The organism is Duganella sp. Root1480D1 (genome assembly GCF_001427305.1).
Classification (GTDB): domain Bacteria; phylum Pseudomonadota; class Gammaproteobacteria; order Burkholderiales; family Burkholderiaceae_D; genus Rugamonas.
In genome coordinates, this window is record NZ_LMFZ01000001.1 from 55,369 (window position 1) to 501,868 (window position 446,500).

The 446,500-nt window shown below is 62.3% G+C and carries 449 protein-coding genes, 18 tRNA genes and 2 riboswitches (2 of these 469 running past the window's edge); of the genes, 158 read left to right on the forward strand and 309 right to left on the reverse strand.

All coding sequences use genetic code 11. The annotated features are described in order from the left end of the window. The 11 genes from sctQ to ASD58_RS00335 all read right to left on the reverse strand — a co-directional run. Positions 1-778: the 5' portion of a type III secretion system cytoplasmic ring protein SctQ gene (gene sctQ / locus ASD58_RS00285; protein WP_082565145.1), read on the reverse strand. It extends 242 nt beyond the left edge of the window; the window shows 778 of its 1,020 coding nt (coding positions 1-778); the start codon lies at positions 776-778; its stop codon lies off the left edge, out of view. Between the two features lie 13 nt (positions 779-791). After that, positions 792-1,415: a hypothetical protein gene (locus ASD58_RS00290; protein WP_057258922.1), complete on the reverse strand. Its 624-nt coding sequence runs from the start codon at positions 1,413-1,415 to the stop codon at positions 792-794. Next, positions 1,412-1,888: a hypothetical protein gene (locus tag ASD58_RS00295; RefSeq protein WP_057258924.1), complete on the reverse strand. Its 477-nt coding sequence runs from the start codon at positions 1,886-1,888 to the stop codon at positions 1,412-1,414. Before ASD58_RS00295 ends, ASD58_RS00290 begins: the two co-directional genes overlap by 4 nt. Then, a complete protein-coding gene (locus ASD58_RS00300) occupies positions 1,885-3,219 on the reverse strand; it encodes a FliI/YscN family ATPase (RefSeq protein ID WP_057259676.1) in 1,335 nt (444 codons plus the stop codon). Before ASD58_RS00300 ends, ASD58_RS00295 begins: the two co-directional genes overlap by 4 nt. A 26-nt stretch (positions 3,220-3,245) precedes the next feature. Continuing rightward, entirely contained in the window at positions 3,246-4,217 is a 972-nt protein-coding gene (locus ASD58_RS00305) for an FHA domain-containing protein (RefSeq protein ID WP_057258929.1), read from the reverse strand. A 79-nt stretch (positions 4,218-4,296) separates the two neighbouring features. Then, positions 4,297-6,387: a type III secretion system export apparatus subunit SctV gene (sctV, locus tag ASD58_RS00310; protein ID WP_057258931.1), complete on the reverse strand. Its 2,091-nt coding sequence runs from the start codon at positions 6,385-6,387 to the stop codon at positions 4,297-4,299. A 12-nt stretch (positions 6,388-6,399) separates the two neighbouring features. Then, positions 6,400-6,669 carry a hypothetical protein gene (locus tag ASD58_RS00315; RefSeq protein WP_057258933.1) on the reverse strand — a complete coding sequence of 90 codons (270 nt, stop codon included), beginning with the start codon at positions 6,667-6,669 and terminating at the stop codon, positions 6,400-6,402. Further along, positions 6,650-7,105 (reverse strand): hypothetical protein, encoded by a 456-nt coding sequence (locus tag ASD58_RS00320; protein ID WP_057258935.1) that lies wholly within the window; start codon positions 7,103-7,105, stop codon positions 6,650-6,652. Before ASD58_RS00320 ends, ASD58_RS00315 begins: the two co-directional genes overlap by 20 nt. Then, entirely contained in the window at positions 7,102-7,437 is a 336-nt protein-coding gene (locus tag ASD58_RS00325; RefSeq protein WP_057258937.1) for a hypothetical protein, read from the reverse strand. The genes ASD58_RS00320 and ASD58_RS00325 overlap by 4 nt, the downstream gene beginning before the upstream one ends. Next, positions 7,434-7,949 (reverse strand): hypothetical protein, encoded by a 516-nt coding sequence (locus ASD58_RS00330; RefSeq protein ID WP_057258939.1) that lies wholly within the window; start codon positions 7,947-7,949, stop codon positions 7,434-7,436. The genes ASD58_RS00325 and ASD58_RS00330 overlap by 4 nt, the downstream gene beginning before the upstream one ends. Before the next feature lie 13 nt (positions 7,950-7,962). Then, on the reverse strand, positions 7,963-8,754 hold the full coding sequence (locus ASD58_RS00335; protein WP_156401084.1) for a hypothetical protein: 792 nt from the start codon (positions 8,752-8,754) through the stop codon (positions 7,963-7,965). A gap of 210 nt (positions 8,755-8,964) precedes the next feature. Here ASD58_RS00335 and ASD58_RS00340 point away from each other — a divergent pair, with 210 nt between their 5' ends. Beyond that, the gene (locus ASD58_RS00340) at positions 8,965-9,582 is read left to right on the forward strand and encodes an RNA polymerase sigma factor (protein WP_229209857.1); all 618 of its coding nucleotides are present in this window, start codon (positions 8,965-8,967) and stop codon (positions 9,580-9,582) included. 4 nt (positions 9,583-9,586) lie between these two features. Here ASD58_RS00340 and ASD58_RS00345 read toward each other — a convergent pair whose 3' ends face one another. The 7 genes from ASD58_RS00345 to ASD58_RS31755 all read right to left on the reverse strand — a co-directional run bounded on the left by ASD58_RS00345 (position 9,587) and on the right by ASD58_RS31755 (position 15,148). Further along, positions 9,587-10,012 carry a hypothetical protein gene (locus tag ASD58_RS00345; RefSeq protein WP_156401085.1) on the reverse strand — a complete coding sequence of 142 codons (426 nt, stop codon included), beginning with the start codon at positions 10,010-10,012 and terminating at the stop codon, positions 9,587-9,589. Positions 10,013-10,105: 93 nt separating this feature from the next. Next, entirely contained in the window at positions 10,106-11,632 is a 1,527-nt protein-coding gene (locus tag ASD58_RS00350; RefSeq protein WP_057258945.1) for a class I SAM-dependent methyltransferase, read from the reverse strand. Positions 11,633-11,634: 2 nt separating this feature from the next. Further along, positions 11,635-12,657 (reverse strand): methyltransferase regulatory domain-containing protein, encoded by a 1,023-nt coding sequence (locus ASD58_RS00355; protein WP_057258947.1) that lies wholly within the window; start codon positions 12,655-12,657, stop codon positions 11,635-11,637. Between the two features lie 201 nt (positions 12,658-12,858). Then, the gene (locus tag ASD58_RS00360; RefSeq protein WP_057258949.1) at positions 12,859-14,499 is read right to left on the reverse strand and encodes a hypothetical protein; all 1,641 of its coding nucleotides are present in this window, start codon (positions 14,497-14,499) and stop codon (positions 12,859-12,861) included. Positions 14,500-14,532: 33 nt separating this feature from the next. Next, entirely contained in the window at positions 14,533-14,688 is a 156-nt protein-coding gene (locus ASD58_RS31750) for a hypothetical protein (protein WP_200951548.1), read from the reverse strand. Between the two features lie 9 nt (positions 14,689-14,697). After that, on the reverse strand, positions 14,698-14,910 hold the full coding sequence (locus tag ASD58_RS00365; protein WP_057258951.1) for a hypothetical protein: 213 nt from the start codon (positions 14,908-14,910) through the stop codon (positions 14,698-14,700). A gap of 82 nt (positions 14,911-14,992) precedes the next feature. Beyond that, the gene (locus ASD58_RS31755) at positions 14,993-15,148 is read right to left on the reverse strand and encodes a hypothetical protein (protein WP_200951549.1); all 156 of its coding nucleotides are present in this window, start codon (positions 15,146-15,148) and stop codon (positions 14,993-14,995) included. 178 nt (positions 15,149-15,326) lie between these two features. Here ASD58_RS31755 and ASD58_RS00370 point away from each other — a divergent pair, with 178 nt between their 5' ends. Next, the gene (locus ASD58_RS00370; protein ID WP_229209858.1) at positions 15,327-15,749 is read left to right on the forward strand and encodes a hypothetical protein; all 423 of its coding nucleotides are present in this window, start codon (positions 15,327-15,329) and stop codon (positions 15,747-15,749) included. Between the two features lie 50 nt (positions 15,750-15,799). Here ASD58_RS00370 and ASD58_RS32470 read toward each other — a convergent pair whose 3' ends face one another. Then, positions 15,800-15,922: a hypothetical protein gene (locus ASD58_RS32470; protein ID WP_255357305.1), complete on the reverse strand. Its 123-nt coding sequence runs from the start codon at positions 15,920-15,922 to the stop codon at positions 15,800-15,802. 204 nt (positions 15,923-16,126) lie between these two features. On the opposite strand from ASD58_RS32470, the gene ASD58_RS00375 reads away from it, so the two are divergent. Then, positions 16,127-17,083: a phytanoyl-CoA dioxygenase family protein gene (locus ASD58_RS00375; protein WP_057258955.1), complete on the forward strand. Its 957-nt coding sequence runs from the start codon at positions 16,127-16,129 to the stop codon at positions 17,081-17,083. 4 nt (positions 17,084-17,087) lie between these two features. Here ASD58_RS00375 and ASD58_RS00380 read toward each other — a convergent pair whose 3' ends face one another. Genes ASD58_RS00380 through ASD58_RS00390 form a run of 3 tightly spaced genes read right to left on the reverse strand, consistent with a single transcriptional unit; the run spans position 17,088 to position 20,630 of the window. Further along, positions 17,088-17,879 (reverse strand): ABC transporter substrate-binding protein, encoded by a 792-nt coding sequence (locus tag ASD58_RS00380; protein ID WP_156401086.1) that lies wholly within the window; start codon positions 17,877-17,879, stop codon positions 17,088-17,090. 60 nt (positions 17,880-17,939) lie between these two features. Further along, positions 17,940-19,844: a hypothetical protein gene (locus tag ASD58_RS00385; RefSeq protein ID WP_156401087.1), complete on the reverse strand. Its 1,905-nt coding sequence runs from the start codon at positions 19,842-19,844 to the stop codon at positions 17,940-17,942. Between the two features lie 39 nt (positions 19,845-19,883). Then, positions 19,884-20,630, reverse strand: coding sequence for an MBL fold metallo-hydrolase (locus tag ASD58_RS00390; protein ID WP_057258961.1), 747 nt, complete (start codon positions 20,628-20,630; stop codon positions 19,884-19,886). A 102-nt stretch (positions 20,631-20,732) separates the two neighbouring features. On the opposite strand from ASD58_RS00390, the gene ASD58_RS00395 reads away from it, so the two are divergent. Beyond that, on the forward strand, positions 20,733-21,689 hold the full coding sequence (locus tag ASD58_RS00395; protein ID WP_057258963.1) for a GlxA family transcriptional regulator: 957 nt from the start codon (positions 20,733-20,735) through the stop codon (positions 21,687-21,689). Positions 21,690-21,705: 16 nt separating this feature from the next. Here ASD58_RS00395 and ASD58_RS00400 read toward each other — a convergent pair whose 3' ends face one another. Further along, a complete protein-coding gene (locus ASD58_RS00400) occupies positions 21,706-22,311 on the reverse strand; it encodes a DNA-3-methyladenine glycosylase I (RefSeq protein WP_057258965.1) in 606 nt (201 codons plus the stop codon). Positions 22,312-22,462: 151 nt separating this feature from the next. Between ASD58_RS00400 and ASD58_RS00405 the strand changes: the two genes are divergently transcribed. Continuing rightward, positions 22,463-23,356, forward strand: coding sequence for a LysR family transcriptional regulator (locus ASD58_RS00405; RefSeq protein WP_057258967.1), 894 nt, complete (start codon positions 22,463-22,465; stop codon positions 23,354-23,356). Between the two features lie 45 nt (positions 23,357-23,401). Here ASD58_RS00405 and ASD58_RS00410 read toward each other — a convergent pair whose 3' ends face one another. Then, positions 23,402-24,451, reverse strand: coding sequence for an NAD(P)-dependent alcohol dehydrogenase (locus ASD58_RS00410; protein ID WP_057259678.1), 1,050 nt, complete (start codon positions 24,449-24,451; stop codon positions 23,402-23,404). A gap of 129 nt (positions 24,452-24,580) precedes the next feature. Here ASD58_RS00410 and ASD58_RS00415 point away from each other — a divergent pair, with 129 nt between their 5' ends. The 4 genes from ASD58_RS00415 (at position 24,581) to ASD58_RS00430 (ending at position 29,209) form a co-directional block, all read left to right on the forward strand. After that, positions 24,581-25,480 (forward strand): AraC family transcriptional regulator, encoded by a 900-nt coding sequence (locus tag ASD58_RS00415; RefSeq protein WP_057258969.1) that lies wholly within the window; start codon positions 24,581-24,583, stop codon positions 25,478-25,480. 107 nt (positions 25,481-25,587) lie between these two features. Next, complete coding sequence (locus ASD58_RS00420) at positions 25,588-26,046, forward strand: (2Fe-2S)-binding protein (protein WP_057258971.1); 459 nt, start codon at positions 25,588-25,590, stop codon at positions 26,044-26,046. After that, complete coding sequence (locus ASD58_RS00425) at positions 26,043-28,238, forward strand: xanthine dehydrogenase family protein molybdopterin-binding subunit (protein WP_057258972.1); 2,196 nt, start codon at positions 26,043-26,045, stop codon at positions 28,236-28,238. Before ASD58_RS00420 ends, ASD58_RS00425 begins: the two co-directional genes overlap by 4 nt. Beyond that, complete coding sequence (locus tag ASD58_RS00430) at positions 28,238-29,209, forward strand: XdhC family protein (protein WP_057258974.1); 972 nt, start codon at positions 28,238-28,240, stop codon at positions 29,207-29,209. The genes ASD58_RS00425 and ASD58_RS00430 overlap by 1 nt, the downstream gene beginning before the upstream one ends. Positions 29,210-29,240: 31 nt before the next feature. Here the strand turns inward: ASD58_RS00430 and ASD58_RS00435 are convergent, their stop codons facing one another. Both ASD58_RS00435 and ASD58_RS00440 read right to left on the reverse strand, forming a co-directional pair. Further along, entirely contained in the window at positions 29,241-30,110 is an 870-nt protein-coding gene (locus tag ASD58_RS00435; protein WP_057258976.1) for an acyl-CoA desaturase, read from the reverse strand. Positions 30,111-30,160: 50 nt separating this feature from the next. Continuing rightward, on the reverse strand, positions 30,161-31,096 hold the full coding sequence (locus ASD58_RS00440) for a LysR family transcriptional regulator (protein ID WP_057258979.1): 936 nt from the start codon (positions 31,094-31,096) through the stop codon (positions 30,161-30,163). A gap of 109 nt (positions 31,097-31,205) precedes the next feature. Between ASD58_RS00440 and ASD58_RS00445 the strand changes: the two genes are divergently transcribed. Then, positions 31,206-32,426: an MFS transporter gene (locus tag ASD58_RS00445; RefSeq protein WP_229209859.1), complete on the forward strand. Its 1,221-nt coding sequence runs from the start codon at positions 31,206-31,208 to the stop codon at positions 32,424-32,426. On the opposite strand, the gene ASD58_RS00450 is transcribed toward ASD58_RS00445, so the two are convergent. Next, complete coding sequence (locus tag ASD58_RS00450) at positions 32,395-33,906, reverse strand: FAD-binding oxidoreductase (protein ID WP_082565146.1); 1,512 nt, start codon at positions 33,904-33,906, stop codon at positions 32,395-32,397. The genes ASD58_RS00445 and ASD58_RS00450 overlap by 32 nt on opposite strands. 84 nt (positions 33,907-33,990) lie before the next feature. Continuing rightward, positions 33,991-34,611, reverse strand: coding sequence for a LysE family translocator (locus ASD58_RS00455; RefSeq protein ID WP_057258983.1), 621 nt, complete (start codon positions 34,609-34,611; stop codon positions 33,991-33,993). Positions 34,612-34,699: 88 nt separating this feature from the next. Here ASD58_RS00455 and ASD58_RS00460 point away from each other — a divergent pair, with 88 nt between their 5' ends. After that, positions 34,700-35,584: a LysR family transcriptional regulator gene (locus ASD58_RS00460; protein WP_057258985.1), complete on the forward strand. Its 885-nt coding sequence runs from the start codon at positions 34,700-34,702 to the stop codon at positions 35,582-35,584. 16 nt (positions 35,585-35,600) lie between these two features. Here the strand turns inward: ASD58_RS00460 and ASD58_RS00465 are convergent, their stop codons facing one another. The 5 genes from ASD58_RS00465 to ASD58_RS00485 form a co-directional block, all read right to left on the reverse strand. Further along, positions 35,601-35,852 (reverse strand): hypothetical protein, encoded by a 252-nt coding sequence (locus ASD58_RS00465; protein ID WP_057258987.1) that lies wholly within the window; start codon positions 35,850-35,852, stop codon positions 35,601-35,603. A 122-nt stretch (positions 35,853-35,974) separates the two neighbouring features. Continuing rightward, positions 35,975-36,781 (reverse strand): oxidoreductase, encoded by an 807-nt coding sequence (locus tag ASD58_RS00470; protein ID WP_057259680.1) that lies wholly within the window; start codon positions 36,779-36,781, stop codon positions 35,975-35,977. 13 nt (positions 36,782-36,794) lie between these two features. Further along, the gene (locus ASD58_RS00475) at positions 36,795-39,926 is read right to left on the reverse strand and encodes an efflux RND transporter permease subunit (RefSeq protein WP_057258989.1); all 3,132 of its coding nucleotides are present in this window, start codon (positions 39,924-39,926) and stop codon (positions 36,795-36,797) included. Further along, the gene (locus ASD58_RS00480; RefSeq protein WP_057258991.1) at positions 39,923-41,035 is read right to left on the reverse strand and encodes an efflux RND transporter periplasmic adaptor subunit; all 1,113 of its coding nucleotides are present in this window, start codon (positions 41,033-41,035) and stop codon (positions 39,923-39,925) included. The genes ASD58_RS00475 and ASD58_RS00480 overlap by 4 nt, the downstream gene beginning before the upstream one ends. 92 nt (positions 41,036-41,127) lie before the next feature. Continuing rightward, positions 41,128-41,745, reverse strand: coding sequence for a TetR/AcrR family transcriptional regulator (locus tag ASD58_RS00485; protein WP_057258993.1), 618 nt, complete (start codon positions 41,743-41,745; stop codon positions 41,128-41,130). Positions 41,746-41,838: 93 nt separating this feature from the next. Here ASD58_RS00485 and ASD58_RS00490 point away from each other — a divergent pair, with 93 nt between their 5' ends. Next, entirely contained in the window at positions 41,839-43,260 is a 1,422-nt protein-coding gene (locus ASD58_RS00490) for an efflux transporter outer membrane subunit (RefSeq protein WP_057258995.1), read from the forward strand. Positions 43,261-43,349: 89 nt separating this feature from the next. Here ASD58_RS00490 and ASD58_RS30985 read toward each other — a convergent pair whose 3' ends face one another. The 32 genes from ASD58_RS30985 to ASD58_RS00650 form a co-directional block, all read right to left on the reverse strand. Beyond that, on the reverse strand, positions 43,350-43,619 hold the full coding sequence (locus tag ASD58_RS30985) for a hypothetical protein (protein ID WP_156401088.1): 270 nt from the start codon (positions 43,617-43,619) through the stop codon (positions 43,350-43,352). A gap of 123 nt (positions 43,620-43,742) precedes the next feature. Beyond that, the gene (locus ASD58_RS00495; protein WP_156401089.1) at positions 43,743-44,279 is read right to left on the reverse strand and encodes a hypothetical protein; all 537 of its coding nucleotides are present in this window, start codon (positions 44,277-44,279) and stop codon (positions 43,743-43,745) included. A gap of 632 nt (positions 44,280-44,911) precedes the next feature. Continuing rightward, the gene (locus ASD58_RS00500; protein WP_057258999.1) at positions 44,912-45,115 is read right to left on the reverse strand and encodes a hypothetical protein; all 204 of its coding nucleotides are present in this window, start codon (positions 45,113-45,115) and stop codon (positions 44,912-44,914) included. A 490-nt stretch (positions 45,116-45,605) separates the two neighbouring features. Continuing rightward, positions 45,606-45,968 (reverse strand): hypothetical protein, encoded by a 363-nt coding sequence (locus ASD58_RS00510; RefSeq protein ID WP_057259004.1) that lies wholly within the window; start codon positions 45,966-45,968, stop codon positions 45,606-45,608. A 338-nt stretch (positions 45,969-46,306) separates the two neighbouring features. Then, a tRNA-Cys gene (locus ASD58_RS00515) sits at positions 46,307-46,380 on the reverse strand. 48 nt (positions 46,381-46,428) lie between these two features. Beyond that, positions 46,429-46,504: transfer RNA gene (locus ASD58_RS00520), tRNA-Gly, on the reverse strand. 17 nt (positions 46,505-46,521) lie between these two features. Then, positions 46,522-46,597: transfer RNA gene (locus tag ASD58_RS00525), tRNA-Gly, on the reverse strand. A 45-nt stretch (positions 46,598-46,642) separates the two neighbouring features. Continuing rightward, a tRNA-Gly gene (locus ASD58_RS00530) sits at positions 46,643-46,718 on the reverse strand. 91 nt (positions 46,719-46,809) lie between these two features. After that, a tRNA-Gly gene (locus ASD58_RS00535) sits at positions 46,810-46,885 on the reverse strand. Between the two features lie 80 nt (positions 46,886-46,965). Then, positions 46,966-47,556: a CDP-diacylglycerol--glycerol-3-phosphate 3-phosphatidyltransferase gene (gene pgsA, locus ASD58_RS00540; protein WP_055936323.1), complete on the reverse strand. Its 591-nt coding sequence runs from the start codon at positions 47,554-47,556 to the stop codon at positions 46,966-46,968. A 65-nt stretch (positions 47,557-47,621) separates the two neighbouring features. Beyond that, on the reverse strand, positions 47,622-49,475 hold the full coding sequence (gene uvrC / locus ASD58_RS00545; protein ID WP_057259007.1) for an excinuclease ABC subunit UvrC: 1,854 nt from the start codon (positions 49,473-49,475) through the stop codon (positions 47,622-47,624). After that, positions 49,468-49,866, reverse strand: coding sequence for a holo-ACP synthase (gene acpS, locus ASD58_RS00550; RefSeq protein ID WP_057259009.1), 399 nt, complete (start codon positions 49,864-49,866; stop codon positions 49,468-49,470). Before acpS ends, uvrC begins: the two co-directional genes overlap by 8 nt. Then, positions 49,863-50,621 (reverse strand): pyridoxine 5'-phosphate synthase, encoded by a 759-nt coding sequence (gene pdxJ, locus ASD58_RS00555; protein WP_057259011.1) that lies wholly within the window; start codon positions 50,619-50,621, stop codon positions 49,863-49,865. Before pdxJ ends, acpS begins: the two co-directional genes overlap by 4 nt. A gap of 9 nt (positions 50,622-50,630) precedes the next feature. Next, positions 50,631-51,464, reverse strand: coding sequence for a DNA repair protein RecO (gene recO / locus ASD58_RS00560; RefSeq protein ID WP_082565147.1), 834 nt, complete (start codon positions 51,462-51,464; stop codon positions 50,631-50,633). Further along, positions 51,464-52,366 (reverse strand): GTPase Era, encoded by a 903-nt coding sequence (gene era / locus ASD58_RS00565; protein ID WP_057259013.1) that lies wholly within the window; start codon positions 52,364-52,366, stop codon positions 51,464-51,466. Before era ends, recO begins: the two co-directional genes overlap by 1 nt. 18 nt (positions 52,367-52,384) lie before the next feature. After that, positions 52,385-53,173, reverse strand: a complete 789-nt coding sequence (rnc, locus tag ASD58_RS00570; RefSeq protein ID WP_057259015.1) for a ribonuclease III — start codon at positions 53,171-53,173, stop codon at positions 52,385-52,387. A gap of 6 nt (positions 53,174-53,179) precedes the next feature. Then, complete coding sequence (locus tag ASD58_RS00575) at positions 53,180-53,557, reverse strand: DUF4845 domain-containing protein (RefSeq protein WP_057259017.1); 378 nt, start codon at positions 53,555-53,557, stop codon at positions 53,180-53,182. Between the two features lie 21 nt (positions 53,558-53,578). Beyond that, on the reverse strand, positions 53,579-54,508 hold the full coding sequence (gene lepB / locus ASD58_RS00580) for a signal peptidase I (protein WP_057259019.1): 930 nt from the start codon (positions 54,506-54,508) through the stop codon (positions 53,579-53,581). Further along, entirely contained in the window at positions 54,505-56,298 is a 1,794-nt protein-coding gene (lepA, locus tag ASD58_RS00585; protein ID WP_057259021.1) for a translation elongation factor 4, read from the reverse strand. The genes lepB (ASD58_RS00580) and lepA overlap by 4 nt, the downstream gene beginning before the upstream one ends. A 148-nt stretch (positions 56,299-56,446) precedes the next feature. Further along, positions 56,447-56,689 (reverse strand): glutaredoxin family protein, encoded by a 243-nt coding sequence (locus ASD58_RS00590; RefSeq protein ID WP_057259023.1) that lies wholly within the window; start codon positions 56,687-56,689, stop codon positions 56,447-56,449. A gap of 118 nt (positions 56,690-56,807) precedes the next feature. Continuing rightward, positions 56,808-58,289 (reverse strand): DegQ family serine endoprotease, encoded by a 1,482-nt coding sequence (locus tag ASD58_RS00595; RefSeq protein WP_057259025.1) that lies wholly within the window; start codon positions 58,287-58,289, stop codon positions 56,808-56,810. 106 nt (positions 58,290-58,395) lie between these two features. Continuing rightward, positions 58,396-58,695 carry a hypothetical protein gene (locus tag ASD58_RS00600; protein WP_057259027.1) on the reverse strand — a complete coding sequence of 100 codons (300 nt, stop codon included), beginning with the start codon at positions 58,693-58,695 and terminating at the stop codon, positions 58,396-58,398. Positions 58,696-58,704: 9 nt separating this feature from the next. Beyond that, on the reverse strand, positions 58,705-59,283 hold the full coding sequence (locus ASD58_RS00605) for a sigma-70 family RNA polymerase sigma factor (RefSeq protein ID WP_057259029.1): 579 nt from the start codon (positions 59,281-59,283) through the stop codon (positions 58,705-58,707). Between the two features lie 24 nt (positions 59,284-59,307). Then, a complete protein-coding gene (locus ASD58_RS00610; RefSeq protein WP_156401090.1) occupies positions 59,308-59,691 on the reverse strand; it encodes a protein YgfX in 384 nt (127 codons plus the stop codon). A 76-nt stretch (positions 59,692-59,767) separates the two neighbouring features. Then, positions 59,768-61,012: a beta-ketoacyl-ACP synthase II gene (fabF, locus tag ASD58_RS00615; protein WP_057259034.1), complete on the reverse strand. Its 1,245-nt coding sequence runs from the start codon at positions 61,010-61,012 to the stop codon at positions 59,768-59,770. A 39-nt stretch (positions 61,013-61,051) separates the two neighbouring features. Beyond that, entirely contained in the window at positions 61,052-61,291 is a 240-nt protein-coding gene (gene acpP, locus ASD58_RS00620) for an acyl carrier protein (protein WP_055936274.1), read from the reverse strand. Positions 61,292-61,434: 143 nt separating this feature from the next. After that, positions 61,435-62,181: a 3-oxoacyl-ACP reductase FabG gene (fabG, locus tag ASD58_RS00625; RefSeq protein ID WP_057259036.1), complete on the reverse strand. Its 747-nt coding sequence runs from the start codon at positions 62,179-62,181 to the stop codon at positions 61,435-61,437. Positions 62,182-62,194: 13 nt separating this feature from the next. Beyond that, positions 62,195-63,136, reverse strand: a complete 942-nt coding sequence (gene fabD / locus ASD58_RS00630) for an ACP S-malonyltransferase (protein ID WP_057259037.1) — start codon at positions 63,134-63,136, stop codon at positions 62,195-62,197. 44 nt (positions 63,137-63,180) lie between these two features. Beyond that, positions 63,181-64,167, reverse strand: coding sequence for a beta-ketoacyl-ACP synthase III (locus ASD58_RS00635; RefSeq protein WP_057259038.1), 987 nt, complete (start codon positions 64,165-64,167; stop codon positions 63,181-63,183). Beyond that, positions 64,121-65,221, reverse strand: coding sequence for a phosphate acyltransferase PlsX (gene plsX, locus ASD58_RS00640; RefSeq protein WP_082565148.1), 1,101 nt, complete (start codon positions 65,219-65,221; stop codon positions 64,121-64,123). The genes ASD58_RS00635 and plsX overlap by 47 nt, the downstream gene beginning before the upstream one ends. A gap of 86 nt (positions 65,222-65,307) precedes the next feature. Beyond that, the gene (gene rpmF / locus ASD58_RS00645) at positions 65,308-65,490 is read right to left on the reverse strand and encodes a 50S ribosomal protein L32 (RefSeq protein WP_028104096.1); all 183 of its coding nucleotides are present in this window, start codon (positions 65,488-65,490) and stop codon (positions 65,308-65,310) included. A 142-nt stretch (positions 65,491-65,632) separates the two neighbouring features. Next, entirely contained in the window at positions 65,633-66,130 is a 498-nt protein-coding gene (locus ASD58_RS00650) for a DUF177 domain-containing protein (protein ID WP_057259039.1), read from the reverse strand. Positions 66,131-66,247: 117 nt separating this feature from the next. Here ASD58_RS00650 and ASD58_RS00655 point away from each other — a divergent pair, with 117 nt between their 5' ends. Next, positions 66,248-66,850 (forward strand): Maf-like protein, encoded by a 603-nt coding sequence (locus tag ASD58_RS00655; protein ID WP_057259040.1) that lies wholly within the window; start codon positions 66,248-66,250, stop codon positions 66,848-66,850. A gap of 3 nt (positions 66,851-66,853) precedes the next feature. Further along, positions 66,854-67,579 carry an SAM-dependent methyltransferase gene (locus ASD58_RS00660; RefSeq protein ID WP_057259041.1) on the forward strand — a complete coding sequence of 242 codons (726 nt, stop codon included), beginning with the start codon at positions 66,854-66,856 and terminating at the stop codon, positions 67,577-67,579. Position 67,580: 1 nt separating this feature from the next. Here ASD58_RS00660 and ASD58_RS00665 read toward each other — a convergent pair whose 3' ends face one another. The 5 genes from ASD58_RS00665 to ASD58_RS00685 form a co-directional block, all read right to left on the reverse strand. Next, positions 67,581-68,849: an EAL and HDOD domain-containing protein gene (locus ASD58_RS00665; RefSeq protein WP_057259042.1), complete on the reverse strand. Its 1,269-nt coding sequence runs from the start codon at positions 68,847-68,849 to the stop codon at positions 67,581-67,583. 67 nt (positions 68,850-68,916) lie between these two features. Then, positions 68,917-69,837, reverse strand: a complete 921-nt coding sequence (locus ASD58_RS00670) for a 23S rRNA (adenine(2030)-N(6))-methyltransferase RlmJ (RefSeq protein WP_057259043.1) — start codon at positions 69,835-69,837, stop codon at positions 68,917-68,919. A 49-nt stretch (positions 69,838-69,886) separates the two neighbouring features. Then, positions 69,887-71,185, reverse strand: a complete 1,299-nt coding sequence (gene aceA / locus ASD58_RS00675) for an isocitrate lyase (protein WP_057259044.1) — start codon at positions 71,183-71,185, stop codon at positions 69,887-69,889. A 249-nt stretch (positions 71,186-71,434) separates the two neighbouring features. Then, positions 71,435-71,929 carry a ribonuclease E activity regulator RraA gene (rraA, locus tag ASD58_RS00680; protein WP_057259045.1) on the reverse strand — a complete coding sequence of 165 codons (495 nt, stop codon included), beginning with the start codon at positions 71,927-71,929 and terminating at the stop codon, positions 71,435-71,437. Positions 71,930-72,100: 171 nt separating this feature from the next. Further along, positions 72,101-73,309: an MFS transporter gene (locus ASD58_RS00685; RefSeq protein WP_057259047.1), complete on the reverse strand. Its 1,209-nt coding sequence runs from the start codon at positions 73,307-73,309 to the stop codon at positions 72,101-72,103. A gap of 99 nt (positions 73,310-73,408) precedes the next feature. Here ASD58_RS00685 and ASD58_RS00690 point away from each other — a divergent pair, with 99 nt between their 5' ends. Beyond that, positions 73,409-74,203, forward strand: coding sequence for a helix-turn-helix domain-containing protein (locus ASD58_RS00690; protein WP_057259049.1), 795 nt, complete (start codon positions 73,409-73,411; stop codon positions 74,201-74,203). A gap of 68 nt (positions 74,204-74,271) precedes the next feature. Here ASD58_RS00690 and ASD58_RS00695 read toward each other — a convergent pair whose 3' ends face one another. Then, positions 74,272-74,850 carry an HD family hydrolase gene (locus ASD58_RS00695; RefSeq protein WP_057259051.1) on the reverse strand — a complete coding sequence of 193 codons (579 nt, stop codon included), beginning with the start codon at positions 74,848-74,850 and terminating at the stop codon, positions 74,272-74,274. Between the two features lie 47 nt (positions 74,851-74,897). On the opposite strand from ASD58_RS00695, the gene ASD58_RS00700 reads away from it, so the two are divergent. Beyond that, a complete protein-coding gene (locus ASD58_RS00700) occupies positions 74,898-75,413 on the forward strand; it encodes a hypothetical protein (protein ID WP_057259053.1) in 516 nt (171 codons plus the stop codon). Positions 75,414-75,415: 2 nt separating this feature from the next. Here ASD58_RS00700 and clpB read toward each other — a convergent pair whose 3' ends face one another. The 7 genes from clpB to ASD58_RS00735 all read right to left on the reverse strand — a co-directional run bounded on the left by clpB (position 75,416) and on the right by ASD58_RS00735 (position 86,560). Continuing rightward, entirely contained in the window at positions 75,416-77,998 is a 2,583-nt protein-coding gene (gene clpB / locus ASD58_RS00705) for an ATP-dependent chaperone ClpB (protein WP_057259055.1), read from the reverse strand. Positions 77,999-78,052: 54 nt separating this feature from the next. Continuing rightward, complete coding sequence (locus ASD58_RS00710; RefSeq protein ID WP_057259057.1) at positions 78,053-78,505, reverse strand: molybdenum cofactor biosynthesis protein MoaE; 453 nt, start codon at positions 78,503-78,505, stop codon at positions 78,053-78,055. Then, on the reverse strand, positions 78,502-81,105 hold the full coding sequence (locus ASD58_RS00715; RefSeq protein ID WP_057259058.1) for a DUF349 domain-containing protein: 2,604 nt from the start codon (positions 81,103-81,105) through the stop codon (positions 78,502-78,504). Before ASD58_RS00715 ends, ASD58_RS00710 begins: the two co-directional genes overlap by 4 nt. Positions 81,106-81,185: 80 nt before the next feature. Continuing rightward, complete coding sequence (locus ASD58_RS00720) at positions 81,186-81,857, reverse strand: hemerythrin domain-containing protein (RefSeq protein WP_082565149.1); 672 nt, start codon at positions 81,855-81,857, stop codon at positions 81,186-81,188. Between the two features lie 105 nt (positions 81,858-81,962). Continuing rightward, positions 81,963-84,326, reverse strand: coding sequence for a bifunctional acetate--CoA ligase family protein/GNAT family N-acetyltransferase (locus ASD58_RS00725; RefSeq protein WP_057259060.1), 2,364 nt, complete (start codon positions 84,324-84,326; stop codon positions 81,963-81,965). A gap of 12 nt (positions 84,327-84,338) precedes the next feature. Continuing rightward, positions 84,339-85,331 (reverse strand): DUF2804 domain-containing protein, encoded by a 993-nt coding sequence (locus ASD58_RS00730; RefSeq protein ID WP_057259061.1) that lies wholly within the window; start codon positions 85,329-85,331, stop codon positions 84,339-84,341. Continuing rightward, a complete protein-coding gene (locus ASD58_RS00735) occupies positions 85,328-86,560 on the reverse strand; it encodes a winged helix-turn-helix domain-containing protein (protein ID WP_057259062.1) in 1,233 nt (410 codons plus the stop codon). Before ASD58_RS00735 ends, ASD58_RS00730 begins: the two co-directional genes overlap by 4 nt. A gap of 189 nt (positions 86,561-86,749) precedes the next feature. Here ASD58_RS00735 and ASD58_RS00740 point away from each other — a divergent pair, with 189 nt between their 5' ends. From ASD58_RS00740 to ASD58_RS00750, 3 genes are all read left to right on the forward strand, one after another. After that, the gene (locus ASD58_RS00740; protein ID WP_057259063.1) at positions 86,750-89,350 is read left to right on the forward strand and encodes a diguanylate cyclase domain-containing protein; all 2,601 of its coding nucleotides are present in this window, start codon (positions 86,750-86,752) and stop codon (positions 89,348-89,350) included. Between the two features lie 67 nt (positions 89,351-89,417). Then, positions 89,418-90,671 carry an exonuclease SbcCD subunit D C-terminal domain-containing protein gene (locus tag ASD58_RS00745; protein ID WP_057259064.1) on the forward strand — a complete coding sequence of 418 codons (1,254 nt, stop codon included), beginning with the start codon at positions 89,418-89,420 and terminating at the stop codon, positions 90,669-90,671. Further along, the gene (locus ASD58_RS00750; RefSeq protein ID WP_057259066.1) at positions 90,668-94,414 is read left to right on the forward strand and encodes an AAA family ATPase; all 3,747 of its coding nucleotides are present in this window, start codon (positions 90,668-90,670) and stop codon (positions 94,412-94,414) included. The genes ASD58_RS00745 and ASD58_RS00750 overlap by 4 nt, the downstream gene beginning before the upstream one ends. Here the strand turns inward: ASD58_RS00750 and ASD58_RS31760 are convergent. Beyond that, positions 94,403-94,567 carry a hypothetical protein gene (locus ASD58_RS31760; protein WP_200951550.1) on the reverse strand — a complete coding sequence of 55 codons (165 nt, stop codon included), beginning with the start codon at positions 94,565-94,567 and terminating at the stop codon, positions 94,403-94,405. The two genes, ASD58_RS00750 and ASD58_RS31760, sit on opposite strands and share 12 nt — an antisense overlap. Before the next feature lie 93 nt (positions 94,568-94,660). Between ASD58_RS31760 and ASD58_RS00755 the strand changes: the two genes are divergently transcribed. The 8 genes from ASD58_RS00755 (at position 94,661) to dbpA (ending at position 101,828) form a co-directional block, all read left to right on the forward strand. Next, positions 94,661-95,176 (forward strand): putative metalloprotease CJM1_0395 family protein, encoded by a 516-nt coding sequence (locus ASD58_RS00755; protein WP_082565150.1) that lies wholly within the window; start codon positions 94,661-94,663, stop codon positions 95,174-95,176. A gap of 306 nt (positions 95,177-95,482) precedes the next feature. Beyond that, positions 95,483-96,397, forward strand: coding sequence for a hypothetical protein (locus ASD58_RS00760; protein WP_057259069.1), 915 nt, complete (start codon positions 95,483-95,485; stop codon positions 96,395-96,397). Between the two features lie 126 nt (positions 96,398-96,523). Then, positions 96,524-97,675 (forward strand): class I SAM-dependent methyltransferase, encoded by a 1,152-nt coding sequence (locus tag ASD58_RS00765; RefSeq protein WP_057259071.1) that lies wholly within the window; start codon positions 96,524-96,526, stop codon positions 97,673-97,675. Between the two features lie 48 nt (positions 97,676-97,723). Further along, positions 97,724-97,800: transfer RNA gene (locus tag ASD58_RS00770), tRNA-Met, on the forward strand. Between the two features lie 52 nt (positions 97,801-97,852). Beyond that, on the forward strand, positions 97,853-98,401 hold the full coding sequence (locus ASD58_RS32045; RefSeq protein ID WP_156401091.1) for a hypothetical protein: 549 nt from the start codon (positions 97,853-97,855) through the stop codon (positions 98,399-98,401). 46 nt (positions 98,402-98,447) lie between these two features. Beyond that, complete coding sequence (locus tag ASD58_RS00780) at positions 98,448-100,103, forward strand: acid phosphatase (protein ID WP_057259074.1); 1,656 nt, start codon at positions 98,448-98,450, stop codon at positions 100,101-100,103. Between the two features lie 82 nt (positions 100,104-100,185). Continuing rightward, positions 100,186-100,419, forward strand: coding sequence for a hypothetical protein (locus ASD58_RS00785; protein WP_057259076.1), 234 nt, complete (start codon positions 100,186-100,188; stop codon positions 100,417-100,419). A gap of 2 nt (positions 100,420-100,421) precedes the next feature. Continuing rightward, positions 100,422-101,828 carry an ATP-dependent RNA helicase DbpA gene (gene dbpA / locus ASD58_RS00790; RefSeq protein WP_057259078.1) on the forward strand — a complete coding sequence of 469 codons (1,407 nt, stop codon included), beginning with the start codon at positions 100,422-100,424 and terminating at the stop codon, positions 101,826-101,828. Here dbpA and ASD58_RS00795 read toward each other — a convergent pair. From ASD58_RS00795 to apbC, 21 genes are all read right to left on the reverse strand, one after another. Then, positions 101,825-103,402 carry an amidase gene (locus tag ASD58_RS00795; protein WP_057259080.1) on the reverse strand — a complete coding sequence of 526 codons (1,578 nt, stop codon included), beginning with the start codon at positions 103,400-103,402 and terminating at the stop codon, positions 101,825-101,827. The two genes, dbpA and ASD58_RS00795, sit on opposite strands and share 4 nt — an antisense overlap. Positions 103,403-103,534: 132 nt before the next feature. Next, positions 103,535-104,110 (reverse strand): elongation factor P, encoded by a 576-nt coding sequence (locus tag ASD58_RS00800; protein ID WP_057259082.1) that lies wholly within the window; start codon positions 104,108-104,110, stop codon positions 103,535-103,537. Positions 104,111-104,175: 65 nt separating this feature from the next. Then, positions 104,176-105,312: an elongation factor P maturation arginine rhamnosyltransferase EarP gene (earP, locus tag ASD58_RS00805; protein WP_057259084.1), complete on the reverse strand. Its 1,137-nt coding sequence runs from the start codon at positions 105,310-105,312 to the stop codon at positions 104,176-104,178. Between the two features lie 46 nt (positions 105,313-105,358). Beyond that, positions 105,359-105,434 (reverse strand) — tRNA-Glu (locus ASD58_RS00810). Positions 105,435-105,463: 29 nt separating this feature from the next. Then, positions 105,464-105,539 (reverse strand) — tRNA-Glu (locus tag ASD58_RS00815). 39 nt (positions 105,540-105,578) lie between these two features. Continuing rightward, positions 105,579-105,914, reverse strand: a complete 336-nt coding sequence (locus ASD58_RS00820; RefSeq protein WP_057259086.1) for a cytochrome C oxidase subunit IV family protein — start codon at positions 105,912-105,914, stop codon at positions 105,579-105,581. A 9-nt stretch (positions 105,915-105,923) separates the two neighbouring features. Further along, the gene (locus ASD58_RS00825) at positions 105,924-106,580 is read right to left on the reverse strand and encodes a heme-copper oxidase subunit III family protein (protein WP_057259088.1); all 657 of its coding nucleotides are present in this window, start codon (positions 106,578-106,580) and stop codon (positions 105,924-105,926) included. Between the two features lie 3 nt (positions 106,581-106,583). After that, the gene (locus ASD58_RS00830) at positions 106,584-107,243 is read right to left on the reverse strand and encodes a cytochrome c oxidase subunit 3 (RefSeq protein ID WP_156401092.1); all 660 of its coding nucleotides are present in this window, start codon (positions 107,241-107,243) and stop codon (positions 106,584-106,586) included. After that, positions 107,240-109,051: a cytochrome c oxidase subunit I gene (gene ctaD / locus ASD58_RS00835; protein ID WP_057259095.1), complete on the reverse strand. Its 1,812-nt coding sequence runs from the start codon at positions 109,049-109,051 to the stop codon at positions 107,240-107,242. The genes ASD58_RS00830 and ctaD overlap by 4 nt, the downstream gene beginning before the upstream one ends. Before the next feature lie 11 nt (positions 109,052-109,062). Further along, the gene (locus tag ASD58_RS00840) at positions 109,063-110,160 is read right to left on the reverse strand and encodes a cytochrome c oxidase subunit II (protein WP_057259098.1); all 1,098 of its coding nucleotides are present in this window, start codon (positions 110,158-110,160) and stop codon (positions 109,063-109,065) included. An 81-nt stretch (positions 110,161-110,241) separates the two neighbouring features. Further along, on the reverse strand, positions 110,242-110,745 hold the full coding sequence (locus ASD58_RS00845) for a hypothetical protein (RefSeq protein ID WP_057259100.1): 504 nt from the start codon (positions 110,743-110,745) through the stop codon (positions 110,242-110,244). A gap of 114 nt (positions 110,746-110,859) precedes the next feature. Beyond that, positions 110,860-110,935 (reverse strand) — tRNA-Glu (locus ASD58_RS00850). A gap of 30 nt (positions 110,936-110,965) precedes the next feature. Next, positions 110,966-111,041: transfer RNA gene (locus ASD58_RS00855), tRNA-Ala, on the reverse strand. Positions 111,042-111,066: 25 nt separating this feature from the next. Continuing rightward, positions 111,067-111,142: transfer RNA gene (locus ASD58_RS00860), tRNA-Glu, on the reverse strand. A 40-nt stretch (positions 111,143-111,182) separates the two neighbouring features. Continuing rightward, positions 111,183-111,258: transfer RNA gene (locus tag ASD58_RS00865), tRNA-Ala, on the reverse strand. Between the two features lie 26 nt (positions 111,259-111,284). Next, positions 111,285-111,360, reverse strand: a tRNA-Glu gene (locus ASD58_RS00870). A 36-nt stretch (positions 111,361-111,396) separates the two neighbouring features. Next, positions 111,397-111,472, reverse strand: a tRNA-Ala gene (locus ASD58_RS00875). Positions 111,473-111,547: 75 nt separating this feature from the next. Then, positions 111,548-112,942, reverse strand: a complete 1,395-nt coding sequence (gene gltX, locus ASD58_RS00880) for a glutamate--tRNA ligase (protein ID WP_057259102.1) — start codon at positions 112,940-112,942, stop codon at positions 111,548-111,550. Positions 112,943-113,055: 113 nt separating this feature from the next. After that, complete coding sequence (locus ASD58_RS00885; protein ID WP_057259104.1) at positions 113,056-113,442, reverse strand: DUF4399 domain-containing protein; 387 nt, start codon at positions 113,440-113,442, stop codon at positions 113,056-113,058. 10 nt (positions 113,443-113,452) lie between these two features. Next, positions 113,453-114,526 (reverse strand): hypothetical protein, encoded by a 1,074-nt coding sequence (locus ASD58_RS00890; protein ID WP_057259106.1) that lies wholly within the window; start codon positions 114,524-114,526, stop codon positions 113,453-113,455. Beyond that, the gene (gene apbC / locus ASD58_RS00895; protein ID WP_057259108.1) at positions 114,526-115,608 is read right to left on the reverse strand and encodes an iron-sulfur cluster carrier protein ApbC; all 1,083 of its coding nucleotides are present in this window, start codon (positions 115,606-115,608) and stop codon (positions 114,526-114,528) included. The genes ASD58_RS00890 and apbC overlap by 1 nt, the downstream gene beginning before the upstream one ends. An 82-nt stretch (positions 115,609-115,690) precedes the next feature. Here apbC and metG point away from each other — a divergent pair, with 82 nt between their 5' ends. The 3 genes from metG to ASD58_RS00910 all read left to right on the forward strand — a co-directional run bounded on the left by metG (position 115,691) and on the right by ASD58_RS00910 (position 119,214). Next, the gene (metG, locus tag ASD58_RS00900; RefSeq protein WP_057259110.1) at positions 115,691-117,841 is read left to right on the forward strand and encodes a methionine--tRNA ligase; all 2,151 of its coding nucleotides are present in this window, start codon (positions 115,691-115,693) and stop codon (positions 117,839-117,841) included. Positions 117,842-117,843: 2 nt separating this feature from the next. After that, positions 117,844-118,323, forward strand: a complete 480-nt coding sequence (locus ASD58_RS00905; protein WP_057259112.1) for a GNAT family N-acetyltransferase — start codon at positions 117,844-117,846, stop codon at positions 118,321-118,323. Between the two features lie 81 nt (positions 118,324-118,404). Further along, on the forward strand, positions 118,405-119,214 hold the full coding sequence (locus tag ASD58_RS00910) for a hypothetical protein (RefSeq protein WP_156401093.1): 810 nt from the start codon (positions 118,405-118,407) through the stop codon (positions 119,212-119,214). A 76-nt stretch (positions 119,215-119,290) separates the two neighbouring features. Here ASD58_RS00910 and ASD58_RS32475 read toward each other — a convergent pair whose 3' ends face one another. From ASD58_RS32475 to ASD58_RS00920, 3 genes are read right to left on the reverse strand one after another with little or no spacing between them, the layout of a single operon-like run. Next, the gene (locus ASD58_RS32475) at positions 119,291-119,413 is read right to left on the reverse strand and encodes a hypothetical protein (protein WP_255357307.1); all 123 of its coding nucleotides are present in this window, start codon (positions 119,411-119,413) and stop codon (positions 119,291-119,293) included. 35 nt (positions 119,414-119,448) lie between these two features. Next, positions 119,449-120,351 (reverse strand): DMT family transporter, encoded by a 903-nt coding sequence (locus ASD58_RS00915; protein WP_057259116.1) that lies wholly within the window; start codon positions 120,349-120,351, stop codon positions 119,449-119,451. 29 nt (positions 120,352-120,380) lie between these two features. Further along, positions 120,381-120,560, reverse strand: a complete 180-nt coding sequence (locus ASD58_RS00920; protein WP_057259119.1) for a hypothetical protein — start codon at positions 120,558-120,560, stop codon at positions 120,381-120,383. Between the two features lie 183 nt (positions 120,561-120,743). On the opposite strand from ASD58_RS00920, the gene ASD58_RS00925 reads away from it, so the two are divergent. Genes ASD58_RS00925 through ASD58_RS00945 form a run of 5 tightly spaced genes read left to right on the forward strand, consistent with a single transcriptional unit; the run spans position 120,744 to position 124,999 of the window. Beyond that, positions 120,744-121,751: a porin gene (locus ASD58_RS00925; RefSeq protein WP_162252976.1), complete on the forward strand. Its 1,008-nt coding sequence runs from the start codon at positions 120,744-120,746 to the stop codon at positions 121,749-121,751. 17 nt (positions 121,752-121,768) lie between these two features. Further along, positions 121,769-122,011 (forward strand): DUF3460 family protein, encoded by a 243-nt coding sequence (locus ASD58_RS00930; protein WP_307176623.1) that lies wholly within the window; start codon positions 121,769-121,771, stop codon positions 122,009-122,011. A gap of 20 nt (positions 122,012-122,031) precedes the next feature. Next, a complete protein-coding gene (locus tag ASD58_RS00935) occupies positions 122,032-122,952 on the forward strand; it encodes a ScpA family protein (RefSeq protein WP_057259125.1) in 921 nt (306 codons plus the stop codon). A gap of 9 nt (positions 122,953-122,961) precedes the next feature. Beyond that, positions 122,962-123,801 (forward strand): pantoate--beta-alanine ligase, encoded by an 840-nt coding sequence (gene panC / locus ASD58_RS00940; protein WP_057259127.1) that lies wholly within the window; start codon positions 122,962-122,964, stop codon positions 123,799-123,801. A 7-nt stretch (positions 123,802-123,808) separates the two neighbouring features. After that, the gene (locus ASD58_RS00945; RefSeq protein ID WP_057259129.1) at positions 123,809-124,999 is read left to right on the forward strand and encodes a hypothetical protein; all 1,191 of its coding nucleotides are present in this window, start codon (positions 123,809-123,811) and stop codon (positions 124,997-124,999) included. A 49-nt stretch (positions 125,000-125,048) separates the two neighbouring features. Here the strand turns inward: ASD58_RS00945 and ASD58_RS00950 are convergent, their stop codons facing one another. From ASD58_RS00950 to flhD, 15 genes are all read right to left on the reverse strand, one after another. Then, positions 125,049-126,260 (reverse strand): EAL and HDOD domain-containing protein, encoded by a 1,212-nt coding sequence (locus ASD58_RS00950; RefSeq protein ID WP_057259131.1) that lies wholly within the window; start codon positions 126,258-126,260, stop codon positions 125,049-125,051. 76 nt (positions 126,261-126,336) lie between these two features. Beyond that, the gene (gene cheY / locus ASD58_RS00955; RefSeq protein ID WP_028104141.1) at positions 126,337-126,726 is read right to left on the reverse strand and encodes a chemotaxis response regulator CheY; all 390 of its coding nucleotides are present in this window, start codon (positions 126,724-126,726) and stop codon (positions 126,337-126,339) included. A 121-nt stretch (positions 126,727-126,847) separates the two neighbouring features. Then, complete coding sequence (locus ASD58_RS00960; RefSeq protein ID WP_057259683.1) at positions 126,848-127,927, reverse strand: chemotaxis response regulator protein-glutamate methylesterase; 1,080 nt, start codon at positions 127,925-127,927, stop codon at positions 126,848-126,850. 19 nt (positions 127,928-127,946) lie between these two features. Beyond that, on the reverse strand, positions 127,947-128,567 hold the full coding sequence (cheD, locus tag ASD58_RS00965) for a chemoreceptor glutamine deamidase CheD (protein WP_200951551.1): 621 nt from the start codon (positions 128,565-128,567) through the stop codon (positions 127,947-127,949). Further along, entirely contained in the window at positions 128,548-129,396 is an 849-nt protein-coding gene (locus ASD58_RS00970; protein ID WP_057259137.1) for a CheR family methyltransferase, read from the reverse strand. Before ASD58_RS00970 ends, cheD begins: the two co-directional genes overlap by 20 nt. Positions 129,397-129,426: 30 nt before the next feature. Further along, complete coding sequence (locus ASD58_RS00975) at positions 129,427-131,133, reverse strand: methyl-accepting chemotaxis protein (protein WP_057259139.1); 1,707 nt, start codon at positions 131,131-131,133, stop codon at positions 129,427-129,429. A gap of 45 nt (positions 131,134-131,178) precedes the next feature. After that, entirely contained in the window at positions 131,179-131,658 is a 480-nt protein-coding gene (locus ASD58_RS00980; RefSeq protein ID WP_057259140.1) for a chemotaxis protein CheW, read from the reverse strand. Further along, complete coding sequence (gene cheA / locus ASD58_RS00985) at positions 131,655-133,874, reverse strand: chemotaxis protein CheA (RefSeq protein ID WP_057259142.1); 2,220 nt, start codon at positions 133,872-133,874, stop codon at positions 131,655-131,657. The genes ASD58_RS00980 and cheA overlap by 4 nt, the downstream gene beginning before the upstream one ends. A 14-nt stretch (positions 133,875-133,888) precedes the next feature. Then, complete coding sequence (locus ASD58_RS00990) at positions 133,889-134,254, reverse strand: response regulator (protein ID WP_055936079.1); 366 nt, start codon at positions 134,252-134,254, stop codon at positions 133,889-133,891. A 35-nt stretch (positions 134,255-134,289) separates the two neighbouring features. Continuing rightward, on the reverse strand, positions 134,290-134,838 hold the full coding sequence (locus ASD58_RS00995; RefSeq protein WP_057259144.1) for a hypothetical protein: 549 nt from the start codon (positions 134,836-134,838) through the stop codon (positions 134,290-134,292). Positions 134,839-134,845: 7 nt separating this feature from the next. After that, entirely contained in the window at positions 134,846-135,796 is a 951-nt protein-coding gene (motB, locus tag ASD58_RS01000; RefSeq protein WP_057259146.1) for a flagellar motor protein MotB, read from the reverse strand. Positions 135,797-135,814: 18 nt separating this feature from the next. Then, a complete protein-coding gene (gene motA / locus ASD58_RS01005) occupies positions 135,815-136,675 on the reverse strand; it encodes a flagellar motor stator protein MotA (protein WP_057259148.1) in 861 nt (286 codons plus the stop codon). A 95-nt stretch (positions 136,676-136,770) separates the two neighbouring features. Then, positions 136,771-137,523, reverse strand: coding sequence for a class I SAM-dependent methyltransferase (locus ASD58_RS01010; protein WP_057259150.1), 753 nt, complete (start codon positions 137,521-137,523; stop codon positions 136,771-136,773). A gap of 150 nt (positions 137,524-137,673) precedes the next feature. Further along, positions 137,674-138,222 (reverse strand): flagellar transcriptional regulator FlhC, encoded by a 549-nt coding sequence (gene flhC / locus ASD58_RS01015; RefSeq protein ID WP_057259152.1) that lies wholly within the window; start codon positions 138,220-138,222, stop codon positions 137,674-137,676. A gap of 11 nt (positions 138,223-138,233) precedes the next feature. Then, positions 138,234-138,551, reverse strand: coding sequence for a flagellar transcriptional regulator FlhD (flhD, locus tag ASD58_RS01020; protein WP_055936061.1), 318 nt, complete (start codon positions 138,549-138,551; stop codon positions 138,234-138,236). Between the two features lie 603 nt (positions 138,552-139,154). On the opposite strand from flhD, the gene kynU reads away from it, so the two are divergent. The 5 genes from kynU (at position 139,155) to ASD58_RS01045 (ending at position 143,135) form a co-directional block, all read left to right on the forward strand. Continuing rightward, the gene (gene kynU, locus ASD58_RS01025; RefSeq protein ID WP_057259154.1) at positions 139,155-140,393 is read left to right on the forward strand and encodes a kynureninase; all 1,239 of its coding nucleotides are present in this window, start codon (positions 139,155-139,157) and stop codon (positions 140,391-140,393) included. Between the two features lie 8 nt (positions 140,394-140,401). Beyond that, positions 140,402-141,241 (forward strand): tryptophan 2,3-dioxygenase, encoded by an 840-nt coding sequence (kynA, locus tag ASD58_RS01030; protein ID WP_057259155.1) that lies wholly within the window; start codon positions 140,402-140,404, stop codon positions 141,239-141,241. Continuing rightward, positions 141,238-141,885, forward strand: coding sequence for a ribonuclease (locus tag ASD58_RS01035; protein ID WP_057259157.1), 648 nt, complete (start codon positions 141,238-141,240; stop codon positions 141,883-141,885). The genes kynA and ASD58_RS01035 overlap by 4 nt, the downstream gene beginning before the upstream one ends. After that, positions 141,882-142,427, forward strand: coding sequence for an alpha/beta hydrolase (locus ASD58_RS01040; RefSeq protein WP_057259159.1), 546 nt, complete (start codon positions 141,882-141,884; stop codon positions 142,425-142,427). Before ASD58_RS01035 ends, ASD58_RS01040 begins: the two co-directional genes overlap by 4 nt. 117 nt (positions 142,428-142,544) lie before the next feature. Next, positions 142,545-143,135 carry a CHRD domain-containing protein gene (locus tag ASD58_RS01045; RefSeq protein ID WP_057259160.1) on the forward strand — a complete coding sequence of 197 codons (591 nt, stop codon included), beginning with the start codon at positions 142,545-142,547 and terminating at the stop codon, positions 143,133-143,135. Here the strand turns inward: ASD58_RS01045 and ASD58_RS01050 are convergent. The 7 genes from ASD58_RS01050 to htpG all read right to left on the reverse strand — a co-directional run bounded on the left by ASD58_RS01050 (position 143,132) and on the right by htpG (position 152,429). Next, positions 143,132-143,575, reverse strand: a complete 444-nt coding sequence (locus tag ASD58_RS01050) for a carboxymuconolactone decarboxylase family protein (protein ID WP_057259162.1) — start codon at positions 143,573-143,575, stop codon at positions 143,132-143,134. The genes ASD58_RS01045 and ASD58_RS01050 overlap by 4 nt on opposite strands. A gap of 90 nt (positions 143,576-143,665) precedes the next feature. Further along, positions 143,666-144,706, reverse strand: a complete 1,041-nt coding sequence (locus ASD58_RS01055) for a diguanylate cyclase (RefSeq protein WP_229209860.1) — start codon at positions 144,704-144,706, stop codon at positions 143,666-143,668. A gap of 35 nt (positions 144,707-144,741) precedes the next feature. Beyond that, positions 144,742-145,599, reverse strand: coding sequence for an RNA polymerase sigma-70 factor (locus tag ASD58_RS01060; protein WP_057259164.1), 858 nt, complete (start codon positions 145,597-145,599; stop codon positions 144,742-144,744). Then, positions 145,596-148,121 carry an ATP-binding protein gene (locus ASD58_RS01065; protein ID WP_057259166.1) on the reverse strand — a complete coding sequence of 842 codons (2,526 nt, stop codon included), beginning with the start codon at positions 148,119-148,121 and terminating at the stop codon, positions 145,596-145,598. The genes ASD58_RS01060 and ASD58_RS01065 overlap by 4 nt, the downstream gene beginning before the upstream one ends. A 6-nt stretch (positions 148,122-148,127) precedes the next feature. Continuing rightward, positions 148,128-149,135: an ABC transporter substrate-binding protein gene (locus tag ASD58_RS01070; protein WP_057259168.1), complete on the reverse strand. Its 1,008-nt coding sequence runs from the start codon at positions 149,133-149,135 to the stop codon at positions 148,128-148,130. Further along, on the reverse strand, positions 149,128-150,324 hold the full coding sequence (locus ASD58_RS01075; RefSeq protein ID WP_057259170.1) for a hybrid sensor histidine kinase/response regulator: 1,197 nt from the start codon (positions 150,322-150,324) through the stop codon (positions 149,128-149,130). The genes ASD58_RS01070 and ASD58_RS01075 overlap by 8 nt, the downstream gene beginning before the upstream one ends. 194 nt (positions 150,325-150,518) lie before the next feature. After that, positions 150,519-152,429 (reverse strand): molecular chaperone HtpG, encoded by a 1,911-nt coding sequence (gene htpG / locus ASD58_RS01080; protein WP_057259172.1) that lies wholly within the window; start codon positions 152,427-152,429, stop codon positions 150,519-150,521. Between the two features lie 157 nt (positions 152,430-152,586). On the opposite strand from htpG, the gene ASD58_RS01085 reads away from it, so the two are divergent. The 19 genes from ASD58_RS01085 (at position 152,587) to ASD58_RS30995 (ending at position 170,609) form a co-directional block, all read left to right on the forward strand. Continuing rightward, entirely contained in the window at positions 152,587-154,248 is a 1,662-nt protein-coding gene (locus ASD58_RS01085; RefSeq protein ID WP_057259174.1) for a sensor histidine kinase, read from the forward strand. Positions 154,249-154,255: 7 nt separating this feature from the next. After that, positions 154,256-154,945 carry a response regulator transcription factor gene (locus ASD58_RS01090; RefSeq protein ID WP_057259176.1) on the forward strand — a complete coding sequence of 230 codons (690 nt, stop codon included), beginning with the start codon at positions 154,256-154,258 and terminating at the stop codon, positions 154,943-154,945. A 461-nt stretch (positions 154,946-155,406) separates the two neighbouring features. After that, positions 155,407-155,580, forward strand: a complete 174-nt coding sequence (locus ASD58_RS30315; RefSeq protein WP_082565152.1) for a Flp family type IVb pilin — start codon at positions 155,407-155,409, stop codon at positions 155,578-155,580. Between the two features lie 68 nt (positions 155,581-155,648). Beyond that, positions 155,649-155,825, forward strand: a complete 177-nt coding sequence (locus tag ASD58_RS30320; protein ID WP_082565153.1) for a Flp family type IVb pilin — start codon at positions 155,649-155,651, stop codon at positions 155,823-155,825. Next, a complete protein-coding gene (locus ASD58_RS01095) occupies positions 155,822-156,874 on the forward strand; it encodes a phosphatase PAP2 family protein (RefSeq protein ID WP_057259178.1) in 1,053 nt (350 codons plus the stop codon). Before ASD58_RS30320 ends, ASD58_RS01095 begins: the two co-directional genes overlap by 4 nt. Next, entirely contained in the window at positions 156,871-157,458 is a 588-nt protein-coding gene (locus tag ASD58_RS01100) for a prepilin peptidase (protein WP_057259179.1), read from the forward strand. The genes ASD58_RS01095 and ASD58_RS01100 overlap by 4 nt, the downstream gene beginning before the upstream one ends. Continuing rightward, positions 157,455-158,072: an isoprenylcysteine carboxylmethyltransferase family protein gene (locus ASD58_RS01105; RefSeq protein WP_057259181.1), complete on the forward strand. Its 618-nt coding sequence runs from the start codon at positions 157,455-157,457 to the stop codon at positions 158,070-158,072. The genes ASD58_RS01100 and ASD58_RS01105 overlap by 4 nt, the downstream gene beginning before the upstream one ends. Positions 158,073-158,084: 12 nt before the next feature. Next, a complete protein-coding gene (locus ASD58_RS01110) occupies positions 158,085-159,401 on the forward strand; it encodes an ATP-binding protein (RefSeq protein ID WP_200951552.1) in 1,317 nt (438 codons plus the stop codon). 24 nt (positions 159,402-159,425) lie between these two features. After that, on the forward strand, positions 159,426-160,277 hold the full coding sequence (cpaB, locus tag ASD58_RS01115; RefSeq protein WP_057259183.1) for a Flp pilus assembly protein CpaB: 852 nt from the start codon (positions 159,426-159,428) through the stop codon (positions 160,275-160,277). A 13-nt stretch (positions 160,278-160,290) separates the two neighbouring features. Beyond that, the gene (locus ASD58_RS01120) at positions 160,291-161,868 is read left to right on the forward strand and encodes a type II and III secretion system protein family protein (RefSeq protein ID WP_057259186.1); all 1,578 of its coding nucleotides are present in this window, start codon (positions 160,291-160,293) and stop codon (positions 161,866-161,868) included. A 9-nt stretch (positions 161,869-161,877) separates the two neighbouring features. Beyond that, the gene (locus ASD58_RS01125) at positions 161,878-162,144 is read left to right on the forward strand and encodes a hypothetical protein (protein ID WP_057259188.1); all 267 of its coding nucleotides are present in this window, start codon (positions 161,878-161,880) and stop codon (positions 162,142-162,144) included. Positions 162,145-162,153: 9 nt separating this feature from the next. Next, the gene (locus ASD58_RS01130; RefSeq protein ID WP_057259191.1) at positions 162,154-163,734 is read left to right on the forward strand and encodes a pilus assembly protein TadG-related protein; all 1,581 of its coding nucleotides are present in this window, start codon (positions 162,154-162,156) and stop codon (positions 163,732-163,734) included. A gap of 5 nt (positions 163,735-163,739) precedes the next feature. Further along, positions 163,740-164,198, forward strand: coding sequence for a TadE/TadG family type IV pilus assembly protein (locus ASD58_RS01135; protein WP_057259686.1), 459 nt, complete (start codon positions 163,740-163,742; stop codon positions 164,196-164,198). Between the two features lie 7 nt (positions 164,199-164,205). After that, positions 164,206-164,736 carry a TadE/TadG family type IV pilus assembly protein gene (locus tag ASD58_RS01140; protein ID WP_057259194.1) on the forward strand — a complete coding sequence of 177 codons (531 nt, stop codon included), beginning with the start codon at positions 164,206-164,208 and terminating at the stop codon, positions 164,734-164,736. A gap of 17 nt (positions 164,737-164,753) precedes the next feature. After that, on the forward strand, positions 164,754-165,914 hold the full coding sequence (locus ASD58_RS01145; protein WP_057259196.1) for an AAA family ATPase: 1,161 nt from the start codon (positions 164,754-164,756) through the stop codon (positions 165,912-165,914). 33 nt (positions 165,915-165,947) lie between these two features. After that, positions 165,948-167,321: a CpaF family protein gene (locus ASD58_RS01150; RefSeq protein ID WP_082565154.1), complete on the forward strand. Its 1,374-nt coding sequence runs from the start codon at positions 165,948-165,950 to the stop codon at positions 167,319-167,321. A 3-nt stretch (positions 167,322-167,324) separates the two neighbouring features. Next, on the forward strand, positions 167,325-168,302 hold the full coding sequence (locus tag ASD58_RS01155; protein ID WP_057259203.1) for a type II secretion system F family protein: 978 nt from the start codon (positions 167,325-167,327) through the stop codon (positions 168,300-168,302). A gap of 12 nt (positions 168,303-168,314) precedes the next feature. After that, positions 168,315-169,274, forward strand: a complete 960-nt coding sequence (locus tag ASD58_RS01160) for a type II secretion system F family protein (RefSeq protein WP_057259205.1) — start codon at positions 168,315-168,317, stop codon at positions 169,272-169,274. Positions 169,275-169,286: 12 nt separating this feature from the next. Continuing rightward, positions 169,287-170,609, forward strand: coding sequence for a LytR C-terminal domain-containing protein (locus ASD58_RS30995; RefSeq protein ID WP_057259208.1), 1,323 nt, complete (start codon positions 169,287-169,289; stop codon positions 170,607-170,609). Here ASD58_RS30995 and ASD58_RS01170 read toward each other — a convergent pair. Next, positions 170,606-172,039, reverse strand: a complete 1,434-nt coding sequence (locus ASD58_RS01170; protein ID WP_057259210.1) for a PLP-dependent aminotransferase family protein — start codon at positions 172,037-172,039, stop codon at positions 170,606-170,608. The genes ASD58_RS30995 and ASD58_RS01170 overlap by 4 nt on opposite strands. Positions 172,040-172,153: 114 nt before the next feature. On the opposite strand from ASD58_RS01170, the gene ASD58_RS01175 reads away from it, so the two are divergent. From ASD58_RS01175 to ASD58_RS01205, 7 genes are all read left to right on the forward strand, one after another. After that, positions 172,154-173,131 carry a threonine dehydratase gene (locus ASD58_RS01175; RefSeq protein WP_057259213.1) on the forward strand — a complete coding sequence of 326 codons (978 nt, stop codon included), beginning with the start codon at positions 172,154-172,156 and terminating at the stop codon, positions 173,129-173,131. A 110-nt stretch (positions 173,132-173,241) separates the two neighbouring features. Beyond that, the gene (locus ASD58_RS01180; RefSeq protein WP_082565192.1) at positions 173,242-174,099 is read left to right on the forward strand and encodes a DMT family transporter; all 858 of its coding nucleotides are present in this window, start codon (positions 173,242-173,244) and stop codon (positions 174,097-174,099) included. Positions 174,100-174,167: 68 nt separating this feature from the next. Beyond that, entirely contained in the window at positions 174,168-174,629 is a 462-nt protein-coding gene (locus ASD58_RS01185; RefSeq protein ID WP_057259219.1) for a RidA family protein, read from the forward strand. 19 nt (positions 174,630-174,648) lie between these two features. Continuing rightward, positions 174,649-175,842: a PLP-dependent aminotransferase family protein gene (locus ASD58_RS01190; RefSeq protein WP_057259220.1), complete on the forward strand. Its 1,194-nt coding sequence runs from the start codon at positions 174,649-174,651 to the stop codon at positions 175,840-175,842. Between the two features lie 16 nt (positions 175,843-175,858). After that, a complete protein-coding gene (locus ASD58_RS01195) occupies positions 175,859-177,115 on the forward strand; it encodes a triacylglycerol lipase (RefSeq protein WP_057259221.1) in 1,257 nt (418 codons plus the stop codon). 116 nt (positions 177,116-177,231) lie between these two features. Continuing rightward, positions 177,232-178,524, forward strand: a complete 1,293-nt coding sequence (locus tag ASD58_RS01200) for a triacylglycerol lipase (protein WP_057259222.1) — start codon at positions 177,232-177,234, stop codon at positions 178,522-178,524. A gap of 2 nt (positions 178,525-178,526) precedes the next feature. Then, on the forward strand, positions 178,527-179,015 hold the full coding sequence (locus ASD58_RS01205; RefSeq protein ID WP_156401095.1) for a hypothetical protein: 489 nt from the start codon (positions 178,527-178,529) through the stop codon (positions 179,013-179,015). 3 nt (positions 179,016-179,018) lie between these two features. On the opposite strand, the gene ASD58_RS01210 is transcribed toward ASD58_RS01205, so the two are convergent. Both ASD58_RS01210 and ASD58_RS01215 read right to left on the reverse strand, forming a co-directional pair. Further along, on the reverse strand, positions 179,019-179,294 hold the full coding sequence (locus ASD58_RS01210; RefSeq protein ID WP_156401096.1) for a hypothetical protein: 276 nt from the start codon (positions 179,292-179,294) through the stop codon (positions 179,019-179,021). A gap of 63 nt (positions 179,295-179,357) precedes the next feature. Beyond that, positions 179,358-180,161 (reverse strand): SPFH domain-containing protein, encoded by an 804-nt coding sequence (locus tag ASD58_RS01215; protein WP_057259229.1) that lies wholly within the window; start codon positions 180,159-180,161, stop codon positions 179,358-179,360. Between the two features lie 270 nt (positions 180,162-180,431). Between ASD58_RS01215 and ASD58_RS01220 the strand changes: the two genes are divergently transcribed. Next, the gene (locus ASD58_RS01220) at positions 180,432-181,793 is read left to right on the forward strand and encodes a diguanylate cyclase domain-containing protein (protein WP_057259231.1); all 1,362 of its coding nucleotides are present in this window, start codon (positions 180,432-180,434) and stop codon (positions 181,791-181,793) included. A 91-nt stretch (positions 181,794-181,884) separates the two neighbouring features. Here ASD58_RS01220 and ASD58_RS01225 read toward each other — a convergent pair whose 3' ends face one another. Genes ASD58_RS01225 through ASD58_RS01235 form a run of 3 tightly spaced genes read right to left on the reverse strand, consistent with a single transcriptional unit; the run spans position 181,885 to position 186,796 of the window. After that, complete coding sequence (locus ASD58_RS01225) at positions 181,885-183,447, reverse strand: FGGY-family carbohydrate kinase (protein WP_057259236.1); 1,563 nt, start codon at positions 183,445-183,447, stop codon at positions 181,885-181,887. Next, complete coding sequence (locus tag ASD58_RS01230) at positions 183,444-185,192, reverse strand: glycerol-3-phosphate dehydrogenase/oxidase (RefSeq protein WP_373994431.1); 1,749 nt, start codon at positions 185,190-185,192, stop codon at positions 183,444-183,446. The genes ASD58_RS01225 and ASD58_RS01230 overlap by 4 nt, the downstream gene beginning before the upstream one ends. Further along, positions 185,189-186,796 (reverse strand): FAD-binding oxidoreductase, encoded by a 1,608-nt coding sequence (locus ASD58_RS01235; protein ID WP_057259239.1) that lies wholly within the window; start codon positions 186,794-186,796, stop codon positions 185,189-185,191. The genes ASD58_RS01230 and ASD58_RS01235 overlap by 4 nt, the downstream gene beginning before the upstream one ends. A gap of 68 nt (positions 186,797-186,864) precedes the next feature. Here ASD58_RS01235 and ASD58_RS01240 point away from each other — a divergent pair, with 68 nt between their 5' ends. Next, positions 186,865-187,908: an AraC family transcriptional regulator gene (locus ASD58_RS01240; RefSeq protein ID WP_057259243.1), complete on the forward strand. Its 1,044-nt coding sequence runs from the start codon at positions 186,865-186,867 to the stop codon at positions 187,906-187,908. Here the strand turns inward: ASD58_RS01240 and ASD58_RS01245 are convergent. From ASD58_RS01245 to ASD58_RS01260, 4 genes are all read right to left on the reverse strand, one after another. Continuing rightward, entirely contained in the window at positions 187,905-188,327 is a 423-nt protein-coding gene (locus ASD58_RS01245; RefSeq protein WP_057259245.1) for a hypothetical protein, read from the reverse strand. The two genes, ASD58_RS01240 and ASD58_RS01245, sit on opposite strands and share 4 nt — an antisense overlap. An 80-nt stretch (positions 188,328-188,407) precedes the next feature. Then, the gene (locus tag ASD58_RS01250) at positions 188,408-188,935 is read right to left on the reverse strand and encodes an SRPBCC family protein (protein WP_057259247.1); all 528 of its coding nucleotides are present in this window, start codon (positions 188,933-188,935) and stop codon (positions 188,408-188,410) included. A 39-nt stretch (positions 188,936-188,974) separates the two neighbouring features. Next, positions 188,975-190,336, reverse strand: coding sequence for a cytochrome P450 (locus ASD58_RS01255; protein WP_057259248.1), 1,362 nt, complete (start codon positions 190,334-190,336; stop codon positions 188,975-188,977). Positions 190,337-190,348: 12 nt separating this feature from the next. After that, on the reverse strand, positions 190,349-191,236 hold the full coding sequence (locus ASD58_RS01260; protein WP_057259249.1) for a LysR family transcriptional regulator: 888 nt from the start codon (positions 191,234-191,236) through the stop codon (positions 190,349-190,351). A gap of 96 nt (positions 191,237-191,332) precedes the next feature. Between ASD58_RS01260 and ASD58_RS01265 the strand changes: the two genes are divergently transcribed. Both ASD58_RS01265 and ASD58_RS01270 read left to right on the forward strand, forming a co-directional pair. Then, positions 191,333-192,043 (forward strand): hydrolase, encoded by a 711-nt coding sequence (locus ASD58_RS01265; RefSeq protein ID WP_082565157.1) that lies wholly within the window; start codon positions 191,333-191,335, stop codon positions 192,041-192,043. Positions 192,044-192,045: 2 nt separating this feature from the next. Further along, positions 192,046-192,369, forward strand: a complete 324-nt coding sequence (locus ASD58_RS01270; protein WP_057259251.1) for a cytochrome c5 family protein — start codon at positions 192,046-192,048, stop codon at positions 192,367-192,369. On the opposite strand, the gene ASD58_RS01275 is transcribed toward ASD58_RS01270, so the two are convergent. Together ASD58_RS01275 and ASD58_RS01280 are read right to left on the reverse strand one after the other, a co-directional pair. Then, entirely contained in the window at positions 192,332-193,237 is a 906-nt protein-coding gene (locus tag ASD58_RS01275) for a sulfurtransferase (protein ID WP_057259253.1), read from the reverse strand. The genes ASD58_RS01270 and ASD58_RS01275 overlap by 38 nt on opposite strands. 22 nt (positions 193,238-193,259) lie before the next feature. Beyond that, a complete protein-coding gene (locus ASD58_RS01280; RefSeq protein WP_057259256.1) occupies positions 193,260-196,133 on the reverse strand; it encodes a pitrilysin family protein in 2,874 nt (957 codons plus the stop codon). 49 nt (positions 196,134-196,182) lie between these two features. Here ASD58_RS01280 and ASD58_RS01285 point away from each other — a divergent pair, with 49 nt between their 5' ends. Genes ASD58_RS01285 through ASD58_RS01295 form a run of 3 tightly spaced genes read left to right on the forward strand, consistent with a single transcriptional unit; the run spans position 196,183 to position 198,576 of the window. Then, on the forward strand, positions 196,183-196,950 hold the full coding sequence (locus tag ASD58_RS01285; protein WP_229209861.1) for an ABC transporter permease: 768 nt from the start codon (positions 196,183-196,185) through the stop codon (positions 196,948-196,950). Positions 196,951-196,954: 4 nt separating this feature from the next. After that, entirely contained in the window at positions 196,955-197,920 is a 966-nt protein-coding gene (locus ASD58_RS01290) for an MlaD family protein (RefSeq protein ID WP_057259260.1), read from the forward strand. Beyond that, a complete protein-coding gene (locus tag ASD58_RS01295; RefSeq protein WP_057259262.1) occupies positions 197,917-198,576 on the forward strand; it encodes a hypothetical protein in 660 nt (219 codons plus the stop codon). Before ASD58_RS01290 ends, ASD58_RS01295 begins: the two co-directional genes overlap by 4 nt. A gap of 78 nt (positions 198,577-198,654) precedes the next feature. On the opposite strand, the gene ASD58_RS01300 is transcribed toward ASD58_RS01295, so the two are convergent. Continuing rightward, entirely contained in the window at positions 198,655-199,929 is a 1,275-nt protein-coding gene (locus ASD58_RS01300) for a DEAD/DEAH box helicase (RefSeq protein WP_057259264.1), read from the reverse strand. 93 nt (positions 199,930-200,022) lie between these two features. Here ASD58_RS01300 and ASD58_RS01305 point away from each other — a divergent pair, with 93 nt between their 5' ends. Further along, on the forward strand, positions 200,023-200,985 hold the full coding sequence (locus ASD58_RS01305; RefSeq protein WP_057259266.1) for a dipeptidase: 963 nt from the start codon (positions 200,023-200,025) through the stop codon (positions 200,983-200,985). A 15-nt stretch (positions 200,986-201,000) separates the two neighbouring features. Here ASD58_RS01305 and ASD58_RS01310 read toward each other — a convergent pair whose 3' ends face one another. The 3 genes from ASD58_RS01310 to ASD58_RS01320 are packed head-to-tail and all read right to left on the reverse strand — an operon-like array spanning position 201,001 to position 202,904. Beyond that, positions 201,001-202,092 (reverse strand): hypothetical protein, encoded by a 1,092-nt coding sequence (locus ASD58_RS01310; protein WP_156401097.1) that lies wholly within the window; start codon positions 202,090-202,092, stop codon positions 201,001-201,003. 13 nt (positions 202,093-202,105) lie between these two features. Continuing rightward, positions 202,106-202,495: a VOC family protein gene (locus tag ASD58_RS01315; protein ID WP_057259270.1), complete on the reverse strand. Its 390-nt coding sequence runs from the start codon at positions 202,493-202,495 to the stop codon at positions 202,106-202,108. Position 202,496: 1 nt separating this feature from the next. Further along, positions 202,497-202,904, reverse strand: coding sequence for a hypothetical protein (locus tag ASD58_RS01320; RefSeq protein ID WP_057259272.1), 408 nt, complete (start codon positions 202,902-202,904; stop codon positions 202,497-202,499). 61 nt (positions 202,905-202,965) lie between these two features. Here ASD58_RS01320 and ASD58_RS01325 point away from each other — a divergent pair, with 61 nt between their 5' ends. Next, the gene (locus ASD58_RS01325; RefSeq protein ID WP_057259274.1) at positions 202,966-203,352 is read left to right on the forward strand and encodes a MerR family transcriptional regulator; all 387 of its coding nucleotides are present in this window, start codon (positions 202,966-202,968) and stop codon (positions 203,350-203,352) included. A 92-nt stretch (positions 203,353-203,444) separates the two neighbouring features. After that, entirely contained in the window at positions 203,445-204,191 is a 747-nt protein-coding gene (locus ASD58_RS01330) for a Mut7-C RNAse domain-containing protein (protein ID WP_057259277.1), read from the forward strand. Here ASD58_RS01330 and ASD58_RS01335 read toward each other — a convergent pair. Further along, complete coding sequence (locus ASD58_RS01335) at positions 204,188-206,026, reverse strand: DUF4153 domain-containing protein (RefSeq protein WP_057259279.1); 1,839 nt, start codon at positions 206,024-206,026, stop codon at positions 204,188-204,190. The two genes, ASD58_RS01330 and ASD58_RS01335, sit on opposite strands and share 4 nt — an antisense overlap. Positions 206,027-206,115: 89 nt before the next feature. Here ASD58_RS01335 and dapC point away from each other — a divergent pair, with 89 nt between their 5' ends. The 7 genes from dapC (at position 206,116) to ASD58_RS01370 (ending at position 212,871) form a co-directional block, all read left to right on the forward strand. Then, entirely contained in the window at positions 206,116-207,333 is a 1,218-nt protein-coding gene (gene dapC, locus ASD58_RS01340) for a succinyldiaminopimelate transaminase (protein ID WP_057259281.1), read from the forward strand. Beyond that, entirely contained in the window at positions 207,330-208,151 is an 822-nt protein-coding gene (gene dapD, locus ASD58_RS01345; protein WP_057259284.1) for a 2,3,4,5-tetrahydropyridine-2,6-dicarboxylate N-succinyltransferase, read from the forward strand. Before dapC ends, dapD begins: the two co-directional genes overlap by 4 nt. Before the next feature lie 23 nt (positions 208,152-208,174). Next, entirely contained in the window at positions 208,175-209,314 is a 1,140-nt protein-coding gene (locus ASD58_RS01350; RefSeq protein ID WP_057259286.1) for a PilT/PilU family type 4a pilus ATPase, read from the forward strand. A 185-nt stretch (positions 209,315-209,499) separates the two neighbouring features. After that, positions 209,500-210,270, forward strand: coding sequence for a PEP-CTERM sorting domain-containing protein (locus ASD58_RS01355; RefSeq protein ID WP_057259288.1), 771 nt, complete (start codon positions 209,500-209,502; stop codon positions 210,268-210,270). Positions 210,271-210,312: 42 nt separating this feature from the next. Next, on the forward strand, positions 210,313-211,848 hold the full coding sequence (locus ASD58_RS01360) for a helicase HerA-like C-terminal domain-containing protein (protein ID WP_057259290.1): 1,536 nt from the start codon (positions 210,313-210,315) through the stop codon (positions 211,846-211,848). 15 nt (positions 211,849-211,863) lie between these two features. Next, entirely contained in the window at positions 211,864-212,346 is a 483-nt protein-coding gene (locus tag ASD58_RS01365) for a hypothetical protein (protein ID WP_057259292.1), read from the forward strand. A gap of 75 nt (positions 212,347-212,421) precedes the next feature. Then, positions 212,422-212,871 (forward strand): thioesterase family protein, encoded by a 450-nt coding sequence (locus ASD58_RS01370; protein WP_057259294.1) that lies wholly within the window; start codon positions 212,422-212,424, stop codon positions 212,869-212,871. Between the two features lie 9 nt (positions 212,872-212,880). Here the strand turns inward: ASD58_RS01370 and ASD58_RS01375 are convergent, their stop codons facing one another. Then, a complete protein-coding gene (locus ASD58_RS01375) occupies positions 212,881-213,759 on the reverse strand; it encodes a hypothetical protein (RefSeq protein ID WP_156401099.1) in 879 nt (292 codons plus the stop codon). Between the two features lie 118 nt (positions 213,760-213,877). On the opposite strand from ASD58_RS01375, the gene ASD58_RS01380 reads away from it, so the two are divergent. The 4 genes from ASD58_RS01380 (at position 213,878) to ASD58_RS01395 (ending at position 218,361) form a co-directional block, all read left to right on the forward strand. Beyond that, positions 213,878-214,231: an ArsC family reductase gene (locus tag ASD58_RS01380; RefSeq protein WP_057259298.1), complete on the forward strand. Its 354-nt coding sequence runs from the start codon at positions 213,878-213,880 to the stop codon at positions 214,229-214,231. Continuing rightward, the gene (dapE, locus tag ASD58_RS01385; protein ID WP_057259300.1) at positions 214,228-215,361 is read left to right on the forward strand and encodes a succinyl-diaminopimelate desuccinylase; all 1,134 of its coding nucleotides are present in this window, start codon (positions 214,228-214,230) and stop codon (positions 215,359-215,361) included. The genes ASD58_RS01380 and dapE overlap by 4 nt, the downstream gene beginning before the upstream one ends. A gap of 10 nt (positions 215,362-215,371) precedes the next feature. Next, positions 215,372-216,262 carry a 50S ribosomal protein L3 N(5)-glutamine methyltransferase gene (gene prmB / locus ASD58_RS01390; protein ID WP_057259302.1) on the forward strand — a complete coding sequence of 297 codons (891 nt, stop codon included), beginning with the start codon at positions 215,372-215,374 and terminating at the stop codon, positions 216,260-216,262. Positions 216,263-216,393: 131 nt separating this feature from the next. Then, a complete protein-coding gene (locus tag ASD58_RS01395) occupies positions 216,394-218,361 on the forward strand; it encodes an ATP-binding cassette domain-containing protein (protein ID WP_057259304.1) in 1,968 nt (655 codons plus the stop codon). Here ASD58_RS01395 and ASD58_RS01400 read toward each other — a convergent pair. Further along, positions 218,331-218,801 (reverse strand): chemotaxis protein CheW, encoded by a 471-nt coding sequence (locus tag ASD58_RS01400; RefSeq protein ID WP_057259311.1) that lies wholly within the window; start codon positions 218,799-218,801, stop codon positions 218,331-218,333. The genes ASD58_RS01395 and ASD58_RS01400 overlap by 31 nt on opposite strands. Before the next feature lie 127 nt (positions 218,802-218,928). Between ASD58_RS01400 and ASD58_RS01405 the strand changes: the two genes are divergently transcribed. Next, on the forward strand, positions 218,929-219,954 hold the full coding sequence (locus ASD58_RS01405) for an HDOD domain-containing protein (RefSeq protein WP_057259312.1): 1,026 nt from the start codon (positions 218,929-218,931) through the stop codon (positions 219,952-219,954). Here the strand turns inward: ASD58_RS01405 and ASD58_RS01410 are convergent. The 3 genes from ASD58_RS01410 to ASD58_RS01420 all read right to left on the reverse strand — a co-directional run bounded on the left by ASD58_RS01410 (position 219,951) and on the right by ASD58_RS01420 (position 224,245). Beyond that, positions 219,951-221,816: a flagellar assembly protein A gene (locus ASD58_RS01410; RefSeq protein WP_057259313.1), complete on the reverse strand. Its 1,866-nt coding sequence runs from the start codon at positions 221,814-221,816 to the stop codon at positions 219,951-219,953. The genes ASD58_RS01405 and ASD58_RS01410 overlap by 4 nt on opposite strands. A 45-nt stretch (positions 221,817-221,861) precedes the next feature. Further along, on the reverse strand, positions 221,862-223,751 hold the full coding sequence (locus tag ASD58_RS01415) for a flagellar assembly protein A (RefSeq protein ID WP_229209862.1): 1,890 nt from the start codon (positions 223,749-223,751) through the stop codon (positions 221,862-221,864). A gap of 137 nt (positions 223,752-223,888) precedes the next feature. Next, positions 223,889-224,245: a hypothetical protein gene (locus ASD58_RS01420; protein WP_156401100.1), complete on the reverse strand. Its 357-nt coding sequence runs from the start codon at positions 224,243-224,245 to the stop codon at positions 223,889-223,891. Positions 224,246-224,430: 185 nt separating this feature from the next. Here ASD58_RS01420 and ompR point away from each other — a divergent pair, with 185 nt between their 5' ends. The 6 genes from ompR (at position 224,431) to ASD58_RS01450 (ending at position 229,390) form a co-directional block, all read left to right on the forward strand. Continuing rightward, complete coding sequence (ompR, locus tag ASD58_RS01425) at positions 224,431-225,195, forward strand: two-component system response regulator OmpR (protein WP_057259315.1); 765 nt, start codon at positions 224,431-224,433, stop codon at positions 225,193-225,195. A 13-nt stretch (positions 225,196-225,208) separates the two neighbouring features. After that, positions 225,209-226,555, forward strand: coding sequence for a sensor histidine kinase (locus ASD58_RS01430; RefSeq protein WP_057259316.1), 1,347 nt, complete (start codon positions 225,209-225,211; stop codon positions 226,553-226,555). A 153-nt stretch (positions 226,556-226,708) separates the two neighbouring features. Next, complete coding sequence (locus ASD58_RS01435) at positions 226,709-227,677, forward strand: cysteine synthase A (RefSeq protein ID WP_057259317.1); 969 nt, start codon at positions 226,709-226,711, stop codon at positions 227,675-227,677. Positions 227,678-227,761: 84 nt separating this feature from the next. Then, a complete protein-coding gene (locus ASD58_RS01440; RefSeq protein ID WP_057259318.1) occupies positions 227,762-228,247 on the forward strand; it encodes a VOC family protein in 486 nt (161 codons plus the stop codon). A gap of 13 nt (positions 228,248-228,260) precedes the next feature. After that, positions 228,261-228,686 (forward strand): YciI family protein, encoded by a 426-nt coding sequence (locus tag ASD58_RS01445; RefSeq protein ID WP_057259319.1) that lies wholly within the window; start codon positions 228,261-228,263, stop codon positions 228,684-228,686. A gap of 11 nt (positions 228,687-228,697) precedes the next feature. Continuing rightward, on the forward strand, positions 228,698-229,390 hold the full coding sequence (locus tag ASD58_RS01450) for a YciI family protein (RefSeq protein WP_057259320.1): 693 nt from the start codon (positions 228,698-228,700) through the stop codon (positions 229,388-229,390). Here the strand turns inward: ASD58_RS01450 and ASD58_RS01455 are convergent. Continuing rightward, the gene (locus ASD58_RS01455) at positions 229,387-230,379 is read right to left on the reverse strand and encodes a LacI family DNA-binding transcriptional regulator (protein ID WP_057259321.1); all 993 of its coding nucleotides are present in this window, start codon (positions 230,377-230,379) and stop codon (positions 229,387-229,389) included. The two genes, ASD58_RS01450 and ASD58_RS01455, sit on opposite strands and share 4 nt — an antisense overlap. Before the next feature lie 70 nt (positions 230,380-230,449). On the opposite strand from ASD58_RS01455, the gene ASD58_RS01460 reads away from it, so the two are divergent. The 5 genes from ASD58_RS01460 to ASD58_RS01480 all read left to right on the forward strand — a co-directional run bounded on the left by ASD58_RS01460 (position 230,450) and on the right by ASD58_RS01480 (position 233,777). Then, entirely contained in the window at positions 230,450-231,709 is a 1,260-nt protein-coding gene (locus tag ASD58_RS01460) for an RNA polymerase sigma factor (RefSeq protein WP_057259322.1), read from the forward strand. An 11-nt stretch (positions 231,710-231,720) separates the two neighbouring features. Continuing rightward, positions 231,721-231,975 (forward strand): hypothetical protein, encoded by a 255-nt coding sequence (locus ASD58_RS01465; protein WP_057259323.1) that lies wholly within the window; start codon positions 231,721-231,723, stop codon positions 231,973-231,975. Further along, the gene (locus ASD58_RS01470; protein WP_057259324.1) at positions 231,960-232,526 is read left to right on the forward strand and encodes a hypothetical protein; all 567 of its coding nucleotides are present in this window, start codon (positions 231,960-231,962) and stop codon (positions 232,524-232,526) included. Before ASD58_RS01465 ends, ASD58_RS01470 begins: the two co-directional genes overlap by 16 nt. 47 nt (positions 232,527-232,573) lie before the next feature. Then, the gene (locus tag ASD58_RS01475) at positions 232,574-233,278 is read left to right on the forward strand and encodes a hypothetical protein (protein ID WP_057259325.1); all 705 of its coding nucleotides are present in this window, start codon (positions 232,574-232,576) and stop codon (positions 233,276-233,278) included. A gap of 130 nt (positions 233,279-233,408) precedes the next feature. Beyond that, complete coding sequence (locus tag ASD58_RS01480; protein WP_057259326.1) at positions 233,409-233,777, forward strand: putative quinol monooxygenase; 369 nt, start codon at positions 233,409-233,411, stop codon at positions 233,775-233,777. A gap of 26 nt (positions 233,778-233,803) precedes the next feature. Here ASD58_RS01480 and ASD58_RS01485 read toward each other — a convergent pair whose 3' ends face one another. The 3 genes from ASD58_RS01485 to ASD58_RS01495 are packed head-to-tail and all read right to left on the reverse strand — an operon-like array spanning position 233,804 to position 235,022. Beyond that, on the reverse strand, positions 233,804-234,217 hold the full coding sequence (locus tag ASD58_RS01485) for a GFA family protein (RefSeq protein ID WP_057259327.1): 414 nt from the start codon (positions 234,215-234,217) through the stop codon (positions 233,804-233,806). 10 nt (positions 234,218-234,227) lie between these two features. Beyond that, the gene (locus tag ASD58_RS01490; RefSeq protein ID WP_057259328.1) at positions 234,228-234,686 is read right to left on the reverse strand and encodes an immunity 26/phosphotriesterase HocA family protein; all 459 of its coding nucleotides are present in this window, start codon (positions 234,684-234,686) and stop codon (positions 234,228-234,230) included. Positions 234,687-234,722: 36 nt separating this feature from the next. Next, a complete protein-coding gene (locus tag ASD58_RS01495; RefSeq protein WP_057259329.1) occupies positions 234,723-235,022 on the reverse strand; it encodes a hypothetical protein in 300 nt (99 codons plus the stop codon). A gap of 125 nt (positions 235,023-235,147) precedes the next feature. On the opposite strand from ASD58_RS01495, the gene ASD58_RS01500 reads away from it, so the two are divergent. After that, a complete protein-coding gene (locus ASD58_RS01500) occupies positions 235,148-236,317 on the forward strand; it encodes an iron-containing alcohol dehydrogenase (RefSeq protein WP_057259691.1) in 1,170 nt (389 codons plus the stop codon). Between the two features lie 7 nt (positions 236,318-236,324). Beyond that, positions 236,325-236,423, forward strand: a riboswitch (TPP riboswitch). 74 nt (positions 236,424-236,497) lie between these two features. Next, positions 236,498-238,588, forward strand: a complete 2,091-nt coding sequence (locus tag ASD58_RS01505) for a TonB-dependent siderophore receptor (protein WP_057259330.1) — start codon at positions 236,498-236,500, stop codon at positions 238,586-238,588. On the opposite strand, the gene ASD58_RS01510 is transcribed toward ASD58_RS01505, so the two are convergent. The 13 genes from ASD58_RS01510 to ASD58_RS01565 all read right to left on the reverse strand — a co-directional run bounded on the left by ASD58_RS01510 (position 238,585) and on the right by ASD58_RS01565 (position 259,625). Beyond that, the gene (locus ASD58_RS01510) at positions 238,585-239,289 is read right to left on the reverse strand and encodes a hypothetical protein (RefSeq protein WP_057259331.1); all 705 of its coding nucleotides are present in this window, start codon (positions 239,287-239,289) and stop codon (positions 238,585-238,587) included. The genes ASD58_RS01505 and ASD58_RS01510 overlap by 4 nt on opposite strands. 3 nt (positions 239,290-239,292) lie before the next feature. Further along, positions 239,293-239,808 (reverse strand): AAA family ATPase, encoded by a 516-nt coding sequence (locus ASD58_RS01515; RefSeq protein WP_057259332.1) that lies wholly within the window; start codon positions 239,806-239,808, stop codon positions 239,293-239,295. Next, on the reverse strand, positions 239,805-240,419 hold the full coding sequence (gene pnuC, locus ASD58_RS01520; RefSeq protein WP_057259333.1) for a nicotinamide riboside transporter PnuC: 615 nt from the start codon (positions 240,417-240,419) through the stop codon (positions 239,805-239,807). The genes ASD58_RS01515 and pnuC overlap by 4 nt, the downstream gene beginning before the upstream one ends. Before the next feature lie 214 nt (positions 240,420-240,633). Then, entirely contained in the window at positions 240,634-242,778 is a 2,145-nt protein-coding gene (locus tag ASD58_RS01525) for a S46 family peptidase (protein ID WP_057259334.1), read from the reverse strand. Between the two features lie 69 nt (positions 242,779-242,847). Continuing rightward, positions 242,848-244,377 (reverse strand): PAS domain-containing protein, encoded by a 1,530-nt coding sequence (locus ASD58_RS01530; protein WP_057259335.1) that lies wholly within the window; start codon positions 244,375-244,377, stop codon positions 242,848-242,850. Then, entirely contained in the window at positions 244,374-246,335 is a 1,962-nt protein-coding gene (locus ASD58_RS01535; RefSeq protein WP_229209863.1) for a CheR family methyltransferase, read from the reverse strand. Before ASD58_RS01535 ends, ASD58_RS01530 begins: the two co-directional genes overlap by 4 nt. Continuing rightward, a complete protein-coding gene (locus ASD58_RS32050; protein WP_229209864.1) occupies positions 246,269-246,925 on the reverse strand; it encodes a chemotaxis protein CheB in 657 nt (218 codons plus the stop codon). Before ASD58_RS32050 ends, ASD58_RS01535 begins: the two co-directional genes overlap by 67 nt. Before the next feature lie 47 nt (positions 246,926-246,972). Next, entirely contained in the window at positions 246,973-248,352 is a 1,380-nt protein-coding gene (locus tag ASD58_RS01540) for an efflux transporter outer membrane subunit (RefSeq protein WP_057259336.1), read from the reverse strand. Continuing rightward, positions 248,349-251,531, reverse strand: a complete 3,183-nt coding sequence (locus tag ASD58_RS01545) for an efflux RND transporter permease subunit (RefSeq protein ID WP_057259337.1) — start codon at positions 251,529-251,531, stop codon at positions 248,349-248,351. Before ASD58_RS01545 ends, ASD58_RS01540 begins: the two co-directional genes overlap by 4 nt. Then, a complete protein-coding gene (locus tag ASD58_RS01550; RefSeq protein ID WP_057259338.1) occupies positions 251,528-254,584 on the reverse strand; it encodes an efflux RND transporter permease subunit in 3,057 nt (1,018 codons plus the stop codon). Before ASD58_RS01550 ends, ASD58_RS01545 begins: the two co-directional genes overlap by 4 nt. Continuing rightward, positions 254,581-256,071 (reverse strand): efflux RND transporter periplasmic adaptor subunit, encoded by a 1,491-nt coding sequence (locus tag ASD58_RS01555; protein WP_082565158.1) that lies wholly within the window; start codon positions 256,069-256,071, stop codon positions 254,581-254,583. Before ASD58_RS01555 ends, ASD58_RS01550 begins: the two co-directional genes overlap by 4 nt. 180 nt (positions 256,072-256,251) lie before the next feature. Next, positions 256,252-258,129 (reverse strand): signal peptide peptidase SppA, encoded by a 1,878-nt coding sequence (gene sppA, locus ASD58_RS01560; protein ID WP_057259339.1) that lies wholly within the window; start codon positions 258,127-258,129, stop codon positions 256,252-256,254. A gap of 26 nt (positions 258,130-258,155) precedes the next feature. Then, positions 258,156-259,625 carry a sodium:solute symporter gene (locus tag ASD58_RS01565; protein WP_057259340.1) on the reverse strand — a complete coding sequence of 490 codons (1,470 nt, stop codon included), beginning with the start codon at positions 259,623-259,625 and terminating at the stop codon, positions 258,156-258,158. A gap of 89 nt (positions 259,626-259,714) precedes the next feature. Between ASD58_RS01565 and dgt the strand changes: the two genes are divergently transcribed. Genes dgt through ASD58_RS01580 form a run of 3 tightly spaced genes read left to right on the forward strand, consistent with a single transcriptional unit; the run spans position 259,715 to position 262,087 of the window. Further along, on the forward strand, positions 259,715-260,938 hold the full coding sequence (gene dgt, locus ASD58_RS01570; RefSeq protein ID WP_057259341.1) for a dGTP triphosphohydrolase: 1,224 nt from the start codon (positions 259,715-259,717) through the stop codon (positions 260,936-260,938). Then, complete coding sequence (locus ASD58_RS01575; protein ID WP_057259342.1) at positions 260,935-261,864, forward strand: GyrI-like domain-containing protein; 930 nt, start codon at positions 260,935-260,937, stop codon at positions 261,862-261,864. The genes dgt and ASD58_RS01575 overlap by 4 nt, the downstream gene beginning before the upstream one ends. A 4-nt stretch (positions 261,865-261,868) precedes the next feature. Continuing rightward, on the forward strand, positions 261,869-262,087 hold the full coding sequence (locus ASD58_RS01580; protein ID WP_057259343.1) for a DUF3820 family protein: 219 nt from the start codon (positions 261,869-261,871) through the stop codon (positions 262,085-262,087). A 7-nt stretch (positions 262,088-262,094) separates the two neighbouring features. Here the strand turns inward: ASD58_RS01580 and ASD58_RS01585 are convergent, their stop codons facing one another. After that, on the reverse strand, positions 262,095-262,643 hold the full coding sequence (locus ASD58_RS01585) for a type II secretion system protein (protein WP_057259344.1): 549 nt from the start codon (positions 262,641-262,643) through the stop codon (positions 262,095-262,097). A gap of 103 nt (positions 262,644-262,746) precedes the next feature. On the opposite strand from ASD58_RS01585, the gene ASD58_RS01590 reads away from it, so the two are divergent. After that, positions 262,747-263,994: a dipeptidase gene (locus ASD58_RS01590; protein WP_200951554.1), complete on the forward strand. Its 1,248-nt coding sequence runs from the start codon at positions 262,747-262,749 to the stop codon at positions 263,992-263,994. Here ASD58_RS01590 and ASD58_RS01595 read toward each other — a convergent pair. From ASD58_RS01595 to ASD58_RS01605, 3 genes are read right to left on the reverse strand one after another with little or no spacing between them, the layout of a single operon-like run. Next, complete coding sequence (locus ASD58_RS01595; protein WP_057259693.1) at positions 263,951-264,352, reverse strand: PPC domain-containing DNA-binding protein; 402 nt, start codon at positions 264,350-264,352, stop codon at positions 263,951-263,953. The two genes, ASD58_RS01590 and ASD58_RS01595, sit on opposite strands and share 44 nt — an antisense overlap. Next, positions 264,352-264,732, reverse strand: coding sequence for a glutaredoxin (locus ASD58_RS01600; protein WP_057259345.1), 381 nt, complete (start codon positions 264,730-264,732; stop codon positions 264,352-264,354). The genes ASD58_RS01595 and ASD58_RS01600 overlap by 1 nt, the downstream gene beginning before the upstream one ends. Then, a complete protein-coding gene (locus ASD58_RS01605; protein WP_057259346.1) occupies positions 264,729-265,154 on the reverse strand; it encodes a DUF1810 domain-containing protein in 426 nt (141 codons plus the stop codon). The genes ASD58_RS01600 and ASD58_RS01605 overlap by 4 nt, the downstream gene beginning before the upstream one ends. 126 nt (positions 265,155-265,280) lie before the next feature. Between ASD58_RS01605 and ASD58_RS01610 the strand changes: the two genes are divergently transcribed. After that, positions 265,281-265,625 carry a KGG domain-containing protein gene (locus ASD58_RS01610; protein WP_057259694.1) on the forward strand — a complete coding sequence of 115 codons (345 nt, stop codon included), beginning with the start codon at positions 265,281-265,283 and terminating at the stop codon, positions 265,623-265,625. Here ASD58_RS01610 and ASD58_RS01615 read toward each other — a convergent pair. The 5 genes from ASD58_RS01615 to ASD58_RS01635 form a co-directional block, all read right to left on the reverse strand. Next, positions 265,622-266,533 (reverse strand): DMT family transporter, encoded by a 912-nt coding sequence (locus ASD58_RS01615; protein ID WP_057259347.1) that lies wholly within the window; start codon positions 266,531-266,533, stop codon positions 265,622-265,624. The two genes, ASD58_RS01610 and ASD58_RS01615, sit on opposite strands and share 4 nt — an antisense overlap. Then, positions 266,530-267,069: a glutathione binding-like protein gene (locus tag ASD58_RS01620; protein WP_082565193.1), complete on the reverse strand. Its 540-nt coding sequence runs from the start codon at positions 267,067-267,069 to the stop codon at positions 266,530-266,532. Before ASD58_RS01620 ends, ASD58_RS01615 begins: the two co-directional genes overlap by 4 nt. A 76-nt stretch (positions 267,070-267,145) precedes the next feature. Next, positions 267,146-269,305: a bifunctional diguanylate cyclase/phosphodiesterase gene (locus tag ASD58_RS01625; protein ID WP_057259349.1), complete on the reverse strand. Its 2,160-nt coding sequence runs from the start codon at positions 269,303-269,305 to the stop codon at positions 267,146-267,148. Next, positions 269,298-270,254 carry an EAL and HDOD domain-containing protein gene (locus tag ASD58_RS01630; RefSeq protein ID WP_156401102.1) on the reverse strand — a complete coding sequence of 319 codons (957 nt, stop codon included), beginning with the start codon at positions 270,252-270,254 and terminating at the stop codon, positions 269,298-269,300. Before ASD58_RS01630 ends, ASD58_RS01625 begins: the two co-directional genes overlap by 8 nt. 84 nt (positions 270,255-270,338) lie before the next feature. Continuing rightward, entirely contained in the window at positions 270,339-271,271 is a 933-nt protein-coding gene (locus tag ASD58_RS01635; RefSeq protein ID WP_057259351.1) for a LysR substrate-binding domain-containing protein, read from the reverse strand. A gap of 105 nt (positions 271,272-271,376) precedes the next feature. Between ASD58_RS01635 and ASD58_RS01640 the strand changes: the two genes are divergently transcribed. The 4 genes from ASD58_RS01640 to ASD58_RS01655 all read left to right on the forward strand — a co-directional run bounded on the left by ASD58_RS01640 (position 271,377) and on the right by ASD58_RS01655 (position 275,273). Beyond that, positions 271,377-272,075, forward strand: a complete 699-nt coding sequence (locus ASD58_RS01640) for a pirin family protein (protein WP_057259352.1) — start codon at positions 271,377-271,379, stop codon at positions 272,073-272,075. Between the two features lie 221 nt (positions 272,076-272,296). Next, a complete protein-coding gene (gene ribA, locus ASD58_RS01645; RefSeq protein WP_057259353.1) occupies positions 272,297-272,950 on the forward strand; it encodes a GTP cyclohydrolase II in 654 nt (217 codons plus the stop codon). Between the two features lie 32 nt (positions 272,951-272,982). Further along, complete coding sequence (locus ASD58_RS01650; RefSeq protein ID WP_082565160.1) at positions 272,983-274,299, forward strand: serine protease; 1,317 nt, start codon at positions 272,983-272,985, stop codon at positions 274,297-274,299. Then, positions 274,296-275,273: an FHA domain-containing protein gene (locus ASD58_RS01655; protein ID WP_057259355.1), complete on the forward strand. Its 978-nt coding sequence runs from the start codon at positions 274,296-274,298 to the stop codon at positions 275,271-275,273. Before ASD58_RS01650 ends, ASD58_RS01655 begins: the two co-directional genes overlap by 4 nt. Here ASD58_RS01655 and ASD58_RS01660 read toward each other — a convergent pair whose 3' ends face one another. The 27 genes from ASD58_RS01660 to tpiA form a co-directional block, all read right to left on the reverse strand. Next, a complete protein-coding gene (locus ASD58_RS01660; RefSeq protein ID WP_057259356.1) occupies positions 275,274-275,684 on the reverse strand; it encodes a VOC family protein in 411 nt (136 codons plus the stop codon). A 17-nt stretch (positions 275,685-275,701) separates the two neighbouring features. Beyond that, on the reverse strand, positions 275,702-276,562 hold the full coding sequence (locus tag ASD58_RS01665; RefSeq protein WP_057259357.1) for a hypothetical protein: 861 nt from the start codon (positions 276,560-276,562) through the stop codon (positions 275,702-275,704). Between the two features lie 10 nt (positions 276,563-276,572). After that, positions 276,573-276,875, reverse strand: a complete 303-nt coding sequence (locus ASD58_RS01670) for a hypothetical protein (RefSeq protein WP_057259358.1) — start codon at positions 276,873-276,875, stop codon at positions 276,573-276,575. Between the two features lie 53 nt (positions 276,876-276,928). Then, positions 276,929-277,513, reverse strand: coding sequence for a hypothetical protein (locus tag ASD58_RS01675; RefSeq protein ID WP_057259359.1), 585 nt, complete (start codon positions 277,511-277,513; stop codon positions 276,929-276,931). A 46-nt stretch (positions 277,514-277,559) separates the two neighbouring features. Further along, positions 277,560-278,474 carry a cupin-like domain-containing protein gene (locus ASD58_RS01680; RefSeq protein ID WP_057259360.1) on the reverse strand — a complete coding sequence of 305 codons (915 nt, stop codon included), beginning with the start codon at positions 278,472-278,474 and terminating at the stop codon, positions 277,560-277,562. Positions 278,475-278,478: 4 nt separating this feature from the next. After that, positions 278,479-278,976, reverse strand: coding sequence for a 2-C-methyl-D-erythritol 2,4-cyclodiphosphate synthase (ispF, locus tag ASD58_RS01685; RefSeq protein ID WP_057259361.1), 498 nt, complete (start codon positions 278,974-278,976; stop codon positions 278,479-278,481). Then, a complete protein-coding gene (gene ispD, locus ASD58_RS01690; RefSeq protein WP_057259362.1) occupies positions 278,973-279,656 on the reverse strand; it encodes a 2-C-methyl-D-erythritol 4-phosphate cytidylyltransferase in 684 nt (227 codons plus the stop codon). The genes ispF and ispD overlap by 4 nt, the downstream gene beginning before the upstream one ends. Next, positions 279,653-280,360 (reverse strand): hypothetical protein, encoded by a 708-nt coding sequence (locus tag ASD58_RS01695; protein WP_057259363.1) that lies wholly within the window; start codon positions 280,358-280,360, stop codon positions 279,653-279,655. The genes ispD and ASD58_RS01695 overlap by 4 nt, the downstream gene beginning before the upstream one ends. Positions 280,361-280,364: 4 nt before the next feature. After that, the gene (locus ASD58_RS01700) at positions 280,365-280,922 is read right to left on the reverse strand and encodes an NUDIX domain-containing protein (RefSeq protein ID WP_057259364.1); all 558 of its coding nucleotides are present in this window, start codon (positions 280,920-280,922) and stop codon (positions 280,365-280,367) included. 170 nt (positions 280,923-281,092) lie between these two features. After that, complete coding sequence (locus ASD58_RS01705; protein WP_057259365.1) at positions 281,093-281,398, reverse strand: DUF2818 family protein; 306 nt, start codon at positions 281,396-281,398, stop codon at positions 281,093-281,095. 3 nt (positions 281,399-281,401) lie between these two features. Then, positions 281,402-282,886, reverse strand: coding sequence for an NADH-quinone oxidoreductase subunit NuoN (gene nuoN / locus ASD58_RS01710; RefSeq protein WP_057259366.1), 1,485 nt, complete (start codon positions 282,884-282,886; stop codon positions 281,402-281,404). Positions 282,887-282,908: 22 nt separating this feature from the next. Further along, the gene (locus ASD58_RS01715) at positions 282,909-284,417 is read right to left on the reverse strand and encodes an NADH-quinone oxidoreductase subunit M (RefSeq protein ID WP_057259367.1); all 1,509 of its coding nucleotides are present in this window, start codon (positions 284,415-284,417) and stop codon (positions 282,909-282,911) included. A gap of 24 nt (positions 284,418-284,441) precedes the next feature. Beyond that, positions 284,442-286,490, reverse strand: a complete 2,049-nt coding sequence (gene nuoL, locus ASD58_RS01720) for an NADH-quinone oxidoreductase subunit L (protein ID WP_057259368.1) — start codon at positions 286,488-286,490, stop codon at positions 284,442-284,444. A gap of 32 nt (positions 286,491-286,522) precedes the next feature. Then, a complete protein-coding gene (gene nuoK, locus ASD58_RS01725) occupies positions 286,523-286,825 on the reverse strand; it encodes an NADH-quinone oxidoreductase subunit NuoK (RefSeq protein ID WP_057259369.1) in 303 nt (100 codons plus the stop codon). After that, positions 286,822-287,454: an NADH-quinone oxidoreductase subunit J gene (locus ASD58_RS01730; RefSeq protein WP_057259370.1), complete on the reverse strand. Its 633-nt coding sequence runs from the start codon at positions 287,452-287,454 to the stop codon at positions 286,822-286,824. The genes nuoK and ASD58_RS01730 overlap by 4 nt, the downstream gene beginning before the upstream one ends. 18 nt (positions 287,455-287,472) lie before the next feature. Next, complete coding sequence (nuoI, locus tag ASD58_RS01735) at positions 287,473-287,961, reverse strand: NADH-quinone oxidoreductase subunit NuoI (protein WP_057259371.1); 489 nt, start codon at positions 287,959-287,961, stop codon at positions 287,473-287,475. Positions 287,962-287,976: 15 nt separating this feature from the next. Beyond that, the gene (nuoH, locus tag ASD58_RS01740) at positions 287,977-289,059 is read right to left on the reverse strand and encodes an NADH-quinone oxidoreductase subunit NuoH (RefSeq protein ID WP_057259372.1); all 1,083 of its coding nucleotides are present in this window, start codon (positions 289,057-289,059) and stop codon (positions 287,977-287,979) included. Further along, entirely contained in the window at positions 289,059-291,389 is a 2,331-nt protein-coding gene (nuoG, locus tag ASD58_RS01745) for an NADH-quinone oxidoreductase subunit NuoG (protein WP_057259373.1), read from the reverse strand. The genes nuoH and nuoG overlap by 1 nt, the downstream gene beginning before the upstream one ends. Before the next feature lie 12 nt (positions 291,390-291,401). Continuing rightward, a complete protein-coding gene (nuoF, locus tag ASD58_RS01750; protein WP_057259374.1) occupies positions 291,402-292,700 on the reverse strand; it encodes an NADH-quinone oxidoreductase subunit NuoF in 1,299 nt (432 codons plus the stop codon). Further along, positions 292,697-293,176 carry an NADH-quinone oxidoreductase subunit NuoE gene (nuoE, locus tag ASD58_RS01755; RefSeq protein WP_057259375.1) on the reverse strand — a complete coding sequence of 160 codons (480 nt, stop codon included), beginning with the start codon at positions 293,174-293,176 and terminating at the stop codon, positions 292,697-292,699. Before nuoE ends, nuoF begins: the two co-directional genes overlap by 4 nt. A gap of 9 nt (positions 293,177-293,185) precedes the next feature. Further along, positions 293,186-294,439, reverse strand: a complete 1,254-nt coding sequence (locus tag ASD58_RS01760) for an NADH-quinone oxidoreductase subunit D (protein ID WP_057259376.1) — start codon at positions 294,437-294,439, stop codon at positions 293,186-293,188. A 3-nt stretch (positions 294,440-294,442) separates the two neighbouring features. Continuing rightward, a complete protein-coding gene (locus ASD58_RS01765) occupies positions 294,443-295,033 on the reverse strand; it encodes an NADH-quinone oxidoreductase subunit C (RefSeq protein ID WP_057259377.1) in 591 nt (196 codons plus the stop codon). A gap of 6 nt (positions 295,034-295,039) precedes the next feature. Continuing rightward, positions 295,040-295,516 (reverse strand): NADH-quinone oxidoreductase subunit B family protein, encoded by a 477-nt coding sequence (locus ASD58_RS01770; RefSeq protein WP_028104278.1) that lies wholly within the window; start codon positions 295,514-295,516, stop codon positions 295,040-295,042. 3 nt (positions 295,517-295,519) lie between these two features. Next, positions 295,520-295,879, reverse strand: a complete 360-nt coding sequence (locus ASD58_RS01775; protein WP_057259378.1) for an NADH-quinone oxidoreductase subunit A — start codon at positions 295,877-295,879, stop codon at positions 295,520-295,522. Between the two features lie 141 nt (positions 295,880-296,020). Next, positions 296,021-296,105: transfer RNA gene (locus tag ASD58_RS01780), tRNA-Leu, on the reverse strand. Positions 296,106-296,200: 95 nt separating this feature from the next. Continuing rightward, a complete protein-coding gene (gene secG / locus ASD58_RS01785; RefSeq protein ID WP_057259379.1) occupies positions 296,201-296,653 on the reverse strand; it encodes a preprotein translocase subunit SecG in 453 nt (150 codons plus the stop codon). 31 nt (positions 296,654-296,684) lie between these two features. Beyond that, positions 296,685-297,431, reverse strand: coding sequence for a triose-phosphate isomerase (tpiA, locus tag ASD58_RS01790; protein ID WP_057259380.1), 747 nt, complete (start codon positions 297,429-297,431; stop codon positions 296,685-296,687). Between the two features lie 74 nt (positions 297,432-297,505). On the opposite strand from tpiA, the gene ASD58_RS01795 reads away from it, so the two are divergent. Next, positions 297,506-297,922: a hypothetical protein gene (locus ASD58_RS01795; protein WP_057259381.1), complete on the forward strand. Its 417-nt coding sequence runs from the start codon at positions 297,506-297,508 to the stop codon at positions 297,920-297,922. Here the strand turns inward: ASD58_RS01795 and ASD58_RS01800 are convergent. From ASD58_RS01800 to ASD58_RS32480, 5 genes are all read right to left on the reverse strand, one after another. After that, positions 297,919-298,899 carry an NAD(P)H-quinone oxidoreductase gene (locus ASD58_RS01800; protein ID WP_057259695.1) on the reverse strand — a complete coding sequence of 327 codons (981 nt, stop codon included), beginning with the start codon at positions 298,897-298,899 and terminating at the stop codon, positions 297,919-297,921. The genes ASD58_RS01795 and ASD58_RS01800 overlap by 4 nt on opposite strands. 39 nt (positions 298,900-298,938) lie before the next feature. Next, positions 298,939-299,517 carry a TMEM165/GDT1 family protein gene (locus ASD58_RS01805; protein WP_057259382.1) on the reverse strand — a complete coding sequence of 193 codons (579 nt, stop codon included), beginning with the start codon at positions 299,515-299,517 and terminating at the stop codon, positions 298,939-298,941. A 9-nt stretch (positions 299,518-299,526) separates the two neighbouring features. Beyond that, positions 299,527-299,698, reverse strand: a riboswitch (yybP-ykoY riboswitch). A gap of 150 nt (positions 299,699-299,848) precedes the next feature. After that, positions 299,849-300,466 (reverse strand): tetratricopeptide repeat protein, encoded by a 618-nt coding sequence (locus ASD58_RS01810; RefSeq protein WP_057259383.1) that lies wholly within the window; start codon positions 300,464-300,466, stop codon positions 299,849-299,851. A 43-nt stretch (positions 300,467-300,509) separates the two neighbouring features. Continuing rightward, positions 300,510-301,274, reverse strand: coding sequence for a GIN domain-containing protein (locus ASD58_RS01815; RefSeq protein ID WP_229209865.1), 765 nt, complete (start codon positions 301,272-301,274; stop codon positions 300,510-300,512). Positions 301,275-301,302: 28 nt separating this feature from the next. Next, the gene (locus tag ASD58_RS32480; RefSeq protein ID WP_255357309.1) at positions 301,303-301,437 is read right to left on the reverse strand and encodes a hypothetical protein; all 135 of its coding nucleotides are present in this window, start codon (positions 301,435-301,437) and stop codon (positions 301,303-301,305) included. A gap of 356 nt (positions 301,438-301,793) precedes the next feature. Here ASD58_RS32480 and ASD58_RS01820 point away from each other — a divergent pair, with 356 nt between their 5' ends. The 5 genes from ASD58_RS01820 (at position 301,794) to ASD58_RS01840 (ending at position 304,834) form a co-directional block, all read left to right on the forward strand. Next, positions 301,794-302,906 carry a sorbosone dehydrogenase family protein gene (locus ASD58_RS01820; RefSeq protein ID WP_373994436.1) on the forward strand — a complete coding sequence of 371 codons (1,113 nt, stop codon included), beginning with the start codon at positions 301,794-301,796 and terminating at the stop codon, positions 302,904-302,906. A 138-nt stretch (positions 302,907-303,044) separates the two neighbouring features. Continuing rightward, a complete protein-coding gene (locus tag ASD58_RS01825; RefSeq protein ID WP_057259386.1) occupies positions 303,045-303,458 on the forward strand; it encodes a hypothetical protein in 414 nt (137 codons plus the stop codon). Positions 303,459-303,594: 136 nt separating this feature from the next. Next, positions 303,595-304,002, forward strand: a complete 408-nt coding sequence (locus tag ASD58_RS01830; RefSeq protein WP_156401103.1) for a hypothetical protein — start codon at positions 303,595-303,597, stop codon at positions 304,000-304,002. A 16-nt stretch (positions 304,003-304,018) separates the two neighbouring features. Further along, complete coding sequence (locus ASD58_RS01835; protein WP_156401104.1) at positions 304,019-304,423, forward strand: hypothetical protein; 405 nt, start codon at positions 304,019-304,021, stop codon at positions 304,421-304,423. Positions 304,424-304,435: 12 nt separating this feature from the next. Further along, positions 304,436-304,834: a hypothetical protein gene (locus tag ASD58_RS01840; protein ID WP_156401105.1), complete on the forward strand. Its 399-nt coding sequence runs from the start codon at positions 304,436-304,438 to the stop codon at positions 304,832-304,834. Between the two features lie 50 nt (positions 304,835-304,884). On the opposite strand, the gene ASD58_RS01845 is transcribed toward ASD58_RS01840, so the two are convergent. From ASD58_RS01845 to ASD58_RS01935, 19 genes are all read right to left on the reverse strand, one after another. Continuing rightward, entirely contained in the window at positions 304,885-306,246 is a 1,362-nt protein-coding gene (locus ASD58_RS01845; protein WP_156401106.1) for a serine hydrolase, read from the reverse strand. Between the two features lie 112 nt (positions 306,247-306,358). Further along, positions 306,359-306,679 carry an MmcQ/YjbR family DNA-binding protein gene (locus tag ASD58_RS01850; RefSeq protein ID WP_057259391.1) on the reverse strand — a complete coding sequence of 107 codons (321 nt, stop codon included), beginning with the start codon at positions 306,677-306,679 and terminating at the stop codon, positions 306,359-306,361. Beyond that, the gene (locus ASD58_RS01855; RefSeq protein ID WP_057259392.1) at positions 306,676-307,131 is read right to left on the reverse strand and encodes a YciI family protein; all 456 of its coding nucleotides are present in this window, start codon (positions 307,129-307,131) and stop codon (positions 306,676-306,678) included. The genes ASD58_RS01850 and ASD58_RS01855 overlap by 4 nt, the downstream gene beginning before the upstream one ends. After that, complete coding sequence (locus ASD58_RS01860) at positions 307,131-307,361, reverse strand: hypothetical protein (protein ID WP_057259393.1); 231 nt, start codon at positions 307,359-307,361, stop codon at positions 307,131-307,133. The genes ASD58_RS01855 and ASD58_RS01860 overlap by 1 nt, the downstream gene beginning before the upstream one ends. A 48-nt stretch (positions 307,362-307,409) precedes the next feature. Then, the gene (locus ASD58_RS01865) at positions 307,410-307,946 is read right to left on the reverse strand and encodes a demethoxyubiquinone hydroxylase family protein (RefSeq protein WP_057259394.1); all 537 of its coding nucleotides are present in this window, start codon (positions 307,944-307,946) and stop codon (positions 307,410-307,412) included. Continuing rightward, positions 307,927-308,340: an NAD(+)--rifampin ADP-ribosyltransferase gene (gene arr, locus ASD58_RS01870; RefSeq protein WP_082565194.1), complete on the reverse strand. Its 414-nt coding sequence runs from the start codon at positions 308,338-308,340 to the stop codon at positions 307,927-307,929. The genes ASD58_RS01865 and arr overlap by 20 nt, the downstream gene beginning before the upstream one ends. A gap of 13 nt (positions 308,341-308,353) precedes the next feature. Then, positions 308,354-308,719: a hypothetical protein gene (locus ASD58_RS01875; RefSeq protein ID WP_057259395.1), complete on the reverse strand. Its 366-nt coding sequence runs from the start codon at positions 308,717-308,719 to the stop codon at positions 308,354-308,356. Between the two features lie 8 nt (positions 308,720-308,727). Beyond that, the gene (locus ASD58_RS01880) at positions 308,728-309,291 is read right to left on the reverse strand and encodes a hypothetical protein (protein WP_156401107.1); all 564 of its coding nucleotides are present in this window, start codon (positions 309,289-309,291) and stop codon (positions 308,728-308,730) included. Continuing rightward, the gene (locus tag ASD58_RS01885; RefSeq protein WP_057259397.1) at positions 309,288-309,758 is read right to left on the reverse strand and encodes a hypothetical protein; all 471 of its coding nucleotides are present in this window, start codon (positions 309,756-309,758) and stop codon (positions 309,288-309,290) included. The genes ASD58_RS01880 and ASD58_RS01885 overlap by 4 nt, the downstream gene beginning before the upstream one ends. Beyond that, positions 309,751-310,032 (reverse strand): hypothetical protein, encoded by a 282-nt coding sequence (locus tag ASD58_RS01890; RefSeq protein ID WP_057259398.1) that lies wholly within the window; start codon positions 310,030-310,032, stop codon positions 309,751-309,753. The genes ASD58_RS01885 and ASD58_RS01890 overlap by 8 nt, the downstream gene beginning before the upstream one ends. A gap of 22 nt (positions 310,033-310,054) precedes the next feature. After that, entirely contained in the window at positions 310,055-312,337 is a 2,283-nt protein-coding gene (locus ASD58_RS01895; protein WP_057259399.1) for a hypothetical protein, read from the reverse strand. A gap of 11 nt (positions 312,338-312,348) precedes the next feature. Further along, positions 312,349-314,178, reverse strand: coding sequence for an ATP-binding protein (locus tag ASD58_RS01900; protein WP_057259400.1), 1,830 nt, complete (start codon positions 314,176-314,178; stop codon positions 312,349-312,351). Positions 314,179-314,673: 495 nt separating this feature from the next. Continuing rightward, on the reverse strand, positions 314,674-315,093 hold the full coding sequence (locus ASD58_RS01905) for a hypothetical protein (protein ID WP_057259401.1): 420 nt from the start codon (positions 315,091-315,093) through the stop codon (positions 314,674-314,676). A gap of 395 nt (positions 315,094-315,488) precedes the next feature. After that, entirely contained in the window at positions 315,489-315,926 is a 438-nt protein-coding gene (locus ASD58_RS01910) for a hypothetical protein (protein ID WP_156401108.1), read from the reverse strand. Positions 315,927-315,955: 29 nt separating this feature from the next. Next, positions 315,956-316,672: a hypothetical protein gene (locus ASD58_RS01915; protein WP_057259403.1), complete on the reverse strand. Its 717-nt coding sequence runs from the start codon at positions 316,670-316,672 to the stop codon at positions 315,956-315,958. A 12-nt stretch (positions 316,673-316,684) separates the two neighbouring features. Further along, entirely contained in the window at positions 316,685-317,389 is a 705-nt protein-coding gene (locus tag ASD58_RS01920; RefSeq protein ID WP_156401109.1) for a hypothetical protein, read from the reverse strand. Beyond that, positions 317,386-317,874, reverse strand: a complete 489-nt coding sequence (locus tag ASD58_RS01925) for a hypothetical protein (protein WP_057259405.1) — start codon at positions 317,872-317,874, stop codon at positions 317,386-317,388. Before ASD58_RS01925 ends, ASD58_RS01920 begins: the two co-directional genes overlap by 4 nt. Positions 317,875-317,898: 24 nt before the next feature. Next, complete coding sequence (locus tag ASD58_RS01930) at positions 317,899-318,240, reverse strand: hypothetical protein (RefSeq protein WP_057259406.1); 342 nt, start codon at positions 318,238-318,240, stop codon at positions 317,899-317,901. Between the two features lie 113 nt (positions 318,241-318,353). Further along, on the reverse strand, positions 318,354-318,608 hold the full coding sequence (locus ASD58_RS01935) for a hypothetical protein (RefSeq protein ID WP_057259407.1): 255 nt from the start codon (positions 318,606-318,608) through the stop codon (positions 318,354-318,356). A gap of 103 nt (positions 318,609-318,711) precedes the next feature. On the opposite strand from ASD58_RS01935, the gene ASD58_RS01940 reads away from it, so the two are divergent. Then, positions 318,712-319,107, forward strand: a complete 396-nt coding sequence (locus ASD58_RS01940; RefSeq protein WP_057259408.1) for an OsmC family protein — start codon at positions 318,712-318,714, stop codon at positions 319,105-319,107. Positions 319,108-319,130: 23 nt separating this feature from the next. Here ASD58_RS01940 and ASD58_RS01945 read toward each other — a convergent pair whose 3' ends face one another. The 6 genes from ASD58_RS01945 to rpsO form a co-directional block, all read right to left on the reverse strand. Beyond that, positions 319,131-319,655, reverse strand: a complete 525-nt coding sequence (locus ASD58_RS01945; protein WP_057259409.1) for a YbhB/YbcL family Raf kinase inhibitor-like protein — start codon at positions 319,653-319,655, stop codon at positions 319,131-319,133. An 80-nt stretch (positions 319,656-319,735) separates the two neighbouring features. Continuing rightward, positions 319,736-320,248 (reverse strand): OsmC family protein, encoded by a 513-nt coding sequence (locus tag ASD58_RS01950; RefSeq protein ID WP_057259410.1) that lies wholly within the window; start codon positions 320,246-320,248, stop codon positions 319,736-319,738. 43 nt (positions 320,249-320,291) lie between these two features. Beyond that, positions 320,292-321,101 (reverse strand): helix-turn-helix transcriptional regulator, encoded by an 810-nt coding sequence (locus ASD58_RS01955; RefSeq protein WP_057259411.1) that lies wholly within the window; start codon positions 321,099-321,101, stop codon positions 320,292-320,294. A 13-nt stretch (positions 321,102-321,114) separates the two neighbouring features. Continuing rightward, entirely contained in the window at positions 321,115-321,405 is a 291-nt protein-coding gene (locus ASD58_RS01960) for a hypothetical protein (protein ID WP_057259412.1), read from the reverse strand. A 258-nt stretch (positions 321,406-321,663) separates the two neighbouring features. Next, complete coding sequence (pnp, locus tag ASD58_RS01965; RefSeq protein WP_057259413.1) at positions 321,664-323,784, reverse strand: polyribonucleotide nucleotidyltransferase; 2,121 nt, start codon at positions 323,782-323,784, stop codon at positions 321,664-321,666. A gap of 173 nt (positions 323,785-323,957) precedes the next feature. After that, the gene (gene rpsO, locus ASD58_RS01970; RefSeq protein WP_028104326.1) at positions 323,958-324,227 is read right to left on the reverse strand and encodes a 30S ribosomal protein S15; all 270 of its coding nucleotides are present in this window, start codon (positions 324,225-324,227) and stop codon (positions 323,958-323,960) included. 145 nt (positions 324,228-324,372) lie between these two features. On the opposite strand from rpsO, the gene ASD58_RS01975 reads away from it, so the two are divergent. Together ASD58_RS01975 and ASD58_RS01980 are read left to right on the forward strand one after the other, a co-directional pair. After that, positions 324,373-324,696, forward strand: coding sequence for a hypothetical protein (locus ASD58_RS01975; RefSeq protein WP_156401110.1), 324 nt, complete (start codon positions 324,373-324,375; stop codon positions 324,694-324,696). An 80-nt stretch (positions 324,697-324,776) separates the two neighbouring features. After that, positions 324,777-325,460, forward strand: coding sequence for a transposase (locus tag ASD58_RS01980; protein WP_057259415.1), 684 nt, complete (start codon positions 324,777-324,779; stop codon positions 325,458-325,460). Between the two features lie 21 nt (positions 325,461-325,481). Here the strand turns inward: ASD58_RS01980 and ASD58_RS01985 are convergent, their stop codons facing one another. Continuing rightward, positions 325,482-326,789 (reverse strand): MFS transporter, encoded by a 1,308-nt coding sequence (locus ASD58_RS01985; protein ID WP_057259416.1) that lies wholly within the window; start codon positions 326,787-326,789, stop codon positions 325,482-325,484. A 221-nt stretch (positions 326,790-327,010) separates the two neighbouring features. On the opposite strand from ASD58_RS01985, the gene cyoA reads away from it, so the two are divergent. Genes cyoA through ASD58_RS02025 form a run of 8 tightly spaced genes read left to right on the forward strand, consistent with a single transcriptional unit; the run spans position 327,011 to position 334,557 of the window. Continuing rightward, on the forward strand, positions 327,011-327,955 hold the full coding sequence (gene cyoA, locus ASD58_RS01990) for a ubiquinol oxidase subunit II (RefSeq protein ID WP_229209866.1): 945 nt from the start codon (positions 327,011-327,013) through the stop codon (positions 327,953-327,955). Positions 327,956-327,957: 2 nt separating this feature from the next. Next, positions 327,958-329,961 carry a cytochrome o ubiquinol oxidase subunit I gene (cyoB, locus tag ASD58_RS01995; RefSeq protein WP_057259418.1) on the forward strand — a complete coding sequence of 668 codons (2,004 nt, stop codon included), beginning with the start codon at positions 327,958-327,960 and terminating at the stop codon, positions 329,959-329,961. A 49-nt stretch (positions 329,962-330,010) separates the two neighbouring features. Then, entirely contained in the window at positions 330,011-330,595 is a 585-nt protein-coding gene (gene cyoC, locus ASD58_RS02000; RefSeq protein WP_156401136.1) for a cytochrome o ubiquinol oxidase subunit III, read from the forward strand. Continuing rightward, on the forward strand, positions 330,592-331,002 hold the full coding sequence (gene cyoD, locus ASD58_RS02005; RefSeq protein WP_057259420.1) for a cytochrome o ubiquinol oxidase subunit IV: 411 nt from the start codon (positions 330,592-330,594) through the stop codon (positions 331,000-331,002). The genes cyoC and cyoD overlap by 4 nt, the downstream gene beginning before the upstream one ends. Then, positions 330,999-331,724 (forward strand): SURF1 family protein, encoded by a 726-nt coding sequence (locus ASD58_RS02010; protein ID WP_057259421.1) that lies wholly within the window; start codon positions 330,999-331,001, stop codon positions 331,722-331,724. Before cyoD ends, ASD58_RS02010 begins: the two co-directional genes overlap by 4 nt. Next, positions 331,721-333,004, forward strand: a complete 1,284-nt coding sequence (locus ASD58_RS02015) for an ATP-binding protein (protein ID WP_229209867.1) — start codon at positions 331,721-331,723, stop codon at positions 333,002-333,004. The genes ASD58_RS02010 and ASD58_RS02015 overlap by 4 nt, the downstream gene beginning before the upstream one ends. An 8-nt stretch (positions 333,005-333,012) precedes the next feature. Further along, on the forward strand, positions 333,013-333,549 hold the full coding sequence (locus ASD58_RS02020) for a response regulator transcription factor (RefSeq protein WP_057259423.1): 537 nt from the start codon (positions 333,013-333,015) through the stop codon (positions 333,547-333,549). 3 nt (positions 333,550-333,552) lie between these two features. Beyond that, positions 333,553-334,557, forward strand: coding sequence for a PHB depolymerase family esterase (locus tag ASD58_RS02025; protein WP_057259424.1), 1,005 nt, complete (start codon positions 333,553-333,555; stop codon positions 334,555-334,557). Here ASD58_RS02025 and ASD58_RS02030 read toward each other — a convergent pair. From ASD58_RS02030 to ASD58_RS02055, 6 genes are all read right to left on the reverse strand, one after another. Then, a complete protein-coding gene (locus tag ASD58_RS02030; RefSeq protein ID WP_057259425.1) occupies positions 334,510-335,151 on the reverse strand; it encodes a CatA-like O-acetyltransferase in 642 nt (213 codons plus the stop codon). The two genes, ASD58_RS02025 and ASD58_RS02030, sit on opposite strands and share 48 nt — an antisense overlap. A gap of 93 nt (positions 335,152-335,244) precedes the next feature. Beyond that, positions 335,245-335,880 (reverse strand): SMI1/KNR4 family protein, encoded by a 636-nt coding sequence (locus tag ASD58_RS02035; RefSeq protein ID WP_082565163.1) that lies wholly within the window; start codon positions 335,878-335,880, stop codon positions 335,245-335,247. A 4-nt stretch (positions 335,881-335,884) separates the two neighbouring features. Continuing rightward, the gene (locus ASD58_RS02040) at positions 335,885-337,426 is read right to left on the reverse strand and encodes a 2-isopropylmalate synthase (RefSeq protein WP_057259426.1); all 1,542 of its coding nucleotides are present in this window, start codon (positions 337,424-337,426) and stop codon (positions 335,885-335,887) included. Between the two features lie 35 nt (positions 337,427-337,461). After that, positions 337,462-338,307, reverse strand: a complete 846-nt coding sequence (gene pssA / locus ASD58_RS02045) for a CDP-diacylglycerol--serine O-phosphatidyltransferase (protein WP_057259427.1) — start codon at positions 338,305-338,307, stop codon at positions 337,462-337,464. 71 nt (positions 338,308-338,378) lie between these two features. Continuing rightward, positions 338,379-339,137 (reverse strand): SIMPL domain-containing protein, encoded by a 759-nt coding sequence (locus ASD58_RS02050; protein WP_057259428.1) that lies wholly within the window; start codon positions 339,135-339,137, stop codon positions 338,379-338,381. A 92-nt stretch (positions 339,138-339,229) separates the two neighbouring features. Continuing rightward, positions 339,230-339,949 carry an SIMPL domain-containing protein gene (locus ASD58_RS02055; RefSeq protein ID WP_057259429.1) on the reverse strand — a complete coding sequence of 240 codons (720 nt, stop codon included), beginning with the start codon at positions 339,947-339,949 and terminating at the stop codon, positions 339,230-339,232. Between the two features lie 125 nt (positions 339,950-340,074). Between ASD58_RS02055 and ASD58_RS02060 the strand changes: the two genes are divergently transcribed. After that, positions 340,075-341,697, forward strand: a complete 1,623-nt coding sequence (locus ASD58_RS02060) for an alkaline phosphatase family protein (protein WP_057259430.1) — start codon at positions 340,075-340,077, stop codon at positions 341,695-341,697. A gap of 83 nt (positions 341,698-341,780) precedes the next feature. Continuing rightward, positions 341,781-342,380 carry a hypothetical protein gene (locus tag ASD58_RS02065; protein WP_057259431.1) on the forward strand — a complete coding sequence of 200 codons (600 nt, stop codon included), beginning with the start codon at positions 341,781-341,783 and terminating at the stop codon, positions 342,378-342,380. A gap of 46 nt (positions 342,381-342,426) precedes the next feature. On the opposite strand, the gene ilvC is transcribed toward ASD58_RS02065, so the two are convergent. Genes ilvC through ASD58_RS02080 form a run of 3 tightly spaced genes read right to left on the reverse strand, consistent with a single transcriptional unit; the run spans position 342,427 to position 345,693 of the window. Beyond that, positions 342,427-343,443, reverse strand: coding sequence for a ketol-acid reductoisomerase (gene ilvC / locus ASD58_RS02070; protein ID WP_057259432.1), 1,017 nt, complete (start codon positions 343,441-343,443; stop codon positions 342,427-342,429). A 34-nt stretch (positions 343,444-343,477) separates the two neighbouring features. After that, positions 343,478-343,969 carry an acetolactate synthase small subunit gene (gene ilvN / locus ASD58_RS02075; RefSeq protein WP_055935546.1) on the reverse strand — a complete coding sequence of 164 codons (492 nt, stop codon included), beginning with the start codon at positions 343,967-343,969 and terminating at the stop codon, positions 343,478-343,480. A gap of 2 nt (positions 343,970-343,971) precedes the next feature. Beyond that, positions 343,972-345,693, reverse strand: a complete 1,722-nt coding sequence (locus tag ASD58_RS02080) for an acetolactate synthase 3 catalytic subunit (protein WP_057259433.1) — start codon at positions 345,691-345,693, stop codon at positions 343,972-343,974. Between the two features lie 416 nt (positions 345,694-346,109). Between ASD58_RS02080 and ASD58_RS02085 the strand changes: the two genes are divergently transcribed. The 5 genes from ASD58_RS02085 to ASD58_RS02105 are packed head-to-tail and all read left to right on the forward strand — an operon-like array spanning position 346,110 to position 349,298. Then, positions 346,110-346,679 (forward strand): RNA polymerase sigma factor, encoded by a 570-nt coding sequence (locus ASD58_RS02085; protein ID WP_057259434.1) that lies wholly within the window; start codon positions 346,110-346,112, stop codon positions 346,677-346,679. Further along, the gene (locus ASD58_RS02090; protein WP_057259435.1) at positions 346,676-347,086 is read left to right on the forward strand and encodes a DUF3619 family protein; all 411 of its coding nucleotides are present in this window, start codon (positions 346,676-346,678) and stop codon (positions 347,084-347,086) included. Before ASD58_RS02085 ends, ASD58_RS02090 begins: the two co-directional genes overlap by 4 nt. A 3-nt stretch (positions 347,087-347,089) precedes the next feature. Next, positions 347,090-347,953 carry a DUF3106 domain-containing protein gene (locus ASD58_RS02095; RefSeq protein WP_082565165.1) on the forward strand — a complete coding sequence of 288 codons (864 nt, stop codon included), beginning with the start codon at positions 347,090-347,092 and terminating at the stop codon, positions 347,951-347,953. Beyond that, on the forward strand, positions 347,940-348,455 hold the full coding sequence (locus ASD58_RS02100) for an RDD family protein (RefSeq protein ID WP_082565166.1): 516 nt from the start codon (positions 347,940-347,942) through the stop codon (positions 348,453-348,455). The genes ASD58_RS02095 and ASD58_RS02100 overlap by 14 nt, the downstream gene beginning before the upstream one ends. Before the next feature lie 36 nt (positions 348,456-348,491). Next, complete coding sequence (locus ASD58_RS02105) at positions 348,492-349,298, forward strand: class I SAM-dependent methyltransferase (protein WP_057259437.1); 807 nt, start codon at positions 348,492-348,494, stop codon at positions 349,296-349,298. Here the strand turns inward: ASD58_RS02105 and ASD58_RS02110 are convergent. From ASD58_RS02110 to ASD58_RS02120, 3 genes are read right to left on the reverse strand one after another with little or no spacing between them, the layout of a single operon-like run. Next, on the reverse strand, positions 349,282-349,575 hold the full coding sequence (locus ASD58_RS02110; protein WP_057259438.1) for a hypothetical protein: 294 nt from the start codon (positions 349,573-349,575) through the stop codon (positions 349,282-349,284). The genes ASD58_RS02105 and ASD58_RS02110 overlap by 17 nt on opposite strands. Positions 349,576-349,582: 7 nt before the next feature. Continuing rightward, positions 349,583-349,825 carry a helix-turn-helix transcriptional regulator gene (locus tag ASD58_RS02115; RefSeq protein WP_057259439.1) on the reverse strand — a complete coding sequence of 81 codons (243 nt, stop codon included), beginning with the start codon at positions 349,823-349,825 and terminating at the stop codon, positions 349,583-349,585. Beyond that, a complete protein-coding gene (locus ASD58_RS02120; protein ID WP_057259440.1) occupies positions 349,825-350,352 on the reverse strand; it encodes a DUF2975 domain-containing protein in 528 nt (175 codons plus the stop codon). Before ASD58_RS02120 ends, ASD58_RS02115 begins: the two co-directional genes overlap by 1 nt. Positions 350,353-350,414: 62 nt before the next feature. Between ASD58_RS02120 and ASD58_RS02125 the strand changes: the two genes are divergently transcribed. Then, positions 350,415-351,224, forward strand: a complete 810-nt coding sequence (locus ASD58_RS02125) for an alpha/beta hydrolase (protein WP_082565167.1) — start codon at positions 350,415-350,417, stop codon at positions 351,222-351,224. On the opposite strand, the gene ASD58_RS02130 is transcribed toward ASD58_RS02125, so the two are convergent. The 17 genes from ASD58_RS02130 to ASD58_RS02210 form a co-directional block, all read right to left on the reverse strand. After that, positions 351,211-351,858, reverse strand: a complete 648-nt coding sequence (locus tag ASD58_RS02130; RefSeq protein WP_057259442.1) for a WG repeat-containing protein — start codon at positions 351,856-351,858, stop codon at positions 351,211-351,213. The two genes, ASD58_RS02125 and ASD58_RS02130, sit on opposite strands and share 14 nt — an antisense overlap. Positions 351,859-352,025: 167 nt before the next feature. Continuing rightward, positions 352,026-352,709 (reverse strand): RNA pseudouridine synthase, encoded by a 684-nt coding sequence (locus ASD58_RS02135; protein WP_057259443.1) that lies wholly within the window; start codon positions 352,707-352,709, stop codon positions 352,026-352,028. After that, positions 352,709-353,773, reverse strand: coding sequence for a low-specificity L-threonine aldolase (gene ltaE / locus ASD58_RS02140; protein WP_057259444.1), 1,065 nt, complete (start codon positions 353,771-353,773; stop codon positions 352,709-352,711). The genes ASD58_RS02135 and ltaE overlap by 1 nt, the downstream gene beginning before the upstream one ends. Beyond that, the gene (locus ASD58_RS02145; RefSeq protein WP_057259445.1) at positions 353,770-354,684 is read right to left on the reverse strand and encodes an SAM-dependent methyltransferase; all 915 of its coding nucleotides are present in this window, start codon (positions 354,682-354,684) and stop codon (positions 353,770-353,772) included. The genes ltaE and ASD58_RS02145 overlap by 4 nt, the downstream gene beginning before the upstream one ends. Further along, complete coding sequence (gene iscX, locus ASD58_RS02150) at positions 354,671-354,865, reverse strand: Fe-S cluster assembly protein IscX (RefSeq protein ID WP_057259699.1); 195 nt, start codon at positions 354,863-354,865, stop codon at positions 354,671-354,673. Before iscX ends, ASD58_RS02145 begins: the two co-directional genes overlap by 14 nt. Positions 354,866-354,881: 16 nt before the next feature. Then, positions 354,882-355,223: an ISC system 2Fe-2S type ferredoxin gene (gene fdx / locus ASD58_RS02155; protein ID WP_055935517.1), complete on the reverse strand. Its 342-nt coding sequence runs from the start codon at positions 355,221-355,223 to the stop codon at positions 354,882-354,884. Between the two features lie 17 nt (positions 355,224-355,240). Beyond that, on the reverse strand, positions 355,241-357,121 hold the full coding sequence (gene hscA, locus ASD58_RS02160; protein ID WP_057259446.1) for a Fe-S protein assembly chaperone HscA: 1,881 nt from the start codon (positions 357,119-357,121) through the stop codon (positions 355,241-355,243). A gap of 21 nt (positions 357,122-357,142) precedes the next feature. Beyond that, positions 357,143-357,658, reverse strand: coding sequence for a Fe-S protein assembly co-chaperone HscB (gene hscB / locus ASD58_RS02165; protein WP_057259700.1), 516 nt, complete (start codon positions 357,656-357,658; stop codon positions 357,143-357,145). 4 nt (positions 357,659-357,662) lie between these two features. Further along, complete coding sequence (gene iscA / locus ASD58_RS02170; RefSeq protein ID WP_028104360.1) at positions 357,663-357,986, reverse strand: iron-sulfur cluster assembly protein IscA; 324 nt, start codon at positions 357,984-357,986, stop codon at positions 357,663-357,665. A gap of 18 nt (positions 357,987-358,004) precedes the next feature. Next, positions 358,005-358,388: a Fe-S cluster assembly scaffold IscU gene (iscU, locus tag ASD58_RS02175; protein ID WP_028104361.1), complete on the reverse strand. Its 384-nt coding sequence runs from the start codon at positions 358,386-358,388 to the stop codon at positions 358,005-358,007. A 38-nt stretch (positions 358,389-358,426) separates the two neighbouring features. After that, complete coding sequence (locus tag ASD58_RS02180; RefSeq protein ID WP_057259447.1) at positions 358,427-359,692, reverse strand: IscS subfamily cysteine desulfurase; 1,266 nt, start codon at positions 359,690-359,692, stop codon at positions 358,427-358,429. A gap of 19 nt (positions 359,693-359,711) precedes the next feature. Further along, positions 359,712-360,194, reverse strand: coding sequence for a Fe-S cluster assembly transcriptional regulator IscR (iscR, locus tag ASD58_RS02185; protein ID WP_057259448.1), 483 nt, complete (start codon positions 360,192-360,194; stop codon positions 359,712-359,714). A 159-nt stretch (positions 360,195-360,353) separates the two neighbouring features. Beyond that, entirely contained in the window at positions 360,354-361,115 is a 762-nt protein-coding gene (locus ASD58_RS02190) for a uracil-DNA glycosylase (RefSeq protein ID WP_057259449.1), read from the reverse strand. A 55-nt stretch (positions 361,116-361,170) separates the two neighbouring features. Next, positions 361,171-361,464, reverse strand: a complete 294-nt coding sequence (locus tag ASD58_RS02195) for a cytochrome c (RefSeq protein ID WP_373994437.1) — start codon at positions 361,462-361,464, stop codon at positions 361,171-361,173. A 28-nt stretch (positions 361,465-361,492) separates the two neighbouring features. Beyond that, the gene (locus ASD58_RS02200) at positions 361,493-362,725 is read right to left on the reverse strand and encodes a molybdopterin-dependent oxidoreductase (RefSeq protein WP_082565168.1); all 1,233 of its coding nucleotides are present in this window, start codon (positions 362,723-362,725) and stop codon (positions 361,493-361,495) included. A gap of 47 nt (positions 362,726-362,772) precedes the next feature. Continuing rightward, positions 362,773-364,083, reverse strand: coding sequence for a hypothetical protein (locus tag ASD58_RS02205; RefSeq protein ID WP_156401112.1), 1,311 nt, complete (start codon positions 364,081-364,083; stop codon positions 362,773-362,775). Between the two features lie 64 nt (positions 364,084-364,147). Then, on the reverse strand, positions 364,148-364,552 hold the full coding sequence (locus ASD58_RS02210; RefSeq protein WP_057259452.1) for a hypothetical protein: 405 nt from the start codon (positions 364,550-364,552) through the stop codon (positions 364,148-364,150). Positions 364,553-364,682: 130 nt separating this feature from the next. Between ASD58_RS02210 and ASD58_RS02215 the strand changes: the two genes are divergently transcribed. Both ASD58_RS02215 and ASD58_RS02220 read left to right on the forward strand, forming a co-directional pair. After that, entirely contained in the window at positions 364,683-368,360 is a 3,678-nt protein-coding gene (locus ASD58_RS02215) for an ATP-binding protein (RefSeq protein ID WP_156401113.1), read from the forward strand. An 85-nt stretch (positions 368,361-368,445) separates the two neighbouring features. Then, positions 368,446-370,119, forward strand: a complete 1,674-nt coding sequence (locus ASD58_RS02220; protein ID WP_082565169.1) for a diguanylate cyclase — start codon at positions 368,446-368,448, stop codon at positions 370,117-370,119. Here ASD58_RS02220 and maiA read toward each other — a convergent pair whose 3' ends face one another. The 3 genes from maiA to ASD58_RS02235 are packed head-to-tail and all read right to left on the reverse strand — an operon-like array spanning position 370,120 to position 372,322. Further along, positions 370,120-370,764 carry a maleylacetoacetate isomerase gene (maiA, locus tag ASD58_RS02225; protein ID WP_057259454.1) on the reverse strand — a complete coding sequence of 215 codons (645 nt, stop codon included), beginning with the start codon at positions 370,762-370,764 and terminating at the stop codon, positions 370,120-370,122. Continuing rightward, positions 370,761-371,783: a fumarylacetoacetate hydrolase family protein gene (locus ASD58_RS02230; protein WP_057259455.1), complete on the reverse strand. Its 1,023-nt coding sequence runs from the start codon at positions 371,781-371,783 to the stop codon at positions 370,761-370,763. The genes maiA and ASD58_RS02230 overlap by 4 nt, the downstream gene beginning before the upstream one ends. Before the next feature lie 8 nt (positions 371,784-371,791). Continuing rightward, a complete protein-coding gene (locus ASD58_RS02235) occupies positions 371,792-372,322 on the reverse strand; it encodes a VOC family protein (RefSeq protein WP_057259456.1) in 531 nt (176 codons plus the stop codon). 87 nt (positions 372,323-372,409) lie between these two features. On the opposite strand from ASD58_RS02235, the gene ASD58_RS02240 reads away from it, so the two are divergent. Both ASD58_RS02240 and ASD58_RS02245 read left to right on the forward strand, forming a co-directional pair. Further along, positions 372,410-373,279, forward strand: coding sequence for a LysR family transcriptional regulator (locus ASD58_RS02240; RefSeq protein WP_057259457.1), 870 nt, complete (start codon positions 372,410-372,412; stop codon positions 373,277-373,279). Between the two features lie 8 nt (positions 373,280-373,287). Next, positions 373,288-373,848, forward strand: coding sequence for a gamma-glutamylcyclotransferase (locus ASD58_RS02245; protein WP_057259458.1), 561 nt, complete (start codon positions 373,288-373,290; stop codon positions 373,846-373,848). 4 nt (positions 373,849-373,852) lie between these two features. Here ASD58_RS02245 and ASD58_RS32055 read toward each other — a convergent pair whose 3' ends face one another. Together ASD58_RS32055 and ASD58_RS02255 are read right to left on the reverse strand one after the other, a co-directional pair. Beyond that, positions 373,853-374,221: a hypothetical protein gene (locus ASD58_RS32055; protein ID WP_057259459.1), complete on the reverse strand. Its 369-nt coding sequence runs from the start codon at positions 374,219-374,221 to the stop codon at positions 373,853-373,855. Positions 374,222-374,519: 298 nt separating this feature from the next. After that, a complete protein-coding gene (locus ASD58_RS02255) occupies positions 374,520-375,686 on the reverse strand; it encodes a PA0069 family radical SAM protein (protein WP_229209868.1) in 1,167 nt (388 codons plus the stop codon). A gap of 124 nt (positions 375,687-375,810) precedes the next feature. Here ASD58_RS02255 and ASD58_RS02260 point away from each other — a divergent pair, with 124 nt between their 5' ends. The 3 genes from ASD58_RS02260 to ASD58_RS02270 are packed head-to-tail and all read left to right on the forward strand — an operon-like array spanning position 375,811 to position 381,091. After that, on the forward strand, positions 375,811-376,401 hold the full coding sequence (locus ASD58_RS02260; protein ID WP_057259460.1) for a DUF2760 domain-containing protein: 591 nt from the start codon (positions 375,811-375,813) through the stop codon (positions 376,399-376,401). Next, positions 376,398-378,242: an Hsp70 family protein gene (locus tag ASD58_RS02265; protein WP_057259461.1), complete on the forward strand. Its 1,845-nt coding sequence runs from the start codon at positions 376,398-376,400 to the stop codon at positions 378,240-378,242. Before ASD58_RS02260 ends, ASD58_RS02265 begins: the two co-directional genes overlap by 4 nt. Continuing rightward, positions 378,239-381,091 (forward strand): Hsp70 family protein, encoded by a 2,853-nt coding sequence (locus ASD58_RS02270; protein ID WP_057259462.1) that lies wholly within the window; start codon positions 378,239-378,241, stop codon positions 381,089-381,091. Before ASD58_RS02265 ends, ASD58_RS02270 begins: the two co-directional genes overlap by 4 nt. Here ASD58_RS02270 and ASD58_RS02275 read toward each other — a convergent pair. The 8 genes from ASD58_RS02275 to ASD58_RS02310 all read right to left on the reverse strand — a co-directional run bounded on the left by ASD58_RS02275 (position 381,084) and on the right by ASD58_RS02310 (position 388,842). Then, positions 381,084-381,710, reverse strand: coding sequence for a tRNA-uridine aminocarboxypropyltransferase (locus tag ASD58_RS02275; protein WP_156401114.1), 627 nt, complete (start codon positions 381,708-381,710; stop codon positions 381,084-381,086). The genes ASD58_RS02270 and ASD58_RS02275 overlap by 8 nt on opposite strands. 15 nt (positions 381,711-381,725) lie before the next feature. Continuing rightward, the gene (locus ASD58_RS02280; protein WP_057259464.1) at positions 381,726-382,634 is read right to left on the reverse strand and encodes a type VI secretion system ImpA family N-terminal domain-containing protein; all 909 of its coding nucleotides are present in this window, start codon (positions 382,632-382,634) and stop codon (positions 381,726-381,728) included. A gap of 8 nt (positions 382,635-382,642) precedes the next feature. After that, the gene (gene tssH / locus ASD58_RS02285; protein ID WP_057259465.1) at positions 382,643-385,249 is read right to left on the reverse strand and encodes a type VI secretion system ATPase TssH; all 2,607 of its coding nucleotides are present in this window, start codon (positions 385,247-385,249) and stop codon (positions 382,643-382,645) included. Continuing rightward, complete coding sequence (gene tssE, locus ASD58_RS02290) at positions 385,246-385,704, reverse strand: type VI secretion system baseplate subunit TssE (RefSeq protein ID WP_057259466.1); 459 nt, start codon at positions 385,702-385,704, stop codon at positions 385,246-385,248. Before tssE ends, tssH begins: the two co-directional genes overlap by 4 nt. A gap of 63 nt (positions 385,705-385,767) precedes the next feature. Continuing rightward, positions 385,768-386,259, reverse strand: coding sequence for a type VI secretion system tube protein Hcp (locus ASD58_RS02295; protein ID WP_057259467.1), 492 nt, complete (start codon positions 386,257-386,259; stop codon positions 385,768-385,770). Between the two features lie 14 nt (positions 386,260-386,273). Next, a complete protein-coding gene (gene tssC, locus ASD58_RS02300; RefSeq protein WP_057259468.1) occupies positions 386,274-387,755 on the reverse strand; it encodes a type VI secretion system contractile sheath large subunit in 1,482 nt (493 codons plus the stop codon). Next, positions 387,756-388,250, reverse strand: coding sequence for a type VI secretion system contractile sheath small subunit (gene tssB / locus ASD58_RS02305; protein WP_057259469.1), 495 nt, complete (start codon positions 388,248-388,250; stop codon positions 387,756-387,758). Positions 388,251-388,260: 10 nt separating this feature from the next. Continuing rightward, the gene (locus ASD58_RS02310; protein WP_057259470.1) at positions 388,261-388,842 is read right to left on the reverse strand and encodes a M48 family metallopeptidase; all 582 of its coding nucleotides are present in this window, start codon (positions 388,840-388,842) and stop codon (positions 388,261-388,263) included. Positions 388,843-389,006: 164 nt separating this feature from the next. Here ASD58_RS02310 and tssK point away from each other — a divergent pair, with 164 nt between their 5' ends. Together tssK and ASD58_RS02320 are read left to right on the forward strand one after the other, a co-directional pair. Beyond that, on the forward strand, positions 389,007-390,311 hold the full coding sequence (gene tssK, locus ASD58_RS02315; RefSeq protein WP_057259704.1) for a type VI secretion system baseplate subunit TssK: 1,305 nt from the start codon (positions 389,007-389,009) through the stop codon (positions 390,309-390,311). Further along, positions 390,308-391,054 carry a DotU family type IV/VI secretion system protein gene (locus tag ASD58_RS02320; RefSeq protein ID WP_057259471.1) on the forward strand — a complete coding sequence of 249 codons (747 nt, stop codon included), beginning with the start codon at positions 390,308-390,310 and terminating at the stop codon, positions 391,052-391,054. Before tssK ends, ASD58_RS02320 begins: the two co-directional genes overlap by 4 nt. Here the strand turns inward: ASD58_RS02320 and ASD58_RS02325 are convergent. The 4 genes from ASD58_RS02325 to ASD58_RS02340 form a co-directional block, all read right to left on the reverse strand. Then, on the reverse strand, positions 391,051-391,797 hold the full coding sequence (locus ASD58_RS02325; protein WP_200951555.1) for an OmpA family protein: 747 nt from the start codon (positions 391,795-391,797) through the stop codon (positions 391,051-391,053). The genes ASD58_RS02320 and ASD58_RS02325 overlap by 4 nt on opposite strands. Positions 391,798-391,811: 14 nt before the next feature. Then, positions 391,812-392,768: a type VI secretion system-associated protein TagF gene (gene tagF / locus ASD58_RS02330; RefSeq protein WP_057259473.1), complete on the reverse strand. Its 957-nt coding sequence runs from the start codon at positions 392,766-392,768 to the stop codon at positions 391,812-391,814. After that, positions 392,765-396,280, reverse strand: a complete 3,516-nt coding sequence (gene tssM, locus ASD58_RS02335) for a type VI secretion system membrane subunit TssM (protein ID WP_229209869.1) — start codon at positions 396,278-396,280, stop codon at positions 392,765-392,767. Before tssM ends, tagF begins: the two co-directional genes overlap by 4 nt. Before the next feature lie 111 nt (positions 396,281-396,391). Beyond that, a complete protein-coding gene (locus tag ASD58_RS02340; protein WP_057259706.1) occupies positions 396,392-397,105 on the reverse strand; it encodes a M15 family metallopeptidase in 714 nt (237 codons plus the stop codon). A gap of 103 nt (positions 397,106-397,208) precedes the next feature. Between ASD58_RS02340 and ASD58_RS02345 the strand changes: the two genes are divergently transcribed. Next, on the forward strand, positions 397,209-397,775 hold the full coding sequence (locus ASD58_RS02345) for a hypothetical protein (RefSeq protein ID WP_057259474.1): 567 nt from the start codon (positions 397,209-397,211) through the stop codon (positions 397,773-397,775). Here ASD58_RS02345 and ASD58_RS02350 read toward each other — a convergent pair. The 5 genes from ASD58_RS02350 to ASD58_RS02370 are packed head-to-tail and all read right to left on the reverse strand — an operon-like array spanning position 397,756 to position 405,830. After that, positions 397,756-398,520, reverse strand: a complete 765-nt coding sequence (locus tag ASD58_RS02350) for an alpha/beta fold hydrolase (RefSeq protein ID WP_057259475.1) — start codon at positions 398,518-398,520, stop codon at positions 397,756-397,758. The genes ASD58_RS02345 and ASD58_RS02350 overlap by 20 nt on opposite strands. A gap of 11 nt (positions 398,521-398,531) precedes the next feature. Next, the gene (locus ASD58_RS02355; RefSeq protein ID WP_057259476.1) at positions 398,532-401,783 is read right to left on the reverse strand and encodes a DUF748 domain-containing protein; all 3,252 of its coding nucleotides are present in this window, start codon (positions 401,781-401,783) and stop codon (positions 398,532-398,534) included. Then, complete coding sequence (locus ASD58_RS02360; RefSeq protein ID WP_156401116.1) at positions 401,780-403,720, reverse strand: DUF6351 family protein; 1,941 nt, start codon at positions 403,718-403,720, stop codon at positions 401,780-401,782. Before ASD58_RS02360 ends, ASD58_RS02355 begins: the two co-directional genes overlap by 4 nt. A 48-nt stretch (positions 403,721-403,768) precedes the next feature. Next, positions 403,769-404,683, reverse strand: coding sequence for a hypothetical protein (locus ASD58_RS02365; protein ID WP_229209870.1), 915 nt, complete (start codon positions 404,681-404,683; stop codon positions 403,769-403,771). Continuing rightward, complete coding sequence (locus ASD58_RS02370) at positions 404,670-405,830, reverse strand: serine hydrolase (protein ID WP_082565171.1); 1,161 nt, start codon at positions 405,828-405,830, stop codon at positions 404,670-404,672. Before ASD58_RS02370 ends, ASD58_RS02365 begins: the two co-directional genes overlap by 14 nt. Positions 405,831-405,896: 66 nt before the next feature. On the opposite strand from ASD58_RS02370, the gene ASD58_RS02375 reads away from it, so the two are divergent. From ASD58_RS02375 to ASD58_RS02385, 3 genes are all read left to right on the forward strand, one after another. Beyond that, positions 405,897-406,514: a TetR/AcrR family transcriptional regulator gene (locus tag ASD58_RS02375; RefSeq protein WP_057259479.1), complete on the forward strand. Its 618-nt coding sequence runs from the start codon at positions 405,897-405,899 to the stop codon at positions 406,512-406,514. Next, positions 406,511-407,365: an alpha/beta fold hydrolase gene (locus tag ASD58_RS02380; RefSeq protein WP_057259480.1), complete on the forward strand. Its 855-nt coding sequence runs from the start codon at positions 406,511-406,513 to the stop codon at positions 407,363-407,365. Before ASD58_RS02375 ends, ASD58_RS02380 begins: the two co-directional genes overlap by 4 nt. 110 nt (positions 407,366-407,475) lie before the next feature. Continuing rightward, positions 407,476-408,102 (forward strand): M35 family metallo-endopeptidase, encoded by a 627-nt coding sequence (locus ASD58_RS02385; RefSeq protein ID WP_057259481.1) that lies wholly within the window; start codon positions 407,476-407,478, stop codon positions 408,100-408,102. Positions 408,103-408,147: 45 nt separating this feature from the next. Here ASD58_RS02385 and ASD58_RS02390 read toward each other — a convergent pair whose 3' ends face one another. From ASD58_RS02390 to ASD58_RS02415, 6 genes are all read right to left on the reverse strand, one after another. After that, a complete protein-coding gene (locus ASD58_RS02390; RefSeq protein ID WP_057259482.1) occupies positions 408,148-408,558 on the reverse strand; it encodes a hypothetical protein in 411 nt (136 codons plus the stop codon). Positions 408,559-408,576: 18 nt separating this feature from the next. Further along, complete coding sequence (gene lepB / locus ASD58_RS02395) at positions 408,577-409,506, reverse strand: signal peptidase I (protein WP_082565173.1); 930 nt, start codon at positions 409,504-409,506, stop codon at positions 408,577-408,579. Positions 409,507-409,521: 15 nt separating this feature from the next. After that, positions 409,522-409,597: transfer RNA gene (locus tag ASD58_RS02400), tRNA-Asn, on the reverse strand. A 49-nt stretch (positions 409,598-409,646) separates the two neighbouring features. After that, the gene (locus tag ASD58_RS02405; RefSeq protein ID WP_057259484.1) at positions 409,647-410,732 is read right to left on the reverse strand and encodes a DUF4034 domain-containing protein; all 1,086 of its coding nucleotides are present in this window, start codon (positions 410,730-410,732) and stop codon (positions 409,647-409,649) included. Between the two features lie 127 nt (positions 410,733-410,859). Next, positions 410,860-413,043 carry a TonB-dependent receptor gene (locus ASD58_RS02410; RefSeq protein WP_057259485.1) on the reverse strand — a complete coding sequence of 728 codons (2,184 nt, stop codon included), beginning with the start codon at positions 413,041-413,043 and terminating at the stop codon, positions 410,860-410,862. 107 nt (positions 413,044-413,150) lie between these two features. Next, positions 413,151-413,570 carry a cupin domain-containing protein gene (locus ASD58_RS02415; RefSeq protein ID WP_057259486.1) on the reverse strand — a complete coding sequence of 140 codons (420 nt, stop codon included), beginning with the start codon at positions 413,568-413,570 and terminating at the stop codon, positions 413,151-413,153. A 121-nt stretch (positions 413,571-413,691) separates the two neighbouring features. Between ASD58_RS02415 and ASD58_RS02420 the strand changes: the two genes are divergently transcribed. The 7 genes from ASD58_RS02420 to ASD58_RS02450 all read left to right on the forward strand — a co-directional run bounded on the left by ASD58_RS02420 (position 413,692) and on the right by ASD58_RS02450 (position 423,894). Beyond that, the gene (locus tag ASD58_RS02420) at positions 413,692-416,355 is read left to right on the forward strand and encodes a S8 family serine peptidase (RefSeq protein WP_057259487.1); all 2,664 of its coding nucleotides are present in this window, start codon (positions 413,692-413,694) and stop codon (positions 416,353-416,355) included. Positions 416,356-416,606: 251 nt separating this feature from the next. Beyond that, positions 416,607-419,504, forward strand: coding sequence for a TonB-dependent receptor domain-containing protein (locus ASD58_RS02425; RefSeq protein ID WP_057259488.1), 2,898 nt, complete (start codon positions 416,607-416,609; stop codon positions 419,502-419,504). Between the two features lie 194 nt (positions 419,505-419,698). Next, positions 419,699-420,343 carry a hypothetical protein gene (locus ASD58_RS02430; RefSeq protein WP_057259489.1) on the forward strand — a complete coding sequence of 215 codons (645 nt, stop codon included), beginning with the start codon at positions 419,699-419,701 and terminating at the stop codon, positions 420,341-420,343. Further along, positions 420,340-421,038, forward strand: coding sequence for an ABC transporter ATP-binding protein (locus ASD58_RS02435; RefSeq protein ID WP_057259490.1), 699 nt, complete (start codon positions 420,340-420,342; stop codon positions 421,036-421,038). The genes ASD58_RS02430 and ASD58_RS02435 overlap by 4 nt, the downstream gene beginning before the upstream one ends. After that, positions 421,028-422,257, forward strand: coding sequence for an ABC transporter permease (locus ASD58_RS02440; protein ID WP_057259491.1), 1,230 nt, complete (start codon positions 421,028-421,030; stop codon positions 422,255-422,257). The genes ASD58_RS02435 and ASD58_RS02440 overlap by 11 nt, the downstream gene beginning before the upstream one ends. Beyond that, positions 422,250-422,954: an outer membrane lipoprotein-sorting protein gene (locus ASD58_RS02445; protein WP_057259492.1), complete on the forward strand. Its 705-nt coding sequence runs from the start codon at positions 422,250-422,252 to the stop codon at positions 422,952-422,954. The genes ASD58_RS02440 and ASD58_RS02445 overlap by 8 nt, the downstream gene beginning before the upstream one ends. Positions 422,955-422,973: 19 nt before the next feature. Continuing rightward, positions 422,974-423,894 (forward strand): hypothetical protein, encoded by a 921-nt coding sequence (locus ASD58_RS02450; protein ID WP_057259493.1) that lies wholly within the window; start codon positions 422,974-422,976, stop codon positions 423,892-423,894. Position 423,895: 1 nt separating this feature from the next. Here the strand turns inward: ASD58_RS02450 and ASD58_RS02455 are convergent, their stop codons facing one another. The 10 genes from ASD58_RS02455 to ASD58_RS02500 all read right to left on the reverse strand — a co-directional run bounded on the left by ASD58_RS02455 (position 423,896) and on the right by ASD58_RS02500 (position 432,653). After that, a complete protein-coding gene (locus tag ASD58_RS02455; RefSeq protein ID WP_057259494.1) occupies positions 423,896-424,669 on the reverse strand; it encodes a LytTR family DNA-binding domain-containing protein in 774 nt (257 codons plus the stop codon). Next, positions 424,666-425,727, reverse strand: a complete 1,062-nt coding sequence (locus ASD58_RS02460; protein ID WP_057259708.1) for a sensor histidine kinase — start codon at positions 425,725-425,727, stop codon at positions 424,666-424,668. The genes ASD58_RS02455 and ASD58_RS02460 overlap by 4 nt, the downstream gene beginning before the upstream one ends. 78 nt (positions 425,728-425,805) lie before the next feature. After that, complete coding sequence (locus ASD58_RS02465) at positions 425,806-426,006, reverse strand: hypothetical protein (RefSeq protein WP_057259495.1); 201 nt, start codon at positions 426,004-426,006, stop codon at positions 425,806-425,808. Positions 426,007-426,079: 73 nt separating this feature from the next. Then, positions 426,080-428,347 (reverse strand): S8 family serine peptidase, encoded by a 2,268-nt coding sequence (locus ASD58_RS02470; RefSeq protein ID WP_057259496.1) that lies wholly within the window; start codon positions 428,345-428,347, stop codon positions 426,080-426,082. Positions 428,348-428,594: 247 nt separating this feature from the next. After that, positions 428,595-429,707, reverse strand: coding sequence for a hypothetical protein (locus ASD58_RS02475; RefSeq protein ID WP_156401117.1), 1,113 nt, complete (start codon positions 429,705-429,707; stop codon positions 428,595-428,597). Positions 429,708-429,927: 220 nt separating this feature from the next. Continuing rightward, positions 429,928-430,275 carry a type II toxin-antitoxin system ChpB family toxin gene (locus tag ASD58_RS02480; RefSeq protein ID WP_057259498.1) on the reverse strand — a complete coding sequence of 116 codons (348 nt, stop codon included), beginning with the start codon at positions 430,273-430,275 and terminating at the stop codon, positions 429,928-429,930. Continuing rightward, positions 430,269-430,520 (reverse strand): AbrB/MazE/SpoVT family DNA-binding domain-containing protein, encoded by a 252-nt coding sequence (locus ASD58_RS02485; RefSeq protein WP_057259709.1) that lies wholly within the window; start codon positions 430,518-430,520, stop codon positions 430,269-430,271. Before ASD58_RS02485 ends, ASD58_RS02480 begins: the two co-directional genes overlap by 7 nt. Positions 430,521-430,681: 161 nt before the next feature. Beyond that, a tRNA-Asn gene (locus ASD58_RS02490) sits at positions 430,682-430,757 on the reverse strand. A 52-nt stretch (positions 430,758-430,809) separates the two neighbouring features. Next, positions 430,810-431,502 carry a DUF3334 family protein gene (locus ASD58_RS02495; protein ID WP_057259499.1) on the reverse strand — a complete coding sequence of 231 codons (693 nt, stop codon included), beginning with the start codon at positions 431,500-431,502 and terminating at the stop codon, positions 430,810-430,812. Positions 431,503-431,603: 101 nt separating this feature from the next. Further along, positions 431,604-432,653, reverse strand: a complete 1,050-nt coding sequence (locus tag ASD58_RS02500) for a polysaccharide lyase family 1 protein (protein WP_057259500.1) — start codon at positions 432,651-432,653, stop codon at positions 431,604-431,606. A gap of 166 nt (positions 432,654-432,819) precedes the next feature. Here ASD58_RS02500 and ASD58_RS02505 point away from each other — a divergent pair, with 166 nt between their 5' ends. Then, positions 432,820-434,268: a serine hydrolase gene (locus tag ASD58_RS02505; protein ID WP_057259501.1), complete on the forward strand. Its 1,449-nt coding sequence runs from the start codon at positions 432,820-432,822 to the stop codon at positions 434,266-434,268. Between the two features lie 6 nt (positions 434,269-434,274). On the opposite strand, the gene ASD58_RS02510 is transcribed toward ASD58_RS02505, so the two are convergent. The 5 genes from ASD58_RS02510 to ASD58_RS02530 form a co-directional block, all read right to left on the reverse strand. Next, a complete protein-coding gene (locus ASD58_RS02510) occupies positions 434,275-434,739 on the reverse strand; it encodes a hypothetical protein (protein ID WP_156401118.1) in 465 nt (154 codons plus the stop codon). Positions 434,740-434,749: 10 nt separating this feature from the next. Further along, on the reverse strand, positions 434,750-436,906 hold the full coding sequence (locus ASD58_RS02515; protein WP_156401119.1) for a hypothetical protein: 2,157 nt from the start codon (positions 436,904-436,906) through the stop codon (positions 434,750-434,752). A 289-nt stretch (positions 436,907-437,195) separates the two neighbouring features. Then, on the reverse strand, positions 437,196-437,441 hold the full coding sequence (locus ASD58_RS02520) for a hypothetical protein (RefSeq protein WP_057259504.1): 246 nt from the start codon (positions 437,439-437,441) through the stop codon (positions 437,196-437,198). A gap of 58 nt (positions 437,442-437,499) precedes the next feature. Then, positions 437,500-437,575, reverse strand: a tRNA-Asn gene (locus ASD58_RS02525). A 37-nt stretch (positions 437,576-437,612) separates the two neighbouring features. After that, positions 437,613-438,815 (reverse strand): amino acid aminotransferase, encoded by a 1,203-nt coding sequence (locus tag ASD58_RS02530; RefSeq protein ID WP_057259505.1) that lies wholly within the window; start codon positions 438,813-438,815, stop codon positions 437,613-437,615. 110 nt (positions 438,816-438,925) lie between these two features. Between ASD58_RS02530 and uvrB the strand changes: the two genes are divergently transcribed. Then, positions 438,926-440,992 carry an excinuclease ABC subunit UvrB gene (gene uvrB, locus ASD58_RS02535; RefSeq protein WP_057259506.1) on the forward strand — a complete coding sequence of 689 codons (2,067 nt, stop codon included), beginning with the start codon at positions 438,926-438,928 and terminating at the stop codon, positions 440,990-440,992. A 127-nt stretch (positions 440,993-441,119) separates the two neighbouring features. Here the strand turns inward: uvrB and ASD58_RS02540 are convergent, their stop codons facing one another. From ASD58_RS02540 to ASD58_RS02560, 5 genes are all read right to left on the reverse strand, one after another. Continuing rightward, complete coding sequence (locus ASD58_RS02540) at positions 441,120-441,779, reverse strand: peroxiredoxin (RefSeq protein ID WP_057259507.1); 660 nt, start codon at positions 441,777-441,779, stop codon at positions 441,120-441,122. Between the two features lie 72 nt (positions 441,780-441,851). Next, positions 441,852-442,166: a hypothetical protein gene (locus ASD58_RS02545; RefSeq protein WP_057259508.1), complete on the reverse strand. Its 315-nt coding sequence runs from the start codon at positions 442,164-442,166 to the stop codon at positions 441,852-441,854. Continuing rightward, a complete protein-coding gene (locus tag ASD58_RS02550; RefSeq protein ID WP_057259509.1) occupies positions 442,163-443,458 on the reverse strand; it encodes a hypothetical protein in 1,296 nt (431 codons plus the stop codon). The genes ASD58_RS02545 and ASD58_RS02550 overlap by 4 nt, the downstream gene beginning before the upstream one ends. A gap of 397 nt (positions 443,459-443,855) precedes the next feature. Continuing rightward, positions 443,856-444,482 carry a hypothetical protein gene (locus tag ASD58_RS02555; protein WP_057259510.1) on the reverse strand — a complete coding sequence of 209 codons (627 nt, stop codon included), beginning with the start codon at positions 444,480-444,482 and terminating at the stop codon, positions 443,856-443,858. Beyond that, positions 444,483-445,484, reverse strand: a complete 1,002-nt coding sequence (locus tag ASD58_RS02560; RefSeq protein ID WP_156401120.1) for a hypothetical protein — start codon at positions 445,482-445,484, stop codon at positions 444,483-444,485. 76 nt (positions 445,485-445,560) lie between these two features. On the opposite strand from ASD58_RS02560, the gene ASD58_RS02565 reads away from it, so the two are divergent. Further along, positions 445,561-446,217 carry an SMI1/KNR4 family protein gene (locus tag ASD58_RS02565; RefSeq protein WP_057259512.1) on the forward strand — a complete coding sequence of 219 codons (657 nt, stop codon included), beginning with the start codon at positions 445,561-445,563 and terminating at the stop codon, positions 446,215-446,217. On the opposite strand, the gene ASD58_RS02570 is transcribed toward ASD58_RS02565, so the two are convergent. Continuing rightward, positions 446,204-446,500 carry the 3' end of a hypothetical protein gene (locus tag ASD58_RS02570; protein ID WP_057259513.1) on the reverse strand. Its footprint extends 354 nt past the window's final position, so 297 of the gene's 651 nt are visible here — the last part of the coding sequence; its start codon lies off the right edge, out of view — the gene reads right to left on this strand; it ends in the stop codon at positions 446,204-446,206. The genes ASD58_RS02565 and ASD58_RS02570 overlap by 14 nt on opposite strands.

The following is a 446,500-nucleotide window of genomic DNA, read 5'->3' on the forward strand; positions in this document are numbered from 1 at the left end:
CATCGTCTTCGCTGTCGTAGTTCAATTGCGTCTCCATGGTGAGAATGGTGAGCAGACCTGGTGCCGCATAGCGTACTTGCGCCTGCGCGCCGCCCAGCGTCAGGCGGCCCACGCCCTGCGTGTCAAAGAGGGTCCTGTCCGGCAGGAGGATGTCGCCCACGCACAGCTCCTGCAGCGCCGGCGCAGGCAGATGGTGGCGCCCCAGGTGGACCGGCAGGGAAATGCGCAGCGCGTGCAACGCATCCAGCGGCTGTGCCTTTGGCTGCCATTCCTGGTGTTCAAGCAGGGCGAGCCAGGATGCTGGCAATGCGCTGATCCGCGCCCCAGTCATATGTGTGCCGTCGTCAAGGCGCAAGTACAGGGTGGCCAGCTCCATTTCCGCCGGGGGGATGGCATCGCGCCGCAATGCGCGCATGCTGCCCAACGGCGTTCCCGCCAGGCGCCCGAGCAGCGCGCCATCCATCCACTCGCGCTGCGCCACTGGTGCCGGCGCTGCCGCCTGCGGGTCGATGCCTGTCAGGCCGTGCAGCAGCGCGGCACCATCTTCCAGGTAGAACATGCCGTGCGGGCTTTCCAGCCCGAGAGTGCCGGCCCGGGCCTGCTGTTGCGGGCCGGCCGCTGGCCTTCCGGCTTCGAGCAGCAGCGACATGCCGGCAAGGCTGCATCGAAGGCCGCTTGCCACGCGGCGGCTCAATGCCGCGCTGTTGGCGCCGACCGCATCTTTCTGCAATCGAACGGCCTTCGCATGCGCGGCAGACAGCAACTCCATTTCAGCCATTCCAGCCCTCCGCTTACAGTATGGTCAGGGTCACATCCTTTCCTATACGTCGTTCCAGGTGGGCGCTTAGTTCCTTCTGCTGGCCGCGCAAGCGCTCGGCCAGGACTTTGCTGGCGGGCTTCAGGTGATAGGCGACTGCGGCCGGGCCGGCATCCACGGCAACAGCCATCGTCGCGCCCCCTGGCAGCTGAACTTCAAAAATGCCGCTGCAGTCTCCCGCGGGGAGCACGGCTACGATGTCCTGCGCATCGAACATCCCCGCGCTTGCCGGCGCCGCGCCGGGTGCCATCGGCTCAGCATCGCCTTGCCCTGTCCCCTCGCCGCCGTTGCCTCCCTCTCGTCCGTCGCCTCCGCCATTCGTGCAGGCTAGCAAGGCCCCAAGATCTTCCGGCTGCTGCTCGCGTACAGGATTGGGCACCGCACGCACCGTCCGCGCCGGCTCGGCATGTGCGGAGGCCGGCGGTTTGCAAAGCGTCCGCACCGGCGGCCTTGGCGGAACCTGTGCCGCTGTCGCGGGCGGCTTCGCGGTCGCGGTAGCAAAGCGCCAGCCCGGCTGCTGTCCCGGCCGCGTATTCGGCTCGCCTGGCAGCAGTCCGTCCAGCCAGCGACCCGGCAAAGCCGGAGGCAGCCGGTTCATTCGCTCTCCCCGGCTTGCCTTCTCAAGGCTTTCAGCTCATCGCGCATGATGCCAAGCTTCTCCTGCTGCCGCTGGGCGCGCCGCGCTTCGGCCAGCGCCTCGAAAAAGCGCGCCCCGGCAAGACGGGAGGTCCGCACCGCTTCCTGGCAGCGCAAATTCAGGCTGGCAGCTTCCTCCTTCATGCGCGCATGGCGTGCCTTGGCAACGTGGAACTGGCCCGTGGTGATCGTCATCCGCAGGAACTGGGCGCGCGATTCCAGCCAGAACTGCGCCGCCTTCTGCATCGCCTCACGCTTGCGCAACTTATAGTCGTGCAGCGCCTGGCGGCTGGCCCGCCAATTCTCGCGGGCGCTGCTGCGCTCCCGTTCAAGGCGCCCCAGCCTTTGCTTGCGCACGTACAGCAGCTGGTCCAGGCTGCGGTCCGGCCGTTTGGGCTCGGCTACTTCGGTCACTTCACGCCTGCTGCGCCTCATGCCTGCATTCCCATCAAGGTATCAAGCGTTTCCTGGAACGGCGTGCCGGTGCCGCTGCCGGTGTACTGGCGCAGGAACTCAAGTTGCGCAGGGCGCAGTTGCATGGCGCGGTCGGCCACCGGGTCGGCACCCGGCTGGTATTCGCCAAGGCGTATCAGCAGCTCCATTTCCTGATAGCGCGACAGCAGTTCCCGGAACTGCCCGGCAGCGGCGCGGTGTTCGCGCGTCGTCACATTGCTCATCACGCGGCTGATGCTCGCCAATACGTCGATGGCCGGGTAATGGCCCTGCTCCGCCAGCTTGCGCGTCAGCAGGATGTGTCCATCCAGCAGTGACTTCGCCTCGTCGCCGATCGGGTCGGAAGCCGATTCGCCGTCGACCAGCACCGTGTACATGGCGGTGATCGCCCCTTCGGGCGTGCTGCCGGCGCGCTCGATCAGGCGCGGCAGCATGGTGTAGACCGACGGCGTAAAGCCCCCGCGCGCCGGCGGTTCGCCCGCCGCCAGGCCGATCTCGCGCTGGGCCCGGGCAAAGCGGGTCAGCGAATCGACCAGCAGCAGCACCTGTTTGCCGCGCGCCCGGAATGCTTCGGCAATTGCTGTGGCGGTGAAGGCAGCGCGCGCCCGTTCCATCGACGTGCGGTCCGAAGTGGCACAAACGATGACGGTCTTGCGCACCAGTTCTTCATCGAGCTCGTGCTCCAGGAATTCATTCAGCTCGCGTCCCCGTTCACCAATCAGGCCGAAAACGATCGCTTCGGCCTGGCAGCCGCGCGCGATAGCTGCCATCAGCGTAGTCTTGCCGCAACCTGGCCCGGCGAATACGCCGATGCGCTGCCCAAGCCCCATGGTCAGCATGCCGTCGATGGCTCGCACGCCGGTAGGCAGGGGCGTGACGATGCGCGGGCGCTCCACCGCCTGGGGAGCATCGCGAATCACCGGCACCGTGCAACGCCAGGTGCCGGCCACGCCGCTGGCGGCGGGCGCGCGGAACATCTGCCGGCCGAATCCGTCAAGCACGCTGCCAAACAGGTGGTCGCCCACCTCGATCGTATGCGCGTGCCGCAAGGGTTCGATGACCGTACTGCTGGATACTCCTTCCAGCGGGCTGAGTGCCGACAGCACGGCGCAACGCTCGGTGAAACCCACCACCTCCGCCAGCATGGGCGCGCCGCCGCGCTGCTGGTCATACAGATGGCATAGCTCACCGATTTTCACTGGCGGCATATGTGCTTCGATCAGGGTGCCCAGCACCTGCGCCACCTTGCCGCGGCTGGAGAAACCGGGATGTGGCGGCAGTTGCGCGCTCCATGCGGGAATCGCATCGCGCATCTGCTGCAGGTTTGCGTCGATTCCCGTCACCAGCGCACCTCGATCGGTTCGCGCCCGGTGAAAGTGATGCGATTGCCGTCGATGGCGGTCAGGCGCACACCCTTGTATTCGTCGCCGGGATAGAGGCGCTGGCCGTCTGTGGTGACGATGCTGGCCTGGTTGCCCGTCACCAGTTGCTGGATCTGGAACGGCAGCAGGCTATCGGCGCCGCCCAGCTGCACGTCAATCGGGAACTCGATATGGTTAGCCTTCACGAAGTCGGCCAGGATGCGCCGGAAACGCAGGGTTTCTTCCTCGTCGAGCGCCCCTTTCAGGCGCCAGGAGCCTTCATCAAGCTGCAGGTCGAAGCGGCGCAGCATGTCGACGTCGGCCAGGCGCTTGCGAAAGGCCTGGGCAAGGGCCGCTGGCGCAAGCGTGGACACTGGCGGAACGGCGGCCAGCGGGATGGGTGCTGCCGGCATGGCCGGCGCCGGCGCCGACCTGGCGCTGAAAGCCAGCGATGCAACGCCTGCCAGCACGGTGCCAGCAGCCAGCGGCACCCACATGGCGCGGCTGCGCCGCCTGCCGCGTTTGGCGGGCGATGGAAGCGGCTCCTGCGCCGACGCAGGCGCGTGCCGGCCTTCGCCCGCGGCGGTATCGCCCGATGCCGCGGCCGCCGCGCCAGCAGGAGGCTGCGGTGGCTCCATCCACGGCGCCGCCGCCTCTGAAATGCCAATCCATACCGCTCCGATGCGCGCGCAGTCGCCAGGTGCGAGGACGTGTTCTTCCTGCTCCGTGTCCGAGTCTGCGCTGCGTACACTTCCCTCCAGCGCCGCCAGCAGCCAGCGATCGCCGTCATGGCGCAGCGTGGCATGGCGTCCGGCCACGCCTGGGTCCAGCAACACCACGTCAGCATCGTCGCTGGCGCCGATCACATAGCGCTCGCCGCCCAGCGGCAGGCTGGCGCCGCGATGCAGGCCGCTCAGTATCCTCAGTTCCAGCCCGGATTGTTCGCCCATGTCTTCACCTCCACAGTTAGCGGCGCCTGGATCGCGCCGCAACAATGAGTGGCTGGCGCACGCCACCCGGTTCCGAAATCTATGCCTCGATCATGCCTACCGGCTGGATCCTCAGGTGCTGGGTCAACTCGGAGAATGCAAACACCGGCACCGAAAAGAACTCTTCCTCAATCAGCTTGCGCACGGAGCGGCGGATGTCTGCCGCCGTCACCAGCACCGGCGGCGCCACCGGCGAAGACACGCTGTGCGACAGCTCACCCAGGCGGTCAAGAATCATTTGCTCGGTCTCGGGATCGATGTCGAGATAGCTTCCCTGGCTGGTCTGGCGCATGGCGTTGCGCAGCAAGTCTTCCAATTCCGGCGACAGCAGGATCACCTCGATCAAGCCGTTGCGCGCCACTTCAAAGCACAATTGCCGCTTCAGTGCCAGGCGCACATAGTCGGCGATCACGTCCGGATCGCGCTCCTTGGGCGCCCAATCCAGCGTGGTTTCAAGCAGCAGGCGCGCATTGCGCAAGGAGACGCCCTCCCGGGTCAGGCGCTGCACCACCTCCGTCAGGCGCGGCAAGGTCAGGGTCTTGTTGACCTCCTTGCCCAGTTCCGGATAGCGCCGCTCTGCCCAGCGCGTGAAGCGGATCACTTCATTGACGCCGACGAACATCTGGCAATTGCGCAGCATCTCGACCTCGATATCCGCCCCGCATATCGCCTCCCAGCGCTGGTACTGCACGCCCGCCCCCGCCAGCGCGGCCTCGTCGTCGATGCGCACCCAGGTTCGCCGGCGCCGCGAGCCGGCAACCTGGGCCTCGACGGCCGTGAAGCCCAGCTCCTGCAGGCGCCCCGCCGCCTCCTGGGTTGCGCCCCAGCCGAGGCGGATCTCTTCATCGATCAGCGGCACCTCGGCCATCAGGAAATGCACTCGCCCGTCCGGGATCGAATGGTGGTATTCGAATTCGATAGGTTTCAGGTCCGGGATGCCGCGCCGCTCCAGCATGCCATTGCGCATGACGCGCACTGCCACGCGGATGGTTTCCGCTTCCGGCGAATCGCGCATCGATTCCGGCATGCGCAGGATGAAGGGCGTGGTGGCAGAAAAATTGGTCAGGTCGACGATGCTGGCATTCTGCCGCTCCTTCTCTTGCGCAGCCCTCTCTTTTTCGGCATCGGCCAGCGGCTTGAGCATGCCGATCACGCCAGCCGCCGCCAGGCCCAGTGCCAGCGTCAGGAATACCATTGTCGGCATGCCGGGAATGGCGCTGAACAGCAGCATGATGGCGGCCGTGGTCAGCAAGGCCTTGGGTTCCTTGAACAGCTCCCCCACGATGTCCTGGCCGATATTGCTCTCTTCGCCCTCCTCGCCTGCCCCGCTCACGCGCGTGGTGATCATGCCCGCGCCGAGGGAAATCAGCAGTGCCGGGATTTGCGCGATCAGGGCATCGCCGATGGTCAGGATGGAATACACCTGCATTGCCTGCGACGCTTCCATGCCCCGCTGCACGATGCCGATCGAAATGCCGCCCACCAGGTTGATCGCCACGATGCAGATCCCCGCAATGGCATCGCCCTTGACGAACTTCATGGCGCCATCCATGGCGCCGTGCAATTGGCTCTCCTGCCCCAGCTTGGCGCGTTTTTCCTTGGCCTCCTCCGCCGTCAGGATACCGGCCCTCAAATCGCTGTCGATCGACATCTGCTTGCCCGGCATCGCGTCGAGGGAGAAGCGGGCCGATACTTCCGACACGCGCTCGGAACCTTTGGTGATGACGATGAACTGCACCACCGTCAGGATCAGGAAAATCACCAGGCCGACCACCAGGTTGCCGCCCACCACAAAATTGCCGAAGGTCTCAACGATATGGCCGGCATCCGCTTCCAGCAGGATCAGGCGCGTAGTTGATACCGAAATCGCCAGCCGGAACAAGGTCGTCAGCAGCAGCACCGCGGGGAAGGTGGAAAATGCCGTCGGCCCCGGCATATACATGGCAACGATCACGATCAGCGCCGAGGCGCCAAGGCTGCAGGCGATCAGGATGTCCAGCAGCCACACCGGCATCGGCAAGGCCAGCATGAAGACGATGCCGATCACCAGGCCGGCGGCCAGCAACTCCGCACGCTTGGCCACCTTGGCGGCAATCCCGTTCAGGAACAAGACGAAAGCCATCGATTGCATGCTATGTTTTCCTTATGCAGGCTGGCGCCGGGCGATCAGCTCCAGGCAGGGTTGCGAGCCGAATGCCTTGCGCAATTCGGCCAGGTCGGCTGGCATGCCTAGTTCCGTCGCCGCATAACCGGCAAGGAGCAGCAGGTTCTTTTCACCGGGCCAGAGTTCCAGGCATGCGCTGGCCAGCGCATGGGCTTCTTCATGCTGCAAGGCGCCGATGTGGCCCCAAACCAGCCCGATCGCCGCACTCAATTCCTCTGCCATCGCGGCCTTAGTGCTGCGCAGTTTCATCCTGGTCTCCTCCCGCGGTCTGCAATGCCCGATCCGGTTCGGCGTCGCTGCGCCGCATCTGCTGCCAGCGCAGCCGCAACTGGACGGCCGTTTCCACTACCTGCACGGCGCGCAGGCCGGGGCCGCGCTCCTCCAACGGAACCTTCAGCGCCTGGTCGATCAGCATTTTTTGCAGCCCGCGCAGCGATGGCAAGGGATTGCCGCGCCAGACCGGATTGTCGAAACTGAGCTCAGGCCCCACGGCCTGGGCCAGCATCTCCAGCTTCGGGTCGGCACTCAGCACCGGCGGCGGCAGCGACAGCGCTTCTTCGACGGGAAGCAGCAATGGCCGCGATTTGACCGACTGCAGCGAGGGCGCCAGGCTGTGGATTTCGCCGGCATCGGCCAAGCCCTGCAAGCCGAGGCCTGCAGCATCGTTCAGGCGTGTATTGATCACAGTAGCAACTCCTCTGCCGCCAGCCATTCATTGTCCTCCAGCCCATGCGACTCGCTGTCGCTGCAACGGCGCACCAGGTACCAGCTGCCGTCGGCGAAAAGCGCCGGCAACCATGCACCGAAGCGCCGCAAGTCGGCGCCGCGCCGGCGCAGAAGGGTCTCCGCCCGCAGCGGCTGTTGACCCGGTGCGCTTGCGCCAAGCGCCAGCAGGACGCCGTGTTCCAGCGGATAGACCAACAGCTGTGCGCCGCCGGCCAGCGACGCCGTGGCCACGGCATTGTGCAGCCTTGCCTGCGCAGCCAGTTGCATGTACATTTCGTTCATTTCTTTCATTGCCTGCCTCCCATGGCCGCGCGCTCTCCCCTGGCCCGCGCCGCGATGCTGTCGCGCCATTCCTGTTCGCGCCGTTCGGCCTTGCCCGGCAACAGCGGAAGTTCGGACTGCGCGGCCTCGGCCTGCCGCAGCAATTCGTCGAGCAGCTCGCGCCGGGTCCCCAGCTTGTCGGCTGCCCACAGGGTGGCAGGCAACGCTTCCATCGCGATGCGAAGCAGCGACCATGCCCTGCCGCGCGCCGCAGCAGGCAGCGGCTTCACGTCGCCCAACTGGGCCATCAGCGCGACTGCCTTGGCCTTGCCCCATCCGGTTTCCGCAGCCGTCAGCAGCTGAACCGCCAGTTCCGGTACGTCCGGTTGCGCCACCAGCGCAGCCTGGTCCGCCAGGTCGCGCCGCAGCGCTTCGGCGATATCGAACACCGACCTGACCACGGTGAAGGCTTTCGCATCCGACATCGTCAACCAGTAGCGGCCCAAGTTGCGCTCCGGGTTTCGCCGCAAATCCGCTCCCATGACGCCCTCCCTCTTAAAGTCCAGCCATCATGCGCGAGCGCAGGCTCTCCATGGCCGACACGCAGTGCTCAGCACCGAAATTGCGTATCAGTGCCTTGAGCATCGTCAGTGGCGTCAACGGCACGTCGACACGGCCCTTTGCCTTGCCGCCTATCAGGAAGCGCAGTTCGCGCGTGGTCGGCAGCGGGTCATCCGCCATGGACTCGATGGCGCCATGCAGTTCTTCGGTTTCCTGCAGCGTGTGGCGCAGGTCGCCCGAGCTGCGCTGCATCATGTCGCTCATCATTTCGTTGAGCGTGCCTTTCAACGCCCTCTTCCTGTATGCGCTCAGGCCATCCAGCAGGTCGGCCTCGCGCAGCGCCTCCAGCAAGGCGTTGTAGCTCTGGACCATGTCGAAGCGCTCGGCGAGCATTGCTTCCGCCGCGGCCCGGCCTTGCTGGCTGCTGTCTTCACGCAGCATCTCCAGTGCGCGCTGCACGGGGTGCCATTCATCATGATCCTCATCCAGGTGGCCCAGGCTGCCGACATGTGCCGCCTTGCCGGCATGTTGGCTGCGCGACTTGTCCCGCAATGAGCCGCGCGGCGCCGTGCGCACTGTCACAGGTACCCGGCGCTGCTCCAGCGTCTTGTTCTGGAAAGCCAGTTCCTCCTTGACGCCGGCCTCGATGTCGACAGCCTCGCGCGCCTTCAGGTCGACCATCACATGCGCAAGACGCAGGTCGTGGACTGAATGGGCGGGCCTGGAAACCTGCAGTTGCAGTTCAAGCGCGGCGGGACTTGGCGGAGAGTTGGATACGTTCTTCATGCGGCATCAGTGGCGGCAGCGGCCAACGCGGTTCCGCATCGAGGGCACTAATTCGGGGCCGCTTTCCTCAACTTTTTTCAAAGTCTCATCAATGTTCACGGAAGCGCAACAGACGGCAAACCGGCTGCTATCTTTCACCCTACACAAGCCGGGACGCCATTTCCAACAGGCGCCCTGCCCGACGATGCAACAGCCCAGTGGGAGAACATCATGTACCAAACCGAGCTCGCTGCCACCGATATTCATAGCACCGGCCATGCCATGCCGGTCCCAGTCCTTGCCAGCGCCAATGTCTTCGCCCTGCCGTCTGCGCCGGCCATGGCGCCTGGCGGCATCGACCTGGTGCACCTGTATCAAAAGCACCGCACCCACCTGCTGCGCTTTGTGCAGCGCTACCTGGGCAATCCGGGCGATGCGGAAGACGTGGTGCAGAACACCTTTGTCGAAGCGCTGCGCTGCGCCGACCAGTTCTCCGGCCTGTCCAAGCCCTCCACCTGGCTGTTCGGCATCGCCCTGAACCTCGCGCGCAACCAGGTACGCCGCAATTGCGCCGACCGTTACGAAGAGACCGACGACAGCTTCCTGGAACAGATCGTCGATACGCACGCCGATCCAGCCCTGCTGTGCGAGCTGCGCCAGATGGCGGGCATGGTGGACCACCTGCTGGGCGAGCTGCCGCAAGCGATCCGCAATACTTTCGAGGCCGTGCTGGATGGGGAAATGAGCTACGAGGAAGCAGCCAGGGAGCTGGATATCCCGATCGGTACCGTGCGTTCACGCGTGGCCCGTGTTCGTGCAGCGGCGCGCCGCCAGTGCGGCCGCGAATGAAGGGTCAACAGGCCGGTGGCTGGTCCAGCGCCAGGCTGGCATGCCAGGCCTGGGCCATGTCGGCCGTTTCGAGTATCGCATCCATCACACTGCGCTCGTCGCCAAGCAGGACCAGCGCCACCCTGCGCATCGCGATATGGCAGCCTTCATCGGCATGCCACATGCAATCCAAACCATCGAAACGGGCGTTTTCGCCCAGCGGCGCGTAACCATCCTCGCCCATTGCCGGCAGCCGCGCCGAAATGGTGAGGCAAGCGCCCCCGGGGTCGGCATCCACTGCGGTGCGGGTCACGACAACACCGAACTGCAGTTCCAGGACCGGCGGCGATGCGGCATCCTGGCCGCACAATGCGCATAACTCCGCCAGCAACGCATTGGCTGCCTGGCTGGAACCATCGAATTCCTTGTTTTCTGGACGTTCGGATTGCACTGGCAAGTGCCCCATCTCGTCGCGCACGCTGGCCGGATGCCGTCATCGGCCCGACGCTGGCCCATGACCGGCATATTCTAGCAGGCCGGCGTGTTACAGCATCTGTAACGTGCGCCAGATGGGAAGCCGGTAAGCCAGGATCGCCGCCACGGTCTGCGGCAATCCCTCGCGCAAGTCATGCAAGGCGGCTTGCGCGGCACTGCCAGGAATGCAGGTAGCGAGGTGGCCCTGCAACAGCGACGCCACGCGCCGGCTGACGTCATGTGCGTCGGGCTGCGCATTGGCAGCTTCCTGCGCCAGGCATTGGTAGACCAGGCGCTGCGCCAGGCCGGAATGCAGGCCGCCGCCCAAGAGCGGCGAAGCGAGCGCCTGGTAATGGTCGCCAAAGCTGGATTGGGCTGCGATTGCCCGGTTAATGCGCAGGGCCGGTGCAGCGTCCACCGCTTCGCTGTCGATGAAGAAGAATGCCGCCTTGTCCGAGGCCGCCAGGCGCGCAGCCAGGCGCGCTACCGCCAGCAAGCTGCTGCCAACATAGCTTGCCAATTCGGTGAGGGTTTTCGGCCCCGTTGCCAGCGCCTCGCTGATCTGGCGCAATGCTGCGCTATCGCCATTGGCAGCAGGATCCTGCGCCGGGCCGGCCTGCGTCACCGACGTCAGGACCAGTCCGAGCCTGGCCAGCCAGCCGGCCTGGCGCTCCGGCGCCATGCTGCGCATGCCGCGCACATAGACGTCTTCGCGGAAGCTTGTATTAAGCAGGAAATCGCGCATCGTTTCCCGCCAGCGGGCATCGGCAATACCGGCCAGGAGCACCTGCTGCTGCGACGTCAGGTAATCGTCCTGGAAGGCGAGCGGCAGGTCCGCCGAACCGACGAAATCCAGCCCGGCAGCCTCCAGGCCGCCGGCCACGTCGGCATGGTAGAGCGGCTGCCAGCCGCTATTCAGGTATTCGTGCGCCAGGTAGCCCGCCTTGTCCCGGGACAGGGACGCCATACGGTAATCCAGTTGCTTGCTGCCGTCGAAAAACGCGGCGCCCGCCTCGGCCAGCTGCTTCGCCAGCCCGCGCGCGTGCTCCAGTTGCGCCAGGCGTGGCACCGGATTGCAATTCGCATGTTCGAGCAGCAAACGCTGCAAGGGCAAGGCGCGGGTCCAGCCTGGCAAGGCGTTGTAGTTGACGTAGACGACGCCGCCGGGCTTCAGGTAGCGGCCGATGAACTCCACCAGGCATTGCCGGTTGGCGGGAGTAATCCAGCTATAAATGCCGTACATGGTGATGTAGTCGAGCGGCGGCAGGTCGACCTTGCCGGCGGCAAGGTCGGCGAAACTGGACTCGAGCACCGTCATGTTTTCCAGCCGCGCCTCGTCCGCCAGTTGGCGGGCACTGGCCACGTGTGCGGGATTGAAATCATTGGAGTAAAAGCGGCCGTGCGGATGGCTGGCCGCCAGGATATTCGATGTCAACCCCATGCCCGCGCCCAGCTCGAAATACGTGAAGGGCCGGTCCGGCGCAACCGGTTCGACGCCATTCAGGATGCAGGCAATACTCAGGTGGCCGGGGCTTTGTTCGGCAAAGAACGCTGCAGGATAGTCCAGGTCCGCCACATAGCCGTCGTTCCAATCCATGTTTACGCTCCTTGGTTGCAGATAACCGCATGGCCGGAATCGAGCAGCAAGCCGGCCATGCGCGCCACGGCAAGCATGTCCTTGTCCTGCTGCGCCGGCAGGCGTGCCAGCGCAGCGACGGCCTGCGGCCCGCCGGCCAACGCGTCCAGCATGGCGGCTAACGGCGCTTCCGCCCGCGCTTCTTCCCGGGGTACCGCCAAAGCCAGGCGGCAGCTGCCCAGCCAATCCGCCTGGCGCATGGGATGCATGCGGCGGGCGCCCCTTACATAAATGTCGCGCCGGAACGCAGTATCCAGCATGACGTCGCGCACCGTCTCGCGCAATATCGGTATCGCCTGCGCATCGAGCAGCGTTCGTTGTGCCGGCGACAGGTAGCGGCCAGGATCGCTCCACCAAAGGTCGGCCGACGCCACGTATTCCAGCTTGGCGTCGGCCAGGGCGCGCGCAACGTCGGCGTGGTACAGGGCCTCCCAGCCGCCTTGCGTGAACTCATGGCATGCCGGCACAAAACCGGCCAGGCGGCTGCGCATGGCCGGAGTGTCATTGTCCGCAAAATAGGCCGCACCCGCGTCGCGCAGTTGATCGACCTGGGCTGCCGCATGTGCCAGCTGCTGCGCCGTATCGGCACCATGCAGCCTGGCCTGCTCAAGCACCAGGCGTTGCAGAGGGAGGATGCTGCTGCACCCGGGTAAGGCGTTATAGCCGACATAGGCCACGCCGCCCGGCTTCAGGCATCGATTGAGCAGCTCGACGACCTGCCGCCGCTCTTTCCGATCCAGCCAGCCATAGGAGCCGTACAGGACGACGATATCCATCGGCGGCAAGTCGGCAGCGGGCTCCGCGCCGGCCCGGGCCGCATGGAACCTGCCGTTCGGATTTCCGCCCGCAAGCGGAGGCTCCCCGGATGCGAGGCCGCAGCCCAGGGCCAGGTAGTTGAACGCGCGGTCGAGCGGCACCGGCTCCATGCCAGCAAGCACGCAGGCAAAATTCAAGTGCTCCGGCCCTGGCACCCAATGCTTGTCCATGTCTGCTTCTCCTGGTGTTCAGGCTTTGCGGGACAGGCGCCGGATGCGGTGCCAGTTGAAGCCTTCGTCGAGCGTGGCGCAGTGCTGCTCGCGTAATGGCCGCTCATTGTTCGTATTTGCATTCGCGCTCATTTTGAACTCCTGGATGGTCGCTGTGAGGCATGCGGCAACGCCGCATGCCCTCGCTTTACTGCAACAGGATCAGGTTTGCAAGATGCGGTCCTGGCCGGCGTTGCGGTAGTCCTTCATGCTCAAACGGCCGTCATGCTCGCCATTGGTGGCCGATTCCAGCTCCTTGAACAGCGCATAGTTATTGGCAGCCATGCGCTGTGCGGCGCTCCTGACTTCTTCCGGCACCTGGATGGTATTGCCATCCTTGTCCGTGCAGTAGCCGGTGGTCGCCATCTGGCGCACCTGGTCGATATCCAGGAAACGGATACCGTGCTGGGCCTGGAATTCCTGCATGGTGTGGCTTGCCGCCGTTGCCGAAGTACGGTCGCCGCCCCCCGGCCAGACTTCATCCGGATTGCGGAAGTAGCGATAGTCCGGCCGGTCGCCGCTGCGGGCCTGGATGGTGCCATCCTTGACCGCTTCGGTGTAATCGCCCTGGCTCAATTTGCCGTCATGTTCACCATTGGTAGCCGACTCCAACTGCTTGAACAACTCGAAGTTGTTGGCTGCCATGCGCTGGGCAGCCAGCCGCACGTCGTCGGGAACCGGGCGGCTCCTGCCGAATTTATCCGTGTAATAGCCTGTTTCGGCCATTTTGCGGACTTGCTCGACATCCAGCAGGCGGATGTCGTTATCCTTCTGGAAGTCCCTGATCGTGCGGGCCGCATCGGCGCGCGAAGGCAAGCTATCGAAGCCCTCTTCCGGTTCCAGTTCATAATCGCCATCCGGCACAAAGCCGCCGCCCTTGCTGATCGAACCGTCCTTCACCGCTTCGCGGAAGTCGCCAATGCTCAGCGAGCCGTCATGCTTGCCGTTCGTCGCGCTCTCCAGCTTCTTGAACAGCTCAAAATTATTGGCCGCCATGGCACGGGCCGCGTCCTGCACTTCCTCCGGCACCGGAATGAACTTGCCGTTCTTGTCCTTGCAATAACCCGTTTCGGCCATCTGCTGCAGCTGGTCGATGGAAAGATGGCTGATGCCATGCTCTTTCTGGAAATCGTTGATGGTCTTGGCCGCGCCATACTCGCTGGGACGATTCGACGAGATATTGCCGTTCATGATGGCGTTCATGAAATCCAGCAGCGAAATGCCGCGCATCGAAGGCGAATAGTCTGAGCCGCCGTTGGCAGAGATGGTGCCATCCTTGACGGCGTAGCGGTAATCCTCCTGGCTCAGCTTCCCGTCATGCTCTCCGTTCTTGGCAGATTCCAGCTTCCGGTACAGCTCACCGCCGTTGGCCATCAGCTTCTGGGCCGCCAACTGCACCTCTCCATCCACCAGGCTGGTCTTGCCGTTCTTGTCGGTGAAGTAGCCCGTTTCGGCCATCTGCTTCACCTGGTCGGGCGACAGGTAGCGAATGTCGTTGTCCTTCTGGAACGAGTTGATGGTCCTGGCGGCGCTGGACTCCGACGGCAACTGGCTGCCCCCATCGCCCGCCAGCAGCATATTGCGGGCCGCGTTCTTCAACCAGGGCGGCAGGCCCAGTTCGTCGAGCACGTCGGCCAGCGATTCTGACGTGCCCTGGTTGCGCGACGGCGGTGCAAACAGGATGTCGCTCGATTCCGCACCAAGCGGCGAGCCCCCGGTTAGCACCGGACGGAAAGCGCCCGGCGTGTCGTTGTCGAAATTGGTGGTGATCGTCGTGGTGGTAGTGGTAATCGTGGCTGACATGCTGTTTCCTTAGTCGAGTAAGTAAATGCGCGCCTACACTGCCGATTGCGAAATTTCTTCCGCCTTCTTGATCAACTTCGTGAACACCGCCACGTTGTTGACATCACTTCTGGCCGCGGCGACTTGCTCCATCTGGCGGACGTATTTCGCTTCGTTGGCGCGCACGGTTCCTGGTCTTGAGTCGGACATTGGAAGCTCCTATTGCTGGTCGTTGATCGTCTTGGCCATCGCGTTGAAGACCTTCAGCTTGGCCAGCGAGGTGCCCTGCTGCGAAACCCAGAGCTGGAACTCCATGGCCTCGGCGGCGCCTTGTTGCGCTGCCTGCCCGATCGGCATGGACTTGGTTTTCTCCATGGCCTGGCCCGGGCGCGCCTGCGATGGCGCGAACATGCTGTTCTGGTAGCTGCTCATATCGTTCTCCTTTGATCGATGCAACAGAGGTGGAACCGGACGGTTCCACCCCTTCACCTCAATACCTGGCGGGCTTGAGGTCTTAGATCAGGGACAACGCATTGTCCTGGCCGGCCTTCGCCAGTTTCAGTTTCGCAGCGTCGGCATTCACCGCTTCTTTTGCTGCAGCGGTAGCTTCCTGATCAGCGATAGCGCCACCGGCGCCGATCCACGACGAGATTGCGGTCATTCCAGACATAGTTACCTCCTTGGTTGGGGTTGAAGTTGCCGCCTTACGCATTTGCGTTGCGACGGTAGCGATATGTGGAGGCCAGCGCGGCGGCAGTTCCATGCGCCGGATTCGATTTTTGGTTTGCCGTTCGCGTGGAACCGTTTGCCATAAAGCCGCTACCTATCGGTGCGTTATGTAATGGAACATGCGCAGGAAAATCTCAACCATCAAAGGAGCAGATATGGGCGTTCAATTTTCACCGGTCGGCGGCGGCTTCAACTTTTCTTCGCAAGCAAGCGACCTTTTCAAGGAAAGCCTGAAATTCAAGTCCAGTGAGGACTTGATCAATATGCTGGGCAAGGACAACCTGAGTCCCGCAGCGCGGGATGCCATCAGCCACGAGCTGGAGTCGCGCTTCAAGGCCAATCAAGCGGAAAAAAGCGGCGGTGGCGGCGGAGGCGAGGACGAGGACGACCTGCAAAGGCTGCTGAAGAAACTGCAGAACGGAACCATTTCGGCAGAAGAGATGAAAAAGCTGGCCGGCATGCTGGGCGTAAGCGTTTCCACGCTGGAGAAAATCAAAGACAAGGGGCACGAAGAAACGGGCGCTGATATTACCAGCGGTTGAACCGGCTTCACACTACGCTTGCGGCCTTTTGCGGGCCGCAAGCGCTTCACTTAGATGATGTCGTCCGCAGGATTCGGCGCCTTCGATTCCGAACCACCACCGAGGACCTTGGCGGCTGTATTGAGAACTTCAGGCAGGACGGCACGACCGATAGCGGCAAGTACTGGCAGCATTTCTGACTCCTTTCATGGTTGATATGGTGCGGGGCACCAGCGCCCCAAGCTGAGTGGCAGCAAAGGCCGCATGTGTTCCATCTCGGCGCAATTCCGGCGCGGAACCAGCGCCGCCAGTGCCGCCACCTATCGGCAGGCCTGGTGCCGGGCGCATATGCGCGGCCCCTGTCAGCGCTTGCCGGCGTTCCCACTTGAGACAAGCTTATGGACTTCGCAGAACAACAATCGCAGGCAGCTTTTCCCTCGCCGCTGGCGCATGCCGGCCAACTGGCCTTCTGGCTGGATTTGAATCCAGACCTGCCGATCAGCGCAACGCCCCTGTCCAAGCCGGCGCCAACCGCCCTGCCCGGACTGGGCGACGCGGCCCGCCATGCGGCAGATGCCATCACGGAAGGCTATTTCCAGGCAGCGCCCATTATCCCGCGCAGCCATTCGGGAAAACTGGCGCAGGTGATCGGAGGATTGGTCCAGCGCGGCATACCGCCGGTTTTCTGCATGGTCTACGACGCCTTCTGGCAGATGTTCGCACCGCTCGATCCGGTCCTGCGCCAATTGCTCGGCGAGCGTTACCAGATGATGCCCACCGATATCTGGGCCTGGCACGTGGCGCCGCAGGAAGATGCCACTGGCTGGGGGCCGCACCGCGACCTGCATCACCCGCAAGCGGTCGGCTCCGATGGCCGGCCCCGGATAATCAATATCTGGCTGCCGCTGACCGACGTCAGCCCGCTCAACGCCTGCATGTACGTGCTGCCTCAAAACCTCGATCGAAGCCTGGGCCCGGGGGGCGATCAGATAGAACTCGAACTAAGCGACTGGCAGAACGTCCGCGCACTCCCCGTTCCCGCCGGTGCACCCCTGGGATGGAACACGCACGTACTGCACTGGGGGGGCCGCAGCAGCACGCGTGCCAGGCAGCCGCGCATCAGCGTCGGCATCTATTTCCACAACCGCGATTGCGACCTGCACGAAGTCAATCCCGATACCGCCCGCACCGGCTTTTCTTCGCTTGACTTCGGCCCTGGCCTGCAACTGCCCTTCGAAGCCCGGCTGCAGGCGATTGCCGGCGCGATCTACATGTACAACCGCCGCATTCCCGGCGATTTCCCTGACACCTGGGAACACATCTTCCAGTTTGCACGCCAATACCGGCGCAACTGAGGCCTCAGCGCCGGTATTTTTTCAGGAGCGCGTTAAGCCGTGCGCGCCCGTGAATGCCATACCAGTTCCAGATCGCTTCCGAAGTTTCGCGATTCTGTTCGTAATAACCCCGGTTCAGCGCAAGCCAGGAATTGATGACGAGCAGCGGCTTGCGCAGGCGGACGAACTCCTTGCCGTAGCGCGCCGCAACCGGTGCGTCCATGTCATCCGGCGACGACAAGGCAATGGCAAAGCCGTCGATGCGGCCCAGCTTGAGCTTTTCGAAATTGAGGTCGGGATTGGTGGCGCCCGCGTCGACATCCACTCCCGCGCCTTGCAGGTACTTGATGTGGGGCGCTCCTTGCGAAACGCCGACGACGCGGCCGTGCATGGTGGCCGACGGCTCGGCGTCAAGCGGCAGGAAGTCGCGTGCCCGCACGAAGACCACCACATAGAGCGGCATGGCGCGGGCCGCATCAAGCTTGCCCTGCCTGTCGCGCGGATAGACTACGTTGGGCAGCTCCCCTACCACTTGCGGGTCGAACAGGGACATGGCATCGATGGTCCCCTCGTCCAGGCTTTTGTGCAGCCGCGCCGGCGGCATGCGCACCATCTGTACCGGGCAGCGGGCACTGGCAGCCCCCTCGCGCGCAAGTTCAGCCAGGGCGCCGGGCGGTTCGGGGGCGTCCGGTCCCGCGCCCAAGTAGTAAGGAGGCACCGCCTTGTCCGTATAGCCGTAGCGCAGTGCTGGACAGGCCGCCATCGCATGCCCTGCCAGCAACAGGCTTATCGAAATGGAGAGGGGCAGGACACGCATCAAGCTGGCAGAAAAAATTTGGGACACTGCCAGTATAGTGCAGTCATGCGCAAGTTGGGGCTAAGGCTTCGAGTTGTTCTCCGGCGAGTAATGGCTATGCTGCCCGAAATGGCTGAGGGTTTTATCCCAGGCCGTGTCGGCGGCAGAACGCAATTGGTCACGGCCCTTGGCCTTGGGGAACGATTCGATGAAGCTGTCATAGTCGGCAACGAAATTGCGGGGATCACCGCCCGGCATACCCATCCCCAGGTCAAGGCTGCGGTCAAGCTGTTTGCCGACCCACAGGGCCTCGTGCATTGAGTGGCCGCCGTCATGCGTCAGGAACATCATGGTGCCCAACAAGGCATCCTTCGGATCGACCTTCCCGCCCTGGTCCAGGATATCGCCCACCATATGCATCACGATATTGGTCGAACCGGAAACGCCGCTGACAAAGGACACCCCATGCTCGAGCGCCTTGCGCTGTTCCGGGCTTGGCTGCGCCAGGTTGGGACGGTTGCGGTCTCCCGGATGCATGGCCGGTTCCCTGTCGCGGACAATTTCTGGCTGATGGTGCATGGTGATTCCGGATTTCGGCGCTATGCGATTGTAATTGGGCGCAGTCTCGGTCAGCCGCGCCGCCGCGTGGCCCACGACATTGGCGTAATTCTGGTTTGCCCTCCCCATCCACGGCGCGCCGCCATGCGCCTGCATGCAAAGCGACATCTTGACGGTCAGGTATGGAATCGCGATGCAGTCGAAGCCATTGGACACGGGGGTACGCATCAGTTGTTTCAATGCACCCAGCGCCTGCTCCGGCCGCGCCTTGAAAAATGCCTCCAGCGCGGGGGACCCGGACTGCCAGCCACGGCGCTCATGCCGCATCATGCCTTGGACCTGCAGGGCCACCTCCTGCTGCGCTTGCGGTGGCAATGTCTTCAACATCCAATCCAGGTGCAAGGCCAACGCCCCCATGCCTTGCTTGACGTTCGCCGGCGGGTCGCGAACCAATTCCTTGATCAGCACCGATTCCATTGCGCGTCCGTAGATATTGTCGTGCAGCCGCGTCTCGTAACCGTCGGCAGACGCTGGAATGTCGTGGCGCAGGCGCTTCGCCAATTTGCCAAGGCCTTCCAATCCCTGGTCCCGGCAATCTGCTTCCACCTGGCGCAGCCACGCCCTGGTTTCGTCTGGCGCCAGCTTGTGCTGCATCACGCGGTCCATCGTTTCATAGCCCAGCTCCTTCAGGAACTTCCGGTCTGCCGGATGGGCACTTTGCTGCATATCCCGTATCGCGTAGCCAAGATGGGTCATGCATTCCATCGGCATCCGCTTGGCCTCGCGCGGCGCGCGGGACGGTCCAATGGCCGCGGCTTCCTGGGCATGCACCATTTCGCCGACTTTTTTGGTGATGTCGCCCAGTACACCCGCCGTCATACGGTTGCGCGAATCACCAAGCCAGTCGCAGGCACTCTGGATAAATTGACCTGCGGGCGTTCCCTGCAAGTTGTATTGCTGCGTGGTGTTATGCAGCATATTCACAGCTGCCTGCTTGCCCATCATCTCCGCATATTGGGCTTGCGACGGGGACAACGCGCCGTGATCAAGCGTCAGCTTGATTTTTGGCTCGGGCGATCCACCGGCATTGCGCAGCCGGGGATCGTGGGAGCGCGACTCATGCCCCAGCACCAGGACATTGGCAACGTGCTCAAGATTTGGCTTGGTATCCCACTTCACCATGTCCAGGATGGTCGTATGGCGGTCCACGGATTGTGAAGGCGGCGCCTCCGTTGGCGAAGGCGTGCCACGCCATTGCGACTGCAGCGGATGCATCGTGCCCGGCCGCGGCGCCGGCATACGCGAGGGCGTTCCGGGACCGCCCGGCATTGGCTGGCGTGAGGGCGGCGGAGCCAACTGCGTTCCGGCCGGAGTTGTCGGCAAAGCTGGCAAGGCTGGCAAGGAACTGTAATTGGCTCGGTTGAGCATATTCTCTCCATACACGCTGGTCGGTCACCATTGCGGACCTCACTTTGTGGTACGAGCCAGCGCCTTGGTTCCCGTTGCACGCAGGGATGCAATGTGGCTTCTCACTTCACTGGCCTGGAGCGGACCGCCATGCCCCATGAAGAACCGCAGCGATCCAGCATCAAGCAGGTTTTCCAGTTGTTCTGCCACTGCATGGGGATCGTCCTCGAACGGCGGCCGCTTCGGCAGGCCGGTCATGGCAATGCCGCCCAGGAGGATGCCCGAAGAGATCAGGTCTCCAACCATGGCATCTCCGCCGCTCAATTGCACTGAGATCGACCCGCAGGTATGGCCCGGTGTATGTCGCACGACGCCGTCAATGCCAAACTGGCTCAAAGAAAGAACGTCGCTGTCGTTCAACAGCAGGTCGGGCGTGAACGGGACATACGGGCGGCGGATCATGCCTGTGCGAAGAAAAGCCCGCCCAAACCAGCCAGTGGCGCAAAAAGTCATTTGCCGCTTCTGCTGGTAATAATCCAGGTCGCCCGCGTGCGCCACTATTGGCGCGCCGCTCAGTTCACGCAAATGGGCGGCACTTCCGGCATGATCGATATGCGCATGCGTCACGACAATCAGCTTGATGTCGGATAACCGCAGCCCATGTTGCTGAAGTGCTCGCTCCACTTTCGAGCCACTGCCTGGCAGGCCGGTGTCGACCAATACGCTGCCATTGGCGCCAGCAACGATATGGCAGTTCACCATGCCCAGCGGCGCGATGCTGACGCGAATGATTTCGTGCTTTCCCATTCCCTGGACTCCCCGCAAAAAAGATGCGCATATTGTCGCCCGCTGCAGCAATCCGTTAGCATGGCGATATTCGCAAGTTTTTAGCTGATATGGTCAACCGGTATGAAACATTTCCGCATCGCCCTGCTCGCGTATCCCGGATGCATGGGCCTCCAACTCTTCGGCGTGGCCGACATCCTTGCCATTGGGGCGGATTTGGCCCGCGCGCCAATCCCGGTGGAGGTGCAATGGATTTCACTGCACGGCCGGCGAGTCCTGCTGTCAGGCGGAACGGCGCTGGAAGCGGTTAAACCAACAGGGAAATACGATGTTTTGATCGTTCCCGGTTTTGGCCTCAGCCGACCGGTGGACTGGCAGTTGAAGCTCGGTTCCCGCGCCAAGGAAATTGAATTCATCCGGCATGCGTTTGCCAAAGGCACGCGCGTCGCTTCAGCATGCGTGGGCGCATTCCTGCTGGCCGAAGCGGGCTTGCTGGATGGCCGCAAAGCCGTCACCTCGTGGCTGTTCGCCGGGGAACTGGCGCGGCGCTATCCAGCGATCGTTGTCCAGCCGGAGGCGCTTCTGGTGGAAGACAGCGCGGTGATAACAACCGGCGCCGTGAGCGCGGCCAATGACCTCGCGATCTTTCTCGTCAAGCGACTGTACGGCACGGAGGCGGCCCTTGCGACTGCGCGTGTCACATTGCTGCCAGAGCAGCGCAATAGTCAGGCGCCCTATGTCGACACGAACGTGGCAGCGCAGTCTCTAGCGGGCTTTTCCCAAGGCTTGATTGAATGGTTCAACCAGCGTCTCTCGGTCCCCTACTCGCTGGAAACAGTGGCCGCGGCCTTTCACACCAGCCCAAGCACTTTGATGCGCCGGGTGCGCAAGGAAACCGGCCAGACCCCGCTGGCACTGCTGCATGGCGCACGCGTGGAGAAAGCGCGGCAGCTATTGCGGAACACCACCTGGAACATGCCCCGCATCGCCGAGGCAGTGGGGTATGCCGACGCCAGCAGCTTGTCGCGCCTGTTCACCCGGCTGACCGGGCAAACGCCTATGCGCTATCGGCGCCCGTGAAGCGCCGGCTTCCCCATCACGGGCGCTTGAATTCAGAGCGCGCAGATTCGGCGCGTTCCCGTATCACGCAACCATGCGAGTGATCATTGACCAGGCCCATGGCCTGCATGAATGCATACACGGTCGTCGGCCCGACAAACTTCCAGCCCAGTTTTTTCAGCGCTTTGGACAAAGCAATCGCTTCAGCGGAAGTCGAAACGGTCTGCGGTGCAGCCATCGATTCCGGCGCCTGTTCGAATTTCCAGACGAAGCGCGCCAATGATCCCTCGCTCTCGACCAGCTCCTGGGCGCGCTTGGCGTTGTTGATAACCGCTTCGATCTTGCCACGATGGCGGACAATGCCCTCGTCCTGCAGCAGGCGTTCAACGTCGCGTTCCGAGAAGCGGGCAACGCGCTCAATATCGAAATTGTGGAAAGCACGCCGAAAGTTATCGCGTTTTGCCAGAATCGTTCGCCAGCTCAATCCGGACTGGAATCCCTCCAGGCAGATCTTCTCAAAAAGCCGCCTGTCGTCGACTACCGGAAAACCCCATTCCGAGTCGTGATAATGCAGGAATTCCGGAGCAGCGCCGCACCACCGGCATCGCGCTGCGCCATCCGGCCCTGCGAAAAGTTCGCTCACCTTGCTCCTCCCTTGAAGTTACCCAATAGGACAATCGTCCTACGCAAATATTAAAGTGCGTGCGCCGGGCTTGTCAAGAGAACATCCGCCGGCCTTTCCTGCTTGCTGGCGGCAGGCGTATGATCAGGCCAATCAATTACAGGACTATTGAATGGCCAGGGACAATATCAACGACATCCTTGTGTTCTTAGCCGTCGCGCGAGAACGCAGCTTCACCCGTGCCGCCGCCAAGCTTGGCATGACCCAGTCGGCGCTCAGCCACATCATCCGTTCCCTGGAAAGCCGGCTCGGCGTGCGCCTGCTGACGCGCACCACGCGCAGTGTTTCTCCGACAGAGGCTGGCGAACGGCTGCTGCAAAACGTGGCGCCCCGCCTGGAGGAAATCGAAGCGGAGATCACCGCCATCAGCGACCTTGGCGACAAGCCATCGGGCACCGTGCGCATCACCGCTATCGACTATACAGTCGATACGGTGCTGTGGCCGCGCATCGCGCCACTATTGCTGCAGTATCCGAACCTGCACGTCGAAATGAATTCGGAATACCGCCTGATCGACATCGCCGCTGAGCGCTACGATATCGGCGTGCGCCATGGTGACCAGGTGGAAAAGGATATGGTGGCAGTGCGCCTGACGGCAGATGTGCCGATGCTGATCGTTGGCTCGCCAGCTTATTTCAAGCGGCACGCGGCCCCAAGCTCGCTGCAGGAACTGATGCGCCACAACTGCATCTGCCTGCGCCTGCCCAGCAGCGGCGGGATCTATGCCTGGGAACTGCTGGACCAGGGCCGCCCGATCGAAGCGCGCCTGCGTGGCCAGGCCTTGTTCACCAGTGTTTATCCAATGCTGGATGCCGCATTGGCCGGCTGCGGCCTCGCTTTCCTCCCGGAGAGCATGGTGAAGGAACACCTGGACGCAGGCCGCCTCGTCAGCGTGATGCAGGACTGGTGTCCATCCTTCCAGGGCCTGCATGCGTTCTACCCTAGCCGGCGCAATTCCTCACGTGCCCTGGCGCTGGTGATCGAAGCGATCAGGTTCAAGGATTAAGGCTGGCGCGCGCCGCCAGCCAGCTGACGGCATGAACTCGGAAGTTCATTTCGCCAGCGTCGCGTTATCGATCACGAAGCGATACTTGACGTCGCCTTTCAGCATGCGCTCGTAGGCAGCGTTGATTTCCTCGGCGCGGATCAATTCGATGTCGGCCACGATGCCGTTCTCGGCGCAGAAATCCAGCATCTCCTGGGTTTCAGGAATACCGCCGATCATCGAGCCGGCAATCGCCCGGCGCTTCATGATCTGGTTGAAAACGTTCGGCGAAGGATGCGGCGTGGCCGGTGCACCGACCAGCGTCATGGTCCCGTCGCGCTTCAGCAGCACCAGGAAGGCATCAAGATCATGCGGCGCCGCTACCGTATTGAGGATAAAGTCGAGGCTCCTGGCATGGGCGGCCATTTCCTCCGCATTGCGCGACACGACGACTTCGTGCGCGCCGAGGGCCACGGCATCCTTGCGTTTCGACTCCGATGTCGTGAACGCCACCACGTGCGCCCCCATGGCGCGCGCCAGTTTGATGCCCATGTGCCCCAGGCCACCGATGCCGACCACGCCAACCTTCGTTCCGGGGCCGGCATTCCAATGCCGCAGCGGCGAGTACGTCGTGATGCCGGCGCACAGCAACGGCGCCACCGCGGCCAGGTCCTGTTCCGGATGGCGGATGCGCAGCACATAGTGTTCATGCACCACCACCTGCTGCGAATAGCCGCCCATGGTCCAGCCGGGAAGGTCCGCGGTCGGGCCATTGTAGGTGCCGACCATATGGTCGCAGTAATTCTCCAGTCCCTCTTCGCAGTCCGCGCAGTGTCGGCAGCTATCGACCATGCAGCCAACGCCGACCAGGTCGCCGACTTTATGGCTGCTGACCTGGGCGCCGACGGCGGCAACACGGCCAACGATTTCGTGGCCCGGCACGCATGGAAACTGCGTGCCGGCCCATTCAGCGCGCACGGTATGCAGGTCGGAATGGCAAACGCCGCAGAAGGCAATGTCGATCAGTACGTCATGTGCACCCGGCTCGCGGCGGGCGATGTCCATCGAGACGAGGGGTTGGTCGCCAGCGTGGGCGCCATAGGCTTTGACCGTCATGGCAAGCTTCCTTTGATAATTGAAAGGCCGCATGATAAAGACAAAAGCACGGCCATAACGCTGTGGAATTTGCATGGCCTTATCAATCCGGCTCATGAATGAATTGAACTGTGATGTTATGCTAGCCGCATGAAAACCCTGGCTGACTCCATCGCGCAATGGACCGAGGACGTAGAAGACTACCAGTCCCCCATTGCCAATCTTTACCTGTATCGTCGCAACGAGCCGACCACGCCGCATGTTTGCCTGGTCGAGCCCAGTATCGTGATGGTCGCGCAAGGGGCCAAGCAATTGGTCATTGGCGATCAAAGCTACCGTTACGATGCGCAGCGTTTCATGGTGACGTCGCTCAACCTCCCCGGCAGCTCGCAGGTGCTGGAAGCGCAGCCTGATCGCCCCTGCCTCGGCCTGGTCTATAAGCTCGACCTGCGCACCATCGCCGAACTGGCGGCGCATAGCAGGCGCCCCACGCCGGCCGACATTGCCAGCCAGGATGTGGCAGCCATCGGCAGCATGACGCCCGCGCTGGCCGATCCTTTCCAGCGCTTGATTGCCCTGCTGGACGAGCCGCAGGCCCTGCCAGTGCTGGCGCCCTTGATCGAGCGCGAAATCCACTACCGGCTGCTGCTTAGCGACCAGTCGGCCCGCTTGCGCCAGATCGCCTCCGTTGGCAGCCAGAGCTTCCGCATCGCCCGCGCGCTCGACTGGCTGCGGCAGCACTACGCCCAGCCCCTGCACATCGACGAACTTGCCGCTTACGTCAAAATGAGCGCATCCAACCTGCACCTGCACTTCCGCCAGCTGACGACGATGAGCCCCTTGCAGTACCAGAAATGGCTGCGCCTGAATGAGGCGCGGCGCCTGATGTTGAACGAGCAGCTGGATGCCGCCAGCGCGGCGTTCAGGGTTGGCTATGAAAGCCCTTCCCAGTTCAGCCGGGAATACAGCCGCCTGTTTGGTGCACCGCCCAAGCGCGATATTGATACATTGCGGCGCGACGCCATGCGCCACGAAACTGCAGCAGCCTGAAACGCCAAAGAGGATCAGGCAAGAAATCAGTGGAATCGTGCTATTAGCTGCGAAAACCCGCTCCATAGAATGCAAGCTTGCATTTCCACATGAGCGGAGAGTACGGAATGATCACACTGAATATCAACGGCAAGACGACACGCGTTGACGTCGCTGCCGACACCCCATTGCTGTGGGTGCTGCGCGATAAACTGCAAATGACCGGCACCAAGTACGGCTGCGGCATGGGCTTGTGCGGCGCCTGCACGGCGCACCTGGATGGCACACCGATCCGCTCATGCAGCACGCCAGTTTCGGCTGCGGTTGGGAAGAAGATCGTCACCATCGAAGGAGTCGACCACGCACGCATTGGCAAGGTGGTGCAGGAGGCATGGAGAAAGCTGGACGTGGTGCAATGCGGCTACTGCCAGTCCGGCCAGATCATGAGCGCCGTCGCCCTGTTGGAAGGCAATCGCAAGCCAACGGACGCCGACATCGACGCCGCCATGGCCGGCAACATCTGCCGCTGTGCCACCTATGTGCGCATCCGCGCCGCCATCCACGAAGCCGCACAGGAGCTGGCATGAACATCACTTCCCCTCGCATTGAAAACGGTAGCCGCCGCGATTTCCTGCGCAGCGCCGTGCACGCAGCAGCCGGCCTGACGCTGGCCATTTACCTGCCGGGCACCCAGGCCGCAGCCCCTGCCGCCGCTGCCACTCCGGAATTCGAGCCGAACGCCTTCGTTCGCATCGGAACCGACGGTACGGTGACCGTCATCGCCAAGCACGTTGAAATGGGCCAGGGTGCGTACACCGGCCTGGCCACGCTGGTGGCGGAAGAACTTGACGCGGCATGGTCCCAGGTTCGCGTGGAGGGTGCGCCGGCGGACGCGCGCCGCTACAACAACCTGGCATTCGGTCCGTTCCAGGGCACGGGCGGCAGCACCGCCATCGCCAACTCCTGGGAGCAGATGCGCAAGGCCGGCGCCAGCGCGCGCGCCATGCTGGTCTCGGCCGCCGCCGCGCAATGGAAAGTACCCGCCAGCGAGATCCGCGTCAACGAAGGCCTGGTAACGCACGGCACGCATAAGGCTACCTTCGGCGAACTGGCACCGGCTGCGGCGCTGTTGCCGGTGCCGGCCGACGTGACGCTGAAAGCGCCCGGGAATTTCAAGCTGATCGGCAAGCATGCGCCGCGCAAGGACAGTGCCGACAAGGTCAATGGCCGTGCCCAATTTACCCAGGACGTTCACTTGCCCGGCATGCTGACCGCCGTCGTCGCCCACCCGCCGCGCTTTGGTGCCAAGGTGAAATCCTTCGATGCCAGCAAAGCCAAAGCCATCAAAGGCGTGGTGAACGTGGTGCAGATCCCGACTGGCGTGGCAGTCCTGGCCCAGGACACCTGGAGCGCGAAAAAAGGCCGTGACGCGCTCAAGATCGTGTGGGACGAATCCAAAGCGTTCAAGCTTGGCAGCGAAGAAATCTTCGCGCAATTCCGCACGCTGGCGCAGCAGCCTGGCCAGGTCGCCCATAGTGCGGGCGATGCCGGCGCCGCCCTTGCAAGTTCGAGCCGCGTGCTGCGTGCCACCTACGACTTCCCCTATCTCGCACACGCTTCGATGGAGCCATTGAACTGCGTCGTGCGCATCGGCGAAGACGAATGCGAGTTGTGGTATGGGGCCCAGTTCCAGTCCATCGACCAGCCGTCGGTCGCGGCGCTGCTTGGCCTGCCGCCGGAAAAAGTCAAGATCAATATGCTCTACGCGGGCGGCAGCTTCGGCCGCCGCGCCAGCAAGGACGCGGACTACGTGCTGGAAGCGGTGCAGATCGCCAAGGCCAGCAAGTCGCGCGTGCCCGTCAAGATGGTCTGGCTGCGCGAGGACGACATGCGTGGCGCCTACTACCGCCCTGCCTTCCACCATGCGCTGGAAGCATCGCTCGGCGAGGACGGCCGCCCAACCGCCTGGCGCCACCGCCTGGTCGGCCAGTCTATCCTGGCCGGCACGGTCTTCAGCGGCATGATCAAGGACGGCATTGACGCGGTGTCCGTCGAAGGCGCGGCAAACCTTCCTTATGGCATTCCGGCCATGCGCGTTGAGCTGCACTCGCCAAGCGATATTCCGGTACCGGTGCACTGGTGGCGCTCGGTCGGCTCGACCCACACTGCCTATTCCACTGAAACCTTCATCGACGAACTGGCAAATACCGCGAAACAGGACCCGGTGGCATACCGCCTGGCACTGCTCGACAAGCATCCGCGCCACGCCGGCGTGCTGAAACTCGCCGCCGAAAAGGCCGGCTGGGGCCAGCCGTTGGCAGCGGGTGCGGATGGCACGCGCCGCGGCCGCGGCATCGCCGTGCATGAAGCCTTCGGCAGCTACGTCGCCGAAGTGGCTGAAGTCACCGTAAGCGCCGACGGCAGCTTCACGGTCGACCGCGTGGTTTGCGCGGTGGACTGCGGGATCGTCGTCAATCCCGACGTGGTACGGGCGCAGGTCGAAGGCGGCGTTGGTTTTGCGCTGTCGGCTGCACTGCATGGCGCCATCACGCTGAAGGACGGCGCTGTGGAGCAGTCCAACTTCCACGACTACGCACCTATCCGGATCACCGAAATGCCGAAGGTGGACGTGCATATCGTTCCCTCGGCAGAGAAGCCGACCGGTATCGGCGAACCGGGCGTGCCGCCGCTGGCGCCGGCGCTGGCCAATGCGCTGGCTGCCGCGACCGGGAAACGCGTGCGCAGCCTGCCGATCCGCACGGAGGAGTTGAAGGCCTGATGGAAAGTGTGGACTTGCAGGTCCTGGAGGCCGCCCGCCGCTGGGCGGCCGAAGGACGGCGCTTTGCGCTGATCACCGTGGCGCACACCTGGGGTTCCGCACCCCGCCCAGCCGGCTCCTGGCTGGTGATACGCGACGACGGCATGGCCGTCGGCTCGGTATCGGGCGGTTGCGTTGAAGACGACATCATGGCCCGCATGCGCGAGGGCCGCCTCGGCGACCGCTTGCCATTCAGCCTGGATTATGGCGTCACCCAGGACGAAGCCGCGCGCTTTGGCCTGCCCTGCGGCGGCGCGCTGCAACTGGTGGTCGAACCGCAGCCGGATGCCGCGCAACTGGACCAGCTTGCCCGCCGCCTGGAGCACGGCGAACTGGTGTTGCGCGAAGTAGACCTGACACGCGGCAGCACCAGCCTGGGCTTGGCCGAGCGCGCCGATGCGCTGAGCTGGAACGGAGAGCGGTTGCGCACTGTGCATGGCCCGCAATGGCGCCTGTTCATCGTCGGCGCGGGCCAGATTTCGTATTACCTTGCCCAGATGGCGCAGGCACTGGACTACGACATCACGATTTGCGAACCGCGCGGCGAATACGGTGCCGAATGGCGCGTCCCGGGCACGAAGCTGGTCAGCTCAATGCCGGACGACGCCTTCCTGTCCATGCAGGCAGATTCACGCTGCGCCGTTGTCGCGCTGACGCACGACCCAAAGCTGGACGACATGCTGCTGTTGGAGGCCTTGCGCTCGCCGGCCTTTTACGTCGGTGCAGTCGGCTCCCGCCTCAATGACAGCAAACGGCGCGAGCGGCTGTCACGCCATTTCGATTTTTCGTCCGACGAACTGGCCCGGCTGCACGGTCCGATCGGCCTGCCGATCGGCAGCCATACGCCGCCGGAGATTGCCGTCGCCATTGTGGCGGAAATGACGGCTGTCCGACACGGCGCGCCGATCGCCTTGCGCAACGTCTTGCTGTGATTGGCGCGCAGCGCTGCCTGCAGGTTCTAGCTTACCGAAGCTGCCAGACCAGGCCGAGTTTTTCAAACCCTCGGATGATCCAGCCGCCAAAGTCAAGATGCTTCGGCTCGTTCATCGCAGAAGTCGGGCGTGCATGATGGTGGCTGTGCAAGCCCTCGCCCAGCAACAGCAGCGCAAAGAAGATATTGTCCCGCGCTTCGTTATCGCTGCCCGCCACCTTTTGTCCGAACAGGTGTCCAAATGAATTGACCGACCAGGTCAATTGGTGAAGCAAGGCGACGCGCGCGGCGCCAGCCCAGAACACGCACCGCGTCATTTCGCCTTCTCCGCCAAGCCAATACCCTACGGCACCGGGCAGAACGAGACCCACCACCACGATCGGCCAATAATAGTTCGACAGGATGGCGATGCTGCGATCGGCAAGGCAATCCGGCGCGTAGCGCGCCGGCTGCGAGACACGTCCATAAAGCATCCAACCGACATGGGCGTGAAACCAGCCTTGCAGGCGGTTCAAAATGGGGCCGTGGTCGGAAAACCATGGCGAGTGCGGGTCGAATTGCTTGTCGGCGAAACGATGATGCCGCCGGTGATCGGCCACCCATCGCGTGATATCGCCTTGCATCGCCCAGGTCCCGAGCACGCCCAGGCACACCTTGATGACCCGACTGGTCTTGAATGCATGGTGCGTGAAATAGCGGTGCATTCCGATTGCAACGCCCACCACGGTCAAAGCAAAGAAGATGCCAAAGACCAGCGTTGTGGTGGCGGTCGGCGCAAGCTGCCGTTCCCCGCTGAGGGCTATGGCAGCCATCAGCAGCCACGGCACGAAAATCGAGCCCAGGTTCAAGACCCGATTACCCCAGTTTTCTTTTGCGTTTTGCGAGATGCAGGGATCCTTCATTGCCGACGCTCGAAGTATTTCAACGTCAATATACTATTATCAATCTTCCCCTACCGCAACAATGGCTCATGGGGATGCATGCGCAAGTCGGGATCGGTGTCGAAGAGCGCTTCCAGCCAACGTGCGAACGCCCGCATCTTGGGGGACGCAAGGCGGCCCTGGGGATAGACCAGCGAGACGGGCATTGGGGTTGGTGGCGTGTCGTGCAACACCTGCACCAGTGCGCCGCTGGCGAGGTGGTTGCGGACAAGGTAGGTCCCCACCTGCACCAGGCCAAGCCCTTGCAGCCCGAGCGTCACATAGCCTTCAGCATCGTTTGTCGCGAGCCCTCCCGCCATGTCGATTTTGCGCACGCCGCCATTGTCGATGAAGGCCCAGTCGAAGGGACGACCCGTGCGTCCCGAGTAATGCAGGACTGCGCTGTGATGCGCCAGGTCCGCCAGCGATTGCGGCGCGCCGCGCGTGGCGAGATAAGATGGCGCAGCGCAGGTCACGAAGCGCATGGTGCCGATCTGGCGCCCGATCAAGGCGGAGTCCTGCAGCTCGCCGACGCGCAACGCGCAATCGACGCCTTCACGGACCAGGTCCGTCAGCCGCTCGCTGAGACTGAGCACCAGTTCGACGTTCGGATAGGCGCGGCAGAATTCCCCCAGCCGCGGCAACACCACCTTGCGCCCCACCGCGCCCCCCAGCTCTACGCGCAACATGCCCTGCGGCGCAGTGCCATCGCTGGCGCGAAATGGCGCTTCCGCCTCATCCACTGCGGCGAGAATTGACAGGCAATGCTGGAAATACGCGGCGCCGTCGCTGGTCAGCGAAAGGGTGCGCGTGGTCCGTTGCAGCAACTGCGTGCCGAGATAGGCCTCCAGTTTCTGGACCGTTGCCGTCAGCGCAGCACGCGGCAAGCCGAGTGTTTCCGCCGCCTTGGTATAGCTGTTGGCTTCCACAATGCGGACGAAGGTTTGCATGGCTTTCAAACGGTCCATGGCACTCCAATTGTTCACTTAATGTGAAAAGTATAGAGCATTTGTTAGCTAATTATCTTTTTTGCCTGATCCCGCAGAATGCCTCTAACCTTTCCACCACTGGAGTTCAATGATGAAAAACGATATCTCGCGCGGCATGGTGGGCTTGCTGGCAGGCGCCAGCGGCCTCATCGTCGCCAGCCTGTATTACGCCCAAACCCTGGTCGGCCCCATCAGTGCTGCGACCGGCCTTTCGCCCGAGGCGGCGGGCCTGATCGTGACCTTGACCCAGGCCGGTTACGCGCTTGGCCTGCTGTTCGTGGTCCCGTTGGGCGACCTGCTGGAAAACCGCAAGCTCATATTCGGCGCCCTGCTCTTCGCGGCGGCTGCGCTGGCGGCGGCAGCTTCCAGCCACACCGCCATACAATTCCTGGCCGCCTCGCTTGCCATCGGCCTCGGCTCGGTCGCAGCCCAGGTACTGGTGCCCTTCGCAGCCCACCTGTCGCAAGAAGCGACGCGCGGGCGAACCGTTGGCAAGGTGGTGAGCGGACTGCTGCTCGGGATCATGCTGGCCCGTCCTGCAGCAAGCCTGATTGCCGATCACGCAAGCTGGCGTACCGTATTTGGCATAGCGTCCGTGCTGGTGGGGGTGCTGGCCTTTGTATTGCGCGCGAAACTGCCGGAGCGTGTGCCGGCCACTCCGCTTTCCTACGGCCGCCTGATTGGATCGCTGTGGCACCTGTTGCGCGACACGCCCGTGCTGCGCCGCCGTGCGGCCTATCATGCGGGCCTGTTTGGCGCCTTCAGCATGTTCTGGACGATCGCGCCGCTGGTGCTGCAAGGCGAACGCTTCCACCTGTCCCAAACCGGCATTGCAGTATTTGCGCTGGTCGGCATGGCAGGCGCCATTGCTTCGCCAATCGCCGGCAAGCTGGCGGACCAGGGCTATACGCTGCCAGCGACGGCTGCCGCGCTCCTGCTCGGGATGCTCGGGTTTGCGCTGCCGCTGTGGATGCCCGAGTCGCGCGCCATTGCGATCGGCATGCTGGCCATTGCCTCCATCGTGCTCGACATGGGAGTGGCCGCCAACCTGGTGCTGGGACAGCGCGCCTTGTTCGCGCTGGGTGCCGAGGTACGCAGCCGCTTGAACGGCATCTACTTCGCTCTCTTCTTTGCAGGCGGTGCGCTGGGCTCGGCGACGGGCGCCTGGATGCTGGCAAACTACGGCTGGCGGGCGGCCCTGCTGACCGGCATTGCCTTCCCTGCCGCAGGGCTGCTTTATTGGATGACGGAAGCACTGGCTGCGCGTGCACCCCAGGCTATCCCGGCTCCACGCCCTGGAACATACTGAAAATCCGGCCGGGGTCATACTGCTTCTTGATGTGCGACAGGCGAGTAAGGTTCGCACCATAGTATGCCGCCTGCCAGTCCTTAAGAAGCGGATCGAGGTAGTTCACGTAAGCCCCACCGCTGCTCCAGGCTTTCATCAGGCCGCGCATGCGGTTGGGGAATGTGGTGTCGTAGACGGTGCGGGACTGCCACGTGGCGTACTCCACGCTGAACAAGGCCTTGCGATGGACAAAGGCGGTCGCGTCCGCAGCGACGCGGCCGATAGCGCCGCCCATGTGGTCGAAGATATACGATCCGGAGATACCGGCCGCCATGGCATCTTTCACCGACTCGTTCAATGCCGCGATGCCCGCCGCCGGCAGCAGCTCATTAAAGAAGTCCGAGCTCAGCACCTCGTCGTAGCGAGTCTTGCGGCCTTCCGGCGAGTAGCCGCTCAGGCTGCACTCGTTCAAGGGAATGCCTGCACACATGCTCCAGGCCACATCGCGGTAAGGAAGCTGGCTGACGGCCGTGCTCATATCAGCGCTTGCACCGCCGCTGGCAGCAAGGAATGTATTCCAGTATGGCTGAAGGAAGCTGGACGTGCCGAGGCAGTAGGCAGTGACAGTGCATGAGGCGCCACCGGAACCGAACTGCATATAAATCTGCGCCCAGATATTGTCAGGCAGGGACTGCGGCCAACGCTGCCAGGCATCGAACATGGCGGCAAAATCCTGGAAACGGAAATCCGCGCGGGCAACGGTAATGTCTTCGATCCGATGGGTCTTGAACGTAAAGGACGTGGCCACCCCGAAGTTGCCGCCGCCACCGCCGCGTAAGGCCCAGAACAGCTCCGGCTCCGTAGTGGCATCGCAGGAAAGCAGGCGGCCATCTGCCGTCACCACCTCCGCCGCCAGCAGGTTATCGCAGGTCAGCCCGAACTGCCGGTCGAGTATGCCGATGCCCCCACCCATCGTGATGCCCGCAATGCCAACCGTCAGGCAGGTACCGGAGGGGATGCAGACGCCGTTCGCAATCAAGGTGTCATACACCTCGGCCAGGCGCGCTCCCGCACCAATCCTGGCCGTGCCATTGGCGTTGACCTGGATCGCATTCATGGGTGTAACGTTCAACACGACACCAGTAGTGGTCGAAGTCCCGGCCCAGCTATGCCCGCCGCAGCGCGGCGTCACGGCCAGTTTATTGTTGCGCACGAAAGCCAGGCCGGTCTTGACGTCTTCCACCGAGTTGCACTTGATGATGGCCGCTGGCCTGGTGCTGTCAAAACGCATATTGGCCAGCAGGCTGGCGCCAGCATAGGCTGCATCGCCGGGGCGCAGCAACTGGCCGCCAAGTGCCGCCGCAAGGCTGCTCCAGTTCGGCCCGGCCTCAGCTGGCGGTACCGGGGCCGATGGCGTGCCGCCCGATCCACCGCCGCCACACCCAGCCAGCAAGGCTGCCGACGCCCCTCCAGACAATTCCAGAAACCGCCTGCGATCCATAAACTCCCCCTGGTGACACGGCAACTCGGCCGAGGGAAGCGATATTAGCACTAAATTAACTTATTGGTATGCAATTGGTATACATCACTCGAACGCGAGGGTGATCGCAAGACCGATGAACAGCAAAGCGGTGCCGCGCTGCAGGATCGCCATACGCGGCCCGGACATGATTCGCGCACCTGCTGCAGCTGTCAGGAGCACATAGCTCAGGTGCGCGACGAATGTGCACGCGACAAAGGTCAGGCTCAGCAGCAGGAAGCGCATGACGTCAATCGCGCCCGGTGGCATAAATTGCGGAAACACTGCGGCAAAGAACAGGATCGCCTTGGGGTTGCTGCAAGCGACCAGCATTCCGCGCCGGAACACCGCGCCGCGGCTGCTTCCTTGCGGTGCGCTCGCCATGGCCGCCGCCCCAACCTGCCCCGCATGACGCCATTGCTTGATGCCCAGCCAGGCGAGATAGGCAGCGCCAGCCAGCTTCAGGGCGGAAAAAGCCGGTGGCCAAGCCTTGAACAGCAATCCCATGCCGCCCACCGCCACGCAAGCGACCAGGAATACCCCAACGGCATTGCCGGCCGAACTGTACGCTGTGCGGCGTGCGCCCAAGGTCAGCGTGGTTGAAACTGCCAGCAGTACCGCAGGGCCGGGACTGAAGGTGGCGGCAAGGGCCATGGCGAGGAAGGCCAGCCAGAGGGATAGGGTCATAGTTGTCATGCCCGCCAGTATCCGGCCTGGAGCCCAGATTAAAAATACCCTAGAATTAACAACATCTTTAACTCATACTTAACAATACATGGACAAGATGCGCAGCATGGAAGTGTTTGTGCGTGTGGTGGATGCCGGTAGCTTCAGTGCCGCAGCCCGCACCCTCGACATGTCGACCGTGATGGTCAGCAAGCACATCGCCGCCCTCGAACAACTGGTCGGTGCGCGCCTGCTGCACCGGACCACACGCAGCCAAAGCCTGAGCGAAATCGGCCAGCAATACGCCGAGCAATGCCGACATATCCTGCAACTGGTGCATGCGGCGGAGACCGGCGCGCTGGCCATGCGCACGGCCCCGCGCGGCACGCTGAAGGTCAGCGCGCCGGCGGCATTCGGCAGCCGCTGCCTGGCGCCGGCCATGGCCGAATACCTGGAGTCCAATCCTGAGGTAAACCTGGAGCTCGACCTCTCCAACCGATTATCCGACCTGGTGGAAGAAGGCCTGGATGCCGCCATCCGCATCGGTCCCTTGAAGGACTCCAGCATGGTCGCGCGCCCGTTGACGCCCTTGCAGATGATGGTCTGCGCCGCACCTGGCTACCTGGCGCGCCACGGCACGCCAGTCACGCCCAGCGAGCTGTCGCAACATCGCTGCCTGGATTTTTCCCATTGGCGCCATGACGCGCGCTGGCGTCTCGGACAGTTAGGCAACGAGGAAGGGACTTCCCCGCATTGCCGCATGCGTTCAAACAATGGTGAAGCCTTGCGCCTGGCAGCGGTTGCGGGCCTGGGGTTGGTAATGCAGGCGGACGCCGTGCTGGCCGACGAAATTGCCGCCGGCCGGCTGGTTCCTATCCTGCGTGAGTACTGGCCGGCGCCACGGCCTATGCACCTGATCTACCCGCGCGACAGGCAGTCGACGCGTAAGCTGGCCAGCTTCGTGGAATTCGTGGTGCAGCGCTTCGGCACTTGATCGCGCCAGGACGCTTTTAGAGGAATGGCCAGCCAAGGATGCCTTTGGCGTGCAATACCGGCCTCAACACAAGGTAGCCGACCGCGCAGCCGATTGCCAGCAGGCTGCGCGCATCGCCCATCGCAGCGAGGAATACGCCGCCCACCGTGGCTGCGGCGGCCATCACCATCAACCAGACTTCAATGCTGGCGAAAAATGGCGCGGCATGGCGCCAGGTGGCCGCGATCAGTTTGAATGCTTCGCGGAGAGTTTTGACGGGCTTTTGCATGAAGTTTCACCAACTGTGCCAATTGCACAAAAATCGAGGCCGGAAATGAAAAATCCCCGCCGGCGCGAGGATTTTCCTTTTCGAGGCAGATATTATAGCTGAGTGCATGTGCAAGCCCCGATTCAGGCCAGTCCGAATGTCTTCCTCAAGCTTGCATCCACCGGCCCGGCCGGCATGAAGCGCCGCAATTTGCTGAGCAAGGAGGCCTGGCCGGCCGGAGCACGGCGCATGCGCCATGATCCCAACGCCGCCTCGACAATGGTGCCTGCCACGCTGTCCGGTTCCGGCGCACCGCTGACACTATTGGCCACGGCCAGCGTTGCAAGGCCGCGCTCGCGGTCATAGTCTGTTATTTTGGACTGCGCGTGCGGCGAGTTCAGGTCGAGGTTCGTCCTCGTAAAACTCGGCTCGACCAAGGTGACGCGGATGCCGAACTGGCGCACTTCATGGTCCAACGATTCCGATAGCCCCTCGACCGCATGCTTGGAGGCCGCATAAAGCCCCATATACGGCGCAGGCAGAAAGCCAAGCACAGAGCTGACGTTGACGATCCTGCCGGAGCGCTGCGCCCGCATCTGCGGCAGCACTGCCTGTGCCGTGCGGAGGATGCCGAACAGGTTCGTGTCGAACAGGGCGGCGGCTTCGGCGGTCGAGGTCTCTTCCACTGCCCCGACGATGGTCACCCCTGCGTTATTGACCAGGACGTCAATGCGCCCGGCGCGCGCGACGATCAGTTGGAAGGCCTGCTTTACGGAAGCATCGTTGCGCACGTCCATTTCCACCAATTCGACCCCGTCCAATGGACTCGTGCTGGGGATCGCCCGCACGGTTCCGAACACGCGGCATCCGCGCTGGGCAAACTTCTCCGCGGTCGCACGCCCTATGCCTGACGACACGCCAGTAACAACCACAACTTTAGGTTCCGACATTTCCATTTCCTTTTCAATGATGGTTTAGCCGCCCCGCGATCGGGGCCACATTAGCTTGCTGATCCGGCTCATCCTGCTCCTCGCTATCGCCGGCAGGCCGGATCTTGAACCAGATCGCGTACATCGCAGGCAGGAAGACCAGCGTGAGAATGGTTCCCGCAAAGGTGCCACCGATCAGGGTGTAGGCCAGCGTGCCCCAGAACACCGAATGGGTCAGCGGGATAAAGGCCAGGATCGCCGCCAGTGCCGTCAGGATCACCGGCCTGGCGCGTTGTACTGTTGCCTCCACGACCGCATGGAATGGATCGAGTCCAGCCCGCGTGTTGTCATGAATTTGCCCGATCAGGATCAGCGTGTTGCGCATCAGGATGCCCGACAGTGCGATCAGGCCTACCAGTGCATTAATGCCAAACGGCTGCCCGAACAGGATCAGCATCGGCACCACCCCGATCAAGCCCAGGGGACTGGTCAGGAACACCATCACCATCGCGGAAATGGAGCGCACCTGGAAGATGATGATCAGCAGGGTAATCGCCAGCATGATCGGGAACAGCGGCAGCATGGCGGTAGTCGCCTTGCCCGATTCTTCGATCGAGCCCGCCTGCTCGATGCGGTAGCCGCTTGGCAGCTTGTCGATCAGCGGTTGCAACTGGCGGCTGATGGATGCGGACACGTCCGGCGGCTGCAGGCCCTCGGCGATATCGCCACGCACCGTGATCGTGGGCAGGCGGTCGCGCCTGCGCATGACCGGTTCCTCAGCGCGCACTTCGACCTTCCCCACCTGGGACAAAGGAATGCGCTGGCCATTGGCACCGGTCAGCGTGAAATCGCCCATCCGGGCGGGATCAAGGCGAGTCTCGCCGGCCGAACGCGCCACCACTTGCACCGTGCGGATATCCTCGCGCACCGCAGTAATCGGCACGCCGGCCAGGAAAAACTGCAATTGCTGCGCTACTGCGCTTGACGTCAGGCCCATGGCTTGCAAACGATCTTGCTGCAAGGTGAAATGCAAGGATGGCGTGCGGCTGCCCCAATCGGCATTCACCGTCCGCATCATCGGACTGGCGCCCATGACTTGCTGCGCTTCGGCGGCGATATGGCGCAGCTTTTCCGGGTCGCTGCCGGAGATGCGATAGGCCACCGGGAATGGCGAGTACGGTCCGAACACCAACTGGGTGACGCGTACCCGTGCCTCGGGAGCCAGTCCATCGGCAACCGCCTGGCGCAGGCGCTGTTTCAACGCTTCGCGCTGAACCTGGTTATCGGTGCGCACCACGATCTTGGCAAACGATGGGTCGGGCAGCTCCGGCCCCATCGCCAGGTAGAAGCGCGGTGCCCCCTGGCCGATGTAGGCCGTGACGATTTTCGCCTCGTCCTGCCTGGCGAGCCAGCGCTCCACCTTCTCGGCGGCGGCGCTGGTTGCGGTGATCGAGGTGCCATAAGGCATCTGCACTTCAACCAGGACTTCGGGGCGATCCGAGATCGGGAAGAACTGCTTCTTTACCACCGCCATAGCGAGTACCGCCGCGACAAACAGGCCCACCACTGCGCCGGCCACCAGCCACTTGCGCTCAATCACGCGCTTCAGGAGCTGGCGGAAACGGTTGTAGCGCGGCGTATCGTAAAGCGCCCCGTGGCCGCCGGCGACCTTCTCGAAATCGGGCAGCAGCTTGACGCCGAGGTAAGGCGTAAACACCACCGCAACCACCCAGGAAGCAATCAGCGCGATGCCGACGATCCAGAACATATTGCTGGTGTATTCTCCGGCGGTGGAACGGGCAAATCCGTTCGGCATGAAGCCGACAGCCGTCACCAGCGTACCGGCCAGCATCGGCGCCGCCGTATGGCTCCAGGCATAGGCCGAGGCGGCAACGCGGCTGAAGCCCTCCTCCATCTTCACCACCATCATTTCGATGGCAATGATGGCGTCATCCACCAGCAAGCCCAGGCCCAGGATGAGCGAGCCAAGCGTGATCCGGTCGAAATTCTTGCCGGTTGCCGCCATCACGATGAACACCGCCGCCAGGGTCAGCGGCACGGCCGCGGCAACCACAATCCCGACCCGCCATCCCATGCTGACAAAGCACACCACCATTACCACCAGCAATGCAGCGAAGAACTTGATCATGAATTCATCGACGGCCGAACCGATGTTCACGGCCTGGTCGGTGATCTTGCTTAGCCCCATGCCCAGGGGCAGCCCCGCATTGATCGCACCCACTTCCTTGTCGAGCGCCTTGCCGAGGTCAAGGCCGTTCCAGCCCTCTCGCATGACAATACCGAGCAACAGGGCCGGCTCGCCGCCGTTGCGGATCATGAACGTTGCCGGGTCTTCGTAGCCACGCTTGACGGTGGCAATATCGGACAGCTTCAACGTGCGGCCCTGTGCCACCACCGGTGTATCGCGGATCTTCTGCAACTGGTCAAAGGCACCGTCCAGGCGCACCAGCACCTGCGGGCCGCTGGTTTCCACCGAACCGGCCGGGGTCAGGGCATTCTGGCTTTGCAGCGCGGCAAATACGTCCTGCGGGCTGAGGCCCAGCGTTGCCAGCCGCTCATGCGAAAACTCGAGGTAGATGCGTTCCGCTTGCTCGCCGATGATGTTGACCTTTTTCACCCCGGGCACGCGCAGCAGGCGCTGGCGCAGCGTCTCCGCGTCGCGCACCAGCGTGCGCTGAGGTTCGCCCTTCGCCTTGAGGGCAAACAGCGCAAAGGTGACGTCCGCATACTCGTCGTTGACCAGCGGCCCGATCACGCCGGGCGGCAGGTTGCTTATCTCATCGCTGACCTTTTTGCGCGCCTGGTAAAAATCCCCCTGCACTTCAGAAGGCGGCGTACTGTCAAGCAAGGTCAAGGTGGTGAAGGCCAGGCCTGGACGGGTATAGGTTTCGCTGCGGTCGTACCAGCGCAATTCCTGCAAGCGCTTCTCGATCTTTTCGGCGACCTGGTCTTGCATTTCCTGTGCCGTGGCGCCGGGCCAGGCGGTAACGATGGTCATCACCTTCACGGTGAAGGCAGGATCTTCCGCTCGCCCCAATTTGAAGAACGCAATGACGCCTGCCAGGGAAATCAGGCATATCAGGAACAAGGTCACGGAGCGCTCGCGTACCGCCAGCGCGGAGAGGTTGAAACGACCCTCGCTCATGGCCGCCCCGCAACGGTTGCAGCCGCAGCCTGGCCCGCCACGCGCACCTGGTCGCCCTCATGCAGCAGGTGGGCTCCGAGCGCGACGATGCGATCGCCCTGTTTGAGACTGCCGGCGACACGCGCACTTTCGTCATCCAGGTGCTGCACTGCCACCGGCCTCCAGGAGACCTTGGCCGGCTCTCCCGCCAACACCCACACACCGGGCCCCTTGCCCGCATCGAACAAGGCGCCAATCGGTACGCGCAGGCCGTCCCTCGCTTGCGAATTCGCCAGCTGGACCTGGATGGTGACAGTGGCGCCGAGCGGGGCATTCGACAGCTCGCCCTCAAGCACGTAACGGGCTTCATACGTGCGCGTCAAGCGGTCGGCGGCATTGGAGAGCTGCCGCAGGCGCGCCGGCACTGCGAGATCCTCCTTGCCAAACAGCCTGGCTTGCGCGACGCTGCCGACAGCCGGGCGCAGCGTTTCCGGCAACTGGATGACGGCTTCGCGCCGGCCCGCCTGCGCCACGCGCACCACGACCTGTCCCGCATTGACGACCTGGCCCGGCTCGGCCAGCGTTTCCACGACCACACCATCGGCATCCGCCACCAGTTCCGCGTAGCGGTTCGCGTTGCGCGCAACTTCTGCCTGCAATTCAGCCGCGCTGAGCTGCGCTTTGGCCGCATCTGCCGCAGCCTTGGCTTGGTCGTAGGCCGATGCCGAGATGGCGCCGGTACCGCGCAAGCCGCGGTAGCGCGCTTCATCGTCGGCCGTTTGCTGGGCGCGTGCGCGTGCCGCCGCAACCGCTTCCTGTTGGGCGTTAACTGCCAGCTTCAGGTCAGTCGGATCGATACGCATCAGTGCCTGGCCACGCTTGACTGCCTGGCCGGTATCCACCAGCCGCTCCAGCACCTTGCCTGAGACACGAAAACCCAGGTCGCTTTGCACGCGGGCAGCGACTGTCCCGGTGAAGGCGCGTGCAGCATCGGCATCGGTTTCGACGTCGACCGCCCGCACCATGGGCGCGGCAGTACGCGGATCGGATGGCGGTTTCTCGCCGCAGGCAGCTAGTGCAAGGGGCAAGACGGAAATGACAGACGAATAAATGAGGTTGCGGCGGCGCATGGAAATCCCGATAAGGAAGCAGACAGGATTCCATTTTGGTACCAGTGACCAATTAAGTCAATAGTCACAACCGCATTTCGCTGTGGGTCTTGCTAAGGCGACAAACTCCGGAGCACCAGACTGGACAGTTGAAGCGGCGCCTCTTGCGCCGAGTCGAGGCCATATTGCAACAGGACCGGGTTCAGGTAAGGACGCATGACCAGGTAAATGGCAGTCACTGCCTCGTCGAGCGGTGTCTTGCGCTCGAAATCTTCCGTCTCGCGGCCTTGCCGCAGGATGTCCTGCAAAATGGACTGGATGCGCTGCTCATACATACGGGTGGCTTCCCAATTCCCCGTGGCCGCCGCCGCTGCAATATCGTAAAGTTTGCGATTTTCAAAAAACAGCCGCAGGCCAGATTCCACCACGGCCTTGAACATGCGGCGCAGCTTCTCTGGAGGCTTCTCGACCGCGTCGATGGCGGCCCTGACATCGGACTCGATCTCAGCCAGGCACGTCGCGCAAATCAACTCGCCAATCGCCTGCTTGGACTCGAAGAACTTATAGATATAGGCCTTGGAAAATCCGATCGATTTGGCCAGGTCGGAAACAGTGGTCTTTTCATAGCCATACAAACGGAAATGTTCGCTCGCCGCGGCGACGATCTGGGCACGTACTTCATGGTCGGCCGGGCCACGGGCCGGGCTGGGGGTAACGGTTGCTTTATTCATGACCGACAGCTTACCTCCTGATACCAATTTGCACAACGAGTGACCATTTCATGATACAGTCACTAGCAAAATCCTCCCCTGCGAAAGATATCCATGTTAAAAAACACACTTCTGATTTCGATCCTTGCGGGCTTCACAGCGGGCTGCGCAGTCGGGCCCGATTACGTTCGCCCGGATACCGGCCTTCCCCAGCACTATCTCGGCCAGGGGGCCAACGAACCGGCGGGCAGTGTAGTGCCCGCACCATCCAGCGCCTGGTGGGAGGGCTTTGACGACCCGCAACTGAGCCGCCTGATTACCCTCGCCCTGCGCCAGAATCTCGATATCGCCCAGGCCTCGGCCCGCATCACACAGGTCAAGGCAGGACTGGCGTCAGCCAATGCAGCACTCCTGCCGTCCGGCAGCATCAGCGGCCAGGCCGCCCGCGCCCACCAATCGCTGCAAACGCCTTTGGGCCAGATCTTGAATTCGACGCCAGGCTATGACCGCAATGGCAGCTCTTATGAGGTCAATCTCGGCGCATCGTGGGAACTCGACTTGTTTGGAGGCCTGCGCCGCGACCATGAGGCTGCGGTAGCCGAATACCAGGCTTCCGAGGCCGGTGCGGCAGCCGTACAATTGGCCGTGGCGGCCCAGACTGCCGACCTCTACATGACCATCCGCGGCCTGCAAATCCGGCTTGAAGTCGCCGGCAGGCAAATTCAGACACAGCAGGATCTGCTGGCCAAAATCAAGCAACTTTACGACCAGGGCTTGGCGGCCGAACTACAGGTACGGCAAACCGAGGGGGCGCTGGCGCAGGTACGAGCAACAGTACCTGTACTGCAAACAGGACTGGACGCGGCCATGAACGCACTGGACGTGATGCTCGGCAGCGCGCCGGGAACATACCGGCAGGACCTGACCGGCGCACGCGCCATGCTCCCAACCATCCCGCAGCTCGCTTCCACCGGGTCGCCACGCGACCTGCTCCGGCGCCGACCGGACCTGATCGTTGCCGAACGCCGCCTTGCGGCATCGAATGCCCGCATTGGAGCGGCCACCGCTGAATATTATCCAAAGCTGTCCCTGAGCGGACTGCTTGGCAGCTCAACGGCGATATCGGCAGGCAACCTGTTCTCAGGCAGTGCAAACCAGGCGGCAGGGGTACTGGGCCTGCGCTGGCGCCTGTTCGACTTCGCGCGCATCAACGCGCAAATTGAAGCCGCAAAAGGCCGCGAGGCCGAAGCGCTGGCGGCTTACCGCTTGGCTGCACTGCATGCCATGGAAGACGTGGAAAACGCCTTTTCCGCCCTGAGCAACCGTCAGCAGCAAGCGGGCATCCTGACCGATGGCGTGAACGCGCTTGAACAGGCGCGCGCCGCCTCGTTTGCCGCCTACCAGGAGGGAGTCGTGAGCCTGATTGAAGTGCTGCAGGCAGATGAAAATCTCCTGCGCGCCGCCGACATGCAAGCACAAGCACGGACCGAGTCAGCGCGTGCGGCCGTGGCAGCCTTCAAGGCACTCGGCGGTTGATGGCTGATGGCTTCGAGCAGCGATTTGTGGCTTCAGCGGCCTGAGTTGAGCAAGAATCGCTGGGTCGTTCCTGGGGTAGCTCAATGCTTTCAAATCAATCTTGATCGGTTGTATTCAGCCGTAATTGACTCTCCAGAATTCGCGTCATAGAACAGTACAAATGCAACATTGGCATCTCCTGTCGGATTATCTAAATGGGCCACAAAGGTCGAATCCTCCACGCTACCAATGTCAAGATTTAGGCGGCCAAGAATTTCGGCCACATTTCCCCACATTCCTTTCGGCATTTCGAATAGATCCAGCAAAAAGCTCTCACAATGCCTCAACTGTAACAATTTTGCGCAATTTTCAAGCATCATATCTAGATTCGCCTGTTCAACTGAGGGACTACTTCAAAAGTCAACAAGAGAATGACACCGATACATCCGGTGCACCTGGAGCCCCGCTGAAGCGATCTGTTAAATGAACCACGCTCCTCAGCGCTACCCGCCAGGGTTTCGGAATTTCCTTCGGACTCCCCTCGCGAGCACCCCAAATAGCGAAGTTAAGACACCTGCTATTGGAATCGAAACGAACAGAATTCCTTGGCTAACAACCTCTAGGCTCAGGGGCTGTACGGAATGTTGAAATGCTCTGTAGCGCACGTCGATTCGAGCGCCATCAGTTGTATGGGCTTCGATAATCTGCACGCCGGCCTTTTCAGTTACGGCGGAATATTCCCACGATCCACCATTAGTGACCGTTTTTTCCAGCGGCAGCAACAATGTCGAATCCGGATTTTTTTCGATGAATTGAGTCAAGTCAGCCAAAAGAACGGACTTAATCCGATCCCCGTCTGTGGGCAGTCTCACCATGACCCGAAACATCGGCGGCGATGGATCGCCGGGTGATATCTCACGCTCGCATTGTTGCAGAACGCATGCAATCTTCATTGCAGCAACTGTACTGGTCAAAAAAACTATCGGGGCGAACCATTTAGAGGCTAGCACTGTGAGCAGAATCAAGAGAAGTTTTTTCATTTTGGTCGACATCAGCGCAATAGGCGGATTCCTAGTACGAACGCAGGTACGGAACCGGCAATTCCCGCCAACAGTACAAACCACCAATGACGCAGATGGTCACCACTCCTAATCTGTCGCGCAACGAACCACGAAAGAAGGACCGGCTCGACGGTCATCGCACTGAGCATCAAGAATCCTGCCGCCATACTAGCCAATCGCGTTATTAGTTTTAATGTTAATTGGCTTGACCTCGAAAGGCATACTCCCACGGCGATCAAAGGAAACGCAACGTCCGGTAACAACTGCCACGTACACAACTTGTCGAACGCCGAGATCAGGAATGTCTACTGTCCTCGTGGAAGTCCACCGCTTGAGTGTATTGACTGACGAGTCCACTTTAGGCTTTCAATGGTCGCGGCGAAGTAGTACCGCTCGCCAACTTTAGAATCAAGCACTTACAGTCCTGCTACCCTAACGGCTACCGTGGAGCAGATTGGGATGAATCGAGCTTGCCGACCGGCCATCCAAAATCGCTTCCCAATTCATCAAGAATCCTGCTGACATATTCGACACTAACGACCAGCCTTGACGTCGGCCGCGCTACGCTAAAAGTCGAGGCGTAATCCGACCTTCTGAACCTCATGTATAGATTACCGGGTCACCTGCGGCAGTATTTCATAATTCACATAATAAACGCCAAATGCTAAAACCAACAAAAGAATAACACCGATAACGGAGAGCGCCGCTCGGACAGCTTTTTCCATCTTTGGCACACGCGCAAACATACCGAGCCTGTTCGCAAAAACAGTGATCGTAAGAAGAACAAAAATCATCCAAAAGACTGCCCTCGTCATATTACACGTCGTACCAATAAAATATTTCAGCAATAGAAATTAATGCGAAGAATAAAATCATTGGAATCCACGAAAACATCTCCAGAGACCACCCTACTGCCACGAGAAATAGAATCGTCGCAGCAGCATGTAAGTAAGCCTTTCCGGCTGGAGTCAAATAATGCTTCCTATCTTGGAGGAATTTCATATGCGACATTAATGCCCCTTTAATCATCAATTATTGCTTGCCACCGAGGCTTTCTCAAGATCATTGTGGCAGTCATTTTTAAATGGGATCCATAGACTGCGGTTCCACCCAGGAAACGCGTCTATCCGGTTCATGAACTCACGTTCAGTCATGCCCGGCGTTAATGAACCGTAATGCAAGGGGGTCATTGATGGCATCACTTTCAGCTGGAGTGACCTATGGGCTGATAGGACCTCACCTTCGATTCCCTGTTATGGCTTAGCTGCTAATTGTCATCGCCGCTGCATCTTGGGGTTGAGCGCGTCAGCCCCAAATGAACCATTCGGTCGCCTCGCCGATGTCATACACCGAGTGGTAAACCAAGCGCACCTCATTGGGGAAGCAAGAGGAACCAACTAGCTGAGCGCTTCTGTACTTCCCGAACTGAGTAGCGGAAGCACTGGCAGCGGCGACGAAGGCATCGCACTCAATGGCACTTGTCAAAACCGGTGACGCCAATTGGTATATCCCGGAGTAGTTGTGTCCATCGTACAGTTTCCGGAACTCCTGAACGCGTGAGATTGCGCTCGCCCGATCCTGTTCGAAGTACCCGAGCTTGACGCTCCCCTCGCAGCCAGCCAATAAAACCATGGAGAACCCAAACATCAAAAAGCGAATCAGTCGCATACAGACCCTAAGGTTTCCAACATTGTAAATTGGGAATATAGTACCCCTCCCCCTCAACGTCTGTCGACATCCTATGCCCAGATTGACGATGGCATGAAACAATCGCCGTTCTGATAGCCAAATTGGCATCGAAGCGCAACCGAGATGATAACGACAGCTATTTACTGGTCTGGCACAGGAGGTTCAGGTTGACAGACTGGGAGCGAATAGACAATTCTGGAACTATCGCACATCGGAGGTTCACAGGACCGACTACTCTTTACAAGCAAAAAAAAATCCCCGCCGTAGCGAGGATTTTCTTCAGATTTGCCGCTCACGGCAGCAAACCCTTGACGTTTTGGAGGCGAGGGCCGGAATCGAACCGGCGTACACGGCTTTGCAGGCCGCTGCATAACCATTTTGCTACCCCGCCAAAGGGGTCACACAAGAGCCGCGGCAGGTCGCGTGTCTCTTCGAATTCTGGAGCGGGAAAAGAGTCTCGAACTCTCGACCTCAACCTTGGCAAGGTTGCGCTCTACCAACTGAGCTATTCCCGCATTGGGCTTGAAATACCTGGAGCGGGAGAAGAGTCTCGAACTCTCGACCTCAACCTTGGCAAGGTTGCGCTCTACCAACTGAGCTACTCCCGCTTGGAGTGAATTTCAACTTTACTACTAACTGCTGCTCCAATGAACTGGAGCGGGAGAAGAGTCTCGAACTCTCGACCTCAACCTTGGCAAGGTTGCGCTCTACCAACTGAGCTACTCCCGCATTTCAGAGGAACCGCATTATCGCAGAAACATTCTCATATTTCCAGTGCGATTATTACTGCCTGGTTACCGCTTGTTGCCGATGACTTTTTTGGAGCGGGAGAAGAGTCTCGAACTCTCGACCTCAACCTTGGCAAGGTTGCGCTCTACCAACTGAGCTACTCCCGCTTCGCATCGCTGCGCCGTCATCAACAGCAGGCCAGCATTATAGATGAACTATGGACGCTGTCAAGGGGCAATATTGTTATTTACGATAAGTTGCCGGAACGTTCCTTGATCATGGGCCAGGCCTTCTTCAGGTAATAGAACATGGACCACACGGTCAGCACGCTGGCCAGCCACAGCAGCAGGTCGCCCCAGAAACGGGTATCGATGGCGCCCCACAGCACGTCGTAGTACAGCAGCATCGGGATGGCGCTCATTTGCGCCGCGGTTTTGATCTTGCCGATCGAGCTGACCGCCACCGATTTGGAGGCGCCAATCTGCGCCATCCACTCGCGCAGCGCAGAAATCGTGATTTCGCGGCCAATGATGATGAAGGCGACGATCGGGTGGCAGCGGCCGCCGTCCAGGTTGAGCAGCACCAGCAAGGCGCCCGCCACCATCAGCTTGTCGGCCACTGGGTCGAGGAAGGCGCCGAAGGCCGAGGTCTGGTTCCAGCGGCGGGCCAGGAAGCCGTCGAACCAGTCGGTAACGGCGGCAACAATGAAAATCAGCGTGGCGGCCAGGTTGCGTTCGTGCGGAGTAAGCCAGGTAACGGGGAGGTAGAACACGCCAACGACCAGGGGAATCAGCGCGACGCGCAACCAGGTCAGAAGGATCGGGATGTTGAAAGGCATATGCGGTGTATAAGAATTGTAATGACGCGCCGCTAGTGTATAACGGCGGCGCATTCAAAGCCACTCTAGTGCAATTGCCGGTAGATTTCTTCGGCCAGGGTGTCTGAAATACCCTCCACCGACTTCAGGTCCTCGATACTGGCATTCATCACGCCTTTCAGTCCGCCGAAGCGGGATAACAGCTTCTGGCGACGCTTGGCGCCGATGCCTTCGATCTCCTCCAGGCGCGAGGTCTGGCGGGCCTTGGCGCGCTTGGCACGCATGCCGGTGATGGCGAAGCGGTGCGCTTCATCGCGGATCATGGCCACCAGCATCAGGGCCGCGGATTCCTTGCCCAATTCCTGCGGCTGGCGGCCGTCGACAAAGACCAGCGTCTCCAGGCCGACACGCCTGCCCTCGCCTTTCGCCACGCCGACGATCAGGCTGATGTCCAGTCCCAGTTCGACAAACACCTGGCGCGCCATCTCGACCTGGCCCTTGCCGCCGTCGATCAGCACCACGTCCGGCATGACGCCGTCGCCGCCTGCCACCTTCTCGTAGCGGCGCGTCAGCACCTGGCGCATGGCGGCGTAATCGTCGCCCGGCGTGATGTCGTTGATGTTGTAGCGGCGGTATTCGCCGTTCTGCATCTGGTGATGGTGGAACACCACGCAGGAAGCCTGCGTCGCCTCGCCAGCCGTGTGCGAAATGTCGAAGCACTCCACGCGCAAAGTGTCGAGATCCTCGTTTTCCAGGCCCAGCACTTCGGCCAGGGCGCGGGTGCGGGCTTGCTGCGAACCCTGCTCGGACAAAAGCCGCGCCAGCGAGATCTCAGCCCCCTTTTGCGCCAGGTCCTGCCATTGGCGGCGCTGACCTTGCGGCTGGAAGATCAGGTGGATGCGGTGGCCGCACTGCTCCTGCAGCGCCAGGATCAATTCCGGCTGGTCGAATTCGATATTCAGGATCAGCGTGCCGGGGATGTTCTTTTCCGTGTAATGCTGCACCAGGAAGGCCGACAGCACTTCCTGCTCGATCGGCCGCTCGGCCACGACCTCGGCATCCATCACATGAGTCGGGAAGTAAGCGCGGTCACCCAGGTGGCGGCCGCCGCGCACCATGGCCAGGTTGACGCAGGCACGGCCGCCCTGCACCACCACGGCCAGGATATCGACGTCCTGGTCGCCGGTCGTTTCCATCGACTGCTGGTGCAGCACCTTGGACAGCGACTGGATGCGGTTGCGCACTACTGCCGCCTGCTCGAATTTGAGCTCGGTGGCGTAGGCCAGCATCTTCTGCTCCAGTTCTTCCAACACCTCGGACTGGCGGCCGCGCAGGAAACGGGCAGCGTTGTTGACGTCGTTGCGGTAGTCCTCTGCCGCAATCAGGCCAACGCAAGGACCGCTGCAACGGCCAATCTGGTGCAGCAGGCAGGGGCGCGTGCGGTTCATGTACACGCTGTCCTCGCAGGTGCGCAACATGAAAACCTTTTGCAGGATCTGCATCGATTCCTTCACCGCCCACGACGATGGGAACGGGCCGAAATACTGGTGCTTGCGATCGACCGCGCCGCGGTAATACACCATGCGCGGAATTTCGTCGCCCGTGATCTTCAGGTAGGGATAGCTTTTATCGTCGCGAAACAGGATGTTGTAGCGCGGCTGCAGGGCCTTGATCAGGTTATTTTCCAGGATCAGGGCTTCGGCCTCGCTGCGCGTGACCGTGGTCTCCAGGCGCGCAATACGTTCGACCATCAGCGCAATGCGCGGGCTCGACAAATTCTTCTGGAAATAGCTCGAGACACGCTTTTTCAGGTCGCGTGCCTTGCCTACGTAAAGCACCTTGTCTTCGGCGTCGAAGTAGCGGTACACGCCGGGCAGGTTTGGCAGCTTGGCAACAGTGGCCAGCACCTGTTCGCGTGGATCTTGGGTTTCTTCAGTCATTCGCTCGCTCGACGATCGCATAGGCGACCGCGTAATCCTCTTCATCGCTCACGGAGATATGGGCGACCAGCCCGTTCTGCAACATGAATTCGCCCAGTGCGCCGCTGCAGGCCATATAGGGCTTGCCCAAATCATCATTGAGCAGTTGCGCGGTATGCCAGGTCATCGGCGGGCGCAAACCGAGGCCGAGCGCCTTGGAAAAGGCTTCCTTGGCCGCGAAGCGGGTGGCGGCATAGCGCACCCCGCGCAGCGGGCTGCGGGCGCAGCGCTCCTGGTAAACCGCGAATTCTTCGCGACCGAGGATCTTGCGTGCAAAGCGCTCGCCGCTGCGTTCCAGTGCGGCGGCAATGCGGGGGACTTTGCTGACGTCCGTCCCGATCCCATAGATCATTTTGCGCCCAGGCGGGTCGACACCATGATCGCCTTCATCTCGCGCACGGCATTTCCCCAGCCGGCGAAGATCGAATGCGCCACGATGGCGTGGCCGATATTCAGTTCCGCGATCTCGGGAATGGCGGCAATCGCCTGCACATTGGTGTAGTGCAGGCCGTGGCCGGCGTTGACCTTCAGGCCGTTCTGCACGCCCCAGCGCACGCCATCCTTGATGCGTTGCAGTTCGCGCGCTTGCGCCTCGCCTTCGGCATCGGCGTAAGCGCCGGTGTGCAGCTCGATCACCGGAGCGCCAATGGCGGCGGCGGCCTTGATCTGCTCTTCATCGGCGTCGATGAACAGGGATACGCGGATGCCCTCCCCTTGCAACTGTTTGACGGCCGCTGCCACTTCCTTGTGGAAGCGCACCACATCCAGGCCGCCTTCGGTAGTGATTTCGGTGCGTTTTTCCGGCACCAGGCAAACGTCGGCCGGCTTGATGCGGCAGGCGAAGTCGATCATTTCCTGGGTGACGGCCGCTTCCAGGTTCATGCGGGTCACCAGTTGCGGCGCCAGTGCGATCACGTCGGCATCCTTGATGTGGCGGCGGTCTTCGCGCAGGTGCAGGGTGATGCAGTCGGCGCCGGCCTGCTCGGCCAGCAGCGCGGCACGGATCGGGTCGGGATACACGGTGCCGCGCGCATTGCGCAGCGTGGCGACGTGGTCGATGTTCACGCCAAGGTCGATGACAGTGCCGGAAGGAGACAGGAAGCTCATATTCTTTTCTTAAAGTTGCAGCAAATCGATCAATATCTGGCGCGTGTTCAATGGCGCGCCGCCAAGGTGCCAGGACAACAGGTAGCGCATCAACTGCTTGCTTTGCGCCTGCGTCGCCGGGTCGGCATAATCCTCGCGCTCCATGTCCAGCAAGGTCTTGCCGGCGACGCGCGGCGCAGTATCCTCATCGCGCTCGGGACGCGGGCCGCGATCGGGATCCACCACATAATGTACATCGGCCAGCACTTTCGTGCGCGAGGCGGTGCAGCGCGTCAGGTCGGCCGCTACGCCGGTCTCCTTCAGCAATGCCATTTCGAACTTGCGCAGCACGATCGGCGCCGGTTCGTTGTGGGCCAGCTGGTTGAGGGTGGAGACGTAATGGTCGAACAGCTTCGCATGCGCGTCATCGCGCGCAGTCAGCTTGACCAGCAATTCGTTCAGGTAGAAGCCGCACAGCAGCGCGGTCTTTTCAAGCGGCAGCATGCCGCCAACCCAATCGGCATCGGTCAGCGTGCGCAGCTCGTTCTTGCCGGTCCAGCCGGTAGTCAGCGGCTGGAAGGTTTGCAGCACGCCGCGCAACTGGGAATGCGGGCGCTTGGCGCCCTTCGCAATCAGGGCCACCCGTCCAAAGTCGCGCGTGAACAGCTCGACGATGAGCGAAGTTTCCTTGTAGGGATAAGAATGCAGCACAAATGCCGGCTGCCCGGCCACGCGGGTGCCGACAGTGCGCTGCTGCCCCGGCGCACGGCGCTTTGGCGCCGGCGGGGCTGGTACCGCCGCGCTCGTGTCACCCCTGGGGTCAGACCCCAACTGTGACACGGGCTCGGCTGTCAGGACAGGCATTATTCGTAGCCGTATGCGCGCAGGCCGGCTTCGTTGTCGGCCCAGCCGGATTTCACTTTCACCCAGATCTCGAGGTAGACCGGGCCGCCGAACAGCTTTTCCATGTCCTGGCGGGCCTGGGTGCTGACTTCTTTCAGGCGCGCGCCCTTGTTACCGATGATCATGGACTTGTGGCTGTCGCGTTCCACCAGGATGGCGGCGAAGATGCGGCGCAGGTTGCCTTCCTGTTCGAATTTCTCGATCAGCACGGTGCTGGTGTAAGGCAGCTCGTCGCCCACGAAGCGGAACAGCTTTTCGCGCACGATTTCCGACGCCAGGAATTTCTCGCTGCGGTCGGTAATATCGTCTTCGCCGAAAATCGGCTCGTTTTCCGGCAAGTACTTCTTGATCTCGTTCTGCAACCCATCGAGCTGGAAGCGCAGCTTGGCGCTCACCGGCACAATCGCGGTGAACTGGAACTTTTCGGCGATCTGCTGCGCAAACGGCATCAGCACTGCCTTGTCCTTCACGCGGTCGGACTTGTTGATCACCAGGATCACCGGCACGTTTTTCGGCAGCAGGTCCATCACCTGCTGGTCGGCCGGGCCGAAGGTGCCCGCCTCCACGATGTACAGGATCAGGTCCGACGATTCCAGCGTATTGGTGACGGTTTTGTTCAGCGTCTTGTTCAGCGCGTTCGAATGGCGGGTCTGGAAGCCCGGCGTATCGACGTAGATGAACTGGGCGTCCGACACGGTCTGGATGCCGGTGATGCGGTGGCGCGTGGTCTGCGCCTTGCGCGAGGTGATGCTGACCTTGGCGCCGATCAGCGTATTCATCAGGGTCGACTTGCCAACGTTCGGGCGGCCGACAATGGCGATGTATCCGCAGCGGAAGCCGGCGGGAGTAGGTGCACTAGTCATGATGCAAACTCAATTCAGTTATTGTTTGGCGAGCTTCTTGTCCGCCGCCGTTTCGCCCTGGACCGTGGCGATGCCGGCCAACTTGAGCTGGGCCGAGCGCTGGCGCGGCTTGCGGCCAGCGGATGGGGCTTTCTTCAGCGCTTCCTCGGCGACTTCCAGCGCCAGCTTGGCAGCGGCCTGCTCGCCGGCGCGGCGGCTGCCGCCACGCCCGAACACCTGGATGCCCAGCTTGGGCACCAGGCACTCGATCTCGAATTCCTGGCTGTGCGCGGCGCCGTGGGTGGCAACCACGTTATACAGCGGCAGCGAGATCTTCTTCGACTGCAGGAACTCCTGCAGCAGGGTCTTGGCATCCTTGCCCAGGGTCTGCGGGTCGACCGAGTCCAGGATCGGGATGTAGAAGGCGCGGATCACCGCCGCAGCCTTGTCGAAGCTGCCATCCAGGTAGATGGCGCCCAGCAGGGCTTCCAGCGTGTCGGCCAGGATCGACGGGCGGCGGAAACCGCCCGATTTCAGTTCGCCCTCGCCCAGGCGCAGGAACTGCGACAGTTCCAGCTTCTGGGCGATTTCGAACAGGGATTGCTGCTTGACCAGGTTGGCGCGCACGCGCGAGAGGTCGCCCTCATCGAGGGAGTTGTAACGTTCGTACAGGATGGAGGCGACCACGCAGTTAAGGATCGAGTCGCCAAGGAATTCCAGCCGTTCGTTATGCAAACTGCTGTGGCTACGGTGCGTCAAGGCCTGCTGGAGCAATCCAGCATCCTGGAACGTATAGCCCAACCTGGTTTGCAATAACTGTAAATTCATCACTTATTATTCAACCTTTTGCTTTGCCCCAGCCTTTTTGGTCGTGCCCTCATACTCCATCAGGAGACTGGCAGGACCAACCAGGGGAATCTTCTTCTCATACGCGAAACTGACGTCGAACTCGGAGCCGTTGCGTTCGATCAGCAGGTCGCGCGAAGTAATCGAGGTGATATAACCTACCTGCGCGCTCCTGTCGAAGGATTCCTGGACCCCCTTCACCGAATCGCCGCCATCTTTTTTGGCACGATCGATGGCTCCGGCGATGGCACGGTACTCGATGAAGGTCGGAAGAACCTGTGCACCGATCAAACCGAGTACACCCAGGATGGCGATGACAATAATCAGGCCAATCAGGCTAATGCCACGTTCACGCTGCTTGCGCATATGTTTTGCTCCCCTATCTGCTCAGCGGATGCCGCCGAGACGATCAAAATTGAAATTACCCAGGTTCATCCAGACGAAGAAAGCTTTGCCAACGATATTCTTGTCCGGCACGAAACCCCAGATACGGCTGTCGGCACTATTGTCCCGATTGTCGCCCATCATAAAGTAATTTCCTTCAGGAACTACACACGAGAAACCTTCGTAGTTATAAGTGCATGCCTCGCGGTGCGGATAATTGTCGTCCACCTGGCCAATCTGGACCGGCGGCATCTTCTCGTTGTTCAGGATACGGTGCTGCACGTCACCAAGCTGCTCGGTGAACTGTTTCTGGTAAGTAAGAGTGCCTTCCTCCAGATAATCTTCCATCGGGGTATAGCCGATCACCTGGCCATTCACTGTTAAGCGCTTGTTTTGATAAACAATTTTATCACCCGGCACACCGATCACCCGCTTGATGTAATCCTGGCTCATGTCCTTCGGATACTTGAACACCATCACGTCGCCGCGCTGCGGGTCGTTAAGCTGCACCACCTTCTTGTTCAGGATAGGCAGGCGGATGCCGTAGGTGTACTTGTTCACCAGGATCAGGTCGCCCACCAGCAGGGTCGGCACCATCGACGACGATGGGATCTTGAACGGTTCCCACAGGAAGGAACGCAGGAAGAACACCAGCGCGATCACCGGGAAGAAGCTGCCCGAATATTCGATCCAGGTCGGCTGGCGCAGGATGTCCGCTTCCAGCTTGGAGCGGGCATTGCCCTGCTCGTCCATGCGGATGCCGTTGGCGGCCGAACGCGCCATGCGCTCGTCGTATTCGACCAGCGCCTTGTTGGCGGCAGCGCGGCGCTGCCTGGAGAACACCACCAGGTCGAGGACCCAGATGATCCCCGTCACCACCATCAGGACGAACAGGATTAAAGCGAAATTGCCCAGGATGGATTGCAGTGTCATTTCTCGTCCACTTGAAGGATTGCCAGGAATGCCTCTTGCGGGATCTCCACGGAGCCCACTTGTTTCATGCGTCGCTTACCAGCTTTTTGCTTCTCGAGCAGTTTCTTCTTACGGCTGATGTCGCCGCCGTAGCACTTGGCCAGCACGTTCTTGCGCATCGCCTTCACGTTTTCACGCGAGATGATGTTGGAGCCGATGGCCGCCTGGATCGCCACGTCGAACATCTGGCGCGGGATCAGTTCGCGCATCTTGGCCGCCACGGCACGGCCGCGGTATGGCGCATTGGCGCGGTGCACGATGATGGCCAGCGCGTCGACTTTTTCGCTGTTGATCAGCATGTCGACCTTGACCACGTCGGCGGCGCGGTTTTCCTTGAACTCGTAGTCCATCGAGGCGTAGCCGCGCGAAGTCGACTTCAGCTTGTCGAAGAAGTCCAGCACGATTTCGGCCATCGGCATCTCGTACACCAGTTTCACCTGGCGGCCATGGTAGGCCATGTCCATCTGGATGCCGCGCTTGCCGATACACAGGGTAATCACGGAGCCGACATACTCTTGCGGCATGTACAGGTTGACCGTGACGATCGGCTCGCGCACTTCGTTGATATGGCTCGGGTCCGGCATGCGCGACGGGTTGTCGACGTGGATCACGGTGCCGTCGCGCATTTCGACCTCATACACCACGGTCGGCGCCGTGGTGATCAGGTCCATGTCGAACTCACGCTCCAGGCGCTCCTGCACGATTTCCATGTGCAGCAGGCCAAGGAAGCCGCAGCGGAAGCCGAAGCCCAGCGCTTGCGACACTTCAGGCTCGTACATCAGGGCGGCGTCGTTCAGCTTCAGCTTTTCCAGCGAGTCGCGCAGCGCGTCATACTGGTTGGCTTCCACCGGGAACAGGCCGGCAAACACCTGCGGCTGCACTTCCTTGAAGCCTGGCAGCGGTGCCGGGGCGCCGTTTTTCTCGTGGGTGATCGTGTCGCCGACGCGGGCGGCTTTCAGTTCCTTGATGCCGGCGATCACAAAGCCAACCTGGCCTGCGGTCAACTGCGGCAGCGAGACCGAGCGCGGCGAGAAGATACCGAGGTCTTCCACCAGCTGCACCGAGTCGGTCGCCATCAGGCGAATCTTTTCTTTAGGGCGCAGGGTGCCGTTCACCACGCGCACCAGCATCACCACGCCCACATAGGCGTCGTACCAGGAGTCGATGATCAGTGCCTGCAGCGGTGCTTCCGGGTCGCCCTTCGGCGGCGGCACCTTGGCGATGACCGATTCCAGCACGTCTTCCACGCCCAGGCCGGTCTTGGCCGAGCAGTGCACCGCATCGCCGGCCTCAATGCCGATCACGTCTTCGATTTCCGCGATGGCGGTTGGCGGGTCGGCGTTCGGCAGGTCGATCTTGTTCAGCACCGGCACCACTTCCACGCCCAGGTCGAGCGCGGTGTAGCAGTTGGCCACGGTCTGCGCTTCCACGCCCTGCGACGCGTCCACCACCAGCAGCGCGCCTTCGCAGGCGGACAGCGAACGGCTGACTTCATAGGAGAAGTCGACGTGGCCCGGGGTGTCGATCAGGTTCAGGTTGTAGATCTCGCCATTGCGCGCCTTGTATTTCAGGGCTGCGGTCTGGGCTTTGATGGTGATGCCGCGTTCACGTTCCAGGTCCATGGAGTCCAGGACCTGCGCTTCCATCTCGCGGTCGGACAGGCCGCCGCACAGCTGGATGATGCGATCCGCCAGCGTGGACTTGCCGTGGTCAATGTGGGCGATGATGGAAAAATTGCGAATGTTGTTCATTAAAAATCGAAACGAGCTATAACAAAAAGGCGCTCGAGCGCCTTTTTATGGAAATCAATGCAAGGGTAACCCCCGGCATTTTACCGGATTTCAGAGGGGAAAGCCGGATTTCTAGAGGAGGGACTGTGAAATACTGCTATTTAAGCAATCATTTCGACAACACGGCACGCACTTTGGCTTCATCCAGGAAGTAATGACAGAGCTCCGGCTCGCTCAATTCGGCAAACAGCACCGGCACCAGCTCATCGAATCGCGCCACCAGCGCCTCATCGGCATCGACGTCGATCACCTCGACGGTGAACGGCCGTTCCGGGGTTTGCAGGGCATTCAGGGCTGCCAGCATGTCTTCGCACAGGTGGCAGTAGGAGCGGGAATAGAGCGTGAAGTGCATTCAGTGTTTGCGTGGGCAGGGCTGCACCCCCTCGGGCGCGGGCTGCCATTGTAGCGCGCCGGGCCGCGGGCTTGCCGCCTTCGGGAGCGACAAACACGCGGCCGCGGCGGGCGCCGGCTTACTTGGAGGCTGGCGCCGGACGCAGCGAGAAATGCTGCGCCTGGTTGCCGCGGCGCACCAGCACGGCAGCGGCACGCTTCGGATCGAGCTTGGCCACGGCAGCATTGAACTGCTTGGCATCGACGATGTCCTGGTTATTCAGCATCAGCAGGACATCGCCCTGGCGCAGGCCTGCAGCTTCGGCCGGGCCGTCGGTGTCCTCGACGATCACGCCGCCGCTCACGCCCAGTTCGCGCTTCTGGGCCGCAGTCAGGTCGCTGACCACGAAGCCGAGCGCATTGGCCGCGGTAGCCGGCGCCTCATCCTTCTTCTCGCCCTTTTTGCCGCCGGTGCGGCCAGCCACCTTGTTGTCCGGATCGGCCTCGCCCACGGTCACATGCACATCGGCCGGAGCGCCCTTGCGCCATACGGTCAGGGTCGCCTTGCTGCCCGGCGCGGTGCCCAGCACCATGCGGGTCAGGTCGGCAAAGCGGTCGATTTCCTTGCCGTTGTACTTGATGACCACGTCGCCTACGCGCAGGCCGCCTTTGTCGGCCGGGCTGCCCGGCTCGACCTGGGTCACCTCCGCGCCCTTGTTGTTCTTCAAGCCCAGCGATTCGGCCACATCCTTGTTCAATTCGCCGATCTGCACGCCAAGGCGGCCGCGGGTCACCTTGCCCGACTTCTTCAACTGCTCGGCCACGCGCATCGCCTCGTCGATCGGGATCGCGAAGGAAATGCCGTTATAACCGCCCGACAGGGTCGCGATCTGCGAATTGATGCCGATCACCTCGCCCCGCATATTGATCAGCGGGCCGCCGGAGTTGCCGGGATTGACTGCCACGTCGCTCTGGATCAGCGGCAGCAGGTCGCCGGTGTCGCGCGCCTTGGCCGAGATAATGCCGGAGGTCACGGTGTTTTCCAGGTTGAACGGCGAACCGATCGCAATCACCCACTCGCCCACGCGGGACTTGTTCGGGTCGCCAATCGTCAGGTAAGGCAGCTTGCCGCCGCTATCGATCTTCAGCACGGCCACGTCGGCACGCGCGTCGGCGCCCAGCACCTTGGCCTTGAATTCACGCTTGTCGGTCAGCGTGACATAGACCTCGTCGGCGCCATCGACCACGTGGGCATTGGTCAGCACGTAGCCATCGGCCGACACCACAAAGCCGGAACCGATGCCGCGCTGGATTTCCTGGCCCGGGGTTGGCAGGTTGCGGCGGCGCGGCGACTGGCCGCGCGGCATCTGGCCGCCAAAGAAGCGGCGCAGGAATTCCTGCATTTCATCGGCTTGGCCGGCCGCGTCGACGTCCTTCTGGGTAATGCGTTCGGTAGTACGGATATTCACGACTGCCGGGCCGACTCGCTCGACGAGATCGGCAAAGTCCGGCAAACCGGCCACGGCGGGAGCCGCCGCATAGGCGGGCGCGAAACCGGCAACGGCTGGCAGGCCGAGGGAGGCTGCACTGAGGACCAGCGCAGAAATCATGGTTTTTTTCATGGTTGCGTTCAGTGAAAGTCAATGAAGAACAAGCAATATAAATCAGCTTCGCGTTAAACGGGAGCCGGATATTGTGACGATATGTTGCGGGCAACCCTGCGATGTTTCAAGAGGCCGCTTCAACCGCCTCCGAACCCTGTCCCGCTCCGCTTGCCGGCTCGTCCGTCTTGCCCGTCCCGCCTGCAACGCCCATCTGTTCGCCCTTGCCTGCCACCTGCCCGCTGGGTTCGGCCGGCGCCGGTCCCGGCCGGCCGCCCTGCCCGAGCGCGTCCAGCGCTGCCGCCAGCCGCGCCTGGAAGCCAGCGCTCGGCTCGACTTCAGCCACGCTCTGCCGCAAAGCCTCCCCGATCACCGCATTGACCTGGGCGCCCACGGCTATTTCATCGTCATCCGGCAGCACAATCATTACCCCTCCTCACCAACGCTTATCGACAGGCAAATCCAGCAAAGGCCGCAAGCGCCGTGCAATCGCTTCCCGCGCCCGAAAAATCCGGCTGCGCACGGTTCCCAGCGGACACTCCATGATTTGCGCAATTTCCTCATAACTCAAGCCCTCGATTTCCCGCAACACGATGGCAGTCCGCAATTCCAGCGGCAACGCCATCAGGGCGGCATCAATCGCCAGCATGACCTGCTTGCTGAGCAACATCGACTCCGGCGTCCCGATCTCCGGCACCGGGGCCGGCAGCTGGGACGGCGCCACGCCCTGCGGCGCGCTGCGCTGCCGCCGCCGCAATATCGCATTGCGCGCCCCGTTCAGGGCAATCCGGTACAGCCAGGTGTAAAACGCCGCCTCGCCTCGAAAACGCGGCAAAGCCCGGTAGGCTTTGAGGAAGGTCTCCTGCACCACATCTTCCGCTTCGGCTGGATCGCGCAGCAGCCGCAGCACCAGCCGCAACAAGCGCCGCTGGTAGCGCGCCACCAGCAGGTCGAACGCCGTCCGCTCCCCTGCCCGGGCCCGCTCCACCAGCTCACGATCTGGGTCCACCTTCATAAGAGCAGCCCCGCGAAGATTGGTTCACATTTTTTGAAGCTGGGTCCGCACTGCGGCCTGCAAGCGGCGCCACCCGCCGTCCGCAACAGAATCCTGCAGCAGGGCCAGCCAGAGGCGCTGGCCTCCCTCCAGCTCCAGGTGCAGCAGCAAGGCACCCGGCCAGGCTGTGCAACCGTCCAGCAAGCGTGCCCTGCACTGCTTCCGGTATACCGTCAGCAGGATTTCTCCGACACCGGAAATATCAATGTGGCTGCAATTGACTTCGCGCCGCAGGCTCGCCAACATCGCTGCCGCCAGCAAGGGCTGCCCGCTCCATGCGCCGACGGCCAGCACGGACGCAACAATCCCTGCCCGCAAAACGCGCAGGCATGGCGACGGACGAACAGCGACAGATGCCGCGATCGACATAGGAATAAATGAGTTGGGGGTACAGCAGAAGCGCTCGCCCCGGCACTAAGACCAGGGCGAGGCTTGGAAGTTCCGTTTAGACTTTAGCGAACAGCAGGCTGCCGTTGGTGCCGCCGAAGCCGAAGGAGTTCTTCAGCGCATAGTTGATCGTGGCGTCACGCGCGGTATTGGCGCAGAAGTCCAGATCGCATGCCGGATCCTGGTTGAACAGGTTGATGGTCGGTGGAATCACCTGGTTGTGGATTGCCAGTACGGTGAACACAGACTCCAGGCCGCCGGCGCCGCCCAGCAAGTGGCCGGTAGCCGACTTGGTGGAGCTGACAACCAGCTTCTTGGCGTGCTCGCCGAAGGTGCGCTTGACACCCTGGACTTCCGCCACGTCGCCTTGCGGGGTCGAGGTGCCGTGTGCATTCACATAGTTCACCTGGTCAGGGTTGATGCCAGCGTTGCGCAGCGCGTTTTGCGCCGACTTGCTGCCACCAGCGCCGTCCTCCAGAGGCGAGGTCATGTGATATGCATCGGCGCTCATGCCAAAGCCCAGCACTTCTGCATAGATCTTGGCGCCGCGCGCTTTCGCGTGTTCGTACTCTTCCAGAACCATGACGCCCGCGCCTTCGCCCAGCACGAAACCGTCGCGGTCCAGGTCCCATGGGCGGGACGCGGTAGCTGGGTCATCGTTGCGCGAGGACAGTGCGCGAGCCGAAGCGAAACCGCCCAGGCCCAATGGCGAAACGGTCGATTCCGCGCCGCCGGCGATCATGACATCCGCATCGCCATACTCGATGGCACGGGCTGCCACGCCGATCGAATGCAGGCCGGTGGTGCAAGCCGTCACGATGGACAGGTTGGGACCGCGCATGCCGTACTTGATCGACAGGTTGCCAGAAATCATATTGATGATCGAGGCCGGCACGAAGAATGGGGAGATACGGCGCGGACCGCGCTTGTCGTAGTCTTCCTTCTGCGATTCAATCATCGGCAAGCCGCCGATGCCGGAACCAATGATCACGCCGATGCGATCGGCATTTTCTTCAGTCACGGTAATGCCGGAATCCTGGATTGCCTGGATGCCAGCGGCCATGCCGAAGTGGATGAATTTATCCATGTGACGCGCTTCTTTGGCGTCGAGGTAGTCCTCGACGTTGAAGCCCTTCACTTCACCCGCGAAACGGGTGGAAAAGGCCGACGCGTCAAAACTAGTAATGTTTGCGATCCCGGACTTGCTCTCGGTGATTGCTTTCCACGCGTCGGCAACGCTGTTGCCGACGGGGGAAATTACACCGAGGCCGGTGACCACTACACGACGGTTTTTAGAACTCAAGCGAGTCTCCCGGAGTGGATCGGAGAGTCAGGGCTTAGATTAGGCCTTGACGTGTGCAGTTGCGTAGTCGATCGCTTGCTGCACGGTGGTGATCTTTTCAGCTTGTTCGTCTGGGATTTCCATTTCGAACTCGTCTTCCAGTGCCATTACCAGCTCAACGGTGTCGAGGGAATCGGCGCCCAGGTCGTCCACGAAGGAGGATTCGGTCTTGATGTCTGCTTCAGCGACGCCCAGTTGTTCAGCGACGATTTTCTTAACGCGTTGTTCGATATCCGACATGTTATGGCTCCAATATGTTGTTACGGAAAGCGCGCATTTTAGCAGGTTTGCGCGCCTATAAACTAATTTCGACGTTTGATTTGATCTACGTTGAAATCACTATTAAATGATGCGATCGTGCGGCATTATGCCGCATAACCGTATCAATTCATATACATACCACCGTTCACGTGGAGGGTGGTACCGGTAATATAAGCGGCTGCTGGCGAAGCCAGGAAAGTGACGGCTGCAGCGATATCTTCCGGCTTGCCCAAGCGGCCCAATGGAATCTGGGTCAGCAGGGCCGTATGTTGGTCTTCGCCCAGCGCTTTGGTCATATCGGTATCGATAAAACCAGGTGCAACGCTGTTGACGGTAATGTTGCGGCTGCCGATTTCACGGGCCAGGGCGCGGGTCATGCCCTCGACGCCCGCCTTGGCGGCAGCGTAATTCATCTGGCCCGGGTTGCCGGCCGATGCCACCACGGAGGTGATGTTAATGATACGCCCAGTCTTCGCTTTCATCATGCCGCGCAGGACTGCGCGGGACAGGCGTCCAACCGAAGTCAGGTTGGTGGCGATCACGTTATCCCATTCCTCATCCTTCATGCGCATGGCCAGCTGGTCCTGCGTGATGCCCGCATTGTTGACCAGGATGCCAACCGCACCATAGGTTTTCGAAATGTCGTCGATGATGGCAGCGCACTGTTCGGCGTTGGTGACATTCAGCACCATGCCCTTGCCTGCTTCGGCGCCGATTTCGGCCAGGTAGGCCGAGATTGCTTCCGCGCCAGCTTCGGTGGTGGCGGTGCCGATCACTTTGGCGCCCTGGCGGGCCAGCTCTTGAGCGATTGCCTTGCCTATGCCGCGCGAAGCGCCGGTCACCAGTGCTACTTGATTAGCGAGAGTCATTGTCATCCTTGTCTTATTTCAGGGTTTCCAGCATGCGCTCGAGCGTGGCCTGGTCGTAGATGGCTTCGCCAACCAGGACCGGATCGATGCGCTTGGCCAGGCCCATCAGGACCTTGCCCGGACCGCATTCAACCACATTCGTGATGCCTTCGGCAGCGACTTTCTGCATGGTTTCCACCCAGCGCACCGGCGAGGCAGCCTGGCGCACCAGCGCATCCTTGATCGAAGCCGGATCGTTCAGCACGGCCACGTCGACGTTATTGATCAGTGGGATTTGCGGCGCGTTGAAATGGATCGACGCCATGTAGTCACGCAAGCGATCCGACGCTGGCTTCAGCAGCGAGCTGTGGAATGGGGCCGATACCGGCAGGCGCATGGCGCGCTTGGCGCCTTTCGCCTTGGCGATTTCGCAAGCCTTGTCGACGGCCGCACTATGCCCTGCAACCACAACTTGTGCCGGCGCATTGTAATTAACAGCTTCCACGATTTCGCCCGGCACGGCGGCAGCCGCTTCGGCGCAGGCCGCGCGCACCTCTTCGTCGGACAAGCCCAGCATCACAGCCATGGTGCCCTGGCCTACTGGCACCGCTTCCTGCATCGCTTGCGCGCGGAAGCGCACCAGGGGCACTGCGTCTTTAAACGAAATCACGCCTGCGGCGACCAGGGCCGAGTACTCGCCCAGCGAGTGGCCGGCAACCACGCTTGGCACCGGGCCGCCAGCAGCGATCCAGGCACGGTAAGCTGCCACGGCAGCGGTCAACATGACCGGCTGGGTGTTGGTGGTCAGGTCGAGTTCTTCTTTCGGGCCTTCGGCAATCAGCTTGCCCAGATCGAATTGCAGTGCATCGGAAGCTTCTGCAATAGTCTGTGCAACCACCGGATTGCCGGCAAAGCCTTCCATCATGCCCACGGCCTGGGAACCCTGGCCAGGGAACACAAATGCGAATTTATTCATCTTTCAACCTTTAGACTTCTTATTCTAAAAAGGACTGCATTTTATTACATCCGCGCCAGGACAGCACCCCAGGTGAAGCCACCGCCCACACCTTCCATCATCACCACATCGCCCTTCTTCACGCGGCCGTCGCGCACAGCGACATCCAGCGCCAGCGGGATCGAGGCAGCCGACGTATTGCCATGCTGGTCAACGGTCACCACCATCTTCTCAGGGTTCATGCCCAGCTTCTTGGCCGTGCCGTTCATGATGCGGATATTGGCCTGGTGCGGGATCAGCCAGTCGATCTGGCCGGAAGTCATGCCTGCCGCATCCAGCGCTTCATAAGCCACCTTCTCCAGCACCGACACTGCCAGCTTGAACACTGCCTGGCCATCCATGTACAGGAAAGCGCTGCCGGCAATCGCGCCATTGGACAGGCTGCCTGGCACGCGCAGCACTTCGGAATGGCGGCCATCGGCATGCAGCTTGCACGCCAGGATGCCTGGCTCTTGCGACGCGCTCATGACAATCGCGCCGGCTCCATCGCCAAACAGCACGCAGGTGGTGCGGTCTTCGAAATTCAGGATGCGCGAGAACACCTCGGCGCCGATCACCAGCACGTTCTTGTGCATGCCGGACTTGATGAAGCTGTCCGCAGTCGCCACCGCGTAGACAAAACCGCTGCACACAGCCTGCACGTCAACCGCCGCGCAATTATTGCTCATCCCCAGCTTCTTCTGCACGATGCATGCCGTGCTCGGGAAGCTGCCGTAAAAATCAGGTGTGGAACTGGCGACGATGATCAGGTCGATATCGTCCGGCTGCATGCCGGCCATTTCCAGCGCGCGCTTGGCAGCCATCACGCCCAGGTCGGACGAAGCCTGCTCCGGCTCCGCGTAGTGGCGGGCGGAAATGCCGCTGCGCGACACAATCCACTCGTCCGAAGTCTCGATGCCTTTGGCGGCCAGTTGGGCTGCCAGCTCATGGTTGGTGACGCGTTTCTCAGGCAGGTAGCTGCCCGTGCCTACGATCTTGCTGTACAGGGTCATGCGTGTCTCTCGTTTGTGTAGTCGTCTCTTCCTGCGGCATCAGTTCGGCAATCATGGCCGACAGATGCTCTTGCAAATCATGATGCGCCGCCTCGTAAGCGCGGCGGATTGCCCATTCAAAGGCTTCCACGCCTGCCCCGCCATGGCTCTTGAAGACCAGGCCGCGCAGGCCCAGCAGGCCGGCGCCGTTATAGCGTGCAGGATTCAGGCGTTGGGTGATCATGCGCAGCGCACCGCGCGCAATCAACGCACCCAATATGGTAATTGGGTTGCGCTTGAATTCTTCGGTCAGCACCACCTTGAACAAGTTCGCCAGGCCTTCCACGGCCTTCAGCGTCACATTGCCGACAAAGCCGTCGCAGACGACGATGTCGGTGGTGCCTTTGAAAATATCGTTCCCTTCCACGTTGCCGTAGAAGTTCAAGGCGCCGCGCTCGTGGTCGGCGCGCAGCAAGGCGGCCGTGGCTTTCACCACCTCGTTGCCTTTAATGTCTTCCGTGCCTACGTTCAGCAAACCGATGGTCGGGCGCTCAATGCCCTCCATTGCCTGCACCAGCACATAACCCATGATAGCGAATTGGTGCAGGTGGTGCGGTTCGCAATCCACGTTGGCGCCCAGGTCCAGCATATAGGTTGGCTTGCCCAGCTTGTTGGGCATGATGGTGCAGATGGCAGGACGGTCGACGCCGGCCATGGTCTTCAGCACATAGCGCGAAACGGCCATCAGGGCACCGGTATTGCCTGCGGAAACGCAGCCGGCCACGGCGCCGCTCTTGACCTGCTCAATAGCCACGCGCATCGACGAATCCTTCTTGCGGCGCAAAGCGACCTCGAGCGGATCATCCATGGTGACCTGTTCGGAAGCGTGAAGGATGCTCAGGCGCGGTTCGGCCTCGGCGTGGTGTTTCTTCAATTCAGCGCGCAGGACGTCTTCCAGGCCCACAAGGACCAGCTCGGCGTTCGGTTCGTGCTTGAGGAATGAGATTGCTGCGGGGATCGTGACTGAGGGGCCGTGATCGCCACCCATGCAGTCGATAGAGATTTTGATTATCATTGTATAACTCAAAGAAAAAGCGGCGCAACGTCAGAAAATCCTGCGTAGCACCGCTTTGTCTTGTAGCCGAAGGCAAAAAACGTCGATTACTCGTCGTTCTTGGTCTTCAGCACTTTGCGACCACGATAGAAGCCGTTAGGCGAAATGTGGTGACGCAGGTGGGTTTCACCGGTGGTTGGCTCAACGGCCAGGTTCGGTGCTACCAGAAAATCGTGCGAACGGTGCATGCCGCGCTTCGACGGGGATTTCTTGTTCTGTTGAACAGCCATGATGACTCCTAATACTAAAGTTCTAAGATTTTAACACATCCGATGCGCAAAAACATGCGAATCGAGCTTTTACATCCATGCCAAACTCGATTACTGCACGCGTTTTGACACGTTCTTTGCTACTACAAACTGATTAATTCGTTTAATTTGCCTTCAAGCCCTTGAGGCTTGCGAAAGGCGAAGGCTTCTCATTCTTCGCAGAGTCGACCAGCGAGGCATCTGGACACACCTCGTGCTTCGGCGCTTGCGGCAAGGCCAGCAGGGCCTCATCCTCAACCAGGTCCATGAGATTCATGGCACGGGCACCGACGATGACGTCGATGCTTTCATCGTCAATGATTTCTTCGATCTCGTCCGCATCCGCATCGTCTTTGCCGAGCATCAGGAGCGTCGACGAATCGATTTCATAATCAAACGGGGTCAGGCAGCGCTGGCACACCAGTTGCACCTTGCCGGCAACGGTCAGGCGCATCTGCGGGAAGCCCTGTTTGCTGGAACCGCCCTCCACTTTCCAGGTCAACTCACCGGAATTGTTAGCGCATTCCTTGCTAAGCCGGGTCATTTCAGCGACGGGCGTTACCCCTTCCTTGCTGCTGTTGGTCCGACAAAATTCAAAGGCGTCGATCTCAAAAGCATTCATTGGCTAAAATTTCCCTCGAAAACCTGCGATAATAACAGGATTTTCCACGCCACGTCAAAGACTTGCGAGACTTTTCGCGCTTTTTCTACGGCGCAGAGAGCATATAACATTTCCCTGATGAAAACAACCAACATCATCCTTGCCTCCAGCTCGGCCTATCGCCGGGAGCTGTTGTCGCGCCTGCATTTGCCGTTTTCGGTCGACGTGCCGGATATCGATGAAAGCCCGCGCGCAGGCGAAACGCCTTCCGCCACCGCCTTGCGCCTGGCCCGCGAAAAGGCCGCTGCAGTTGCTGCCCGCCATCCTGGCGCACTGGTGATCGGCTCCGACCAGGTCGCCACACTGGACGACGAGCAAATCGGCAAACCTGGCAATCATGCCAATGCCCTTGCCCAATTGCAGAAAATGCGCGGCCGCGAGGTGGTATTTCATACGGCGCTGTGCCTGTGGGATGGGCGCAACAATACGCACCAGCTCGAAGATATCCAGACCGTGGTCAAGTTCCGTGACCTGCCGGATGAAGAGCTGGATGCCTACTTGCGCATCGAGCAGCCCTATGACTGTGCCGGAAGCGCGAAAAATGAGGCGCTGGGGATTGCGATCCTCGAGCGCATTGATTCCAGCGACCCGACTGCCCTTACCGGCTTGCCGCTGATTGCATTGACCGGCATGCTGCGCAGCGCGGGGGTCAGTTTCTTCCAAACCGGTTTACAAGTTTAAAAAATGAACGGCACCCTCTACCTCATCCCCAACACCCTCGGCCCAACCGACTCCCTGGACCAGGTCATCCCCCAGCATGTGCAGCAACTTACCAGTCAGCTCGGGCACTTTGTCGCCGAAAACGCCAAGACCGCGCGCGCCTTCCTGAAGCAAGTCGGCACCGCCAAGCCGATCCAGGAAATCGCGATCAGCGAACTGAACATCAACACGCCGCCAGCCGCGCTGCAAGCCCTGCTCGATCCCCTGAAAGCCGGCCACGACGTCGGCCTGCTTTCCGAAGCCGGCGTCCCGGCCGTGGCCGACCCCGGCGCCGACCTGGTCCGCCTGGCCCACGCCCACAATATCCCCGTGCGCCCGCTGGTCGGCCCCTCCTCCATCCTGATGTCCGTGATGGCCAGCGGCCTGAACGGCCAAAGCTTCGCCTTCAACGGCTACCTGCCGACCGACGCAGCCCAACGCGCCAAGCGCCTGAAAGAACTGGAAACCCGCTCGCGCCAGGAAAAGCAAACCCAGCTGTTCATCGAAACGCCCTACCGCAACGCCGCCATGCTGGAAGCGCTGGTCAGCGCATGCAACGGCAGCACGCTGATCTGCGTGGCCACCGACATCAGCCTGCCAACGGAAACGATCCGCACCCGCACGGGTGCGCAATGGAAAGGCCTGCTCGACGCCGGCAAGGCGCCGGACTTCCACAAGAAGCCAACCGTCTTCCTGCTACTGGCCCAATAAGTTATCGAACCGAGTGGGCATACTCATTCACCCACTCGAACGCCTCGCGCTGTAACGCATACAGCGCCGACGGCGGCAGGTCCAGCTTGTGAAGGATGCCGGTCAGCTCCTGCCCCTCCTGCGCCCGCTCGATGAGCTCGATCAGGCGCAACGCCAGGCCCAGCTCGCCTTCGCGATGCAGCAAGGCATCGCGCACCTCGTCCAGCACATTGACGCTGTCGAGGATTTCCCCCATGCGTACCGAAAACAGTGCATCCATCAGCGACATGATGCCGACGGTGAAGCCGATATCGGCCGCCACCTTCTCGGAGGGCCGCGTATGCCCCATCACCAGCTCCATGGTCTTGCCACGCGTAGTTGCCATCTGCAACAGCGGCGAATCGAACTCCGAACCTTTCACGTACAGCAGGATCTGCAGCCAGCGCTGCAACTGCCGCCGCCCCAGCACAATCAGCGCATGCCCGACCGAATTGATGCGGAAGCGCGCCCCCACCGCAGGCGTATTCACCAGCCGCAGCAGGTTCAGGGAAATCAGGGGATCATGCTTGACGCTGCGCTCCACCTCGCGCTGGTCGGCATCCTGGTTCAGCAAGTCCAGCAAGTGCATGATGGAGAGCTGGGATGGCGTGATCTTCTTGCCGCTCAGGATCACCGGCCGCGCAAAATAATAGCCCTGGAAGTACTCGAAACCCAGCTCCATGCATTCGCGGAACTCCTCGACCGTTTCGACCTTCTCGGCCAGCAGCTTCTGGTTCGGGTTGCGCAGGTAGCGCGCCAGTTCCGGCAAGCGGCCGCGCTCGATCTGCTTGATGTCGACCTTGATCACATCCATCAGCGGACGCAGGGCCGTCACGGCCTCGCTCTCGCCCGCCACATCGTCCAGGGCGAACTTGTAGCCGGCCTGCTTCAATTCCTGCACCCGCCGCAGCACGTCCGGCGTCGGCTCCACCGATTCCAGCACTTCGAGTATCACCTTATCGTTCGGCAGGAAGTGAATGAAATCACTCATCAGCCCCGTCGTATCGACATTGACGAAGGCAAGCTGGTCGCCCACGACCTGCTCCATGCCCAGCTCGGAAGCATGGGCAATCACGGAAGCAGTCGCATGGGTACCGTCCGTCACACGGGCTTCGTGGACTTCGGCATTTCGATAGAGCAGCTCGTAGGCCACGAGCCGCTGGCTGCGGTTGAGGATGGGTTGCCGTGCCAAGAAGAACTGATTGGCATACGGCATTGGGATCTGCACTTCACTTTCAACCACGGCTGTCATGGGTTTCCCCATTGCTAAGACTCATGGTTACAAGACTATACCCATTAGTGCAGTCTTGGCAACATTTTTATGCGGTGCGCGGCGCAGCTTTCTTGGCTGTGGCCGCTTCACCACTCTCCAGCGTGAACTGGGCGCCCGCATCGCGGCCCAGAACCTGGACCAGGTAAGGCATCACCTGGCGCAGCATCGGCTCCAGCGTGTACGGAGGATTCAGCAGGAACATGCCGCTGGTGTGCAGCGCAATACCGTCCGGCGTCGGAGTGCTGATGCACAGCGTGACATTCAGCCAGCTCTTGGCCGGCAAGTGCTTCAGGCGCTCGGCAAAGTTGCGCGCTTCGATGCGCTGCAGCACCGGATACCAGACGGCGTAAGTGCCGGTCGGGAAGCGCTTCAACGCGTCGTTCAACATATCGGTGACCTTCTTGTAGTCCTGCTTGTCCTCATAAGGAGGATCGCACAGCACGACACCGCGGCGCGAAGGCGGCGGCAGCAGCGCTTTCACGCCGAAGAAGCCATCGGCCTTGTTGACGATCACGCGCTTGCCGCGCGCCGCCGGGCGACGGCCGTTGGCGGCCTGGTGCTGCTCGAGTTTGTGGAAATTGTCGGCAAGGATCTTGGCATCCGACGGGTGCAACTCGAACAGGCGCAAGCGATCCTCTTCACGCGCCACAATCTCGGCGCAATACGGCGAACCCGGGTAGAAGCGCAGCTTGCCGCTCGGGTTCAGGTCCTTGATCAATTGAACGTAGTCAGCCAAAGGCTCCGGCAGGTCATCACGGTCCCACAACGGGCCAATGCCGGTTTCGAATTCAGCGGTCTTGGTGGCTTGCGCGCTATCGAGCGAGTAGACGCCGGCACCGGCATGGGTGTCGATATAAGTGTAAGGGACGTCCTTCTGGTTCAGGTATTCGAGGACCTGGACCAGGACAAAGTGCTTGAGGACGTCGGCGTGATTGCCGGCATGGAACGCGTGGCGGTAACTGAACATGGATAAGGCAGATTATTGAATCAATCTGCCATTATCTCATGCGAAAGACTCAGGCGACCTTCTTCGAATCGAAGAACTGCTCGTCTTCGGTTGAACCATGCAGCGCCGTAGTGGAACTCTGGCCCTGCTGGATGGCCTGGGTCACGGCGTCAAAGTAGCCGGTACCGACTTCACGCTGGTGCTTGACGGCGGTGAAGCCCTTGGCCGCAGCTGCGAACTCGGCTTCCTGCAATTCCACGAAGGCCGACATCTGGCGGCGCGCATAGCCGTGCGCCAGGTCGAACATGCCGTAGTTCAGCGAATGGAAGCCAGCCAGCGTGATGAACTGGAATTTATAGCCCATCGCCCCCAGCTCTTTCTGGAACTTGGCGATGGTCGCATCGTCCAGGTTCTTTTTCCAGTTGAAGGAAGGCGAGCAGTTATAGGCCAGCATCTTGCCAGGGAACTTGGCATGGACCGCTTCGGCAAAGGCCTTGGCAAACGCCAGGTCAGGCTTGCCGGTTTCGCACCACACCAGGTCGGCGTATGGCGCATAGGCCAGCGCGCGGGAGATCGACTGCTCAAGGCCGTTGCGAACCTTATAGAAGCCTTCCACGGTGCGCTCGCCGGTGCAGAAAGGCTTGTCGTTATCGTCCACGTCGGAGGTCAGCAAGTCTGCTGCCTCGGCGTCGGTACGCGCAATCACCAGGGTTGAAGTGCCCATCACGTCGGCCGCCAGGCGGGCAGCAGTCAGCTTTTCGACGGCTTCGCGGGTTGGCACCAGCACCTTGCCGCCCATATGGCCGCACTTCTTCACGGAAGCCAGTTGATCTTCAAAGTGCACGCCCGAAGCGCCGGCCTCGATCATGGCCTTCATCAGCTCGAAGGCATTCAGCACGCCGCCGAAACCGGCTTCCGCATCCGCCACGATGGGCGCGAAGAAATCGATATCGTCCTTGCCTTCCGACCACTGGATCTGGTCGGCACGCTGGAAAGTGTTGTTGATGCGGCGGACCACCATCGGCACCGAATTGGCCGGATACAGAGACTGGTCCGGGTACATCTCGCCCGCCAGGTTGGCATCGCCCGCTACCTGCCAGCCGGACAGGTAAATCGCCTTCAGGCCGGCCTTCACCTGCTGCATGGCCTGGTTGCCGGTCAGGGCGCCAAGCGCATTGACAAAGGGCTCATTGTTCACCAGGTCCCACAACTTTTCCGCACCGCGCTTGGCGAGCGTATGTTCGATGGCCAGCGAGCCGCGCAGGCGCACCACGTCTTCGGCGGTGTAAGTGCGGGTGACGCCTTTCCAGCGTGGGTTGCTATCCCAGTCGTGCTGCAGGGTTGCGATTTGTTCGGCGCGGGTTGCCATGATGATCTCCTACGTAAAGCGTTAGAAAACGAAAACCGTTAGAGATATCTTAGGCTTGATTGCTCTGGTGCAGCACGTCTTATATAAGACATATGAGCAGCAATTATTCTTGCTAAATCATAAGCTTAAGGTGAGCATTCCATGATGCGGAACAACATTTCTCCTTTCGAGAGAAACAAGGTTCGTTGAATTGATGCACTTTCCATCGCATGAAATGGCGGTTTCACATCGTGGAAAGTGGCAGGAAAATCAGGCGAGCTTCTGCCTCGCCACCAGCACGCCATCGACATCGGCGTAGATCCAGTCCCCCGGACGGACAGTAACGCCAGCGATTTGCACGTTCACATCGCGCTTGCCAACGCCATCGCGCGCACTGCGCTGTGGATGCGTGGCCAAGGCCATGATGCCGACATCGCATTCCGCCAATTCCGCGCTATCGCGCACGCAACCGTCGACGATCACGCCGGCCCAGCCATTATTCTGGGCCAGCAAGCCAAGCTGGCCGCCGACCAGCGCCCGGCGCAAGCTGCCGCCGCCATCGACCACCAGCACTTTGCCCTCGCCCTGGGTTTCCAGAGTTGCGCGCACCAGCGCATTATCTTCATGCACTTTCAGCGTCGCCGCCGGCCCGGCAAACTGGGCCCGTTTGCCGAAGTGGCGAAAGAACGGCGACAGCGCTTGCAGGCTACCGTCTTCCAGCATTCCAGGATTGTCATCACACAGGTCAGTCGTAGCAAAACTCATGGCGTTTCTCCAAAAAAATTCGGGGTCAGGTCTGTCATTCGGACACCGACACAATATCTTTGATCTAGCTCAATACGCAAATTCGGCCGATTTTGCGTATTGAGCTAAATCAAAGGATTGCGTTAGCTGTCCAAATGACAGACCTGACCCCGAATTTTTGACCCCGAATTTTCAGGCGGCGGCGCTGGCGGTGGCGCGGGTGCGGCTGCCGACACCGGTGGCAGTGGCAATTGCGAGCAGCAGGAAGAAGGCGATGCCGGCGAAGACGAACTGCGGTTTGCCGGCGTCCATCATCAGGCCGAACAGTAACGGGCCTACCGACAGGCCGCTGTCCAGGCCGGAATACACCACGCCATACACGCGGCCCGTGGCATTCTTCGGCGCGGCGGCGCGGATCATCAAGTCCCGCGATGGGCCCGCAATGCCGGAGAAGAAGCCGACCAGCGCCATCAGCACCAACGCCCCCCAGGCCGGCACCACCGCCAGACCAAGCAGCAAGGCCAGCACGGCAGCCAGCGCGAAAGCAGCAGCAATCGTGCGGTCGTGATTCTTGCGCCCGGCGCCGAGGAAGCCGCCCAGCATCATGCCCACCGCGGATGCCAGCATGTACGCGGTGAACGCGCTGATTGCCATCGCCAGCGACATGCCGTACAGCTTGACCAGGCCGGTCGAGGCGAAACTCTGGATACCTCCCAGCGCCAGCGCCGTCAGGAAAAAGAAGCCAAAGCACATCCACACCGACGGCAGGCGCAGGAAATCAAACGAGCCGCCCTGCCGCACATCGGCGCCATGCTGGACGATCGGATCGGGACGCAGCGCTTCGCGGTTCCACCACAGGATCGCCAGCACAATCGCCGGCAGCGCGGCTGCCGACAGCAAGGCCGTGCGCCAATCGGTGGCCGTCGCCACGCCGGTCAGGAACAGCGGCGCGGCGGCCCAGCCAATGCTGCCGCTGATGCCGTGCACCGAAAAGCCGTGCGCCAGCCGGTCGCGCGATACGCGCTGGTTGAGGATCGTATAGTCCGCCGGGTGGAAGATGCTGTTTCCCATCCCGGCCATCAGCGCGCCCACCATGAGACCGGCATAGTTCTGGGCATTCGACAGCACCAGCGCCGATACGCCCAGCATCGCCATGCCCGAAAACAGCACGCGGCGCGCGCCAACCCGGTCCACAACGAAACCGGCCAGCGCCTGGCCAATGCCGGAAACGACAAAGAACGCCGTCATCAGCAGTGCCAGCTCGGAGTAGCTTAAGCCGAAAGCCGTCTTCAGCCAGGGAAAGAGCGCGGCCAGGATCAGGTGGTAGAAGTGCGAGACGCCATGCGCCAGCCCGACCAGGCCGATCACGCGGGCATCGGTGCGTAAGGTTTGATTATCCATTGCCTGCCTCATTCGTATAAAGAATGGAAACATTTTAGGAAAACCCGGCGCGTCTGTTTTGAGCTAGGATGACATCATTTATCGCAAAACTGCCATCCCATGCCAGTCCAGATCGTTACCCACACGGGGCCGCACGAAAGCCGCCGCGAACCGACCGACGTGCAGCCAGTCACCATGATTGCACGCGACCTGGTCAGCGAGCGTTCCCTGCAGGCGCATACCCACGATTGCGCCCAGCTGACCCTGGCACTGGAAGGCGTAATCCGCTTGAACGCGATGGACAGTAGCTGGATCGTGCCGCCGCAGCGCGCAATCTGGACCGCGGCCAATGTCGAGCATTCCCTGAGCGTGATCGAGACCGCGCGCTTGCGGCCGGTCTACGTCGTATCGTCTTTCGATCCCTTCCCTGGCGAGCCATGCAAGGTACTGGAAGTTTCACCGCTGCTGCGCGAACTGGTCATGGCGCTGGAGCAGGAAGACCCCGCACTGCCAACGCGCCGCTCGCAATTGATCAGCGACCTGATCCTCGATGAATTGCCGCACCTGGCCACCCGTCCAATCCGCGTCCCCATGCCGCGCGATAAACGCTTGAAGAGCCTGTGCGACGCCTTGCTCGCCGATCCGGGCGCGACGCAAACGCTGGAGGAATGGGCTGGCAAAGCCGGCGCTTCCGAACGCACGCTGGCGCGCCTGTTTGAAAAAGAACTGGGCATGAGCTTCGGCCAGTGGCGCCAGCAAGCGCGGCTGGCGCACGCGGCGCCGATGATTTCCAGCGGCATGCCCCTGTCGCAAGTAGCCGATGCGCTCGGCTACTCCAGCCAGTCCGCCTTTACCGCCATGTTCCGCAAGACCTTCGGCTGCCCACCAACCGCCTTCTTCAACACCCGCATCTGATGTAGATCAAACCCGCGATTGATTGCCGCTCGGCCGCGCTTGCCTGCCGGCGTTCGCGCTGCCTACACTCATTTGGGAGGCGCGGCCTGGTGGCGCTGCATTGTTTCGGCGTCGAGCATTTCGCGCAGCCTCACAAATAATGGTGCCGTGGCAGTGTGCTTGCGGCCGTACCCCAGGTTGAAGGCATAGTCGAAATCGGGCGGATTATCGCCCTGGTTGTGCTGGAGAATGGTTTCCAGCTTGTCGAAGGCTTTCACGGCCTGGGCTTCTGGCGTGGCGGCGGCTTCGTACTCGTCCCAGAGGGCGATGATTTCCGCGCGCAGTGGCGGGTCGAGTTCGCACGTCAGGGTATGCAGGTCTTCGCGCTCCTGCGCGGACTTGCCGGGATGGGCGTGCTGGTGGATGGCGGGGATGTCGCCATGGATTGCTTCGCCGAGGTCGTGCACGATGCACAGCTTCAACAGGCGGGCCAGGTCCAGGCTGGGCAATTCGTCGGCGAACACCAGCGCCATCAGCGCCAGCCGCCAGCTATGCTCGGCGGTGCTTTCCGGCCGTCCGGTCGAGGTAAAACCACTGCGCAGGACGCTCTTCAGCCGCTCCGCTTCGCGCAGGAACTCCAGCCGGCCCGCCAACGTTGACTCATTCATGCAGTGCTCCTATCCAGAGGCACGAGTTTACGCAATTTGGAGGATGTATGTCATCAGGTTTTCAATGGCCATCAAAATGGTGGCAGTGGCTGCTGGTCTATCCGGGCCTGGCAGTTGCCCTTATCCCTATCGCCAACGAATATCTCAAGTCGAGCGACGGCGACAAACAAGTCGCACTCTGGACCAAGAACATCAGTTGTATCGAAACGCCCTTCGCCGGCGTCTTGAACGAATTCAATGTGCAGACCTCCGCCACCATCTGCAAATCCGGCGATGTGCTGGTGCGGTTTATCGGACCCGGCGACAAGCGGGCCTACCGGTGGGTGGCGGTGGAACTGTTTGGCTTGCGCAGCAGCGGCACATTCAGCTTGATCGGCAATGCGATGGCCCAGGCGCCCGCCGCGCGCCAGCTTGAAGAAACCGTCTGCCAGTGGACGCGCCCGGACGGCTGGGTCATTCGCCGCGTGAAGGTGCAGGGCAGCTGCTTCAACGAGCACATCTGGGCTGCCACAGGAGAAGTCAGGCGCCGGCAGCAGGTTGACTGCCAGGCGCCTTGCCGGTGAGCTTAAGCCTTGCGGAAGGCCAGTTCGTTGCCCTCGGCTTCGATGCGGATCGTGTCCTTCGGGCCGAAGCGGCCTTCCAGGATCAGCTTCGACAGCGGGTTCTCGATCTGCTGCTGCACCGCGCGCTTCAGCGGGCGTGCGCCATAAACCGGGTCGTAACCTGCCTCGGCGATCTTCTGCAGCGCGGCGTCGCTCACTTCCATGCCCATGTCCATGCGCTTCAGGCGCTGCTCGAGGATCTGGAGCTGGATGCGGGCAATCGAACCGATATGCTTGTCGTCCAGGCCGTGGAATACCACGATCTCGTCGATCCGGTTGATGAACTCCGGACGGAAGTGGCCACGCACCTCGGCCATCACCGCCAGCTTCACCACCCCTGGGTCGGATTCATCCAGCGACTGGATTTTCTGTGAACCCAGGTTCGAGGTCATGATCACCACCGTGTTCTTGAAGTCGACGGTGCGTCCCTGCCCGTCCGTCATGCGCCCATCGTCCAGCACTTGCAGCAGCACGTTGAACACGTCCGGGTGCGCCTTCTCGATTTCGTCCAGCAGGATCACGCTGTATGGCTTGCGCCGCACGGCTTCGGTCAGGTAGCCGCCCTCGTCATAGCCCACGTAGCCCGGCGGCGCGCCAATCAGGCGCGCGACCGAATGCTTCTCCATGAATTCACTCATGTCGATGCGGATCAGCGATTCCTCCGAGTCGAACAGGAAGTTCGCCAGCGCCTTGGTCAGCTCCGTCTTGCCGACGCCGGTCGGGCCGAGGAACATGAACGATCCATACGGACGGTTCGGGTCCGACAGGCCGGCGCGCGAACGGCGGATCGCATCGGCCACCGCGTCGATCGCTTCGTCCTGCCCCACCACGCGCTCGTGCAGCTTCTCTTCGATGTGCAGCAGCTTGTCGCGCTCACCCTGCATCATGCGCGACACCGGAATGCCGGTCGCACGCGATACCACTTCGGCGATTTCCTCCGCCCCGACCTGGGTACGCAGCAGTTTCGGCTTGTCGCCGGACTGCTCGGCGGCGCCGGCGGCTTCGGCCTGCTTCAGTTGGGCTTCCAGTTCCGGCAGCTTGCCGTACTGGAGTTCCGACACGCGCTGCCAGTTGGAGGCGCGGGTTGCCTCTTCCATCTGCTGCTTGATGCGCTCGATTTCTTCCTTGATGTGGGTGGTGCCCTGTACATTGGCTTTTTCAGCCTTCAGCACTTCCTCGTAATCGTTGTATTCGCGCTGCAGCTTGGCGATTTCATCGTCCAGCAATTGCAGGCGCGCGCGCGAGGCTTCATCCTTCTCGCGCTTGACGGCTTCCTTCTCGATCTTGAGCTGGATCAGGCGGCGTTCGAGCTTGTCCATCACCTCCGGCTTGGAGTCGATCTCGATCTTGATCTTCGAGGCCGCTTCGTCGATCAGGTCGATCGCCTTGTCGGGCAGGAAGCGGTCGGTGATGTAGCGGTGCGACAGCTCCGCCGCTGCGATGATCGCAGGGTCGGTGATTTCCACCTTGTGGTGCAGCTCGTACTTATCCTGCAGGCCACGCAGGATGGCGATGGTCGCCTCCACGCTTGGTTCGTCGACCAGGATCTTCTGGAAACGGCGCTCCAGCGCAGCATCCTTTTCGATGTATTTGCGGTATTCGTCGAGCGTGGTCGCGCCGAGGCAATGCAGCTCGCCGCGCGCCAGCGCCGGCTTCAGCATATTGCCGGCGTCCATCGCACCTTCGGCCTTGCCGGCACCGACCATGGTGTGCAGCTCGTCGATGAAGACGATGGTCTGGCCCTCGTCTTGCGCCAATTCCTTCAGCACGGACTTCAGGCGCTCCTCGAATTCGCCGCGGTACTTGGCGCCTGCCAGCAGGGCCGCCATGTCGAGCGACAGCACGCGCTTGCCGCGCAGGGAGTCCGGCACCTCATTGTTGACGATGCGCTGCGCCAGGCCTTCCACGATGGCAGTCTTGCCGACACCCGGTTCGCCGATCAGCACCGGGTTGTTCTTGGTACGGCGCTGCAGCACCTGGATGGCGCGCCGGATCTCGTCGTCGCGCCCGATCACGGGGTCCAGCTTGCCCATGCGGGCGCGCTCGGTCAGGTCGAGGGTGTATTTTTTGAGGGCTTCGCGCTGGCCTTCCGCTTCCTGCGAATCGACCTTGGCACCGCCGCGCACGGCATCGATGGCGCTTTCCAGCGCCTTGCGCTGCAAGCCGTTCTCGCGCGCCAGCTTGCCGGCCTCGCCCTTGTCTTCGGCAATCGCCAGCAGCACCATCTCGCTGGAGACGAACTGGTCGCCGCGCTTTTGCGTTTCGCGGTCGGCCTGGTTCAGCATATTGACGAAATCACGGCTGACCGTGACGTCCCCGCCCGACACCTTGGGCAAGCGCTCCAGCGAGTGCTTCAATGCCTGCGCCAGCCCGCCGACGTTCACACCGGCGCGCTGCAGCAGCGAACGCGCACCGCCGTCTTCTTGGTTCAACAGGGCCAGCAGCAGGTGCGCGGGTTCGATGTATTGGTTGTCGTTGCCGACGGCCAGGCTCTGGGCATCGGCGAGTGCTTCTTGCAGTTTTGTTGTCAGTTTGTCTTGGCGCATGTCGAACGCTCCTGATGAATTGTCAACGACAATCTAAGGACGCGTTGACAGTTTTCAAGACCACTTTATTAAAGCATCGTCGTCGCTGCTGCGCGCATCGACCCAGCGCGCGCCTTCGGGCGTCTGTTCCTTCTTCCAGAACGGCGCCTCGGTCTTCAGGTAATCAATAATGAATTCGCAAGCCGAGAATGCCTCGCCCCGGTGCGGCGAAGTGACCGCCACCAGCACGATCTGGTCCATGGGCTTGAGCGGCCCGATGCGGTGGATGACCAGCGCGCCATAAATCGGCCAGCGGGCTTTGGCCTGGTCGATAATGGACTGAATCGACTGCTCGGTCATGCCTGGGTAATGCTCGAGCTCCATTTCTGCAACGGAAGCGCCCTCGTTCAGGTCGCGCACCGTACCGACGAAAGTGACTATACCGCCAACTTTGGCGTTCCCGGCGCGCAGTTGCGCCACTTCATGCGACAGGTCGAAGTCTTCTGCCTGGATCCTTACTTCGTTCATTTACCCTCCGCGCCAGTCTTGCGGAACAACTGCTCGATGCGGCTGGCAGTGCGTGCGTCCACCAGTGCTGGCATGGCACACAGGGCAAGGAACTGGGCGGCGTGGCTGGCCGGTTTCTGGCCGGACTTGAGGGAGGACTGCAATACTTCTACCTGCATTTTCAATCGGTCTTTCGCAAATTCGGCGCCACTGTCGATGCCGGCCACGATTTCGAGGCGCAGCACTTCGGACAGCAGGCGTTGGCGGTTGGTTTCCAGTTGGCCGGCGTAGGCGGCACGCGCGGAGGCGCCCTCCCCGGCAGCTTTCAGTGCGGCGTCGAAGCGGATGCGCAGGGTGCGTTCCTGCTCGGCTGGCAATGCTGCCAGGGCTTGCCAGCGCTTGTCCCAGTCGGCGCTGTCGATATCGCCCGCTTCGACCAACGCATTTTCCAGGGCCTGCACCAGGCGCAGTTTCTCGCGCAAGGCATTGGCTTGGGCGGCGCCGGCGCGCTTGCGGATCGCATCGGCTTGCGATTGCAGGGCGCCGACCGCGGCGCGGTAACGCTGGTCGATCTTCTGCTCGCTGGCGCGCGGCACCACGCCGGAAGCATGCCATGCGGCGGCGGCATCTTTCAGCGCCTTGCCGATCGCGGCCAGCACGGACTTGTCGTCGCCTTCGAAACTGGCCCCCTCCAGTCCGGCGCAGATCGCTTCGCGCGCGTGCAAGTGGGCCTTGCGCTCATGGTCGGCGGCATGGGCGTGCTCCTTGCGCCTGGCGAAAATCTGGTCGCAAGCGGCGCGGAATTTCTGCCACAGCGCCTGTTCGGTCTTGCGCTCCAGCGGCAAGGCGCGGGCGTGGCCTTGCCACGATTCCTGCAGGCGGCGCAAGGTGTCGATGGTATGCCGATCCAGCGGATTCAGCTTGCCGACTTCTTCGATCAATTGCTCGCGGCGCGCCACTTCGATCTTGCGCTGCGAATCGAGCGGTGCCATCAAGGCATCCATCGCCTTGCTGAAGGCGGCGTCCAGGCGCTTCTTGTCCTTGCGGTCGATGGTGCCGAGGCGGCTCCAGGCTTGGCGCAGGCGTTGCGTGGACGATGCCAGCGTGCGCCAGTCATGGGTGTGCGGCAGGTTGCCGGAGGCGGATTCCTCACGGTCGACCTGCGCGCCGCCGGCGGCTTCCAATTGGGCCATGTCCCTGGCGATCAGAGCATAGGCTTCATCGACCAGTTGTTGCGCTTTTGCTGCATTGGCGTGGCGCTCATCGGCCAGGTGCTTGAAGTGGGCGGCGGCGGGAGCATAGGCGGCGGTACAGGCGGCGTCGAATTTTTCCCACAAGGACTTGGGCGCGGCGCCGGATACGCCATCCAGCCCCTTCCAACGTTCGCGCATGCTGCCGACTTTCTTGGCCAGTTCGCTCATGCCGAGGCCTTCGGCAGGCAGGCTTTCAACGGCGTGCACCAGTTCTTCCCGCGACACGTTGCCGCCCCAGCGCGCCCAGTCGCCCAGCCGCTTCAGGTCAGCCCGCGCGTGGGCCAGGCGCTCGGCCTGGGCTGGCGACAGGCGGCCGGTCTTGCTGTCTTTCAGCGCCTTGTCATGCTCTGCGGCAATGTGAAGCTGGCCCTGCGCGAGCGCAGCCTCCATCGCCTCGACCAGGTCCATGAAGTGGCGGTTGGCCTCTTGCTCGGCAGGAGACGGCTTGTGTTTCTCCTTTGGCGGGCGCGGCGGGCGCAAGGCAGCCGCATCCTGGCCATCGGCATGGGTGACTGCCGCGCCATGGAATGGCGCTGGCGTAATGGCCACCGGCCCCGGCGCGGCGTGCTCCATGGCGCCTGCCCTGGCGTTGCCTGCCGGCCGTTCGGTTTCTGCGGCAACCGGCGCTGCTGGCGCCGGCATCGCGGCAGGCGCAACGGCCCCGGCGTTCGCAGCCGGCCGCTGCGCGGCGCGCTCGGCCGCCAATGCGGCATCGAAGTCGTTCAGCAGGTGGCGCGGCAGCGAAGCGCGCTCAGGCGATGCCAGGTGGGCTTCATGCTCGCTGGCCAGGCGTTCCAGTTCCTCTGCCCCGGGATGCCTGCGCAAGGCTGCCAGCGCATCGATCATGGCGCGCTGCAGCGAAACTTGTGCTTCCAGGCGCTCGGCCAGCGCATTGCGCACATGGGCAAATTCAGCCGCTGCCGAGGGCGCTGCATCGACCACCTTCCATTGACGATCGAGGTCCGCCACCAGGTTGGGCGTGAGCTTTTCGTCAGCAAACAAACGCTGCGCGAGAGCAATACATGCCTGGGCCTGCTTCTGCTCGGCCTGTACGTGGCGGATGGCATCCAGACGTCCTTGCACCAGCTTGGCCACCCGCCGGTCCGAATTGCGCATCGCCTGCTGCACTTTCTCCAGTGCAGGCTGCGACACGACATGCTCGGCGGCGGCCAGCCGCACGTCGGCAAATTCACTGTTCAGGATGAGCTCAACCGCAGCAGACTCATCGCCCGCAAGATTGCGGGCCAGCTCGGCTTGCGCCGAACGGCGTTCTGCAGGAGTGCCGAGCGGCGCATGCGACCCGCCGGAACTCGGCTGGCCGGCAACGCTGGCCTGGCTGGCCTGCTGCTTGAAAAGGAACTCAAACATAGTTGTGCTATGAATGGATCAAAACCACCATCATAGCGCAGCGCCGCCCGGCAGGGGCGGCGAATGCAGGCACGGCGTGTTCAGGCCGTATCCGCAGCGGCGCGATGGGCCGAACGCGTGCGCCGGTGGTAGCGCAGCTTCGGCACAGGAACTGCGGCCTCGTCTTCACTCTGCAGGGAGGCACGCACCTGCTTCGCTTGCGACAAGGCTTTCCTGTCTTTATCGGCGGAGGCCGGCACGCGGCGCGCTTCCACCACTTGAGCGTCATGGGCCAGGAATTTGTTCGCGATATCGAACCACGCTTCGCCGCCGATGGTGGCGCGGGCAATCGTGAACAGTTCCTTTTCCTCTTTCTCCAGGCGCTGCAGCAGCACCGTGCAGAAAGTCTCAATCGATTCGCAAATTTCCGTCACTTGCTGTTCGCTATAGTCCGCCGCCGAATCGAGTTCCGCCTGCAGCCGCCGGATGACCGACAAGGCAGACTGGTTCAATCGGCTCAGTTCGTCCAGCAACTGATTGGCTTGTTCCGTCGCATTTTGCAGCGCGGGAATCAGGTACAGCTCGATCTTGCGCCAATGACAGGCCTGGTACAGGCGCTCCAGTGTCTCGCAAGCATATTCAAGCTGGGAAAGGGTCAGGCGCTGTTGCCGCAACAGCGTCGATTGCACGTATTTTTGAAACGACAGCAGGCTAAGGCGCACGTTAGCCTGTTCAACGGATAGCGCAACTAATGTATATGTGGCCGTTAACATTCTTGCTCCCAAATATCGCTACGCGGAAACGGAAGTACAAGTGTAAATTAGCCCGACAGGTTCGCTTTGACGTAAATCAATGTCACGTCATGCGCCCTCCCTAATTTAGGAGGTTTTCAAATCCAGCGCAAGGCGAAGATCAACCATACCAGCTTCTCGCGATGCCGTCACGGTTCCGCCAAATCTTCGCATAAGTTGTTGCATTCCGATATTCTCCGACAACGCTTCGCCCGTGATTTCATGCGTTCCGCGGCTGCGGAAATAGTCAAGCAATTTCTGGAACAGGATATTTCCCAGTCCTTTGCCTTTCAGATCTGAACGCACGATGATCGCGAACTCCGCTTTCTGGTTGTCCGGGTCGGCCACTGCCCGTACCACGCCCAGCGTTTCCGGCTGGCCATCGGCGCCGGTGCGGGTGGCGATGAAGGCCATCGCGCGGTCGTAGTCGATCTGGGTCAGGCGCGCGAGCTGGGTCGGCGGCAACTCCTTCATGGCGGTGAAGAAGCGCAGGCGCACATCGTCGGGCGCCAACTGGCTGAAGAAGCGCACATGGGCCGGCGCATCTTCCGGCCGGATCGGGCGCAGCAACAGGGGTGCGCCCTGCCACTGGATTTCCTGCTCCAGTTCCTGCGGATAGGGACGGATCGCCATGCTGCTTTCGGCGCGGCGCGGGCCAAGCGTGGCGCGGGCGCCATGCACTTGCAGCACGCCGCCGGTCACGGTAACGGGATCGATTTCCAGGGCAGCGATTTCGCCAATGTCGGCTACCAGTTCGGCTACGTGCACCAGCGCACCGCACAGGATTTCGCGCTCATCGACCAGGGCGCGGCCCACGCCGGTACGCCGCAGCATGTCGCGCGCCAGCACCGTGTTCAAGGGCGGCAAGCCGACTGCCCGGTCGTCCACCACGCGGCCGGCACTGCCACCCAGGCCGACACTGATGGCGGGCCCGAACACCGGGTCGACCTGCATGGCGATGCGAAGCTGCTGCACATTGCCGCCGGCTGCCTGGCTTGCCAACGGCAGCCCGTAGGCAGCCAGCAACGCGGCCAGCTCGGCTTGCGGCAGTTCCGCGTGGCCGGCCGCGCGCGCCGCTTGCACCAGGTTGTGCGCGGCCTGGCGTTCCGGCACCGAATGCGCGGGCACCTGGCCCGGAACTTCAATCAGCAAGGCCTGGTTGCGCGCATACTGCACCACCTGGCTGTAGGCGCGCACGGCTTTTTCGGGCGTGTCATAGGTTGGCAGTCCGGCGTCGGCGAAGATCTGCCGTGCGCCGGCGACCGACGCGCCGCCCAGCCAGCAGGAAAGCACACTGCGGCCGCTCTGGCGCAGCAAGGGCGCCAAGGCCTGCGCCACGCCGGTGCTGGCCGCGGCCGACGATGGCGCGTGCACCACCAGCAGCGCATCCGCGCCCGGGTCGGCCAGCAAGGCACTGGCTACCGCGGCATGGCGCTCGGCGCTGGCTTCGCCGCCGATATCGATCGGATTGGACAGCACCAGTCCGGCTGGCAGCTCATTGCGCAAGCGCTTGCCGGTATCGGGCGAGAATTGCGCCAGCTTGCCATGCACATATTGCAGTGCATCGGCCGCCAGCTTGCCGGTGCCGCTGCCGTTGCTCATGATGGCCAGGCGCGTGCCGCGCGTGGGCCTTGCGCGCGCCACCGTTTCCACCGCGTCAAACAGGTCGGCAGAGGAATACACGCGCAGCATGCCGGCGCGGCGGATCACGGCGTCGTACACCTTGTCGTCGCCGCTGCGGCCGGCCTTCAGCACCACGACCGGCTTGCCGCGTGCCGCCAGGCGGGCGGCTGAAATGAACTTGCGCGCGCAAGTCACCGATTCGATGTGCATGATGATGGCGCTCGTGTCATCGTCCGCTGCCAGGTAATCCAGCATGTCGCCCAGGTCGATATCGCCGCCCTCCACCACCGACACCACGCGCGAGAAGCCGAGGCCGTGCAGTTGCGCCCAGTCCAGCACCGCCGTCATCACGGTCGCCGATTGGGAGATAAAGGCGGTCTTGCCGGGCTTGGCGCCGGCGTGGGCGGCACTGGCGTTCAAGCCGGCCAGTGGCGCCACCAGGCCGATGCCTCCCGGGCCCAGGATGCGCAACAGGTTTGGGCGGGCGGCCCGCATGACCTGCTGGCGTATGGTGTCGTTGACCGGCGTCAGGATGATGGCGCCGCGCGTGCCGCGCGCGCCCAGGTCGGCAATCAGGGCCGGCACGGTATCCGGCGGCGTGCAGATGATGGCCAGGTCCGGCGCGCGCGGCAAGGACGACAGGCGCGCATAGCAGGGAATGCCGCGCAACTGCTCGTACTTCGGATTGACCGGCCAGATCGCGCCGGCAAAGCCGCTTTCCGCCATATTGTTCATCACCTGGGTGCCCATGCGGTCGGGCCGCAGCGAGGCGCCGAAGATGGCCACCGAGCCGGGCTCGAACAGGCTGTCCATATTCCTGATACTCATCGCAACGCTCTCCTACCAGCGTGAATAGTGGTCCTCGGTCACGCCGGCGAGCTGCGTGACAATGCGTTTCGGCCCTTCCGGTTCGCTGCGCACCCAACCGCTGAAATGGCCCACCGGCTGGATGTAGCGGCTGGCGGCCACCAGCAGGTTGCGGTTCTGGCGGCGTGCGCCGTCCGGCGTGAAGAACAGCTCCAGTTGGTCGTCTTCGGTGAAAATATGCCAGCGCTGCATGGGGTCGTGCGGGTCGAAGATGAAATGCGCGGGCGCCAGCGGCACCACTTCGCCATCGATCCAGAGCGCATTTTCGTGGCCGCCGAAGTAGCCCGATTGCAGGTTGAAGCCCATCTCAAGGTTATGACCGGAGGCCCAGCGCCATGAAGTCTCGCGCGCCAGCAGGCCGTTCGAGTAATCGAAACTGGCTACCCCGCCATCGAGCTTGTATTCGTCGCGGAAGGTGCGCACCTCGCCGGTCAGCGGCATGCCGGGCGACTTCTGCGTGCCGTGCAGCGCCCCGCCCTGCACCGGGCCGGTGGCCAGCAGCAGCGGCGCAATTGGCGGGCCGAATTCAGCGTCAATTTCCATGTAGGGGCAGCGCAGGGTCAATTGATAGCGATCGCCTTCCAGGGGTTCGATGCTGATCCGGGTGCTGCGCGTGCGGAACCAGCTGGCGGCGCCTGCATGCTCGCCGACGCCGACCGACATGCGGCCCGGCAGGCCGTCCTGCGAGAAATTGGCCATCATATCGCTGTCGTTGCGATCGAAGGCGTAAGCGAAGCAGGTGCTGGTCCAGCCCAGGTCGACGATGGCAACCGCCGCCATCACCTGCTCCGAAACCAGGGACACGTAGTGCCACTTCTTGTGGTGGAAGCGGCGCCACAGGCTGCTGCGCGCATAGTCGCCGGCCAGCAAATGCCAGTCGAAAGATTCGGCCGCGCCTGAGAAGCGGCCAAGCAGCGGCTTGCCATCGGCGCCGACCACCCGTTGCGGTGCTGGAGCCAGCCTCATTGTTCGACTCCCTGGGCATCCAGCTCCGCCTGCAACGTTGCGGCGAATTCGGGCGGCTCGCTGGCTTGCACCTGAACCTGCGGGCAAGCGTGCCAGCTGGCCAGGCGCTGCACCGCCCCCGCGACGTCGCGCACGAAGCGGTCGGTCACGCGGGCGCCGGGCTCGAGCACCAGGTTCTTCAGCTCAAATATTCCGCCGCGGCGGTGCGCCTTGGCGTCGATGCGGCCAACCAGTGCGCCACGGCGCAGGATCGGCAGCGTGAAGTAGCCGTAACGGCGCTTTTCGGCCGGCGTATAGCATTCCAGGCGGTAGTCGAAACCGAACAGGTCGACCGCGCGGCGGCGGTCCCACACCACCGGATCGAACGGCGACAGGATGGTGGTCAGGGTCGGCGACAGGCTGCCGTCGGCGGCTGCTTGCGCCAGGTCGGCCAGCTCATGGTGGATATAGACGGGGTCTTTCCAGCCGTCGACGCGCGCGCGCAGCAGCAAGCCTTCATCGGCCAGCGCTTCCAGGTCCGGGCGCGGCGGCTTGGTGCGGTAGTAATCAGCCACCCAGGCGCTGCGCGCCAGGCCCAGCGCACGCACGGACTTCAAGGCCAACTCGCGCCGGGTTTCATCCATGTCCGGCATCTGGCTGTCGTCCCAGCCCGGCAGCACGCGTTCGGCCAGGTCGTACACGCGCTGGAAATTGTGGCGGCGCGCGATCATCAATTCGCCGGCGGTGAACAGCACTTCCAGCGAGCGCTTCTCCGGCTTCCATTCCCACCAGCCACCGCCCTTGCCATCGGTACGCTCGAAATCGGCCGATCGCACCGGCCCGTTGCTGCGGATATGCTGCAGCACACGATCCACGTCCGCACGCCGCTCCTTCATCCACTGCACCGAATATTTCCATCCCATCGCGCTGGGGTCGACCATGCGATGGCGCAGCAGGCGATAGTCCTCGATCGGCACGAAGCAGGCTTCATGCGCCCAGTATTCGAACAACGCGCCTTCGGCCAGGTGCTCTTCCAGCCAGGGCTGGGGATAGTCGCCCAGCCGGCTCCACAACACGAGGTAGGGGCTGCGCGCCACCACGTGGATGGTGTCGATCTGCAGCACGCCCATGCCGCGGATGATTTCCAGCACATCGGCCTTCTGCGCCTTGCGCCGGCGTGGCTGCAGCAAGCCCTGCGCCGCCAAATGCAAGGCACGGGCCGCGGCGAGGGAGAAATTCAGTTCGGTCAAGACTCGATTCCTGTAGGGGATGAACGCTTATTCTAATAGCGAATTGACAGTATTTCTTGGCATTTTGCGAATGATGGTGGCTGCATGGCAGCATTGCGCCGTTTTTTTGCCCCTGCTGCCGGGGTTTGAGTGCAAAATAAGTCTGTGCCAACGTCAACCGCCCGTCAGATTTTCCACAAGCTGTATCGCATGATACTGCTGCCCTCTTTCACGCTGGTTTTGCTGGTGGTGATGTGGGCCGACGTTTTTTACCAGCTCAAACAGGACGCTGAAAGCGCGCACTACGACGCCGTGCAGCACAGCCACTCGCTGGCGCGCACCCTGGCCGAACACTCCGGCCATCTGCTGCGCCAGGCCGACCACGCTACCCAGCTTTTCAAGCTCAAATTCGAGGAAACCAACGGCGCCCTGCGCCTGCCGGAATTCAGCAAGCGCGGTGGCTTGCTGGATTCGGTCATGCCGGCCCGCCTTGAATTGCCCATCGCCCTGATCGACGCCAACGGCAACCTGTTGGACAGCATGCACGGCGCCTTTCCGCCCAATTCCGCCAACCAGTCCTTCTTCAAGGCCCTGTCGACGACATCCGGCGATGCTGCGCTGGTCACCAATCCGATGGTCGAACCGATTACCAAGAAGTGGCAAATCCAGATCGCACGGCGGCTGGACGACAAAGCCGGCAAATTTGCCGGCGTGATCGTGCTGATGATCGATCCGGCCTACTTCGTCGAAGATTATGACCGCATGCATGTGGACGAAGGCGGCCTGGTCATGCTGATCAGCCGCGATACCGCCCTGGCCACCGGCCGCGTCGACGAAAAGCTCTTCATCACCGACATCATCGACTATGTGGCGCCGGCCGATCCGGTCAACCTGCCGGAAGAACTGCTCCTCAAAACCCCGATCGACAGGACGGAACGCATCTACGGCTTCCGCGACATGCCGCGCTATTCGCTGACCGCCGTAGTGGGCGACGCCAAGGAACACGCGCTGGCCAAATACTACAGCCAGCGGCGCCTTTACTTTGGCGTCACCGCCATCGTTTCGGTCGTGGTCCTGGCCTTCAGCTTCCTGCTGACGCGGCAGGCGCAGCGCCTGCGCGAAAGCACCCGCGAGGCGACTTATGCGCGCGAAAAGCTGCATGCGGCCGTCGATGCCAGCCTGGATGCCCTGTTCCTGATCAAGGCATGCCGAGCCGGCGGCAACGGCAGCGAGATCACCGACTTCCTCCTGGTCGACGTGAACGAACGCGGCGCACGCGTTCTCGGCCACGCCCCGGACGAGGCGCTTGGCAAGCGCATGGGCGACATGCTGCCGCATTGGCATAGCGAAGGCATGTTCGACAAGTGCCTGGGCGTGATGCGGACCGGTGAACCGCTGGAAGAAGAGTTCGAATCGACTGTTTTCGGCGAACAGCTTTGGCTGCGGCACCAGATTGTCGCCATCGAGGACGGCGTCGCAGTTACCGCACGCAATATCACCGAACGAAAACGTTCCGAGATGGCGGTGCGCCAGAACCAGGCGGAGCTGCAAGCTGTGAATGATGCGTCGCCGCTTGGCCTGGTACGCGCCGACCAGGACGGCAAGTGCACCTATGTCAACCGGACCTTCGAGGCAATCACCGGCATGTCGCGCGACACGGCGCTGGGCGACGGCTGGTTCAATGCGGTGCATCCTAACGACCGGGAAATGCTGCGCGCATCGCTGCGCCACCTGAACACCACGCAGCTGGCTTTCCAGGAAACCCTGCGCTGCGTGCACCCGGACGGCAAGATCGTCTGGACCTCGATCAAGGTGGCGCCGATCGTGATCGACGACGCAATCGCCGGATACGTCGGAACGCTGGACGACATCACGCTGGTGCGCAAGTCCGTCATGGCCCTGCGCGAGAGCGAGGCGCGCCTGCGCACCATCGCCGACACGCTGCCGGCCATGATCGCCTACGTCGACTTCGAAGAAATTTACCGCTTCCACAACCTGGCGTATGAGCGCGAGTTCAGCAAGACCGGGCTGCACGTGACGGGGCGCACGGTGCAGGAGACCGTGGGTGAAAAACGCTACGCCATGCTGCAGCCCTATATCGCGCGCGTGCTGCGCGGTGAAACCCTGACCTTCGAGGAAGAAGACGACAGCGGTGATTACCTGCGCACATACGATGTGGTCTACATCCCGCAACTGGACGAAGACGGTATCACCGTGATCGGCTTCCACGTCATGCGGCAGGACGTGACGGCGCAAAAGCGGGAGAAGCAGCGCCTGCTGCGCCTGTCGCAGGTCGATGCGCTGACCGGGCTGACCAACCGCGCCGGCTTCCTGCAAAAACTGAGCGAATCCATGACCGCCTGCCGCGAAAGCGGCGGGCTGATGGCCGTGATGTACCTTGATATCGACCGCTTCAAGCCGGTCAACGACACTTACGGCCATGCCGTCGGCGATGCGCTGCTCAAGGCATTTTCGGCTCGCCTGTCCAACACCGTGCGTGCCAGCGATACCGTGGCGCGGCTGGGCGGGGATGAATTCACCATCATCATGGACCACATTTCCAAAACCGACGATGCCGCCGTGACCGCTTCCAAAATCGTGCACGCCATGCAGCAGCCGTTCGAGCTCGATGGCATCCTGGCCAATGTCTCGACCAGCATCGGCCTGACCTATTATCGCGACGAGGATGTCAGCGCGGCCGAATTGTTGAAACGGGCCGATTTGCTCTTGTACGAAGCCAAACAGGCCGGCCGCAACACTTTCCGCAGCGGCGTTCCGTTGCCGGAAATGCGCTCCCCGAACGCGGCCTGACCGGGATCAAGACATCCGCCCGCCGTTTGCGCTATATTTGCGCTTCCCACGCCCTGCTTTACATTTCATGCGCCTGCTGCACACTTCCGATTGGCACCTTGGCCAGTCGCTGCATAATTTTGACCGCCACTACGAGCATCAGTGCTTCCTCGACTGGCTGCTCGATGCCATCGTGTCCGAACAAGCCGACGCCTTGCTGGTGGCAGGTGACATCTTCGACAACGCCAATCCATCCGCAGCCTCGCAGCGCCAGCTCTACACTTTCCTGCAGCAAGCCCGCATCCGCGCGCCCCGGCTTGACATCGTCGTCATTGCAGGGAACCACGATTCGCCGGGCCGGCTCGAAGCGCCCGGCCCCTTGCTGGAGGTGCACGGCACTACTGTGATCGGCTATCCGCATCGCGATGCCGACGGCAACATCGCCATCGAGCGCATGCTGGTACCGTTGACCGGCAAGGACGGCGCCGTCGCGGCCTGGGTGCTTGCCGTTCCCTTCCTGCGCCATGGCGACGTGCCGCGCCTGCCCCCGGTGGAGGCTGCCGATGGCGACGACCACGCCGCACCGCAGCCCGACCCTTATCTTTCCGGCATTGCGGAGTTGTACCGCCAGGCACTGGAACTTGCGGGCGTCCGCGCTAACGATGGCCAGGCCATCGTGGCAATGGGCCACTGCCATATGGTCAATGGCACCATGTCGGCCGATTCCGAGCGCCGCATCGTCATCGGCGGCACGGAGATGCTCCCCACGGGCATCTTCCCGCCACCAATCGCCTATGCGGCGCTGGGCCACCTGCATTTGGCCCAGCAAGTCGGCCCGCATCGGCACATCCGCTACTGCGGCAGCCCGATCCCCCTTTCCTTCGCCGAGGCCAGCTACCAGCACCAGGTCCTGCGCATCGACCTGCAAGGTGCGCAGGCAGGCGCGATCACCGCCCTGCCTGTCCCGCGCGCCGTGCAACTGCTGCGCGTGCCGGAAAAGCCAGCCCCGCTGGACGAAGTAAAAGCCGCCCTGGCCGCCCTCGACCTGCCCGATGCACCGCTCGAACGGCAGCCGCTGCTCGAAGTCCGTGTCAAGCTCAGCGCACCGGAGCCCGGCCTGCGCGCCGCAATCGAAGAAGCCCTGCAAGGCAAGCCAGTCCGCCTGGCGAAGATCGAAACCTCGAGCGCCGCCCGCGCCTCTTTCGACGAAGCGGCGCTATCGCTCGACCAGTTGGCCACGCTGCAGCCGGACGACATCTTCAAGCGCCTGTACCAGCAGCGCTACGGCAGCGACGCCCCGCCCGAACAACTGGCCGCCTTTGCGGAACTGGTGCGGCCATGAGGGTCCTGCGCATCGCCGGCAAGAACCTGGCCTCGCTGGCCGACGAATTCTCGGTCGACTTCACCGCCCAGCCTTTATCCGACGCCGGCCTGTTCGCCATCAGCGGCCCGACAGGCGCCGGCAAGAGCACCCTGCTCGACGCGCTGTGCCTGGCGCTCTTCGACGACACTCCGCGCCTGCACAAGGCCGAAGGCAAGACGCCCGACGTCGGCGAGCCCGTGTCGTCGCAAGACCCGCGCACCCTGCTGCGCCGCGGCGCCGCCGAAGGCTGGGCCGAAGTCGACTTCGTCGGCAACGACGGCGAATCCTACCGCGCGCGCTGGAACGTCTGGCGTGCCCGCACCAAGGCCGCCGGCGCTTTGCAGCCGACCACCATGTCCCTGCACAAGCTGCCAGGGCTGCAGCCGCTGGGCCATAAAAAGACCGAGGTCATGGCGGAAATCGTGCAGCGCATTGGCTTGAGCTTCGACCAGTTCACGCGCGCCGTGCTGCTGGCGCAGAACGAATTCTCGGCATTCCTCAAGGCCAGGGATGACGAGCGCGGCACCTTGCTCGAAACCCTGACCGGCAGCGGAATTTACAGTGAAATTTCAAAGCGCGCCTTTGAACGCTGGCGCGCCGAAGAACTGGCTTTGAAAGCACTCACCGCCGGCCTGGCGAACCGGCAACCGCTGTCGCAGGAACAGCGCGCCGAGATCCTCGCCCAGTCCGAAGGCGCTGAAGCAGCGCTGCAGGCCTCCGCACAGCGCGTCGCGGCGCTGGAAGCCGACTTGCGCTGGCGCCAGCAAGCCGAACGCCTGGCTGCGGCGGCACTGCACGCACGCGAACATCTCCAGCAGCGGCAGCACGAATACGATGCGGCGGCGCCGCGCCGTGCCGTACTGGCGCAACTTGATGCCGTGCAGCCCGCCCGCGCGCTGGACGATGAAGTAGTCCGCCTGGCAGCCGAGCGCGCCGCCACGCAAGCGGCAATTTCGTTGGCAGAGCAGGAAGCCGAGCGCACCCGCCTGGCACTGGAAGTGCTGGCCAGCGACGTCCAGCAGGCCGGCACCACGCTGGCAGCGGCCGAAAGCGCACAGCAGGCGGCGGCGCCGCTGCTGGACCAGGCGAAGTCACTCGATACGCGCCTGCAATCGTTGCAGTCGGCCTTCACCCAAGCTGCCAACGTCCGCGACACAGCGGCCCGGGCCGGCGCCGAGGCGCGCACCGCCCTGGCCGCGCGCGAAGCGCAGCAACAGGCGCTCGCCGGCGAGCAGCAATCCTGCGAACACTGGCTGGCCATGCACCAGCACTGGTCGGCGCTGGCTCGCGACTGGGCGCGCTGGGATGTGCTGTTCGCGCAAGCCGGCCAGCAAGCCAGCCGGGCCGGCCAGCAATCGCAAGCGCTGGCGGCCATTCAACAAGCTGCCATGCGGCAGCGGCAGGATGAAACGCATGCCCGCAACAGCTTGGAGGCAGCCACAGAACGCCTGCGGCAGGCCGAATCGCAGCGCGAACAAGCCACGAAAACGCTGGCCGCCATCGATGCCGACAGCATTGCGCTGCAGCGCCGGCAACTCGAGCAGCGCCGCACCCTGCTGGCCGACGCCAGCGCCGCCTGGCAAGAGCTGGCACAACTTGCCGCCCGCCAGCAGGACCTGTCCACGCGCAGCACTGCACTCCAGGCCGCCCGCGACAGTGCCGAAGCCGAAGTCGTCGCCGCGCGCCAGGCCAACCTCGCGCTGGTCGCCGCCTCAACCCAGGCCGAGCGTTCATTAAAGCTGGCCGAAGCCGCTACCGGCGAAAGTGTTGAAAAACTGCGCGCCACTTTGCAGGACGACGCGCCCTGCCCCGTGTGCGGCTCGCACCTGCATCCGTACCGCAACGAGGACGGTCCGCTGCACGCCATGCTGGCGCAACTCCAGTCCGAAGTGCACGACTGCCGCGACAAGCTGCAGCGTAATATGAAGCACGAGGCCGAACAGCAGGCCCGCCTTCAAGCCAGCGTCGAGCAATTGGCCGCGATCGGTGTCGAACAGCACAATATCGGCAACATGCTCGCTGCTGCGCAACCACGTTGGCAATCTGCCCGTTCAGCGCTCGAGCAACATTCGGAACCGGCCGGACAACCGGCCCTCGATGATGACGCATCGGGCTGGCTCGCTGCCCATGCAGGCGGGTTGCAGGCGGCATTGCGCGCACTGGAAAACCAGGAACAATCCCAGCGCCAGGCAGCCCGCACCCGCGAGGTGGCGCAAACCGCCTGCGAGCAAGCGGCCGCCGAATGCAGCCGCCACCAGCACGCGCTAGCCAACGCCCAAGCTGCGCTGGTCCAATCGGAAGCGCAGCACAAAGCCCTCGACGAGCAGCGAATCGACACCGCGCTGCAAATTGCCGACCTGCTCGACCAGCTTGATGGCCCGCTGGCGCGCGCCGGCTGGCAGGACGAATGGAAGGAAAGCCCGGCGCGCTTCCACGAGCAACGCACGCGCGACAGCATGCAATGGCAAGCGCAGCGCCAGTCGGCCGACGAGCGCAGCACCGCAATGGCCGCAATCGCCATTGAACTGCAGGCCTTGCGCGGCGCCCAGGAACGCAGTGAGTCTGACGCCCGCGCCACCCAGGCCGCCGCCGACGCTGCCCGCGCTGCATGCGACGCCGCAGCTGCGGAGCGCCAGGCACTCTGGCAGGGCCGCCCTGTACGCGAAGTGGAAACCGAGTTGCGCTCGGCAATCGACACTGCCCGCTCCGCTCTGCAAGCGCGCCAGGAATCGGCCCACCAGGCAGCCCAGCAGCGCGCCCGTGCCGACGAAGCCCACGCCCAAGCCAGGCAACGGCTTTTGGCACTGGACGCTGCCGCGGAAAACGCAGCCGCCCGCTTGCAGTCCTGGCTGGCAGGGCATCAGTCGTTTGGCATCGAAAACCTGGACGCCTTGCGCGCCCTGCTCGCCCACTCCCAGCAAGCGATCCGCGACGAACGCACCGGCATCCAGGCAATCGATCAGGCCCTTGCCTCCGCCAAAGCGGTGCAGGCCGAGCGCGCGGCGCAGCATGCCGAACACCTGGCCAGCGCGCCGGCGGGCGAGCAACGCAGCGTCGAAGAACTCGAACAAGGATTGGCAGCGCTGCAGGAAGAACGCAAGCAAGCGCAGGACCACGCCGCGTCCCTCACGCTGCAAATTGCCCAGGACGATGAGCGCCGCAAAGCCGCCGAGGCCCTGCTGGCCGACATCGCCCGCCAGCAGGAAAACGAGCGCCGCTGGGCGCAACTGAGCGACTTGATCGGCTCTGCCGACGGCAAGAAATTCCGCAACTACGCCCAGCAATTCACGCTGGACGTGTTAATCGGCTACGCCAACGCCCACCTGGCGCAACTGGCGCCGCGCTACCAGCTCGAGCGCATCGACAACCCGGCCCAGCCTTCGCTTGGCCTGCTGGTGCGCGACCTGCACATGGGCGATGAAAAGCGCTCCGTGCACTCGCTGTCCGGTGGCGAATCGTTCCTGGTATCGCTGGCCATGGCGCTCGGCCTGGCCTCCTTGTCGTCCAACCGCGTGCGGGTCGAATCGTTGTTCATCGACGAAGGTTTCGGCAGCCTGGATGCGGAAACCCTGCGCGTCGCGATGGACGCGCTGGATGGTTTGCAGTCAATGGGAAGGAAAGTGGGGGTGATCTCCCACGTGCAGGAAATGACCGAACGAATCGCCACCCGGATCGTGGTGCAGCCCGCAGCCAACGGTCGCAGCGCAGTCTCAGTCAGCTAAACGCCAGGTGCGCTCATCCTGCTCGGCGCGCACCATTTCCCATCCCAGCTCGCGGCGGATCTGCTGCGGGTCGGGCAAGGGACGGCGTTCTTCCTGGCGCGACTGCAGCCAGTTGCGCACTGCTTCCTTGCTTGGTTGCTTGGACTTATCCATCGTAAACCTCCATCGGCATGACGGTCACTCCTTCAACGCTGGAAGTGGCTGGCAGTTGACGGAGCTCGCCTGCCAATTTGTTATTATGTGTAAATGGGAATCGGCGCCATATCATCGTCAGCCAGCTACGCGCCGCAGGCCAGCGCACCTGCGCGCAGCGCCACGCGCAGCGAATCCACGCAATCAGCCGACGCAGCCCAGCAAGCCTATTCCCCTGAAGACCAGGCCAAAATTGACCAGCTCAAAGCGAGCGATCTCAAGGTGCGCCAGCATGAGCAAGCCCACCTTGCCGCAGCCGGCAGCCTTGCCACGTCCGGTGCTACCTATACTTACCAGCGCGGCCCCGACGGCGTGAACTACGCCGTGGGCGGCGAAGTCAATATCGACACTTCGCCAGGCCGCACGCCTGAAGAAACCATCGAAAAAGCGCGGCAGGTGCAAGCGGCCGCATTGGCGCCAGCCGATCCCTCCGGCCAGGACCGCAGCGTGGCAGCGCGTGCCGGGCAGATGGCGCTGCAGGCCCAGGCTGAAATTTCAGCAAAGCAACAGGAAGTCCAGCGCAGTTACGGTCTTTCCGAAAAGCAAACGACGATCGATATCTTTGCCTGATAAAATCGTCCTTTTGCCCGGAGTCTAGGCCATGTTCCTGAAAGCCCCACGCACCCTCACTTTCAAATGCGCGAAATGCAGCAAAGCAGTTAAGGTTGCATTGCAGAAAACTTCTGCATGTTCGCACATTACGCCGTACTATGGAGTCTGCACCTGTGGCGAAGTGAAACTGCACGCTACCGGCGCCCCGGAAGCCGTCAAGTCCTACCTGGAGTCGAACGGTTTGTGGACTCATCATCATTGATAAACCTCAAGAAATTCTGAAACTTGCCGTATCAGGGGTAGTGCCCCTAAAGGTTGCCTATCATGAACCCACTCAATTCCATCGGCCAACGCCAGTACCAGAACACTTCCTTATCTCCTGCCACCTCGCAGGCGGAAAGCAAGCCTTCACGCGCCAACGCCGTGAAAAATGTGAATTCGGATAGTGCGGTTTCCTTGTCCAGCAATGCTGTCGACCTGCAAAAACGCGTCGAGCAACTGGGTAACAGGACTGTTGACATGGCACAGGACCTGATCGGCAGCTTTGCAAAAAGTTTGCTTGGCGACAATGCCAAGGGCGCCAGGATTTCCTTCGACTCCGTTTCGCTGGAGTCGAATGCCAGTTTTGCGGCCGCTGCCCTGCATGCCGAAGGCACCGATGGCGTAACGGACGCCCTGGGTTTCAGCCTGGACGAGAACTCCCATTTCCTGGGCAAAGGCACCATCACCACGGCCGACGGCCGCAAGCTGAATTTTGAAGTGGAAATCCAGTACGAAGCCAGGATGACTGCCGGTGCTGCATCCAGCGTGCCAGGGCGCCGCAATGAGCAAACCGACCAGAATCCGGCCATGCCGCTGCCGGAAGTGGAATTCCCGGATATCGATTTCCCAGGCAGCCTGGCCGACCTGTTCCGCTTGATGGACCGCAATATCAGCGCCACCGTCAAGCAGGAGAACGAACAGGGGCAGGAAAGCGATGCCGGCAACCTGACGATGCGCCTGCTCAAGCTGGTCGATTCCGAATCGTCGCTGGACACTTACCTGCCCGCGAACGCGAGCGACAAGGCCAAGGCTTACGGCCGCCTGCAATCCGAACCTGGCCAGGCGGCGGAACTGGCCCACGTAGCGAAAGCCGCCCGCGACGCCGCGGGCAGTGGCGAGATCGACCCGCCAAGCGACGATATCGATCCGCCAGCACCGGCAATTGCACCGGCTCCCGAGGAACCGCCAGCCACGTAAGCGCGCGTATAATGGCAGCCTCCTGATTGAAATTCGGGGTCAGGTCTGTCAATCGGACATTTTGCGCAGCGAAATGTCCGATTGACAGACCTGACCCCGAATTTCTTTGTTTACACATTGGCCACTATGCAAGAAATTCACTGGACAGAACAAGGCGAGCCGCGTTGCGCGCGCTGGCATTCCGAATCGGGCAACCCGCCGCCCAAGCGCGTACAGGTCGCCGACGACACCATGAACGCCGACGTCGCCTATCGCCTCGCCTGCGAAGGCACCGCCCTGCTATGGCGCGGCGACTTCCAGAACGCGCGCCAATTGCTGCAAGCCCTGGCGCGCCGCGCCGACCACAAGAAAGCCCAAGGCGGCAAAGGCCGCAAGGTGGCTGCTGCCAAAACACCGGTCAATGCTACGGAAGCATTCCACCTGCACCGCCAGGCGCAATCGCAGCGCGCACGCACGCTGGCCATGCTGTTGATTCCTTTCGAGCCGGGCTACCGCATTCCCTTGCGCCGCGCACCCGACGTCGCGCTGGCCTGCAACGAAGCCTATGGCCGCGGCGAAGACGCCTTCGCGATCTCCCTGCGCGAACTGCAAGGGCTGATCGGCGCCCACGAATGGCGCAAGGCCGGCGTGCCGGTTGCCGCACTGGGCGAACGCATCCATCCCCATTACGGCGTGTTTTCGCCAGTGCGCGGCGAATACGTGCAGCTCGTGGCCGATGCCCCACTGCCGAAAGGCGCTTCGGAACTAGCATTTGATATCGGTGCCGGCACCGGCGTCTTGTCCGCCGTACTGGCCAAACGCGGCGTGAAGCGCGTGGTCGCCACCGATATGGACAGGCGCGCCCTCAGTTGCGCACGCGACAACCTTTCCCGCCTGATGCTGGACGAGCAGGTGGAATTGCTGGAAGCCGACCTGTTTCCACCCGGCCAGGCGCCGCTGGTGGTGTGCAATCCGCCATGGGTGCCGGCCCGCCCGAATTCCTCGGTGGAGCACGCAGTCTACGACCCGGACAGCCGCATGCTGCGCGGCTTCCTCTCCGGCCTGAAAGCCCACCTGACGCCAAACGGCGAAGGTTGGCTGATCCTGTCCGACCTGGCGGAGCATCTGGGCCTGCGCTCCCGCGCCGAACTGGAAGAATGGATCGCCGCCGCCGGCCTGAAAGTGCTGGGCCGCCTCGACGCCCGCCCGGTCCACCCGAAAGCCAGCGACACCAGTGATCCACTGCATGCAGCACGCTCGGCAGAGCTAACTTCCCTGTGGCGTCTGGGAGTCGCATAAATCGACCTTGCGGAACCGCGACGTTCGAGCTATAATGCTTGCCTCAGACGCGGGGTGGAGCAGTCTGGCAGCTCGTCGGGCTCATAACCCGAAGGTCACAGGTTCAAATCCTGTCCCCGCAACCAGATTCAAAAAGCCGTTGCCTTTGCAACGGCTTTTTCATTTCCGGGTGCGCCAATGCGGATATTTTCATACCTTGCAATACTGCCCTTGATGGGGGCATGCGCGACGCCCGCCAATTCGCCCACCCTCCTGGCCCAGAAGCTGAGCGCCGATATCCTGGCCAGCCCCAGCGCCACGCTGACGCTGGAAAAATGGTGCGCCGACCATGCCATGGCCACCGAGCCGAAAATCGTAGCCCGCCTGGTGCGCGGAACAAATAAGCCGGCCAGCAGCGAGACCCTGGCTCGCCTTGGCGCAAGCGCCGCTGAAGTCAAATACCGCCGCGTGCAGCTCTATTGCGGCGCCCACCTGTTCTCGGAAGCCGACAATTGGTACGTCCCGAGCCGCCTGGCGCCTGAGATGAACCGCCTGCTGGATGAAACCGATACCCCATTTGGCAAAGTGGTACAGCCATTGGCGCCTTATCGCCGCACATTCTCCAGCGCGATGCAGCAATCGCCGACCGCCCTGTTCGAACACGCCGCCGTGCTGTTCTCGGCCTCCCACCAGCCCATTGCCGAAGTGCGCGAAACCTACCAGCGCGGCACGCTCGCATTTTTGTGATCGAACTGTCACAATTGCACGCGACAAGAACCGCAAGGAGCAACGCGTGAACAACGAGAACAATCCAAAAGATTTGCCGGCCAGCCCTGCGCGCCGCCGCATCTTCCAGGCGGCTGGAGCCGCCGGCCTTGCAGCGAGCCTGCCGGGCGTCACCGCCGCCCCGGCTACCAAACCCGCTGCGCCAGCCAAAGCCCTCTCGCTGGACGACAAACTGCAAGCCAACGTCAAGAACGTGGTGGTGATTTACCTGGAAAACCGCAGCTTCAACAACCTGTTCGCCGATTTCCCCGGGCTGGCGTCGCCGATGTCGGCCCTGAAGCCAGCCGACTACCAGCAGCGCGACTACGACGGCAGCATCCTGCCAACGCTGCCGAAAATCTGGGGCGGCCTGGTGCCGGTACCGCAGGATATCGCAGGCAAGCGCTATGAGGTCAAGGAGGACCAGCTTAGCGGCCTGCCGAACGCGCCTTTCAAGCTGGTCGATGCGGAAGGCAAGCCGCTGCCGGAATCCGTCATTACGCGCGACCTGTGGCACCTGTTCTACCAGAACCAGATGCAGATCAACGGCGGCAAGAACGACAGCTTCGTCGCCTGGGGCAATACCGGCGGCATGGTGATGGGCTACTACAGCGAGATGGAAAAGAATCTCGGCCTGTGGCAGGTGGCGCGCCAATACACCCTGTGCGACAACTTCTTCATGGCCGCTTTCGGCGGCTCCTACCTGAACCACCAGTTCCTGGTCTCGGGCCGCTGCCCGGTCTATCCGAATGCAGACAGCAGCCCGGCCAAGCGCAAGATTGCAGTGCTGTCCGATGGCCCGACCGGCCACACGCTGGCACTCGACCCAAAGAGCCCGAAATCCGCACTGGAAGGCCGGCCGCATTACGTCAATGACGGCGCCATCACGCCGGACGGTTTCGCGGTCAACACCATGGCCCCGCCCTACCAGCCAAGCTTCGTGCGCCCGGCGCCAGGCGGCGATCCGCTGCATGCCAATCCGGAAGACCCGGCCTACCTGCCGCCGCAAACCTACGACACCATCGGCGACCTGCTCTCGCGCAAGGGCGTGAGCTGGACATGGTACGGCGGCGCCTTCCAGGCCGCGCTGGACCACAAGGGCGGCGGCAGCAAGCCAAACTTCCAGTACCATCACCAGCCATTCAACTACTTCGCCAGCTTCGCGCCCGGCACCGCACAACGCGCGACCCACATCCGCGACGGCGGCCTGGGTGACAGCCCGATTTCGAACAAATTCCTGGCCGATGCGGTGGCGGGCAAGCTGCCTGCGGTCAGCTTCTATAAGCCGCAGGGCAACCTGAACCTGCATGCCGGCTATTCGGATATCGAATCGGGCGACCAGCACATCGTCAATGTGCTGGAGCACCTGAAGAAGTCGCCGCAGTGGGAAAACATGGTCGTGGTCGTGACCTTCGACGAAAATGGCGGCTGGTGGGACCACGTGGCGCCGCCGAAAGGCGACCGCTGGGGGCCTGGTTCGCGCATCCCGGCCATCATCGTATCGCCGTTCGCCAAGAAGTCCACGGTGGACCACAGCTTCTACGACACCACCTCGATCCTGCGCTTCATCACCCGCCTGCACGGCCTGCCGCTGCTGGAGGGCCTGGCCGAGCGAAACAAGGCCTTCGCCGAACGCGGCGCGTTGCCGCCGGGCGACCTCACGGGGGCCCTCGCCTTCCGTTGACATGGTTGCCCGTGTTACAATCCGCCGGTTCTAAAAGGAAGCCCGACTGATTCAGCCGGGCTTTTGTTTTCTGCGACGGATAATGAGAGATAAAAAAGACAACGCGACAATCGACCTGCCAGGCTTCGAGCCTGCCGCGCCGATGACGGCGGAAGCCAAGCTTCCACCGCCGCCGCGTGTGCGCCGCTCTCCGCGCAAGCAAGAACAACTCGAACTGCTTGGCGAACTCGGCCCAACCGACGCCAGCGGGCTGCCAATCTGGCAGAATGATCCCAACCTGGACCTCACCGGCCTGCCCATCTGGCGGCGGGACTAAAAATGACCTCTTTCGCTACCCTGCCACTGTCCGAAAAACTCCTTGCCAACCTGGACTCGCTGGGCTACCGCGAAATGACCGAGATCCAGGCACAAAGCCTGCCGTCCATCATGGAAGGCCGCGATCTTATCGCGCAAGCCAAGACCGGCAGCGGCAAGACTGCCGCCTTCGGCATCGGCATGCTGTGCAACCTGAATACCGCCTGGTTCGCTGTTCAAAGCCTGGTGCTCTGCCCAACGCGCGAGCTGGCCGACCAGGTGGCCAATGAACTGCGCCGCCTGGCGCGCTGCGTGCCCAATGTGAAGGTCGTGGTGCTGACCGGCGGTACGCCGATGCGCCCGCAAATCGCCTCACTGGAATTCGGCGCCCACATCGTGGTTGGCACGCCGGGCCGCGTGCGCGACCACCTGTCGCGCGAATCGCTCGACCTGTCGAACGTGCGCACCCTGGTGCTCGATGAAGCGGACCGCATGACGGACATGGGCTTCTACGACGAAATCGCCGGCATCGTGCGCGCCTGCCCGAAACGCCGCCAGACCTTGCTGTTCTCGGCCACTTACCCGGACGACATCCGCCAGGCGACGGAAGCCTTCCTGGCCGATCCGGTCGAAGTGACGGTCGAAGCGCAACACAGCGGCGGCCAGATCGAACAGCGCTTCTACGAAATCGGTTTTGATGACCGCGACAAGGCGGTCGGCAAGCTGCTCAAGCATTATCAGCCCGCTTCCGCCATCATCTTCTGCAACACCAAGGTGCACTGCAAGGAACTGCTGGACGAGCTGCACGCGGAAGGCTTCTCGGCACTGGCCCTGTACGGCGAACTGGAACAGCGTGAGCGCGACGAAATCCTGGTGCTGTTCTCCAACCGTAGCTGCTCGATCCTGATCGCTACCGACGTCGCCGCGCGCGGCCTCGACATCGCCAACCTGGAAGCTGTGATCAACGCCGACGTGTCGCGCGACACTGAAGTCCACATCCACCGCATCGGCCGCACCGGCCGCGGCGGCGAGAAAGGCCTGTCGCTGACACTGTGCGCACCCAACGAGAAAAAGTGGGTCAAGCTGATCGAAGACTACCAGGGCGCGCCGGTTGAGTGGCACGAGATCAAGGAACTGGCGGAAGACGAATTCGTGAACGCCGAACCGGCGCCAATGCTGACGCTCTGCATCTCAGGCGGCAAGAAAGAAAAGCTGCGCGCCGGCGACGTGCTGGGCGCGCTGTGCGGCGACGGCGGCCTGACCAAGGAACAGGTCGGCAAAATCAATGTCACCGAATTCCAGACCTACGTCGCATTGGATCGCCGCATCGCCCACGAGGCCTTTGCCCGCCTGAAAGCCGCCAGCAATATGCCGGGCGAGTTCGGCAGCTTCAAAGGCCGCAACTTCAAGATGCGCTTTATCGAAGTTTAAGCGCGGATCGAAACGCTGGCCGGGAATTGCGGGGCACGACGGACCATCGTCGCTTGCTCGAAAGCGTAGGCCATGCCAATCAAGGCGGACTCACTGAATGCCGTGCCGACAAAGGACAGACCAATCGGCAAGCCGCGCACATAACCTGCAGGCACTGTAATGTGCGGATATCCCGCCACCGCCGCCGGGGAAGAGAAACTCTTGCCGTAGTGGTCCCCGTTGATGAAGTCCGTCAGCCATGCAGTGCCGTCGGTCGGCGCCACCAGCGCGTCGAGTTCATGCGCTTTCAGCACCAGGTCGATACCTTCTTCGCGCGAGTAGCGGTGGTTGTTGGCCAGCGCATCTTGATAGGCCTGGCTGTCGAGGCCCGGCTTGGCTTCGGCGCGTTCGAGATACTCCTGGCCGAAGTACGGCATTTCAAACTTGGCGTTTTGCTTGTTGAAGGCGATCAGGTCGGCCATGCTCCTGACCTTCGCGTTTGGCGCGTAGTCGCGCAGGTAGGCCGCCAGGTCGACCTTGAATTCATGCAGCAACACTTCGGTTTCGCTGTCTCCGTACTTCTCGGTATTCGGCACTTGTACGTCGACCAGGATTGCTCCCTGCGCCCTCAACGCTTCCAGCGCCTTCTCGATTTCAGCATCGACAGCATCGCTGCCGCCAAAGAAATTGCGTGCTACCCCAAGGCGCTTGCCGCGCAAGGCATCGCGCTTCAGGGCGGACGAATAATCGGCAGCCATGCCGGCGCCATCCTGCGTAGCGGGATCGCTGGCATCAACGCCCGCCATTGCGGCCAGCATCAGCGCGGCATCCGAAACGCTGCGCGCCATGGGACCTGCGGTGTCCTGCGAGTGCGCGATCGGAATGATCCCGCTGCGGCTGACCAGACCGATGGTCGGCTTGATGCCCACCAAGCCGCAGATCGACGCCGGCGATACGATGGAGCCATCGGTTTCGGTGCCGACGGCCAGCGTCGCGAGCCCCGCGGCAATCGCGGCACCGGAACCCGAGCTCGATCCGCTGCAATTCCGGTCCAGCGAATATGGGTTGCGGGTCAAGCCGCCGCGCGCGCTCCAGCCGCTGACGGAGTGGCTCGAGCGCATATTGGCCCATTCGCTCAAATTGGTCTTGCCGATGATGACTGCTCCAGCCTCGCGCAAGCGCGCCGCCACGTGGGAGTCGCGCGCCGCCCGCACCCCGGCCAGCGCCAGCGATCCGGCCGTGGTGCTCATGCGATCGGCTGTCGCGATATTGTCTTTCAGGAGTACCGGAATGCCATGTAGCGGGCCGCGAATCTTGCGCTGATGGCGCTCGCGATCCATCTCGCGCGCAATCTTCAGCGCTTCCGGATTGATCTCGATGATGGAATTGAGGCGGGGGCCGGACTTGTCGATCGTATTAATCCGGGACAGGTACTGCGAAGTAAGTGCGTGTGAGGTGAGCTTGTTGGCGGCCATCAGGCCCTGCTGATGCTGGACCCCGGCATCGAGCACAGACGGCACCGCAGCTTGCGTGCGCGGCAAAGTCGCTGCCCCACCGGCAGCCAACCCCAACTTCACGAAACCCCTTCGATCCATCTGGTACGCCCTCAGTCAAGAAAAGCACAAACCAGTAGAATACCAGCAGTTTGCAAGCAATTAATACTGCCCAAAAGCAAAAAGCCCGCTTGCGCGGGCTTTCTATTGCGTGATTGCAACAAACTGCTGCAATTAGCCGCGAACGACCTTCTTGAACTCGTGGGTACGGGTGTCGATTTCGACGACGTCGTCCTGGGACACGAACAGTGGCACCTGGATCGAGAAGTTACGGCCTTCGATGGCGTTTTCCAGTTTCGCTTCCTTGGTCACGTTACCGGAGGTGTTGCCTTTAACAGCTGGCTCCGAGTAAACGATCTGGCGAGCGATGGTGGTTGGCAGCTCAACGGAGATTGCCTTGCCGTCGTAGAAGACAGCTTCGCATTCCATACCATCCTTCAGGTAGTTGACGGCTTCGCCCATGTTCTCTTCTTCGATTTCGAACTGGTTGTACTCTTCGTCCATGAACACGAACAGTGGGTCAGCGAAGTACGAATAGGTAACTGGCTTCTTGTCCAGAACGACCACGTCGAACTTGTCGTCGCCGCGGAACACGTTTTCCAGCGGGGAGCCGGTCAGCAGGTTCTTCATCTTCCATTTGTAGGTGAAGCCAGTGCGGGACGAACCGTTGACGTCGGAACGCAGAACGATGAATGGCTTGTCTTCAACCATGATGATGTTGCCGACACGAATCTCTTTTGCGAATTTCATAGCGAATATATACCGGTTAAGGAGAGTTGCAGTAACCGCGCATTATAGCACGGGGTTCTAATGTGTTACCTCAGCGATGCACAAAATTTAGTCAAATTCGTGGCCAAATCGCCGTTGTCCAGGATTTTTTGTTGCCATTCCGACGACTTTGCCGAAATTTCAGGCATTACCGATGCGAGAGCTTTCCATAGGGTTGGCCAGTCGCCTTCAACTGCGCCGTTCCAGCACAGCGAAAATTCATCAAACGCGCGGCCTGCCGCATAACGCTGCAGGAAGGCGCGCAACTTCTTATGGTGCAGGTTTTCATCTTGCGCGTAAATGTGCCAGATGAAGGATTTGCCAGCCCATTGCGCCCTCACCCAGGAGTCTTCGCCGCGCACGAAGTTCAGGTCGCAGGACCAGAGCAGCTTGTCGTAATCCTGCTGCGGTACGAACGGCAGCACGCGTACCGTCAGCGCGCCATCGCTGCGCATCGCGCCCGGCACGGCTGGCTGGCCGAGGAAACTGGACACCGCTTCGCTTGCCACACCCTCCGGCACCAGGCACGTCACTTGCTGCTCGCCGTCGCGCCATGCCGCAAACAGCCCGCCGACCGGCGCATAGGGGTAACAGAACAGCGAGACCTTCATTGCCGCCGCTTCGGCTTCCGTTACGCCCAGCGCAGACAGGAAGTCCGATACCGCAGCGGGATCGGAGATATAGGCGCGGCGCTCGTCTTCAAGATCTTTTTCGCAAAGGAGCCCGCCGGTTTTTTCGGTAAAGCCGGGGAAGAAGAAGTACTTCGTCAACGGCAGGCGCGGATGCTTCGATGGCAAACTGTGGCACCCCTCCACCCACTCTTCCGCGCTGAGGCCCTCGAGGTTCAGCCACACCGGGCGCTCCGGGCGCTGCGCCATCGCAGCAATATAGCCGGGTGGGATGTCGCAAGCGAAGAACTCGATCACGATGTCGGCCACATCTTCCGGCGCGAACTCACCCTCTTGCGTCGACCAGTGGCGCACGGCGATGCCGTCGACCACTTGCAGCTCCGCTTGCAAATCCACCTGCGGGCAAAGGCGCTGGAAGGAACGCAAATCATCGACCCACAGCCTGACGGCGATGCCGTGCTCGCGCTGCAATTGGCGCGAGAGGCGCCAGCAGATGCCGATGTCGCCGAAATTATCGACAACTTTGCAAAATAGATCGAGGGACAAGCTGGGCATAAGCGGAAAATGAAAAAGCCGCACAAGGCGGCTTCATTCTAATCTGTGGCGTCCCCACGGGGATTCGAACCCCGGTACTCACCGTGAAAGGGTGATGTCCTAGGCCTCTAGACGATGGGGACCCTGGACTTGCACTACGCTTTAGCTGACTTGGCGTCCCCACGGGGATTCGAACCCCGGTACTCACCGTGAAAGGGTGATGTCCTAGGCCTCTAGACGATGGGGACGTCGTAAAAGCGTGCGCGAATTATATCAGCGTGCAAGCCTCATTTCAAGGGCGCAACGGCGAAGTGTTCGATGCGATTGGTGTTCACGTAATGCGACTCGGCCGACATCATGCCAACCAGCACAAGTATCGCCAGCGGCGGCAAGGTAATCGCGAAGATCAGCGCCAGCCGCTCCCACTTCATGTGCATGAAAACGGCGACGATAAAGCCGGCTTTCAACATCATCAAAATCAGGATCAGCGTCCAGCGCAGCAAGCCATGCACGTGGAAGAAGTCCACCAGGTAAGAGAAGAAGCTCAATACGAACAGCAGGATCCAGACTTTGACGTAAGTGCCGATCGGGTGCTGTTGATGCGCTGCGGTAGCTTCGGACATGGCGGCCTCCTACCAGAGATAGAACAATGCAAAGATGAATACCCAGACAAGGTCGACAAAGTGCCAATACAAGCCGGTGATCTCGACAATGTCATATCCCTTTTTCTCGTAATGCCCGTTCAGTACGCGCCGCGCGATGATCGACAAATAGATCACGCCCGCCGATACGTGCAGCCCATGGAAGCCGGTAATCATGAAGAAGCACGAGCCGAATTGCGCCGCGCCCATCGGGTTGCCCCATGGCCGCACGCCTTCGTGAATCAGCTTGGTCCACTCAAAGGCTTGCATACTGACGAACAGAACGCCAAAAGCAGCGGTCACCATCATCAACGTCGCCGCCAGTTTTCGATTGCGCTGATAGGCAGCGTTGACGGCCATCGCCATGGTGCCGCTGCTGGTAATCAGCACGAACGTCATGATGGCGATCAGGAGCAACGGGTAATCAGTGCCCGCGACAGTGAGAGAAAACACTTCGCTGGGATTTGGCCAAGCCGATGTGGTGGCCATGCGTACCGACATATAGCCGGTGAGGAAGGTGCCGAAGATGAACGTATCGCTAAGCAGGAAGATCCACATCATCGCCTTGCCCCACGGGACACGGAACGCAGTGCGATCGCCAGCCCAATCGGAGACGAAGCCTTTCAAATCGTTGGTGCCGGTATCCATACCTCACCTCACTGGAATGCCTATCGTTGTGCAGAAAGCCCTGACCAGTTCCGGCGTCACCAAGTACAACAACGCGAACACCACCAGCCAGAGGACAAACAGGAAATGCCAGTACTGCGCGCACAGGCCGATTTCCTCCCCTGCCCTGCGCACCGCGAACGCGCCTGCCACCATGCCGCCCAGCACGTGCGCGGCATGCAGTCCGGTGATCAGGTAGAAAAAGCTGTTGGCTGGATTGGCTGCCACGCTATAGTCGGCGGCCGTCATGGCCTGCCAGGCGTAGAGCTGTGAAAGCACGAACATGGCCGAGAGCAGCAGCGCGCCAATTGAAGTACTGCGCGCGGCTTCGCGCCGGCCAGCAGCGACATGGCGCCGTGCCAGCTCCCACGTCAGGCTGCACAGCACCAGCAAGCCGGTGCTGCAGTACAGTTGCCACGGGACGTAAGTGATGGGGCGCCAGTCATCATATGCGGCCCGCATCATGTAGGCGACACCGAACAGTCCGAACAGGGTGCTAACCACCACCATAAAGACCCACAAGCCAGTGCGGCGTGCGCCTTGCGGCCAAGCGGGGCCGCTGCCACGCGCGTCGTGCGGACCGCCCTCGCCACCGGGCCGCCCCGGAATCCCGCCACCTGCCCGCAACGTAGCATTAGCGCTCATTTTGGCACCTCCGCCGGATCATGATGCGAAGTCACGTGCGCCTTTGGATGCGGCGGCGGCGCATGCGGATCCGGCCCGTACTCCGGCCCGGCGTTTTGCGGAATGTAATCGCCGCCAGTACCGGGACCATCTACGCCGTACTCGTAGGCGCCCCGGTGCACGGCCGGCAGCTCAGGCCCCCAGTTGCCATGCTCGGGCGGAGTTTGCGGGGTATACCACTCCAGGCTGGCCGCACGCCACGGATTGCCACCGGCAACCGTACCCTTGCGAACGCTCCATGCGATATTGAACAGGAACAGCAATTGCGCCACGCCGACAATCAGCGCCGCCACGGAGATGAAGGCGTTCAGCGTATGCGCCGACTCGGGGATGAAGGCATAATTCTCGTAAGCGTAATAACGCCGCGGCATGCCAAGAATGCCAAGGTAATGCATCGGGAAGAAGATCGCATAGGCGCCGATGAAAGTGATCCAGAAATGCGCCTGCCCCAGTTTTTCGTTGTACATGCGGCCGGTCACTTTCGGGTACCAGTGATACAACCCGCCAAACACCGCCAGCACTGGCGAAACACCCATCACCATGTGGAAGTGCGCCACCACGAAGTAGGTATTCGACAGCGGGATATCCACGCTGACGTTGCCGAGGAACAGGCCGGTCAGCCCGCCGATCAGGAAGGTACTGATAAAACCCAGTGCAAACAGCATTGGCACGGTCAAGTGGATGTCGCCGCGCCACAGGGTCAACGTCCAGTTATACACTTTCAGCGCAGTCGGCACGGCGATGATCAGGGTCGTGGTGGCGAAGAAGAAGCCGAACCATGGATGCATGCCGCTGACGTACATGTGGTGCGCCCATACCACGAAGCTCAAGCCGCCGATTATCACGATCGCCCACACCATCATGCGGTAGCCGAAAATACATTTGCGGGCGTGTACGCTGATCAGATCCGAGATCACGCCGAAGGCCGGCAGCGCAACGATATACACCTCCGGGTGCCCAAAGAACCAGAACAGGTGCTGGAACAGCAGCGGGCTGCCGCCCTTGTAGCCAAGCTGCTGCCCCATCGAGACCAAGGCCGGCATGAAGAAGCTGGTGTGCAGCGTCTTATCGAACAACATCATCACCGCGCTGACAAACAGCGCCGGGAATGCCAGCAGCGCCAGGATGGTCGCCACGAAGATGCCCCACACCGACAGCGGCATGCGCATCAAGGTCATGCCGCGCGTGCGTGCCTGCAGCACCGTCGTCACGTAATTCAGGCCGCCCATGGTGGCTGCAACGATGAAGATCGCCAGCGACACCAGCATTACGATGATGCCCCACTCGACACCCGGCGTGCCCGGCAGGATTGCCTGCGGCGGATACAGCGTCCAGCCTGCGCCAGTCGGCCCGCCCGGCACGAAGAAGCTCACGCACAACACCACCACGGCCAGCAGGTAGAACCAGTACGACAGCATGTTCAGGAACGGGAACACCATGTCGCGCGCCCCCACCATCAGCGGAATCAGGTAATTCCCGAAGCCCCCGAGGAACAGTGCCGTCAGCAGGTACACCACCATGATCATGCCGTGCATGGTGATGAACTGGTAATAGCTGCTCGGGTCGATGAACTGGAATTTGCCGGGGAAGCCAAGCTGCAGCCGCATCAGGTCCGAAAGGATCAAGCCAACGGTGCCGATGAACAGCGCCGTCAGCGTGTACTGGATCGCGATGACCTTGTGGTCCTGGCTCCAGACATATTTGGTCCAGAAGCTTTGCGGGGCATGGTGGCCTTCATCGTCGTGGCCGTGTTCTTCACCATAAGACATGCGAGGTCTCCTCAGCGTACAGTCTTGATGTAGTCAATCATCGCCGCCATTTCTTCATCGCTTAGCTGGTTAGGCGGCATGATATTCGGGAAGCCCTTGACCACTTTGGCCTTGGGGTCGGTGATGGATTGCTTCAGGTAGGCCTCGTCCACTGCGACGGTGGCACCGCCTTCCAGCGTCTCCTGCTTGCCAAACAAACCTTTCCAGGTCGGGCCGACGCTCGGCGCGCCGTCCACGCTGTGGCAGGCCACGCAGCCCTTCGATTGCGCGATCAGCCTGCCCTGCTTGCCCGGTTCCGCCGGCCCGCCGACGCCGCCCACCGCGCCGTGGCCGCTGAAAGTCGGCTGCTTCGCCAGCCAGGCATCGTAGACGGACTGCTCCTCGACCACCACCGCGCTGCGCATATTCGAATGGCCTACGCCGCACAACTGGGCGCACAGCACTTCGAAGCGGCCGGTCTGGGTGGGCGTGAGCCAGAAGTGCGTCACCAGGCCTGGCACCATATTCATGCGGGTGCGGAACTGCGGCACATAGAAGTCGTGCAGCACGTCCTGCGCGCGCAGCATTACCTTGACTGGCTGGTTGAGCGGAATATGGATTTCGCTGCCGTCGACCAGCACATCATCCTGCCCGGCAGGATCTTCCGGGTTGATGCCGAAAGGATTGGTGGCGTTGATGAAGCGCACATCCGTCGCGCCCAGCTTGCCGTCTTTGCCCGGCAGGCGGAAATGCCAGTCCCACTGCTTGCCCATCACCTCGAACACGCTGGCGTTGGCCGGCGGGGAAATCAGCTTGGCATAGACGTTCAAGCCCGGCGCCAGCATCGCAACGATACCAAGCGACGTGGCGCCAATCAGCCACCATTCCAGCTTGCCGTTATGCGATTCCGCGGCGGCGCGATGGCCTTCGCGGTGGCGGAACTTGACCACGGCGTAAGCGACAAACAGGTGAATGATGATGAAGAGAGCGGCGCAGATCACGAGTGTGATCATCAAAGCATCGTCCATCGCCTGCCAGTTGGAGGCTATGGGAGTCAGCCACCATGGGCTGAGCCAGTGAAAAATAATCGCGCCAAGAACAATCAGGATGAGGGAGATTGCCAACGCCATAATGATAAGCCCGGTTAGTTATGGGGAAACTACACACGGCTACGCCCCGCTCAATGGCGGGGCGTACTTGCTAAGGCTTATTCACTCGCGTTTTTCTGGCCTTTCAAGCATGCGGTAAAACACTGCACAGCAGGCGCCGAAGACGACGTGGGCGCCAAAAGTTGTCCAACCCCGCAAGTCGGCAAACCAGGTAAAGGCGCCGGACATGCCGTAGAAGTTCAGCACATACAGCAGCACGCCAAACGCGGCGCCGGTCAGCGCCACCAGGCCCATGCTGGAATCGAGCTGGAACGGCGCGATGATGGCCGCCAGCATCATGGCGAATGTAATACCGAGGATATAGTGGACTGCCAGCGCCGCAATCACGACGGTCAAATCGTAGCCGGAGGTTTGCAGCACCTCCCAGCCCATGACCATCGCCGCTACCATCCGGGTTGTCAGCCATCGGTCACCGCCTTGCACGGTGGCCCATAACAACTCCATCAACATCAGGATACCGCCGGCTCCGAAACCGGCGATGGCTGCGGCGGTCCAGTCAGCCTGGCGCGCCACCCAGCGATGCGATTGCAACACGCGAAGTTCCATGACTTCCTCCTGTGCAGGGTCCGTAACTCATATTAGTACGCAAACACCGAAGATGCAAAGGAGTTAAGCTTGCACGCTTTTTAGGCAGTTTTGAAAGGAAGTAAGAAGAAATGCTGGCGTCCCCACGGGGATTCGAACCCCGGTACTCACCGTGAAAGGGTGATGTCCTAGGCCTCTAGACGATGGGGACCTGTTGGACTATTGCTACGTTGTGCCGCGTTGGTGGAGGTAAGCGGGATCGAACCGCTGACCTCTTGCATGCCATGCAAGCGCTCTCCCAGCTGAGCTATACCCCCCTGGGCACAACATAATGCGAAAAGCTGGCGTCCCCACGGGGATTCGAACCCCGGTACTCACCGTGAAAGGGTGATGTCCTAGGCCTCTAGACGATGGGGACCTGATGGACTTTCCGTTACTGCTTTCAATCTCTGCCGCGTTGGTGGAGGTAAGCGGGATCGAACCGCTGACCTCTTGCATGCCATGCAAGCGCTCTCCCATCTGAGCTATACCCCCATGCTGGCACAGATTGTTACTGCTCTTGGCGTCCCCACGGGGATTCGAACCCCGGTACTCACCGTGAAAGGGTGATGTCCTAGGCCTCTAGACGATGGGGACCCTGGACTTTCTTTTACTGCTTTTCCTTCGCAAAACTGGTGGAGGTAAGCGGGATCGAACCGCTGACCTCTTGCATGCCATGCAAGCGCTCTCCCAGCTGAGCTATACCCCCGTTTTGCAAGGAGACAGAAGTATAGCAGCCCTTCTGTAAATTGCAAATGCCAAATTGCAAGATTGTCGAAAATATTTAGGCAAATTTGGCCAGGCGGGCTGCCACAGTGTCGCGTCCGAACAATTGCAGCACTGCATCGATAGCCGGCGTCTGCAATTGGCCGGCCACCATCAGGCGCAGCGGCATCGCCAGCTGAGGCATTTTCAGGCCATGCGCAGCCAGCACTTCCTTGATCATGGCGGCGATGGCTTCCTTGGTCCACTCAACGGTAGCGATGCGGGCGGCGAAGTCGGCTACGGCTGGCTTGACGGCATCGGTGTAATGCTGGGTCATCAGGGCCGCATCAGGATTTGGCGCGCGGTAGAACAGCATCGCGGCTTCCGCCAGTTCATTAATCGTGTTGCTGCGGTCTTTCAGCAGCGCCAGCACCAGCGGCAGTTCAGGTGCGCCTTCCAGGCTGCCGCCTTCGGCCAGCAGCTTAGGCGTGACCAGCTCGGCCAGGCGGGTATTGTCGGATTGCTTGATCCAGTGGTTGTTGACCCAGGCCAGCTTGTCGTAGTTGAACTGGGCCGGCGAGGCGGTCAGGCTTTCCAGGTTGAACCATTCGCAGAACTGCTCCATCGAGAACAGCTCGTCGTCGCCGTGCGACCAGCCCAGGCGGGCCAGGTAGTTCAGCATGGCTTCCGGCAGGTAGCCCTGGGCCGGATACTCCATCACGCTCACGGCGCCATGGCGCTTGGACAGCTTGGCGCCGTCAGAGCCCAGGATCATCGGCAGGTGGCCGTATTGCGGCAGCTCCGCGCCAATCGCGCGCAGGATGTTGATCTGGCGCGGGGTGTTGTTCACGTGGTCGTCGCCGCGCAGCACGTGGGTGATCTTCATGTCCCAGTCGTCGACTGCCACGCAGAAGTTATAAGTCGGGGTGCCGTCAGGACGAGCGATGACCAGGTCATCCAGCTCCTTGTTGGCGATGGTGATGGTGCCCTTGACCACGTCGTTCCAGGTCACATCGCCATCCAGCGGGTTCTTGAAGCGCACCACAGGCTTGCGGTCAGCCGGGATGGCAGGCAGGGTCTTGCCCTCTTCCGGACGCCAGGTGCCGTCGTAGCGCGGCTTTTCGCCGGCCGCGGTGGCCTTGTCGCGCATGGCCTGCACTTCCTCCGGCGACGAGTAGCAATGGTAGGCGGTGCCGGCAGCCAGCATTTGCGCCACGACTTCGCGATAGCGGTCCATGCGCTGCATCTGATAGAACGGACCTTCATCATGGTCCAGGCCCAGCCACTTCATGCCATCCAGGATGGCTTGCACGGCTTCCGGGGTCGAACGTTCCAGGTCAGTATCCTCGATACGCAGCACGAAGGTGCCGCCGAAGTGGCGGGCGAAGGCCCAGGAATACAGCGCAGTGCGCGCGCCGCCGACGTGCAGGAAACCGGTCGGGCTAGGTGCGAAACGGGTACGGACTTGAGTCATTTCGAGTGGAATGCAGAAAATATAAAGGCGTAATTCTACCGTAATGAAAGTCGGGGTCAGCTCCGGCAATCGGACAAAATGTCCGATTGCCGGAGCTGACCCCGACTTTCAAGTTACTTGACGGTGACGGTGATGGTCTTCGACAAGCCGGGGCCGTAGCTTTGGTGGGCGCCGTTGGCGAACTGCATGGTCAGTTTGTAGGTGCCTGGAGGCAGGGTGACGTCGGTTTCGGTCTGGCCTTTGCCGAAATGCATGTGGGTTTCGTCGAAGGGGATTGATTCGCCGACCTTCATGCTGTCGCCGTTGATGATCAGGTGGTGATGGCCGGTGTTGCTGTCCATCGAGCCGGCCGGCTTCACTTCCATGCCGGTGACGGCGAATTTGACCTTGAATGGGCTGCTGACTACCGCGCCGTTCTTGGGCTCAGTGAAGTCCACCGATTGCGCTGCCGCAGCGCCGGCAAGCAGTGCCATTGCAAGTGCTGCCAAAATCTTCTGCATATCTGTCTCCTTATCTTAGAGGGGGTCCAACGTATTTGACGACCAGGCCTTTCGGTCCGACGGCCCATCCGGCGCCGGAAGCCGAAAAGCCAACGGCGTTCAGTTTCGTTTCCTTCTCGATAATTGTCCAGCTTTTGCCGCCGTTGCGGGTGTAGCCGGAGCCGGCCAGGCCCACGGCGACGAAGGTGCCGTCAACGCCCGGCACAGCCACCACAGCCGACATGAAGCCGGTCGGCAGGATCTGCGCAGGCGACCAGCCGGCACCGCCGTCCCTGCTCACCGCGCCGTTCAATGTGCCCAGCGAAGGTTCCTTGTAGTCGCCTCCCGCCACGAAACCGCGCCCTTTCGCGTCAAATCCTACGGAGAACGCGCCCTTGCTCGGTGCGGCGGCAGGAATCTGCAGTGCCGCCGCTTGCCAGCTCTGGCCGCGATTGACGGAACGGAAGACGCGCGATTGGGCCGCGCCGCCTGTTACAAACCAGGCGTCGCCCTTCCCGCCTACGCTCAAGCAGGTGCCGCTGGCGGCGAATGCGCCTTCCTGCGGCAGCGCGGCCAGGCCCTGCGGATCATTCACGGGCGACCAGCTTTCGCCGCCATCCGTTGTCAGCAGGATCTGGAATGCACCGCGCACCGGATCGCCGAAAACGATGCCGTTGCGCGCATCCCAGAACGCCATGGCATCCCAAAAGCCTTCGGCGTCCTTGTTCACCACCAGCAGCTGCCAGGTGGCGCCGCCGTCACGCGTGCGGTACATGCGCGATGCGGCGCCAGGGCCGGCACCCATCACAATGGCCGTGTTGGCGTCAAAGGCCTCGATGTCGCGGAAATCGAAAGCTTCAGCTCCAGGGACCGGCAACAATGCCCAGTGCTCGCCGTCGACGGTACGCAGCACAGTGCCTTTGGCGCCGCTGGCCCAGGCCACTTTGTCGCTCAGGACGGACAGGCCACGCAATTCGGCAGTTGCGGCGTGCTGCTGCGGTACCCACGCAGCCGGATCAACGGCCGGCGTCAGCGTGGAGCAGCCGGCCAGCATGGCCAGGCCGGCCATCGCGGCCAATGCCGCGCGTGGGAAGGCGCGCCGCATCAGTCGTGCTTGATGACGATGCTGGGGAATTTGCTGCTCATATCCTTGGCTTTCTCGGCCACCTTCACCGCCACCTTGCGCGCAATCGCCTTGTAAATGGCCGCTTCAGCGCCATCCGGCTCGGCGACGACGGTCGGCTTGCCGGAATCGGCCTGCTCGCGGATCGCCAGCTTCAAGGGCAGCGCGCCCAGGAAGTCAACGCCAAAGTCGGCGCACATTTTCTCGCCGCCTCCATGGCCGAAGATTTCTTCCACGTGGCCGCAGTTCGAGCAGATATGGGTGCTCATGTTTTCCACCACGCCCAGGATCGGGATGCCGACTTTCTCGAACATCTTCAGGCCCTTGCGCGCGTCCAGCAGGGCGATGTCCTGCGGCGTGGTGACGATCACGGCGCCAGTTACCGGCACTTTCTGCGACAGGGTCAGTTGAATGTCGCCGGTACCAGGCGGCATGTCGACAATCAGGTAGTCCAGGTCGCGCCAGTTGGTCTGCTCCAGCAATTGCTGCAAGGCCTGGGTCACCATCGGGCCGCGCCACACCATCGGCTCGTCCGGGTCGATCAGGAAGCCGATCGAGGAAACCTGGATGCCGTGGCCTTCCATCGGGTCCATGGTCTTGCCGTCGGACGTGGTGGGACGGCCGGAAACGCCCAGCATCATCGGCTGCGACGGGCCGTAGATATCGGCATCCAGCACGCCGACCGAGGCGCCTTCGGCGGCCAGCGCCAGCGCCAGGTTGACGGCGGTGGTCGACTTGCCGACGCCGCCCTTGCCCGAGGCAACGGCGATGATATTCTTCACATTCGGCATCAGCTTCAGGCCGCGCTGCACGGTGTGGGAAATGATCTTGCTGGCGATACTCAGGTTGACCTTGGCGCCCAACGGCTGCAGCGCAGCCAGCACATTGGCGCGGAGCGACTCGATTTGCGACTTTGCCGGGTAACCGAGTTCGATATCCAGGCTGATTTCGCCGCTTTCGACCTTCAGGTTGCGAATCGATTTGGAGGAGACAAAGTCCTTGTTTGTATTAGGGTCAATTACTTTGGACAGTGCTGATTTGACGTCATCTACAGTGATACTCATGCAATTCTCCATTGGTGATGGCGCAGTCTAGCGCATCCACTGGTAAAATGCTCTTTTTATCCACCTTACAAGCGCATCAATTATGACTCGCAAGCTGTTCGTCACCACTGCCCTGCCATACGCAAACGCTGCCTTTCACATTGGCCACATGATGGAGTACATCCAGGCCGATATCTGGGTCCGTTTCCAGCGAATGCAGGCCGAGGGCGACGGTTTGCGCGAGGTGCATTTCGTAGGCGCCGATGACACTCACGGCACCCCGATCATGATCGCCGCCGAAAAGGAAGGTATCACCCCGCAGGAATTCGTGGCCAAGATCGCCGCCGGCCGCCCGCAATACCTGGACGGTTTCCATATCGCTTTCGATAACTGGTACTCGACCGATTCGCCGGAAAACGTGGAACTGTCCCAGGGCATCTACCGCAAGCTGCGCGAAGCTGGCCTGATCCAGACCAAGACCGTTGACCGTTTCTTCGACCCGGTCAAGGGCATGTTCCTGGCCGACCGTAACATCAAGGGCGAATGCCCGAAGTGCCACGCCAAGGACCAATACGGCGACAACTGCGAAGTGTGCGGCGCGGCTTACCAGCCGACCGACCTGATTAACCCGTACTCGGTATTTACCAACGCCACCCCGATCCTGAAGCCTTCGGAACAGTACTTCTTCAAGTTGTCCGACCCGCGCTGCTTCGAGTTCCTGCGCGACTGGCTGAACACCCCTGGCCGTTTGCAGCCGGAGATGGTGAACAAGGTCTCCGAGTGGCTGGGCGAAGCCGGCGAAAAGCTGGCCGACTGGGATATCTCGCGTGATGCGCCCTACTTCGGTATTCCGATCCCTGACGCACCGAACAAATACTTCTACGTCTGGCTGGACGCGCCGGTTGGGTACCTGGCTTCGCTGAAGAACTACTGCGGCAAGAAAGGCATCGATTACGACGCACTGCTGGCAGATCCGGGCACGGAGCAGATCCACTTCATCGGCAAGGACATCGTTTCCTTCCACCTGCTGTTCTGGCCGGCGATGCTGGAATTCGCCAAGCACCCGACCATCGACCGCATGAGGGTGGCGGTGCACGGCCACCTGACCGTAAACAACGAGAAAATGTCCAAGTCGCGCGGCACCGGCATTTCGCCGCTGCGTTACCTGAACCTGGGCATGAATCCCGAATGGCTGCGCTACTACCTGGCTTACAAACTGAACTCCCGCGTCGAAGACCTGGACTTCACCGGTGACGACTTCGTGGCACGCGTGAACTCGGACCTGATCGGCAAGTTCGTCAACATCGCTTCCCGTTGCGCGGGCTTCATCGCCAAGAAATTCGACGGCAAGCTGGCATCGTCCCTGTCCGCCGCCTCGCAGGAGTGGATCAAGAAGGCCCTGGTGGCCGAAGATGGCAGCGAGCGCCAGGCTTCCATCGCCGCCAACTTCGAATCGCGCGAATTCGGCAAGGCGCTGCGTGAAATCATGGAAATCGCCGACGTGGCCAACCGCTTCGTCGATGAGAACAAGCCATGGATCCTGGCCAAGGACGAAGGCAAGGTCGCCGAGCTGCATGACGTCTGCACCGCTGCCCTGATCCTGTTCCGCCAGTTGACCATCCTGCTGTCGCCGGTGCTGCCGGGCGTGGCCGCCAACGTGCGTACCTTCCTGAACGATGCGGCCTACACCTGGGCCGAAACTTCGGTCGCAAATGGCGCCGCATGGCAGCCAATGCTGGGCCGTACCATCGGCGCCTACAGCCACCTGATGACCCGCGTCGACGCCAAGATGATCGAAGACTTGTTCGATGCGCCTGCGCAGCAAGCTGCCGCCGCTCCGGCGCCAGCGGCCGCCGTCGAAGCCGCGCCAGCGCTTGAAGCTCCGGCTGCCGGCGACATCGAAGAACTGTCCCCTGAGATCTCGATCGACGACTTCACCAAGATCGACCTGCGCATCGCCAAGATCGTCAACTGCGAACACGTGGAAGGTGCCGGCAAGCTGCTGCGCCTGACGCTGGACGTGGGCGAAGGCCGCTACCGCAACGTCTTCTCCGGCATCAAATCGATGTACAAGCCGGAAGACCTGGTCGGCAAGCTGACCGTGATGGTCGCCAACCTGGCCCCGCGCAAGATGAAGTTCGGCGTGTCGGAAGGCATGGTGCTGGCCGCATCCGCCAAGGATGAAAAAGCCAATCCTGGCATCTACGTGCTGAATCCGTGGCCAGGCGCCGAGCCGGGCATGCGCGTCCGCTAAGCATGGACATAATAGTTCGCGAAGCGACCGCTGAAGATGCTCCCCTGATCGCCGAGCTCACGCGCAAAGCGTGGGCCGGCAAGGTCAACGTCACCTCCAGCGGACACCGTGAAACCGCCGTCTACGTCGCCGACCACCTGCGCGACGGCGGCGGTTTTATTTTGCTCGATGGCGAAACGCCGATCGGCTCCGTGCGCTGGCTGCCGCTCGATGCGGAGCCCGACGTATGGGAAATCCTGCGCATGGGCGTAGTGGCCGACTATCGCGGCACCAATCTCTCGCAGCACCTGCTGGAAGCCGTCATCCACCACGCGCTGGCCGCCGGCATCGAAGAACTGCGCCTCGCCGTCCGCAACGATCAGCCCAAGCTGATCGATTTCTACACCGCCTACGAATTCACGCTGGCCGAAGAACTTGAGTACTCCCACGCCAACCCGCTCGAGCCCGCCCCGCTCGTCATGCGCAGGATGTTGAGACATTAAACATGGATGATGACTGGCAGATAGAACGGGCACAGGCGGAAGAAGAGGCTGAGCGCAAGCGCCTGGCGCTCGCCTCGCAGCGTGGACATCAATCCGACCCGGCTGGACAATCCGCTTTGGCAATGGATGGTGCAGACCCGGCGCGACGCCTATAGCGGCAACAATGAATTCGGTGGACCACCGCCATTTGAATGCGGTCCAATGTGGTGCTTCCAGCGGTTCGGGACGAGCGAAACCGCGCTACCCGACGGTCGTACCGTGCATATCGCTGGGGAGCATGAAGATTCTTACGACCCCGATTTCCAGATTTACAACGACGTCATAGTCTCCTCGCCCGACGGCGGGATTGCCATCTATGGCTATCCGGCAAATGCCATCTACATCATCGGCTGCCTCGGATATCCAGAACAGAGGAGTGCCGGCGCTACTCCGGTCTACCGGCTTGACTTGGCCTCCATGCAAATCCTGGCAGTGGAAACTTCGGGCATGGCGCCGGGAAGGATAGCGCGCCATTCAGGCCGCTTATCCGACGGTGGAAAAACGATTATTGTCTCTGGTGGAGAAATATGGACTGGCGCTGAACACGCCACCATGAAAAATATTGATTCCTGGTCCTTTGAAATTGCGGACGGCGAATGGCGGCGCCTTACTCAATATAATTGGCCGCATTGGATTGTAAGGCGCACGGACCTGCAACGCATGCGCATTTGGGATACGCGCCAGGAGCAGTGGCGCGCGAATCAGAAAAATTTTGGGTTCGAAAGTTATTGGCGCCACGCAGAATTTCCCAATTTCGCCGCACCGCAAATGCTTTATCGGCTGGACCAGGATGGCAGCACAGGAAGTTATTGTAGTAGGCCAGTTGGCTGCGCAGCGCCTTGCTGCACTTGAATCCCATTTGCTTGAATATTGCTCGCTTTTGGAGGCCTCTCCTTGCGAGAAGTAGTCACGCCAACCATTGGCGTGATCATGCCAATGTCTGGCGATCATCAGGGGCGTAGACAATGGGTTGCGGCGGCTTCGGAGGTGGCTTCTTGCAGGCGGTAAGCGAGATAGCAGCGGCAAGCGCGGCAAAGACGAGGATACGCATGGCAACCTCCGGCAGAAAATTTGAAACTATCAGATTCAGCGCCGGACTGTCGCACGGCCGGAGGAGATGACAATGCCTCCGACGATCAATATAAATGCGGTCGCATGGTAAATTTTCGGTACTTCACCGAGAATCAAGGAAGAAAGCAAGGCGGTAAATAAAGGCGTCAGGTTTACAAAAAATGAAGCCACCGCCGGTCCGGCCTGCTGCACGCCAGCGCCCCAACAACGAAACGCGATAATTGCAGGTCCAATTGCGACATAAGCCAATGCGGCAATCAGCGCCCAGCTCCAGTTAATCGCAGCGGCAGATAATATCGCCTCGCCGCCAGCAAATAATCCAGACCAGACCGCGCCAAAAGCCACCTGCGCCAGAAGGAAACTCGCCCAATGGCTACGAATATCGGCGGGACCGGTGGTGCGCGTTAATAGCCAGCTATATAAAGACCAGGCAATCGTGGCCAGGATCATGAATATATCGCCCGCCACCAGGCGCAATTCCATCAAGTGCGACCATTCGCCGCGCGCCAAAACCAGCAGCACCCCGGCAATCGACAACACTGCCCCGGCGACCTGGCGCCGCGATACGCCAGCGCCAAAGAATAGCCAGCCAGTCAGCATCATCCAGACCGGCATGCCGGATGCAACCAGCGTCACATTGATCGGGGTCGAGCTTTGCAGGGCGAGGTATTGCAAGGCGTTATAGAGTCCGATGCCGAGCAAGCCCAGCACGGTAAAGCGCTGCCAGTTAGCCCACAGCCCGCTGCCGCGGCGGAAAATCGGCCCGGCAAATGGCAGCAGCAGGACGAACGCAATCGCCCAGCGCAGAAAGTTCAGCATGATGGGCGGCACTTGGTGCGCCACCATGCGCCCGACGATCGCGTTCCCTGCCCAAAGCAGTGGCGGAACGGTCAGGAGTATTGCTGTGCGGGCTTTCATTGTGCCCGCAAGGATACGCTATTTCTGAACTAACCGCGCTTGGCCTTCTGCTTTGCCCCGCCGCCTGCGCCTTCATCACTGCCAGCCTTGGTACGCGAAGCTTCATTCTTTGTATTGCGCTTGGCGGTGTTCTTATTGCCCGTCTGGTCGGACTCGACGGTCTGCACCGACTGGCGATTCTGCTTGCTGAGTTGTTTGCTCTGAGCCATGGCGGCCTCCTTTAACGGAAATGAGCCTTGACTGTGAGCCGCACACCGATGCAGGTCTGTGCGCTGGCAAACCGGCGTGGCTGCCCGCCCACGCCCGGGGAAGTTTCGCTTGTCGCCGAACTGGGCAGCAGTGACAATGGGGGCGCAGCAGAAGGCCTAAACAACAATATTAAGAAGGTATTCATGAAACGACTGCTCCCAGCCATCACCCTCCTCCTTCCCGTCGCCGCTTCGGCGCAAACCCAGGTCAATATTTATGGCGTGGTCGACGCCTATGCCGGCCGCACGGCGACGGCCAGCGCACCGCAAGCTGTCAATGCCGTCAACAGCGGCGGCATGATCACCTCTTACTACGGCTTTTCCGGCACCGAAGCGCTGGGCGGCGGCTTGAAAGCCCAGTTCCAGATCGAAGGCTTCTTCCGCGGCGATACCGGCGAAGCGGGACGCTTTCCGGGCGAGGCCATCTTCGCGCGTAATGCCAACGTCGGCCTGGCCGGCGAATTCGGCATGGTGCGCATGGGCCGCATCGCCAACCCCTTGTTTGTCGCCGCCGGCCAGATCAACCCCTTCGGCCCGTCGACCCGCTTTTCGCCGCTGATCAACCAGATTTACACTGCAGCCGGCGGCAATGCGACGCTGGGCGATACCGGCTGGAGCAACTCGATCCAGTACGCCTCAAACCCGGTGTACGACACCACCTTTGTCGCCCAGTATTCGCTGGGCGAGCAGCCCGGCGCGCACAACAATAACTGGGCAGCCGTCGCCAAATACGTCGGCAAAGAGCTGGCCGTGACGGTCGGCGGCGTGAACGTGCGTTTTGGCCCCGGCCTGAGCGCGGCAGTGCCGGAACAGCGCACCTACCTTGCCGCGGCAGCCTACGACTTCAAAGTGGTCAAGCTATTTGCTTCCTACTCCGACCATCAGGCCAAGGTCAGCGAACGCGACGCCCATTCGGTGCAGGCTGGCTTCACCATTCCAACCCATGGCGGCGCGGGGCGCTGGATGGTGGCCTGGTCGCGCCTGACGGAAAAGGCCAAAGTGGTGCCAGAATTCCATCGCGATACCGGCGCCGCTGGCTATGATTACAACCTTTCGCCCCGCACGGACGTGTACGCGGTGCTGATGTACGACAAGATTAGCAACGCTAGCAAGGGAAATACCTACGTAGCTGGCATCCGGCATCGTTTCTAGCGAGAAAAGACGGTAAAATGTCCGTTGCTGAACCCAGTTATTTTCACGATATGAAATTCCTCAAGCAGAATCACAAATACGAGTCCGACCACTCCTTGTTCATCAAGGACCTGAAAGCCAAGAACCCGGAAATGGAAGCAGGCCAGCAAGCCGGCCGCGCAATCCTGTGGGACAAGCCTTCGACCTCGCTGGACGACCAGGCCCGTAACAAGGCTTCGACCGTCAAGCAACAGGCTTACGTGTACCAGAACAAGGTATAAGAGCCGGGACGGCACACAGCATGTCACCAAAAGACGCGGTGGACGATCAGGCCGAACAGGCTGAACTGGCCGTCGCCGCGGATTTGCCGCCTGACGCAGGCGGACCAGGCAGCGGCGCGGAAGACGCGCCACCCGATGCGAGCGCCCCGGCGGAAGCCGAAGGCGCCGCTTTTGCACGCCTGTATGGCGAGCCGGTGCTCAAGCTGCCAAACGATCTGTATATCCCGCCCGATGCGCTGGAAGTCATCCTCGAAGCGTTTGAAGGCCCGCTGGACTTGCTGCTGTACCTGATCCGCAAACAGAACTTCAACATCCTCGACATTCCGATGGCCCAGGTAACCTTGCAATACCTGAGCTATGTCGAAGAGATCCGCAAATCGAACCTGGAGCTGGCGGCAGAATACCTGTTGATGGCGGCCATGCTGATCGAGATCAAGTCGCGCATGCTGCTACCGCAGCGCCAGCACGAGCTCGACGCGGAAGCGGATGACCCGCGTGCGGAACTGGTGCGCCGCCTGCTCGAATACGAACAGATCAAGCTGGCCGCCTACGACCTGAATACCCTGCCCCAGGTCGGCCGTGACTTCGTGCGCACCCAGATCTTCATCGAGCAAAGCCTGGTGCCTACCTGGCCCGAGGTTGAAGTGGTCGACCTGCAGGACGCCTGGCGCATGTTGATGAAGCGCGCCACGCTGAAGCAGCACCACAAGATCACCCGCGAGGAGCTGTCGGTGCGCGAGCACATGACCTCCATCCTGCGCAAGCTGCAATCGAGCCGCTTCATCGAATTCACCGAGTTGTTCAACCCGGAATCGCCGCCGCCGGTGGTGGTGGTGAACTTCGTGGCGATGCTGGAGCTGGCCAAGGAAACCCTGATTGAAATTACCCAGGCGGAGCCGTTCGCACCAATTTACGTGCGTCTTGCGTATTCGCCTGCCTGACTAAAAACTATGAAAATCATCTCCAATATCGAAGAACTGCGCGACCAGCTCAGTGGCCAGTTACGTACTGCTTTCGTGCCTACCATGGGCAACCTGCATGAGGGCCACCTGTCGCTGATGCGCCTGGCCCGCAAGCACGGCGACCCGGTCGTGGCATCCATTTTCGTGAACCGCCTGCAGTTTGGCCCGAATGAGGACTTCGACAAATACCCGCGCACCTTCCAGGCTGACGTGGAAAAACTGGAGAAGGAAGGCGTGTACGTGCTGTTCGCGCCCACCGAAAAGGATATGTACCCGGAGCCGCAGGAGTACCGCGTGCAGCCGCCGGATGGCCTGGGCAATACCCTGGAAGGCGAATTCCGCCCTGGCTTCTTCGGTGGCGTGTGCACCGTGGTGACCAAGCTGTTCTCCTGTGTGCAGCCGAAGGTAGCGGTGTTCGGCAAGAAGGACTACCAGCAGCTTATGATCGTCCGGAACATGGCGCGCCAGCTCGGCATGCCGACCGAGATCATTGCCGCCGAAACCTACCGGGCCGACGATGGCCTGGCCCTGTCCTCGCGCAATATGTACCTGTCGGCCGATGAACGCGCCGAAGCGCCGGCGCTGTACCGTGCCCTGAACCAGGTGGCAGACGAAGTACGCGGCGGCCACCTCGACGTGTTCCAACTGGAACACAAGGCGATGGACGAACTGGCCGCCCGCGGCTGGAAGCCTGACTACATCTCGATCCGCAAGCGCAATGACCTGCAACCGCCTAACGCCGGCGACCTCGCGCAAGGCGAAAAGCTGGTGGTGCTGGCCGCCGCCAAACTCGGCACCACCCGCCTGATCGACAACCTCGAAATCTGACCGGTCGGTGACGACCTTCAGCGTTACCCTGCGCGGCCGCCGCGCAGCAGCCGGCCTGGCTGAAACCGTCGCGCGCCTGGCTTCCCTGCTGGGCTGCGGCGCTGCCGAAGCCGAGCGCGCACTGGCGATGTCTTCGCTGACAGTCAAGCGCGGCATCGACCTGCGCACCGCCAACCGCTACCAGGCCGCGCTCGACGATTGCGGCTGCTGCGCCACCATCGAGCGCGAATTCATTGCGGAAGCCAGCCTGGATGGCATTCCCGAAGAGTGCCGCAAGCTGGCGGCAGCGCTGCGGGCAGCCGAGATGTCAAGCCAATCACGCGCCGAAGTCCATGCCATCATGGCCGACCTGCTGAGCGACGGGGACGTCGATTCCGGCATGGCGCATGCGATTGAACGCAACCTGGCGACGATCTGCGGCGGGCCACTCACAGCGCACGGCCTGCTGCGCTTGTTCTCTGCCGACCGCTTGCAGGCCCTTGTGGCCGACGCGGCCAGTTTCCTCGACGCGCATCGACGCGGCAGCAATATTCCCCCGCTCATGTCGGGTCGCAATAAAGACGGCACGCATGCCTCGTCCCGGGGCGATCACGTCATCCACCAGCGGACCGTGCGCCTCTACGAAGCCCTGATCAAGGTATTGCAGCAGCATCGTGTTCTTGGCCCGGGAAATGCATTGCCGCCCGACCTGGTGATGCGCGACGGGAAAGGCCACCGCCTGCCGGGAACGAGCCAGCAGGTGCAGTTCTGCCAGCGCGGCTCGGCAATCGTGCGCATCGGTACAGTCAACGCGTATTACGACGCGGATATCAGCATCAGCTACCCAACGCGTACCGGCCTGAAAGTCCGCGTGCAAATCCCATACGCCAACCTGCTGCTTGAGGGAGGCGAATCGTTCCGCCCGGTGCCGCAGGAAGCCGTGTTGCATCATCAGCTACTGCATGACTACACGCTGCCCAGCACGCCGGTGCTGTTCTTGATGGGCGATGGAGAAGTGATCCTGGATCTGGTGAAACTACCCGTGGACGAGCAGCGCTACTTCTTCCTCGACCTGGAGGAAAAGTTCAAGCTGCACGGCTGCGGCGCATTCAGCGCGAGAAAGATCGGGCCGACCGCCTATGGCCTGGGGCAGGCAATCGCTCTCTCTGCGCACGTCCACATCGTCGAAGAAGTGCTGCAACCGTTCCGCCGCCAGTAAGCGCCGGCCTGGCCGAAGCGCAGCAAGCCATCCAGGTCGCGCCTCCCGCTTACGTGGTGACGCTTTGGGTCCAGGCCAGGGCCGACAGGTGGGCCTTGTTGACGTCCTCGGGCGACAGCGAAAGCGAATCGGCCAGCGAGCTGACCAGGTTCGAATTCAGTTCGCAAGCCTCGGCTAGCGCCAGGAACGGGCCGTATTTGCCGCCACGGGTGAGCAGCGCCTTCACCACTTCGTCGTTCAACTGGATCTCTTGCAGCACATCCTTCATCGGAATGCCCAGCAGGCGGTCCAGCAGCGAGAACATGCCGGCAACGAAGATGTTTTCAGCATCCTGCTTGCCCAGCGCCTTCTGGCCCAGCAGCTCGGCCAGGCGGCCGCGCACCACGGCCGTTTCCAGCAGCACCGGCGAGAAGCCGGAGGTGGAAGCGGTCGCCAGCAACAGGGTCAGCCAGCGGTACATCGGCTGGTAGCCAAGCAGCTGGATGGCCTGCTTCAGTGACTGCACTTCGCGGCCAGCACCGAAACCGGCCGAGTTGATGTACTTCAGCAGCTTGTACGACAGGGCCGCATCGCGCTTCAGCACGCTTTCGAGCTGAGCCACGTCGGCATTGGCGTTCACCATCTGCATCAGTTGCAGAATGATGGTCTGCGAAGGATTCAAGCCCTGCCCTTCGCTGCCCGGACGCGGCGTCAGGTGCAGCTTGCCGACAAAGGCGTCCAGCCCGAGCGCGGCACAGGCGTCGAAATCGGACCAGGTGCTGACCGGACGGCCCACCATGCGGATATTGGACGTCTTCAGCAGCGAATAGGCGCGCGCCTGCGCGGCCACGTCGGCGCCGGTAAAGCGTACTTCGACATACGAACAAATCGTGCCCAGGCGGCTGCCTACGCGCGCCAGGTCGGCTTCGCGCAGCAAGATGCCGACACCGCCGGCACGCAAGCCCTGCACCGCCGCCAGGGTGGTTGGATTGGCAAGCTCGGAGGTCTTCAGCGACAGCACCGTATGCTCGGGCGGCAGGTCGAACATCGAATCGGTCGACAGCATGCCCGGCACGGCTTGCAGGAACAGGGTTTTCTGCTTGAGCAGCCAGCCGTGCTCAGGATGGTTTACCTGGCTGGCGACGAAGCCGACCAGGCCTTCCAGCTCTTCCAGGGTGGGGACATGGGAAACAGCTTCCTGCTGCCATGTAAGTTCGTAGCCGACCACGCGCTGCTCGGGATCGAGCAGGGGTTCACGAACCAGGAAATGTGTCTGATGCATACGTGGTCTTATGCTTGACTCGGGATAGAACGGCGGCGGCCAGGGCCGCCGCCGCGAATTACTTGGGAAGCCGGGATCAAGCGCCGAGCTTTTCGAAAATCTTGTTCAGCTTTTCATCCAGGGTGGCTGCGGTGAACGGCTTCACCACATAGCCGTTGGCGCCTGCTTGCGCAGCCGCGATGATGTTTTCCTTTTTGGCCTCGGCGGTCACCATCAACACCGGCAGTTTGGCCAGTGCGGGGTCGGCACGGATGTTCTGCAGCATGGTCAGGCCATCCATATTCGGCATATTCCAGTCGGACACCACGAAGTCGAATTGCTCCGCGCGCAGCTTAGCCAGCGCCATCACGCCATCTTCCGCCTCGTCCACGTTGGCATAACCCAGTTCCTTCAAGAGATTTCGCACGATGCGGCGCATCGTCGAGAAATCGTCAACAACCAAAAATTTCATCTTTGGATCAGCCATGAATTGCTCCGTTGTTTCTACTTACGCGGTTATTAATTAAAGTGGTGTACCCAGCAAGTTGTAGGATAGCATTTTCGTTGCTCCAAGGCGAACTAACTACCCCAAAACTCTCAATCACGTGTCAAACGCGCAATGCACGCGAGCCATGCTGCGCAAGATAACCCAATACCATGCCGGGCAGCGCCTGCAATGCGCCAACTTCATGCGTTGCACCAACGGCAATCGCCTCGCGCGGCATGCCGAACACCACGCAGCTAGCTTCGTCCTGCGCGAAATTATACGCCCCGGCGTTCTTCATCTCCAGCATGCCCACTGCACCGTCCTTGCCCATGCCGGTCAGGATCACGCCAACCGCGTTCTTGCCGGCATTCTGGGCTGCGGAACGGAACAGCACGTCGACTGAAGGGCGGTGTCGGTTGACCGGCTCGCCCTGGTCCAACCTGGTCATATAGTTGGCGCCGGAACGGGTCAGCAACAGGTGCGAATGGCCCGGCGCAATATAGGCGTGGCCCGGCAGCACGCGCTCATTGCCCTGCGCTTCCATCACCGAGATCTTGCACAGCGAATCGAGGCGCTTGGCAAACGATTTGGTAAAGCCTTCCGGCATGTGCTGGGTGATCAGGATGCCCGGGCAATCCGACGGCATTTGCATCAGGAATTCGCGGATGGCTTCCGTGCCGCCCGTTGACGCGCCGACAATAATCAGTTTTTCCGAAGACATCAGTGGGTTCCGTAATTGCGGCAGCGTCGTGCCGCCCTCGCCTGCCGCGCCGGCAGCAGGCAGGGTGCGGGCGCGGACCCGGGCCTTGGAGGCGGCGCGGATCTTGTCGGAGATCAGGTCGGCGTATTCGCGCATGCCGGACTGGATCGAAATCTTGGGCTTGGTGACGAAATCGACCGCGCCCAGTTCCAGCGCACGCAGCGTGATTTCCGAGCCGCGCTCGGTCAGCGAAGAGACCATCACCACCGGCATCGGCCGCAGGCGCATCAGGCGCTCCAGGAAGTCGAGGCCGTCCATCTTCGGCATTTCGACGTCCAGCGTCAGCACGTCCGGGTTGGTCTGCTTGATCAGGTCGCGCGCCACCAGCGGATCGGGCGCCACGCCCACCAGTTCCATGTCCGGCTGGCCCTTGATGATCTCGCTCATCACGCTGCGGATCAGCGCGGAGTCGTCGCAAATCAGGACTTTGATCTTGTTCATTTTGTACACCTGTTTTTTTTTAGAACAGCTCGACCTCGCCCGCCACAGGTTTGGACTTGAGGCGGTTGGCGTAGTCGTTTTCACGCTGCGCCAGGGTGTCGTTATGGGTTTGCATCAGTTTCTTGACCAGCACCTTGCCGGTCTTGGGGAAGAAATACACCTTGCGCGGATAAATATCGCAAAGGTCTTCCGCCACAATGCGGATCTTCTCGTTCTTCAGGAAGCTTTGCACGAAAGCGGCGTTGCGTTCGCCGACGTTGATGGCGGTGAATCCCTTCAGCACGGCGCCGCCGCCAAACACTTTCGCCTCTAGGTTGTCGCGCCGCGCGCCGGCCTTCAGCAAGTCGTTGATCAGCACTTCCATGGCATAGGTGCCGTAGCGCGCCGAGGCCGACACCGGGCTGCCCTGGTCAGCGCCGCCGTCCGGCAGCATGAAGTGGTTCATGCCGCCCAGGCCGGTCAAGCGGTCGCGGATGCAGGCCGACACGCAGGAACCGAGCACGGTCACGATCAGCATGTCCTTCTGCGTATAGTAGTACTCGCCCGGCAGGATCTTGGCTGCGTCGCAGTCAAAGGTCCGGTCGTAATAGACATTGGTCGCGAATTGTTCTTTATCCATGTCATGCCCTCTTGCGCTCATCGAGCTCGTAGACAGTCTTACCGCGCAGCTTCAAAGCGTCCGACACGTAAAGGAAGTTCTCGGAATGGCCAGCAAACAGCAGGGCATCCGGTTTCATCAAAGGGACAAAGCGGGACAGGATCTTGCGCTGGGTCGCCTTGTCGAAGTAGATCATCACATTGCGGCAGAAAATCACGTCGAAGCCGGGACGGATGTCCCATTTCTCGTCCAGCAGGTTGACCTGCCGGTAGGTGATCAGCGAGCGCAACTCCTGCCGCACGCGCGCCATGCCTTCGTTGGCGCCGCGCCCCTTCAGGAAAAAGCGGCGCTGCTGCTCGGGCGACAGCTTGTCGATCCGTTCCATCGGGTAGACGCCGTTGGCGGCGGTGGCCAGCACGTTGGTGTCGATATCGGTGGCCAGGATGTGCACCGGCGGCGTCAGCGTGTTGAACGCCTCGCAGCAGGTGATGGCTATCGAATACGGTTCTTCGCCGGTGGAGCTGGCGGAGCACCAGATATTGATCTGCTCCCCGCGTTTGGCCTTGAGATGCTCGGCCAGCAGCGGGAAATGGTGCGACTCGCGGAAGAACGACGTCAGGTTGGTGGTCAGCGCGTTGGTGAACGCCTCCCACTCGCCGTCGCCCAGGCGCCCGCCTTCCAGGTCGTCCAGGTAACGCACGAAACTATTGATGCCGGTGGCGCGCAAGCGCCGCGCCAGGCGGCTGTACACCATTTCCTGCTTGGAATCGGCCAGCGCAATGCCGGCCCGCTTGTAGATCATTGCGCGGACCCGTTCAAAATCCTTGCCGTTGAAGTCAAACTCTTTCACGGTCTCTTTGGTCAGCGCCATTTTTTATAGCTCCCCGCGGTTACATGGACATTAAAACTCTTCCCAGTCGTCGCCCGATGGGGCGGCAGCCGCAAGCTTCTTCTTCGGCTGCTGCGCGGCGGCCGCAGCGGCCGGCACCACTGCCGTACTGCGCGCCGGCGCTGCCGGCCTTGCCTTGCGCGGCGCTGCCGCCGCGCGCTTGGCGAATTCGTCTCCGGCCAGTTTGAAGATCGACACCGCCTGGGCCAGGTTGTTGGCCTGGTCCTGCATCGATTCGGCGGCGGCGGCGGCTTCTTCCACCAGCGCGGCATTCTGCTGCGTCATTTCGTCCATCTGGCCGATGGCGGCATTGACTTCCTCGATGCCATGGCTTTGTTCCAGGGTGGCGGCGGTGATCTCGCCCATGATGTCGGCCACCTGCTTGATCGAGGTCACGATCAGGCCCATGGTCTGGCCGGCTTCATCGACCAGGCGGCCGCCGGCATCGACCTTGTCGACGGAATCGTCGATCAGGGCCTTGATTTCCTTGGCTGCCGCCGCGGAGCGCTGCGCCAGGTTGCGCACTTCCGACGCCACCACGGCGAAGCCGCGGCCCTGCTCACCGGCACGCGCCGCTTCCACCGCAGCGTTCAGCGCCAGGATATTGGTCTGGAAGGCGATGCCGTCGATCACGCCGATGATGTCCACAATCTTGGTCGAGGATTGCTTGATCGAGCCCATGGTATCGACCACTTGCGACACCACCTGGCCGCCCTTCACCGCCACCGACGATGCCGATACCGCGAGCTGGTTGGCCTGGCGGGCGTTGTCGGCATTCTGCTTCACGGTCGAAGTCAGGTTTTCCATCGACGCCGCGGTTTCCTCCAGCGAGGAAGCCTGCGATTCGGTGCGGGCCGACAGGTCGGCATTGCCGGTTGCGATCTCCTGCGAGGCGGTGGTGATGGTTTCGGTCGACGCCCGCACCTGGCCGACAGTCTTGGCCAGGCTTTCGTTCATGTCCTTCAACGCCTGCAGCAGTTCCGAGGTTTCATCCTTGCCTTCCACGGTCACTTGCGAAGTCAGTTCGCCGGCGGCCACTTTCTGCGCCACCTCCACCGCGCCCGACAAGGGGCCGGTAATCGACTTGGTAATCACCAGCGCACACAGGATGCCCACGCCAACCGCCACGGCGGCCAGTACCACCATCCACATGGTCAGGTTGCGGTCGCCCTTGTTGGAGCTATCCTTGAAGTCAGCGACGGCCGCCTGCTGCAAGTCGACCAGCTTGTTCAGCGCAGTCAGGGTCTGCTGCTGCAGCGGGTCGATGCGGCCGGCAATCACTTTCGCCGCGCCTTCGGCATTGAAGGCCATGATCTGGCCCATCGCTTCCTTGAAGGCTGCGTCGACGTCGGTCTGCAGGGCGGAGATATCGTTCACCACCTTTTTCTCGGCGTCGTTCAGGCCCAGGCTTTGCAGCTTGGTGCGCGCCGCATCGTAGCGGGCGCGGTTGGCCTTGACCTTCTCTTCTTCCTTCTGCATCAGGCTGACGTCCGACTGCAGGCCGATATTGCGCATGGCGATGCCGGTTTCCAGCATGGCGCTCTTCATCGACTGCGCCTGCGATTCCTTGGCGCCGGCCAGGTCCAGGCCCGTCATCAGGGCCGACTTGTTACGATAGTTCAGCACATTGGTCAGCAGCACGGTGCCGACCAGGATCAGCAGAATAACCCCGAAGCCGAAACCAAGCCGTGTGCCTATCTTGTATTCGCGCACATTCATTTTGTTCTCTCCCCTAGTGTCCTGTTGGATCTGTATTTTTTTGTATTACGCTGCGAGCTTTTCGCTCAAGCCCATTTCCGGGCTGGACATCAGGCGCTGGATATCGACCAGGATCAGCATGCGCTCGTCGATGGTGCCAAGGCCGATCATGTACTCCGAGCTGAAGGCCGTGCCCAGGTCCGGCGCCGGCTTGACCTGTTCTTCCGTCAGCGACGTCACGTCCGATACCGAATCGACCACCATGCCTACCACGCGGCCGTTGATATTGAGGATGATGACCACGGTGAATTGATCGTACACCGGTTCGCCCAGCTTGAATTTGATGCGCATGTCCACCACCGGAATGATGATGCCGCGCAGGTTGATCACGCCTTTGATGAATTCCGGCGCGTTGGCGATGCGGGTCACCGCTTCGTAACCGCGGATCTCCTGCACTTTCAGGATATCGATGCCGTATTCTTCGGAGCCCAGCTTGAAAGCCAGGAACTCCTGGACGGCGGTGCCGGCGCTTGCTGCGTCGCTCATGGTTCTTCCTTCACAAAGTTTGATTCGTCAACCAGCTGGCGCGACGAGCGCACCAGCGCCGTCACGTCCAGGATCAGCGACACGCCTCCGTCGCCAAGAATGGTGGCACCGGAAATTCCGGTCACCTTGCGGTAATTCGATTCCAGGTTCTTGACCACGACCTGCTGCTGGCCCACCAGTTCGTCGACGAACAGGCAGGCCTTCTTGCCCTCGGTTTCCACGATCACCAGGATGCCCTGGCATGGATCGGTGAAGCGCGGTGCGATATCGAAAATCTGGTACAGGGGAATCAGCGGCAGGTATTCGCCACGGACTTTGATGACGCGGCCCTTGCCGCTGATTTCCTTGACGTCTTCCGGCGCCGGCTGCAGCGACTCGAGCACGAAGCCAAGCGGCAGGATGTAGACCTCTTCGCCGGTCTGGATCAGCATGCCGTCCAGGATGGCCAGCGTGAGCGGCAGGGAAATCGAAATCGTGGTGCCAAAGCCCTTGGCGGAACGGATGTCGACGGTGCCGCCCATGGCGGTAATGTTACGCTTCACCACGTCCATGCCAACGCCGCGGCCGGAAACATCGGTCACCTGCTCGGCGGTCGAAAAGCCCGGCGCGAAGATCAACTGCCATACATCGGCGTCCGTCATGTTATCGGACAGCGGCAAGCCGTTCTGGCGGGCTTTTGCCAAAATCCTGTCGCGGTTCAAGCCGCCGCCATCATCCGATACTTCGATGATGATGCTGCCGCCCTGGTGCGAGGCCGACAGGAACAGGCGCCCCGTTTCGGACTTGCCGGCGGCCTTGCGCACGTCCGGCATTTCAATGCCGTGGTCGATCGAGTTGCGCACCAGGTGGGTCAGCGGGTCGACGATGCGTTCGATCAGGCCCTTGTCCAGCTCCGTGGCGGCGCCGCTGGTGACGAATTCGACCTTCTTGCCAAGCTTGGTGGCCAGGTCGCGCACCATGCGCGGGAAGCGCGAGAACACGAAGTCCATCGGCATCATGCGGATCGACATCACCGATTCCTGCAGGTCGCGCGTGTTGCGGGTGAGCTGGGAAATACCGCTCAGCAGCTTCTCGTGCAGCACCGGGTCGATGGTGCTGGCGCGCTGCTCGATCATGGCTTGCGTGATCACCAGTTCGCCCACCAGGTTGATCAACTGGTCGACCTTTTCCACCGACACGCGGATCGAGGACGATTCGCCGCCGGCCGGCGCGTGGGCCTGCTTTTCCGCTTCCTTGCGGGCGGCTTTCTTTTCCTGTTCTTCGCTCGGCTTGGCAGCTTCCGCCGGCACATCCTGGATGCCCGCCTGGGCGCGAATCACTTCCAGCGGCTGGAAGAAGCCATAGCCGCGCGCATCTTCGGCAGCCGCGCCGGCATTGGAGCGGATTTCATCGATGGGCTGGAAGAAACCGTAGCCGTCGCCGTCGACCGCAGGTGCCGCAGCGCCGGCAGCCGGCAGCGGGTCGAAGAAACCGTAACCCTGCTGCGCTTCCTTGCGTTCCCGTTCGGCCTGTTCGCGCGCGGACTGGGTCGGGCTCAGCGCCGGCAGTTCGCTGACCTTCATCTGGTCGGCGTCGATCACGAAGGAGCAGATGGCCACGATATCGTCCAGCGATTCGTGGGTGGTGACGACCATCGCATGGCGCTCGGCATCCAGCGGCATCAGTTCCACATGGCCCATCAGGCCAAGTTCGGCCGCCAGCGCCTCCACTTCCCGGTGCACCATGGGCGGCAGTTCCAGCCGGTAGCGCTTGCCGCCGCGATGGTCCATCGCTTGCGCATCGGGCGTGCTGAAGCCCGACGCCACCGGCGCCATTGCTTCGATGTGCACGTCCTGCGCCAGCTCCTGCAGCATCATGCGCACGTCGCCCACCGCTTCCTGGTCGACTGCGCTGCCCAGGCGGTGGCCGTCCAGCTGCATCTTCAGGATGTCCTTGGCGGCCAGGAAGGCGTCGACGTGGGTCGACGTCAAGGCCATCTCGCCCTTGCGGATGCGGTCCAGCAGCGTCTCCAGCACGTGCGTGACTTCGGTCATGTCGGTCACGCCGAATGTCGACGCGCCGCCCTTCACCGAGTGCGCGGTACGGAAAATCGCGTTCAAGTCCTCTTCGCTGGGCGACTCGACGTCCACGCCCAGCAGCAGACGCTCCATTTCAGCCAGCAGTTCTTCCGCTTCGTCGAAGAAGACCTGGTAGAACTGGCTAATATCGATGGTCATGCCACACCCCTTTATTAGCCGATGACCTTCTTCACTACCTCGATCAAGCGTTGCGGGTCGAAAGGCTTGACCAGCCAGCCATTCGCACCGGCGGCGCGGCCCTTGGCCTTCATCTCGTCGGACGATTCGGTGGTCAGCATCAGGATGGGTACCTTGGCATAGGACGGCTGCTCGCGCAGCAGCTTGATCAGTTGCAGGCCATCCATGCGTGGCATGTTCTGGTCGGTCAGCACCAGGTCCACGGTTTGCAGCTTGGCCTTTTCCAGGCCATCCTGTCCGTCGACTGCTTCCACCACCTGGTAGCCGGCTGCCTTCAGGCTGAAAGCCACCATCTGGCGCAGCGAGGAGGAGTCGTCGACTGCAAGAATTGTTTTAGCCATCTTTTTTTCTCACTTGGTTAAATTTTTGTGTGTATTCAGAACAGTTCGATGTCGCCGCTTTCCAGGTGCTTCTGGCTGACCGCCTTGCGCAGCACGCTGCGCAATTCCAGGCTCTGGATCGCCAGCGCCATGCTGACCTTGCTAAGCAGGTCCACGATCTCGTCGCTGCCCGATTCGGGCACCACTTCGGCGCCGTGCGCACCCAGCGTGCCGAGGAATTCCCGCAAGCCGGTCACCCGTTTCAGGGTGCGGTCGATCAGCTGGCTGGTCATGTCCTGGAACTGCATGCTGGTAATGGCGGCGTTGACGTAGCCGCTTACCTGTTCGTTCATTTCCTTCAGGCGCGCCTTGTCTTCCGCCGAGGGATCGCCGCCTTGCAGCAGCAGCTCGATGGTGGCCTGCTGCGCGCTGACCGCTTCATGGATCGCCATGAAGTTGCGGGTCAGCTTCTCGATCGCCTCTTCCAGCAGCAGGTTGGTCTGCAGCAGGTCGGTCTCGACTTCGGTCAGGTGGCGCCGGCCATGGTCCGACACGCCGGACAGCAGCCGTTTCACGTGGGAGCCAAGGATTTTCTTTCTTGTCATAAAGCCTCTATTTCTTCCCTGCCGGCTCGGCCGGTGCCGGTGCCGCTGCCGCCGCGGCTTGCGTCGCTTCCGTATCGAGGCCGACTTGCAATTTGCCGCCGTCACGCAGCACATTCTCCTCGGTCCTCTTGTTCATCACAATAATGCTGATGCGGCGATTGATCGGGTTGAATGGATCCGCGCGGTCAAGGTGGGCGGCGCTGGCCAGGCCCACCACGCGCAGGATCTTATTGTCGGCCAGTCCGCCATGCAGCAGCGCGCGGCGCGAGGCATTGGCACGGTCGGCCGACAGTTCCCAGTTACTGTACCCCGTTTCGGTGAAATACGGCGTGGAGTCCGTGTGGCCGGAAAGGCCAATCTTGTTTGGAACATCATTCAGCGCGGGCGCGATGGCTTCCAGGATCTCGCGCGCATACGGCTGCAGGTCGGCCTTGCCGGCGTTGAACATGGGGCGGTTCTGCAAGTCGACGATCTGGATGCGCAAGCCTTCGCTGGTGAAGTCCAGCAACAGCTGCTCCTTGAACTTTTTGAGTTCGGCATTGGTATCGATGGTCATTTCGATCCGGGCGCGCAGCGCTTGCAGGCGCGAGCGCTCTTCCGCCTCCATCGCTTTCTTGGCGGCATCCAGGTTATAGGTCTTGCTCTGGGCCGGATCGTCCGTCATCTTGACCTGGCCGGTACGGCGCGACAGATCGGAACCACCGCCCTGGATCACCGAGGAACTGTCGCCGCTGCCCGAGCCGCCTTGCATGGCGACTTTCAGCGGCGTCTTGAAGTACTCGGAAATGCCGTTCAGGTCGCCCTTGGTAGTCGAACCGAGCAGCCACATCAGCAGGAAGAACGCCATCATCGCCGTCACGAAGTCGGCGTAAGCGATCTTCCAGGCGCCGCCGTGGTGGCCGCCCCCGCCTTTCTTGATCTTCTTGACGACAATAGGCCGCAGGCCTTCTTCAGCCATGGCAGGTCCTCGCTTCCATTACTTCGACTTCGATTTCTTGATATGTTCTTCCAGCTCGGAGAAGCTTGGGCGCTCGGTAGAGTACAGTACCTTGCGGCCAAATTCCACGGCCAGGGCCGGGGCATAACCATTCAGGCTGGCCAGCAGCGTGACTTTCACGCACTGGAACATCTTGGTCGACTCTTCCAGCTTCTGTTCCAGCAGGCTGGCCAGCGGGCCGACGAAACCGTAGGCCAGCAAGATACCGAGGAAGGTACCGACCAGCGCGTGCGCGATCAGCATGCCCAGCTCGGACGGCGGGATGCCCACCGATTCCATGGTATGCACCACGCCCATCACCGCCGCCACGATACCGAAGGCCGGCAAGCCGTCGCCCAGCTTGGCGATGCAATGGGCCGGCACATGGCCTTCCTGGTGGTGGGTGTCGATCTCGTTGTCCATCAGGTTCTCGATCTGGAAGGCATCCATATTCCCCGACACCATCAGGCGCAGGTAATCGGTCATGAACTCGATGATGTGGTGGTCTTCCAGCACCGCCGGGTACTTGCTGAACAGCGGGCTGTCTTCCGGCTTGTCGATATCGCCTTCGATCGACATCAGGCCTTCCTTGCGTACCTTGGACAACACGTCGAACAGGAGCGACATCAGCTCCATGTACAGGTCCTTGGTATAGCGAGAACCTTTGAACAGGGTCGGCAGCGCGGCCAGCGTGGCCTTGATGGATTTGCCGTTATTGCCGACAAAAAAAGCACCGAGGGCGGCACCGCCAATCATCAGCAGTTCCAGCGGCTGGAACAGGGCTGCCAGGTGGCCGCCGGACAATGCGAAACCACCAAACACGGCGCCGAGGACAATGATGTATCCGACAATGACTAACAAGCGCGCAGACTCCCCGAAAGCTAGTTAAAAGCAATAATATTCCACAGTGGAACTACAATAACGTGAAGACGCCTCTGCGGCAAGGAAAACTGCCTCTAAAATGCTCTTATATAAAGGAGCGGACCACCCTCTGTGGTGCGGATGGTCTTGATGCCGTTTGCAGCAGGAATTTCAAATTCATAACTGGCAAGCAAACTACCGGCCCGCATCTCGCGCTGGGCCTTGCTCCACAAGGCCGGCATGGCAGCCGGCGACAGGTAAGCAAACACCAGGTCATATTCTGCAAAATTTAACTGGTCATAGTCGCCACGCAAGAATCGCGCGCGGCTGCCGGACAAGACGGCACGCAGCCGCGACAGCAGCCACGGCACCGGCGCCAGTTCGATGCCCATCACTTCCGATTCCGGCCGCGCACCCGCCAGGTGCATGGTGAAGCCGCCAAGGCCGCTGCCGATATCGATGATGCGCAGCGCCCTGCCCTGCGGCAGTTCGGCCTGGACGGCGCGCCACACGGCGGGGCTCGACGGATAGTAAGGGACTTGTGTGCGGTAGGTCGACCAATACCAGCCCAGCAACACCAGGAAGGCGGCTGCGGCCAGCCAGGGCGGCAGATGCAGCGCAAGACCCGCCAATAAGGCGATGGGAAACAGCAGCTGGATCGGCAGCCACCAGCGCGCCAGGCCAACTTTCCAGCTGATGAGGGCAGCCAGCAAACCTTGCAGCAGTGCGGCCTGCAGCAGCGTCAGGCCATGGCCGAATGATTCAAGCGCAACAGCCAGCGCGGCGCATGGCAGCAGCGCGCCGGCCTGGACCAGCAGCGCCTGGAAGGCGGGAGTTCTTGAAATCATGGCGGAAGTATACCGGGGCCAGCGCCTCTGGCATACCGGTGCCTGCCCCTGCGGGTCAGGCACCGCCTTGCCGGTTTATGGCAACTGCCTGGCGCAGCGGGGATAAACCGGTAAACCGGTGTCAGACCCACAGGGTCTGACACCTTACATTCAAGCGGCGACCGCTTCGGCGGCATCCTTGGCCTTGCGGGTCTTGCCGGCACGCGAAGGCATGTGGCACAGGCCGCACTTGTAGTCGCGGTTGAGGTCCATGGCGTCGACTACGAACTTGCCTTTGCAGCAAGTGCAAGGCTTGAGCTGCAGCATTTTGCTGCCTGCGAACTTGACCAGGGTCCAGGCGCGGGTCAGCGAGAGCAGTGGCTCTTCGCCAGCAGCCGGCGGCATTTGTTCCAGGTAGAGCTGGTAAGCCTTCATCACAGCATGGATGCCAGTGGCGCCTGCGTGTTCGACCAGGAAGTTATGGATATTCATGAACAGCGACGAGTGGATGTTCGGCTGCCAGGTCAGGAACCAGTCGGTCGAGAAAGGCAGCATGCCCTTCGGCGGCGACACGCCCTTCAGCTCCTTGTACAACTTGAGCAGGCGCTCACGCGACAGCGAGACCTCGGTTTCCAGCAGTTGCAGGCGGGCGCCCAGGTTGATCAGCTCGATAGCCAGCTGGATTTCCTGCGCCTCGGTCACCACACTCTTCTTGCTCATGGCGTCGCTCCTTAAGCGATTTCTTCAACAGCCTGGCCGGCCATCAGGATGGCGGCGTGGGACTGGGCCAGGGAACGGTCCTTGTTGTAGTTGGTCAGCATGCCGAGGATGGCGCTGTCGTCGAAGCGGAAGCGGGCCAGCATCATGTTGCCGCCCGCCAGTTTCAGGATCTGGGCGTTGCTCATGCCTTCGATCAGATCGGCGATATCGGCCGAAATGCCCAGGCGGAAGATCGCGGTGACTTTGTCGGCGCGGATCATCTGCTGCGCCAGCATCAGGTAGCTCAGGTTCGCGTCGCGGATTTCAGCCATCATGTCGTTTGCGGTCATGTCCATCTCCAGTCAGTTTCAGCTTGCAACGCAATTTTCGTTGCTGGTGAGATACATTCTGCTGGAGACGCGATAAAGCGCAAAGAGGCGGCACTCTGTATTTTGGGTCGGAAATGGGCGAAGTGACCCCGTAGGATTTTGTCCTACAGAGGGCTGCCCATAGAGGGGCAACGCCAGTATTGGCGCGGGTTTGCGGGGCGTTCGGTCTCGCTGAAAACACAGGAGCCGAAGGTAAAAATGCGATATCGCTGAGATGCTTTTTTGCGACATCTGAACTGGTAACGGCAGGGTTTTGGCGAACTTTAGGGTTCTGAGCAAAAAATTTTAAGTTTTTTTCACTCGTTCCAAACTGCCGAACAGCAAGCCTTTTACCGGGCTTCTAAAAACGGTAACGGCAGGGGTTTGAGGAACTTTAGGGTTTTTTGAAAAAAATTTTGAAAATTTTTTGATTCTTTATAAATCAATGGCTTACAAACCAAAACCGATACGCGGCGGCGGCGTGCGGGTGTCAGACCCTGTGGGTCTGACACCGGGGTACCGGTTTTAGGAGGCTAAAAGGTTGCTACAATCTCACTTTGTTTAAGTCTCAAGGAAAGCGCCCACATGATTTCCCGTTCTGACTGCCTGGCCCGCGACGCAGCGGACACCCTGGCGCCGCTGCGCGAGCGGTTCGACCTGCCTGCCGGGGTTATTTATCTCGATGGCAACTCGCTGGGCGCCCGCCCGAAAGCCGCCCTCACCCGCGCCACCGAAGTGATCGCCAAAGAATGGGGCAAGGACCTGATCACCAGCTGGAATACCGCCGGCTGGTTTGAAATGCCCAAACGCCTGGGCGACAAGCTGGCGCCGCTGGTCGGCGCCAGGCAAGGGGAAGTGGTCGTCACCGACACCACCTCGATCAACCTGTTCAAGGCCCTGGCCGCAGCACTGCACGCGCAGGCGCACACCGGCCGCAAGGTGATCATCACCGAACGCTCCAACTTCCCGACCGATATCTATATGGCGCAGGGCCTGACTTCCTGGCTCGACCGCGGCTATGAAGTGCGCCTGGTCGACAGCCCGGACCAGCTCCCCGCCGCCATCACTGGCGATGTCGCCGTCGTCATGCTGACCCACGTGAACTACCGCACCGGCTACCAGCACGACATGGCCGCCACCAGCGCCCTCGCCCACCAGCACGGCGCGCTGATCGTGTGGGACCTGTGCCACTCGGTCGGCGCAGTGCCGCTCGACCTGCACGCGGACGGTGCCGACTTCGCTGTTGGCTGCACTTATAAATACCTGAACGGCGGCCCCGGCTCGCCTGCCTTCATCTGGGTTCCGGGGCACGGACAGGATAAATTCAGCCATCCGTTGTCCGGCTGGTGGGGGCACGCCAACCCGTTCGCCATGGCGCCCGACTTCGCGCCGGCCAAGGGCATCGGCCGGGCGCTGTGCGGCACCCAGCCGGTCACCTCGCTGGCAATGGTGGAATGCGGCCTCGACGTCTTCGCGCAAACCACCATGGATGCGGTGCGCAGCAAGTCGCTGGCCCTGACCGACCTGTTCATCGCCCTGGTGGAGCAGCGCTGCCCGAATCATCCATTGGGCCTGGTGACGCCGCGCGATCACGTGCGCCGCGGTTCGCAAGTCAGCTTCACCCACCCCCATGGCTACGCCGTGATGCAAGCACTGATCGCGCACGGCGTGATCGGCGATTACCGCGAACCGGAAATCATGCGCTTCGGCTTCACGCCGCTGTACACCAGCTTCGCCGACGTGTGGGATGCGGTGGAAATCCTGAAGCAGATCCTGGACGATAAAGCCTACGACATCACTGCCGCCCGCGGCGCAGTAACCTGAGACCCGACATGACCGAAGAAAAAAAAGACGCCGCCTGGCACGGCGCGCAAATGGACTTCTCCAGGTCCATGAGCTATGGCGACTACCTGGGCCTGGAAAAGATCCTGAACGCGCAGCACCCGCTGTCGCCCAACCACAATGAGATGCTGTTCATCGTGCAGCACCAGACCAGCGAATTGTGGATGAAGCTGATGCTGCACGAACTGCATGCCGTGGTCGACCACCTGCGCCGCGACGACCTGCCACCGGCCTTCAAGATGCTGGCCCGCGTGGCGCGCATCATGGACCAGCTGGTGCACGCCTGGGACGTGCTGGCTACCATGACGCCGCCCGAATACACGGCGATCCGCCCTTACCTGGCCTCGTCCTCCGGCTTCCAGTCGCACCAGTACCGCGAAATCGAATTCATCCTCGGTAACAAGAATGCCAATATGCTGGCAGTGCACCAGCAGGCGCCGGAGGCCCATGCCCTGCTCGACGCGGCCCTGCACGCGCCATCGCTGTACGACGAAGCGATCCGGCTGCTGGCGCGTAACGGCCTGCATATCGACGCCGGGCGGCTGGACGGCGACTGGACCCAGCCGACCGTGGCCAACGAGTCGGTCAAGGATGCCTGGCTGGAGGTGTACCGCGACACCACCCGCTACTGGGCGCTGTATGAACTGGCGGAAAAGCTGGTCGACATGGAAACCGCCTTCCGCTTCTGGCGCTTCCGCCACGTGACCACGGTGGAGCGCGTGATCGGCTTCAAGACCGGCACGGGCGGCACCGCCGGCGTCTCCTATCTCCGGAAAATGCTGGATGTGGTACTGTTCCCGGAATTGTTCGCTTTAAGGACCGCCTTGTGAAACGCTTGCTCGCTGCCTTGCTGGCTGCGGCCTGTGCGCTGCCAGCCATGGCACGCGACGACCGCCCCGGTGTTTTCGATTATTACGTGATGTCGCTGTCCTGGTCGCCGGAGTACTGCGCCGGCCGCGGCGGCGGCGACCCGCTGCAATGCGCCACCGGCCGCCAGCTTGGCTTCGTGCTGCACGGCCTGTGGCCGCAGTTCGAGCGCGGCTACCCGGAAAGCTGCGGCCGCAGCAGGATTTCAAACAGCCTGCGCGACCAGTACGAATCGCTCTACCCTTCGCCGAAACTGCTGTTCCATGAATGGAACAAGCATGGTTCCTGCTCCGGCCTGCAGCCGCAGGATTACCTGGCGTTGAGCGCAAAGCTGCGCGACAGTCTGAAGATGCCGGCCGCCTTCGCGCGCCCGCAGCAGCCGGTACGCCTCACGCCGGGCCAGTTCGAAGATGAATTCCACAAAGCCAATCCCTGGCTGGCAAAAGACTCCGTGCTGCCGGTGTGCGGTTCCGGCGGCCGTTTCCTGCGCGAGGCACGTGTGTGCTTTGCCAAGGACGGCAAGTCCCGCAGTTGTTCGCAAGAAGCCATCGCCTACTCGCAGAAGAGCTGCGGCCAATCGACCTTCCTGATGAAGAACGTGAAATGACCGTTTTGACCCTGGCCGGTTTGTGGAATTCCGGCCCGCAACACTGGCAAACCCACTGGGAAAAGCAACACGGCTGGACGCGTGCCCCGCACCGCGACTGGGAAACTCCGGACCGCGAAGAATGGGTGCGCGAGCTGGACGCCGCTATCGCTGCCTGCCCGCAAGCACCGGTGCTGGCGGCGCACAGCCTGTCCTGCACCCTGGTGACCTGGTGGGCAGCGGCCCATCGCCATGATGCGGCCCGGCGTGTGGCTGGCGCCTTCCTGGTCGCGCCCAGCGATGTCGATGCGCCGAGCTACCCGGACTGCACCACCGGCTTCCAGCCGATGCAATTGGCGTCCCTGCCGTTTCCCTCCGTCGTGGTGGCCAGCGAAGACGATATCTACGTCAGCACGGAACGGGCGCGCCAGTTTGCGCAAGCCTGGGGCAGCCAACTGCACCTGATCGGCGCCGCCGGGCATATCAATGGCGATGCCGGCTACGGCCCCTGGCCGGAAGGCGAAGCCTTGCTGCTCGAGTTCTGCCGCAGGGTCCAGCGTTAAGCGTGCGCCATCGAAGGTGCGCTTGCAGCGACAATAAGCGCGCTGTACTGCGCGCCTGCTTGCAATTACACGGGGGGAACCGTTATCGCGGGCTCGCGAACATTGAGGAGCCACCGAATGGGAACTCATCTGAAAAAGGGGCTGGCGACGCTGGCCTTGATTGCCGCTTGCGGAGCAGCGCAAGCTGATCCACTTGTCTTTAACGCCTCACTCAGCGGCGCGGCGGAATCTCCGCCAAACGCGTCGGCAGCCACGGGCGATGTGACCGTGCTGTTCGATATCGACAACCATTACATGACCATTGCAGCCAGCTTTACCGACCTGGAAGGCCTGAGCGGTGCTGCCCACATCCATTGCTGCACGGCCGTACCAGGCGATGGCAATGCGGGTGTCGCCACCATGCTGCCGACGTTTACCGGCTTCCCGGCGAACGAAACCAGCGGCAGTTATGCCTCGTTCTTCGACACTTCGCAGGCATCGTTCTGGAACCCGACCTTCCTGGCCAATAACGGCGGCAGCACGGCCGGCGCCGAGGCTGCGTTATTGGCCGGGCTGAATGCCGGCGCCGCGTATTTCAACATCCACTCGAACGTCTACCCGAGCGGTGAAATCCGCGGCTTCCTGGCGGCGCCGATTCCCGAGCCGGCACAGATCCTCATGCTGCTGGCCGGCTTGCCCTTGCTGTTACTGCGCAAGAGGGAAAATTAGCGAGGAATCGGGTTGCGCGACGCCACGTTCAGCATGTTCCAGGAACGGATGACCGCAACCACGAAGCCCAGTTCCGCGATCTCTTCGGCGGAGAAATGCTCCTTGACACGGGCGAAAGCTGCGTCGTCGGGATCGCGGACTGGAATCGCATTGATCAACTCAGACCATTCCAGCGCAGCGCGTTCGCGCTCGCTGAAGAATGGCGCCTCGCGCCAGCCAGCCACCGCATTCACATGGCGCGGATCGACGTCCATCTTCAGCAAATCCTGGTAATGCATGTCGATGCAAAAGCCGCAGCCATTGATCTGCGACACCCGCAGCAGGACCAGGTCCACCAGCTTCTTGCCCAGCAGTTCGCGGTTCAGGCCATTCGACAGCGCCAGCAGGTTCTGGAACGATTTCTGGGACAGTTGGAAGTAGTTGTAACGCAGGGTGCTCATGGAAAATCCTTTCGGTCTGATGGTGAAAACCGCACTGTGCGGCCCTCTTATCCATTAGACGGAGCAGCCTGCCGGTTTGTGACAGCCGGCTTAAAGATTTTTTTCCGCCTGGGCTGGAAAGCTGCAAACCCGGTCGCGCCCGGCGCGCTTGGCGGCATACAGGGCAGCATCGGCCCGCTGCAGGAATTCGCCAAGCGACTCGCCCGGCTGGTGCTCGGCCACGCCGGCGCTGATCGACACTTCCATGGCCGACAGCGCCCCTTCGAAGCGCATGGCGCGCACTTCGCTGCGCACCCTTTCGGCAAATTGCAGGCTGTGCTGGAGGTCGAGCTTGGGCAGGAAGACGGCAAATTCATCGCCGCCGTTACGCACCGCAATGTCGATGCGGCGCGTGTGGCTGTTCAACAGGCTCCCTATGCGCTGCAGCACCAGGTCGCCCACCAGGTGGCCGTGATTGTCATTGATCTGCTTGAAGCGGTCGACATCGAAGACCAGCAGGCCTACCCGTTCGGCCGCGTCGCGCTCATGCTGTTGCAGCAAACGGGCGGCGGCATCTTCCATATAGTGGCGTGTATACAGGCCGGTCACGGCATCGCGCACCGCCAGCTGGTAGTATTTGGAGCGGTCTTTTTCCAGCGCGCTGTTGTCCAGCTGGGCGCGCCGCAAGTCTTCATAGGCCGACAGCAGTTTCCGGTGCACCTGCTCCAGTTCCTGCTGCTGGCGCGCTTCGATGGTAACGTCTTCATAGATCGTGACGAAGCCGACCACCCGGCCCCGTTCATCGCTCATGGGTCGCCCGGTCACTTGCAAGACCGTGCCATTGGCGCGCGTGCGCCGGAACCGGTGCGGCACGAACTTGCGCGCCAGGTCGATACGGTCGCGCACCTGGGCGTCCGGATCGCCCGGCCCGAATTCGCCGCGCAGGGCATTGAAACGGAACAGGTCTTCCAGCAGCACCCCGGGCTGCATCAGGCTGTCCGGGAAATCCAGGCATTGGCAAAAGCTGTCGTTCCAGAACCGGAATTGCAGGTCGCGGTCGATGATGGACATGCCGACCGGCAGGTATTCCATGGCGCGCAGCAGTTCCGCCATGCCAATTTGCATGCCACGCTCGCGAGTTTCACTTAACATGTCCGGACCCTCCGCGGCGTACCTGCCTGCTAACGTCAGTTAAGAATATGCGCCAACTTATCCGGGTTGCGCACCACATAGATGCCGGTGATGCGCTGGCCGTCGCTGGCAAAGCCCTGCGCCGATTCCAGCACCCCGTCCACGAAGCGCAGCAAGCCCGGTTCGCCATTGACCATGGCGGCACGGTATTCGATGGCGCCCAGCTTGTGCATGCCGGCGTACAGCGCTGCAATCTTGTCCGGATCGGTGATGACGATGCCGAAGGACTTGACCTTGCCGCCGCCATCGCCCACCAGTTCCATGTCTTCCGCCAGCAAGGCGCGCACAGCCGCCTTGTCGCCGCTGGACGAGGCTTCCACGAAGCGCTGCAATAGCTGGCGGTGGGTGTCAGCCGGGATGTCGAAGCGCGACTGCCCCTGCTGCACACGGTCGCCGGCCCGGCTCACCATCTGGCGGCACGCGGCTTCCGACTTTCCAAGCTGTTCAGCCACCTCGTCGTAATCGTAGTCGAACACCTGGCGCAACAGGAAGGCGGCGCGCTCCTCGGGACCGAGGCGCTGCAGCAGCCACATATACGCCAGCGACAAGTCGCTGGCGCGTTCGGCCTGGGCTTCCGGCGTTTCCTCGTCGATCGCGACCAGCGGTTCGGGCAGCCACAGGCCCTCGTAGGCTTCGCGTTCTGCGATGGCGGCGCGCAGGCGGTCGATGGAAAGCCGCGTCACTACCGTCACCAGCCAGGCCTCGGACGACTGCACGCCGCTGGTATCGGCGCCCTGCCAGCGAATCCAGGCGTCCTGCACCACGTCCTCGGCATCGGCACGCACGCCCAGCATGCGATAGGCGATGGCAAACAACCGCGCGCGATGCGCGGCAAAAGCGATTGGATCATTCATGACGCAGGACTATACCCGACCTTGTGCACTTTCAGCAGCACCTCCCGCAATTCGCGCACGCGCGGCGGCTTGCTCAGCACTTCGTCCACGCTGGCCGGCTTGGCATCCACGTCGCCTTCCGGAATCAGGCGCTGGCCCCAGCCGGTGACCAGGATCACCGGCGTATTGGGCGACAGCTCCTTGATGCAGCCGGCCACCTTGCGGCCGTCGACATGCGGCATGCCCAGGTCGCTGAATACTGCATCGAACGGCAGGCTCGATTCCATCGAGGCGCGGAATTGATCGATGCCGGCGGCGCCGCCGTTGGCCGCCACCACGGTGTGGCCATCGCGCTGCAGGATGGTGGTCATGGAGGCCAGCACGGCCGGGTCGTCGTCGATCACCAGCAGGCGCATCGGCTCGGCTACCGCCACAGTCGTGGCCGGGGCTTCCAGCGGCGGCATGGCCAGATGCGCCTGCGGCAGCGGGAAGGCCAGCGACACCGTGGTGCCCTGGCCGATCATCGATTCCACCTGCACCACGGCGCTGTGGCGCTCCGCCATCGAGTTGACGGTGGCCAGCCCCAGGCCGCTGCCGCGCTCGCCCTTGGTGGTAAAGAACGGGTCGAGGCAGTGACGGCGCGTCGATTCGTCCATGCCGACGCCGCTGTCCACCACGTCGACGATGGCATGCTCGCCGGTGCTGCGCGTGCGCAGGGTCAGCGCGCCGCCTTCCGGCATGGCGTCGACGGCGTTGAACACCAGGTTGGTCAGCGCTTCGCGGATTTCCGGTTCCGAGCCCATCACGGACGGCAGCCCCGGCGCCAGCTCCAGCTTCATGGAGATCACCACGCCGCGCTGCTGTGGCATGTCGCTCCAGCGCGCCCGCGTCAGGTCGGCCACCTGCTGCGCCAGCACATTCAGGCTGACGCTGGTGAGCTCCATCTGCGGTTCGCGCCGGCGGTACAGCTCGCGCATGCGCGCCACCGTTGCCGCCACGTCGTCGATGGCGCGGGCGATCACTTGCAGGTTGCTGCGGCCGCTGGCACTCAGGCCGGTTTCGGTTTCCAGCAAGGTCTCGGTGTACAGCGCCACCGGGGAAATGGCGTTATTGATGTCGTGCGCAATGCCGCTGGCCATCTGGCCCAGGGCCCGCAAACGTTCTTCACGCGTGACCGACTGCTGCGTGGCATGCAGGGTGTGGTAGGCCTGCTGCAATGCGCCATACAACTGCGCCTGACGCGCCGCCAGGGCCGCGTGTTCGCTCAGTTGGCGCAGGAATTCGCATTCGCCGCTGGAGAAGGCATTCGGGATGGTGCGCGCCACGGCCAGCACGCCGAACACCACGCTTTCCGCTTGCAGCGGCGCCAGCACCAGGGAATTCAGGCCGCCGCGCGCCAGCCGGTGCGGGAAGGGAAATTCGCTGCCGCTAATGTCCGGCTCGTACACCAGTTGTCCCTTCACGCAGCGCGACAGGCCGTTATTGTCGATCGACACCTGGGCGCCTTCTTTCAGCGCCGCATCGCCCGGCAGCAAGGCATTGCCCAGGCCGACGCAACTTGCCTCCAGCACACCCTCCTGCAGCAGGAACACGCAGGCAAAGTCCACCGGCAGCTGGTCTTCCAGGCTGCGCACCAGCACCTGCAGGATGCTGCGCAAGTCCTGCCGCTCGCCGATCGAGCGCGTCATCTGGTGCAGCAGGCTGAGCCGCCCGAGCTGGGCCTGCACTTTCAGTTCGGCACCATGGCGCACTGCCATCTCGTCGTGCAGGGCGGCGTTAACGTTGACCAATTCGTCGCGCGACACCGTGGTCGAGCGCAACCGTTCAGTCATGGCATCGAAGGCGCGCGCCAGGTCGCCTACCTCATCGACCGCCTTCATATTCATGCGGAAATCCAGCTTGCCCGAGCCCACCAGTTCGGCGCCGCGCCGCAGCCGTTCCAGCGGATGCGCCACGCTGCGGATGGTCAAGGCCAGCGCTCCCAGCACGGTCAGCGCCAGCAGCAATCCGAGCGCCGCCGCCACGGCCGTGGCGTTCTGCTGCGCACTCAACACGCCCTGGCGGCTGCGGCGCGCCAGCTCTTCGGCATCACGGATCATGTCCTGGGTGCGTGACATCAATTGGCCGAACAGGCGCGCTTCCAGCAGGTGCAGCACTTCGGCCCGCTCCGGCGTGGCCCGCAGTTCCTGCCGCACCAGCAGCAACTCGGAAAAGTGCCGCGCCAGCAGGGGCAGATTTTCCTGCAGGTCGTGCAGCAACTGCGATTCCTCCGCCTCCCGGAACAAGTCGTCGCGCAGCAGCAGGCCTTGCAGCGAATCCTTGCGCAACTGCCACTGCACATGGGAGCGCCGTTCCTGGGTTTGCGCATATTCCAGCGACAGGTAGCGCAGCGCCACCACGCCGCTGACGATTTCGCCGGCGCGCTCGTTGCGCTGCAGTTCCTGCCTGACCTGGCGCGTGGCGCCGATCATCAGCAGGATCGCCAGCGCCACGCCGGCCACGCACAGCCACTGGGCCCACTTCAGGCGAGTAATGATTTTCATGGTCGCTTAATGGATGACGGTGACGGCAGTCGGCCGCACCGCGCCCAATCCTTCCAGGTACACATTGTCGAGGAAATTCGGCACCTCGCGCGAATTGGCCAGGCGGTTGCGGATGGCCCAGCGGGCCCGGTCCTCAAAGGCCAGCAGCAGCGACTGGTCCAGTTCCAGCCCGAAGTGGTAAGTCGGCCAGGCAGCCACCACTTCGTCGCGATTCAGCTTGGCGGTGGCCGGCAGCAAGGGCTGGGCCTCCTGCGGCGACTTTTCGCACCAGGCCGAACCCTGCTCGATGGCTTGCAGCAGGCGCGGGATGACGGCCGCGCGTTCGCCGGTAAAGCGCTGCAGCGAGACCAGGTTGTAAATGCTTTCGTAAGCCTGTTCGCCGGAGAAACTTACCGCGGTATCGCCCAGCTGCTTGCGCATCGCGCCCAGGAAGGGTTCCCACCCGGCCACCGCATCGACGTCGCCGCGCTGCAGGGCCTGGCCCAGTTCTTCCGGCTTGTAATTGACCATGGTAACTTCACTGCCGTCCATGCGCTGCCAGTTCAGGAACACGTCCAGCGTGAACTGGCCCGAGGTGCCCTGCGTGACGCCGATGCGCTTGCCTTTCAGGCTGGCCGGGGTCAGCACGCCGTGGTCGCGGCGGCCGATGATGCCGTGGTCCTTGCCGGTGCGGAAAAAGGTGGCCAGCACCTTGACCGGCACCCCGTCCATGGCGGCAAACACGATCGGGATGTCGGCCACCGTGCCAACATCAGCCTTGCCGTCGACCACCGCCTGCATCGAAGCCTTGCCGCTTGAAAAAGGCAGCACCTTGACCTGCAAGCCCTGTTCGGCAAAGAAGCCGCGCTGCTGCGCCGCCACCACCGCGCAAGTGCCGACATATTCGGTATTGGCCGCGATCACCAGCGCCTGCGCCGGCCGCGCCGGCCGCCGCTGCTGCTGCCACAGCCAGGCCACGCCCAGCGCCAGCACAATGAACAACACGGCAAGGACCTGCATGGTTCGACTACGCATGTTGCACCTGTTGGGTAGTTTCAGGCACCAGCGGCAGTTCCACCCAGAAGGTGCTGCCCTGGCCCGGTTGGCTCTCGACGCCAATGGCGCCTTGCATGGCCTCGACCACGCGCCGGGTGAGGGCCAGCCCAAGGCCGCTACCCTCCTCCTCTTCGTCGCGCCCGAGGCGGTGGAATGGCTGGAAGATGTGCTGTACCTGGTCCGGCTCCAGCCCAGGCCCGGTGTCGCTGACGGAAATGCGCAGGCGGCTGCCTTCCGCTGCTTCGCAGGCCACAGCGACGCGGCCCTGGTCGTGGTTGTACTTGATGGCGTTGGACAGCAGGTTGATCAGCACCTGCACCAGGCGTGTGCGGTCGGCGCGCAGGCGCCGCTCCGGCACCTCGCCGAAGCCAAGGCTGATGTCGCGCTTGGCGGCCAGCGGCGTCACCATCATGCGGCATTCCTGCAACACGGTTGGCAAGTCGACCGCTTCCATCGCCAGCGGCACCTTGCCCGCCTCGATGCGCGCCAGGTCCAGGATTTCGTTCACCAGCTTGAGCAGGTGCTGGCCGGACTGCACGATATTGCGCGCAAAGCGCTGCTTTTCCAGTTGGGTCGCGGGCAGCTTGTCGGCCGCCAGGATTTGTGCAAAGCCGAGGATGCCGTTGAGCGGCGTGCGCAGCTCATGGCTCATATTCGACAGGAAGCGCGACTTTTCCGAGTTCGCATGTTCGGCCGCGGTGCGCGCCTGCTCCAGGCGGTGGTTGGCTTCCGCCAGTTCCATCACATTCTGGCGCAACTGGCGTTCCAGCTCGGCGTTGGCCAGGCGCAGGGCGCGCGTGGCCTGGGCTCGCGCCAGGACCGGCAGCAGGGACGACGCTTTGAACGGTTTGACGATGTAATCGAGGGCGCCGCCCTGCATGGCGCGCACGGCGGTGGCAATGCTGCCCTCGCCGGTCATGATGATGCAGGCCAGGTCGGGGTCGAGCTGCAGGGCTTCCTTGACCAGTCCGATGCCGTCCATGCCCGGCATGTTCAGGTCGGACAGCATCAGGTCGAATGACTGGCCGCGCAACAGCTCCAGCGCTGACTCGGCACTGGAGCAGCCTTCGGCGTCAAACTGGTATTGGCGCAGCACGTCACATAGCGCCACGGTGTGGACGCTCTGGTCGTCAACGATGAGAATGCGCTGCTTGCGAACTTCCGTCATGCAATCCTCGCGAAGGCGGGCTTGCTTTGATTATGCCGCTTGACAAGTAGCTAAAGTCTCTCCAAATCTAACGAAGCAAGTCACTCTTTCATCTCATACCACTGGAGAAGAGCAGAACCGGCAAATTTGGGCCTGCCCCAAGGGCCTGACCCGCGAAGAACCGCAAAAAAGGGGCCGAGGCCCCTTTCTTCCGCTTACTTCGACAACAGCAATTCGTTCATGCGCTTGACGAAGGATGCCGGGTCGGCCAGGGTGCCGCCTTCAGCCAGCAAGGCCTGGTCGAACAGGATGTGAGCCCAGTCCTTGAACTTCTCGCCGGCGGCGTCTTCGTACTTCAGGCGCGTGACCAGCGGGTGCTGCGGGTTGATTTCCAGGATGGGCTTGGATTCCGGCGCGGCCTGGCCGGCTGCCTTCAGCATGCGCAGCAGGTTGCCCGACAGTTCATGCTCGTCGGCCACCAGGCAGGCTGGCGAGTCGGTCAGGCGGAAGGTGACGCGCACTTCCTTGGCCTTGTCGGCCAGCGCTTCCTTCATCTTGCCGACCAGTTCCTGGTACTGGGTTTCGGTTTCGGCGTGTTCCTTCTTCTCCGCCTCGTCTTCCAGCGCGCCCAGGTCCAGGCCGCCCTTGGCTACCGAATGCAGTTCCTTGCCTTCGAAGTCGTTCAGGAAGGACAGCATCCACTCGTCAACGCGGTCGGTCAGCAGCAACACTTCGACGCCCTTCTTGCGGAAGATCTCCAGGTGTGGCGAGTTCTTGGCGGCGGCAAAGCTGTCGGCGGTGACGTAGAAGATCTTGTCCTGGCCTTCCTTCATGCGGCCGACATAGGCTTCCAGCGACACGGTCTGTTCGTCGCCCTCGTTGGCGGTCGAGGCAAAGCGCAGCAGCTTGGCCAGGCGCTCCTTGTTGCTGAAGTCTTCGCCAATGCCCTCTTTCAGCACCTGGCCGAATTCGGTCCAGAAGGTGGCGTACTTGTCTTTCTTTTCCTGCTCGTCGGCGTTGGCCAGTTCTTCCAGCATGCCCAGCACGCGCTTGGTCGAGCCCTCGCGGATGGCTTTCACGTCGCGCGACTCCTGCAGGATCTCACGCGACACGTTCAGCGGCAGGTCGGCCGAGTCGATCACGCCCTTGACGAAGCGCAGGTAAGTCGGCATCAGTTGCTCGGCGTCGTCCATGATGAACACGCGCTTGACGTACAGCTTGATGCCGCCGCGCTTGTTGCGGTCCCACAGGTCGAACGGAGCCTTGGCCGGGATGTACAGCAGCTGGGTGTATTCGCTGCGGCCTTCCACGCGGTTGTGGGTGTAGGCCAGCGGTGCGCCGAAGTCGTGCGATACGTGTTTGTAGAATTCCTCGTACTGTTCCTGCGTGATCTCACTCTTGGAGCGGGCCCACAGGGCGCTGGCCTGGTTGATGGTTTCCAGCTCGTCCTTCAGGACGGTTTCTTTCTTCTCTTCGTCCCACTCTTCCTTCTGCATCTGGATCGGCAGCGAAATGTGGTCGGAGTACTTGCGGATGATGGACTTCAGTTTCCAGCTCGACAACAATTCATCCTCGCCCTCGCGCAGGTGCAGGATGATGTCGGTGCCACGGCCAGCCTTCTCGATCGGTTCGATCGAGTAATCGCCCTCACCGGCCGACTCCCAGCGCACGCCCTGGGAAGCGTCCAGGCCGGCGCGGCGCGATTCGACGGTAATCCTGTCGGCTACGATGAAGCCGGAGTAGAAGCCGACGCCAAACTGGCCGATCAGGGCCGCATCCTTCTGCTGGTCGCCCGACAGCTTGCCGAAAAATTCCTTGGTGCCCGACTTGGCGATGGTACCGAGGTGGGAAATCGCCTCGTCGCGGCTCATGCCGATGCCGTTGTCGGAAATGGTGATGGTGCGCGCTTCCTTGTCGAAGCCGACGCGGATTTTCAGTTCATGGTCGTTGCCGTACAGGGCATCGTTGTTGATCGCCTCGAAACGCAGCTTGTCGGCCGCATCGGAAGCATTCGAGACCAGCTCGCGCAGGAAGATTTCCTTGTTCGAGTACAGCGAATGGATCATCAGTTGCAGAAGCTGTTTGACTTCCGCCTGGAACCCCATGGTTTGCTTGTTTTCTGCCATTTTTACCTCAATAGTCTTATACGGAACTTCGGAAACGCCCACATGGGGCCGCTTCGCCGGATTTCAAGCCCCCGGCAACGTTTCAAAAATACAACCTTGTTGTGGACAAGGACTGTTGGTTCTCTTAGCATGGTAACAACAACGCGCCGGAGAGAATGTGATCAACGAAGGCCTGCTGCACGCGACCCTGCCGAAGGACACTTCGGACGCTTCCATGGTGCGCTGGATGCGCCTGGTACTGGCCGTAGCCTGCCTGTTTACCCTGGTGGTGGAGCCGGCCGGCCGCGCCGACGTGCTGTCGCTGGGGGTGTTCCTGGCCTACCTGCTGCAAAGCGTGACCCTGCTGTTGCTGGCCAACCGCTCGATCCTGGTGCGCAGCAAGCTGGTGCACTGGCTCGACGTCGGCTGGTTCACGCTGATGGTATATGTCACCGGCGGCGATTCCAGCTTCTATTTCCTGCTGTTTTTCTTCGCCATCCTGACCTCGGCCTTCAGCCACGGCTTCGAGGAAGGCGCCCGCATCACGATGGCCGCCTCGCTGGCTTTTGCCCTGACCTCGCTGTACACGCACAGCCAGGCCGAAATGGCGGTGGTGATGCTGCGCGCCACTTTCCTGCTGGCCCTCGGTTACATGATCGCGCACTGGGGCGGCATGGCCATGATCCAGCGCCAGCGCATGGCCTTGCTGCATGCGGTGAGCCAGATGTCCAATCCGCGCTTCGGGGTCGACCGCACCATCGGCTCGGTGCTCGAGCAAACCCGCCTGTTCTACCACGCCCATAGCTGCATCCTGCTGATGCATGACAACAGCGCGGCCAGCTGGACCCTGCGCGCGGCCAGCTCGGCCAATGCCGGGCGACCGATCCATGCCAGCAACCTGGCGCCGGACGCTGCCGCGCCGCTGCTGGTGGGCGGCGAAGATGCCATTTTGCTGATGCGCCAGCCGCGCGGCGCCTGGCTGCGGCGCGTGCTGCAACTCAAAAGCTACGACAGCGAACACCAGCGCTGGGTGGAGCAGGACGCCGAGGGCGGTGCAACCCTGGCCGAACTGCTCGATGCGCTGTCGCTGATCGCGGTGCCGCTGCCGCTGCGGCGCGGCTCCGGGCGCCTGATCGTGGTGTCGCAGCGCCACCACTTCCACAAGTCGGACGCGCTGTTCCTGCTGCAGATCGCGGCCCAGGCCTTCCCCGTCATCGAGAACATCGAGTTGCTGGACCGCATGGCATCGGAAGCCGTGTTACGCGAGCGCGAGCGTATCGCCCGCGACTTGCATGACACCACGATCCAGCCCTATATCGGCCTGCGCCACGGGGTGTCGGGCATCCGCCTGAAAGCCGATCCCGGCAACCCGCTGGTGCCGGACCTGGACAACCTGCTCGACGTCACCTCGCAGGTGGTGCGCGACTTGCGCAATTACGCCAAAAGCCTGCGCGGCGGACTGGAGATGAAGGAGCCCGAATTGCTGATCGCCCTGCGCCGGCAAGCGGCGCAACTGCGCCAGTTCTACGACGTGCACATCAATGTCGACACCAAGGGCGAGCTGCATATGAGCGACCGCCTGGCAGCCGAAGTGTTCCAGATCGTCAATGAGGGCATGAGCAATATCTGCAAACATACAACAGCGCGCAACGGCTATATCGAGCTGGCCTGCACGGCCGGCCAGTTGAGCGTGCGAATTGAGAATGAATGTTCGGGCCAGCCGGTGCTAGACTTTACTCCGAGCTCAATCGCTGAACGCGCCGCCGCCCTGGGCGGTGAAGCGCGCGTGCTGCGCGGCCGCCAGAACAACACTGCGGTACAGATCGTGATTCCGGTGTGAGGGGAGTATGGGGCAAGCCGATAAACGTATCCGCATCATGCTGGTCGATGACCACAAGACCCTGCTATGGGGCCTGGGCAAGCTGATCGAAAGCGAAGCGCTGAACATGCTGGTGGTCGGTACCGCGCGCGACTGCGACAGCGCGCTGGCTATGGCGCCTGAAGTGCTGCCCGACGTCATCCTGCTGGACATCGACCTGGGCGGCACCTGTTCGCTGGACATCATGCCGCGCCTGCTGGCAGGCTGCAACGGTGCGCGCGTACTGGTGCTGTCGGGCACGCGCGACCGCGAACTGCTGGACCGTGCAGTGATGCTCGGTGCGCGCGGCGTGGTCAGCAAGGATGAACCGGCCGAGATTGTCCTGAAGGCTATCGAAAAAGTCCACGGCGGCGAGCTGTGGCTCGACGGCATCATGCTCAGCCGCGTGTTCGAAGCCATGCGCAATCCCCAGGCGGCGCGGCGGCAAGACCCGGAACTGGACAAGATTGCCCAGCTCACCGCCAAGGAAAGGCGCATCTGCAGCTTGATTGCAACAGGTGGCGGTGCGGTGAACAAGGCTTTGGCGCAACAACTGTTTATTTCCGAGCACACTTTACGCAACCATTTGACCACCATCTACCACAAGCTGGGCGTGTCAAACCGCCTGGACCTGTACGTGTTCGCCACCAAGCACAGGCTCGATCAGGCCGACCTGTAGCGTCCCCATCGCCCCCTGCCCACTACCGGCAGGGGTGCCCAAAACATTTCCATCGACACATCTTCATTGAACCGGGACAAATGTCCTGATTCCTGCTGGAAAAAAATGACTTCTGTCACGGCCAGAAAAGGACAGATGTTTGATGGAACTCAACACGAGGGAGCCTAAAGTGGACTCATCAGCACGGCAAAACATGTCGGCTGAGACTAGAACCAGGCAAGGCCAACACAACCATGTCCGGAGTACAGAATGCGTAGCAGATTCATGCCGCCCCACATCGCAAGCTTCATCGCCGACGAAGACGGCCGGGCCTTTTACGAATATGTACTTGTAGCCTCACTGACAGTTGTCGTCGGCATCATTGTGCTTCTAGCGCTTGGAAAAGGCAGGTGAAACGGGCTTGTTCCGTGAAGCTGCAAACACTTTGGTGCAGTTTATTCAACGTCCTGAAAGGAATCATCATGAAAGCCATCCAAAAATTCATCCGCGACGAACAAGGCGTGACCGCTATCGAATACGGCCTGATCGCTGCCCTGATCGCTGTCGTGATCATCGCCGCCGTCAAACTGATCGGCACCCAACTGGATAAGACCTTCGACAAGATCGGCACGGCGCTCACCACCGCCAACAGCTAAGTCTGGTCCCTGCGTCCGGCGAGGCTTCCCCCGCCTCCCCGGACGAATTTTTTACCTGGAGGTCGATCGTGAAAGACCAATTCTTACGCTTCCTCCGCAACGACTCGGGCGTCTCGGCAATCGAGTACGCATTGCTGGCAGGACTGATCGCCGTGGTCATCGTCGTCAGCGTCGGCAAGGCCGGCACCCAGCTTCTTTCGCTGTTCACCTTCGTCAAATCCCAAGTCTTGCTGGCCACATCATGAGCGCCGTCCTTACCCAACGCATCGCGACCCGTCCCAGCCTGCCACGCGCCCTGCTGCGCGAGCATGCCCTGCTGCTGGCCATCGTCGCCCTGGAACTGGCCGCCGCCCTGGCGCTGTGCGCTGCCTACCCGGATAAATACCGCCACAACCTGCAACTGGAAGGCTACCTCGCGACCCTGGCGATGGGCCTGGTGTTTGCGCTGTGCGGCTACACCATTTACGTCATGATCTTCCAGCGCCCCGAGCATCTGGTGCGCTACCTGAAACAACACCTGTCGGCCTACCTGACGCGCGAGCGGCTGCTGTTCTCGGCACCGGTGCTGGGCATGATGCCGCTGTTCGCCGCCAGCTTCACCGTGCTGAAAGCCGCGGTGCCGATGGTGCAGCCGTATGCCTGGGATGCCCGCATGGCCGCCGCCGACGCCTGGCTGCATGGCGGCGCGCAACCCTGGGAACTGCTGCAGCCGGTATTCGGCAACCCGCTGATGACGGCCATCCTGAATTTCAATTACCACCTGTGGTTCTTCATCGTGCTGGCGACCGTCTACTGGCTGGCCTTCAACCTGGAGCGCCGCCAGTTGCGCATGCAGTTCATGCTGAGCTTTGTGCTGAGCTGGATCCTGCTGGGCAATGTGATGGCCATGCTGTTCTCTTCGGTTGGCCCCTGCTACTACGGCTTCATGGTGCCGGGCGCCGATCCGTTCGCCGGCCTGATGCATTACCTGCGCGATGCCGACAAGGTGATCCCGGTGATGGCCCTGCAAGTGCAGGACACGCTGTGGCACGACTACTCGCTGCACAGCGGTACCAACGCCCTCAGCATTTCCGCCATGCCCAGCATGCACGTGGCCAGTTCGGTGCTGCTGGCCCTGCTCGGCTGGCGCCTGAACCGCGCTGCCGGCATCGCCCTCACCGTGTTTGCCGTGCTGATCCAGGTCGGCTCGGTGCACCTGGGCTGGCATTACGCCATCGACGGCTATGCCGGCGCCCTGGGCGCCATCGTCATCTGGACCCTGTGCGGCAAGCTGCTGCAGCGGAGCGAACAATGAATTTCGATACCCGCGCCCTGCTGCCCATCGTGCTGCTGGCTGGCCTGCTGGCCTGGGCCGTGGCCAGCGACGTGCGCAGCCGCCGCATTCCCAACAAGCTGGTCCTGCTGGGCCTGGTGTCCGGGCTGGCGCTGCAGGCCACCGTGACGCCGGGCGCCGGCCTGTTCAGCGAACCGTTCGGCGCGCTGGGCATGCTGAAAGCCGGGGCCGGCATGTTGCTGGGCCTGCTCCTGCTGCTGCCGATGTATGCGCTGGGCGCGATGGGTGCCGGCGACGTCAAGCTGATGGCCATGCTGGGCGCCTTCCTCGGTCCGCTCGACATCCTCGGCGCCGGCCTGGCCAGCGTGCTGGCCGGCGGCGTGCTGGCCCTGCTGGTGGCTTTGTTCCAGGGCAGCCTGTGCAAGGTGGCCAGCAACGTCAAGCTCATGGTGCTGGGCAGCGTGCTGCGCGGCATGTCGGGCGGCAGCGCCCGCATCGATGCCCCGTCCGCTGCCACCGGCCAACTACCCTATGCGGTGGCGATTGCCACCGGCACGGTGTGCTACCTGTTGCTGACCCGTTATCTCGGCTGGAGCCTGCTATGAATGCCAACCACATCCTCGGTTCGCGCGCCGCCAACCTGCTCGCTGCCGGTGCACTGGCCAGCGTCTGGCTGTTGTTCTCGGTGGCCCACGCGCGCGCCTTCAACGCCACCGGCGACTGGACTTACCTGCTGTTCGTGGCCTCGGAAACCCTGGTGGCGGCATTGTTCATGCTTCGCTCGGAGCCGGCCGCGGTGTCGCATTCGCCGCTGGACTGGGCGCTGGCCATCGCCTCCACCGGCGCGCCCTTCTTCTTTGCCCCCAGCGGCGAAGGCCTGCTGCCCGCGGCGCGTGCCCTGATCGTGCTCGGCGCGCTGCTGCAGATCGGCGGGCTGCTGTCTCTCAACCGCAGCTTCGGCCTGGTCGCTGCGCGGCGCCAGATCAAGACCACGGGGCTGTATCGCTGGATCCGCCATCCGCTGTATGCCAGCTACCTGCTCAGCTACCTGGGGTATGTGCTGTCCAATACCAGCGCCGGCAACAGCGCCACCTGCCTGGTCGCCTCGCTGCTGCTGCTGGCCCGCCTGCAGCGCGAAGAGCGGTTCCTGTCGCGCGATAGCGAGTATCTGCTGTACATGCGCCGCGTGAAATACCGCGTCCTGCCAATGGTGTTTTAAGAGAGGTCCGCCATGCCTGCCGATTTTGAAGAACCAAGCAAGCGCCCCTGGGCTGACGACCCGCTGCGCGTTCCCGCACCGCGCACGGTGGAAGAAACCGGGCTGCCCTTCCTGCTGCTGGTGGAACTGACCAGCAAGGTGCTGTACCAGCGCGGCCAGATCAAGCTCAACGAGCTGGCCGGCCACCTGAAGCTGCCGCCGTCGGTGCTGGAGCCGGTGCTGGCCTTCATGCGCACCGAAAAGCTGATGGAGATGATGCGCCGCGGCGTCAGCAACACCGATGCCGACATCGTCTACAACCTGACCGATACGGGCCGCGCCCGCGCTGCGGAGTTCGTGCGCCGCGACGCCTATGCCGGCGCCGCCCCGGTAACCTTTAGCGATTATGCCGAACGCGTGCGCGCCCATAGCGTGGCGCAGATGCACGTCAAGCGCGAACACATTCGCAAGACGTTCGATGGCATCGTCGCCAGCCCTGCAGTGCTTGACCAGTTGGGCGCGGCCATGAACAGTGGCCGCGCCATCTTTATCCATGGTCCGGCCGGCAGCGGAAAAACCTACCTGGCAGAGCGCCTGAACGGCCTGCTGCAAGGCCAGATCGCCGTGCCCCATGCGCTGCTAGTCGACGGCGACATCATCCCGGTCTACGACCCGGTGCTGCACACCGCCATCGAAGACACGGCGCCTGCCGGCATGCTGTTCGACCGCCGCACCCCTCGCGACCAGCGCTGGGTGCGCAGCCAGCGACCTGCCGTGATCACCGGCGGCGAACTGACCCTGGAAGCGCTGGACTTGCGCTTCGACCCCACCACCCGCCTGTACCAGGCGCCGCCGCACCTGAAGGCCAATGGCGGCATCTTCATCATCGACGACCTGGGGCGCCAGCGCTGCTCGCCGGTCGAACTGATGAACCGCTGGATCGTGCCGATGGACCGCCAGGTCGATTACCTGTCGCTGCAGAACGGCTACAAGTTCCCGGTGCCGTTCGACGTGGTGGTGATCTTTTCCTCCAACCTGCCGCCCGAATCGCTGGCCGACGGTTCTTTCCTGCGCCGCCTGGGCTACAAGATCCACGTCGGCCCGCTCAATCCGGAACAGTACGAAACCGTGTTCCGCCAGGTGTGCCAGCGCTACACGGTGCCATTCGAGGCCGAGACTTTCGCCTGGCTGATGCGCCAGCACCATACACACGAACGGCCGCTGATGGCCTGCTATCCACGCGACCTGGTATCGCAGTTGCACGACCTGGCCGCCTATGAAGGACGCCTGCCCTCGCTCGACATCGCCTCGCTCGGGTGGGCATGGGACAACTATTTTTCAGCGGCTTAAAAACAAGGACGCAAGGGGATAATCATGAGGAACACACGAGCAATGATCATGATGGTGGTAGCCATCGCCCTGGCCTTCGTGGCCGTTGTGGTGGCAGCGCGCTGGATCAACGCGCAAGCCAGCGGCAGCACCGCCAAGGTGGCCGTAGCGCAGGTGGACATCAGCCTGGGGGCGCGCATCACGCCCGACATGGTGCGCCTGGTCGACTGGCCAGCCTCGGTGCAGCCGCCGGGCGCCATCAAGGACGACAAGGCGCTCGAGTCGCGCGTCAGCCGCACCAGCATCACCCGCGGCGAACCGATCCTGGAAGCCAAGCTGGCGCCTCCAGGCACCCAGGGCGGCCTGTCGGCCGTGGTGGCCGAAGGCAAGCGCGCCATGACCGTGCGGGTCAACGACGTGGTGGGCGTGGCCGGTTTCGCCCTGCCGGGCAATTACGTCGACATCCTGGTCAACACCCAGGAAGAAGGCCAGCGCACCCAGACCAAGGACCCGACCATTTCCAAGATCGTGCTGGAACGCATCCTGGTGCTGGCCGTGGCGCAGGAATCCTCACGCGACGAGACCAAGCCGAAAGTGGTCAACGCGGTGACGCTGGAACTGACGCCCGAACAAGTGGAAAAGCTGGACCTGGCACGCAGCGTGGGCAGCCTGTCGCTGGTGCTGCGCAACCAGGTCGACCCGAATCCTGCGCTGACCAGCGGCGCCACCAAGACCACCCTGCTGGGCGCCGCGACGCCTGCCCCGGCACCGAAGACGGCAGCCGCCCCTGCCCCGGCCCCCAAGCCCGTGCCGGTACGCAAAGTGGCCACTGTGCCGCCACCTGGCGTGAAAGTGGAAATGATCAAAGGCCTGGACCGCAGCAGCCAACAATTCTGATACGGAGCTACTCATGAAAAGGATAAGCACCGCTGTACCGAGCATCCTGGGCGCCCTGCTGGTCATGCCCGCCCTGCTCACGCCGGCCGCCGCCCAGGTGGGCGCCGAAGCAGCCGTCGTGGCGCAGCAGCCGAAGATGAAGGCCAAGGGCGGCATGCCCGGCAAGAAAACGGAAGCCCCGCTGCCGGCCGCGCTACCGGAAGGCCGCACCGAACTGGCGCCGGCCATGCAACTGGCCGAAGGAAAATCCAGCATCGTGCGCCTGCAGCACCCGGCGGCACGGGTGGCGGTGGGCGATGCGCGCGTCGCCGACGTGATCCTGCTCAACCCGCGTGAAGTGTATATGCTGGGCCGCAGCGTGGGCACCACCAACCTGATCGTGTGGCAAAAGACCGGCGACACCGTGATTGCCGACCTGACCGTCAGCGCCGACACGGCCACCCTGCAGGCCGGCATCGACAAGCTGACCGGCATGCCCGGCATGGTCAAGGTGACTGCGGCCGCCGACTCCATCATGGTCAGCGGCACGGTACCGGACGTGGTGGTGGCCGAGCACGTGCTGCAGATGGCCAATGCCTTCGTCACGCGCCAGCGCCCCACCAGTAGCGGCGGCCCCGGCAGCGGCGCTTCGGCCCCGGCCGGTTCCGGCACGCAGCAAATGGCCACCGGCGACAACGGCATGTCGCTCAAAGTCATCAATATGCTGAGCGTGGCCGCGCCGCAGCAGGTGATGCTGGAGGTGAAAGTGGCCGAAGTGTCGAAGACGCTGGTCGACCAGCTCGGCGCCAGCATCGGCCTTAACCATACCATCGGCAACTGGACCTATACCCTGCTGTCCAACCTGCTGAGCGGCAATCCATCGCTGGCCGGTGCCTTCAAGAGCACCAACGGCAATTCCTTCGTCATCGATGCGCAAAAGCGCGACGGCCTGGTGAAGATGCTGGCCGAGCCTAACCTGATGGCCATCAGCGGCCAGGAAGCCAGTTTCCTGGCCGGCGGCAAGATCTTCATCCCGGTCGCGTCCACCCCGGACGGCGGCGGCTTCACCCGCATCACGCTGGAAGAGAAGGAATTCGGCGTGGCCGTGCGCTTCACCCCGACCGTGCTGGCCGATGGCCGCATCAACCTGAAAGTGGCGCCGGAAGTGTCGGAGCTGAACAAGGAAGGCGTCGGCATCTCGGCGGCCGGCGTCAACGGCACGGCCATCCTGCCTTCGTTCACCACCCGCCGCGCCGCCACCACGGTGCAGTTGTTCGACGGCCAGAGCTTCGCCATTGGCGGCCTGATCAAGAACAACTCGACCAACAATATCAAGGCGGTGCCGGGCCTGGGCGAAATCCCGGTGCTGGGCGCCCTGTTCCGCTCCAATGACTTCCAGACCGACCGCACCGAACTGGTGTTCGTGATTACGCCGCGCCTGGTCAAGCCGCTGCCGCCTGAGCTGGCCAACAATGCCTTGCCGACCTCCAACGTGAGCGATCCGAGCCGCGCCTCGCGCATCTTCATGGGCAAGATGGAAGGCGAGCCGCCGCAACGGCAAGACAAATCCCAGAAGCCTGGCCAGCCGGCCGGCGGTTTTGACCTGAACTAGGAGCACACCATGAACCGTTCTTTGCTGCGCGCCGCCCTGCTGCCCCTGGTCCTGGCCGGCTGCATGTCGCCCACCCCCAACGTCGACCGCAACCTGGGCATGGCCGCCACCGATATCCGCAACGCGCAAATCATGAATCCCGGCGCCGACCGCAATATGGCGCCGCCACTGGGACTGGACGGCCCGGCATCGAAGGCCGCCTACGACCAGTACGTGAAGTCCTTCAAGGCGCCTGAAAAGAACGCCAACAGCTTCCTGATCGGCGTCGGCCGCTAGGAGATTGCCATGGCCCAGCGCACACTCAAGCACCACCAGCAAAGCGGCGCCGTTGCCGTGATGTCTGGCCTGCTGCTCATGCTCGTCCTGATTCCGGTCAGCGGCCTGGTGCTGGACCTTGGCCACCTTTACATCGTCAAGACCGAGCTGCAGAACCTGGCCGACGCCTCGGCCCTGGCTGCCGGCAAAGACCTGGACAATACCGATGCGGGCCTGAACAAGGCAATCGCGTCGGGCAAGGCGCTGGCTGCCAAGAACCGCTACAACTTCGGCAGCACGCTGACCCTGGAAGACGCCAACTTCCGCTTTGCCGCGGCGCCGGACGGCCCCTGGTACACCCTGGCGCAAAGCCTGGGCAATGCCACCGGCCGCACCTTTGTCGAAGTCGATACCCGGGACGGCGGCTCCGGCGGCACCGCGCAGAGCATCAACACCTGGCTGATGCGCATTGCCGGCGACAACAGCACTTCGACTTTTGGCTGGGCGGTGGCGGGCCGCTTCGTCAATACCGTGACGCCGGTCGGCATCTGCGCCATCGACCCGGTGCGCCGCACCGACAGCTACGACTTCGGCAGCTTCACCGAAATTGTCGAATTCGGCTTCCGGCGCGGCATGTCGTACAACGTATTCGACCTCGGTTCGCTGGGCGGCGCCACCTCCGACCCCTACCAGATCAACCCGGTCAACTCGCCGCCCAATGCCTGCGTGCCGGCCAACTCCTCGACCAATGTGGTGGAGCCCTTCATTTGCGTCGGCAACAGCGCGGTGCTGCCGACGGGCATCGGCCAGGTGTATACCAACACCGGCGTCTCCGCCACGCTGGAGAAAGCCTTCAATTCGCGCTTTAACGACTATTCCGGCGGCTCCAAGTGCGACCCGGCCACCGCGCCGCCCGATATCAACGTCAAGGAATACCTGCCGGGCAGCACCGAAGCGCCGGCCGCTTGGCAAGATGCCGGCGGCACCACGTTGCCCAGCCAGCAGTCGATCAGCACCAGCGGCACCCCGAAACTGCCGCAATATTCGCTGCCCTACGAAGCCCGCGCCAGTGCCACCCCGGGTAATGTCTGGCCCAGCACGATCTCGACGCGCGTGACCACGCCTACCCCCTACAACGAGCATGGCGTGATGTGGTCGTACACCCCCGCCATCCAGGCTGACGGCAGCACCGCCGTGACGCCGGCCCAGGCCAACGGCACCATCGGCACCATGATCGGCACCGACAAGCTGATGTACGGGCTCAAAGGCGCCGCCACCAGCTATATCGATGCGGCCACCTATCCCACCAGCGTGGGCGCCGGCTTCACTTCGTCCAATGCTGCCCCCTACAACCAGGCCAGCGGGCCGACCTTCCTGGCGCCGGCCGGCCGCCCCGGCGTGGAAAACCGCCGCATCCTGAACATCGTGCTGATCGACTGCCGCACGCCGCCGGTGGGTAGCGCCTCCTGCGGCGTCATGAACGTGGTCGGCATCGGCAAGTTCTTCATGCAGAAAAAGGCCGACCTGGGCGGCTCGCCGAAGAAGCTGAATGTTGAATTCACCGGACTGGTAGAACCGGTTCCTTCCTCCGAAGTCAAACTGTACAAGTGAATACCATGCGCAACCGCCAATTATCCAAGCAGTCCGGCGCCGCCCTGGTCGAATTCGGGCTGGTGGCATCGATCCTGTTCCTGCTGCTGGCCGGGACCTGGGAATTCGGCCGCGCTTTCGCCTATTACGACGCCCTCAGCAAGGCCACCCGCGATGGTGCCCGCTACATGAGTGTGGCCAAGAAGGCCAACATCAATTCGAGCGCCGTCAGCAATGCCAAGGACATCGTGGTGGCAGCAGCCAATGCCGCCAAGGTGCCGGGATTCGCCCGCAGCAATGTGGTGGTTACCTGCCTGGATGCCTCGTATAACGACAGCGCCTGTGCCGACGGCACCGCGCCAGGAGGCATACGGGTCGAAATCACAGGCTACGCGGTCGACATCGGCCAGACCATTCCGCTGATCGGAAACGCGGTACGCAACATCAACCTGACCCCGCGCACCACCATGCGCTACATGCTGTGAGCCCATCATGCGAACCCTGGTCCGTCATTCCAGCCTGAAACGCCAGACCGGCGCTGCGATCGTGGAATTCGCCATCATCGGCAGCCTGCTGCTGGCGTTCATCTACGGCATCTTCGAATTCGGTCGCATGATGTTCGTCTATAACACCATGCAGGAGATCAGCCGCCGCGGCGCGCGCGAAGCGACCGTGCGCTGGGTCTCCGACGCCACCGCCATCAAGAGCGCGGCACTGTTTGGTTCCACCATCCTGCCGGGCGGGCCGGAGATCACCGACGCCAATATCTTCATCCGCTACCTGCGCTCGAACGGCATCGACACGGTGAGCGCCGTCCCGCTTGATGCCGGCGATAACCTGGCCGCCTGCAACGACGCCACCCGCACCACGGAGTGCATTGTGTATGTCGAAGTCGCAGTCAAGAACGTCGAATACCGGCCGCTGATATTCAAGGCCGGCGCAGTCACGACCTCGAAGCCGCTGAACACCATGCCCGAAGCCACCACGGTCGTCTACGCCGAGAGCCTCGGCTTTACCAACTGAGCCAACCGAGCGATGCCATGAAGATCACCGCCATCTCCAGCAATGACAAGCAACTGTTCGAAATCGCCCGCATCCTGCGCGAACGCAGTCAGGCCGACCAGGTCGACGTGCTGCCTGGCCTGCTGGACAAGCTGCCGCGCTTCGACGGCATGGCGCCCGACCTGCTGCTGGTTGCCCAGCCGCTGCTGAATGGCGACGATTTCGAGCGCCTGGAAACGCTCAGCGTGCAGCATCCGGACATGGCCATCATCGTGGCCTGCACCCAGCAGACGCCCGACTTCCTGATGCAAGCCATGCGCGCCGGCGTGCGCGAGGTGCTGCCGACACCGATCGACGGCGCGGCGCTGCAGGCCGCGGTGCGCCGCCTCGATGAAAAGCGCAATTTCAGCGCGCGCTCGCTGGGCAAGGTGCTGGCATTTATTTCCTGCAAAGGCGGCAGCGGCGCCACCTTCCTGGCCGCCAACCTCGGTTATGCGCTGGCCGCGGCCGAAGGCAAGAAAGTGGCCCTGTTCGACCTCAACCTGCAATTCGGCGATGCCTCCCTGTTCGTATCCGACCAGCGCCCGGCCGCCAGCGTGGCCAGCGTGGCGCAGCAGATCCACCGCCTGGATGCCTCGCTGCTGTTTTCCAGCATGGTGCAGGTCACGCCGAATTTCCACGTGCTGGCGGCGCCGGAAGACCCGACCCAGGCCAACGACGTGCACCCCGAACATGTCGATGCCCTGCTGCGCCTGGCGCGCCAGCACTACGACTTCGTGCTGCTCGATATCGGCCGCAGCCTGGACGCCGTCTCGGTGCGCGCCCTCGACCAGGCCGACATGATTTTCCCGATCCTGCAAGCGACGCTGCCGTATATCCGCGACGGCAAGCGGCTGCTGCAGGTATTCCGTTCGCTTGACTATCGGAAGGACAAAATCCACCTGATCGTCAATCGCCATTCGAACACCGGCGACATCCGCCTGCGCGACTGCGAGCAAGCCTACGGCATGGAGATGTTCCGCACTATCCCGAACCACTACGAAGCAGCCGCCGCCTCGGTCAACCAGGGCGTGCCGATCCTGCAGTTGCAGCGCGCCAGCCCGGTTTCCAAGGCCTTGCAAGACCTGGCGCGTACCCTGGCCGGCGACAGCAGTAACGAGTCGCGCGGCTGGTTGTCCCGAATCCTCCAGCGCGCATAGCCCCGCGCCCCAGCCCAGCCCATGGAGCCGATCATGCAGATCCCCGCCCAGAACCTCCGCAACCGCCTCGGCGCCGCAGCGCCTGCCAACGGCAACGTCGCCGCCCTGCGCACCTCGGACGCGATCGACAACCGCGCCTACCAGCAGCTCAAGCACCGCATCCACCAGACGCTGCTCGACCGGGTCGACCTGGAGAGCATGCAGCGCCTGACCCAGGACCAGATCCGCGACGAGCTGAAGATCCTGGTCGAGCGCCTGCTCGAAGAAAACATGGTGGTGATCAACGACAGCGAGCGGCGCAACCTGACGCGCGACATCCAGTACGAGGTGCTGGGCTTCGGGCCGCTGGAACCGCTGCTGGCCGATCCCAATGTGTCGGACATCCTGGTGAACGGGGCACGCCAGGTGTACGTGGAGCGCAAGGGCTGCCTGGAGCTGACTTCGGTCACCTTCAACGACGATGCGCACCTGATGAAGATCATCGACAAGATCGTGTCGCGCGTGGGGCGCCGCATCGACGAGTCGAGCCCGATGGTCGATGCCCGCCTGCCGGACGGTTCGCGCGTGAATGCCATCATCCCGCCACTGGCGATCGACGGCCCTGTGCTGTCGATCCGGCGCTTCTCGGCCGACCCGCTGGGCCTGGCGGAGCTGATCAGCTTCAATTCGATGACCGAGGCCATGGCCACCATCCTGCAGGCGCTGGGCAAGAGCAAGGTGAACATCCTGATCTCGGGCGGTACCGGTTCCGGCAAGACCACCATGCTGAACGCAATTTCCGGCTACATCAGCCACAGCGAGCGCATCGTCACCATCGAAGATGCGGCCGAACTGCAACTGCAGCAGCCGCATATCGTGCGCCTGGAAACCCGCCCGCCGAATATCGAAAACAAGGGCGAGGTGACGCAGCGCGCCCTGGTGCGCAACGCACTGCGGATGCGCCCCGACCGCATCATCCTGGGCGAGGTGCGCGGCGCCGAAGCGCTGGACATGCTGCAGGCCATGAACACCGGCCACGAGGGCTCGATGGCCACCATCCACGCCAACACCCCGCGCGACGCCCTGACCCGGCTGGAAAACATGATCAGCATGGGCGCCGCCGGCTTGCCCGTGAAAGCCATGCGCCAGCAGATCTCCTCCGCCATCGGCGTGGTGGTGCAGGTGGCGCGCCTGACCGACGGCAAGCGCAAGCTGATGTCGATCCAGGAGATCACCGGCATGGAAGGCGAAATGATCACCATGCAGGAAATCTTCTGCTTCAAGCAGACCGGGGTCGGCACCGACGGTTCGGTACAGGGTTTCTTCAGCGCCACCGGCGTGCGGCCGCGCTTCGGCGAGCGCCTGCGCACTTTCGGCGTCACCCTGGCCGACGACATGTTCGACCCAACCGTGCAAAAGAGGATGTAAGCCATGGACTACCTCTATTACGCAACCGGCATCCTGGTCTTCGTGGCCGTGGTGCTGCTGATCGAAGGCATGTACCTGACCTGGAATTCGGCCAAGGGGCCGGAGGCGGAACGGGTGGCGCGCCGCCTGCGCATGATGTCGGCCGGCGGCCATGCCGGCGGCGAAAGCGCTTCGATGATCAAGAAGCGTCTGCTCAGCGAAACCCCGGCCTTCCAGCGCCTGCTGCTGCAAATGCCGCGCGTCAGCCAGCTTGACCGCCTGCTGGAACAATCCGGACTCACGTGGACCGTGTCGGACATGATCGTGTTGTCGCTGATCTGCCCCGTGGTAATTGGAGGCCTGGCGGTGTTCCTGCGCCTGCCGCTGTTCGTCGTGCTGCCGCTGATGGCGCTCTCGGTGTTCGTCCCGCTGCTGCTGGTGCTGAGCGCCAAGGGCAAGCGGCTGGCCAAGGTCGACCACCAGTTGCCCGATGCACTGGACCTGATCGGCCGCGCCCTGCGCGCCGGCCACGCCTTCCCGACCGCGATGAAGATGGTGGGCGACGAAATGAACGCGCCGATCGCCGACGAGTTCAAGGCCACTTTCGACGAAGTCAATTTCGGCATCTCGATGAACGATGCGCTGATGAACCTGGCCACCCGCGTGCCCAGCACCGACCTGCGCTACTTCGTGATCGCGGTGATGATCCAGCGCGAGACCGGCGGCAACCTGGCCGAACTGCTGGACAACATCAGCAAGATCGTGCGCGAACGCATCAAGCTGCTGGGCCAGATCCGCGTGCTGTCGGCCGAGGGCCGCATGTCGGCCTGGGTGCTCGGCCTGCTGCCGTTTGCCGCCGCGCTGATGATCCAGATTACCAACCCGACCTTCCTGGCCGTGCTGTACACCGACCCGGCCGGCCGCAAGATGGTCGCCGGTGCGCTCACCATGATGTTCCTTGGCGTGCTGGCCATGCGCAAGATTATCCGGATTCGCGTCTAGCGGGAGAATGACATGAGCATCCTTCAAATGGCCTTCCTGGCCCTGGTTTTCCTGCTGGTGTTCGGCACCGCCTACGTGGTCATGCTGCGCTTTAGCGGCAACCCGGTGCAGGGCCGCTTGCAGCAGGTGACCGAGCAGCCTTCCAGCGCGCGCCGCCGCGAACGCATCAGCCCCACCCTGCTGTCGCGCATCGCGGCCTGGCTGGCACCGGTCGCCAAGCTGTCCGGCGGCGAGACCGAGGAGTGGGAAAAATCGGCGCTGCGCACCCGTTTCATGAATGCCGGCCTGCGCCACGCCTCGATGGGCCCCCTGTATTTTGCCGCCAAGACCTCGCTGGCCATCCTGCTGCCGCTGGCACTGTATGCCACGCTGGTGGTATCGGGCTCGCGCCTGTCCGGCAATGGCCTGATGTTCTGGCTGCTGCTGGCGGCAGCACTGGGCTACTACCTGCCGAACTTCCTGTTGCGCTGGGCCGTCAACCGCCGCCAGCTCGAGGTCTTCGAATCCTTCCCCGATGCGCTGGACCTGATGACGGTGTGCGTCGAGGCCGGCCTGGCGATGGATGCGGCCCTGCTGCGCGTGGCCGACGAAATCGGCATCAAGAGCCCGATCCTGGCCGATGAACTGAACCTGGTAACACTGGAACTGCGCGCCGGCCTGGCCAAGGAGCGCGCCCTGCGCAACCTCGCGCTGCGCACCGGGGTGGAAGACGTGGATGCGCTGGTGGCCATGCTGATCCAGGCAGAACGCTTCGGTACCAGCATCGCCGACTCGCTGCGCGTGCAGTCCGAACAACTACGCACGCGGCGCCGCCAGCGCGCCGAAGAAGCTGCTGCAAAGATTTCCCTGAAACTGCTGTTCCCGTTGATTTTCTTCATCTTCCCATCGCTGCTGGTGGTGTTGATGGGGCCTGCATTTATCTCGATTTACCGCGTTCTGCTGCCAACCATGGGCGGCGCCGACGCCGGCTAGAAAGGAATCGCCATGATCAAGCTCAAGCCAATCGCCTTGGCCGCAATGGGTTGCGGTCTTCTCACGGCATGCGGTACTCCTCCTGCATCGCATCCACTGGCCTTGCAACCGGTGGTGCGCGGCGACATGCCGGGCAACCAGGCTGCAAGCTGGAACCGGCTGGCGCGCTTCCACCACGAACGCGGCCAACTGGCCCTGGCGCTTGGCGCCTATGCGCAATCGCTGGCACTCGATGCCAACCAGCTCGAGGCGCGCAATGCGGTGGCCGTGATCGAAGCGCAGCGCGGCGACCTGGAACTGGCCCGCAAGGCGTTGCTGGCGCTGGTCAAAGACTACCCGGCCGAAGCGCAGCCGCATACCAATCTAGGCTATGTGCAGTACCTGATGGGTGACCATGCCGGCGCCGCGCAGACTTTGCGCCGCGCCATGGCGCTGGGCGCCGGGCCGCGGGCTTTCCAGAACCTGCAACTGGCCGAAGCGGCCATGGGAAAAACGCCTGCCGCCGATGCGCCGCAGCTTGCCGCGGCACCAGCACCCGCTCCAGCGCCGGCACCCGCAGCGGCACCTTCCGTGCCCGCCCCGGCCGCTGTTGCGCCATCAGTTGTGGCGCCATCGGTCGTCGCACCATCCGTTGTGGCAGTACCTGCCGCAACAACGTCCATCCTTGTTCCTTCCAAAGCTGCGCCAGTCGTGCCAGTAGCAGTTGTGGCCACAGCACCTGAGGCCAGCACGCCAAACATGGCCCTGCTGTCTGATACCGAAAGCGCACCGGCCGCCAGCGCGCCACGCAAGGAACCCCAGCAACTGACCGCCATGCCCTCGCAGGCTGACCGCGACGTTGCCAGCCATATGGAACTGATCAAAGTCGCCGGCAATGTCTACGAGCTGAAAGCCCGTGTTGCCGCCGAGCCGGCAGCCGCGCCGGTTGCCCTCGCGGCACCAAACACCGGGGCAGCCGAGCCGAAGCCCGCTGCGCAGGCGCTTGCAAAAGAAAGCAAGGTGCGCATGGCCCGCCTGGAAGTCTCCAACGGCAATGGCGTCACCGGCATGGCGCGACGCTTCCGCAGTGTGCTCGGCCAGATGGGGATTCCGGTCGAACGCCTGAGCAACGCCAAGCCTTACCGGCAGGTGGTGACCATCATCCAGTACAGCCCCGGCTTCGAGCAGCAGGCCAGCAACCTGCAAAAAGCCCTGCAGGGCAAAGCGCAGCTCTCCAGCCAGCAATTGGCATCAAGCGACGTGCGGCTGGTACTGGGCAAGGATGCACGGGTGAGCCTGACCGCGGCCACCGAAGCGGCAGCGCTGTCGATGGTTGCCGTGGAACAGAAGGACTAAGCTCCCAGCTCGCGCTGCAGGAAGCGCCAGATCTCCGGCGCCTGCAGCGCAGCGATATTCAGCCGCATGAACTGCGACGGAAGCTGGCTTGGCGAGAACAGGCTGCCCGGCGCCAGCAGCAAGCCCTGCCCCATGGCCTTCTCGGTCAGCACATTCGTATCGCGTCCCGCATCCACCCACACGAACATGCCCGCCGGCGGCGCGCTGGCGATGCGCATTCCCGTTTTTTCGAGCTGGCGCACGGTGCGTGCGCGCAGGCCATCGAGCCGCGTGCGGATGCGCTCCGTGTGCTTGCGGTAGCTGCCTTCCGACAGCACCTTGTGCACCACCCGCTCGCCGATGTCGCTGGTGGTCAGGGTTTGCAGCATCTTGCGGTCGGCCAGGCGCTGCGCCATGTCTTCCGATGTGGCGATAAAGCCCACGCGCAGGTTGGCGGCCATGGTCTTGGAGAAGCCGCCCAGGTAAATCACGCGCTTCAATTGGTCCAGCGCCGCCATGCGGGTGGCCGGCTGCACGCTGCTGCCGGGGTGCAGGTCGCAGTAGATATCGTCTTCCACGATGGTGATGCCGTGTTCTTCCGCGATGCGCAGGATCTGGAAGGCCTTGGCTGCCGACAGCGAAGTCGAACTTGGGTTGTGCAGCACTGAGTTGATCACGTACAGCTTGGGCTTATGGATAGCGGCCAGTTCCGCCAGTTGCGCGATATCGGGTCCGTCAGCCAGGCGCGGGATGCCGACTACGCGCGCGCCCAGCGCGGCAAATGAACCGAACATCAGGAACCAGGCCGGATCGTCGACGAACACCGTATCGCCGGGGCGGGTGAATTCGCGCGCCACCATGTCCAGCGCCTGCGTCACTCCTGCGGTGGTGACGATCTGCTCCGGCGCGGCCCCGATTTCGAGTTCGGCCAGCTTGTGCTGCAAGTACTGGCGCAGCGGCAGGTAGCCCTGCGGCACGCCGTAATTCAGCAGGATGCTGCTGTGCTGGCGGCTGATGGCGCGCAGCGCGTTGCCGATCGCCACGCCATCGAGCCAGTCGGCCGGCAGCACGCCGGTGCCGGGCATGTGCTGGTGCGGCACCGTGCGGAACATATTGCGCACCAGCCAAACCACATCCAAACCCTGCGACCCTTCAGGCTGCGCCAGGCCCGGTTCGCGCGCGGCCGGCTGCGGCGCTTGCAGCGGCGCGCGGTCGCGGATGAAGAAGCCGGCGCCGCGCCGCGATTCGAGGTAGCCGCGCGCCACCAGCTTGTCGTAGGCGCCAACCACGGTGAACGGCGACACGCCATGCGAGGTGGCGAACTGGCGGATCGAGGGCATGCGGGCGCCGGCACGCAGCACGCGGTCGTCGATGCGGGCAGCCACGCTGCGCACGATCTGGTCGCCGAGCGACTCCCCGCCTTCACGGCTTAGCAAGATTGTATTGGTCATATCACCATCACAGTGCGTGGAATTATTCGTACAAGTGTATTGGTACTGTACTGGTTACTTATTCTACGATACACCCATCCCCTTCAAACTTCCAGTGATTAAAGGAGCCACGCCATGAACCTGCTGCCAACCCGTGCTGAACTCGACGCCGCTGCCACCATCGTCTATGGCGCCATGCCGGCCACGCCGCAGCTTTCCTGGCCGCTGCTGAACGAGGCGCTGGGCACCGAGGCCTGGATCAAGCATGAAAACCATACGCCGATCGGCGCCTTCAAGGTGCGCGGCGGGCTGGCTTACATGCACCAGTTGCTGCAGCGCGAACCGGGCGTGCCAGGCGTGATCGCGGCCACGCGCGGCAACCACGGCCAGGCGGTGGCGTTTGCTGCACGCCGCCACGGGGTGCGCGCGGTGATCGTGGTGCCGCATGGGAATAGCGTTGAAAAGAATGCCGCGGTGCGCGCGCTTGGCGGGGAATTGATCGAGTATGGCGACGACTTCCAGGCCAGCCACGATTACGCGCAAACCCTGTCGCGGCGTGAACGGTTGCATATGGTGCCGTCCTGCCACCCGGATGGCGTGGCGGGCGTGGCGAGCTACTGGATGGAACTGTTCCATGCCCAGCCAGGCCTGGATACCGTGTTCGTGCCGATCGGCCAGGGTTCCGGCTTTTGCGCGGCGATCGCCGCGCGCGAAGCGCTCGGCCTGCGCACCCGTGTAATCGGCGTGGTATCGAGCCATGCCCCGGCCTATCTGGAATCCATCCGCAGCGGCGAACTGCGCGAGGCACCGTCGACTACCGAGCTGGCCGATGGCATGGCATGCCGCCGCCCGCATGCGGGGTCGCTGGAGGTCGTGAGCCGCTATGCCGATGAAGTGATTACCGTCAGCGATGAAGAGGTGGCGCGCGCCATCCGCCTGTACTACCGGGCGACGCACAACCTGGCCGAGGGCGCGGGCGCGGCGGCGCTGGCGGCGGCTTTGCGCCTCAAGCACGATCCGCGCGTGGCGGGCTGCAAGGTGGGCTTGCCGCTAACCGGTGCCAACGTGGATGCGGAGAAGATCATGCGCGTGTTGTCAGAGGTGCTGCCATGACGCCCTATTCACATGATGGGCCGGGGTGGCACCGAACCGGTAAACCGGTGCCTGACCGGCAGGGTCAGACACCTGCCTTGCATGCGCCGCAGGTTGCCGAAACCCGGGGCATGCTGCTCGGCTTCATCGGCGTCGCCATCTTCAGCCTGACGCTCCCCTTCACCCGCCTGGCGGTGGCCGGCCTCGATCCCGTTTTCGTGGCAATGGGCCGCGCCGCGGCAGCGGCTGTACTGGCCCTGTGCTGGCTGCGCTGGAAGCGTGCCCCGCTGCCGGCGCGCGCGCAACTGCCAACCCTGCTGGCTGTCACCGTCGGCTGCGTGCTGGGCTTCCCGCTGCTGACCTCCATCGCCATGCGCACCCTGCCCGCCTCGCACGGCGCAGTGCTGGTCGGCATCCTGCCGCTGGCAACCGCCCTGTTTGCGGCCTTGCGCGGCCACGAACGCCCCTCCGCCGGCTTCTGGTGCATGGCAGCGGCAGGCAGCGCCCTGGTGGTCGGCTTCGCGCTGCGCCAGTCCGGTGGCGGGCTGCATGCGGCCGACCTGGCAGTGTTCGCCGCTGTGACGCTGGCCGCCATGGGCTATGCGGAAGGCGGCCGCCTGTCGCAAACCTTGGGCGGCGAACAGGTGATCGGCTGGGCACTCGTGCTGTCGCTGCCGCTGGCCGCGCCGGCCACCGCCTGGCTGCTGTGGCGCGACTGGCAAAGCATTGCCGCCGCACCAGCCAGCGCCTGGCTGGGCTTCGGCTACGTTTCCGTGTTCTCCATGTTCATCGGTTTCTTTTTCTGGTACCGCGGCATGGCGCTGGGCGGCGTGGCAAGGGTCGGCCAGGTGCAGTTGGCCCAGCCAGGATTATCTTTGGCGGCCGCCGCCGTGATCCTGAACGAAACTTTGCATATTGAGCATATTCTGTTCACTTTTGCCGTAATTGCTGTTGTCGGCGCAGGAAAACGCATGAAAGTGGCCCGTTGACCGTGACGAATTCGGCAACGTGCAGAGTACAATAGCGACTTCACGGAACCTTTTTTCTTGGAAATCACATGTCTGTCTACGAAAAACTGAAGTCGCTCGATATCACCCTGGCCGCGCCAGCCGCCCCGGTGGCGGCCTACGTCATGCACGTACAAAGCGGTAACCAGGTGTTCCTGTCTGGCCACATCGCCAAGAAAGCCGACGGCACCCCTTGGGTTGGCCAACTGGGCAAGAATATCTCGACCGAAGAAGGCAAGCAGGCAGCACGCTCGATCGCCATCGCCCTGATGGGCACCCTGCAGGAAGCCTGCGGCGGCGACCTGACCCGCGTCAAGCGCATCGTCAAGGTCATGAGCCTGGTGAATTCCACCCCCGACTACACCGAACAGCACCTGGTCACCAACGGCTGCTCCGAACTGCTGGGCGAAGTGTTCGGCGACGCCGGCAAGCACGCCCGCTCCGCTTTTGGCGTGGCGCAGATCCCGCTTGGCTCCTGCGTAGAAATCGAACTGATCGCCGAAATCGCTTAACCCCCGCTAGAGATTGAATATGAAAATCGAGAACCAGAACCCATTGCATTGGAACTTCTCCGAGCGTGCCAAGGGCATGCAGGCGTCCTTCATCCGTGAGATCCTGAAGGTCACCCAGCAGCCGGAGATCACTTCCTTCGCCGGCGGCCTGCCATCGCCAGCCACCTTCCCGGTGGACATCATGAAGGCAGCCTACGACAAAGTACTGTCGACCAACGGCAAAGTGGCCCTGCAATACGGTCCGACCGACGGCTACATGCCGCTGCGCCAGTGGATCGCCGATTCGCTGTCACAGAACGGCGCCAAGATCTCGCCGGAACAGGTGCTGATGGTGTCCGGTTCGCAGCAGGCGCTCGACCTGATCGGCAAGGTGCTGATCGACGAAGGCAGTAAAGTGCTGGTGGAGACCCCGTCCTACCTGGGCGCGCTGCAGGCGTTCTCGGTGTACCGCCCTGAATTCCATTCCGTCCCGTCCGACGAACACGGCCTGATTCCATCGTCGCTGGACTCCATCGCCGAAGGCGCGCGCCTGCTGTACGCACTGCCGAACTTCCAGAACCCGACCGGCCGTTCGCTGTCGGTGGAGCGCCGCCAGCAACTGGTGGAAACCTGCGCCCGCCTGAACCTGCCGCTGATCGAAGACGATCCATACGGTGCTCTGTCCTACACCGGCCAGCCAAGCCCGAAAATGATCGCCATGAATCCGGAAGGCGTGATCTACATGGGTTCCTTCTCCAAGGTGCTGACCCCTGGCATCCGCCTGGGCTACGTGGTGGCGCCGCTGCCAATGGTGCGCCGCCTGGAACTGGCCAAGCAAGCTGCCGACCTGCACACCGCGCAACTGACCCAGATGGTGGTGCACGAGGTGGTGAAAGACGGCTTCCTGGACAAGCACATCCCGACCATCCGCGAACTGTACGGCAACCAGTGCAAAGCCATGCTGGACGCCATGGACCAGCACTTCCCGAAAGAAGCCACCTGGACCAAGCCGGACGGCGGCATGTTCATCTGGGTCGAACTGCCAAAGCACATCAACGCGATGGAACTGCTGGACGAAGCCATCAAGAACAAGATCGCTTTCGTGCCGGGCGCGCCGTTCTACGCCAACGAGCCAGCCACCAACACCCTGCGCCTGTCCTTCGTGACCGTGCCGCCAGAGCGCATCCACGCCGGCATCGAAGTGCTGGGCAAGCTGATCAAAGCACGCATGTAATCCCCAGCTACACAGGATGAAGTTCATAACGGGGTTCATCCTCGCAGCATGGCTGGCCGTCGGCGGTGCCCACGCCGCCGACGCCAGGCCGCCTGTCGTGCTGGTGCACGGCTTCTTCGGTTTCGACCACACCACGCTTGGCGGTACGTTCCGCTATTGGGGCGGTTTTAACGATATTGCGCAGCACATCAGGGCCGGCAGCGGCCGCGAAGTGTTCACTGCCGGCGTAGGGCCGGTCAGTTCGAACTGGGACCGCGCCATCGAACTGTATTATCAGATCAAGGGCGGCTGCGCCGACTATGGCGCTGGCCACACGGCGCAGCACGCGGCCGCAGGCCATATCCAGAAGCCGGCCGGCAAATGCTGGGCGGCCGATCCTTCCAATAATCCCGACAAATTTCCGCTCGCACTGTACCCGCAGTGGGATGCCGCGCACCCGATCCACCTGGTCGGGCATAGCCAGGGCGGGCAAACCATGCGTACCCTGATCCAGCTTAAGGAACAGGGTACCGTGGGCAATGGCGGCGCGCGCGGCTGGGTGATCAGCGCCACCTCCATCGCAACGCCGCATAATGGCACTACGCTGCGCGATATCGTGGTCGACTGGCTGCCCGATGCGTCGACGCTGGCCGGACTGGCCGTGCAAGCAAGCGGCGCTGGCGGTTCAGGCGGTTCCGGCTTCAAGTACCGCCTGGAGCAGTTCAACATGAAGGCCAGCGCGGCGGAATCGATCGACGACTTTTTCGAGCGCACCCGTGGCCACCCGTTCTGGAGCCTGGATAATCACGATTCGGCGCAATGGGACCTGTCACCGGATGGCGCTGCCGAACTGAATAGCTGGGTGAAGACTTCGGCGGATGTCTATTACTTCTCCTTCAGCGCCCAGGCTACCGAAGCATTAAACCTGTTTGGCAAGGAGTTCCAGTACCCGCGCCCCGACATGATCTTCTTCCTGCAGGGCATGGCGGGAGAATGGGTGATACCTTCCTTCGGACATCCAGGCATGGGCTCGTTCAAGCAGACTGCCGCCGGGCGCGTCCCCACCGACCAGCGCTGGTTCGCCAACGACGGCGTAGTCAACACCGTCAGCATGGCCGGCCCTGAAGGCAGCAAGGTCCAGCCCCTTGGCGGGCAACCGGTCAAGGGCGCCTGGAACCACATCGAAACCATGCACGGCATGGATCACTTCGACGTGATCGGCTGGGATGCCAAGCCTTCAGCCTCGCTGAAGATGTACGACAAGCTGATGGCGATCCTCTCCAAACTCGATTAAGCGGGCCTGCTGGCTCGCCGTGCATTGCGATTGGCTCCGCAGGCACGGTTGTGCCGCAACCGTGCGCATTCTCCCCGTGGTGAAATGGATCACACAAAACCACGGGAGACAACCGCATGAAAGTGCTTTCGAGCCTCACCCTTGCTGCCTGCCTGGCCGCATCCTCCGCCACCGCCGCCAATAACGCCCCGGTCGTGCTGGTGCACGGCTTCCTTGGCTTCGGCCCCGAGACGTTTGCTGCCACCGGCTTCAAATACTGGGGCGGATTCAACGATATTGCAGCGCATATGCGCAATACGCAGCGTCCCGTGTTCACTGCCGGCGTTGGGCCGGTCAGTTCCAACTGGGACCGCGCAGTCGAACTGTATTACCAGATCAAGGGCGGTTGCGCCGACTATGGCGCGCGCCACACTGCAGACAATGCCGCCGCCGGCCATATCCAGAAGCCAGCCGGCAAATGCTGGGCAGCCGATCAGGCCAACAACCCTAACAACTATCCCGTTGCGCTGTACCCGCAATGGGATGCCCAGCACCCTGTGCATTTCGTATCGCACAGCCAGGGCGGCCAGACCATCCGCACCCTGATCCAGTTGCTGGAAAACGGCGCACCGAACGGCGCCGGCACGGAAGGCAGCGGCGGCCTGTATGCAGGCGGCAAAGTGGGCTGGGTCAAGAGCGCGACGTCGATCTCCTCGCCGCACAACGGCACCACGCTGCGCGACGTGGTGGTTGAATTCGTGCCGAAAGTATCGGAACTGGCGGGCAGCATCGTCGAGGTGGCGGGCCTGGGCGGCTCGGGCGGCAGCGGCTACAAGTTCCGGCTCGAGCAATACGGGCTGGCGCAGGGGCCGGCCGAATCGATCGGAGACTTTATCGACCGCACGCGCGGCGCGCCGTTCTGGCAGCTCTCCAACCATGATGCCGCGCACTGGGACCTGGCTCCGGACGGCGCAGCGCAGCTGAATGGCTGGGTGAAGACTTCACCCAATGTCTACTACTTCTCCATCGGTTCGCGCGCAACGGAGCAAGGCCATTGGTGCTGTAATAACACCGACCGCGTGATCGCGCCGTTCCAGAGCAGCGATTACCAGTACGCCCGCAACGACATGATCTTCTTCCTGAAGAACACTGCCGGCGAATGGGTGGTGCCTTCGATCCTGCAGCATGGCATGGGCTCTTATCGCGCGCCTGAGTGGTATCCGAACGATGGCGTGGTCAATACCGTTTCGATGCGCGGGCCCTCCGGCCAGCCGCAGCGCAACTTCGACGGCACCCCGGTCAAAGGGAGCTGGAACTATATCGGCTACTACGACCAGTACGACCACTTCGACGTGATCGGATGGGATTCGCCGACGTGGGCAGTGTACCCGATCTACGACAACCTCCTCAGCATCATCGGCGGACTGTGAACGTGCGCGCCACGATAGCCATCGCGGCCGTCGCCGTGGCAGCGGCGCTGTGGCGGGCCAGCTTGCCGGCGCCTGCCGCCTCGCTCGCACCGCAGCCGGCGATGCTGGCCGCCGCCGCGCAGGCGACCCGCATCGCCGCCCGCGCGGCAGCGCCAGCACCGCCCGCTCTGCCCCCCGCCCTGCTGCGCAGCGCGCCGCCGACTTCCAGCACCGCGTCCGCCGTCGCAAGCGTAGAAACAGCCGTGCGCGAGGCGCGCCGCCATGGCAAGGGTGAACAGGAAGTGTATCGCCTGCGCAGCGAGAAACTGCCGGCCGAACAAGTGGAAGCACTGGCCCGCATGGAGGCGGCCGAAGCGAACTGGCGCCAGCGCCTGGAGGCCCTGCAGGCAGCGTGCGCAGCCAATATCGGCTGCGACGACGCGCGCGCCAGCTTCACGCGGGAAGAACTGGCAAGGACCACCGCTTATGCCGCGCCGACGCTAAGGCAATAAGCCCTAAGGCGCCGGCGACAGCATCCTGCTCGCCTCGTCCTGCCCGACATACTGGGCGATCAGGCGCTGCAGGGTGCCATCGGCGCGCATCTCCTTCAGCAGGCCGGCCCAGCGCCGCGAATCGTCAGCGCTGAACAGCTTCTTGCCCAGCATGAGGTTGGCCGGCCCGCGCGGCCTGGTGCCGGCCCAATCTTCGATGGGCGGCGCAGCTTTTTTCGCATGCGCCGGCAGGCAAGGTCCTGCCAGCACAAGCGCCAACGCGCGCAAGAAGTGTCGCATGCCGCCCTCCCGATGTCGCTAATCGACTGGCCGATTACGACACGGGGTAACAGCCGCGCCTATTTATTTGCTTGTGATGTTGACCATGCCCTTGAAGTCATACGGAATCACCACAGTCTGCACCTTGCCCGCCGCAATGCCTTCCGCGATCTTCATCTGGGCCTGCGCCTGCATGTAGGAGATGGCGCCGGCATTGGCGTTCAGGGCAGCGATACGCTCGGCCTCCTTCTTCGCGATCTGCACCTCGACCTCCTTGGTCTTCTCCTCGTTCTTGGCGCGTACCAGGTTGTCGGCGCTGGCCTTGACCGCATCGCTCGGGACCATGCCGCCCACGCGCACTTGCGAGATCGTGATGCCGCTCAGCTTTTCGTCGTTCAGCGTCGCGATCATGGTGGCCTGGATCTCTTCTTCGATCTGCGAGCGGTTGTCGTTCATGTTAAGCGCCTCGTATTTGCGCGCCACCTTGTACACCGCGTTGCGCGCGGTCTGGTAGATGTAGGCGTGCATCAGGTAAATGTCGCCGCTGGCATCCTGCGTGTGGAAGGAACGGCTTTTATTGACCCACAGGTCCGACACCGCCGAAGGCGTGATGTTGTAGATCACCGCCAGGTCGAAGTCCTTCATGGTCGAATTATCCGCCGCCAGCGGCATCAGGTCGCGCACGTCGACGCTGACGTCCTTGATCGGGAACGTCAGGATGGAACCGACGATGGTCTGGTTGAAACTGCCCGCCACGCGTTCTTCGGCTTCCACCGTCTTGTCGAAGTTGACGCGCAAGCCCACCTCGCCGGTGTCGATCACCTTGCAGCCGGACAGGGTGGCAGCGGCAAACAGGACGGGAAGCAACAGGAGCGGACGTTTTTTCATGGCTATCTCAATGAGTTGAAAGAACCGTCATTCTATTGCCTTCCGGACAGATAAAAATCATGCAAAATTCGTTAAGATTACCGTTGCCAAATAATCAGTGAAAGTGTTCAGATATACACGGAATGTCACAACTTTCCTTAGCTCACTGGAAACTTTCACCAACGATCACCAATCCAACGTCTTTTTTAGGCAAAACCTTCCTTGAATTTCCACAATTCCAATTGGCAACACGGTATCATCAGGCCCATATCCTACTCACCCCTAGTCAGCATGAATCAAGGCGGTACCAGCTTTTCGCCACGGCGTGACGCCGTGATTTTGATTGTTGATGATGCGCCGGACAACCTCTCCGTTTTGCGCAAGTTGATGGTCGAGCAGGGTTACCAAACATACGTCGCCAACTCCGGCGAGCGTGCGCTGGAAATCGCACGCCGCGTCCACCCGCACCTGATCCTGCTTGATGTCATCATGCCTGGCATGGACGGCTTCGAGACCTGCCGCCACCTGAAATCGCACCCGGCCACGGAAGACATCCCGGTGCTGTTCATGAGCGCGCGCAACGAGCAGGAAGACGTGGTGACCGGCTTCGAGCTGGGCGCGGTCGACTACATCGGCAAGCCGCTGCGCATGGCCGAAGTGTGCGCGCGCGTGCGCACCCAGTTGCAGATCCGTTTCGCCACCGAGACGCAGCAGGAGCAATCGGAACGCCTGCGCACCATCGTCAACAATATGGCGGAAGGCTTGCTGATTATCGAAGCCGATGGCCGCATCCAGTTCACCAACCCGGCCTGCGACCAGTACCTGGGGTATATGTCGCATGAGCTGGCGGGCAAATCGATTTCCGATCTGCTCAATCCACTGGTGGCCGACGAATACCTGGAATATTTTGCGCGCTATGCCGCCAATCCGGAAGCGGCGCACAGCCACGGCACGCGCGAAGTGATCATCCGCCATCGCACCGGCAAGTCGGTGTGCATGGACCTGACGCTGACGCCGATGTTCCTGCGCCAGCCCTTGTTCATCGGCCTGCTGCACGACATCACCCACCACAAGCTATCGGAGGATGCTCTGCAGCGCGCGGCCATGATCGACCCGCTGACGAAGATCGCAAACCGCCGCCACTTCGACTCCTTCCTCGAAAAGGAATGGCAACGCGCGATGCGCACCGGCGCACCGCTATCGCTGGTGGTGCTGGACGTCGACCACTTCAAGCTGTACAACGACACGCTGGGCCATGCGCAGGGCGACGTCTGCCTGCAGCAGGTGGCGCAGGCGATCAGCGCGCACGCCTTGCGCGTCACCGACCTGGCAGCGCGTTATGGCGGTGAAGAATTCGTGCTGCTGTTTGCAGAGACCGATGCCGACGCAGCCTTCCAGATGGCCGAGTCGATCCGCACCCATGTGGAATCGCTGCACATTCCGCATCCACGCTCGGTCACTTCGCCGCACATCACGGTCAGTATCGGCGTAGCGACGCTATGCCCGACGCCGACGGACAACATCGAATCGCTGTTCGTGGCCGCCGACCGCGCCATGTACGCAGCCAAAGAGGACGGCCGCAACCAGGTGCGCGCCACCCGCCCCCCCACCACCGCCATCGAAGCCGCCCGCGCCGCCCTCGCCAAACGCTAATTTGAAAGTCGGGGTCAGCTCCGGCAATCGGACATAAGTTTCGCGTGCGAAACTTATGTCCGATTGCCGGAGCTGACCCCGACTTTTTTCTTTATAGCTTTTCGGGGTAGCCGGTGATGGCGGCGATTTCGGCGTACATCGGTTGCAGGCGTTTGTACATCTTCAGGTAGACGCGGTGGTAGAGCTGGTCGTAGGTCTTGCGGTGCGCCGGGTCCGGCTGGAAGACGCGGCCTTTGCGCGTCATGGCGGTGATCGCGGCCTGGAAATCCTGATGCAGACCAAGGCCCGCCGCAATCGCGATGGCTGCGCCCAGGCCGCTGGTTTCGTACACGTGGGCGCGCGCTGCGGGCAGGCCAAAAATATCGGCCGTGAGCTGCATGGCCGCGTCGCTTTGCGAGCCGCCGCCCGCTACCCGCAGTTCCGTTATCTGGGTGCCGCTGCGCTTTTCAATGCGCTCGCGCCCTTCACGCAAGGCATAAGCCAGCCCTTCGAGGATCGCGCGGTACATGTGGGCACGCGTATGCACGTCGCCGAAGCCGATCATGGCGCCTTTCGCTTCCGGCCCCGGCACTTTGATGCCGGGACTCCAGTACGGCTGCAGCATCAAGCCCATCGAGCCGGGAGGCACTTCGTTCACCAGGCGGTCGAACAGCGCCTCCGGCGGCATGCCCTGCTCTATCGCGGCCGATTGTTCGAGGTGGCCGAACTGCTCCTTGAACCAGTTGACCATCCAGTAGCCGCGGAAGATCTGTACTTCGGTGCTGTAGGCGCCGGGAATGGCCGCCGGGTATGGCGGTATGAAGGGCGTGACTTCGACGTACTTGCTGGTAGTGGTGTTGATGGTGGCGGTGGTGCCGTAACTGAGGCAGCCGATATGCGGCTCGAGGCCGCCTGCGCCGATCACTTCGCAGGCTTTGTCAGCGGCAGCAGCCACCAGCGGCACGCCTTGCGGAATGCCGGTGGCGGCGGCCGCCGAGGCGTTGATCGCGCCAATCACTTCGCCCGGCTGCAGCAGCTCCGGCAATTGATCCGGTCGCACGGCCAGCGCCTGCCATTTCCAGTCGCGCGCGCCGGCCCAGGCGTGGCGCTTGTAGTCGAACGGCATGTAGGCGACCTGCGAGCCGATCGAGTCGGCAAAGCGGCCGCTCAGGCAGTGGTTCAGGTAGCCGGATAGCAGCAGGAATTTGTGGGTGCGGTCCCACAGGCCGGGCTGGTGGGCCTTGATCCAGTTGACTTCCGCTTCGCGGCGGAAGTAGTCGATGGTGCCGTCCACGCCTGCCAGCTTGAAGGCGGCCGTCCACAAAGGGCCGATTGGGGGCACTTGCTCGGTGCGGCGCTGGTCCAGCCAGGTGATTGCGGCGCGCAGCGGCTTGCCGTCGCTGTCGACGGCGACCACCGTGCCGCGCTGGGTGGTGACGGCAACGCCGGCGATGGCGCTGCGCGGAATGTCGGTGACGGTCCACAGGCGCTGGCAGGCGGCGCATACGGCATCCCAATAGCCTTCTGCCTTGTGCTCGGCCCAGCCGGGTTGTTCGGAATAGTACGGCGGCTGCAGGTGCACCTGCGTCTTGGCGACCAGGTTGCCCTGCAGGTCGAACAGCAGCGCGCGCACGCTTTGCGTGCCATTGTCGATGGAAAGAAGGTATTGGCTCATTCGCGTGCTTTCGGCAGGCTGTAGTTTGATCGGCATAATGCCAGATATGCCGCTTCCTCGGCAGCCCAGCGTTGTTCATCCCAGCCCAATTCCGGCTGGCAGATGGCACGCACGCGCTCCAGCACCGCTGACCCGCCGTTGGCAAGCTGTATGCCCAGGCGACTGCGGCGCAGCATCAGGTCTTCCAGGTGCTGGACCGATTCGTGACGGGCGGCCCAGCGCAGTTGCGCCCAGAGTGTTTCGGTGCCGGGAATTTCTTCGAGTTCCCCTTCCTGCGCAGAGGCAACCAGGGCCTCGGCTTGCACGCCGTAGCGGCCCTGCAACCGCCTGGATTGGCCGGGCGGCACGGGCCGCACCTTGGCGGTGCGGGCTGCCGGCGCGGCGCTGGCCGGCTGCGTGAATATGGCGTGCGCCGCAAAGTCCGCCTGCCAGTGCGGCAGCTGCGGTGCGGCGTGGCGCAGCACGTCAAGCGCGATGGCACGGAAGGTGGTGAGCTTGCCGCCGGTGACCGTCAGCAGGCCGTCCTGCTGCCACAGGACGTGGTCGCGGGCTTCTTTGGACGGGTCGGCCTTGCCGGTGTCGATCACGGGGCGCACGCCGGCATAGGTGGCCAGTACGTCCGCTTCGGTAATCACCAGCGTAGGGAACTGGTCATGCAGGGCCGCCATCAGGTAGTCGGTTTCTTCCTGCGTGATGGCCGCTTCGTGTTGCAGGTCGGTGCGATGATCGACGTCCGTGGTGCCGACGATGGTGACGCCCTCCCACGGAAAGGCGAAAACAGGGCGGCCGTCCTGCGGGTGCATCAGGCTGATGGCCTGCGCCAGCGGAAGGCGCCAGGCAGGAAGCACCAGGTGGCTGCCGCGAAGTGGCCGCAGCCGCGCTGCGGGCTTGTCGTGCAGGCGGTCGGCCCAGGCGCCGGTGGCGTTCACCACCAGCTTTGCACGCACAGCGTGCGTTTCGCCACTTACTGCACAGCGCACCAGGGCACCGCGCACGCGCCCACCCTCGCCGGCCGCTGCGGGAGTATGGGCGCTGACCGCGGCAATTGCAGCGCCGATGACGACCGCCGGGCCGGCCGAAGACTGTGCGGCGGCGGCCGCGCCTGGGGCGACAGCACCATCGCGCAGCAAGGACTGCACGGCGCAATAGTTGATGGCAACGCCGCCGTGCGATTGCGCCTCCTGCAGCACGCGCATCACCAGGCGCGCGTCATCGGTCCTGGCATCCTGGTAGCAGATGCCGCCTTGCAGGCCTTCGGTGCGGATGTGCGGCGCCATCGACAGGAATTCCTGAGCACCAAAGTAGTGGCGCGCACGCTGGCCGGCCATGCGGTCGTAAATCGCCAGTCCAAGCAGGAAGGCGCGGCGCCCCGGCTTGCGGCCGGCGTAGTCGCCAAAGGCAAAGCCAAGCGGTTCGACCAGGCCCGGGGCATCGCGCAGCAGCGCATCGCGCTCATGGACGGATTCGCGGGTCAGCGCAAACTGGCCCTCCTTCAGGTAGCGCAGGCCGCCGTGAACCAGCTTGGACGAACGGCTCGACGTGCCCCAGGCGAAGTCGCGCTGCTCGACCAGCAAGGCCCGCAAGCCGCGCCGCGACGCTTCGAGCAGGATGCCGGCACCCGTGATGCCGCCGCCGATGACGAGCAAGTCCCACTCCTGCGCCAGCAAGCTGGCAACCTGCCCGCGGCCGCCCGGCATCCAGTGCGGCGCGCCGCCAGCGCCAGCCTGGCCCGCAGCCGGCTTCATGCTGCCTGCCCTGCCGGCAGCAGCTTGCCCGGATTCATGATGCCCTGCGGGTCAAAGTGCGAGAACAGCGCTTGCATGGCTGCGATGCCCGCCGCGCCTTTTTCCGCCTCCAGGTAAGGCGCATGGTCGCTTCCGACGCCGTGCTGGTGGCTGATGGTGCCGCCGTTGTCGACAATCGCCATGCTGACCGCATGCTTGAGCGCACGCCAGCGCGCCATGTCCGTTTCGAAGTCGCCCCCCAGGCGGTAGACGAAGGTGGTGTAGACGCTGGCGCCCTGGGCATACAGGTGCGACAGGTGGGTGTAGGTATGGACTTTTTCTCCCAGGCCGCCCAGGGCGCCGGTCGCTGCCGATTCAACCGCTCGCATCATCAGCGAAACGCGCGGCCAGTCGACCGCCGTTTCCACGGTGTCGATCACATAACCATGCTGCCAGGCTGCATTGCGCAAGTAGACGTTGCGGAAGCGGCCGGCCTTCCACTTGTCGCCCATTCGGCGGCCAACGTGCACGCCGTTGAAACCGCGGCAGCTTGCGATGGCGCTGCGCAAGGCGGCACGCGCCTGCGCACGCGGGCCGCTGGCGCCGATCATCAGCATGCATTTTCCCTCACTGCAGCCGCGCAGCTTGAGCCAGCCTTCCAGCAAGCCGATCAGGCGCTTGTGGCCGGCCAGCGCCAGCATGGTCACGGTTTCCAATGGGTTCGACAGGCGCAGCATCGACAAGCCCCCGCGCGCCTGTGCCAGCGCGCGCACCGCTGCTTCGGCGCGCTCCCAGTCCGGGAAGAAGATGGCATGGAAGGCTTCGTACTCCGGCACCGCGCTTACGCGCACCGTCGCTTCGGTCAGGATGCCCATGCGGCCTTCGGAGCCGAGCACGATTTCGCGCAAGTCGGTGCCTGCTGCGGAAGCGGGGAAGGTCTGTATGTCAAGCCGCCCTTTCGGCGTTTCCACCACGCCGCCGGCAAACATCTGCTCGATGCGGCCATAACGCAAGGATTGCTGGCCGGACGAACGGGTGACGACCCAGCCGCCCAGCGTGGAATACTCGAACGATTGCGGGAAGTGGCCCAGCATGTAGCCGTGGGCGCGCAATTGCGCCTCCAGGTCCGGGCCCAGCACGCCGGCGCCGAAAGTGGCGAGCTGCGACTGCTTGTCCAGGTGGTGCAAGCGGCCCATGCGCGTCATGTTCACCGCCAGCACGGGCTTACTGCCGGCCGGTGCCGTCAGGTGGCCGGCCACGCTGGTGCCGCCGCCCTGGGGGATCAGCGATACGCCATGCTGCTGCGCGTAGTCGATCAGGTCGCGCACCTGCTGCGAGCTTTCCGGGTAGGCCACGCCATCCGGCGCGCTGCCGATGCAGCCGTAGCGCAGCTTGAGCCAGTCCGGCAAGCTTTGGCCAAGCGCATTGCGCAGGCGCGTCGCCGGCGCGCTGTCCACCAGGGGGTGCGCCGGGAGGCGCGATTCCGCCAGCGAAGCGCAGGCCGCGTCGAAGCTGGCATCCCGCACCGGCGCGCCCGGGCCGATACGGCTGGCCAGGAATGCCAGCGCGTCATCATGCAGCGAGTACTCGACTGTCTCCTCACCCCAACCGTTCCATCGTTTCATATGCAATCCCTTGTTATACTTTGCTCAATAAAGCTTAATCCATCGCCACCCGCCAGTCTTGCTTTTTCATGCCAGCCGAATTGTTCGATCATGCCAAGCTTGCTCGCGTAGCGGGCTCCTACCTGCAACCCATGCTGGAAGCGGCGGCCGCGCGCGGCGTAACGGCGCGAGCGCTGGAGCAGGCCGCCGGCCTGCCAGGCGGCACCCTGGAGCCACTGCCCGAGGCCCTGCCGGCCGCCGCCTATGTGAAGCTGCTCGATATCGCCGCCCGGCTGGCCGGCGACCCGCATTTCGGCCTGCACGTGGGCGAACGCGTCAAGCTGGGGACTTACACGGTTTATGGCCTGGTCTTGCTAAGCTGCCGCGATTTCGGCCAGGCTTTCGAGCAGACCATGCGCTACGAACAACTGGCCCACGACCTGGGGCGCTCCACGCTGCAAGTGCACGGTGCGCTGGCCGACTACACCTGGCATTCCAACTACCCGGCGCATCACCGCCACCTGGCCGACAGCGTATTCGCCGGCATCCGCGTGTTCGGCAACTGGCTGGCCGGTACCACGCTGCCACCGGCCGAACTGTCGCTGATGCACGATGGCGGCGATGCGGCCGGCCATGCCGAATACATGCGGGTATTCGGCGCCCTGCCCCGTTTCAACGCAATGTCCAATGTGGCGCAATTTGAAGCTTCGCTGCTTTCATGGCCGGTGCCGAATGCGGATGTGAGCCTGTATCCGGTGCTGCAGCAGCATGCCGAACAACTGCTCAAACAACGCGCGGGGCCGGCAACGGCTGCCGCCGGCATCGTGGCGCAGGTGCATGAGGCCATCGTGCACCGGCTGTCACAGGGCCAGGTGCGGGTTGCCAGCGTAGCGGAAGACCTGGGCCTGGCGCCGCGCACGCTGCAACGCAAGCTGGCCGATGCCGGCGCCAGCTTCCAGCAAGTGCTGGACGATGCACGCTTTGCGCTGGCGCGCGATTACTTGCGCCAGCCTGGCTTGTCGCTGGTCGATATCGCCTTCCTGCTTGGCTACCAGGAGCAAAGCGCCTTCACCCACGCCTTTCGCGAATGGTCGGGCATGAACCCGGGGGCGTGGCGCGCGGCGGGACGCTAGATTTCGGTGCCGCGCACGCGGATGAAGGGACCAATGCAGCTTCCCATATCGCGCCGCTGGCACATCAGGAACATATTGTTCGAAGGGTGGAACACGATGAAGGACTGGATGACGTGGCCAACCTCGGTGATCTCGCCGGTGCAGTCCTTCTTGCCGTTGTCTTTCACGATCTTGTCGTTGGAGCGGTAAAAGCCGTCGCCGTCGGGCTGGTCATCGATGTCGAATTGCGATTCCGCAATCTCGGCGGCGCTGGTGATCAGGGCCGAGCCGTCGGCGCGGATGCGGTACATCTCATGGCAGGAGCCATCGGGCAATTCGAAACGCCAGGTGCCGACAATGGGGTGGTCGTTGCGCAAGGGGCCAGCCAGCGTATTCTGGGCAGCCAGCAGGGCTGCGGCAAACAACAGGAATGGTTTCATGGCAGCCCCCGGCGGAGTGTTTAGACTCAGTATAGCCCTGTTGGACTATTTGCACTTTCCTGTTGCTTCGCGCGCCGCACTCACTTTTCCGACACTTCCTTCAACTGCGCCAGGCCCTGTTCAAAGTCCTTGCCGATCATCTTGTCCATGCTGAAGAACACGCCCATCACCTTGGTCACGAACAGGCTCGGGCCAGTCATGGTCCAGGTCACCACGGTGGATTCGCCTTGCGGCTGCAGCACGAACTCCGTGCGATTGGAGGAAGCAAAAGGCTTGATGAAATCGAGCTTGATGGCAAGCTGCGCCGGCTCCTGGTTTTCAATGATCTCCATGCGGCCCTGCCCCACTTCACCATTGCCGTTCCAGGCATACACCGCCCCCTTGCCGCTGGCGGCGCCCTCGAAAGTGCGCTGCATGTTCGGGTCTTTCTTCTCCCATGGCGACCATGCCGTCCACTGGTGGAAGTCGTTCAGGTAGGCCATGACTTTGGCGGGCGGCGCCTTGATGCGGGCGCTGCGCTGCACCTTGAAGCTGTCCGGCTGCGTCAATGCCAGGCCGAGGATCACAACAATCACCAGGATCAAGCCCATCGAAATCTTTTTCAACATGCTGCCCTCATTGCTAATGTTGGTATGCTTGCAAGCCTATCACAGGGTGCGCGGCCGCAAAAGCACCGGCAGCGCACTTGGCGTCATGGTGAAGGTGAACACCTCTTCGACCGGCGCCGCGCCGGGCACGGCCTCGATGGTAAAACTGCGCGCCACCATCGACACCAGCATGCGGATTTCGCTCATGGCCAGGTAGCGCCCGGGGCAGAAACGCGGGCCGCCGCCAAAAGGCACCATCTTGCGGGCAGGGTCGTCGAATTTTTCCTTCATGGCCGGATCGAGCCAGCGTTCGGGGCGGAATTCGGCGCCGTCCGGCAGCGGCACTTCGCGCTCGAAAGCATGGCGCAACAGCATGAAGACCACGGTGCCGGCCGGTACCTGCACACCGTCCAGCATTACATCATGCACCGCCTCCGCGCCCAGCAGCGGCGCCACCGGCTTGAGGCGCATGGCCTCCTGTACGCAGGCATCGAGATATGGCATTGGCTCGGAAACCGCCACGGCACTGGCCTCCTCGGCCAGGCGCGCGGCGGCTTGCGGGTTGCGCGACAACAGGTAGAACAGCCAGGCGATGGTGTTGGCCGTCGTATCCTCGCCCGCAAACACCATGACGATCGCATTGGCCCGCACCATATCGTCGTTGATGCCGGAGCCGGGGATGTCTGCCGCTACCAGCATCGCTTCCAGCAGGTTGGACGGCTTGTCGTACAGCGCCGGGTTGGCCGCCATGCGCGCCCGCGCATCGGCAACGTAGCCGTCGACGGCGGCGCGGATGCGCAAGCCTGCCGCCTCCGTGGCATGGTCGGCCGGCAGCTTGATCGCCCGCCACCAGGCGACCGGCGCCACCAGGCGGCGCGCCACCTGGGTGAACACGAATTCGATATCCTGCTGCAGCGGATTGTCTTCGTGCTGCACCATGTCCTGGTCTTGGCCCATCGCCATGCCGATCGCCACATCCAGGGCAAACGCTTTCAGGTCGCGCAACAGCCTTTGCGCCTGTCCTGCTTCGGCTGCGGCCTGCCAGCGCAGGCGCAAGCGCTCGGACATGGCCGCCAGCCTGGGGTGGAAGCGGTTGATGACTTCCGGCGTCAAGGCATGCATCACCAGCTTGCGTTGGCGGCGCCATTCCTCGCCCTCGGCCGCGAACACACCCACTGCCGCCGCTTCTTCGAGAATGCCGGCCACACGCCGCGTGCGCCGCCACTGGTCGGGGCGGTCGTGCAGGATCTGCGCGATATCGGCATGCCTGCTGGTGATGACAAAGCGCCGGTCCATCAGGCGCATGCGGTAGACCGGACCGTACTCGCGCGCCCACTGTTCCAGCTTCTGGTGGAAATGGGCCGTATCGATTCCGACATTACCCACCAGCGGCAAACCGGTGGGGCCAGGCAGGTGATCCATGCTGCACCTCCTTCAGAAACCGCACTCCCGCAAATAATCGATGAACAGCCGCAGCCTGGCCGGCGTGAACTGGCGCGAAGGCCGCACGGCAAACAGGCCGAATGGCTCGGGGCTGGCGTCCGGCAGTAGCTGCACCAAGCGACCATCGGCCAGCGCCGGCGTCAACACGAATTCCGGCAGCAGCACAATGCCCATCCCCTGTATCGCGCACTCGGCCAGCGCTTCCGCGTTATTGGCCGCCAGCGGCACTTTCAGGTCAAGCTGCTCGCCCGGGTCGCCAATGAGGCGGCCCCATTCCTCGCGCACGCTGAGCAGACTGTAATTTAACACCGAGTGGCCGCGCAGTCCCGCCAGCGTCTTCGGCTTGCCGGCCCGCCGCAGGTAGCCGGGCGATGCGGCAAACACGCGACCGACAGTGCCGATGCGGGTTGCCACCAGCGAAGAGTCGCGCAAGAAGCCGATGCGCAGCGCCACATCGATGGCTTCCGCATGCAGGTCGGTGGTGCGGTCTTCCAGCAGTAACTGCACCTTCAGCCCTGGATGGCGCTGCATGAAAGCCGGCAGCACCGGCGCTACTTTCTGAATGCCGAAGCTGAGCGGAGCGGCCACGCGCAAGGTGCCGCTGGCGCTGTCCTGGCCCTGGCGCACCCGCTCGCTGGCTTCATCCAGCAACTGGAACACGGCCTGCGCATCGGCGTAGAAAGCGCGTCCGGCATCGGTGATGTCATTGCGGCGCGTGGTGCGGGTGATCAGCTGGCTGCCCAGCGCGGCTTCCAGCGTGGCGATGCGGCGGCTGATGGCCGCGGTGCTGACCTCAAGTTGCTCCGCCGCCCGCACGAAGCTGCCGCTTTCCACCACGGTAATGAAGGCGCGCAGGTCGGTCAAATCATATTGTTCCATTTTACGTAAATATCATTTGCATGTTTCCTAGTTTATTACGCAATCCGGATTTATTAAAGTTCATTCCATCGCAACCCCACCACAAAGGAGCACACCATGAACTTCAAATCCCTGATCAAAGCAGCACTGCCGGTCATCCTCGCCTTCAGCGCCAGCGCCCACGCCGCAGCGCCTGCCCAACAGCTCCTCACGCCGCAGAACCACACCCTGGTACTGATCGACCACCAGCCGCAGATGGCCTTCGCCACCCGCTCCATCGACATCGCCGAACTGCGCAACAACGTCACCGGCCTGGCAAAAGCAGCCAAGACCTTCAAGGTGCCAACCATCCTCACCACGGTCGCCGCCAAGTCCTTCAGCGGCCCGATCTTCCCCGAGTTGCAAGCGGTATTCCCGGAACAAACACCGATCGACCGCACCACCATGAATACCTGGGAAGACCAGCGCGTGGTCGATGCGGTGCAAAAGAACGGCCACAAGAAGGTCGTGATGGCCGCGCTGTGGACCGAGGTATGCCTGGTGCAACCGGTACTGTCGGCCCTCGACCAGGGCTATGAGGTGTACATCGTGACCGACGCTTCGGGTGGCGTCAGCAAGGAAGCGCATGACATGGCAGTGCAGCGCATGGTGCAAGCCGGCGCCCATCCTGTGACCTGGCTGCAGTACATGCTGGAACTGCAGCGCGATTGGGCACGCGGCGAAACCTACGCTCCTGTCATGAAGATCGCCTCTGAACACGGCGGCGGCTATGGCCTGGGCATCGTCTACGCCAAGGAAATGTTCAACGCCAAGGAAGGCAAGAAGTAATCATGCGGCCTGCATTCGCCCTGCTGGCAGCCTGCGGGCTGCTGGCCAGCCTGCCGGCCCTGGCCCAAAGCCAGGGCCAGCGTGGCCGCGCAGTGTACGAAGCGGTCTGCATCGCCTGCCACGCTGCCGAGAATGTGATGGTCAGCTCGCCCAAGGTTGGCGACCGCAAGGAGTGGCAGGAACGCATGGCGCGTGCCGGCGGGCTGGACGGCCTGCTGCGCAATGCAGTGCAAGGGGTGGGCGCCATGCCCGCCCGCGGCGGCAAGCCCGAGCTTGACGCCGAACAGCTTAAGGCCGCGATCCGCTACATGATGCAGGCGGATTGACCCGGCTCCATTCGCACCAGCCGCCGTCGTACACGCTGATGCGCTCCCAATCCATCAACCAGGCATAGAAGAATGCCAGCGAAGCCCGCCAGCCGGTGCCGCAGTAGAAAGCAGTGCGCTGGCCCGGCTCGATCCCCGCCTGGCGCCACAGTGCGCTGATTTCCGCCGAAGGTTTCATTGTCCCGTCGGCATGCTGGTATTCGCTCATGCTGTGCACATCGCCATCGTTGCCGGCCCGGCCCCAGCGCGCACCGGGAATGTCGCCGCGCGCATCGATATAGCTGTAGCCGGACGTGACGCCGGCATGCTCCTGCCAGGTGCGGATGCTGACCAGGGCGCCGTCCGGCTGCCGCAGCAGTTCCCGCGCCTGCGCGGTGTCGATCAGGAAGTCCGGACGCGCCGGGAAAGCTGCGCCAAAGCTTGCAACAGCTTGCGGCAACGGGCCGGCGCCCTGCTCCAGCGCGTGGCCGGCACGCAGCCAGCCGTCAAAGCCGCCATCGAGCAGGCGCACATCGGCCACGCCGGCATACAGCATCAGGTGGGCAGCGCGGGCGGCAGCCAGCGAGCTGCGGCCGTACAGGATCACCGTGGTGTCGTGGCGGACGCCGTTTTCCAGCAACAGCGCCAGCAAGGCGTCGTCGGACACCTTGTTCCACAGCGGTTGCCGCTCGAGGCGGTTGGTGTCGATGTAGCCCGCGCCCGGAATATGGCCGGACTGGTAGGCCGCCAGGCTGTCGCAGCCTACTTCAAACAACCGCCATGCCCCGCCCGGCGCTGCCGGCACGGGCACGCCATCGAGCAGGCGCGCCAGCCAGGCAGGCGATGGAAGCTGGCGCCAGCGGGCCAGGTCGGGACGGAAACCATGCATTTAAAGCAACTCAAAATCGAACTCAGTCCGCCAGTTTACCAGCATCGGCCTGTCCTTCCGGCTTTGCGTCCGGCCTGGCTTCGGGCTTGCTCTCCGCCGGATGCATCACCACCTGCACATAATTATTGAAGTCGAAATAGCGCTTCGCTGCGGCCTGCACGTCGGCCACGGTCAGGCTGGCGATCATTTCGTTCTGGCGCAGCAGCAGCCTGGGGTCTATCTTGTCGACCAGCGCCAGCTTCAGGTTGACCAGCCACCAACCGTTTTCGCGCAGGGCCTTACGATAGTTGCTGGTCCAGTTTTCCTTGACCTTGGCCAGGTCGGCCTCCTCCGGCCCCTTCTCCTGCAGCTTGCGTATTTCAGCGAAGGTGGCTTCGATCGCCTTGTCCACGTTTTCAGGCGCGGTCGGCAAGCCGATATTGATCGAGTAATTGGCGTAAGGATGGAGCGCCAAGCCGCCCGAAATGTTCGCGGTATAGACCAGGCCACGCTGCTCGCGCAGGGCTTCCGTCGCCTTGATTTGCATGATTTCCACCAGTGCACGCAGGCGCATCTGCTCGACTACGCTGAAATTGGCCTCGCCGGCAAAGGCGATACTGACCTGGCTCTTTTGTTCGCGGCCGCGGCGCACTTCCTTTTTCACGACGCCGCGCACGGCGCGTACATGGCGATCCTTGTAGTCGGTAGCGATCTTCGCTGCCGGCAGGCCGCCAATATAGGTGGCGATCAGCGGCTTGATCTTCGCCAGGTCGAAGCTGCCGACGAGGAAGAACGTCATGCCATAAGCGCTGGACAGGCGCTCCTTCTGCAGCGCCATCACGCGGTCCAGGCGAATGCCGTCCAATTCTTCCGGCCGCGGCGTCAAGCTCACGCGCGGATGGTTGCCGAACATGGTAGTGCGCACGGTATCCGTCAGCACCGCCTCGGGACGGGCCTGGGCGTTGCGCGCCTGCTCCTGCTGCTTGTCGATGAAGACGTCGAACAGCGCCTGGTCGCGGCGCGGCTGCGTCATTTGCAGATAGACCAGTTGCAGCATGGTCTCCACGTCGCCGCTGCTGGAACCGCCGCCATAGCCTTCCGCTACGCCGCCAATCGCAAGCGCCGAGCTGACGCTGCGGCCGGCCAGGATCTTCTGCAATTCCAGCGGCGTGTAACCGCCGACACCCATGCTGGAAAGGATTGCCGTGGCATAGCGCGCATTGACGATGTCGCCCTCTTCCACCAGCGACTGCCCGCCGAAACGGGTAGAAGTCATCAGCACCTGGTCGTTCTTGAAATCGGTCGGCTTCAGAACGACCTTCACACCATTCGACAGCAGCAGCTCGGTGGTCCCCAGCAGCTTGTCGGAGGTCTCCTTGACGATGCGGCCGGCCTTGGGTGGCTGCGCCATCAGGTTTGCTGCCAGCGTCTTCTCCTCATGTGCCGACATGGTGGCCTTTTCAGCCTCCTCCACCGTTGCCAGCATCTGCGTCGCCTGCGGCACCACGGTACCCGACTTGTCGTTGCCCATGAAGATGACGAGCTTCTTCTGCCCGACCGGGATCGCGCTGCGCACCTGGGCGTTGACTTCTTCCAGCGTTATGCCCGGCAGCAGCTCCTTGTAATAGCTGTATTCGTTCTCGATGCCCGGCATCGATTCGCCATCCAGGAAATGGCGGGTGAACTCGCCCACATAGGCGGACGACTCGGTCTTGTCACGCTCGTTGTACAGGTTCTCGATAAAGCGCATCATGTTCTTCTTGGCGCGCTCCAGTTCCGCTGCACTGAAACCCAGCTGGCGCGCACGCTCGCCCTCCGCCACCACGGCGCGAATGGCCGGCAAGGCGCCGGCCTTGCCCACCACGGCGCTCGATACGAACGCCTGGTAGTCATGCACTGCCTTGGCCATACTGCTGAAGCCTTGCAGGAATGGCGGATTTGATTGCTGCGACAATTCGGCAATGCGCTGGCTCAGCATCGCGGCCGACAGCAGTTCCACCATATGGTCGCGATATTCGCCGATCGTCTTCGACTCGCTGCGTTCCGTGAACGGATAGCGGATCGTCACCAGGTTCGAGGGTGCTTCGCGATCGGTCACCACGATGGCTTCCGACTCCTTGCGCTCCGGGATCGTTGGGTAAGTGCGCGGGCGCGGATTGGCCGGATTCACCAGCTTCGAAAAATGGCTGGCGACCAGGCGCTCTGCCTCTTTCGGATCGATGTCGCCCACGACGATCACTGCCATCAGGTCCGGGCGGTACCAATCCTTGTAGAAGCGGCGGATCGCGTCCGGCTTGAAGGACTTCAGGATTTCCGCCTTGCCGATCGGCAGCCGGCGCGCATACAGCGAGCCGTTGAAGATCTTCGGCAGCAGCACCTTGTTCATGCGGTCGGTCGCGCCTTTGCCCAGGCGCAGTTCTTCCAGCACGATGCCGCGTTCACTTTCGATGTCGGCATCGTTGAACGTCACGCCCTGCGCCCAGTCCTCCAGCACCAGCAGACCCTTGTCCAGGTTTTCCTTCCTGTCGACCGGGATCGGCAGCATGTACACGGTTTCGTCGAAGCTGGTGTAGGCATTCAGGTCGGCGCCGAATTTCACGCCCACCGACTGCAGCCACGAAATCAGTTCGTGGCGTTTGAAATGGGTCGAACCGTTGAAGGCCATATGCTCGGTGAAGTGGGCCAGGCCAAGCTGGTCCTCGTCTTCCAGCACCGAACCGGCTTTCACCACCAGGCGCAGTTCCACGCGCTTCTCAGGGCGGCGGTTCTGCTGGATATAGTAAGTGAGGCCGTTGGCCAGCTTGCCGCTCCTGATCTGGGGGTCAAGCGGCAACGGCGTAGCAGGATCGGGGGCGGCGGAAGCCACAAAAGAGCAGCAGACCAGGGTCGCTGCCAGGAGCATTTTTAGTAGTTTCATAACATAGTACGATACACCATAGCTTATCCTTAATGCTAGTATGCCAGCCATGAACACTCACCGCTCTGCAATCGCATGGCTGACCAGTTGGTGGCAGCTACTGCAGTTCGCCGCACTGCTGCTGACGCGCGCCATGGCGCCCTCCAGCTACCGGCGCGATAACCGGCGCATGCTGTCCGAACAGATCGTCTTTGCCACCACCGCCAACCTGGCCTGGTTCTCCGTGCTCTGCGCGCTGATCAGCCTTGTCATCATCCGTATCGTCGTAGTCACCTCGGCGAGCTACGGCTTGTCGCGCTATGCGCTGGAAATGGTGGTGCGGGTGCTGGTACTGGAGCTGGTGCCGCTGACCGCAGCGCTGTTCGTCGCACTGCGCACTACCCTGCCGGCCGGCGTCGAATTCGCCCAGCAAAGGCTGGCCGGACGTGCACCCGACGCGCGTTCGGCCCTGCGCACCCAATTCTATCCACGGGCCGCCGCCGGGGTGTTCGCGGTATGGATGCTGGCAGCCGTCAGTTGCCTGGTGACCCTGGTGCTGACCTACCTGGTGATGTACGGCTTCACCCCGTGGGCGCTGCCGGGCTACACGCGCGTAGTGGGACAGATTTTCAATCCGGCCGTGTGCCTGATCCTGGTGCTGAAAGTGGTGTTTTTCAGCCTGGCGGTGGCGGTTATTCCGCTGGCCTCCTCCTATTACACTGGAGCTTCCAGCCCGCTGCGGCGCATCGGCGTGGCGCACGGGCTGGCGGACATGGTGCGCATGTTTTCCGTGATCCTGCTGGTGGAAGCGGCATCCCTGATGGGTAATTACTATTGACGATATGAGCGAAACGACTCCCCCTGCTTCCGGCCCCGAGGCGGCGCCGATCCATAATGCCGAAGCCAAGGCGGTGGCCCTGCTGGTGCTGCTGGTGGCCCTGGTGCTTGGCGCGGTGATGTACCTGATGTATGCGCGCGGCGCTTTCGAGCCGACGCAAAGGCTGGTGCTGACTGCCGACGATTCCGAAGGTGTAACAGTCGGCATGGACGTGACCTTCGCCGGCTTCCCGATCGGCCGCGTGCAGCGCATCGAGCTGGCGCCGGACGGCAAGGCCCGCATCCTGGTCGACGTACCGAGCAAGGATGCGCACTGGCTGCGCACCACCAGTATCTTCACGCTGGAAAAGAGCCTGGTGGGCGGCGCCAAGCTGCGCGCCTTCACCGGCATCCCGGCCGACCCGGCGCTGCCGCCCGATGCAGAGCGCGCGCTGCTGGTGGGCGACATGGCAGCTGAAATTCCGCGCCTGCTGCAATCGGCCAAGGACCTGTTGAACAACCTGGCGGCACTGACGGCCGAAGAATCCGCGCTCGGCACCAGCTTGCGCAATGTGCAGGGCGTGACAGAGAAATTGAATGGCCCCGGCGGCGCGCTTGGCGTGCTGGCTGGCGAAGACCAGAAGGCCCGCGAGCTGCTGCGCAACGCCAACTCGCTGGTGGTCAAGGCCGACAGCCTGGTGGGCAATGCCGACAAGCGCGTGTTCGGCGAAAAGGGCCTGGCCAACGATACGCAAGCAGCAGTGCAGCAGTTGAATGCCCTGCTGGCCGATGCGCGCAATTCGCTGAAGAAGCTCGATGCGGTGCTGGTGGAAGCACAAGCCGTCGGCGCCAACACGCGCGCCGCCACCGAAGACCTGGGCGCCCTGCGCGCCGAGGTCGACGCCAACTTGCGCAAGGTAGAACAGATGATCAATGAACTGAACCGCAAATGGCCGTTCAAGCGCAGCGAACCGGAGATCAAACTCCCATGAGAACGACGACATTCGCCGCAGCACTGCTTACCGCAGCGCTGACTGCCTGCAGCAGCGGCCCGCGCGTGCCGGACTGGCAATTGAACGCCGCCGGTGCGACCGAACGCGCCACTGCAGCCTACATGGAAGGAAAGTCCGCCGTCGCCGAGCGCGAATTCGGGCTGGCGCGCAGCCAGGTTGGCAGCACCGCCCAGCCGGCGCTGGCGATCAGGATCGAGTTGCTGCGTTGTGCGGTGCAGGTGGCGGCGCTGGTGTTCGAAGAATGCCCCGGCTTCACGCCGCTGCAGCCGGATGCTTCGGCCGCCGACCAGGCTTACGCTCGATATCTCGCAGGCCGCGCCACGCCAGCCGACGCCGCCCTGCTGCCCGAGCCGCAGCGCGCAGTGGCCGGCGCATCCAGCGACATGGCTGCGGCATCGGCGGCCGCCGCCATCAGCGACCCGCTCTCGCGCATGGTTGCCGCGGGAGCCCTGATGCGTGCCAACCGCGCCACGCCGGAACTGGTCACCACGGCCATCAACACCGCCTCGGCCCAAGGCTGGCGGCGAGCGGTGCTGGCCTGGCTGAACGTCCAGCTGCAGCGCGCCGAACAGGCCGGCGACAGCGCCGAAGCCGAGCGCCTGCGCCGCCGCATCAAGCTCGCCAGCACACCCTAACAGCCGAGCCCGTGTCACACCATGGGGTCACACCCTAAGTGTGACACGCTCTCAACAATGAATATGCTCGAGCCCGTGTCACTCTTGGGGTGTGACCCCAAGGTGTGACACGAGCGCGGCTTCACGCAGTTTGTCTTTCTTGCTCTTGCGCTTGCCCTTGATGCCGCCCGTGCCGTCGTTGGCGCCGGGGGGCAGCGGCTTGGCTTCCGCGGTGGATTCGAAGCCGGCCAGGCGTTCGCGCGGGACGCGCACGTTCTGGCGCCTTTCGATCAGGCGGAAGTGCTGCTCGGCGTCCGGCGTGATGAAGCTGACCGCCAGGCCGGAGGCGCCGGCGCGGCCGGTGCGGCCGATGCGATGGGTGTAGTCGGCCGGTGAGCGCGGCAAGTCGTAGTTGACCACCACCGGCAGTTGCGCAATGTCGATGCCGCGTGCTGCCACGTCGGTTGCGACCAGCACTTTCAATTTGCCTTCGCGGAAGTCGCTCAGCACCGAAGTGCGGGCGCCCTGGCTGAAATCGCCGTGGAAGGCTTCCGCTGCCACGCCGCCACGCCGCAGCTTGTCGGCGACGTGCTCGGCGGCGTATTTGGTGGCGACGAATACCAGCACCTGGCGCCAGCCCTCTTCCTTCATCAGGATGCGCAGCAGCGAGGTGCGCTGGCCCTGGTCGACTTCAATTGCGCGCTGGGTGATGTCGGGTGCGTGCGCCGCCTCGTCCTGCGTGGCGACGCGCACCGGCTCGTGCAGCAGCTTGTCGGCGAGGGCCTGCACGGCCGGCGGGAAGGTAGCGGAGAAGAACAGGTTCTGGCGGCGCGCCGGCAGCAGCGCCATGATGCGCGCGATTTCGTCGGCGAAGCCCATGTCCAGCAGCTTGTCCGCTTCATCCAGCACCAGCACCGGGGTGCCATCGAGCTTGAGGGCATTGTGCTCGACCAGGTCGAGCAGGCGGCCAGGGGTGGCGACCATGATGTCGGTGCCACCGCGCAGCGCCATCATTTGCGGATTGATCGATACACCGCCAAAGGCCACCGAAATCTTGACCGGCGTCGGCAGGTGCGATGCCAGCCCACGCAAGGTTTCGCCAACCTGCGCTGCCAGCTCGCGCGTTGGCGCCAGTACCAGCGCATACAGCTTGCGCGCACCTGCTCCCTGGCGGCCCGATTCCAGCAAGGCGTTCAGCAGCGGCAGCGCGAAGGCGGCCGTCTTGCCGGAACCGGTTTGCGCCTGCCCCAGCACGTCGGCGCCGCGCAAGGCGGGTGGAATGGCGGCGGACTGGATGGCGGTGGGCGTGCTGTAGCCGGTCTCGGTGATGGCGTTGAGCAGTGCGGGCGCGAGGCCCAGTCTGGTAAATGTCATGGTGTGCTTCGATTGGATAAGCCGGCAGTATACCTTGCGCCGGGTTTCATGCGACTATACGTTTGCTATCAAACTACCAACAATTACAGAAGCATGATCAATTGGGACGCCCACCTCTGCCTGGCGCAGCACCCGCAGGCGGACTTTTCTCCCCTTGCCCAGCTCCATTCCGCTGGCGTGAACTACGTGTCGATCAACGTGGGCGCCGACATGAATCCGATCGCGCAGGTGATGTCGGTGATCGCCGGCTACCGCGCTACCATCGCGGCCCATCCCGATCGCTACCGCCTGGTCTCAGGCGTGGATGAAGTGATCCAGGCCGCGGCTGACGGGGTGCTGGCCATCGGCTTCGACCTGGAAGGTGCGATGCCATTGATGGAGCAGCCCGAAATGGCCGAAGTATATGCCCGGCTGGGCGTGCGCCAGATGCTGTTCGCCTACAACCGCAACAACAACGTGGCCGATGGCTGCCACGACACCGCGCGCGGCCTGACACGCCTGGGCCACCGGGTGCTGCAAGCCGTGAACGACGCGGGCATCATCGTCGATTGCTCGCACACCGGGCGCCTGTGCAGCCTGGAGATCATGGCCGCGTCCAGCAAGCCGGTGGTGTTCAGCCATGCCAACCCGTTTGCACTGGCAGCGCATGGGCGCAATGTGACCGATGAACAGATCCAGGCTTGTGCTGCGACTGGCGGCGTGGTGTGCGTGTCGGGCCTGTCCTGGTTCCTGGGCTGCGAGCAGCCGACTGCAGCCGACGTGGCGCGTCACGTGGCATATGTGGCGGACCTGGTGGGCGTGGCGCACGCCGGGGTCGGCCTCGATCTCTGTTTCACTGAAAAAGACCTGGACGATACGCCGCCGGGCGGCTTCAACCCGGGTTGGTGGTGGCCGGAGCCGGCCGGCTATCGCGCCGGCCGCATGCCTTCATTCGTGCCGCTCTACGCATGGCGCTCGTTGCCGCTGGAATTGCGCAAGCTGGGCATGGCGCCCAACGAAATCGAACAAGTCCTGGGCCGCAATATGCTGCGCGTGGCGCGCGCCACCTGGCTGTAACGCTGCCTCCCCCGGTCAGGGCCTGGCCGTCTCGCGCTGCAAGGCCGCTACCTGGCGCCGCCCCTCTTCATTCAGGAACGGTTGCATGGCCTTGTAGGAAAGCGTGGCGAAGTTCTGGCACGGGCCATTTCCCTGCTCGAATTCGATGCCGCCTTCTGCCAGGCGTGGACGCCCCCAGGATTTTTCTTGCGCCTTGCACTCTGGGTCGCCGCCGTTATCGTCTCCGGGGCCGATCGCCTTTGCCAGGGCGCGCGAAGGCTTGAACACCTGCTCCATGCCATCGTTGCCGTTTTCTTCATGCCAGGTGCCGCCGCGCGCATTGAACCAGCGCATCAGGTCGACTTTTGTTGCGGTCGACAGGTCCCAGGTTTCGTACCACACGCTGATGCTGGAAATTCCATAGCCCCTTGGCCATTCCATTTCCCTTAAGGTCAGCCAGCGCTCCGACAGCCACGTGACTTCCTCGCCTGAATCGGCCAGCCCTCCCAGGCGCGTGTCGCGCCCACGCGCCATGCGCTCGCGCAGCCGCTGCCGCAAAATCTTGTTCAGGGCTTCGCTGCCAGCCCCAAGCCCAAGCACCATGATGCCAGAGGGTTCGGAACCATTGGGGGCGCCACGCTTTTGAAAGCCTGGCGACAAGGCCTGGTACTTGTGCCGGCCGGAGCCCTGGACCGGGCCTGGCACCAGCTTGATTGCATCAACCACTGGTTTGAAGAACTGCGTGGCTTCGCATAAATTGGAGTCTTCGCCGGCGGTCGCCGCCGTCCGCTTGAGCACAACCGGCAATTGTTTGCCGGACCTTGGATGCTGCCAGGCGCCGCGCAGCGCGTCGTTGCCATCGTTTGCCAGTTGCCAGCTTCCGCCTGGATGCTTGTCGTCGTCGCCTTCCAGCCAGTTGCCGACGGGGGCTTCGCTTTTCCGCAGCGGGATGTCCAGCCCGTACTTCAGGTAGTAATAGCGCGACTCGATGCCTTCCTTGCCGTCAAGGCAAACCCGCACCGCCTGTTGGCCCAGCGTCCCCTCCCACACGCCGCGCCATGCCTCTTGCGCAGAACACGACCCCGCCACTGCCAGCAATGCTGCCGGCACCCACAACCTTCCTTGCATGAGTCCTCATCTTTCACATGCCGACGTCGCCGTAAGGCCCTGCCAGCACGACCACATAGCCTTCCGGATCGCGCAGCCATAACTCCCTGTGCTGCGCGTTGCTGTTTTCCTTCGGCCCTTCCAGCACCGTGGCGCCGGCTGCGGTGGCGCGATCGACCGCGTCGTCGAAATCGTCGGTCCAGAACCACAGCAGCGCGCCGTTGCCGTAAGGGCGCTGTTCGGGATTGCCGATATGGGGATGGTGGTGGGCGTCCCAACGGTGCAGTTGCAGCACCATGCGTCCGTCGTGCAGCAACTGCTCGTATTCGTTGCCGCCATGACCGCTCTTCAGGCCCAGGGTTTTCTGGTACCAGCGGCTGGCTGCTTCGACGTTGCTGACAGCAATTAAAGGTTGCGCTTGCATATCACCCTCCCCTTTTGCTCATCGGAGGAACAGCATACCACTGGGCGACACCCCAGGCGAATTCGGGAACGATGAACAGCCACAATAGCGGTGGCCCGCCCCCAGCCAGTGCCCACGCGAACCAGGTGCTGAACAGCAACCGCGCGGTACCGTCGTAAGTGGCGAATTGCGCTTGCGGGTCGCGCAGCCGCAGCCAGGACCACACCAGCACCACGCTTCCCATCAGGCAGGCGAACAGGATGTGCATGGTGCCGAACGCGGGCAGCGGCGTGCCGCCAAGCGCTTGATTAAGAGCGGACAAGTGGCCATGTGCGATGGCGAAGGTCCACGGGGTGGCGAAAGGTGCTGTCAGCAGCAGGTCGTAGGCGGCGCTGGCGCGCACCAGTTTCTGGATATTTGAAGTTTTCATGCTGCGCAGCTTAAACCTTGGAGTACACTCCATGGTCAAGCACTTTTTTTGGAGGAGCAGCATGCAGATCGGCGAACTGGCCGAGGCGACGGGCCTCAGCCGCGACACCTTGCGCTATTACGAAAAACGCGGCTTGCTGACGGCGCGCCGCAGCGGCAACGGCTATCGCGATTATCCGGAGGAGGCGGCGGACTGGCTGCGCTACATCCGCCTGGCGCAGGCATTGGGCTTCACGCTGCAGGAGATCGAGGCCGACCTGCCGCTGCTGGCGGCGCCGGTTCGCGACAGCGCAACCACGGCGGCAGCGCTGCGCGCGGCCCTGCAAGCCAAGCTGGCCGAGATCGACCGCCGCATCGACGGCCTGCAGGTGTTGCGCGGCGAGCTGGCGCACCGCCTCAGCGCACAGATGGAGGAATGCCCGCTGCGCGCCACTGCGGCAGCGGCCTAGCCCTTGCAGGCCTTGGATTCCTGGCCTGCTGCTTCTTCGGTGGCTGGCGCGTCCGGAATTCGACAGCCGGCGCGAACTATTTATACTGACGCATGGTCAGCGCCACCTTCCGTTTCTACGAAGAACTAAACGACTTCCTGCCGTGCGAGCGTCGCAAGGTTGAGTTCACCGTGCCGTGCGCACGCGCCGCCACCACCAAGCACATGATCGAGGCGCTCGGCGTGCCGCACACCGAGGTGGAACTGATCCTGGTCAATGGCGAATCCTCCGGTTTCGAGCGCATGCTGTGCGATGGCGACCGGGTGGCGGTCTATCCCAAATTCGAAGCGTTCGACGTGCGGCCGCTGTTGCGGGTGCGCACAGAACCGTTGCGCGTGGTGCGCTTTGTGGCGGACGCCCACCTGGGCGGGCTGGCGCGGCTGCTGCGCATGGCGGGATTCGATACCCTGTACGACAACCGGATCGACGACCCGACCGTGGCTTCGCTGTCGGAGGACGAGGGCCGCGTTGCCCTCACCCGCGACCGCGAGCTGTTGAAGCGGCGCGGGATTACGCATGGCTGCTATGTACGGGCCTTGAAGCCTGCGGAGCAGTTTGCGGAAATCTTCCAGCGCCTGGAACTGGCGGCCAGCGCGCGGCCGTTCACGCTTTGCCTGGCTTGCAATGCACCGCTGCGCCAGGTGGCTAAGGCTGAAGTGGCGGAGCAATTGCCCCCTTCGGTACGCGCTTCGCAGGAGGAATTCCTGACTTGCGACGTGTGCCGCGGGGTGTTCTGGCGCGGCTCGCACTGGCGCCGCATGAAGGCCTTGCTGGAGAGCCAGGGCGTGGCTGCAGGCTAACGCGGAGCGCTGGCCTCCAGCCTGCACTCGGGCTGCGCGGGTTCGGCCGGGGTCAGCACGATGCGCTGGCCGCCAACCTCGATGTCGCGCAGGCGCGAGGCAGCCAGGGCGAACTCGCCTGCACGCAAGCGCTCCTGCAAGCCCATGCATCCGGCAAGTTCCATGGGCGGCTTGCCGATAATCCGCCACTTCCCTTCCCGCTCCGATAACAGCGCCGCGCCATCGGCACGGATCTCGCCAAGCAGCAGCACGTCCGCCTTGCCGTCGCCATCGCCGTCCATCACGATGGCATCGCACCGGCTGCCGGTGCCGCGCAAGCAACCCGGCGGCACCAATGGCTCCCAGGTCGCCCACCAATCCTGCTCCAGGAAACCTGGCGGCAATTGCGCCCCTGCCGGCCACACGCGCAAGCTGGCCGCAACGGGGGCGTGAGCCAGTGCGGGGCTCGCCATCCGGTCCTCATAACGCTCGTTCAAGACGCCGGCGGCGCGGCTACGAACGGCTTCGGCTTGCGGGCCGCTCCCCCGCGCAGCCAGCGCCTGCAAGGCTTCCATGCCATAGCGTGCACCACGGAAGCGCAGGAACCGGTAGTCGAATTGTGCGGCGGGAGTGGCGCCACGCGCCAGGCGCGCCACCTGGTCGGACACCGAAATCCGTGCCGGGTCGGCAACCGGAGTAAAGAGCGCCAGCGATACCGCCAGTGAAAGGAAGGCGGCTGCGATATTCACCTGGCGCAGCCCGTCCAGCCAAGGCCCGCCGCGGCGCCCAGCCGACAGCACATACCCGCCGGCATAGAACAGGGCCAGCACCAGGCAGGCCGCCGCGATGACGCGGTCCGGCGTCCAGCCGTAATCGGCCACCCGCAGGCCGAGCGCATAAACGCCCAGCAGCGCCAGCGGCGGCAGCAGGAAGCACGCCACACGTGCCGCAAAGCGCACGACGCGCGCCAGCCCGGCCGCTGCGTCGCCCGCCTGGAAGGCGGCATTGACCAGCACCACCAGCACCGCGCAACTGGCCAGCAGCACGGCAGTGGCGTGGCGCGTCTGCCACAGCACCTCCAGGCCGGTGAACGGCAAGGATGCCAGGAAGCCGCCGACCAGCAGCACAGCAATCGGCAAGATCCACGCCTTCAGCACCAGCAGCAGGCTGCGGATGCCGCGCACGATGGCGGGCCGCACGTCGGTCGTGTGCATGGCGCTCGAAAACGCCACGCATACCAGCGGCACCGAGAACCAGGAATTCATCAGCAGGGTTTCGAGGAAGTTAAGCTTCAGCAGGCCAAACAGCGCGGCGCCCATCCACATCACCAGCCAGACGCCAATCACGAACAGGCCGGAAAACAGGAGCTGGATGGCCAGCTTCCAGGCGCTTTCAAAGCAGGTAGCGTAGTGCGCAACCCAGCGCCGGTCATGTGCGCCAGCCATCACCAGGCTGTGGGCGATGAAGAAAAAGCCTATGCAGAACGGGATCACCAGCAAGGAGGGGCGCAGCAACGGGGCGTGGTCGAAGGCATTGCGCCACGCGTCATGCATGCCGACCGCCGCCAGCACGGCAGCGGCGGCGCCGAGCCACAGGGCCAGGGCCCGCCGTTCCAGGTGGCCCAGGCTGGAAATCAGCAATGCCGGCAGCACGATCGCCGCCAGCACCAGCGGCAGGTACAGCATTGGATGGCTGGCCGGCCAGCCGCCCGACTGCTGGGCGCGATATAAGAAATACAACAACCCGCCTTGCAGCAGGCCGGCGATCAGGCGCAACTGCCCCACGCGCCGGGTCACCGCAGCGTCGCGCACGGGTGCCTGTGAGGACAGCACAGGGTCGGGTGTTGTGGCCTCCATGTATTGATCATAGCCTCTTGCCAATTTTGCAGCAACGCCACTGTTGCGCAGTACGGCTATAATCAATGGTTCAACCAGCCGTATGCGCCATGAATCCACATCTCGACAAGCTGCAGTCCTACCCGTTTGAAAAACTGCGCCAGCTCTTCGCCGGCAGCACGCCGAACCCCGCTTTCAAGCCTATCAGCCTGGGCATGGGCGAGCCGAAGCACCCTACCCCGGCCTTCATCCGCCAGGCCCTGATCGATAACCTGGACGGCCTGGCGAACTACCCGGTGACCGCCGGCAGCGAAGCGCTGCGCAATGCCATCGCTTCCTGGCTGGAGCGCCGCTACGGCTTGCCGACGCTGGACCGCGCCACCCAAGTGCTGCCGGTGAACGGATCGCGCGAGGCGCTGTTCTCGTTCGCGCAGACCGTGATAGCGCCCGATACCGGCGCATTGGTGATGTGCCCGAACCCGTTTTACCAGATTTATGAAGGCGCGGCTTTCCTCGCCGGCGCCGAGCCGTACTTCGTCAATTCCGACCCGGCCCGCAATTTCTCGCCGGACTACGACAGCGTGCCGGAAGAAGTCTGGCAGCGCGTGCGCCTGCTGTATCTCTGCTCGCCCGGCAACCCGACCGGCGCGGTGCTGACGCTGACCGACTGGGAACACCTGTTCGCGCTGTCGGAACGCTACAATTTCATCATCGCCGCCGACGAGTGCTATTCGGAGATTTACCATAGCGACGAGCCGCCGCTGGGCGCCATGCAGGCGGCCAATATCCTTGGCCTGGCCAGAGAAGGCGAGCCATACGCCCGCCTGGTGGTGTTTTCCAGCCTGTCCAAGCGCTCCAATGTGCCGGGCATGCGCTCCGGCTTCGTGGCCGGCGACGCGCAAGTCCTGAAGAAATTCCTGCTGTACCGCACCTACCACGGCAGCGCCATGGGCCCGCATGTGCAGGCCGCCTCTGTCGCCGCCTGGGCCGACGAAACCCATGTCGAGGAAAACCGCGCGCACTACCGCGCCAAATTCGCCGCCATCACACCCCTTATCCAGGAGGTGCTGGACGTGCAAATGCCGGACGCCGGCTTCTATTTGTGGGCCGACGTGACCTGCACCGGCCTGTCCGACACTGAATTCGCCCGCCGCCTGCACGCCGAGTACAATGTCACCGTGCTGCCGGGTAGTTACCTGGCGCGCGACGCCCATGGCAGCAACCCGGGCCGCAACCGCATCCGCATGGCGCTGGTTGCCGAAACCGGGGAAGGCCTGGAAGCGGCGCGTCGTATCGTCCAATTCTGCCAACAACTGAAGAAATCATGAGCATCCAGCCAATCATTGAAGCCGCGTGGGACAACCGCGCCGAGATCAACCCGTCCAACGCCACCGCCGAGGTGCGCGACGCCGTCAACCACGTGCTGGCCGGCCTGGATAGCGGCTCGCTGCGCGTAGCCCAGAAAGAAAACGGCGCCTGGATCGTCAACCAGTGGATCAAGAAAGCCGTGCTGCTGTCGTTCCGCCTGGAGAACAACGTGGTCATGCCGTCCGACGGCACCATGCAGTTCTACGACAAGGTTCCTACCAAGTTCGCCAACTACTCGGCCGAAGATTTCGCCAAGGGCGGCTTCCGCGTGGTGCCGCCAGCCGTGGCGCGCCGCGGTTCATTCATCGGCAAGAACGTGGTGCTGATGCCTTCCTACGTCAACATCGGCGCCTACGTTGACGAAGGCGCGATGGTCGACACCTGGGCCACCGTGGGTTCCTGCGCGCAGATCGGCAAGAACGTGCACCTGTCCGGCGGCGTGGGCATCGGCGGCGTGCTGGAGCCAATGCAGGCCAATCCGACCATCATCGAAGACAACTGCTTCATCGGCGCCCGTTCCGAGATCGTGGAAGGCGTGATCGTCGAAGAAAACTCGGTGATTTCGATGGGCGTGTACATCGGCCAGTCGACCAAGATTTACGACCGCACCACTGGCGAGGTATTCTACGGCCGTGTACCGGCCGGCTCCGTCGTGGTTTCGGGCTCGCTGCCGTCGGCTGACGGCAAGTACAGCCTGTACTGCGCCGTGATCGTCAAGCGCGTCGACGCACAAACCCGCGCCAAAACAGGCATTAACGAATTGCTGCGCGGCGTATAAACAAAGAAGGAGATACCCAAAAAATGGCTATGGACCGCCTGTTCCAGCTAATGAAGGAAAAAAACGCCTCGGACATGTTTTTCGCCGTAGGCTCGCCGGTGCATCTGAAGATCAACGGTCTTCTGATCCCGATCAACCAGCAAAAGCTCGAGCCCGAGAACCTGCAAGCCCTGCTGGCTGAGGTCTGTTCGCCCGAGCAACTGGAAGAGCTGGACACGTCCAATGAGCTGAACATGGGTATCTCCGTGCCCAACCTGGGCCGCTTCCGCCTGTCGGCGTTCCGCCAGCGCGGCAGCATTTCCGCCGTCTTCCGTTTCGTTCCCGCAGCCATCCCGCCGCTGGGCGAACTGGGCCTGCCGCCGGTCCTGGCCGACCTGATCATGGAAAAACGCGGCCTGGTGCTGCTGGTCGGCGCCACCGGTTCCGGCAAATCGACCACCATCGCGTCCATGCTGGACCACCGCAACGAACTGCGCTCGGGCCACATCCTGACGCTGGAAGACCCGATCGAATACCTGTTCCGCAACAAGAAATCGATCGTCAACCAGCGCGAAATCGGCAGCGATGCCAAGGACTTCTACACCGCGCTGCGCAATTCGATGCGCCAGGCGCCGGACTGCATCCTGATCGGTGAGATCCGCGACCGCGAAACCATGGCATCGGCAATGGCATACGCGCAGTCGGGCCACCTGGTGCTGGCCACGCTGCACGCGAATAACTCGTACAACGCACTGAACCGTATCATTTCCTTCTACCCGATCGAGAACCGCCCTGCACTGCTGCAGGATTTGTCCTCGACCGTGAAGGCGATCGTGTCGCAGCGCCTGATCCGCTCGGCTGGCGGCGGTACCCGTACCCCGGCGGTCGAGATCATGGTCAACACCCGCTACATCTCCGACCTGATCGAAAAAGGCGAGATCGGCCAGATCAAGGAAGCACTGGAGAAATCCCTGTCGCCAGGCTCGCAATCGTTCGAGCAGGCGCTGTACAAGCTGGTCATGGAAGGCGCCATCACCAAGGACGAAGCGCTGGCCAACGCCGATTCCGCCACCAACTTGCTGTGGCTGCTGAACCACGGCATGGAAGCGCCGCCGCCAGTCGAGGAAGAAGAACTGCAATCGCCTTCCGACGCCTCCTTCACCGAGTTCACCCTGAACTCCTGACCTCATCCGCACCATGCGGCGGGCGCAGTTTGCCCGCCGTGTCGTAAATCTTTACACTCCGCCCCTGTTCCAATCAAGCTGCAACCATAAGTAGCTGAATTCATGGAACTTACTTAGCCGGGTGCATTTCTTGCGTTCACCTCCAAAGAGCAATCGACTTTGCCATGCTCGGACCGGAGGGGGTCATGAAATCCTTGCTACGTCTGTTTTTGCTGGCCATCCTGCTATCGAGTGGAGCGCCGGCCGGGGCCTCTTTACTGTCGAGCATTTCCTATTTTTCCTGCGGCACGCCATGTCCCACCGTCGTCAATTCAACTGCCCAGGACACTACGGCGCTGTCCTTCAGCGATCAGTACGGGTCGATCTTTGCGCAGGCTGACTACGGCGTCCTGAAAACCAGCGTCGACAGCTCCTATGTCAGCGCGCCGGGAGGCGGCTATACCAGCTTCAGCACCGGCTCCTCCCTGGCACAGTTCAGCGATACGGTTACCCTGGGCGGACTGAGCGGCCCACAGGAAGTTACTGTTGTCCTGCATTTCGAAGGCGGCCTGGGCGCCACTGGCGAGGAAACGTTTGGCACGGCGGCCAGCATGACCGTCTCGCTGACCGTCAATGGCAACAATATTGCGCTGGTCGCCGACTTTTTCGGCAACCTGCCACAGCCCCTGGCCAGCGCCAGCGGGCCGGGGCTGACCGCAAGCTACACGCTGGATTACGGGGTTCCGATATCACTTGAAGCCCTGCTGCAGGTCAGCGGCACCTTCGGCGGCTTTGCCCATTTCGGCAATACGGCAACCATCGAATTCATTGTCCCGGAAGGCACCACCATCCAGTCCGGCTCAGGCACGGAATACCTGGCAACGACGGTTCCGATTCCTGAACCCGCAACGATCGCGCTGCTCTTGCTTGGCCTCGCCGCATTCCCGGCAACACAGAATCGTTATCGGCGAGCCTGATGGTATGATCGGAATTTCATATCAACAAGAAATTCTGTCCCCATGAGCACCGCCCTGCCGATCGCCAAAACCGACACCCTCTCCCTCGACATGCTGTCCAACCTGGTGAACCGCCACGGTTGCATCACTGGCGCCACCGGCACCGGCAAGACGGTCACGCTGCAGCGCATCGCGCAGTCGCTGTCCGATATCGGTGTACCCGTATTCATGGCCGATATCAAAGGCGATCTGTCCGGCATGGCCAAGCCCGGCTTGGCGAGCGAGAAAATGGCCAAGCGCCTGGAAGCGCTGAAAATGGAAACCCCGCAGTGGGCCGCCTGCCCGGTCACTTTCTGGGACGTGTTCGGCGAGCAGGGCCACCCGGTGCGCGCCACCATTTCCGACCTTGGCCCCACCCTGCTGGCGCGCATGCTGAACCTGAACGACACCCAGGAAGGCGTGCTGCAACTGGTGTTCAAGATCGCCGACGACAACGGCATGCTGCTGCTCGACACCAAGGATTTGCGCGCCATGCTGCAGCACGTAGGCGACAATGCAGCCGACTACAAGACCAGCTACGGCAACGTCAGCGCGGCCAGCATCGGCGCCATCCAGCGCGGCCTGCTGGCGATTGAAGAACAAGGCGGCGAGCATTTCTTCGGCGAGCCGATGCTGAACATCGACGACCTGATCCAGACCGATGCGGCTGGCAAAGGCGTGGTGAACATCCTCTCCGCCGACAAGCTGATGAATGCGCCACGCATTTACGCGGTATTCCTGCTGTGGATGCTGTCGGAGCTGTTCGAAAACCTGCCGGAAGTGGGCGACCTCGACAAGCCGAAACTGGTGTTCTTCTTCGACGAGGCCCACCTGTTGTTTGCCGAGGCGCCGAAGGCCCTGCTGCAAAAGATCGAGCAAGTGGTGCGCCTGATCCGCTCCAAAGGCGTCGGTGTGTTTTTCATCACCCAGAATCCACTCGACATCCCGGAGACCGTGCTGGGCCAGCTGGGCAATCGCGTGCAGCACGCGCTGCGCGCTTACACGCCGCGCGACCAGAAGGCGGTCAAATCGGCTGCGGAAACCTTCCGTCCGAATCCGGCAATCGACGTGGCGCAAGTGATTACCGAACTTGGCGTGGGCGAAGCGCTGGTGTCCTTCCTTGATGAAAAAGGCACGCCGCAAATCGTGCAGCGCGCTTTCGTGCTGCCGCCGGCGTCCCAGCTCGGCCCGATCACGCCGGCCGAACGCCAGGCAGCACGCAACAACTCGGTAGTGGCGGGCGTTTACGAAAAAGCTGTGGACCGCGAATCGGCCTACGAAAAGCTGACTGGCCGCGTTTCCAACGCCAGCGGCAGCACCGCGCAGGCCCCTGGCGGCCGCGCCCCGATGGGCCGGGGCACCGCGCAGGCGCCAGCCGAAGCCCCTGCCGACAGCGGCGGCTCGATCTTCGGCGACGTGTTGGGCGGCCTGTTCGGCGGCAGCAGCAAGCGCGACACCGCCGTGCAGGCAATGGTCAAGTCGGCCGCCCGCAGCATCGGCTCGCAAGTGGGTCGCGAAATCATCCGCGGCGTTCTGGGCTCGATCCTGAAAAAGCGCTAGGCGTCCGGAGTCGGTTTGTTCGGGCTTTTCCGCAAGACGTCTCCGGTGCGCATCCTGCGCCTGGTTTCCCTGGCATCGGCCGACAGAAGCCGTGTCGACCGGCCAGCATTAAAAGATGCCGTCCTTGATGGCTGCCTGCTTGCGCTAGGAAGACAGCCCATCGAATACGATATCGATGGACCATACCGTATTCCTAAGGGGCGAACGATTGGCCTGAAGGCCTTCGAGCACAAGCTGGAGGAAAAGGGCCATGAGCCTTACTACGGCTATCGCGGCGTGACGCCGGGTGAATCAGGATTCCTGGTGAGCTTCTTCGACGCGCCTGCTTATCCCAGCGGCTTCTGCGAAATTACCGTATGGCGGAATAGCGGTACGGGCGCAATCGACTCGTGCGGTTTCGTTCAGCGCATTGCACGGGCGATTCAAGTCGACTATGGCTACGAGCATGATCACCAAAGGCGAAGTTCGGGCAATCTATCCGCTGAACTTCCTGAATAAACGCCAGCTCGAATGCCTGAGCCCCAGACGCGTCCAGGCCACAGAAATCTCACATGGATTATACGAAGTTCGCCCATGACCGAAAATGAAATCCATTGGGACCGGCCGACTCCCTTCATCCTGCCGGTGACGCCGCAAGCGGCCGATATCGACGGGCTTGATCACACCAATAACGCGGTCTATGTGCGCTGGTGCGAAGAAGCTGGCTGGGCGCACTCCAACGCGCTGGGCTTGACCTTGCCCGATTACAAGCGCCTCGACCGCGGCATGGCGATCCGCCGTAGCGAATTCGATTACATCTTCGCCACCAACGAGGGCGATGAACTGCTGCTTGGCACCTGGCTGCTGCCTGGCGATAGTGCGCTTTCAATGCAGCGCTGCTTTCAGCTCATACGCCAGCGCGACAGCAGCACGGTATTGCGCGCCCGCTGGGACCTGGTCTGCATCGAGCTCTCCAGCGGCCGTCCGAAACGGCTGCCGGCCGAATTCAGCGAGGTGTACGTGCCGGCCTTTAGCGCAGCCTGACGTCACCGCTCAGAACTCAACGTCAAAATAGACGCGCGCCTGATGCTGGTCCGCCCATTGCAGGATGGCGCGCACTTCCTCCAGTGCAGCCAGCGTTGCTTTCCTGGCGGGCAGCTTTTTCGTCGACTGGCCGATCGCAGCCAGCAGCCCGTCTACAGCTGCCAGCACTTCTGCCGCCGGCGTGCCGTCTTCCGCCGCCTGGCCGTCGATACCAACGTATTTGGACAAGGAGGGAAGCCCGGCTTCCTCGCTGATCGACTCGAGCTTGCTCCAGGCGCGGCCAAGGGTACCGGCGTCCATGTCGCGCTGCAGCGGGCATGCTGGCTGGGCAACCAGCCACATTGGCGTGCTCGCGGTGCGGAACATCCTGGCCGCCTCGCGCCGGCGCTCCATCAGCTTGGCGTTGTAGGCGGGATCGCCAATGGTAGCGACCCATTCATCGGCAAAAGCTTCCTCCAGCTTGCGCATCTGGCGCACGTCATCGACCACGTCGGCGGGGAAAGCGCTGATATTGCCGCGCTGTGACACCATCACCGCGCCGAAATGCGACAGCCCATGTGCCTTCAGCACGCCCATCGCGCCATCCTGCTTCGCGTAGTAATCGTTGACCGTCTTGTCCATCTCCTTGCGGCTTTGGCCCATTGCATTGATGGCCTTGACCTTGGCATCACTGAAAAACTCGCCGCGCGCATGGCGGCGGGCGAGCATCAGTTGATCGTGCGCCTCACGCTCCACCTGCAATTTGTCGCGCAGCGCCAGCAGGCGTTCGATGGCGGCGCGTTCGGCATCGGATGCGGCGCGGGACAGCGCCATTTCCAATGCACGGCGTTCCAGGTAGTTCGAGTGCGATAAGTCGATCTTCGCTTCGGTCTTGGGTGGTATGGTCATGCCGCAGATCCTATTGGTGATTTTGGGAAACATTAGCAAAACGTTCACGGCTTGTCACGCCCGTGCCACGATATAATGTTGTCCTTCGGCCGCAGCGCGGCCCCAGCACAACTTCTCAATGATAATTCTCTACGGCATCCCCAACTGCGACACCGTCAAGAAAGCCCGCGTATGGCTGGCCGACCAGCAGCACGACTTCTCCTTCCACGACTTCAAGAAACAGGGGCTGGACGAAGCCACCGTGCGCACCTGGCTGAAAACCCTGGACTGGGAATTGCTGGTCAATAAGAAAGGCACCACCTGGCGCGCCCTGCCCGACGAGCGCAAGGCCGCCATCACCGGCGCCGATGCCGCTGTCGCACTGATGCTGGAAAACCCGTCCGTGATCAAGCGCCCGGTGCTGGTGGGTGCAGGCCCGAAAGCACACGTCGGCTTCAACGACGCCATGTACCAGGAAATCTTCGCAGCATGAGCGCATCCCGTACCCTCGACCTGACCGAGAAGCTGCTGGGCCGCGAGTCTGTCACGCCAGACGACAAGGGCTGCCAGGACCATTTGAAATCCTGGCTGGAGCCGCTCGGTTTCCACTGCGAGACCATCATCTCCGGCGAAGTCACCAACCTGTGGGCGCGCAAGGGCACGGAAAGCCCGGTGCTGGTGTTCGCCGGCCACACCGACGTGGTGCCCACCGGCCCGGTCGAGAAGTGGTCGTCCGAGCCGTTCTACCCTACCCATCGCGACGGCAAGCTGTATGGCCGCGGCGCCGCCGACATGAAGACGTCGATTGCGGCGATGGTCGTCGCCTGCGAAGAATTTCTTGCCGCGAACCCTGGCCATAAAGGTTCGATCGCATTCCTGATCACCTCCGATGAGGAAGGCCCTGCAACCGACGGCACCGTCAAGGTGGTGGAGAAGCTGAAGGCGCGCAACGAGACCATCGATTACTGCATCGTCGGCGAGCCGACTTCCGACAAGACCCTTGGCGACACGATCAAGAATGGCCGCCGCGGTTCGTTGTCGGGCAGCCTGACCATCAAGGGTGTGCAGGGCCACATCGCCTACCCGCAACTGGCCAGGAATCCGATCCACCTGGCTGCGCCGGCACTGGCCGACCTGGTGGCGGAAGTCTGGGACCATGGCAATGAATACTACCTGCCGACTTCCTGGCAGATGTCGAACATCAAGGCCGGCACGGGCGCCAACAACGTGATCCCGGGCGACCTGCACATCGACTTCAACTTCCGTTTCTCGACTGCGTCCACGCACGAGAGCCTGCGCGAGCGCGTGCACGCCATCCTCGACAAGCACGGCCTGGAATACCAGCTGGACTGGATCTTGTCCGGCCTGCCTTTCCTGACCCCGCGCGGCACGCTGTCGGAAGCGCTGTGCCACGCCATCAAGGATGAAACGGGCGTCGACACCGAACTGTCGACCACCGGCGGCACTTCCGACGGGCGCTTCATCGCCCGGATCTGCCCCCAGGTGATAGAATTTGGCCCCCCGAATGCCAGCATCCACAAGATCGACGAGCACATCGAAATCCGCTTCATCGATCCGCTGAAGAACATCTACCGCCGCACCCTGGAAAACCTCCTGCGCTAAGAAGAACACTATGGATACCACCCTGTACACCACCCCGCGCGACCTGATTCGCCACGCAGTCACCCGTTTCAACAAGGCCAAGCTGTTCTTCGGCCACGGCAGTGCCGAGGCTTACGATGAAGCGGCTTACCTGACCCTGCATACACTGGCGCTGCCGCTGGACCGACTGGAGCCGTTCATGGATGCGCGCCTACAGCCTGAGGAAATCGCTGAAGTGCTGGCCGTGATCGAGCGCCGCGCCAATGACCGCGTGCCGGCTGCCTACATCACTAACGAGGCCTGGCTGGGGACTTATAACTTCTACGTCGACGAGCGCACCATCGTGCCGCGCTCGTATATCGCGGAACTCATCCCGAACTACTTCGCACCTTGGGTCAACGATGCGGAGAATGTGTCGAATATCCTGGAACTGTGCACCGGCTCCGGTTGCCTGGCGATCATGATGGCGGATGCTTTCCCCGACGCGCAAGTGGATGCGGTCGATATTTCCGGCGATGCGCTGGAAGTGGCGCGCAAGAACGTCGACAAGTACGAACTTGCTGACCGCGTGAACCTGATCCAGTCGGATTTGTATGCCAACGTCCCGGCTGGCAAGAAGTATGACCTGATCATCACCAATCCGCCGTATGTGAATTCTTCTTCGATGGCCAAGCTGCCAAAAGAATACCTGCACGAGCCGCAGATCGCCCTGGATGGCGGCGCGGACGGCATGGACCTGGTGCGCAAGATCGTGGCCGGCGCGGCCGAGCGCTTGACCGACGACGGCTTGCTGATCGTTGAAATCGGCAATGAGAAGGAATTTGCCGAGGCGGCGTTTGGGGAGCTGGGGCTGACCTGGCTGACCACCAGCCAGGGCGACGATATGGTGTTCCTGATCACCGCTGACCAACTGAAAATCTAAACCGATAGTGCGGTGTCTGACCCGCAGGGTCAGACACCTGTGCGCCGAGGCCGCGGACTGCGGAACAGACGGTGTCTGACCCTGCGGGTCAGACACCGGTTTACCGGTTTTAATAGAACGACCAACGAAAAATGATCCGCTTCACCAACGTCAGCCTGATGCGCGGCCTGAAGCCGCTGCTGGAAAACGCCGACCTGACCCTGAACCCAGGCGACAAGATCGGCCTGATTGGCGCCAATGGCGCCGGCAAATCCAGCCTGTTCGCGATGCTGCGCGATGAGCTGCACCCGGACCTGGGCGACATCGGCTTCCCGAAGAGCTGGCGCATGGCTTACGTGGCGCAGGAAACCCCTGCCCTGCCGCGCACCGCTATCGACTACGCCATCGACGGCGATGCCCACTTGCGCCAACTGCAGGCCGAACTGGCGCGCCTTGAAGCCTTGCCGGATTCCCCCGAACACGGCATCGAGATCGCCCACGTCCACACCGAACTGGCCGACGCCGACGCCTATACCGTGCAGTCGCGCGCCGAGCAATTGCTGCTCGGCCTGGGCTTTTCGCTGGAACAGATGCAGCAGCCAGTGGCCAGCTTCTCCGGCGGCTGGCGTATGCGCCTGAACCTGGCGCAGGCGCTGATGTGCCCTTCCGACCTGCTGCTGCTTGACGAACCGACCAACCACCTGGACCTGGACGCGATCATCTGGCTGGAAGACTGGCTGAAGCGCTATCCCGGCACCCTGATCATCATTTCCCACGACCGCGATTTCCTCGACGAGATCGTGAACGTGATCGTCCACATCGACGACCGCAAGCTGAAGCGCTACTCGGGCAACTACTCCGGCTTCGAGCGCCAGCGCGCTGCGCAACTAGTGCTGCAAGCTTCCGCCATCGAGAAGCAGCAGCGCGCCCGCGCCCACCTGCAATCCTTCATCGACCGCTTCAAGGCCAAGGCCACCAAAGCGCGCCAGGCGCAGAGCCGCATGAAGCAACTGGCCAGGATGGAAGAACTGGCGCCGCTGCGTGCCGCCGCCGAATTCAGTTTCGAATTCCGCGACCCGGTCAGCGCGCCCAATCCGCTGCTGGTGATGGAAGACGTCAACTGCGGCTACCACACCGAGCAAGGCGACAAGACCATCGTGCGCGGCGTGACGTTCTCGCTGGTACAAGGCCAGCGTATCGGCCTGCTGGGCGTGAACGGCGCCGGCAAGTCGACCCTGATCAAGACCATCGCCGGCGACATCGACCCGCTGACGGGAACTGCCACCACCGGCAAAGGCCTGGTGATTGGCTACTTCGCCCAGCACCAGGTGGAGATGCTGCGCCATGACGAATCGCCGCTGTGGCACCTGCAGAAGATGGCGCCGACCGTGCGTGAGCAGGAGCTGCGCAACTTCCTGGGTAGCTTCAACTTCCCAGGCGATATGGTGACCAGCAAGATCGCCCCGTTCTCAGGCGGCGAAAAGGCGCGCCTGGCGCTGGCCCTGATCGTGTGGCAGCGCCCGAACCTGCTGCTGCTGGACGAACCGACCAACCACCTGGACCTGGAAACCCGCGAAGCGCTGACCGATGCGCTGGCCCAATTCGAAGGCACGCTGCTGGTCGTTTCCCACGACCGTCACCTGCTGCGCGCCACCACCGAGCAGTTCATCATTGTCGAAAACGGCCGCTTGCGCGAGTTCGACGGCGACCTCGACGAATACAAGGATTGGCTGCTGCAAACCAAGATGGCCAAGCCTGCCGCCGCGGCGCCGGCTTCCAATGCAAGCGCTGCCAGTGCCGGCGTGGCCGAAGAAGCCCCGCTGTCGGCCGCCGACCGCAAGGAACAAAAGCGCCTTGAAGCCGAGCAGCGCCAGCGCCTGTCGGCCCAGCGCAAGCCGCTCGAAAACCGCCTGAAAAAGGTGGAAGCCGCCATGGCCCAGCGCAGCGAACAGAAAGCCACGATCGACGCCGCCCTGGCCGATCCGGCCATCTACGAAGCGGAAAACAAACCGAAGCTGAAGACGCTGCTGGCCGACCAGGTCGAATGCAGCAAGGAGCTGGAGCAACTGGAAGGCGAGTGGCTCGAGCTTCAGGAGCAGCTCGAAGCACTGGCCGCCTGACGCGGGCGCTTTGCGCCGCGCGCCGCCATCAGGCGGTCGATGTCCAGCATGATCAGCCGGCGCTCGCCGAGCTGTCCCATCCCCAGCAAATAATCCACCTCCTCGCCCACATGCGGCAGGGGGTGGACCGCACTGGCCGGCAACGACACCAGGTCGGTTACGCCGTCCGTCACCATCCCCATCACGCAAGTTGAAAGCTGCAGGATGATCACGTCGGTGCGCGGATCATGCACGGGCGGGCGCGGGCCGAACGCCACGCGCATGTCGACGATGGGCATGATGACGCCGCGCGACAAAGCCACGCCTTCAACGATTTCTCCGCCCGACGCAATGCGTTCGAGCGCACTCAATGGACGCAACTCCTGCACGCGGCGGTAGTCCAGCGCGTATTCAAGGCCGCCCAGGCGGAACGTCAGGTACTGTCGCAGGTCGGCTTCCATATTGCTCCTCTGATTCCGGTGATACGCTGTTCCATCGTACCGTTACGCAACAGCAAGCAGTTTGACCATCCTCAAAGATTGCAGCCTGGGCTACAATGCTTTCATAACAATTGCTGGGAAAGCACCCATGTTCCAATGGCTGAAGCGATTGCTCGCCACTCCTGAAAGCCGGCCGCAGCCGGCCGCCCCTGCCGCGCCGGCACGGCCATCGCCAATGCCCGCGCCGATTCCCGTGCTGTCGCCCGCCCTTGAAGGCGGTCCCGATTTCGAACAGAAGGACCTGGTCAACTCCGCCTTCCAGCGCTGGCTGTTCGGCCTGCGCAAGGACGAATCGCTCGACACCACGGCGCCCGAGGGCCGCGTGCTGCACGAGTTGATCCTGGCCGCGCAATCGGGCCACAATGCCGCCGACATGCTGCGCCGCATGCCGGGCGTGATCCCGCAACTGCTGCAAAGCCTGCGCAGCGAGCATTTTGCCGGCGCCGACATCGCGCGCAAGATTTCGAACGACCTGGTGCTGGTGGGTTCCGTGCTGCGACTGGCCAATGCCGCCATCCAGAACAGCGGCGACGTCACCACCATCAACAGCGTCGAGCACGCAGTGATCGTGGTTGGGCAGGAAGGCCTGCGGCAGTTGATCACCACGGTCGCCTTCCGCCCCATCATCGACCTGAATTCAGGCCATTACACCAAGCTGCTGGCGCCGCGCATCTGGGAGCAGTCCGAGAAAAGCGCCGTGGCCTGCCGCATGCTGGCGCCCGAATTCGGCGTCGATCCATTTGAGGCTTTCCTGGCCGGGCTGGTGATGAATTCCGGCTTGCTGACTGCCTTGCCGGTAATGGACAACGCGGGTGCCACGCCTGGCGACCTGGGCTCGGCCACCTTCCGTGCCCGCCTGGCCGGCGAGTCGCTTGCCATTTCAGCCGGGATTTCGGAAGCGTGGAACTTCCCGCCGTCGATCACGCAAGCAATCCGCGAACAGCAGACCTTTGGCAAGGGCGAGCCGCGCACGCCGATGGCGCGCGTGCTGGCGGTGGGGGATTACCTGTCCAAGATCCGGATGCTGCAGGCCAACGGCGAAATCAACGATACGGAACACAACCTGTTCCACGACCTGCCGCTGGGCGCCATGCCCTGCTACGCGGCTATTTAAGCGGCGCTGCCGCTCCAGTCGAACTGGCCGCCGCTGCCGACGAATAGCGGCTGCTGCGTGCCCAGCGGGGCGCGCACGCGCAGCTTGACCTCCTTGGGCGGCAACAGGTAGGCCGGGCCCAGGTCGGGATTGAAGACCAGCTTGCGCACCACCATGTCGCCCGCCACCATGCGCACGGTGCAGCGCGCGCCGCCGACCACCATCAGCTTCTGCTTGTAGACATGCTCGCCCAGCTCCTGCTCCTTTTGCTGCGCGGCCTGAGCTTCTTTCATGGCCACTTGCTGCCGCGCCACCATCTTCAGTGAAGGCCCGACTTTCAGCGCCATTTTCTGGAACAGCACCAGCTGTTCCTGGTTCAGCGTGACTTCCTGCTTGCGCACCTTGCTGGCCAGTTGCAGGTAGTTGCGCACCTCCTGGTCGGCGGTGATGGCGTCCATCTGTTCCTTGCAGCGCTGCGCCTGCTGTTCGTGCCTTGCCGCGCGAGCGGCACATTCGGCCAGCTTTTCGTCATACTTGCTGGTGTCCGGAACCATGACATGGAGCTGCATTTCGGCCTGCTTGCGCGGGCCGGCGCTGTCGATCTCGATGCGGCGTGCGGCAATGGCGCAGCCTGCGGCCAGCTTGATCAGCACTTCGTCGGCCATGATCTCGCAGTTGTAAGCTTCGGTGATGATCACGCGCGCACCGGTAATCACACAGTTCTGCGCCTTGCCCAGCACCACCTCGCCCTTTTTCGACTGCAGCAGCGCGCCGGACGCAACGCCCGACACGCGGATATTGCCATCCGCATTGGTGGCGCTGCCGCCCATCAGGTTCTTTTGCAGCGCAATGGTGCCGCCGCGCGAAACGATATTGCCGAATACGTCAGCATGCACGGTGATATTGCCGCCTTCAACCGTGCGCTGCTCCTGTACTTCGCCGAACTCCTCGTAATCGCCGTCCAGTTTCAGGTTGCCTGTGGTGCGCGCGGAGACGCCTTCGCGGCTGACGATCTTGGGCCCGATGGAAATGCGCTTGCTCTTGCTGTCGACGTTGATGAAGCCTTCGCGCGACGCCACCAGGTAGTCGACGCCGTCGTGATGCTCTACCAGCGTGCCCTCGCCCGCCACCGTGGTCAATTCCACGTCGCGCGCCGCCGGCGGTTCCAGCACGATGCCGGACAGCTCGAAGCCGCGCGTGCCCGCCTGCGGCGGCTCGCGGCGCAACAGGCGCACCTGGGCTTTCACTTGCGGGAAGCGGTTCTGGAAGCTGTGCAGGTCGAAGCGGCCATTGGCCAGCAGGCGCGGCGCATTGGAGCGGTGGATGCTCTCCGAGACTTCCACGATGGCGGCGTCGCGGCCCGGCACCGGCGGCAGCTTGCGCGCCACGATCAGGCGCGCCACCTTGCCGCTCGCAATCGCCTCGCGCACCACCGGCGCATCGATGCCGAAGCGAATCCCTTTGGTCCACAGGTCGGCCACGAATTCGCCAAAGTCGAGGTGGGCCGGCACCGGCGCCTGGCCTTCCACTTCCACAAACACGGGTTCGAAATAGTATTCCGCCTCGCCGCCGACGATGCGCACCGACTTGTACAAGTCGCGCCGCCCGCTGGAGAATGGCACGATGTCGTCGGCAAAGCGCCACAGGGGCTGGCCCGCCATCCCTTCCGGCAGGTCGGGACCGACGCCAAACAGTGCCCGGATAAAGACGCCGTAATCAAGCCCACGGAAGCAGGCGCCGGACAGGAATACCTGGTTGGCGGCCGCCTGCAGCATCGCCGCCGGGGCTTCCGCTTTGAAATAGACGCCATCGGTGCGCTGCACCAGCGACGATGGCAGATCGCCAGCCGCCGCGGCGGCCGAGGCAACGTCTGCAGGCACCATGTCTCCCCGGTTATCTTCTTGCGCCATTGTACGGCTATCGGCCCACTACGCTACGCTCGCCTCGGCCCGGGCAGCGCCATGCCAGTTCACGCTGCCGCTGGAGCCGGCGAAGATGGCCAGGCTGTCCAGCCGTGGCCCGCGCAGCAGGGCTTTGTAATCCTTGGGCTGCGCCATGAAATTGGCGGCGACCGCCTCCCCCAGCGGCAAAGTGCGCACCAGCACTTCGCCGTCGACCATGCTGACCCGCACCGAGGAGCGGGCGGCGGCATCGCGCTTCAGCGCTTCCAGTTCGTCGCGCCGGGTGCGCGCGCCGGCGATGGCTTCTTCGGCCACCTTGATCGACTGCAGCAGCTGGCCGATCTGCTTGATGTGGGGCGCCACGGCGCCAGCCACTTTTTTCAGGTGCGGCACCTGGGCCGGGGTCAAATGGATTTCTCCCTTGCGCAGTTTTTCGGCCAGCGTCAGGTAGCTGCGCACTTCGGCCATGGCGTTCAGGCGGTCATGTTCGGCGCGCCAGGCGGCAATCTCCGCCTCATGGACGGCAACCTGCTTCTGCAGTGCCTCCAGCTCGGCGTCGTGGCCCGCCACGTCTTTCACCACCACATAGACGAACATCTCGCTGCTCTTGCGCGGGCCGGCGCTTTCCACCATCACGCTGCGGCCGGCGACGGCGCAGCCGACGGCCAGCTCCATGTTCACTTCGTCGGCAAAGATCTCGCAGTTGGACGCTTCCGCAATCACCACTTTGGGCGCGCTGATCACGCAGCTTTCGGCACGCCCGGTAATGGTGACCGTGCCGCTGGCGGTCTGGATGGTGGCGCCGGAGGCCACGCCTTCGATGCGGATATCGCCCTTGGCATTGATGGCGCGGCCGCCCACCAGGTTGCGGCCCAGGACAATGGTGCCGCCGCTGGAATTGATATTGCCGAACACGTCGCCGTGCACCGTGATGTCGCTGCCGTTCACGTCGCGCAGTTCCTGCACGTCGCCGAATTCTTCGAAGGCGCCCATCAACTCCAGGTTGCCCGTAGTACGGCCGGAAACGCCTTCGCGGCTGATGATCTTGTCGCTCAGCGCCACCTGCCCGCTTTTCGGGTCTACGTTCAGGAAGCCTTCGCGCGCCGCCACCAGGAATTCGCCATCGGGTTCGCGCGCAATGACCGTGCCTTCGCCGGCAAAGCGGCCGAAATCCACATCGTTCGGCGCCAGCGCAGCCAGCGGCTGGCCGGCGATATTGCGGCCCGGCTCGCCAGGCACGCCGGGCAGCTTTTGCAGCAAACGCATGCCCTGCTTGATCTGCGGGAAGCGGTTCTGGAAGCTGGTCAGGTCGACGGTGCCGTCGGCACGCTGGCGCGGCGCATCGCTGCGGTGCAGTTCCGACGCCACTTCGACCACGCGCGCATCCTGGGCCGGCGTCGGTTCCAGGTCGAGGGCCGCAGCCACGCGTTCGCCCTTTGGCGCAGCCAGCGCGGCGCGCACCGCCGCCACCTGGATGCCGAAGCGCACGTTCTTCAGCCACATATCTGCCACGAATTCGTCGAAATCGAGCTGCGCCTGGCGTTCGGGCAGCAAGGTGCCGTCCGACAGCTCCTCGGCCGGCAGGTAGATCGGTTCAAAGAAGTATTCCGCCTCGCCGTCACGGATCTTGACGTTGCGGTACAGCGGCTTGCGCTCGGCAGGAAATGGCTCCAGGCGGTCGCCGATGCGCACCTGCAGCGCGGGATCGGGCGCCAGTTCCGGGCCGACGCCGTACAGGGCGCGCGCCAACACGGGATAGTCGACGCCGCGCAGTACGTAGCCGCTGCGGAACAGGGCGTCGACCGCTGCGACCAGTTCAGGCGCGAGCAGGCGCACGTCCAGGTAGACCCCATCGGGCCGCTGGACTACGCCGGCCGGCAAGCTGCCGGCGCTCTCCTGTTGTGCAATTTGGGACAAAGCTCCTCCTCCAGTGCCCTGATCATGGGCGCGCCGGGGCGCGTTGTCTTGCGGGCAATCAATATTACACGCAAAACATCAAATTCCGGAGGTTTTGGGGCCTAAAGTTTTCCTGGCGTTACGTAAACGTCACAAAATCAGCGCCTGCGCGGCAGGGAATACACTTGCTGGCCCGCTTCATTGATCTGGCGGCGCAGGTCGCGGCGTTCGTCGGGGGTCATGCGGCCACCCATGCGGCGCGAATCTGCGTTGTCCCGGTCGTCCACCATGCGTGGCGCATCGTCCATCCGTCCTTCATACTGGCGTGGATAGCGCACATCGCGGGCGTCGTTCATGCGGTTGTCGCGGAAATCGCGCGGCGGCGCTTCGCGGCGTTCTTGCTGACGGTTACGCTGGTCCGACTGCGCTTGCGCGCTGGCCATCAAGGTGCAGCACAGGCCGGCACACAGCGCCACAGCCGCTTTGCCCAATCCTGTTTTCGCACCAAGTTTCATCGCCGTCCTCGTCGTACTTGCCGTATCCATGCCCGCAGTGTATGCGCTCCAACTTCCTATGGTAAGAGCGACTGGGTAAAGTTTGTAAGAAAATGTAATGAGTTTTCACCGGTATGGCACCGGCCATCAATATGACGTTACCATAGCGACATGCATCTGACAATTCAACAAGATCAATCCTTCCTATGAATACCACCACTACCCCTCCAGCCGCGCCCGGCGGCCAGCAAGGCCACCAGGCCAAGATCATGGTGGTGGACGATGACGTCCGCCTGCGCGACCTGCTGCGCCGCTACCTGACCGAGCAAGGCTTCAACGTTGTCACCGCCGAAAACGCCACCGCCATGAACAAGCTGTGGCTGCGCGAGCGCTATGACCTGCTGGTGCTGGACCTCATGCTGCCCGGCGAAGACGGCCTGTCGATCTGCCGCCGCCTGCGCGGCGCCGGCGACCAGACCCCGATCATCATGCTGACCGCCAAGGGCGAGGACGTGGACCGCATCGTGGGCCTGGAAATGGGTGCCGACGATTACCTGCCGAAGCCGTTCAACCCGCGCGAGCTGGTGGCCCGCATCGGCGCCGTGCTGCGCCGCAAGCAGCCGGACGAAATCCCGGGCGCGCCTTCCGAGCACCCGCAAACATTCGAGTTCGGCCAGTTCGTGCTGGACCTGGGCACCCGCACACTGAAGAAAAACGGCGAGACAGTCCCGCTGACCACCGGCGAATTCTCGGTGCTGAAAGTGTTTGCGCGCCATGCGCGCCAGCCGCTGTCGCGCGAGAAGCTGATGGAACTGGCGCGCGGCCGCGAGTACGAAGTGTTCGACCGCAGCCTGGACGTGCAGATTTCGCGCCTACGCAAGCTGATCGAGCCGGACCCGTCCAGCCCGCTGTACATCCAGACGGTGTGGGGCCTGGGTTACGTCTTCATCCCTGAGGGCCAGCCACGCTGATTTCGGGCTGTCGATGAAATTCCGCCTGCCGCGCCCGGCGTCGCTGACCAGCGGCCTGTTCTGGCGCACTTTCCTATTGCTGAGCGTGCTGACCACGCTTTCCATGTCGGCCTGGTTCGGCATGGTCAACTACGTCCAGCGCGAGCCCCTGGCGCAGCAGACTGCCGCCCAGGTGGTGTCCGTCGTGACCATTACCCGCGCCGCCCTGACCCACTCGGCGACCGATTTGCGGCGCGAGCTGCTGTTCGAACTGGTGTCGAACGAAGGCATCCGCGTGTTCACCATGGAGGACGACGACGAGGTGGCGCCGCCGCCCAGCTCGGGTCTGATGGCCGACATCCAGTCCCTGGTGCGTGCCAAGCTGGGCGCCGATACGCGCTTTTCCTCCGAAGTCAATGGCGTGCCCGGCTACTGGGTCAGCTTCAAGATTGCCGACGACCGCTATTGGCTGATGCTGGAGCGCGAACGACTGCCGGGTCCGGTCGAATGGCTGGGCTGGGCTGGCGTGGTGGCGGTGGTGTCGCTGCTTGGCGCGGCGCTGATTTCCAGCCTCATCAACCTGCCGCTGAAGCGCTTGACGGCTGCCGCGCGCGAGATTGCCCAGGGCCGCCAACCTGAGCCCTTGCCTGAAGTCGGGCCGCAGGAGGTGCGCCAGGCCAACCGCAGCTTCAACCAGATGGTGGACGACTTGCAACAGGTCGAGTCCGACCGCGCGGTGATCCTGGCCGGCATTTCCCACGATTTGCGCACGCCGCTGGCGCGCATGCAACTCGAGGTGGAGATGGCCAACCTGTCGCAGGAAGCGCGCGAAGGCATGCAGTCAGATATTGCGCAAATGGATGCGATCATTGCCCAGTTCCTCGATTACGCCAAGCCGACCGAGGCTTCGAGCTTTATCAATGTGGATATGGCGGCGCTGCTGGCCGATTGTACGCATGAGGCGGGACGCCATCCTGACGTGAAGGTTACGGCTGAGCTGCCGGAACATGCGCATGTGCTGGGCAATGCGACCGACCTGAAGCGGGTGATCGCCAACCTGGTCGAGAATGCGCGGCGCTATGGCAAGACGCCGGATTCGGATGTGACCGAGATTGATATCAAATGCTCGGTGCGGGGGATGCATACGGCCAAGCGGGTGATCGTTGAAGTGCAGGATCATGGCGTGGGCGTGCCGGAGGGGCAGATTGCGCAATTGCTCAAGCCGTTCACGCGGCTGGATACGGCGCGCGGACAGGCGAATGGGGCTGGGCTGGGGCTGGCGATTGTGGATCGGGTGCTGTCGCGGCATGAGGCGGAGCTGGAGGTTTCCAATCGGGAAGGTGGGGGGCTGAAGTTCACTATCTCCCTGCGCGCGCTTTAGACCCTGTCTGTTCAGCCGTTAGGGCTTATGGTTGTGCGCCTTTGATCGTTTTCGAAAGTCAACGCTTAGCCCCCCCCCGAGGCCGTGAAACCGTTGGGGGTCTGACCCTGCGGGTCAGACCCCGCCCTACCGGTTTTAGACTAAATTGAAGCCATGACCATCCGCCACGGCTTCGCCGACACCATCGGCCACACTCCCCTGATCCGCCTCGCCCGCCTTTCGGCCGAGACCGGCTGCGACATCTTGGCCAAAGCTGAGTTCATGAACCCCGGCGGATCCGTCAAAGACCGCGCCGCCCTCGCCATCATCCTCGACGCCGAACGCTCCGGCCGCCTGCAACCCGGCGGCACCGTAGTCGAAGGCACGGCCGGCAATACCGGCATCGGCCTGGCCCACCTGTGCGCCGCGCGCGGCTACAAGTGCGTGATCGTCATCCCCGACACCCAATCCGAAGAAAAATTCGCCATCCTGCGCACGCTGGGCGCCGAAGTGCGCCCGGTCAAGGCGGTGCCCTACGCCGACGACAACAATTACCAGAAAGTCGCCGGCCGCCTGGCGCAAGAGTTGCCCAACGCCATCTGGGCCCAGCAATTCGACAACCTGGCCAACCGCCACGCCCATTACGAAACAACCGGCCCCGAAATCTGGCACGACACACGCGGCCGTATCGACGCCTTCACCTGCGCCACCGGCACCGGCGGCACCCTGGCCGGCGTGGCGCGCTACCTGAAGGAGCAGAAGCCGGACGTCAACATTGTGCTGGCCGACCCTTGCGGCAGCGCCCTCTACAACTGGATCAAGCACGGCGAATTGAAGAGCGAAGGCAGTTCCATTTCAGAAGGTATCGGCAACAGCCGCATTACCGCCAACCTGCAAGGCACGCCGATCGACGACGCGCTGCGCATCGACGACAAGGCTTGCGTGGACATGGTCTACCGCCTGCTGCGCGAAGAAGGCTTGTATGTGGGCGGATCGAGCGGCATCAACGTCGCTGCGGCGGCGGCGCTGGCAAAGCAGATGGGCCCCGGCCACACCATCGTCACCCTGCTGTGCGACCGCGGCGCGACTTATGCCGCCCGCCTGTTCAACGCTGAATGGCTGGCTCAAAAGAATCTTTTGTAATCGTGTCGATCTGGCGCATCCCCGTTCGTCGTGGGAATATGGAGGCCGCAAAAAGTGTCCTCTTTCCTCAACAACGAATGGAGAATGACCATGACTGTCAAAGCGATACCAGAAGGCATGCGCACTGTGACCCCTCACTTGGTTTGCGAGGGCGCCGCAGCCGCTATCGATTACTACAAGAAAGCTTTCAACGCGGTGGAGAATTCCCGCATGCCTGGGCCGGGCGGCAAGATCATGCACGCCCAGATCCGCATCGGCGACTCGAACATCATGCTGGTCGACGACTTCCCCGAAGGCGGCTGCTTCGGCCCGAAACACTACAAGGGCACGCCGGTCACCCTGCACATCTACGTGGAAGACGTCGACGCCGCCTACAAGCGGGCCATCGACGCCGGCGGCACCGCCAAGATGCCGCCGGAAGACATGTTCTGGGGCGACCGTTATGGCGTGCTGGTGGACCCGTTCGGCCATAGCTGGTCGATCGCCACCCACAAGCGCGACCTGACGCCCGAGCAGATGCAGGAAGGGATGAAGGAAATGATGAGCAAAATGCCCGAGTGCAAAGCTTAAGGAGGCCGACACCATGCGATTCATGCTCATCGTAAAAGCCACCCCGGATTCCGAAGCCGGCAAGATGCCGAAGACTGAACTGCTCGAAGCCATGGGCAAGTTCAACGAAGAACTGGTCAATGCCGGCGTGCTGCTGGCTGGCGAAGGCTTGCACCCCAGTTCGCGCGGCGCCCGCGTGCACTTCTCGGGCAGCAAACGCACCGTGATCGACGGTCCGTTCCAGGAAACCAAGGAGCTGATTGCCGGCTTCTGGCTGATTCAGGTAAAGTCGCTGGCTGAAGCCATCGAATGGGTCAAGCGCTGCCCCAATCCGATGGAAAGCGACTCGGATATCGAAATCCGCCAGGTGTTCGAGGCCGAGGATTTCGGCGCCGAATTCACGCCTGAACTGCGGGAACAGGAAGCGCGCATCGCCAGCAAGATCGCAGCGCCCGTTTAAAGGAGACTTCAATGCAGTACATGGTTATTCGGAAGGCCGACGCCACATCGGAATCGGACAACTTCCCATCCGCTGAACTGGTACAGGCCGTGCCGGGTGCCAAATGGCTGCGCTCCAGCGCCGACGGCGGCTTGCGCATGCGCCGCCGCGACGGCCAGTGGCTGTATGAAGAAGGCCCGTTCCAGGATGTGAGCGTGGCCGGCTTCACCTTCATCGAGGCCCAAGACCGCCGCGCCGCCAGCGAACTGGCCGCGCGCTGGCCGTCGGCCGACGCCGAAGGCAACGCCGTGGTGGAAGTGCGCGAAGCTGGCTGCCCCGGCGGCTGCGTAGGCTTCGACACCGGCGAGGCACCCAGGCACGCCGCCTGGGCCATCCTGCTGCGCTCCGATGCCGTGGCGGAGCAGGACTTCGAGCCGCCGGCGGTGGTGATCGACATCATGAACCGTGCCAACAATGCCGGCATTGCGGCCGGCGTTGCGCTGTCGGGCGAAGGCTTGAAGTCCACCGCCCGCGGTGCGCGCGTCAAGTTCAGCGGCGGCAAGCCCTTCATCACGGACGGCCCTTTCGCCGAGGTAAAGGAACTGATCGCCGGTTATTGGGCAGTGGATGCGGCCACGCGCGACGACGTGATCGCCTGGGTCAAGTCCTATCCCTACCCTAATCCGGGCGATATGGAAGTAGAACTGCGCAAGGTCGCACTTTAAGAGCGCGTCGCGGTGGAGGCGCGCAGCACGAGCTGCGCGTTGACCACCGTGAGCGGCTCGACTGCATGTCCCTCGATGGAGGCCAGGAGTTTTTCCATCGCCGCTGCCCCCATTTGCTCGCTGTTCAGGTCCACGCTGGTGAGGGCCGGCGAGGCGAAATTGCCGAACTGGATATTGTCAAAGCCGACCACGGAAATATCTTCCGGCACGCGAAAGCCCAGCGTTTGTGCGGCTTTCATGAAGCCCAATGCCAGCAAGTCGTTAAAGCAGACCAGCGCGTCGAGCGGCTGGCGGCCCAGCATGATCGAGGAGCACTGCTTCTCGCCTGCGCTCGAGGTTGGTGCCTCGGCTTCGAACACAGCCAACTCCAGGCCTTGCGCGGCCAGCGCTTCGCGCACGCCGGCCATGCGTTCGGGGTTTCGGCGCGAGTTGGAAAAACCCAAATAGCCGACCCGCTTATGGCCTTGTGCCAGCAAATGGCGCGTGACCATGAAGGCGCCAAGCTGGTCGTCGCTGGCCACCGAAGGCAGCTCGATAACATCGGGGCGGCCGAAGAAAACCGACGGGCGGTCCAGAGCCAGCAGCCAGCTCAACTCCTCCTCGGGAGTGCGGGAGTAGACGATCATGCCATCCACGCGCCGGCTCAAGGCTTCCAGCAGCTGGCGTTCGCGTTCCGGGGTTTCTTCCGTATCGACCAACAGCAAGGTATAGCCGTGCGCCTGGGCTACGCGGTTGGCGCCTTTCACCACGCTGGCGTAATGGGGATTGGTGATGTCGAGCACCGACAGGCCGATCGCCTTGGTGCGGCCGGTGATCATCGATTGCGCCATTGGATTGGAGCGATAGCCCAATTCCTCGATGACGCTGGTCAGGCGCGCTTCGACCGCGGGCGAGAAGCGCTGCGCGCCGTTGACGAACTTGGAAACCGTGGCGGTGGATACCCCCGCGGCGGCCGCCACATCACGGATTGTCGCTACGTTCTTCTTCATCGCCCGATACATTATTGGAAAAGTTGCCGAGTTTATCACGCAGCCAGTGCCATGGTGGTAAAGTAGCTGCATGAACGACAACAGCATCCACCGCGCCATCGACGCCGTCTGGCGCATTGAAGAAGCAAAGATCATCGCGGTCCTGACACGCATGCTGCGCGACGTCGCGCTGGCCGAAGAAATGGCGCAGGATGCCCTGGTCAGCGCGCTCGAAACCTGGCCGGAGAACGGCACGCCCGATCGCCCGGCTGCCTGGCTGATGCAGGCGGCAAAGAACAAGGCACTCGACTACCTGCGCCACCAGAAGCTGGTACACGAAAAAGAACCGGAGCTGACTTACGAAATCGAAGGCTTGCTGCAGGATGCTGCGCCGGACCTGGAGCGCGAGCTGGACGACAATATCGGCGACGACTTGCTGCGCCTGATCTTCATCTCCTGCCACCCGGTGCTGACCATGGAGGCGCGCGTGGCGCTGACCCTGCGCCTGCTGGGCGGCCTGAGCACCGACGAAATCGCGCGCGCCTTCCTGGCCTCCGAAGCGACCGTGGCTCAGCGCATTGTGCGTGCCAAGCGCACGCTGGGCGACGCCAAGGTGCCGTTCGAAGTGCCGCGCGGCGCCGAGCTGGAAGAACGGCTGGCCGCTGTGCTGCAAGTGATCTACCTGGTCTACAACGAAGGTTATTCCGCCAGCGCGGGCGCTGACCTGATGCGCCCTGCCCTGTGCAATGAGGCGTTACGCCTGGGCCGCATCCTGGCCGAGCTGGTGCCCGGCGAACCCGAAGTGCATGGCCTGGTGGCGCTGATGGAAATCCAGTCTTCGCGCTCGCGCGCCCGTACCGATGCCGAGGGTAAGCCGGTGCTGCTGCTGGAGCAGGACCGCACACGCTGGGACCAGATGCTGATCCGGCGCGGGCTGGCGGCGCTGCAGCGCGCGCAGGCCCTGAATCGCGTGCCGGGCCCTTATGTGCTGCAGGCGGCTATCGCTTCCTGCCACGCCCGTGCGCGCCGGCCCGAAGACACCGACTGGCAGCAAATCGCCGACCTGTACCTGGCGCTGGCGACGCGCGCGCCGTCGCCGGTGGTGGAACTGAACCGCGCAGTGGCGCTGGCCATGGCTTATGGGCCGGCAGTAGGCCTTGAGCTGGTGGACCAACTGGTGGATGAACCGGCGCTCAAGCAGTATCACCTGCTGCCAAGCGTGCGGGGCGACTTCCTGTTCAAGCTTAAACGCCTGCCCGAAGCGCGCTTTGAATTCGAGCGCGCCGCGGCGCTTACACAGAATGAGCAGGAGCGCCAGCTATTGCTGACGCGGGCCGCGGCCTGCAGCTGAAAGGGGGAGCAATGGCGCAGGACTATGAACGAATCGGCCGGTTCATTTATTCGTTCCATCGAATTTGTGGTTCTGTCGAAGCGTTGACTGAAACTGCGTTGGCGGAGAATGCGCCGCGCGAGCTTAAAGTGCGGGCCGCGCGCCTCGCGCAGAAATTCAAGCACATCCTGGAAAACGCCGCGTCTACAGCCGATAGCGAAATTGAGGCGACGCTTAACGACGCATCTGAAGTACAAATGGAAATCAAGAAATGGCAATCCGTCTAAGCTGCTCCAAAATCCTGCTTGCACTCACCACGCTTACCCTTGGCATGCCGGCTTTCGCCGAGCCTGCGCCAACGGAGTTCGTCACGCAGGTTCTTGAGCCTACGGGCGGCAAGATTATGCGTCCGAAATCCTGGTTCTATACCGAGGGCCATCGCGGTCCAATGTATATGTGGACACTCTCGCGGGAAGACATTGCCGGTAATCGCCCGTATACGACTGGAGTCCGCGTCCAGACCTTTGTTGGCGTCAAAGAACACACGGGCAAGACCGCCAAGGAATTCATCACCGATTTTGTGGCGACAAAGAAGAAGAGCGCCCAAGTCCTTCACAGTTGCGACGAAACGGATCAGGGGCTGTTCACCCGCATCTGTCTCGAAACCGTAGAAGGCCCACACCACATTCTCTATTCCCTCTTCTGGGGCAGCAGCGGCATGGATATCGCTGTGGTCTCGATCGCGGGCACGACGAAGGAGCAATGGGAAACTTTCGCTCCGACTTTCCGGAGAATGGGCGACTTCGAACTTATCGACATGAAGCGCTTTGAAAAATGAACTCGACGTCGCTCAAGTCAAAGATTCAGAATTTTCGAAATAAGTGAATGACACGTTCATCAATCACCCTTGCCGATGCAAATAAGCTCCTTCGAAGCATTTTCGATCTGCCGGTGTCGCTGCCATGGAAAGGTCATGGCTCGGCAATTTTCCTTGAGCTAGGCAAGCTGGCTCCCTTGAGCCGTTCCAAGCAGCGCCGCCAAAACGGTGAAGTAACGATCTATATCGGTTGGGAGTGGCGCGTTGAGCAAGGTTGCAGGGTCCTCTACGGCAGTTCGAATAGTCGCCCGCAGATTGATGACTGCCTGGATGGGCTTCTCGGCGCTACGATAAAAAGCATAGCGATTGAGGGCCGGGTGCCAGAACTCGTTATTGAGTTCTCAAACGACCAGCGCCTCATTTCAGCGGCCATGTGCACTGACATTTCCGAGTGGAGCGTGCGACTTCCAGGGGCGGCATGGATAGACTGTGACAGAGGTACAGTCTATTTCGGTGATGGCGAAGCAATCGGCCTTTCGCAAGAAGTTGACATGAAGTTTGAACATGCCCAGCGCACTACGCAGCGCTGGGGGATTCCCAGCTCGGCGGGACTTGTGGGTCATTGTAGTGATTGTGTTTCCATGGTGCGCATCGATGGCGATGCGGCTTTTCTCGATTATGGCGTTTGCACTTCGGCTGACAGTCCATTTGATGGCCGCATCGTCAACATGTGCAGTGGCTGCTCGTTTTTTGTTGCCAGCGAAGCCCCGTAATATCAGTTTCACGTCAGCCTGAACTTCGCTAAGTTATCCGAACATGGTCCAGCGCGATGGATTGTGAATGGTAACGACTGCGTCCAGTTGAGGCTTTCCTTTTATTCCACCAAAACCAGTGGAGACAAGAATGTTCGTACCTGACACCTGCTGCACCTTCGTACCGTACTTCGAAATCGAGGACGGGCAGCTTGACGCCTTCAAAGGTCTCACGCAGAAGCTCGTCGCCAGGACGCGCACGGAGCCAGGCTGCATGCACTACGCTTTCTCATTCAGCGGCAATACCGCCCACTGTCGCGAGGGATATGTAGACGCCGCCGCCCTGCTCGCACATCGTGAGAACGTTGCTGAATTGATTGGCCAGGCATTGAAGATCTCACGGATCGTCAGGCTGGAAATCCACGCTCCAGAAGCGGAGATCGAAAAGCTTCGAGGCCCGCTGGCATCGCGGAGCCCACAATTCTTCGTGCTTGAAGAAGGCTTTCGCCGCACCAGCTAGGTCTGACGTTTCGCACTGTGGCGCGACTAGGCGCGTTCGAGGGCGCCGTCACGACGGGTACGGCGGTAGCGCGGCAGGTCGTCGCAGATCGGCTCCCAATGCAGGCGGTTTTCGGCGAAGGTGTGGTCTTGCGGCGGCAGTGCCTCGGGATCGTCCAGGCTGGAGGTGGTGATATCCATGTCCGCGGGCGAACTGTCGTCGGCAAAGGTGAGGTGGGTGCCGCAGGTGCCGCAGAATTCGCGCGTCACGCCGGGACTGGAATGGTAGGTGGCGGGCTTGCCGCGCACATATCGGAACTGGGAACGCAGCACGCTGAACCAGGCCACGCTGGGGGCGCCGGACAGTCGGCGGCACATCGAACAATGGCACCAGGTGCTCACCAACGCCGGCGCATCGGCTTCATACTGCACTGCGCCGCAAAAACAGCCGCCCGTGTACATAGGGATCTCCCTACTCCAGCAATTTGGTCATGAGCAGTTCCGCCGAGCCGTAGCCAAACAGCGAATCGCTCTCCAACCCCTCCGTGTCGTATGGCACGGACACTTCGCGCTCCGGCTTGGCCGGGTCGTCGCCGTAAGTCGCTTGCCAGGCGCGCTTCAAGGCGTCGGCGCGGCGGATGAACATCGGCACCGGCCAGTCGCTGCGCTGGAAGCCGATGGTGTTGCCGATCACGGGCCAGCGCCCGTTGGCCACTGCGATATCGCCGGTGCGGATCACCTTCAGCGCATCGTTGGCCGTCAACGGCTGTACTTCCGCCAGCGTTGGCAGCGTCCAGTGGATCGGTCCGAACAGGTAGGCCAGCATGACCTTTCCTTGCGGCGACAGGCGCGCCACCAGCCCGGTGGCATACCCGCCATTTCTGAGCGGGATGGCAAACCAGCTGCCCTCCCGGTACGGCTGCAACTTCATCGACTTCCTTTCTGTTTGCAGCGCAGTACCAGGAGCTTACTCGTAGTGGTACTGCGCGGCGATCGGTCCCGCCTTGAACAGCGCTTCCTTCATTTCCTTGTCCATTTTCGGATCGCGCCGGCGCACCCATTCCAGCAGCATCGCGATCTGCTTGCGCGTGGCATCGCGATGGCTGGCCATGACCAGCTTCAGCTCGGGGTCGGTGCACGTTTCGATGCGCTGGTTCTGCAAATCCAGCATCTCGATCTTCTCGCTCAACGACGTTAGCGCCCGGTGCATATCCAGCACCTGGGCATTGAGGTAGTCGCGCGGCTCGACCACGTGTTCCTGTGTCATCTCACTCTCCTTAGGCATGCGGGTACACGCATTGTCAGCCTGCGGCGCGGATTTCTCAAGTGTAGCAAGGGGTCCGGCGGGGTGTCGCACGGATGGGCGAGATTTGCGCGATAATGCCCGGCACTATGCAAAACTTCGAATTCCATAATCCGACCCGCATCATTTTCGGCGTGGGTCAAATTGCCTCCTTGGCAAAACATATTCCCTCCAATGCACGCGTGCTGATGCTGTACGGCGGCGGCAGCATCAAGGCCAACGGCACCTATGATGAAGTGCGTGCGGCGCTGGCGGGGCTGGAACATCCGGTGCTGGAGTTTGCCGGCATCGAGCCCAATCCGCGCTATGAAACGCTGATGAAGGCGGTGGAACTGATCCATCGCGAGAACATCGACTTCCTGCTGGCCGTGGGCGGCGGCTCTGTTGTCGACGGCACAAAATTTGTTGCCGCCGCGGCGGCCTACGACGGCGATGCCTGGGACATCCTGAAAATCGGCGGCAAGGTGGTGAAGGCTGCCCTGCCCTTTGGCGCCGTGCTGACGCTGCCGGCCACCGGCTCGGAAATGAACAGCGCCAGCGTGATCAGCCGCGCCGAAACGCAGGAAAAGCGCGCCTTCATGAGTCCACACGTGTATCCGCGCTTCTCGGTGCTCGACCCGGCCAAGACATTGACCCTGCCGCTGCGCCAGGTCGGTAACGGCGTGGTCGATGCGTTCGTCCACACCACGGAGCAGTACCTGACCTACCCGGCCAATGCGCCGGTACTGGACCGCTTTGCCGAAGGCTTGCTGCAAACCCTGCTGGAACTGGGCCCGCAAGTGCTGGCGCGCCCGGACGACGTGGAAGTGCGCGCCAACATCATGTGGAGCGCCACCATGGCGCTGAATGGCCTGATCGGCGTCGGCGTGCCGCAGGACTGGGCCACCCACGGCATCGGCCACGAGCTGACCGCCCTGTTTGGCCTGGACCACGCGCAGACGCTGGCGATTGCGCTGCCGGGCGTGCTGCAGATCCGCCGCGAGGCCAAGCGCGGCAAGCTGCTGCAGTACGCCGAGCGCGTCTGGGGCCTGCATGCGGGCAAAGGCACGGAAGACGAACGCATCGACGCGGCGATCGGCAACACGCGCGCCTTCTTCGAGCAGATGGGCGTACCGACCCGCCTGTCCGGCTACGGCCTGGGTTCGGAGGCGATCGACGCCGTCGTCGCCGCCATGGAAACGGCCGGCCTGACCGGCCTGGGCGAACGCCGCGACATCACGCCTGCCGACGTGCGCAAGGCGCTGCAATTGAGCCTGTAGTACAATACCGCCTCGCTAGGGGTCCTCGCGCATGTGCGCGGGGTGAGAAATACCCTCCGAACCTGATCTGGATAATGCCAGCGAAGGAAAGCGTAGACGGTTGAAGGCCCGCAGTTCCGGGGCCCTGCTCTCACCCTGTCGTGCTCTCCCGCTGGCGCAACGTACAGCAAGAGCACAAAAATGACTCAATACCGCCTCACCCTGGCCGCACTGGCCGTCGCCTCCGCCTTCGCTCCCGCCGCCTTCGCGCAGGAGCAGAGCATGACCGAAGTGGTCATTACCGCCAACCGCATCGCCGCCGAACGCGCCTCCGTGGCCGGCTTCAGCGAGCAGCCGTTGCTGCAGACTCCCGCTTCGGTCAGCGTGGTGACGCGCGAACAGATCCAGGACCTGAACATCTTCAGCACCACCGACGCCGTTAAATTCGATGCCAGCATCGGCGACGCCTACAACGCGGTGGGCTATGCCGAACAGTTCTCGATCCGCGGCTTCAAGCTGAATAACGCCAATTCCTACCGTAAGGATGGCCATCCGATTTCCGGCGACACCCAGATCCCGCTGGAAAACAAGGAAAGCATCGAAGTGCTGCGCGGCCTGGCCGGATTGCAGGCTGGCGTGGCGGCGCCGGGCGGCGTGGTGAATTACGTGACCAAGCGCCCCACCGACACCACCCTGCGCTCGGCGACATTTGCCGTGGGCGAGCGCGGCACCCTGCTGGGCAGCGTCGACCTGGGCGGCCGCTTCGAAGACCGCCGCTTCGGCTACCGCATCAATGCAGCCGGTGAACGCATGCGCTCCATCATCGAAGGCGCCGACGGCCACCGCAGCTTCGTGTCCGGCGCTTTCGACTTCCGCATCAGCCCGCAGGCACTGCTGCAGATCGATGCCGACTACCAGAAGAAATCGCAGAAGTCGGCGCCTGGTTTCCAACTGATCGGCGGCACCAGCCTGCCGGTGGTCGACGCAGCCACCTTCCTGAACGACCAGCCTTGGGCCAAGCCGGTGGAAACGGAAACCAGCAATATCGGCGTGAATTTCCAGTACCAGCTTTCGCCTGAGTGGAAGGCAACCCTGAGCGCCAACCAGCACCGCTTCAAGCGCGACGACTACACTGCCTTCCCTTACGGCTGCTCGAGCGAGTCGCTGTGGCCGGGCTACTGCACCAACGGCGACTACGATGTGTACGACTACCGCAGCCTGGGCGAGGAGAAGAAGCCGCTGTCGGCCAAGGCGCAGTTAAATGGCCGCTTTGCGACCGGTGCGCTGCGCCACGAGCTGGCAGCCGGCCTATCCTTCTTCAGCAACCATGAGAGCTGGGGCGATTACGTGTATGAATTCGCTGGCGTCAGCAATATCTACCATCCAGTGGTGGTGCCGATGACCGACAAGCAAGTGGGCCCGGTCTCCGAGCGCCGTAACGATCATGAGCGCTCGGCCTTCGTGCAGGACATCATCAGCCTGAGCGAACAACTGGCGCTGCACACCGGCGTGCGTTATGCCTCCCTGCGCCGCAATGAGGCCGGCGTCGAGCCGGTGCGCAAGAACTTCTGGCTGCCGAATGTGTCGCTGGTATTCAGCCCGAGCTCCAAGCTGTCCTATTACGCCAACTATGCGCAGGGCCTGCAGTACGGCAGCGTAGCGCCGATCGGCACCAGCAACGAAGCCCTGGCGCTGGCGCCGGGCAAGTCGAAACAGGTGGAGCTGGGAGCCAAGGCTGAAGTGAACGGCATCACGCTGACAACCGCGCTGTACCAGATCGAGCAAGGCCTGGAATTCACCGATGCGGCTTCCAACACCTTCGTGCGCAGTGGCCAGGAACGCCACCGCGGCGTGGAGTTCAGCGCACAAGGCAAGGTAAGCCGCGAGCTGCTGCTGGGTGCTTCGATGGCAGCGAGCCATACCGAGCAGGAAGGCACCGGCCTGGCAGGCCTGGACGGCAAGCGCGTGACCAATGTGCCGAACTTCAAGTCGACTGTGTGGGCTGATTACGCGGTGAGCGAAGTACCGGGCCTGAAGCTGAATGCGAACTGGCAGTTCGCGGGCCGCAAGGCGTTCGACCAGGAGAACAAGACCATGGTGCCGTCGTACCATTTGGTGAACCTGGGCGGCTCCTACGCCACCCGCGTGGGCGGTGCATCGGTGATCTTGCGCGCACAGTTGAAGAATGCCTTCGACAAGTTCTACTGGCGCGATGTGACGCCGGAACTGGGCGGCTACCTGTTCCCGGGTTCGCCGCGCACCTTCCTGCTCTCCGCGCAGGTGGACTTCTAAAAGACGTATTGGGCGCGCATGCTGAAGGAGTTGGCTGCGCGTCCCGAGTTCTTGCCAAACAGGTAGGCTGCTTCGTATTTGAAGTGGCCCGCTTCGCCGAAGAATGCCGGTCCGGCGCGGTGCGATTGTTTTTTCGCCGGCAGCCAGTCATTCCACTTTCCTACTTCGCCAAAGCCCTGCAGGCCTGGCGAGAACCAGCGCTTCCAGCGTTGCTTGACCTGCCACTGGTAGGCCAGCTCGGTTTCATTGTGCTCCCCATTGTCCATTTCGCGCTGGAAGAACAGGTTGAAGTTCAACTGGGTGCGCCAGACCTGCGCCTGCAGCACCGGGCCGAACTCCACTGCATATCCGTCGTCACGCCGCCGGGCGCGCTCCACCAGCGTGTGCAGCGCTACGTCCACGTCGTACTGACCTTGGGTCAGCAGGAAGTCGTTCTGCCATTCGATGCCGGTGTTGCGCGTTTGCCGCCCATCGCGCTGGAACCATTGCGTGGTCAATTCAGTGTACCAGCGCGAGGTTACGCCATAGCCAAGGCCGATTTCCGGGCTTGCGGTGTTGCGGGAGTTCTTGTAGTGGGCATTCCAGTACTTGTAGTCGATTGAAGCCTGGCCTTCCACGTCGTAGACGGTGACCATGTAATAACCCGTCTCGCCAAACGCCGCCAGCGGAAACATGGCGGCCAGCGCGAGCAGTTTTTTCATGCCTCAATCTCCTAGGAGTTGACCTACTTGCTTCAGACGCTGTTCGAGGTCGCCCGAGATGCGCGTGTAAGGCACGCCGCGCCGGGCCAGCTCGTTGAGCAGGATCGAGTCAATAATACCGCTGACATCTTGCTCTTCGTGATGCAGTCCGTCGGGTATCCACGCAAATTCAGGCTTGCAGATCAGGGTTATGTCGTATTGGCGCGACGCTGCGAGGCTTTCGAGCTGCTCGTCGATGCCGCCGAAGTAGTGGATGCTGTAGACCGCCGTCATCAGCGGCGTGGTATCGCAGAACAGGAAGCGGCCGCCCTGCGCGGCCAGTGCATCTTCGCGCGCCACCTGGGTGGTGGCAATGAGGAACTGGTCGGTCGATACGGGGACGCTCTGGCGCGCGTCGCAGAACTCGCGCAGGTATTCGGGCACCCAGATGGCGCCGTAGCGAGCTGCCAGCGCTTGCGCCAGGGTGGTCTTGCCGGAGGCTGCGGCGCCGACGATGGCGACGCGGTAAGGCTGCTTCATTTCCAGACGACTGCTTCTTCCGGCTCTTCGCTGCTGCCCTGCCAGGCCAGCAGGCCGGCAATGGCCATGGCGACGAACATGCCGTACAGGATGGCCGTCGGCAACAGGCCCTTGTGGATATACAGTGCGACGTACAGGACGTCGACGATGATCCAGACGTACCAGTTTTCGATCTTCTTGCGCGACAGGAGGGCCTGGCCCACCAGGCTGCCGGCGGTGAGGAAGGCATCTGCGTTCGGCACATCGGTGTCGGTGAAGCGGCGCAGGAACCAGGCCAGGATACCGAAGCCCACCAGCCAGGCTACGCCGGACAGCATGCGGCCGCGCCCATCCAGCGTCGATACCCCCAGTTGCTGGCCATGATTCCCGTGCAGCCATTGGTACCAGCCCCAGAGCGACACCGTCGCGAATACGACCTGCAGCGCCATGTCGCCATACAGCTTGACACCGAAGAACACCACGCCGTAAGTCGCCGACGACACGATGGCGAACAGCCAGGCCCAGTGGTTCTGGCGGATGTTCAGCCACACCGTCAGCACGGACAGCGCGAAGGAGACCAGTTCCAATGGAGTGGTAGTGGCCAGGCCGAACAGGGAAATGGTCTCGTTCATGTGATTGCGTTTGGATGAGGCGGGATTATGCCATGAGCGGGAAGCCACGACCAAAACTCGAGCTTGCCATTATGAAAATGGCGGGCGGCACGCCCCAAGGTACGCAGATTTAAGAGCAAACAAGAGCGAATAAGAGAAAATAAGAGCGATTAAGAGCGATTAAGAGATTTGCCGAAAAAAGAAAAGGGGCTCACCGTGAGCCCCTTCTCGCTGCTTACTTCTGCGGATACTTGATGGTCATTTCCTTCAGCAGGTTGTCCGCATGATCAACCTCTTTCATCACCCACAGCATGTAGCGCACGTCCAGGTGGATGGCGCGCGTAATATCGCGGTCGAAATACCAGTCCTTGGTAATGGACTCGTAGGTGGAGTCGAAGTTCAGGCCAATCAGTTCGCCGCGCTTGTTCATGACGGCAGAACCGGAATTGCCGCCGGTGGTATCAGCCGAGGACAGGAAATCGACCGGCACGGTGCCCAGCACCGGATCCTTGAACTGGCCGTAACGCTTGGCCTTGACCGCATCGATCAGGGCCTGCGGCGCATCGAACGGGTCCTTGCCGGTATGCTTCTCCAGGATGCCTTCCACCGTGGTGAACGGGCCCTTGGTGATGCCGTCACGGCCCGGATAGGCCGACACGGTACCGTAGGTCACGCGCAGGGTGGAGTTGGCGTCAGGGTAAACCGGCTTGCCCTGCGATTTCTTCCATGCGATCACCGAGGCCATGTACTGCGGGATGATCTTTTCCAGGTTGCCGTCAACTTCCTTGCGGCGCTCCTCCAGGGTCATGGCCACGCCATGCATGCGCACGGCCAGCTTGATGAACGGGTCTGCCGACTGCTCGAAATCGGCCGGCGCCTTGTCCATCCAGGCCAGGCGGGTTGCGGTATCGGCCAGGCCGGTCTTCTGGTACATGGCTGGCACGTCGGCCAGTGCCGGGGTCAGGTTGTCCAGCCACTGCGGGTGTGCCTTGGTCGGCAGCTTGACGTAGCGCTGCAGGCCAGCCACATAACGGGCCTGGTCGACCGACGACACAAACGACTGCTCCAGGCGGCTCAGGCGCGCCTTGATGTTGGCGATATCGCGCTCCTGGAAACCAGGTTCGCGGTCAGCATCGGCCTTCTGCTTTTCCAGCGCCAGGCGGTACAGGGTGCGCGCGGATTTCAGCAAGTCGCTGTAGGTCGCCACGCCGTAGGCGAATTCGTCGTCGCTCAGGTCCATGTCGGCGGCGATGGCGGCGTCCAGCTCGGCCAGCATGGCTGGCGAAGACTTGGGCTGCTTGCCGTACCAGGTGCGGAAATCCGCGTCCTGCTTGTCCTTGATGGCAGCGATATCCTTGCGCGCGAAGCCGTCCAGCAGGCCCTGGGTTTTCTTCATGCGGTTGTTGATCGACTTGACCACGCTGGCGTAGCGCACCACGTCGTTTTCCTTGCCCTTGGTGGCAGCAGCGATGGCGTCGAGGTCGGCCTGGTAATCGGCCACCATCATCGGGTAGCTCAGGTCGCGCGCATAGCGGATTTCAACCGGCAGCTTGTAGCGGCTGGTGCGGCCAGGATAGCCGGCCAGCAGGATAGGATCGCCGTTCTTCAGGCCTTCGGCGGAAACCACCAGGAAGTCCTTCGACTTGTACGGCACGTTGTCCGGCGACGGGTCGGCCGGCTTGCCGTCCTTGCCCACGTAGGCGCGCAGGAAGGAGTAGTCGCCGGTATGGCGCGGCCACTCGTAGTTGTCGATGTCGCCACCGTAGTTGCCGATCGATTCAGGCGGAGCGTACACCAGGCGCACGTCCTTGATCATCATCTGGCGGATGCGGTAGTACTCGGCGCCGCGGTGGAAGGCCGGCACGGAGCAGCGGTAGTTCTTGTCGGTCTCGCAGTCGGCGATCAAGGCCTTGATGCGCTTTTTCACCTCGGCGTGGCGGTCCTTGCCGGTCAGCTTGTCCAGGCCGCCGTTCACGCGCTCGGTCACGTTTTCCACCTTGTCGGTCACATAGACGCGGGTGGTCGGGCCGCCCGGCAGTTCTTCGGCGCGGGTCTTGGCCAGGAAGCCGTTGGCGATGTAGTTCTTTTCTGCGGTCGAATTGCGCTGGATGGCGCCGTAAGCGCAGTGGTGGTTGGTGACCACCAGGCCTTCAGGGGACACGAACGAGGCGGAGCAGCCGTCCAGCGACACGATGGCGCTCATTGGATGCCTGGACAGGTCGGCCAGGCGCTCGGCCGGGATGGTAATGCCGATGCGTTGCAGTTCCGCCCTCAGTTGCGGCAGTTGGTGCGGCTGCCACTGGCCTTCGTCGGCCTGGGCGGGAGCGAACGCGGCAAAGCCAGACACAATGGCTGCCGAAAGTGCGAGTTTTTTAGTCAAAACAGTCCCCTGAACGTATAAAAGCACCGGCAGTATATGCGTTCCGGGGCCTCAGGGCTATTGACTTTTTTACAACGGAAGCCGCACCGTCACGCAGCATCCCGCGCCCGGCTCATATTCGTTCAGGGAGAAGCTGCCGTGCAGGGCGTCGACCCGCTCCTGCATGCCGATCAGGCCAAAGGAGCCGGGGCGCTCGCGGCAGGCGGGCGCGATGCCGATGCCGTTGTCCTCCACTTCCAGCAGCGCCACCTCGTGCTCCACCCCAAGCCGCACCGCCACCTGGCCGGCGCGCGAGTGGCGCAGCACGTTGACCAGGGCTTCCTGCACGATGCGGAACAATACCAGGCTGGTTTCGCTGTCGATGGCCGCCAGCTCCGTTTCGCCCGGCAGGGCCAGCTCGTAATGCAAGCTGCTGCGGTGGCGGAAGTCGTTGACCAGCCACTCCAGCGCCGCCGCCAGGCCAAGGTCCAGCACCGAGGGCCGCAATTCGTTCATGATGCCGCGCACGCTGCGCAAGGTGGCGTCGATGTTTTCCAGCGCAGCCCCCACGCGCCGCGCAAAGCGCGTCTGGCGGCCTTCCATGCGCTCGTTGAGCTGGGCGATGTCCAGCTTCAGGGCCAGCAGGTTCTGGCCCAGTTCATCGTGGATTTCGCGCGCGATGCGCTTGCGTTCTTCTTCCTTGACGGCCGCCATGTGCGCCGACAACTGGCGCAACTGGCCGTTGGCGTGCAGCAGTTCGGCGGTACGCTGCACCACGCGCGTTTCCAGGTTGCGGTGCAGGTCCTGCAGGGCCGATTCGGCCTGTTTGCGGCGGCTGATGTCGGTCAGCACTGCGACCAGGCCCACGCAGCCGTCGGCGCCAGCGAGCGTGCGCAGCGAGAGCGTCGCCTGATAAGCGCCGCCATCGGGACGGCGGCCGGAGATTTCGCCCTGCCAGCTACCGCTGGTCAACGCCTTCAACGCGACCTCTGCGCCGCACAGGTCGGCCAGATCGCTGCCGATGGATTTCACTTCCGTCAGTCCGCTGATGGCGCAAAAGGCTGGATTAACCGAGGCGATGACGCCATCGGCATCGGCCACGGCCACCCCTTCGCCCAGGTTGTCCAGCACGGCGAAAGCGCGGCGCAGGGCTGCATCGTTCTGCTCCCGCGAGCGCACCTCGCTGAGCACCATGCGGATTGCTTCGCCGGCGTGATCGAGATTGGCTTCGATATGTACCCGCCCGCCGCCGATGCCGTGGAACAGCTGCGCGTCCATGGCGGCGCTGGCGCCATCGGCATGGAGGCTGGCCAGCAGTTGGCGCAGCGCCGGCTGGCAGGCTGGCGCCACGAAGCGCTCCACCGGCTGGCCGGGCAAATCCTGCAGCGCCATGGCGAATAGCGCCGCCGCGGCGCGATTGGCGCCGGCGATCATGCCGTCGCGCGCCAGCGCCAGGTAGCATACCGGCGCCTGGTCGAACAGTCCCGCATAGCGCAGCAAGCCCTGCTCGACCTCCCGTTTCTGACGCTCGAGCTCCGCCAGGGCGGCACTCTGGACTTCCAGTTCCAGCTGGCTGACTTGCAGCTCATGCCATTGGCGCAGGGCGTCGGTACGGCTCATTTGGGGTTGCCTCCTTCAGGCGTTAAACGCGCTTCCAGCAATTTCAGTTCGGTGACGTTGACGAAGGTTAGCACGAGGCCGTCGATCACGTTGTTTACGGTGCGGTAAGGCATGATACGCACCATGAACCAGCGTCCGTCGCGGGTCGGGATCTGGCGCTCGCAGAATACCAGGGAGCGCAGCACTTCGGCCGCGTCATTCTCCATGTCAGGGTACACCAGGTCGTTGGCGATATCGCTCAGCGGACGATTCAGGTCGGTGGCGATCAGCTTGTACAACTGGGTGGCCTGGTTGGTGTAGCGCCGGATGTTCATCTGGCTGTCCAGGAAGATGACGGCTATATCGGTGCTGTTCAACAGGTTTTTCATGTCGCTGTTGACCAGCGACAGGTCGTCCACCTTGGACTGTAGTTCGGCGTTGACGGTGTACAGCTCTTCGTTGAGCGACTGCATTTCTTCCTTCGAGGTGGTCAGTTCCTCGTTGGTCGACTGCAGTTCCTCATTGGTCGATTGCAGTTCTTCGTTGGCCGCCTTCAGCTCCTCGCGCGAGGTTTGCATCTCTTCGCGCACTGCCTGCAGTTCCAGGCGCGCCATGGTCAGTTGCTGTTCCAGTTCTTGCGGGCGCGGATCGGCGCCGCGGCTGCCGCGCTTGCGGGCCGGCATCGGCGAAGCGTTGAAGGTCACCAGCAGGTTGTGGCCGGAATGGGCGTCTTCGCGCACCACTTCGACCGTCATGTCGACCAGCAGCGAGGCGGCGCCGTCCTTGAACAGCAGCTCGCGCACGGTTTCCGTGGCCTCACTGCGGTTGGCGCGTTCGATCAGGTCGGCCAGCTCGTAGCGCAGGCCATCGCGCGCCATGGCATGGATATTCCAATTGGCGCGTCCGGCCGCCGGCTCCAGGAAGGTGCCCGTGCGGCCATGGATGTAGAGGATATCGCCATCGCTATTGATCATGACTGCCGCCGGCGTATGGGCTTTGAGCAGCAGGTGTTCTACTTGTGTCTGGATATTGCCGTTCATGGTCATGGTAGTAACTTCGATGGAGCTTGGTTGCGCGGCCTTCGCGATCTTGGTCGGAAAATAGTTCGCCACGCGCTGCGTGCTGGCGTCCAGGCGGCGGTATATGCGTCCGCAACCCGGCACCGCCGTAAACAACTCGTTGTAGCTGCCTGGCGTATCCGCGCTGCCCAGCATCAGCAAGCCTTCCGGTTTCAAGGCATAGTGGAACAGCGGTATCAACTGTTCCTGCAGTTTTGGGTTGAAATAGATTAGCAGATTGCGGCAGCTAAGAATATCGAGTTTGGTGAACGGCGGGTCGGAAATGATGTTCTGCTGCGCGAAGATGATCATGTTGCGCAGTTCTTTGCGGATGCGATAGCCGGAGCCGTCCGCCACGAAATAGCGTAGCAAGCGTTCGTGCGTCACATTGTCTTCCACACCGCGGCCGAACACGCCCTGGCGCGCCTTGTCGATGGCGTCGCCATGCAGGTCGGTGGCAAAAATCTGCAGCGTGTATTTGCCGGACTCCTGCGCATTGGCGCGCATGACTGCTTCGTCGAACACCATAGCCAGGGTGTAGGCTTCTTCGCCGGTCGAGCAAGCCGGCACCCAGGCCTTGAAGGCCGCCCCGTCAGGATTGGCAGCAAGCAGCGCCGGTATGGTCTCGTGGCACAGGTGCTCCCACACGGTCGGGTCGCGGAAGAAACTGGTCACCCCGATCAGCATTTCGCGGAACAGCAGCTGCACCTCGCCCGCATTTTCGCGCAGGTAGGCCACGTAGGACTCCATCGAATCGAGCTGGTGCAGCTTCATGCGGCGCTCGATGCGGCGCAGCACGGTGCTCATCTTGTATTCGGTGAAGTTGTTGCCGGTATGGCGCTGCAGCAGCGACATCAGCTCGCGCAAGGCCTGGCGCCGTGGGCGCCGCCATGCGGCACCGAGCGCACCTGGCACAGCCACATCGGCATGGCGCCTGGCGGCGCCACGAAATCGGCCACGCCGGCCGTAATGGCGCTGCGCGGCATCGAATCGAATTTGGCGGAATTGGGTTCCTGCGCCAGGGTCACTCCTCCCGCTTCCTGGATGGCGCGCAGGCCGGCCGTGCCGTCGGTGCCCATGCCGGAAAACACCACGCCGGCGGCAGCCTGTCCTTTTTCAGCCGCCAGGGTGCGGAAGAACGAGTCGATCGGGTAGCGGCCATGGGTGTCGGAAGTCTCCACCGCCATCAGTTTTCCGCTGGAAAAGGCCAGGTCGAAGTTCGGCGGCGCCACGTACACATGGTCCGGCCGCACCTCGATCGATTCGGCGATCTCGCACACTTCCATGGAGGTGATACGGCGCAGCAGCTCAGGCAGCAGGCCGCGCCGCGATGGATCCTGGTGCTGCAGCACGATGAACGCCATTCCCGTGCGGGACGGCATGGAGGCCAGGAACTCGGAAATCGCGTCGAGCCCGCCGGCCGACGCGCCCATGCCAACGATTTGCACCGCCTGGCGGTGCCGCAGTGCCTCGCTGGAGTCCGAATCGGATGAAACCAAGGGGTTAGTCATCCCAGCATGATGCCAGTGACGCAAGGAAATGGCAAACCGCCTGTCGGTTATATGCCCTGCCAGCCGCCGCCCAGCGCCTGCACCAGCGCCACCGCCGTCGACTGACGATCGGCCTGCGCCTGCAGCAGCGCGCGGCGGGCATTGAGCGCCGTCACCTGGGCCGTCACCACGTCGGTATAAGCGACCTGGCCGGCCCGGTAGCGGTTCAACATTTGCTGCTCGACCTGGCTGGCCGAATTGGCCGACGCCTCGCGCAGCGACTGCTGCTGCGCCAGCACCTTGCTGGCCGCCAACTGGTCTTCCACGTCGGCCAGCGCGCTCAGGACCGACTGGCGATAGGTGGCCACTGCCACGTCGCGCTCGGCGCTGGCCTGGTCGACGCGGGCGCCGGTGGCGCCGGCATTGAATACCGCTTGCGCCGCCGACAGGCCGAGCGACCACAGGGTGTTGGAGGCGCTGAACAAGCCGCCAAGCTGGCTGCCTGCCACGCCGTAGCTGCCGCCCAGGCTCAGGCTGGGGAAATAGGCGCTGCGGGCGATGCCGATCTGTGCGTTGGCGGCCGCCACCCGGCGTTCGGCAGCCGCAATGTCGGGACGGCGCTCCAGCAGCGTCGAGGGCACGCCGACCGGAATGGCCGGCACTTGCAACGACCAAGGCGCAGCAGACAGCGCGAAATCGGCTGGTGCCTTGCCAAGCAGGATGGCAATGGCGTGTTCGAGCTGGGCGCGCTGGCGCTGCGCGGTGAGGCGGTCGGCGCTGGCGTTGGCAAGCTGGGTCTGGGCTTGCAGCAGGTCGGAGCTGGGGGCCACGCCGGCAGTCACGCGGTTCTGGGTAATCTGCAGCACGCGCTCGTAGCCTTCCACTGTTTCGCCCAGCAGCGCCAGTTGGGCATCCGCCAGGCGCAGGCCGATGTAATTGGCGGCCAGTTCGCCCTGCGCCGCCAGCCGCGCGGCTGCCAGGTCGGCCGAGCTGGCCTGGGCGCTGGCCTGGGCGCCGCTGACGCCCTCGCGCAGCCGGCCCCACACGTCCGGCTCCCAGCTGGCGCCGATATTGACGCGGTACTGGTTGGCGGTGCGGGGGGCACCACCTGAGCCGCCGCCGCTGCGGTTGGCGCTGGCGTCCAGCGTCACGACCGGGAACAGCGCGGCACGCTGCTCGGCCACCGCGGCGCGGGCCTGGGCGTAGCGCGCCGCGGCTGCCGCCACGTTCTGGTTGTTCACTTCCACCTGTTTGGCCAGCTCATTGAGCGTAGCATCGCCGAACAGCTCCCACCACGGGCCTTTTTCCAGCAGGTCGGCCGGGGCGGCAGGCTGCCAGCCTTGTGCCTCCTTGAATTGAGCCGACAGTGGCGCCGCCGGCACCTGGTACGCGGGGCCGGTGGCGCAGCCGGCCAGTGCCAGGGTGAACGCGCCGAGAATTTTTTTCATGGTGTCGCCTTTGCGCCACGCAGGCGCATCTTATCGAGCAGCAGGTAGACCACGGGTGTGGTCAGTAAAGTGAGCAACTGGCTGGCGACCAGGCCGCCGATGATGGCGATGCCAAGCGGCTGGCGCAACTCCGAGCCTTCGCCAAAGCCGATCGCCAGCGGCAGTGCGCCCAGTGCGGCCGCCATGGTGGTCATCAGGATCGGGCGGAAGCGCAACAGGCAGGCTTCCCGCACCGCGCTGCGCGAGTCCAGGCCGCGCGTGCGTTCCGCCTCCAGCGCAAAGTCGATGATCAGGATGGCGTTCTTTTTCACGATGCCGATCAGCAGAAATACCCCGATCAGGGCGATCAGCGAGAACTCCATGCGGAACATCAGCAGCGCCAGCACCGCGCCTACGCCAGCCGAGGGCAGCGTCGACAGCACCGTAATCGGGTGCACCAGGCTTTCGTACAGCATGCCCAGCACGATGTAGATCACCACCAGCGCGGCGGCGATCAGGAGCGGCTGCTGCTGGTTGGTTTCCTGCGCCGTGCGCGCGGTGCCCTGGAAGCTGCCGCGGACATTGTTCGGCATGCCGATGGCATTTTCCGCATCCTTCACAGCTTGCTGGGCCTCGCCCAGGCTGGCACCGTCGGCCAGGTTGAAGGACACGGTGGTCGCCAGTTCGCCATCCTGGTGGTTGACCGAGGCCGGCGTGGAGCGTTCGGCAAACGAGGCCAGCGCCGCCAGCGGCACCATGGCGTCCGGCTGCAAGCTCAGTGCCGAACCGCCGGAAGGATCGCGCATCCCGGCCCCGACCACCGAGCCGCTGGCGCTGGCACTGGTACCGGCGCTGGTGCTGGCGGCTGCGCGGCGGCCCACGTAGACGTCGGCCAGCGCCTCGGGACTTTGCGCATATTCCGGCGCCACCTCCATCACCACCTTGTACTGGTTCAGCTCATCGTAAATCGTCGCCACCTGGCGCTGCCCGAAGGCGTTGTACAGCGCATTGTCGACGTCCTTCATGGAAAGTCCCATGCGCGACACCATATCCTTGTCGGCCGCAACGAAAGTCTCGACGCCGTTGTCGGCCTGGTCGGTATCCACGTCCACCAGCGCCTTCTGCCGCTTCATTTCATCGGCCAGACGCGAAGCCCAGCGCTTCAAGTCGGCGCGGTTGTCGCTTTTCAGCGTGTACTGATAGGTGGAATTGCTCTGCCGCCCGCCCATGCGCAAGTCCTGTACCGTATTCAGGAACAGCGACACGCCGGTGACCCGCGCCAGCTTGGGCCGCAAGCGGGCGATCACCTGCTGCCCCGTCACGTCGCGCTCGGCCGCCGGCTTCAGGCTGACAAACATGAAGCCGCCGCCCGCCCGCGAACCGCCGGTAAAGCCGACCACCGTCGCCACTGCCGGATCGGCGCGAATGATGTTCACCAGTTGCCGCAGCTTGCCCTGCATGGCCTGGAAGGAAATGCTCTGGTCGGCCCGGATGCCGCCGTTGATCTGCCCCGTGTCCTGTTGCGGGAAAAATCCCTTCGGCGCCGCTGCGTACAGGTAGACATTCAGGCCCACCACGAATACCAGGACCAGCATCACCAGCCAGGCGCTGGCGAGCGCCCAGTCCAGCGACTTCTCGTACATGCGCAGGATGATGCCGAAGCCGCGCTCGAACCAGCGTGCCACGCGCCCCGCCGGCTTTTGCCCGGCGCCCGGCCGCAGCAGCCAGGCGCACAGCATCGGCGTGGTGGTCAGCGAGATCACCAGCGAGATCATCACGGCAGCCGACAGCGTCACGGCAAACTCGCGGAACAGCCGCCCCACCTGGCCGCCCATGAACAGCAGCGGAATGAAGACCGCCACCAGCGACACGCTGATCGACAATACCGTGAAGCCGACTTCCTTTGCCCCTTGCAGCGCGGCCGCAAAACGCTCCATGCCCTGTTCCATGTGGCGCGCCGTGTTTTCCAGCACCACGATGGCGTCATCGACCACGAAGCCGGTGGCCACCGTCAACGCCATCAGGCTAAGGTTGTTCAGGCTGAAGCCCAGCAGGTACATCACGCCGAAAGTTCCCAGCAGCGACACCACCGTGGCAATTGCCGGGATCACGGTCGCGCGGGCGCTGCGCAGGAAGGCGCTCACCACCAGCACCACCAATACGATGGAAATCAGCAGCGTGAATTCGATTTCCAGCAGCGAGGAACGGATCGAATTGGTGCTGTCCGAGGCCACCTGCAATTTCACGTCCTGCGGCAACTGGGCCTGCAACTGAGGCAGCAAGGCGCGCACCGCATCCACCGTCTCGATCACGTTTGCGCCGGGCTGGCGCGTTACCAGCACGATGACAGCCGGCTCGCCGTTGAACAGGCCCAGCGTGTTGCGGTTCTCCGCGCCGTCCGTCACCTGCGCTATGTCGTCGAGCCGGATCGCCGCGCCATCGCGCCACGCCACCACCAGGTCGCGATAGTCCGCCGCACTGCGGCCGCCGCTGGCCGTGGACGCCGCCGAATAGATCTGCAGGCGCCGCCCTTCCACTTCGATGGCGCCCTTGGGGCGGTTGGCATTGGTGGCCTGGATCGCGGCCCGCACGTCTTCCGACGACACGCCATAGCGGTTCAGCGCAAACGGCAGCAGTTCTACGCGCACTGCCGGCAGCGAGCCGCCGCCGATCTCCACGTCGCCAACGCCTTTCACCTGCGCCAGTTTCTGCTGCACGATGTTCGACACCGACTCGTACACCTGGCCCGGGCTGCGGGTAGCCGACGTCAACGCCAGGATGATCACCGGCGCGTCGGAAGGATTGGCCTTGCGGTAGGTCGGGTTGCTGCGCAGCGTGGCCGGCAGGTCGGCACGCGAGGCGTTGATGGCCGCCTGCACCTCGCGCGCAGCGGCATCGATCTTGCGGTTCAATTCAAATTGCAGGTTGACGCGCGTCGAGCCGCTGCCGGAGGAGGAAGTCACCTCGTTGACGCCCGCAATCACTGCCAGCCGCCGCTCCAGCGGCGTGGCCACGCTGCTTGCCATGGTGTCGGGACTGGCGCCAGGCAAGCTGGCGCTGACCGAGATCGAGGGATAGTCCACCTGCGGCAGCGGCGACACCGGCAGCACGAAGAAGGCTGCAATGCCGGCCAGCGCCAGCCCGATGGTCAGCAGCACCGTGGCAATCGGACGGCGGACAAAGGGCTCGGACAGGTTCATGCCGCCCCCTCGCTTTCGCGGCGGCGGCGCTGCGCAAGGCGGTCAAAGGCCAGGTAGATTACCGGCGTGGTGTACAGCGTGAGCAACTGGCTGACAATCAGGCCGCCGAAGATGGACAGGCCCAGCGGCCGGCGCAACTCGGCGCCCTCGCCCCAGCCGAACATCAGCGGGATGGCTGCAAACAGCGCCGCCATGGTGGTCATCAGGATAGGCCGCAGCCGCAGCAGCGCCGCCTGGTGGATCGCGTCGCGCGGCGCCATGCCCTGCTCGCGCTCCGCCTCGATGGCGAAGTCGATCATCATGATGGCGTTTTTCTTGACAATGCCGATCAGCAGGATGATGCCGATGATGCCGATCACGCCCAGCTCCTGGCCCGTCAGCATCAGCGCCAGCAGCGCGCCCACGCCGGCCGAGGGCAGCGTGGACAGGATGGTCAACGGGTGGATATAGCTTTCGTACAGCACGCCCAGCACGATGTACACGCATACCACTGCCGCCAGGATCAGCCAGAGCTGGTTGCTCAGCGAAGCCTGGTAGGCGCCTGCCGCGCCAAGGAAGGTCAGGCTGACCGACTGCGGCAGTCCCACTTCCTTCGCTGCCTCGCGGATCGCGTCGACCGCCTGGCCCAGGGCCACGCCCGGCGCGGCATCGAAGCCGATGGTAGTGGCCGGGTATTGCGCCACATGGGTGACCTGCAGCGGCGCCGGGCGTTCCTGCACGCTGGCGATGGCCGACAGGGGCGTCGGCTTGCCGCTGCCGGTGCGCAGTTGCAGGTTGCCCAGCGCTTCCGGCGTGTCCATGCGGTCCTGGTCGGCTTCGAGGATCACGCGATACTGGTTGGTCTCGGTGAAAATGGTGGAGACGATGCGCTGGCCGAAGGCGCTGTACAGCGCGTCGTCCACGGCGGCAGCGGTGATCGACAGCCGCGAGGCGGTATCGCGGTCGATGCTGACGTAGGCGCCGGCGCCTGAGGCGCCCACGTCGGACACCACATTGCGCAGGCGCGCCTTGCTTGCCATGCGCTCGGCCAGCTTGCCCGCCCATTCGGACACGGTGGCGTTGTCGGCCCCCTCCAGCGAGACGCGGTACTGGGTCGGGCCGCTTTCGGCGTCGATGGTGAGGTCCTGGGTCGGCTGCAGGTACAGCTTGACGCCGGCCACTTGCGCCACGCGGTTGCGCAGGCGCTCCATCACCACTTGCAGCTTGTCGCGCTCCGGCTTCAGGTTGACCAGCATGCTGCCGGTGTGCAGCATGGTGTTGTTGCCGGCGTCGACGCCGACCACGGAGCTGAGCGAAGCGACGGCCGGGTCGTCCAGCATGGCGCGCGCCGCCTGCTGCTGCAGCTGCGCCATGCGCTCGTAAGAGACAGTCTGCGCGGCCTCGATGCGCGCCTGCAACTGGCCGGTGTCCTGGGTCGGGAACAGGCCCTTGGGAATCCACAGGTAGAGCAGTACCGTCAGCAGCAGCGTGCCCAGCGCCACCAGCAGGGTCAGGCCCTGCCGCTCCAGCACCCATTGCAGGCTGCCGTCGTAGCGCTTGACCAGACGGTCGAACAGGGTCGCCTCATGCTCCTGATGCCCGGCCAGCCAGCGGCCCGACATCATCGGCACCAGGGTCAGCGACACCACGGCGGAAATCAGGATGGTGATCGCCAGCGTGACGGCAAATTCGCGGAACAGGCGGCCCACCACGTCGCCCATGAACAGCAGCGGGATCAGCACGGCGATCAGCGACACCGTCAGGGAAATGATGGTGAAGCCGATCTGCTGCGCACCTTTGAGGGCGGCGTTCATCGGCGTCTCGCCTTGTTCGATATGGCGCGCGATATTCTCGATCATGACGATGGCATCGTCCACCACGAAACCGGTGGCAATGGTAAGCGCCATCAGGCTGAGGTTATTCAGGCTATAGCCCAGCAGGTACATCACGCCGAAAGTGCCGACCAGCGAGATCGGCACCGCCAGGCTGGCAATCACCGTGGCGCGCGGACTGCGCAGGAAGGCGAAGATCACCAGCACCACCAGCACCACGGCCAGCAGCAGCTCCAGTTCCACGTGCAGCACCGAGGCGCGGATGCCATGCGTGCGGTCGCTCAGGACCGTGACGTCGATGGCGCCGGGCAGGCTGGCCTGCAGTTCCGGCAAGCGTTCCTTGATCGCGTCCACCGTGGCGATCACGTTGGCGCCGGGCTGGCGTTGCACGTCGAGGATGATGGCGGGCGTCAGGCCGGCCCAGGCGCCGAGCTTGACGTTTTCCGCGCTGTCGACCACGCGGGCCACGTCCTGCAGCCGCACCGGGGCGCCGTTGCGGTAGGAGACGATCAACTGGCGGTATTCGTCGGCCGCCAGCAACTGGTCGTTGGCGTTGATGGTGAAGGCGCGTGCGGGCCCGTCAAAGCTGCCCTTGGCGCTGTTGGCGTTGGCTGCCGTGATGGCCGTGCGCAGCGTATCGAGGCCAAGGCCGTAGCTGGCCAGGGCTTGCGTGTCGGCCTGGATCCGCACTGCGGGACGCTGGCCGCCGCCCAGGGTGACCAGGCCGACGCCGTTGACCTGGCTGATTTTCAGCGCCAGCCGCGTGTTGACGATGTTCTGCACTTCCGTCAGCGGCATGGTTTTCGACGTGATGGCCAGCGTCAGTACCGGCGCATCGGCCGGGTTCACCTTGGCGTACACCGGCGGCGCCGGCAGGTCGGTCGGCAGCAGCGAGCCGCCGGCGTTGATGGCGGCCTGCACTTCCTGTTCGGCCACGTCCAGCGTCTGGCCCAGGCTGAATTGCAGGGTGATGATGGAGACCCCGGCGGCACTGGTGGAGCTCATGCGCTGCAGGCCCGCCATCTGGCCGAATTGGCGCTCCAGCGGCGCCGTGACCGTGCGGCCCATCACTTCCGGGCTGGCGCCGGGATATAGCGTGCGCACCTGGATCGTCGGGAAGTCGACTTGCGGCAGCGCCGACAGCGGCAGGAAGCGATAGCCAAGCAGGCCGGCCAGCACGATGGCCAGCATGAATAGCGCCGTCGCCACCGGCCGCTGGATGAAAGGCGCCGATGGACTCATCGCGTCGCGCCGTCCGCAGCCCGGCCCTCGCCACGCGCGCCTGCACCCGGCGCGCTGGCGGCGTCACCGGCCTGGTCGCGGTGACGCCGCCATTTGCCGCCGCCCTCGCCTGCCGTGCCTCGCTCGCCCGGCGCTGCAGCAGAAGCTGCGCCATCGGCCGCCGCGTCGCCAGGATTTCGCCCGGCCCGGCCTTCGCGCCGCGAACGGCCCGAATGCTCGCCGTCGGCCCCGGGCCGCTGCGACGGCAAGGTCACGCGCGCCCCATCCTTGATGCGGTCCGCTCCTTCGGTGATCACCTGCTCGCCAGCGGCCAGGCCACTCTCGATCTGCACCTTGTCCACGGTGGCAATGCCACGCCTGACCGGCCGCAGCGAGGCCGTCTGTCCATCCTGCAGCACGTACACATAGTCGCCGGAAGAACCATGCCGCAAGGCCGTCACCGGCACCACCACCGCATCCTTGATGGTACGCAGCTCCAGGCGCACGTTCACGAACTGGCTGGGGAATAAGGAAGAACCGGCATTGGCAAAGCGCGCCTTGGCCATCACGGTGCCGGTCTGCGTATCGACCTGGTTATCCAGCGCATGGAACTCGCCCTTCTCCAGCACCGTGCTGCGGGTGCGGTCATACGCCAGCGCCGCCATGCGGGCGCCGGCACGATCGCCGGAGCGCGGCGCCAACTCGGACACCCGGTCCTGCGGCACCGCGAACTCCACGTCGATCGGCGCCAACTGCGTGATCACGGCAATTCCCGCCGCATCGCTGGAGCCGACCAGGTTGCCGATATCGACCACCCGCAGGCCGACCCGCCCGCTGATTGGCGCAACAACCCTGGTATAGCCAAGATTCAGGCGCGCCGTGCCTTCGTTGGCGCGGTCGGTGGTGACCGTGCCCTGGAGCTGCTTGACCAGCGCCGCCTGCGTGTCGACGTCCTGCCGTGCGATGGAATCCTGCGACAGCAAGGTGCGGTAGCGCTCCAGCGTCAGCCGCGCATTCTCCAGTTGCGCCTCGTCGCGCTCGCGCTGCCCGGTGGCCTGCATCAATTGCAGCTCGAACTGGCGCGGATCGATCTGGGCCAGCACCTGGCCGGCCTTCACCATCTGGCCTTCCTGGAACAGGACTTTCTGCAGGATGCCTGAAACCTGCGGCCGGACCGTCGTGGTAGCGGCGGCGGTGACGGTGCCGAGTGCGTCCAGGGTGACCGGCAAATCCGCCTTCTCGGCAGTCGCCACGCCAACCGTGGCAGCCGGACCGCGACCGCTGCGCCCACCGCGGCCGCCGGCGCCCTGCCCGGCTGCGCCAGCGCCAGCAGCGGCTGGGGTACCCGAACCACCCGGCCCGCCCTCGGCAGGGCCGCGGTGGGTCAGGTACCAGGCCAGGCCGCCCAGGGCCAGCATGCCAAGCAGGGCGGCAAGTCCCCCGATCCAGCGCGCCCGCTGGCTGGCGCGCGGTTTCGACGGGGCATGTGAGCTTGTGGGAGTCTCCATAGGGCGACCCTTTCTTCTTCTGGTAAGTATTCGAATTGACTCTAGCACAGCGCCCTTGCCCCAATGCGTTAGGCAAGAAACATCAGAAACAATTCGAGCGCCGCGGCGCCCCAAAAGAAAAGCCGCCAGACTGGCTGGCGGCTTGGTTCCTGTAATAACTGCTTACAAAGCTGCTACAAACTAGTCCGGCGAACTGCAGAGGCAATGGGTCAGCGCCATGAACGGCTTGCGCTGGGCGGTCATCTCATTCAGCCAGCCCAGGTCCTGCACCACTTCGGTGGCCACGCCAGCCGGCACGCCGGCCGGCAGCAGCGAGGCGCGCGCCTGGTCGCCGAAGGCCTTGGCGGCGGCAGCCTTGGCGCTCGATGCGCCGAAGAATTCCAGCACTTTGTCGAAGCGCGACACTTCACGCTCGATGTACACCACACGCGGCTCGCCGCTCAGCTTGGCGCGCCGCGCGGCTGCCTTCAACGCATCCTGGTAGCCGCCCAGCGTGTCCACCAGGCCGCGTTCCTGCGCCTGTGCGCCGGTCCAGACCCGGCCCTGGCCTACGGCATCGATCTTGTCGGCCGTGGTATTGCGCGCCTTGGCTGCCTTGGCGGTGAATTCCTGGTAGGTGTGGCCGATCGCGCTCTGGATCAACTGGCCGAAGCGCGGATCCATCGGGCGCAGCGGATTGCCCGCATCGCCCAGCCAGGTGGTAGTCTGGCCAGCAGTGTGGATGCCCAGCTTGTCGATCACCTTGTCCACGGTCGGGAACAGCGCGAACACACCGATCGAACCGGTGATGGTGGCCGGATCGGCAATCACCTCATCCGACGACATCGAAATCCAGTAGCCGCCGGAGGCGGCCACATTGCCCATCGAAACGACCACCGGCTTGCCCGCAGCGCGGGTCAGCTCCAGCTCACGGCGGATCAGTTCCGAGCCGAAGGCGCTGCCACCAGGCGAGTCAACGCGCAGCACCACCGCCTTGATCGAGCTGTCTTCGCGCGCCATGCGCACCAGGCGCGCGGTGGAAGCGCCGCCAATCTGGCCGGCCGGCGCATCGCCGTCGCTGATTTCGCCCACTGCCATCACCACGCCGATCGCATCGCCGGTCAGTTTCGGGAACACGCGTGCCAGGTAGTCGTGATAGCTGACCTGGCGGAACGATTTGGCGGACGGATCGTCCACGCCGCGCTTGGTCATCATCACGCGCAGTTCATCCTTGGTCTTCAGGCCGTCAACCAGCTTGGCATTCAGCGCCACCTGCGCCAGGTTGCCCTTGGCTTCGGCCACCAGGGCCGGCAGCTTGTCGATCGCCTTCATCAGGGCGCCTTCCGGCATCTTGCGCGACTGCTCAACCTGGGCGGTGTAGCGCGCCCACAGGTCGTTGTACAGGAAGGCATCCGCTTCCGCCGCCGCCGGCGAAGGACCGTTGGCGATGAACGGCTCGGCAAAGCTCTTGTAAGTGCCGACCTTCATCAGGTTGACGGTCACGCCGACCTTGTCCAGCGCATCGCGGTAGTAATTGCGGTACTTGCCGAAGCCATCGAGGAATACGGCGCCCATCGGGTGCAGGTAGACTTCGTCGGCATGGATGGCGATCTGGTACTGGCGCTGGTTATAGCTGGAACCCCAGGCGACAACCTTCTTGCCGCTGGCCTTGAAGCGGTCCACGGCAGCGCCGATCTCGCGCAGCATGGCCTGGCCGCCGCCCTGCATTTCGTCCAGCACCAGCACGGCGCCGCCGATTTGCGGGTCCTTGGCGGCCGCATCGAGCACGTTCAACACATCGCGCAGCTGCACCGACTTGTGCACTTCGCCGCCGGCCAGGCCGGCCATCAGGGCGTCGCGGCTGCTGCCGGACGATTGCTCCACCAAAGCGCCTTCCAGGTTCAACACCAGCATGGTCTTGTCGCCCAAAGGCTTGACGCCGCCGCCGAACATGGCGGCAATCAGCAGCACCACCAGCAGCAGGAACAGGAAGTTCATGGTGGCGCGGCGGCTTTTATCCACGGCGTCCCAGAACCAGGCAAATCCACCGCGGACATACGAGAAAACAGAGCGGGACATCTTTACTCCTAGTGCAAAAAATGTAACTACTTCACACTATAAGCGACATTCGCTTGATCGGGTGAAGAAATGAGGTAGAGCCCAGCCATAACCAGCAGGCCGTTAATCACCAGCAGTTCCAGTCCAATGCGGTAACTGCCGAACAGGCTTTGCTGGTTGAAGTCGACCAGGGCGCACAGCAGCGGCCCAGCCAGCGCCACCCACGGCACCAGCTTGTCGTTCACCGCCCGCTTGCTGAGCAGGCCGAAGGCGAACAGGCCAAGCAGCGGGCCATAGGTATAGCCGGCCAGCTTCAGGATCATGCCGATCATGCTGGCGCTGTCGATCCATTTGAACACCATCACCATCAGCAGGAACAGCGCGCAGAACGCCAGATGCACCCGGTGCCGGATGCGCAGTTGGGCGCCCTCGCCCAGGTCGCTGCGCCGTTTCAGGCCCAGCATGTCGATGCAGAAGGACGAGGTCAGCGCGGTGATCGCGCCATCCGCGCTCGGGAACAAGGCGCTGATCAGGCCAATGATGAACACCAGTTGCAGCAGCGCCGGCATATGCCCCATCACCACCGCCGGGAAAATCCTGTCGCCGGCCGCCGTCACGCCCACCTGCGGCGCATACAGGTACAGCAGGCCGCCGAGGAACAGGAACAGCGCCAGCACGCCGGCCAGGATGGCGTTCAGCGCCAGCATGTTTTTCTGCGAGTCGCCCAAGGTCTTGACCGAGATATTCTTCTGCATCATTTCCTGGTCCATGCCGGTCATCGTGACGACGATGAAAACGCCGGCCACGATCTGCTTCCAGAAATGGCCCGGGCTATTGATGTCCATGGTGAATACCCGCGCCAGGCCGGCCGAACGCATGCGCTCCAGGCTTTCCAGCACCCCCAGGTTCATCTCGTTCAGCAGGAACACCGTACAGGCCACCAGGCCCAGCAGCATGCCGGTCGTTTGCAGGGTGTCGGTCCAGACGATGGTCTTGACCCCGCCCTCATAGGTATACAGCAAGATCATCGCCAGGATGACCAGGTTGGTGAGCCAGAACGGCACGCCAAGGCTGTCCAGGATCACCGCCTGCAGGATGTTCACCACCAGATACAGGCGCGCCGTGGCGCCCAGTGTGCGCGACAAAATAAAGAACGCCGCCCCGCTCTGGTAGGCGCGGCGGCCCAGCCGCACATCGAGGTAATGGTAAATAGAGGTCAGCCTCAGGCGGTAGTACAGCGGCAGCAGCACATAGGCCACGGCGAGGTAGCCCAGCACATAGCCGATCATGATCTGCATATAGCCAAAGCCGTCGCGCCCCACCGCACCCGGCACGCTGATGAAAGTCACGCCGCTCAGCGTGGTGCCCACCATGCCGAAGGCCACCAGCATCCAGTTCGAACTCTTGTTCCCGATGAAGAAGCTGTCGTTGTTGGCGTTGCGCGAAGTGGCCCAGGCCACGCCGAGCAGCAGGCCGAAATAAGCCAGCACCACGAGGAACAGTGAAACAGGTGACATTTTGTTATCCAGCGATGAAACAATTTGGGCTGCAATATACACTGGAATGCCGAAGCGCCTTAGAATCGCCTGCAAAACTGAGGAAAACAATGTACGACCAACCGACTATCGATTTCGCCCGCGCCCAGGAGGCGCTGGTACTGCCGCTCGAATACCGGGTCCATGCCCAGGCCGACGGCCGCGGCGAGGGCCGCGAGGAATGCATGCGCGATTATGCGCGCGTGCTGTATTCCTCCTCTTTCCGCCGGCTGCAGGGCAAGATGCAACTGCTTGGCGTGGACGCCAACCGCTTCAACCGCAACCGCCTGACGCACAGCCTGGAAGTGGCGCAGATCGCCCGCTCCATCGCGGCCGACCTGGGGCTGGAACGCAGCGTGGTGTCCGAAACCTGCTCGCTGGCGCACGACATCGGCAACCCGCCCTTCGGCCATTACGGCGAGAAGATCCTGGACGAACTGGCGGCCGGTTGCGGCGGCTTTGAGGGCAATGCGCAGGCATTCCGCACCCTGCGCACGCTGGAGAAGAAGCACCACGCCTACGCCGGCCTGAACCTGACCGTGCGCTCCCTGCTCGGCATCACCAAGTACTTCCAGCGCCGCGCCGACAATCCGAAGAAATTCCTGTACGACGAGGACTACGAATTCCTCATTGCGCAGTTGAATGCGCGCGGCGTATCCCTGAGCAAGAGCATCGACGCCCAGATCATGGACCTGGCCGACGAAATCGCCTACGCCGCGCACGACGTGGAAGATGCGCTGAGCTTCGGCATCATCACCTGGGGCGAAATCGTCCACGAATTCAAGATCAGCAAGGACTTTTCCGGCGCCTACGAGCAGTTCGCCAGCATCGCCAACCACGCCCACGAAGAGGCGCTGAAATGCGATATGCAGGAAAGCTCGGAGGAATATTCCATCGTGCTGCGCAAGGAGCTGACCTCGCAGATCGTGCATGAACTGTGCCGCGACATCGCCGTGGTGGAAGGCAGGCACGGTCCGGAGCTGGGCTACCGCACCAAGGGCCTGCTGGCGCGCGGCCTGAAAAGCCTGCTGTGGCGCGCCATCCTGCGCAAGAAGGACGTGCAGCTCTATGAAAAGCGCGGCGAGAAGATCATTCGCGGCCTGTTCGAAGTCCTGACCGACAAGAACTACAACAAGGGCGGCATCCTGCTGCCGCCGGCCATCCGCAGCCTGAACGATTCGCGCGAGCGGCTGGTGGTGGATTACATCTCCGGCATGATGGATTCCTACGCCGCCAAGGAATACGAAAAGTACTTCGGCCCCGGCAGCCTCGATCGGATCTATCCACTGGCATGAACGATCCGCGCAGCGAATACGAGCGCCGCATGAACCGTGTGCTCGACCACATCGACCGCAACCTGGACGCGCAGCTCGACCTGCCTGCGCTGGCCGACATCGCCAATTTCTCGCGCTACCATTTCCACCGCATTTTCGCCGGCTGGATGGGCGAGACCATCGGCGACTATGTGCGCCGGCGACGGCTGGAAGTCGCAGCGCACAAGCTGGCAGCCGGCGGCAGCGTGCTCGAGGTCGCGCTGTCTACCGGCTTCGGCTCGGGCGAAGCCTTTGCGCGCGCCTTCAAGATCCGCTTCGGCAGCACGCCGACCGAGTGGCGCAACAGCACGCCCGAGCGCACGGCCGCATTCCTGGCAGCGCAAAAAAGCAATTTGAGTCAGGCGAACAGCAAGTACGGTCAGGCCGGCAACGGTGCGAGCGGCGAACATGACGTCTCCCACAACCCATTCGGAGAAACGATCATGGAAGTCAACATCGTCGACATGCAAGCTGCCCGCGTCGCCTACCGCCGCCACATCGGCCCATACGGCCCGGCTGTCGGCCAATTCTGGGCGCAGGCCGTCATGCCCTGGATGCTGGGCCACGGCCTGGCCGGTGCCACCTGCTATGGCATCGGCCACGACGACCCAAGCGTCACCCCGGCCGACAAATGCCGCTACGATGCCTGCGTCGAAATCCCGGCCGGCTTCGAGCCCGGCGGACAATTCAGCGTTGCCAACCTGCCCGGCGGGCGCTACGCTGTCACCCGCTACACCGGTTCGCCGCGCGATATCGGTCCGGTGTGGAACCGCCTGATGAAGGAATGGCTGCCGTCCAGCGGTTTGCAGTGCGACGAACGCCCATGCTTCGAGCGTTATGAAAACCTGGCGACGCAAACCGACGGCAGCTTTACCTGCGAAATCTGCATCCCTGTGAAAGCACTGTAAGACAATGAACCCGGAATACCTGGCAATGCTGGTGGCGCGCGATATGCCCTATGGGAAGTACAAGGGCCGCAAGCTGGCCGACTTGCCGGGCCATTACCTGGGCTGGATGGCGCGCGAAGGTTTCCCGAAAGGGGAACTGGGCGCGCTGCTGGCATTGATGTACGAGATCGACCACAACAACCTGCGCGCCCTGCTCGACCCGCTGCGCGCAGGCAGGAGATGAACTGGCTTCAGCAGCCGCTGGTATTGGCCCTGATGACCGGCGCTGCGCCACCGTTATAGGTGTATTGGACGGAGCACTGCATCGGCGTCGGCGCGCTTTCGATCCGCCAGCCTGCGTCGCCGCCCGGGATCTGGCTGTTGCCGTAGCCATAGAACGTGTAGTCGCCGGCAGGGACGGCGCTTGGGGAAAGATAGCAGCCGCCGCTTGGGACTTTGGAGCCCTGCAGGGCGACCCCGATGCCATCGCACCAGCGGTCCGGGTAGCCGCTCCAGACGCGCATGGAGGTGCCGTTATCAATATCGACGAAAGTAATGTTGGCGATACTGCTGGCAGTGCCCTCGCCGCGCAGCGCTGTCAGCGAACGCACCAGGCCGATGGAAGTCTTGACGGTGCCGGCCAGTGCCTGGATCGACGCGGCACGGGCCGACTGCCCGAAGTTGAGGAAACGCGGAAGCGCAAGCGCAGCTAGAATCCCGAGTATGACCAAGACGACAATGAGTTCGATGAGCGTAAAACCCTTGGCCGGGGCTTTGCGCGCTTGGGACTGGCGGAGCATGGAGATTCATCCTGAATTTGGTCTCTGGAGTATACAGTCGTTTTTGCGTTAATGCATGAATCAATGCCTTTTTATCAACACATTCAATCCGCACGGAGACAAATTGAAACGCATTTCCATAGCAATCATCAGTGGCCTGCTGCTCAGCGCCCCGGCCTTTGCGCAAGACGCCGCCTTGCAGCACGCCCGCGCCTTGCTCGACAAAGTCCCGCTGATCGACGGTCACAACGACCTGCCCTGGACCATCCGCGAAGACGCAGCCCATCCGATGGACGTGGAACACTACGACCTGCGCCAGCGCACCCCGCACGAAACCGACCTGGCGCGCCTGAAGCAAGGCAAGCTGTCGGCCCAGTTCTGGAGCGTCTATGTGCCTGGCGAATTGAAAAGCGGCTGGGCCGTCACCCAGCTTGAGCAGATCGACCTGGCACGCCGCTTGATCGCGAGGTATCCGGAAAGCCTGGTGCTGGCCACCCGCAGCAGCGACGTCGCCAAGGCCAGGCGCGAAGGCAAGATCGCCAGCTTCATCGGCATGGAAGGCGGCCACGTGATCGAGAACAGCCTGGGCGCACTGCGCGCCTACTACGAGCTTGGCGCCCGCTACATGACCCTGACCCACAACACCACGCTGGACTGGGCCGACGCCGCCATGGGCGAGCGCAAACACGGCGGCCTGACGCCGTTCGGCAAGGAAGTGGTGCGCGAAATGAACCGCCTTGGCATGCTGGTGGACCTGAGCCACGTCAGCACGGAAGTGATGCAGCAGGCGCTCGACACCAGCGAAGCGCCGGTGATCTTCTCGCACTCCAGCGCCCGTGCCCTGGACGACCATCCGCGCAACGTGCCCGACGAAGTGCTGAAACGCCTGCCCGCCAACGGCGGCGTGGTGATGGTGACTTTTGTGCCCGCCTTTATCTCGCCCCAGGTCGCCGCCTGGCATAAAGGGATGAACGAGGCCGTAACGGCGTCCGGCGTCAAGCCGGGCACGCCGGAGTTCACCGCAGTCAAGGACGCCTATGCCGCCAAAGCCGGCCCGCTGCCGAAAGCCACCTTATCCATGGTGGCCGACCACATCGAACACGTGGCGCGCATAGCGGGAAAGGACCACGTCGGCATCGCCGGCGACTATTACGGCTCCGTCAATCCGGACGGCCTGGAGGACGTATCGACCTACCCTGCCCTGTTCGCGGAATTGATCCGCCGCGGCTGGAACGACAAGGACCTGGCCAAGCTGGCCGGCGGCAACCTGGTGCGCGCCTTTGCCGGCGCCGAACAGGTCGCGGCCCGTTTGCAGAAGGAGCGCAAGCCTAGCCTGGCGCGGGTCGAATCGCCAACTCCGCAAAGCCCGTAAGCGGATCGTGCTCGCGCGAGAACCGGTGCGCTGGCAGCAGCACCAGCAGCAATTCGGCCGTGGTGCGCACAATGCAGCCGCGGCCCGCATGGCCGCCGAAGACCCGGCCGCGCGCATCGGACAGCATCATGTGCAGGTGGGCGCCGTCCGGCGCCACGGAACCGGCCACCGTCAGGATCTCCAGGTCGCCCAGCAACTCGGTGGGCTGCGCCAAGCCGGCATAGCGGATCTGCGCCACCGACAGGCTGCCGATGCCTTGCACCAGGTAGCCCGCTGCCGCCCCGGCATCGCGCAGCGCCTGTTCCACGGCGCCGCGCAAGTCATCGCCTGGATTCAGGCGCAAAGGCAGTGCGTCGATCATCCCTGCAGGCGCGGCGCCACCAGCGATGTGAATTCGCCTTTTTCGATCAGGCGTTCCAGGTCGTTATAACCGCCGATCAGGACGCCGTCGATGAAAATCATCGGGAAGGTTGGCCAGCCGGTCCACATCTTCAGCGCGGTGCGGCGGCGCCATTGGCTGAAGTAGCTGCCGTATTCGAGGTAGGCGTACTTGGTGCCCTGTGCGTCCAGCAGGCGGCAGGATTTTTTCGGGAACGGGTTCTGGCGCATGCCGACGACGACTACGCGGTTGGCCGCAACGGCCGCCTGCACTTCCGCCACGATGTCGGCATGGTTTTTCGCCACGCGTTCGCGGATGGCCGGGTGCAGGTGGGCGTCGTCGAGGATGGTACGGGTCATTGTTTTTCCTTGTGCAGTAAGTCCAACGTGGCCTGGTCGGGCACGCCGCCAAAATATTTGTCGAGGCAAGCGCGGAACAGCGCTTCATCCGGCGCAACTTGCGCGAACAGCGTCATCGACGAATGGAATTTCATATTGTCCGGCGACCCGAAGATACCATGGACTGTGGCTCCCTGGACAGCCAGCACCAGCGCGCAGCATGCGCGCAGCCTGGCGCCAAGCACGGGATGCGCCAGGTAGGCGCGCGCTTCGTCCAGCCCGCTGATCGCATAGTGCTGCGCCATCGCGCTGGAACCAAGGCCAGCCAATTGCGGGAAGATGAACCACATCCAATGGCTACCCTTGCGTCCAGCCGACAGTTCCTTAACCACCTGTTGGTAGACACTTTCCTGTGCAGCGACAAAGCGATCCAGCTGGTACATGGCCTGCCTCAAAGTGTTACTTTTCAATGAGCCATTGTCCTACAAAGTCTGGTAGCGTGTTCTGATTAATTGCTGCCCCAGCCACGCCTACCATGACGACTCCTTGAACCGAAATGGGAGATGATCATGGCATCGAGTAATCAAGACAATCGCGGCGGTAATAAACAGTCGGGCGACACCAGCAACCGTGGCTTCGCATCGATGGACCCGGAAAAACAGCGCGAGATCGCCAGCGAAGGCGGCAAGGCAGCCCACGCATCCGGCAATGCACACGAGTTCACCTCGGAAGAAGCACGCAAGGCCGGCAGCATGAGCCACAAGAATGACGGCAACCGCCAGTCCGGTTCCGACTCCGGTGGCGGCAGCCGCCAAAGCGGCAGCGGCGGTAGCGGTGGCGGCACCCGCGGCGGCACGCCCGAACAGCACGCCGAAGCCGGCCGCCAAAGCCACAAAAACGATGACAAGCGCTAAGCGCGCCTAGTCACGAACGGAACCGTCCAGCGCGACGGTTCAACAAGCCCGGTGGTCAGCGCGCAACCCGCGAGGATCACCAGGCAGCTCAATCCCATCTGCAGCGAGAAGGTCTCCCCCAGGAACAGGCAGCCCCACAGTACGCCGAAGGCCGGGATCAGGAACAGCGCACTCATCGCCTTGCTCGCACCCAGCCGCGCAATCAGACCGAAGAACAGCACATACGCAAAGGTCGTGCACAGCGCAGCCAGCGCCAGCACCGCGCCCCATGCCTTGGCCGACGGCGGCTGCTGCGGCCACCACGCCATTGCAGGGCCAATCAGCAGCACGGCTGCCACCATCTGGCTACCGGTCGCCACGGCCAGGGGCGGCGCTTCGGCAAGGAAGCGCTTGCTGAAGTTGCCCGAAATTCCATACAGCAGGGTCGCCGCCAGGCAAGCCAGCGAAGCCAGCACCGTGCGCAGCATGTCTTGCTGGGGCAGGAAATGCAGCTTGCCCGCTACCAGCAGCACTACGCCGCCAAACCCCAGCGACAGTCCGGCCATGCGTGTGAGCGTCAGGCGCTCGCCGAGCCAGATGGCGCCGATCAGGGCCGCAAACAGGGGAGTGGTCGCGCTCAGGATGGACGACAGGCCGGCCGGAATGGTCAGCGCCGCGAAATTAAACAGCAGGAAAGGCAGCGCCGCATTCGTTACCCCGACAAAGCCGATGCCGCGCCAATGCTGGCGCAGCGATCCCAGCTGGCCGCGCCACAACAGCAGCGGCAACAGCAGCAGCGCCGCAGCGACTGCCCGCACGCCGCCCATCGCCGCCGCGCCAAACTCCGGCGCGCCGACCCGGATGAACAGGTAAGACGCGCCCCAGATCGCTGCCACCGACAGCATGCTCCCTGCATCGGCCCGCCTCATGGCAACACCTCGGCCAGCGCTTCGTTCTCGGCTGGTGCCGCTGCGCGATCGAGGGCGCCATAAGTCCGCTGCGTGGCCGCCTTCTGGCTGATGGCATGGAACCAGCGCGCCAGGTTGGGATAGGCGGCCAGCGCCGCGCCACGCGCGCTCACCCAGGGGAAGCAGGCGATATCGGCTACCGAGTATTGCTCGCCGCACAGGTAGGCTTGTTCGGCAAGCTGCTTGTCGAGCACATCGTAGAGCTCGGCAGTTTCATTGCCGCGGCACTCGAACGCCTTCTGCCAGAACAGCCACTGCCGCGCCCCGGTCCGTGCGCGCATGCCGGCCGGCAGGCCGAAGCCCGCCTTTTCGGCCAGGTAGAGCAGCATGGCGCCGGACTCCTGCAGCGGCAGCGGTTCGCCGGCATCCGTCGGCCAATGGTCCACCATCGCCAGCGATTTGGCATGGGGAATGCGCCGGTACGGCAATCCGGTCTCTTCCAGGAACATCAGCAATTGCTGCCCTTGGGGTGTTGCGACGTAGTAGAAGTCCAGCATGGCCATCCCTTTCGATGTTGTCAGGGATAGTGTGCGCCGCAACCTGGCTCCAACAAAGATCCAGGAATGATGGATTTTATAGAGCCAGCGTCGCTTGCCGCCCAGTCACCGCCAGGCGCTTGCCCTCGCGCAGCATGCGTTCGAAGTCGGCCGCGCCGACCGGCTGGCTGAACAGGTAGCCCTGGAGCTGGTCGCAGCCCAGGTCGCGCAGGAAGCTCATCTGTTCGATGGTTTCCACGCCCTCGGCCACGATTTCCTGCCGCAACTGCTTGGCCATGGTGACAATGGCGCGCGCTATGGCGCAGTCGTTTTCCTCGAACGGCAGGCCGACCACGAAGGCGCGGTCGATTTTCAGCGTGCTGATCGGGAATTTTTTCAGGTAGGCCAGGCTGGAATAGCCGGTGCCGAAATCGTCCAGCGCCAGCGACAGGCCCAACGCCACCAGCCCGTTCATGATGGCGATCACATTGTCCGTTCCGCGCACCAGCAGGCTCTCCGTGATCTCCAGCATCAGTTGCTCGGGATGGACCTGGTGCCGCGCCAGTACGCCAGCCACATGTTGCGGCAGCTTTTCGTCGAACTGGCGCGCGGACAGGTTGACGGCAATTGGCGGCATCATCAGGTTGGCGTCGCGCCAGGCCGCAATCTGGCGGCAAGCCTCATCCAGCACCCAATTGCCCAACTCAAGGATCAGGCCCGTCTCCTCCGCGACCGGGATGAACACGCCCGGCGCCACCAGTCCGCGCACCGGATGGCGCCAGCGCAGCAGCGCCTCCGCGCCGACGATGCGCCCGCTGCGCAGGCTGACCTTGGGCTGGTAGTACAGCAGCAGTTCATCGTTGGCCAGCGCCTGCCGCAATTCATTCTCGATGCGCAAATGCTCCTTGGCGCGCTGGTTCATTTCTTCGCTGTAGAACAGCATGGCAGGCGCCTGGCCGGGCATCACGCGCGACATCGCCGCCTCGGCACCGCGTACCAGTTCCGATGCATCCGGCGCATCTTCCGGATAGACGGCGACCCCGATGTGTGCGCCAAGCTGCAAGCTGTGGCTGCCAACGTTCAGCGGCGCATCGAGTGCAGCAATCAGCTTTTGCGCCACGATCGCGGCATGCTCGCGCTTCTCGATTTGCGGCAGCGCTGCAGCAAACTTGGCGCCATCCAGGCGCGCCAGGATATCCTCATCGCGCAGCGCCATGCGGAAGATGCGGCCCACTTCGACCAGCACGGAATTGCTTACCTCATGCCCCAGCGTGTCGCTGATCGCGCCCAGGCGATTCACTTCGACCACCAGCAGCGCACCATGCTCCTGCTTGCGGCGCGCTTCCATCATGGCCTGGCCGAGCAACTGCAGCAGCAGGCCAAGGTTTGGCAAGCCGGTCAGGGTGTCGTAATTGGCCAGGCGCTGCATGCGCTCTTCGGCATCCTTATGCACGCTAATGTCCGAGAACAGCGAAAAGGTGTGGGTGACCGCGCCATCTTCGCCGCGCACGGCACTGACGGTAACGGCTTGCGGGAACAGTTCACCGTTCTTGCGCCGGCCCAGGATCTCGCCGCGCCACGGAGCCGAGCCATGCATGGCCGCCTTGACGCGCGTCGGAAAGTCGGCCCCAGGCTCGCCGGAGCGCAACAAATCCGGTGTCTTGCCCAAGGCTTCCAGCGCGGTGTAGCCGGTGATGCGGGTGAAGGCGCCGTTGACCGACACGATGCGCTGCTGTGCATCGGTGATCAGCACGCCCTGGTCGCCCTCTTCGATAATGCGTGCGTGCAGCCAGGTTCTCTCCTGCTGCGTCAAACCCTCCTGCACCGGCGTGACCAGCACGCGCATGCCGGTGGGATGGCCGACCAGGTCGCGCAGCAGCGTAATATTCAACCGTACCCGGATTACCTCGCCGGACTTTTTGCGGCGCCGCACATCGACCACCGCATGGTCGGCATCCACCACTATCTCATCGACGTCGGCGTCTTCATCATTGTCCGCATACAGGAGCAGCACATGCTGGCCCAGCGCCTCGCTGGCGCGATAGCCGAATAACTGCTCCGCGCCTTCGTTCCAGCCAGTCAGGTAGCCTGCGTAGTCGAGCATCAGTTCCGCGCCAGGCGGCGCCGGCGTGGCAGCCGGCTGCATGCCCCGCAGCGCAGCCTCCAGTTCCGCCAGCGTGGCAACCTGCGCTTCGCCCTGCTGGCCGCGGGCCAACTGGCTCAGTGCCAGGCAACGCACGATCCTGTCCTTATCCATGCTGGCCTGCTTCGCTGGTAACGTTCAACATCCACAGGTTGGCCTCCACCACCAGCCGGTTGAAATCGAGCGCGGGCAATTGCAACGCCTCCAGTTGCCTGGCCACGGCAAGCATGTCGCCATGCTCCGCCGCTTCCACCATTGCCAGCAGTTCGCCCAGCTCGCCCGATTTGGACAGCAAGGCTTGCACTGTCGCGTCGCCCAGTTTCAAGGGCGCCAGCAGCTCGTCCAGCGGCATGCCGAACAACACGCCCAACAGCGAGAACATGCCCGCCATGAACGCTTGTTCCTGCACCTGCTTGCCCTGCCCCGTTTCGTGCGCCAGCAATTCCATGGCGCGTGCACGCACGGCGACACGTGCCAGCAGCATTGGCGAACGCACGTCCTCACTGCTGGCGGCGAACAGCACCAGGTTCAGCCAGCGCCGCAATTGCTGGCGCCCCAGGATCAGGATCGCCTGGCTGAAACTTGTTATCTTGCGGCCCACCCCCACGGCGAGCGAATTCACCAGCTTGAGCAAGTGGTAGGACAGGGTCGGGTCGCGCCGCAGCACTTCTTCGATTTCATGGGTGTCGGCATCGTTGGCGGCCAACTGCACCAGCAGCAGCGCGGTGGCGCGCGACGCTGCTTGCGCGCCGTTCGGGCTGGGTGGCGCCTGCAGCGGCCAATCGCCTTCTATCCAGCCGGCCTTTGCCTGCCGCAGCGGCTCGAACGGGCGATCGTTGCGCTGCAGCACGGCGGCGGGCATGGCATGCAATCCAAGTTCGCTTAGCGCGGCCGCGACCTGCGCGGGAAGCGACTGCCCGTAAAAACTGGGCACCCTGCCGGCCAGTTCGCGCAACTCCACGGGCAGTGCAAGCCCGCCGCTGCCGCAGAACAGCAGGCCGCCCGGCTTGCCCTGGCGGTCCGCCAGAAGCTTCAGGAACAGCGGAGTTGCAAGGTTGGACATGTGCGCCAAGTCGAAGGGGACCAAATCCAATGGTCCCTGAATTAGTTGGCTGGCGTCAACATCAAAACCCTGCAATCAACACGCTTATTGAGCCAACGCAACTCTAGGCAGGTGGAAACATAGACGATCGAACAAGCCAGGTTCCGCCATGCGTTGCTGCCACCAGCGCAAGGCGGCGCCCGATTCGCCGCTGCGCCAGGCCAGGTAAAAAGTTTCGTCCGGTTTCGGCTCTTCCACTTCCTTTTCCACCAGCAGGCCGGCGGCAATCGCCTCGCGCGCGCAGCGCTCCGGCAGGAAGCCGAAGCCCAGTCCCGCCAACTGGTAATCGAACTTGGCTTGCATGGTCGGCACGGTCAGCGTGTCCTGGCCCAGCACCAGGCCGACGGTGCGTGGCGCCAGCAGGCGCGCCGAATCGGCCGTGGCGATCGCGCGGTGGTGCTGCAGGTCGTTGCGGCCCAGGCGGCCCTGCGCATGGGCCAGTGGATGCTGCGGCGCGACTGCGAACACCCATTTCAATTGTCCGATCGGCTGCGACACATAGCCGCCACCGGCTGGGCCGTCGCCAGGCGCACCGACCACGATATCCACGCGCCGGTCCAGCAAGGCTTCCCAACTGCCGCCCAGCGCTTCCTGCACCAGGCGCAGCCGGGTTTGCTGAGCTACTTCGTAAAAGGCGCGGAAGTCCGGCACCAGCACGGCAGCGCCGAACATGGAGTCGAGGCCGATCGCCAGTTCGGTCTCCCATCCCGACGCGACGCGCCGCACGCGCTGCTCCAGGTCGCCCGCCGCTTTCAGCAGGTAGCGCCCTTCCTTCAGCAGTTCATGCCCGGCCGGGGTCAGTTCGACGCGCGGGCCGAAGCGCTCGAACACCTGCACCCCGAGCTCCTCTTCCAGCTTGCCCACGGTGTAGGAAATGGTCGAGGGCACGCGGTACAGCTCGCGCGCGGCAGCAGCAAAGGAACCGCCACGGTCGATGGCGTCCACGATTTGCAGGGCTTCAAGGCTTAATCTGAGCATTCGATTTTTTCGATCATAGAGAGGCAAATTATTCGCTTTTTAACACGATAAACCGCGCCTATACTGTGAAACATCTGATCGAAATTATCGCACAAGGAGCTAATTATGTTGCAAGTACGTAAATCTGAAGACCGCGGTGTTGCCAATTTTGGCTGGCTGGATTCCCGCCACAGCTTTTCCTTCGGCCACTATTACGACCCGAAACACGTGGGTTTCGGTCCGCTGCTGGTGATTAACGAAGACAAGGTGTCTCCTGGCCAGGGTTTCGGCACCCACGGCCACCGCGACATGGAGATCATCTCCTATGTGCTGAGCGGCGCGCTGGAACACAAGGACAGCATGGGCAATGGCTCGGTCCTGCAATACGGCGACGTGCAGCGCATGACGGCAGGTACCGGCGTGCGGCACTCCGAGTACAACCACTCGAACAAGGAAGGCGTGCATTTCCTGCAGATCTGGATCCAGCCTTCGCAAGGCGGCATCGAGCCGGGGTACGAGGAAAAGCACTTCACGCCTGAGAGCAAAACCGGCGGCCTGCGCCTGATTGCTTCGCCGGATGGGCGTGACGGGTCGGTGCTGGTGCACCAGGATGCCTATATCTACGCTTCCATCCTGAATGGCGGCGAAGGCGCGGTGCATGCGCTGGGCACTGGGCGGCAGGCTTATGTCCATGTGATCCGCGGCACGATCACCGTCAACGGCTGCGAGTTGAAAGGTGGTGATGCGGTCAAGATCACTGGCGAGGAGTCGGTTACGCTGTCTGGGGCCGATAATGTTGAAGTTTTGCTGTTTGACCTGCCTTAAACCGGTAAACCGGGGTCTGACCCGCAGGGTCAGACCCCGTCTGCTCAGCGGCCAACAGTTCTGGTTCCAAGCTTTTGACTTATTCAAAAGATCAAGGGCTTCGAACCTGGAACCGCTGGTTTTGAGACCGTTGGGGGGGCCGACCCTGTGGGTCAGACCCCGATTTACCGGGTTTTTGTTATGATTGCAGGGTTCCACAATACAAAGATTGAAAGAGCATCATGCAGCCCGTAGCAGAACAACCGGTAAAAGAAGACCTGGACTACGTCACCTCGTGCGCCCTGCCGACGCCGTGGGCCCAGTTCACGCTGCATGCCTTCGTCGAACACGCCACCGGCAAGGAGCACCTGGCCATGGTGCTGGGCGATATCGGCAATGGCGAGCCAGTGCTGGCGCGCGTGCACTCCGAATGCCTGACCGGCGACGTGCTGTTCTCGCAGCGCTGCGACTGCGGCGCCCAGCTTGAAGGCGCGCTGAAACGCATCGCCGAAGAAGGCCGCGGCGTGCTGCTTTACCTGCGCCAGGAAGGCCGCGGCATTGGCCTGATCAACAAGATGCGCGCCTACCGCCTGCAGGAGCAAGGCGCCGATACCGTGCAGGCCAACGAACAACTGGGCTTCAAACCCGACCAGCGCAACTACGCCCTGGTGGAGCCAATGCTCAAGCAGTTCGGCGTGAAGAGCCTGAAGCTGATGACCAACAATCCGCGCAAGATCGCGGCCATGGGCGCCCTCGGCGTCGAAGTGGCCGAACGGGTGCCGCTGCTGGTCAACCGCAACGCCTTCAACCAGCACTACCTGAATACCAAGGCGCTCAAGCTGGGGCACATGATGACCCCAGTCACACCGCCGGCCGCTGAAGACGGCGAACTGTAATCCCGCCCCGCTCCCCCGAGTCGAAAGATTAGATGAAATTCACTAAACTGGCTTTACTACTGACTTTGACTTGGGGCTGCGCGACAGTCAACGCGCAACAGGCGCCAGCCCCCGCCCCCGATGCAGTCGCCCTGCCGACGCCATCGAGCACGGCGCAAAAACTTTACTCCGCCGCCAAGGCAGACCTGCTGCAAGTTCGCTCGCTGTTGAAAACCGGCCGCACCCAGTCTTCGGTTGGTTCCGGCTTCCTGGTCGGCACCTCCAACCTGGTCCTGACCAACTACCACGTCGTCTCGCAATTCGCGCTCGATCCGGATACCTACACCGGCGAGTGGGTCGATACTGCCGGCCAGCGCGGCAATATCGAACTGCTGGCGGTGGACGTGCTGCACGACCTGGCCGTGGTGCGCGTGAACCGCTACGGCACCGGCTACTTCAAGCTGGGCGACAAGCCGGTCACGCTGACGCAAGGCCAATACCTTTACTCGCTGGGCAATCCGCTCGACCTGGGCTTTGCCATCTCGGAAGGCGCGTTCAACGGCGTGATCGCGCGCAGCTTCTACGAACAACTGATGTTCACCGGCCCGATCAACGCCGGCATGAGCGGCGGCCCCAGCGTGACTGTCGATGGCGCAGTGGCAGGCATCAACGTCTCCAAGCGGCTGGATGGCGAGCTGGTGTCCTTCCTGGTGCCGGCCCGCTACGCGCAAGAACTGCTGAAAAAAGTCGATCCGGAAGCCAAGCCGCCGAAAGACTTCACCGCCATCGTCGCCCAGCAATTGCTGGTGCACCAGAAGGCCATGATCGACCAGCTGCTGGCCAAGCCCCTGACCGCCAAGGCCATGGGGCCGTACTCGGTGCCGGTGCGCGAGTCGGAGCAGATGCGCTGCTGGGGGCGCTCCAACGACCGCGACTCGTTCTCGGTGGAAGTCACCAACTGCCAGATGGAATCGTCGCTGTTCGTTTCCGGCTCGCTGCAGACCGGCCAGGTGCAGATCCAGCATCAGTACATGAAGAGTACCGGCCTGGATGAAGTGCGCTTTGCCGTCTTGTCCAGCAACTCGTTCAAGAACGAGAACTTCGGCAGTCACAAGGACAAGCGCCTGACCGGCCCGATGTGCACCGAACAATTCGTCAAGAACAGCACCCTGCCGATGCGCGCCGTGATGTGCGTGCGCGCCTACCGCAAATTCGACGGCCTGTATGACTTCGCCCTGCTGACGTCCAGCACGGACGAAGGCAAGATGAACCTGCAAAGCCGCCTCGATGCACGCGGCGTGTCGTATGAAAACGGCCTGCGTGCCTCGCGCGCCTTCCTCGAATCACTGGCGCGCGAGGGCAAGAAATGAACGGCCCATTCTTCATCGAGACGCTGGCGCGCAACGGCGATGTGCTGCATCGCCACCGCGTCGACAAGCTGCCGATTACCATCGGCCGCGGCTACAACAACGATTTCATCCTCGACGATGCGCACACAGCGCCCACCCACGCGGTAGTGGAGCTGGCCGAAGACGGTGCGCTCGTGATGCGCGACATGGGCAGCCAGAACGGCATCGTGGCACACGGCAAGCGCCAGCCGTCGGTGCCGATCAATGGCACCACGGTAGTCCGCCTTGGCCACACCCGCCTGCGCGTGCGCGATGCTGCATTCCCGGTCGAAGCCGAAGTCACCGACACCACCATGCACGCATGGGAAGGCGGCGTGCCGGCGCTGGCTGGCATGGCGTTGATTGCACTGTTCGTCGGCGTGACCGAAGCGCTGTCCGATACCGGCGCCTTCCAGGCCATCCGCTACTTGCTGGTGATTGTCACCGGCATTGGCGCCGGCATGGTGTGGAGTGGTGTCTGGGCATTGGCCAACCGCCTGTTCGGCGGCCATGCGCGCCTGGGGCGCCACCTGTTCATCCTCGGCAGCGGCCTGGTGGCGATCGGCGCGTGGAAGGCTTTGAGCAGCGTGCTGGCCTATGCCTGGTCGGCGGAGGTATTCACGCGCTACGGCAACCACGTGGTGATGCTGATCCTGGTGGCGATGATCTACAACCACCTGCGCACCGTCAAGCCGCTCAAGCCGCGCGCCTTCATTTCTTCCTGCGCGGTGTTCCTGGCTCTGGGTTCGGGCCTGATCCTGATGCGAAACTACGAAGGTGCCGGCCGCCTGCGCGATGAACTGTACATGTCCGTGATCCTGCCCCCTGCGGTACGCCACAGCCAGGACCACAACCTGGATGAATTCATGGGCGAGGCAGCCAAACTGAAAGCGGCAGCCGACGACGCGCGCAAGTCCTCGAAGCTCAAGAAAGACGACGAGGACGACGACGACTGATCAGCTCGCGTAAGGCGCGCCGCGCAATTCGACGGTGTTGCCTTCGGGGTCGTTGACGTAAATCGACGGCCCCTCGCCTTCCGCGCCATAACGCAATTCGGATGGCCCGTTTGCCACATCATGCGCGCTCAGGTGAGCCCGGATCGCCGCCTCGTCGAACGGTTCGACGCGGAAGCAGAAATGGTCGACATTGCGGCCTTCCTTGCCCGGTGCGGCGCCGCCCATCATTCCCAGTTTCTTATCGACGGGCACCAGGTCCACCAGCGAGCTGCCGGCGCGCAGTTGAATCAGGCCGATCTCGTCCTGGAGGCGCTCGATGGTGCAGCCAAGTACCTCAGTGTAGAAACGGATCATGCGGTCGGCATCGACGACACGCAGCACGATGTGGTCTATCTCGCGAATCTTGATCAACGGATGTCTCCTGTTGTTTATGCGTCGGGAATGGGGTTGCTGCCGGAGACGGGCACGTAACGCCCGCCGCGGAATTCGAATTTCATCGCCTGGTCGATGCGCTGCGCCGGTGCATTGCCTTCCTTGCCCGCCTTGCTCATCGCACCGGTGAAGCGCAGCGTCAGCGCGCCCGCACCTGCAGTGTCCCAGCGGCCTTCAATGGCATAGCATTGGCCTGGCGGTACTTGATCGCCGGCGTAGACCGGATCGGCAGGCTGCAAGCCTTGTACGATACCGTCCAGGCGCTCCACGCAATCAGGGCGCGAATACACGTTATTGCCTTTGATCTTCTGCAGCACCAGCGGCTGTGCTTTCACGCCATCGACACCGATCGCATACAGCGCGAACACGTCCACACAATGCCCCTGCCAGCAGCTTCCCCATGTGACTTGCAGCGCTTGGGACCTACCCGACAAGGCGACAGGCGCCATCTGCGCCCGCCCCTCGAAGCCCTGCAGGGCGAACGGCTCCTGGCGCTTGGCAACCTTCCAGCCATCCTTGCCGGGCTTGAAGATGTAGGCCGCCAGGCCAGCTGGCGTGCCATGCGCGACTTGCGGATCGCCGCCGTCCCCGGCCGGCATCATGGTCGCCAGCAGCACCAGGCGGTCCGGCGCCACGCGCACCACCTGGCGCGGGACCACAATGACATTGCGCTTCTTGCCCTGCTTTGTGTTCCAGCCGCGTGTTACGGAACTGGTCGCGATCGGCTGCACTCGCCCGCCCTCCTCGTCTGCCCACTTGGGGAACGCGATTTGCAGCAATTCATCAGGCTGGGGATCGGCCGCTTGTGCGAACGACAGGGCGGGCACCGCCAACAATACTGCGAGTGCAGGCTTCATCGATGTTCTCCTAGATCCGCAAGCGGCGGCGGTCATTGAGGAAGGTCTCCAACTGCGCCGGCGCCAGTACCTGGACCGGGTCGCCATGGTAGACATACAGGTAAGGCTCGCCGCCCAGTCGGTCCGTCATTTTAGCCAGCACGAGGAAGCAAGTACCCAGCGGATGAATGGACGTGTCGCGTAATTGGCGCGAACATTCCACCCGCATTTCCGGGCTGAACGCCTGCCCATTCACCGGCCGCAGCACCACCCGGCCATATTCCTCCACCGACTCGACCGCCACGTCGCGGTAATCAAAAGTATCCCTGGTCATCCCGCGATCTTACCCGATCCACCTCAACGCCGCCTAAAAGACAGGTGCAGCGATTATTTGCGCCAGAAGCGCGACCAGAAGCGTGTGCGTGGCTCTCTGAACTTGAACGGTCTCGCTGCAGCGACGGCAGGCGCAACTTCAATTTGCTCAGCCAGTTCATCAAGGTAGAGTCGAACCTTGCTGAGCGGGTGATCCGGGAACTGGGCGTCGTACTCCGGGGAGTCTGCACGATTGCGCATGAAGTCGGCCTTATGGCGCGGATCGTAGGGATCTTCCTGCCACGCTTCGATTGGCACATTGAGCGATGCGAAAATCATCGACTCCCGCATGCCGGTGATGCCGCCCTCGGAACTCTGGATTTTGAACACATATGAGCAGTTCGCAAACGGCAAGGTGAAGCAAGCAATGAAGACCAAACCATGGGGTTCCATCCGGCCCTTCAGGACCGTTCGCACTGCAGGAAGGCCCGCAATCGAAACCGGATCCACTTCGACCATGGCGAGGCCGCCTGACTCCGCAGCGTCGCGATAGAAGGCCCGCAGCGCATCCGCATCATGGACATCTGCTCCGATATCGGGCTCCATCCCAAAGTAATTGATGGACAGGACATCGCCTGCCGCATTCTGGAAATACGCCACTGACTCTTCGGATTGGACCAGTGTCTACTGCGAAGGGAGCTTAAAGTTATCGGTGCAAAGCATATGGCAAACCGCGTGCCCAGCGGTTGGATGAAAGTGAGAATGTGAGCGCGCGCACCTGGTGGTACCAGCCGGCGGGAACGTACAGCATGTCGCCCGGCTGCACGATCACCTCGATCATCGTGGCCTGGCGCGCCAACGGGTAGCGCTCGAAGTCCGGCGACTCGGGATCGAACGGGCTGCCGAATAACACCGGGTTCGCTTCGCGCGTGTAGAGGAATTCATCGTGGTGCGGCGGTGACAGGAAGATCCGCTTGCTGCCCCACACTTGCGCAAAGATGTTGTCGTCGAAGTCGCTGTGCAGCGGCGTGACCGTTCCGGCAGGACCGATCCAGAAACGCGGCGGCCCCATTTTCTCGAAATACGTTGGCCAGTGGCACAAGCTATTCAGCTCGCGCAGCTCGAGGTTGCCGAGGTATGGCGGCAGGCCTTCGGTCGCCTCGGCGAGGTCGAGGTATTCGCGCATGGTCGTGTCCAGCATCGCGCGGTCAGACGCGAACGCGGTGCCGATATAGTCGCCAACGCGCGCGCGCACGTGCACATCGCCGAATCGCTCGCGCAGCACTTCAGGGCCGAGCGCACAGATTGGCCAGCGCGCCACGGCGCCGGGAATCAGGAACGGCAATCCTTCCCGCGCCCGCGCGCGGAACGCGGTCGCACTCATCGGACGAACACGCGGCACCGCATCAATGGCCGGCAAGGCGCGGGCCGCAGCACGGATTGCCTCGCGCATCTCCTGCATCGACGATACGCCGCGCACCTCGGCATCGCGGCGTTCGCGTGCTTCAGCTTTGGCAGCCTGGGCCGCCTCGCCGGCCGGTACCTTGCGCGAAGCATCGAGTGGCGGCAGGCGTGATGCTGCGCTGGACGACGGATCGCCCGGCGGCTGGTTGGATGTCATGGCTTTACGCCCCTTGGCGCAGCACCAGCAGTGCTACAGCCTCGGCGTTGATGCCTTCTTCGCGACCGAGATAACCGAGCTTCTCGTTGGTCTTGGCCTTGACGTTCACGTGCCCGACCGGCACCCCCAGGTCGGCAGCGATATTGGCTGCCATGGTGGCGATATGCGGCGCCATCTTCGGGCGCTGGGCGATGATGGTGCAGTCCACGTTGCCGATGTCGTAGCCGGTCGCGCGCACGCGCTTGGCCGCCTCGCGCAGCAGCACGCGCGAATCGGCGCCGCGGAATTCTTCTGCGGTATCCGGGAAGTGCTTGCCGATATCGCCCAGCGCGGCCGCGCCGAGGATGGCGTCGGTAATCGCATGCAGCAGCGCATCGGCATCCGAATGTCCGAGCAGGCCGCGTTCGTGCGGGATCTCGACCCCGCCAAGAATCAGCTTGCGGCCTTCAACCAGGCGGTGCGAGTCGTAGCCCTGGCCGATACGGAATGGGAGTTGCGTCATTTTGAATCCTGTCCTAAGTACATTTCTGCGATCGCGATATCGGCCGGCAGCGTCACCTTCATATTGCGCGGGTGGCCTTCCACCAGCTTCGGGGAAAAGCCCAGCATCTCGATCGCGCTGGCATCATCCGTGATGGCGCTCGGGTCCGGTGCCAGCGCCAGTGCGCGCAGCAACAGCGCATATGAAAACATTTGCGGCGTCTGCGCCAGCCACAGGCCATCGCGCGGCGTGGTCTGCACGGCGCCTGAGCGCGTGGACTTTACAGTGTCCACTACCGGCAGCGCAAGCAGGCCACCGCCCTCGTAATCGCCAACCGCGGCAATCAGCTTCGCGATCAGGGCTGGCGTCAGGCCGGGACGCGCCGCATCGTGCACCAGCACCATGTCGTCATCGCCCACATTGGCGCGCATCGCGCGCAAGCCGTTCAGGATCGACTCCATGCGCGTGGCGCCGCCGCAGCGCAGGATCGTTACGCCGCGCTCCGGCGTGATGGAATCGATATAGCCGTCGCCGGCGCTCACCACCACGTAGGTGTGCGCAATCAGGTCGCTTTGGCGGAAGGCGTCCAGCGTGTGCTGCAGCATCGGCACGCCGTTAATCGGCAGGTACTGCTTTGGGCTGGCGGCAACCATGCGTGCGCCGACACCTGCGGCGGGAATCAGTGCGAAGTATCGCTTCATTTTTTGCTACGTGACTTCCTTAAAATTGTTTGTATCTCGCCGTTGCATGCCTTGCCCAGGCGGGCATATTCTGCCGGCGAGTCGATCAGCGCCTGCTGCACTTCGACCTTGGCCATTTCGGCTTTGATGTAGGGCAGCCAGCCGCTGTCGATTTCGTGCGCCAGCGCCGAGCGTGCAGTGCCGGCGGGTGCGTACAGCGGCTTGGCTTCGAAGCGCCGCGCCAGCGCCGACCGCACAACTTCTTCCACCTTGACCAGATGGTCCATGTACGCGTTCATGTGCCGCAGTTCGTGCGTCAGGATCTCCGCATAGCCGCAAGTGCCCGGCGGGAACTCGTTTCCGACATAGATGCGCACCGGTGCATACGTCAACTGCACCTTGATCTGCGGCGCCACGCATTCATAGCCGCTGCCAGGATCGATCAGCATCGGTCCATCGAGGCCGATCTGCACGCGCGACTCGGTGCGGGTCAGGCCCAGCACGTAACCGGTAGCCGGCATCTTCTCGGTGCGCATGGCCGAAAGCTGCTTGTACGAGAGCTGGGTGTTGACCGTGTAGCCGTTCTGGCGTGCCGACAGCACCGAGACGGTCTTGCTGATCGTGTCTTCGCAGCGGATCTGGAACGGCGTGCGCTGCACTTGCGCTGCCTGTGCCTGGCTTGCCGCGAGGGCGCCAACCAGCAACAGGCTGCGCAAGGCGCTCATGGCCTCAGTCCAGCTTCCAGGCGCCGGAGCGCAGTTTGTCGAGCCAGAAGGCGCCGATCACAGTTTTCACGTCAGTGATTTTGCCGCCGCGGACCCAGTCCAGCATTTCGTCCACGCTGACTGTGATGGTTTCGATGAACTCACCGTCGTCCAGTTTTACTTCGCCGGCGGTCAGGCCGCGCGCCAGGTAAATGTCCAGGTGCTCGTCCGAGTAGGCGATGGCGTTGTGGATGGTGCTGACGAATTGCCAGTCGGTGGCGGTGTAGCCGGTTTCCTCTTCCAGCTCGCGCATGGCGCAGGCCAGCGGGTCTTCACCCGGGTCGATCTTGCCGGCGGGGAGTTCGATGAAGACGCGGTCGTTCGGGTAGCGGTATTGGCGTTCCAGCAGCACCTTGCCGTTGTCCAGCACCGGGATGATCACTACGGCGCCAGGATGGCGGATGTATTCGCGCTTGGTGTGCTTGCCGTCGGGCAGGCTCACCGTGTCGCGGTGGACTTTGAGGAAGCCGCCGTCGTAGGCGATGCTGCCGTCTATTTTGGTTTCTTTGAGATGCTTGTCCATGTTTTGCTTTTTAAACCCGGTAAGGCGGGGTCTTTGGGCTTGTGGTAAGGGTTGTGCGACTTTGACCTTCTCAAAAAGTCAAAGGCTTAGAACCCTATCAACGGCTTCGAGACCGTTCGGGGTCTGACCCTGCGCCGGATGGCCGTCCCGTCAGACCCTGGTTTACCGGTTTATTGGTGATGTTTACGCAGGTAGCGTACCACGAAGCCAGGAAAAGCAAACACCAGGAAAGCGAACGCCGCGACCCAGTAGAACTCCCAGTTCTGAGGAAACGCGGTGCCGATGCGGGATTCAAGCGCGATGCCAATGCCGCCCACGGCGACATACAGCACTGCCAGTTCCGCCAGCCGCACCAAAAATGGCTTGCGCGCGGCCTTCAGCGGAATCATGGCAAATACCTTCTCGTTCAGAAAAGGCAGGTTGGCGGCCACCACTGCAAGCAGGATGACCAGCCAGGATGATGCATTGACGTCCATCGATCAGGAAGCCAGGGTCTTCTGCATGGCTGCCAGGCAGGCATTCAGCAGCGGGCCTGGGATCATGCCCAGCACCACAACGGCCAGGCCGTTCAGTGTCAGAACGATGCCCTTGTCGCTGCTAACCACCAGCGGGGTGCTGTCAGCCGGTTCGTCGAACCACATCACTTTCACGATGCGGATGTAGTAGAACGCGCCCACCAGCGAGAACATCACGGCGAACACGGTCAGCCACACGGCACCGGTAGCCAGCACCGATTGCAGTACCGCGAACTTGGCGGCAAAGCCCATCATCGGCGGCACGCCAGCCAGCGAGAACATCAGCACGGACATCAGCAGCGCATAAACCGGGCTGCGCTTGGACAGGCCCTTGAAGTCGTCGATTTCTTCCGCTTCGAAGCCCTTACGTGCCAGCACCATGATCAGGCCGAACGAACCGACGGTGGTCATGACGTAGGTGATCGCGTAGTACATGGCAGCCGAGTAGGCAGCAGCAGCGTTGTCGGTCTTGTGGCCAGCCACGCCAGCCAGCAGGCCAAGCAGCACGAAGCCCATCTGCGCGATGGTGGAGTAAGCCAGCATGCGCTTCAAGTTGGTCTGCGCGATGGCGGTCAGGTTACCGATCGCCAGCGACAGCACGGCCAGGATCATCAGCATCTGCTGCCAGTCGAACGCCATTGGCAGCATGCCTTCCACCAGCAGGCGCACGCAGATAGCGAAGGTCGCCAGCTTCGGTGCACCGCCCAGCAGCAGGGTCACGCCGGTCGGCGCACCCTGGTAGACGTCCGGTACCCACATATGGAACGGCACGGCGCCCAGCTTGAAGGCGAGACCGGCCACCACGAACACCAGGCCGAAGGTCAGGATGGTCGGGTTGACAGTGCCGGAGCCGATGACGGCAGCCACGCGGGAAATATCCAGCGAACCGGTCGCACCGTACAGCATCGACATGCCATACAGCAGGAAGCCGGAGGCCAGCGCACCCAGGATGAAGTACTTCATCGCAGCTTCGGTAGCGCGGGCGTCGTCGCGGCGCAGCGCCACCAGGGCGTACAGCGACAGCGACATCAGTTCCAGGCCCAGGTAAATGGTCAGGAAGTTGTTTGCCGAGATCATCACCATCTGGCCCAGCAGGGAGAACAGCGCCAGGACGTAGAACTCGCCGCCCAGGTTACCGCCCAGCATGCCGCGGTCGGTGGAGTACTGGCGCGCATACACCAGCGTCATCGCCATGGTCAGATAGGAGAACAGTTTCAGCAGGTTGCCCATCGGGTCGCTGATGAACATGTTCGAGAACGCGTACACCGTGCTGCCGGCCGTGTAGTCGGCAAAGCTGAAGAAAGCCGCGCCGACCAGGGTGGCCAGCGTCAGCATGTAAGTGATCGCACGTTTGCCCTCTGCCAGGAACATGTCGATCAGCAGGATCGCCGAAGCAGCGATCAGCAGAAAGACTTCTGCGTAGAGCGGGATCAGGTTAGTGGTATTCATGAAAACTTGGTCCTATTTGCAATCAAGGGGCCACGACTGGCAGCTTGCTTTGGGCAGCATGCGCCAGCAGGTCGGCCACGGAAACCTGCATCACGTCCGTGAATGGCGCTGGGTACAGGCCCATCACCAGCACAGCGATCGCCAGGATGCCCAGCATCAGGAACTCGCGGTTGTTAACGTCGGTCAGTTCTTCCACGTGCTTGTTGGTGATCGCGCCGAAGATCACGCGCTTGGCCATCCACAGGGAGTAAGCCGCGCCGAAGATCAGGGCGGTAGCAGCCAGGATGCCGGTCACGAAGTTGAACTGCACGGCGCCCAGGATCACCATGAACTCGCCTACGAAGCCGGAGGTGGCCGGCAGGCCGCAGTTAGCCATGGAGAACAGGATGAACAGCGCTGCGAACTTAGGCATCTTGTTCACGACGCCACCGTAGTCGGCGATCTGGCGCGAGTGCATGCGGTCGTACAGCACGCCGATGCACAGGAACATTGCGCCGGAGATGAAGCCGTGCGACACCATCTGCACGATACCGCCCTGCACTGCCATGTCGTTGAACATGAAGAAGCCCAGGGTCACGAAGCCCATGTGTGCGATGGACGAATACGCCACCAGTTTCTTCATGTCTTTCTGCACCAGGGCCACCAGGCCGATGTAAATCACGGCGATCAGGGACAGCACGATCACCATTGGCGCCAGCTTGTGCGAAGCGTCAGGCACGATCGGCAGCGAGAATCGCAGGAAGCCGTAAGCACCCAGCTTCAGCATGATCGCGGCCAGAACTGCGGAACCGCCGGTCGGCGCTTCCACGTGCACATCCGGCAGCCAGGTGTGGACCGGGAACATCGGCACCTTCACGGCGAAGGCCATGAAGAAGGCAAAGAAGATCGCGATCTGCTCACCCATGGTCAGCGGCAGCTTGTGCCAGTCCAGGATGTTGAAGCTTTGCGACTTGTTGTACAGGTAGATGATGGCAACCAGCGTCAGCAGCGAGCCGAAGAAGGTGTACAGGAAGAACTTGAACGCTGCGTAGATGCGGTTGGCACCACCCCACACGCCGATGATGATGTACATCGGGATCAGGGTCGCTTCGAAGAAGAAGTAGAACAGCAGGCCGTCCATGGCGGCGAACACGCCGATCATCAGGCCCGACAGGATCAGGAACGCGCCCATGTACTGCGCCACGCGTTCGGTGATCACCTCCCACGCCGAAATCACCACGATCACGGTGATGAAGGCGGTCAGCGGGATGAACCACATCGACAGGCCGTCAATGCCCAGCGAGTAGAAGATGTTGAAGCGGTCGATCCAGGCTGCTTTCTCGACGAACTGCATGCCGTGGGCCGCCTTGTCGAACTGCGTCATCAGCGGGATGGTCGGCACCAGGGATACCAGGGCGCCTACCAGCGACAGCACGCGCACCATGCCGGCACGCGTATCGCGGCCGATGGCCAGTACGATCAGGCCGAAGACGATCGGTACCCAGATCGACAGGCTGAGGTAAGGAGGTAGAGTATTAATCGTTGACTGCATTTGTTATCTCTTTTGCGTCAGCTGTTAAGCGTGCCAAAACGGCAGGAAGTACACCAGGAAGCCCAGGATACCGATGATCATCACGAAGGCGTAGTGATAGATGTAGCCGGTCTGGAACATCTTGGTGATGCTGGAGAACCAGCCCACCACCTTCGCCGAACCGTTCACCAGCAGGCCATCGATGATGGCGCGGTCGCCCGCTGCCCACAGGCCCTCGCCCAGCAGGCGTGCGCCGCGGGCAAAGACAGCCTCGTTGAACTTGTCCATGTAGTACTTGTTGTCCAGCAGGGTGTGCAGGAACTTGAACTTGGCATAGAACCAGGCCGGCACTTTCGGATTGATCATGTAGCAGTAGTAAGCCGAAGCCACGCCTGCAATCGCCAGCCACAGTGGCAGCGTGGTCAGGGAGTGGATCGCCATGGCAACCGGGCCGTGGAATTCTTCCGCCAGTTCGTGCATCGCGTGGTGGTTTTCGCCGACGAAGATCACGTCTTTGAAGAAGCCGCCGAACAGCATGGGTTCGATCGCGATTGCGCCAATGATGACCGACGGGATAGCCAGCAGGATCAGCGGCAGGGTCACTACCAGGCCTGGCGAATGCGGCTTCTCGCCTGGAGCCAGGCCGTGGTGGCCGTGGTCGTCTTCTTCGGCTTCGTCAGCGTGGTGCGAATCGTGGTCGTGGTGGTGTTCCTTGCCGAAGTTCTCCGGGCCGTGGAACACGACGAAGTACATACGGAAGGAGTAGAACGCGGTCACGAACACGCCAGCCAGCACGGCGAAGTTGGCAAAGCCAGCGCCCGGCAGGTGGGTTGCGTGCACGGCTTCGATGATCATGTCCTTCGAGTAGAAGCCGGAGAAGAACGGGGTACCGATCAGCGCCAGGGAGCCCAGCAGCGAGGTAATCCAGATGATCTTCAGGTACTTCTTCAGGCCGCCCATATTGCGGATGTCCTGGTCGTGGTGCATCGCCATGATGACGGCGCCTGCGCCCAGGAACAGCAGTGCCTTGAAGAAGGCGTGGGTCATCAGGTGGAACACGGCCACGGAGTAAGCCGAAGCGCCCAGCGCCACGGTCATGTAACCGAGCTGCGACAGGGTCGAGTATGCCACCACGCGCTTGATGTCGTTCTGGATGATGCCCATGAAGCCCATGAACAGCGCGGTAATCGAACCGATCACCAGGATGAACGACAGTGCGGCGTCCGACATCTCGAACAGCGGCGACATGCGGGTCACCATGAAGATACCGGCGGTAACCATGGTTGCCGCGTGAATCAGTGCCGAGATCGGGGTCGGGCCTTCCATCGAATCAGGCAGCCAGACGTGCAGCGGGAACTGCGCCGACTTGCCCATGGCGCCGATGAACAGGCAGATACAGGCCACCGAGATCAGCGCCCAGCCGAAGCCCGGCAGGGTGCCGTTGACCAGCACGTCCTTCTTGGCGAACACTTCCTGGTAGTCCATGGAGCCGGTGTAAGCCAGGATCAGGCCAATGCCCAGGATGAAGCCGAAGTCGCCCACGCGGTTGACAAGGAAAGCCTTCATGTTGGCGAAGATGGCGGTCGGGCGGGTGTACCAGAAGCCGATCAGCAGGTAGGACACCAGGCCCACAGCTTCCCAACCGAAGAACAGCTGCAGGAAGTTGTTCGACATCACCAGCATCAGCATCGAGAAGGTGAACAGCGAGATGTAGGAGAAGAAGCGGTTGTAGCCTTCGTCTTCAGCCATATAGCCGATGGTGTAGATGTGAACCATCAGCGACACGAAGGTCACCACGTTCATCATCATCGCGGTCAGCGCGTCGATCTGGAAGCCGACAGCCAGCTTGACACCGGCCACGGTCATCCAGCGGTACACGTCCGCGTTGTAGGTAGCGCCATCCATCACCTGCAGCAGGGTCTGGAACGAGATCAGGAAAGCGATCAGCACGCCCAGGATGGTCGCGGTATGCGACACCTTGCGGCCAACGACATTGCCGAAGAACTTGGTGCCCAGCAGGCCCGCGATTGCGGAACCTGCCAATGGCGCCAACGGAACGGCCAGAAGGAGGGTTGGGTTAAGTTGCCCCGTCATGATTTACCTTATCTATTTTTCGAGGTTTTAACTTAGCCTTTGAGGCTGTCCAGGTCTTCCACGTTGATGGTGTCCAGGTTACGGAACATCACCACCAGGATCGCGAGGCCGATTGCCGATTCGGCAGCCGCCACGGTCAGGATGAAGAAGACGAAGATCTGCCCGGCCGCGTCGCCCAGGTAGTGCGAGAACGCGATGAAGTTCATGTTCACTGCCAGCAGCATCAGTTCGATGGCCATCAGCAGGACAATGACGTTCTTGCGGTTCAGGAAAATACCGACGATCGAGATCGCGAACAGGATCGCGCCCAGGATCAGTACCGAGGATAAAGTCATGGTGCCTCCTTCGTTTCCGCTGCTGCGACCGGAGCGTGGACGGTGGCGTCCATCTTCACGATCTTCAGGCGGTCATTACGCTTGACGCGGACGGCAGCGCCCGGGTCGATAGCCTTGGTGTCCTTGCGCTTGCGCAGGGTCAGCGCCACGGCGGCAACGATTGCCACCAGCAGGACCACGGCTGCGATTTCAAACGCGTAGACGTACTCGGTGTAGATCTTCAGGCCCAGTGCCTTGGTCTGGCCGATGGTGTTGGCCGCCGCAGGTACCGCAGTGCCGGTGCCCGGGAAGGCACGCCAGATCACGGCCGACATTTCGATCACGATCACGCCGCCCACGACAGCCGCCACGGGCAGGTAATTCCAGAAGCCGGCGCGCAGCTTGTCGATGTCGATGTCGATCATCATCACGACGAACAGGAACAGGACCATCACGGCGCCGACGTACACCAGCACCAGAACGATGGACAGGAATTCGGCTTTCAGCAGCATCCAGATGCCGGCCGCCTGGAAGAAGGCCAGCACCAGGAACAAGGCAGCTTGCACCGGGTTGCGAGCCGTAATAACGCGCAGCGATGCCAACACCAGGATGGCACCGAACACGAAGAACAAGATATCAGTGAAGTTCATTTTTATTAGCCTCGGCGATCAGCGGTACTTGGCATCAGCCGCGCGGTTAGCCGCGATTTCCGCTTCATAGCGGTCGCCTACGGCCAGCAGCATCTCTTTGGTGTAGTACAGGTCACCGCGTTTTTCGCCGTGGTATTCCAGTACGTGCGTCTCGACAATCGAGTCCACCGGGCAGGATTCTTCGCAGAAGCCGCAGAAGATGCACTTGGTCAGGTCGATGTCGTAACGGGTGGTACGGCGGCTGCCGTCGTCACGCTGCTCCGACTCGATGGTGATCGCCATCGCCGGACAAACTGCTTCGCACAGTTTGCAGGCGATGCAGCGCTCTTCGCCGTTTGGATAACGGCGCAGGGCGTGCAGGCCGCGGAAGCGCGGCGACATTGGTGTTTTCTCTTCAGGGAACTGGACGGTGATCTTCTTGGCAAACATGTATTTGCCCGTCAGCGCCATCCCCTTGAACAGTTCGGTCAGCAAGAAGCTGCCGAAGAAGTCTTTCAATCGGTCCATTCTGTATTCGCTCTCTTACTTCCAAATATTCCAGGAGGTCTGCATCCAGGTCGCCACGAAGACCAGGTAAACCAGGGTCAGTGGGATGAACACTTTCCAGCCCAAACGCATGATCTGGTCGTAGCGATAACGTGGGAACGTTCCGCGGGTCCAGATGAACAGCGACACGATGAAGAAGGTCTTGATGAACAGCCAGAAGAAGCCGCCGAACACGCCGCCGATTTCCAGCGCTGCGATCGGTGCGGACCAGCCGCCCAGGAACATGATCGAAGCCAGCAGGCCAATCAGGATCATGTTGGCGTATTCCGCCAGGAAGAACATCGCGTAAGCCATGCCGCCGTATTCGACCATGTGGCCGCCGACAATCTCGGACTCGCCTTCCACCACGTCGAACGGGTGACGGTTACATTCGGCCAGGCCGGAGACCAGGTACACCACGAAGATCGGCAGCAGCGGCAGCCAGTTCCAGGAGAACAGGTTCAGGCCCATCGCAGCCATGGTGCCTTTCTGTTGGCCGGCCACGATTTCCGACAGGTTCAGCGAACCGGAAACCATCAGCACGATCACCAGGGCGAAGCCCATCGCAATTTCGTAGGACACCATCTGTGCCGATGCACGCATCGCGCCCATGAAGGAGTACTTCGAGTTGGCGGACCAGCCGGCGATGATGATGCCGTACACCTCCATCGAGGCGATCGCCATGATCAGCAGCAGGCCGGCGTTGACGTCGGCCAGGGCAGCGCCCGGGGCGAACGGCACCACGGACCAGCAAGCCAGTGCCGGCATGATGGTCATCACAGGACCGATGAAGAACAGGGACTTGTTCGACTTGGTCGGGACGATAATCTCTTTGAAGAGCAGTTTCAGTGCGTCGGCGATCGGCTGCAGCAGGCCGTTCGGGCCCACGCGGTTCGGGCCGATACGGATCTGGATCCAGCCGAGGAGCTTGCGCTCCCACAGGGTCAGGTAGGCGACCAGGCCCATCAGCGGCAGCGTCACGCACAGAATCTTGGCAAGGGTCCAGACGAACGGCCAGAAGGTGCCGAGGTTGGCCTCGCCCATTACCTTAATCGAATCAATCATTTCTGGCAGAGCCATTATTTGCCCTCCCCTGCTTTAGCAACGGTGATCTCACCGAACATCGCGCCCAGCATCGAGGTCGATGCATGTGCGGCAGACACGCGCACCACGTTCGCTGGCAGGCCGGCGTCGATGATGGCTTCCAGGATCGCAAAGCCGGAGCCCTGCTTGACTTCGACCTTGTCGCCGGCCTTCACGCCGATCTGCTGCGCAGCGGCAGTAGACAGGTGCGCTTTCGGCGCGGCAGCATCGGTGGTCGCCAGCAGCGGGCCGGAACGGCGCACCAGGGCGTCAGCGAAGTAGATCGGCACGTCGGCCAGGCGCTGCAGGCCGGTCGCGGTGAACGGAACACCGGCAACGGCAGCCTTGCGCGACACGTTCGACAGCTTGGCCGACAGGTCGGACGCGCCCTTTTCGAACAGCTCGTCGCGGATCGATTCCGAGGTTTCGTAGTCGAAGCCGCCCAGGCCCAGGATGTTGCCCAGTACGCGCAGCACTTTCCAGGCCGGACGGGCGTCGCCCATCGGCTTGACGGTGCCATTGAAGGACTGCAGGCGGCCTTCGGCGTTGACGAAGGAGCCGGAAGTCTCGGCAAACGGAGCGACCGGCAGCAGCACGTCGGCGTAGTCCATGCCGTGCTTGAAGGCCGACATCACGACCACCATTTCAGCGGCGTTCAGCGCGGTCTTGGCAGCTTGCGGGTTGGCAGCGTCCAGTTCCGGCTCGGCGTTCAGGAGCACGTAGGCTTTCTTCTGCACGGTGAAGGCTGGAGCAGCGTTCTTCGCGGTCGCGCCAACCAGGTAGCCGCCAACAGTGTTGGCAGCTTCGGTCAGGTAGCCCAGCTTGGCGCCGGTCTGTTCCGCGATCCACTGCGCAGCAGCGTGCAGTTTCGATGCTTCCGGATGCGCCACGGCGGCGTTACCCAGGAACACGGCCTTGCGCTCGCCGCCAACCAGCGATTCGGCGATGGCGTCGGCTGCCGCGGAAGCGACAACGCCTTCGAAGCCGGCAGGAGCGGCAACGCCCTTGGCCTTGGCCACGGCAGCAACCACGCCGGACAGCGCGGCCAGCCAGTCGGTCGGCGCAGCGATGATCTTGTTGGCGGTGGTGATCAGGTTTTCGTCGTTCGAGCCATGCAGCACGGACAGCTTGCCGCCGGCTTTCACGGCCGCACGGATGCGGGTCGCGAACAGCGGATGATCCTTGCGCAGGAAGGAACCGATCACAAACACGCGTTGCAGCGTGCTCAGTTCAGCGATCGGCATGCCCAGCCATGGCTTCACTTCGCCGTCCAGCGCGAAGTCGGACTGGCGCAGGCGGAAGTCGACGTTCTCCGAACCCACGCCGTGCATCAGCTTCTTCAGCAGGGCCAGCTCTTCCACGGTGGAGTGCGCGGTCGCGTATGCGGCCAGCGAATCAGCGCCGTGTTCGTGCTTGATGTTCTTCAGGCCGTGCGCCACGTATTCCAGCGCGACTTGCCACTCAACTTCTTTCCACTCGCCGCCCTGCTTCAGCATTGGCTTGGCCAGGCGCTCGGCGCTTTCCAGCGCTTCGTAGGAGTAGCGGTCCTTGTCGGAAATCCAGCATTCGTTGACGTCATCGTTCTCAAACGGCAGCACGCGCTTCACGGAGCCCTGCTTCACTTGAACGATCAGGTTGGCGCCGGTGGAGTCGTGCGGGGAGACCGATTTGCGGCGCGACAGTTCCCAGGTACGGGCGCTGTAGCGGAACGGACGCGAGGTCAGCGCGCCGACCGGGCACAGGTCGATCATATTGCCCGACATTTCGGAGCTCACTGCTTCGCCCACGAAGGTGGTGATCTCGGAATGCTCGCCGCGGCCCAGCATGCCCAGTTCCATCACGCCGGCCACTTCCTGGCCAAAGCGCACGCAGCGGGTGCAGTGGATGCAGCGCGACATTTCTTCCATCGCCACCAGCGCGCTGCCGGCCTTCGGCGGCACTACGCGCTTCTCTTCTTCGTAGCGGGACTCCATCTTGCCGTAACCTACGGCCAAGTCCTGCAGCTGGCACTCACCGCCCTGGTCGCAGATCGGGCAATCCAGCGGGTGGTTAATCAGCAGGAATTCCATCACCGACTTCTGTGCTTGCACAGCCTTGTCGGAGGCGGACTTCACAATCATGCCAGCCGATACCGGCGTGGCGCATGCTGGCAAAGGCTTAGGCGCCTTCTCCACTTCGACCAGGCACATACGGCAGTTCGCAGCGATCGACAATTTCTTGTGATAGCAGAAGTGCGGGATGTAGGTACCCAGCTTGTTGGCGGCGTCCATCACCATGCTACCCGCAGGGACTTCTACCTTTTTGCCGTCAATTTCGATTTCAACCATGATAATCGCAGCTTAGTAAGCCGAAACAGGCACCAGGCAGTGCTTGTGTTCGACGTGATATTCAAATTCTTCGCGGAACTGCTTGACGAAGGCGCGGACCGGCATTGCGGCAGCATCGCCCAGCGCGCAGATAGTGCGGCCCTGGATGTTGTCGGCGATGGAGTTCAGCATGTCCAGGTCCGAAGGACGGCCCTGGCCGTTCTCGATACGGTGGATCATGCGGTACATCCAGCCGGTGCCTTCACGGCACGGGGTGCACTGGCCGCACGACTCTTCAAAGTAGAAGTAGGACAGGCGTTCCAGGGCTTTGACCATGCAGCGCGTCTCGTCCATCACGATCACGGCGCCCGAACCGAGCATGGAGCCGGCTTTGGCGATCGAATCGTAATCGAGGTCGGTCTGCATCATGATCTCGCCGCGGATCACCGGAGCGGACGAACCGCCAGGGATCACGGCCTTGATCTTCTTGCCGCCGCGCATACCGCCGGCCAGCTCCATCAGCTTGGCGAACGGCGTGCCCAGCGGGACTTCGTAGTTGCCCGGACGCTCAACGTCGCCCGAGATCGAGAAGATCTTGGTGCCGCCGTTGTTAGGCTTGCCCAGGCCGAGGTAGTTCTCGGCGCCGATGTTCAGGATGAACGGCACGGCCGCGAAAGTCTCGGTGTTGTTGATGGTGGTCGGCTTGCCGTACAGGCCGAACGAGGCCGGGAAAGGCGGCTTGAAGCGCGGCTGGCCTTTCTTGCCTTCCAGCGATTCCAGCAGCGCGGTTTCTTCGCCGCAAATGTAGGCACCGTAGCCATGGTGGGCATGCAGCTGGAAGCTGAAGTCCGAACCCATGATCTTGTCGCCCAGGAAGCCGGCGGCACGCGCCTCTTCCAGCGCTTCTTCAAAGCGCAGGTATTCCTGGAAGATCTCGCCGTGGATGTAGTTGTAGCCCACGGTGATGCCCATCGCATACGCGCCGATGGCCATGCCTTCGATCAGTGCATGCGGGTTGTAGCGGATGATGTCGCGGTCCTTGAAGGTGCCTGGTTCGCCTTCGTCGGTGTTGCAGACGAGGTATTTCTGGCCAGGGAACTGGCGCGGCATGAAGGACCATTTCAGGCCGGTCGGGAAACCCGCACCGCCGCGGCCGCGCAGGCCGGAAGTCTTCAGGTCGGCGATGATGGCCTCAGGCGCGATCTTCTCTTCGATGATGCGGCGCAGCGCGGAGTAGCCACCGCGCTTGACGTAGTCGGCCAGGTGCCAGTTGTCGCCGTTCAGATCCTTCAGGATCAGCGGATTGATGTGACGGTCGTGCAGCGAGGTCATTTCTTCAGCTCCTCCACCAGGGCGTCGAGTTTGTCGTTGCTCATGTGGGAGCACATACGGTGGTTGTTGACCAGGATGACCGGTGCGTCGCCGCACGCGCCCATGCACTCCCCTTCCATCAGCGTGAACGCACCGTCTTCGGTGGTGCCGCGGAAGTCGATGCCCAGCTTGGCCTTCAGGTGTTCGGCAGCTTTCACGCCGCCCGACAGTGCGCATGGCAGGTTGGTGCACACGGTGATCTTGTGCTTGCCGACCGGCTTCAGGTTGTACATATTGTAGAAAGTCGCGACTTCCTGCACGGCGATGGCCGGCATGCGGATGTAGTCCGCGATTTCCTTCATGGTTTCTGGCGACAGCCAGCCCAGTTCAACCTGGGCGTGGGCCAGTGCAGCCATCACGGCCGACTGGCGCTGGTCGGCCGGATACTTGGCCAACTCGCGGTCGATTTTTTTATAGCATTCTTGGGATAACAGCATTTCTTGCCCTTAGCGGTCGATTTCACCGAAAACGATGTCCTGGGTACCGATGATGGTCACGGCGTCGGCGATCATGTGGCCGCGCGACATTTCGTCCAGACCCTGCAGGTGGGCAAAGCCCGGTGCGCGGATCTTCATACGGTATGGCTTGTTGGCGCCATCGGAGATCAGGTAGATGCCGAATTCGCCTTTCGGGTGTTCCACCGCGCTGTACGCTTCGCCCGGCGGCACGTGGAAGCCTTCGGTGAACAGCTTGAAGTGGTGGATCAGCGATTCCATATTGGTCTTCATGTCCACGCGGTTAGGCGGAGCGACCTTGCGGTTGCTGGTCATGACAGGACCCGGGTTGGCTTTCAGCCATGCCACGCACTGCTTGATGATCTTGTTCGACTGGCGCATCTCTTCGATACGCACCAGGTAGCGGTCATACGAGTCGCCGTTGGTGCCGACCGGAATGTCGAAGTCCATCTTGTCATAGACTTCATACGGCTGCTTCTTGCGCACGTCCCAGGCTACGCCGGAACCGCGCAGCATGGCGCCGGTGAAGCCCATGGCCATCGCATCCTCCGGGGACACGACGCCCACGCCGACGGTACGCTGTTTCCAGATACGGTTGTCGGTCAGCAGGGTTTCGTATTCGTCGACGTAGGTCGGGAACCGCTTGGTGAAGTCTTCCACGAAGTCCAGCAGGGAACCCTGGCGGTTTTCGTTGCGCTCGGCCAGCGCCTTCGCGTTGCGGATCAGCGATGCCTTGTATTGCGGCATGGAGTCCGGCAGGTCGCGGTACACGCCGCCCGGACGGTAATAAGCCGCGTGCATACGGGCGCCCGACACTGCTTCGTAGCAGTCCATCAGGTCTTCGCGGTCGCGGAAAGCGTACAGGAACGGGCCCATTGCGCCCACGTCCAGCGCGTGCGCGCCCAGCCACAGCAGGTGGTTCAGGAGGCGGGTGATCTCGTCGAACATCACGCGGATGTATTGCGCGCGGATCGGCACTTCCAGGCCGAGCAGCTTTTCGATCGCCATCACGTAGGCGTGTTCGTTGGACATCATGGACACGTAGTCCAGGCGGTCCATATACGGCACGGATTGCAGGTAGGTCTTCTGCTCTGCCAGCTTCTCGGTGGCGCGGTGCAGCAGGCCGATATGCGGGTCGGCACGCTGGATCACCTCGCCGTCCAGCTCCAGCACCAGGCGCAGCACGCCGTGCGCTGCCGGGTGCTGCGGACCAAAGTTCAGGGTGTAATTCTTAATTTCAGCCATGTTTTACTTCCCGTAGTTTTCTTCGCGGATCACGCGCGGCACGTTTTCGCGCGGTTCGATGGTCACAGGCTGGTAAACAACGCGCTTCTGCTCATGGTCATAGCGCATTTCAACGTAGCCCGACACTGGGAAGTCCTTGCGGAATGGGTGGCCGATGAAACCGTAGTCGGTCAGGATGCGGCGCAGGTCGTTGTGGCCTTCGAAGATGATGCCGTACAGGTCGAACGCTTCGCGCTCGAACCAGTTGGCGGCGCGCCAGATCGGGGTCACGGAGGCCACGATCGGCATCTCGTCGTCCGGCGCGAACACGCGCACGCGCAGGCGCCAGTTCTTTTCCACGGACAGCAGGTGGGTCACGGCCGCGAAGCGCAGGCCGTCCCAGGTGCCTTCACCGTAGGTCGAGTAGTCAACGCCGCACAAGTCGATCAGCGTATCAAAACGCAAAGCTGCGTCGTCGCGCAGCTCTTGCATTACCTGGTAGTAGTCCCCAGATTTGACTGTAATCGTCACTTCGCCCAGCGCGACGACGATGGAGGCCCGCTCGCCCAGCTTTTGCTCGAGGGCGGAGACCAGTGTTTGCAGATGTGTGTTCATAAGGTCTTACCGCGCGATCGTGTTGGTCTTCTTGATCTTGTTGTGCAACTGCAGGATGCCGTACAGCAGTGCTTCTGCAGTCGGCGGGCAGCCCGGCACGTACACGTCGACCGGCACGATACGGTCGCAACCGCGCACCACGGAGTACGAGTAGTGGTAGTAGCCGCCGCCGTTGGCGCAGGAACCCATGGAGATCACCCAACGCGGGTCAGGCATCTGGTCATAGACCTTGCGCAGTGCAGGGGCCATCTTGTTGCACAGGGTGCCTGCCACAATCATCACGTCGGACTGACGTGGCGACGGACGGAACATGAAACCGAAACGCTCCAGGTCGTAACGGGCAGCACCAGCATGCATCATCTCCACTGCACAGCAAGCCAGACCGAACGTCATCGGGTACATCGAACCCGTGCGCGCCCAGTTGATTACCGTGTCAAAGGTAGTGGTGATGAAGCCTTCGTTAAATACGCCTTCAATAGACATGGCTTATTCCCAATCAAGGGCACCTTTCTTCCAGATATACCAAAAACCGACCACGAATTCGGCGATGAACACCATCATCGTCACGTAACCCTGCCAGCCCAGTTCACGCATGGAGACACCCCACGGGAAGAAGAATGCAGTTTCAAGGTCGAACAAAATGAACAGAATTGCGACGAGGTAGTAACGGACGTCGAATTTCATGCGCGCGTCTTCGAAAGCTTCGAAGCCGCACTCGTATGGGGAAAGCTTGGCCGCATCAGGCTTGTTTGGACCAAGGAGATGGCCCAGCACTTGCGGGGCGACGCCGACGCCGAGGCCGACGAGAAGGAACAACAGGACGGGGAAGTAATTTTCGAGGTTCACGATGGGTAAGCAGCTTAGTTGAAATACGCTCGACCCCAATCACTTGCTACTGAGACCAGGATCAAACGACACATCCTCGTAAAAAAACCAGCTAAGCCCTGAATCGATGATTCAAACGACCTGCTGGCTTTTGATCTTTTTTGGTGCCGACGACGAGACTCGAACTCGTACAGCTTGCGCCACTACCCCCTCAAGATAGCGTGTCTACCAATTTCACCACGTCGGCAATAGGCCGCTATTCTACACTGTGATCGACGCTTTGTTAATGCACATTGCGCATAATCAAGAAGAAAAACGGCAAAAAGTTCAAAGTTGCCAGTTTTACTTCGCTGGCGAAGCGGCAGGGGTAGCCGCTGCCGGTGCCGGAGCAGCCGGTGCGGATGCGGCCGGAGCCTCGACCGGAGCCGGGGTTGCAGCTGCCGGAGCCGCAGGCGCTGGCGCCGCGGAAGGGATAGCCGCAGCGCCGCCCACTGGCGCAGGAGCGGTGACCGGGGCTTTGACGTTATCCATCACGCCCGCACCAACCGAAACGTTACCCTTGCTGGCCAGGACCGACAGGCCGAGGGTGGCAGCGAAGAAAATCGCTGCCGCCACGGCGGTCGACTTGGACATGAAGTTCGAGGAACCGGAGGCGCCGAACAGGCTGCCGGAAGCGCCAGAGCCGAAGGCCGCGCCCATGTCGGCGCCCTTACCATGCTGCAGCAAGACCAGGCCCACGATGGCGATTGCCGACAGGACCTGCACTACGATGACCAGATTGAACAAAGAGTTCATGCTATTCCTTAATTAATAAAATTGCTGCACTTCATGCGGACTGGATGATGGCGAGGAAATCCGCCACCTTCAGTGCCGCACCGCCAATCAGGCCGCCGTCGATATCCGGCTGGGCCAACAATTCCTTGGCGTTTTCCGGCTTCATGCTGCCGCCATACAGGATCTGCATGCCGGCGGCCGCAGCCGCATCCTTCTTTGCTACCCTGGCGCGCAGCAGTGCGTGCACTTCCTGCGCCATTTCCGGGGTAGCGGTCTTGCCGGTACCAATCGCCCACACAGGCTCATAGGCCAGCACAATCCCGGCCAACTGCTCGGCGCCCAATACTTCGAGCACCGCATCAAGCTGCTCGCCGACCACGTCGGCGGTCTTGCCGGCTTCGCGCTCTTCCAGCGTCTCGCCGACGCAAACCACCGGCACCAGGCCGGCATTCACGGCAGCCAACGCCTTCTGCGCGACCAGGGCGCTGCTTTCCTTGTGATAGGAGCGGCGCTCGGAGTGGCCGACGATCGCAAATTTGCTGCCGAAATCCAGCAGCATGGCTGCCGAGATCTCACCCGTGAAGGCGCCCGAAGCATGGGCGGACACATCTTGCGACCCCCAGGCAATTGCGCTGCCGGTGAGTTCAGCCTGACATTGTGCCAGATACGGGGCTGGGACGCAGACCGCGGTATCGGCCTTTGCATCGCCCAGGCCAGCCTTGATACCGGCCAACAGGGTAGCGTTGGCGGCACGGCTGCCGTTCATTTTCCAGTTACCGATGACGAGTTTGCGGCGCATAGTAGCTTAATTTTTAATAACCCGTAATTGTAGCGTGCGCCCCAAAGTCGGGTCAAACGCTAGACTCCGCGCCCATGAAAAATAGCATTTTTAACACCATTTCCCGTGTTGTTTGGGCCACTTTACTGGGATTTGTCCTGGCCACGGCGCTGGCCGTCCTGCTTGCATGCATAACGGACAACGATCGGCTAGGCGCCATCGCTTTCCTGCTCGGCTGGCCGTTCTTCGCCTGGCGCAGGCTGCGCAAGCCCCCGGCACCAGCCAAGGAAAAGCCGACCCTGGCGCGGCGCGCGGTGCTGCCGCTGGTCGCGCTGCCGTTCGTGCTGGCGATTCCCGTGTTCATCATCATTTCGGCTGTCGATGGCGGCGCAGGCGGCTGGGGAATCGTGGCCATCATTACGGTGATCGTGCTGTCCAGCGTCTTCATGTTCAGCTGGGCCGCTGCTTTCGCGGCTTACATCGCCGACGTGCATATCAAGAAGAAGCGCTAGATCACCTGCAGCATGATCTTGCCCACGTGGTTGCTGCTTTCCATCAGCGCGTGGGCCTTGGCCGCCTGCTCCAGCGGGAAGCTTTCGTAGATCACGGGTTTGATGTCGCCCGCCTCGATCAGGGGCCAGACTGTCGCGCGAAGCTGGCGCGCGATGGCGCCCTTGAAAGCAACCGAGCGCGGACGCAGGGTCGATCCGGTAATGGTTAGGCGGCGTTTCAGCACCTGGCCCATGTCCAGCGTCCCTTTCGCACCGCCCAGCAGCGCGATGATGGCGATACGGCCGTCATCGGCCAGGCAACTGATTTCGCGCGGCAGGTAGTCGCCGCCAACCATGTCCAGGATCACGTCGACCCCGGTGTCGCCGGTCAGCTCGCGCACCACGGCCGCGAAATCCTCGGTACGGTAATTGATGCCGCGTGCGGCGCCCAGCGCCTCGCACGCCCTCGCCTTCTCATCGCTGCCCGCCGTGGCAAACACGCGATGGCCGAGCGCCCGCGCGAGCTGGATTGCCGTCACGCCGATGCCGGAAGTACCGCCCTGCACCAGCAGGGTCTCACCCTTGCCCAGCCCGGCGCGATCGAACACATTGCTCCAGACGGTGAAGAACGTTTCCGGCAGCGAGGCCGCCTCCAGCGGCGACAGGCCGCGCGGCACCGGCAGCACCTGCTCCACCGGAGCGGTCACGTATTCGGCATAACCGCCGCCCTGCACCAGCGCGCACACCATGTCGCCGATCTTGAAGCCGCTGGCTGCCAGGTCGCCATCCACGATCTCGCCCGCCACTTCCAGGCCGGGAATGTCGGTAGCGCCGGGCGGCGGCGCGTAGCTGCCCATGCGCTGGAACACGTCCGGCCGGTTGATGCCGGCCGCGTGCACGCGGATGCGCAGCTCGCCCTCCTTCGCCACCGGCAGCGGGCGCTCGCACAAACGCAGCACATCGGCCGCGCCGGGTTTCTGGATTTCGATCGCACGCATCATGGCATCACCTCTGTCGGAAAGAGGCGATTGTAGCGCTTACAGCCCGAAGCGGGCGCCCATGCCGAGCAAGGTCGCCAGGCCCAGTCCCGCGAACATGGCGGCAGCGATGCCGTGCACCAGCTTGAGGGGGATCCGGGCAGCAAGCTTGTCGCCCGCGAAGACGGCCGGCACGTCGGCGATCAGCATGCCGAGCGTGGTGCCGGCCACCACCATCAGCGGGTCCGGATAATGGGCGGCCATCGCCACAGTGGCGACCTGGGTCTTGTCGCCCATTTCAGCCAGGAAGAAAGTCACCAGGGTTGCGCCGAACACGCCGAAGCGGCTGGCGATATTGGTTTCATCGTCCTCGATCTGGTCCGGCACCAGGGTCCAGACGGCCATGCCGAGGAAGGACAATCCCAGCACCCAGCGCAGCACTTCGGGCGTCAGCAAAGAGGTGATCCAGGCGCCAAGCGCACCGGCCAGGCCGTGGTTGAAGATGGTGGCGACGAAGATGCCGGCAATGATAGGCAGTGGCTTCTTGAAACGGGCGGCCAGCAGGAAGGCCAGCAGTTGGGTCTTGTCGCCGATTTCGGCCAGGGCGACTACGCCAGTTGAGACGAGGAGGGATTCCATTGTTTTGATCCAGGCCGGGCACGGACGAATGACCACAACACGCCCCCGGCCTAAAATCGGCGGCGTTGTGGTCAAAGGTCTTGCCAAGTATGGGACCGCATATGCCATGGCCTGTGGGCCAAGTGTGTTGACATATGCCTCCTCCGGGGGGGAGGAGAGGCTACTCCCCAATGACGGGGCGGATTTTACATCAAAACCGGTAAACCGGGGTCTGACCCGCAGGGTCAGACCCCGAACGGTCTTGAGGCTGCAGGTGGGTTGGGCGCCTTTGATCCTCGTCGAAAGTCAGAAGCCTCGAACCTGGCCTGCATCAGACCCTGGTTTACCGGTTTTAGCCGCCGCCTGTCCGCGACGACCGCGGCAACGGCGTATTCCGCTTCCAGGCCGACGACAGCGCCTGTCCTTCCTCAATCTGCTCCTGCGACATCCCGCGCGCCACCGCCGAGCGCTGCTCCGCCGCATTGGATGAACCTCCGGCCGCCGCCAGGTTCCACAACATATAGGCAATCACATTATCCTGCGGCATGCCGCCAATGTGATACCGGTACATCAGCCCCAGCACCTGCTGTGCATCCGGATGCCCCTGCTCCGCCGCCTTGCGGAACCAGGTCACCGCTTCCTTGTGGTCCTGGATCACCGCATTGCCGGTGTAATACATGGCCCCGACCACATACTGCGCATCGGCCTTGCCCTTGAGGGCCGCCTTGCGGTGCCAGGTCAGCGCCTGCTTGTAATCCTGCGGCACGCCACGGCCCATGTAATACATCAGGCCAAGCAAATGCTCGGCATCCGTATTGCCCGCCTTGGCCAGCGGCAGGATCTCTTTGTAGGCCAGCGCATAATTCTTGTTGTTATACGCCGTGGCCCCTTCCGCGAACCCGGCATGTGCACTGGCCTGAAGCCCCAGTGCGATGCTGAGCGCGATTAACACGCCTCGTAGTTTTTTCATGGTGCTTTAGATTTATCTCTTTTTATGCACTGCAGAATGTCTCTTACTTCCAGCTCACCTTGCCCAGCCCATCCACACTGACGTTGCGGGTCGTCGGCTTGCCGTACACGGTAACGGAACCCAGTCCGCTCAAGTTCAGGTTGGCGTTATTCGACGCGTTGATGGTCGCGTTGCCCAAGCCGCTCAAGTCCAGGCTCACGTCTTCCGCCTTGAACTGCTGCGCATTCAGGCCGCCCAGGCCGCCCAGGGTCGCCTTCAGGTTCTTGCTGCGGCCACCGATGGTGATGTAGCCCGCGCCCTGCAGGTCGAGGTCGACGTTCTCGTTCTCCGTTACCCACACATGCATGCTGCCCACGCCGCCCAGGTTGGCCTTCAGCTTCTTGTAGTCGCACACCACCTTCATGCTGCCCGCGCCGTCCAGCGTCAGGTCGATGTTCTCGCCGCTGAAGCCGCTGACCTCGGTGCTGCCGACGCCTTCGGACACCAGTTCCCGCAACTGCGGCAGCACCAGTTCCACTTTGACCGCCGAGGACTTCAGCTTGACGCCGCGGCTTTCCGTATCGAGGTAAAGCGTGTCGCCGGTCTGCACAGCCGTGACCTTGTTGACGTAGCGCTTGTCGGTAGTGATGTTGAGTGCCGGGGTATCGCCTCGGCGCAGCTTCAAGTCAATCACGCCGTCGAGCTTGACGCGCACCACGCGCGCATCAATGGCCCGGGTTTCCGTCGTGGTGTCGTCGGCACGGGCCAGACCCAGGAACAGACACAGTGCGGTGAACAGCAAGCCAAACTGGAATGGTTTCTTCATCATGTATCCTTGGTAAGTCATCAGCGCTCGGTCACAGGTTGGCTGCCGTGAGGACAAAGGGCAGCTCGGGGATCGCACTGGTGGCAATGATGGTTGCCATATTAATACCAACAAGGACCAGGAGGGTGGCCAGGAAGATGGCTTCCATGTTTTTAGCGATTTTCATTTTGCGCTCCCGAAAGGCTGTTTTTCGATGGTTTCATCATATCGAGGAGCCCCGCCCCCGTCCTGCCATATGCGACGAAATGCAAAAAACAGGGAACAGGCGGAGGATCCGCCTGCCTTTTCGTCATTCCAAGGGGAAACACAATGAATAAAAAAGTCCTGACGCTGACCGCATCTGCCCTGGCAACCGCCCTGCTCTCCCCTTCTGCGTTCGCCGTCCCCGACCTCATTGCCACCCATAAGCTCTACCAGGCCAATTTGCTGCGCGTGATCGGCAAAGGCGCGGTCGACAAAGGCATGCCAGCCTGGGACAAGCAATTGGGCAGCGCCCAGCTCAGCCAGTTAGCCGAATACCTGCTGCCGGACAATGCTGCCGCGCGCAAAGCTGTTGCCAGCGCCGGCGCCGGCGCCGCTCCTGCCCCGGCGGCAGCGGCCAAAGACTTGCCGGCCCTGAAGCTGCCTAAAGGTTTCAAGATCGCCGTCTACGCCGACAAGGTCGAAGGCGCACGCGAACTGGCCGTCACCGACAGCGGCCTGGTATTCGTCGGCTCGCAAAAGTCTGGCAAGGTGTACGCCCTGGTCGACGCCAACAAGGACGGCGTCGCCGAAAAAGTCGTCACCGTTGCCGAAGGTCTCAACAATCCCAACGGCGTCGCGCTTCTGAACGGTGCGTTGTACGTCGGCGAAATCTCGCGCATCATCAAGTTCGACGACATCGAGAAAACCTACGCCAGAAAACCAGCCTTCAAAGTGATCAAAAACGACTTGCCGACCGAGACCTGGCACGGCGCCAAATACATCAAGGCCGGCCCGGACGGCAAGCTGTACATCCCGATCGGCGCGCCCTGCAATATCTGCGACAAGGAAGGCGAAGCCTACTCCAAGATCTGGCGCATGAACCCGGACGGCAGCAACTGGGAATTGTACGCGCGCGGCGTGCGCAACACGGTCGGCCTCACCTGGCACCCGATCACCAAGGAACTGTGGTTCACCGATAACGGTCGCGACGAAATGGGCGACAACATGCCGTCCTGCGAATTGAACGTGGCGCCGAAAGCCGGCATGCATTTCGGCTTCCCCTACTGCCACGGCGGCGTGCTGCTCGACCCGCAATTCGGCAAAGGCAAAACCTGCGACGCCTACGTTCCGCCGGTTGCGGCACTGGGTCCGCACGTGGCACCGCTTGGCTTGGCTTTCTACACCGGCACCCAATTCCCCGAGCAGTACCGCAACCAGTTGCTGATCGCGGAACATGGTTCGTGGAACCGCCCCAATAAAATCGGCTACCAGGTGCGCCTGATTACCCTGCATGGCAACAAGCTGGTGAGCGACACCGCCTTCATCGACGGCTTCTTGCAGAACGAAGAAGTCAGCGGCCGCCCGGTCGATATCGTGGTGATGCCGGACGGTTCGATACTGGTTTCCGACGACCACGCACACAAGGTGTATCGCGTTACCTATCAGCGCTGATGGGGCATATGCGCAAGGTATCGCCACAGTCACTTTCATCAAAATATTGAAATTCCGTCGGCCTCTTCCAAGGCTATATTGAAAAGTGCCAGACAACAATTTAGAACTGGCACCCTTGGTCCACGAATGGAGGCAGTCATGAAGCGATACTTCGCTGCCGCTGGGCTATTTGTGCTCGCTGCAAGCGCAGCAGCACAAAGCAGCACCAGCGCTGACCAATCGGTGGTTGTGCCCGCGCAAAAGCAAATGAATTTGGAACGCAAGCTCATCTCACCGCAAGAGTTCTATCAATACCAGGGCGCCTATGCCCTGTCCAACGGCCAGACCCTCACTTTGTCGCGCGGTGCTGTCCGCCTCTACGCGCAAGTTGACCAGCACCCCCGGCAAGAAATCCTATGGCAAGGCGACGGCAAATTCACTGCAGCCGACGGCAGCCTGGATATGAACATCGTCTGGATCAACGACGATACCGCAACGGGTGAACTGAACTTTTCGCCTAGCATGGCCAGCCAACAGGCGGCGCATGCCCCCCTCTCAATAGCCTCGCGTTAAACGCGAGGGAAAGCCTGCGCAGCGCGGCCACGAACCGAGGTGACGCAGGGGTAGCACCCCGCCCGACCGGGCGCTATATTGAAAGAGCCAGGCAATTTTAGAGCCCTGGCCACACACCAAAAAAACGGAGGCAATCATGAAGCGGTTAGTGGCTACCGGCTGCCTGTTCGCGCTCGCCCTTACGGCGTTCGCACAGAGCACCGGACAAACAGTTTTGGTCCCCGCCTCGAAAGAGGTTCTACGTTCGTATATGTCGCCTGACGAATTCGGCAAGTACAAAGGCGCATATGATCTTTCCAATGGCAAGACGCTCTATCTGATTCGCAAGGCAACCCGTATGTATGCCCGGGTTGACGAACAAGGCGAACACGAAATCACCCGCTCCGGCAATGGGCAATTCCAGGCACTCGATGGCAAGATGTGGATGGAGCTCGTGTGGGCAAATGATGATTCCGTCAGCGGCAGCTTGAACTATATCGACGAATCGCCCTCGGTGGCAGGCCTTGAGCCCAAGGTAATCAGCATCCAGTTTGCGTCGCGTTGACGCAAAGGAGGCTATCGTGAAACGCCTATTGCTCGCGTGCGGCCTGGGCTTCTTCGCTGTTAGCGTTCCAGCCCAGAGCCAGACTTCGGTCGAAACAGTCGTGGTGCCTGCCCAGAAGGACGTGAAGCCGCTTACTTTGTGGCCCGACGAAATCCTTGAATATATTGGCGACTACCAGCTCGCCAACGGCAAGACCTTGTACCTCACCAGGCAAGGCACCCGGATGTACGGCCAGATTGGCTCGCTACCGAAGCACGAATTGATCGCCACGGGTTTGCGCAAGTTCAGCGCGGCGGACGGCCAGCTTTCCGTCCACATCAAATACACCTGGGACGGCCAGATCACCGGCAATGTAGCTTATGTCGATAGCAGTCGCAGCGCCGGCCTTGTGCCTGTGCTGGTGGAATTCGCCTCACGCTAAAAAGGGGGCGCCATGAAAAAGACAATTGCGATACTGGGACTTGCCATGTGCTGCACGCAAGCCCTGGCGCAGCAACAATCCGATGCCGGCCGAGTGATTGTTGCGGCCGCAAAACCCCAGCCATACTTCATCTGGCCGGACGACCTGCATGCCTACAAGGGCGAATACTATCTCTCCAACGGCAAGAGAATGTACATCAACCGCATTGCCAACCACCTGTACGCACAGGTGGGCAAGCAACAGGAAAAGGAGATCGTCGCTATCGGCGAGAACATGTTCGAGTCGGTCGACAGGTCCATGACGCTGAATATCGTCATTTCGCGCCAGGGCTATGTCAGTGGCAGCATCGTATATCCGAATGAGGACCTGCCAGATAAACCGCTGGCCTATGCCTCCCTCATGACGCGCTAGCCGCGGGCACGTCTGGGCCGCCAGCCCGCAGTGAAGCTGGCGGCCTCTTTTTACTGGCGCAGCGCGGTCTCGTCTGCGCCAGGCTGGCGCACCAGCAGGCTGTGGACCTTGCCGTCCGCGCCGCGCAGGAACTCCAGGCTCGCCAGCGATCCCTCCATGAAGAAGCTGTCCGGCGCATGCGCCATGAGCGGCGCCGCATCGCGTCCGTCACGCTGCATGAGCAGCTTGTCGCCATCGCGGCGCACAACGCGCTTGACCTTGTCCGCGCCGACATAAGTGCCGACAAAGGCATCCAGCGATTCCGGTGCCAGGGCAATCGGCTTGAAGTCGGCGAACGGCCGGCCGATCGCAATGCCGGCGGCCTTGTAGGCGATCACCGGTGTATTCACCGCGCCGCCGTTGCCGTTGGTGAGCACCGCAACGAAGACCTTGTCGTCCGGCAGCCGCAAGGCCTGCGCGGTAAAGCCCGGAATCGACCCGCCGTGGTGGAACATCCTGTGGCCTGCGAGCGTGCCGATATTCCAGCCGTAGCCGTAGTTGCAAGGTGCGTCCTGCGGCAGGCTGCAAGCCGTGAAGGCCTGCAGCCAACTGGCCGGCTTGAGCAGCTTGCCGCTGCTGACGGCCGCATCCCAGCGCGCCATGTCATCCACCGTGGTCACCAGCGCGCCGGCCGAATAGGCCAGCGTCACGTCGATGTCCTTTACCGGCACGATCTCCTTCCCGCTCAGGCGATGGCCCTTGATGTGGCGCCTGGCGCTGCGCTCGAAACCCTCCTGCGCGGTGTCCTGCATGCCAAGCGGCTCGAAGATGTTTTTCGCCACAAAGTCGTGGTAGGTCATACCGGACAGCTTTTCGACAATCAGGCCTAGCAGGAAGTAACCCGAATTGCTGTAGCTGTAGCGCTCCCCAGGAGCGAAGTCCAGCGGCTCGCTGGCGAAGACGTCGAACACCTGCTTGAGGGTCACGCCTTCATCGGGCAGCGTGCGAAAACCTTTCAGCGCGGTGTAGTTCGGAATGCCGGAGGTATGCTGCAGCAGGTGCTCGATGGTGATGCGGGCGCCTTTGTCCGGGAGCTCCGGCAGGTACTTGCGCACATCGTCCTTCACCGATAGCTTGCCCTGTTCGGCCAGCATCAGGATGCTCACTGCGGTGAACTGCTTGGTGATGGAACCGATGCGGAGCTGCATGTCCGGCTGCATCGGCGTGTTCTCGGCCACGTTGGCCAAACCATACGCCTTGCGGAAAACCGGCTTGCCGTCACGCGTGACGATCACCGTCGCGCCCGGCCAGTTCGGCTTGAACATTGGCGCCAGCGCTGCGTCCAGGCGCTGCTCGAGCGGGGTCTCCGCCACCGCGCAGGAAGCTTGCAGAAGGGAGAGTGATGCAAGGAGAAATGCGGGTAATTTGGTCACAGCCTGGCCTCCTCAAAAATCTGGATGCTAATGCCGCCCCGCACCGGCTGCCTGGCCGGGCCGACGAATGGTCGATTTGGAGGGGCGAATGGTTAGTTCGCGGTCGCGAAGGTCAGGCGCCCTTGCGTTTGGGGGCCTTGTGTTCCCAGGCTTGCCTGACCAGGCGCTTGACGACTGCTGCATCGGCCCTGGCCAGTTGCACCCGCACGCCAAGAACCTTGCTGCCCCATAGCAGCTTTTCGGCGAAGGAGGAATACAGCTCCAGCACTTCATCGCGCCTTTCGTCGGGAATGAAAATGTGGATGAACTCCTCCCCCGGCGGAACGGTGACGAAGATCTTTCCTTTGACGCGGAAGGAGCCAAAGTTATGGTGCGGCTCATCGCTGACGTCCGGCAGCGACATGGCGAAAGTGCGGACGGTGGAGTATTTCATTTCGCCGCAGGCCTGATGATTTGCGAATGGATCTGGTTCACCATCATCAGCCCCGCGGAACCGAAATGGGCGTGGTATTCCGCTACCATTTCGCCTTTGATGATGACCGGATCGGTAGCTACCAGCGCCTGCGCCTCTTCGATGCTTTCGACCGCAAAGATGAAGATGCCGCGGGCGCCGTCGGCACCATCCAGCGGGCCGGCATACGCCAGCTTGCGCTCATTGGCCAGGCGCTGGATATTTGCCATGTGGCCAGCGAACATCTCGGTGCGCTCCGGCCCCGCAGGCACCTTGTTCGGCCCAGTGCGCAGGACCACGAATACGTATTTGCGCATGCCGTTCTCGTTCCCGCCCAGCGACTTCGCCAGCTCGGCATCGTACTTGGGCGGCGTCTGCGCCTGCGCCGAACCTGCCAGAGCCGCCAGCAGGATGGTACTCAAGATCGCCTTCATTATTCCTCCCTCATTTCCGGCGTATCCCGGCACAGGGCGCAATGCTGTCCCTTGCGCGCCTGCCTGTAGCGCGCAAGCGTGAAGATTGCCGCACCGATCACGCCCCATATGGCGCCCTGGGTTGCCGAATATTCGATGGCATGCCCCCTCAGAGCCTGCGCCAGGCTGATGATCGCAAATGCCCCGGCCAGCACGACCAGGAAGCGCTTGATCCAGAATGCGGTTCCCATGACACCCCTCCTTCCGACTTTTGCAAATAATACTCCAGCCGCGCGAGCTTACAGGCGCATCCCCAGCCAGATCACCGACTCTGTGGAAAGCGCCACGACCGGCGACAGGATAGCCGGCCAGAACTTGCCCTCGGCCGCTTGAATGGCAGAACGGTCGTGGTGTTCCTGCTCGTCCGCCACAATGCGCGAGATCGCTGCCGCCGCCTCCGCATCGCTGCTGCCCAAAGTACGCAACTGCTCCCGCAAGTGCCCAAGGACCACGCGTTCCACAGCCACGGTGGTAGCGGCGATGGCAGTCCGGCCAAAGAGTCCGGTCACCAAGCCAAGCACATATCCGCCAATTCCGCACAGGACGAAACTGCGGCAGCGCCTTACGCCACGATGCCGCAGCTCCGACGCGAAGATCTCGCGGTGCGCTTCCTCGTGGCTCCTGAATTCTCGCAGTTCCGCCACCATCGCCGGCGCCGTATAGCGCGCCAAAACCAGCTGTCCCGCGTAAATATGCACCGCGCCATTCTCGCCGGCGTGATTCACCTTCAGTACCCGCTCCGCAAACGTGCGCGCCTTATTCCTCGATCGCTTCAATTCCCTGCTCCTTGAGCTTTTCAAGGTGATCCAGCATTTCTCGCAGCCGCTCTGGCGGATGCCCTGTCCATTCCGTCACTTCGCCGACGATCCTGAGCGGTTCGCGCGAGCGGTACGACTTGGTTGGGTTGCCGGGGAAGCGCTTGTTCGTCAGGTTCGGATCATCTTCAATCGGCCCCGTGGGCTCCACGATGTAAATCCTGCCGCGCCCTTCGCCCACAGCCAACTCGGCGCCCCATGTCGCCGCTTCCAGGGTCGCGGTGAGGTAGACGAAATTGGCCTGCCGCCTGCTCCCGTAGTTGGAAGAAAAGCCGCGCTCAATCAGTGCGCCGACTTCCAGGTGCGCCTTGGTGCCATGATAAAAAGGTCCCTCGATCACAATGTCACCTTTAATTTTCGGCCTATGATCATGCTCGAATGGCCTGTTTGATGGAATCGCCAGACAACGGCGTGCCAATATGAATCACAACCTTGGAAGCTCCTGCGCCAAAACCCAGCTCGGTGAACACGCGTCGCTCAACCTGCGTCACCCCGCCTTCGATCTGCTCCATCGGGTGCATCAGGATATGGGGTGCCGGCGCAAAAGAGCCGCGCCGGAGGGATTTGACCGCTCCTTTCAGTTGGTGCTGCGCCATGGTGAAGTCCGCAATGAGCATGCGAGGCGAAGCATATGCAAGATCGCGCTCTACCGTCACCGACTGTTCGGTGTCGATGTTCTTCACGATGAAGCGATTACTGAATACCTGAACGTAGATGGAATCGGCGGAGAACATAAATCTATTTACTTTCCTTCCTCAGTCAAGACGCGGGCCTTAAGCATACGGCCAATTGCGACCGCTTTGCCAGCCTCCCATTCTTCCATTGGACTGTACACCTCACCGCCGATCAGCCCGCGCCCTGGCTCGTCAACGGCCATTTGCACCGCGAATCCGTCCGTATAGTGGATAGGACATCCTGCAGGCGAATAATGGGTATTCAGAAGAATTGGAGACAATTTTTGAACCAGGTCACGCACTTCATTCGCACTCACTTGCACTTGCAGGGAAACCGGCTTTCCATCTTTGAGCCGGGTCAGGAAAAGCGTGCCGTCCCCATGCTGCCCTTCGCGCATCAGGGAAATCATGTATCCAGAATCGTACCCTGGCTCCCGCCGTCCCATTTCAACAAACACCAAGGCCATTTCCGCATCGGGCGTGGCGGACCATTGCGCCTGCAGGATATCGCCGGATCCAGGAAAGTACGACCCGATTTCGATGGTGGGTTCGAAGTGACTCGTTGGACAGGATGCTGTTGCATTCAATGAAACGAGCCAAACGGCGCTGGCAGCAATAAGCTTGCGTATCATCGCTCGCCCCATTTGTCGGCATAATATTCTTCAAGACGGTATGTCAGGCTTCTGACAGGAATCCCCCACAGCGCGCTGAATCGAAAGCTGCCGTAACTCCGAAATGATGGACCACCCGCCTGACTGACGGCGCCCGTTTTTGCGTTGATCCGAATTGGCGAGTCCATCGGCCTTCCCGCGTAGCCGAACGAGACAGGCATGACCCATTCCCCGTCAACCAGCTTCCCGTGATCCGGCCCGCCACACGCTCCAACATATCCAAGGAAATACGCCCACGCGATGCCGTCGGCCTCACGCTCGCTGATGCCGTCGCTCACATTGACGTCAGCGAGGAGCTCCTCCAAATGATGGCGTGACGTTGAGGCGTCGACTGTGGCCAAAGCAAACAATAGGCAAGGCACTGCCAATAGAGTGGCAGCAAAAAACTTCGTTGGCGTCTTAAGCCTTTGCACGGGCAAATCAGTCATCCAGATCGCCAGGCGAAAGGTCTTCGCCAAGCAATTCGAGCCCGCCGATCACGCCTTCGTGACGAGCGGAATCGCGCAGCTTGTTCGCGGAAAAAAGGCAGGCCACAAAGGCTATGGCGCCCAAGGAATAGCAACATACCGCCTCCTCACCACGTGGGTGCCGAAGCATGTGTTCGAAAAGAGCCCCCGCCAAGATCACCGCGAAGCATGTGAAAATAAACTTCCACCTCCGCTCGAACCTCTCCAGTTCATCCGCATTGGAAAACTCTGTCATTGGCTATCCTCCGTAAGGTTCCTTACAATTCATAGCGTTCCATCAGCGCCTCATGGTAGCTGACGTTCGAACCTGCGTCCTCGGCCAGGCCCGTCCAACACATCGGATGATCAAAGCCGGCGGTCAGTTCGCGCAGCGTTTCGTCGATCGCTGCGGCGGCGGTATCGACCGGAGCCGCAACGAGGAAGTAGACGCCCGGGTGCTGGATTTCCGTTTGCGTATCGAAGACCTGATAGTCCTTTTCACTATGGACGACCCACTTCCAGCCGCGCGCCGCAAGCTCCCCGGTGAGGGTATTCAATACCCCCTCCCCAGGATGGATGCCATCGACCAGGTAGCTCGTGCCAAACCTGCTTTGCTCAAGGACCTTGACCACCTTGTACAGTTGCACGAACTGGCTCGCCTCCGCCTCATCTCCCGGCACGTCCTCTAACGGCTGCGGATGGAATACGACCAACTGGCCGATCGTCTGGCGCCGCCGCGAACCCGACAGCGAAACAATGCGCGCCGTTACTGGCCCGGTGCGATGAGCATAACGCTCGTTCACTTCGCCGTCGTCTTCATATTGCACTCGCACGACGCCCCACTTTTCCTCGATTGGACCTTCGCCTGCTTCGAACTCCATTCCCAGTGCCGCGCCCAACGCACGAACGCGGTCCCAGCGACCTAATGCGCTCGCCGCAACGATGGCCTCCCAATGGCCGTTGCCGGGCGCGATCCCTTCCGCGATCAATTGATCGAGCAACGTAAGCACTTGTTCATAGTCACCCTCGCGCATGGCGGCAAACGACCACAAGGAGCGCGCCTCCACGTTGTCCGGCTCCAGTTCCAGAAGCGGTTTGGCGTGCCTCCCAACTTCGTTCCAGCGCTCGGTCAAGAGCGCAAACCGGGCCAGGCACAGATAAGCCCTGATTGGATCAGAAACACGAATCACACCTGCCAAGGCTTGAATACCAGCTTCATCGCGCGCCTCGCCCAGTACCGATTCCAGCTCTTCGACCACCGCATCGGCAGGCACATTGGCACGCAGGAAGCTCCACAGGTGAGCGCGGGCCGCATCTGTCCCGCCGCAGGCACGCATGGCACGCGACGCGAGCACTGCCAGGCCTGCATCCGATGGCAGGCTGGCGACGCCAGCCAACAGCAACTCAAGGTCCTGCTCGGCGTCGCGATCCTCTCCCTGCTGGATGTACTCCGCCAACTCCCCCGCCGGCACCGGCAATTCGCGCACCGGCGGCAGCGCCGCCACCATTGCCTCCAGTTCCGCAAAGGCCTCCGGAGCGCCCAATGGCTGCTTCAACTTTGCCAGATGGGGACGTGCCAGTTCAAGCATTTGTATCGCAGACCAGCGTGCCCCACGAGCGACCGCCAAGCGCACATGAGGCACCAGCGCATCCAGGGTAAGACGATGCGAGCCGGAGTCGCTGTAGCGGCGCACTGCTGCCGCGGTACGGCGGCCAACCTGGTAGTCATTGCGCCCAGGTGCCGACTGCAGCAGCACTTCGAGGCCAGCCGACAAGTCCAGGCATTCTCCAAACTCCCGCCCTTTCTCTTCCGGCGGCATCATCGCCCATGCTTCCTCCGAGCGGCCGAGAAGCGCAAGCAACCGGAAGCGCATGCAGGAGCGTGCGTAATGCTTGGGCGGGTTATCGCTGTCAAAGCCCTGCTCTTCGATGTAGTCCAGCGTTGCGAGCGATGTTTCGAACCGGCCCGCCGCAAATTGTGCTTGCGCCAGCGGCTCGAACCAGTCGACGCTTTGGTCTGCCCCGGTCTCCTGCAGCAAAGGTAACTGCTGGTCTGCGAATGCCAAGGCTTCCTCAGGCTTGGCAGCGTCCACCAGCGCGTTCATCATTTCGCTGCTGATGCAACGGAAGCACCCCCAGCTACTATCAATGCGGGCAAGCGTTTCCTTGCACACCGAGATGCGTTCGTTCGCATAGCCTGCACCGTCCACATTCGCATAGCAGCAAGCGATGTCCTGCGTGGTACAGACGCTTTGCGGACAGTTGATGGTTTCCGGCCGGTGGGCGAACTCGAACAGCGATACCGTGTCTTTCAGCGCCGCCTCGCCTTCCCGTCGCGTGCAGACGCGAGGATTGATCGTCCAGTGGCGGAAATACACTTCCAGCCATGGCAGGCGTGCCGCCCTTGCCGCGGCCAGCGCTTCCGGTAGCGCTGCTTGCGCAAGTTCCAGCCGCCCGCGGCTTGCGTTGGTCGGGATCTCGTTAATCAGCTCCGCCAGGCGGTAGTTGCCGGCCTCCTCAAGGTCGCGGTGCGTGTCGAAGACCCACTTCCAGATGTCCATTTGATTCCTTGTTAATCAGGTGTTGCGGCGGACCGGGTCAGTACCTGCACAAGCTGGCTGAGGTCGCGCAAGGCGCCGGTCAACCCTTCTGCAGCAGGCAGCTTGCTGGTATCGCCAGCCATCATGACGATCTTCATTGAGCGCAGCAGCGTCAACGCATGCAGGCAGCCGGCCGTCTCGCCTTGCTCTCGGTAGGCATCCAGCAGGCTGGCGATGGCAGGATTTTCGAGGTTGATGTAAAGCCGTGCCTTGATCTCGCCATTGATATTGCTTGTGAACTGGCGCACCAGCTGCAACGCCGAATGGGCGATGCGCTGGTCCGATTCATCCGATTCCAGTCTTTCCTTCAATTCCGCATCCCGATCGGGGACGACTACCAACGGCAGGTGCGCCGGCATGAAACGCGCGGGAACCAGCAGTTCGCCATTGCCCAAATGCTGTTTCAGCCATTCGCTGTGCATTTCCGAGAGCTCGGCTTCCGCAAACAGCTGCCGATTTCCTTTTTCGGTACCGATTTCAATCAGCTTGCCGCCGCGCTGCTGTGCCCAGCGGCGCAGGAAGCTGTGCACGGCATAGCGCTCTCCTTTCACCACCGGAATATGCATGGCCCGGCACACCATGTCTTCGAAGCCGCCACTATCGCCCAGGCTGACGTGGATTGGGCCATGTCCCTGCAGCTCCGACAAGGACAGGTCGCCGCGTGAAGTTGGAATGCGCACGGCGTCCAGCAACAAGTCGAACAGGTCATCGTTGCAAAGTGCCGCCGCCATCAGCGCCTCATTGTGGCGGTTCAGGATCCGGCGCCATGCTGCCGGCTGGCTGGCCGCGATTTCCGCCAGTCCCTTTACCAGCGAATCGAGCAGGTCAGCCTGCGCGCATCCGTAATGGGCATCGCGCTGCAGGTCTTCGCGGCTGGCCGTTGGCGTCAGGTCCTGCGACTCGATGACACCGCCAACGAAACCGGCCCAGCGCGGCAACAGGTCGCGCGCGTCATCGTCGAGCAGCATGCCACGCACGAACACCTTCAGGTTGCGGTTGTCGCTGCTGCTGTACGTTGCACCGTCCTGTATCCAGAGGATGCCACGCACATCGCTGGTGGAGGTCTTCACTGGAATTGTGCAAATGGGCTCGAATTGCTGCTCGAAGCGGGCGGCAAACGCCAGGCTGCGCTTGCGCTGCTGCAGCGGATGCTCCACTACATTGCCCTCCGCCTGGCGCCACGGCGGGGTGATTTCGTTGATGCGGACTTCACCGCAATACACCGGTTCCGGCAGCAAGGCGCAATAGTGCCCCAGCAGACGCTCCAGGCTCGATGCACTGGCCAGGTAGCGATGTGCTGGACGCAGCTTCAGTTCTATGCAGGTGCCGATCACGCCGTCGTTGGGCACCGGCTCCACCGTATAAGACTCGCCATTGCTGGATTGGTAGCGCCAGGTGCGGGCTGGCTCCTGATAAGAAGTCGTAATGACTGTCACTTGCTCCGCAACGACGAAGGCCGACAGGAAGCCAAGGCCGAACATGCCGATCAAGGCGTCGCTCTGCGTGCGCAGGGTACGCGTGTAACCCGCGCCAACGGTTGCAAGAAACGCGTGGATTTCATGCTCCGACAGGCCGGAGCCATTGTCCGTAATCCGCAGCACCCCATTGAGCTTGTCGCCATCGAGCTGCAGCTTTCCGGTTTCCTGCCAATCCGGGCATTCGATGCGGCGGCGCGTGATGGAGTCGTGGGCATTCTGGATAAGTTCGCGCACCGCAACCAGCGGCGTCGAATAGAGATGCTTGCCGAGGACGGACAGCAGCCCGCCAAGGTCCACGTTTGTTGCGTGTTGTTCTTTGATCATAGAAGAAAAAAAGGGCCGCCTATGCCAGCCCTTACATCGTTGAAACGTTGGCGCCTTGCGTGGGCCAGACCGTGGACATCATAGCTTGCGCGATGCAAGTAAAAACTCTCCAAATATCACCGACGGCGATTGAGCCGATGGATCGTTCTTTCACGAGGGACAAGGGCATTCGGCAAGCGTCATTTTTTTAAGTTCATCCCGTGTTGCCGAGAGGCCGCAGGCCGCGAAAACCTCCGGGAGGTGCACGTCGTATTCCCAGATCAAGTCACTCTGATGCAGAAGGCACTTCCTGCTCAAGGTCATCGAATTCGGTCATGTCAAGAAACTTGACTCCAACCTGAAGCGCCGCCTTGCCAAATATCCTCGAGCAGGGCAAGCAACTCCGATGCCTGGACCGATGAAACATCACGCGCGACAATCCTGTCGAAGGCCTGGCGCCGGCGTTAAGCAGGCAGGTACATCTGGGCCGCGTGAGGTCGAATTCATGTTTTCACTTTACGCCTGCGCAGCATAGGCCAGCGCAAGCGCACCAAATGAAAGAACAACGCCCCCGAATGCCGAAGCCACATTGGTCTTTGCGCTCGGATTCACCCGCCGCAAAATGAGCGTGACATAGACCGAGATTAATCCATGAACGCTCACGACCGAGAAGATCGCCCAAATGGGCCACCGCTCGCCAAGGTAAAGCGGAAATACAAACCAGATCACGGCCACGCCGAAAGCAAGCATGCCCGCGCCCACCATTTTGAGCATTCCAAGGATCACTGCCTGGTATCGTGCCGGGATCTCAGTCCATGTGAGGCCTGTGAGTTCGGCGTGATACGACATGTACTCCTGCGCAAACAGGTAACGCAGTCCAAAGGCAATGGAACCGGATGCGATCAGGACGAGTATGAATGACGCAGAAATAAGCATGCTTTGAATCGTTTGTTTGTTATTCTTGAAGTGTACTAGCCGACCTTGCGAGCTGGCCGATGCCGGTCAATCGCAGAAGTCTGCCAAAGCTCCCGTCCAGCATTTCGAGTTAAGGAATCGGTCTCGTAAGCACTACCGTTTTCTTTGACCTCAGCGACCAACTTATCGAGTCGTCGGGCGCATCGGATTTTGATCAAGCGTCGAGATCGAACCCCGGCAGCCGCTTTAACTCGTGTAGTACCTCTGTACCATAAAGCAAACTTTCTTCAAGTCTGGCATTCCCGTCGGTGGACATCACGCGCAACGTGCAGGATGACTCACCGGCACCATCCATCATTGACGTGGCGACAATTCGATAAATGCCACTAGCTCAATAAGAATTCTCCAATGCGCAATTATCCAGCATGACTCGCAAAATAGTAGACTAGCCACCTGTTGCCCGATATTCGACGCAATCTAACGCCCAGTAAGCAAGCCCCCTCAAACTCCAGGTGCACCTCGTCCATATCCAAGCTTTGTCCACGGATCAACCTGCGCAGCCGGTTTCCATTCGTCTGTGGCGGAAAGCTCCCGACAAATCGACCACTCAAGCAGGTGTGGCGCTGGGTGAACTTCCGCAGATCTGCGGGGGTCTTGCCGACATAGCCGCTCTTGGTTGTCAGCTCAAATGCACTTTCAAAGTCGCCATTTCGCAATCTGAATAAGAAGGTCTTTGCCACGGCTACAGGCTCCGGTTGGCCATACTCCGCCTTAGCCCAAATGAAGAAGCCGGTAATGGCTAACGCCAAAGCAAAGCAACCGAACAATGCTCGGGCACCAAGTTTCAATTTCACGGCGAATCCAGGCGATGGCATTCGCGCCTTTATACGTATAGCGCCTTGGTACCAGCAGGCGCGAGTGCGGCCCGTTCTGCGAAGCCCTCGAAGAAGTATGCGATGTTGTCCCCCGGGTCTCCGGCCAGGCGGCCATTTACCTTGCCCCAAGTGACGATGGCCACATGTTTGTCGGGCTCGCCGACCACCAGGACGGGCGCATCTTGATCGTCGTGCCAAAGGTACTGGCCACCAAACTTCTTGTATGCGACTTCGAGGATGTAGCAACCGACTTGCTGGACAAGCCCACGAATCTGTTCGTCAGGCATTTCGGAGAAGTGCTGGGATGCTTCGGCAAGGATTTCTTCCACAACGTCCAGGCTCTCGGGCGAATAGTCCAAAGCCCCTCCGGCGCGTTCTTGCAGATTATCGAGGGCCAGGTCGGCCATTCGCTGCACCTCACTCTGGAGGTCGTTCGCTGTTGCTGCTTGCACTGAAAAAATCGCGCTCTCCAATGCACCGTGCAGGTGGCGGACTATTTTGAACTGAGAGTCCGAAACCTTAAACGCAACAAGGAATTCTTCCAATTGTTCGGCCAGGGAAGTGGCCCAGTCGAGCGCCTCCTTCTCAATATCCGCGCCAGGTGCCTTTCCTTCGAGTCCGCGAATCTCACGACGCTCGGGAAAACAGGCGACAGGAATGAAATCGTCAAATCCGTTGTCACGGATGATGTTTTGGGTGATCCCAGCAAATGCTTCAATGTCCATAAGAACCTCGTATTACCTTCCAATGTTGCCAGGTTCCGGCGTACCCTGCCCTGCGGACTGGAGATGACTGTCAACTCGCTGCTCCGCGCCACTCCATCCTTCCTGGTCCGGCAGCCTAAGTATCTCGCCATGGCGGTTTTTTATCTCCAGCCACGACGAATCTTCTGCGCTCAGAATACGAACAAACCCCTGCAGTGTCGAGTAGCGCTCCGGACGCCATTTCGCGACGTTCAGGCCAGACTTCCCGCCCTTCATCCGATACTCGAACCAGGGTTGTGGCGAGCGGCGCATATCGAAAATGTTGGTCCAGCTACGAAACGCGTCGAGTGGCGGCAAGGTATTGTCAGGGCGCAGTTCACACCAAAACATGGGAATCGCCTGGACAAAGGCATCGTCGTCTTCAATCCCACGCAGCAACTTTCGATCTTTCCCTATTACGAAGCCGCAGCATTCGAACGGCCAATGATCAGGAAGTGCACTCGCCCTTCCGACTAATTGCCCGGCATCGATCTGTTGTAACGACTTTGCAAAGCCCTCGATCCAGGTATGATCGAGCTCTCCTTCAACGCCAAACATCAATGGCGGCTCACCATCACGCCAGATGGCATTTAGTTTCATGCGAGGTGTTTCGAGACGAAGCTTCTTCCAGCCGTCTGGCCCAAACTCTTCAGATCCGTCAATTTTGCGCTCAGTTTTGTTCTGCAACTTCAAAATCATTTCCTTTCTCTGGAAAGCGCACGAACTTCGTCGAGACGGCTTTGGAATTCCGGAACATCCAACCTGTAATGCGAAACTGGGACTGCGCACGCGTCGACGCTGCGGAAGCCCTTCACTTCGTCAGAGGAGACATTCGCGAGAAAGACCAGGTAGTACACGCCAGGCGTCAGTCCAACGTAGCCTGTACCAATTCCAAGCAAGTCCAAGAGCCTGGGCGTGTAACTCTTATCGCCCTTGAAGTCCTCAACAACCCTGTACCCTGCCGACACCAGCTTCATCGCTTCTTCGCCGGACCGGTCGCCGGTGTGTTTCGCGATCAACGTTCTTTGCAGCGCTTCTTCCAGCCTTGTCTCAACAACGTAAGCCAGGAAGACCCTTTTTGACTCGCTAAACTGCTTGCCAAGCGTAAGGTCGCGCGGACATGAATGTGCCGAGCAAAGGCTTGAGACAAGAGACAGGATTAATGTAAGCAGCAGGCGACGCATTCGATTCCTAACCTTCAAGATTCATCAGTACCATTCGCCTTCATCACCCTGCACGCGGGCCGCGAGCGCCGACGCCACCGATTTCATCTTCTGGATTGCACTCTCGCTGGGATTATTGACCGTGACCTCTCCACACGAATAGTAAAAGAAGTGCTTTTCGCCTGACGCAGGGTCAGTCCAGGAAGCCATCAACGGATTGTTGATCTGGATCGATTCGCCAGTTTTCGGGTTCACGGCGATCAGGGTCGTTTCCAGGCGCAGTTGGCCATCGTTTGCCACCGCGTCCTGCCACTCGTTCTCAGTAATCGGCAGCAGGGAGCTTTGCGGCCAGTCGGTCGCTTTGGTGATATGCAGGTCGTAGCTCATTGAGCGGAGATGTGGCGAAACCCGATACGGCGCGTGCCCGCTCGGTTATGTAATTGGCAATCCCTGCAGTTTGCCGCAAACAACCCACTTCAGGCAAGCCTGGCGCCCTACTTTCAGCGCAATGCCGCTGCGACCTGGTCGCCGAATTCCGTGCCGTGCATTTGGGAGGCTAGCTGGGTCGTTCGCATCGAACAGGCCTTGATTGCGCTCGATCCATTCTGCTGCATGCAGAGATTGTGATGCACCGTTGCGAAGTCCTTTGCCCGCTTGCCCGAGCCATGTAGCGAGGCCAGAAACGCGAGCAATGCAATAGCGATCGCGATCTGCGCCTTGAGCGGCAAAGTCCAGCTATAACGAATGAAGAACACGGCGCCTCCTGAAAGCCAGTCCGTGCCCGATGCTACGCAGCGATTATTTCAGCTTGATGACGTCGGGCGTAGAATGAAGACCCCTGTCGGCAGGAGCCGTCCCATGAAAATTACCGCTACAGTCCGAAATTCGCCCAAGGCGCATGAGACTACCGTCACAACCAATGGCGTGTCGCAAGCCCTTCCAGTACCGGCCAAAAGCTCCGGCAAGGGTTCGGGCGTCAACGGTGGCGAATTCCTGATGCTGGCCTTGGCCACATGCTATTGCAACGATATATACCGCGAGGCCGAGCGGCTTCAGGTTCCGGTCGATGCTGTTTTCGTTGAAGCCAGCGCCGACTTCCCTGGCCCAGGGCTGTCAGCCACCAACATCAGCTACAACGCTCGCATTACGTCATCCGCTTCCGACGATGTGATCACGGATTTGCTGCGTCATACCGATGCGGTGGCTGAAGTTCACAACACTATTCGGTCCGGTGCGGTGGTCAGGCTGGAATAAGGCCGGGGCAGGCTGCACACCGACTAGTCGCGCTGATACAGGGCTTCAATGGTGCTTGAGTCGAGCGCGTGGGCTTTGACCATATACCCGGTCAACGCGCCCGATGCATTCTCCGGCAGTTCGAGTTTTTGCGACAGTGCATACACAGTGAACTGGTAGCGGTGCACTCCATGCTTCTGCGGCGGGCAGGCGCCACCGAAACCCTTGGCGCCGTAGTCGTTGTTCATCGCTTGGCTGCCGGTTGGCGCGGCAGCTCCCGCCGCCAAGGACGTCACCTCTTTCGGGATGTTCACGAGCTGCCAGTGCCACCAGCCGCTGCCTGTCGGTGCATCAGGGTCATGAACCATGATGGCGAATGCCGCCGTGCCTTTCGGGGCGCCGCTCCACGACAGTTGCGGGGACTGATTTCCGCCGCTGCAGCCGAAGCCCTGGAACTCCTGGGTCTTGGACATGGATTTGCCGTTGGCGATATCGGTGCTCGCCAGCGTGAGCGAGCCTGCCAGCGCAGAGTTGGAGGCCAGCAGTGCTGCCAGGATGAGGTATCGCATATGTGCTCCTGTGATTGAGAGCGCATATGGTATTAAGCGGTGCCGAATCCGTTTAGGCCAAATCCAGCCAACCTTTCGCCTTAACCGCTCATTCGCGAAGTGCTGGCCGAAATGCTTGGGCCTTTTGCCAGCGTTTGGAATACAACACAGTAGCGCTCAGTTAGCCGCAGCAGTGTCGCCAGTTGCTCGTCGTCGGCATCGGTATCCAGCAAAAAATGCAGGCGAATTGCCTGGAAGCCCACTGGCACCTCCTTGGAGACGCCCAGGGTACCTCTGAAGTCCAGGTCCCCGTCCGCCCTCACGACTGCCTCGCGCAAGGCAATACCCAGCGCGGTAGCCACGGCATTGAGCGTAACGCCAGCGCAAGCCACCAGGGCCTCCAACAGCATATCGCCCGAACAAGCCTGAAGTCCGGTGCCGCCAGTGGCCGGATGAAGGCCCGCGACAACCAAACCCTTTCCGGTCTCGATCTTGCAACTGACGCCATCTCCCGCGCGGCCTTGCGCTTGAAGTGTGATCATTGCAGCTTCCGGGTCTGCTTTGTAGCGCTCCTTCAGCGGCACCTGCACTGCGCGCAAATCTTCTGCCTTCATGACGCCCTCCCCAGTGTGGATCAGCCAGGAGGCATTATGCGCCTCATTCCTCCTTGGTCCTCGTCTTGCGAAGTTCGCTTGGGGTGAGGCCGAAGAACTGCTTGAACTTGTCCGTGAAGCGTGATTGGGACTGGTAGCCGCACCTTTCAGCCACGCGCCCAATCGGATCGAAGGTCGTTTGCACCAGGTGCAGCCCAAAACCCAGCCGTGCCCTGTCCTTGATCGCCTGCAGCGTAGTTCCTTCTGCCGCAAGTTTTCGCCGCAGTGTCGATTCGCTGACCGCCAGTTGCGACGCAAGCATATCTGCATTCACGTCGTTGGCAATATCAGCGCTGATGATGGCATACAGCTTATGGCTAAGGCTGGGCGGTTCGATAACCGCACTTACCTGCTCGTGGCCCAGGTGATAGAGAAGCTGCAGGATCTCTTGACGGCGAATAGCCCACATGGACGGCGGCGCAAACGCAGACCATTCGACAAACTGCTGCAAGGTTTTCTCGAACGCAGCGCCTATCTCGCCCTGGACGAATGGCGCAGTCCGGGCCTGCTTTGGCGGCAGGCAGTTGAAGTCGTCGTAGTCGAATTCGACGATCAGGGCCAGGTATTCGGTATCGCCAGGAATATTCCGCATCGTGATGCTGGGATGGTTCGACAGGATGACGAAGCTGCCAGTGGGGCAATCGATCTCGCCCAGGCTACCAAGCTTCTTGCGGCCATCGAGCACGCAGATCAACATCGGCTTGATGATCGGCACGTTGACGATCTTCTGCTCCTTGACCGACGAATACACCGAGAATGGCAAGGTCTGCCCTGCCTCCAGCATTCGCTTTACGCAAGCGACCAGGGTGTCCATGGACCGTATGCCTTCAGGCGTTTTGTTCTGATTGCTTGCGATCTTCTGCTTCGCGCCACTTGGGTGCGCGCCAGATGCCGAGTGAAGCAGCCACTATCACCAGCGGCAACTGGTAACCGGCCAGATATGCGAGGTTGGGGTTGCCATTGACTGCGCCGGCCAGGATACCCAGAACATACAAGACGACGTAGGTTCCACCGAACCATGCCCAGGGATTGAACACCGGGCGCTTGAAAAGGAAATTGATTATCTTCCCAATGAGGAGGAAGCCTGCGAGCCAAAAGATTAGTCCTGCGAGTTGCATAAGTTTGTTCAGTGGAGAGTTTGCAGCATCTTAACTTGCAAAAGCTATCGAAGACTCTCCAATACTCACCGCCGCCAATCTCCTCGCGGGACTTCCACCTATCCACCCGGGCTGCCCTGAGTATCGTCGGCCCATTCACCTTCGATGACATCGCCATTTCGCGTGCGCCTGAATACGTTTGTCCAGGAGCGGCCATCATCGCGATAAAAAAACCGCCAGGGCCTTTCGGCACTGGCGGTTTTCTTGAGTCTTGGCTGATTACTGTGCGGCGGCAGCAGCTTCTTCAGCAGCAGCTTTCATCGACAGTTTCAGGCGGCCGCGCTCGTCGGTCTCCAGAACCTTCACACGCACTTGCTGGCCTTCTTTCAGGTAGTCGGCAACAGCGTTCACACGCTCGTTGGCGATCTGCGAGATGTGCAGCAGGCCGTCTTTGCCAGGCATGACCTGGACGATGGCGCCGAAGTCCAGCAGCTTCAGGACGGTACCGTCGTAAGTCTTGCCCACTTCCACGGAAGCGGTCAGTTCTTCGATACGGCGCTTGGCTTCCTGGCCAGCAGCTGCATCGACGGAAGCGATGGTGACGATGCCGTCATCGCTGATGTCGATCTGGGTGCCGGTTTCTTCGGTCAGCGCGCGGATCACGGCGCCGCCCTTGCCGATCACGTCACGGATCTTCTCCGGATTGATCTTGATGGTGATCAGGCGTGGAGCGAAGTCGGACAGCTCGGTCTTCACAGTCGGCATGGCCTTCTGCATTTCACCCAGGATGTGCTGGCGGCCTTCTTTAGCCTGAGCCAGTGCAACCTGCATGATTTCCTTGGTGATGCCCTGGATCTTGATGTCCATCTGCAGCGCGGTAATGCCGTTGGCGGTACCTGCTACCTTGAAGTCCATGTCGCCCAGGTGGTCTTCGTCGCCCAGGATGTCTGACAGAACGGCGAAGCGGCCGCCTTCCTTGATCAGGCCCATGGCGATACCGGCAACGTGTGCTTTCATCGGCACGCCGGCGTCCATCAGTGCCAGGCAGCCGCCGCAGACGGAAGCCATCGACGAGGAGCCGTTGGATTCGGTGATTTCCGAAACCAGGCGCACGGAGTACGAGAAGTCTTCCGGTGCAGGCAGTGCGGCGATCAGTGCACGCTTGGCCAGGCGGCCGTGGCCGATTTCGCGGCGCTTAGGCGTACCAACACGGCCGGTTTCGCCGGTGGCGAACGGTGGCATGTTGTAGTGCAGCATGAAGTCATCGGTGTACTCGCCCATCAGAGCGTCGATCTTCTGCGAATCACGAGCAGTGCCCAGGGTCGCTACAACCAGTGCCTGCGTTTCGCCGCGGGTGAACAGGGCGGAACCGTGGGTACGTGGCAGCACGGAAGAACGGATCGAGATCGGACGCACGGTCTTGGTGTCGCGGCCGTCGATACGTGGCTCGCCTTGCAGGATCTGGGAGCGCACAACTTTGGCTTCCATATCGAACAGGATATTGCCGACTTCAACCGAGTCAGGAGCGTCAGCGCCGTGGGCGGCAGCTTCGGCAGCCAGGTCAGCCATCACTTCTGCGGACATGGCGCGCAGCTTGTCGGTGCGGGCTTGCTTGTCTTTGGTCTGGTAAGCAGCGTTGATCTTCGCCTCAGCGAAGTGGGCAACGCGGCCGATCAGGGCTTCGTTCTTGGCAGGTGCGGTCCACACTTGCTCAGGCTTGCCGCCGTCGCGTACCAGTTCGTGGATTGCGTCGATGACAGCCTTCATCTGCTCGTGGCCGTACACAACGGCGCCCAGCATGACTTCTTCGGACAGCTGCTGCGCTTCGGATTCCACCATCAGCACGGCCGATTCGGTACCGGCAACCACCAGATCCATCTGGGAGTCTTTGAGCTCGGAGGCGGTTGGGTTCAGGATGTACTGGCCGTTTTTGTAGCCGACGCGTGCAGCACCGATTGGGCCGTTGAAGGGCACGCCGGATACGCACAGGGCGGCAGATGCGCCGATCATGGAAGCGATGTCCGGATCGATCTCAGGGTTCACGGACAGCACGTGCACGATCACCTGGACTTCGTTCATGTAGCCCTCTGGGAACAGAGGACGGATTGGACGGTCGATCAGGCGGGAAGTCAGGGTTTCTTTTTCAGAAGGACGGCCTTCACGCTTGAAGAAGCCACCAGGGATCTTGCCCGCTGCGTAGGTCTTTTCGAGGTAGTCGACGGTCAGTGGGAAGAAGTCCTGGCCTGGTTTTGCGTCTTTACGCGCCACCACGGTTGCCAGTACGACGGTGTCATCCATCGATACCATTACCGCGCCGGATGCCTGGCGAGCGATTTCGCCGGTTTCCAGCGTTACGGTGTGTTGGCCGTACTGGAAGGTCTTCGTTACTTTGTTAAACATGGGTTTATCCCTCTTTCTCTTTAGCCGACAGATTTTCAGGAGCTGTCGTAGCACCTCACCACGGACGGCCAGTGGCCGCCTTACTGCAATAAAACTAACGGTTTAAAAAGTCAAAATGCCTGCGGCAGCGAGCTGGCGCAGGCATTTCTCGTTTAAACCTGGTAACGCAAGAATTACTTACGCAGGCCGAGTTTAGCGATCAGGTCGCGGTAACGGGTTGCGTCTTTATTCTTCAGGTAAGCCAGCAGGGACTTACGACGGTTAACCATCATGATCAGGCCACGGCGGGAGTGGTGATCCTTGGAGTGTGCCTTGAAGTGGCCGTTCAGTTCGTTGATACGTGCGGTCAGCAGAGCAACTTGCACTTCTGGGGAGCCGGTGTCGTTTTGGCCACGAGCGTTGTCGGCGATGATGGCCGACTTGTTGATGTTTTCAACGGTCATTTTCTTACCTTTCACATGCGATGCACTGAGTCTTTGGAACCCGGAACATCGTGAATTACATTTAATATAAAGATCCGGCCGGATGGCCAGACACGGGAGTATAACCGGAATAGGGGTCGAAAGCTACCGCCACACACGATCAGCCATGAAAACCATTGTTCGAGTTGCTTTATTATCACTATTGCTGACTGCTTGCGCCGTCGCCCCGCCCTCTTGGCAGCGCGGCAACGACAGCTTCCGGCCGGTTCAGCTCGGGGTGACCACCCAGGCCGACCTGTTGCGCTTGTACGGCCCGCCAGACGACCGCACCTACCTGCCGTTACGCGACCTGACTGTCTGGAGCTACCGCTACAAGGAATCCGGCGTGTGGGACTCCATGATGCACATCATGGTGGACCGCCAGGGCGTTGTGCGCGAAACCATGAGCGGCCCCGACCTCGAAAAAGAAGAGCGGGGCTTTTTCCGCTAAAAAATGGGGACGTACCCCATTTAACTAGCAACATTGGCTTATATCAAAGGCGGCTGGCACTTTTGAGCCAAAATTGGCGAATGCCTCGCCATGCTCGACTCGTCGTTCCCGATGTTCCCGTCCATTTGATTCAGCGCGGGCACAACCGTAATGCCTGCTTCTTTTGCGACGACGATTTCCAGTACTACCTGCGCTGGATGATGCGCTTTGCAAAGGAATCGGCGTGCGATATCCATTCATATGTGCTGATGACGAACCACGTTCACCTGGCGCTGACGCCACATGACATTGGAAGTCTTGCCCTTCTGATGAAGACGCTTAATCAACGCTATGTGGCACATATCAACAGAAAGCGCAATTGGACCGGCACGCTTTGGGAAGGCCGGTTCAAGTCATGCCTGATATTTGACCAGAGTTACTTCCTCACGTGCATGCGCTACATCGAACTTAATCCGGTGCGGGCAGGAATGGTAGGCCACCCTCGCGATTACCCCTGGTCCAGCTACAGCGCAAATGCGGAAGGAATATTCAATCCATGCATCACTCCCCATGAGATCTATCAGTCGCTGGGCAGCACCGAAGCCGATCAGCGCTCAGCCTATCGCAATTTCCTCGCCTCCAAAGATGATCAAATCACTACCGACAACATTCGCCGCGCAACAAATGGGAATTACGCACTTGGCGAAACGATCTCGACAGAGGAACTGGCAAGCACCCTTGGCCGCCGGGTTACCCCAGGCAAACGGGGACGCCCCCATAAATAAATGGGGTACGTCCCCATTTATTTAGTCCTTGATTTCAAGGGCGCGGTTCAGGCTGAGAGCGGCGAGCGAACCGGCGGCGCCAGACAGCAGGTACAGGCTGACGTAGGCCAGGCCGAAGTGGGCCGACAGACCTAAGGCGACCAACGGGGCGAAGGCGGCCCCCACCAGCCAGGCCAGGTCCGAGGTCAGCGCCGCGCCGCTATAGCGGAAACGGGACTCGAAATTGGCAGTCACGGCGCCGGCAGCCTGGCCGTAGGACAGGCCCAGCAGCGCGAAGCCGAGCAGGATGAAGATGGTCTGCCCTGCGTCGCCACCCTGCATCAGCAACGGGACGAAGCCGCTGAACACGCCGATCAGCACTGCCAGCGAGCCCAGCGTGCGACGGCGGCCGATTCGGTCGGCAATCCAGCCCGAGGCCACGATACAGGCCGCAGCAATCACAGCGCCGGCTATCTGGATCACCAGGAACTCGCTGACCGAGCGCTCCGAATACAGCGTAATCCAGGACAGCGGGAATACCGTCACCAGGTGGAACAGCGCATAGCTGGCCAACGCAGCCAGCGCGCCGATCACGACGTTGCGGCCTTGCGATTTGAATAATTCGCCAATATCGGTCGGCTGCAGCTCGCGTTCTTCCAGCAGGCGCGCATATTCATTGGTGGACACCAGGCGCAGGCGCGCAAACAGGGCCACCACATTGATCGCGAAGGCTACATAAAACGGATAACGCCAGCCCCAGTCGAGGAAATCTTCCGACGACAGGCTCGACAGCAAGAAGGAGAACAGGCCCGCCGCGATGATGAAGCCGGTCGGCGCGCCGAGCTGGCCCAGCATGGCGTACCAGCCGCGCTTTTCTTGAGGCGCATTCAGTGCCAGCAGCGACGGCAAGCCATCCCACGAGCCGCCCAGCGCAATGCCCTGCCCGAAACGCAGCATGGCCAGCAAGGCCAGCGCGCCCAGGCCGCCCTGGCCATAAGTCGGCAGGAAGGCCATGCCGGCAGTCGAAGCGCCCAGCAGGAATAGCGCCGCCGTCAGCTTGGCTTCACGCCCGAACCGCAACTGGATGGCCATGAAGGTCGCCGTGCCCAGCGGCCTTGCCAAAAAGGCAAACGAGAAAATCACAAAGGAGTACAGCATCCCATCCAGCCGCGAGGCAAACGGGAAAAACACCGCCGGGAACACCAGGACGGAGGCAATGGCATACACAAAAAAGTCGAAATATTCGGAAGCCCGGCCAATCACCACGCCCACGGCAATTTCGCCGGGAGCAATGTGCTGGTCGCTCGAATCGGATGGCCGCATCGGAATACCGTGGGCTGGTGCGGACATACTCTGCATGGTTCAGTCTCCTGTTTCTCACCGGTTGAGAGATATCACCGGTGTTTATTACTGTTATCTAACCTGCTGGTAGGACAATATGTCCAATTTCGCGCCTTGTCCAGACCCCTCAAAATAGAAAGATTCTTGACTTAGGACATTGTTTCTTGCGCATGCCTATATTACTTCTCCTCCTCGCAGCCGTCTGCCTTACAGGCTGCAATACGATCGTTATGAACCCCGCCGGTGACGTTGCCTCGCAACAGGCGCACCTGGTGACCATCTCGACACTGCTGATGTTGCTGATCATCGTACCGGTGATCGCACTGACTGTACTGTTCGCTTGGCGTTACCGAAAAGGCAACACCAACGCCAAATACACCCCGGATTGGGACCACTCGACCCAGCTCGAACTGGTGATCTGGGGCGCCCCGCTGATGATCATCATCGTGCTCGGCCTGCTGACCTGGATCAGCACCCACCTGCTGGACCCTTACCGTCCACTGAGCCGCATCGACGAAAAACGTCCGCTGGCAGCCGGCCACAAGCCGCTGGTGGTGCAAGTGGTGGCCATGGACTGGAAATGGCTGTTCATCTACCCGGAGCAGGGCATCGCCACCGTTAACGAACTGGTGACCCCGATCGACACCCCGATCCGCTTCAAGATCACCGCGTCGACCGTGATGAACTCGTTCTACATCCCAGCGTTGGCCGGCCAGATCTACGCCATGCCGGGCATGGACACCACCCTGAACGCGGTGCTGAACAAGCCAGGTACCTATGAAGGCTTCTCCGCCAACTATAGCGGCGCCGGCTTCTCGCACATGCGCTTCAAGTACCACGGCATGTCCACCGCCGACTTCGAGGCCTGGGTCGCCAAGACCAAAGCCGGCGGCGGCGCCCTGGACCGTGCCGACTACCTGGCCCTTGAAAAGCCACGCGAGCGCGAACCTGTGCGCCGTTACGCCACGGTTGAAAACGAGCTGTACACGGCCATCATCAACCGCTGCGTCGAACCTGGTTCGACCTGCGCCAGCCAGACCATGGCTGACGATGCAGCCCGCGTGCGCGCCGTGACCGCCAAGAAGGAAATGGAAGCGCGCATCTGCACGCCAAGCGATACCTACGCTGAAGCCAAGCAGGATGTCGCCCTCGTATCTACTCCTCGCAAGAACTGAATATGGAAAACCAAACCACCCTCCACCCGCTGCTGGGCCGGCTGAGCTTGGAAGCGATCCCGTACCATGAGCCGATTCTGCTCGCCACCTTCACCATGGTGGTGCTGGGCGGCCTGGCCGTCATGGGCGCCATGACCAAATACCGCCTGTGGGGCCCGCTGTGGCGCGACTGGGTCACCAGCATCGACCACAAGAAAATCGGCATCATGTACATGGTGCTCGGCCTGGTCATGCTGCTGCGCGGCTTCGCCGACGCACTGATGATGCGCCTGCAGCAAGCGGTCGCTTTCGGCGACAGCATGGGCTACCTGCCTCCGCACCACTACGACCAGATCTTCACCGCCCACGGCGTGATCATGATCTTCTTCGTGGCGATGCCTTTCGTGACCGGCTTGATGAACTACGTGGTGCCGCTGCAGATCGGTGCGCGCGACGTGGCCTTCCCGTTCCTGAACAACTTCTCCTTCTGGATGACCGCATTCGGCGGCGGCCTGACCATGGTCTCGCTGTTCGTCGGCGAATACGCGAAAACCGGCTGGCTGGCTTACCCGCCGCTGTCCGGCATCCTGGCCAGCCCTGACGTTGGCGTGGATTACTACATCTGGTCCTTGCAGGTCGCGGGGGTCGGGACACTCCTGTCAGGCGTCAACCTGATCGCGACCATCGTCAAGATGCGCGCGCCGGGCATGAAGCTGATGAAGATGCCCGTCTTCACCTGGACCTCGCTGTGCACCAACGTGCTGATCGTGGTGACCTTCCCTGTGCTGACCGCCGTGCTGGCCATGCTGTCGCTGGACCGTACCTTCGGCACCCACTTCTTCACCAGCGATTTCGGCGGCGATTCCATGCTGTACGTGAACCTGATCTGGATCTGGGGCCACCCTGAGGTGTACATCCTGGTGCTGCCGGTCTTCGGCGTGTTCTCGGAAATCGTGTCGACCTTCTCCGGCAAGCGCCTGTTCGGCTACACCTCGATGGTGTACGCAACCGTGGTGATTACCATCCTGTCCTACCTGGTATGGCTGCACCACTTCTTCACCATGGGCTCCGGCGCCAGCGTGAACTCCTTCTTCGGCATCACGACGATGATCATTTCGATCCCGACCGGCGCCAAGATCTTCAACTGGCTGTTCACCATGTACCGCGGCCGCATCCGCTTCGAACTGCCGATGATGTGGACCATCGCCTTCATGATCACCTTCGTGATCGGCGGCATGACCGGCGTGCTGCTGGCTGTTCCTCCTGCGGACTTCGTGCTGCACAACTCCCTGTTCCTGATCGCTCACTTCCACAACGTGATCATCGGCGGCGTGGTGTTCGGCGTGTTCGCTGCAATTAACTACTGGTTCCCGAAAGCCTTCGGCTACAAGCTGGATGTGTTCTGGGGCAAAGTCTCGTTCTGGTGCTGGGTGGTCGGCTTCTACCTCGCCTTCATGCCGCTGTACGTACTGGGCCTGATGGGCGTGACCCGCCGCATGAGCCACTTCGAAGATCCTTCGCTGCAGATCTGGTTCCAGGTGGCCGCTCTCGGCGCCGTGCTGATCGCCGGCGGCATCGGTTCGATGCTGGTGCAGTTCTATGTGTCCTACCGTCGCCGCGATGCACTGCGCGACGTGACCGGCGACCCATGGGATGGCCGTACCCTGGAGTGGTCGACTTCGTCCCCTCCTCCGGACTACAACTTTGCGTTCACCCCGCGCGTGTACGACAACGACACCTGGACCGACATGAAGCGCAAGAACTACCTGCGTCCAGTGACCGACTTCGTAGCCATCCACATGCCTAAGAACACCGCTGCCGGTTTCGTCATCGCCGGCCTGAGCGCCGCGACCGGCTTCGCCCTGGTCTGGCAGATGTGGATCTTCGCTGCGCTCGGCCTGGTGGCCACCGTGGGCGCCGCGATCATCCATACCTTTAACTACAAGCGCGATTACTACATCCCGGCCGAAGAAGTCGTTGTGACCGAAGCCGAGCGCACCCGTACCCTGGAGGCTGCCAATGTCTGAACTCGTTCTTGATCCTGCCAAGGCAGGCGCGCACGGCGCGCAGGACGACATGCCGTTCCACGTCCGCGAACACCATCCGGAGAACGGCACCCTGCTGGGCTTCTGGCTCTACCTGATGAGCGATTGCCTGATCTTCGCCGTCCTGTTCATCGCTTACGCAGTCCTGGGCCGCAACTTCGCGGGCGGCCCATCCGGCGCCGAGCTGTTCGACCTGCCGCTGGTAGCATTGAACACCAGCTTCCTGCTGCTGTCGTCGATCACCTATGGCTTCGCGATGCTGGCTTCGCAGCGCGCCAAGCTGGGCACCACCCTGGTGTGGCTGGCTGTCACCGGCTTGTTCGGCCTGGGCTTCCTCAGCCTGGAACTGTTCGAGTTCGTGCACCTGATCCACGAAGGCGCAGGCCCACAGCGCAGCGCGTTCCTGACCTCGTTCTTCGCGCTGGTCGGCACCCACGGCCTGCACGTCACCTTCGGCGTCATCTGGCTGGTCACCCTGATGGTCCAGCTGAACCGCCACGGCCTGACCGAAGCCAACACCCGCCGCCTGATGTGCCTGTCGATGTTCTGGCACTTCCTGGACGTGATCTGGATCGGCGTCTTTACCTTTGTCTACCTGATGGGAGTCCTGCCATGAGCGCACACCACGACCACGAACACGGCCATGGCCACGGCGCACATGGCGACAGCCATGACCACGGCAGCCTGAAAAGCTACGCCATCGGCTTCATCCTGTCGGTGATCCTGACCGCGATTCCGTTCTGGCTCGTCATGGGCCACGTGATCAAGGACTCGAGCACCACCGCCTTTGTCATCCTGGGCTTCGCAGCAGTGCAGATCGTGGTTCACATGATCTATTTCCTGCACATGAACTCCCGTGCGGAAGGCGGCTGGAGCTTGCTGGCACTGATCTTCACCATCGTCCTGGTCGGCATCGTGCTCACCGGCTCGATCTGGGTCATGTACCACTTGAACCACAACATGATGCCGTCCATGGGTCCGGCCGGCAGCTCCTCCGTGCAGCAAATGCACGACATGCCTTGAACGAAGCGCGCACCGCCTCCCCGCGGGCGCGCCTGTTTTGGGCCGCCGGGATTTCGCTCGCCTGTGCAGTATTTCTGGCGCTCGGAACCTGGCAGCTGTTTCGCATGCAGTGGAAGCATGAGCTGATCGAGCGCGTCAACCAGCGCGCCCACGCAGCCCCTGTTTCCGCCCCTGCCCCTTCCGATTGGCCCTCCCTGACCGCCGACAATGCCGAATACCGGCATGTGCAGGTTTCCGGCACCTTGCTGCTCGATCGCAGCACCCTGGTGCAAGCCTCGACCCAGCTTGGCCCTGGCTTCTGGGTCATGACGCCACTGCAAACCGCCTCAGGCGACATCGTCTTCATCAATCGCGGCTACATTTCCGACCGCAAGGCCAGCACTGGTTCCGGCACGGCTGCGGCCGAAGTGTCCGGCCTGCTGCGTATGAGCCAGGCAGACGGCGACCTGCTGCGCAAGAATGATCCCGCCAGCCAGCGCTGGTATTCGCGCGACGTGCCAGCCATCGCTGCCGCAAGCGGCCTGGCAAAAGTTGCCCCCTACTTCATCGATGCCGACGCCAGCCCTGCCCCGCAGGCCGGGCAGCCCGTCGGCGGCCTTACCGTGATCGCTTTCCGTGATAATCACCTGGTATACGCATTGACTTGGTATGCTCTAGCGTTGATGATCATCGGGCGAACATGGCAAATCACTCGGAAAACACGGCGGAACCCGGCGCAATGATGTCCTTGTCCCTCGCGGCAGGCGTCGGCGACACTACCGGCCACAAAAACATGCTGTACCTGATCCGGCTGCGCTGGATTGCGGTACTGGGCCAGATCACGACCATCGCCGGCGTGACCCTCGGCCTTGGCCTGAACCTGCCGATGCCGCAGATGCTGACGGTGCTGGCCTGCCTGATCGCCTTCAACATCGGCAGCCATTTGCGCTGGCACGAAAACCCGATCGTTACCAATAACGAAATGCTCCTGGCGCTGCTGGTCGACGTGGCCAGCCTGACGGCGCAACTGCATTTCAGTGGCGGCACCACCAACCCCTTTGCTTTCCTCTACCTGCTGCAGGTGATCCTGTCGGCAGTGCTGCTCGACGCCTGGGCCGCCTGGACCATCGTCGGCATCACGGGCGCCTGCCTGGGCGGACTGGCGATGTTTTCCAAGCCCTTGCCACTGCTGCTGGAAAATGAAAGCGCCTTTGCCCACTTGTATGTGGAGGGCATGCTGATCTGCTTCCTGCTGAACGCCGGCTTGCTGGTGATCCTGATCAAGCGCATCACGGGCAACCTGCGCGAACGCGACGCGCGGCTGGCCGACCTGCGCCAGCGCGCTGCCGAGGAAGACCACATCGTGCGCATGGGCCTCCTGGCATCCGGCGCGGCCCATGAACTGGGCACGCCGATGGCGACCATGTCGGTTCTGCTGGGCGACTGGCGGCGCATGCCGGAATTCACGGGGAACGCAACGCTGCAGGAAGAAATCGAGGAGATGCAGACCCAGCTCCAGCGCTGCAAGACCATCGTCACCGGCATCCTGTTGTCGGCGGGCGAACTGCGCGGCGAATCCTCGGCCAAGACCACCCTGCGCTCCTTCCTTGACGAAATGCTGGAAGAATGGCGCAGCAATCGCCCGGTCGTGGAGTTCGAATACGACGACCAGTTGCCGAGCGACCTGCCGGTGGTGTTCGAGTCCGCGCTCAAGCAGACAATTTTCAACCTGCTCGATAACGCGCTGGAAGCCTCGCCGCAGTGGGTCCGGCTGGAAGCGTCGGCCGATGGCGAAGTGCTGAAGCTGGCGGTCAGCGACCGCGGTCCCGGCTTCGCCCCGTCGATGCTGGCGCAATTCGGCAAGCCTTACCAGTCGAGCAAAGGACGTCCAGGCAGCGGACTGGGATTGTTCCTGGTGGTGAACGTGATTCGCACGCTCGGCGGCACGGTTGAAGCGCGCAACCTGGAACAAGGCGCACTGGTGGAGCTGCGCCTGCCGTTGTCGGCAATCGCTCTCGAATAGGAGAATCAATGACTACAGAGCGTTTACTGTTGATCGTGGAGGATGATCCGGCGTTCGCCCGCACCCTTTCGCGCTCGTTCGAGCGGCGCGGCTATACAGTGCTGCGCGCGGGTAACCTGGAAGAAGTCGACGCCCTGCTGTTAAAGCACACGCCAACGCACGCCGTGGTTGACCTTAAGCTGGAAGGCAACACCTCCGGCCTGGCTTGTGTGCAGGCCTTGCACACTCACTCGCCGGGAATGCTGATCGTGGTGCTGACTGGCTTCGCCAGCATCGTTACCGCCGTTGAAGCAGTCAAGCTTGGTGCCTGCCAGTACCTGGCCAAGCCTTCCAATACCGACGATATCGAAGCGGCCTTCTCGCACGTTGCCGGCGTGGCCGAGGTCGAGCTGACCAACCGGTCGACTTCCATCAAGACGCTGGAATGGGAACATATCCACCAGGTGCTGGCGGAGACCGGCTTCAATATCTCCGAAGCCGCGCGCCGGCTTGGCATGCACCGCCGCACGCTGGCGCGCAAGCTAGAAAAGCAGCGCGTCAAATAAGCCATGGGGTTCCGCGACGCCTTGCGCTCCTTCTTCATCGGGGAAAACCTGAGCGATGGCCCAAGTGCTCCGGTTGCAAGGATCGACATGATGCGGCCCGAAGGTCCGCGCCATTACCTGAAAGCCGTGCCGAGCCGGAAAACCGGCGCGAAACGTCCGCTGGTTGTGGTCCTGCATGGCAGCGGAGCCAGTGCCGAACAAGTCCTGGGACGGGCTTTTCCTTTCTCGCCGCTGTCGGTTTGGCTCGAAATCGCTGAACGCGAGCAAGTGGTCGTGGTCGCCCCCGACGGCATTAAAAGACGCGGACAACGTGCCTGGAATGACGGCTTCGCCGATGTGACAAGCAATCCCCAATGCGACGACGTAGCCTTCATCGGCGCGGTCATCGATCACGCCATCGCCGAGGACGACGCCGACCCGGAACGGGTCTACGTGATCGGCGTTTCCAAAGGCGGCATGATGGCCTATCGGATAGCGGTGGAACTGGCGCCGCGCCTGGCCGCATTCGCAACAGTGCTGGCGGCGATGCCACAGCGTGCGTCTTACGAAGAGCCTGCAACTCCCCTTCCCGCCCTGATCGTCGCTGGGGAGAAAGATCCTTTCATTCCGTATTCAGGCGGCAAGTCCTTCGTCACGTTGTGGTTCACGGCGCCCGCAATGGGCATCGAAGCCACCGCCGCCCTTTGGCGCAGGCTGGCCGGACTGTGCGGGGAGCCGGCGGTCGCGCGGCTGCCGACGGCAAAAGGCGATTCGACTCGCGCGATTCGCTACACCTGGGGCGACGATCCCGGTGCCTTGCAGCTTGTTTTGTTGAAAATTGTGGGCGGCGGCCACGCGGAGCCCAGTCGCAAGAAGCGCTACCCTGGGCTGTTCAGCCGCTTCCCCGGCCGGCAAAATGCCGCTCTCGAAATCGCGGAGGAAGCCTGGACCTTTTTCAAAGACAAGCGGCGCGCCAGGAACTCACAAGGCAGTTTCGAGGGCGATGCGCTCGCCAAGGCGCTGCAATAGCAGGTGCACATGGTAGCCATCGACGAAACCGTGGTGGGCCTGGACACAAAACGGCACCGTCATCGTATCGCCATCCAGTTCGCTAAAACGTCCCCAGGCAATTAACGGGATATCTACGCTTTTGTATTCATAGATCGGATGTTCGATAGCACGCATGTCGAGCCACGGCATGCAGGTGGTGTAAACATTGTTCTTCTGCTCGCGCGGCGTCTGGTCGCGCCCGGTGTTGATGAACTCGCGCGTCGCCCGCGCCTCCACGCCTGCCGCAAGGCTGCGGGAAATGAACTCCGCACGCTCATTCGACATGTCGAACCTGGCGTAATTCAGGTTGTTGTCCAGGTTGATGACCGTATAGCCGCCGTAAAAATCGTCGATCTTGATCACTTCCCCTTCGAACTCTCGGTACAGGAAGTTGTCGACATCCTTCACGCTCATGTACAAGCAGTACAGAAGGAAGTGGAAAGGCGGCAGTTGCCGCTCCTTGCAGTAGTGACGAAACTCCGGCAAGCGTGCGACAACGCTCAGGTTCAGCAGCGGATTCGCGTACTGGCGAAATGACTCATAGCGGTCGCGGCGAAATTCAAATTTATCCATGCTCAATGCTCCCTCGGCGAGGCGACATCATATGAAGGATTCAGCGGCCAGTCCTTAATATTTGCCAAGCATATTCCATCGCGATCGATGCGGCTAAGGCTCGATGTAATCCGTATTTACCAGCCCGCCGAAATCTTCCGAATACTCGATATTTCCTGCCCGGACGCTTGCCACGTACTCTGCCAGCCAGGCATGAAAGTTCACAGCAACAATGCGCCGCTCGCCCATGTCATGCCACATGGTGATGACCTGCCCCAGCGCCCCGTCTGTCGCCGGCTGCAGGTCCAGGCAATAATGGTCGCCACCACCGTTGTGTGTGAAGGGAATCCAGTTGCGATTCCACCAGTCGGTGCGCACGCCACGCTCGGTCTCCGAAGCAATCCCTTCAAATTCGCCTGATTCAAGCAATTCGCGCCAGACGTTCCATTGCTCCGCAATCGCATCCGTTGACAGGAATTCCGAATTGTCGAACATGCCGCCAGCATTCCCCTGCTGGCCATTGTGGATCTTGAGGCACTCGACGAATGGCGCCGGCAATGAGACGCCAAGCGCCACTTCAAGAGCGCGCAGTTGTTCGGCGGTTGCCCCCTGGTTCAGGTCCGCCAGCCCCTCGGGCCAATGAACTGCCAGCCATTCTTCGAACTCCTGCCATAGTGCTGGAATGGTCGGCAACACTGCCGCGGTCTTTTCAGCGGTGGTCTTCTGAAGCAGGCGAGAGAGGAAGCTCATATGATCAGATAGCTTGAGGGTTCAGTCGTTCAATTTTGGAATGGAGTTTGTTCAACCCGGCGAGATAGGCTTTGGCGGAAGCGACGACGATGTCGGGATCGGCGCCGACGCCGTTGACGATGCGGCCGGCGTGCGCCAGGCGCATCGTTACCTCGCCCTGCGATTGGGTGCCGGGGCTGATGCCGCTGATGGCGAACAGCACCAGTTCCGCGCCGCTTTGGGCTTTGCTTTCAATGGCGTTGACCATGGCATCGACCGGGCCGTCGCCGGTACCTTCGGCGGAGTGTTCGATGCCGTCGATCGAGAACACCACGCGTGCAAACGGCAGTTCGCCGGTTTCCGAGCGCTGCGCCAGCGAGACGAAGCGGTAATATTCGCCGCCAGCCGCCGCTTCCTCGTCGCTCACCAGGGCCATGATGTCTTCGTCGAAAATATCGGACTTGCGGTCGGCCAGTTCCTTGAAGCGAGTGAAAGCGGCATTCACCTCGGCTTCGGAATCCAGTTCAATGCCCAATTCTTGCAAGCGTTGCTTGAAGGCGTTACGGCCCGAGAGCTTGCCAAGCACGATCTTGTTGGCGGTCCAGCCCACGTCCTCGGCGCGCATGATTTCATAGGTTTCGCGCGCCTTGAGGATGCCGTCCTGGTGGATGCCGGAGGCGTGAGCAAAGGCGTTGGCGCCAACCACCGCCTTATTCGGCTGCACTGCGAATCCGGTGATCTGCGACACCATCTTCGATGACGGCACGATCTGCGTCGTGTCGATAGCACAATCCAGATTGAAATACCCGGCGCGCGTGCGCAGCGCCATCACTACCTCTTCCAGCGCCGTATTGCCGGCGCGCTCACCCAGGCCGTTGATGGTGCATTCCACCTGCCGCGCACCGCCGATCATCACGCCGGCCAGCGAGTTCGCCACCGCAAGACCAAGGTCGTTGTGGCAGTGCACCGACCATATAGCCTTGTCGGAATTCGGAATGCGTTCACGCAAACGTCGAATGGTCTCACCGTATAGCTCCGGCACGGCATAGCCCACGGTGTCGGGGAAGTTGATGGTGGTGGCGCCTTCGGCGATGACATTTTCCAGCACACGGCACAGGAAATCCTCTTCCGAACGGCTGCCATCCTCGGGACTGAATTCAATATCGTCGGTGAACTTGCGGGCGAAGCGGATCGCCAGCTTGGCCTGCTCCAGCACCTGCTCCGGCTCCATCCGCAGCTTCATCTGCATGTGCAGCGACGAGGTGGCGATGAAGGTGTGAATCCGCTTGCGTTCGGCCGGCTCCAGCGCTTCGGCAGCACGCGCCAGGTCGCGGTCATTGGCGCGCGCCAGCGAGCACACGATGGGCTCGCGCACGGCGGTGGCAATGGCACGGATGGATTCGAAATCGCCCTGCGAGGCAGCGGCGAAACCCGCCTCGATCACATCGACCCGCAGCTTTTCGAGCTGGCGGGCGATGCGCACCTTTTCTTCGCGGGTCATGGAAGCGCCCGGCGATTGCTCGCCGTCGCGCAGTGTGGTGTCGAAGATGATGAGGCGGTTATTCATGGATTCGCTCCTTCTGAATTGCCGCCCCAGCGGCCTTACGATTTATCTTCTGGCGAGGTTTTCTCGATCAGTTTGACCGGGTTGCCCTTGACCAGGCGGGTCAGGTAGATCACATAGCCTGACAGGCCATATGCTACGAACAGCACAAACAGCACTTTTGGCGGGTCGATCGAGATCAGCGCGAAGAACATCGCAATCGCGAACACGGCCAGGAACGGCACCGATTTGCGGAAGTTGATGTCCTTGAAGCTGTAGAACGGCACGTTCGACACCATGCTCAGGCCAGCGAATACCGCCAGTACCCAGCCCTGCCACGGATACAGCACGCCATCGACATCCAGGTCGGTCAGCAGCATGACGAAACCGGCGATCAGCGAGGCGGCAGCCGGCGAAGGCAGGCCCTGGAAGTAGCGTTTGTCCACCACTTCGATATTGGTGTTGAAGCGGGCCAGGCGCAATGCAGCGCCAGCGCAGTAGACAAAGGCCGCGATCCAGCCCAGCTTACCGAGGCCGCGCAGGGCGAATTCGTAAATCACCAGCGCCGGGGCGGCGCCGAAAGACACCATGTCCGACAGCGAGTCGTACTGGGCGCCGAATTCGCTCTGGGTATTGGTCAGGCGCGCGACGCGGCCATCCAGTCCGTCCAGCAACATGGCGACGAAAATCGCCCAGGCGGCATGTTCGAAGCGCTGGTTCATGGCCATGACGATGGCGAAGAAGCCGCAGAACAGCGCGCCGGTGGTGAAGGCGTTCGGCAGCAAGTAGATGCCGCGCGAGCGAGGCTTGTCGACACCATCGGCCCCCTTGCGGCGGGCGAAGCGGCTGAACAGCGATTGCTTGCCGGCGGCGTTTTTAGGCCGGCGGCGGGGGAATTTGGCCATACTCTTCCATTTTTTATACCAGGGTGGCCCCTATTATAGAGGACACCCAGTATGGAAGTGGCAACTTTGGCTTACTTGAACTTGACCTTGCCCACCACGCGCATTTCCAGCGTGGTTTCGCCAGGCTCGAAGCTTGGTTCAGCCACGGACTGGTCCATCTCGGCCTTGGCAGCCATGCGGGCCATCATCGGGGCCGGAGCGCCAGCTGGACCGCCGCCGTAGTTGCCGGAGCCTTCGTAGTCGATGGTGTCCAGCACCGCGTCGGTTACCGGGCGCCCCATGGCGGAAGCGATGGAGGCGATGCGCTCATTCAGGTTCTTGTAGGTGGCGGCGATGCGGGCATCATCCAGCTTGCGGGTAGCTGCCGGGCTCAGGCCAAAGGACAGGCCGTTCAAAGTCAGCACCTTCTGCGCGGCGGCCACGGTTTTCGGCAGCACGCCGATATTAGTGGTGGTCATCTGCACGTACTGGCCAACGCGCCATGCGGTTGGCTGGCGCGGCTTGGCGGCAGCACCTGGAGGCAGCGGACGGTCTTCCGGATACACCGGATAAGTGTAATAGCCCTGGGTTTTCAGCTTGGCTTGCGGGTCTTCCTTCTTCAGGATGTCAAGGCCCTGTTTGATCTTCTGGTTAACGCGAGAAGCGGCAGCCGCCTTGTCCTTGTCCTGCTCTTCGATCGCCAGCACGGCCACCGCCTGGTCGTTCGGCGCAGTGACTTCACCATTGGCAGGAACGATGACGGTGGCGCCCGCGGTCGGGACGGATTGGGCGGTGGCAGCCTGGGTGCCCAGTACCAGCGCGGCAGCAGCTACAGCTTTGAGGACGGTCATTGTTATTCTCCTGGCTTGATTACGATGGACGCACTTTAACTGAAATCACCCTGCGAAATTGTCGCGATTCGTGAGCGTTTGTAACACTCTCCTTACTTGAAACGTACTTTCGCGGTTGCCCGCAGTTCCAGTTTGGTCTCACCAGGTTGCAGGCTTGGCTCCTCCACTTCGCCAATGTCTTCGCGACGAATACTGCTTCCGGTTACGACTACCCTGCCGATCGGCGCATCACCGAAGTCCAGCGATTCGAGTTTTGCATCGCCCACCGGGCGCCGCATCGCGCCCGCAATGAAGCCGACCTGCTCTTCCAGACTGCGATATGCCGCCTCTACCCGGCGCTGCTCCAGCTTCCTGGTGGTCTCTTCGCTCAAGCCGAAGTTGACGCTCCTGAGCGCCAGGATCTTCTGGGCCGCAGCCACGGTTGCCGGAAGTGCGGCAAAGTCCCCGGTTACCAGCCTGACCTGCTGGCTGACACGCCAGCCGATTTGCTGTGCATCGCGTTTCTGGATTCGCGCGGCCGCTTCGTCATAGACTGCATAGGTCCGATAGCTGTCCAGCGACACCCGCGCATCCGGGTGCGCCTTCTTCAAGGCCGCGATGCCCTGCTTCAGGCGCAGATTGACATTGGATGCCAGCGCCGCCTTGTCCTTGCCCTGCTCCTCGTAGCCAAACACCAGCTGCACTTCGTCGTTAGGCGCCCTGACCGATCCAACCGCCGTGACCGTAACGAGTGAATTTTCAGTGGGCAGCGCCTCGGCCATCGCTACCTGCGTGGAGCCGAGCATCGCCAACAGGGCCAGGTGCTTGATCATGCAATTTCCTTTTCGGATAGTCATCTAAGCTCGAATGTAACTGAAACCGATACAAAAGTGTCATGTGCCTGACACTCGGCTGTGGCATGATCCCTTGTCGTCCACTCCACTCATGAACTAGGAAAATGGCAAAGTACCTGATTCCCGCACTGGCCCTGGCGGCCTCGTTCGGCGCTTATGCAGCGCCGGCTAAACAGCCAGCACAACCAAAACTCGTCCTGGTGATGGCCGTCGACGGCCTGCCCCAGGAACAGGTGACGCGCTACGCCCACCAGTTCGGCCAGGGGGGCTTCCGCCGCCTGCTGGAGCAAGGCGCTTGGTTCAGTAATGCCCACCAGGCGCATGGCATCACCGTCACTGCCGTTGGCCATGCGGCGATTCTGAGCGGCGCCTATCCCTACCAGCACGGCATCATCGGCAATAACTGGGTGAATCCGGCCAACGGCGGCAGCATGTACTGCACCGAAGACACCAATTACAAATACGTCGGCAACGAGAAAACGGACCCGCACGACGGCACCGCTCCCACCAACCTGCGCGTCGACACCCTTGGCGACCAACTGCGCTACGCTACCGGCCAGCAGTCGAAAGTGGTGACCGTTTCCGGCAAGGACCGCGGCGCGATCCTCCTGGGCGGCAAGACCGGCACGGCCTATATGTACATGGAAGAAAGCGGCAACTTCGCTTCGTCCACTTTCTATATGAAGGAGCATCCGCAATGGGTGCAGAAGTACCAGTCGGGAAAGCCGCAGGAGCGCTACTACGGCGTGAAGTGGAGGCCGCTTCTGGCTGATTCGGCTTACGCCGGCGATTATGGCGATGCGCCAAACCTGCAGCTTTCCAGCGAGTCAGGCCTGACCGATGCCGCTTACTACAAGCGCCTGAAGGCCTCGCCTTTCCTGGACGAGTTGACAGTGGAGTTCGCGCAGGCTGCCATCGAAGGCGAAAACCTGGGCAAGAACCCGGCCGGCGTGCCCGACCTGCTGGGCGTGAGCTTCTCCGCGCACGACCTGGCGAACCATGAATACGGCCCGGAGAGCAAATTCTCGCACGACCACTTGCTGCGCCTGGACCGCATGCTGTCCAACTTCTTCTCGTACATCGACAAGCGCATCGGCATGGACAATGTACTGGTTGTGCTGACCGCCGACCATGGCTTCCCGAATACGCCTGAATTTGCCAACGAAGTCCAGAAGGCTGGCGTCGGCCGCATCGACGGCAAAAAGCTGGTGGAGGACTTGAATGCACACCTGTCGGCCAGGTTTGGTCTGAGCAAAGGCGTGGCGGCTTACTCGATCCCGAACCTGCACCTCGATTACGCCCAGATCGAAACCAAAGGCTTGAAGCGCGAGGATGTTGAAAATGCCGCGGCACGCTTCCTGATGTCGCAGCCAGGCCTGGCCGATGTGTTCACGCGCACCCAGATGGAAAGCGGTGCCGTCGGCGGCACCCGCATCGCAACCCTGATGCGCCGAGCCTGGAACCGCCAGCTCTCGGGCGACCTGATGGTGGTAGCCAAGCCGCACTGGATCTTTGCCTTTGCGACCGGCAAAGGCACGACCCACGGCGCGCCTTACGCCTACGACACCAATGTGCCGCTGATCGTGATGGGCAAGCAGTGGGTAAAATCCGGCCACTACGGCCAGTATGCTGAAGTAGTCGACATCGCCCCGACCCTCGCCTACCTGCTGAACGTGCGCCCGCCTGCCGGCGCCGAAGGCCGCGTCCTGACCGAAGCGCTGAAGTAAAAGAGATGTCCGCTTTGGGGCCTGGGCCCAAAGTGGACATTGTCACCCGTATAATAAAGCTCCCATCCCACCCGGAGCGCTATATGTCGATTTACCGCATCGCGATCGTTTCTGCTGTACTGGCCCTGAACACGGCTTGTTCGATCAACCGTCCCGTCGCTGACGATTACGACACCTACCTGGGAAATAACGTCAAGACCGGCAACCTGCCCAGCGCGAAGATTGCAGACAAATACTATCTCCCGCCAGCCACGCAAGCCCACCACTATGAGTTCAAGAGCGTCATGGGTGGCTATGCAAATACCTGGGTGGTGGAATTCGGCAAGGTGCTGGACGCCACGATGCGCTCTTCCGATGTCGTCGCGGCTTTAGGAAACGTAAGCAAGGCCGGCAACGATAAATCGGGCTCTGGCAACACCTTGGTGTTCGAGCTGCAGCGATATTCGTTTGAAGAACACGGCGCCCACATCGAACTGGCAATCAGCATCCGCAATCAAAAAGGAGAGGTATTCCGGAAGGTCTACAGCGCCGATGGACGCACCCAGGGCGGCAAGATGTTCTGGGGCGGCGCCTTCGCCATGAAGAACGCGGTGCAACAGTCCACCAAACTGGCGATGGACGACATCCTGACCCGCTTCATCCGCGATGCCGGCAGCTCCAGCCTGGCATCGGCAGACAAGTAAAAAAAAACGGCCCCGAGGGGCCGTTGAAGTCTGCTTCTAGGGACAATCAGTTCTTGGACTGGTCGACCAATTTGTTTTTGGCGATCCAAGGCATCATTGCGCGCAGCTTGGCGCCGACTTCTTCGATCTGGTGCTCGGAAGTCAGGCGGCGGCGGGAGATCAGGGTCGGTGCGCCGGCCTTGTTCTCAAGGATGAAGCTCTTGGCGTATTCGCCAGTCTGGATATCTTTCAGGCACTGGCGCATCGCGTCCTTGGTGGCGGAAGTCACCACTTTCGGGCCGGTCACGTACTCGCCGTACTCCGCATTGTTGGAGATCGAGTAGTTCATGTTGGCGATGCCGCCTTCGTAGATCAGGTCCACGATCAGTTTCAGTTCGTGCAGGCACTCGAAGTAAGCCATTTCCGGTGCGTAGCCCGCTTCCACCAGGGTTTCGAAGCCTGCCTTGATCAGTTCCACGGTACCGCCGCACAGGACCGCCTGTTCGCCGAACAAATCGGTCTCGGTCTCTTCACGGAAGTTGGTTTCGATGATGCCGGCCTTGCCGCCGCCGTTAGCCGATGCATACGACAGGGCGATGTCGCGGGCGGAGCCGGATTTGTCCTGGTACACGGCGATCAGGTGCGGCACGCCGCCACCCTGGCGGTAGGTGCCGCGCACGGTGTGGCCTGGGGCCTTGGGAGCGATCATGATCACGTCCAGGTCGGCGCGCGGCACGACCTGGCCGTAGTGCACGTTGAAGCCGTGGGCGAAGGCCAGCACGCCGCCTTGCTTGATGTTCGGTTCGACGTTTTCCTTGTAGACCTGGGCGATGTTCTCGTCCGGCAGCAGGATCATCACGACGTCGGCATTCTTCACCGCTTCGTTTACTTCCGCCACTTTCAGGCCAGCCGCTTCAACCTTGTTCCAGGAAGCGCCGCCCTTGCGCAGGCCGACGGTCACGTTCACGCCGGACTCGGTCAGGTTCTGCGCATGCGCGTGGCCTTGCGAACCGTAGCCGATGATGGCAACGTTCTTGCCTTTGATGAGGGAGAGGTCAGCGTCTTTGTCGTAGAAAACTTTCATGGTCATTCCTTGGGTGTGAATTCGGTTCGTTTAATTAAACTTTGAGGATGCGTTCGCCGCGGCCAATGCCGGAGCCGCCAGTACGGACGGTTTCCAGGATCGAGGTGCGGTCAATTGCGTCGATGAAGGCGTCCAGTTTGCTCTTGGCGCCCGTCAGCTCAATGGTGTAGGTCTTTTCGGTCACGTCGATGATGCGGCCGCGGAAAATGTCGGCGGTGCGCTTCATCTCCTCGCGCTCCTTGCCGACGGCGCGTACCTTGATCAGCATCAGCTCGCGCTCGATGTGCTGGCCTTCGGTCAGGTCCACCACCTTCACCACCTCGATCAGGCGGTTCAGGTGCTTGGTGATCTGTTCGATGATGTCATCGGAACCGGTGGTCACGATGGTCATGCGAGACAGGGTCGCATCTTCGGTCGGCGCAACGGTCAGCGTTTCGATGTTGTAGCCGCGGGCGGAGAACAGGCCGACCACGCGGGACAGCGCACCCGCTTCGTTTTCGAGCAGTACAGAAATAATATGGCGCATGATTACAGGTCCTCCGAGCCAAGCAGCATTTCGGAGAGGCCTTTGCCGGCTTTCACCATCGGCCACACGTTTTCACTCTGGTCGGTAATGAAGTTCATGAAGACCAGGCGGTCTTTCATGCCAAACGCTTCTTTCAGCGCACCTTCGACATCGCCCGGTTTCTCGATGCGCATGCCGACGTGGCCGTAGGCCTCGGCCAGCTTTTCGAAGTCCGGCAGCGAATCCATATAGGACTCGGAATAGCGCGAACCGTAGTCGATCTGCTGCCACTGGCGAACCATGCCCAGGAAGCGGTTGTTCAACAGGATGATCTTCGGCGTCAGGCGGTACTGTTTGCAGGTCGCCAGTTCCTGGATGTTCATCTGGATCGAGCCTTCGCCGGTGATGCAGGCGACGGTCGCATCCGGATTGGCCATCTGCACGCCCATGGCGTATGGCAGGCCGACACCCATGGTGCCCAGGCCGCCGGAGTTGATCCAGCGGCGCGGCTTGTCGAACTTGTAGTACTGCGCAGCCCACATCTGGTGCTGGCCCACGTCGGAAGTGATGAAAGCGTCGCCCTTGGTGATGTCGAACAGCGATTCCACCACTTGCTGCGGCTTGATCACCAGGTCGGACGTGGCGTACTTCAGGCAATCGCGGCCGCGCCACTCGTTGATCTGCTTCCACCAGTCTTTCAGCGCGGAGGCGTTCGGGCGCTGCTCGGTCGCTTCAAGCTGCGACAGCAGTTCCACCAGCACGTCTTTCACGTTGCCGACGATAGGAATGTCCACTTTCACGCGCTTCGAGATCGACGATGGGTCGATGTCGATGTGGATGATCTTGCGCGGGTTCTGGCTGAAGTGCTTCGGATTGCCGATCACGCGGTCGTCAAAGCGGGCGCCGATGGCAATCAGCACGTCGCAATTCTGCATCGCGAGGTTGGCTTCGTAGGTGCCGTGCATGCCGGGCATGCCGACGAAGCATGGATCGGAAGCGCGCGAACCGCCAAGGCCCATCAGGGTATTGGTGACCGGGAAGCCGAGTTTCTCAACCAGTTTGTTCAGTTCATTCGATGCATGCGCCAGGATCACGCCGCCGCCGGTGTAGATCATTGGACGCTCGGCCGACAGCAGCAGCTGCAGTGCCTTGCGGATCTGGCCGGCGTGGCCTTTGTCTACCGGGCGGTAGGAACGCATCTCGATATCCTTCGGATACGAGTACACGTGTTTGTGCATCGAAATGTCTTTTGGAATATCGACCAGCACCGGACCTGGGCGGCCGGTCTTGGCGATATAAAAGGCTTTCTTGATGGTCTCCGCCAGGTCCTTCACGTCCTTCACCAGGAAGTTGTGCTTGACCACCGGGCGGGTGATGCCGACGGTGTCGCATTCCTGGAAGGCGTCCTGGCCAATGGCGTGGCTCGGCACCTGGCCGGAAATCACCACCATCGGAACGGAATCCATGTATGCGGTGGACAGGCCGGTCACCGCATTGGTGACGCCAGGTCCGGAAGTGACCAGCGCCACACCCACTTTGTTCGAGCTGCGCGAATACGCATCGGCGGCATGAACAGCAGCCTGCTCATGGCGAACGAGGATGTGCTGGAATTTGTCCTGCTTGAAGATGGCGTCGTAGATATAGAGGACGGCGCCGCCAGGATATCCGAAAACATGTTCTACGCCTTCCTCAGCGAGGCAGCGAACAAGGATTTCGGCGCCCGTGATGGGAGCTTCGGTATTCATGAAACATTCCTTTCAAGGTCCATAGGAGATTGATCGGATGCTCTTGCCTAGCGAAGTGGGCGTCACCGTGCACGACTCTCAGCTTCCCTTCTTTCTGCGGTCACACTGACCCTTCCCCCATGCGTAGCTGGAGTACAAGCCTGTGCTAAACGCAACTCGTTTGGCCGGAGTTTTGCAGCGGTTTCTGGCCTACCTCTCGCGCTTGTGGCACGGGTTAGAGCAAACTGCTGACAATAGAAAGCTGGCTTTTCGAAACGGCTTTGTGTGCCTGTTCCGAAGAACCGGGGAGCCTTGTGGTGTACAAAGCGTCCTTAACGTTACCGCGCTGCACCATATTGGTCAAGCTTATTCTGCATTTTTTGTTAAAATGCCGGATTGTTCAGACTAGCGATATAGCGCAGCTCACTTTCCGACGCATGGCCACAGACAAAGAATTATCGGATTTCCTCGAAAGCGTCGAGCGCCGCGCCTTCAAACAAGCGGTGTATGCCGTCCGAAAGGACGAGTCCGCCCTGGACATTGTGCAAGATGCAATGATCAAACTCGCCGAGAAATACGGCGACAAGCCGGCGGCCGAACTGCCGGCGCTGTTCCAGCGCATCCTGCAAACCACCATACTTGATTATTTCCGTCGAGAAAAAGTCCGCAACACCTGGGTCAGTCTTTTCTCGGGCCTTGGCCCTGCCCAGGAAGAGCATGAGGACTTTGATATACTGGAATCCTACGAGGCTGAACAGGGTTCCCAGGCGGCCGAGTCGAGTGCGGATCAGGTAGAACGGGCACAAATCTTGCAGATAATTGAAGAAGAAGTGCAAAAACTGCCCGCGCGTCAACGAGAAGCGTTCCTCATGCGTTACTGGCAGGACATGGACGTAGCAGAAACCGCCGAAGCGATGGGATGTTCCGAAGGGAGCGTAAAGACGCATTGCTCACGAGCAACACACACTCTCGCTGAATCGCTCAAAGCCAAGGGAATTAAGTTATGAACACCGAAGACACCAACTTTGCATACGGCGTGCGGCGCGCGCTCAATGAAAAGCTAGACGATCTCCCAGCCTCGACCGCGGATCGCCTGGCCGCAGCCCGCATGGCTGCACTGAAGCGCAAGAAGGCCGATGCTCCGGCCCGCTTGCGCGTAAGCCGTACCGCCCCGGCTGTGGCTGGTGGTGCGAGCGGCTTCTTCGCCAACCCGTTTGCCTGGTTCAACCGCGTCAGCGTGGCCTTGCCCTTGCTGCTGCTGATGGGCGGCATGGTCGGCGTGTACCAGTACGAACAACAGCAATCGATCGTGGAACTGGCAGAAATGGACGCCGCCGTGCTGTCCGATGAACTGCCGCTGTCTGCTTACCTTGACCAGGGCTTTGGCGCCTATCTCGAGACTCGCGAGCAATAAAGTATGGCGCGTGTAAGTGGCAGGACAAAATGGGTTGCTGGAGCAATCACGCTGGTGGGTGTGGGGATCGCTGCCGTCGTCTGGCTGGCGAGCCGCCCTGCATCGCGCCCTGCGCCGGCGCCTTCGGCTGCCGCTACTGCCGCAGCTCCTGCCAAGCCGGTTGGTGAAAAACCCCACTGGTCCGACCTGAAACCAGCCCAGCAACAAGCCCTGGCGCCGCTCGAAGCAACCTGGGAAGAACTGGGTCCGGTACGCAAGCAAAAATGGATCTCCATCGGCAATCGGCTGGCCAAGATGAAGCCGGACGAAAAAGCGCGGGTGCAGGAACGCATGCGCGAATGGGTGTCGCTGACGCCCGCCGAACGCAAGGCCGTGCGCGAGAACTTTGCGCGCGCGCAGAAGAAGGCCACTCCGCCGGGCCAGCGTGCCGCCGAGTGGGAGCAGTACCAGCAACTGCCGGACGAAGCCAAGAAAGCCCTGGCTGACGCGGCCGCTGCCAAGAACAACCAGGTTGTGAAGACCCCTAGCCTGGCGCAGTCCACCGTGAAGACCCCGGCCCCAGTCAAGGCCCAAGGCCACGGCCTGGTGCCGGCGCCGGGTACCGTGCGGCCGGGCACCGTCCCGCCGGCGCCGATCGGCTTGCCGCAAGGCTCTCCTGCCATCGTGCCGCCGGGCAGCGCCCTCGGTGCCAGTGGCGCCGCCCCATCGACTGCCGCTGGGGCCACGCCAGGTGGCGCAGCAGGGACCGCCCCAGCCGCGACAACGGGCGCCACCCCGACGGCGCCAGCAGCGGATGCGTCCACGCCTGCTTCCGTTACCCCAGCTGCGCCGAGCGCGCCACCAGCCGTTCCCAATGCAAGCAAATAACGCTGTTCCGACCGTCAAGCGTCGCCTGATCGCGATGGTCTACGAAATCCTGCTGGCGCTCGCTGCCCTGTTCCTGCCTTTCCTGGTGTTCGAAATCGCCACCAAGGCCAGCCACACCCCGCTGGTTGAGCATATGCGCCAGTTCCTGGCCTTCCTGATCCTCGGTGCCTATTTCATCCATCAATGGACGCGCAAGGGCCAGACCCTGGCCATGCAAACCTGGCGCATCAAATTGGTGCAACCAGGCCAGGTGCATTTGCCAATCCGCACCGCCGCCTTGCGTTACCTGCTGTGCTGGCTGTGGATCCTGCCCGGCATCGTGGTCGCCTACCTGGGCGACCTCAGCAATAAGCACAAGCTGTACGCCCTGCTGGCCAGTGTCTTCCTGTGGTCGCTGACCGCCTTCCTCGACAAGGACCGCCAGTTCCTGCACGACCGCATTGCCGGCACCCGTCTGGTGCAATTGCCAAAACCCGAGAAAAAAGCCGCCAAAGCCGCCTAAGCACTCGCTATACTGACTTGGACAAGGGAGGCAACCATGGACAAGGACAGCAGCTTCACTGGCTCGATTCCGGAAACCTACGAGCGCGCCATGGTGCCGCTCCTGTTCACCCCCTACGCAATCGACATGGCGCGCCGCCTGGCGCCGCGGCGTCCCTCGCGGATACTGGAAGTCGCCGCCGGCACCGGCGCGGTCACCCGGCTCCTGTTGCAGGAAATTCCTGCCGCGCAAATCGTCGCCAGCGACCTCAATCCGGCCATGCTGGAGCAGGCCCGCAAGGCCGTCGTTTCGCCGCGCATAGAATGGAAAGAAGCCGACGGACAGGCACTGCCCTTCCCCGACGCCAGCTTCGACGCTGTGGCATGCCAGTTTGGCGTGATGTTCTTTCCCGATAAGGCGCGCGGTTTCAGCGAAGCGCGCCGCGTCCTCAAGCCGGGCGGCCTGTATTGCTTCAATGTGTGGGATGGCATCGCCAATAACGATTTTTCCGCCACCATCAACCATGCCTTGGCCAAAGTCTTCCCCGACGACCCGCCGCGCTTCCTGGCGCGCGTGCCGTATGGCTGGCACGACGTCGACGCGATCCTCGAAGAATTGAAGCGCGGCGGCTGGACGGGCCGCATCACACATGAACTGGTCACAGCAACCAGCCGCGCCAATTCGGCAGCTTCCACTGCGACCGCCCTGTGCCAGGGTTCCCCGCTAAGGGCGGATATTGAAGCGCGCGACCCGGCACGCCTGCAGGAAGCGACCGACGCGGCAATTGCCGCGCTGACCGAGAAATTCGGCAGCGGCGCCATCGAAGGGAAAATGCAGGCGATTGTATTTACTTGCGAGGCGTGAACTCGTAGACGCGGGCGCCCTCTCCCACATCGTCGTCGTCGCCCAGGGCCAGTTCGCCGCGCTCGAAGGCGGCGATGACTTCCAGCGCCTGCCCTAGTTCATCTTGCGGCACCATGACACGGGCGCCGCCAATGGCAGGTGCGAGCAGGAATGCCGCTTGCACGTGCTGGTCGTCCATCACTGTGGCGTTCAGTCCCGCCGCGCGCAGGCAGCCGCACAGGATGAAGGCATCCGCCGGAATCAGGCAGCGGCGAACGAGGCAGAAATCGTTGTCCATATCCCCATCATAGCAAGCCTTCGTCCTCAATGGCTGCACCGCCAGGTTCAGGCGTCCATTCGATGATGTCGCCCGGCTGGCAATTCAGCTTTTCGCAAATCTTCTCCAGCGTGCCGAAACGGATGCCTTTCACCTTGCCGGACTTGAGAAGACTGAGGTTTTGTTCCGTGATCCCGACATGCGCCGCCAGTTCGCGCGACTTGACCTTGCGCCTGGCCAGCATCACGTCCAGGTGAATAACGATGGCCATCAGACGAAGCCTTCGTTTTCTTCGGCCAAGCGGCGACCTTCATGCATCACGCCTGCGATCAGGAAGAACAGCAGGCAGACCAGCATCGCCAGCAACTCCTCCGAGGAGACGCCGATATTGACGGGGGTCTTGGCGTCAAAGAGGAAGCGCCAGGACAGGCCGCGCAGCAGCGTATCGAGCACCGACCACGCCAACGCCGCCAGGGCGGCGCCCGCGAAGGCCCGCAGATGGCCAATCGAAGCGACCGCGAAATACGCGCCGCGCTGCAGGGCGCGCAGCAAGGCATCGAGGCGCCAGGCTGCGTACACGGTCAACAGCAAGACCGGCAGGCTCGCCAGCATACCGACAAGCAGGGGACCGGCCGCCAATGCGGCCACCTCTTCCGGCGCCAGCCACTTCGGCGTCACAACCATATGAATGCCGGCCAACACCACGCCTTGCGGCACCAGCCACGCCATCACGAAGTACAGGGCCTGGAGCAGGACGAAGCCAATTACCGCCAGCCGAAGCACAGGAATCCATTTCATTATTGTTTTACGATAAGTTTTTAATGTAATATAGTTATCATATCATTAAAAAGGAGATTCTTATGCGTAGTGTGGCGATGCTGTTGCTGGTCTTCCTGGCTGGCTGCAAGACGATTGAAGTGAAGGAATCGATGTTCATCCGGCCCGATACGCTGACCAAGGCGGCCCCGCTGGCCGAGCAAAGCTTCGACAACGGTACGGCACTGGAAATCGCGCGCCCCGATGGCGCCACGCTGCGCGGCGTTCTGGTCACCCGCCCGGGCGTCGACCGCACCCTGCTCTACTTCGGCGGGAATATGTTCCACCTGGATCAAAGCGGCAACAAGGTGGTGAACGCACTCGCCGGCTGCAAAGTCAACGTTGCCTTCTTCGACTATCGCGGCTACGGCCGCAGCAGCGGCATTCCGACGGTTACCAACATGAGGAGCGATGCGCTGGCCATTTACGACATGCTCGATACGCGCTTCCCTGGCAAAGTCGTGGTGCATGGCCAGTCGCTGGGCAGTTTCGTCGCCGCCAGCGTGGCGCAGGAGCGTGCAGTGCAAGCAGTCGTGCTTGAAACTACCGCAACGACCGCACTGGAAACGGTCAATCTAACGCTGCCGTGGTACTACAAGCCCTTCGTCACCATCACGGTCGACGATGCGCTTGGCACGATCGACAACGTCAAGGTTGCGCAGCGCATCCAGTCGCCTTTGCTGGTGCTTGCCGGTGCGCTGGACAAATCAACACCGGCGAGCATGTCGCAACGCGTATTCGAAGCCGCCCCCACGACGCGCAAGAAGATGGTGGTGCTGCCGGACTCGCATCACAACAATGTGCTGGCCAATCCATCGACAGCAGCCACGCTCTGTCCATTCATCGAAGCTTGAACGGACCGTTCGGGTCGTCCTTGCACTTCAGGTAGCGGTAGTGTCCTTCCTCGACCAGCTTCTCGATGCCATGCGGGCATGCCTGGTCGAGGCCCAGCACTGCAAACCTGCGTAGCAGGCGGCCCTCGGCGTCAAAGGCGAATCCCTGTCCGCCCACCATGCGGGCGTTCTGGCACTCGATTTCGGTGCAGTAGTTTTCACAGTCTTTGCATGCAAACGCAGTCTCGCCGTCATGGAATGAATGGCAGTGGTCATATTCGGCAGGAACCAGCACTTTGAATGTGCGCGACTGGAAGAAGCCGCACTTGCCGTTTGACTCGAAGCGGGCAACCCCGCGCGGCGCAGACGGATAGTCGAAGTCGCCGGCATGGTAAATGCCCGGCACAACTACGCGGCCGCGCCGGTCCACAGCCACCACCTCACGCGGATCTTCGATGAGGAGCACCGCTTTACCGGATTTTCCGAACTTCAGCTTGCGCAGGTACTCCGGCTTCAGCACGCGCGCATTATCCTCGACCGTAAAACAGCCGGCCGACCAGCCCTCTCCACCATCCCTGGCTGGGCAAGCAGGATTGAGGGCGAAGGCAGGAACCGGCGCCAGTACGAACAGGAGCAGCAACAGGCAGGTGCGCATCAAGTATCTCCGATCAGCAAAGGATGTTGGGCGGTGAAAGCCGCCAGGTGTTCAAGCAACGATGATGCAACGCCTGACCCTGCGCTTCGCCGCCACCCTACACTAGAGGCCGTGTCACACTTGGGGTGTGACCCCATGGTGTGACACGGGCGCGGCTGTAGGTTCCTTTAGAAACGCTCGTAGCCCTGCAGGTACCGCCATTCACCGGGCTGCAGGCCGGACATGGAGATGCGGCCAATCCGCTGGCGTTTTACCGCAGTGGCTTTCAGGCCGACGTCGGCACACAGTTTGGCTACCAGCGCTGGTTTTGGGGGCTTTACGGCGAAGCGCAGTCGGTGTTCGTTTTGCCAGCTTACTTTGCCGGCGCCTTGATTCAGGAGCGTGAGGCCGTTGTCGGCGATCTCGCCTTCCACATCAACAATCAGCTCCTGTTCGACGGTGGCGCCTTCGTCTACCAGCTTGCGCGCTACCCGGAAGTCTTGCGTGAAGACGAACAGGCCGCTGGCTTGCTTGTCCAGCGCGAGGCAGGCGGTCAGGTTGCGCAGGTGGCGTTTGACGAAGCGGATGCGCTGGGCGTCCTTGCTGCGCGCTTCGGGCAGCAGGCAGGCTAGCGCATCGGCACCGGCCGGCTTGTTCAGCAGGATCGTGACGGGGGCGATGTCGAGCAGGGTTGCGTCGGGCAAGAGCGCGACTTGCTGGCCTGGGGCGACACGGGCGCCTGGTTCTTCGACGATTTCACCGTCGACTGTGACGTAGGCGCCTTCGATGTAGTTTTCCGCTTCGCGGCGCGAGCATGGAACCATGTCCGCCACGCGCTTGGCGAGGCGGATGGTGTTGTCTTCGTTGTTCATTATTGCTTGAAGTAGTGGGCGAATACGGCGGCGACATGTTCCAGGTCGCTGCGCGTTACGTCCAGGTGGGTCACGAGGCGCAGTGTCGGCGCCATCGAGACGCGGATGCGTTCTGCTGCCAGCGCGGCGTTCAAGCCTTCGCAGGCTTCGCGCGGCATGGTGACGAACAGGATGTTCGTTTGCGGCACGCTGACTTGCAGTACGCCGATCTTCGCGAGTTCTGCTGCCAGCCAGCTTGCGTTGGCGTGGTCTTCGGCCAGGCGCGGCACATTGTTCTGCAGGGCGTACAGGCCTGCAGCGGCGATTACGCCAGCCTGGCGCATGCCGCCACCCAGCATTTTGCGCCAGCGCTTCCCCTGCTCGATCAGCTCTTTGCTGCCGCAGAAGACGGAACCAACCGGGGCGCCAAGGCCTTTGCTCAGGCAGACGGAAACGCTGTCGAAGCCTTTCACCACGTCCTTCAGCGCAATGCCTTGCTTGACAGCGGCGTTGCAAATACGGGCGCCATCGAGGTGGGTAGCCAGGCCGCGCGCGTGCGCGAGGCTGGTGGCTTGGGCGACGTATTGTTGCGGCAGGACTTTGCCGCCGATGGTGTTTTCCAGCGCCAGCAGCCTGGTGCGCGCGAAGTGGAAGTCGTGCGGCTTGATGGCGGCTTCGATGTCTTGCAGGGCGATGCTGCCATCGGGCTGGTTGATGATCGGCTGCGGCTGAATGCTGCCGAGGACCGCAGCGCCGCCGCCTTCGTATTTGTAGGTGTGGGCGTCCTGGCCGACCAGGTATTCGTCTCCCCTGCCGCAATGGGCCAGCAGGGCGATCAGGTTGGTTTGCGTGCCGGATGGAGCGAACAACGCGGCTTGGTAGCCGAACAGTTCTGCTGCGTGGGCTTGCAGGGCGTTGACCGTGGGGTCGTCGCCGTAGACGTCGTCGCCAACCTGCGCGGCGAACATGGCTTCGCGCATGGCGGCGCTGGGATGCGTGACAGTATCGCTGCGCAGGTCGATCCAGCGTTCACCATCGGCGGCGAGCGGGCTCGCGCTGGCGCCGGCCGGATAAGCGGTGCTCACGGCGCGACCTCGGCGTCAGCCGGCGTCGCGGCTGGCGCGCCAGTGTAGAAGCGTTCGCCCATCTCATCTAGGCCGATGGTGGACAGCACTTCCTTCAGGCGTTCGGCCGGCTTGCGGCGCGGAAGATTCTTGTACGTGGCGACGATCAGCTCATTCTTCATCGAATGCTCCCAACCTACGAGTTCCGTCACAGTGACCTGGTAGCCGTGCGACTCAAGCTGCAGGCAGCGCAGCACGTTGGTGATCTGGCTGCCGAATTCGCGGGTGTGAATCGGGTGGCGCCATAATTCCGTCAACACGTTCTTGCCCAGCGAGGAGCCTTTGTTCTTGCGCAGCACGGAGGCGACTTCGGCCTGGCAGCATGGCACCAGCACGATATGCTTGGCCTTTTTCTTCAGCGCGAAGTCGATGGCGTCGTCGGTGGCGGTATTGCAGGCGTGCAGCGCGGTGACGATGTCGATCTGTTCCGGCAACTGGTCGGAGGTGGTCGATTCGGCCACCGACAGCGGCAGGAAGCTCATGCCGGGGAAGTCGAACTTGCGCGCCAGTTCTTCGGAGCGTGCCACCAGCTCTTCACGGGTCTCGATGCCGTAGATGTGCGAGTCGCCGCCCAGCGCCTTGAAGAACAGGTCGTAGATGATGAAACCGAGGTAGGACTTCCCTGCCCCGTGGTCGACCAGAGAGACCGAGCCCTTGGCCGAACGCACGTCGTTCAGCAGCGGTTCAATGAACTGGTAGAGGTGGTAGACCTGTTTCAGCTTGCGGCGGCTGTCCTGATTCAGCTTGCCGTCGCGGGTGAGGATGTGCAGCTCCTGCAACAGCGCGACCGACTGGCCGGGCTTGACTTCAGGGATGTCGGTGACGGTAGCCGGCAGCGGCGCGCCGGCGCCTGCGGCCTTATTGCGCTTCATCGATCCACGCCTGCTGGATCGCTTCCAGCACTTTTTCGCCGCCGCGCTTATGGTCGTCGTCGAAGCCGTCCAGGTCGACGATCCAGTTGTGCAGGTCGACAAAGCGCACGGTGGTCGGGTCGACCTCCGGGAACTTGTCGTACAGGGCTTCGGCAATCGCCGTGACATCACTCCATTTCAGCATGGTGCACCCCGGCTCAGTGGCCGCCTTCGCTGGCGTGGTTGATCGTGTACTTCGGAATTTCGATGACCAGGTCTTCTTCCGCGACGATGGACTGGCAGGACAGGCGCGAGCACGCTTCCAGGCCCCAGGCTTTGTCCAGCAGGTCTTCTTCGGTGTCGGTCGCTTCGTTGAGCGAGTTGAAGCCTTCACGCACCAGCACGTGGCAAGTGGTGCAGGCGCAGGATTTCTCACAGGCGTGTTCGATATGGATGTCGTTTTCCAGCAGGACGTCGCACACGGACTTCCCTGCTTCGGTTTCGATCACGGCGCCTTCGGGGCACAGCTTGGCATGCGGCAGGATGACGATTTGTGGCACTTCTATTCCTCAGTCGATTAAACAACCTGGTCCAGCGTCTTGCCGGCCAGTGCGCTGCGCACGCTGCGGTCCATGCGGCGCGATGCGAATTCTTCGGTGCCCTGGGCCAGGGCTTCATAGGCGGCTTTCACCGCGTAGTGGTCGGCTTCACCGCTGCCGGATTTCACCAGCATGTCCATGGTGGTAGCCATCAGGGCGTTGATCGCCGCGCGCTCTTCGTCGTTCAGCAGCGCGCCGTCTTCGTCCAGTGCGGACTGGGTGGCCAGCATGATGCGCTCCGCCTCCACCTGCTCTTCGCGCAGGGCACGGGCTTTCATGTCGGCTTCCGCTTCGGTGTGCGATTCGGACAGCATGCGCGCCACGTCGTCGTCGCCCAGGCCATAGGATGGCTTGACGGTGATCGAGGCTTCCACGTTGGAGCGCAGCTCGCGTGCGGACACGGACAACAGGCCGTCGGCATCCACCTGGTAGGTGATGCGGATGCGTGCAGCGCCGGCCGCCATCGGCGGAATGCCGCGCAGTTCGAAGCGCGCCAGCGAACGGCAGTCGCTCACCAGTTCACGCTCGCCTTGCAGCACGTGCACTGCCAGCGCGGTCTGGCCATCCTTGAAGGTGGTGAACTCCTGCGCACGGGCGCATGGGATGGTGGAGTTGCGCGGAATGATCTTCTCGACCAGGCCGCCCATGGTTTCAATGCCCAGCGACAGCGGGATCACGTCCAGCAGCAGCCAGTCGTCGCCCGCGGCACGATTACCGGCCAGCAGGTTGGCCTGGATCGCTGCGCCCAGCGCCACGACCTTGTCCGGGTCGATGTTGGCGTGCGGGATGGTGTGGAAATATTCGCCCACCGCGCGCTGCACGTGCGGCATACGGGTCGCTCCGCCCACCATGACCACGCCGTCGATATCGTCGGCGTCGAGGTTGGCGTCGCGCAAGGCCTTCTTCACGGCGTTCATGGTCTTGGCGACCAGGTGCTTGGTGATGTCGGCGAAAATCTCAGGGGTGACACGCTGGTGCACTTCTTCGCCCGAACGCAGCATGGCGTCGATGGTCACCTCAGGCTTGGTCGACAGCAGTTCTTTTGCTTCGCGCGCTTTCACCATCAGGGTGGCAGTGTCTTCGTCGGACAGCGGTGCCAGTTTTTCCTGCTCGTGCACCCAGCAGAACAGACGGTGGTCGAAGTCGTCGCCGCCCAGTGCGGAATCGCCGCCAGTGGCCAGCACTTCAAACACGCCCTTGGACAGCTTGAGGATCGAAATGTCGAAGGTGCCGCCGCCCAGGTCGTACACGGCGAAGATCCCTTCCGAGCCGTTATCCAGGCCGTAGGCGATTGCCGCGGCAGTCGGTTCGGACAGCAAGCGCAGCACGTTGATGCCGGCCAGTTGCGCGGCATCCTTGGTGGCCTGGCGCTGCGCTTCGTCGAAGTAGGCAGGCACGGTGATCACGGCGCCAACCAGGTCGTCGCCCAGCGAATCTTCCGCGCGCTGGCGCAAGGTGGCCAGGATCTGCGCCGACACTTCCACCGGCGACTTCACGCCGGCCACGGTTTTCAGCTGCACCATGCCGGGAGCATCGACGAAATCGTATGGCAGGTTTTCGGCGTAGGCGATGTCTTTCAGGCCGCGGCCCATGAAACGCTTGACCGACACGATGGTGTTCTTCGGGTCGGTGGTCTGATGCGCCTGGGCTTTGTAACCGATGTTGGCATGGCCGTTTGGCAGGTAACGCACCACGGAAGGCAGCAGGGGATGGCCGTCTTCGTCGTTCAGCACTTCTGGAATGCTGCTGCGGACGGTCGCTACCAGCGAATTGGTGGTGCCGAGGTCGATACCCACTGCCAGGCGGTGCTGGTGCGGGGCGGTCGACATGCCCGGTTCGGAAATCTGCAAAAGAGCCATGGTGAAACCTGTCTTGTTCTTTTACGCCTCGATGGCGTCGTAAGCGAAGCGCACTTCTTCGCCGAATTTTTCGATGAACATCAGCGCGCGCACACCTTGCGCGACGGCGTGATAGTCACCGGCGTTGCAATGTTGTTCGATCTCCGCCAACTGGGCCTTGCGGGCCGCGCGCAACTGGCCGTCCAGCTTGTCCAGCAAATCGGCATCCTTGTCGGCACGCGCTTCGGACAGCTCTTCGCGCCACTCCATCTGCTGCATCAGGAATTCCATCGGCATGGCCGTGTTGGATTCCATCTTCAAATCGACGCCATTCAGCTCGCACAGGTATTGCGCGCGCTTTTGCGGATTCTTCAGGGTCTGGTAAGCCTCGTTGGAGCGGGTCGACCATTGCATGGCGACGCGCTTTTCGGCATCGGTGGCATTGACGAACTTGTCCGGGTGGACGCGGCTCTGGACTTCGCGGTAGGCGGCGTCCAGGGCGTTCGTATCGACGGCGAACTGCTGGGGAAGCTGGAAGAGTTCGAAGTGGTTCTGCACGATATTAAATGCGGAAGCTTTCGCCGCAGCCGCATGCATCCTTCTCGTTCGGGTTGTTGAACTTGAAGCCTTCGTTCAGTCCTTCGCGGGCGAAGTCCAGCTCAGTGCCGTCGATGTACGGCAGGCTTTTCGGATCAACGAAGACCTTCACGCCATGCGACTCGAAGACGGAATCTTCCGGAGTCACTTCGTCCACGTATTCCAGCTTGTAGGCCAGACCGGAGCAGCCGGTCGTGCGCACACCAAAGCGCAGGCCAATGCCCTTGCCGCGACGCTCGATGTAGCGATTGATATGCTTGGCTGCTTTTTCGGTCAGGGTGATTGCCATACTTCCTCCGCGCGCTGATTAGGCGCCGTGTTTTGCCTTGTAGTCGTTCACGGCTGCCTTGATGGCGTCTTCCGCCAGGATGGAGCAGTGGATCTTCACTGGCGGCAATGCCAGTTCTTCCGCGATCTGGGTGTTCTTGATGGCCAGCGCTTCATCCAGCGACTTGCCCTTCACCCATTCGGTCACCAGCGAGCTGGAGGCAATTGCCGAACCGCAGCCGTAGGTCTTGAATTTCGCGTCTTCGATCTTGCCGTCAGCGCCAACCTTGATCTGCAGTTTCATCACGTCGCCGCAAGCAGGTGCGCCGACCATGCCGGTACCGACGGTCTCGTCGCCCTTTTCAAAGGAACCGACGTTGCGCGGGTTTTCGTAGTGGTCGAGGACTTTTTCCGAGTATGCCATTTTGATGCTCCCTAAAATCTAAGAATTCTGCTGTGCGCTTAGTGCGCTGCCCACTGGATGGTGGAGAGATCCACGCCATCCTTGTACATTTCCCACAGCGGGGACAGTTCGCGCAGCTTGCCCACTTTGCCTTTCAGCAGTTCGACGGCGAAGTCGACGTCTTTCTCAGTGGTGAAGCGGCCGATGGTGAAACGGATCGAGCTGTGCGCCAGTTCGTCGCTGCGGCCCAGTGCGCGCAGCACGTAGGATGGCTCCAGCGATGCCGAGGTGCAGGCGGAACCGGACGATACGGCCAGGTCTTTCACGGCCATGATCAGGGACTCGCCTTCCACGAAGTTGAAGCTCACGTTCAGGTTGTGCGGCACGCGATGGTCCATGTCGCCGTTGACGTAGGTTTCTTCGATTTCCTGCAGGCCTTTCGCCAGGCGGTCGCGCAAGGCGCGGATGCGGGCAATTTCGGCATCCATTTCTTCCTTGGCCAGGCGGAAGGCTTCGCCCATCGCCACAATCTGGTGGGTTGGCAAGGTGCCGGAGCGCAGGCCGCGCTCATGGCCGCCACCGTGCATCTGTGCTTCGATGCGCACGCGCGGCTTGCGGCAGACGTACAGGGCGCCCACGCCTTTCGGGCCGTAGGTCTTGTGCGCGGTGAAGGTCATCAGGTCGACCTTCAGGTCTTGCAGGTCGATCGCCACTTTGCCGGTCGCCTGCGCGGCGTCGCAGTGGAAGATGATGCCCTTCTTGCGGCAGAAGGCGGCGATTTCCTTGATCGGCTGGATCACGCCGATTTCGTTGTTGACCATCATGACCGAGATCAGGATGGTGTCCGGACGCACGGCCGCTTCCAGTTGCTCGATGGTGATCAGGCCGTTGTCCTGGGTGTCCAGGTAGGTGGCCTCGAAGCCCTGGCGCTCCAGTTCACGCACGGTGTCCAGCACGGATTTGTGCTCGGTTTTCACGGTGATGATGTGCTTGCCCTTGGACTTGTAGAAGTTGGCCGCGCCTTTCAGGGCGAGGTTGTTCGATTCGGTGGCGCCGGAGGTCCAGATGATTTCGCGCGGGTCGGCGTTGACCAGGGCGGCCACGTGGCCGCGCGCTTCTTCCACCGCTGCTTCCGCGGTCCAGCCGTACATGTGGCTGCGGGAGGCCGGGTTGCCGAACTGTTCGCGCAGGTAAGGGATCATCTTGTCCGCAACGCGTGGATCGATCGGCGTGGTGGCCGAGTAGTCCATGTAGATCGGGAAGTGCGGCGCGGTCTTGAATTCTACCGGCGCTACCTGGGCGACGTTCTTTTCGGGGGCGTTCATCTAAATTACTCCAATTCGGTTAACCGAGGGCTGCTTGGTTGCTGTTGCGGTGCACATGGACTGGCTGCTCTGCCGCGGCCTTGGCTTTTTGCTGGTCCACCAGGTCCTGCAGCGACACGGAATCCAGGTAGTCGACCATCTTTTCGTTCAGGGTGGCCCACAGTTCGTGGGTCATGCAGCGGGCGCCGTTGGCGTGGTCGGCGCCGTGGCAATTCTCCTTGCCGCCGCACTGGGTTGCATCGAGCGGTTCATCGACAGCGATAATGATGTCGGCGACGGTCACCTTGTCTGCCTTGCGGGCCAGGCTGTAGCCGCCGCCAGGGCCGCGGATCGATTCCACGATTTCGTGGCGGCGCAGCTTGCCGAACAATTGTTCGAGATAAGACAGGGAAATCGACTGGCGCTGGCTGATTCCGGAAAGCGTTACCGGACCCTTGCCCTGGCGCATAGCCAGGTCAATCATCGCAGTCACTGCAAAACGGCCTTTGGTAGTCAGACGCATCACAACCTCGGTTCAACTCAGTTAAAATATCGTTCTGTTCTCGCAAATCAAAACCTGATTACTTGAACGATTTAGTCAAGTATAACAGACTTGCGCAGACCTTGCCGGACGCGCCTTTAGCTGTCCGAGGGGCAATGCACGCCGACGCAAGCACGCCAATCAGCGCTTCAGCAATCCCATCGGGCCAAACAGCGCCTGCATTTCCTTATTAGCAATAAAACTCAGGTTGTACGGGTGTTCGGCCACGATCTGCGGCAGCGCCTGCACGCTTGGCAGCTTGTTCAGTTGCTCGGCGATCTTTCCCCAAAGAATCAGTTTCGGCTGCCGGGCAGCCAGCGCCTGCATCACGGTTTCGAAAAATGGCAGCCAGGCCTTGGCATCTTTCACCGGAGCAACATGGGGGCGAAATACCAGCGAGGCGTTCAGCAGCAGGAAGCCGTGGCTGTGCAAGCGTTCCTGCATCTCGGCCAGGGTCTGGATGGCGGCGCCGGCCTTGGCAAGGGTCGAGCAGGCTGCCAGCGCTTCGCCCGCGGTATTCGACTCTTCGAGCTGGCCGTCGGCGACCAGCAGCATCTTCATGAAGTTGCGCAGCGAGGTGGCCTTGTTGACGGGCTTGGACAGGCCACCGCCCTCCTCTTCCGACCACAGGCCTTTCACGGCACCGTCCATGAAGCAGACGCCGGTGGCGCTTTCGGCACGCGGATAGGGGCCCTCGCCCACCAGCACGTAGCGCACCTGCTCCAGCGGCTGCTGGAAGGCGGCGAACAGGCGCAACTCGGTCGGCAGGTAGCTGTCGGCCGCCAGTTCCGGCAGGTAGGCCGGGTTGGCCGCCGCTATCGCCTGCAGGCCGCGCTCCAGGATCGGGCGCCACGAAGGGTGGGCGCGGTCGAGCGCTTGCAGGATGGGGCTAGGAATCGTCATGGCGGCTATCGGCGATGGGCAAAGGCGAGATTGTATCGCCGCCAGCCGGCGCGGTCTACGGCTTGGGCTTCTCGGCGCCGTAGACTTTGGCCAGGTAATCCACCATGGCGGGGATGTCCTCGTCCGAGAATTGCGCGCCGAACGGCTTCTTCATTTTCTTTACCGTGGCTTCCCAGTAGTTGCGCGGAGAGCCGGGCGGCTGCATCTGGGCGTATTGCGCCGAGTGGCAAAGCAGGCAGTTGGCCAGCACGAGCTGGTAGCCGGGCAGCGTGCTTGGTTTATACGCCGCCGTTTCGTCGGGCAGCTTGATTTCGGCGGCGCTGGCCGCGCCGGCGCACAGCAGGAGCATGATGGCGAGAGTCTTCATCTGTTTCCCCTCAAGCCGCCGTTACGCGGGTAGTTTCGACGACATTGCGCATATAGCCGGCCGCGTTCCACAGCGCCGTTGAGGGCTGGCTTTGGCCGATGCGGTTCACGGCGCGCACCATCAGCGCGTGCTCGCCCTTGCCCGGCTTGAACGATGCGCTCCATTCGCGGAAGGAATACTTGCCCAGGTCCTTGCCCAACGTGGCCGCTTGCCAGCTCTTGCCGCCATCGGCCGAGAAGGCGACTTCGGTGATGCCATAGCCGCCATCGAAGGCGATGCCTTTCACCACCACAGGCTTGCCGGCCTTGAGCCGCGCCCCGTCCTGGTGGCTGGTGATAAATGAACGCACGTTGAAGCGGCCAATCGGCACTGTTTTTGCGGGCGTGGTCCCCGGCGCCACGCAGGCGCAGACGTTGTCGGCGATGCGGTAGGCGCTGGCGACCCAGAAGCCGTCGAAGGGCTTGTCCAGCACCGTGATGTCGGACAGGTGCTTGATCCAGTACGTGCCGTAATAGCCCGGCACCACCAGGCGCAGCGGATAGCCGTTCAGCATCGGCAAGTCGGCGCCGTTCATCTGCCAGGCCAGCATCACTTCCCCGTCGAGCGCGTGGTCGATATCGAGCGACTTGACGAAATCGGGGCCATCGCCGGCCGGCGGGGTATCGAGGCCGTTGAAGGCAACCTGCACCGCACCGGCTTTCACGCCCGCCCGCTCCAGTACTTTTTTCAGCGGCACGCCGGTCCAGCGCGCGTTGCCCATGGCGCCGTTGGAGAGCTGGCCGCCATTGGCGCGCGGCGCAAAGTGGCCGCGGCTATTGCCCGAGCATTGGTTGACCGCCACGAGCTCGAGCGGCTCGGCCAGCTGCTTGAGTTCTGACAGCGACAGTTCCAGCGGCGCGTTGACGTGGCCGCCGATCTTCAACCGGTAGCTTTGCGGGTCGATCCCGGTGGGGATGGCGCTCCAGTGGTAGCGCACGAAGAAGGCATCGTTCGGCGTCAGCACGCCTTCGCCGAAAACGCTGAACGGGGTTTCCAGCTGCGGCGGACGGCTGGTCAGCACGATCATCGGCCGCTTCTGGGGGAAGGCCAGCAGTTCGCGCTCGCCATTCTCGAATGGCAGCGCCACCTTGCGCGCATCAGCCGGTGCGGCCAGCGCCGACAGCGCCGGGCCGCCCAGCGCAGTTGCCACGCCCGCCATGCCGGCCTGCTTCAGGAATTCACGTCTTGGAATGCTGCTTTTCATGCCTGCCTCCCGGTGGGTGATCCATTCCGAGATGCAAATTTAACATGCTATTCCGCTGGGGAATCGGAATTCTTCAGCCTGACGTTGGCAGCGCGCAGCTTGCGGTACAGGAAAGCCACCGCGAGCAGGGCCGCTGCAGCCAGCGCGGCTGCCACCGACCAGGCCAGCCGCAGCTTCGACTGGTTGCGCAACTCCCTGGTGTTTTCATCGTTCCGGCGCAGCAGTTCTTCATCTTCGCGCTCTTTTTTCTGGAGCTGGGACTGGGCGGTGCTGGCTTCCTGCGTCTTGCGCCGGGCCCGCGCATACACTTGCAGGGAAAGCTCCTTCAAGCCCACATAGTCCAGCGCCCGTGCATATTCGGACAGCGCGTCGGCATCCATCATCTCGATATTGACCGCCTCGATCGCTTCCCGTCCCGCGTCGAGCTGGCCCAGATAGATCAGGGCAATGCCTTCGTTGAACTGCGAAATCTCCGCCATTTCGGTATTGCCGGTAGCCAGCGCAGCCTTCTTCGATTCGCGGCTGAGCGACAAGGCTTCCCGGTAATCCTGGCTTTTCAAGCTCATGTCGGCCAGGGTGACTTGCAGCTCCGGCACATCTTCGTCCATATGATGCTTCTGCAGCCATGCCACCACGTCGTTCAGCGCTTCACGCGCGCGCGCCACCTGGCCCGCGCTTTCGGCGATTTCCCACTCTGCATAACGGGCCCGGATCACGGGGCCGTCGAGCGGGATCAGCGCGGCCTTGGCCTTCAGTACGTCGATCGACTTGAGCGCCTCCTGGCTGCCGCCGGCCAGGCCGTTCAGCGCATAGGCCCTGGCGCGCAGCGCCATGAACTGGGCGATGGGCTGGCCCGACTTGTCGGCCAGCGCCACGGCGCGGTCAATGAATTCGAGCCCTTTGCGGCCGTTGCCCTGCCGGATCTCATTCTGGCCGACGGTGAGGATCACCTTGGCCTGCAGCGCGAAGTCGCTGGTCTGGTCTGCAAGCTGGCGCGCCATCTCCAGGTTCTTGCTGGCGGCTTCCCTGTCGTCCAGTGCGCTAAAAAGGTAGGAGCGGTCGAGCAGGCTGTTGGCGATGATGGTCTCATCGTCGAGCTGGTGGCCGATGCGCTCCTCCTCCGCCACCGCCTGCAGCGACAGCCCGCGGTCCGAGCCGCGGGTCACCTTGCTGAGCACGGAGTAATAAGTGGCTTGGTCGCGCTGCGGCCACTGCCCGACTTGCGGTTTCAATTTCTGCAATTCGGCCAGGGTGCCATTGGTGGCCAGATAAGAAAATTCCCGCAACTGCCCGAGGCGGGCCGACACGTCCTGTCCCCAGGCCGACGACTGGAACAGCGCAGTGGCCAGGAGAGACATGCCAAGCATGCGCGGAATAGTGCAAAACATTACAGCTTTCGATTTGATAGGAAGTAAAGATATTTTACTGCCCAGCAAACAAATCGTGGGCATTCAGGATGGCAAAAGCGATTTCGGGGTGGCGATCCAGGCATTTCCGTATCGCCGCGGGTACAGCTTGCCGCGTCTTGCGGCACAGGCCGGGACGCTCGCCCAGCTCGATCTGGAAGCCGCGCACCGTGCGCACTTCGTTGACGCCGGGCGCGATGCGCACCGAGACGCCGAGCTGCTCTTCCAGCCGCTGGCCAATGCGCATCAGCTCGGCATAGCTGGCAATCGCTTCGATGCGCTCGAGCAGGCGCTTCTCTTCCTCCTTCGTCAGGCGCAGGATGCGCAAGTCGGCTTGCGGGTCCTGCAGCAGCAACTCGCGCTTGCAATCGCAGGCGCCGGGCGGGCACTCCTTGCGGATGGGGAAAGGCGGCATCGTCATCGTCCCAGTATCCGTTGCTTGCAACGTGCTGTCAAACACGGCCGGGGCGCCACTTTGCATAGGACACTTGTGTGCGCCGTTCAAGTTTCGTACAGTGCAGAATTGACAAAAATGACAGTAAGAGAAACGTGTGACTATTAAACCGGAAGGCTTGCAGTTCCTGGCGTCCCCAGGTGCGCTGGGCCAGCAGATTGCGGCCTTCGACTGGTCGTCCACGCCGCTCGGCCCGCTCGACGCCTGGCCGCAGAGCCTGCGCACCACCGTCAACCTGATGCTCAATTCGAGCCACCCGATCTGGATCGGCTGGGGCCCGCACGCCACGTTCCTCTACAACGACGCCTATATCGATGTGCTGGGCGCGGCCAAGCATCCGTGGGCGCTGGGCCGTCCGGCGCAGGAAGTGTGGGCTGAGATCTGGCACTTTTGCGGACCGCTGGCGGACAAGGTATTCCAGCGCGCCGAGCCGAGTTATGTCGACGCGGTGCAGCTCTTCATGAGCCGCGGCGACTGGGTGGAGGAAGTCTGGTTCTCCTTCTCCTATAGCCCGATCTTCAACGAAGCGGGCGCGGTGGGCGGCCTGTTCTGCCCTTCCACCGACACCACCGACACGCGCCTGAACGCGCGCCGCCTGGCCGCGCTGTCGGCACTGTCGGCCAGCGCCCTGCGCGAACAGGACGTGGCCAGCGCCTGCGCCACCGCCATGCACACCATTGCCGGGAATCCGGCCGACATTCCTTTTGCGCTGCTGTTCAAGCGCGTTGGCGACACAGTGCGCCTGCAGCAGACGGCGCACGTGGCCGATGAAGCCTGCGAGCTGGCATTGTGGCCGGTGGCCCAGGTGCTGGCCAGCGGCGAGCCGGTGACGATTGCGACGGCGGGCATGCCGGGCTTGCCGCTCGGCCTTGCGGGGCAAGCGGTGCGGACAGCACTGGCCTTGCCGATTACCGACGGCGTACTGGTGCTGGGCACCAGCCCGGCGCGCCCGCTCGATGCCGAATACCGTACCTTCTGCGAGCTGGTGGCCGGCCAGTTGTCGGCTGCCGTGCAAAATGCCAGCGCGGCGGCCGAGCAGCGCCAGCGCGCCGAAGCCCTGGCGGAGCTGGACCGCGCCAAGACCGCCTTCTTCAGCAATGTGAGCCACGAGTTCCGCACCCCGCTGACGCTGATGCTGGGCCCAGTCGAAGAAGCGCTGAACGACAGCGCCAGCCGGCTGCCGGCCGTTCATCACGCGCGCTTGCGCCTGGCGCAGCGCAATGCCTTGCGCCTGCAAAAGCTGGTCAACACCCTGCTCGATTTCTCGCGCGTACAGGCCGGCCGCATGCAGGCCAGCTACGCCCAGGTCGACCTGGCCGCCCTCACCCGCGACCTGGCCAGCGGCTTCCGCTCGGTGCTCGAAAGCGCAGGCCTGACGCTGACCGTCGACTGCGAGGAAATCGATGCCGGCGCCTGGGTCGATATCGCGCTGTTCGAAAAGATCGTGCTGAACCTGCTGTCCAACGCCTTCAAGTTCACCTTTGACGGCGGCATCACGGTCGTGCTGCGCCGGCAGGGGCAATCGGCCGTGCTGGCGGTCAGCGACACCGGCGTCGGCATTTCGGACGACCAGCAGCAGCGCATTTTCGAGCGCTTCCGCCGCGTGGAAGGCTCGCGTTCACGCACCCACGAGGGCTCAGGCATCGGCCTGGCACTGGTGCGCGACCTGGTGGAGCTGCTGCACGGCCGCATCGAACTGGAAAGCACGCTGGGCGCCGGCAGCACCTTCACCATCACGCTGCCGCTGGGCCGCAGCCACCTGCGCGAAGACCAGTTGAGCGGCGAGGCGCAGGCCGACACCAGCGAAGTGCGCGAAGCGTTCTGCCTGGAAGCGCAGCGCTGGCTGCCGGAGCAAGACAGCGAGGAACCCTTCCTCGACCTGGCCGACGACGACAGCGTGCTGACGCTGGGCGCGCGGGTGCTGGTGGTGGACGACAATGCCGACATGCGCGACTACCTGGCGCGCCTGCTGCGCCAGCGCTGGCAGGTGGGCACCGCCGCCAACGGGCGCGAAGCACTGGAGGCCATGGCGGGCGAACTGCCGGAGCTGGTGGTGTCCGACGTGATGATGCCGGAACTCGATGGTTTCGGCCTGATCGCTGCCATGCGCGCCGAGCAGGCGCTGCACGACGTGCCGGTGCTGCTGCTGTCGGCGCGCGCCGGCGAGGAGGCGCGCATCGAAGGCGTCAATGCCGGCGCAGACGACTACCTGGTCAAGCCCTTCTCGGCGCGCGAACTGCTGACGCGCGTCGACTCGCAACTGATGCGCGCCCGTATCCGCCAGGCCGAACGTGCGCACATGACGCGCATGGCCAACACCTTCCAGCAGGCGCCGGCCGCCATCGCCATTGTGCGCGGCCCCGACCTGGGCTTCGAACTGGCCAACGACCGCTTTATGGAACTGAGCTGGCAGCGCGAACTGATTGGCCTGCCGATGCGGCGCGCCTTCCCCGAGCTGGAAGGCCAGGGCATGTTGGAAGAAATGGAGCTGGCGCTGGCCAGCGGCCAGCCAGTGACCGGCAAGGCACGCCGCGTCATGCTAAAGCGCGGCGGCGGCCTGCAGGAATGCTATTTCGATTATGTGCACCAGCCGGTGCGCAATGCGCGCGGTGAAGTGGACCGCGTCGCCATTGTGGCCTTCGAAGTGACGGAACTGGTGCGGGCACGGCGCGATGCCGAACTGGCCGACCGCACCAAGGACGATTTCCTGGCCATGGTCGGCCACGAGCTGCGCAATCCGTTGTCGCCGATCCTGATCGCGCTGGAGCTGATGCGCCTGAAGGGCCTGGGCGGGCTGGCGCGCGAGCATGCGGCCATCGAACGGCAGGCCCACCATCTGGTGCGGCTGGTGGACGACCTGCTCGATGTGGCGCGCATTGCGCAGGGCAAGATCGCGCTGCGCCTGGAACGCGTCGAATTGTCCAAGCTGCTGGCGCAGGCGCTGGAAACGGTCAGCGGCCTGCTCGAAGAACGCCAGCAGGCGCTGGAGCTGGACGTGCCGGCGCAGGGCCTGGCGATCGACGCCGACCCGATGCGCTTCGTGCAGGTGCTGGTCAACCTGCTGACCAATGCTGCCAAGTATTCCAACCCGGGCGGCCAGATCCTGGTGCGCGCCGTCGCCGCCAAGGGCCGCGTGGCGATCACGGTGCGCGATACCGGCATCGGCATCGGCGCCGAAATGCTGCCCCACCTGTTCGACAAATTCGTGCAGGCCCCGCAATCGATCGACCGCTCGCGCGGCGGCCTGGGACTGGGCCTGGCGATTGCCCGCAGCCTGGTGCAGCTGCATGGCGGCGAGATCGAGGCGCACAGTGCCGGCGTTGGCGCCGGCAGCGAATTCACCATCCGCGTGCCGCTGGCGGCAGAAACGGCAAGCGCCCCCTCTTTGGGCGCGGCGCCGGGCCACCTGGCGGCCGTGCCGCCGCGCCGCGTGCTGCTGGTGGACGACAACCAGGATGTGCTGCAAGGCTTGCGTGCCCTGCTGGAAGTTGGCGGCCATGAGGTGCAGGCAGTGGGCGACCCGGCCAGCGCGCTGCGCGCCAGCGCCAGCTTCGTGCCCGACCTGGCCATCCTGGACATCGGCCTGCCTGGCATGGACGGCTATGAACTGGCCAGCGAGCTGCGGCGCCGGCCCGGTTTCGGCAACACGCGGCTGGTGGCATTGTCCGGCTACGGCCAGCCAGCCGACCAGGCCCGAGCGCGCGCGGCCGGCTTTGCCGCCCATCTTGTCAAGCCGATTACGCCGGCCCAGCTCTACTCGCTGCTGGTCGATTAAATGCCCTCGATCGTTGCAAAACTGCCACGATAGTTGCCTTTAGGGAAATTAAGTTGCACGTGACCGTGCTACACTCGTTTCCCCTATGTGCCCCCATTCTTACCGCCGTGCATTCCTGCGCCTGGCAGCCGCCTTCTGGCTTGCCAGCGCCTGCGCTCATGCGCTGGCAGACGAGCGGCGGGTACTGGTGCTGTATTCGCTTGGCGCCGACTCTTCCTCGGCCTGGCAAAGGCTGGTGCACAAGGGCATGTACGAGGAACTGGAACGCAGCAGCCAGGGCGCCACGCCGGCCATTTTCGAAGAGCGCTTTGACGCCAACCGCGTCGGCGAAGACAAATCGCAGGAGGGCATGGCGCCCTACCTCGCCACCAAGTACGCCGACGTCAAATTCGACGCCATCGTGACGGAGAACTTCGTTGCGGCGCGTTTCCTGTCCAGCCATCCGGAACTGTTTGCCGGCGTGCCGCGCCACTACGTCAATCATGGGCGCGAGCAATGGCAGCCGCGCGATGGCCTGGCTTACGAGGTGACGTCCGATTTCGAGCGGGCGATCGGGGTGATCCCGCTGGTGGCGCCGAATGTGCGGCATATCGCCATCGTCGGCGACAAGACCTCGCGCGGCCAGCTCTGGCTTGACCGCATCCGCAGCGTAACGCCGCATTTCCCGCATATCCGCTTCGAGATCTGGGACGATGGCGACGTGGATGAATTGCGGCAGCGCGCCGCGCGGCTGGACCGCAGCAGCGCGATCTTCATGCTGGCGTCGCTGCGTGGCGAAGGCAAGTCGCGCATCCAGCCGCGCGAGCTGGCGCTGTTGATCGCGGCTGCGACCAAGGCGCCCCTGTTCACGCATTCCGAATCGCTGGTGATGCCTGGCGTGGCGGGCGGCTATGTGGTCAGCGGCGAGGCGGTGGGCCGCATGATGGCGCGCCTGCTGCTTGGACAGCCGGCCATGACCAGCCAGGTGCAGGGCTATTACTTCGATTACCCGACCGCGCGCCAGGCCGGCTTGCGCAACCTGCCGCCGGAAGCGGTGATACTGAATCGGCCGCACAATGTGTGGGAGCTGTACCGCTGGCAGATCATCACGGCGGGCGCGCTGATCGTCTTCGAGGGCTTGCTGATCACGGCGCTGGTGCTGTCGCTACGCTCGCGGCGGCGGGCGATGGCCGAGCTGGCGGCCGAGCGCAGCAGCCTGGAAGACCGCATCCTGCAGCGCACGCTGGAACTGTTGCAGGCCAATCGCAAGCTGGAAGAACTGGCCACCACCGACCCGCTGACCGGCATCGCCAACCGGCGCAAGATGACGGAGCAGATTGCGCAGGAACTGGAACGAGCGCGGCGCTTCCATCATCCCTTGTCGCTGCTGATGGTCGACATCGACCACTTCAAGCGCATCAACGATACCTACGGCCACGAGGTGGGCGACCAGGCGATTATCCAGATCGCGACCTTGCTGACGGCCAGCCTGCGCGCGGTGGATATGGTGGCGCGTTTCGGCGGAGAGGAATTTGTGCTGCTGATGCCGGAAACGCATATCGCGGTGGCGATGCATGCGGCGGAACGCTTGCGCGAACTGGCGGCCGGTTTGCGGGTGCGGACCGAGTTTGGGGCCGAGGTGGAGCTGACCATCAGCATCGGCGTGGCGGCGGCTGACCCGCATGGCACGCCGGATACGCCGTCCTCCTTGCTGGTGCGCTCCGATAAGGCGCTGTACCGGGCCAAGAAGGAAGGACGCAACCGGGTGGTGCAGTTCTGATTACTCCGCGTCCGGCTGGGCGGAGGGATGCGCGGCCTTGAATGCCGGCAGGCCGGCGCAGTTTTCTGCGATGCGCGCCACGTTAGGGTATGGCGTGAGGTCGATATTGAAGCGCTGGGCGTTGTATACCTGCGGCACCAGGCAGCAATCGGCAATGGTCGGCGTGTCGCCATAGCAGAAGCGGCCCATGTCGCCGTCGCGCTCCAGGTGGGCTTCGAGCGCCTGCATGCCTTCGCCCATCCAATGGTAGTACCAGTCCATCTTCTGTTCTTCGCTCAGGCCCATCGGGCCCTTGAGGTGCTTGAGCACGCGCAGGTTCATCAGCGGATGGGTGTCGCATGCCACCGTCTGCGCCAGGGCACGCACGCGGGCGCGGCCCACGGCGTCTTGCGGCAGCAGCGGCACCATCGGGTGCACTTCTTCCAGGTATTCCATGATGGCCAGCGATTGCGTGACGACGATGCCGTTGTCCTCCAGCGCCGGCACCAGTCCTGCCGGGTTCACCTCGCGATAGGCAGGCGCCATCTGCTCGCCGCCGTCGCGCAGCAGGTGCACCGGCACCGCTTCATACGACAGGCCTTTCAGGTTCAGCGCGATGCGGACACGGTAGGCAGCCGAGCTGCGGAAGTAGGTATAGAGCTTCATTCACGTTCCCCGTAATTGCGCACGGTCTGGTCGATGGCGCCGAAGATGGTCTTGCCCTGTGCGTCATGCATTTCGATGCGCACCGTATCGCCGAACTGCAGGAAGCCGGTTTGCGGCTTGCCGCTTTCGATGGTCTCGTACATGCGCACTTCGGCCAGGCAGCAATAACCCACGCCGCCATTGGCGATGCTGGAGCCGTGCAGGCCGCCCTGCTTGTTCGACACGGTACCGGAGCCGATGATGGTGCCGGCGCACAGTTCGCGCGTTTTGGCGGCGTGCGCCACGAGCTGGGCGAAGTTGAAGGTCATGTCATCGCCGGCATTCGGCTTGCCGAAAGGCTGGCGGTTGATCTGCACCAGCAGCGGCAGGTGCAACTTGTTGTCCTGCCAGGCTTTGCCCAGTTCTTCCGGCGTGACTGCCACCGGCGAGAAGGCACTGGCCGGCTTGGAATTGAAGAAACCGAAGCCCTTTGCCAGTTCGTTGGGAATCAGGTTGCGCAGCGAGACGTCGTTGACCAGCATCACCAGGCGGATTGCCTTGGCCGCATCTTCATCGCTGGCGCCCATCTTCACGTCGCCGGTGATCACGGCCACTTCCGCTTCCAGGTCGATGCCCCAGGCTTCGTCCAGCGCGAACACCGCGTCGCGCGGGCCGACGAAACTGTCGGAGCCGCCCTGGTACATCAGCGGGTCGGTGTAGAACGATGCCGGCACCTCCGCATTGCGTGCCTTGCGCACCAGCTCCACATGGTTGATGTAGGCGGAGCCGTCGGCCCACTGGTAGGCGCGCGGCAGCGGCGAGTGGCACAGGCTTTCGTCAAAAGGCTTGGCGCCGGATGCACTGCCCTGGTTCAGCAAGGCATAGATCTGTTTGAGCTGCGGTGCGGCGACGTCCCAGTTGTCCAGCGCATCCTGCATGGTGGCGGCAATGTTGGGTACCGGCTGGCAGGATTTCAGGTCGCGGCTTACGACGACCAGGCGGCCGTCACGGCTGCCGTCTTTCAGGGAGGCGAGTTTCATGTATTTCCTTAATTCTGGGGTGCGTGCATCCAGGCCGCGTGCTTGGGCGCCTTTTTCGTTTTAGACCATTCTTCCAGCATTTCCCACTTCACATCGTCCAGCTTCTGCATCATTTCCGGGGTGCCGATGTTGGCGGCCAGTTCCAGGCGGTGGCCGTTCGGGTCGAAGAAGTAGATCGACTTGAAGATGGTGTGGTTGACGGGGCCCAGCACGTCGATGCCGGCGGCGACCAGGCGCTCCTTGGCGGCCAGCAGTTCGTCCATCGAGGCCACTTCCAGCGCCAGGTGCTGGACCCAGGCCGGGGTGTTTTCGTCGCGCCCCATTTCCTTTTGGGTCGGCAGCTCGAAGAAGGCCAGGATGTTGCCCTGGCCGGCGTCCAGGAACACGTGCATATAGGGGTCCGGCGCTTTGGTCGAAGGCACTTCATCCTCCGCGATGGCCAGCACGAAGTTCATGTTCAGGTGCTTGACGTACCACTCGACGGTTTCCTTGGCGTCCTTGCAGCGGTAGGCAACGTGGTGGATTTGCTTGATTTTCATGGCAGGGCTCCTTTGTATCCCGCCATTAAACTCTTGTTTCAGCTATCATACAAACGATATTTTCACGTCAATTTATTAGTTTTTCTGATGAGTCCAACCGTTCGCCAGATGCGCGCCCTGGTCGCCGTCGCCCGCACCGGCAGCTTCACCGCGGCCGCCGACCTGCTGCATGTCACCCAGTCCGCCCTGTCCGGGCAAATCAAGGAACTGGAACAGCTTCTGGGGGTGAAAGTGGTCGAGCGCAATACGCGGCGCGTGCAGCTTTCCGAGGTGGGGCGCGAGCTTTATCCGCTGTTCGACAAGATGCTGCAGGACCTGGATGGGGCGATGGCCGATATTGCCAGCCGCAAGGCGCTGAAGAAGGGTATCGTGCGTGTCGCCGCGCCGCAGATGATGGCTTGCACCTTGCTGCCGCAGGTGATTGGCGCTTTCCGCGCTTCCTTTCCGGACGTGCAGGTGCAGTTGGTCGATTGCCCGGTCGACAACGTCGCGGCGCGCGTGGTCAGCGGAGAAGTGGATGTCGGCATCGGTCCGGAGCGCGATGTAACGGCCGAAGTGGATGCTTCCTTGCTGTTCGAGATGCCGTTTGTCGTGGTGTTCCCGCCCGCGCACCCGCTGACAGCACGGCGCACGGTCGCCTGGGCGGAGGTCAATCAGCATCCCTTCATTGCCTTGCAGGGCCAGTTCACCGAACGGCTGCTGCGCGACATGACCACGCTGGCGCCATATAACGAGGTGACCTTCATGACGACGGCGCTGGCCATGGTGGCGGCGGGACTCGGCATCACCGCCTGCCTGCCGTATGCGGAGCCGATGGTGCGGCTGTACGGGCTGGAGATGCGGCCGCTGGTCGAACCGGAACTCAAGCGCAAATTCTTCATCTACACCAAGACTTCACGCACGCCCTCCCCCGCTGCGGAACGTTTCATCAGCGTGTTGGGCGAGTATTCCCTATAATTTGCCGCATGTCGCACAATACGATCGAAGCCAACAAGGCTATGGACAAGTTCGACGGCCACCACCAGGTGTGGCTGTTCGGCTATGGCTCGCTGATTTACAAGGCGGACTTTCCCTTCATCGAGCGCAGGCCCGCGCACATCTTCGGCTGGTCGCGCCGCTTCTGGCAAGGCTCGCACGATCATCGTGGAACGCCTGACGCGCCGGGCCGCGTGGCCACGCTGATTCCAGCCGAGGGGGCGGTCTGCCACGGCATGGCCTACCTCGTAACGCCGGAAGAATTCGCGCACCTCGACCATCGCGAGAAGAACGGCTACCTGCGCGTGGCGATCGACATCCATTTCGAAGCCGGCGGCGTGGAGGAAGGCCTGATCTACATTGCCGCCGCCGACAACGCCGCCTGGCTGGGCGATGCGTCTGTCGAGGACATCGCCCGCCATATTGCGTCCGCTTCCGGCCCCAGCGGCCCCAATATCGAATACCTGCTGCGCCTGGCCGCTGCCTTGCGCGAGATGGGGCACCATGATGAGCACGTTCACGCGATTGAGGCTTTTCTCGAGCGCCTGTGATCGGCTATCGTGAACGTTGCGCGTTCAGGAAGAATCCTTCCCAATAAAACACCAGCCGGTTCTTGTCTCGAACATAAATGAAGTTGATGCCGACCGGCTGCAGACATTTCACTTCGATTTCGAGCACACTATCCGGCAAGTGCAGGCTTTGAGGATCGAAATTAAATTGGCGCACGAAGTAAGTGTAAGTCCGTCGCCTCGTAGTCCTGAAAACCGGCGCCGCACAATTGGCTTTGCCAAAGCGAATCGTATCCGGCCCGATCTGCAGTGGGAGCCCCACCGTTGCTGCGGCTTCTTCATCCGAAATTGATGTCGAGTCCTGGCCGTCCGCTACCTGGGTAATTTTCCACGTCCCAAATATTGCCCGCTCCAAGCCTTGGGATGTGAACGTTTTTTGCGATCGAAGCGCATATTGGGCTGCTGTCCTCCCGGGTCCCTCTGTGCCTACTACTGAAGACTACTGAGATTTTTTCGCTTATAGCGCTATCTTGGCTAAAAAGCTCAAATTTCAGTAGTTTTCAGTAGTTCTTTCAGTAGCTTTCAGTAGTAGGTCCAGACAAGTTTGCGCAAAGGTCCCAATGCGGGGCTGAGAGGCGGACACGGCCGGCTTAGGCACGCAGGCCTGCGCGGCCGGGCTGGAACTCGGTCGTTTTCCAGAAAGCGGGAATCTCTTAGAACAAATCCATCTGCCCTGCCTTGGCTGCGGCCCGGGCGCGGGCACCGGAGGGCGGGATGTAGTCCGGCCGCTTGAACTGGGTGCGGTCAAGCGAGCGGAACTTGCTGTGGCGGCCGTGGAAGCCGAAGCGGGTGATGCCTTTTTCGATGCGCTGCTGGATCAAGTCCGCCCACACGCCCTCACCGCGCATGCGCGAGCCAAATTCTGCTTCGTAGTCTTTGCCGCCGCGCATGTCGCGCACGCGGTTCATCACACGCGCGGCGCGGTCCGGGAAATGCGCTTCCAGCCATTCCTTGAACAAGGGGCTGACCTCCCACGGCAGTCGCAGCACAACGTAAGTCGCCATCACCGCGCCGGCATCGCGCGCGGCGGCCATGATCTTTTCAATATCCGGCTCGGTGACGAAAGGAATGATCGGCGCGATGCTGACGCCAACCGGAATGCCGGCCTTCGCCAGCGTTTCAATGGTGCGCAGGCGGCGCGCGGGTGCGGCAGCGCGCGGTTCCAGCGTGCGCGCGATGTTGCTATCGAGCGTGGTGATGGTGATCGAGGCGGCAGCCAGGTTGCGCGCGGCCATCGGCCCCAGGATGTCGATATCGCGCTCGATCAGCGAAGACTTGGTGATCAGGCCGACCGGATGATTGCACTCGGCCAGCACTTCCAGCACGCGCCGCGTGAGCTGGTATTCGCGTTCGCAAGGCTGGTAAGCGTCGGTATTCACGCCCAGCGCGAGCGACTCCACCTCATAACCGGGCTTTGACAATTCAGCGCGCAGCAATTCCGCCGCATTCACCTTGGCAAACAGCCTGGTCTCGAAATCGAGCCCCGGCGACAAGCCCAGGTAACTGTGCGATGGCCGGGCAAAACAATAGATGCAGCCATGCTCGCAACCGCGATAGGGATTCAGCGAGACATTGAACGGAATATCGGGCGACTGGTTGCGCGTGAGGATGGTCTTGGCCGTTTCCGGCGTAACGATGGTGCGCGGCGGACGCAGCTCGGCCTCGGCATCGTCCGGATCGGGCGCCCAGCCGTCATCGAACGCTTCGCGCGCCTGCAACTCATACCTTCCTTGCATGTTTGATACCGCGCCGCGCCCTTTTTTGGCCTTCAGCGATTGCGGCGGCAGCATCACCTGCCCTTCGAATTCATGGTCCGGCATGCGGTGCCTCTATGCATTACTGTATGGATATACAGTATTCTAAACCGCCCGCCCCGCGCCCGCAAGCCAAGCTGGTATCATGCGCACTTCTCCGGGATACCCCCGACATTCAAAGAGCAATAACATGAGCACATCGAACAATCTGCCCTCCTTTGGGAGCAGGATTTCCCTCGCCTTTGGCGCCTTCTTCAAAACCCTGGGCGATGCCGAATTCGCCGCCCGCGTGCGCGACGACAGCGTCGGCCCGACGGTGGCTCCGGCTCCGGCTCCGGCTGCTGCTCCGGCACCCGTTCAAGCTCCTGCCCCCGCCCCAGCCGCCGCGCCCCTGCGCGAAGCCACGCCAGACGCAGCGCTGCAACTCCTGTCCCTGTTCCAGCGCGAAGCACGCCTGATCGACTTCACGCAGGAAAACCTGTCCGCTTATTCGGATGCCGATATCGGCGCCGCTGCCCGCCTGGTGCATGAGGGCTGCGCCAAGGTGCTGCGCGAGCACTTCACCATCGACGCCGTCCGCAGCGAAGCGGAAGGCAGCCGCGTGACCCTGCCGGAAGGCTTCGACGCCTCTGCTGTGCGCCTGACCGGCAATGTGGTCGGCAAGGCGCCGTTCACCGGCACCCTGAGCCACCGTGGCTGGCGCGCCTCAGGCGTGCGCCTGCCGAAACTGGCGGAAGCGCATGACGCCAAAGTCCTGGCTCCGGCCGAGGTGGAACTGTGAGCGATCCGCGTTTTGCCATCGGCATCGACCTTGGCACTACCCACAGCGCGCTGTCGTATGTGGAACTGGCCGGCAGCGACGGCGAGAAAACCAGGCATGGCGTGCTGGGCGTGCCCCAGCTCACCGCGCCCGGCACCGTTGAAGAACTGCCGCTGCTGCCAAGCTTCCTCTACCTGCCGCATCCGGACGAACTGGCGGCCGGCGAACTGGCCCTTCCCTGGGCGGGCGACGGACAGCCCGCAGTGACGGGCGAAATGGCCCGCAGCCGCGGCGCCACCACGCCGATCCGCCTGGTATCGAGCGCCAAAAGCTGGCTGTGCCACCCTGGCGTGGATCGCCGCGCCGCCATCCTGCCGCATGACGCCCCGGAAGAAGTGTCGCGCGTGTCGCCGCTGGAAGCTTCGACCCGCTACCTGAAGCACCTGCGCGCAGCATGGGACAACGCCCACCCGGACGCACCGTTCACGCAGCAGGCAGTCACGGTGACGATCCCCGCATCGTTCGACCCGGCCGCACGTGAACTCACGGCCGAAGCGGCACGCGCTGCCGGCTACGAGAACGTCACGCTGCTGGAAGAGCCGCAGTCGGCCCTGTATAGCTGGATCCAGAACAGCGACGGCCGCTGGCGCAAGGAAGTCAAGCCGGGCGACATCATCCTGGTGGTGGACGTGGGCGGCGGCACCAGCGACTTTTCGCTGATCGCCATCCTCGAGCGCGACGGCAAGCTGGAGCCGCACCGGGTGGCTGTGGGCGACCATATCCTGCTGGGCGGCGACAATATGGACCTGGCGCTGGCCCACCTGGTGGCGCGCAAGCTGGCGGCCAACGGCACCCAGCTCGACGCCTGGCAGATGCGGGCCCTGACCTACGGCTGCCGCGCCGCCAAGGAAAACCTGCTGGCCAATGCGCAGGCGGAGACCTGGCCGATCGTGGTGCCAAGTCGCGGCTCGAAGCTGATCGGCGGCTCGATCCGCACAGAATTGACGCGCGCCGAAGTCACCATCTTCATCACCGACGGCTTCTTCCCGCAAGTGCAAGCCTCCGCGCGCCCTGCCGTGCGGGCCCGCGCCGGCCTGACCCAGCTTGGCCTGCCTTATGCGCAGGACGCTGCAATCACCAGGCACCTGGCGGCCTTCCTAGCGCGCCAGGCTGGCGCCACGGCGGAACTGGAAGGCTTTGCCGTCGATCCGGCACATACCTTCCTTCATCCAAGCGCCGTGCTGTTCAACGGCGGCGTGTTCAAGTCCGAACTGCTGGCTAATCGCGTGCTGGAAACCATCAACGGCTGGCTCTCCACCGAAGGCGCAGAACCGGCCCGCATGCTGGGCGGCGCGGACCTGGACCTGGCAGTTGCGCGCGGCGCGGCTTATTACAGCTACGTGCGGCGCGGCGCCGGCGTGCGCATTCGCGGCGGTACGGCGCGCTCCTATTACGTTGCGGTGGAATCGTCGATGCCGGCCATTCCGGGCATGGAGCCGCCAATCCAGGCGCTGTGCGTGGCGCCGTTCGGCATGGAAGAAGGCAGCGAACTGGAATTGCCGGGCCAGGAGTTCGGCCTGGTGGTGGGCGAACCGGTGCACTTCCGCTTCTTCGGCTCATCCGTGCGCCGCCAGGACCAGATTGGCGCCGTGCTCGATTTCTGGGGCCCGGACGAATTGGTTGAGTTGAACGAGATCCAGGCGACGCTGTCGCCGGAAGGACGTTCCATCGGCGAGGTGGCGCAAGTGCGCCTGCATGCTTACGCCAGCGAGTCGGGCACGCTGGAACTGCTGGCCGTGGCGCAGGACGGCCAGCGCTGGAAGGTCGAATTCGACGTGCGCGGCAGCGGCGAAGGCCAATGACGCAGTACCTGGTCAGCATTGACCTGGGCACCACCAATTCGGTGCTTGCTTATGCGGCGCCGGGCGGCGATGTGCAGTTGTTCGAAGTCGAGCAGCTTGGCGCGCCCGGCGAAGTTGGCGGCGCTGTGTTGCTGCCCTCTTCCCGTTATCACCCCGCTGCCGGTGAATTTGCCGAAGGCGAGTTGCAGTTGCCGTGGCAGGAGCCGGTCGTGCCGGATGCGCCGCCTGGCGCGGTCATCGGCCGCCTGGCCCGCAAGCTGGGCGGCCAGGTGCCGGGGCGGCTGGTCGCCAGCGCCAAAAGCTGGCTGTCCCACACTGGCGTCGACCGCATGGCGCCGATCCTGCCCTGGGGCGCTGCGGACGACGTGGCGCGGGTGTCGCCGGTTGCCGCCAGCGCAAGCTACCTCGCGCATTTGCGGGCGGCCTGGAACACGCGCTTTCCCAGCGCGCCGCTGGAGCGGCAGCAAGTCGTACTGACCATTCCTGCATCCTTCGATGAGGGCGCGCGTGCACTCACGCTGGAGGCGGCGCGCATGGCCGGCTTGCCTTCATTGCGCCTGCTGGAAGAACCGCAGGCAGCTTTGTATGACTGGCTGTACCGCCATCGTGCGTCATTGGCGCAGGAGCTGGCCGAGGCACGCCTGGTGCTGGTGGCCGACGTCGGCGGCGGGACCACCGACTTCACGCTCGTCAAGGTCGAGATGGCCGGCGGCCAGCCACAACTGACGCGCATCGGCGTCGGCAACCACCTGATTCTTGGCGGCGACAATATGGACCTGGCGCTGGCGCACCTGGCCGAACAACGCCTGTCTACCGGTTCCGGCAGCGCCGGCGCGGCGAACATGTCTGCGTCCGCGCCGCAACGCTTGTCCGCCGCGCGCCTCGCTCAGCTCACGGAACGCTGCCGCGCAGCGAAGGAAGCCTTGCTGGCAGCCGACGCACCGGCCCAAGTCTCCGTCACCTTGCTTGGCGCCGGCTCCAAACTGGTCGGCGGCAGCCGCTCCGTCGCGCTGCAGCGCGACGACGCCGAACGCATTGTGCTGGACGGCTTCTTTCCCCTCAACGAAACGCAGCTGCCGGCACAGGCCAAGCGTGGCGGCATCGTCGAATTCGGCCTGCCCTACGCCAGCGATCCTGCCATTACACGCCATCTGGCCAGCTTCCTGCGCCAGCACGCCACTGCCGCGCGCGCGGCACTGGGGCTGCCGGATGACGGCACGCTTCCCGTCCCCGATACCTTGCTGCTGAATGGCGGTGTATTCCGCGCCGCCAAACTGGCCGAGCGGCTGACCGCTACGCTGTCGGCATGGCGCGGCAAGCCTGTGCGCGTGCTGCATAACGACGATCCCGATGTCGCAGTCGCTCGCGGCGGCGTGGCCTATGCGCTTGGCCGGCAAGGCCTGGCGCCGACCATCGCCGGCGGCTCCCCGCGCAGCTATTGGCTGCTGCTCGATAATGCCCGTGCTCCTGGCGTGACGCGACGCGCTGTCTGCCTGCTGCCTCGCGGTACGGCAAGCGGCCACGAAGTGCGCCTGGATGAACGCAGCTTTGCGTTGCGCCTTGGGCGCCCGGTGCGCTTCCACATCGCCACCACACTGGCCGATGCCGCGCCGCCGCAGGCCGGCGACGTGGCCGACCTGGCGCCGGACGACCTGGCCGCACTGCCTGCCATCGCTACCGTCCTGCGCGACAGCAAGGACGCCAGCGCGCGCAAGGAGATCGCCGTGCAACTGGCAGCCTCGTTGACTGAAGTCGGCACGCTGGAAGTCCATTGCGAAGGCAACGGCCAACGCTGGCAGCTCGAATTCCAGCTGCGCGAGCATGGGGCAGGCGACGCGGCTGCACCGGACGCCGAAGATGCCGGCACCGATGCCGACACCGGGCCCGCCCTGCCGGCGCGCCTGCCCGACGCGCTGGAGAGAATCGACCGCATCTTCGGCAGCCGCGCGCTGCAGGTGGACGTCAAGGAAGTGCGCCAGTTGCGCAGCCAGCTCGAACACCTGCTCGGCAGCCGCGAACGCTGGGCGACGCCCGTGCTGCGCCGCCTGTTCGACGCCTTGATGGAGCGCGCCAAAGGCCGCCGCCGTTCGGCGGAGCACGAGCGCACTTGGCTGAATCTCGCCGGCTACTGCCTGCGCCCGGGCTTCGGCCATACGCTGGACGAATGGCGCGTCGAGCAGCTCTGGGCAATTTTCGAGACCGGGGTACAGAACCACAAGGACAACCAGGTTTGCGCCGAGTGGTGGACGCTGTGGCGCCGCGTATCCGGCGGCTTGCCGCCGGCAGCGCAATTGCGCCTGCTGGACGATTTCGCCTTCAACCTGCAGGCCGACGCCAACGAACGCGGACGCCGTCCCGCGACGCTGGCCAACGGCAGCGAGGAGGACATGCTGCGCCTGGGCGCGTCGCTGGAACGCATTCCGTCCGCCTACAAGGCCGAAATCGGCAACTGGATGGTGGGCGAACTGCCGAAAGCGAAGAGCCTCGCCACACAAACCCGCTACTTGTGGGCGTTGGGCCGGGTCGGCGCGCGCCGGCCATTCCACGGCAGCGCACATGACGTGGCGCCGGTCGAAACGGTGGAACAATGGCTGCAGGCAGTGATGCTGCTGGACTGGCGCAAGGTCGAACCGGCGGGCTTCGCTGCCGCGCACCTGGCGCGCATGACCGGCGACCGCTCGCGCGATATCAACGATGCCCTGCGTGCCGAGGTGGTACGCCGCTTGCAGACTGCGGAGGCGCCGCCAGGCTGGCCGGCCATGGTGCGCGAGATGGTCCAGCTCGACCAGGCCAGCGAACAGCGCTTGCTGGGCGAGGCCCTGCCGCCCGGCTTGAAACTTCTCAGCTAGCAGTGCTGCCGCGCGCAGCCTGCCCTTGCTGCTGCGCGATAAAGCCGTCGAAGGCTGCAATCACGCGGTCGTAGCGGTGCTCATCGCCTTCCAACTGTGCCAGGGCATAGCAGGTCGCTTCAAGCGTCGAAAGCTGGTCGGGTGCATGCGCCTTGCGGATCAGGTAATGCGATGGCGGCGTGTCGCGCAACGGCAGGCGCGGCAAAGCTTGCAGGGCCGGGTTCAGGTACAGCATCTTGCGGCTCTTGCGCCAGGTGGCGTCCAGCACGAGCAGTTGAATTTGCGCCGGGGCCAGCACGGCATTGAATGGCGGCGGCGGGGCAATGCCAAGCGACCGATCGCCGGGCGTGTCGGGGTATAGCAGCACCGGCTGGCGGCCGCCGGCGCCCAGCATGGCGCGCAGTGCCGCCTCATCAAACTGCTCGCCGATTTCGATGCGGCTGCCGGGCAGGCAAAGGTGCAGCAAACGCGCGCTGCCTTTGGCGTTTTCCACTTCCATCGGGTGCTGCAGGAGCAGGACATCGACCGTGCTGGCCACGGGCGCCGCCCAATGGCAGATGCAGGTGGCGGCAGGGCGCAGGCAGGTGGCGCACTTCGGGCGCCGCGGCAGGGTGTTCATGCCGCGGATCATACACTAGGCTTGCGGCGCGGCGCCAAGCAACTCGTCCAGTTGCGCAATCTGCGCCGGGTCCTTGACCACGGCACGCAGCCATTCATGCAGCGGCAGTTCGCCCCAACCGGCGGCCTTTTCCGCCAGGTAGGCAACGGGGCTATGCGGCTCGGTGCGACGGAAAAATTCAGCCACCAGCCGCAATTGCGCCAACGCGTGCTCGCGGCTGCGAGGCATTGCAGGCTGCCCCGCGCCCGCGCCTGCGTTGGCTCCATCCAGCCGCGATGTGGCGGTGCCCGCCTCGGCCGCAACACCGGTGCCAGCGCGTTCCATTGCGCCAGGCCGTGCCTGGCCCTCCGCATCTGCGACCGCCCTTAGCACCGCGTCCCGCGCAGGCCCGAATGCCGGTCCATCCGCGCCGAGACGGGCGTCGACCGCTGCCTGTAGCTGCTGCAAGGCGGCCAGGCAGTGCCGGGCATCCTGCAGGCCGGCTTCCGCATCTTCATCCGGCGCAAAGCCCTCCACCAGCGACGCTGTGCGGCCCAGCAGCCAGGCCAGGTTGCCGCTGCGCAGTTCATGCTCGCCGCCTTCCGGCAAGGGATGCACATGCTCCCAGAATCGTTCGCACAGGCCGGCCAGCAGCAGGAAGCCATCGCCCAGCCCCCGCATCCGGTGGGTGTGCGCTCGCGCCTCCGCCAGCCACACGGCCAGCCGCAAATCCTTGCTGCGCGTGCGCAGCAAATCCGCGCAGCGATTGGCCACCAGCGGCCAGTCGGCGCTATGCAGTGGCGTCGCCCACTCGCCCTGCTCCAGCGTTGGATCGTCTTGCCGCCGTGCCGCCGCAATCGCATCCATGCAGGCATCAAACGACACATCTTCGCCGCACGGCTGGCTGACACTGACCGGCACCAGCAGGTCCTCGTTCGTGAACATATCTCCCCCTATCTGGTGGTAATCCGGAACTGGCCCTGGCGCGTCACGCCGACCTTCACCTTCGTTACCGGCATGCCCTCGGCCATGCGCGCCAGCAGCACATCGGCGACGCCAGGCAGCAGGCTGCCCTGCAGGATGCTGTCGATATTGCGCGCGCCGGAATCGGTCTCTGTGCAGCGCGCCAGCACTGCCTGGACCAGCGCATCGTCCCAGCAGAACTCCGCATGGTGGTTCTCGCTGATACGCTGGCCGATCCGGCCCAGCTTCAAAGCGATCACCTGGGCCAGCGCTTCGTCCGAAATCGGGTAGTACGGCACTACCTGCAGCCGCCCGAGCAAGGCCGGCTTGAAATGCCGGACCAGCTGCGGCCGAACCAGTGCGTCGAGTTCCTCCGGCGTCGGCAGCGGTGCGCCGCCGCGGTTCAGGCATGCCTGCATGATGGCGCCCGAGCCCAGGTTGGAAGTGAGGACGATCACCGTGTTGCTGAAGTCGACCGCCTGTCCTTCGGCGTCTTCCAGCATGCCGCGGTCGAATACCTGATAAAACAGTTCCAGCACGTCCGGGTGGGCCTTGTCGGCCTCGTCGAGCAGCAGCACGCAATATGGGTTGCGCCGCACCGCCTCGGTCAGCACCCCGCCCTCGCCGTACCCGACATAACCTGGCGGCGAACCTTTCAAGCCCGCCACGCTGTGCGGCTCCTGGTATTCGCTCATATTGATGGTCACCAGCTTGCGCTCACCGCCGTATAGAAGGTCCGCCAGCGCCAGCGCGGTTTCCGTCTTGCCGACGCCGGAAGGTCCGGTCAACAGGAACACGCCTTTCGGCTTGCGCGGATCATCGAGCCCTGCACGCGCGGTGCGCATGCGTTGCACAATGGTTTCGACGGCGTGCGCTTGCGCCAGTACGCGCGACTCCAGCGCGGGCTTGAGCTGCTGCACCGTGCGGATTTCGTCGCGCAGCATGCGGCCAACGGGAATGCCGGTCCACGCTGCGACCACGCCGGCCACCACATGGCGATCGACTTCCAGCGGCACCAGGGGCGTCTCGCGCTGGATCGCCTGCAGCTCCTGTTGCACATTCGCCACCGCTGCTGCATCGCCCTCCTGCCGCAGCGCGATCACGCGGGCACACAGCTCGCGCTCACGCTCATGTCGAGCGGCCAGCTCCGCATGCCAGGCCTGGAGGCTGCCCCGCTCATCTCGCAGCGCCGGTAGTGCCGATGGCCCGGGCTCGTTGTTCCCGCCATTGTTCGCCGCGTCACGCTCCAGCGCCGCGATGCGCGCAGACAGCCGTTCGATCTGGCAGGCAGCGTCCTCCAGCAGCGCTGGCGGCGCGCACTGTCCCAAGGCCACGCGCGCGCAGGCCGTATCGAGCACGCCGACCGCCTTGTCCGGCAACTGGCGGCTATTGATGTAGCGATGCGCGAGACGAACTGCAGCTGTCACTGCATCATCGCGCACGCGAACGCCGAAATGCTGCTCCATCAGCGGCACCATGGCTCTCAGCATGCCAGCCGCGGTGTCTTCGTCCGGCTCTTCGACTTTGACTACCTGGAAGCGGCGCGCCAGGGCGGCGTCTTTCTCGAAATAGCGCTTGTATTCGCTCCAGGTGGTTGCTGCGATCGTGCGCAATTCACCCCGCGCCAGGGCCGGTTTCAGGAGGTTGGCGGCATCGCCCTGCCCGGCCGTGCCACCGGCGCCGATCATCGTATGCGCCTCGTCGATGAAGAGGACGATGGGATGTGGGCTGCGGCGAACCTCGTCGATCACGTTTTTCAGGCGGGCCTCGAATTCCCCGCGCACGCTGGCCCCCGCCTGCAGCAGCGCCAGGTCAAGCGCATGCAGGGCCACCTTGCTCAAAGTCGGCGGCACCGTGCCTGCCGCAATGCGCAGGGCCAGGCCCTCCACCACGGCGGTCTTGCCGACCCCGGCTTCGCCGGTCAGGATCGGGTTGTTCTGGCGCCTGCGCAACAGGATGTCCATCAGTTGCCGCACTTCGGCTGCCCGGCCAATCACTGGATCCAGCTTGCCATCCCGTGCAAGTTGGCACAGGTTGACCGTGTATTGGGCCAGCGCCGGAGCCGAGGCCGGTGCCGGTTGCCGCGTCCCCGCTTCCTGCGTCGCCGCCGGCACAGCGCATTCCGCCGAGCCGGCAACGTACTTTTCCAGGCGGTGCTTCAGTCCATCAATCGGAAATCGTGCAAGCAGGCTGGAAATCCGCGTGGCCTGTTGCGACAACTCCGACTCGGTCAGCAAGGCAAGCAGCAGGTGGCTGCTGCGCACCTGGTCAGGCTGCGGCAAAGCCAGTGAGGCGATAAGCCAGGCATGTTCCAGCATCAATTGCAGCCGCCTTGCGAATACCGGAACACGGGTCGCGGCAATGCGAACGCCGGCCAGCTCGCGCCGCAAATCGGCTTCAAGCGCTGTGACGCTGATGTCGCAGCGCCGCGCAATTGCCTGCACGTCGCATTCCGGCTGCTCCAGCAGCGCAAGCATCAGGTGCTCCACATCGACCTCGCCATGCCCCATGCCGATTGCGATATTTGCGGCGCGGGTAGCGGCAGTCCGGCAGCTGTCGTTCAATTTTCCAATCAGGGTCTTCAGTTGAATGCTCATGCAATAGCTCCGCGCTTGATGGAATAATGCAGCGACGACGGTAGCAAGGCTGCGCTGAAGCTGACAACTTCATTCGCGCCATGCGCCCGCAACATGCCGACGATGACGATATCGATCCGGTTGACTGCGCCGGCGCGCTGGGCCAGTGTTACCTGCACATTGCATAGCCGCGGTTCGTGACGTTCAACCGCCAGCCGGATGCTGCTGCAGATGCGCAACCGGTCTTCGCTGTTGCTGTGCGACAGGCCGGCGAAATCGGCCAGCCCGAAATTCAGGATCGAGCGTGCGCATTCCGGGTAGGCCTGCAGCAGCTGCTGCGGCAGCGCGCTGCGCGTGTTGAGCAGCGCTTCCAGGTCGCGCGCCACGCTTTCCTTCAACTGCTCCTGCGACAGGAAACGTGCGCCAGCTTGGCTTCCCAGCAAGCGGTCCAGCAATCCCGGCCTGTGCCCGACCATGCCTTACCTCCGCAAAAAAGCGGCTGCAGCACTTGCGCACCGCAGCCGCAACTCCCTCCAAAATCATGCAACGCGGTTGCTTGCCAGGTCCCAGCCGCCTGACGTGTTGCCGCCCATGCCGCCCGAGATGCGCTGCTGCGTGTATTTCCAGCGCACTTTCGAGAACTTGAAGCCCACTTCCTCGGTAAGGATGTCGCCTTCGCCGACAGACGGCGACACCACGCCAATCAGCACGTTATCGAGTTCAATTTCGAAGTACTTGACCCGCTCGCCCTGCGCATCGGCGCGCATGAATTCCAGCTTGGCCTTGGGGATGGTGCGGCCGGCGGAGCAGGTTTGCAGCAGGATCGGCGACGCCAGGTCGGCCAATTTGGTAATCACCACGTCGCGGTGCTCGCAACGTTCGGCGGTGTGGCCGCCGCCGGTGGAGGATGTGGCCGAACGCGGTTGCTCCACCGACCAACTGACCGATTTGCACTCGATCCAGTCCTTGTGACGATCATCGGTCGACTCCCCCTTGATGCCGTCGATATGCAGGTACACGTCAATTGCCATCGCAATACTCCTTTTCAGTAGTTGGTGGTTTGCGGCAGTTCCGCCACGAGGCGAAGGGAAACGGTCAGTTCGTCGAGCTGGAAGTGCGGGCGCAGGAAGCTGACGGCGCGGAACACACCGGGCCGGCCGGGCACTTCGCTGACCTGGACCGAGGCTTCGCGCAGCGGAAACTGCGCCTTTTGTTCCTGGCTGGCGTTATCGTCCAGCAGCACATACTTCATCAGCCAGCGGTTCAGGAAGTCTTCGACGTTGGAGGCGGCGGCAAAGCTGCCGATCTTGTCGCGCATCATGGCCTTCATGTAGTGCGCAATGCGCGAGACGGCGAAGATGTATTGCAGTTGCGAGGACAGTACGGCATTGGCGTTGGCCGCGTCGGAGCTGTAGCGCATGGCCTTCTGCGCCGATTGCGCGCCGAAGAAGGCGGCGTAGGCGGTATTCTTGCAGTGCACCAGGGAGATAAAGCCAAGATCGCTGAGCTCCTTTTCCCGGCGGTCGGTGATCGCCACCTCGGTCGGGCATTTCAGCGCAACCTCCCCTTCGTCCGTCTTGAAGGTATGCGTCGGCAAGTCGTCCACTAGGCCGCCGCCTTCCACGCCGCGGATGGCAGCGCACCAGCCGAACTCCTCGTGCGCCTTGGTCAGCCGCGCGCCAAATGCATAGGCGGCGTTGCACCACAGGTATTTGTGGTGGTCGCGGCCATCGACGTCTTCCACGAAATTGAAGCCTTCCACCGTGGTTCCGTCAACGGGATTGAATGGCAGGCGCCCCAGGAAGCGCGGCAGCGTCAAGCCGACGTAGCGCGAATCTTCGGATTCGCGGAAGGCCTTCCATTTGGCGTATTCCACCGTGTCGAACACCTTGGCCAGGTCGCGCGGCTTGCCCAGGTCGCCGTAGCCTTCCAGGCCAAACAGCTCCGGCGAGGCGGCGCTGATGAACGGCGCATGCGCTGCAGCGGCCAGGTGCGCCATCTGCTCGATGAAGTAGATGTCCTCCGGCTGGCGGGATATTTCGAAATCCCCCAGCAGCGCCGCATACGGTGAACCGCCGAAAGTGCCGAATTCCTCTTCGTAGACCTTCTTGAAGATGGTGCTTTGATCGAAGTCCAGCGCGCTCTGGAAGTCGCGCACCAGCTCGCGCTTGGTGGCGTTCAGCAGGCGGATCTTCAGCGAAGGTCCGGTAGCCGTGCTGCGCACCAGGTAATGCAGGCCGGTCCAGCTTTGCTCAAGCTTCTGGAACTGGGGCGTATGCATGATGGCGCTCAACTGGTCCGAGATCATGCGATCCAGCTCCGCCACGCGGGCATCGATGGTGGCCGACAGGTTGTGCGACATATGCACCGTGCCCTGCACCACTTGCCGCGCCAATTCCCCGATGATGTCGCGGGCCCGTTCATGTTCGCTGCTGGATTTGGCGACTTTGCTTTCTTCGACAATGCGGTCCAGCAGGTCGCGGTCTTCCACCGTAGCCGCCGATGCCGCCTTCATTTGCGCGCTCATTCAATCCTCCTTGGGCGCGATGGCCGTCAGGTTTTCAGTGCTCTGCAACACATCCGTCAACAGGTCCTCCAGCCTGTCGTTGCCGGCCAGTTTGTTGCGCAAGTCGGCAAGCTTGCTGCGCGCTTCAAGCAGCTTGCCGAGCGGTTCGACCTGGCGCACGATGGCTTCCGGCCGGAAGTCCTGCATGGAGCCGAAACGCAGTTCAACCGGGAATTCCCCCTCCCCGCCCAGGCGGTTCGGCACCTGGAAGTTCAGCACCGGGTTCACGCCCGCCAGCACTTCATCGAAATTACTGCTGTCGACGTTGACGAAGTTGCGCTCCTTCAGGCGCTTTTGCGGCGCGGCTGGATTGCCGCCAAAATCGCCCAGGACACCAACCACGAAAGGCAACTCCTTGTTTTCCGTGTCGTCGCCGACTTCAACGTCGTAGGTCATCTGCACCCGAGGCGGGCGGACCTTGCTCAGGCGCTTCTGCACGCTGTCACGATTGGCCATTGCCGGCTCCTTATTTGAGTGCGCCGAAAGGATCGGCAGTAGTGGACGGGTTGGGCGCCGTGCGCGGCGCCGGCAGCTTGATGGCAGGCGCCGTTCTCCTTGGTTGTCGCGGACCGCCGGCCACCGGCACCAGCACCTCCTCGCCGAGCGTGTTGCGCAGCGTGCGGGCCAGCTCCTGCGCTTCGCTGCGCACCGATCCGCCAAGGCTGCTTTGCTGGCTCAGTTCCGCCAGCGAGCGTGTTGACAGGCGAAGGCCGCTGACGGCAATGATGCTCAGGGCCTGCTTGTCGGCGGGGTCTCGCTGCAACGCCTCCTGCGCCTGCACGATGGCATCGCTGTAATTGCCTCGATCAAAGCGCATTTGCGCCATTTGCAGCCACGGCGCCTTGTCGGACGGATAGCTCGCAGCAGCGGCCTTCAGCGTAGCCTGCGATTTTTCCCGCTGGCCCGCCGCTGCCGCCCGGTCGGCATCGGCCAGCATTCGCTCCAGCGTTTGTGTGCCGGCGCGGTCGCCAACCTGCAGCGGCGCGTCGGTGGCGCAACCGGCCAGCGTGGCCGCCCCAATCAGTACCGCGGTCAATGATCTGCGCATCGTTCTCTCCTTCCGCAAAGTGAAGGCCATTATTGAATCGATGCGCGGCCTTGCCATTGCGCTGTCTCAAAGGCCGCCGACATCTCCACACCGGCGTTTGCGCCCGCGCAAACGCCGGCTGCACGGCGCCAGTTTTAATGGATACCTCAACCAAGGAGGCCGGCATGACATTACCTGCAAAGATCCTTTGGAGCGAAGGCCTGTTCCTGCGTCCACAACACTTCCAGCAGCAGGACCGCTATCACGAAGCGCGCATGCACGCGACAGTCCTGGCCGCGCAACCTATGCTGTGGGGCGTGCAATCGGTGGAATGGGACATGTCCGCACTGGCAAACGGCAAACTGCGCGTGCTCGCCCTGCGCGCCATTTTTCGCGAAGGCGAGCTATTCGACGCACCCGCCAGCGATCCGCTGCCACCAGCCATCGACCTCGCCACCTTGCCCGCGGAGGTGCAGGAAATCTGCTATCACGCCGCCCTGCCATCGCAGGAATCCGACCGCTTCCAGCAGGCCGAGCGCGAGACCGCTGACCTGTTCAGCGATGCACTGCCTGCCGGCCTGACCTACCTGCGCAAGCAAGTGCGCCTGGTGTCGGACCTGGAACCGCGCGGCGCCTATGACAGTTTTCCTTTGCTGCGGCTGCGTCGCGTCGTGTCGGGCAGTTTCGAGATCGATCCCGCCTTCATGCCGCCATCGCTCTCTATCGGCGCCACACCCAGGCTCAAGCTCCTGCTCGACCAGTTGATGGATGCCCTGCAGGCCAAGGTCAACGCTTTGCAAGGGCATATGCGCGAGCCAAGCCGCAATGTCATCGAATTTCGCACCGGCGACGTATCGTCATTCTGGCTGCTGCACACGGTTTCCACCTCGGCAGCAACCCTGCTGCACCTGCTGCGCCATCCCTCGCTCCATCCGGAACGCCTGTATCAGTCGATGCTTGGACTGGCGGGCGGCCTGATGACTTATTCGCGCCTGGTCCATCTCGGCAACCTGCCCTCCTACGACCATGCAGCCCCCGGCCCCGCCTTCCTGCAACTCGATGCCCTGATCCGTGAACTTCTCGACACCGTCATTTCGGCGCGCTATTTCGCTATTGCCTTGCGCGAGGAAAAGCCCGGCTATCACATTGGCAAACTCGATTCTGGCAAGATCGGCGCTGGCGCCAGCCTTTATCTGGCCATTGCTGCGGCAATACCATTGCTGGAGCTGGTCGAAGCGGTGCCACTGCGCGTCAAGGCCGGTGCACCGGACGACGTGGAGCAATGCGTGCTATCCGCCATGCCGGGCGTGAAACTGGTACATGCGCCGCAGGTTCCCTCCGCCATTCCGGTTCGCCCCGACACTTGCTACTTTTCGCTCGAAAACCGCGGCGTGCTGTACGAGCAGATGCTCAAGGCACAATCCATTTCCATCTATGTGCCCGCAGGGATCAAGGAACTGCGGCTCGAACTCCTGGTGGTGACAGCATGAGCCATTTCATCGAAAGGCGCGCCGCCCCTGCGCAGCAACGCAGTCCATCCCTGGTGGACCTGATGCACGAAGGCTTCCATATGCTTTCCCTGCTGCGCCATGGCAGCGCGCCGCCAGGTGAAGCGGAATTCGCGGCAGCCATCCGCTGTTTTCTCGACGAATTGAATAGCCAGGCGCGCGAACTGCACATCGCAGCCGAGGACATCGAAAGCGCCAAATACGCCTTCTGTGCAGCGCTGGACGAAACCATACTGGCCTCCGCGTTTCCCTTGCGCGACGCATGGGAACGCAGGCCCTTGCAATTGCTGCTGTTCGGCGACCAACTGGCCGGCGAGCATTTCTTCGACAAGCTTGAACAGCTACGCTTGAAGGGAAGCGAAAGACTGCAGGCGCTGCAGGTATTTCATATGTGCCTGCTGCTTGGCTTCAAAGGCCGTTACGCCCTGGATGATGCCGATCGCCTTTCCTATCTCACCGCGCGGCTGGGCGACGAGATAGCCCACTTGCACGGCAAAGGCAAAGGTTTTGCTCCGCACGCCGCACGGCCCGACAACGTCGCGCACAAGCTGCAAAGTAACGTGCCTCTGTGGACCACCGGCAGCATCTTTTTCGTGGCAGCCTTGGCCTCGTTCGGCGCCATGCGCTATTCGCTTGCCAGTTCGATCAGCACCACCCTCGCAGCCTACCAGGACGTGGTCAAGCAGCCGCCGCGGCCAGCCATCCTGACAGTGACACTACCCTAATCCGCAACACGGAACTCAATGCGCCGGTTGCGGGCACGCCCCTCGGCGCTGGCATTGTCTGCCACCGGCTGGTCCGGGCCGGCCCCGGCCACCGCAATGCTCGCAGCAGCAAGCCCCTTGGCTGCAAGGTAGCTGCGCACCGCGCCGGCACGCGCCAGGCTAAGCGCCAGGTTGGCTTCCCGCGTTCCGGTATTATCGGTGTGTCCGATCACTTCAACTTTGCGGCCACCGATCTGGCCCAGCGCCGCCACCATTTCATCCAGGATTACCATGCCGGATGGACGGAGCACTGCCTGCCCGCTTTCGAATTCGATGATGCGCCGCGCCAGCGCCGTATCGAGCAGCTTTTGCGCCGGGGCGTTGACGCGCAGGCCGTTGCTGATGGTGTATGTCGGATTGAGGCTGTTGGCCAGTTCGCTGGCGACCTGCTGCCGCAGCGCCTCGTTTGCGACATCGCCGCGGATCCCCACCCGGTTGCCCTCAACCGTCAACTGTCCCTGGGTGACCATCTTCAAAGGCTCGGCGAGCAGTTTTTGCATATGCGCGCTCCAGTTGGGCGGCGCCACCACGCTGCCCACTGCAAGCTGGTCCACGACGCGTGTGGCGCCATACAAGGCGCGTGCCCGCTGCAGGATGGCGGCCCTGGTCGCTTCGTCAGGTACTGTGCCCGCAACGACGACCGGCGCAAGTTGTGCGAAGGCTGGCAGGCAGGCCAGCGAGAAGACCAGGACCAGCATACGCATGGCAGCCTCTTTTGTCAGCTGAAGGTTTCGTGGAACAGTTGTATGGCAACCGGCAGGCCAAGCTGGCCCTGCTCCAGGCAGGCCGCCAGGCGCTGCAACGGGGCATCGCCATGCAATGCGCTGTCCACCCATGCGCAGTCGCCGAGCGCCACCATGCCTTCCTGCGCCGACTCCGGATCTATCACCGAAAACAGGCTGGCCGGGTTGGCGCCATCCAGGCCAAGCACCAGGGACGGCTGGCCTGCAACAGGAGCGCAGAACATGGCGATTTCAAGGTCCTGGCGTGCCAGCAGCGGTGCAGCAAGCGTCATCCAGAATGCCGCAACTGGTGCCCGCAATGCGGCTTCGCGCGGCAACGGCAGGACCAGGCAGCGCGACGTCACCGGTGCGTGCTCGCGAAGCGGCGACAACAGCAGGCCCAATGCCAGCATCAGATGCCGCGCCGGCATGCTGCCCGGCCGCCCCGCCAACGATTCTTCCAGGCTGGCCAGGCAAGCACCTGCCAGATACGCCTCCAGGGCAGCCTGCGCCAGGCCCGCCTCGCTTAATGGTACTGGCAGCAAGCCCTCGACAGGCCGCACGGCAGCAGCAGTCGCTGCGCCGGCCGCAATGGCCAGGCCTTCCCAGGCGGGCGCCAAGGCCAGCGGGCTATAAGGAAGGAAATCGCGCGGCTTCGCAACCTGGTGCACGGCCATGCAAGTGAACGGGAAACGGCGTGCCGACTGGTCCCTGCTGGCCAACAGGTGTCCGCACACCACCTGGCGCGAGCGCGTTCCGATAAACGCGAAGTCGAGTGGCGGGCAAGCATCGTAATGCTGGCGCCAGCGCGGATTGGCAGCAAGGCGCTGCATGACGGCTGCCAGCCATTGGTCCATCAGTTCCACCAATACCTGGTCGCCTGGCGAACGTACAAAATCGCCGCATCCCGGCAACTTGCCGAAGTAGGCAATGCGCTGCGATGGGGCGTTCATGGCGTGCTTCCCTTGCCAACCATGGTTTCGGGCAGGCGCATGCCACGGAAACCGCTGTCGCCTTGTGCGCTGCCCGGCGTGCTGGTGATGCGCAGGTCCACGGTCACGACTGCGCTGCCGCTGCTCCAGCGCAGTTCATGCACGCCCTCTTCCTTACGCGTGCGGGCCGCAGAATCGATCATCCGGCGCAGCCCCGTGGCGCCGCTTTCGCTGAACAGTTCTACCAGCTTGCCCTCCGGCGTCACGCCGCTGATCCGCACACCGCTGCCTCCCTGCGGCCCGGGGTAGACCATGTTCGCCCATTGCGGCAGGCCGTTGCGGAAACGCAGCAACTGGCCATCGATCTCTATCGAATATTCTGCCAAACCGCCGGCGGCATGCGGCAAGAGCTGGAATACGGTCTGCGTCGCCGACGACACGCCGCCCGCCGCCACTGGCGCCATCCATCCCGGAAAGCGCTGCAAGACCTGCGGGGAGAAGCTGATGCCCATGTCGGCCCAGGTCCGCGGAGCGAGCACGTCGCCGCGCCGCACGACCAGCGCACCCAGGGAATTGCCGACAAACTTCGCGATCGCTCCCTCCGGCCCGAACACCTGGCCAATCTCCGCCTGGCTGGCTTCCGCGCTGCCTGCAGGAGCGAACGGGAATTTGCTCGCAAGCGTTCGGTTGAATGGTTCATAGACCTGCGCCTGCCAGGTCTTGTTGATCTCAGCCTCCGCAGGCGCGACCAGACCAGCGAAGACCTGTATCAGCGGTCTTACCAGCAGGGGCCGGATCACCTGCTTTTGCGCGTCCCCCAACCCCGCCATCATCTGTTCATCCACGTGGCGCAGCGCGTCGGCCAGTTCGGAGCCGCTGCCTTCCAGCGTTTGCTGCATCAGTTGCCTGGCGCCCGGCCCGGGATCGCCCTGGTTGCGGATGCCATTGAGGCGCGCCCGCAGCCGTGAAAGATGGTCAAGGTAAGTCCGCATCAGCGAACCATCCTTGTCGTGCGTTGCCAGCAAGCCCGCCACTGACGCGAACTCGCGGCCCAGCGCCCCGGCTTGGGGCAGCACAGCCGCCACGGCGCCGGCTGCCGGCGTGCGTTCGAACAGCCGCGCTTTGAACCAATGCGCCATCCCCTGGTCCGACTGCTGCACGCTGGCCGCAGCCAGGCCTGGATTGTCCCAGCCGGTTTGCGCCGCTACCGTGCTCCAGACTTTGAGCAACGGGGATATAGCCGGGTCGCCCAGGCGATTCATCGCATCGACCGTGCGCGGGAAATCCGGCATCGCGGCAATCACCACGCCTTGCAGTAAGGCTTGCCACTCCTTGCTGTATTCGGCCTTATAGCTGTCGGTCAGCGCCTTCTGTATCTGCTCGGGACTCCCTTCCAGCGTCAGGTCGGTGCGCTCCGCCGTTTTCAGGACCCAGTCACTCGATTGCAGGGTGCTGTTGGCCGCCTCGCGAATCGCGGCACGGACATAGCCATCCCACGCTTCGCGCGTGAATGCCCCCGATACGGCATGGCTGCCCTGCACCAGCTCCCGGTCCTGGTCACCGACAATACGCGCCACCGTCATCGCTGGATAGCGCGTACTGGCACGCGCCTTGATCTCGGCATAAACACGCTCACGTGCAGTCATGCCGCGCACCACCTGCCGCAACTGGTCGCGCGCAGCATCCACCAACGCCAGCTTGGGTTCAATGCGTGGCCAGGCTGGATCGCTTGACTGCGACAGGTAATACGCCAGCAAGCCTTCCGCGCTGCGCAGGAGCTGCTCGCGCGGCATGGCGCCCCGATTACTCTCCAGCCAGTTGCGCCAGTGGCGTGTCAGCTGGTCACCGAGGTGGCCGGTTTCAGCATGCGCTTTATCGGCCAGCATCAAGTAGGCCTTCAGTGCGTTATAGGAATCCTCGACATTACCCGCCTCGCGCTGGCCGAGGGCGAACAACTGCGTTTCCAGGCTGGCCGCAACGGGCTTGAGCAGGATTTCGCTCATGCCTTTGAAATACTCGCCGCGTAGCTTGCGGCCCAGTGAATCGCCTTGGTACAGGCCCATGCCGAGCAGCCATGGCGACTCCCGGTCCAGCTTATCCAGTTGCTCAATGCGGTCTTGCAGAAGCTGCAGCGCTTCCAGCCGCGATTGCAGGTCGGGGCGTTGCGCCTGCAGCTTGACTGCCTTGTCCAGGTCCGCCGCCGCGTTGGCGACCAGTTGAGCATTGCCGGAGTACGACCAGGTCCAGGCGCCCAGCATGGCGCCAAAAAGCAGGATCGCGCCAGCAAATCCGCCGTTGCGCAGCAGCCGCTGCCTGCGCGTTGCGTACTGGGAAACCAGGTCCTTATCGGCAAAGATCACTTCACGGAAAAGGCGAGGCAGGAAATACCCGGCCTGGCTGCCTGTACGCGGCACGGGTTCGGACGGCCGCGTCAGACCGAAGCGCCGTGCAACCCGCAGCGACTGCGCACATAGCGGCTGCCCTTCCTGCAAAGCGCTGCTGAAGTAATACCCCCTGAACAAGGGCCGGAACTGGAAGGGATTGTCTTCGAACAGCGTGGCCAGGAAGGCTTTCAGCGGCGCGCGCAAGGCTGCGAACTCCAGCGGGAAAGTATGGACACCGGCCGGCACCAGCTCGCGGCGGCGTTGGGTCATCGTGGCAATTCCCATGTCGCGCAGCCCTTCGCATAGTTCATCGAAGCTTTGCTCGAAGAACGCCAGCATGTCGCGGCAGCCGGCCTTCTGCTTGAACGGCATGGTAGCGCCCCAGGGCCGCTCGCGTTCCGCCGCTTCCGCATCCATGAAGAAGTCGGCAAAGCCGGCTACCAGATCGGCCTTGGTGAACATCACATACACTGGTGCAAAGACTTCCAGTTTTTCGATCAGGTCCTGCACGCGTTGGCGCAGGCTGCGTGCCAGCTGCAGTACGGACTCAGTGTCGTCGCCGCGCAACTCTGCAATGCTGACCGCGATGATGATGCCATTGATAGGTGCCCGTGGCCGGTGCTTCTTCAACAATCCAAGAAAGCCATGCCACTCTTGCCTGTCCACGGCCTGCACTGCATATCGGCCAGCGGTGTCGAGCAGGATGCCCTCCGTCGTAAAGAACCAGTCGCACTGCCGTGTGCCGCCGACGCCCTGGATCGCCTTCGGATCGGCGAACGGGAACTGCAAGCCGGACTGCGTGATCGCACTGCTCTTGCCGGCCGCCGGATTGCCGATCACCATATACCAGGGCAGCTCGTACAAGGCGCGCGCGCCGGTCGCGCGACCAAGGCGCGAATTCCTGATCGTGCCGACCGCATCCAGCATGGCGCTGCGCACCGCGTCCAGGTCGGCTTCGGCTCGCGTTTCGGCCGGCGATTCGGGCTCCGCTTCGCGCCGGCGTGCGAGATAGCGGCGGAGGCCCAACACAGCCAGCGCCAGCACCGCTGCCGCAGCAATGCCGGCCAGCGCCCACGCCAGCGCAAGTTGCAGGAGTTCGGCGCCAAGGAAGAACAGCCCCGCCAGCAACGCAAAGGCCAGTATGTTCAAGGTGCGCCTGTCTGTGAGCAGGTACCAGGTTCGTTGCAGCATGATGGAGTGGAAAAGGGAGGCAGGTTGGCCGATGTTGCCACCAAGCCGCGCGGCGCCCCTTGAGCCGCCTCAAGCCCTGGTGTCGCGTGTGCGCAATTCCGTGTGGCCAAAATCCATCATGGTCCAGCGCCCTCCCCATACCATGCCGACCGCTTCCGCGGCCTCGCCATACAACTGGTAGCCGCGCATCGCCCATGGATCGCGTTCGCTGATGACCAGTTTTCCCTCGCGGATAAAGGCACAATCGGCAGCCAGCCCATACTGGTGGAAGCTCTGGAAAGCGCGCGCGTTACTGACATGGTTGCCCGCCGCGGCCAGTCTGTCCTGCCGTTCCGGGCTGCGGTAGCCTTCCAGCAAAGCCATTTCATAGCCGTGACGCGCGCGCATCACGTTGAACACCACCAGCAGGCGCCGCGCGAAGTCCTGGTCCAGCCGCTGCCAGTCACGGTCGGCCTGCGACAGCATGGGCCGCAGCAATTCCACTTCCGCAGTGGCGAAAGCCAGCGGCGGCAACGGCGGCGGCGGTACCAGTTGTTCGCCCTGCAGCAAGGCGGCGATCTGCGGATCTTCGGGACGGCTGCTGTCGTCAAACGCGGGCACCATCTGGCGCGGGCGCAGCAAGCGCACCAGCAACGCCGGCGCGCCCGCCAGCAAAGCAGTGCCGGCGCCGATCAGCAGCAAGCGCCGCTGGCGTGGGCTGGGCCGGCGCTTTGGGGGAAATAACAACAGCCAGCCGGTAACGCTGGCTGCCACGAATATGCTCGCGACGATAAATGGCAACATGGTGCGATCCATCAATACGAAAGCGCATGCGGCGCGCGACACTCGAATCCTATGCCGCCTCGCAACCGGACGGGACGAGCGATATCAAGCTTTGGGAGGACTTATGCGGCCGGACTTGTTTGCAGGCCCCGCGCTGCGGGACGATCGTCATCGCATCCTGGCGCGGCTGGCGCACGGCGGCAACGTTCCCGCCCCCGCCCGCCATTGGGTCCTGTGGGATCCGCCGCAACGTGCACGCCTTGCTGCAGTTGCCACGCTGTTGGCTACCGCTGCTGCTGCCTGGGTATGGCTGCAAAATGATGGCCAGGCGCCGGTGAGCGCCCAGGCTTCGCCGGTTGGCGCCGCGCCAATGCAGGCTCCAGCCGCAGGCGGCGCGGCTCGCGAAAATGCCCCGCCTCTGGCGGCAACCATCATCACTGCGGAAGCCACGCACAGCGAGACTGCCTTCGAACCGCCCCTGCCCGCGGCCTCGCCGGCGTCCGGCGTGCCGGCCCCGCGGTCCAGCGAAGCAAAGCCCGCCCACCCGCGCGCCGCCAAAATCGCGAACTCACCACGCAGGCAACAAGACGCGGCGTCGGCGCCGGAGAGTGATGAAGACGTGACCTTGCTTGCCGCCATGCTCAAGCACGCCAAGCCGCAACAACCTTCGCCTAACCCGCCAAAGAATTGATGACCGCAGCCATGGCCTGCAAGGTAGCCTCAGGCTGTTCGATGTGTGGGCTATGGCCGCAGCCGGGCAGCAGCAACTGGCGGGTTCCAGGCGTGCCCCGTTCGATGGCATCCAGTTGTGCTCCGGACCCGTAATGGTCGTCGCTGCCCTGCATGGCCAGCACCGGGCAGGCAATTGCCGGCAACAGGTATTCGATATTCCACTGCCTGAACCAAGGTGCCAGCCAGGTATCGGCCCAGGAGGAAAACACCTGCTCCGCCTTGTCGCCGTGGTAGCGCGCCAGGGCGCGCATTTTGCCGGGGCTGTGGGCGGCTAGCACCGTGCGGATTCCCTCGATCGTCATGTCTTCCACAAACACGTGCGCGGCCGCGCTGACCACGCCACGCAAGCCTTGCGGCCGACCCGCCGCATAGATCAGTGCAATGCTGCCGCCATCAGAATGTCCGACCACGATATGCTCACGGCCCGGCGCAAGGCATTCCATCACCGCCGGCAGTTCGGCCAGCGCAAACTGGTGCAGGTAGTGAATGCTGCGCGGCTCATTCTGCGGCGACGATCGGCCATACCCCTGGCGCTCGTACACCAGCCCCGCGCAACCGGTGCTAGCGCACAGCCGTTCCGGGAATTCCTTCCACATGCCGATACAACCCAGGCCCTCATGCAGGAACACCAGTAACGGCTTGTGCGGATCGCCTTCGATCAGCTCATGGTGCAGTTGCGCGTAACCCAGTTCCAGCATCGGCATGGGGATGGTTCCTAGTGCAAGGCAAAGTCGACGCGGGCAGCCGCACCGGCTTTCGGCGCGACCAGGAAGATGCGCTCCGGCGGCACCTGGCCCTGCCCCACCAGCCAGTCCTTCGTTACCTGGGCGCGGCGATTGCCGAGAGTGACGAAATCGTCCTGCTCAAGCTTGATATTGGCCAGCATCAGCTTTTCCATTTCTTCCGCAGGCAGCGATTTGGCGAAGCCCAGCGCATTGCGCGGCTTGGGAAATTTCTCGTCCTTGTAGGCACGCTCCAGCAGGCCCGCGTATTCGTCCTTGGCCACCACGACGCCGCCTTCCGGCAGCGCAGTACCGCGCGCCTGCAGCTCGCGCGTCTTCAGCTGGCGCAGCTTGCGCTCCAGCGCCACGTGCTTGAGCGCATCCAGTTCCGCCGCATCGTCAAAGCGGCCGGTAATGTCCAGCTTCAAGCCAGGGCGCTCGGTCAGCGCCTTGGCCAGCGACTTCAGCTTGCCTTCCGATGCGGGCAGCAGCGCCGCACGGCCCTGGTCGAATTCCAGCATCGACAATTCCTCGCCGCCGCCAAACAGGGACCCGATCAGGGCGAACGGCGAAGTAACGGTCTTCATGATGGCGTTGCCGATCACCTTGAGGATGATGCCGCCCAGCGAGAACTGCGGGTCGTCCAGCGATCCGCCAATCGGCACATTGATGTCGATCACGCCGTTACGGTCGCTAAGCAAGGCCACCGCCAGGTTCACGGGCAGCTTGGTGGCTTCCGGATTCGTGCTTTCCTTGCCGAAGGTAAGCTGGTCGAGCACCAGGCGGTTCTCGGCCTTCAACTGGCGGTTCTCCAGCGCATAGGCCACCTCGAACGTCATCTTGCCTTTCTCGATGCCGTAGCCGACATATTTGTCCGCATATGCCGAAAGCTGCGACAGCTCCATGCCGCGCACTTCGGCACGCAGGTCGAGCGAAAGTTCCTGCTTCAAGGGATGCACGCGGCCGGCGATCAGCAGCGGTGCGCCGCTGACATTGCCGCGCAGGTCAACGTTTGCGTTGTGCGCAGGGTCCGAGGACAGCCCGCTCACCGTGCCACCCAGGTCCTTCAAGTTGGCCGTGTAGTTTGGCTTGATGAAGTTATCGGTAAAGCGCACGCGCCCGCCGGAAAGCAGCAGCTTGCCGATGCGGATCGGCGGCAGCGGCTCGGCAGGTTTCGCCGGGGTGGCCGCAGCCGCCTTCGGCGCCGTCGCTGCGGCCTCGGGAGCTGGCGCAGCCTGCGCCACCTCTTTCGCCTTGGCTTTGGCATCCTTGACTGCCTGCGCGCGCGTGCCGGCTTCGGTCAGGCTCTTGCCCTCCTCGCCTTTCTTGCGCATGACGTCCTGCACGTTCAGGCGGCCGTTAGGGTCGATGATGACGCGGGCAAAGAAGTCGTCCAGCGCAACGCGGTCGATGTTCAGCGAGAACGGCTTGAAGTTCACATCCATGCCGCCAAAGGCCAGCGATTTCCAGCTCAGGAAGTCGTTCGAGCTCGATTTATCGACGGTGGACAGCCGGTTCACGCTGACGTCGCCCTTGAAGCCGCCCGCCACCGCGCCGTCCTTGCCTGTTTCGAGGCGCAGGCGCGCCTTGCTGGAAACGGCTGCCTGCAACAGGCGCAAGTTCACATAGTCGGTGACGTAAGGCTGCAAAGGCAGCAAGTCGAAATTCTTCAAGTCCAGCGCCAGGTCCGCATTCAGCGGGGACGGCGCCAGTTGGCCTTTGACTTCCAGCTCGCCTTTGTTGATGGCGGTCTTCAGCGCCACCTCGGCTGACGCGCCGGGCGCGTTGGAATAGCCTTCGACTGTCAGCGACAGCGGCGACAACTTGAACAGCGTCGGCTCGGCACGGAAGTCTTCCCTCAGTTTCGCATCCCAGTCGCTGATTTCCAGCTTGCCGACCTTGATTTGCATCGGCGCTTCGCCAGCCGGCTTGGCGGCCGCCTTGGCGTTGGCCGGCGTGTCGGCCAACTTGCCCTGGTGGACATCGATCTGCGCACTGTTCGAGGCGACCGATGCGATATCCAGCGTATGCTTGCCGCCATCGAAAGCGATGTCCTGCACCACCAAGCCAAATTTCGCCAGGTTGGCACGCAGGTTGTCCTGCGGCGTTTCATCGGCATAGCGCAGCGCTGCTCCGTTGACCGCCAACTCCTTCAACAGTACGACCAGGCCGGTGGCCGAAGGTTTGGCCGCTGGCGCCGGCGCAGTTGCCGGCGCAGTTGCCGGCGCAGGCGCGGCGGCAGGTACCAGTTGGTCGAGGTTCAGCACCCCATCCTTGCTGCGTTTGACGTCCAGTTCCAGGCCATCAACAGCGACCTTGGCAATCTCGAAACGCTGCGCCAGCAGGTCCAGCTTGCCCAGGTTGACCTTCAGCACATCCAGCTTGGCCACTTGGGTGCCATCGAGCTGCTGCAACTGCGCTCCCGTCAGCGTAGCTTCGCCGCCCAGCACCAGCGATGCGGGCTTCTCCTTCGGCTGCACCACTGTCAGCTTGAGCTGCGCCTCCAGGTGCGCCGACGGCAGCTTGAAGCCCGGCTTGAACGGCAGGTAGCCAAGGTAGTTGGTCAGGTCGACCTTATCGAGCTTCAGGTCCAGCGCATAGTCCTTCGGCTCCGCAAATGGGCGCGCCTTGCCCTTCAGGAGCAGCGGCGCACCATTGATATTCGCGCTGAACAGCGGCTCGACGAAGATCGTCACATCCGCCGGTAGCGAGGACACAAACGGCAAGCCCAGTTTCAGCTCCTGCACCTTATGCGTCACGCCGGCCGGCTTGTCTTCAAACGACAGGCTGCCGTCTTCAAGCTGAATATTATTGACCGAGAAGCGCGCCGGCTCTGGCGATGGCGGCTGGCTAGCGATCAGTTTCAGGATATCGTCGATGTTGTAGCGATTGTCGGCATTGCGCGCCAGGTGCACATAAGGCTTGGTCAGGCGGACTTCCTGCACCACTGGCGCCATTTTCGCAACGGATTGCCAGGACACGTCCGCGCCCAGCCGGTCGAAGCTGGCAAAGACAGTACTGCCGTCCGGCTCCATCATCTTCAGCCCGCGCACCGAAGCGGCCAGCGTGAAAGGATTAAAGGAGACTTCTTCAATGCTGAGCTGGCGATGCAGTTTTTCGGCGGCCTGTTTGGCCGCCTGCGACTTGACAATCGCCGGCACGGCGAGGAAACCGATGCTGGTATAGGCAAGCAGCAGCCCGGCCAGGGTGCCGGGCACAAGGTATTTCAGTGGTGGGATCTTCATAAGCCAATATTGTAATCGCATACGCCTTGCGGGAAGATCCGCAACAGCCAGGCTTTTTGCGTTTCACTGAAGCTCACGGCCGTCCCGTAGGTCCCGTCAGCAAAGGCGCTCGCCAGTGGTTTCAGCTTGCATTTGAAGGTGTCGCCGCGGATCGATTCGCCCGCCACCATGCGCGGGCTGCTGAGGACCGGGAAAGCCTGTGTGCATGCGCCAGGCTTGCCGCCATCCAGCACGCCGCGCCAGGCATCCGGGCCGGAAGCGAGCACGGTGCCGGCGCTGTCCACGCAGCGGTCGGCAAATTCCGCCGGCGCGCTGCCGCTGGTGAGATATTTGTCCAGCACCGAGACCGCATTCATCACCTGTCCCGCAAGGTCGGCATCCGGCCTTGCAAACCAGACAACCTGCCGCTTTGCTTCGCCAGGGTTGGCAGCCAGCAGCCTGGCGCGCACCGAGAATGCCTGCCGCGCATTGTGCATGTCCAGCTCCGCTTCGCGATACGGGCGCAGGTCGATCATCGGGATGCCCAGCCGCTTGCCGGTGAAGACATGGCCGGAATCAAAGGCTGCGCGGATCGCCTTCGGATCTCCCTCGCGCCGCGGCGCCGGCGTACCGGCCGGATCGCGGCAAGTCGCGCTGCGCCGCATATTAGCCGAATCGAAAGGATCGCTATCCGGCTGGTACGGCACGAAATCGCGCTGCTCTTTCCAGCTTCCGGCACAGGCATTCAGCCGCAGGAATTCATCGGCATCGATCTTGCCCGCCACCAGCGCCGCAAGGCCGTACTGCACGCCCACATTGTCGAGCGGGATCGGCGCAAAGCCCTCGGCATCCGTGCCATAGAATTCTTCCAGGTCGTTCCAGTGCGTCCACTTCACCTTGGCGAAAGTTTCCGGCGCATACCCGTATAAAGCGATGGCCTTGTCGAATTTGCCATCGCGGAAATGGGGGTTGAGCACCGTCGGCATCGCAAAGCGCCAGCCGTTAATGCACTCGGTGGTACCGGGCTTGCCGGTGAAAGGATTTTTCGCGGTGTCGCTGGCGTTCATGCCCTGCACCAGCGACTGGCGGCTCCAGGTCGCCCACGGCGAATTCGCGTCGCGCGCCACCTCGTCGCGGAAGTACTGCCCAAGCAAAGGACAGTCGGAGATCGGTATCGACTGCGTCACCATGTCCGGATACGACTGCACCGGAATACCCGCATCGAACAGTCCGGGGCGATTTTGCGCAAACATATACTGCTGCACCGCACCGCCCGAGCCGCCAATGCCTATCGTATACAGCGGCTTGCCGTGCTTTTCGACGAAGTAAGCCTTGGTCTGCGCCGCAGTCTCTCCGGCCAGCTCCATATTGTAGTGGACACCGCTCTCGTTGCCGGACGAATTGGCAATCGCGTACCCTTCCGCCAGCAGCTTCGGCATCAACTGTTTTTCCGAGCTGTTCAGCGCATCGTTGAACCACATGGCCAGGCCTTGCTGGTGGCCGATACCGACCCCACCGCGCATCCAATACACCAGCTTGTGGTTCCAGGGCCCACGCTCCAGCATTGCGATCGTGTAGATGAAACGGTTGATGGTCCCCGCCTCCACCCGCACCACGAAAGGCACCGGCTCGCCATTCACGACCACAGTTTTCATGTCGGCCGGCGGGGTTTTGTAGCCATTCCCGATATCGAACGGCTTGAAGCCCGCGCCAGTGAAGTAGAAATGCTGGATGCGCGGCCGGATGGCGCATTGGCTGCTATACCCAACCAACTTGCCGCCTTCGTCGCGCACCGGATGGCCGATGCCCTGCTGGTTATCGACCAGGGGCTGGCCGAGGCCCGACTCCACCGTCCGGCAAATGAAGGGCTGTTGTTGATGTATTTGCGCTTGCTGTTGCGGGGTGCTGCATCCTGCCAGGGTGATAGCCGCTAGAACGGCCAGTATCCAAGCTTTCATGGCGCCTCCTCCTTGGCAGCCAGTGTAACGCGGCTATTGCGGTTTCGCCTACCGCTTGCCCGCCAGCTCCTGCGGCCGATACCACAGTTCACTGCGCCCCAGCGGCGTTTGCGGCGGCAGGTCGGGGTTGGGAATGCGGAACAGGCGACGCCGCCCCAGCCCGGAACGCTTGATCAACGGCCCCTTGTAGGTCATGAACAGCGCCTGCAGCGAGCCATCCTGCACCATCGCTTCCAGCCCCGCCTCCAGACGGCTGGCCAGCGCATCCCCTTCCGCATCGCGGCGGGTAAAGAAATAGCGCGCCAGCGGATAATAAAGCGCGATGTCCGGCTCCACCTCGAAGCCGAAGCGCTTGTGCCATTGATCGTATTCGCTCAAGGCTTCATCGACAGAGCGCGACAGCGCATCGAAGCGTTTAACTTCCAGCATGGAGAACAAGCCGTCGTAATTATTCCCCTCCACCACCTTGAAACCGCCAGCCTGCAAGATGCCGACATCAACCCAGCCCTTGCCCTGGCCGATGCTAAACCGGCGCAATTGCTCGATCGATCGGACGCCGGCGAACTGCGGCAAGTCTTCATGACGTACCAGCAGCAAGCGGTAGCCGATCAGCCCACGGTCAACCGGAATGCGCACCGGGCGAAATTGCTGTTCCAGTTGCACCGACGTCGCACGCACAAAAAGATTGATCGAGCCGACTCCTGCAGCTTCGGCGGTCACCCGCGCCGGCGACATGAACTGGCTGGCCTGGCGCAACTCATAGGGGCCGAACCTGGCGCGCGTCTTATCGAGTGCCGTGCGCAATACTTCCCAGTCGTACAGGTAACGGCTGTCATGCTCGGACTCCGGGCGCGGGTAGACAACCTGCTGCGGCTTGGCAGGACTTGCAGCCACCGCCTGCATCGTCAACAGTGCCACAAATAGCAGGCCGTAAAACATGGCGCAACCCTTAGCGTGGCGCACTTAAGCTGCGCGCAATCGCGTCCCGTAATGCAAACAGATGCCGGTTGCCGTCGAATTCCGCCTGCGGGCCGTTCCCGGTGTGGACAATCACAACCCGGGCAACCGGATCAATAAAGATGTTCTGGCCGTTGACACCCCAGAACATCGCCCTGCCCCCGGCAGCCTGCGGTATCCAGGCATGCAAGCCATAGTAGGGCGGATGGGCAGGCTGGGGCTTGTCGCGCCGCAGCTCGGTCATCTTCGCAATCCAGTCAGCGGGAACCACCTCTTTGCCATCGACGCTTCCCTGGTTCATCACCAGGTAGCCGAGCCGCGCATAGTCGTGCAGCGTGGCGGCGAATTGGCCTTGCACGCCCTCTTCGCCGTGGTAGTTCTTGATCCAGTAGCCTTTGACCTCCGCGCCCATGGGAATCCAGAGTTTCTCTTCAAGATAGCCGGTCAGGTTTTTTCCGCCCATGCGCTGCGCGAGGACAGCGCCCAGCAACGCTGTTTGCGCGCCGTTGTATTTAAACGCCGTACCCGGAGCCGCGGCGCGCTCCTTCTTCCTGGCCAGGTATTCCCGCACGTTCTGCCGCGGGTAGATCAGCGGGTTGACCGCACGGTTGTCCGAATCGGCTCCCGGCTCGAAGGAATTGAACAGGGCTGCTCCCGACGACATGCGCAGCAAGTCTTCCACCGTATCGTCGGCAAAGGCGCTGCCCTTGAAATCAGGCAGCACTGCCGAGATGCGTTCGTCCAGCGCCAGCTTGCCTTCCTTGACGGCGACGCCCACCAGCATGGCCAGTATGCTTTTCGACATCGAAGCAGACAACAGGCTGTCGCCTGGCTTGCGGCCTTGAAGATAGCGCTCGAACACGATCTGGTCGTCTTTCAGGACGAGAAATCCCGTGGTGCAGAATTTCGTCAAATACTGCTCGAGCGTATAAGTGTTCGGATCGTCGCGCAGCTTGTAACTGACCTCGCCCAAGGCCGGGCCTTGCTTCAGCGGGAATGGCGACGCGGCTGCATTTGCCGTGTTGTGCGGATTACCGTTCTGCGGATTGAGGAAGTACCCGGAACAATCGTCTCTCGCCCAAGCCTGGCAACCCGAGGCGAGTCCAATCGCCATGGCCAGTATGCCAAGGGTATTGGCTCTAGTCGTTTTCATGCCGGTGAGCTTAACCCGAAACGAAGAAACTTGACTAGAATATCATTCTAGAACAATATTCTAGCCATGACCAAAGTCGACCGCAAATCCGCCATCCTGTCCGCTGCCCTCGCCGTGTTTTCCGAAAAAGGCAACGAGGCCACGTCGATAGAAGACATCCGCCTACGCAGCCAGGCTTCGGTGGGAAGCATCTATCACCACTTCGGCAACAAGGAAGGCATCGCCGCCGCCCTGTTTGCACAGGGGCTGGATGGCTATTGGCAGCAGATCAAAGCCAACGTGGCGCAAGCCGGCAACGCCGAATTCGCCATCCATGCCATCGTCAGCACCCACCTGAACTGGATCGTCGAACATCCCGACATGGCGCGCTTCCTGTTCGCACGCCGCCAGGCGGTGAGCGCCGAACATGACGACGCTATCCGCCAGCGCACGGCGGACCATTTCAAGGAAGTGTTCGAAAAGCTGAAGCCCTGGTTCAAACAGGGCGTGCTGCGGCGGCTGCCGATCGAGCTATACGGCCCCCTGCTACTGGGCCCCTCGCAAGAACTGGCGCGCAACTGGCTGGGCGGGCGCATCGGGTTCAACCCGCTCAGCGCCATCGACGAATTGAGCAGCGCCGCGTGGCGCACGCTCGCCACCAATCCGGCCCATACGGGCGTCGCCTACGGAGCATCGAAACCATGAGCGCAACCCGCCTCGCCCTGCAAGCCCAGGACGGCCAGCAACTGGCCGCCTACCGCCACGAACCATCGCGCCCGCCGCGCGCACAAATCGTGATCGCGCCCGGCATGGCGATTCCCCAAGGCTTCTACGCCACCTTCGCCGCCTTCCTGGCGGGGCTGGGCTATCGTGTATGGACTTTCGATTACCGCGGCATGGGCGAATCGCGCGAAGGACCGCTGCGCCTCTGCAAGGCCGACATTACCACCTGGATTGCGCTCGATCTTGAATCGGTCGTACAGCACGCCACCCGGCAGGACGCAACCCTGCCCCTGTTCCTGCTCGGTCACAGCCTGGGAGGCCAGACCGCTCCACTGCTGCCGTCCATCCGCAAGGTGGCCGGCTTGATCAACATCGCCGTCGGCAGCGGCGCCACGCGCCACAACCAGCCGCGCATCCAGCGTTCGGCACCGCTGCTGTGGTACGTGTTGACGCCACTGTTATGCAGGCTGCTCGGCTACTTTCCCGGCAAGCGCCTTGGCATCCTCGGCGACATTCCACGCGGCGCGATGATGCAGTGGCGCCGCTGGTGCCTCACGCCGGACTACCTGCTCACAGGCGAACCTGGTGCGCGCGAAGCTTACGCTAACGCCAGCTTCCCCGTGCTCGGCCTGACTTTCACCGACGACGAACTGCTGCGCGAGTCCGGCTCGCGCATGCTGCATGAGGCCTACACCAGCGCCAAGGTTGACTACCGCGTGCTCAGCCCCGGCAGCTTCAACCAGGAGCGCATCGGCCACTTCGGCTTCTTCCGCGCGCACCAGGAAAAAGTACTTTGGCCGCTGGTCGGCGAATGGCTTGATCAGCACTGCTGATTTTGCCGTTGCCATGAACCGTCAGCTTGCATCGACTCCACGTCCTTAGCATGAAGATTCCCGGTCCAGCACACCTGCTGCCGGGCTTCATCAATCAAAGGAGAGAATCGATGAACCTGACTATCCTGCAAGACATCAACAAGATGGTGGCCGAACAAACCCTGGCCAAAGAGGTGGTCGACGCCACCAGCTCCGCCTTCAAGCGCCTGGCCGCCGACCTGGTCGAAATGGAGCGCCTGCTGAACGCACCCGACGCCACGATGAACCAGCGCCTGGCGGTCCTGTTCGGCAACAACGACACCGCCACCCGCGGCCAGGTGCGCGCCGTCATCACGCGCATGCGCACCATCATCCAGCGCCCAGCCTCGCTCAATATGACCTGGGGCAAGCCTCGCTCGAGCAGCGTCGACAACTACGCCTACGTTTATACCGATGTCGATCCGATGGTCGCCGGCAGCATGTTCATCTACTTCGACGAGCGTTACAAGATCCCCGAAGAACATGGCCTGAATAACCGCTACCTGACGCTGGTGCACGAGTTCTCGCACCTGGCGGCACGTACCAAGGACCACAAATATGACGAAAACTGTTTCTGGGCGCCGAACAAGGCCATGGGCAATTCCCGCGAAACCAATACACCGTACCGAACCGCCGAAGCGGTCGACAATGCGGACTGCTATGGCTTCCTGATGGCCGCCACCTTCCAGCGCACCGGCGCACCCTGCCCGCTGCCCTGAGCCCTGAAACCAAAACGGCCCCGCAATTTCCCGCGGGGCCGCCCGCTAAATCAGCCCGGGCAATGTGCGAAGAAGCTCTTGCCAGCCTTCTGCGCTGAAGCCTTCGCCACCAATTATCAGGGAATGCTTTTTCTCGCCTTCATTCCAGGACAGGATAAGCGAATAGGCATTGGCCTTCCTGGTGGTCAGCACGCTCGATTCGAGACTGTGCCGGCACTCTTCGCCGCACCAAATGGTGAGCGTGCTTCCTGAAAAATCGATCCTGTCGCCCCAACGATTCCGTGACTTGAAACTCCACAAGACAAACAGGACATTCAAAGTCAGCAAACCAACGGAATACCAGTAGCTGACGCCCAAAAGATAGTTCATGGGAATGACCATCAGGGCCGGAAACACGAACTTGGGGACATAGCGCCTGAAGGCTTCCGGTGCGCTATCCCGCGATATTGAAACCATCTTGATGCTCCATTCACTTCAATTCAGTTCACTGGACGGGGCGAACACTTTCACGACCTTGCCGATCACATGGTCTGCCGGGACAAAGCCCCAAATCCGGCTGTCTGCACTGTTATTGCGGTTATCGCCGAGGACGAAATAGTGCCCGTCAGGGACCCGGCATTCAATGCTGTTTTCGGTCGAACGGCATCGCTCGCGGCCGGGGAATTCCCGATCCTGCCAATAGGGAAATCCCGATCCTTGCGCCAGGATGGTATAGCGCACTTCCTTCAACTGTTCCTCAACCAGGCCCGAATCGCCAAGCTGCTTATTCGGCGACGGCACGCCGTTCAGTGTTACCTGCGTGCCTTCAACCTTGACTACATCGCCCGGCAAGCCGATCACACGTTTGACGTAAGTGGTCGCCGGCTCCAGGGGAAAGTCGAACACGACGAGGTCGCCATGGGCCAATGCGGCCGAACTGCCGCGGCCCAGGTTCAGCCCATAAGCGCTGTAGTGCCCATATCCGGCTTTTTGCGCCAGCAGGATAGTCCCGCGCGGCAAGGTCGGCTCCATGGATGTCGACGGCATTCTGAATGGCTCATACAGGAAAATACGCACTGCCATGACCGGAACCACAAAAACAGCAGCAATTGCCAGCATCCCCTTCGGCCGCGAATACCAGGGACGCACCGGCAGCGCAACACGGCGCACCATGAAAAACATCAACACCGGCAGCGCTAGCGACATCACGGTAGCAACAACCATCAACGCGGCAAAGCCCGGGAGGATGGTGCCGGCTACGGCGCACGCCAGGACGAGAATGGTAAAGCCGAGAGCCCAGCGCGCCTTGCCGGCATAAAGCAGCCCAAACGGGCTCGAAAACAGCGACAGCACAACCGCCACCCAACGCTTTGGTTTCCATTCCATTTGCCGCCTCCAATGCAAAAAGGCCATGTCGTAAAACATGGCCTTTTAAAATTCTGGCTCCCCGACCTGGACTCGAACCAGGGACCTGCGGATTAACAGTCCGTCGCTCTACCGACTGAGCTATCAGGGAAAAGAGGCCGCATTATATCGGCTGAATTTCCGTTTGCCTAGCCCCGGCATCATTTTTTCTCCATGCGGCGATCGCAGACATCCACTTTCCAGGAGTCCGGCCACAGCGGGTCCAGGATACTGTCGCCAAGTTCACGCCGCAACTTGCTGTAAGTGGCCCGGTCATTGGCGCGGCAGGCATAGGAAGCGAACTTGTTACGGTTATGGACCTGGTCCGGATAGCGCTGCAACATCTCCTCGAAACCGGCCTTCATCAGCTTCCAGTCCGGATCGCCGGGCTGGCCGAAAGTAAACGCATCCTCGCAACTACAGTCCCTGACCCAGAATAGCCGCGCATACATGGCACTACCCTCATCCCGTTGCGACAGCCCGGCTGCCCGGCGCGCAAAGCGCTCATATTCACCCGGTGCCCCACCCCATTTGGGCTCCTTGGCGCGCGACATCGCAACATGGATTTGCTGCGATGCCGGGAATGCCTTGACCGCCTCGTCGTAAGCGGCATTCAGACGGGAACGCGGAGCACTTGAATCGATCAGGATCTCAATATTCATGCTATGCCACCAGGGGCAGTTACCCGCCACCGCTTTGATTTCCTCCAACCGCGCCGACGCCTTGGCCAGGCGCTCGCGGAACAAGTCCCAGGCCTCCGGCGGTACGCTGCTGGCGTAACCGTTGCCGCGGCCGTGCCATGCATATGCCTGCCAATACATGGTTTCAATCATGGCTTGGGCCGGCGAATCCGGCGACTGCGCACGCCATTCGCGCAATGACGCGCCCAGGCCGCTCCAGTCCTTCGACGTGCCAATCAGCGTCCGAAACGTGCGCGGGAACACCAGTAACTCAGGCTGCCCGTCCGGCAAGCGGGTATCCTCCGCGCATAAAGCCAGCAGGATTCGGTCGAGTTGCCGGTAGTCGCGCTGGTGCCACATCGCCTTCAACGGCATGCCGCGCAGCCAGACGATGGTGTCGATTTCGCAGTTCTTGCTGACTACATCGTCCCTGCATGGCGCATTCATCGGGATGCCCGGCAAATCCGGCTTCGGCAGCAGCGATTTTTGTGGCGCGGGGCCGGCGCCCCAGGCCAGTCTGGCGGCACCAAGTACTGCAATCGATAAAAGGCGGGCTAACAGTTTCATCTGGCGGCTCCTTTCGATGGCGAAAGGCCAGATTAGCCTATCTCATCCCGCCTGAAAACAAAAAAGGCGGCCGCAGGCCGCCTTCGTGGATAAAGCCGCACACTCGCGCGGCGGCCTTATCCCGTGATCAGAACGAACCCTTGAACTGCACGCCAAACTGACGTGGCTCGTTGATGAAGCCAGTCAGGTTGTTGAAGTCGATGGCGCCGGTGATGCGGCGCTGGTCGGTGATATTGCGTGCGAAGGCTGCGACTTCGTACTTGCCGCCGTCCCAGTTGTAGCCCACGCGCAGGCCGCCTTCGGTCAGCGGAGCCCCGGTGAATTCAACTGCTTCATACAGGAAGAAGTTCACCTTCGAACGGTAGGACCAGTCGGTCACCACGAACAGGTTGCCTTCTGCCAGAGGGTAGTTGTAGCGGGCGTTCAGGTTGATGATCCACTTCGGTGCCTGTGGCAGCGCATTGCCGTCAATGACCACGCGGCCGGACGAATTGACCGGATCCAGGATGGTGCACTGCGCGCACTTGTTCACCGACAGCGAAGGATCGCGGATCTCGGTGAAGTTGTACGAAGCGCTGGCGGACATCTTGAAGTCGTTGGTGATGAAGCCTTCGATCTCGCCTTCGATGCCGCGGCCCTTGGTCTTGGCTGCGTTAATCAGCTTGGTGACGTTGGAGTTACCGCCAACCACGGTCAGCTGCTGGTTCTTCACGTCGTAGTCGTACACACTCAGGGAAGCGCGTGCGCGGCGGTTCCACAGGTCGGCCTTCACGCCGGCCTCAATCGACGTGATGGTTTCAGCATCGGCCACGGTAATCGGCACTGCGGTCGAAGCGGCAGCGATCGATGGCGCGCGGAAGCCGGTGGCGTAGCGGGCGTACACGCTGACGTCGTTGTTCAGCTTATAGGTGCCGCTCAGGTCCCAGTTGACTTTGTCCTTGGACTCGGAAAACGATTTCGGACCCACCAGGGTGGTGCCGGTGGTTTCCAGGGTGTCGAAATCCTTCTTGTCTTCGGTGTAGCGCAGGCCGCCGCGCACGGTGAACGCGTCGTTCACGGCGTAGTTCACGGAACCGAACAGCGCCCAGGCTTCGTTCTTCTGCTGCGATTTCACGCGCGAGGTCTGGGTGCCGGCAACGTTGAAGTTGTCCTGGCCTGCCACTGCCTTCTCGTCGAAGTAGTACACGCCTGCCTGCCAGTTCATCGGGCCGGTGTACTTGGACTCTACGCGGAACTCTTGCGAGTACTGCTTGATGTCCGGTACGAAAGCAGCGGTGGCAACCTGGAATGGCACGGCTGGTGCGTCGCCCGGATTGCCGCCGTCGATGTCGCCGCGCGAGTTGTAGCGGGCCACGGTCTCGTAACCGGTGATCGAGTACAGCTTGTGCGCGCCCAGGTCCCAGCTCATGCGCACGTTGGCGCCCTGGGTTTTCAGTTCCTGGTCTTCGCGGCCGTTGATGGCGATGCGCTCAGGATCGAAGCCGTCGACGAAGGTGTTGGAGCCCTTCTTGATGATGTTGGCGCGGAACAGGCGGGAGCTGCCGGTGGTCTCGCGCTGGTGGACGTTGAACAGGGCATTGAACACGCCGTTCGGCTGATACAGCACCTGCACGCGCTCGGCGTGCTCGTTATAACCTTCCAGCGAATCAGGCTGGCCGGTATAGGTGTTGGTCACGAAGTCGTCGCGGTGCTGGCGCAGGGTCGACACGCGCAGGGCCCACTCTTTCGACAGCGGCACGTTGGCGGCCGCTTCCAGGTTGACGGTGGCGTTGCTTGCGTAGGAAACGTTGTAGAAGCCTTCCACGCCGCGCAGGTTTGGCTTGGCCGATTCGAACTTGACCACGCCGGCCGGGGTGTTACGGCCGAACAGGGTACCCTGCGGGCCACGCAGCACTTCCACGTTGGCCAGGTCGAACATCGGGTAACCCTTCAGGATAGGGTTTTCCTGCACCACGTCGTCATAAATCAGCGAAACCGGCTGCGAAGCGAACACGGCGAAATCGGCATTGCCGTAGCCGCGGATGTAAAAGCGCGGGAATACACGGCCGGTCGACGATTCGACGTTCAGCGATGGCGTCTTGCCTGCCAGGACGCGGATGTCCTGGCCGCCGGACAGCAGGATGTCCAGCTTCTCGGCCTTGATCGAGGATACGGACACCGGAACGTCGCGGATATTCTCGGCGCGGCGCTGGGCGGTAACGGTCACTACTTCCATTTGGCCGGCTGGGGCCTGGCTTGCTTCCTGGGCCATGGCGGCCATCTGCACAGTAGCCAGGCTCACCAGCACGTGCATCTTGGACAACTTCATCATGTTCTTTCCTTGTGGGCGGTTTGATGGATGTCCCCTATTCTCCCCACAGCTTGCGGTCTGGCGCCGCAAAATAGCGGGCATTATATACCCACTATAACTTTTAGACACTATTCCTTGACCGTCAATGTGCTACCGGGGACTCCCGCATAGAACACCACCAGCTTGACCGGCCCCTTGCCCACATTGCGGCCGTTATGCAGGGTATTCACCACTTCGGCCAGTGCCTGCCCCGCCACCACGCGCTTGACGCTACCGTCTTTCAGGCTCACTTCCAGCTCGCCTTCCAGCACGTAGCCGAACGAGGGCACGGGATGCAGGTGCCAGCCGGTTTCGCCGCCGGGGGCGATTTCCACCATCAAGGCAGTGATTTCCGCCTGCCCGCCCGGATAGGCCAGTGCGGCGCCATTCCAGCTGGACGGCGATTGCAGCAGTTTAGTGACTTTGATGGAAGCGGACTGCTCCAGCGCATAGGCAGGCTGGGCAGCGAAGATGGCGAGCACGGCAACGACAGAAGCAAAGTTTTTCATGGCTGTCTCCGGTTGGTTTATGCCGCATGATAGACGCAGGTCAAAGTCCGATCAAATAGGCCTCCTAGACTGGCTTGATCCCCGCAACAAAAGGGGATTTCCGAACTCGCCAGGAGACATCATGAAGAACTTTCCGCAAGAAATGAGCCATGCCTCGGGCGCCTCGCTGGCGCTCGACACCACCCGCCTTCTCGTCGCACTCAAACAGCCGAAAGAGCGTAGCGCAGTCGAACAGTTCCTGCACAGCGTGGACCTGTTCCTCGAGGATGAAGCGGATGAAGGCATGGTGCCGGGTGAACGCGTCAACCATACCAAGACCCGCTACTTCGTGCAGTCGCGCCGCCCGCTGGATGACGGGCGCCTCGCCAAGATCGAAGAAGCCGGCGCCCAACTGGGGATCGACTGGATCGGCCCGGTCTACCGCCAGGCCGGCCAGCGCGGCCGGCGCGCCCTGATGGCGCCCCTGCCCCATGTGGCGCTGGTCAAGCTGCGCCAGCGCGATGCCGGTTTCAAGCTGCCGGAAGGCCTGGGCGCCAAAGGCGCCGCCGAGCCGGCGATCCAGGAGATCACCGAGAAATCGCGCTACCTGAACGGCCACCACTATCTCCAGATCAGCAACGTCAAGGAAATCAACGCCTACCAGCTGCGAGAACGGCTGCGCCAGATTCCCAACGCGCCGATCTCGGACTTCCAGTTCGAGACCATGCCTTTGCTGACGCCCACTTCGATCGCGCCCAACGACACCCTGTTCCCGCAGCAGTGGGACATGACGCGCATTGAAGCGGGCGGCCCCGGCACCACCGGCTGGGACATCACGACCGGCGCCGCCACTACCGTGGTCTGCGTGCTCGATGAAGGTTGCGACCTGACCCACCCCGACCTGCGCTTCGCCGCCCCCGGCATCAACCTCGGCACCATGAGCGGCGACGGCTCGCCCACCGGCAACCACGGCACCGCTTGCGCCGGCATCGTGGCCGCTACCTATAACAACGGCACCGGCGTCACCGGCGTGGCCGGCGATGCGCGCATCCTGCCGGTCGCCTTTGATGCCTGGACCGACGTCGAAGTGGCAGCCGGCATCAACTACGCCTCCGCCAACGGCGCCAGCATCATCAGCATGAGCTTCGGCTGGAACGGCTGGAGCCCGGCCATCATCGATCCCGCCATCCAGAGCGCCTTCAACAACGACCTGGTGATGTGCGTCGCCACCCATAACTACAACGGCCCGATCACCTACCCCGCCACCAATCCGCTGGTGATCGCCGTCGGCGCCTCCGATGAAATCGACAACCGCAAGACGCCGGCCAGCCCCGACGGCGAAGCCTGGGGCTCCAACTTCGGCCCGCAGATCTCAGTGGTGTCGCCCGGCGTGCACATACCCACCACCGACCGGCAGGGTGCGGCCGGCTACAACGCAACCGACTATGACCTGGTGTTCAACGGCACCTCCTCCGCCACGCCGCACGTGGCCGGCCTGGCAGCCCTGATCCGAAGCGTCTACCCCACCCTGGACAATATGCAGGTGCGCGCCCACATCGAACGCACCGCGCAGAAAGTGGGGGCGGTGGCGTATGCCGACACCGCCGGCAAAGCAAACGGCAGCTGGAACCAGGAAATGGGGTACGGCCGCATCAACGTCTTCCGCGCCCTCGATGAAGCGGACGTGATGATCAAGGATGCCCCGGCCGACAGCGGCACCGAGCCTTTCACCGGCGGTAATTTCTGGGACTTCTCCGACATCGTGGTGCGCATCAACGACGACAATGTCTTCGTGCCTAGCGACCCGCTGCAATCGAAGAATGTGGAGCGCGGCCAGGCCAACTACATCTATGTGCGCGTCACCAACAACGGCGCGCGCGACGCCCGCAATGTCTCTGTCAGCACCCGCATCACGCCGTATGTCGGCCTGCAGTTCGTCTACCCGCCGGACTGGACCCAGGTCGACGCCATGCACGTCAGCCCCACCGGCATCACCACCAGCTTTGCCAGCGTGCCGGCCGGCGGCACCGTCATGGCCAAGTTCCGCATCGAAGCGGCGCAGACGGAAGACCTGTACGGCTGGCAGGCCAACCATCCCTGGCACCCTTGCCTGCTGGCCGTCGTCAACGCCGATAACGACTACGCGTTTGCCACGGCGCCACTGACCGGCGACCCGATCAGCGCCCGCCGCAACAACCTGGCGCAACGCAACCTGTCGGTGATCGACGTACTGTCCGGCGCCGGCGCGGCTTTCCCCTTCGTGGCGGGCAGCCGCTATAACCGGGAAGCGCGCATGACGCTGGTGATCGACCGCAGCCACCTGCCGCAGGCGATGCCGCTCACGCTGTCGCTCGATGAAGACGGCGCGGCCTTCCCAGCCATCGACTTCGACAACCAGACCGACCCGGTGCCCGGCCAGACCCACGGCGATGACGACATGAAAAAGGATTGTGGCCTGGTCTTCCTGCAGGATACCCGGGTCAAAACCCGCTTCGCCTGCTGCTGCGGCATCCTGACACTGGCCAAGGGCTCGCACTTCGACTGCCTGCCGCATCGCACGCTTGGCAATGTGACGGTGGAAGGCGGCGACGTGGTGCTGCGCAACGGCAAGCGCTATGTCGAGGTAAGGCAATCCATTGTCAAAGTCACCATGGAGAAAGACCCGGCCATGCTGTATCCCTTGGCGCTGCAGACCAGCATTCCTGCGGCATCCCCCACAGGCAGCCAGTACCAGATCAACGTCGCGCAGCTCAATGAGCAGGGCACGCCTGTGGGCGGCGCGTCCATGATCTACCACGTCGCCTGACGGCGCGGCACGCCCTCCCGCAAGCAGCGCCACCCGGCGCTGTTTGCGGGCCTATCGAATCGCAAGAAGCCGCCGCCACATCTTTCGCTTTGACCTAAAAACAACTATTACTTCATAAATAATTGCCCGCTTAACATCAAAACCTATCAAAAAATCACCCCCTCATGCGATAGTTGCGGCCATATCACAACCCAATAAGTGATAGCTCAAACCACTGGTGATCAATAGTAAAACCGATAGGGAGAAATGTTTTGACGAAGCAACTCGCACTCAAGCAAGGCGCGTTGGCTGTGCTGCTGGCATTCAGCGGTGCTGACTACGCACTGGCGCAACAAGCAGCCGGTACTGCGCCGACCAATACCGTGTACGTCACGGGTTCCAACTTGAAGCGCACCGACAAGGAAACCACCAGCGTGGTCCAGGTGCTGACTGCCCAGGACATCAAGAACACTGGCGCCGCGACGGTCCAGGAACTGATGAAACAGATTCCTGCCATGGGCAGCGATGGCAACTTCGACACGACCAACGGCGGCTTCGCAGTCGGCGCATCGACCGTGTCGCTGCGCGGCCTGACCTCGACCTCCACCCTGGTGCTGCTGAACGGCCGCCGCATGACCCCGGGCGCCTATGCCGACCCGAACAACGGCAACTCCACGATGTACGACATCAACAGCATTCCGCTGTCGGCCATCGAACGCATTGAAATCCTGAAAGAAGGCGCCTCCGCGATTTACGGCTCCGACGCGATCGCCGGCGTGGTGAACTTCATCACCAAGAAATCCTATTCCGGCGTCGAAATTTCGGCCCGCACCAGCGCCAACGATGACGGCGAATTCGGCCGCAGCGGCGCCACCCTGACCGCCGGCACCGGCAACCTGGAAGAGCAAGGCTACAGCGTCTTCGCGACCCTGGACGTGTCGAAGCGCGACCGCACCAAGCTGCGCGATGTGCGCGACATCGAAAATGACCTGTACCGCGAGCTGAACGGCCGCCTGGCCACCCCATTTGGCAGCACCGTTTCGGCCTCGCCAGTGTTCTATCGCGAAAGCGCGCCGGGCTCGAAGAACTTCGCCGTCAACCAGGCAAACCGCGCCGCCCGCCTGCGCATCACCACCAACTGCGACCCTTCGCAGCAGCTGGTGGGCAGCACCGCCATGGGCCTCTCCAAGACCTCCGTCTTCATCGACCAGAAATTCTGTAACTACGATGTGGTGGACAAGACCGAAGCGCAATCGGAAGGCAAGAACGTCAACTTCCTGAGCCGCGGCGACCTGAAAATCAACAACGACCTGCGCGCCTACGCCGAAGTGTCGTACAACCGCAGCGAGCGTAACTACACCGGTTCGCCGATCACCATCGGCACCGGCGTGGTGCAGAACTTCACCTCCAGCGGCCTGGCGAACCCGTACCAGACCATCCTGCCGATCGGCCATCCGGACAATCCATTCCCGACTGCACGCGCATCGGTTGGTTACCGCTTTGAAAACCTGAACGGCGACAACAAGAACACCACCGACAACAAGCGCATGCTGGTGGGCCTGTCCGGCAGCGTCGCTGGCTGGGAGTTTGACACCGGCCTGCTGTGGAACGAAGACTCGCGCAAGGAAGTTCAGAACGGCCGCCTGTACCTGCCAACGCTGGCCAAGCTGAATACCGGCACCACGCTGGCGCAACTGGCCGCCGACCCTAACCTGTCGCGCAACATCAAGTCCAACAACGTCGGCTCGATCACGCAACTGGACTTCAAGGCCAACCGCGAGCTGTGGGCCCTGCCTGGCGGTAATATGGCAATTGGCTTCGGCGGCGAAATCCGTCGCGAGAAAATCGACCTGCGCCCTGACGCCGACCTGGCTGCCGGCCTGATTTACGGCTACGCCAACACCATCCTGAAAGCACAGCGCGATGTGAAGTCCTTCTTCGCCGAGACCCGCCTGCCGGTCCTGAAGACCGTCGAGCTGTCCGCCGCTGCCCGTGCCGACAAGTACGAAGGCCTGAGCACCAACTACGTGCCGCAAGTCGGCGCCAAGTGGACCCCGGTTGATTCGGTGGCCGTGCGTGCTGCCTTCAGCCGCGGCTTCCGCGCACCGGCCCTGAGCCAGATCGCCGCCGGCGGCGCCCAGTTCTTCAGCTCCGGCGTATGGGATCCGAAGCGTTGCGAGACCGACGAATCGACCCCGAAACCAGGCGCAACCGAAATCGATTGCGCCAAGTCGATCGCCGCTACCGGCGGTGCCAATCCGGAACTGCGTCCAGAAAAGTCGAAGAGCTACACCTTCGGCGTGATCCTGGCGCCGACCAGCAATATCGACCTGACCATCGACTGGTTCCGCATCCGCAAGGAAGGCGAAGTGATCCTGGGTTCGACCACCGATGCGCTGAAGAACGAGGACAAGGAACCGCAAAACGTGGTGCGTGACACCAACCCGGTCAACTTCGTCACCGACGCCAACGGCAACCCGGTCCCTGGCACCGGCCCGCTGCTGATGGTGAAGCGTCCATGGCAGAACCAGGGCGCGACCGAAGTGAGCGGTATCGACCTGGACGCAACCTTCCGCAACAAGCTGGGCGACTGGGGCAGCCTGAGCACCAAGGCTTCCGCCACCTACATCCAGCACTACAAGATTGCGCAGCATGAAGGCGATATCGAGCACAACACCGCCGGCCACGATCCTGGCCTGTGGGACTGGGCGCTGTCCAACAACACCGCCATGCCACGCCTGAAGGCAAGCATCAGCACCACCTGGACCAGCGGCGACCACGCGCTGAACGCGTCGATCAATTACGTCGGCCCGATCTCGCTGATGCGCGGCTACGATGCTGACGTGAAGTTCGACCAGCCGTTCTGCCACTACGGTACCCGCAAGCCGACCGATGCTGAACCGGATCGCGATCAGACCGTGCCGCTGTACGAAGCCTACTTCCCGAAATGCCAGGTTAACAGCTGGACCACCGTGGGCCTGGGCTACACCTACTCCGGCGTGAAGAACCTGACTGTGAGCTTGAACATCCGCAACCTGTTCGACACCAAGGCACCGTACCACCCGGCATATGGCGTGACTTCGGCTGGCGTACCGCGCCAGGGCTACTACGAAGACCTGCACAACAACATGGGCCGTTACTGGACCCTGACTGCCAGCTACCACTTCTAAGCTGACCTCAGGCCACCGCGCTGGCCTGATGTAAAAAAAGGCTTTGCGAGCGATCGCAAAGCCTTTTTTATTTCCCACGCCGCGTAGCATTCATCACGTTTCGCGCCGCCGGAACCCTGTTTCGTCGCTTTGCCATGGCGCCCGCGCCGCCAGCTCCGTAGCCTTGTTCCATCAACAACGACTATGGAGCCATCATGAAACACACCATCCTATCGCTGGCCATCGCGCTCGCCTGCGGCAGCACCCTGGCTGCGCCGGCCGCCGACAATGCTGCCTTCGCCGCAGCCCGCCAACAGTTCGCAGCCGGTTCCGCCGGCGACGCCTCGGCGCGCGACGCCGCCATCGAAGCCTTCGAAAAGCTGCGTGGCAGCCAGCCCGGCAACCCGGTCTTCCTGGCCTACCAGGGCGCCGCCACCGCCATGCGCGGCCGGGACGCCCTGATGCCTTGGGACAAAATGAAGTTCGCCGAACAGGGCGCCGACATGGTGCAGAAGGCCGTATCGCTGCTCGGTCCCGAACACGACACGCTGCTGCTGAACGGAGCGCCGGCCAGCATCGAAACCCGCCTGGTCGCCGCCAACACCCTGCTCAACCTGCCCGAGTTCATGCACCGCCGCAGCGGCGGCAAGCGCGCGCTGCAGGAGGCACTCGATTCGCCGGCACTGGCACAGGCCCCCGCCCCATTGCGCGCCAGCGCCTTTGCCACCGCCGCCCGCATCGCGGCCGAAGAAAAGCGCAGCAGCGACGAAATCGGCTTCCTGCGTCAGGTGGTCGCCACCCAGGCCGGCACGCCGCCCGTGGCCAAAGCCGCCGCCCGCCTGAAGGAGCTGGGCCAATGAAGGCGGCCGAACCGCTGCTGTCGCTGCGCGGCGCCAGCAAGTCCTATGCGCTCGGAGGCAACGTGATCCGCGCCCTGCAAGCGGTCGACCTGGCCCTGGTGCGCGGCGAGATCGCCGCCGTCACCGGACCTTCCGGCAGCGGCAAGAGCACCCTGCTTAACCTGTGCGGCCTGCTGGACAAGGCCGACGGCGGCGAACTGCTGTTCGACGGCGAACCGCTGCCGGCCAGCGACGAAATCCGCCGCACGCGCCTGCGGCGCCAGGCCATCGGCTTTGTGTTCCAGGGTTTTAACCTGGTGCCGGTGATGACGGCGCACGACAATATCGACTACCCGCTCTACCTGCTGGGCGTGCCGGCCGCCGAACGGCGCCGGCGCGTGCAGCAGGCGCTGGAGCGCGTCGGACTGGCAGGGCTGGGCAGCCACAAGCCGGACCAACTGTCCGGCGGCCAGCGCCAGCGCGTCGCCATCGCCCGCGCCATCGTGAAAAGCCCGCGCCTGGTGATCGCCGACGAACCGACCGCCAACCTCGATGCTCAAACCGCCGCGCAAATCGTCAGCCTGATGCGCACCCTGGCGCACCGCGACGGCACCTGCTTCCTGGTCGCCACGCACGACGAGCGCATGCTGCCGCATTGCGACCGTGCGCTGCTGCTGGACGACGGCGTCCTGAAAGGAGCCTGCCATGCGCATTGATTTCAAATGGCTGTCGCTGGCCTGCCGCAACGCCACGCGCAACCGGCGCCGCTCGCTGGTTACCCTGGCGATTGCCGCTACCGGCACCGCAGCGGCCTTGCTTGGCGGCGGCTTCGCCCTGCACACCTACCAATCGCTGGCGCAGGCCAGTGCCCGCGATACCGGCCACCTGGTCCTGGCGGCACCGGGCCAGTTCGACGGCAACGACAATATGCCGCTGGAACATGGCCTGGCCGGCAGCACCCAGCTCACGCACGAGCTTCTGGCCCAGCCGCGCGTCACGCGCGTGTTGCCGCGCCTGCAGTTCTCCGGCCTGGTGAGCAACGGCGAGAAGAGCGAAATCTTCCTTGGCACCGGCGTCGATGCGCGCCAGGAATTCCTCGTCAAGGGGCCGTTCATGAAGCTCGAGGAAGGCGTGCTGCTCGATGAAGGCGCGGCCGGCAGTCCCGGCATCGTGCTTGGAAAAGGCTTGGCGCACATCCTGAGTGCGCACCCCGGCACAGCGCTGACACTGATGTCCACCACCACCGCCGGCAGTTTGAACGCAGTCGACGTCACAGTGAGCGGGATCGTCAGCAGCGGCATCAGCGATATCGACAAGCGCCTGGCCATGGTCGACCTCGGCACCGCGCAAGGGCTGCTGGCATCCGACAAGGTCAGCTACCTCAGCGTCTATCTCGACGAACTGGAACAGAGCGGCACGCTGGCCGCCGCCTTGCGCCAGCAATACAGCGGCAGGCTGGAAGTGCGCACCTGGCTTGACCAGGCCCTCTTCTACCAGAGCGTGAAAGGCCTGTACAACCGCATCTTCGGCTTCCTTGGCGTGATCGTGCTGGTGATCGTGCTGTTCGCCATCGCCAACACCCTGTCGATGGCGGTGCTGGAACGCACCCGCGAAATCGGCACCCTGCGTGCCATGGGGACCACGCCGGGCGAAATCACGCGCCTGTTCTCGCTGGAAGGCATGATCCTGGGCAGCGGCGGCGCACTGGCCGGCATGGCGCTGGCTGCCGCAACCTCGATGGCACTGCTGGTGCTGGGCATAGAGATGCCGCCGCCGCCCGGCCGCACCAGCGGCTATCCGCTGGTGGTCGCTGTATCGCCCACCATGTATGCAGGCGCCGCGCTGGCCGTGACCCTGCTCGCCACCCTGGCTTCCTTCCTCGTCAGCCGCAAGGCTGCCAATCAATCCGTTGTGGAGGCACTCGCCCATGTTTAAGCCCCTGATTGCTGCCGCCCTTGCCGCGGCATGCGCTAGCGCCGCGGCGCTCGATATCCCCGCGATCCTGCGCAAGGCCGATTCGTTCCGCCTGCGCGACGCTTCCTCGCAAGTGGACACGCTGGTGCAGACCTTCAAGGACGGCAAGCCGGACAAGGAGAAACGCTACCAGGTGCTGGTCCGCCCCGGCGGCAAGGCGTTGATCCTGTTCCGCTCCCCCGGCGAGGCGGGGCAGAAGGTGCTGATGTCCGGCGACGACTTCTGGATGCTGCTGCCGGGCAGCGCGCGCCCGATCCGCATCACTCCGCTGCAAAAGCTGCTCGGCGACGCCTCGACCGGCGACATCGCTACCATGACCTGGTCCGGCGACTACCAGGGCAGCGTCGCTCGTGAAATGGAGGTGGACGGCGTGGCCTGCCTCGAACTGGAACTCACGGCTACCCGCAAGACTTTGAGCTACCAGCGTGTGGTGCTGCAGGTCGCCAGGTCCGATTACCATCCGGTACACGCCGACCTGTACGCCACATCCAGCAAACGCCTTAAACAGGCGCGCTTTGAGCAGAACAGGATGGTGCTGCAGGACGAAGTCATGACCGGCCGCGAAACTGTCGTCACCACCCTCGCCAGCAAGCCGCGCCAGTTCGGCGACGAGTTGTTCAACCCGATGTACCTGGCCCGCTCCGATGCCGCACCGTAAGCTCCTGTGCGCCGCGCTAATGGCTGCCGCTATCCCGGGCGTCGCACTGGCGGATGAACTGATCGCCAACGTGCGCGCACAGCTCGGGACCCAGGCGCTCCAGGCCGGCGAGCTGCGCTGGCGCGACGGCCCGCTGCGCTCGGTGCTGACTGCCACCCGCATCGATGGCGGCAACGTGCGCCTGCGCGTCAACGAACTGGCGTATGAAGGCTCCCTGGCGGGCGGTTTCCTGACAGCCGGCAAAAAGGTGATGAGCTGGGACGTGGGCTACGCCTTCCGCCCGCTCGACGTGGTGCAGCGCGAGGAGCGCCGCGCCCTGAATCCCCTGGCGCTGGATGGCATTCCGATGCTGGCCTGGGAACGCTTCGCCGCCGACAGCGCCACCACGGTGGTCTGGGCCAACCCCGGCCGCGGCCGTGCCGCCAACACCACCACCGCCACAAGCCAGCGCCACGACGAAGCCATCGCCATCCGCCAATACTGGCAGCGCGGGGCGCGCGACGAATATGCCGTGCTGCGCCTGTCGCAGCGCAACGGAGTCGAAACCGGAGCCGCCTTTTCGCAAGTGGCGGGCGATGGCATCGAACTGCACGCCTCCCTGCTCTGGCAACAGCGGCCGGTGCATGGCGGCAAAGCGCTGGCTGGCTTCAACTGGACCACGGAAAGCAAATTCTCGCTCCTGGGCGAGTCCTGGGCCGACCGCAGCGCCGCCCCCGGCCAGCAACGCAACCACCTGTTGCGCGCCGCGCAATATATCGACGACGTGGAAATATCGGCCGACATGCTGTGGCAGCCGGGCACTGGCAGCCGCATTGGCACCGTTACCGCCGGCTGGCATAGCGGTGCCTGGACGTTCAGCGCCAGCTACCGCCACTTCAGCGGCCTGGCCGGGCGCCATGCGAAAGACGTGGCCCTCGCCAGCATCCAGCGCGGCTTCTGAATCACATCTGCCGGAACAGGTGCGCGTACAAGGGCGAAACGCGCAACTTTTCCGGCCTGCCGCGCAAGGCCAGCGACATCTTGCCGCCCTCCTCCCGCAAGGCGCTCAGCACGCAGGAAGAATTGACGATGGTGCCGCGATGCACCTGCCAGAACACCTGCTCATCGAGCTGCGGCAGCAATTCCTTAAGGCTCATGCGGATCAGCACCTCGCTGTCCGCGGTCACCACGTTCACATATTTGTCGGCCGCCTCGAAATACACCACCTCCGACACCGGCACCATGCGCACCTGGTTGCCGACCGCCGCACGGATTACGTTCAGGCGCTGCGTTGCCATAGGCACGCCTAGCGCACGCAATTGCGCTGCCAGCGTCTCCAGTCCGCCGGCCGGCTTGTCCTGCAAGCGCTGGCGCAAGCGCGCCACAGTGCGCGCCAGGCGCTCGTCGCTCACGGGTTTCAGCACATAGTCCGCAGCCTCGCGGTCGAATGCCTGCACCGCAAATTCGTCATAGGCGGTCACGAACACGGTCTGCGGAAACGGCGCCGGCCCGGACCAGGCGTCGGCCAATTCCTGCGCCACTTCCAGCCCTGACTTACCGGGCATTTTGATATCCAGGAATAGCACTTGCGGCTGCAAGGCCATCGCTTGCGCCAATGCGTCAATACCGTTGGCGCAATTCGATACGATGGAAAGCTCGGGCCACTGGCGCTGCAAGGCAGCGGCCAGGGTTGCGGCCAGAATCGGTTCGTCTTCAGCAATCAGGGCAGTAATCATGGCAAAAGGATTCGTACAATAGCGCCCTGCGGCGCCGCTTCAAGGGAGACCTGGGCGCGCCCGCCGTACAAGGCATTCAGCCGTTCGCGCACATTGGAAAGCCCCAGGCCGGTACCAGGCTTGCCCGGGCCCGCTTGCAGGCCGCGTCCGTTATCGCTTACCAGCAATTCCACGCCATCGCCGGCAGCCCGCGCGCTCACCTGGACATGGCCGCCGGCCACATTAGGCTCCACGCCATGCGCAATTGCGTTTTCGACCAGCGGCTGCAACAGCATGGGCGGCAGTTCCCGCTTGCGCAGCGCGTCCGGCAGGTCCAGTGCAAAGCTCAAGCGTGTGCCCATGCGCACCGACATCAGGCCAAGGTAACTCTCAAGCAGGGCAAACTCCTGTTCCAATGTCGTGTGCTGCGCACGCGATGCACTCAGCGTCGCGCGCAGGTAGACGATCAACTGGTCCAGCATGGTTTGCGCCCGCGCCGGATCGAGCGCGATCAGCCCCTGTAGATTGGCCAGCGTATTGAATAGCATATGCGGCTCGATCTGAGCCTGCAGCAATTGGAGTTGCGCCTGCAATGCCCGGCGTTCGATCGCCTCGGCGCGGGCTTTCTCCAGCGCCGCTTCGGCGCGCGCCTGGGACAGCCTGTCACGGCTGGAAAAGAACAGGGTCGCAGCACCAGTCGCGAACACAGTGAACAGCAAGGCGCTGATGCCGCTGGTCTCTGCCAGGTAGTGCAGGATGCTGGTCTGGCGCCCCAGCAGCCAGGCCGTCAATTGCGAACCAAGCAAAACGCCTGCACCCACGCCAAACGCCACCACCGGCAGGAAGAAGAGCCAACTGATTCTTTCCTGCCCCCAGAGCAGGAAACGTGCGCCATCGATCACCAGCCAGGTAATGGTGCCGATGCACATTGAAGCCAGCAGATTGATCGCAAACCGCTGGCCGCCGCTAAAGACATAGGTGATCAGGACGGCGCACAGGAAATTGAATAGCGCGATGTACATGCCGTGGACGGCAAAGCGGCGCAAGGGAAAACGGGAAGTGTGAAGAATTGCTTGCATGGCAAGCATTTTCGCCTTACAGGCGCCTGCCATGCAATCAATTTGCGACGAAACCGCGCCACGGTGGCGCGAATCGGCTCAGGCCAGGGCTTCCTTGGCCGCTTCCTCCGGCGTCAAGCCGTCGTAGAACAGGTCCGTGAACCATTCAATCTGTTCTTCGATATGGTCCTGGGCCTGCTCCACCGTGGCGCCACCCTTGACCAGGAAACCTTCCACCTCGATGCACCACTGGATCAGTTCCAGGGTTTCCGGATCGAGTTCTTCTTTCTTTTTTGCCATGTTATCCTCCCACGCAAAGCAAGAGGGAGAGCATAACGGCCCCACCTCCGCTTTGCAAATTCCTGGGAGTTACTCAAGCCACGAGCACCGCCGCGAGCGCAAAGTCCTGCGGCCCATGGACAATATTCGACGCAACCACGTCGACAGTCCAGGTTCCTTTACGGGCTTTCGGCACATGGAGCAACTCCACATTGTTGGTATTATCCAGCAACAGCGAGTTGGCCGCGCTCCCCTGATTGCCGACGTAGCGTTTGCCCGCAGGATCGGTGACGATGAGATTCAGATTATTTACTAGCGCCGTGCCCGGGTAATCCGTATAGGCCAACACGATGCGCAGTGTCTTGCCGGTGCTCGCCACCTTCACCGTCTGGCTGGCTTTCTGTCCAGTCTTCAGGCCCGCACCTTCAACCAAAACCTGGATACCCGCCAGCGAGCGATCCAGGTTGACGCGACCAAAACCCTGGTGATTGTCCAACAACGTTGCACTGCTCGCGACCTTCGGCAAACGCTCCACGCCAGCGATGAGCAAGGCTTTCAGCAATGCTGCCGAGGGGCTGGCGATTTTGTGTTTTGTCCGCAGATACTCACGCATCAAGGCAAGCGCACCGGACGTCAAGGGTGTCGCCATGCTGGTGCCGCCCATATGGAAGTACAAGTTGTTGTTCGGGTATGCAGACCAGCCAAAGTTATTTGAGCCGATCATCGTCGAGCGCGTCGACAGGATGAAGGTTCCCGGCGCAACCACGTCTGGTTTGATTCGACCGTCAGCCGTGGGGCCACGGCTGGAAAAGGCAACCACCTGCTGCGGATTGTCCGCCATTGGCGCACTCTTGAACGGCTGCACAGGGTAATCGTCGCCCCACCAGTTTCCATACAATTCCGAATTGAATTCCGGCCGCTGGTTTTCGCAGGCGCCGACTGTGATGCAGTTCTTTGCCGTCCCCGGCGAGGTGACGCTGCCAAGATTGATCTGGCCATCACCATCTTCGTCGCTGCCATCATTGCCGGCGGCGATGACAAAGCACATGTCCTTGTACTTCCAGACAAACTGGTCGAATTGCTCGCACTGCTTGTCGTATTCGCCCGGATCGCCGCCGCCCCAGGAATTGGAATGGATGCGGGCACCCTTGTCATAAGCGAACTTAAACAAATCCATCAGATTGGCGGGAATCCCCGCCAGGGCAAAGCGCCTGCGCCGCAACGATGCCGGCGCCGTCGGCCGCCATTTCATTTCCTGTTCAATCGCCTGGAACACCAGTTTAGCCTTATGCGCGTGGCCGCGAATGTGTATCGGTCCGTTGGTCGACGCACTGCCATCCCCCAGCACCGAACCGGCTACATGCGTGCCATGGCCGGAATCCGTATCTGCCGGGCCATCATCCGCCGCCGGGTTCGTGACGTAGCTGTCCCACTCCGGCGTTATGGGATAGCTCTTGATCGCGGCGATGCGGCCGCCAAAGTCGGGATGCATGGTCGCCAGGTTACCAGTATCCAATCCGGTATCGCACACTGCGACGGTTTCGCCACTACCTGTCAAACCCAGGCCAGACGGCAACAAGGCGGAGAACTTGTTGCCCATGATTTGCACGGCCACATTATTGCAAGTGCGCGGCAATACCCGCTCACGAATAAACCGGACGCCATGCACAGCCGACAAAGCGCCGACTTGTGCGCGGCGCTGGGACGCGATGGCACTGCTTGCCAGCGTCAAGGATTTGGCTTCCTTGCTGCTCGACAGCAGCTTGAAATCAAGCTTGGCCGCTGCACTCTTGATACGCCCGATGTCGTCGGCAGAAAACACGTCCACGGCAACGACATCCGGGATCGCCTGCCGCCGCGGCAGCACGATAGCCGCCGATTGCTTTTCCTTGAGCGCCGGCGCGATCCTGTCGGCGTGAGGCAAGTGTCCCGTCCAGCGCACATAGCGCAGCTTGCCGATGCGGTCCATCTCCTGCTTGTTACCGCGCACCACGTATCCAAAATTCCCGATCGGATTACGCAGTACTGCCCCTTCTCGTTTCACCGCGCTCAGCCAACTGGATTTGATTGGCCCGATAAACTGCACAATGTAGTGATGTTGCTTGCTATCGACCGCTTGCGGCTTGCTGCCGTTGAGCGCTTTAGCAGCACGTTTCGGAGCTAATGGATCAACCTGTTTGCCGCCGAGCGGCAGCTTGAATTGTTCAGTGATGTTTTCCACCGGCAGCCGGGCAATCAATTTCTTTTCGGCTGCGCTACCTGCTTCTACAACGATAAATGCGCCGTAAGACTCAATTACCTGGACATTTCCTGCAATCGCCATGACATCGTCCTTGCTTGCAAAGACTTTTAAGGTATTCATCACGCGTCTCCTTACAGTTCACCCGTTTGGCCTGCCTTGTAAATCCTGACTTACGTGTCAGGTTTGAGAACATCAGCTCTTCAATTTAGCAGCGGCAACGGAAAGAAAATACGCGAAATGTCACTCAAAGGTGGCGCCAGGTTGAAGCAAAATGCAAAAAAGCCCAACCGCGGTAGGCTGGGCTTTTCTGTTTTCGGGCTCGATGACTTGGACCCGAACCGCACATCGGTTCAACGTAGTTCTGAAATCATGATTTATTTGGCGAGAAACTATATAGCACTCTCGAATCCAAACGTCGATAAACTACAATCCTCTGAACATTGATTGGCCTCACCGTAATCATCCAACTATCGTTGAGACTGCCTCTTACAAATGCCTCGTCCTTCCAGTTGGGACCCCGGCCCGAGTCACAACTACGGCACTTGCGTAACACCCCGAAGTCTTGCGCTACGATACCCACCATCAGATCATCGTCCAGGGCCTTGGCTTCGTCACGCGACACTTTTATTGACTGGTTCCAGACATAGCTGCCCGTATAGTAATAGTCCTCACGTATATCCCGCCTAATGTCGCGACTGGTGATTGCGTTTGCCAGTCGGATAGGACTGCCTTCGAAGGCTCGGTGCCGCAAAGGCAAGCCCCCCACTAGCGCAAGACACCTGGAAATTTTATATTCGCCCGCTGCGTGATCATACGTTGTCAGGCAATTGTGGCTGTCCTTCGTATCCAATGGGGCTACAGCGAACAAGCCTTTCCCCATCTTTCCCATCCGCGCATTATATTCATCGTCCGTTTCAAACTTGTCGCGTACTGGGGAGTTTCCAGGCTTTGGCTCGAGAAGATTTTCAATCGCTGTCGGTGACATTCCCACCAATTCATTGACGATTGGGCCTTGTCCAGGGAGCCAGCTTTTCTCTTCTCCCATCGCACCGACCAATCCAGCCATCCTTCCCACTGCCTCGTCGGGAAATTTAAACCCGACACAACTATCAGTCCAGGTTTGATAATCGGTGCATTTTTCCGGAGTCTTTGCTGCTAACTCATAGTATTTATGCGCAGCCACCGGATACCCCAAGCCTTCCGCGGCGGCCCCCAGATAGAAATAGTATGTGTTGACAACGAAGCGCTTGGAGACCACGCCTTTCACCAGCTCCTCCCAGTTCTTGTTGTCATACATCCGCTTCAGGTCTTCCGTTCCACTGATACCTTTTCCAAAAACGCTGTATTCCAGCTTCAAGTTGCCTGTCTTGAATTCCTCACTGAGCGTTGTAGGTGTCTGAGCCCCTGCTGGAGTGGCTGCCACAGTAGCAAGTGCACCGAGAACGGCCGCAATGGTCTTGAGAAAACTGCATGTTTTCAAGGATTTACTGAAAGCGAGTGGAGGCCAATCGGGCCAAATTTGAGATAGTTATTTTAAGAATAACGTTATCTCCAAGCAAAGAGCAAGTCACGAAAGCAATGGCGAAACGAAGCGGCGGCACGAGCTGGGACAGCTCCGGCCCATGAGCTGTCTGTGCCGGCCTGAGACTTCTTTGGAGAAAGTTGACAGCGAGGTCCTCGAACTACCTCAACTGAATTGATCAATCAGTAATTGCACGCAAGCGCGCCAGCGCATCTTCGATAACGAATTCCGGCACAGTCTCGACCCGCTTAGCCTTCCTTGCCTCCAGGTCAAGCATGCGAATCTGGTTGAGCAACGCTGCCCCCTGTGTCCTGGTGCCCGCCCCACTCAACGATGCCGCAAAACCTGCATATCGGGCAAAATCCCCTCCCTGCGTGATTGGTGCGACCAGCACCACGCCAAAGGCATTGAATGCGCTAGTAGACAATACCAGCGCTGGCCGCATGCCTCTCTGTTCGTGCCCTTCAGTCGGATCGAGATTCACCGCTACAATATCGCCCCGCCCGAATTTACTACGACTCACCACGCTTCACGCCCCACTGGCTTGATGTTGGCCCAAGCCGCCATGTCGGCAGGTTCCGGCGCAGTAAGATCGCACTGTGCGACCAAATCAGTCAATGAATATGACGGACGCGCAGCTTTCAGCAACACGCCATCAGGCTGCACTTTTACGCTGAGCTTATCCCCCAAAGTCACCTTGAGTAGACCCAGTAACTCGGTAGGCAAACGCACCGCTGCGCTGTTACCCCATTTCTGAATTGACAATTCCATGTTGCCCTCCTGTTGATACATTGTAGATTCAGCGGAGCGCATGATCAAGAATCAAAGGATAAACAATGTATCTACAAGACTACCACGAGCCACAATATTTGAATAAGCTGGTGCCGCAATGCAAAAAGCCCAGCCGATTAGGGCTGGGCTTTTCTATGTTCTGGCTCCCCGACCTGGACTCGAACCAGGGACCTGCGGATTAACAGTCCGTCGCTCTACCGACTGAGCTATCAGGGAAAAGAGGCAATATTATAACTGCCACTCAGGCTTTTGCAAAGCCTATTTTAGATCACATGCCGAGGGACTTCAAAAGTTCATCGGCGTCGTCCGACGAGATGGCCTGGGCCGGCGCGGTAGCTGCCTTATGAGCAGCCTGCTCACGCTCCAGCAGCGTATCCGGGTCCTCGGCTTCGGTTTTCTCGAAATCATGCAGTTTAATAAACTCGGTGCGGTCGATTGCCAGCTCGAGGTAGAAGATGTTGTTACGCTCGGTGAAGAAGGACACGCGGCGCATTTCCGGTCGATCCAGCGGGGTATCCACGCTCAGCGTCACCTGCTTGTTCAGCACCAGCATTTTCGGCTGGTTCTGGGTGATGTTGGTATGTAGCTCGCTGCGCACCTTGCCGGTAAAGTCGCCGACGATCTGGTTCATCAGCTCGCCCATGATGTTCGCCACTTCGTCCGAGGTGAAGGAGCTGGCCAGTTCGGACTTCGGCATACCCATGCTCAACATGTAGCGCTCGTAGATCTCCATTGCCGCCTCGGCCGAGAAATTCAGCACCACCAAGCCGGTAAAGCCGCCGTCGAACAACACGAAGCAGCCGATATCGGGTTTCAGGCCGACCTTGGTAATGCGCTGCACCATGGCCGAGTAGGTAATCCGGCTTTGCGACGCCACGTTCAGCACGCGCGTGACCGACGAGCACAGGGTGGTCAACAGGTCCTCGGTGCCGTACACCACCCGTTCTTCTTTTGTAATCATTCCTCAAATGCTCCGGATTAAATCTAATGGATAACTTGAAGAATAACTGATTCCACCCCAAAAGCAAAAAAATGCCGCCGCACCGTGCGGCGGCGCCTGATTTACCGGGCCAGGTTGGTGCGCGCGCCTGCCGTGGCAATCGCCTTGGCTTTCACGTCCACCCCGGCGATCGGGCTGTAGGAGTAGCCGGTCGGGCCATACGACTGGGTGCTGCCCCAGTTGGTGGCATTGACCGCGCCGCTCGGCGTATCCCAGGTGATGCCGCTGCCCACATAGTTGTTGCGCAGCTCCCAGTAACCGATCCGGCTGCTGTCACGTGAAGTGACCGGATTCTTCACGTTCTCGAAGTAGTTCGCTTCGATCAGCGAAACGCCATCCATGCGCACATTGATGCCGGACGTTTGCACGTCGTTGAAATAGTTGTTGAAGATGTGCGTCATGCCGAAGCGCTGCAATGGCAGGCGCGATTTGACGTGCTCGAAGCGGTTGTTGTGGTACGTGGTGCGGGCATTGGCATTGGCCGTATCGCTGTCGCTGTAGCCGTTCAGCGCGACCTTCTGGTAGTTGTACACGTGGTTGTACGACACCGTGATGTGGTTCGCGCCCTTCTTCATGTCGATGCCGCCATCGAACGACGCATCGCCCGCGCCAGGGCAGGAAGTCAGAGACGCGAAGATGGTGTTGTGGTCGATCCAGACATTGCTTGGCTGGCCGGAGGACATGCCCTCGATCGAGATCGAGTCGGCCGCCTCCCCGCCCTGCAGCAGGCCAATCATCATGTTCTGCACAATCACATTATGCGCATTGCCTGCAATATGGATGCCGAAGTTGGCGCTCGAGTCGCTGGCGCCGAGGATGGTGATATTGCTCTTGTTCTTGATTTCCAGCGTTTGCGCCGGCTTTTGCCACTGCGCGCACACGTCGGTGATGGTGTTGTAATCGAACTTGCCGGTGTACCTCAGGACCAGGCCCGAATTATCGGTATAGGCGTTGATCTTCGCCTGGGCATCGGCCAGCGTGGCCACATTGACCGGCGTCTTGCTGCCGCCGCCAGTCGTGGCGGCGCCATAGCCAACCGGTCCTGCAACTGCAGACGTGGCGGCCGCGACTGCGGCTGCCAGGAAGACTACCTTGAGCTGTTTAACTTTCATGCGCTTGTCTCCTTTGCTTTCTGGTTTGAGGAGCGCACAGGATGCATTTAATTCAATTGAGCGTCAATTGGCCAGACCAAAATACAACAATCGGACTTACCGCATTTATTTTGGTCGGACCAATATTCAAAAGCAAATACACTTGGCAGTATGATATTGTTGCCGGATGAGAAAATTCCTGATCGCCCTGCTCCTGATAGCTGCCGTCCCTGCCAAAGCCGACCGCGCCGCAGAGATCGACCGTCTCGCCACGCGTTATCACGCCCTAGGCCAATTGGATGGATCAGTATTGGTCGCCGACCACGGCAAGGTGATTTACCATCGCGCCTTTGGCCTTGCCAACCGCGAATGGCTAGTCCCGCACACGACGGACACCGCCTTCCGTGTCGCTTCGCTGACCAAGCAATTCACCGCCACGCTGATCATGCAACTGGCCGAGCAAGGCAAGCTGCGGCTGGATGACCCAATTGGTAAATACGTGCCGGAACTGAACCCCGAGATTGGCAACCGCGTCACGCTGCACCAGCTGCTGAACCACACTTCCGGCATCATCGACTACGCGAACTACCCGGGCTTCTGGGCTCGGCGCCTTGGCGAAAAAGTACCCAGGGCCGATTTCATCGCCATCATGAATCGCCCGCTTGAATTCGAACCGGGCAGCCAGGGCCACTACAGTAGTTCCAGCTACACCCTGCTCGGCTGGGTCATCGAAAAGCAAACCGGCATGAGCTACAGCGAAGCCCTGGACAGCATGATCCTGCGCCCGGCCGGCATGCAGCGCACCGCGTATGACGCGCCGGACCGCATCATTCCCCGGAAGGCTTCCGGGTATGTGCGAGCTCTCGGGGAATACCGCCCCGCCGATCCGCTCTGGATTCCCAACATCGGCGCCGGCGGCGGAGTGGCCAGCACCACCGGCGACTTCTTCAAGCTGGATCGCGCACTGGCCGGCAACACGCTGCTCAAGCCAGAGTCGAAGCACCAAATGTTCACCCCTTACATCAAGGACGATGTGTGGGGCGACCTCGGTTACGGCTACGGCTGGCTGATTGGAACGCGCACCATTGCCGGCAAGACGCGCCTGGTGCACGAGCATGGCGGCAACGGCAATGGCTTCCGCACGCTGGTCACGCGTTATCCGGAAGACGGCAAACTGGTCGTCATCTTCCTCAACGAAGGCAATGGGAACAAGGGCCCGGAGATTTACCAGATGCGCCGCGATTTCACCGATGCGCTGTATGGGCAGCCGGTTACGCTGCCGAAGCCGACATTGAATGACTTGCTTTCAGCAGAAATTCGCCGTGCCGGCGCCGATGCGGCATTGGCGCGCTTCGACGCCATGCTGGCGCAAAGCGGCAAGCCGCAAAATGGGGATGGGCTGAATCGCCTCGCCTACCAATATGCGGAAGCGGGACAGCCAAGCACCGGCATCTCAATCCTGCAACGCGCAACCGTGCATTTCCCGCAAGACGGCAACCTGCATGACTCCATGGGGGAGCTGTACCTGGGCCTTGGCGACAAGGACAAAGCCCTTATCGCCTACCAGCGCGCGCTGGCGCTGGATCCCACGAACACCAATGCCGCCGCTGTTCTGAAAAAGCTCCAGGCCGAATAGCGGCAGTCAGTACCTGGCTTGGCAGGTCTTGTATTTGTTGTCGACGATATAGGAATTCGTCAGCGTCTTTTTGGACTTGTTGACCGCCAGGTTGATGAACTCATCGCCGCAGCGCGGTGCCAGTGGTACGAACTTCTTCTCCTTTGGCGAGTAGACGTAGACCTGTGAAATCTCGTAGGTTCCCATGCCGTCATCGGTATGGGAAATGGAAAAGTCCTTGTAGCCGTCGAAGTTGTAGTCCTCAACCTTCACGCGCAATGTCTTCTCGGTTTCAACCGCAATCGTTTCAGTCGCCTGCACACCCTCGCCGGCCAGATTGAGCTCCACCTCCTGGCCCTTCACCGTCAACACCGCCTGCACGCCCTTGGCGGGAGAGAACTCCGTGCGGCCTGGCTCCGCAGCCTGGGCGCAGGCATTTGCCGCGTCGGCGGCAGCAGCGATTGCCAACATGGCGGCGATTGTCTTCATCATTCCTTGCATTTTATGTCCTTGAAAAATTCACTGTAATTGCTGCCTTCGGCGCCGGCAAAGTAATCTGGCGGGTCGCGTCCACCGATACGTCTTCGGTCAGGTAACGCATCAGGTATGCGGCATATGCCTGCCGCTCGTAATAGCCGTTCCCGCCGCCGTTGACCAGGCGGTTCACCTGCCCGACCACAGCTGTGGTGAATACCGCGTCGCAGGCCCGGTTGATATTGGTGTGCCCGGAGAAGTGCTTGTTCACCCAGTAGTAGCCGCCGGAATCGCAGGCCGAGTGCGGATTTTCCCCGATATAGTCCGGGTCGTAGCGCGGGCTCCAGGTGATTTGCGTGCCACCGTCATTGGGATTGGACAGGTAATGGCGGGATGTCGCGGTAATGCGATGAGAAGCGGGGGTAAGACGCTCCTCATAGGCCCCGGTATGATTCGGCAAGGCGCGGAATTCGCCATAATCCTTGTAGTTGCCGGCCCAGGTGAGCTGCATGATCCCACGGCCATAGAACGCCGTGTAGTACTGCGTGGCCGGATTGGCCGCCGAATACTGCCCGTAGTACCACTCGTGCATCAAGCGGCACATATTGCCGCCGCTGCGCCATTGCGCGGTCTCCAGTGTGACTTGCGCCAGGAAGATCGCCAGGCGCTGCCGGCTGCTTCCGATGTAGCGGCGAATACAGACATTCAATGGAATCCTGTGCGTCGCCAGGCGCGTTGTCGCAGTCTGGCGCGTCAGCGTATAGGTCGCATTGTTGGTCGTAATCGCGGTGCGGGGATTGCCGGCGGCGTTGTAGAACATGTGTTTCGGCAGCGTCAGCGCCATTTCGGCCTCGCTGAGCCAACTGCACTGGCGCATGTGCGCGATGAACTCCTGCGGGTGGAAATGCCAATGTGCGGCGCGCAGCGGCACCGGCAAGCTCGCCGCTGGAACAGTCAGTGCGCTGACATGCTGCTGGAAAGTCGCCCAGTCTTCAGCGGAAAGGCCAACGTCCGGGTCAGTTTGCAGCCAGCCCCAACGCGCAGCAATGGTGTCGCGATTCCACTCGCTCGGGAATTTGCAAACCGTGCGCGACAGCGCCTTACGCACCGCCGGCAGCGACATCTGGCGAATCAGTTCGTCGCGCGTCAGCCGGCCATCTGCATTTGCGGCATCTTCAATGCGAGCAACCAGCAACGCGGAATTGCTTTGGCTGTTGTCGTCGGTGTCGTCATCGATCAGCTTCCAGCCGCGCCAATGGGGAAAGTCGGCGTCGCTGAACTTGAAGACATTCTCCGCGTTCAGGTTTACCCAGCCAGTCCCGCCCGGATAATTGACCTGGCGCCAATGCGGCGTGGTCGCGGGCGTCAGCGCATCAGGGCCGATCGTCCGGCCAAAGCGAAGCAAGTCATACACCGCGCTCACCGTTGGCCGCGCGCCCGTGGCAGGAAATGCGTCGTGGATGGCAGTGGCCCGAATCAGCAATTCGTATTCGGCATCGGCCACCCTGATCGCGGCATTTCCTACAGTCGCGCCAGTTGGCTGGTAGGTTGTCAAGTAAGCGTCGCCAGGACGGTTGCCATCACCTTCAGCGTAGCGTATGCCAACAATCAGCGGATCAGTCGACGTATATGCCGCAGCACCGGTTGGCGTAGTTCGGTTTGCGGGAGGTTCGTTTTGGAAGAACCCTGCACCGGCAGGCAGGTAGTAATAGATCTCCCCATAGACCGCGTCGTGCCGTCCATTTTCCGTTACGGCAAGGTCGCCGGTAATGCGCCCGGCCAGCTTACGCAGCGCGTCATCGTCGCACAGGATCTCGATGTGCACGTGATCGGCCACGCCATATACCCTGCCCGCCGCGCCAATTTCATCCTTGCGCGAAATACGCCTTTGCGCTGCTGTCGCCGTCCCATCGGCCACGCGTCCACAAGCCGCACTGAGCGAAGACAAGTGGGTAATGAGCGAGAAGTACGTGATGTCGATCGCGTTGGCGCCCTCGCCTATATCGGTGACGTGGCGGATGATGACCAGGCCATTGTCCGTCCACGCCGGCGTTGCGCCATACGGGTTGTAATTCTGGGCATGGGCCGCATCGGCGCTGACCGCTGCCGGGCGGCGCGCGAACACAATCTCACCATCGGCAATGGCGCGAACCGGCAAGACGGGCGTGGCGGTGGGAACATGCAAATGTGTTCCGCCATGCCATCCGAGGTTCAGGCTGATGGGGAAGCTGCCTTCCGGGATCGTGGTTCCCGGGCAATTTGTCGCAGCTACCGGCATCGCGTTCTCTACAAAAGTGCGATCCGCGGTCGCTGCAGCGCGGGCGGGTAAGAATGGAGGACTGATCAGCATCGTGTCACGGCAATGTCGATTGCGGGAATGAATGGTTATTCTTCTCGCAACTTTACCGCAAACAACAATTGGTGGTGCGCACTGTAGGCGGGATTAGCCAGCCAAGACTGACCGTTTAGCTGTTTTATTGTCCAACGCAGATGATTTTGGTCGCGTATTCATGAGCGGCCGACTTTTTCTTCGCAGCCCAGGCCATCGCTTCCTGCGCCTGGGCCATTGTCATCACCGTCGCCTTGTCCTTGTTCTTGATGAATGAAACACCCTCGAACACACCTTCTTTGCTGCGCATCACCCTGGCGAAGACTGGCGGCTTGCCTGGCTCCGTGATTTTGTTCTGTTGAACCATATAACGCTGATCGTTGTTTTCCATAATTTCCTCCCCCAAATGCGAAAAGCCCAACCGGTTAAGGCTGGGCTTTTCTGAATTCTGGCTCCCCGACCTGGACTCGAACCAGGGACCTGCGGATTAACAGTCCGTCGCTCTACCGACTGAGCTATCAGGGATCATTCTCTGACCGCGTTGCGATCAGAGAGCAGCATATTAAAGTACCTTGGCGATGGCGTCAACTACCACATCAATATTCTTCGAATTCAGCGCTGCAACGCAGATACGGCCGGTATCCACGGCGTAGATCGACTGTTCGCGCAGCTTGCCGACCTGCTCTTTGGTCAGGCCAGAGTACGAGAACATGCCAATTTGCTCACGCACGAAGTCGAAATCGTGGCCAGGGGCCTTGACCTTCAGCTTCTGCACGAAGGCTTCGCGCATTTCCTTGATGCGCACGCGCATGCCGGCCAGCTCGTCTTCCCACATCTGGCGCAGTTCCGGGGTTGCCAGGGCGGTTGCCACGACCTTGCCGCCGTGGACCGGTGGGTTGGAGTAGTTGGTGCGCACCACGCGCTTCAGTTGCGACAGCAGGCGCGATGCCTCTTCCGCGGAAGCGGCCACCACGCTCAGGGCCCCCACGCGCTCGCCGTACAGCGAGAACGACTTGGAGAAGGAGTTCGACACCAGCAGCGCCACGCCGGTAGCGGCGAAGCGGCGCACCACGGCGCCATCTTCCGCGATGCCGGCGCCGAAGCCCTGGTACGCCATGTCCAGGAACGGCACCAGGCCGCCTGCCACGACAGCGGCGATCACCTCATCCCACTGGGATTGGGTCAGGTCGGCGCCGGTCGGGTTGTGGCAGCAGGCGTGCAGCACGACGATGGAACCGCGTGGCATGGCCTTCAGGGCAGCCAGCATGGCGGCGAAGTTCACGCCGTGGGTGGCCTCGTCGTAGTAAGCGTAGTTGTTGACTTTGAAACCGGCGCTTTCGAACAGCGCGCGGTGGTTTTCCCAGCTTGGGTTGCTGATGTAAACCTCGGAATCCGGGGAGAAGCGCTTCAGGAAGTCGGCGCCGATTTTCAGCGCGCCGGTACCGCCCAGTGCCTGCACGGTCACTGCACGTTTCTCTTGAATTACGGCGCTGTCGGCACCAAATACCAGCTCTTGCACAGCCTTGTCGTAAGCTGCCAGGCCTTCGATTGGCAGGTAGGTGCGCGGGGCGTGCTGCTCGATCAGGATTGCTTCCGCTTTTTCCACGCACTTCAGCAGCGGCACTTTGCCATTGTCGTCATAATAGACACCTACGCCCAGGTTAATTTTCGCTGGGTTAGTGTCCGCATTAAAGGCTTCGGTGATGCCGAGGATCGGGTCGCGCGGGGCCATCTCGATGGCGCTGAAAACGGAAGAGTTCGTCATGGTCAGATTGGTAACGTTTCGGGGCGGGCAGATGCAAGAACAAGCCGGCACCCGAACAAAATCCGGTCAGGGCCGCCGACAATCGCATATTCTATCAAAGGTCTGCATTAATGTCTGATTCCCAAAATACCAGTGCTCCGGCATCGGAAGTTATCACTTTCCCGGATTCGCCTTTTCGGCTGCACCAGCCCTTCCCTCCCGCCGGGGACCAGCCGACCGCCATTGATGCGCTGTGCGAGGGAATTGATGACGGTTTGTCGTTCCAGACCCTGCTTGGCGTGACCGGCTCCGGCAAGACCTACACCATGGCCAACGTGATTGCCCGCAAGGGTCGCCCGGCCATCGTGTTCGCGCCGAACAAGACCCTGGCGGCACAGCTCTATTCCGAATTCCGTGAGTTCTTCCCGGAGAACGCGGTCGAATACTTCGTGTCGTACTACGATTACTACCAGCCGGAAGCCTACGTGCCGCAGCGTGACCTGTTCATTGAAAAGGACTCGTCGATCAATGAGCACATCGAGCAGATGCGCCTGTCCTGCACCAAGTCGCTGATGGAGCGGCGCGACGTGGTAATCGTGGCCACCGTGTCGGCCATCTACGGTATCGGTAACCCGAACGAATACCACCAGATGATCCTGACGCTGCGCGCCAAGGACCGGGTGTCGCAGCGCGACATCATCGCGCGCCTGATCCAGATGCAGTACACGCGCAATGAGATGGACTTCGGCCGCGGCACCTTCCGCGTGCGCGGCGACACCATCGACATCTTCCCGGCCGAACACGCCGACCTGGCGGTGCGCCTGGAGATGTTCGACGACGAACTGGAATCGATCCAGCTCTTCGACCCGCTGACCGGCAAGGTCAAACAGAAGATCCCGCGCTTCACCGTCTACCCTGGTTCGCATTACGTGACGCCGCGCGCCACCGTGCTGCGCGCGATCGAGACCATCAAGGAAGAATTGCGCGAACGCCTGGAGTTCTTCCGCCGCGAGAACAAGCTGATTGAAGAACAGCGCCTGGAACAGCGCACGCGCTTCGACCTGGAAATGATGGCGGAAGTTGGTTTCACCAAGGGCATTGAGAACTACTCGCGCCACCTGTCCGGCGCCAAGCCGGGCGAACCTCCGCCAACCCTGGTCGACTATCTGCCGCGCGATGCGCTGATGTTCCTGGACGAATCGCACGTGCTGGTCGGCCAGCTTTCGGCCATGTACAACGGCGACCGTTCGCGCAAGACCAACCTGGTCGATTACGGCTTCCGCCTGCCATCGGCGCTGGATAACCGCCCTCTGAAATTCGAGGAATTCGAATCGAAGATGCGGCAGACGATTTTCGTTTCCGCCACTCCGGCCGAATACGAGAAGAAAAACGCCGGCGCCGTGGTCGAACAGGTGGTGCGTCCTACCGGCCTGGTCGATCCGCAAGTGATCGTGCGCCCTGCCCGCACCCAGGTCGACGACCTGCTGGGCGAGATCAACGACCGCATCGAGAAGAACGAGCGCGTGCTGGTCACCACGCTGACCAAGCGCATGGCCGAGCAGCTCACCGAGTATCTGGGCGACCATGGCATCAAGGTGCGCTACCTGCACAGCGACGTGGATACCGTGGAACGCGTGGAAATCCTGCGCGACCTGCGCATTGGTACCTTCGATGTGCTGGTGGGGATTAACCTGCTGCGCGAGGGCCTGGACTTGCCTGAGGTGTCGCTGGTGGCGATCCTGGATGCTGACAAGGAAGGCTTCCTGCGTTCGGAGCGTTCATTGATCCAGACCATTGGCCGTGCGGCGCGTAACCTGAACGGCGTCGCCCTGCTCTATGCCGACAATATGACCGACTCGATGAAGCGCGCGATCGATGAAACCGAGCGGCGCCGGGCCAAGCAGATTGCCCATAACGAGAAGATGGGCATCGTGCCGCGCGGCGTGAAGAAGATCATCAAGGACATGATCGATGGCGTCTACAGCGCTGCCGCGCGCGAGCAGCTTGAAGTGGCCGAGGAGGCTGCGAAGTACGAGTCCATGAGCGAAAAGCAGATCAGCAAGGAGATCAAACGGCTCGAAAAACTCATGCTCGATCATGCGAAGAACCTGGAGTTCGAGAAGGCGGCGCAGGTGCGCGATCAACTGCACCATCTTAAGGAGCAGCTATTTGGGGCGCCGGGGGCTGATGCGCTTTAAAACCGGTACACCAGTGTCAGACCCAAGGGTCTGACACTGTCTGTGCAACGGCCTGGGGTTTCGGTTGCGCGCCGTTGATCTTCGTCGAAAGTCAAAGGTCTCGAACCAGACCCTGGTTTACCGGGTTTTAAGAAGGCTGCTTAACGATACGCAGATAAGGCTTAGGCGCCTTCCAGCCGCCAGGGAACAGGTTCTTGGCATCGTCATCGCTCACCGAACCGGCGATGATCACATCCTCCCCATCCTTCCAGTTCACCGGCGTTGCCACTTTGTGTTTGGCGGTCAACTGCATCGAATCCAGCACGCGCAGGATTTCGTCGAAGTTTCGGCCGGTGGTCATCGGGTAAGTCAGCATCAGCTTGATCTTCTTGTCCGGGCCAACGATAAACACGGAACGCACGGTCGCATTGGTCGCGGCGGTACGGCCATCCGAAGTGCCTGGCTCCTCGGCCGGCAGCATGTTGTACAGCTTAGCCACTTGCAGGTCGGTGTCGCCAATCATCGGGTAATTAACTTTGGCGCCCTGGGTTTCTTCAATGTCGCTGGCCCATTTGCTGTGGTTTTCAACTGGGTCGATCGACAAGCCAATGATTTTGGTATTCCGTTTGGTGAATTCCGGTTCGATCTTGGCCATGTAACCCAGCTCCGTGGTGCACACCGGCGTGAAATCCTTCGGATGCGAGAACAGGACGGCCCACTGGTCGCCAATCCATTCATGGAAATCAATCGGGCCCTTGGTAGTCTGGGCCTTGAAATTTGGTGCGGTATCGTTGATGCGCAGGGACATGACAGCTCCTTTAATGATTGGCGTAGCGGGATCATTATCGTGCCATGCCGTCATTATCAAAGCAACACGTTTTCAGCTCAGCAGGTCACCTAAGGCCGAGATTCCGTCGCCGAGCAGGGCGATGACATCGATTCCCGCCTCGACACCGTCAATGACGTCCAGCGGATTGATTCGCGAAGATTCCGCCTGCACGGGCGACCGCAGCGCCAGGCGCGCCCGGATCTCTTCACGGCGTGCGTGTTCGGCCTCGCGTTGCGCGATCAGCTCCGGCGCCAGCTTCACCTCCTCCGGCAGATTTGCGCCGCAATACAGGCAGCGCGCCACACTGCGGTTCAGCACCCCGCGGTTGCAGGCAGCGCAGCGGAACTTCGGTTCGATGTCTTTCATGCAGCAGCACGGTCCTGCACCAACACCGCCCCCACCAGGTCGCCCTGCGACACCAGCGCAGAACGACCTTGCGCGTCCAGCGCAAACAGGCCGCGGCCATTGCTGTAGACGATGGTGCCGTTCGGTGTGATATCAAACGAACTCACATTGTTCGCCACGACGGATTCGCCGCCGCTGCGCATGCGCCGCACCAGCTGCCACGACGATGGCACCAGCGAAGGAATGCCGCCAATGCTGGCCTCCTTGCGCAGCGCGCGTTCGGCATTGATGCGCTTGCCCTGCAGGACGATGTCCTTCATATCCGCCTGCATCGGCATGCCGCTTGCGCCGGTCAGCGGCTTGCGCGAGTACATGAGCGAGAAGAAATTCAGGTAATGGAACACGGCACGCAGCAGGCGAAATGGGAAGAACAGGGTGTCGAGCACCACGTTCCCCGCGTTGTACTGCTGCGGTTCATAAGGCCGGCGAATGAAGAACAATGCACCGTCCGGCGCCACGCGCGGCGACAGGAAGTCATAGCGGGAATCTTCCAGCACCGGCGTAATGCGGCCAGTCGCTGTATTCAATTCCTGCAGCGTCACATGGCCCGTCGCAGCCCAGCCGCCATGCTGGTCGCGCCCAATCGCTGCGGATTGGTAAATCACGGTGGACTCGTCGCCTGGCACTGGCGTAGGCGAGGAATCGATCGTATCGCCGCCGGTCAGTTCGCGCAGGCCATCGCCATTGCTGCGCATGGTCGCGATATGACTGACGCCACCGCGCCCGCGCAAGGCGCAAACAATCGTCTCGCCGGAGGGCGACAGGCACAGGTCATCGAGCTGCAATTGCTGACGGTGCAGCAAGCGCTCCTCATGCCCGCTGGCGATATCGTAGGAAAACAAGCCACCCATGCCATGGTCGGCCTGGAAGTACAGCAGCTTTCCCTCACCGGCGAACAGCGCCGACGAGATCAGGAACGGATCGCTGTGGCGCTCGAAATCGCGATAGTTGCCCTGCGCCGCAACGCCAAAGGCGGTGTCCTTTTTCCATGCGTTCTTTTCGCGGCTGCGCTCCGCGCGGTCCATTGCCTGCTGCGCGTAGGGGCTGGAAATTTCCTGCACTGCGCCATAGCCGCCCTGCACGAACAGCTTGCCGTTGGAGACCCAGCCGATCTGCACCGGCGGCACGCTGCCACCCATCGCCTGCGCCGGCGCCGTGCCTTGCGAGGCGGCCGGCTGGACATACTGGTTGGTCGACTTATAGAACAGCACGACCAACAGCACAACAATTCCCAATATGATCAGGACATGCATGGATCACCTTCACCGTGAAGCCGCAGTGCGGCAAATTCGAATGATTATATTGCCATTGCCCCGCAGAAAAAGTCACGGAAAATCACGCAGCGGAGCCTCAAGTAATGGGGCTTCCCAATCCCGGTTTCTTATTCCTTCACCGGCAAGCGGTAGAGGCTTTCCGCGACTCGCGCCCAATCGGTGCTGAGCGCGTCGGCAAATTGATGGTTAGCCACTTGCGCAGTCCGCTCCAGTCCGGGCGCGACCAGCTCCGCACGCCGCGATCTTTGCTTTCAATGCTTTCATGCGAGGGAAGCCAGCGGCGTCAGGGGATTGGTCTGTGCCGCTTGTGCCAACGCCTCGCGGCTCGCGTCATACCAATCGAACACTCGCAGAATGACCGCAGCCTCCAGCCCACTCAAAGTAAATCGTTACATGCCCTGGTGGTCAAAGAACGCCATACGTATTCTGCCGATTCCGCCCCGGGGAATATGATCACGTTGCTGCGCATCGATTCCATCGTGATCGACAGGACGCATCCACCCGGATGAGCCCTCAGGAATTTTTTCAGTTCAGATGATGCGCGTCGATCCATGCCTTTTGTCGGCTTGGTGTAATACAGCAGGCTAGCATCTCGCGCGTACCACGTGAAAGGGATGCTGTCCGTTTGCGAAAAGAAGCACAGCAAATCGCCATACGAGGGCATGATTTGCAGATGGCCGGCCAACTGCGCGAGAACGCGGCCGCGGTCCGCGAGGAATTCGAGCAAACGTGGCGCGGAAGAAAAATCGAGATCGTATGCACCGCTTGACTGCGCGAGAAATTGCGCCACGTCGTGCGGCAACGGCCGCTCGTCTGTCACTTCCAGTCCGTATAGCCGGGTGATGTCGGCTCCCTGCATCGACTCGGACAAAGCGGCCAGGTACCCAAGTTGCGCACGCAAGCGTTCTTCGCCGCCAGCTCCGGGTTCCGCGAACTGCGCAAACATGGCGCCGGTCTGCAAATAACCCGCACGCAAATTTTCAAGGTAGGCCGACTTTTCCATTTACTCGAACAGGACCGGATAGCGTCGGCGCCCTTCCGTAAGAATCTCCGCGACCAGTGCTTCGGCTTCTGCGCACGGTTCGCCGCCTGCCAGCATCGTTTTCCTGAAGCTGCTTGCCTGCTGGCCGTTTTGAAGTTGACGAAGACCGAGCGGCCAGAGCCATTTCCTGATCAACTGGAGCTTCAGCATGGTGACGGCCTTCCTGTGCTCCAACTGCTCACCGATAGGCATAAATTTCAGCAAAGCCAGGAAAACCAAAGCACGCCAGGTCGGCCTGACATTCTCGGGAATCGGGTAGTTTGTCTTGACCTGCTCATACTCAAGGAAGGCAGGCGTAAGCCACGTTTCCGCCTCGCTCGCCTCAAGCGACTGGACTGCCAGCCGGATAGCGCCCTGCCAGCCCTGTGTCCCCTGCCCCCGCTTCAAGCCACCGGGACGCCCCGACAACAGCTCCGAGAGGCGAACATCCTCTTCGTACTGCCAACGCTGGAAATCAACGCCAGGCGGAATTGGCAGCAAGAAGAACTTCCCAAGCTGCGCAATATAAGCGCGCAGCCGGTCGAAGAAGGAAGAAAACTCAATATCATCATCCGGCAACAGAATCGCGCGGAATGAAGCATGCGGAACGTCATCCGCCTCGGCGCCCAGCGCGAGCTCCATTCCATCCTCTCTGCCCCAAAAAACTTCGCATTGAAGAAGAGACTTGGGGAGGCGCTCAGGCAGATAGCCCATTTCTTCAATGCTGCCCCGCAATGTCTGCGCCAATTGCTCGTCGCCGAGCAATGCATCGACCACTTCATCGGCGCGCTGCCGCAGGCGGTACTGCATCCCCCACGCCATACCCACTGGCGCCAGCAGCATCGCTATGCGCATCTTCGCTGGGGAGATGCGCGCCCACAGCACTTGCACTTCGCCGGCAAGCCGTTGAGGTTCAAGTGTTTGCGTATTGAGGCCGAGGTAGTCGCGGAACTCGAGCAAACGCTCCTTCACGATCATTTGCATCTGCATCCATGGCAAGCCCGCACGGGCGACGCGCTAGCTTAGCAGACTTCAGGTGTCGGCAATCTGGAATAGCAACATGTTCGTTTCGCCGTCCATGCATGCGCACTCAATCGATGCGCTGGAGCAGCAGATGAGACATAATCCCCCGAAGGAGATGCTGCAAACAATGGAATCAATTAAATCGCTGCTGCTATCAATCCGCCAACTCCCCGCCACCATTCAAGTAGAGATTGGCGGCAAAACCTTTTCCGCACAGGTGCATCATCAATTCCGGCCTGCGCTTGAGCGCAATGCGGCGATCCTTGAGCTTAGCCAGCTTGGCGTCGATGCGCCGCAACTGGAGCAGCTATATGAAGCCACCGATGGCTGCGTCTTGTTCCAATGCGGGGTCGATGGCTACTTCCTTCCGCCGGTTCGCTTCTTCCCGCTCAATGCGATCGCCGCGCAAACTGCCTATATGCAGGCTTCCGCTGATGACGAGGAGGATGCAAACGGGGAGCGCCCCCAGCACTCGGGCGGAATGGTGTTTGCCGATGCAGAAGGCACTGGCAATTCCTTCGTGTTGATGAAGCGTGGCGAGTTGCAGGGCAAGGTGGTCTACACGGACCACGATCCCGACGCGGATGCTTTTGCCATTTCACCGCAGGACCTCTTGCAACAACTGGCGCTGCCGCCCCATCAGGGTCTTTGCAAGCTCTGGGGTGCAGATAAAGTCCGGTTCACTGAGTCTTGACGCACTTGCCGGCGAAAGCTTCCACCAGCGCTTTGCGTTCCTCGGGCTGCAGCCTTGCCTGCTCGCCAATACGGCCTTCGCGAACGATGAAGCGTTTGCCGCTGCGCTGCTGATCATCGGCGTAAGTAACGTGAAGGTCGATCTCCGGGACTCGCCTGGACCAGGCCTTCAGCACCGGCGTCGGGCATTTGTTGGCGATGAACCAGACAGTCTTGCGGCCTTCCAACGCCTCTATCATGCCGCCGTCGGCGTTACCTTCGGTTCCCCAATGCTTCAACTGCCA

Excerpts from the sequence above, each read along its gene's own strand:
- ASD58_RS01090 (WP_057259176.1), top strand. The coding sequence starts at position 154,256 with ATGGGGCAAGCCGATAAACGTATCCGCATCATGCTGGTCGATGACCAC.
- nuoG (WP_057259373.1), bottom strand. The coding sequence starts at position 291,389 with ATGGTTGAAATCGAAATTGACGGCAAAAAGGTAGAAGTCCCTGCGGGT.
- ASD58_RS01215 (WP_057259229.1), bottom strand. The coding sequence starts at position 180,161 with ATGAAAAAACGTCCGCTCCTGTTGCTTCCCGTCCTGTTTGCCGCTGCC.
- ASD58_RS02190 (WP_057259449.1), bottom strand. The coding sequence starts at position 361,115 with ATGACGATTCCTAGCCCCATCCTGCAAGCGCTCGACCGCGCCCACCCT.
- ASD58_RS00405 (WP_057258967.1), top strand. The coding sequence starts at position 22,463 with ATGGCCAGGGACAATATCAACGACATCCTTGTGTTCTTAGCCGTCGCG.
- ASD58_RS00610 (WP_156401090.1), bottom strand. The coding sequence starts at position 59,691 with ATGTCGATCGCGGCATCTGTCGCTGTTCGTCCGTCGCCATGCCTGCGC.
- ASD58_RS01805 (WP_057259382.1), bottom strand. The coding sequence starts at position 299,517 with ATGGAATCCCTCCTCGTCTCAACTGGCGTAGTCGCCCTGGCCGAAATC.
- ASD58_RS01335 (WP_057259279.1), bottom strand. The coding sequence starts at position 206,026 with ATGGAGGCCACAACACCCGACCCTGTGCTGTCCTCACAGGCACCCGTG.
- ASD58_RS01380 (WP_057259298.1), top strand. The coding sequence starts at position 213,878 with ATGATAATTCTCTACGGCATCCCCAACTGCGACACCGTCAAGAAAGCC.
- ASD58_RS02405 (WP_057259484.1), bottom strand. The coding sequence starts at position 410,732 with ATGAAACTGTTAGCCCGCCTTTTATCGATTGCAGTACTTGGTGCCGCC.
- ASD58_RS01850 (WP_057259391.1), bottom strand. The coding sequence starts at position 306,679 with ATGAAATACTCCACCGTCCGCACTTTCGCCATGTCGCTGCCGGACGTC.
- era (WP_057259013.1), bottom strand. The coding sequence starts at position 52,366 with ATGACTAGTGCACCTACTCCCGCCGGCTTCCGCTGCGGATACATCGCC.
- ASD58_RS01855 (WP_057259392.1), bottom strand. The coding sequence starts at position 307,131 with ATGAAGGCGATCTTGAGTACCATCCTGCTGGCGGCTCTGGCAGGTTCG.
- ASD58_RS00820 (WP_057259086.1), bottom strand. The coding sequence starts at position 105,914 with ATGTCCGAAGCTACCGCAGCGCATCAACAGCACCCGATCGGCACTTAC.
- ASD58_RS01260 (WP_057259249.1), bottom strand. The coding sequence starts at position 191,236 with ATGGAACAATATGATTTGACCGACCTGCGCGCCTTCATTACCGTGGTG.
- ASD58_RS02505 (WP_057259501.1), top strand. The coding sequence starts at position 432,820 with ATGAGAAAATTCCTGATCGCCCTGCTCCTGATAGCTGCCGTCCCTGCC.
- ASD58_RS01505 (WP_057259330.1), top strand. The coding sequence starts at position 236,498 with ATGACTCAATACCGCCTCACCCTGGCCGCACTGGCCGTCGCCTCCGCC.
- ASD58_RS01240 (WP_057259243.1), top strand. The coding sequence starts at position 186,865 with ATGCCAGCCGAATTGTTCGATCATGCCAAGCTTGCTCGCGTAGCGGGC.
- ASD58_RS02210 (WP_057259452.1), bottom strand. The coding sequence starts at position 364,552 with ATGACGATGCCGCCTTTCCCCATCCGCAAGGAGTGCCCGCCCGGCGCC.
- ASD58_RS01485 (WP_057259327.1), bottom strand. The coding sequence starts at position 234,217 with ATGTACACGGGCGGCTGTTTTTGCGGCGCAGTGCAGTATGAAGCCGAT.
- ASD58_RS01760 (WP_057259376.1), bottom strand. The coding sequence starts at position 294,439 with ATGGCTGAAATTAAGAATTACACCCTGAACTTTGGTCCGCAGCACCCG.
- tssH (WP_057259465.1), bottom strand. The coding sequence starts at position 385,249 with ATGAGCATTCAACTGAAGACCCTGATTGGAAAATTGAACGACAGCTGC.
- ASD58_RS00460 (WP_057258985.1), top strand. The coding sequence starts at position 34,700 with ATGGACAAGATGCGCAGCATGGAAGTGTTTGTGCGTGTGGTGGATGCC.
- ASD58_RS01430 (WP_057259316.1), top strand. The coding sequence starts at position 225,209 with ATGAAATTCCGCCTGCCGCGCCCGGCGTCGCTGACCAGCGGCCTGTTC.
- ASD58_RS02415 (WP_057259486.1), bottom strand. The coding sequence starts at position 413,570 with ATGAAAAACTTTGCTTCTGTCGTTGCCGTGCTCGCCATCTTCGCTGCC.
- ASD58_RS00845 (WP_057259100.1), bottom strand. The coding sequence starts at position 110,745 with ATGGAACTTCGCGTGTTGCAATCGCATCGCTGGGTGGCGCGCCAGGCT.
- ASD58_RS02025 (WP_057259424.1), top strand. The coding sequence starts at position 333,553 with ATGGGGTTCCGCGACGCCTTGCGCTCCTTCTTCATCGGGGAAAACCTG.
- ASD58_RS02275 (WP_156401114.1), bottom strand. The coding sequence starts at position 381,710 with ATGAACACCCTGCCGCGGCGCCCGAAGTGCGCCACCTGCCTGCGCCCT.
- ASD58_RS01770 (WP_028104278.1), bottom strand. The coding sequence starts at position 295,516 with ATGTCTATTGAAGGCGTATTTAACGAAGGCTTCATCACCACTACCTTT.
- ASD58_RS02235 (WP_057259456.1), bottom strand. The coding sequence starts at position 372,322 with ATGAAAATCAAGCAAATCCACCACGTTGCCTACCGCTGCAAGGACGCC.
- htpG (WP_057259172.1), bottom strand. The coding sequence starts at position 152,429 with ATGGCAGAAAACAAGCAAACCATGGGGTTCCAGGCGGAAGTCAAACAG.
- ASD58_RS01495 (WP_057259329.1), bottom strand. The coding sequence starts at position 235,022 with ATGACACAGGAACACGTGGTCGAGCCGCGCGACTACCTCAATGCCCAG.
- ompR (WP_057259315.1), top strand. The coding sequence starts at position 224,431 with ATGAATACCACCACTACCCCTCCAGCCGCGCCCGGCGGCCAGCAAGGC.
- ASD58_RS02035 (WP_082565163.1), bottom strand. The coding sequence starts at position 335,880 with ATGAGCTTCCTCTCTCGCCTGCTTCAGAAGACCACCGCTGAAAAGACC.
- nuoF (WP_057259374.1), bottom strand. The coding sequence starts at position 292,700 with ATGACCTCGCTGCACGACCGTCACATCAATCCGCTGATCCTGAAGGAT.
- ASD58_RS01355 (WP_057259288.1), top strand. The coding sequence starts at position 209,500 with ATGAAATCCTTGCTACGTCTGTTTTTGCTGGCCATCCTGCTATCGAGT.
- ASD58_RS01170 (WP_057259210.1), bottom strand. The coding sequence starts at position 172,039 with ATGACCAATACAATCTTGCTAAGCCGTGAAGGCGGGGAGTCGCTCGGC.
- tssB (WP_057259469.1), bottom strand. The coding sequence starts at position 388,250 with ATGGCCAATCGTGACAGCGTGCAGAAGCGCCTGAGCAAGGTCCGCCCG.
- ASD58_RS01125 (WP_057259188.1), top strand. The coding sequence starts at position 161,878 with ATGAACCGTTCTTTGCTGCGCGCCGCCCTGCTGCCCCTGGTCCTGGCC.
- ASD58_RS02125 (WP_082565167.1), top strand. The coding sequence starts at position 350,415 with ATGCGTAGTGTGGCGATGCTGTTGCTGGTCTTCCTGGCTGGCTGCAAG.
- ASD58_RS01730 (WP_057259370.1), bottom strand. The coding sequence starts at position 287,454 with ATGAACTTCACTGATATCTTGTTCTTCGTGTTCGGTGCCATCCTGGTG.
- ASD58_RS00420 (WP_057258971.1), top strand. The coding sequence starts at position 25,588 with ATGATCACACTGAATATCAACGGCAAGACGACACGCGTTGACGTCGCT.
- ASD58_RS01360 (WP_057259290.1), top strand. The coding sequence starts at position 210,313 with ATGAGCACCGCCCTGCCGATCGCCAAAACCGACACCCTCTCCCTCGAC.
- ASD58_RS01445 (WP_057259319.1), top strand. The coding sequence starts at position 228,261 with ATGCGATTCATGCTCATCGTAAAAGCCACCCCGGATTCCGAAGCCGGC.
- ASD58_RS01255 (WP_057259248.1), bottom strand. The coding sequence starts at position 190,336 with ATGGATCACCTGCCTGGCCCCACCGGTTTGCCGCTGGTGGGTAATGTC.
- acpP (WP_055936274.1), bottom strand. The coding sequence starts at position 61,291 with ATGTCGGATATCGAACAACGCGTTAAGAAAATCGTCGCTGAACAACTG.
- ASD58_RS01925 (WP_057259405.1), bottom strand. The coding sequence starts at position 317,874 with ATGCGTCGCCTGCTGCTTACATTAATCCTGTCTCTTGTCTCAAGCCTT.
- ASD58_RS01475 (WP_057259325.1), top strand. The coding sequence starts at position 232,574 with ATGACACGTTCATCAATCACCCTTGCCGATGCAAATAAGCTCCTTCGA.
- cyoA (WP_229209866.1), top strand. The coding sequence starts at position 327,011 with ATGAACCCCGCCGGTGACGTTGCCTCGCAACAGGCGCACCTGGTGACC.
- ASD58_RS01565 (WP_057259340.1), bottom strand. The coding sequence starts at position 259,625 with ATGTCACCTGTTTCACTGTTCCTCGTGGTGCTGGCTTATTTCGGCCTG.
- ASD58_RS02255 (WP_229209868.1), bottom strand. The coding sequence starts at position 375,686 with ATGCCGGACCATGAATTCGAAGGGCAGGTGATGCTGCCGCCGCAATCG.
- ASD58_RS01065 (WP_057259166.1), bottom strand. The coding sequence starts at position 148,121 with ATGAAAATCATTACTCGCCTGAAGTGGGCCCAGTGGCTGTGCGTGGCC.
- nuoK (WP_057259369.1), bottom strand. The coding sequence starts at position 286,825 with ATGACTTTATCCTCGGTACTGATCCTGGGCGCGATCCTGTTCGCGATC.
- ASD58_RS02355 (WP_057259476.1), bottom strand. The coding sequence starts at position 401,783 with ATGAAGATCCCACCACTGAAATACCTTGTGCCCGGCACCCTGGCCGGG.
- ASD58_RS01110 (WP_200951552.1), top strand. The coding sequence starts at position 158,085 with ATGCCTGCCGATTTTGAAGAACCAAGCAAGCGCCCCTGGGCTGACGAC.
- tpiA (WP_057259380.1), bottom strand. The coding sequence starts at position 297,431 with ATGCGCCGCAAACTCGTCATCGGTAACTGGAAAATGAACGGCAGCCGT.
- ASD58_RS01880 (WP_156401107.1), bottom strand. The coding sequence starts at position 309,291 with ATGATACGCAAGCTTATTGCTGCCAGCGCCGTTTGGCTCGTTTCATTG.
- ASD58_RS00745 (WP_057259064.1), top strand. The coding sequence starts at position 89,418 with ATGCGCCTGCTGCACACTTCCGATTGGCACCTTGGCCAGTCGCTGCAT.
- ASD58_RS01100 (WP_057259179.1), top strand. The coding sequence starts at position 156,871 with ATGAATTTCGATACCCGCGCCCTGCTGCCCATCGTGCTGCTGGCTGGC.
- maiA (WP_057259454.1), bottom strand. The coding sequence starts at position 370,764 with ATGAAGCTCTATACCTACTTCCGCAGCTCGGCTGCCTACCGTGTCCGC.
- ASD58_RS02440 (WP_057259491.1), top strand. The coding sequence starts at position 421,028 with ATGCGCATTGATTTCAAATGGCTGTCGCTGGCCTGCCGCAACGCCACG.
- ASD58_RS00670 (WP_057259043.1), bottom strand. The coding sequence starts at position 69,837 with ATGTTCAGTTACCGCCACGCGTTCCATGCCGGCAATCACGCCGACGTC.
- ASD58_RS00920 (WP_057259119.1), bottom strand. The coding sequence starts at position 120,560 with ATGGCTCAGAGCAAACAACTCAGCAAGCAGAATCGCCAGTCGGTGCAG.
- aceA (WP_057259044.1), bottom strand. The coding sequence starts at position 71,185 with ATGGCAACCCGCGCCGAACAAATCGCAACCCTGCAGCACGACTGGGAT.
- ASD58_RS00430 (WP_057258974.1), top strand. The coding sequence starts at position 28,238 with ATGGAAAGTGTGGACTTGCAGGTCCTGGAGGCCGCCCGCCGCTGGGCG.
- ASD58_RS00665 (WP_057259042.1), bottom strand. The coding sequence starts at position 68,849 with ATGACAGCCGTGGTTGAAAGTGAAGTGCAGATCCCAATGCCGTATGCC.
- ASD58_RS00975 (WP_057259139.1), bottom strand. The coding sequence starts at position 131,133 with ATGAATGTGCGCGAATACAAGATAGGCACACGGCTTGGTTTCGGCTTC.
- ASD58_RS01245 (WP_057259245.1), bottom strand. The coding sequence starts at position 188,327 with ATGAAACCATTCCTGTTGTTTGCCGCAGCCCTGCTGGCTGCCCAGAAT.
- ASD58_RS01975 (WP_156401110.1), top strand. The coding sequence starts at position 324,373 with ATGAAAACCATTGTTCGAGTTGCTTTATTATCACTATTGCTGACTGCT.
- ASD58_RS00470 (WP_057259680.1), bottom strand. The coding sequence starts at position 36,781 with ATGTCGGAACCTAAAGTTGTGGTTGTTACTGGCGTGTCGTCAGGCATA.
- ASD58_RS00740 (WP_057259063.1), top strand. The coding sequence starts at position 86,750 with ATGATACTGCTGCCCTCTTTCACGCTGGTTTTGCTGGTGGTGATGTGG.
- rpsO (WP_028104326.1), bottom strand. The coding sequence starts at position 324,227 with ATGACCGTTGAAAACATCAACAAGTCGGCCATCATCGCCGACAACGCT.
- ASD58_RS02280 (WP_057259464.1), bottom strand. The coding sequence starts at position 382,634 with ATGTTCACGAACGAGGACCTGCTGGTGCCGGTCAGTGTCAGCCAGCCG.
- clpB (WP_057259055.1), bottom strand. The coding sequence starts at position 77,998 with ATGCGCCAAGACAAACTGACAACAAAACTGCAAGAAGCACTCGCCGAT.
- ASD58_RS00720 (WP_082565149.1), bottom strand. The coding sequence starts at position 81,857 with ATGTTAACGGCCACATATACATTAGTTGCGCTATCCGTTGAACAGGCT.
- ASD58_RS01920 (WP_156401109.1), bottom strand. The coding sequence starts at position 317,389 with ATGATTTTGAAGTTGCAGAACAAAACTGAGCGCAAAATTGACGGATCT.
- pssA (WP_057259427.1), bottom strand. The coding sequence starts at position 338,307 with ATGGCCAAATTCCCCCGCCGCCGGCCTAAAAACGCCGCCGGCAAGCAA.
- ASD58_RS00410 (WP_057259678.1), bottom strand. The coding sequence starts at position 24,451 with ATGACGGTCAAAGCCTATGGCGCCCACGCTGGCGACCAACCCCTCGTC.
- motB (WP_057259146.1), bottom strand. The coding sequence starts at position 135,796 with ATGGCTGAAGAAGGCCTGCGGCCTATTGTCGTCAAGAAGATCAAGAAA.
- ASD58_RS00950 (WP_057259131.1), bottom strand. The coding sequence starts at position 126,260 with ATGCATCAGACACATTTCCTGGTTCGTGAACCCCTGCTCGATCCCGAG.
- ASD58_RS00830 (WP_156401092.1), bottom strand. The coding sequence starts at position 107,243 with ATGAGCGCTAATGCTACGTTGCGGGCAGGTGGCGGGATTCCGGGGCGG.
- ASD58_RS01185 (WP_057259219.1), top strand. The coding sequence starts at position 174,168 with ATGTCTGTCTACGAAAAACTGAAGTCGCTCGATATCACCCTGGCCGCG.
- ASD58_RS02325 (WP_200951555.1), bottom strand. The coding sequence starts at position 391,797 with ATGCGTATGCTGGTCCTGGTCTTCTCGCTGGCCTGCCTGCCAGCCTTC.
- ASD58_RS00495 (WP_156401089.1), bottom strand. The coding sequence starts at position 44,279 with ATGAAAAAACTTCTCTTGATTCTGCTCACAGTGCTAGCCTCTAAATGG.
- ASD58_RS00300 (WP_057259676.1), bottom strand. The coding sequence starts at position 3,219 with ATGCGCGATGCGATTCCCGCATGGAGCGCGCAACTGCCGCCACATCCC.
- ispD (WP_057259362.1), bottom strand. The coding sequence starts at position 279,656 with ATGAAGCGATACTTCGCACTGATTCCCGCCGCAGGTGTCGGCGCACGC.
- ASD58_RS01630 (WP_156401102.1), bottom strand. The coding sequence starts at position 270,254 with ATGTCCAACCTTGCAACTCCGCTGTTCCTGAAGCTTCTGGCGGACCGC.
- ASD58_RS32045 (WP_156401091.1), top strand. The coding sequence starts at position 97,853 with ATGCGGATATTTTCATACCTTGCAATACTGCCCTTGATGGGGGCATGC.
- ASD58_RS02340 (WP_057259706.1), bottom strand. The coding sequence starts at position 397,105 with ATGTTGCCATTTATCGTCGCGAGCATATTCGTGGCAGCCAGCGTTACC.
- ASD58_RS00915 (WP_057259116.1), bottom strand. The coding sequence starts at position 120,351 with ATGAAAGCCCGCACAGCAATACTCCTGACCGTTCCGCCACTGCTTTGG.
- ASD58_RS01940 (WP_057259408.1), top strand. The coding sequence starts at position 318,712 with ATGAAAATTACCGCTACAGTCCGAAATTCGCCCAAGGCGCATGAGACT.
- ASD58_RS01270 (WP_057259251.1), top strand. The coding sequence starts at position 192,046 with ATGCGGCCTGCATTCGCCCTGCTGGCAGCCTGCGGGCTGCTGGCCAGC.
- ASD58_RS01220 (WP_057259231.1), top strand. The coding sequence starts at position 180,432 with ATGAATCAAGGCGGTACCAGCTTTTCGCCACGGCGTGACGCCGTGATT.
- ASD58_RS01135 (WP_057259686.1), top strand. The coding sequence starts at position 163,740 with ATGCGCAACCGCCAATTATCCAAGCAGTCCGGCGCCGCCCTGGTCGAA.
- ASD58_RS00425 (WP_057258972.1), top strand. The coding sequence starts at position 26,043 with ATGAACATCACTTCCCCTCGCATTGAAAACGGTAGCCGCCGCGATTTC.
- ASD58_RS01955 (WP_057259411.1), bottom strand. The coding sequence starts at position 321,101 with ATGGACACCCTGGTCGCTTGCGTAAAGCGAATGCTGGAGGCAGGGCAG.
- dapC (WP_057259281.1), top strand. The coding sequence starts at position 206,116 with ATGAATCCACATCTCGACAAGCTGCAGTCCTACCCGTTTGAAAAACTG.
- ASD58_RS00375 (WP_057258955.1), top strand. The coding sequence starts at position 16,127 with ATGGACTTCGCAGAACAACAATCGCAGGCAGCTTTTCCCTCGCCGCTG.
- metG (WP_057259110.1), top strand. The coding sequence starts at position 115,691 with ATGACTCGCAAGCTGTTCGTCACCACTGCCCTGCCATACGCAAACGCT.
- ASD58_RS01250 (WP_057259247.1), bottom strand. The coding sequence starts at position 188,935 with ATGTTGAAAAAGATTTCGATGGGCTTGATCCTGGTGATTGTTGTGATC.
- ASD58_RS00970 (WP_057259137.1), bottom strand. The coding sequence starts at position 129,396 with ATGGCGCTGACCAAAGAGACCGTGAAAGAGTTTGACTTCAACGGCAAG.
- ASD58_RS01150 (WP_082565154.1), top strand. The coding sequence starts at position 165,948 with ATGCAGATCCCCGCCCAGAACCTCCGCAACCGCCTCGGCGCCGCAGCG.
- ASD58_RS01465 (WP_057259323.1), top strand. The coding sequence starts at position 231,721 with ATGGCGCAGGACTATGAACGAATCGGCCGGTTCATTTATTCGTTCCAT.
- ASD58_RS00485 (WP_057258993.1), bottom strand. The coding sequence starts at position 41,745 with ATGAATAAAGCAACCGTTACCCCCAGCCCGGCCCGTGGCCCGGCCGAC.
- ribA (WP_057259353.1), top strand. The coding sequence starts at position 272,297 with ATGCAGCCCGTAGCAGAACAACCGGTAAAAGAAGACCTGGACTACGTC.
- sctV (WP_057258931.1), bottom strand. The coding sequence starts at position 6,387 with ATGCAATCGATGGCTTTCGTCTTGTTCCTGAACGGGATTGCCGCCAAG.
- ASD58_RS02195 (WP_373994437.1), bottom strand. The coding sequence starts at position 361,464 with ATGCTCCTGCTGTGCGCCGGCGCGGCCAGCGCCGCCGAAATCAAGCTG.
- tssC (WP_057259468.1), bottom strand. The coding sequence starts at position 387,755 with ATGAGCGCGCAAATGAAGGCGGCATCGGCGGCTACGGTGGAAGACCGC.
- ASD58_RS01145 (WP_057259196.1), top strand. The coding sequence starts at position 164,754 with ATGAAGATCACCGCCATCTCCAGCAATGACAAGCAACTGTTCGAAATC.
- ASD58_RS01510 (WP_057259331.1), bottom strand. The coding sequence starts at position 239,289 with ATGAAAAAACTGCTCGCGCTGGCCGCCATGTTTCCGCTGGCGGCGTTT.
- ASD58_RS01155 (WP_057259203.1), top strand. The coding sequence starts at position 167,325 with ATGGACTACCTCTATTACGCAACCGGCATCCTGGTCTTCGTGGCCGTG.
- recO (WP_082565147.1), bottom strand. The coding sequence starts at position 51,464 with ATGCCTGTCCTGACAGCCGAGCCCGTGTCACAGTTGGGGTCTGACCCC.
- plsX (WP_082565148.1), bottom strand. The coding sequence starts at position 65,221 with ATGATAATCAAAATCTCTATCGACTGCATGGGTGGCGATCACGGCCCC.
- earP (WP_057259084.1), bottom strand. The coding sequence starts at position 105,312 with ATGCCCAGCTTGTCCCTCGATCTATTTTGCAAAGTTGTCGATAATTTC.
- ASD58_RS01410 (WP_057259313.1), bottom strand. The coding sequence starts at position 221,816 with ATGGTGCCTGCAGACGTTGCCTCGGCCGCCGCGGCGGCTGGCGATCTG.
- ASD58_RS02245 (WP_057259458.1), top strand. The coding sequence starts at position 373,288 with ATGTCGCACAATACGATCGAAGCCAACAAGGCTATGGACAAGTTCGAC.
- ASD58_RS32470 (WP_255357305.1), bottom strand. The coding sequence starts at position 15,922 with ATGCTGCCAGTACTTGCCGCTATCGGTCGTGCCGTCCTGCCTGAAGTT.
- ASD58_RS32475 (WP_255357307.1), bottom strand. The coding sequence starts at position 119,413 with ATGCGTATCCTCGTCTTTGCCGCGCTTGCCGCTGCTATCTCGCTTACC.
- ASD58_RS01120 (WP_057259186.1), top strand. The coding sequence starts at position 160,291 with ATGAAAAGGATAAGCACCGCTGTACCGAGCATCCTGGGCGCCCTGCTG.
- ASD58_RS00335 (WP_156401084.1), bottom strand. The coding sequence starts at position 8,754 with ATGAAGAACGTATCCAACTCTCCGCCAAGTCCCGCCGCGCTTGAACTG.
- ASD58_RS01810 (WP_057259383.1), bottom strand. The coding sequence starts at position 300,466 with ATGAAAAAACTACGAGGCGTGTTAATCGCGCTCAGCATCGCACTGGGG.
- ASD58_RS00450 (WP_082565146.1), bottom strand. The coding sequence starts at position 33,906 with ATGGATCGCAGGCGGTTTCTGGAATTGTCTGGAGGGGCGTCGGCAGCC.
- ASD58_RS01230 (WP_373994431.1), bottom strand. The coding sequence starts at position 185,192 with ATGAAGCCGGCTGCGGGCCAGGCTGGCGCTGGCGGCGCGCCGCACTGG.
- panC (WP_057259127.1), top strand. The coding sequence starts at position 122,962 with ATGAAAATCATCTCCAATATCGAAGAACTGCGCGACCAGCTCAGTGGC.
- ASD58_RS02530 (WP_057259505.1), bottom strand. The coding sequence starts at position 438,815 with ATGACGAACTCTTCCGTTTTCAGCGCCATCGAGATGGCCCCGCGCGAC.
- pnuC (WP_057259333.1), bottom strand. The coding sequence starts at position 240,419 with ATGAACGAGACCATTTCCCTGTTCGGCCTGGCCACTACCACTCCATTG.
- ASD58_RS00695 (WP_057259051.1), bottom strand. The coding sequence starts at position 74,850 with ATGAATGAGTCAACGTTGGCGGGCCGGCTGGAGTTCCTGCGCGAAGCG.
- ASD58_RS01885 (WP_057259397.1), bottom strand. The coding sequence starts at position 309,758 with ATGACTGATTTGCCCGTGCAAAGGCTTAAGACGCCAACGAAGTTTTTT.
- ASD58_RS02205 (WP_156401112.1), bottom strand. The coding sequence starts at position 364,083 with ATGTCTCTCCTGGCCACTGCGCTGTTCCAGTCGTCGGCCTGGGGACAG.
- ASD58_RS01070 (WP_057259168.1), bottom strand. The coding sequence starts at position 149,135 with ATGCGTAGTCGAACCATGCAGGTCCTTGCCGTGTTGTTCATTGTGCTG.
- ASD58_RS02410 (WP_057259485.1), bottom strand. The coding sequence starts at position 413,043 with ATGATGAAGTTGTCCAAGATGCACGTGCTGGTGAGCCTGGCTACTGTG.
- ASD58_RS00365 (WP_057258951.1), bottom strand. The coding sequence starts at position 14,910 with ATGAGCAGCTACCAGAACAGCATGTTCGCGCCATCGCAGGCGCGCCCG.
- ASD58_RS00885 (WP_057259104.1), bottom strand. The coding sequence starts at position 113,442 with ATGCAGAAGATTTTGGCAGCACTTGCAATGGCACTGCTTGCCGGCGCT.
- ASD58_RS00350 (WP_057258945.1), bottom strand. The coding sequence starts at position 11,632 with ATGGATTGGAACGACGGCTATGTGGCGGACCTGGACTATCCTGCAGCG.
- secG (WP_057259379.1), bottom strand. The coding sequence starts at position 296,653 with ATGAACTCTTTGTTCAATCTGGTCATCGTAGTGCAGGTCCTGTCGGCA.
- ASD58_RS01060 (WP_057259164.1), bottom strand. The coding sequence starts at position 145,599 with ATGAATGATCCAATCGCTTTTGCCGCGCATCGCGCGCGGTTGTTTGCC.
- ASD58_RS01190 (WP_057259220.1), top strand. The coding sequence starts at position 174,649 with ATGAAAATCGAGAACCAGAACCCATTGCATTGGAACTTCTCCGAGCGT.
- ASD58_RS02495 (WP_057259499.1), bottom strand. The coding sequence starts at position 431,502 with ATGATTACAAAAGAAGAACGGGTGGTGTACGGCACCGAGGACCTGTTG.
- ASD58_RS02145 (WP_057259445.1), bottom strand. The coding sequence starts at position 354,684 with ATGAAGCGCAATAAGGCCGCAGGCGCCGGCGCGCCGCTGCCGGCTACC.
- ASD58_RS00380 (WP_156401086.1), bottom strand. The coding sequence starts at position 17,879 with ATGCGTGTCCTGCCCCTCTCCATTTCGATAAGCCTGTTGCTGGCAGGG.
- lepB (WP_082565173.1), bottom strand. The coding sequence starts at position 409,506 with ATGTTTTACGACATGGCCTTTTTGCATTGGAGGCGGCAAATGGAATGG.
- ASD58_RS01530 (WP_057259335.1), bottom strand. The coding sequence starts at position 244,377 with ATGAGCCGTACCGACGCCCTGCGCCAATGGCATGAGCTGCAAGTCAGC.
- ASD58_RS01605 (WP_057259346.1), bottom strand. The coding sequence starts at position 265,154 with ATGTACCAGCTGGATCGCTTTGTCGCTGCACAGGAAAGTGTCTACCAA.
- ASD58_RS01795 (WP_057259381.1), top strand. The coding sequence starts at position 297,506 with ATGAAAAATAGCATTTTTAACACCATTTCCCGTGTTGTTTGGGCCACT.
- ASD58_RS00480 (WP_057258991.1), bottom strand. The coding sequence starts at position 41,035 with ATGCGCCGCCGCAACCTCATTTATTCGTCTGTCATTTCCGTCTTGCCC.
- cyoD (WP_057259420.1), top strand. The coding sequence starts at position 330,592 with ATGAGCGCACACCACGACCACGAACACGGCCATGGCCACGGCGCACAT.
- ASD58_RS02510 (WP_156401118.1), bottom strand. The coding sequence starts at position 434,739 with ATGATGAAGACAATCGCCGCCATGTTGGCAATCGCTGCTGCCGCCGAC.
- ASD58_RS02240 (WP_057259457.1), top strand. The coding sequence starts at position 372,410 with ATGAGTCCAACCGTTCGCCAGATGCGCGCCCTGGTCGCCGTCGCCCGC.
- ASD58_RS02295 (WP_057259467.1), bottom strand. The coding sequence starts at position 386,259 with ATGGCAATTGACGTGTACCTGCATATCGACGGCATCAAGGGGGAGTCG.
- ASD58_RS01040 (WP_057259159.1), top strand. The coding sequence starts at position 141,882 with ATGACCGTTTTGACCCTGGCCGGTTTGTGGAATTCCGGCCCGCAACAC.
- ASD58_RS02030 (WP_057259425.1), bottom strand. The coding sequence starts at position 335,151 with ATGGATAAATTTGAATTTCGCCGCGACCGCTATGAGTCATTTCGCCAG.
- sppA (WP_057259339.1), bottom strand. The coding sequence starts at position 258,129 with ATGTCCCGCTCTGTTTTCTCGTATGTCCGCGGTGGATTTGCCTGGTTC.
- ASD58_RS00295 (WP_057258924.1), bottom strand. The coding sequence starts at position 1,888 with ATGAGGCGCAGCAGGCGTGAAGTGACCGAAGTAGCCGAGCCCAAACGG.
- ASD58_RS01130 (WP_057259191.1), top strand. The coding sequence starts at position 162,154 with ATGGCCCAGCGCACACTCAAGCACCACCAGCAAAGCGGCGCCGTTGCC.
- ilvN (WP_055935546.1), bottom strand. The coding sequence starts at position 343,969 with ATGCGCCATATTATTTCTGTACTGCTCGAAAACGAAGCGGGTGCGCTG.
- ASD58_RS00990 (WP_055936079.1), bottom strand. The coding sequence starts at position 134,254 with ATGGCTAAAACAATTCTTGCAGTCGACGACTCCTCCTCGCTGCGCCAG.
- ASD58_RS01610 (WP_057259694.1), top strand. The coding sequence starts at position 265,281 with ATGGCATCGAGTAATCAAGACAATCGCGGCGGTAATAAACAGTCGGGC.
- ASD58_RS02230 (WP_057259455.1), bottom strand. The coding sequence starts at position 371,783 with ATGAAACTCGCCTCCCTGAAAGACGGCAGCCGTGACGGCCGCCTGGTC.
- ASD58_RS02135 (WP_057259443.1), bottom strand. The coding sequence starts at position 352,709 with ATGAACAACGAAGACAACACCATCCGCCTCGCCAAGCGCGTGGCGGAC.
- ASD58_RS00840 (WP_057259098.1), bottom strand. The coding sequence starts at position 110,160 with ATGGCGTTGGCAATCTCCCTCATCCTGATTGTTCTTGGCGCGATTATT.
- ASD58_RS01200 (WP_057259222.1), top strand. The coding sequence starts at position 177,232 with ATGAAAGTGCTTTCGAGCCTCACCCTTGCTGCCTGCCTGGCCGCATCC.
- ASD58_RS01665 (WP_057259357.1), bottom strand. The coding sequence starts at position 276,562 with ATGAAGCCTGCACTCGCAGTATTGTTGGCGGTGCCCGCCCTGTCGTTC.
- ASD58_RS01455 (WP_057259321.1), bottom strand. The coding sequence starts at position 230,379 with ATGAAGAAGAACGTAGCGACAATCCGTGATGTGGCGGCCGCCGCGGGG.
- ASD58_RS02220 (WP_082565169.1), top strand. The coding sequence starts at position 368,446 with ATGTGCCCCCATTCTTACCGCCGTGCATTCCTGCGCCTGGCAGCCGCC.
- rpmF (WP_028104096.1), bottom strand. The coding sequence starts at position 65,490 with ATGGCTGTTCAACAGAACAAGAAATCCCCGTCGAAGCGCGGCATGCAC.
- ASD58_RS01945 (WP_057259409.1), bottom strand. The coding sequence starts at position 319,655 with ATGCGATACCTCATCCTGGCAGCACTGCTGGCCTCCAACTCTGCGCTG.
- uvrC (WP_057259007.1), bottom strand. The coding sequence starts at position 49,475 with ATGACTGAAGAAACCCAAGATCCACGCGAACAGGTGCTGGCCACTGTT.
- ispF (WP_057259361.1), bottom strand. The coding sequence starts at position 278,976 with ATGACGCAACTCCCATTCCGTATCGGCCAGGGCTACGACTCGCACCGC.
- ASD58_RS02375 (WP_057259479.1), top strand. The coding sequence starts at position 405,897 with ATGACCAAAGTCGACCGCAAATCCGCCATCCTGTCCGCTGCCCTCGCC.
- ASD58_RS00605 (WP_057259029.1), bottom strand. The coding sequence starts at position 59,283 with ATGAAGGTGGACCCAGATCGTGAGCTGGTGGAGCGGGCCCGGGCAGGG.
- kynU (WP_057259154.1), top strand. The coding sequence starts at position 139,155 with ATGATTTCCCGTTCTGACTGCCTGGCCCGCGACGCAGCGGACACCCTG.
- ASD58_RS01640 (WP_057259352.1), top strand. The coding sequence starts at position 271,377 with ATGTTGCAAGTACGTAAATCTGAAGACCGCGGTGTTGCCAATTTTGGC.
- ASD58_RS02385 (WP_057259481.1), top strand. The coding sequence starts at position 407,476 with ATGAACCTGACTATCCTGCAAGACATCAACAAGATGGTGGCCGAACAA.
- ASD58_RS02050 (WP_057259428.1), bottom strand. The coding sequence starts at position 339,137 with ATGACCGTCCTCAAAGCTGTAGCTGCTGCCGCGCTGGTACTGGGCACC.
- ASD58_RS00510 (WP_057259004.1), bottom strand. The coding sequence starts at position 45,968 with ATGCGACTGATTCGCTTTTTGATGTTTGGGTTCTCCATGGTTTTATTG.
- ASD58_RS00660 (WP_057259041.1), top strand. The coding sequence starts at position 66,854 with ATGAACGGCACCCTCTACCTCATCCCCAACACCCTCGGCCCAACCGAC.
- ASD58_RS00440 (WP_057258979.1), bottom strand. The coding sequence starts at position 31,096 with ATGGACCGTTTGAAAGCCATGCAAACCTTCGTCCGCATTGTGGAAGCC.
- ASD58_RS00690 (WP_057259049.1), top strand. The coding sequence starts at position 73,409 with ATGCCAGTCCAGATCGTTACCCACACGGGGCCGCACGAAAGCCGCCGC.
- ASD58_RS02180 (WP_057259447.1), bottom strand. The coding sequence starts at position 359,692 with ATGAACGCCCCCGAAAAGAACGTCGCCCAGGTAGCGCCGGTAGAATTC.
- ASD58_RS02090 (WP_057259435.1), top strand. The coding sequence starts at position 346,676 with ATGAACACCGAAGACACCAACTTTGCATACGGCGTGCGGCGCGCGCTC.
- ASD58_RS02055 (WP_057259429.1), bottom strand. The coding sequence starts at position 339,949 with ATGATCAAGCACCTGGCCCTGTTGGCGATGCTCGGCTCCACGCAGGTA.
- cheA (WP_057259142.1), bottom strand. The coding sequence starts at position 133,874 with ATGACCATCGATATTAGCCAGTTCTACCAGGTCTTCTTCGACGAAGCG.
- ASD58_RS02470 (WP_057259496.1), bottom strand. The coding sequence starts at position 428,347 with ATGAATACCTTAAAAGTCTTTGCAAGCAAGGACGATGTCATGGCGATT.
- ASD58_RS00500 (WP_057258999.1), bottom strand. The coding sequence starts at position 45,115 with ATGACGAGGGCAGTCTTTTGGATGATTTTTGTTCTTCTTACGATCACT.
- ASD58_RS00445 (WP_229209859.1), top strand. The coding sequence starts at position 31,206 with ATGATGAAAAACGATATCTCGCGCGGCATGGTGGGCTTGCTGGCAGGC.
- ASD58_RS01705 (WP_057259365.1), bottom strand. The coding sequence starts at position 281,398 with ATGGACGTCAATGCATCATCCTGGCTGGTCATCCTGCTTGCAGTGGTG.
- ASD58_RS01405 (WP_057259312.1), top strand. The coding sequence starts at position 218,929 with ATGTTCCAATGGCTGAAGCGATTGCTCGCCACTCCTGAAAGCCGGCCG.
- ASD58_RS01140 (WP_057259194.1), top strand. The coding sequence starts at position 164,206 with ATGCGAACCCTGGTCCGTCATTCCAGCCTGAAACGCCAGACCGGCGCT.
- ASD58_RS01985 (WP_057259416.1), bottom strand. The coding sequence starts at position 326,789 with ATGTCCGCACCAGCCCACGGTATTCCGATGCGGCCATCCGATTCGAGC.
- ASD58_RS00760 (WP_057259069.1), top strand. The coding sequence starts at position 95,483 with ATGAACCCACTCAATTCCATCGGCCAACGCCAGTACCAGAACACTTCC.
- ASD58_RS01055 (WP_229209860.1), bottom strand. The coding sequence starts at position 144,706 with ATGTTAAGTGAAACTCGCGAGCGTGGCATGCAAATTGGCATGGCGGAA.
- ASD58_RS02460 (WP_057259708.1), bottom strand. The coding sequence starts at position 425,727 with ATGCAAGCAATTCTTCACACTTCCCGTTTTCCCTTGCGCCGCTTTGCC.
- ASD58_RS02040 (WP_057259426.1), bottom strand. The coding sequence starts at position 337,426 with ATGAATAACCGCCTCATCATCTTCGACACCACACTGCGCGACGGCGAG.
- nuoI (WP_057259371.1), bottom strand. The coding sequence starts at position 287,961 with ATGGACCGATTGAAAGACTTCTTCGGCAGCTTCTTGCTGACCGAACTG.
- ASD58_RS00325 (WP_057258937.1), bottom strand. The coding sequence starts at position 7,437 with ATGAAAGAAATGAACGAAATGTACATGCAACTGGCTGCGCAGGCAAGG.
- ASD58_RS00360 (WP_057258949.1), bottom strand. The coding sequence starts at position 14,499 with ATGTCAGCCACGATTACCACTACCACCACGACGATCACCACCAATTTC.
- ASD58_RS02390 (WP_057259482.1), bottom strand. The coding sequence starts at position 408,558 with ATGGTTTCAATATCGCGGGATAGCGCACCGGAAGCCTTCAGGCGCTAT.
- ASD58_RS01840 (WP_156401105.1), top strand. The coding sequence starts at position 304,436 with ATGAAAAAGACAATTGCGATACTGGGACTTGCCATGTGCTGCACGCAA.
- ASD58_RS02450 (WP_057259493.1), top strand. The coding sequence starts at position 422,974 with ATGGCTGCCGCTATCCCGGGCGTCGCACTGGCGGATGAACTGATCGCC.
- ASD58_RS01050 (WP_057259162.1), bottom strand. The coding sequence starts at position 143,575 with ATGAGCACCCTGCGTTACAACTACTTCCAACTGTCCCAGAAATCGTTC.
- ASD58_RS00700 (WP_057259053.1), top strand. The coding sequence starts at position 74,898 with ATGTCATCAGGTTTTCAATGGCCATCAAAATGGTGGCAGTGGCTGCTG.
- ASD58_RS01490 (WP_057259328.1), bottom strand. The coding sequence starts at position 234,686 with ATGAAGTTGCAGCCGTACCGGGAGGGCAGCTGGTTTGCCATCCCGCTC.
- ASD58_RS00730 (WP_057259061.1), bottom strand. The coding sequence starts at position 85,331 with ATGAGGCTGGCTCCAGCACCGCAACGGGTGGTCGGCGCCGATGGCAAG.
- ASD58_RS01890 (WP_057259398.1), bottom strand. The coding sequence starts at position 310,032 with ATGACAGAGTTTTCCAATGCGGATGAACTGGAGAGGTTCGAGCGGAGG.
- ASD58_RS30315 (WP_082565152.1), top strand. The coding sequence starts at position 155,407 with ATGAAAGCCATCCAAAAATTCATCCGCGACGAACAAGGCGTGACCGCT.
- ASD58_RS01290 (WP_057259260.1), top strand. The coding sequence starts at position 196,955 with ATGAGCGAAACGACTCCCCCTGCTTCCGGCCCCGAGGCGGCGCCGATC.
- cyoB (WP_057259418.1), top strand. The coding sequence starts at position 327,958 with ATGGAAAACCAAACCACCCTCCACCCGCTGCTGGGCCGGCTGAGCTTG.
- ASD58_RS02060 (WP_057259430.1), top strand. The coding sequence starts at position 340,075 with ATGGCAAAGTACCTGATTCCCGCACTGGCCCTGGCGGCCTCGTTCGGC.
- ASD58_RS02500 (WP_057259500.1), bottom strand. The coding sequence starts at position 432,653 with ATGAAAGTTAAACAGCTCAAGGTAGTCTTCCTGGCAGCCGCAGTCGCG.
- ASD58_RS01325 (WP_057259274.1), top strand. The coding sequence starts at position 202,966 with ATGCAGATCGGCGAACTGGCCGAGGCGACGGGCCTCAGCCGCGACACC.
- ASD58_RS01765 (WP_057259377.1), bottom strand. The coding sequence starts at position 295,033 with ATGAACACACATCTGCAAACACTGGTCTCCGCCCTCGAGCAAAAGCTG.
- fabG (WP_057259036.1), bottom strand. The coding sequence starts at position 62,181 with ATGACTCTCGCTAATCAAGTAGCACTGGTGACCGGCGCTTCGCGCGGC.
- cpaB (WP_057259183.1), top strand. The coding sequence starts at position 159,426 with ATGAGGAACACACGAGCAATGATCATGATGGTGGTAGCCATCGCCCTG.
- ASD58_RS01680 (WP_057259360.1), bottom strand. The coding sequence starts at position 278,474 with ATGACATCCAACCAGCCGCCGGGCGATCCGTCGTCCAGCGCAGCATCA.
- ASD58_RS01585 (WP_057259344.1), bottom strand. The coding sequence starts at position 262,643 with ATGCTCCGCCAGTCCCAAGCGCGCAAAGCCCCGGCCAAGGGTTTTACG.
- ASD58_RS01625 (WP_057259349.1), bottom strand. The coding sequence starts at position 269,305 with ATGGATAAGGACAGGATCGTGCGTTGCCTGGCACTGAGCCAGTTGGCC.
- uvrB (WP_057259506.1), top strand. The coding sequence starts at position 438,926 with ATGTCTGATTCCCAAAATACCAGTGCTCCGGCATCGGAAGTTATCACT.
- ASD58_RS01650 (WP_082565160.1), top strand. The coding sequence starts at position 272,983 with ATGAAATTCACTAAACTGGCTTTACTACTGACTTTGACTTGGGGCTGC.
- ASD58_RS01010 (WP_057259150.1), bottom strand. The coding sequence starts at position 137,523 with ATGATTTCAAGAACTCCCGCCTTCCAGGCGCTGCTGGTCCAGGCCGGC.
- ASD58_RS01180 (WP_082565192.1), top strand. The coding sequence starts at position 173,242 with ATGCTGCTCGGCTTCATCGGCGTCGCCATCTTCAGCCTGACGCTCCCC.
- ASD58_RS00825 (WP_057259088.1), bottom strand. The coding sequence starts at position 106,580 with ATGGATACCGGCACCAACGATTTGAAAGGCTTCGTCTCCGATTGGGCT.
- ASD58_RS01555 (WP_082565158.1), bottom strand. The coding sequence starts at position 256,071 with ATGGAGACTCCCACAAGCTCACATGCCCCGTCGAAACCGCGCGCCAGC.
- apbC (WP_057259108.1), bottom strand. The coding sequence starts at position 115,608 with ATGAGTATCACTGTAGATGACGTCAAATCAGCACTGTCCAAAGTAATT.
- ASD58_RS00600 (WP_057259027.1), bottom strand. The coding sequence starts at position 58,695 with ATGATTGTGCTGCCGGATGACGATGAAATAGCCGTGGGCGCCCAGGTC.
- ASD58_RS00595 (WP_057259025.1), bottom strand. The coding sequence starts at position 58,289 with ATGAAAAAAACCATGATTTCTGCGCTGGTCCTCAGTGCAGCCTCCCTC.
- ASD58_RS01905 (WP_057259401.1), bottom strand. The coding sequence starts at position 315,093 with ATGCTTATTTCTGCGTCATTCATACTCGTCCTGATCGCATCCGGTTCC.
- flhD (WP_055936061.1), bottom strand. The coding sequence starts at position 138,551 with ATGACCGCAAACGACATGATGGCTGAAATCCGCGACGCGAACCTGAGC.
- ASD58_RS00930 (WP_307176623.1), top strand. The coding sequence starts at position 121,769 with ATGTCCGTTGCTGAACCCAGTTATTTTCACGATATGAAATTCCTCAAG.
- dbpA (WP_057259078.1), top strand. The coding sequence starts at position 100,422 with ATGACCTCTTTCGCTACCCTGCCACTGTCCGAAAAACTCCTTGCCAAC.
- ASD58_RS01860 (WP_057259393.1), bottom strand. The coding sequence starts at position 307,361 with ATGGGAACCGCATTCTGGATCAAGCGCTTCCTGGTCGTGCTGGCCGGG.
- ASD58_RS02465 (WP_057259495.1), bottom strand. The coding sequence starts at position 426,006 with ATGGCAAAAAAGAAAGAAGAACTCGATCCGGAAACCCTGGAACTGATC.
- iscR (WP_057259448.1), bottom strand. The coding sequence starts at position 360,194 with ATGCGTCTGACTACCAAAGGCCGTTTTGCAGTGACTGCGATGATTGAC.
- ASD58_RS02445 (WP_057259492.1), top strand. The coding sequence starts at position 422,250 with ATGTTTAAGCCCCTGATTGCTGCCGCCCTTGCCGCGGCATGCGCTAGC.
- ctaD (WP_057259095.1), bottom strand. The coding sequence starts at position 109,051 with ATGTCTTATGGTGAAGAACACGGCCACGACGATGAAGGCCACCATGCC.
- ASD58_RS02545 (WP_057259508.1), bottom strand. The coding sequence starts at position 442,166 with ATGAAAGACATCGAACCGAAGTTCCGCTGCGCTGCCTGCAACCGCGGG.
- ASD58_RS00435 (WP_057258976.1), bottom strand. The coding sequence starts at position 30,110 with ATGAAGGATCCCTGCATCTCGCAAAACGCAAAAGAAAACTGGGGTAAT.
- ASD58_RS00935 (WP_057259125.1), top strand. The coding sequence starts at position 122,032 with ATGTCACCAAAAGACGCGGTGGACGATCAGGCCGAACAGGCTGAACTG.
- ASD58_RS00715 (WP_057259058.1), bottom strand. The coding sequence starts at position 81,105 with ATGTTTGAGTTCCTTTTCAAGCAGCAGGCCAGCCAGGCCAGCGTTGCC.
- ASD58_RS01435 (WP_057259317.1), top strand. The coding sequence starts at position 226,709 with ATGACCATCCGCCACGGCTTCGCCGACACCATCGGCCACACTCCCCTG.
- ASD58_RS02015 (WP_229209867.1), top strand. The coding sequence starts at position 331,721 with ATGATGTCCTTGTCCCTCGCGGCAGGCGTCGGCGACACTACCGGCCAC.
- ASD58_RS01540 (WP_057259336.1), bottom strand. The coding sequence starts at position 248,352 with ATGAAAAAAATTCTCGGCGCGTTCACCCTGGCACTGGCCGGCTGCGCC.
- gltX (WP_057259102.1), bottom strand. The coding sequence starts at position 112,942 with ATGACTCAAGTCCGTACCCGTTTCGCACCTAGCCCGACCGGTTTCCTG.
- ASD58_RS02310 (WP_057259470.1), bottom strand. The coding sequence starts at position 388,842 with ATGCGCAGATCATTGACCGCGGTACTGATTGGGGCGGCCACGCTGGCC.
- cyoC (WP_156401136.1), top strand. The coding sequence starts at position 330,011 with ATGCCGTTCCACGTCCGCGAACACCATCCGGAGAACGGCACCCTGCTG.
- ASD58_RS00395 (WP_057258963.1), top strand. The coding sequence starts at position 20,733 with ATGAAACATTTCCGCATCGCCCTGCTCGCGTATCCCGGATGCATGGGC.
- ASD58_RS01045 (WP_057259160.1), top strand. The coding sequence starts at position 142,545 with ATGGGAACTCATCTGAAAAAGGGGCTGGCGACGCTGGCCTTGATTGCC.
- ASD58_RS01950 (WP_057259410.1), bottom strand. The coding sequence starts at position 320,248 with ATGAAGGCAGAAGATTTGCGCGCAGTGCAGGTGCCGCTGAAGGAGCGC.
- pnp (WP_057259413.1), bottom strand. The coding sequence starts at position 323,784 with ATGTTTAACAAAGTAACGAAGACCTTCCAGTACGGCCAACACACCGTA.
- ASD58_RS02560 (WP_156401120.1), bottom strand. The coding sequence starts at position 445,484 with ATGCAAATGATCGTGAAGGAGCGTTTGCTCGAGTTCCGCGACTACCTC.
- ASD58_RS01515 (WP_057259332.1), bottom strand. The coding sequence starts at position 239,808 with ATGAAGCAGCCTTACCGCGTCGCCATCGTCGGCGCCGCAGCCTCCGGC.
- ASD58_RS02420 (WP_057259487.1), top strand. The coding sequence starts at position 413,692 with ATGAAGAACTTTCCGCAAGAAATGAGCCATGCCTCGGGCGCCTCGCTG.
- ASD58_RS00710 (WP_057259057.1), bottom strand. The coding sequence starts at position 78,505 with ATGAACGAAGTAAGGATCCAGGCAGAAGACTTCGACCTGTCGCATGAA.
- ASD58_RS02100 (WP_082565166.1), top strand. The coding sequence starts at position 347,940 with ATGCAAGCAAATAACGCTGTTCCGACCGTCAAGCGTCGCCTGATCGCG.
- ASD58_RS02095 (WP_082565165.1), top strand. The coding sequence starts at position 347,090 with ATGGCGCGTGTAAGTGGCAGGACAAAATGGGTTGCTGGAGCAATCACG.
- ASD58_RS02455 (WP_057259494.1), bottom strand. The coding sequence starts at position 424,669 with ATGATTACTGCCCTGATTGCTGAAGACGAACCGATTCTGGCCGCAACC.
- ASD58_RS02540 (WP_057259507.1), bottom strand. The coding sequence starts at position 441,779 with ATGTCCCTGCGCATCAACGATACCGCACCAAATTTCAAGGCCCAGACT.
- ASD58_RS01635 (WP_057259351.1), bottom strand. The coding sequence starts at position 271,271 with ATGCTCAGATTAAGCCTTGAAGCCCTGCAAATCGTGGACGCCATCGAC.
- ASD58_RS32480 (WP_255357309.1), bottom strand. The coding sequence starts at position 301,437 with ATGAAAATCGCTAAAAACATGGAAGCCATCTTCCTGGCCACCCTCCTG.
- ASD58_RS00575 (WP_057259017.1), bottom strand. The coding sequence starts at position 53,557 with ATGCGCAAGCAGCGTGAACGTGGCATTAGCCTGATTGGCCTGATTATT.
- ASD58_RS00455 (WP_057258983.1), bottom strand. The coding sequence starts at position 34,611 with ATGACCCTATCCCTCTGGCTGGCCTTCCTCGCCATGGCCCTTGCCGCC.
- ASD58_RS00290 (WP_057258922.1), bottom strand. The coding sequence starts at position 1,415 with ATGAACCGGCTGCCTCCGGCTTTGCCGGGTCGCTGGCTGGACGGACTG.
- ASD58_RS02555 (WP_057259510.1), bottom strand. The coding sequence starts at position 444,482 with ATGGAAAAGTCGGCCTACCTTGAAAATTTGCGTGCGGGTTATTTGCAG.
- tagF (WP_057259473.1), bottom strand. The coding sequence starts at position 392,768 with ATGAACGCCCCATCGCAGCGCATTGCCTACTTCGGCAAGTTGCCGGGA.
- ASD58_RS01915 (WP_057259403.1), bottom strand. The coding sequence starts at position 316,672 with ATGGACATTGAAGCATTTGCTGGGATCACCCAAAACATCATCCGTGAC.
- kynA (WP_057259155.1), top strand. The coding sequence starts at position 140,402 with ATGACCGAAGAAAAAAAAGACGCCGCCTGGCACGGCGCGCAAATGGAC.
- ASD58_RS02110 (WP_057259438.1), bottom strand. The coding sequence starts at position 349,575 with ATGGACAACGATTTCTGCCTCGTTCGCCGCTGCCTGATTCCGGCGGAT.
- ASD58_RS00960 (WP_057259683.1), bottom strand. The coding sequence starts at position 127,927 with ATGAACAAGATCAAAGTCCTGATTTGCGACGACTCCGCGCTGATCCGC.
- ASD58_RS01235 (WP_057259239.1), bottom strand. The coding sequence starts at position 186,796 with ATGAAACGATGGAACGGTTGGGGTGAGGAGACAGTCGAGTACTCGCTG.
- ASD58_RS00725 (WP_057259060.1), bottom strand. The coding sequence starts at position 84,326 with ATGAGTATCAGGAATATGGACAGCCTGTTCGAGCCCGGCTCGGTGGCC.
- ASD58_RS01900 (WP_057259400.1), bottom strand. The coding sequence starts at position 314,178 with ATGATCAAAGAACAACACGCAACAAACGTGGACCTTGGCGGGCTGCTG.
- ASD58_RS01330 (WP_057259277.1), top strand. The coding sequence starts at position 203,445 with ATGGTCAGCGCCACCTTCCGTTTCTACGAAGAACTAAACGACTTCCTG.
- ASD58_RS01655 (WP_057259355.1), top strand. The coding sequence starts at position 274,296 with ATGAACGGCCCATTCTTCATCGAGACGCTGGCGCGCAACGGCGATGTG.
- ASD58_RS01320 (WP_057259272.1), bottom strand. The coding sequence starts at position 202,904 with ATGAAAACTTCAAATATCCAGAAACTGGTGCGCGCCAGCGCCGCCTAC.
- ASD58_RS00635 (WP_057259038.1), bottom strand. The coding sequence starts at position 64,167 with ATGACCCTGTACAGCAAGATCGTAGGCACGGGCAGCTACCTGCCTGAG.
- nuoL (WP_057259368.1), bottom strand. The coding sequence starts at position 286,490 with ATGACGGGGCAACTTAACCCAACCCTCCTTCTGGCCGTTCCGTTGGCG.
- ASD58_RS02370 (WP_082565171.1), bottom strand. The coding sequence starts at position 405,830 with ATGAAAACGACTAGAGCCAATACCCTTGGCATACTGGCCATGGCGATT.
- ASD58_RS00390 (WP_057258961.1), bottom strand. The coding sequence starts at position 20,630 with ATGGGAAAGCACGAAATCATTCGCGTCAGCATCGCGCCGCTGGGCATG.
- ASD58_RS01295 (WP_057259262.1), top strand. The coding sequence starts at position 197,917 with ATGAGAACGACGACATTCGCCGCAGCACTGCTTACCGCAGCGCTGACT.
- ASD58_RS02320 (WP_057259471.1), top strand. The coding sequence starts at position 390,308 with ATGAGCCATTTCATCGAAAGGCGCGCCGCCCCTGCGCAGCAACGCAGT.
- ASD58_RS01285 (WP_229209861.1), top strand. The coding sequence starts at position 196,183 with ATGAACACTCACCGCTCTGCAATCGCATGGCTGACCAGTTGGTGGCAG.
- ASD58_RS01895 (WP_057259399.1), bottom strand. The coding sequence starts at position 312,337 with ATGGACATCTGGAAGTGGGTCTTCGACACGCACCGCGACCTTGAGGAG.
- ASD58_RS02260 (WP_057259460.1), top strand. The coding sequence starts at position 375,811 with ATGAGCACATCGAACAATCTGCCCTCCTTTGGGAGCAGGATTTCCCTC.
- lepB (WP_057259019.1), bottom strand. The coding sequence starts at position 54,508 with ATGACACTGCAATCCATCCTGGGCAATTTCGCTTTAATCCTGTTCGTC.
- ASD58_RS02360 (WP_156401116.1), bottom strand. The coding sequence starts at position 403,720 with ATGAAAGCTTGGATACTGGCCGTTCTAGCGGCTATCACCCTGGCAGGA.
- lepA (WP_057259021.1), bottom strand. The coding sequence starts at position 56,298 with ATGAACAACATTCGCAATTTTTCCATCATCGCCCACATTGACCACGGC.
- ASD58_RS02065 (WP_057259431.1), top strand. The coding sequence starts at position 341,781 with ATGTCGATTTACCGCATCGCGATCGTTTCTGCTGTACTGGCCCTGAAC.
- ASD58_RS00765 (WP_057259071.1), top strand. The coding sequence starts at position 96,524 with ATGCAAGAAATTCACTGGACAGAACAAGGCGAGCCGCGTTGCGCGCGC.
- dapE (WP_057259300.1), top strand. The coding sequence starts at position 214,228 with ATGAGCGCATCCCGTACCCTCGACCTGACCGAGAAGCTGCTGGGCCGC.
- ASD58_RS00995 (WP_057259144.1), bottom strand. The coding sequence starts at position 134,838 with ATGACAAGAAAGAAAATCCTTGGCTCCCACGTGAAACGGCTGCTGTCC.
- ASD58_RS01350 (WP_057259286.1), top strand. The coding sequence starts at position 208,175 with ATGGCTATGGACCGCCTGTTCCAGCTAATGAAGGAAAAAAACGCCTCG.
- ASD58_RS31755 (WP_200951549.1), bottom strand. The coding sequence starts at position 15,148 with ATGTCTGGAATGACCGCAATCTCGTCGTGGATCGGCGCCGGTGGCGCT.
- ASD58_RS01210 (WP_156401096.1), bottom strand. The coding sequence starts at position 179,294 with ATGCGACACTTCTTGCGCGCGTTGGCGCTTGTGCTGGCAGGACCTTGC.
- ASD58_RS01575 (WP_057259342.1), top strand. The coding sequence starts at position 260,935 with ATGAACGATCCGCGCAGCGAATACGAGCGCCGCATGAACCGTGTGCTC.
- ASD58_RS01375 (WP_156401099.1), bottom strand. The coding sequence starts at position 213,759 with ATGACCATACCACCCAAGACCGAAGCGAAGATCGACTTATCGCACTCG.
- ASD58_RS01500 (WP_057259691.1), top strand. The coding sequence starts at position 235,148 with ATGCAAAACTTCGAATTCCATAATCCGACCCGCATCATTTTCGGCGTG.
- ASD58_RS02115 (WP_057259439.1), bottom strand. The coding sequence starts at position 349,825 with ATGGCCATCGTTATTCACCTGGACGTGATGCTGGCCAGGCGCAAGGTC.
- ASD58_RS00330 (WP_057258939.1), bottom strand. The coding sequence starts at position 7,949 with ATGGGAGCGGATTTGCGGCGAAACCCGGAGCGCAACTTGGGCCGCTAC.
- ASD58_RS00590 (WP_057259023.1), bottom strand. The coding sequence starts at position 56,689 with ATGCACTTCACGCTCTATTCCCGCTCCTACTGCCACCTGTGCGAAGAC.
- ASD58_RS01700 (WP_057259364.1), bottom strand. The coding sequence starts at position 280,922 with ATGGACAAGCATCTCAAAGAAACCAAAATAGACGGCAGCATCGCCTAC.
- ASD58_RS02520 (WP_057259504.1), bottom strand. The coding sequence starts at position 437,441 with ATGGAAAACAACGATCAGCGTTATATGGTTCAACAGAACAAAATCACG.
- ASD58_RS01550 (WP_057259338.1), bottom strand. The coding sequence starts at position 254,584 with ATGAGTCCATCGGCGCCTTTCATCCAGCGGCCGGTGGCGACGGCGCTA.
- ASD58_RS00340 (WP_229209857.1), top strand. The coding sequence starts at position 8,965 with ATGTACCAAACCGAGCTCGCTGCCACCGATATTCATAGCACCGGCCAT.
- iscU (WP_028104361.1), bottom strand. The coding sequence starts at position 358,388 with ATGGCATACTCGGAAAAAGTCCTCGACCACTACGAAAACCCGCGCAAC.
- ASD58_RS02105 (WP_057259437.1), top strand. The coding sequence starts at position 348,492 with ATGGACAAGGACAGCAGCTTCACTGGCTCGATTCCGGAAACCTACGAG.
- fabD (WP_057259037.1), bottom strand. The coding sequence starts at position 63,136 with ATGAATAAATTCGCATTTGTGTTCCCTGGCCAGGGTTCCCAGGCCGTG.
- ASD58_RS01160 (WP_057259205.1), top strand. The coding sequence starts at position 168,315 with ATGAGCATCCTTCAAATGGCCTTCCTGGCCCTGGTTTTCCTGCTGGTG.
- ASD58_RS01460 (WP_057259322.1), top strand. The coding sequence starts at position 230,450 with ATGAACGACAACAGCATCCACCGCGCCATCGACGCCGTCTGGCGCATT.
- ASD58_RS01545 (WP_057259337.1), bottom strand. The coding sequence starts at position 251,531 with ATGAACCTGTCCGAGCCCTTTGTCCGCCGTCCGATTGCCACGGTGCTG.
- ASD58_RS01580 (WP_057259343.1), top strand. The coding sequence starts at position 261,869 with ATGAACCCGGAATACCTGGCAATGCTGGTGGCGCGCGATATGCCCTAT.
- ASD58_RS02345 (WP_057259474.1), top strand. The coding sequence starts at position 397,209 with ATGCGGCCGGACTTGTTTGCAGGCCCCGCGCTGCGGGACGATCGTCAT.
- ASD58_RS01310 (WP_156401097.1), bottom strand. The coding sequence starts at position 202,092 with ATGCAAGGAAGGTTGTGGGTGCCGGCAGCATTGCTGGCAGTGGCGGGG.
- ASD58_RS00905 (WP_057259112.1), top strand. The coding sequence starts at position 117,844 with ATGGACATAATAGTTCGCGAAGCGACCGCTGAAGATGCTCCCCTGATC.
- tssK (WP_057259704.1), top strand. The coding sequence starts at position 389,007 with ATGACATTACCTGCAAAGATCCTTTGGAGCGAAGGCCTGTTCCTGCGT.
- ASD58_RS01470 (WP_057259324.1), top strand. The coding sequence starts at position 231,960 with ATGGCAATCCGTCTAAGCTGCTCCAAAATCCTGCTTGCACTCACCACG.
- ASD58_RS01615 (WP_057259347.1), bottom strand. The coding sequence starts at position 266,533 with ATGAGGCGGGCCGATGCAGGGAGCATGCTGTCGGTGGCAGCGATCTGG.
- nuoE (WP_057259375.1), bottom strand. The coding sequence starts at position 293,176 with ATGCTGTTATCCCAAGAATGCTATAAAAAAATCGACCGCGAGTTGGCC.
- ASD58_RS01830 (WP_156401103.1), top strand. The coding sequence starts at position 303,595 with ATGAAGCGGTTAGTGGCTACCGGCTGCCTGTTCGCGCTCGCCCTTACG.
- ASD58_RS00315 (WP_057258933.1), bottom strand. The coding sequence starts at position 6,669 with ATGAAACTGCGCAGCACTAAGGCCGCGATGGCAGAGGAATTGAGTGCG.
- ASD58_RS02200 (WP_082565168.1), bottom strand. The coding sequence starts at position 362,725 with ATGAAAAGCAGCATTCCAAGACGTGAATTCCTGAAGCAGGCCGGCATG.
- ASD58_RS02435 (WP_057259490.1), top strand. The coding sequence starts at position 420,340 with ATGAAGGCGGCCGAACCGCTGCTGTCGCTGCGCGGCGCCAGCAAGTCC.
- ASD58_RS30995 (WP_057259208.1), top strand. The coding sequence starts at position 169,287 with ATGATCAAGCTCAAGCCAATCGCCTTGGCCGCAATGGGTTGCGGTCTT.
- ASD58_RS01225 (WP_057259236.1), bottom strand. The coding sequence starts at position 183,447 with ATGAGCCAATACCTTCTTTCCATCGACAATGGCACGCAAAGCGTGCGC.
- ASD58_RS01370 (WP_057259294.1), top strand. The coding sequence starts at position 212,422 with ATGACCGAAAATGAAATCCATTGGGACCGGCCGACTCCCTTCATCCTG.
- ASD58_RS00650 (WP_057259039.1), bottom strand. The coding sequence starts at position 66,130 with ATGAATGCTTTTGAGATCGACGCCTTTGAATTTTGTCGGACCAACAGC.
- ASD58_RS02430 (WP_057259489.1), top strand. The coding sequence starts at position 419,699 with ATGAAACACACCATCCTATCGCTGGCCATCGCGCTCGCCTGCGGCAGC.
- ASD58_RS01620 (WP_082565193.1), bottom strand. The coding sequence starts at position 267,069 with ATGCTGGACTTCTACTACGTCGCAACACCCCAAGGGCAGCAATTGCTG.
- ASD58_RS01930 (WP_057259406.1), bottom strand. The coding sequence starts at position 318,240 with ATGAGCTACGACCTGCATATCACCAAAGCGACCGACTGGCCGCAAAGC.
- pgsA (WP_055936323.1), bottom strand. The coding sequence starts at position 47,556 with ATGCCTTTCAACATCCCGATCCTTCTGACCTGGTTGCGCGTCGCGCTG.
- ASD58_RS01815 (WP_229209865.1), bottom strand. The coding sequence starts at position 301,274 with ATGATGAAGAAACCATTCCAGTTTGGCTTGCTGTTCACCGCACTGTGT.
- ASD58_RS00925 (WP_162252976.1), top strand. The coding sequence starts at position 120,744 with ATGAAACGACTGCTCCCAGCCATCACCCTCCTCCTTCCCGTCGCCGCT.
- ASD58_RS02085 (WP_057259434.1), top strand. The coding sequence starts at position 346,110 with ATGGCCACAGACAAAGAATTATCGGATTTCCTCGAAAGCGTCGAGCGC.
- tssE (WP_057259466.1), bottom strand. The coding sequence starts at position 385,704 with ATGGTCGGGCACAGGCCGGGATTGCTGGACCGCTTGCTGGGAAGCCAA.
- dapD (WP_057259284.1), top strand. The coding sequence starts at position 207,330 with ATGAGCATCCAGCCAATCATTGAAGCCGCGTGGGACAACCGCGCCGAG.
- ASD58_RS01315 (WP_057259270.1), bottom strand. The coding sequence starts at position 202,495 with ATGCAAGCGCAACCTTTAATTGCTGTCAGCAACGTCGAAGCAGCCAGC.
- ASD58_RS00655 (WP_057259040.1), top strand. The coding sequence starts at position 66,248 with ATGAAAACAACCAACATCATCCTTGCCTCCAGCTCGGCCTATCGCCGG.
- ASD58_RS01420 (WP_156401100.1), bottom strand. The coding sequence starts at position 224,245 with ATGAAACTTGGTGCGAAAACAGGATTGGGCAAAGCGGCTGTGGCGCTG.
- nuoN (WP_057259366.1), bottom strand. The coding sequence starts at position 282,886 with ATGAATACCACTAACCTGATCCCGCTCTACGCAGAAGTCTTTCTGCTG.
- ilvC (WP_057259432.1), bottom strand. The coding sequence starts at position 343,443 with ATGAAAGTTTTCTACGACAAAGACGCTGACCTCTCCCTCATCAAAGGC.
- ASD58_RS01280 (WP_057259256.1), bottom strand. The coding sequence starts at position 196,133 with ATGAAACTACTAAAAATGCTCCTGGCAGCGACCCTGGTCTGCTGCTCT.
- ASD58_RS00755 (WP_082565150.1), top strand. The coding sequence starts at position 94,661 with ATGGGAATCGGCGCCATATCATCGTCAGCCAGCTACGCGCCGCAGGCC.
- ASD58_RS01480 (WP_057259326.1), top strand. The coding sequence starts at position 233,409 with ATGTTCGTACCTGACACCTGCTGCACCTTCGTACCGTACTTCGAAATC.
- ASD58_RS00415 (WP_057258969.1), top strand. The coding sequence starts at position 24,581 with ATGAAAACCCTGGCTGACTCCATCGCGCAATGGACCGAGGACGTAGAA.
- ASD58_RS01300 (WP_057259264.1), bottom strand. The coding sequence starts at position 199,929 with ATGACATTTACCAGACTGGGCCTCGCGCCCGCACTGCTCAACGCCATC.
- ASD58_RS01095 (WP_057259178.1), top strand. The coding sequence starts at position 155,822 with ATGAGCGCCGTCCTTACCCAACGCATCGCGACCCGTCCCAGCCTGCCA.
- ASD58_RS01075 (WP_057259170.1), bottom strand. The coding sequence starts at position 150,324 with ATGACGGAAGTTCGCAAGCAGCGCATTCTCATCGTTGACGACCAGAGC.
- ASD58_RS01305 (WP_057259266.1), top strand. The coding sequence starts at position 200,023 with ATGATCAATTGGGACGCCCACCTCTGCCTGGCGCAGCACCCGCAGGCG.
- ASD58_RS01450 (WP_057259320.1), top strand. The coding sequence starts at position 228,698 with ATGCAGTACATGGTTATTCGGAAGGCCGACGCCACATCGGAATCGGAC.
- ASD58_RS01695 (WP_057259363.1), bottom strand. The coding sequence starts at position 280,360 with ATGAGCGCCTTGCGCAGCCTGTTGCTGGTTGGCGCCCTCGCGGCAAGC.
- ASD58_RS02020 (WP_057259423.1), top strand. The coding sequence starts at position 333,013 with ATGACTACAGAGCGTTTACTGTTGATCGTGGAGGATGATCCGGCGTTC.
- hscA (WP_057259446.1), bottom strand. The coding sequence starts at position 357,121 with ATGGCTCTTTTGCAGATTTCCGAACCGGGCATGTCGACCGCCCCGCAC.
- flhC (WP_057259152.1), bottom strand. The coding sequence starts at position 138,222 with ATGAGCAAGAAGAGTGTGGTGACCGAGGCGCAGGAAATCCAGCTGGCT.
- ASD58_RS01265 (WP_082565157.1), top strand. The coding sequence starts at position 191,333 with ATGAACTTCAAATCCCTGATCAAAGCAGCACTGCCGGTCATCCTCGCC.
- ASD58_RS01960 (WP_057259412.1), bottom strand. The coding sequence starts at position 321,405 with ATGCAACTCGCAGGACTAATCTTTTGGCTCGCAGGCTTCCTCCTCATT.
- ASD58_RS01980 (WP_057259415.1), top strand. The coding sequence starts at position 324,777 with ATGCCTCGCCATGCTCGACTCGTCGTTCCCGATGTTCCCGTCCATTTG.
- ASD58_RS01715 (WP_057259367.1), bottom strand. The coding sequence starts at position 284,417 with ATGCAGTCAACGATTAATACTCTACCTCCTTACCTCAGCCTGTCGATC.
- ASD58_RS30985 (WP_156401088.1), bottom strand. The coding sequence starts at position 43,619 with ATGATGCTTGAAAATTGCGCAAAATTGTTACAGTTGAGGCATTGTGAG.
- ASD58_RS00795 (WP_057259080.1), bottom strand. The coding sequence starts at position 103,402 with ATGGATCGAAGGGGTTTCGTGAAGTTGGGGTTGGCTGCCGGTGGGGCA.
- ASD58_RS00800 (WP_057259082.1), bottom strand. The coding sequence starts at position 104,110 with ATGAAATTCGCAAAAGAGATTCGTGTCGGCAACATCATCATGGTTGAA.
- ASD58_RS02350 (WP_057259475.1), bottom strand. The coding sequence starts at position 398,520 with ATGCCGATGCTGGAACTGGGTTACGCGCAACTGCACCATGAGCTGATC.
- ASD58_RS02270 (WP_057259462.1), top strand. The coding sequence starts at position 378,239 with ATGACGCAGTACCTGGTCAGCATTGACCTGGGCACCACCAATTCGGTG.
- ASD58_RS02550 (WP_057259509.1), bottom strand. The coding sequence starts at position 443,458 with ATGCATGTCCTGATCATATTGGGAATTGTTGTGCTGTTGGTCGTGCTG.
- dgt (WP_057259341.1), top strand. The coding sequence starts at position 259,715 with ATGTACGACCAACCGACTATCGATTTCGCCCGCGCCCAGGAGGCGCTG.
- cheD (WP_200951551.1), bottom strand. The coding sequence starts at position 128,567 with ATGAGCGCAAGAGGGCATGACATGGATAAAGAACAATTCGCGACCAAT.
- ASD58_RS31760 (WP_200951550.1), bottom strand. The coding sequence starts at position 94,567 with ATGGATAAGTCCAAGCAACCAAGCAAGGAAGCAGTGCGCAACTGGCTG.
- pdxJ (WP_057259011.1), bottom strand. The coding sequence starts at position 50,621 with ATGAGCTTCCTGTCTCCTTCCGGCACTGTCATCGACCTTGGCGTGAAC.
- ASD58_RS00385 (WP_156401087.1), bottom strand. The coding sequence starts at position 19,844 with ATGCTCAACCGAGCCAATTACAGTTCCTTGCCAGCCTTGCCAGCTTTG.
- ASD58_RS00370 (WP_229209858.1), top strand. The coding sequence starts at position 15,327 with ATGCGCAGGAAAATCTCAACCATCAAAGGAGCAGATATGGGCGTTCAA.
- ASD58_RS01395 (WP_057259304.1), top strand. The coding sequence starts at position 216,394 with ATGATCCGCTTCACCAACGTCAGCCTGATGCGCGGCCTGAAGCCGCTG.
- ASD58_RS01400 (WP_057259311.1), bottom strand. The coding sequence starts at position 218,801 with ATGGAAGCCGACCTGCGACAGTACCTGACGTTCCGCCTGGGCGGCCTT.
- ASD58_RS02130 (WP_057259442.1), bottom strand. The coding sequence starts at position 351,858 with ATGCGCACCTGCCTGTTGCTGCTCCTGTTCGTACTGGCGCCGGTTCCT.
- ASD58_RS00355 (WP_057258947.1), bottom strand. The coding sequence starts at position 12,657 with ATGGACAAGCATTGGGTGCCAGGGCCGGAGCACTTGAATTTTGCCTGC.
- rnc (WP_057259015.1), bottom strand. The coding sequence starts at position 53,173 with ATGAATTTACAGTTATTGCAAACCAGGTTGGGCTATACGTTCCAGGAT.
- ASD58_RS01825 (WP_057259386.1), top strand. The coding sequence starts at position 303,045 with ATGAAGCGATACTTCGCTGCCGCTGGGCTATTTGTGCTCGCTGCAAGC.
- cheY (WP_028104141.1), bottom strand. The coding sequence starts at position 126,726 with ATGGCTGATCCAAAGATGAAATTTTTGGTTGTTGACGATTTCTCGACG.
- ASD58_RS01440 (WP_057259318.1), top strand. The coding sequence starts at position 227,762 with ATGACCATGACTGTCAAAGCGATACCAGAAGGCATGCGCACTGTGACC.
- ASD58_RS00980 (WP_057259140.1), bottom strand. The coding sequence starts at position 131,658 with ATGAGCGACGCAGCAAGCGCCGGCACCGCCGTCCAGGAGTTCCTGGCT.
- ASD58_RS01105 (WP_057259181.1), top strand. The coding sequence starts at position 157,455 with ATGAATGCCAACCACATCCTCGGTTCGCGCGCCGCCAACCTGCTCGCT.
- ASD58_RS01275 (WP_057259253.1), bottom strand. The coding sequence starts at position 193,237 with ATGCATGGTTTCCGTCCCGACCTGGCCCGCTGGCGCCAGCTTCCATCG.
- ASD58_RS02565 (WP_057259512.1), top strand. The coding sequence starts at position 445,561 with ATGTTCGTTTCGCCGTCCATGCATGCGCACTCAATCGATGCGCTGGAG.
- rraA (WP_057259045.1), bottom strand. The coding sequence starts at position 71,929 with ATGAGTTTTGCTACGACTGACCTGTGTGATGACAATCCTGGAATGCTG.
- iscA (WP_028104360.1), bottom strand. The coding sequence starts at position 357,986 with ATGGCAATCACCCTGACCGAAAAAGCAGCCAAGCATATCAATCGCTAC.
- ASD58_RS02485 (WP_057259709.1), bottom strand. The coding sequence starts at position 430,520 with ATGGAATTGTCAATTCAGAAATGGGGTAACAGCGCAGCGGTGCGTTTG.
- ASD58_RS00475 (WP_057258989.1), bottom strand. The coding sequence starts at position 39,926 with ATGAGCGAGGGTCGTTTCAACCTCTCCGCGCTGGCGGTACGCGAGCGC.
- ASD58_RS00890 (WP_057259106.1), bottom strand. The coding sequence starts at position 114,526 with ATGCGGCGCGCCTTCCCACGCGCGGCATTGGCCGCGATGGCCGGCCTG.
- ASD58_RS02120 (WP_057259440.1), bottom strand. The coding sequence starts at position 350,352 with ATGAAATGGATTCCTGTGCTTCGGCTGGCGGTAATTGGCTTCGTCCTG.
- ASD58_RS02080 (WP_057259433.1), bottom strand. The coding sequence starts at position 345,693 with ATGAATACCGAAGCTCCCATCACGGGCGCCGAAATCCTTGTTCGCTGC.
- ASD58_RS32050 (WP_229209864.1), bottom strand. The coding sequence starts at position 246,925 with ATGACTAACCCCTTGGTTTCATCCGATTCGGACTCCAGCGAGGCACTG.
- ASD58_RS01195 (WP_057259221.1), top strand. The coding sequence starts at position 175,859 with ATGAAGTTCATAACGGGGTTCATCCTCGCAGCATGGCTGGCCGTCGGC.
- ASD58_RS31750 (WP_200951548.1), bottom strand. The coding sequence starts at position 14,688 with ATGTCCGACTCAAGACCAGGAACCGTGCGCGCCAACGAAGCGAAATAC.
- ASD58_RS00465 (WP_057258987.1), bottom strand. The coding sequence starts at position 35,852 with ATGCAAAAGCCCGTCAAAACTCTCCGCGAAGCATTCAAACTGATCGCG.
- ASD58_RS00685 (WP_057259047.1), bottom strand. The coding sequence starts at position 73,309 with ATGGATAATCAAACCTTACGCACCGATGCCCGCGTGATCGGCCTGGTC.
- prmB (WP_057259302.1), top strand. The coding sequence starts at position 215,372 with ATGGATACCACCCTGTACACCACCCCGCGCGACCTGATTCGCCACGCA.
- ASD58_RS01800 (WP_057259695.1), bottom strand. The coding sequence starts at position 298,899 with ATGCGTGCGATCGAAATCCAGAAACCCGGCGCGGCCGATGTGCTGCGT.
- ASD58_RS01175 (WP_057259213.1), top strand. The coding sequence starts at position 172,154 with ATGAACCTGCTGCCAACCCGTGCTGAACTCGACGCCGCTGCCACCATC.
- acpS (WP_057259009.1), bottom strand. The coding sequence starts at position 49,866 with ATGATCTATGGGATCGGGACGGACGTCAGCAAAGTCCCCCGCATTGCC.
- ASD58_RS01670 (WP_057259358.1), bottom strand. The coding sequence starts at position 276,875 with ATGACCAGGGATACTTTTGATTACCGCGACGTGGCGGTCGAGTCGGTG.
- ASD58_RS00785 (WP_057259076.1), top strand. The coding sequence starts at position 100,186 with ATGAGAGATAAAAAAGACAACGCGACAATCGACCTGCCAGGCTTCGAG.
- nuoH (WP_057259372.1), bottom strand. The coding sequence starts at position 289,059 with ATGGCTCTGCCAGAAATGATTGATTCGATTAAGGTAATGGGCGAGGCC.
- ASD58_RS01600 (WP_057259345.1), bottom strand. The coding sequence starts at position 264,732 with ATGACCCGTACCATCCTCGACGACGCCCACCTGCACCCGGCCATCCGC.
- ASD58_RS00305 (WP_057258929.1), bottom strand. The coding sequence starts at position 4,217 with ATGGGCGAACAATCCGGGCTGGAACTGAGGATACTGAGCGGCCTGCAT.
- ASD58_RS02380 (WP_057259480.1), top strand. The coding sequence starts at position 406,511 with ATGAGCGCAACCCGCCTCGCCCTGCAAGCCCAGGACGGCCAGCAACTG.
- ASD58_RS00490 (WP_057258995.1), top strand. The coding sequence starts at position 41,839 with ATGTTAAAAAACACACTTCTGATTTCGATCCTTGCGGGCTTCACAGCG.
- ASD58_RS00750 (WP_057259066.1), top strand. The coding sequence starts at position 90,668 with ATGAGGGTCCTGCGCATCGCCGGCAAGAACCTGGCCTCGCTGGCCGAC.
- ASD58_RS01875 (WP_057259395.1), bottom strand. The coding sequence starts at position 308,719 with ATGTTCTCCGCCGATTCCATCTACGTTCAGGTATTCAGTAATCGCTTC.